The 457,068-nt window shown below is 72.1% G+C and carries 390 protein-coding genes, 5 pseudogenes and 2 riboswitches (2 of these 397 only partly in view); of the genes and pseudogenes, 191 read left to right on the forward strand and 204 right to left on the reverse strand.

Features of this window, described 5'->3' with window-relative positions:
- From ACFT32_RS01295 to ACFT32_RS01370, 16 genes are all read right to left on the reverse strand, one after another.
- Positions 1-769, reverse strand: the beginning of a protein-coding gene (locus ACFT32_RS01295; protein WP_382484412.1) for a class I adenylate-forming enzyme family protein. 782 nt of this gene lie to the left of the window's left edge; the window shows 769 of its 1,551 coding nt (coding positions 1-769); the start codon lies at positions 767-769; the stop codon falls past the left edge of the window.
- Between the two features lie 50 nt (positions 770-819).
- Complete coding sequence (locus ACFT32_RS01300) at positions 820-1,140, reverse strand: EthD family reductase (RefSeq protein WP_382484414.1); 321 nt, start codon at positions 1,138-1,140, stop codon at positions 820-822.
- A 37-nt stretch (positions 1,141-1,177) separates the two neighbouring features.
- Complete coding sequence (locus tag ACFT32_RS01305) at positions 1,178-1,546, reverse strand: hypothetical protein (RefSeq protein WP_382484416.1); 369 nt, start codon at positions 1,544-1,546, stop codon at positions 1,178-1,180.
- A 17-nt stretch (positions 1,547-1,563) separates the two neighbouring features.
- The gene (locus ACFT32_RS01310) at positions 1,564-1,914 is read right to left on the reverse strand and encodes a nuclear transport factor 2 family protein (RefSeq protein WP_382484418.1); all 351 of its coding nucleotides are present in this window, start codon (positions 1,912-1,914) and stop codon (positions 1,564-1,566) included.
- A gap of 96 nt (positions 1,915-2,010) precedes the next feature.
- Complete coding sequence (locus ACFT32_RS01315; protein ID WP_382484420.1) at positions 2,011-2,637, reverse strand: TetR/AcrR family transcriptional regulator; 627 nt, start codon at positions 2,635-2,637, stop codon at positions 2,011-2,013.
- A gap of 60 nt (positions 2,638-2,697) precedes the next feature.
- Positions 2,698-3,510: an enoyl-CoA hydratase/isomerase family protein gene (locus ACFT32_RS01320; protein ID WP_382484422.1), complete on the reverse strand. Its 813-nt coding sequence runs from the start codon at positions 3,508-3,510 to the stop codon at positions 2,698-2,700.
- Positions 3,507-4,268 carry an SDR family NAD(P)-dependent oxidoreductase gene (locus ACFT32_RS01325; RefSeq protein WP_382484423.1) on the reverse strand — a complete coding sequence of 254 codons (762 nt, stop codon included), beginning with the start codon at positions 4,266-4,268 and terminating at the stop codon, positions 3,507-3,509. The genes ACFT32_RS01320 and ACFT32_RS01325 overlap by 4 nt, the downstream gene beginning before the upstream one ends.
- A complete protein-coding gene (locus ACFT32_RS01330; protein ID WP_382484425.1) occupies positions 4,265-5,041 on the reverse strand; it encodes an SDR family oxidoreductase in 777 nt (258 codons plus the stop codon). Before ACFT32_RS01330 ends, ACFT32_RS01325 begins: the two co-directional genes overlap by 4 nt.
- A complete protein-coding gene (locus ACFT32_RS01335) occupies positions 5,038-6,252 on the reverse strand; it encodes an acyl-CoA dehydrogenase family protein (RefSeq protein ID WP_382484426.1) in 1,215 nt (404 codons plus the stop codon). Before ACFT32_RS01335 ends, ACFT32_RS01330 begins: the two co-directional genes overlap by 4 nt.
- A 27-nt stretch (positions 6,253-6,279) precedes the next feature.
- A complete protein-coding gene (locus ACFT32_RS01340; protein WP_382484428.1) occupies positions 6,280-7,251 on the reverse strand; it encodes a phosphotransferase family protein in 972 nt (323 codons plus the stop codon).
- Positions 7,248-8,498, reverse strand: coding sequence for an acyl-CoA dehydrogenase family protein (locus ACFT32_RS01345; RefSeq protein WP_382484431.1), 1,251 nt, complete (start codon positions 8,496-8,498; stop codon positions 7,248-7,250). Before ACFT32_RS01345 ends, ACFT32_RS01340 begins: the two co-directional genes overlap by 4 nt.
- Positions 8,499-8,514: 16 nt before the next feature.
- Positions 8,515-9,684: a thiolase family protein gene (locus ACFT32_RS01350; protein ID WP_382484434.1), complete on the reverse strand. Its 1,170-nt coding sequence runs from the start codon at positions 9,682-9,684 to the stop codon at positions 8,515-8,517.
- On the reverse strand, positions 9,681-10,034 hold the full coding sequence (locus ACFT32_RS01355) for a Zn-ribbon domain-containing OB-fold protein (RefSeq protein WP_382484436.1): 354 nt from the start codon (positions 10,032-10,034) through the stop codon (positions 9,681-9,683). Before ACFT32_RS01355 ends, ACFT32_RS01350 begins: the two co-directional genes overlap by 4 nt.
- Before the next feature lie 5 nt (positions 10,035-10,039).
- The gene (locus ACFT32_RS01360; protein ID WP_382484438.1) at positions 10,040-10,828 is read right to left on the reverse strand and encodes an enoyl-CoA hydratase/isomerase family protein; all 789 of its coding nucleotides are present in this window, start codon (positions 10,826-10,828) and stop codon (positions 10,040-10,042) included.
- A gap of 106 nt (positions 10,829-10,934) precedes the next feature.
- The gene (locus ACFT32_RS01365) at positions 10,935-12,068 is read right to left on the reverse strand and encodes an acyl-CoA dehydrogenase family protein (protein ID WP_382484440.1); all 1,134 of its coding nucleotides are present in this window, start codon (positions 12,066-12,068) and stop codon (positions 10,935-10,937) included.
- A gap of 131 nt (positions 12,069-12,199) precedes the next feature.
- Positions 12,200-13,003 carry an SDR family NAD(P)-dependent oxidoreductase gene (locus ACFT32_RS01370; protein ID WP_382484442.1) on the reverse strand — a complete coding sequence of 268 codons (804 nt, stop codon included), beginning with the start codon at positions 13,001-13,003 and terminating at the stop codon, positions 12,200-12,202.
- An 87-nt stretch (positions 13,004-13,090) separates the two neighbouring features.
- On the opposite strand from ACFT32_RS01370, the gene ACFT32_RS01375 reads away from it, so the two are divergent.
- Together ACFT32_RS01375 and ACFT32_RS01380 are read left to right on the forward strand one after the other, a co-directional pair.
- The gene (locus ACFT32_RS01375; protein WP_382484445.1) at positions 13,091-14,158 is read left to right on the forward strand and encodes an NAD(P)-dependent alcohol dehydrogenase; all 1,068 of its coding nucleotides are present in this window, start codon (positions 13,091-13,093) and stop codon (positions 14,156-14,158) included.
- Between the two features lie 155 nt (positions 14,159-14,313).
- Positions 14,314-14,427: an FAD-linked oxidase C-terminal domain-containing protein gene (locus ACFT32_RS01380; RefSeq protein ID WP_382487000.1), complete on the forward strand. Its 114-nt coding sequence runs from the start codon at positions 14,314-14,316 to the stop codon at positions 14,425-14,427.
- A gap of 7 nt (positions 14,428-14,434) precedes the next feature.
- Here the strand turns inward: ACFT32_RS01380 and ACFT32_RS01385 are convergent, their stop codons facing one another.
- The 11 genes from ACFT32_RS01385 to ACFT32_RS01435 all read right to left on the reverse strand — a co-directional run bounded on the left by ACFT32_RS01385 (position 14,435) and on the right by ACFT32_RS01435 (position 25,767).
- Positions 14,435-15,847 carry an LLM class flavin-dependent oxidoreductase gene (locus tag ACFT32_RS01385; protein WP_382484447.1) on the reverse strand — a complete coding sequence of 471 codons (1,413 nt, stop codon included), beginning with the start codon at positions 15,845-15,847 and terminating at the stop codon, positions 14,435-14,437.
- Positions 15,844-16,728, reverse strand: a complete 885-nt coding sequence (locus ACFT32_RS01390) for a carbohydrate ABC transporter permease (RefSeq protein ID WP_382484449.1) — start codon at positions 16,726-16,728, stop codon at positions 15,844-15,846. The genes ACFT32_RS01385 and ACFT32_RS01390 overlap by 4 nt, the downstream gene beginning before the upstream one ends.
- Positions 16,725-17,603: a carbohydrate ABC transporter permease gene (locus tag ACFT32_RS01395; protein ID WP_382484451.1), complete on the reverse strand. Its 879-nt coding sequence runs from the start codon at positions 17,601-17,603 to the stop codon at positions 16,725-16,727. The genes ACFT32_RS01390 and ACFT32_RS01395 overlap by 4 nt, the downstream gene beginning before the upstream one ends.
- On the reverse strand, positions 17,600-18,967 hold the full coding sequence (locus ACFT32_RS01400; protein WP_382484453.1) for an ABC transporter substrate-binding protein: 1,368 nt from the start codon (positions 18,965-18,967) through the stop codon (positions 17,600-17,602). The genes ACFT32_RS01395 and ACFT32_RS01400 overlap by 4 nt, the downstream gene beginning before the upstream one ends.
- 54 nt (positions 18,968-19,021) lie before the next feature.
- Positions 19,022-20,197: an acyl-CoA dehydrogenase family protein gene (locus tag ACFT32_RS01405; protein WP_382484455.1), complete on the reverse strand. Its 1,176-nt coding sequence runs from the start codon at positions 20,195-20,197 to the stop codon at positions 19,022-19,024.
- A gap of 7 nt (positions 20,198-20,204) precedes the next feature.
- Positions 20,205-21,389, reverse strand: coding sequence for an SfnB family sulfur acquisition oxidoreductase (locus ACFT32_RS01410; protein WP_382484457.1), 1,185 nt, complete (start codon positions 21,387-21,389; stop codon positions 20,205-20,207).
- Positions 21,386-22,543, reverse strand: coding sequence for an LLM class flavin-dependent oxidoreductase (locus tag ACFT32_RS01415; RefSeq protein WP_382484459.1), 1,158 nt, complete (start codon positions 22,541-22,543; stop codon positions 21,386-21,388). The genes ACFT32_RS01410 and ACFT32_RS01415 overlap by 4 nt, the downstream gene beginning before the upstream one ends.
- A gap of 31 nt (positions 22,544-22,574) precedes the next feature.
- Positions 22,575-23,762, reverse strand: a complete 1,188-nt coding sequence (locus tag ACFT32_RS01420) for an SfnB family sulfur acquisition oxidoreductase (RefSeq protein ID WP_382484461.1) — start codon at positions 23,760-23,762, stop codon at positions 22,575-22,577.
- Positions 23,759-24,316: an NADPH-dependent FMN reductase gene (ssuE, locus tag ACFT32_RS01425; RefSeq protein WP_382484463.1), complete on the reverse strand. Its 558-nt coding sequence runs from the start codon at positions 24,314-24,316 to the stop codon at positions 23,759-23,761. The genes ACFT32_RS01420 and ssuE overlap by 4 nt, the downstream gene beginning before the upstream one ends.
- Before the next feature lie 42 nt (positions 24,317-24,358).
- Positions 24,359-25,486, reverse strand: coding sequence for a dimethylsulfone monooxygenase SfnG (gene sfnG, locus ACFT32_RS01430; RefSeq protein WP_382484464.1), 1,128 nt, complete (start codon positions 25,484-25,486; stop codon positions 24,359-24,361).
- Between the two features lie 200 nt (positions 25,487-25,686).
- The gene (locus tag ACFT32_RS01435; RefSeq protein WP_382487002.1) at positions 25,687-25,767 is read right to left on the reverse strand and encodes a putative leader peptide; all 81 of its coding nucleotides are present in this window, start codon (positions 25,765-25,767) and stop codon (positions 25,687-25,689) included.
- A gap of 136 nt (positions 25,768-25,903) precedes the next feature.
- Here ACFT32_RS01435 and ACFT32_RS01440 point away from each other — a divergent pair, with 136 nt between their 5' ends.
- The 4 genes from ACFT32_RS01440 to ACFT32_RS01455 all read left to right on the forward strand — a co-directional run bounded on the left by ACFT32_RS01440 (position 25,904) and on the right by ACFT32_RS01455 (position 30,811).
- Positions 25,904-26,809, forward strand: a complete 906-nt coding sequence (locus ACFT32_RS01440) for a LysR family transcriptional regulator (RefSeq protein ID WP_382484466.1) — start codon at positions 25,904-25,906, stop codon at positions 26,807-26,809.
- A gap of 459 nt (positions 26,810-27,268) precedes the next feature.
- On the forward strand, positions 27,269-29,332 hold the full coding sequence (locus tag ACFT32_RS01445) for a discoidin domain-containing protein (protein WP_382484468.1): 2,064 nt from the start codon (positions 27,269-27,271) through the stop codon (positions 29,330-29,332).
- 19 nt (positions 29,333-29,351) lie between these two features.
- Entirely contained in the window at positions 29,352-29,948 is a 597-nt protein-coding gene (locus tag ACFT32_RS01450) for a TetR/AcrR family transcriptional regulator (RefSeq protein ID WP_382484470.1), read from the forward strand.
- Positions 29,949-30,013: 65 nt separating this feature from the next.
- Complete coding sequence (locus ACFT32_RS01455) at positions 30,014-30,811, forward strand: nitrilase-related carbon-nitrogen hydrolase (protein WP_382484472.1); 798 nt, start codon at positions 30,014-30,016, stop codon at positions 30,809-30,811.
- A 13-nt stretch (positions 30,812-30,824) separates the two neighbouring features.
- Here ACFT32_RS01455 and gdhA read toward each other — a convergent pair whose 3' ends face one another.
- The 8 genes from gdhA to ACFT32_RS01495 are packed head-to-tail and all read right to left on the reverse strand — an operon-like array spanning position 30,825 to position 38,858.
- Positions 30,825-32,171, reverse strand: a complete 1,347-nt coding sequence (gene gdhA / locus ACFT32_RS01460; protein WP_382484474.1) for an NADP-specific glutamate dehydrogenase — start codon at positions 32,169-32,171, stop codon at positions 30,825-30,827.
- A 31-nt stretch (positions 32,172-32,202) separates the two neighbouring features.
- Positions 32,203-32,790, reverse strand: coding sequence for a TetR/AcrR family transcriptional regulator (locus ACFT32_RS01465; protein WP_382484476.1), 588 nt, complete (start codon positions 32,788-32,790; stop codon positions 32,203-32,205).
- A 32-nt stretch (positions 32,791-32,822) separates the two neighbouring features.
- Positions 32,823-33,995, reverse strand: a complete 1,173-nt coding sequence (locus tag ACFT32_RS01470) for a pyridoxal phosphate-dependent aminotransferase (protein WP_382484479.1) — start codon at positions 33,993-33,995, stop codon at positions 32,823-32,825.
- A 23-nt stretch (positions 33,996-34,018) separates the two neighbouring features.
- A complete protein-coding gene (locus ACFT32_RS01475) occupies positions 34,019-34,816 on the reverse strand; it encodes an SDR family oxidoreductase (RefSeq protein WP_382484481.1) in 798 nt (265 codons plus the stop codon).
- A 53-nt stretch (positions 34,817-34,869) separates the two neighbouring features.
- Positions 34,870-35,895, reverse strand: a complete 1,026-nt coding sequence (locus ACFT32_RS01480) for a biotin-dependent carboxyltransferase family protein (RefSeq protein ID WP_382484482.1) — start codon at positions 35,893-35,895, stop codon at positions 34,870-34,872.
- Positions 35,892-36,629, reverse strand: coding sequence for an allophanate hydrolase subunit 1 (locus ACFT32_RS01485; protein WP_382484484.1), 738 nt, complete (start codon positions 36,627-36,629; stop codon positions 35,892-35,894). Before ACFT32_RS01485 ends, ACFT32_RS01480 begins: the two co-directional genes overlap by 4 nt.
- 19 nt (positions 36,630-36,648) lie before the next feature.
- Positions 36,649-37,455, reverse strand: a complete 807-nt coding sequence (locus tag ACFT32_RS01490; protein WP_382484486.1) for a LamB/YcsF family protein — start codon at positions 37,453-37,455, stop codon at positions 36,649-36,651.
- Between the two features lie 26 nt (positions 37,456-37,481).
- Positions 37,482-38,858: an MFS transporter gene (locus tag ACFT32_RS01495; protein WP_382484488.1), complete on the reverse strand. Its 1,377-nt coding sequence runs from the start codon at positions 38,856-38,858 to the stop codon at positions 37,482-37,484.
- 500 nt (positions 38,859-39,358) lie between these two features.
- Here ACFT32_RS01495 and ACFT32_RS01500 point away from each other — a divergent pair, with 500 nt between their 5' ends.
- The 6 genes from ACFT32_RS01500 to ACFT32_RS01525 all read left to right on the forward strand — a co-directional run bounded on the left by ACFT32_RS01500 (position 39,359) and on the right by ACFT32_RS01525 (position 46,267).
- Positions 39,359-40,000 (forward strand): RraA family protein, encoded by a 642-nt coding sequence (locus ACFT32_RS01500; protein ID WP_382484491.1) that lies wholly within the window; start codon positions 39,359-39,361, stop codon positions 39,998-40,000.
- Positions 39,997-41,064 carry a D-2-hydroxyacid dehydrogenase gene (locus ACFT32_RS01505; protein WP_382484493.1) on the forward strand — a complete coding sequence of 356 codons (1,068 nt, stop codon included), beginning with the start codon at positions 39,997-39,999 and terminating at the stop codon, positions 41,062-41,064. The genes ACFT32_RS01500 and ACFT32_RS01505 overlap by 4 nt, the downstream gene beginning before the upstream one ends.
- A 300-nt stretch (positions 41,065-41,364) precedes the next feature.
- Entirely contained in the window at positions 41,365-42,483 is a 1,119-nt protein-coding gene (locus ACFT32_RS01510; protein ID WP_382484496.1) for a hypothetical protein, read from the forward strand.
- A gap of 93 nt (positions 42,484-42,576) precedes the next feature.
- Positions 42,577-43,107: a (2Fe-2S)-binding protein gene (locus ACFT32_RS01515; RefSeq protein WP_382484499.1), complete on the forward strand. Its 531-nt coding sequence runs from the start codon at positions 42,577-42,579 to the stop codon at positions 43,105-43,107.
- Positions 43,104-44,108 carry an FAD binding domain-containing protein gene (locus tag ACFT32_RS01520; RefSeq protein WP_382484502.1) on the forward strand — a complete coding sequence of 335 codons (1,005 nt, stop codon included), beginning with the start codon at positions 43,104-43,106 and terminating at the stop codon, positions 44,106-44,108. Before ACFT32_RS01515 ends, ACFT32_RS01520 begins: the two co-directional genes overlap by 4 nt.
- Positions 44,105-46,267 (forward strand): xanthine dehydrogenase family protein molybdopterin-binding subunit, encoded by a 2,163-nt coding sequence (locus ACFT32_RS01525; RefSeq protein WP_382484504.1) that lies wholly within the window; start codon positions 44,105-44,107, stop codon positions 46,265-46,267. Before ACFT32_RS01520 ends, ACFT32_RS01525 begins: the two co-directional genes overlap by 4 nt.
- Positions 46,268-46,270: 3 nt before the next feature.
- Here ACFT32_RS01525 and ACFT32_RS01530 read toward each other — a convergent pair whose 3' ends face one another.
- On the reverse strand, positions 46,271-47,398 hold the full coding sequence (locus ACFT32_RS01530; RefSeq protein ID WP_382484506.1) for a hypothetical protein: 1,128 nt from the start codon (positions 47,396-47,398) through the stop codon (positions 46,271-46,273).
- Between the two features lie 1,147 nt (positions 47,399-48,545).
- Between ACFT32_RS01530 and ACFT32_RS01535 the strand changes: the two genes are divergently transcribed.
- From ACFT32_RS01535 to tgmB, 3 genes are all read left to right on the forward strand, one after another.
- Positions 48,546-48,857, forward strand: a complete 312-nt coding sequence (locus ACFT32_RS01535) for a YkvA family protein (RefSeq protein ID WP_382484509.1) — start codon at positions 48,546-48,548, stop codon at positions 48,855-48,857.
- 129 nt (positions 48,858-48,986) lie between these two features.
- Entirely contained in the window at positions 48,987-49,178 is a 192-nt protein-coding gene (gene tgmA, locus ACFT32_RS01540; protein WP_184586832.1) for a putative ATP-grasp-modified RiPP, read from the forward strand.
- Positions 49,179-49,194: 16 nt separating this feature from the next.
- The gene (gene tgmB / locus ACFT32_RS01545) at positions 49,195-50,178 is read left to right on the forward strand and encodes an ATP-grasp ribosomal peptide maturase (RefSeq protein WP_382484511.1); all 984 of its coding nucleotides are present in this window, start codon (positions 49,195-49,197) and stop codon (positions 50,176-50,178) included.
- A 57-nt stretch (positions 50,179-50,235) separates the two neighbouring features.
- Here the strand turns inward: tgmB and ACFT32_RS01550 are convergent, their stop codons facing one another.
- Together ACFT32_RS01550 and ACFT32_RS01555 are read right to left on the reverse strand one after the other, a co-directional pair.
- A complete protein-coding gene (locus ACFT32_RS01550; RefSeq protein WP_193482683.1) occupies positions 50,236-50,439 on the reverse strand; it encodes a hypothetical protein in 204 nt (67 codons plus the stop codon).
- Positions 50,440-50,580: 141 nt separating this feature from the next.
- On the reverse strand, positions 50,581-51,054 hold the full coding sequence (locus ACFT32_RS01555; protein WP_382484512.1) for a hypothetical protein: 474 nt from the start codon (positions 51,052-51,054) through the stop codon (positions 50,581-50,583).
- 188 nt (positions 51,055-51,242) lie between these two features.
- Between ACFT32_RS01555 and ACFT32_RS01560 the strand changes: the two genes are divergently transcribed.
- The gene (locus tag ACFT32_RS01560) at positions 51,243-52,214 is read left to right on the forward strand and encodes a GlxA family transcriptional regulator (protein ID WP_382484514.1); all 972 of its coding nucleotides are present in this window, start codon (positions 51,243-51,245) and stop codon (positions 52,212-52,214) included.
- 44 nt (positions 52,215-52,258) lie between these two features.
- Here ACFT32_RS01560 and ACFT32_RS01565 read toward each other — a convergent pair whose 3' ends face one another.
- The gene (locus ACFT32_RS01565) at positions 52,259-52,510 is read right to left on the reverse strand and encodes a DUF5133 domain-containing protein (RefSeq protein WP_382484516.1); all 252 of its coding nucleotides are present in this window, start codon (positions 52,508-52,510) and stop codon (positions 52,259-52,261) included.
- Between the two features lie 219 nt (positions 52,511-52,729).
- Here ACFT32_RS01565 and ACFT32_RS01570 point away from each other — a divergent pair, with 219 nt between their 5' ends.
- From ACFT32_RS01570 to ACFT32_RS01595, 6 genes are all read left to right on the forward strand, one after another.
- Positions 52,730-54,268 (forward strand): acyl-CoA carboxylase subunit beta, encoded by a 1,539-nt coding sequence (locus tag ACFT32_RS01570; protein WP_382484518.1) that lies wholly within the window; start codon positions 52,730-52,732, stop codon positions 54,266-54,268.
- Positions 54,269-54,320: 52 nt separating this feature from the next.
- On the forward strand, positions 54,321-56,084 hold the full coding sequence (locus tag ACFT32_RS01575) for a fatty acyl-AMP ligase (protein WP_382484520.1): 1,764 nt from the start codon (positions 54,321-54,323) through the stop codon (positions 56,082-56,084).
- Positions 56,081-60,061 carry an acyltransferase domain-containing protein gene (locus ACFT32_RS01580; RefSeq protein ID WP_382484522.1) on the forward strand — a complete coding sequence of 1,327 codons (3,981 nt, stop codon included), beginning with the start codon at positions 56,081-56,083 and terminating at the stop codon, positions 60,059-60,061. The genes ACFT32_RS01575 and ACFT32_RS01580 overlap by 4 nt, the downstream gene beginning before the upstream one ends.
- Before the next feature lie 23 nt (positions 60,062-60,084).
- Complete coding sequence (locus tag ACFT32_RS01585) at positions 60,085-61,041, forward strand: alpha/beta hydrolase (RefSeq protein WP_382484523.1); 957 nt, start codon at positions 60,085-60,087, stop codon at positions 61,039-61,041.
- Between the two features lie 122 nt (positions 61,042-61,163).
- Positions 61,164-62,381 carry a PucR family transcriptional regulator gene (locus ACFT32_RS01590; protein WP_382484525.1) on the forward strand — a complete coding sequence of 406 codons (1,218 nt, stop codon included), beginning with the start codon at positions 61,164-61,166 and terminating at the stop codon, positions 62,379-62,381.
- Between the two features lie 149 nt (positions 62,382-62,530).
- Complete coding sequence (locus tag ACFT32_RS01595; protein ID WP_382484528.1) at positions 62,531-63,172, forward strand: cutinase family protein; 642 nt, start codon at positions 62,531-62,533, stop codon at positions 63,170-63,172.
- A 57-nt stretch (positions 63,173-63,229) separates the two neighbouring features.
- On the opposite strand, the gene ACFT32_RS01600 is transcribed toward ACFT32_RS01595, so the two are convergent.
- Complete coding sequence (locus ACFT32_RS01600; RefSeq protein WP_382484531.1) at positions 63,230-64,951, reverse strand: hypothetical protein; 1,722 nt, start codon at positions 64,949-64,951, stop codon at positions 63,230-63,232.
- A gap of 196 nt (positions 64,952-65,147) precedes the next feature.
- Here ACFT32_RS01600 and ACFT32_RS01605 point away from each other — a divergent pair, with 196 nt between their 5' ends.
- The gene (locus ACFT32_RS01605; RefSeq protein WP_382484534.1) at positions 65,148-65,384 is read left to right on the forward strand and encodes a hypothetical protein; all 237 of its coding nucleotides are present in this window, start codon (positions 65,148-65,150) and stop codon (positions 65,382-65,384) included.
- A gap of 174 nt (positions 65,385-65,558) precedes the next feature.
- On the opposite strand, the gene ACFT32_RS01610 is transcribed toward ACFT32_RS01605, so the two are convergent.
- Complete coding sequence (locus tag ACFT32_RS01610; RefSeq protein WP_382484537.1) at positions 65,559-66,419, reverse strand: aldo/keto reductase; 861 nt, start codon at positions 66,417-66,419, stop codon at positions 65,559-65,561.
- 186 nt (positions 66,420-66,605) lie between these two features.
- Between ACFT32_RS01610 and ACFT32_RS01615 the strand changes: the two genes are divergently transcribed.
- Together ACFT32_RS01615 and ACFT32_RS01620 are read left to right on the forward strand one after the other, a co-directional pair.
- Positions 66,606-67,019 (forward strand): VOC family protein, encoded by a 414-nt coding sequence (locus ACFT32_RS01615; protein ID WP_382484539.1) that lies wholly within the window; start codon positions 66,606-66,608, stop codon positions 67,017-67,019.
- A gap of 253 nt (positions 67,020-67,272) precedes the next feature.
- A complete protein-coding gene (locus ACFT32_RS01620) occupies positions 67,273-68,277 on the forward strand; it encodes a substrate-binding domain-containing protein (RefSeq protein ID WP_382484541.1) in 1,005 nt (334 codons plus the stop codon).
- Between the two features lie 39 nt (positions 68,278-68,316).
- Here the strand turns inward: ACFT32_RS01620 and ACFT32_RS01625 are convergent, their stop codons facing one another.
- A complete protein-coding gene (locus tag ACFT32_RS01625; RefSeq protein ID WP_382484543.1) occupies positions 68,317-69,312 on the reverse strand; it encodes a LacI family DNA-binding transcriptional regulator in 996 nt (331 codons plus the stop codon).
- Between the two features lie 228 nt (positions 69,313-69,540).
- On the opposite strand from ACFT32_RS01625, the gene ACFT32_RS01630 reads away from it, so the two are divergent.
- From ACFT32_RS01630 to ACFT32_RS01645, 4 genes are read left to right on the forward strand one after another with little or no spacing between them, the layout of a single operon-like run.
- Positions 69,541-70,491, forward strand: coding sequence for a TIM barrel protein (locus ACFT32_RS01630; RefSeq protein WP_382484544.1), 951 nt, complete (start codon positions 69,541-69,543; stop codon positions 70,489-70,491).
- A 9-nt stretch (positions 70,492-70,500) separates the two neighbouring features.
- Positions 70,501-71,940, forward strand: coding sequence for a sugar porter family MFS transporter (locus tag ACFT32_RS01635; RefSeq protein ID WP_382484547.1), 1,440 nt, complete (start codon positions 70,501-70,503; stop codon positions 71,938-71,940).
- Between the two features lie 21 nt (positions 71,941-71,961).
- Complete coding sequence (locus ACFT32_RS01640) at positions 71,962-72,984, forward strand: Gfo/Idh/MocA family protein (RefSeq protein ID WP_382484549.1); 1,023 nt, start codon at positions 71,962-71,964, stop codon at positions 72,982-72,984.
- Positions 72,981-73,850, forward strand: coding sequence for a sugar phosphate isomerase/epimerase family protein (locus ACFT32_RS01645; protein ID WP_382484551.1), 870 nt, complete (start codon positions 72,981-72,983; stop codon positions 73,848-73,850). The genes ACFT32_RS01640 and ACFT32_RS01645 overlap by 4 nt, the downstream gene beginning before the upstream one ends.
- Here ACFT32_RS01645 and helR read toward each other — a convergent pair.
- Positions 73,810-76,008: an RNA polymerase recycling motor ATPase HelR gene (gene helR, locus ACFT32_RS01650; protein ID WP_382484552.1), complete on the reverse strand. Its 2,199-nt coding sequence runs from the start codon at positions 76,006-76,008 to the stop codon at positions 73,810-73,812. The two genes, ACFT32_RS01645 and helR, sit on opposite strands and share 41 nt — an antisense overlap.
- A gap of 197 nt (positions 76,009-76,205) precedes the next feature.
- On the opposite strand from helR, the gene ACFT32_RS01655 reads away from it, so the two are divergent.
- The gene (locus tag ACFT32_RS01655; RefSeq protein WP_382484555.1) at positions 76,206-77,090 is read left to right on the forward strand and encodes a Gfo/Idh/MocA family protein; all 885 of its coding nucleotides are present in this window, start codon (positions 76,206-76,208) and stop codon (positions 77,088-77,090) included.
- 45 nt (positions 77,091-77,135) lie between these two features.
- Here the strand turns inward: ACFT32_RS01655 and ACFT32_RS01660 are convergent, their stop codons facing one another.
- The 6 genes from ACFT32_RS01660 to ACFT32_RS01685 all read right to left on the reverse strand — a co-directional run bounded on the left by ACFT32_RS01660 (position 77,136) and on the right by ACFT32_RS01685 (position 87,755).
- Complete coding sequence (locus ACFT32_RS01660; RefSeq protein WP_382484557.1) at positions 77,136-78,056, reverse strand: ATP-grasp domain-containing protein; 921 nt, start codon at positions 78,054-78,056, stop codon at positions 77,136-77,138.
- Positions 78,053-78,799: a hypothetical protein gene (locus tag ACFT32_RS01665; RefSeq protein ID WP_382484559.1), complete on the reverse strand. Its 747-nt coding sequence runs from the start codon at positions 78,797-78,799 to the stop codon at positions 78,053-78,055. Before ACFT32_RS01665 ends, ACFT32_RS01660 begins: the two co-directional genes overlap by 4 nt.
- Positions 78,800-78,804: 5 nt before the next feature.
- The gene (locus ACFT32_RS01670; RefSeq protein ID WP_382484561.1) at positions 78,805-79,884 is read right to left on the reverse strand and encodes a hypothetical protein; all 1,080 of its coding nucleotides are present in this window, start codon (positions 79,882-79,884) and stop codon (positions 78,805-78,807) included.
- A gap of 42 nt (positions 79,885-79,926) precedes the next feature.
- Positions 79,927-83,655 carry a hypothetical protein gene (locus ACFT32_RS01675; protein ID WP_382484563.1) on the reverse strand — a complete coding sequence of 1,243 codons (3,729 nt, stop codon included), beginning with the start codon at positions 83,653-83,655 and terminating at the stop codon, positions 79,927-79,929.
- Positions 83,656-83,658: 3 nt separating this feature from the next.
- Positions 83,659-87,072 carry a hypothetical protein gene (locus ACFT32_RS01680; protein WP_382484566.1) on the reverse strand — a complete coding sequence of 1,138 codons (3,414 nt, stop codon included), beginning with the start codon at positions 87,070-87,072 and terminating at the stop codon, positions 83,659-83,661.
- Positions 87,073-87,338: 266 nt separating this feature from the next.
- Positions 87,339-87,755, reverse strand: coding sequence for a hypothetical protein (locus tag ACFT32_RS01685; RefSeq protein ID WP_382484569.1), 417 nt, complete (start codon positions 87,753-87,755; stop codon positions 87,339-87,341).
- 367 nt (positions 87,756-88,122) lie between these two features.
- On the opposite strand from ACFT32_RS01685, the gene ACFT32_RS01690 reads away from it, so the two are divergent.
- Positions 88,123-89,193 carry a ferritin-like protein gene (locus tag ACFT32_RS01690; RefSeq protein WP_382484571.1) on the forward strand — a complete coding sequence of 357 codons (1,071 nt, stop codon included), beginning with the start codon at positions 88,123-88,125 and terminating at the stop codon, positions 89,191-89,193.
- Between the two features lie 22 nt (positions 89,194-89,215).
- On the opposite strand, the gene ACFT32_RS01695 is transcribed toward ACFT32_RS01690, so the two are convergent.
- On the reverse strand, positions 89,216-90,121 hold the full coding sequence (locus ACFT32_RS01695) for a GNAT family N-acetyltransferase (protein WP_382484572.1): 906 nt from the start codon (positions 90,119-90,121) through the stop codon (positions 89,216-89,218).
- 304 nt (positions 90,122-90,425) lie between these two features.
- Between ACFT32_RS01695 and ACFT32_RS01700 the strand changes: the two genes are divergently transcribed.
- The gene (locus ACFT32_RS01700) at positions 90,426-91,535 is read left to right on the forward strand and encodes a PP2C family protein-serine/threonine phosphatase (protein ID WP_382484574.1); all 1,110 of its coding nucleotides are present in this window, start codon (positions 90,426-90,428) and stop codon (positions 91,533-91,535) included.
- 80 nt (positions 91,536-91,615) lie between these two features.
- On the opposite strand, the gene ACFT32_RS01705 is transcribed toward ACFT32_RS01700, so the two are convergent.
- Positions 91,616-91,852 carry a chaplin gene (locus ACFT32_RS01705; protein WP_382484577.1) on the reverse strand — a complete coding sequence of 79 codons (237 nt, stop codon included), beginning with the start codon at positions 91,850-91,852 and terminating at the stop codon, positions 91,616-91,618.
- A gap of 217 nt (positions 91,853-92,069) precedes the next feature.
- On the opposite strand from ACFT32_RS01705, the gene ACFT32_RS01710 reads away from it, so the two are divergent.
- Positions 92,070-92,276 carry a hypothetical protein gene (locus tag ACFT32_RS01710; RefSeq protein ID WP_189727596.1) on the forward strand — a complete coding sequence of 69 codons (207 nt, stop codon included), beginning with the start codon at positions 92,070-92,072 and terminating at the stop codon, positions 92,274-92,276.
- Between the two features lie 54 nt (positions 92,277-92,330).
- Here the strand turns inward: ACFT32_RS01710 and ACFT32_RS01715 are convergent, their stop codons facing one another.
- From ACFT32_RS01715 to ACFT32_RS01730, 4 genes are all read right to left on the reverse strand, one after another.
- Positions 92,331-92,822, reverse strand: coding sequence for a DUF5709 domain-containing protein (locus ACFT32_RS01715; RefSeq protein WP_382487004.1), 492 nt, complete (start codon positions 92,820-92,822; stop codon positions 92,331-92,333).
- Between the two features lie 158 nt (positions 92,823-92,980).
- Positions 92,981-94,474: a hypothetical protein gene (locus ACFT32_RS01720; protein ID WP_382484581.1), complete on the reverse strand. Its 1,494-nt coding sequence runs from the start codon at positions 94,472-94,474 to the stop codon at positions 92,981-92,983.
- A 111-nt stretch (positions 94,475-94,585) separates the two neighbouring features.
- Positions 94,586-96,949, reverse strand: a complete 2,364-nt coding sequence (locus tag ACFT32_RS01725; RefSeq protein ID WP_382484583.1) for a glycoside hydrolase family 65 protein — start codon at positions 96,947-96,949, stop codon at positions 94,586-94,588.
- A complete protein-coding gene (locus ACFT32_RS01730; protein WP_382484585.1) occupies positions 96,946-97,686 on the reverse strand; it encodes an HAD family hydrolase in 741 nt (246 codons plus the stop codon). The genes ACFT32_RS01725 and ACFT32_RS01730 overlap by 4 nt, the downstream gene beginning before the upstream one ends.
- A gap of 95 nt (positions 97,687-97,781) precedes the next feature.
- On the opposite strand from ACFT32_RS01730, the gene ACFT32_RS01735 reads away from it, so the two are divergent.
- Complete coding sequence (locus ACFT32_RS01735) at positions 97,782-98,438, forward strand: nucleoside/nucleotide kinase family protein (RefSeq protein ID WP_382484587.1); 657 nt, start codon at positions 97,782-97,784, stop codon at positions 98,436-98,438.
- Positions 98,439-98,440: 2 nt separating this feature from the next.
- The gene (locus tag ACFT32_RS01740; RefSeq protein ID WP_382484589.1) at positions 98,441-99,040 is read left to right on the forward strand and encodes a hypothetical protein; all 600 of its coding nucleotides are present in this window, start codon (positions 98,441-98,443) and stop codon (positions 99,038-99,040) included.
- Here ACFT32_RS01740 and ACFT32_RS01745 read toward each other — a convergent pair.
- The 5 genes from ACFT32_RS01745 to ACFT32_RS01765 all read right to left on the reverse strand — a co-directional run bounded on the left by ACFT32_RS01745 (position 98,991) and on the right by ACFT32_RS01765 (position 105,405).
- Entirely contained in the window at positions 98,991-100,754 is a 1,764-nt protein-coding gene (locus ACFT32_RS01745) for a hypothetical protein (protein WP_382484591.1), read from the reverse strand. The genes ACFT32_RS01740 and ACFT32_RS01745 overlap by 50 nt on opposite strands.
- A gap of 2 nt (positions 100,755-100,756) precedes the next feature.
- Complete coding sequence (locus ACFT32_RS01750) at positions 100,757-101,653, reverse strand: carbohydrate ABC transporter permease (RefSeq protein ID WP_382484592.1); 897 nt, start codon at positions 101,651-101,653, stop codon at positions 100,757-100,759.
- The gene (locus ACFT32_RS01755; RefSeq protein WP_382484594.1) at positions 101,650-102,561 is read right to left on the reverse strand and encodes a carbohydrate ABC transporter permease; all 912 of its coding nucleotides are present in this window, start codon (positions 102,559-102,561) and stop codon (positions 101,650-101,652) included. Before ACFT32_RS01755 ends, ACFT32_RS01750 begins: the two co-directional genes overlap by 4 nt.
- 116 nt (positions 102,562-102,677) lie before the next feature.
- On the reverse strand, positions 102,678-104,009 hold the full coding sequence (locus ACFT32_RS01760; protein ID WP_382484596.1) for an extracellular solute-binding protein: 1,332 nt from the start codon (positions 104,007-104,009) through the stop codon (positions 102,678-102,680).
- A 274-nt stretch (positions 104,010-104,283) separates the two neighbouring features.
- A complete protein-coding gene (locus ACFT32_RS01765) occupies positions 104,284-105,405 on the reverse strand; it encodes an ROK family protein (protein WP_382484598.1) in 1,122 nt (373 codons plus the stop codon).
- Between the two features lie 239 nt (positions 105,406-105,644).
- Between ACFT32_RS01765 and ACFT32_RS01770 the strand changes: the two genes are divergently transcribed.
- The 3 genes from ACFT32_RS01770 (at position 105,645) to ACFT32_RS01780 (ending at position 110,375) form a co-directional block, all read left to right on the forward strand.
- Positions 105,645-106,544 carry an N-acetylglucosamine kinase gene (locus tag ACFT32_RS01770; protein WP_382484601.1) on the forward strand — a complete coding sequence of 300 codons (900 nt, stop codon included), beginning with the start codon at positions 105,645-105,647 and terminating at the stop codon, positions 106,542-106,544.
- A 201-nt stretch (positions 106,545-106,745) separates the two neighbouring features.
- Positions 106,746-108,662 carry a phosphatase PAP2 family protein gene (locus ACFT32_RS01775; protein ID WP_382484603.1) on the forward strand — a complete coding sequence of 639 codons (1,917 nt, stop codon included), beginning with the start codon at positions 106,746-106,748 and terminating at the stop codon, positions 108,660-108,662.
- 36 nt (positions 108,663-108,698) lie between these two features.
- Entirely contained in the window at positions 108,699-110,375 is a 1,677-nt protein-coding gene (locus tag ACFT32_RS01780; protein WP_382484605.1) for an ArnT family glycosyltransferase, read from the forward strand.
- Between the two features lie 7 nt (positions 110,376-110,382).
- Here the strand turns inward: ACFT32_RS01780 and ACFT32_RS01785 are convergent, their stop codons facing one another.
- Positions 110,383-110,784 (reverse strand): DUF3662 domain-containing protein, encoded by a 402-nt coding sequence (locus tag ACFT32_RS01785; protein WP_382484608.1) that lies wholly within the window; start codon positions 110,782-110,784, stop codon positions 110,383-110,385.
- Between the two features lie 56 nt (positions 110,785-110,840).
- Entirely contained in the window at positions 110,841-111,002 is a 162-nt protein-coding gene (locus tag ACFT32_RS01790; RefSeq protein ID WP_382484610.1) for a hypothetical protein, read from the reverse strand.
- Between the two features lie 157 nt (positions 111,003-111,159).
- On the opposite strand from ACFT32_RS01790, the gene ACFT32_RS01795 reads away from it, so the two are divergent.
- The 4 genes from ACFT32_RS01795 to ACFT32_RS01810 all read left to right on the forward strand — a co-directional run bounded on the left by ACFT32_RS01795 (position 111,160) and on the right by ACFT32_RS01810 (position 115,857).
- Complete coding sequence (locus tag ACFT32_RS01795) at positions 111,160-112,077, forward strand: MurR/RpiR family transcriptional regulator (RefSeq protein ID WP_382484612.1); 918 nt, start codon at positions 111,160-111,162, stop codon at positions 112,075-112,077.
- Between the two features lie 291 nt (positions 112,078-112,368).
- Entirely contained in the window at positions 112,369-112,743 is a 375-nt protein-coding gene (locus ACFT32_RS01800) for a hypothetical protein (protein WP_382484614.1), read from the forward strand.
- A 51-nt stretch (positions 112,744-112,794) separates the two neighbouring features.
- Complete coding sequence (locus tag ACFT32_RS01805; RefSeq protein ID WP_382484617.1) at positions 112,795-113,361, forward strand: antibiotic biosynthesis monooxygenase; 567 nt, start codon at positions 112,795-112,797, stop codon at positions 113,359-113,361.
- A 105-nt stretch (positions 113,362-113,466) separates the two neighbouring features.
- Positions 113,467-115,857, forward strand: a complete 2,391-nt coding sequence (locus ACFT32_RS01810) for a SpoIIE family protein phosphatase (protein WP_382484620.1) — start codon at positions 113,467-113,469, stop codon at positions 115,855-115,857.
- Between the two features lie 250 nt (positions 115,858-116,107).
- On the opposite strand, the gene ACFT32_RS01815 is transcribed toward ACFT32_RS01810, so the two are convergent.
- Both ACFT32_RS01815 and ACFT32_RS01820 read right to left on the reverse strand, forming a co-directional pair.
- Positions 116,108-116,587 carry a flavin reductase family protein gene (locus ACFT32_RS01815; protein WP_382484623.1) on the reverse strand — a complete coding sequence of 160 codons (480 nt, stop codon included), beginning with the start codon at positions 116,585-116,587 and terminating at the stop codon, positions 116,108-116,110.
- A 655-nt stretch (positions 116,588-117,242) separates the two neighbouring features.
- Positions 117,243-117,953, reverse strand: a complete 711-nt coding sequence (locus ACFT32_RS01820; RefSeq protein ID WP_382484625.1) for a peptidoglycan-binding protein — start codon at positions 117,951-117,953, stop codon at positions 117,243-117,245.
- Between the two features lie 201 nt (positions 117,954-118,154).
- Here ACFT32_RS01820 and ACFT32_RS01825 point away from each other — a divergent pair, with 201 nt between their 5' ends.
- Positions 118,155-118,838: a TetR family transcriptional regulator gene (locus tag ACFT32_RS01825; protein WP_382487006.1), complete on the forward strand. Its 684-nt coding sequence runs from the start codon at positions 118,155-118,157 to the stop codon at positions 118,836-118,838.
- A 137-nt stretch (positions 118,839-118,975) separates the two neighbouring features.
- Complete coding sequence (locus ACFT32_RS01830) at positions 118,976-119,389, forward strand: Zn-ribbon domain-containing OB-fold protein (protein WP_382484627.1); 414 nt, start codon at positions 118,976-118,978, stop codon at positions 119,387-119,389.
- Positions 119,390-119,420: 31 nt separating this feature from the next.
- Here ACFT32_RS01830 and ACFT32_RS01835 read toward each other — a convergent pair whose 3' ends face one another.
- From ACFT32_RS01835 to ACFT32_RS01845, 3 genes are all read right to left on the reverse strand, one after another.
- Positions 119,421-120,782, reverse strand: a complete 1,362-nt coding sequence (locus tag ACFT32_RS01835) for a Gfo/Idh/MocA family protein (RefSeq protein WP_382484628.1) — start codon at positions 120,780-120,782, stop codon at positions 119,421-119,423.
- A gap of 69 nt (positions 120,783-120,851) precedes the next feature.
- The gene (locus ACFT32_RS01840) at positions 120,852-121,238 is read right to left on the reverse strand and encodes a PPOX class F420-dependent oxidoreductase (protein ID WP_382484631.1); all 387 of its coding nucleotides are present in this window, start codon (positions 121,236-121,238) and stop codon (positions 120,852-120,854) included.
- Positions 121,239-121,295: 57 nt separating this feature from the next.
- A complete protein-coding gene (locus tag ACFT32_RS01845) occupies positions 121,296-122,474 on the reverse strand; it encodes a MalY/PatB family protein (RefSeq protein ID WP_382484633.1) in 1,179 nt (392 codons plus the stop codon).
- 24 nt (positions 122,475-122,498) lie between these two features.
- On the opposite strand from ACFT32_RS01845, the gene ACFT32_RS01850 reads away from it, so the two are divergent.
- Positions 122,499-123,503: a hypothetical protein gene (locus ACFT32_RS01850; RefSeq protein ID WP_382484635.1), complete on the forward strand. Its 1,005-nt coding sequence runs from the start codon at positions 122,499-122,501 to the stop codon at positions 123,501-123,503.
- A gap of 117 nt (positions 123,504-123,620) precedes the next feature.
- Complete coding sequence (locus ACFT32_RS01855; protein WP_382484637.1) at positions 123,621-124,958, forward strand: S1 family peptidase; 1,338 nt, start codon at positions 123,621-123,623, stop codon at positions 124,956-124,958.
- A 38-nt stretch (positions 124,959-124,996) separates the two neighbouring features.
- Here the strand turns inward: ACFT32_RS01855 and ACFT32_RS01860 are convergent, their stop codons facing one another.
- From ACFT32_RS01860 to ACFT32_RS01870, 3 genes are all read right to left on the reverse strand, one after another.
- Positions 124,997-125,821 (reverse strand): EamA family transporter, encoded by an 825-nt coding sequence (locus ACFT32_RS01860; protein WP_382484639.1) that lies wholly within the window; start codon positions 125,819-125,821, stop codon positions 124,997-124,999.
- A 56-nt stretch (positions 125,822-125,877) separates the two neighbouring features.
- Positions 125,878-126,063 carry a hypothetical protein gene (locus tag ACFT32_RS01865; RefSeq protein ID WP_382484642.1) on the reverse strand — a complete coding sequence of 62 codons (186 nt, stop codon included), beginning with the start codon at positions 126,061-126,063 and terminating at the stop codon, positions 125,878-125,880.
- Positions 126,064-126,163: 100 nt separating this feature from the next.
- Positions 126,164-127,324, reverse strand: coding sequence for an ROK family protein (locus tag ACFT32_RS01870; protein ID WP_382484644.1), 1,161 nt, complete (start codon positions 127,322-127,324; stop codon positions 126,164-126,166).
- 171 nt (positions 127,325-127,495) lie between these two features.
- Here ACFT32_RS01870 and ACFT32_RS01875 point away from each other — a divergent pair, with 171 nt between their 5' ends.
- Genes ACFT32_RS01875 through ACFT32_RS01890 form a run of 4 tightly spaced genes read left to right on the forward strand, consistent with a single transcriptional unit; the run spans position 127,496 to position 131,986 of the window.
- Positions 127,496-128,461, forward strand: a complete 966-nt coding sequence (locus ACFT32_RS01875) for a carbohydrate ABC transporter permease (protein WP_382484646.1) — start codon at positions 127,496-127,498, stop codon at positions 128,459-128,461.
- An 18-nt stretch (positions 128,462-128,479) separates the two neighbouring features.
- A complete protein-coding gene (locus ACFT32_RS01880; RefSeq protein ID WP_382484648.1) occupies positions 128,480-129,403 on the forward strand; it encodes a carbohydrate ABC transporter permease in 924 nt (307 codons plus the stop codon).
- A 10-nt stretch (positions 129,404-129,413) separates the two neighbouring features.
- Positions 129,414-130,757, forward strand: a complete 1,344-nt coding sequence (locus ACFT32_RS01885; RefSeq protein ID WP_382484650.1) for an ABC transporter substrate-binding protein — start codon at positions 129,414-129,416, stop codon at positions 130,755-130,757.
- A 29-nt stretch (positions 130,758-130,786) separates the two neighbouring features.
- Positions 130,787-131,986, forward strand: a complete 1,200-nt coding sequence (locus ACFT32_RS01890) for a Gfo/Idh/MocA family protein (protein ID WP_382484652.1) — start codon at positions 130,787-130,789, stop codon at positions 131,984-131,986.
- Between the two features lie 28 nt (positions 131,987-132,014).
- Here the strand turns inward: ACFT32_RS01890 and ACFT32_RS01895 are convergent, their stop codons facing one another.
- From ACFT32_RS01895 to ACFT32_RS01915, 5 genes are all read right to left on the reverse strand, one after another.
- Positions 132,015-132,710: a L,D-transpeptidase family protein gene (locus ACFT32_RS01895; RefSeq protein ID WP_382484654.1), complete on the reverse strand. Its 696-nt coding sequence runs from the start codon at positions 132,708-132,710 to the stop codon at positions 132,015-132,017.
- A 133-nt stretch (positions 132,711-132,843) separates the two neighbouring features.
- Complete coding sequence (locus ACFT32_RS01900; protein WP_382484656.1) at positions 132,844-133,629, reverse strand: SDR family NAD(P)-dependent oxidoreductase; 786 nt, start codon at positions 133,627-133,629, stop codon at positions 132,844-132,846.
- A gap of 28 nt (positions 133,630-133,657) precedes the next feature.
- Complete coding sequence (locus ACFT32_RS01905; protein ID WP_382484658.1) at positions 133,658-134,572, reverse strand: SDR family oxidoreductase; 915 nt, start codon at positions 134,570-134,572, stop codon at positions 133,658-133,660.
- 104 nt (positions 134,573-134,676) lie between these two features.
- A complete protein-coding gene (locus ACFT32_RS01910) occupies positions 134,677-135,306 on the reverse strand; it encodes an MBL fold metallo-hydrolase (RefSeq protein ID WP_382484660.1) in 630 nt (209 codons plus the stop codon).
- The gene (locus tag ACFT32_RS01915) at positions 135,306-136,394 is read right to left on the reverse strand and encodes an S-(hydroxymethyl)mycothiol dehydrogenase (RefSeq protein WP_382484662.1); all 1,089 of its coding nucleotides are present in this window, start codon (positions 136,392-136,394) and stop codon (positions 135,306-135,308) included. Before ACFT32_RS01915 ends, ACFT32_RS01910 begins: the two co-directional genes overlap by 1 nt.
- Positions 136,395-136,576: 182 nt before the next feature.
- Between ACFT32_RS01915 and ACFT32_RS01920 the strand changes: the two genes are divergently transcribed.
- Together ACFT32_RS01920 and ACFT32_RS01925 are read left to right on the forward strand one after the other, a co-directional pair.
- The gene (locus ACFT32_RS01920; protein WP_382484663.1) at positions 136,577-138,331 is read left to right on the forward strand and encodes an ABC transporter ATP-binding protein; all 1,755 of its coding nucleotides are present in this window, start codon (positions 136,577-136,579) and stop codon (positions 138,329-138,331) included.
- 124 nt (positions 138,332-138,455) lie between these two features.
- Positions 138,456-138,821: a nuclear transport factor 2 family protein gene (locus ACFT32_RS01925; protein WP_382484665.1), complete on the forward strand. Its 366-nt coding sequence runs from the start codon at positions 138,456-138,458 to the stop codon at positions 138,819-138,821.
- Positions 138,822-138,866: 45 nt separating this feature from the next.
- Here the strand turns inward: ACFT32_RS01925 and ACFT32_RS01930 are convergent, their stop codons facing one another.
- Together ACFT32_RS01930 and ACFT32_RS01935 are read right to left on the reverse strand one after the other, a co-directional pair.
- The gene (locus tag ACFT32_RS01930) at positions 138,867-139,865 is read right to left on the reverse strand and encodes a CU044_5270 family protein (protein WP_382484667.1); all 999 of its coding nucleotides are present in this window, start codon (positions 139,863-139,865) and stop codon (positions 138,867-138,869) included.
- 200 nt (positions 139,866-140,065) lie between these two features.
- Positions 140,066-140,617: an RNA polymerase sigma factor gene (locus ACFT32_RS01935; protein WP_382484669.1), complete on the reverse strand. Its 552-nt coding sequence runs from the start codon at positions 140,615-140,617 to the stop codon at positions 140,066-140,068.
- Between the two features lie 105 nt (positions 140,618-140,722).
- On the opposite strand from ACFT32_RS01935, the gene ctaD reads away from it, so the two are divergent.
- The gene (gene ctaD / locus ACFT32_RS01940; RefSeq protein ID WP_382484671.1) at positions 140,723-142,330 is read left to right on the forward strand and encodes a cytochrome c oxidase subunit I; all 1,608 of its coding nucleotides are present in this window, start codon (positions 140,723-140,725) and stop codon (positions 142,328-142,330) included.
- Positions 142,327-142,677, forward strand: coding sequence for a hypothetical protein (locus tag ACFT32_RS01945; protein ID WP_382484673.1), 351 nt, complete (start codon positions 142,327-142,329; stop codon positions 142,675-142,677). The genes ctaD and ACFT32_RS01945 overlap by 4 nt, the downstream gene beginning before the upstream one ends.
- A 37-nt stretch (positions 142,678-142,714) precedes the next feature.
- Here the strand turns inward: ACFT32_RS01945 and ACFT32_RS01950 are convergent, their stop codons facing one another.
- Positions 142,715-143,596, reverse strand: coding sequence for an NAD(P)-dependent oxidoreductase (locus ACFT32_RS01950; RefSeq protein WP_382484675.1), 882 nt, complete (start codon positions 143,594-143,596; stop codon positions 142,715-142,717).
- 128 nt (positions 143,597-143,724) lie between these two features.
- Here ACFT32_RS01950 and ACFT32_RS01955 point away from each other — a divergent pair.
- Positions 143,725-144,735: pseudogene (locus ACFT32_RS01955) on the forward strand (GlxA family transcriptional regulator); the annotation flags it as partial.
- Between the two features lie 7 nt (positions 144,736-144,742).
- Here ACFT32_RS01955 and ACFT32_RS01960 read toward each other — a convergent pair.
- Complete coding sequence (locus ACFT32_RS01960) at positions 144,743-145,402, reverse strand: TetR/AcrR family transcriptional regulator (RefSeq protein ID WP_382484677.1); 660 nt, start codon at positions 145,400-145,402, stop codon at positions 144,743-144,745.
- 128 nt (positions 145,403-145,530) lie between these two features.
- On the opposite strand from ACFT32_RS01960, the gene ACFT32_RS01965 reads away from it, so the two are divergent.
- Positions 145,531-146,784 carry a YncE family protein gene (locus tag ACFT32_RS01965; protein ID WP_382484679.1) on the forward strand — a complete coding sequence of 418 codons (1,254 nt, stop codon included), beginning with the start codon at positions 145,531-145,533 and terminating at the stop codon, positions 146,782-146,784.
- On the opposite strand, the gene ACFT32_RS01970 is transcribed toward ACFT32_RS01965, so the two are convergent.
- Both ACFT32_RS01970 and ACFT32_RS01975 read right to left on the reverse strand, forming a co-directional pair.
- Complete coding sequence (locus tag ACFT32_RS01970; RefSeq protein ID WP_382484681.1) at positions 146,781-148,640, reverse strand: cellulase family glycosylhydrolase; 1,860 nt, start codon at positions 148,638-148,640, stop codon at positions 146,781-146,783. The genes ACFT32_RS01965 and ACFT32_RS01970 overlap by 4 nt on opposite strands.
- An 82-nt stretch (positions 148,641-148,722) precedes the next feature.
- Positions 148,723-150,693, reverse strand: coding sequence for a GTP-binding protein (locus ACFT32_RS01975; protein WP_382484682.1), 1,971 nt, complete (start codon positions 150,691-150,693; stop codon positions 148,723-148,725).
- A gap of 187 nt (positions 150,694-150,880) precedes the next feature.
- Here ACFT32_RS01975 and ACFT32_RS01980 point away from each other — a divergent pair, with 187 nt between their 5' ends.
- Complete coding sequence (locus tag ACFT32_RS01980; RefSeq protein ID WP_382484684.1) at positions 150,881-151,987, forward strand: XdhC family protein; 1,107 nt, start codon at positions 150,881-150,883, stop codon at positions 151,985-151,987.
- A gap of 14 nt (positions 151,988-152,001) precedes the next feature.
- Here ACFT32_RS01980 and ACFT32_RS01985 read toward each other — a convergent pair whose 3' ends face one another.
- Entirely contained in the window at positions 152,002-154,416 is a 2,415-nt protein-coding gene (locus ACFT32_RS01985; protein WP_382484686.1) for a SpoIIE family protein phosphatase, read from the reverse strand.
- A 255-nt stretch (positions 154,417-154,671) separates the two neighbouring features.
- Here ACFT32_RS01985 and ACFT32_RS01990 point away from each other — a divergent pair, with 255 nt between their 5' ends.
- The gene (locus tag ACFT32_RS01990; RefSeq protein ID WP_382484689.1) at positions 154,672-155,004 is read left to right on the forward strand and encodes a putative quinol monooxygenase; all 333 of its coding nucleotides are present in this window, start codon (positions 154,672-154,674) and stop codon (positions 155,002-155,004) included.
- A 15-nt stretch (positions 155,005-155,019) separates the two neighbouring features.
- Here ACFT32_RS01990 and ACFT32_RS01995 read toward each other — a convergent pair whose 3' ends face one another.
- Entirely contained in the window at positions 155,020-155,955 is a 936-nt protein-coding gene (locus ACFT32_RS01995; RefSeq protein WP_382484691.1) for an enoyl-CoA hydratase/isomerase family protein, read from the reverse strand.
- Between the two features lie 147 nt (positions 155,956-156,102).
- Here ACFT32_RS01995 and ACFT32_RS02000 point away from each other — a divergent pair, with 147 nt between their 5' ends.
- From ACFT32_RS02000 to ACFT32_RS02020, 5 genes are all read left to right on the forward strand, one after another.
- A complete protein-coding gene (locus ACFT32_RS02000; protein ID WP_382484694.1) occupies positions 156,103-157,116 on the forward strand; it encodes an AraC family transcriptional regulator in 1,014 nt (337 codons plus the stop codon).
- Positions 157,117-157,235: 119 nt separating this feature from the next.
- Positions 157,236-158,243: an NADP-dependent oxidoreductase gene (locus ACFT32_RS02005; RefSeq protein WP_382484697.1), complete on the forward strand. Its 1,008-nt coding sequence runs from the start codon at positions 157,236-157,238 to the stop codon at positions 158,241-158,243.
- Positions 158,244-158,283: 40 nt separating this feature from the next.
- A complete protein-coding gene (locus tag ACFT32_RS02010; protein WP_382484699.1) occupies positions 158,284-159,336 on the forward strand; it encodes an alcohol dehydrogenase catalytic domain-containing protein in 1,053 nt (350 codons plus the stop codon).
- Between the two features lie 72 nt (positions 159,337-159,408).
- On the forward strand, positions 159,409-160,014 hold the full coding sequence (locus ACFT32_RS02015; RefSeq protein WP_382484701.1) for a carboxymuconolactone decarboxylase family protein: 606 nt from the start codon (positions 159,409-159,411) through the stop codon (positions 160,012-160,014).
- Positions 160,007-160,810, forward strand: a complete 804-nt coding sequence (locus ACFT32_RS02020) for an SDR family NAD(P)-dependent oxidoreductase (protein ID WP_382484703.1) — start codon at positions 160,007-160,009, stop codon at positions 160,808-160,810. The genes ACFT32_RS02015 and ACFT32_RS02020 overlap by 8 nt, the downstream gene beginning before the upstream one ends.
- Before the next feature lie 15 nt (positions 160,811-160,825).
- Here the strand turns inward: ACFT32_RS02020 and ACFT32_RS02025 are convergent, their stop codons facing one another.
- A complete protein-coding gene (locus ACFT32_RS02025; protein WP_382484705.1) occupies positions 160,826-161,485 on the reverse strand; it encodes a TetR/AcrR family transcriptional regulator in 660 nt (219 codons plus the stop codon).
- Between the two features lie 260 nt (positions 161,486-161,745).
- Between ACFT32_RS02025 and ACFT32_RS02030 the strand changes: the two genes are divergently transcribed.
- Positions 161,746-162,984: a choice-of-anchor Q domain-containing protein gene (locus tag ACFT32_RS02030; RefSeq protein WP_382484707.1), complete on the forward strand. Its 1,239-nt coding sequence runs from the start codon at positions 161,746-161,748 to the stop codon at positions 162,982-162,984.
- 44 nt (positions 162,985-163,028) lie between these two features.
- Positions 163,029-164,690: a carboxylesterase/lipase family protein gene (locus ACFT32_RS02035; protein ID WP_382484710.1), complete on the forward strand. Its 1,662-nt coding sequence runs from the start codon at positions 163,029-163,031 to the stop codon at positions 164,688-164,690.
- 19 nt (positions 164,691-164,709) lie between these two features.
- On the opposite strand, the gene ACFT32_RS02040 is transcribed toward ACFT32_RS02035, so the two are convergent.
- From ACFT32_RS02040 to ACFT32_RS02065, 6 genes are read right to left on the reverse strand one after another with little or no spacing between them, the layout of a single operon-like run.
- Entirely contained in the window at positions 164,710-165,363 is a 654-nt protein-coding gene (locus ACFT32_RS02040; RefSeq protein ID WP_382484712.1) for a TetR/AcrR family transcriptional regulator, read from the reverse strand.
- Between the two features lie 41 nt (positions 165,364-165,404).
- Complete coding sequence (locus ACFT32_RS02045; protein WP_382484715.1) at positions 165,405-166,682, reverse strand: ABC transporter substrate-binding protein; 1,278 nt, start codon at positions 166,680-166,682, stop codon at positions 165,405-165,407.
- A 5-nt stretch (positions 166,683-166,687) separates the two neighbouring features.
- Positions 166,688-167,779 carry a branched-chain amino acid ABC transporter permease gene (locus ACFT32_RS02050; protein ID WP_382484717.1) on the reverse strand — a complete coding sequence of 364 codons (1,092 nt, stop codon included), beginning with the start codon at positions 167,777-167,779 and terminating at the stop codon, positions 166,688-166,690.
- A complete protein-coding gene (locus tag ACFT32_RS02055) occupies positions 167,776-168,657 on the reverse strand; it encodes a branched-chain amino acid ABC transporter permease (protein ID WP_382484719.1) in 882 nt (293 codons plus the stop codon). The genes ACFT32_RS02050 and ACFT32_RS02055 overlap by 4 nt, the downstream gene beginning before the upstream one ends.
- Before the next feature lie 5 nt (positions 168,658-168,662).
- Positions 168,663-169,469, reverse strand: a complete 807-nt coding sequence (locus ACFT32_RS02060; protein WP_382484722.1) for an ABC transporter ATP-binding protein — start codon at positions 169,467-169,469, stop codon at positions 168,663-168,665.
- Positions 169,466-170,224 (reverse strand): ABC transporter ATP-binding protein, encoded by a 759-nt coding sequence (locus ACFT32_RS02065; RefSeq protein ID WP_382484725.1) that lies wholly within the window; start codon positions 170,222-170,224, stop codon positions 169,466-169,468. The genes ACFT32_RS02060 and ACFT32_RS02065 overlap by 4 nt, the downstream gene beginning before the upstream one ends.
- Positions 170,225-170,413: 189 nt before the next feature.
- Between ACFT32_RS02065 and ACFT32_RS02070 the strand changes: the two genes are divergently transcribed.
- Together ACFT32_RS02070 and ACFT32_RS02075 are read left to right on the forward strand one after the other, a co-directional pair.
- The gene (locus ACFT32_RS02070) at positions 170,414-171,709 is read left to right on the forward strand and encodes a PucR family transcriptional regulator (RefSeq protein ID WP_382484727.1); all 1,296 of its coding nucleotides are present in this window, start codon (positions 170,414-170,416) and stop codon (positions 171,707-171,709) included.
- A complete protein-coding gene (locus ACFT32_RS02075) occupies positions 171,706-172,371 on the forward strand; it encodes a TetR/AcrR family transcriptional regulator (RefSeq protein ID WP_382484729.1) in 666 nt (221 codons plus the stop codon). Before ACFT32_RS02070 ends, ACFT32_RS02075 begins: the two co-directional genes overlap by 4 nt.
- On the opposite strand, the gene ACFT32_RS02080 is transcribed toward ACFT32_RS02075, so the two are convergent.
- Entirely contained in the window at positions 172,343-173,167 is an 825-nt protein-coding gene (locus ACFT32_RS02080; protein ID WP_382484732.1) for a methyltransferase domain-containing protein, read from the reverse strand. The two genes, ACFT32_RS02075 and ACFT32_RS02080, sit on opposite strands and share 29 nt — an antisense overlap.
- A gap of 33 nt (positions 173,168-173,200) precedes the next feature.
- A complete protein-coding gene (locus ACFT32_RS02085) occupies positions 173,201-173,704 on the reverse strand; it encodes a metallophosphoesterase family protein (protein ID WP_382484735.1) in 504 nt (167 codons plus the stop codon).
- 210 nt (positions 173,705-173,914) lie between these two features.
- On the opposite strand from ACFT32_RS02085, the gene ACFT32_RS02090 reads away from it, so the two are divergent.
- Both ACFT32_RS02090 and rfbC read left to right on the forward strand, forming a co-directional pair.
- Positions 173,915-175,858 (forward strand): glycosyltransferase family 2 protein, encoded by a 1,944-nt coding sequence (locus tag ACFT32_RS02090; RefSeq protein WP_382484737.1) that lies wholly within the window; start codon positions 173,915-173,917, stop codon positions 175,856-175,858.
- 4 nt (positions 175,859-175,862) lie between these two features.
- On the forward strand, positions 175,863-176,471 hold the full coding sequence (rfbC, locus tag ACFT32_RS02095) for a dTDP-4-dehydrorhamnose 3,5-epimerase (protein ID WP_382484739.1): 609 nt from the start codon (positions 175,863-175,865) through the stop codon (positions 176,469-176,471).
- A gap of 92 nt (positions 176,472-176,563) precedes the next feature.
- Here rfbC and ACFT32_RS02100 read toward each other — a convergent pair whose 3' ends face one another.
- From ACFT32_RS02100 to ACFT32_RS02130, 7 genes are all read right to left on the reverse strand, one after another.
- Entirely contained in the window at positions 176,564-177,367 is an 804-nt protein-coding gene (locus ACFT32_RS02100; protein ID WP_382484741.1) for a class I SAM-dependent methyltransferase, read from the reverse strand.
- Complete coding sequence (rfbD, locus tag ACFT32_RS02105; RefSeq protein WP_382484743.1) at positions 177,364-178,245, reverse strand: dTDP-4-dehydrorhamnose reductase; 882 nt, start codon at positions 178,243-178,245, stop codon at positions 177,364-177,366. The genes ACFT32_RS02100 and rfbD overlap by 4 nt, the downstream gene beginning before the upstream one ends.
- Positions 178,242-179,222: a dTDP-glucose 4,6-dehydratase gene (gene rfbB, locus ACFT32_RS02110; RefSeq protein ID WP_382484746.1), complete on the reverse strand. Its 981-nt coding sequence runs from the start codon at positions 179,220-179,222 to the stop codon at positions 178,242-178,244. The genes rfbD and rfbB overlap by 4 nt, the downstream gene beginning before the upstream one ends.
- Positions 179,219-180,286 carry a glucose-1-phosphate thymidylyltransferase gene (locus ACFT32_RS02115; RefSeq protein ID WP_382484748.1) on the reverse strand — a complete coding sequence of 356 codons (1,068 nt, stop codon included), beginning with the start codon at positions 180,284-180,286 and terminating at the stop codon, positions 179,219-179,221. The genes rfbB and ACFT32_RS02115 overlap by 4 nt, the downstream gene beginning before the upstream one ends.
- A 104-nt stretch (positions 180,287-180,390) precedes the next feature.
- A complete protein-coding gene (locus ACFT32_RS02120; protein ID WP_382487095.1) occupies positions 180,391-180,573 on the reverse strand; it encodes a hypothetical protein in 183 nt (60 codons plus the stop codon).
- A gap of 125 nt (positions 180,574-180,698) precedes the next feature.
- A complete protein-coding gene (locus tag ACFT32_RS02125) occupies positions 180,699-181,118 on the reverse strand; it encodes a CBS domain-containing protein (protein WP_382484750.1) in 420 nt (139 codons plus the stop codon).
- A 98-nt stretch (positions 181,119-181,216) separates the two neighbouring features.
- Complete coding sequence (locus ACFT32_RS02130; protein WP_382484753.1) at positions 181,217-183,676, reverse strand: SpoIIE family protein phosphatase; 2,460 nt, start codon at positions 183,674-183,676, stop codon at positions 181,217-181,219.
- Positions 183,677-183,862: 186 nt separating this feature from the next.
- Between ACFT32_RS02130 and lanKC the strand changes: the two genes are divergently transcribed.
- The 4 genes from lanKC (at position 183,863) to ACFT32_RS02150 (ending at position 190,447) form a co-directional block, all read left to right on the forward strand.
- Positions 183,863-186,469 (forward strand): class III lanthionine synthetase LanKC, encoded by a 2,607-nt coding sequence (lanKC, locus tag ACFT32_RS02135; RefSeq protein ID WP_382484755.1) that lies wholly within the window; start codon positions 183,863-183,865, stop codon positions 186,467-186,469.
- Positions 186,470-186,553: 84 nt separating this feature from the next.
- Positions 186,554-186,670, forward strand: a complete 117-nt coding sequence (locus tag ACFT32_RS02140) for a SapB/AmfS family lanthipeptide (protein ID WP_382484757.1) — start codon at positions 186,554-186,556, stop codon at positions 186,668-186,670.
- Between the two features lie 85 nt (positions 186,671-186,755).
- Complete coding sequence (locus ACFT32_RS02145; protein WP_382484760.1) at positions 186,756-188,513, forward strand: ABC transporter ATP-binding protein; 1,758 nt, start codon at positions 186,756-186,758, stop codon at positions 188,511-188,513.
- Entirely contained in the window at positions 188,510-190,447 is a 1,938-nt protein-coding gene (locus ACFT32_RS02150) for an ATP-binding cassette domain-containing protein (RefSeq protein WP_382484762.1), read from the forward strand. The genes ACFT32_RS02145 and ACFT32_RS02150 overlap by 4 nt, the downstream gene beginning before the upstream one ends.
- Here the strand turns inward: ACFT32_RS02150 and ACFT32_RS02155 are convergent.
- A pseudogene (locus ACFT32_RS02155) lies at positions 190,370-190,993 on the reverse strand (LuxR C-terminal-related transcriptional regulator); the annotation flags it as partial. The gene ACFT32_RS02150 and the pseudogene ACFT32_RS02155 overlap by 78 nt on opposite strands.
- Before the next feature lie 219 nt (positions 190,994-191,212).
- On the opposite strand from ACFT32_RS02155, the gene ACFT32_RS02160 reads away from it, so the two are divergent.
- Positions 191,213-193,369 carry a SpoIIE family protein phosphatase gene (locus ACFT32_RS02160; protein ID WP_382487008.1) on the forward strand — a complete coding sequence of 719 codons (2,157 nt, stop codon included), beginning with the start codon at positions 191,213-191,215 and terminating at the stop codon, positions 193,367-193,369.
- A 161-nt stretch (positions 193,370-193,530) separates the two neighbouring features.
- Here the strand turns inward: ACFT32_RS02160 and ACFT32_RS02165 are convergent, their stop codons facing one another.
- Positions 193,531-194,958 carry a S1 family peptidase gene (locus ACFT32_RS02165; protein ID WP_382484764.1) on the reverse strand — a complete coding sequence of 476 codons (1,428 nt, stop codon included), beginning with the start codon at positions 194,956-194,958 and terminating at the stop codon, positions 193,531-193,533.
- Positions 194,959-195,704: 746 nt separating this feature from the next.
- Here ACFT32_RS02165 and ACFT32_RS02170 point away from each other — a divergent pair.
- From ACFT32_RS02170 to ACFT32_RS02185, 4 genes are all read left to right on the forward strand, one after another.
- Entirely contained in the window at positions 195,705-195,920 is a 216-nt protein-coding gene (locus tag ACFT32_RS02170; RefSeq protein ID WP_189721965.1) for a type A2 lantipeptide, read from the forward strand.
- Between the two features lie 115 nt (positions 195,921-196,035).
- Entirely contained in the window at positions 196,036-196,842 is an 807-nt protein-coding gene (locus tag ACFT32_RS02175; protein WP_382484766.1) for an HlyD family efflux transporter periplasmic adaptor subunit, read from the forward strand.
- The gene (locus ACFT32_RS02180; protein ID WP_382484768.1) at positions 196,839-199,064 is read left to right on the forward strand and encodes an NHLP family bacteriocin export ABC transporter peptidase/permease/ATPase subunit; all 2,226 of its coding nucleotides are present in this window, start codon (positions 196,839-196,841) and stop codon (positions 199,062-199,064) included. The genes ACFT32_RS02175 and ACFT32_RS02180 overlap by 4 nt, the downstream gene beginning before the upstream one ends.
- A gap of 1 nt (position 199,065) precedes the next feature.
- Positions 199,066-201,888, forward strand: a complete 2,823-nt coding sequence (locus ACFT32_RS02185) for an NHLP bacteriocin export ABC transporter permease/ATPase subunit (RefSeq protein ID WP_382484771.1) — start codon at positions 199,066-199,068, stop codon at positions 201,886-201,888.
- A 4-nt stretch (positions 201,889-201,892) separates the two neighbouring features.
- On the opposite strand, the gene ACFT32_RS02190 is transcribed toward ACFT32_RS02185, so the two are convergent.
- Together ACFT32_RS02190 and ACFT32_RS02195 are read right to left on the reverse strand one after the other, a co-directional pair.
- Positions 201,893-202,420, reverse strand: a complete 528-nt coding sequence (locus ACFT32_RS02190; RefSeq protein ID WP_382484774.1) for an SRPBCC family protein — start codon at positions 202,418-202,420, stop codon at positions 201,893-201,895.
- Between the two features lie 6 nt (positions 202,421-202,426).
- Entirely contained in the window at positions 202,427-202,768 is a 342-nt protein-coding gene (locus ACFT32_RS02195; protein WP_189721970.1) for a helix-turn-helix transcriptional regulator, read from the reverse strand.
- A 133-nt stretch (positions 202,769-202,901) separates the two neighbouring features.
- On the opposite strand from ACFT32_RS02195, the gene ACFT32_RS02200 reads away from it, so the two are divergent.
- The 5 genes from ACFT32_RS02200 to ACFT32_RS02220 are packed head-to-tail and all read left to right on the forward strand — an operon-like array spanning position 202,902 to position 206,077.
- Positions 202,902-203,912 (forward strand): Ppx/GppA family phosphatase, encoded by a 1,011-nt coding sequence (locus ACFT32_RS02200; RefSeq protein WP_382484777.1) that lies wholly within the window; start codon positions 202,902-202,904, stop codon positions 203,910-203,912.
- 46 nt (positions 203,913-203,958) lie between these two features.
- The gene (locus ACFT32_RS02205; protein WP_382484779.1) at positions 203,959-204,147 is read left to right on the forward strand and encodes a hypothetical protein; all 189 of its coding nucleotides are present in this window, start codon (positions 203,959-203,961) and stop codon (positions 204,145-204,147) included.
- Positions 204,148-204,201: 54 nt separating this feature from the next.
- Entirely contained in the window at positions 204,202-205,215 is a 1,014-nt protein-coding gene (locus tag ACFT32_RS02210) for an iron-containing redox enzyme family protein (RefSeq protein ID WP_382484782.1), read from the forward strand.
- Positions 205,216-205,236: 21 nt separating this feature from the next.
- Positions 205,237-205,890, forward strand: a complete 654-nt coding sequence (locus ACFT32_RS02215) for a HemK2/MTQ2 family protein methyltransferase (RefSeq protein ID WP_382484783.1) — start codon at positions 205,237-205,239, stop codon at positions 205,888-205,890.
- The gene (locus ACFT32_RS02220; protein ID WP_193481250.1) at positions 205,871-206,077 is read left to right on the forward strand and encodes a CDGSH iron-sulfur domain-containing protein; all 207 of its coding nucleotides are present in this window, start codon (positions 205,871-205,873) and stop codon (positions 206,075-206,077) included. The genes ACFT32_RS02215 and ACFT32_RS02220 overlap by 20 nt, the downstream gene beginning before the upstream one ends.
- A gap of 127 nt (positions 206,078-206,204) precedes the next feature.
- Here the strand turns inward: ACFT32_RS02220 and ACFT32_RS02225 are convergent, their stop codons facing one another.
- Positions 206,205-206,639, reverse strand: coding sequence for a protease inhibitor (locus tag ACFT32_RS02225; protein ID WP_382484786.1), 435 nt, complete (start codon positions 206,637-206,639; stop codon positions 206,205-206,207).
- Between the two features lie 325 nt (positions 206,640-206,964).
- On the opposite strand from ACFT32_RS02225, the gene ACFT32_RS02230 reads away from it, so the two are divergent.
- From ACFT32_RS02230 to ACFT32_RS02245, 4 genes are all read left to right on the forward strand, one after another.
- Entirely contained in the window at positions 206,965-207,522 is a 558-nt protein-coding gene (locus ACFT32_RS02230) for a hypothetical protein (protein ID WP_382484788.1), read from the forward strand.
- 206 nt (positions 207,523-207,728) lie between these two features.
- A complete protein-coding gene (locus tag ACFT32_RS02235; protein ID WP_382484791.1) occupies positions 207,729-209,318 on the forward strand; it encodes a purine-cytosine permease family protein in 1,590 nt (529 codons plus the stop codon).
- Entirely contained in the window at positions 209,315-210,007 is a 693-nt protein-coding gene (locus tag ACFT32_RS02240; protein ID WP_382484793.1) for an alpha/beta fold hydrolase, read from the forward strand. The genes ACFT32_RS02235 and ACFT32_RS02240 overlap by 4 nt, the downstream gene beginning before the upstream one ends.
- 76 nt (positions 210,008-210,083) lie before the next feature.
- Positions 210,084-211,253 carry a lactate 2-monooxygenase gene (locus tag ACFT32_RS02245; protein WP_382484796.1) on the forward strand — a complete coding sequence of 390 codons (1,170 nt, stop codon included), beginning with the start codon at positions 210,084-210,086 and terminating at the stop codon, positions 211,251-211,253.
- Between the two features lie 41 nt (positions 211,254-211,294).
- Here ACFT32_RS02245 and ACFT32_RS02250 read toward each other — a convergent pair whose 3' ends face one another.
- From ACFT32_RS02250 to ACFT32_RS02260, 3 genes are all read right to left on the reverse strand, one after another.
- Positions 211,295-212,923: an RICIN domain-containing protein gene (locus ACFT32_RS02250; RefSeq protein ID WP_382484799.1), complete on the reverse strand. Its 1,629-nt coding sequence runs from the start codon at positions 212,921-212,923 to the stop codon at positions 211,295-211,297.
- A 315-nt stretch (positions 212,924-213,238) separates the two neighbouring features.
- Positions 213,239-213,616, reverse strand: a complete 378-nt coding sequence (locus tag ACFT32_RS02255) for a toxin Doc (protein WP_382484801.1) — start codon at positions 213,614-213,616, stop codon at positions 213,239-213,241.
- A 3-nt stretch (positions 213,617-213,619) separates the two neighbouring features.
- Complete coding sequence (locus ACFT32_RS02260; RefSeq protein ID WP_234845748.1) at positions 213,620-213,865, reverse strand: hypothetical protein; 246 nt, start codon at positions 213,863-213,865, stop codon at positions 213,620-213,622.
- Positions 213,866-214,016: 151 nt separating this feature from the next.
- Between ACFT32_RS02260 and ACFT32_RS02265 the strand changes: the two genes are divergently transcribed.
- Positions 214,017-214,949, forward strand: a complete 933-nt coding sequence (locus tag ACFT32_RS02265) for a sigma-70 family RNA polymerase sigma factor (RefSeq protein WP_382484804.1) — start codon at positions 214,017-214,019, stop codon at positions 214,947-214,949.
- Between the two features lie 19 nt (positions 214,950-214,968).
- On the opposite strand, the gene ACFT32_RS02270 is transcribed toward ACFT32_RS02265, so the two are convergent.
- The 3 genes from ACFT32_RS02270 to ACFT32_RS02280 all read right to left on the reverse strand — a co-directional run bounded on the left by ACFT32_RS02270 (position 214,969) and on the right by ACFT32_RS02280 (position 221,308).
- Positions 214,969-215,760 carry an alpha/beta fold hydrolase gene (locus ACFT32_RS02270; RefSeq protein ID WP_382484806.1) on the reverse strand — a complete coding sequence of 264 codons (792 nt, stop codon included), beginning with the start codon at positions 215,758-215,760 and terminating at the stop codon, positions 214,969-214,971.
- Between the two features lie 67 nt (positions 215,761-215,827).
- On the reverse strand, positions 215,828-218,071 hold the full coding sequence (locus tag ACFT32_RS02275; RefSeq protein ID WP_382484808.1) for a glycoside hydrolase family 9 protein: 2,244 nt from the start codon (positions 218,069-218,071) through the stop codon (positions 215,828-215,830).
- Between the two features lie 147 nt (positions 218,072-218,218).
- Positions 218,219-221,308 (reverse strand): glycoside hydrolase family 2 TIM barrel-domain containing protein, encoded by a 3,090-nt coding sequence (locus tag ACFT32_RS02280; protein ID WP_382484811.1) that lies wholly within the window; start codon positions 221,306-221,308, stop codon positions 218,219-218,221.
- Between the two features lie 257 nt (positions 221,309-221,565).
- On the opposite strand from ACFT32_RS02280, the gene ACFT32_RS02285 reads away from it, so the two are divergent.
- Positions 221,566-223,953: a SpoIIE family protein phosphatase gene (locus ACFT32_RS02285; protein ID WP_382484813.1), complete on the forward strand. Its 2,388-nt coding sequence runs from the start codon at positions 221,566-221,568 to the stop codon at positions 223,951-223,953.
- Between the two features lie 65 nt (positions 223,954-224,018).
- Positions 224,019-225,275 (forward strand): arsenic transporter, encoded by a 1,257-nt coding sequence (locus tag ACFT32_RS02290; protein ID WP_382487010.1) that lies wholly within the window; start codon positions 224,019-224,021, stop codon positions 225,273-225,275.
- A gap of 11 nt (positions 225,276-225,286) precedes the next feature.
- On the opposite strand, the gene ACFT32_RS02295 is transcribed toward ACFT32_RS02290, so the two are convergent.
- Positions 225,287-227,395, reverse strand: coding sequence for a ricin-type beta-trefoil lectin domain protein (locus ACFT32_RS02295; RefSeq protein WP_382484815.1), 2,109 nt, complete (start codon positions 227,393-227,395; stop codon positions 225,287-225,289).
- 242 nt (positions 227,396-227,637) lie between these two features.
- Positions 227,638-228,612 carry a helix-turn-helix domain-containing protein gene (locus tag ACFT32_RS02300; RefSeq protein ID WP_382484817.1) on the reverse strand — a complete coding sequence of 325 codons (975 nt, stop codon included), beginning with the start codon at positions 228,610-228,612 and terminating at the stop codon, positions 227,638-227,640.
- A 61-nt stretch (positions 228,613-228,673) separates the two neighbouring features.
- Here ACFT32_RS02300 and ACFT32_RS02305 point away from each other — a divergent pair, with 61 nt between their 5' ends.
- Positions 228,674-229,513 (forward strand): phytanoyl-CoA dioxygenase family protein, encoded by an 840-nt coding sequence (locus ACFT32_RS02305; protein ID WP_382484819.1) that lies wholly within the window; start codon positions 228,674-228,676, stop codon positions 229,511-229,513.
- 59 nt (positions 229,514-229,572) lie between these two features.
- Here the strand turns inward: ACFT32_RS02305 and ACFT32_RS02310 are convergent, their stop codons facing one another.
- The gene (locus ACFT32_RS02310; RefSeq protein ID WP_382484821.1) at positions 229,573-230,541 is read right to left on the reverse strand and encodes an aldo/keto reductase; all 969 of its coding nucleotides are present in this window, start codon (positions 230,539-230,541) and stop codon (positions 229,573-229,575) included.
- A gap of 214 nt (positions 230,542-230,755) precedes the next feature.
- Between ACFT32_RS02310 and ACFT32_RS02315 the strand changes: the two genes are divergently transcribed.
- A complete protein-coding gene (locus ACFT32_RS02315; RefSeq protein ID WP_382484823.1) occupies positions 230,756-231,631 on the forward strand; it encodes a hypothetical protein in 876 nt (291 codons plus the stop codon).
- A gap of 3 nt (positions 231,632-231,634) precedes the next feature.
- On the opposite strand, the gene ACFT32_RS02320 is transcribed toward ACFT32_RS02315, so the two are convergent.
- Both ACFT32_RS02320 and ACFT32_RS02325 read right to left on the reverse strand, forming a co-directional pair.
- Positions 231,635-232,171, reverse strand: coding sequence for a flavoprotein (locus ACFT32_RS02320; protein WP_382484826.1), 537 nt, complete (start codon positions 232,169-232,171; stop codon positions 231,635-231,637).
- Between the two features lie 28 nt (positions 232,172-232,199).
- The gene (locus ACFT32_RS02325; RefSeq protein ID WP_382484828.1) at positions 232,200-232,658 is read right to left on the reverse strand and encodes a nuclear transport factor 2 family protein; all 459 of its coding nucleotides are present in this window, start codon (positions 232,656-232,658) and stop codon (positions 232,200-232,202) included.
- 92 nt (positions 232,659-232,750) lie between these two features.
- Here ACFT32_RS02325 and ACFT32_RS02330 point away from each other — a divergent pair, with 92 nt between their 5' ends.
- Positions 232,751-233,302: a TetR/AcrR family transcriptional regulator gene (locus tag ACFT32_RS02330; protein WP_382484830.1), complete on the forward strand. Its 552-nt coding sequence runs from the start codon at positions 232,751-232,753 to the stop codon at positions 233,300-233,302.
- 9 nt (positions 233,303-233,311) lie between these two features.
- Here ACFT32_RS02330 and ACFT32_RS02335 read toward each other — a convergent pair whose 3' ends face one another.
- Both ACFT32_RS02335 and ACFT32_RS02340 read right to left on the reverse strand, forming a co-directional pair.
- On the reverse strand, positions 233,312-233,512 hold the full coding sequence (locus ACFT32_RS02335; protein WP_372498772.1) for a ferredoxin: 201 nt from the start codon (positions 233,510-233,512) through the stop codon (positions 233,312-233,314).
- A 19-nt stretch (positions 233,513-233,531) separates the two neighbouring features.
- On the reverse strand, positions 233,532-234,728 hold the full coding sequence (locus ACFT32_RS02340) for a cytochrome P450 (RefSeq protein WP_382484833.1): 1,197 nt from the start codon (positions 234,726-234,728) through the stop codon (positions 233,532-233,534).
- 368 nt (positions 234,729-235,096) lie between these two features.
- Between ACFT32_RS02340 and ACFT32_RS02345 the strand changes: the two genes are divergently transcribed.
- Positions 235,097-235,729 carry a LysE family transporter gene (locus ACFT32_RS02345; protein WP_382484836.1) on the forward strand — a complete coding sequence of 211 codons (633 nt, stop codon included), beginning with the start codon at positions 235,097-235,099 and terminating at the stop codon, positions 235,727-235,729.
- 69 nt (positions 235,730-235,798) lie between these two features.
- Entirely contained in the window at positions 235,799-236,248 is a 450-nt protein-coding gene (locus tag ACFT32_RS02350; RefSeq protein WP_382484839.1) for a nitroreductase family deazaflavin-dependent oxidoreductase, read from the forward strand.
- A gap of 93 nt (positions 236,249-236,341) precedes the next feature.
- Here ACFT32_RS02350 and ACFT32_RS02355 read toward each other — a convergent pair whose 3' ends face one another.
- Positions 236,342-237,262, reverse strand: coding sequence for a cation diffusion facilitator family transporter (locus ACFT32_RS02355; protein WP_382484840.1), 921 nt, complete (start codon positions 237,260-237,262; stop codon positions 236,342-236,344).
- A gap of 179 nt (positions 237,263-237,441) precedes the next feature.
- Between ACFT32_RS02355 and ACFT32_RS02360 the strand changes: the two genes are divergently transcribed.
- Both ACFT32_RS02360 and ACFT32_RS02365 read left to right on the forward strand, forming a co-directional pair.
- Positions 237,442-238,464, forward strand: a complete 1,023-nt coding sequence (locus tag ACFT32_RS02360; RefSeq protein ID WP_382484842.1) for a glutathione S-transferase family protein — start codon at positions 237,442-237,444, stop codon at positions 238,462-238,464.
- 40 nt (positions 238,465-238,504) lie between these two features.
- Positions 238,505-238,801 carry a DUF4235 domain-containing protein gene (locus ACFT32_RS02365; RefSeq protein WP_189722001.1) on the forward strand — a complete coding sequence of 99 codons (297 nt, stop codon included), beginning with the start codon at positions 238,505-238,507 and terminating at the stop codon, positions 238,799-238,801.
- Between the two features lie 73 nt (positions 238,802-238,874).
- Here the strand turns inward: ACFT32_RS02365 and ACFT32_RS02370 are convergent, their stop codons facing one another.
- Complete coding sequence (locus ACFT32_RS02370) at positions 238,875-239,333, reverse strand: Lrp/AsnC family transcriptional regulator (protein ID WP_382484846.1); 459 nt, start codon at positions 239,331-239,333, stop codon at positions 238,875-238,877.
- A gap of 62 nt (positions 239,334-239,395) precedes the next feature.
- On the opposite strand from ACFT32_RS02370, the gene ACFT32_RS02375 reads away from it, so the two are divergent.
- Genes ACFT32_RS02375 through ACFT32_RS02385 form a run of 3 tightly spaced genes read left to right on the forward strand, consistent with a single transcriptional unit; the run spans position 239,396 to position 241,228 of the window.
- Positions 239,396-240,088, forward strand: a complete 693-nt coding sequence (locus ACFT32_RS02375; RefSeq protein WP_382484848.1) for an AzlC family ABC transporter permease — start codon at positions 239,396-239,398, stop codon at positions 240,086-240,088.
- Positions 240,081-240,407: a branched-chain amino acid transporter permease gene (locus ACFT32_RS02380; RefSeq protein ID WP_382484851.1), complete on the forward strand. Its 327-nt coding sequence runs from the start codon at positions 240,081-240,083 to the stop codon at positions 240,405-240,407. The genes ACFT32_RS02375 and ACFT32_RS02380 overlap by 8 nt, the downstream gene beginning before the upstream one ends.
- Before the next feature lie 8 nt (positions 240,408-240,415).
- The gene (locus tag ACFT32_RS02385; RefSeq protein WP_382484853.1) at positions 240,416-241,228 is read left to right on the forward strand and encodes a thioesterase family protein; all 813 of its coding nucleotides are present in this window, start codon (positions 240,416-240,418) and stop codon (positions 241,226-241,228) included.
- 23 nt (positions 241,229-241,251) lie between these two features.
- On the opposite strand, the gene ACFT32_RS02390 is transcribed toward ACFT32_RS02385, so the two are convergent.
- From ACFT32_RS02390 to ACFT32_RS02425, 8 genes and pseudogenes are all read right to left on the reverse strand, one after another.
- Positions 241,252-241,644: a VOC family protein gene (locus tag ACFT32_RS02390; RefSeq protein ID WP_184587117.1), complete on the reverse strand. Its 393-nt coding sequence runs from the start codon at positions 241,642-241,644 to the stop codon at positions 241,252-241,254.
- 78 nt (positions 241,645-241,722) lie between these two features.
- A pseudogene (locus ACFT32_RS02395) lies at positions 241,723-241,934 on the reverse strand (pyridoxamine 5'-phosphate oxidase family protein); the annotation flags it as partial.
- A gap of 36 nt (positions 241,935-241,970) precedes the next feature.
- On the reverse strand, positions 241,971-243,221 hold the full coding sequence (locus tag ACFT32_RS02400; RefSeq protein ID WP_382484856.1) for a cytochrome P450: 1,251 nt from the start codon (positions 243,219-243,221) through the stop codon (positions 241,971-241,973).
- Complete coding sequence (locus tag ACFT32_RS02405; protein WP_382484858.1) at positions 243,218-243,823, reverse strand: ATP/GTP-binding protein; 606 nt, start codon at positions 243,821-243,823, stop codon at positions 243,218-243,220. The genes ACFT32_RS02400 and ACFT32_RS02405 overlap by 4 nt, the downstream gene beginning before the upstream one ends.
- Complete coding sequence (locus ACFT32_RS02410) at positions 243,804-244,175, reverse strand: DUF742 domain-containing protein (protein ID WP_193481280.1); 372 nt, start codon at positions 244,173-244,175, stop codon at positions 243,804-243,806. The genes ACFT32_RS02405 and ACFT32_RS02410 overlap by 20 nt, the downstream gene beginning before the upstream one ends.
- Positions 244,172-244,582 carry a roadblock/LC7 domain-containing protein gene (locus ACFT32_RS02415; protein ID WP_003994857.1) on the reverse strand — a complete coding sequence of 137 codons (411 nt, stop codon included), beginning with the start codon at positions 244,580-244,582 and terminating at the stop codon, positions 244,172-244,174. Before ACFT32_RS02415 ends, ACFT32_RS02410 begins: the two co-directional genes overlap by 4 nt.
- A 5-nt stretch (positions 244,583-244,587) precedes the next feature.
- Positions 244,588-246,309: a sensor histidine kinase gene (locus tag ACFT32_RS02420; RefSeq protein ID WP_382484860.1), complete on the reverse strand. Its 1,722-nt coding sequence runs from the start codon at positions 246,307-246,309 to the stop codon at positions 244,588-244,590.
- Positions 246,310-246,568: 259 nt separating this feature from the next.
- Complete coding sequence (locus ACFT32_RS02425) at positions 246,569-247,513, reverse strand: GlxA family transcriptional regulator (protein WP_382484862.1); 945 nt, start codon at positions 247,511-247,513, stop codon at positions 246,569-246,571.
- A 71-nt stretch (positions 247,514-247,584) separates the two neighbouring features.
- On the opposite strand from ACFT32_RS02425, the gene ACFT32_RS02430 reads away from it, so the two are divergent.
- Positions 247,585-248,535, forward strand: a complete 951-nt coding sequence (locus ACFT32_RS02430; RefSeq protein WP_382484864.1) for an NADP-dependent oxidoreductase — start codon at positions 247,585-247,587, stop codon at positions 248,533-248,535.
- A 304-nt stretch (positions 248,536-248,839) separates the two neighbouring features.
- Here ACFT32_RS02430 and ACFT32_RS02435 read toward each other — a convergent pair whose 3' ends face one another.
- Positions 248,840-249,946, reverse strand: coding sequence for an NAD(P)-dependent alcohol dehydrogenase (locus ACFT32_RS02435; protein WP_382484866.1), 1,107 nt, complete (start codon positions 249,944-249,946; stop codon positions 248,840-248,842).
- A 23-nt stretch (positions 249,947-249,969) separates the two neighbouring features.
- A complete protein-coding gene (locus ACFT32_RS02440; protein ID WP_382484870.1) occupies positions 249,970-251,424 on the reverse strand; it encodes an aldehyde dehydrogenase family protein in 1,455 nt (484 codons plus the stop codon).
- A gap of 103 nt (positions 251,425-251,527) precedes the next feature.
- Here ACFT32_RS02440 and ACFT32_RS02445 point away from each other — a divergent pair, with 103 nt between their 5' ends.
- The 4 genes and pseudogenes from ACFT32_RS02445 to ACFT32_RS02460 all read left to right on the forward strand — a co-directional run bounded on the left by ACFT32_RS02445 (position 251,528) and on the right by ACFT32_RS02460 (position 254,089).
- The gene (locus ACFT32_RS02445) at positions 251,528-251,965 is read left to right on the forward strand and encodes a MarR family winged helix-turn-helix transcriptional regulator (protein WP_382484872.1); all 438 of its coding nucleotides are present in this window, start codon (positions 251,528-251,530) and stop codon (positions 251,963-251,965) included.
- 206 nt (positions 251,966-252,171) lie between these two features.
- A complete protein-coding gene (locus ACFT32_RS02450) occupies positions 252,172-252,552 on the forward strand; it encodes an anti-sigma factor antagonist (protein ID WP_382484874.1) in 381 nt (126 codons plus the stop codon).
- A gap of 184 nt (positions 252,553-252,736) precedes the next feature.
- Positions 252,737-253,399 (forward strand): annotated as a pseudogene (locus tag ACFT32_RS02455) (DUF4230 domain-containing protein).
- Positions 253,400-253,543: 144 nt separating this feature from the next.
- On the forward strand, positions 253,544-254,089 hold the full coding sequence (locus ACFT32_RS02460) for a VanZ family protein (protein ID WP_382484876.1): 546 nt from the start codon (positions 253,544-253,546) through the stop codon (positions 254,087-254,089).
- On the opposite strand, the gene ACFT32_RS02465 is transcribed toward ACFT32_RS02460, so the two are convergent.
- Positions 254,086-254,322 (reverse strand): hypothetical protein, encoded by a 237-nt coding sequence (locus ACFT32_RS02465; protein ID WP_382484879.1) that lies wholly within the window; start codon positions 254,320-254,322, stop codon positions 254,086-254,088. The two genes, ACFT32_RS02460 and ACFT32_RS02465, sit on opposite strands and share 4 nt — an antisense overlap.
- Positions 254,323-254,416: 94 nt before the next feature.
- Here ACFT32_RS02465 and ACFT32_RS02470 point away from each other — a divergent pair, with 94 nt between their 5' ends.
- From ACFT32_RS02470 to ACFT32_RS02485, 4 genes are all read left to right on the forward strand, one after another.
- Positions 254,417-255,457: a PHP domain-containing protein gene (locus ACFT32_RS02470; protein ID WP_382484881.1), complete on the forward strand. Its 1,041-nt coding sequence runs from the start codon at positions 254,417-254,419 to the stop codon at positions 255,455-255,457.
- Positions 255,458-255,497: 40 nt separating this feature from the next.
- Positions 255,498-256,163 (forward strand): HAD family hydrolase, encoded by a 666-nt coding sequence (locus ACFT32_RS02475; protein ID WP_382484882.1) that lies wholly within the window; start codon positions 255,498-255,500, stop codon positions 256,161-256,163.
- A 183-nt stretch (positions 256,164-256,346) separates the two neighbouring features.
- Positions 256,347-257,489 carry an aromatic acid exporter family protein gene (locus ACFT32_RS02480; protein WP_382484884.1) on the forward strand — a complete coding sequence of 381 codons (1,143 nt, stop codon included), beginning with the start codon at positions 256,347-256,349 and terminating at the stop codon, positions 257,487-257,489.
- Between the two features lie 225 nt (positions 257,490-257,714).
- Positions 257,715-258,743 (forward strand): SDR family oxidoreductase, encoded by a 1,029-nt coding sequence (locus ACFT32_RS02485; RefSeq protein ID WP_382484886.1) that lies wholly within the window; start codon positions 257,715-257,717, stop codon positions 258,741-258,743.
- Between the two features lie 99 nt (positions 258,744-258,842).
- Here ACFT32_RS02485 and ACFT32_RS02490 read toward each other — a convergent pair whose 3' ends face one another.
- From ACFT32_RS02490 to ACFT32_RS02505, 4 genes are all read right to left on the reverse strand, one after another.
- Complete coding sequence (locus ACFT32_RS02490; protein ID WP_382484889.1) at positions 258,843-259,109, reverse strand: hypothetical protein; 267 nt, start codon at positions 259,107-259,109, stop codon at positions 258,843-258,845.
- Positions 259,110-259,169: 60 nt separating this feature from the next.
- Complete coding sequence (locus ACFT32_RS02495) at positions 259,170-260,459, reverse strand: ROK family protein (protein WP_382484892.1); 1,290 nt, start codon at positions 260,457-260,459, stop codon at positions 259,170-259,172.
- 73 nt (positions 260,460-260,532) lie between these two features.
- Complete coding sequence (locus ACFT32_RS02500; RefSeq protein ID WP_382484893.1) at positions 260,533-261,519, reverse strand: phosphotransferase family protein; 987 nt, start codon at positions 261,517-261,519, stop codon at positions 260,533-260,535.
- Positions 261,520-261,549: 30 nt separating this feature from the next.
- The gene (locus tag ACFT32_RS02505) at positions 261,550-264,732 is read right to left on the reverse strand and encodes a cytochrome P450 (protein ID WP_382484894.1); all 3,183 of its coding nucleotides are present in this window, start codon (positions 264,730-264,732) and stop codon (positions 261,550-261,552) included.
- 146 nt (positions 264,733-264,878) lie between these two features.
- Between ACFT32_RS02505 and ACFT32_RS02510 the strand changes: the two genes are divergently transcribed.
- From ACFT32_RS02510 to ACFT32_RS02530, 5 genes are all read left to right on the forward strand, one after another.
- The gene (locus ACFT32_RS02510) at positions 264,879-265,529 is read left to right on the forward strand and encodes a PAS domain S-box protein (protein ID WP_382484897.1); all 651 of its coding nucleotides are present in this window, start codon (positions 264,879-264,881) and stop codon (positions 265,527-265,529) included.
- A 110-nt stretch (positions 265,530-265,639) separates the two neighbouring features.
- Positions 265,640-266,134 carry an FBP domain-containing protein gene (locus ACFT32_RS02515; protein ID WP_382484900.1) on the forward strand — a complete coding sequence of 165 codons (495 nt, stop codon included), beginning with the start codon at positions 265,640-265,642 and terminating at the stop codon, positions 266,132-266,134.
- Between the two features lie 87 nt (positions 266,135-266,221).
- A complete protein-coding gene (locus ACFT32_RS02520; protein WP_382484902.1) occupies positions 266,222-267,481 on the forward strand; it encodes an FUSC family protein in 1,260 nt (419 codons plus the stop codon).
- Between the two features lie 52 nt (positions 267,482-267,533).
- Entirely contained in the window at positions 267,534-268,700 is a 1,167-nt protein-coding gene (locus ACFT32_RS02525; protein ID WP_382484904.1) for a hypothetical protein, read from the forward strand.
- Between the two features lie 114 nt (positions 268,701-268,814).
- Positions 268,815-270,005, forward strand: a complete 1,191-nt coding sequence (locus ACFT32_RS02530) for a lactonase family protein (protein ID WP_382487012.1) — start codon at positions 268,815-268,817, stop codon at positions 270,003-270,005.
- Here the strand turns inward: ACFT32_RS02530 and ACFT32_RS02535 are convergent.
- Positions 269,973-270,701, reverse strand: a complete 729-nt coding sequence (locus ACFT32_RS02535) for a DUF2470 domain-containing protein (RefSeq protein WP_382484906.1) — start codon at positions 270,699-270,701, stop codon at positions 269,973-269,975. The genes ACFT32_RS02530 and ACFT32_RS02535 overlap by 33 nt on opposite strands.
- An 85-nt stretch (positions 270,702-270,786) precedes the next feature.
- Positions 270,787-271,395: a TetR/AcrR family transcriptional regulator gene (locus ACFT32_RS02540; RefSeq protein WP_382484909.1), complete on the reverse strand. Its 609-nt coding sequence runs from the start codon at positions 271,393-271,395 to the stop codon at positions 270,787-270,789.
- Between the two features lie 108 nt (positions 271,396-271,503).
- Between ACFT32_RS02540 and ACFT32_RS02545 the strand changes: the two genes are divergently transcribed.
- Entirely contained in the window at positions 271,504-273,000 is a 1,497-nt protein-coding gene (locus tag ACFT32_RS02545; protein ID WP_382484911.1) for a cytochrome P450, read from the forward strand.
- Here the strand turns inward: ACFT32_RS02545 and ACFT32_RS02550 are convergent.
- From ACFT32_RS02550 to ACFT32_RS02600, 11 genes are all read right to left on the reverse strand, one after another.
- Positions 272,962-273,804: a pentapeptide repeat-containing protein gene (locus ACFT32_RS02550; protein ID WP_382484914.1), complete on the reverse strand. Its 843-nt coding sequence runs from the start codon at positions 273,802-273,804 to the stop codon at positions 272,962-272,964. The two genes, ACFT32_RS02545 and ACFT32_RS02550, sit on opposite strands and share 39 nt — an antisense overlap.
- Positions 273,805-273,823: 19 nt before the next feature.
- Positions 273,824-274,717, reverse strand: coding sequence for an RNA polymerase sigma factor SigJ (gene sigJ / locus ACFT32_RS02555; protein WP_382484916.1), 894 nt, complete (start codon positions 274,715-274,717; stop codon positions 273,824-273,826).
- Positions 274,718-274,727: 10 nt separating this feature from the next.
- Positions 274,728-275,462, reverse strand: a complete 735-nt coding sequence (locus ACFT32_RS02560; protein ID WP_382484919.1) for a PIG-L deacetylase family protein — start codon at positions 275,460-275,462, stop codon at positions 274,728-274,730.
- A gap of 28 nt (positions 275,463-275,490) precedes the next feature.
- On the reverse strand, positions 275,491-276,792 hold the full coding sequence (locus ACFT32_RS02565) for an alpha/beta fold hydrolase (RefSeq protein WP_382484922.1): 1,302 nt from the start codon (positions 276,790-276,792) through the stop codon (positions 275,491-275,493).
- 110 nt (positions 276,793-276,902) lie between these two features.
- Positions 276,903-277,928 carry a LacI family DNA-binding transcriptional regulator gene (locus ACFT32_RS02570; protein ID WP_382484924.1) on the reverse strand — a complete coding sequence of 342 codons (1,026 nt, stop codon included), beginning with the start codon at positions 277,926-277,928 and terminating at the stop codon, positions 276,903-276,905.
- An 88-nt stretch (positions 277,929-278,016) separates the two neighbouring features.
- Positions 278,017-279,441, reverse strand: coding sequence for a BNR repeat-containing protein (locus ACFT32_RS02575; RefSeq protein ID WP_382484926.1), 1,425 nt, complete (start codon positions 279,439-279,441; stop codon positions 278,017-278,019).
- 16 nt (positions 279,442-279,457) lie between these two features.
- Positions 279,458-279,778 (reverse strand): L-rhamnose mutarotase, encoded by a 321-nt coding sequence (locus ACFT32_RS02580; RefSeq protein ID WP_382484928.1) that lies wholly within the window; start codon positions 279,776-279,778, stop codon positions 279,458-279,460.
- 17 nt (positions 279,779-279,795) lie between these two features.
- Positions 279,796-280,878: a rhamnose ABC transporter substrate-binding protein gene (gene rhaS / locus ACFT32_RS02585; RefSeq protein ID WP_382484930.1), complete on the reverse strand. Its 1,083-nt coding sequence runs from the start codon at positions 280,876-280,878 to the stop codon at positions 279,796-279,798.
- Between the two features lie 88 nt (positions 280,879-280,966).
- On the reverse strand, positions 280,967-281,941 hold the full coding sequence (locus ACFT32_RS02590; protein ID WP_382484932.1) for an ABC transporter permease: 975 nt from the start codon (positions 281,939-281,941) through the stop codon (positions 280,967-280,969).
- On the reverse strand, positions 281,934-282,974 hold the full coding sequence (locus ACFT32_RS02595; protein ID WP_382484935.1) for an ABC transporter permease: 1,041 nt from the start codon (positions 282,972-282,974) through the stop codon (positions 281,934-281,936). The genes ACFT32_RS02590 and ACFT32_RS02595 overlap by 8 nt, the downstream gene beginning before the upstream one ends.
- On the reverse strand, positions 282,971-284,488 hold the full coding sequence (locus ACFT32_RS02600) for a sugar ABC transporter ATP-binding protein (protein ID WP_382484938.1): 1,518 nt from the start codon (positions 284,486-284,488) through the stop codon (positions 282,971-282,973). Before ACFT32_RS02600 ends, ACFT32_RS02595 begins: the two co-directional genes overlap by 4 nt.
- A gap of 261 nt (positions 284,489-284,749) precedes the next feature.
- On the opposite strand from ACFT32_RS02600, the gene rhaI reads away from it, so the two are divergent.
- The 6 genes from rhaI to ACFT32_RS02630 all read left to right on the forward strand — a co-directional run bounded on the left by rhaI (position 284,750) and on the right by ACFT32_RS02630 (position 292,484).
- Positions 284,750-285,910 carry an L-rhamnose isomerase gene (rhaI, locus tag ACFT32_RS02605; protein ID WP_382484940.1) on the forward strand — a complete coding sequence of 387 codons (1,161 nt, stop codon included), beginning with the start codon at positions 284,750-284,752 and terminating at the stop codon, positions 285,908-285,910.
- Positions 285,911-286,021: 111 nt separating this feature from the next.
- On the forward strand, positions 286,022-288,061 hold the full coding sequence (locus ACFT32_RS02610) for a bifunctional aldolase/short-chain dehydrogenase (protein ID WP_382484942.1): 2,040 nt from the start codon (positions 286,022-286,024) through the stop codon (positions 288,059-288,061).
- On the forward strand, positions 288,058-289,506 hold the full coding sequence (locus ACFT32_RS02615; protein ID WP_382484945.1) for a rhamnulokinase family protein: 1,449 nt from the start codon (positions 288,058-288,060) through the stop codon (positions 289,504-289,506). The genes ACFT32_RS02610 and ACFT32_RS02615 overlap by 4 nt, the downstream gene beginning before the upstream one ends.
- A gap of 70 nt (positions 289,507-289,576) precedes the next feature.
- The gene (locus ACFT32_RS02620; RefSeq protein ID WP_382484947.1) at positions 289,577-290,332 is read left to right on the forward strand and encodes a (Fe-S)-binding protein; all 756 of its coding nucleotides are present in this window, start codon (positions 289,577-289,579) and stop codon (positions 290,330-290,332) included.
- Entirely contained in the window at positions 290,329-291,807 is a 1,479-nt protein-coding gene (locus ACFT32_RS02625; RefSeq protein ID WP_382484950.1) for a LutB/LldF family L-lactate oxidation iron-sulfur protein, read from the forward strand. Before ACFT32_RS02620 ends, ACFT32_RS02625 begins: the two co-directional genes overlap by 4 nt.
- Complete coding sequence (locus tag ACFT32_RS02630) at positions 291,804-292,484, forward strand: lactate utilization protein C (protein WP_382484952.1); 681 nt, start codon at positions 291,804-291,806, stop codon at positions 292,482-292,484. Before ACFT32_RS02625 ends, ACFT32_RS02630 begins: the two co-directional genes overlap by 4 nt.
- Here the strand turns inward: ACFT32_RS02630 and ACFT32_RS02635 are convergent.
- Positions 292,460-293,254 (reverse strand): SDR family NAD(P)-dependent oxidoreductase, encoded by a 795-nt coding sequence (locus tag ACFT32_RS02635; RefSeq protein ID WP_382484954.1) that lies wholly within the window; start codon positions 293,252-293,254, stop codon positions 292,460-292,462. The genes ACFT32_RS02630 and ACFT32_RS02635 overlap by 25 nt on opposite strands.
- 156 nt (positions 293,255-293,410) lie before the next feature.
- Here ACFT32_RS02635 and ACFT32_RS02640 point away from each other — a divergent pair, with 156 nt between their 5' ends.
- Complete coding sequence (locus ACFT32_RS02640; protein WP_382484956.1) at positions 293,411-294,196, forward strand: ABC transporter ATP-binding protein; 786 nt, start codon at positions 293,411-293,413, stop codon at positions 294,194-294,196.
- Between the two features lie 3 nt (positions 294,197-294,199).
- Positions 294,200-295,507 (forward strand): FtsX-like permease family protein, encoded by a 1,308-nt coding sequence (locus ACFT32_RS02645; protein WP_382484958.1) that lies wholly within the window; start codon positions 294,200-294,202, stop codon positions 295,505-295,507.
- Positions 295,508-295,605: 98 nt separating this feature from the next.
- Here the strand turns inward: ACFT32_RS02645 and ACFT32_RS02650 are convergent, their stop codons facing one another.
- Positions 295,606-296,178 (reverse strand): TetR/AcrR family transcriptional regulator, encoded by a 573-nt coding sequence (locus ACFT32_RS02650; RefSeq protein WP_382484960.1) that lies wholly within the window; start codon positions 296,176-296,178, stop codon positions 295,606-295,608.
- A gap of 139 nt (positions 296,179-296,317) precedes the next feature.
- Between ACFT32_RS02650 and ACFT32_RS02655 the strand changes: the two genes are divergently transcribed.
- A complete protein-coding gene (locus ACFT32_RS02655) occupies positions 296,318-297,175 on the forward strand; it encodes an AAA family ATPase (RefSeq protein ID WP_382487014.1) in 858 nt (285 codons plus the stop codon).
- Positions 297,172-298,536, forward strand: a complete 1,365-nt coding sequence (locus ACFT32_RS02660; RefSeq protein WP_382484962.1) for a VWA domain-containing protein — start codon at positions 297,172-297,174, stop codon at positions 298,534-298,536. Before ACFT32_RS02655 ends, ACFT32_RS02660 begins: the two co-directional genes overlap by 4 nt.
- 12 nt (positions 298,537-298,548) lie before the next feature.
- Here ACFT32_RS02660 and ACFT32_RS02665 read toward each other — a convergent pair whose 3' ends face one another.
- The 4 genes from ACFT32_RS02665 to ACFT32_RS02680 form a co-directional block, all read right to left on the reverse strand.
- Positions 298,549-299,253 (reverse strand): SDR family oxidoreductase, encoded by a 705-nt coding sequence (locus ACFT32_RS02665; RefSeq protein ID WP_382484964.1) that lies wholly within the window; start codon positions 299,251-299,253, stop codon positions 298,549-298,551.
- A 92-nt stretch (positions 299,254-299,345) separates the two neighbouring features.
- Positions 299,346-299,702: a cupin domain-containing protein gene (locus tag ACFT32_RS02670; protein ID WP_382484967.1), complete on the reverse strand. Its 357-nt coding sequence runs from the start codon at positions 299,700-299,702 to the stop codon at positions 299,346-299,348.
- Positions 299,703-299,842: 140 nt separating this feature from the next.
- Positions 299,843-300,820: a pyridoxal-phosphate dependent enzyme gene (locus tag ACFT32_RS02675; protein WP_382484969.1), complete on the reverse strand. Its 978-nt coding sequence runs from the start codon at positions 300,818-300,820 to the stop codon at positions 299,843-299,845.
- On the reverse strand, positions 300,817-301,497 hold the full coding sequence (locus tag ACFT32_RS02680) for a transcriptional regulator (protein WP_382484971.1): 681 nt from the start codon (positions 301,495-301,497) through the stop codon (positions 300,817-300,819). Before ACFT32_RS02680 ends, ACFT32_RS02675 begins: the two co-directional genes overlap by 4 nt.
- Positions 301,498-301,661: 164 nt before the next feature.
- Between ACFT32_RS02680 and ACFT32_RS02685 the strand changes: the two genes are divergently transcribed.
- The 3 genes from ACFT32_RS02685 to ACFT32_RS02695 are packed head-to-tail and all read left to right on the forward strand — an operon-like array spanning position 301,662 to position 304,296.
- Positions 301,662-302,582 (forward strand): metal ABC transporter solute-binding protein, Zn/Mn family, encoded by a 921-nt coding sequence (locus ACFT32_RS02685; protein ID WP_382484973.1) that lies wholly within the window; start codon positions 301,662-301,664, stop codon positions 302,580-302,582.
- On the forward strand, positions 302,579-303,427 hold the full coding sequence (locus ACFT32_RS02690; RefSeq protein WP_382484974.1) for a metal ABC transporter ATP-binding protein: 849 nt from the start codon (positions 302,579-302,581) through the stop codon (positions 303,425-303,427). Before ACFT32_RS02685 ends, ACFT32_RS02690 begins: the two co-directional genes overlap by 4 nt.
- Positions 303,424-304,296 (forward strand): metal ABC transporter permease, encoded by an 873-nt coding sequence (locus tag ACFT32_RS02695; protein ID WP_382484976.1) that lies wholly within the window; start codon positions 303,424-303,426, stop codon positions 304,294-304,296. Before ACFT32_RS02690 ends, ACFT32_RS02695 begins: the two co-directional genes overlap by 4 nt.
- Here ACFT32_RS02695 and ACFT32_RS02700 read toward each other — a convergent pair.
- The 4 genes from ACFT32_RS02700 to ACFT32_RS02715 form a co-directional block, all read right to left on the reverse strand.
- Positions 304,259-305,956, reverse strand: coding sequence for an amidohydrolase (locus ACFT32_RS02700; RefSeq protein ID WP_382484978.1), 1,698 nt, complete (start codon positions 305,954-305,956; stop codon positions 304,259-304,261). The two genes, ACFT32_RS02695 and ACFT32_RS02700, sit on opposite strands and share 38 nt — an antisense overlap.
- A 75-nt stretch (positions 305,957-306,031) precedes the next feature.
- Positions 306,032-307,015 (reverse strand): ABC transporter permease, encoded by a 984-nt coding sequence (locus ACFT32_RS02705; RefSeq protein WP_382484981.1) that lies wholly within the window; start codon positions 307,013-307,015, stop codon positions 306,032-306,034.
- Positions 307,012-308,784, reverse strand: a complete 1,773-nt coding sequence (locus tag ACFT32_RS02710) for an ATP-binding cassette domain-containing protein (protein ID WP_382484983.1) — start codon at positions 308,782-308,784, stop codon at positions 307,012-307,014. The genes ACFT32_RS02705 and ACFT32_RS02710 overlap by 4 nt, the downstream gene beginning before the upstream one ends.
- A gap of 10 nt (positions 308,785-308,794) precedes the next feature.
- Positions 308,795-309,805: a sugar ABC transporter substrate-binding protein gene (locus tag ACFT32_RS02715; RefSeq protein WP_382484985.1), complete on the reverse strand. Its 1,011-nt coding sequence runs from the start codon at positions 309,803-309,805 to the stop codon at positions 308,795-308,797.
- A 229-nt stretch (positions 309,806-310,034) separates the two neighbouring features.
- On the opposite strand from ACFT32_RS02715, the gene ACFT32_RS02720 reads away from it, so the two are divergent.
- Positions 310,035-311,066, forward strand: a complete 1,032-nt coding sequence (locus tag ACFT32_RS02720; protein ID WP_382484988.1) for a response regulator transcription factor — start codon at positions 310,035-310,037, stop codon at positions 311,064-311,066.
- A 15-nt stretch (positions 311,067-311,081) separates the two neighbouring features.
- Here ACFT32_RS02720 and ACFT32_RS02725 read toward each other — a convergent pair whose 3' ends face one another.
- Positions 311,082-312,023, reverse strand: a complete 942-nt coding sequence (locus ACFT32_RS02725) for a TIGR03619 family F420-dependent LLM class oxidoreductase (RefSeq protein ID WP_382484990.1) — start codon at positions 312,021-312,023, stop codon at positions 311,082-311,084.
- Between the two features lie 81 nt (positions 312,024-312,104).
- On the opposite strand from ACFT32_RS02725, the gene ACFT32_RS02730 reads away from it, so the two are divergent.
- Positions 312,105-312,677, forward strand: a complete 573-nt coding sequence (locus ACFT32_RS02730; RefSeq protein ID WP_382484992.1) for a MarR family winged helix-turn-helix transcriptional regulator — start codon at positions 312,105-312,107, stop codon at positions 312,675-312,677.
- 14 nt (positions 312,678-312,691) lie between these two features.
- Here the strand turns inward: ACFT32_RS02730 and ACFT32_RS02735 are convergent, their stop codons facing one another.
- The 10 genes from ACFT32_RS02735 to ACFT32_RS02780 form a co-directional block, all read right to left on the reverse strand.
- Positions 312,692-313,396 carry a gamma-glutamyl-gamma-aminobutyrate hydrolase family protein gene (locus ACFT32_RS02735; protein ID WP_382487015.1) on the reverse strand — a complete coding sequence of 235 codons (705 nt, stop codon included), beginning with the start codon at positions 313,394-313,396 and terminating at the stop codon, positions 312,692-312,694.
- A complete protein-coding gene (locus tag ACFT32_RS02740; RefSeq protein ID WP_382484994.1) occupies positions 313,381-314,871 on the reverse strand; it encodes an aldehyde dehydrogenase in 1,491 nt (496 codons plus the stop codon). Before ACFT32_RS02740 ends, ACFT32_RS02735 begins: the two co-directional genes overlap by 16 nt.
- Positions 314,872-314,923: 52 nt before the next feature.
- Positions 314,924-316,375: an APC family permease gene (locus tag ACFT32_RS02745; RefSeq protein ID WP_382484996.1), complete on the reverse strand. Its 1,452-nt coding sequence runs from the start codon at positions 316,373-316,375 to the stop codon at positions 314,924-314,926.
- A gap of 145 nt (positions 316,376-316,520) precedes the next feature.
- A complete protein-coding gene (locus tag ACFT32_RS02750) occupies positions 316,521-317,123 on the reverse strand; it encodes a TetR/AcrR family transcriptional regulator (RefSeq protein ID WP_382484997.1) in 603 nt (200 codons plus the stop codon).
- A 162-nt stretch (positions 317,124-317,285) separates the two neighbouring features.
- Positions 317,286-318,131: a fumarylacetoacetate hydrolase family protein gene (locus ACFT32_RS02755; protein WP_382485000.1), complete on the reverse strand. Its 846-nt coding sequence runs from the start codon at positions 318,129-318,131 to the stop codon at positions 317,286-317,288.
- Positions 318,124-319,044, reverse strand: coding sequence for a 3,4-dihydroxyphenylacetate 2,3-dioxygenase (locus ACFT32_RS02760; RefSeq protein WP_382485002.1), 921 nt, complete (start codon positions 319,042-319,044; stop codon positions 318,124-318,126). The genes ACFT32_RS02755 and ACFT32_RS02760 overlap by 8 nt, the downstream gene beginning before the upstream one ends.
- Positions 319,037-320,500 carry an aldehyde dehydrogenase gene (locus ACFT32_RS02765; RefSeq protein ID WP_382485004.1) on the reverse strand — a complete coding sequence of 488 codons (1,464 nt, stop codon included), beginning with the start codon at positions 320,498-320,500 and terminating at the stop codon, positions 319,037-319,039. The genes ACFT32_RS02760 and ACFT32_RS02765 overlap by 8 nt, the downstream gene beginning before the upstream one ends.
- 96 nt (positions 320,501-320,596) lie before the next feature.
- Positions 320,597-321,409 carry an acetoacetate decarboxylase family protein gene (locus tag ACFT32_RS02770; protein ID WP_382485006.1) on the reverse strand — a complete coding sequence of 271 codons (813 nt, stop codon included), beginning with the start codon at positions 321,407-321,409 and terminating at the stop codon, positions 320,597-320,599.
- A complete protein-coding gene (locus tag ACFT32_RS02775; protein ID WP_382485009.1) occupies positions 321,406-322,617 on the reverse strand; it encodes an NAD(P)/FAD-dependent oxidoreductase in 1,212 nt (403 codons plus the stop codon). The genes ACFT32_RS02770 and ACFT32_RS02775 overlap by 4 nt, the downstream gene beginning before the upstream one ends.
- A 1-nt stretch (position 322,618) precedes the next feature.
- Positions 322,619-322,807 (reverse strand): ferredoxin, encoded by a 189-nt coding sequence (locus ACFT32_RS02780; RefSeq protein WP_382485011.1) that lies wholly within the window; start codon positions 322,805-322,807, stop codon positions 322,619-322,621.
- 338 nt (positions 322,808-323,145) lie between these two features.
- Between ACFT32_RS02780 and ACFT32_RS02785 the strand changes: the two genes are divergently transcribed.
- The 4 genes from ACFT32_RS02785 to ACFT32_RS02800 all read left to right on the forward strand — a co-directional run bounded on the left by ACFT32_RS02785 (position 323,146) and on the right by ACFT32_RS02800 (position 328,145).
- Positions 323,146-324,495, forward strand: a complete 1,350-nt coding sequence (locus ACFT32_RS02785; protein ID WP_382485014.1) for a glutamine synthetase family protein — start codon at positions 323,146-323,148, stop codon at positions 324,493-324,495.
- Between the two features lie 17 nt (positions 324,496-324,512).
- Positions 324,513-325,799, forward strand: a complete 1,287-nt coding sequence (locus ACFT32_RS02790; protein ID WP_382485016.1) for a cytochrome P450 — start codon at positions 324,513-324,515, stop codon at positions 325,797-325,799.
- Between the two features lie 123 nt (positions 325,800-325,922).
- Complete coding sequence (locus tag ACFT32_RS02795) at positions 325,923-327,305, forward strand: FAD-binding oxidoreductase (RefSeq protein WP_382485019.1); 1,383 nt, start codon at positions 325,923-325,925, stop codon at positions 327,303-327,305.
- 30 nt (positions 327,306-327,335) lie between these two features.
- Positions 327,336-328,145 (forward strand): alpha/beta fold hydrolase, encoded by an 810-nt coding sequence (locus tag ACFT32_RS02800; protein WP_382485021.1) that lies wholly within the window; start codon positions 327,336-327,338, stop codon positions 328,143-328,145.
- 7 nt (positions 328,146-328,152) lie between these two features.
- Here ACFT32_RS02800 and ACFT32_RS02805 read toward each other — a convergent pair whose 3' ends face one another.
- Positions 328,153-328,992, reverse strand: coding sequence for a (2Fe-2S)-binding protein (locus tag ACFT32_RS02805; protein ID WP_382485024.1), 840 nt, complete (start codon positions 328,990-328,992; stop codon positions 328,153-328,155).
- Between the two features lie 103 nt (positions 328,993-329,095).
- On the opposite strand from ACFT32_RS02805, the gene ACFT32_RS02810 reads away from it, so the two are divergent.
- The 4 genes from ACFT32_RS02810 (at position 329,096) to ACFT32_RS02825 (ending at position 335,019) form a co-directional block, all read left to right on the forward strand.
- Complete coding sequence (locus ACFT32_RS02810; protein WP_382485026.1) at positions 329,096-330,271, forward strand: acetyl-CoA carboxylase biotin carboxylase subunit family protein; 1,176 nt, start codon at positions 329,096-329,098, stop codon at positions 330,269-330,271.
- Entirely contained in the window at positions 330,268-331,998 is a 1,731-nt protein-coding gene (locus ACFT32_RS02815; protein WP_382485029.1) for an IucA/IucC family protein, read from the forward strand. The genes ACFT32_RS02810 and ACFT32_RS02815 overlap by 4 nt, the downstream gene beginning before the upstream one ends.
- An 88-nt stretch (positions 331,999-332,086) precedes the next feature.
- Positions 332,087-333,823, forward strand: coding sequence for an IucA/IucC family protein (locus ACFT32_RS02820; RefSeq protein WP_382485032.1), 1,737 nt, complete (start codon positions 332,087-332,089; stop codon positions 333,821-333,823).
- On the forward strand, positions 333,820-335,019 hold the full coding sequence (locus ACFT32_RS02825) for a type III PLP-dependent enzyme (protein ID WP_382485034.1): 1,200 nt from the start codon (positions 333,820-333,822) through the stop codon (positions 335,017-335,019). The genes ACFT32_RS02820 and ACFT32_RS02825 overlap by 4 nt, the downstream gene beginning before the upstream one ends.
- Here the strand turns inward: ACFT32_RS02825 and ACFT32_RS02830 are convergent.
- Complete coding sequence (locus tag ACFT32_RS02830) at positions 335,016-337,001, reverse strand: 2-oxo acid dehydrogenase subunit E2 (protein ID WP_382485037.1); 1,986 nt, start codon at positions 336,999-337,001, stop codon at positions 335,016-335,018. The genes ACFT32_RS02825 and ACFT32_RS02830 overlap by 4 nt on opposite strands.
- Complete coding sequence (pdhA, locus tag ACFT32_RS02835) at positions 336,989-337,975, reverse strand: pyruvate dehydrogenase (acetyl-transferring) E1 component subunit alpha (RefSeq protein ID WP_382485040.1); 987 nt, start codon at positions 337,973-337,975, stop codon at positions 336,989-336,991. Before pdhA ends, ACFT32_RS02830 begins: the two co-directional genes overlap by 13 nt.
- Before the next feature lie 350 nt (positions 337,976-338,325).
- Here pdhA and ACFT32_RS02840 point away from each other — a divergent pair, with 350 nt between their 5' ends.
- From ACFT32_RS02840 to ACFT32_RS02865, 6 genes are read left to right on the forward strand one after another with little or no spacing between them, the layout of a single operon-like run.
- Positions 338,326-339,615 (forward strand): cysteate synthase, encoded by a 1,290-nt coding sequence (locus ACFT32_RS02840; protein WP_382485042.1) that lies wholly within the window; start codon positions 338,326-338,328, stop codon positions 339,613-339,615.
- Position 339,616: 1 nt separating this feature from the next.
- Positions 339,617-347,383 carry an amino acid adenylation domain-containing protein gene (locus tag ACFT32_RS02845; RefSeq protein ID WP_382485045.1) on the forward strand — a complete coding sequence of 2,589 codons (7,767 nt, stop codon included), beginning with the start codon at positions 339,617-339,619 and terminating at the stop codon, positions 347,381-347,383.
- Positions 347,384-347,388: 5 nt separating this feature from the next.
- Positions 347,389-354,996 carry an amino acid adenylation domain-containing protein gene (locus tag ACFT32_RS02850; RefSeq protein WP_382485047.1) on the forward strand — a complete coding sequence of 2,536 codons (7,608 nt, stop codon included), beginning with the start codon at positions 347,389-347,391 and terminating at the stop codon, positions 354,994-354,996.
- A 56-nt stretch (positions 354,997-355,052) separates the two neighbouring features.
- Entirely contained in the window at positions 355,053-359,231 is a 4,179-nt protein-coding gene (locus tag ACFT32_RS02855; RefSeq protein ID WP_382485049.1) for an amino acid adenylation domain-containing protein, read from the forward strand.
- The gene (locus ACFT32_RS02860) at positions 359,228-359,437 is read left to right on the forward strand and encodes an MbtH family protein (protein WP_382485052.1); all 210 of its coding nucleotides are present in this window, start codon (positions 359,228-359,230) and stop codon (positions 359,435-359,437) included. Before ACFT32_RS02855 ends, ACFT32_RS02860 begins: the two co-directional genes overlap by 4 nt.
- A gap of 52 nt (positions 359,438-359,489) precedes the next feature.
- Positions 359,490-360,710: a cytochrome P450 gene (locus ACFT32_RS02865; RefSeq protein WP_382485054.1), complete on the forward strand. Its 1,221-nt coding sequence runs from the start codon at positions 359,490-359,492 to the stop codon at positions 360,708-360,710.
- Between the two features lies 1 nt (position 360,711).
- Here the strand turns inward: ACFT32_RS02865 and ACFT32_RS02870 are convergent, their stop codons facing one another.
- Together ACFT32_RS02870 and ACFT32_RS02875 are read right to left on the reverse strand one after the other, a co-directional pair.
- Positions 360,712-361,344 (reverse strand): sigma-70 family RNA polymerase sigma factor, encoded by a 633-nt coding sequence (locus tag ACFT32_RS02870; RefSeq protein ID WP_382485057.1) that lies wholly within the window; start codon positions 361,342-361,344, stop codon positions 360,712-360,714.
- A gap of 151 nt (positions 361,345-361,495) precedes the next feature.
- Positions 361,496-362,170, reverse strand: a complete 675-nt coding sequence (locus ACFT32_RS02875) for a hypothetical protein (protein WP_382485059.1) — start codon at positions 362,168-362,170, stop codon at positions 361,496-361,498.
- Between the two features lie 143 nt (positions 362,171-362,313).
- Between ACFT32_RS02875 and ACFT32_RS02880 the strand changes: the two genes are divergently transcribed.
- Positions 362,314-363,459, forward strand: coding sequence for a winged helix DNA-binding domain-containing protein (locus ACFT32_RS02880; protein ID WP_382485062.1), 1,146 nt, complete (start codon positions 362,314-362,316; stop codon positions 363,457-363,459).
- A gap of 53 nt (positions 363,460-363,512) precedes the next feature.
- On the opposite strand, the gene ACFT32_RS02885 is transcribed toward ACFT32_RS02880, so the two are convergent.
- Positions 363,513-363,989, reverse strand: coding sequence for a DUF4396 domain-containing protein (locus tag ACFT32_RS02885; RefSeq protein WP_382485064.1), 477 nt, complete (start codon positions 363,987-363,989; stop codon positions 363,513-363,515).
- A gap of 110 nt (positions 363,990-364,099) precedes the next feature.
- Between ACFT32_RS02885 and ACFT32_RS02890 the strand changes: the two genes are divergently transcribed.
- The gene (locus ACFT32_RS02890; protein WP_382485067.1) at positions 364,100-364,897 is read left to right on the forward strand and encodes an SDR family NAD(P)-dependent oxidoreductase; all 798 of its coding nucleotides are present in this window, start codon (positions 364,100-364,102) and stop codon (positions 364,895-364,897) included.
- Between the two features lie 13 nt (positions 364,898-364,910).
- On the opposite strand, the gene ACFT32_RS02895 is transcribed toward ACFT32_RS02890, so the two are convergent.
- Positions 364,911-365,756, reverse strand: a complete 846-nt coding sequence (locus ACFT32_RS02895; protein WP_382485069.1) for a class I SAM-dependent methyltransferase — start codon at positions 365,754-365,756, stop codon at positions 364,911-364,913.
- Positions 365,757-365,928: 172 nt separating this feature from the next.
- On the opposite strand from ACFT32_RS02895, the gene ACFT32_RS02900 reads away from it, so the two are divergent.
- Positions 365,929-366,726: a VOC family protein gene (locus ACFT32_RS02900; RefSeq protein WP_382485072.1), complete on the forward strand. Its 798-nt coding sequence runs from the start codon at positions 365,929-365,931 to the stop codon at positions 366,724-366,726.
- Positions 366,727-366,806: 80 nt separating this feature from the next.
- Here the strand turns inward: ACFT32_RS02900 and ACFT32_RS02905 are convergent, their stop codons facing one another.
- Positions 366,807-367,541, reverse strand: coding sequence for a carbonic anhydrase family protein (locus ACFT32_RS02905; RefSeq protein ID WP_382485074.1), 735 nt, complete (start codon positions 367,539-367,541; stop codon positions 366,807-366,809).
- A 140-nt stretch (positions 367,542-367,681) separates the two neighbouring features.
- On the opposite strand from ACFT32_RS02905, the gene ACFT32_RS02910 reads away from it, so the two are divergent.
- From ACFT32_RS02910 to metE, 10 genes are all read left to right on the forward strand, one after another.
- Complete coding sequence (locus ACFT32_RS02910) at positions 367,682-368,098, forward strand: nuclear transport factor 2 family protein (protein ID WP_382485077.1); 417 nt, start codon at positions 367,682-367,684, stop codon at positions 368,096-368,098.
- Positions 368,099-368,128: 30 nt separating this feature from the next.
- Entirely contained in the window at positions 368,129-368,665 is a 537-nt protein-coding gene (locus tag ACFT32_RS02915; RefSeq protein WP_382485080.1) for a GNAT family N-acetyltransferase, read from the forward strand.
- Between the two features lie 113 nt (positions 368,666-368,778).
- Entirely contained in the window at positions 368,779-370,590 is a 1,812-nt protein-coding gene (locus ACFT32_RS02920) for an ABC transporter permease subunit (RefSeq protein WP_382487017.1), read from the forward strand.
- Positions 370,587-371,885, forward strand: coding sequence for an MDR family MFS transporter (locus tag ACFT32_RS02925; RefSeq protein ID WP_382485083.1), 1,299 nt, complete (start codon positions 370,587-370,589; stop codon positions 371,883-371,885). The genes ACFT32_RS02920 and ACFT32_RS02925 overlap by 4 nt, the downstream gene beginning before the upstream one ends.
- A 216-nt stretch (positions 371,886-372,101) precedes the next feature.
- The gene (locus tag ACFT32_RS02930) at positions 372,102-373,529 is read left to right on the forward strand and encodes a serine/threonine-protein kinase (protein ID WP_382485085.1); all 1,428 of its coding nucleotides are present in this window, start codon (positions 372,102-372,104) and stop codon (positions 373,527-373,529) included.
- 56 nt (positions 373,530-373,585) lie between these two features.
- Positions 373,586-373,793, forward strand: a riboswitch (cobalamin riboswitch).
- Between the two features lie 29 nt (positions 373,794-373,822).
- Entirely contained in the window at positions 373,823-374,524 is a 702-nt protein-coding gene (locus tag ACFT32_RS02935) for an energy-coupling factor ABC transporter permease (RefSeq protein ID WP_261684219.1), read from the forward strand.
- On the forward strand, positions 374,521-374,865 hold the full coding sequence (locus ACFT32_RS02940; RefSeq protein ID WP_382485087.1) for an energy-coupling factor ABC transporter substrate-binding protein: 345 nt from the start codon (positions 374,521-374,523) through the stop codon (positions 374,863-374,865). The genes ACFT32_RS02935 and ACFT32_RS02940 overlap by 4 nt, the downstream gene beginning before the upstream one ends.
- Positions 374,866-374,870: 5 nt before the next feature.
- The gene (gene cbiQ / locus ACFT32_RS02945) at positions 374,871-375,620 is read left to right on the forward strand and encodes a cobalt ECF transporter T component CbiQ (protein WP_382485089.1); all 750 of its coding nucleotides are present in this window, start codon (positions 374,871-374,873) and stop codon (positions 375,618-375,620) included.
- Positions 375,617-376,468: an energy-coupling factor ABC transporter ATP-binding protein gene (locus ACFT32_RS02950; protein ID WP_382485092.1), complete on the forward strand. Its 852-nt coding sequence runs from the start codon at positions 375,617-375,619 to the stop codon at positions 376,466-376,468. The genes cbiQ and ACFT32_RS02950 overlap by 4 nt, the downstream gene beginning before the upstream one ends.
- Before the next feature lie 27 nt (positions 376,469-376,495).
- Positions 376,496-376,720, forward strand: a riboswitch (cobalamin riboswitch).
- Positions 376,721-376,888: 168 nt separating this feature from the next.
- The gene (metE, locus tag ACFT32_RS02955) at positions 376,889-379,222 is read left to right on the forward strand and encodes a 5-methyltetrahydropteroyltriglutamate--homocysteine S-methyltransferase (protein ID WP_382485095.1); all 2,334 of its coding nucleotides are present in this window, start codon (positions 376,889-376,891) and stop codon (positions 379,220-379,222) included.
- Between the two features lie 270 nt (positions 379,223-379,492).
- On the opposite strand, the gene ACFT32_RS02960 is transcribed toward metE, so the two are convergent.
- Positions 379,493-381,286 carry an FAD-binding dehydrogenase gene (locus tag ACFT32_RS02960; RefSeq protein ID WP_382485098.1) on the reverse strand — a complete coding sequence of 598 codons (1,794 nt, stop codon included), beginning with the start codon at positions 381,284-381,286 and terminating at the stop codon, positions 379,493-379,495.
- Between the two features lie 207 nt (positions 381,287-381,493).
- Between ACFT32_RS02960 and ACFT32_RS02965 the strand changes: the two genes are divergently transcribed.
- Complete coding sequence (locus ACFT32_RS02965; RefSeq protein WP_382485101.1) at positions 381,494-382,150, forward strand: maleylpyruvate isomerase N-terminal domain-containing protein; 657 nt, start codon at positions 381,494-381,496, stop codon at positions 382,148-382,150.
- On the opposite strand, the gene ACFT32_RS02970 is transcribed toward ACFT32_RS02965, so the two are convergent.
- Together ACFT32_RS02970 and ACFT32_RS02975 are read right to left on the reverse strand one after the other, a co-directional pair.
- Positions 382,147-383,703, reverse strand: a complete 1,557-nt coding sequence (locus ACFT32_RS02970; RefSeq protein WP_382485102.1) for an alpha/beta hydrolase — start codon at positions 383,701-383,703, stop codon at positions 382,147-382,149. The genes ACFT32_RS02965 and ACFT32_RS02970 overlap by 4 nt on opposite strands.
- Before the next feature lie 8 nt (positions 383,704-383,711).
- Positions 383,712-385,040, reverse strand: coding sequence for a phosphotransferase family protein (locus ACFT32_RS02975; RefSeq protein WP_382485104.1), 1,329 nt, complete (start codon positions 385,038-385,040; stop codon positions 383,712-383,714).
- Between the two features lie 181 nt (positions 385,041-385,221).
- Between ACFT32_RS02975 and ACFT32_RS02980 the strand changes: the two genes are divergently transcribed.
- From ACFT32_RS02980 to ACFT32_RS03015, 8 genes are all read left to right on the forward strand, one after another.
- Positions 385,222-385,392: a hypothetical protein gene (locus ACFT32_RS02980; RefSeq protein ID WP_382485106.1), complete on the forward strand. Its 171-nt coding sequence runs from the start codon at positions 385,222-385,224 to the stop codon at positions 385,390-385,392.
- Positions 385,393-385,427: 35 nt separating this feature from the next.
- Complete coding sequence (locus ACFT32_RS02985) at positions 385,428-385,601, forward strand: hypothetical protein (RefSeq protein ID WP_382485108.1); 174 nt, start codon at positions 385,428-385,430, stop codon at positions 385,599-385,601.
- Positions 385,602-385,704: 103 nt separating this feature from the next.
- Positions 385,705-386,121, forward strand: coding sequence for a hypothetical protein (locus ACFT32_RS02990; protein WP_382485111.1), 417 nt, complete (start codon positions 385,705-385,707; stop codon positions 386,119-386,121).
- Positions 386,114-387,589 carry a hypothetical protein gene (locus ACFT32_RS02995; RefSeq protein ID WP_382485114.1) on the forward strand — a complete coding sequence of 492 codons (1,476 nt, stop codon included), beginning with the start codon at positions 386,114-386,116 and terminating at the stop codon, positions 387,587-387,589. The genes ACFT32_RS02990 and ACFT32_RS02995 overlap by 8 nt, the downstream gene beginning before the upstream one ends.
- Before the next feature lie 2 nt (positions 387,590-387,591).
- The gene (gene adfB, locus ACFT32_RS03000) at positions 387,592-387,924 is read left to right on the forward strand and encodes an actinodefensin-associated protein B (protein ID WP_382485117.1); all 333 of its coding nucleotides are present in this window, start codon (positions 387,592-387,594) and stop codon (positions 387,922-387,924) included.
- Positions 387,925-387,929: 5 nt separating this feature from the next.
- Positions 387,930-388,745: a hypothetical protein gene (locus tag ACFT32_RS03005; RefSeq protein ID WP_382485120.1), complete on the forward strand. Its 816-nt coding sequence runs from the start codon at positions 387,930-387,932 to the stop codon at positions 388,743-388,745.
- Positions 388,746-388,767: 22 nt separating this feature from the next.
- Positions 388,768-390,864, forward strand: coding sequence for an alpha/beta hydrolase family protein (locus tag ACFT32_RS03010; protein WP_382485123.1), 2,097 nt, complete (start codon positions 388,768-388,770; stop codon positions 390,862-390,864).
- The gene (locus ACFT32_RS03015; RefSeq protein WP_382485126.1) at positions 390,854-392,716 is read left to right on the forward strand and encodes an ABC transporter ATP-binding protein; all 1,863 of its coding nucleotides are present in this window, start codon (positions 390,854-390,856) and stop codon (positions 392,714-392,716) included. Before ACFT32_RS03010 ends, ACFT32_RS03015 begins: the two co-directional genes overlap by 11 nt.
- On the opposite strand, the gene ACFT32_RS03020 is transcribed toward ACFT32_RS03015, so the two are convergent.
- A complete protein-coding gene (locus tag ACFT32_RS03020; RefSeq protein WP_382485128.1) occupies positions 392,698-394,077 on the reverse strand; it encodes an NB-ARC domain-containing protein in 1,380 nt (459 codons plus the stop codon). The genes ACFT32_RS03015 and ACFT32_RS03020 overlap by 19 nt on opposite strands.
- A gap of 213 nt (positions 394,078-394,290) precedes the next feature.
- Between ACFT32_RS03020 and ACFT32_RS03025 the strand changes: the two genes are divergently transcribed.
- Positions 394,291-398,097 carry an XRE family transcriptional regulator gene (locus ACFT32_RS03025; RefSeq protein WP_382485130.1) on the forward strand — a complete coding sequence of 1,269 codons (3,807 nt, stop codon included), beginning with the start codon at positions 394,291-394,293 and terminating at the stop codon, positions 398,095-398,097.
- 7 nt (positions 398,098-398,104) lie between these two features.
- Here ACFT32_RS03025 and ACFT32_RS03030 read toward each other — a convergent pair whose 3' ends face one another.
- Entirely contained in the window at positions 398,105-399,544 is a 1,440-nt protein-coding gene (locus ACFT32_RS03030) for a family 43 glycosylhydrolase (RefSeq protein ID WP_382485132.1), read from the reverse strand.
- 26 nt (positions 399,545-399,570) lie between these two features.
- Positions 399,571-401,388: a glycoside hydrolase family 2 protein gene (locus ACFT32_RS03035; RefSeq protein WP_382485134.1), complete on the reverse strand. Its 1,818-nt coding sequence runs from the start codon at positions 401,386-401,388 to the stop codon at positions 399,571-399,573.
- Positions 401,389-401,514: 126 nt separating this feature from the next.
- On the opposite strand from ACFT32_RS03035, the gene ACFT32_RS03040 reads away from it, so the two are divergent.
- The 4 genes from ACFT32_RS03040 to ACFT32_RS03055 all read left to right on the forward strand — a co-directional run bounded on the left by ACFT32_RS03040 (position 401,515) and on the right by ACFT32_RS03055 (position 405,175).
- Positions 401,515-402,528, forward strand: coding sequence for a LacI family DNA-binding transcriptional regulator (locus tag ACFT32_RS03040; protein ID WP_382485136.1), 1,014 nt, complete (start codon positions 401,515-401,517; stop codon positions 402,526-402,528).
- 180 nt (positions 402,529-402,708) lie between these two features.
- On the forward strand, positions 402,709-403,512 hold the full coding sequence (locus tag ACFT32_RS03045; protein WP_382485138.1) for an alpha/beta fold hydrolase: 804 nt from the start codon (positions 402,709-402,711) through the stop codon (positions 403,510-403,512).
- On the forward strand, positions 403,512-404,846 hold the full coding sequence (locus tag ACFT32_RS03050) for a PP2C family protein-serine/threonine phosphatase (protein ID WP_382485140.1): 1,335 nt from the start codon (positions 403,512-403,514) through the stop codon (positions 404,844-404,846). The genes ACFT32_RS03045 and ACFT32_RS03050 overlap by 1 nt, the downstream gene beginning before the upstream one ends.
- The gene (locus ACFT32_RS03055; protein WP_382485142.1) at positions 404,843-405,175 is read left to right on the forward strand and encodes an STAS domain-containing protein; all 333 of its coding nucleotides are present in this window, start codon (positions 404,843-404,845) and stop codon (positions 405,173-405,175) included. Before ACFT32_RS03050 ends, ACFT32_RS03055 begins: the two co-directional genes overlap by 4 nt.
- Here ACFT32_RS03055 and ACFT32_RS03060 read toward each other — a convergent pair.
- Together ACFT32_RS03060 and ACFT32_RS03065 are read right to left on the reverse strand one after the other, a co-directional pair.
- Positions 405,170-406,201 carry a zinc-binding dehydrogenase gene (locus tag ACFT32_RS03060; RefSeq protein ID WP_382485144.1) on the reverse strand — a complete coding sequence of 344 codons (1,032 nt, stop codon included), beginning with the start codon at positions 406,199-406,201 and terminating at the stop codon, positions 405,170-405,172. The genes ACFT32_RS03055 and ACFT32_RS03060 overlap by 6 nt on opposite strands.
- A complete protein-coding gene (locus tag ACFT32_RS03065) occupies positions 406,194-406,625 on the reverse strand; it encodes a 4-oxalocrotonate tautomerase family protein (RefSeq protein WP_382485146.1) in 432 nt (143 codons plus the stop codon). Before ACFT32_RS03065 ends, ACFT32_RS03060 begins: the two co-directional genes overlap by 8 nt.
- 92 nt (positions 406,626-406,717) lie before the next feature.
- Between ACFT32_RS03065 and ACFT32_RS03070 the strand changes: the two are divergent.
- The 4 genes and pseudogenes from ACFT32_RS03070 to acnA all read left to right on the forward strand — a co-directional run bounded on the left by ACFT32_RS03070 (position 406,718) and on the right by acnA (position 411,725).
- Positions 406,718-407,201, forward strand: a pseudogene (locus ACFT32_RS03070) (TetR/AcrR family transcriptional regulator).
- 70 nt (positions 407,202-407,271) lie between these two features.
- Positions 407,272-407,919 (forward strand): dihydrofolate reductase family protein, encoded by a 648-nt coding sequence (locus tag ACFT32_RS03075; protein ID WP_382485149.1) that lies wholly within the window; start codon positions 407,272-407,274, stop codon positions 407,917-407,919.
- A 106-nt stretch (positions 407,920-408,025) separates the two neighbouring features.
- Positions 408,026-408,889 carry an FCD domain-containing protein gene (locus ACFT32_RS03080; RefSeq protein WP_382485151.1) on the forward strand — a complete coding sequence of 288 codons (864 nt, stop codon included), beginning with the start codon at positions 408,026-408,028 and terminating at the stop codon, positions 408,887-408,889.
- Between the two features lie 154 nt (positions 408,890-409,043).
- Positions 409,044-411,725 carry an aconitate hydratase AcnA gene (gene acnA, locus ACFT32_RS03085; protein ID WP_382485153.1) on the forward strand — a complete coding sequence of 894 codons (2,682 nt, stop codon included), beginning with the start codon at positions 409,044-409,046 and terminating at the stop codon, positions 411,723-411,725.
- On the opposite strand, the gene ACFT32_RS03090 is transcribed toward acnA, so the two are convergent.
- Together ACFT32_RS03090 and ACFT32_RS03095 are read right to left on the reverse strand one after the other, a co-directional pair.
- Positions 411,710-412,789 (reverse strand): isocitrate/isopropylmalate dehydrogenase family protein, encoded by a 1,080-nt coding sequence (locus ACFT32_RS03090; RefSeq protein ID WP_382485156.1) that lies wholly within the window; start codon positions 412,787-412,789, stop codon positions 411,710-411,712. The genes acnA and ACFT32_RS03090 overlap by 16 nt on opposite strands.
- Before the next feature lie 118 nt (positions 412,790-412,907).
- Complete coding sequence (locus ACFT32_RS03095; RefSeq protein WP_382485158.1) at positions 412,908-413,621, reverse strand: FadR/GntR family transcriptional regulator; 714 nt, start codon at positions 413,619-413,621, stop codon at positions 412,908-412,910.
- Between the two features lie 259 nt (positions 413,622-413,880).
- On the opposite strand from ACFT32_RS03095, the gene ACFT32_RS03100 reads away from it, so the two are divergent.
- The 3 genes from ACFT32_RS03100 to ACFT32_RS03110 all read left to right on the forward strand — a co-directional run bounded on the left by ACFT32_RS03100 (position 413,881) and on the right by ACFT32_RS03110 (position 417,991).
- Complete coding sequence (locus ACFT32_RS03100; RefSeq protein ID WP_382485160.1) at positions 413,881-415,050, forward strand: ABC transporter substrate-binding protein; 1,170 nt, start codon at positions 413,881-413,883, stop codon at positions 415,048-415,050.
- Between the two features lie 63 nt (positions 415,051-415,113).
- A complete protein-coding gene (locus tag ACFT32_RS03105; RefSeq protein WP_382485161.1) occupies positions 415,114-416,892 on the forward strand; it encodes an ABC transporter permease in 1,779 nt (592 codons plus the stop codon).
- The gene (locus tag ACFT32_RS03110) at positions 416,885-417,991 is read left to right on the forward strand and encodes an ABC transporter ATP-binding protein (RefSeq protein ID WP_382485163.1); all 1,107 of its coding nucleotides are present in this window, start codon (positions 416,885-416,887) and stop codon (positions 417,989-417,991) included. The genes ACFT32_RS03105 and ACFT32_RS03110 overlap by 8 nt, the downstream gene beginning before the upstream one ends.
- 4 nt (positions 417,992-417,995) lie before the next feature.
- Here ACFT32_RS03110 and ACFT32_RS03115 read toward each other — a convergent pair whose 3' ends face one another.
- A complete protein-coding gene (locus tag ACFT32_RS03115; RefSeq protein ID WP_382485165.1) occupies positions 417,996-418,658 on the reverse strand; it encodes an aspartate/glutamate racemase family protein in 663 nt (220 codons plus the stop codon).
- Between the two features lie 108 nt (positions 418,659-418,766).
- Entirely contained in the window at positions 418,767-419,483 is a 717-nt protein-coding gene (locus ACFT32_RS03120) for a FadR/GntR family transcriptional regulator (protein ID WP_382485167.1), read from the reverse strand.
- Positions 419,484-419,725: 242 nt separating this feature from the next.
- On the opposite strand from ACFT32_RS03120, the gene ACFT32_RS03125 reads away from it, so the two are divergent.
- Complete coding sequence (locus ACFT32_RS03125; protein WP_382485169.1) at positions 419,726-421,540, forward strand: ABC transporter ATP-binding protein; 1,815 nt, start codon at positions 419,726-419,728, stop codon at positions 421,538-421,540.
- Between the two features lie 68 nt (positions 421,541-421,608).
- Here ACFT32_RS03125 and ACFT32_RS03130 read toward each other — a convergent pair whose 3' ends face one another.
- Positions 421,609-429,012: an SDR family NAD(P)-dependent oxidoreductase gene (locus ACFT32_RS03130; RefSeq protein WP_382485171.1), complete on the reverse strand. Its 7,404-nt coding sequence runs from the start codon at positions 429,010-429,012 to the stop codon at positions 421,609-421,611.
- A gap of 180 nt (positions 429,013-429,192) precedes the next feature.
- Here ACFT32_RS03130 and ACFT32_RS03135 point away from each other — a divergent pair, with 180 nt between their 5' ends.
- From ACFT32_RS03135 to ACFT32_RS03150, 4 genes are read left to right on the forward strand one after another with little or no spacing between them, the layout of a single operon-like run.
- Positions 429,193-430,197, forward strand: a complete 1,005-nt coding sequence (locus ACFT32_RS03135) for a 3-oxoacyl-ACP synthase III family protein (protein ID WP_382485173.1) — start codon at positions 429,193-429,195, stop codon at positions 430,195-430,197.
- Positions 430,194-431,138 (forward strand): alpha/beta fold hydrolase, encoded by a 945-nt coding sequence (locus ACFT32_RS03140; protein WP_382485175.1) that lies wholly within the window; start codon positions 430,194-430,196, stop codon positions 431,136-431,138. Before ACFT32_RS03135 ends, ACFT32_RS03140 begins: the two co-directional genes overlap by 4 nt.
- Positions 431,135-432,736, forward strand: coding sequence for an AMP-binding protein (locus tag ACFT32_RS03145; RefSeq protein ID WP_382485177.1), 1,602 nt, complete (start codon positions 431,135-431,137; stop codon positions 432,734-432,736). Before ACFT32_RS03140 ends, ACFT32_RS03145 begins: the two co-directional genes overlap by 4 nt.
- A complete protein-coding gene (locus tag ACFT32_RS03150; protein ID WP_382485180.1) occupies positions 432,733-433,713 on the forward strand; it encodes an NAD-dependent epimerase/dehydratase family protein in 981 nt (326 codons plus the stop codon). The genes ACFT32_RS03145 and ACFT32_RS03150 overlap by 4 nt, the downstream gene beginning before the upstream one ends.
- Positions 433,714-433,735: 22 nt before the next feature.
- Here the strand turns inward: ACFT32_RS03150 and ACFT32_RS03155 are convergent, their stop codons facing one another.
- Entirely contained in the window at positions 433,736-434,635 is a 900-nt protein-coding gene (locus ACFT32_RS03155) for an arginase family protein (RefSeq protein ID WP_382485182.1), read from the reverse strand.
- Positions 434,632-435,528: a helix-turn-helix transcriptional regulator gene (locus ACFT32_RS03160; protein WP_382485184.1), complete on the reverse strand. Its 897-nt coding sequence runs from the start codon at positions 435,526-435,528 to the stop codon at positions 434,632-434,634. The genes ACFT32_RS03155 and ACFT32_RS03160 overlap by 4 nt, the downstream gene beginning before the upstream one ends.
- Positions 435,529-435,727: 199 nt before the next feature.
- Between ACFT32_RS03160 and ACFT32_RS03165 the strand changes: the two genes are divergently transcribed.
- Both ACFT32_RS03165 and ACFT32_RS03170 read left to right on the forward strand, forming a co-directional pair.
- Positions 435,728-436,930, forward strand: coding sequence for a Cmx/CmrA family chloramphenicol efflux MFS transporter (locus ACFT32_RS03165; RefSeq protein ID WP_382485187.1), 1,203 nt, complete (start codon positions 435,728-435,730; stop codon positions 436,928-436,930).
- Between the two features lie 77 nt (positions 436,931-437,007).
- The gene (locus ACFT32_RS03170) at positions 437,008-437,979 is read left to right on the forward strand and encodes a zinc-binding alcohol dehydrogenase family protein (RefSeq protein ID WP_382485190.1); all 972 of its coding nucleotides are present in this window, start codon (positions 437,008-437,010) and stop codon (positions 437,977-437,979) included.
- A gap of 9 nt (positions 437,980-437,988) precedes the next feature.
- On the opposite strand, the gene ACFT32_RS03175 is transcribed toward ACFT32_RS03170, so the two are convergent.
- Complete coding sequence (locus ACFT32_RS03175) at positions 437,989-438,696, reverse strand: helix-turn-helix domain-containing protein (protein ID WP_382485192.1); 708 nt, start codon at positions 438,694-438,696, stop codon at positions 437,989-437,991.
- A gap of 147 nt (positions 438,697-438,843) precedes the next feature.
- Between ACFT32_RS03175 and ACFT32_RS03180 the strand changes: the two genes are divergently transcribed.
- The 3 genes from ACFT32_RS03180 (at position 438,844) to ACFT32_RS03190 (ending at position 442,857) form a co-directional block, all read left to right on the forward strand.
- Complete coding sequence (locus tag ACFT32_RS03180) at positions 438,844-440,340, forward strand: APC family permease (protein ID WP_382485194.1); 1,497 nt, start codon at positions 438,844-438,846, stop codon at positions 440,338-440,340.
- Between the two features lie 25 nt (positions 440,341-440,365).
- Entirely contained in the window at positions 440,366-442,027 is a 1,662-nt protein-coding gene (locus ACFT32_RS03185; protein ID WP_382485196.1) for an amidohydrolase, read from the forward strand.
- Positions 442,028-442,101: 74 nt separating this feature from the next.
- Positions 442,102-442,857, forward strand: coding sequence for a hypothetical protein (locus ACFT32_RS03190; RefSeq protein ID WP_382485197.1), 756 nt, complete (start codon positions 442,102-442,104; stop codon positions 442,855-442,857).
- Positions 442,858-442,874: 17 nt separating this feature from the next.
- On the opposite strand, the gene ACFT32_RS03195 is transcribed toward ACFT32_RS03190, so the two are convergent.
- Positions 442,875-444,365, reverse strand: a complete 1,491-nt coding sequence (locus tag ACFT32_RS03195) for an MFS transporter (protein WP_382485200.1) — start codon at positions 444,363-444,365, stop codon at positions 442,875-442,877.
- Positions 444,366-444,565: 200 nt separating this feature from the next.
- Here ACFT32_RS03195 and proP point away from each other — a divergent pair, with 200 nt between their 5' ends.
- Positions 444,566-446,062, forward strand: coding sequence for a glycine betaine/L-proline transporter ProP (gene proP / locus ACFT32_RS03200; protein ID WP_382485202.1), 1,497 nt, complete (start codon positions 444,566-444,568; stop codon positions 446,060-446,062).
- Positions 446,063-446,173: 111 nt separating this feature from the next.
- Positions 446,174-446,587 carry an SRPBCC family protein gene (locus ACFT32_RS03205; protein WP_382485204.1) on the forward strand — a complete coding sequence of 138 codons (414 nt, stop codon included), beginning with the start codon at positions 446,174-446,176 and terminating at the stop codon, positions 446,585-446,587.
- Between the two features lie 20 nt (positions 446,588-446,607).
- Here the strand turns inward: ACFT32_RS03205 and ACFT32_RS03210 are convergent, their stop codons facing one another.
- The 6 genes from ACFT32_RS03210 to ACFT32_RS03235 form a co-directional block, all read right to left on the reverse strand.
- Positions 446,608-447,282 carry a phosphonatase-like hydrolase gene (locus tag ACFT32_RS03210; RefSeq protein WP_382485206.1) on the reverse strand — a complete coding sequence of 225 codons (675 nt, stop codon included), beginning with the start codon at positions 447,280-447,282 and terminating at the stop codon, positions 446,608-446,610.
- Positions 447,276-448,400 carry a TIGR03364 family FAD-dependent oxidoreductase gene (locus ACFT32_RS03215; protein WP_382485209.1) on the reverse strand — a complete coding sequence of 375 codons (1,125 nt, stop codon included), beginning with the start codon at positions 448,398-448,400 and terminating at the stop codon, positions 447,276-447,278. Before ACFT32_RS03215 ends, ACFT32_RS03210 begins: the two co-directional genes overlap by 7 nt.
- Before the next feature lie 127 nt (positions 448,401-448,527).
- The gene (locus tag ACFT32_RS03220) at positions 448,528-449,283 is read right to left on the reverse strand and encodes a GntR family transcriptional regulator (RefSeq protein ID WP_382485211.1); all 756 of its coding nucleotides are present in this window, start codon (positions 449,281-449,283) and stop codon (positions 448,528-448,530) included.
- 34 nt (positions 449,284-449,317) lie between these two features.
- A complete protein-coding gene (locus ACFT32_RS03225) occupies positions 449,318-450,502 on the reverse strand; it encodes a Rieske 2Fe-2S domain-containing protein (RefSeq protein ID WP_382485214.1) in 1,185 nt (394 codons plus the stop codon).
- 102 nt (positions 450,503-450,604) lie between these two features.
- Entirely contained in the window at positions 450,605-451,192 is a 588-nt protein-coding gene (locus ACFT32_RS03230; RefSeq protein ID WP_382485217.1) for a hypothetical protein, read from the reverse strand.
- Positions 451,189-451,554 carry an STAS domain-containing protein gene (locus ACFT32_RS03235; RefSeq protein WP_382485219.1) on the reverse strand — a complete coding sequence of 122 codons (366 nt, stop codon included), beginning with the start codon at positions 451,552-451,554 and terminating at the stop codon, positions 451,189-451,191. Before ACFT32_RS03235 ends, ACFT32_RS03230 begins: the two co-directional genes overlap by 4 nt.
- 170 nt (positions 451,555-451,724) lie before the next feature.
- Between ACFT32_RS03235 and ACFT32_RS03240 the strand changes: the two genes are divergently transcribed.
- Positions 451,725-452,174, forward strand: a complete 450-nt coding sequence (locus ACFT32_RS03240; RefSeq protein WP_382485221.1) for an ATP-binding protein — start codon at positions 451,725-451,727, stop codon at positions 452,172-452,174.
- Positions 452,175-452,192: 18 nt separating this feature from the next.
- Here the strand turns inward: ACFT32_RS03240 and ACFT32_RS03245 are convergent, their stop codons facing one another.
- From ACFT32_RS03245 to ACFT32_RS03265, 5 genes are all read right to left on the reverse strand, one after another.
- A complete protein-coding gene (locus ACFT32_RS03245; RefSeq protein ID WP_376392077.1) occupies positions 452,193-452,867 on the reverse strand; it encodes a 4-carboxy-4-hydroxy-2-oxoadipate aldolase/oxaloacetate decarboxylase in 675 nt (224 codons plus the stop codon).
- Positions 452,864-454,075 carry an aspartate transaminase gene (locus ACFT32_RS03250; RefSeq protein WP_382485223.1) on the reverse strand — a complete coding sequence of 404 codons (1,212 nt, stop codon included), beginning with the start codon at positions 454,073-454,075 and terminating at the stop codon, positions 452,864-452,866. The genes ACFT32_RS03245 and ACFT32_RS03250 overlap by 4 nt, the downstream gene beginning before the upstream one ends.
- A gap of 5 nt (positions 454,076-454,080) precedes the next feature.
- Entirely contained in the window at positions 454,081-454,824 is a 744-nt protein-coding gene (locus ACFT32_RS03255; protein ID WP_382485225.1) for an SDR family oxidoreductase, read from the reverse strand.
- A gap of 34 nt (positions 454,825-454,858) precedes the next feature.
- On the reverse strand, positions 454,859-456,169 hold the full coding sequence (locus ACFT32_RS03260; RefSeq protein ID WP_382485227.1) for an MFS transporter: 1,311 nt from the start codon (positions 456,167-456,169) through the stop codon (positions 454,859-454,861).
- Positions 456,170-456,266: 97 nt separating this feature from the next.
- Positions 456,267-457,068, reverse strand: the 3' portion of a protein-coding gene (locus tag ACFT32_RS03265) for a biotin-dependent carboxyltransferase family protein (RefSeq protein ID WP_382485231.1). Its footprint extends 185 nt past the window's final position; 802 of the gene's 987 nt are visible here — the last part of the coding sequence; the start codon falls outside the window, past its right edge; its stop codon occupies positions 456,267-456,269.

Here is a 457,068-nt window from a genome sequence, read left to right on the forward strand (position 1 = left end):
CCAGAACCCGCGATCCCGAGGCCGCCGAACCCAGCTGCAGGGCCATCGTCGGTACGCACATGGTCCACCGGACCTTGTGCCCGGCCAGCCGGGTGAGGGCGGCCGCCGGGTCCCAACGGCCCGTCAGCACCAGCGGCCCGGCGAGCATGAGGGACATGCAGACCCCGAAGCAGTACGCGGCGGTGGAGGACAGCGGGACGAGGGCGGCCACCGCGTCACCGGCGCGCAGCCCGTTGATGTCGCGGGTCCGGGAGCAGGCGTAGCGCAGGGCCGTCTCTGACTGGACGACGCCCTTGGGGCGCCCGGTGGAGCCGGAGGTGAAGCCGATGACGGCACCGCCCTTCCAGCGGCTGACGTCCCTCGGGCCAGGGGCGGCCAGGAGGGTCCAGCCGTCGAGCGCCTCGGCCGTCCACCCCGCCGGCAGTCCGGGCCCCTGCCACTCCCGCAGCGCGGCCGGCTCGGCCACGACGACGTCAGGCCGGATGTCCTCCAGGGCCGCCAGGAACTCCGCGCTCGTGGTGTGCCGGTTCACGACGGCGAGTACGCCGCCGGTCATCCCCGCGGCCAGGGTGGCCACGACCGTGCGCCAGGAGTTGTCGGCCTGGACCATGACCGTGCCGCCCCGCGTCCCGTCCGGGGTCATGGCCTCCGCCAGGGCGGCCGCGCGCTCGATGAGGTCCCGCGCGCCGTGGCGGCCGTCGTCGTCGATGACGGCGGTGAAGTCGCCCTCCTCGGCCCGCTGCCGGAACTCCCGCACTGTCTGTCGCATCCCGCTTCCTCGCCTCGTCTCGGGAAGGTTCCTCGCCTGGCCGGGACCGGTCAGCCCGTGTACAGCTCCCTCTCGTCGCCCATGACGGCGATCCTGCGGCCCTTCATGTCGCCGACCTGGGCGACGGCCGCGGCCCATTCCGGGCTGTCCAGGGCCTTGCGCAGGTCCTCGGGGGTGTCGAAGCCGAGGATCGAGACGCCGTCCCAGCCCTCGGAGCGCGGCTCCAGGGCCGCGTCGATCTCGGTGTGCCGCCAGGAGCGCAGTCCGGGCAGCCGGCGGGTCAGTTCGGCGTGTTCGCCCCGCCACCAGTCGATGAACCGCTCATGGGTCCAGTCGGGCGGCCGCGAGGCCAGCAGGATGAGGTTGTACATGGCACCTCCCGATGCGGGACGAGCGGCGTCGATGGGGTCAGGCGAACAGCAGGGCGGGTGAGCGGCCGATGAGCAGCCGCCGGACCTTGCCCGACTCGTCCAGCCGTGCCGAAGCCACGAAGCTGGCCTCCGGCACTCCGGAGCGCCGGACCTCGCCGAGGAACAGTTCGTCAGGGCCGTTGGCACTGGCGGTCAGCAGATGGTGGGTGCGTACGCCCTGCTCGCGCTGCGCGAGGTAGCCCTCCATCTCGGCCCGGCCGCCGTGGAAGTCCGTGGCGCCGTCGCCGCCGGTGGAGAAGAGGATGGAGAACGAGAAGTCGTCGCTGATCAGATCGAGGATCCGGGACGCGTCCTCGCTGTCCAGCAGCGCGAACCACGCGCTCAGGAACGGTGCCGGACTCGGCATCTGTGGTGTGCCTCCCGTCATGGCCGGTCGATGAGGTCGAAGACGGGCGTGAAGTAGGACTGGTAGCGCGCCATGAGACCGGAGGGCGAGACGACGGCGGCCGACAGGAACGCGCCGGTCGGTGTACCCGCCTCCACCACGAAGCCGTAGGCCGTCTCGAGATCCCGGTCCACCGAGTGGCGGACGATCTCGTGCACACGGTCCCCGGCGTTCCGGCCGGCGAGGTACGCCGCGAAGTCGGCCCTCGATTCCCCGGTCTTCTCGCCGTCCGGCAGGGCGAGGAGGAACCGGAACCCCGGCTCCAGGAGCGCCAGTGCCTTTTCCGGGTCCTGACCGTCCATCCTGGCCATGTACTCGCGGAGCACCATGGTCACCGTCCTCCCGCCCAGAGCATCAACCTGAGTTCAGTTCAGTTTGAATATAATGCGGAGGCCCCGCCCTCACAAGAGGGCGGAGCATGAGCCCTACTCCCCGACCATGCGCACCACGCAGCCCTCGATCAGGTCGCTGATCTCCGGCAGCGGGATCGCCCCGGCCGGGCGGTACCACCGCCACACGCTGACGATCATGCCGAGCACCGCCAGCCCGAGCATGTGCGCGTCCCGCACCGGGAAGGCGCCCTTCGCCATGCCGCGCATCAGCAGATTCGTCCAGTCCCGCTCCACCATCTGCACCAGCTGCCGTGCCGCGATCCGCTCGGTCTCCTCGCGCTTGGACTTCCGCGGCGTGGCGAGCAGCGACATGTTGGCCTGCAGCACGCGCATCTGCCGGATCTCGTGCTCCGACACCGCGAAGGCCGTGCGGACCCCGGCCCGCAGCGCCTTGACGGGGTCCGGCTCACCGGCCGTCGCCTCGGTGAACATGTCGTGGGAGCGCTGCAGCTCCAGGCGCATGATGGTGAGCAGGCAGTGCGCCTTGGACTCGAAGTAGTGGTAGAGCGCGGTCTGTCCGATCCCGACGCGGTCGGCGACGTCGGACCACTTGGTGGTCTCGTAGCCGGTCTCGCCGAAGTACTCGACCGCGGCCTCCAGAATGGCCGCCCGCTTCGACCTGGGTCCCTGGTCGGGATCCACGATCCGCGCCCTCGCCATTGCCTCTCCCCTGCGCTCCACGGCCGGCGCCAGCCGCCGACCGGATGTCTGAGGGTAGACCTACTTGAACTCGGTTACGAACCCGGCTCGGGCCCGGGCCCAGTCCGGGTCGCGCTTGGCGAGGAACGCGGCGACGCCCTCACGGCCCTCGGCCGAGACCGCGGCATCGGCCAGGTGGCGGGCCTCCTCCTCGAGGTGCCCGTCGAGGCCAGTGGAGAGTCCCGCCGCGACGAGGCGCCGGGTGGCGCCGAGCGCTCCGGTGGCTCCCCGGGCGAGCGCCGCCGCCGTCTCCGCTGCCGCCCCGGCCAGCCTGTCCGCCGCGACGACCCTGCTGACCAGGCCCATCTCGGCCGCCTCGGGCGCCGCGATCCGCCGGTTGGTCAGCAGCAGGTCCAGGGCCCGCTTGGGGCCGACGAGCCGGGGCAGCGACCAGCTGACGCCGGCGTCCGGTGAGTACCCGATGCCGGTGTAGGCGGCGACGAACGTGGCGTCGGACGCGGCGAGCGTCAGATCGGCCGCCGCCGCGAGTCCGAGGCCGGCTCCCGCGACGGCGCCCTGCACGGCGGCCACCAGCGGGGCGTCCAGTCCGGCGAACACCCGCAGCGCACCGTGCAGCGCGTCCGTGACCGCGGTGAGATGCGCGGCCAGCCGGTCTCCGGACAGCGGGGCGAACTCCCGCAGGTCGCCCCCGACGCAGAAGGAACGCCCCTGCCCGGTGAGCAGCACCGCCCGCACGCCGTCGGTCCTCGCGCAGGATCCGGCGGCCTCCAGCAGTGCCGTGGCCATGGCCAGGTCGATGGCGTTGCCGGCCTTCTCGCGGCACATCTCGACGTGCGCCACGCCCGCCCCGTCGACGCGGACCGTGACACTCACCGGGCCGTCCATCCACCGTCGGCGGTGAGCACCTGACCGGTGCAGTAGGAGGAGGCGTCCGACGCGAGGAACAGCAGCGCCCCGTCCAGCTCGCCCGGTGCGCCGCCCCGGCCCAGCATGGTTCCCCGTTCGACCCACCGGCGGGAGCGGTCGTCCGCGAACAGTTCCTCGGTCATCTCCGAGCGGAACCAGCCCGGCGCGAGGGCGTTGACCCGTATCCCCGCGGGGCCCCACTGGCCGGCGAGCTCGCGGGTGAGCCCGATCAGGCCCGCCTTGGAGGCGGCGTAGGAGGCGCCTCCCAGCGGGGCCCCTGCCACCAGGCCCAGGATCGAGGAGACGTTCACGACGGACCGGCCCGGGGTGTCCGAGGACTCGGCCATCAGCCGGGCGAGGTGGAAGGGCGCCACCAGGTTCACCGTGAGCACGGCCGCGAAGTCCTCCGCGCTCTCGTCCTCGGCCCGCACGGCTCCCGCCCCGCCGGCGTTGTTGACCAGGACGTCGAAGCGTCCGGTGGCCGCGAGCGCGCTCTCCGCGAGCCGTACGCGGTCCGCCTCGCGCGAGACATCGCAGACCACGGGGTGGATGCGGGGTTCGGTGTCCGCCAGTTCCGTCAGCCGGTCCAGCCGCCGGGCCGCGGCGAACACGGTGGCACCCGCCTGTGCGAGCACACGGGCGAACCGCGCGCCGAGCCCAGCGGACGCGCCCGTGACCACCGCCGTACGGCCGTGCAGGGAGAAGAGAGCAGCCGCCGGGGTCACTCGTCCACCCCGATCGGCAGCACGGTGGCGCCGCCGTCCAGCACCAGCGTCTGGCCGGTCATCCAGGACGAGGCATCAGAGGCCAGGAACAGCGCCGCGTGCGCCACGTCCTCGACCGTGCCCAGTCTGCGCAGCGGGAGCTTCGCGGTCAGGACGGGCTCCCTGGGCTCCCACACGGCCCTGGCGAGCTCGGTCTTGATCAGGCCGGGGGCAATCGCGTTCACCCGTGCCCGCGGGCCGAGTTCGTAGGCGAGCTGCCGGGTCATGTGCAGCATCGCGGCCTTGGTGGCGTTGTACCAGCCGATGTGGGGGTCGACGACCAGTCCGCCGACGGAGGCGATGTTGACCACCGCTCCCCCGTGCTCCGACATCCACGCCCGCCAGGCGCAGCGGGTCCAGGCGACCATGCCGTACTGGTTGACGCGTACGGTCTTCTCCGCGCGCTGCGGATCCAGATCGAGCAGATCGCCCATGTACGGGTTGGTGGCCGCGTTGTTGACGAGGACGTCGAGGCGGCCGAACCGGGCCACGGTCTCCTCGACGCACCGCTCGGCCTGGTCCGGCTCCCCGGCGTTGGCGACGACCTCGTGGACATCGCCGTCGCCCTTGCGCCGCAGCAGCTCCGCCCTCGCTTCGGCGAGCCCTTCCGGTTTGCGGGCGGCGATCACGACATGCGCGCCCGCCTCGCGGTACGCCTCGGCGATGCCCAGGCCGATCCCGCGCGAGCCGCCGGTGATCACGGCGACCCGGTCGCGCAGTGGCTGTCCGTTCACGTCTGCTCCTTGGGGTACTTGGCCAGCTCCCGCCGGGCCACCGTGCGCAGATGGACCTCGTCCGGCCCGTCCGCGATGCGCAGCGCCCTGGTGATCGCGTACAGCCGGGCCAGCACCGTGTCGTCGCTGACTCCCGCCGCGCCATGGGCCTGCACCGCCCGGTCCACCACGCGGTGCGCCGTCTCCAACGCCGCGACCTTGATCGCGGCGACCTCGGTGCGGGCGGCGGCGTTGCCCTGGGTGTCCATCAGCCAGGCCGACTTCAGCACCAGCAGCCGGACCTGCTCGATCTCGATGCGGCTGCGGGCGATCCATTCGCGTACGACGCCCTGGTCCGAGAGGGGGCCGCCGAAGGCGCTCCGGTTCATGGTCCGGCGGCACATCAGGTCCAGGGCCCGCTCGGCGAAGCCGACGGCGCGCATGGCGTAGTGCATGCGGCCGGGGCCGAGCCGCCCCTGGGCGAGGGCGAAGCCCTCGCCCTCGCCGCCGAGGAGATTGCCGGCCGGCACGCGTACGTCCTCGAAGAGCACGTCGCCGTGGCCGCAGCGGTCGGTGTACCCGAACATGGGCAGGTCGCGCAGGACGGTGATGCCCGGGGTGTCACGCGGGATCAGCAGCATGCTCTGCTGCCGGTACGTCTCCGCGTCCGGGTCGGTCACGCCCATGAGGATGATCAGCGCGCAGTCGGGGTCGAGGATCCCGGAGGTGTACCACTTGTGGCCGTTGACGAGGTAGGAGTCGCCGTCGCGGGTGATCCGGGTGCGGATGTTGCGCGCGTCGGAACTGGCGACCTCGGGCTCGGTCATGGCGAAGCAGGACCGGATGCCGGCCGTCAGCAGGGGCCGCAGCCAGCGGTCCTGCTGCTCGGGCGTGCCGTAGAGGGAGAGCAGCTCCATGTTGCCGGTGTCGGGGGCGGAGCAGTTGAACACCTCGGGGCCCATGACGGACCGCCCGGCCAGCTCGGCGAGCGGGGCGTACTCGAGGTTGGTCAGGCCCGCGCCCCGGTCGCCGTGCGCCAGGAAGAGGTTCCACAGGCCCTCCGCGCGGGCCTTCTCCTGCAACTCGCGCATGACGGCGGGCTGTCGGTGCGGGTTGTCGGCCTCGGCGAGCTGCCGGTCGTAGACGGCCTCGGCCGGGAGGACGTACTCCTCCATGAACGCGCCCATGCGTGAGTGCAGTTCGCGCGTCTTCGGGGAGAGCTCGAAGTCCATGCCTGTCGCTCCTTGCGTGTCGCTCGCTCAGCCAAGGATGTCCCGTGCCGTGCGGATCATCGCCGCGATGGTCGGTGGCAGCCGTTCCTGGTCCGGGTCGTGGTGCTTGCCCTCGCGGTGACGGCGCAGGTTGTGGCCCATGATCGCGGCCATCTTGGTGCGGGCCAGGGCACGGAACCAGTCGAAGTCGGGTGGGGGCGGACGACCGTCGAGGTAGGCGGCGAGCAGTTCGTCCTCGGTGGGCAGGCCGGGGATCTCGCGGCCGAGGCGGGGGAAGTTGCGGTGGTCGGCGAAGAGGAGGAACCAGGCGAGATCGATGCGTGGGTCTCCATGGCCCCAGATCTCCCAGTCGACGACGGCGGCGGGCCGTTCGCCCGCGCACAGGACGTTGCCCAGGCGGAAGTCGCCGTGGGTGAGGACCGGCGGCAGTCCCGTGGGCACGCTCGCGGCGAGCGCTTCCGTCAGTTCCCCGGCGCCCTGCCGCAGTTCGGCGGGTACCGCGCTCATGGTGCGGCTCCACCGGTCGAGTTCGGCGGCCGGATCGAGGGGGTCGGCGACCTCGAGGGCGGGCGGTCCGGACCGATGCAGCTCGCGCAGGACGGCCGGGAGCGCCAGCATCCTCTTGCGGCACAGGCCGGCGTCGAGCCGATGGTCGTCGAGGACCGGTTCGACCGCCTCGCCGGTGACGAACTCCATGGCGAACCAGGCGGGTCGGCTCTCGTCGACGGCGACGACGGCCGGTACCGGCACCGAGCCGGCTTCGGCGAGCGCGCTCAGGACGCGGGCCTGGCGCAGCACGTCGTTGCGGCCGACCGGCCGTTGTCCCGGTGGGACGGCCTTGATGACGTACGACGCCGAGCCCGCGGTGATGGAGAAAGTGAGGCCCGAGTGGCCGCCGGGCAGGGTCTCCAGCTCCCCGAGCCGTACGCCGGGATGCAGGGCGCGGAGCCGTTCGCGCACCCGCGCGGTCAGTCCGGTCTCCTCGGTGAGCCGGCTCAACGTGGGTCCTCCTTGCGGTACTTGGGTTCCCTTGGCAGCCCCAGCACCCGTTCGGCGAGGATGTTGCGCTGGATCTCGTCGCTGCCGCCCGCGATGCTGTAGCCGGGAGCGCCGAGCAGATGCTCGGTCCAGGCGAAGGTGCCCCACTCCCCCGTGTCCGCGGCGAGGCGCGGGCCGAGCAGCTGCTGGACCAGGTCGGTGGTGGCGCGCATCGTCGCGGTGGCGTAGAGCTTGCCGACGGAGGCCTCGGCGCCGGGCTCGCGGCCGGCTACCAGGGCAGCCGTCACACGCAGGCCGATGACCCGCTGGACGAGGGTACGGACGAACAGGTCGGCCGCCCGCTGCTGTTCCCCGCCGGTGAGCGGCCGGGGCAGGTGCCGGGCGAGGTCGAGGGCGCGGTCCGCGTTGTCCAGGCCGAGCGTGCCGGAGTCCAGCCGTTCGGCGGCCAGCACGGTGAGCGTCACGCGCCAGCCCTCGCCCACGGGGCCGAGCCGGTCGGTGTCGGGGACCCGGACGTCGTCCAGGTAGACCTCGTTGAAGCTGGAGCCGCCGGTCATCTGCCGGATGGGCCGTACCGTGACACCGGGAGCGTCCATCCGGACCAGGAAGACCGTGATGCCGGCGTGCTTGGGCACGTCCGGGTCGGTGCGGCAGACGGCCACTCCCCAGGTGGCGACGCGGGCACCGGACGTCCAGACCTTGTGGCCGCTCAGCACCCAGCCGTCGCCGTCCGCGTCGCGGATCGCCTTGGTGCGGACGGCGGCGAGGTCGGAACCCGCCTCGGTCTCGGAGAAGAGCTGGCAGGCGAGTTCGTCGGTGCGCAGCATGGGGCGCAGCCAGCGCCGCTTCTGTTCCTCCGTGCCCCAGATACGGACCGCCGGGGCCACGAGCTGCTGTGTGACGGGGAAGATCTCGGTGCGCCGGGGCACCTCGAAGGGCGCCTCCTCGGCGCGGTACACCTGCTCGTAGTACGCGGGCAGCTCGCGGCCGCCGTACTCCTCGGGCCAGCCGAGGGCGCCCCAGCCCTGGTCGTAGCGGGTGCGTTCCCAGGCGCGGATGCGCTCGGTGTGGGCGCGTTCCTCGTCCTCGGTCCAGTTCTCGAACACGGACACGGAGTCGTCGCCGCTGCCCCACTCCTGTCCCCGTGGGCCTCGGTGGTCCGCCACGGCCGACAGCCAGCGGCGGGCTTCGGCCCGGAACTCCTCGGGGGCCGGCACCGGTGCGGGCACCTGGTTCTGAGGTTTCACCTCCGCTCCCTTCCGTTCAGCGGGCCAGCACGGTGCACGCGCTGACGCCCGGCGCTCCGTAGACATGGGTGAAGCCGGTGCGCGGGCCGCCCGGGACCTGGCGTTCGCCCGCGCGGCCGCGCAACTGCTGGACGATCTCGTGCACCTGGCGCAGCCCGGAGGCTCCGACGGGCTCGCCGTTGGCGATGCAGCCGCCGTCGGTGTTGACGGGCAGCGTGCCGCCGATCGCGGTCGCGCCCGTTGCGATCAGCCGCTCCTGCTCGCCGTGTGCGCAGAATCCGCATTCGGCCATGTGCATCACCTCGGCGCCGCTCTCGGTGTCCTGGAGCTGGCAGACGTCGATGTCGTCCGGGCCGATGCCGGCCTCCTCGAAGGCGGCTCTCGCGGCGTCCGTGCTGACGCTGGTGGGTGTGCCGCCGGGCGCCCAGGGGCTGAAGACCTCGAAGGAGCCGAACCGGCGGGTGCGGACGACCGCCGCGCGCAGGGCGACCGGGGTGGCATTGGTGGCACCGCTCAGCTCGCGTGCGACCTCCCGGCCGCACAGCACCAGGGCTACCGCGCCCTGCCCCGGCGAGCAGAACATGTAGCGGGTCAAGGGGTCGTTGACCAGGCCCGAGGCCAGGATCTCGTCGGCGTCCAGCGGCTTGCGGCGCCAGGCGTGCGGGGTACGGACCCCGTTGGCGTACGCCTTCTCCGCGACGAGGGCGAGGGTGCGCGGGGTGATGCCGTGGTCGTACATGTACCGCTGGATCTTCATCGCGAAGAACTGGGTGGTCACCATGAGGCCTTCGCTGCCGTAGGCCTCGTCGAGTCCCCAGTCGGCGGGCCGCGGGTCGAAGGCTCCGCGCGGGTGCTTGTCGAAGCCGACGGCGAGGGCGACGTCCGCCGCGCCGGAGCGGATCGCGCTCACGGCGGACACCAGGGCGCTGCCGCCGGTCGCGCAGCCGTTGCGGACGTTCACGAACGGCAGTCCGGTGAGTCCGAGCCGGGTGACCAGGGTGTCGGCGTTCCCTGCCGCGTCGCTGCCGCCGAACGCCGCCCGCACCCGGGACCACGGCAGCCCGGCATCGGCCAGTGCGGCGTTCACGGCCTCCACCGCCAGCTGCATTCCGGTGGCGTCCGACCGGCCGAAGGGGGTGATGCCGACGCCGCAGACCAGGACGTCGGCGGCGCCCGCCCCGCTCACACCGTCACCTCGGCCGGGCGGGCGTGCGGCACCCCGTCGCCCGCCGCGACGGTGACCCGCATACCGATCCGCACGTCCTCGGGGCGTACGCCGTCCAGGACGGCCAGGACCCGTACCCCTTCGGGGAGTTCGACGTAGCCGACCGCGAAGGGCCGGAACCCGTCGTCGGGGGCCGTGTACGGCGGCGACTTGGGCGCATGCCGCTGTACGGTCCAGGTCCACAGCGTGCCCTCGCCGGAGAGGACAACCGGCGCGGCCGGCCCTCCGCAGTTCGGGCACGCGGGGTCCGGCGGGTAGACGGCGACCTCACAGCGCGGGCAGCGAGACCCGCGCAGCGCGCGAGCGGGCACGGCCGTCAGCGCCCCTTCCACTGCGGGTCGCGCTTCTCCAGGAAGGCCGCGACGCCTTCCGCCGCGTCCTCCGAGTTGAGCATGACCCCGACGGCCAGGTGCTCCATGACCATCAGCGACTGGATGTCCGCGTCCAGGCTCCGGTCGATGGTCATCTTGGTGATCCACATCGTGAACGGGCTCTTGTCGGTGAGCTGGTCGGCGAACTCCTCCACCGTCGCGTCCAGCTTGTCCGCCGGTGCCGAGGTGTTGATGAGGCCGAAGTCGGCCGCCTCGACGCCGGTCAGGAGCTTGCCGGTGAGCATGAGCTCCTTGGTCTTGCGGACGCCGATCATCCGGGGCACGCGGTAGATGGGGCCGGCTCCCCCGAACAGCGCGCGGCGGATGTGGAAGTCGCCGATCAGGGCGTCGTCCGCGGCGATCGCGAAGTCGCAGGAGATCATCAGCTCGAACCCGCCCGCCGTCACATGCCCTTCGAGCACGGCTATCGACGGAGTCTTCATCGAGTACAGCCGGTCGCACACCTTCGCCGACAGCACGGCCACGTCGATGGCCGTGGAGCTGCCGATGAAGTCGGCCTTGAGGCTGTCCAGGTCGAAGCCCGAGCAGAAGGTGTTGCCGCGTCCGCGCAGGATCAGCACGCGCAGTCCGGGGTCGGCGTCGACCTGGGTGATGATCTCGTCCAGCCGGTTGAGGATCGGCACGGTCACGCAGTTCTTCTTGTGCGGCCGGTTGAGCCAGACCCGGGCCACGTGGCCGTCTCGCTCGAACTGGATCTCGTCTTCTACAGCCATCCGCCCACTCCTTCAAACTGAACTGAATTCACTTAATACTCGGGGTCCGGCGGAGCCCTGTCAACAGTCGCGCCCTGCGGTTCACCCGGAGCCGGTCACCGCGGAGTCAGGCAGCGCACCCCGTGAAGCCGAGGAGCCCCGCCAGCCGGACGCGATGGTCGTCCGCGGTGCCGAACCAGGCGTCATCGGCCCGAGCCCTGCGCATGTACAGATGCGCCGAGTGCTCCCAGGTGAAGCCGATCCCCCCATGGAGCTGCACATATTCCGCCGTCGCGCGCCGATAGGCGGTGGAACAGGCGACGGCCGCGGCACTCGCCACCACGGGCAACTCTGCGGACCAGTCCGCGAGGCAGACCGCCGCGTACCCGGATGCCGACCTGGCCGCCTCGACCTCGACCAGGAGATCGGCCAGCCGGTGCTTGATCGCCTGGAATGATCCGATCGGCCGCCCGAACTGAGTTCGATGCGATACATACTCCAGCACGGCGTCCAGTGCGTGAGCGCATCCGCCGAGCTGCTCGGCCGCCAGCGCCGTCCGCCCGGAGTCCAGTACGGCGTCGACGAGGCCGGGCACCTGCCCCGCGTCCCCCACCGGTTCGGCGGGCGCCCCGCGGAACCGGACGAGGGCCTGGCGGCGGGTGGGGTCCAGCACCCTCCGCGCCGTACGGTCGCAGCTTCCCGGGTCGGGTTCGCAGGCGAACAGCCGCGCACCGTCCGGCGCCCGGGCCGCCACCAGGATCAGCCCGGCGTCCTCGCCCGCGGGCACGAAGTCCGCTTCCCCGCGCAGCAGCCAGCCGTCCGGCCCGCGTTCGGCCGTGACCTCGGATCCGTGCAGGAACCCGGCGACCGTCGCGGTGAGGGCACCGGTGGCGATTCCCGGCAGCCAGCGTTCGCAGGCTCGCCGGTCGCCACTGGCCAGCAGGGCGTCTCCGGCGAGTACGACGGTCGGGAGCAGGGGCGCCGGGCACAGGACGCGGCCGGTCTCCTCCAGCGCCACGGCGAGTTCGCCGAAGGAGCAGCCCGCTCCTCCGTACTCCTCGGGCAGCGCGAGACCGTGCACCCCGATCTCGCCGGCGAGCCGCTCCCACACCGCCTGGTCGAAGCCGCGCGGGCCGCTCGCCTGCTTGCGCACCTCCTCGGGCCCGCACACCTCTGCCAGGAACTCCCGCAGCACCGCGCGCAGTTGCCGTCGCTCCTCCGTCTCCAGCAGCAGCGCCGGGTCGAGATCGAACCGGAACATCAGGGCCTCCCCGCATCGCAGTGGTGTGTTGTTCCCGAGCCGTCACGTGCTCCTCAGCCGTCACGCGCGGCGATCCGCTCGCGCGTCGGCCGTCCGCTCGCGCAGGGTGATCGCCGCGTCGGGGCCGCTCGCTACGCCGTGAAGCGTCCGCCGTTGGCGAGCAGCACCGCGCCGACGAGGTTCGCCGCCTCGTCGCTCGCCAGGAACAGCGCGATCCCGGCGATCTCCTCCGGGGTGGCGTACGGCCGCACCCGGGGATCCGCGAAACCCTCCCTCAGTACCTGGGGGGTGTGGGCGGCCATGCCGGTCTCCGTCGGGCCGGGAGCCACCGTGTTGACGCGCACCCCGAACGCGATGGCCTCCTTCGCCACGGACTGGCTGAGCGCCTGCGCGCCGGCCTTGGAGGCCGCGTAGTGCGGATAGCCGGTGAGCGCGTCGAAGGCCGCCGAGGAGCCGAAGGTGACGACGGCCCCCGATCCGTTGGGCCGCATCGCCCGCAGGGCGGCGCGCAGGACGTGGAACGTGCCGTCCAGGTTGATCCGCAGGACCCGTCGCCACGCCTCGAGACCGAGGCGCGTGGTCACCTCGGGCGGCCGGCCGGCCAGCACCGCGTCGGCAAGCCACTGCTTGACGGTCGGATCGTCGACGCCGGCCGCGTGCACCACCACGTCCAGCCGCCCGTGCTCTCGCACGACCTCTTCGACGAGCCCGTCGACCTGCCCGGCGTCCGCCACGTCCACGGGCGCCGCGCGGACTCCGGCCAGCCCTTTCGCCACCGATTCGGCCGCCGGGCCGTCGATGTCCGCCGCGACGACCGCCTCGGCACCCTGCCCGGCCAGCCCGCGGGCGACCGCCGCGCCGATTCCGGAGCCCGCGCCGGTGACCAGCGCGACCCGCCCCGCGAAACGGCCGTACTCCGGGCTTCCGCCACCCATCGGGCCACCGCCTCCCACGCGATACTGAACTGACTTCATTTTTGTTACGCTGGGCCGCATGTCAACAGGCAGCGCCGGGAGGGCGGGATGAGAGCGGTCCGGCTGACGCACTGGGGCGGCCCACCGGTGGTCACCGAGGTGGACCGGCCCACGCCGAGGGGCGAGGAGGTCCTGCTGCGGGTCGAGGCGGCCGGACTGTGCGGCTCCGACCTGCATGTCCTCGACGCGGGGCCCGGCGCCCTGCCCTACCGGACGCCGTTCACCCTCGGGCACGAGGTGGCCGGCCGGGTGGCGGAGCAGGGCCCGGACGCCACCGGGCCACGGACCGGAGAGCGCGTGGTGGTCTACGGGCCCTGGGGCTGCGGGCGATGCGGGCGTTGTTCGGCGGGTGCGGAGAACTACTGCGACCGGCGCCCCGCCCTGGACGCGGCCGGCACCGGGACCGGCGGCGGACTCGGGCGCGACGGCGGGCTGGCCGACTTCCTGCTCGTCCCGTCGGCGCGACTCCTCCTGCCCGTGGGCGGCCTCGACCCCACGCAGGCGGCTCCGCTGTCCGACGCGGGACTCACCGCGTACCACGCCGTCGCCGGGATCCGGCCGGCGTGGGGCGGCACCGAGGGCGGTGCCGGCACGAGCGTGGCCGTCATCGGCGTCGGCGGCCTGGGACATCTGGCGATTCAGATCCTCCGCGCCGTCACCGCCGCCCAGGTGCTCGCGGTGGACGTACGGGACGAGGCGATCGCCCTCGCCCACGACTGCGGCGCCCACTTCGGCACGGTCGTACGCCCGGACACCGCCGAGGTCCTCCGGGGCCGGACCGGCGGCGCGGGCGTCGACGCCGTACTCGACTTCGTCGGCACCTCCGCCACCCTCCAGCTGGCGGTGAGGGCCCTGCGGCCGGGCGGGGACCTCGCCCTGGTCGGCAGCGGCGGCGGCGAACTGACGGTCCGCAAGCCGGGTGCGCTCCCTCCTGGACTGCGACTCTCACTGCCGTTCTGGGGGACGCGGCCGGAGCTGCTGGAGGTCGTGGCGCTCGCGCGCTCCGGCGCCGTCAGGGTCGAGACGAGCCTGTTACCGCTGACCGACGCCCCGGCCGCGATCGGCGCACTGCGTGCCGGCGGGATACGCGGACGAGCCGTACTGGTGCCCGACTGAGGCTCGCCCGGACGGGCGGGAAGGTGGCGCCGGTCTGAGACGAACTGAACTCACGTTATGGACGAGGCGGTGGGAGCGCTACGCCGCCCGGTCCGTCGCGCAGGACGCGAGCAGGGCACGCACGGCCTGGACCGCGGCCTCGCCGGGCGGGAACGCTGAAGCGCCGCTGGCTCGCCGAGGAACTCGGCGCCGAGCAGCACGCCCTGCAGCGACGCCTCAAGGCGGCCTTCGACCCGCACCACGTCCTCAACCCCCGCAAGGCGCTCTGATCGCCTGTCAATCCAGGTGGGACCCGGGGGACTTCCGCTCCTGGGCGGCCAGTTCGCGGTACTCCGCGGCCGGGTGGTCGGCCCGGACACGAGGTCCGCCGCCCGGGCCGTGCAGGCGTTCGCGCAGCGTGGTGGCAGCGGTGGGGTCCTCCGGGAGCCTGCCTCGGGAACGCAGCTCCGGGACGACCAGGTCCACGAAGTCGGCGAAGGTGCCGGGCGTCACGGCGTAGGCGAGGTTGAAGCCGTCGATGTCCGCCTCCTCCACCCAGCGTTCCAGCTCGTCGGCGACCGTGGCCGGGGAACCCACCACCACCGGACCGATACCGCCGATGCCCAGGTAGCGGGCCACGTCGTCGGGCGTCCAGCGGCGGGTCGGATCGGCGGTGGAGAAGATCGCGAGCGCGGAGCGGACGGCGTCGGTGTCGACGTACTCCAGGGGCTGGTCCGGCGCGAGTTCGGACAGGTCGAGGCCGCTCCAGCCGCCGTAGAGGGCGAGGGCGCCCTCGTGGGAGGCGTAGGAGATCAGGTCGGCGTGCTTGGCCCGGGCCTCCTCGTCGGTGGGGGCGGTGATCGCGGTGAGCAGGATGAAGATCTTGACGCTGTAGGGGTCGCGGCCCTCGGCGGCGGCCTTGGCCCGGATGTCGTCGACGACGCGGCGGGTCGCCTCCGGCGTGACGGCGTTGATGAAGACGCCCTCGCCGTGCCGGGCGGCGAAGGCCCGGCCGCGCGGGGAGGCGCCGGCCTGGAAGACGACCGGAGTGCGCTGCGGCGACGGCTCGGACAGGAACACGCCGGGGACGGTGAAGTGGCGGCCCTTGTGGGCGATGTCCCGGATGCGGCCGGGGTCGGTGAAGACGCCCCGTTCCCGGTCGCGGACGACCGCGTCGTCGTCCCAGGAGTACTCCCACAGCTTGTAGCAGACCTCCAGGAACTCCTCGGCGACCTCGTAGCGGTCGTCGTGCCCGACCTGTTCGCCGAGCCCCAGGTTGCGGGCCGCGCTCTCCAGGTAGGAGGTGACGACGTTCCAGGCGATCCGGCCCTTGGTCAGATGGTCGAGGGTGGTGAGGGTGCGGGCCAGCTTGTACGGCTGCTCGTAGGTGAGGGACACGGTCACGCCGAAGCCGAGGCGCTCGGTCACCGCTGCCATGGCGGAGACGGCGGGCAGCGGGTCGGACAGCGGGATCTGCGCGCCCTGGCGGACGGCGGCGTCGCGCGAGCCCTGGTAGACGTCGTACACGCCGAGCACGTCGGCGATGAAGAGCGAGTCGAAGCCGCCGCGTTCCAGCAGCCGTGCCAGGTCGGTCCAGTAGGCGAGGTCGGTGTAGCGGTGCGCCTGGTCGTCGGGGTGCCGCCACAGGCCGGGCGACTGGTGGCCGACGCAGGCCATGTCGAAGGCGTTCAGATGGATGCGGCGGGTCATTTCAGGGCTCCGGAGGAGAGGCCGGCGACGAGCCGGCGCTGGGCGGCCACGGCCAGGACGTAGACGGGCGCGATGCCGATGAGGGAGACGACGGCCTGCTGGCCGAACTCGACGTTCTTGTCGCCCTGGAAGAGGGAGAGCAGCACCGGCAGGGTCTGCGCACTGCTGTCCTGGGCGAAGCTGAGGGCGAAGAGGAACTCGTTGTAGCTGAGGAAGAAGCAGATCAGCGCGGCGGCCGCCACACCCGGCGCGATGAGCGGCAGGACGACGCGCCTGAGGCTCGCCCAGGGGCCGAGTCCGTCGAGCCAGGCGGCCTCCTCGATCTCCTTCGGCACCTTCCGTACGAAGCCGTCCAGCAGCCAGATCGCCACGGGCACGTTCGCAAGACCGTCGACGAGGGCGAGCCCCGTGACGGTGTTGTTCAGCTCCAGGTTCCGCAGCAGATAGAAGAGAGGGAGGACGGCGACGACGGGCGGGGCGCAGTAGCTCGACAGCACCAGGGTCGCGAGCCTGCCCCCTCGGCGTCCGGCCCGTGCGGTGAAGTACGCGCCGGGTACGGCGATCAGCAGCGTGAGCACCACCGAACCGGCAGCGACTGTCCAGGAGTTGACGATGTAGTGGCCGACCTCGACGGCCCGGAAGGTGTCGGGCCAGTTCCGCCAGAACAGGTGCGAGGGCAGCAGCCCGCCGTTGAGGACGTCGTCGCGGGAGCGGACGGACAGCGAGGCGACGTACAGCAGCGGTACGGCCATGAGCAGGGCGATGACCGTGAGCAGCGCGGTGACGCCGGTGGGACGGCGGCGCCTGGCCTGGCGGTGTGTGGGCCTCTTGGTCTCGGGCTCGGCCGCGACCTCTTCCCGTACGGCTTCGAGCGTGGTCATACCGCCACCTCCTCGTACTTCTTGCGGCGGATCGCCACCAGGCTGGTGACCAGGCCGATCAGCAGGGAGAACAGCACGGTCGCGGCTGCCGCGCCGCCGACGTCGAACTCCTGCAGCGCGGTGCGCTGGATGTCGTACGTACTCGTGGTGGTGGAGAAGCCGGGGCCGCCGGACGTCACGACGTAGACGATGTCGAAGACCTTGAAGCCGATCACGAGCTTGAGCAGCAGGACGGAGAGCAGGGTCGGCTCGATGTACGGCAGGACGATCGAGCGGAGGGTGCGCGAGCGTCCTGCGCCGTCGAGGGCGGCGGCCTCGCGCAGTTCGTCCGGTACGCCGAGGAGCGCGGCGTACACCAGCAGCATCACGAACGGTGTCCACTGCCAGCTGTCGATGACGACGAGGGTGGTGAACGCCCCCGTGCCGCTGCCGAGCGGGTTCACGCCGGGCATTCCCACGGCGTGCAGGACGCCGTTGAGGGCGCCGCCCACCGGGGCCAGCAGCAGCTTCCACGCCACGCCGACCATGACGGGCGGCGTGACCAGCGGCAGCAGCAGGAGCGTGCCCAGCAGGCCCGGGCGGGCGGCCCGGGCTCGCAGCAGGAGCGCGAGGGCGGTGCCCAGCACCAGCTGCACGGCGGCGGCGACCACCGCGAAGAGCGCCGACCGCCACAGCGAGCCCGTGAACGACTGGCTCTCCAGCGCGGTGCGGAAGTTGTCGAACCCGGTCCAGCGTTGCAGGGGCCGGGCGAGGGTGGAGTCGGTGAAGGCCAGGCCGATGACGTAGACGAGCGGGTAGGCGGCGAAGACCGCGAGGAAGGCCACGGACGGCGCGGCGAGCGCCCCGGGGACCCGGGCGGCCGGCCTGGCTGTCATCCGGAGGCTCCGTTGAGTTCCTTGGCCCAGGCCCGCTGCGTGTTCCCCAGAGCGGTCTTCGCGCTCTGCTTGCCCTGCAGGCCGAGCGCGAGTTCGTCGACCAGGGTCTGGAGCAGGTCGGGGGCCTTGGGCACGGTCGGCCAGGGCAGCGGGTCGCCCGCGAGGCCGGTGCGGACGACCTCGTAGGAGTCGGGCGAGTTCTTGCGGAACGCCGAGGAGCTGAGGGTGCTGGTGCGGATCGGGTCGGCGCCCGCGTCGGGCCGGGCGAGCACGAGGAGGTTCTGCTGTGCGGCGGTGGCCCACTTGATGAAGGCGGCCGCGGCCTCCTTCTGCTTCGACGCCGTGGACACCGCCAGTCCGAAGCCCGCGTCCAGCGAGGTACGCGGCTTGGTGTTGTCGCCGCCGACCGGGAGCGTGGTGACGGCCCACTTGTCGACGACCTTGGACTGTCCCGGGTCCTGGGCGCGCTTGGCGAAGTCGGTCCAGAAGTCGAGCATGGCGCCCTTGCCGTCGAGGAAGGCGGGCAGCGCCTGGTCGAAGCCGATCTGCAGCGGGGTGGGCAGTGCGCTGGGCGCGGCGTCGAACAGCACCTGCGCGGCCTCGATCGCCTGCGGGGTGTCGAGGGTGGGGGCGCCCGACGCGTCGAGGAACGAACCGCCGTATCCGGCGAGGCGGTTGGCGAAGGCGCAGCCGAGGATCACGGGGACCTGCTGGGCCTCGATGATGGTGCCGTAGTACTTGCCCTTGGCGTCCTTGGTGATCTTCGCGGCGATGTCGTTGTACTCGTCCCAGGTGCGGGGCGCCTCGACCTTGTGCCGCTCGAAGATCTCGGTGTTGTAGAAGAGGATGTGGGTGTCACCGTCGTAGGGCAGGCCCCAGCGCTTGCCGTCGTAGCGGGTGTAGGTGTCGTACAGGGACGGCAGGAAGTCGCTCTCCTCGATGTCCTTGTGCGCCTTGATGTACGCGGTGAGGTCCTCGATGACACCGCCCTCGGCGAGGGTGCCGACGGCCGCGTACCAGTACATGAAGACGTCGAACTGGCCCGCCCCGGACTGCACGTCGAGCACGGCCTTCGCCGTGAGCTTGTCGTACGGCACGGGTGTCACCGACAGCTTGGCGCCGGTGGCCTCCTCGAAGGGCTTGCTCAGGTACTTGAACGACAGGGCGTTCGGCTGGTTGGCCAGGATCTTGAGGGTGACCCCGTCGAGGTCGGGCTTGGCGGTCGGGTCGAGCGCGACGGATTCGGAGGAGCCGCAGGCGGTCAGGAGCGGGCCGGCGGCGGCGAGGGCGGCGGCACCGCCGGCGGCGCGCAGCAGGTGTCTGCGGGAGAGCGGAGAGCGCGGGAGGCGCGGGGTCGGGGTCATGGGGTGGTTCTCCTGGCTTCTTCTTACGCGAGAGTTCTCACGTAGGGAGATTTCTTAGGTGTAGAGGGTGAAAGGCGCGTGGGCGCCGTTCAGGAAGTGGTCGCCGACCTCGCGGAGCTTGTAGGCGACGGGGTCGTGCAGGGTGTGGGTGCGTACGTTGCGCCAGAACCGGTCGAAGCCGTGCTCGGACGCCGTCGCCCTCGCGCCGGTGACCTCGAGGATCCGGGCGGTGATGTCGAGGGCGGCCCTGGTGGCGGCGACCTTGGCGGCGGCGACGGTCACGGCGATCTCGCCGCGCTCCTCGGCGGCGAGGTCGTGGCCTCGGTCGATGCCGCGCTGGACCGCTTCGGCCGCGTGGTCGGCGAGGAGCCGCACCGAGCGGGCGGACACCGCGAGTTCGCCGTAGGTGGCCAGTGTGTAGGGGTCCTGGGTGGCGGAGTCGACGCCCGACAGCAGCCAGGGGCGGGTGGTGTCGCGGGTGTAGTCGGCTGCCGCGGCGAGCGCGCCCTCGGCGATGCCCAGGTAGAAGTGGACGAAGACCAGCTGGATCGCGGGGGTGACGAGGGTGGCGAACGGGGAGAGGGTGTCCGCCTCCTCGGAGAGGGACCCGATGATGTCGTCCGCCGCCACCGGAACGGCGTGGAACTCCACGCTGCCGCTGGCCGAGAGCCGCTGCCCGAAGTTGTCCCAGTCGTCGTGGCGTACGACTCCGGGGTGGGCCGGGTCGACGAAGGCGACCACGGGTTCGCCGGTGTCCGTGCGGGTGGCGCCGGCGACGAGCCGGTCGGCCACGCGGGCGCCGGTGGCGAAGCTCTTGCGCCCGTCGAGCCGGAAGCCCTCGCCGTCGGGGGTCAGGGTGACGTCCGGGTCCCTGGGGTTGAACGCCCCGCCCCACAGCCACTGCCCCTCGGCCGCCGCGCGCTCCAGCCGCTCGACGGTGGCGGGCTCACCGAAGAAGCGCGGGTTCCAGGACAACAGGTAGTGGTAGCCCAGGAGTTGGCCGATCGAGCCGTCTCCGGAGGCGATCTCGCGGATGACGGCGTAGGCGGTGCGCCAGTCCGCTCCCCCGCCGCCGTACTCGGCGGGGACGAGCAGCGTGAGCAGCCCGGCCGCGCGCAGCCGTTCCACCTCCTCGAAGGGCGGCTTGTTGGCCTTGTCGCGCTGGGCGGCGTCCTGGGCGAGGCCGGCGGCCACGGCTCGGGCGGTGGCGATCCAGTCGGTCGTGGTCATGGGGTCCTCAGACGATTCCGTTGGCGGGCGGGGCGACCCCGTTGAGGGCGTGGTTGCCGAGGTGCTGGATCTTCCAGCGGCGCGGGTCGTGCAGGGTGTGGGTGCGGGCGTTGCGCCAGTGCCGGTCCAGGCCGCGGCCGCCGGTCACGGAGCGGGTGCCGATGAGGGCGAAGACGTCGTTGGCCACGGTCAGCGCGGCCGTGTCGGCCTGGGCGCGGGCGGCGGCCACGGCGACGGAGGCCTCGGCCGCGAGCCCTGCGTCGTCCGGGGCACCGCGGGCGGTGTCGATGGCGGCTCCGGCACGGTCGAGGAGGGCCTCGGCGGCGCGTACGAGCAGGGCCAGTTCGCCGAACCTGTGGATCACCAGTGGTTCTTCGTTCGCCCGGTCGGCGCCCGACTCGCCCCAGGGCCGGGCGATGTCCCGGATCAGTTCGCCGCCCTCCTCCAGGGCCCCGCGGGCGATGCCGGTGTCGACGGCCGCGTGGATGAACTGGCCGAAGGCGCCGAAGACCTCGGGCCGTTCGAAGGTGAGGTGGTGGGGCACCACCCGGTCGGCGGGCACATGCACGTCCTCGAACCGGACGGTGCCGCTCGCGGTGCCGCGCTGCCCGATGCCGTCCCAGTCGTCGACCACCGTGACCCCGGGGGCGTCGTACGGGACGAAGGCCGCGGTGAGGCTGTCGTCCGGGGCGAGGGCGAAGACCGGGATCCAGTGGGCGAACAGGGCGCCCGTGGAGTAGTTCTTGGTGCCGGTCAGGGTGTATGAGCCGTCGGGGCGGGGCTTCAGGCGGGTGGAGAACTCCAGCGCGTGCCGGGTGCCCTTCTCGGCGAGGGCGTTGCCGAACCTGCGTCCCGCCAGCAGTTCGGCGTAGAAGAGGTCGCGCTGCCCGGCCGTGCCGTTCTCCTTCAGTACCTCGACGAAGAAGAAGTGGTTCTGCGGGATCTGGCCGATGCTGCCGTCGGCCGCGGACAGCAGCCGGACGACCTCGCCGAGGGTGCGGGCGCCGACCTCGGCACCGCCGTGGGAGCGGGGCACGGTGATGCCCAGCAGCCCGGATGCGGAGAGACGGTCGAGTTCGGCGCGCGGCAGGATGCGCTCGGCGTCGCGCCGGGCGGCCTCGCGGGCGAACTCGCCGGCCAGTTCGGCCGCTACGGCGACCGCCTCGGCGTCGTCGGCGATCACCTGCGTCATCGTGGGTTTCCCGCACCCGCGAAGGGGACCTGGGCGGAGGCCGCGACCCGGGGGAAGGGGTGCTGCCACAGGCCCTGCGCCTCCAGCCTCGGCAGCACGCCCTCGCCGAACCAGTAGGCCTCCTCCAGGTGGGGGTAGCCGGAGAGGACGAACTCCTCGATACCCAGGGCCGCATACTCCTTGATGCGTTCGGCGACCTCGTCGTGGCTGCCGACCAGGGCCGTGCCCGCACCGCCGCGTACCAGGCCGATGCCGGCCCACAGGTTGGGGTGGATCTCCAGGCCGTCCCGGTTGCCGCCGCCGTGCAGGGCGAGCATGCGCTGCTGCCCGGCGGACTCGCTGCGGGCCAGCCCGGCCTGCACGGACGCCACGGTCTCCGGGTCGAAGCCGTCCAGCAGCCGGTTGGCCTCCGCCCAGGCCTGCTCGGAGCTGTCGCGGGTGATGACGTGCAGCCGGATGCCGAACCGGACGGTGCGGCCCTGCTCGGCCGCGAGCTTCCTGATCCAGGCGATCTTCTCGGCGACCTGCGCGGGCGGTTCGCCCCAGGTGAGGTACACGTCCACGTGCCGCGCGGCGATCTCTCCGGCGATCGGCGAGGAGCCGCCGAAGTAGACCTCGGGGACCGGGTCGGGCACACGGGCCAGCGTCGCGTCCGCCACCTGGAGGTGCTCGCCGTGCAGATCGACGGTCTTGCCCTCCCACAGCTCCCGCACGATCTGCAGGAACTCGCCGGTACGGCGGTAGCGCGCGTCCTTGTCGAGGAAGTCGCCGTAGGCGCGCTGCTCGTGGCTCTCGCCTCCGGTGACGACGTTGAGCAGCAGCCGTCCGCCGCTCTGCCGCTGGAAGGTGGAGGCCATCTGCGCGGCGAGCGTGGGCGAGACGAAGCCGGGCCGGAAGGCGACCAGGAACTTCAGCCGCTCGGTGTTCTGGCTGACCATCGCCGTCGTCAGCCACGCGTCCTCGCACCAGGCGCCGGTGGGGGTGAGGGCGCCGACGAAGCCGAGATCCTCGGCGGCGCGCGCGATCTGGCTCAGGTAGGCGACCGTCGGCGGCCGGTCCCGGCCGGAGGCGGTGGCCGGGGTGCCATGGCCGCCGCCGACGACATGGCGGCTGTCGCCGTTGGTGGGCAGGAACCAGTGGAAGGTGAGGGACACGAGAGATCTCCGATCGTGAGGTGGGGGCGGGTCAGAGCAGGCCGTGCCGGGGCGGCCGGGTGCCGTTGAGTACGTAGCGGCCGATGTGCTGGACCTTCCAGCGGGCCGGGTCGTGCAGAGTGTGGGTGCGGGCGTCACGCCAGTGGCGGTGCAGGCCCAGGGAGTCGAGCGCCGACCGGGTGCCGGCGACCTCGAAGAGGGCGCTGCCGATCTCGACGGCGGTCTCCGCGGCGGTCACCTTGGCGGTGGCCACCGCGATCGAGGCCTCGGCGGCCGAGTCGTCGGTCAGGTCGTCCCGGGCGGCGTCGACGGCCCGCGCGGCCTCCCGCAGCAGGGCCTCCGCCGCCCGCAGGCGGATCGCGAGTTCGCCGAACCGCTGGATCAGCAGCGGATCCTCCGCGGCCGTCTCCAGCCCGCTCTCGAACCAGGGCCGGCTCTTCGTACGGACGAACTCCACGGCCTCCGCCAGCGCCCCGGAGGCGATCCCCGCGTCGATGGCGGCGTGCAGCAACTGGGCCACTGCGCCGTGGAGTTGGGGCCCCTGGAAGGTGAGGTGGTGGGGCAGGACCCGGTCGGCCGGGACGGGCACCCGCTCCAGGCGGACCGTTCCGCTGGCAGTGGTGCGCTGCCCCATGCCGTCCCAGTCGTCGACGACCGTCAGGCCCGGGGCGTCACGCGGTACGTACGCCACGTGCAGGGTCTCGTCGTCGGCCCGGGCCAGGACGGGGATCCAGTGGGCGAACAGCGCGCCCGTGGAGTAGTGCTTGACGCCGTCGAGGACGTACGAGCCGTCCGGCCGCGGCGCGAGCCTGGTGCGGATCTCCTGGACGTGCTTGGTGCCCGCCTCGGACTGGGCGTTGCCGAACCGCCTGCCCCGCAGCACCTCGCCGAAGAGAAACTCCTGCTGGGCGTGCGTGCCCTGGCGGCGCAGCACGTTGACGTAGACGAAGTGGCTCTGCGGGATCTGGGCGAGGCTGGCGTCGGCCGATGCCAGCAGCCGGAAGATCTCGGCGAGCGTCCCGGTACGGACGTCCGCGCCGCCGAACTCGGCCGGGACGCTCACGCCCGGCAGCCCCGAGGCGGACAGCCGTTCCAGCTCCGCGTGCGGCAGCCTGCGCCGTACGTCCCGTTCGGCGGCTTCCTTCCGGAAGTCCGCTGCCAGTTCGGCGGCGACGGCCAGGGCCTCGGCGTCGTCGGCGATCACATGGGCCGTGCTCATCCGGTGGCCGCCAGTACGGTCGTACGGCCGCCCAGCACGGCGGAGAACTGGTCCGTGACCTGGGCCAGGGCCTCGGCCGAGCCGGGAGCGACGGTCAGGGAGCCGTCATCGCTCACGGTGATGTCCTTGTCGAGGGTGAACCAGCCCGGGACGATGTGCGCGGCGCCCATGGAGCTCAGCACGGGACGCAGGGCGTAGTCGATGGCCAGGACATGGGCGACGGACCCGCCGGTGGCGAGCGGCAGGACGGTCTTGCCGGCCAGTGCGTACTGCGGGAGCAGGTCCAGCAGGGACTTCAGCAGTCCGGAGTAGGCGGCCTTGTAGACGGGGGTGCCGACCACGACCCCGTCCGCCTGCTCGACAAGGGCGGTGGCCCGGACGATCTCGGGGTGCCGGAAGTCCGCCCCGAGGAGCGCCTCGGCGGGGACGTTCCGGACGTCCAGCGGGATCACCTCGTGCCCCTGGGCGGTGAGCCGGGCATCGAGGTGGCGCAGCAGTCGCTGAGTGCGGGAGGTGGCTGAGGGGCTGCCGGACACGGAGACGATGGTGGCCATGCGGGGGTCTTCCCTTCGTGGCTGTACTCGGGCGGGTGAGGATCAGGCGTGGGCCGCGGCGGGCTCGAAGTCGGGCTCCTGTGCCTCCAGTTCGCGCACGAGGGGCAGCACCCGCTTGCCGAAGTACTCGACCTCCTCGTGGTAGTGCAGGAAGCCGAGGAGGAAGAGGTCGACGCCGAGCCGCTTGTAGGCGACGATCCGTTCGGCGATCTGCTCGGGTGTGCCGATGAGGCCCGTGCGGAAGCCGTCGTTGTACTGGACGAGGTCCTCGAAGCTGGAGTCCTGCCACATGCCCTTGCCGTCGGCGGTGGACTGCCCGGCCTGCTGAACGGCGTCGCGGAAGCCGTGCACGGCCTCGGTGTCGGCGTGGGCGACGATCTCGCGGAGCTGTTCACGGGCCTCTGCCTCGGTGTCGCGGGCGATGAGGAAGCCGTTGAGCCCGAACTTCGGGGGCGTGCGGCCTGCTTGGGCGGCGGAGGCGCGTACGTCCTCGATCTGCTCGGTGACGCCCTCGAAGTCCTTGCCGTTGCTGAAGTACCAGTCGGAGACGCGGCCGGCCATGGCGCGGGCGGCGGTGGAGTTGCCGCCCTGGAAGATCTCGGGGTGCGGGCGCTCGGGGGTGTTCAGCGGCTTGGGCTTGAGGGAGAAGTCGCGCACCCGGTAGAAGTCACCGGCGAGTTCGGCGTGGTCCTCGGTCCAGATGGTGCGCAGGGCGGTGATGAACTCCTCCGCGCGCCGGTAGCGCTCGTCGTGCTCCAGCCACGGCTCGCCCAGCGCGGTGAACTCGCCCTTGAACCAGCCGCTGACGACGTTGACGGCGAAGCGGCCGTTCGAGAGGTGGTCGGCGGTCGCGCCGAGCTTGGCGAGGACGCCCGGGTGCCACAGGCCGGGGTGGACGGCGGCGATGACCTTCAGCCGCTCGGTGGCGAGCAGCAGGGCGAGGCTGAAGCTGGTCGACTCGTGCTGGTTCTCGGCACCGTAGCTGGCCATGTAGCGGACCTGGCTGAGGGCGTAGTCGAAGCCGTTGTTCTCGGCGAGGACGGCCAGTTCGCGGTTGTAGTCGTAGCCCCAGTCGGTGCGCTGCTCGACGGTGCTGGTGACCAGGCCGCCGCTGACGTTCGGCACCCAGTAGGCGAAACGGACGGGGTCGGATGCGGGCGGTACGGGCATGGGAACTCCCGGGAAGAGCGGAAAGGCGCGCGAAAGACACAGGCGTCGGCACGGAAACGTGCTCGCGAGGGGAATTCAGGCGCGCTGGAGCGACGGTCCCGGGAAAGCCGTCAGCGCGACGGAGAACGTCCGGGACCGGAATTCATGAACGGTGAGAGCGCGGAAAGCGAGTGGGAGGGTTTCCCTCGGGCACGCTGCGCTCAGACGCGGCTGCGACAGCAGGAGCTGGAGACACGCGCGAGATCGACGTGGCGTCGCTGCGTGAGGTCCGGTCGCTTCATGTCGACGATCCAACCAAGCGTGGGTCCGGCCGGTCAAGAAGACCGGGTGGTGATTCCACATGGTGAGAGTCGGTATTCACGAGGTTGTGACAGGGATTCCCTTGAACCGGGCTCGCTGGGGACGCAGTCTCCTGTCGTGCGCATAGAACAGCTCGAATACATCGCCGCCGTCACCCGGTTCGGTTCGCTGCGGCGGGCCGCCGAGGAACTCCATCTGTCCCAGCCCGCGTTGAGCGAGACCGTGCGCAATCTGGAGCGGGAACTCGGCGTGGACCTGCTGGAGCGCAAGCGGTCGGGGGCGAAGGTCAGCGACGAGGGCCGGGAACTGCTGCCGCACATCATGACGGTGCTGGACGCGGTGGACCGGCTGCGCGGCGCGGCAGGCGACCAGCACCGCGTCAGCCGCATGGTGCGGCTCGGCACGGTCAACACGGCCACCGTTCCGCTGCTCATCCCGACCGTGCGGGAGTTCCGCTCCGCGCACCCGGCCACCCAGGTCGAAGTGGTCGGCGCTCAGCAGGCCGACATCCACCGCGGGCTGCTGGAGGGAGCCTTCGACCTGGGGCTGGTGAACTATCTCCACGGCGACGACATGCCGCCCGGCTTCGAGACGACCGAGCTGCTGCGCGGCCGGCCGGTGGTGTGCGTACGCCCGGACAGCCCGCTGGCGGCCCTGGACACGGTGGATGTGGACAGCCTCCTCGCCGAGCCGCTCATCGTGATGCGGTCCGGCTACGTCATGCACCGCTACGTCCACCGGCTGCTGCGCGGCCGGACACCGTCGTTCTCGTACTCCACCGACGGCGCCGAGATGGGCAAGCTGATGGTCGCCGAGGGGCTCGGGGCGACGGTGCTGCCCGACTTCAGTGTTCTCGGCGATCCCCTGGAGCGGCGGGGAACCCTCACCGTACGGCCGCTGGCGGGGGACGAGACCGATGTGCTGCTGGTGCTGCAGCGCCGCCATGCCGTCTCGGTCCCCCGGGCCGTGCGTGATCTGCACGCGCTGTTCGTACGCAACGCGAACGCGCACCGGGAGCCGTGAAGACGGCCCTGGACCGAACGGGTGGTTCACCCACTCCGTCGGCGTAGCAGGACGCCGCTCGCGGGGCGGCCAGGCCGGGGCGCGCCGGACGCTCCAAGGAGATTGGAGTCGTCATACTCCGTACGAACCCGCCCCGCGTCGGCCTGGACAGGATCGAGATCATCGCGGTCGACGACGGCTCGAAGGGGGCCGTGGCGCTGCGCGTGGCGCCGGTCGGACTCGCGGCGGCCCTGCGCCGGCGGCTCGGTCGACACGGATCCGGCTCTCGCCCGTGATGCCGTACTGATGACCCGTCAGTAGGTCATCTGTCCCGGACTCTTGACTCGTAAGGCGGTAGTGGTCATCCTCGTCGCACCATGGGCGAGGTCATGACAATCGGGCTGTCGCTCCCCGGCCCACAAGGCCCAGGACGGCCCGATACGTCGACCCCGCCATCCCGCCGACCGAGGGACGTGGGCTGTGACCAGTTCCGGACGCCCGTACCGCAGACGCAAGAACATCACCGTTGTGTCGCTCCTCCTGCTCGTGCTCTCCATCGCGCTCGGACCCACACCGAGTTCGGCGGCCGGAACGGACTGGTGGAACCCGACCGCGCGACCCGCGCCGGACTCCGGGGTCAACGTCACGGGGGCGCCCTTCACCGGCACCAACGACCGGGGCGAGGTACGCGGCTTCGTCGACGCGCACGACCACATCTTCTCCAACGAGGCCTTCGGCGGCCGTCTGATCTGCGGAAAGGCGTTCTCCGAGCAGGGCGTCGCGGACGCGCTCAAGGACTGTCCCGAGCATTACCCGGACGGCTCGCTCGCGATCTTCGACTTCATCACCAACGGCGGTGACGGCAAGCACGACCCGAACGGCTGGCCCACCTTCAAGGACTGGCCGGCCCACGACTCGCTGACCCACCAGCAGAACTACTACGCCTGGGTGGAGCGGGCCTGGCGCGGCGGCCAGCGGGTGCTGGTGAACGACCTCGTCACCAACGGCGTGATCTGCTCGGTCTACTTCTTCAAGGACCGCGGCTGCGACGAGATGACGTCCATCCGGTTGCAGGCCAAGCTGTCGTACGACATGCAGGCCTACATCGACAAGATCTACGGCGGGCCGGGCAAGGGCTTCTTCCGGATCGTCACCGACAGCGCGCAGGCCCGTCAGGTCGTCGAGCAGGGCAAGCTGGCGGTCGTCCTCGGCGTGGAGACGTCCGAGCCCTTCGGCTGCAAGCAGATCCTCGACATCGCGCAGTGCAGCAAGGCCGACATCGACGAGGGCCTGGACGAACTGCACGCGCTGGGTGTGCGCAGCATGTTCCTGTGCCACAAGTTCGACAACGCGCTGTGCGGTGTGCGCTTCGACTCGGGCTCGCTCGGAACGGCCATCAACGTCGGGCAGTTCCTGTCGACGGGCACCTACTGGAAGACGGAGCAGTGCAAGGGGCCCCAGCACGACAACCCCATCGGCAACGCCTCGGCGGCCGCGGCCGAGAAGGAGCTCCCGGCGGGCGAGGAGGTCCCCTCGTACAGCGCTGACGCCCAGTGCAACGTCAGAGGACTCACCGGACTCGGCGAGTACGCCGTCCGCGGCATGATGCAACGCGGGATGATGCTGGAGATCGACCATATGAGCGTCAAGGCCACCGGCCGGGTGCTCGACATGTTCGAGGCCGAGTCCTACCCCGGCGTGCTCTCCTCGCACAGCTGGATGGACATGGACTGGACCGAGCGGGTCTACGGTCTCGGCGGCTTCATCGCCCAGTACATGCACGGCTCCGAGGGCTTCATCTCGGAGGCGAAGCGCACGGAGGCCCTGCGCGACAAGTACGGGGTGGGGTACGGCTACGGCACCGACATGAACGGCGTCGGCGGCTGGCCGGGCCCGCGCGGCGCGGACGCCCCGAACAAGGTCACCTATCCCTTCAAGAGCGTCGACGGCGGCTCCGTCATCGACCGGCAGACCACCGGTCAGCGCACCTGGGACCTGAACACCGACGGCGCCGCCCACTACGGTCTCGTCCCGGACTGGATCGAGGACATCCGCCGGGTCGGCGGCCAGGACGTGGTGGACGACCTCTTCCGCGGCGCCGAGTCCTACCTCGACACCTGGGGGGCCTCCGAGAACCACGAGGCCGGAGTCAATCTCGCGGCCGGCTCCACCGCGTCGGCCAGTTCCTCGGAGTGGAGCCTGTTCACGAGCTACAAACCGCACCGGGCCGTGGACGGCGACGGCGGCACCCGCTGGGCGAGCGACTGGAGCGACGACCAGTGGTACCAGGTCGACCTCGGGTCCACTCGGAACGTCGAGCGGGTCACCCTCGACTGGGAGCGCGCCTACGCGAAGTCGTACCGCGTGCAGCTCTCCACGGACGGAGCGAACTGGCGGACCGCCTGGTCCACGACAGCGGGTGACGGCGGCCTGGACACCGCGAGGTTCACCGGCACACCGGCCAGGTACGTACGCGTCCAGGGGCTGGAGCGCGGCACCGGCTGGGGCTACTCCCTCTCCGAGGTCAAAGTCCACGGCCGCTGACACCCACGAGAGGGGTTCCATGGCACGGTTGCCGTCCGCCGAGCGGCGGCGACAGCTCACCGAAGCGGCGATCAGGGCGATGGCCCGGGACGGCGTCCCCAGGACGACGACCCGGTCCATCGCCGCCGAAGCGGGCGTCTCGCTGAGCGTCTTCCACTACTGCTTCGACTCCAAGCAGGAGCTGATCGAGTCCGTCATCACCACCATCACCGGGCACTACGTGACGGTGGTGAAGGAGGCCCTGCGGCCCAGGGCCGGCCTCGAGGAGACCGTACGGGCGGGCTTCCAGGCGTACTGGGAGCACGTCCGCGCCCACCCCGACGAGCACATGCTCACCTATGAGCTCACGCAGTACGCGCTGCGCCAGCCCGGCTTCGAGCATCTGGCGCGGCGCCAGTACGAGCTGTACGCGGAGACGTACATCGAGCTCATCGGCCAGCTGCGGGAGACCATGGGCCTGCGCCTGCGCGTGCCCGCTCCCGTCCTGGCGCGCTACCTGGCCGCGATGACCGACGGCCTGACCCTCAACTACCTCGTGCTCGGCGACGACGACGCCTGGTCGGGCATCCTCGACACGGTCACCGCGCACATCGCCGGCCTGGTGTGCGAGCCCTGAACAGGCGGGATGCGCGTCGGGCTCCTTAGGCTCGTAGGGAACGGGTTCTCCCGGAGGTGACAGTCATGCGAGCCTCGCTGATACAGCTGTCCGTGGACGCGACGGACTCCGCCGAGGAGCGCCGCCGCGCGGCGGCCTCGCTGGTCCGCGGCCGGGCCGGCGACGATCTGGTGGTCCTGCCGGAGCTGTGGACGGCCGGCGCCTGGGCGTACGACGGCTGGGGGCGCGACGCCGAAGGGGTCGACGGCCCCACCGCCGAGGCCATGTCCGCCGCGGCCCGTGCGGCCGGGGTCTGGCTGCACGCCGGATCGATCGTCGAACGTGACGGGGACGGGACGCTCTACAACACCGCGCTCCTCTTCGACCGGGCCGGTGACCTGCGCGGTCACTACCGCAAGATCCACCGGTACGGCTTCGACACGGGTGAGGCGACCATGATGGGCGGGGGCGGCGACATCGTCACCGTGCCCACCGAATTCGGGGTGATCGGCCTCGCCATCTGCTACGACCTGCGCTTCCCCGAGCTCTTCCGGGGCCTGATCGACGAGGGGGCGGAGCTGATCGTGGTGCCCGCCGCCTGGCCCGCGGCCCGGCTCGCCCACTGGCAGCTCCTGACCCGCACGAGAGCCCTGGAGGAGCAGGTCTTCCTGCTGGCCTGCTGCGCCACGGGCACCCATGGAGGTATGCGGCAGGGCGGGCACAGCGTGGCCGTCGACCCCTGGGGGACCGTCCTGGGCGAGGCCGGCACCGCGGCGGAGACGGTGACGGTGGAGGCCGACATGAGCGAGGTGGCCCGGATCCGCTCCGAGCTCCCCGTCCTGCGTGATCGCGTCCTCGCCGTGGGGTCCGCGGCCGGGCGGTGACGCGGCCCTCCGCCTATACGACGCCCTGGGCGCTCATCGCCTCGGCGACGCGGAGGAAGCCCGCGGTGTTGGCGCCGAGGACGTAGTCGTCGCCGTCGCCGCCGTAGGTCTCGGCGGTGACACGGCACTGGGCGTGCACCTGACCCATGATGGCCGCGAGCCGGTCCTCCGTCCGCTCGAAGGTCCAGCTGTCGCGGGCGGCGTTCTGCTGCATCTCCAGCGCGGAGGTCGCGACCCCGCCCGCGTTGGCCGCCTTGCCGGGGGCGAAGAGGATCCGTGCCTCGCGGAACACCTCGATCGCCTCGGGCGTGCAGGGCATGTTCGCGCCCTCGGCCACGGCGAGCACGCCGTTCTTCACCAGCGCGACGGCGTCCTGAGGGCCCAGCTCGTTCTGGGTCGCGCACGGCAGGGCGATGTCGCACGGCACGTCGTACACCGACCCCCGGGCCGAGAACCGGGCGGCCGGCTTCGCCTCGGCGTAGGCCGAGACCCGGGCCCGGCGCACCTCCTTGACCTCCTTGAGCAGGTCGAGGTCGAGGCCGTCCTCGTCGACCAGATACCCGGAGGAGTCGGAGCAGGCCACCACGCGGCCGCCCAGGGCGTGGACCTTCTCGGCGGCGTAGACGGCGACGTTTCCCGACCCGGAGACCACGACCCGGCGTCCGTCGAAGTCCTGGCCGCGGGTGGCGAGCATCGCCTGGGCGAAGTACACCGCTCCGTAACCGGTGGCCTCGGTGCGGGCGTGCGAACCGCCCCAGCCGACCGGCTTGCCGGTCAGGACACCGGCCTCGTAGCGGTTGGTGATCCGCTTGTACTGGCCGAAGAGGTAGCCGATCTCGCGGCCGCCCACCCCGATGTCCCCGGCGGGCACGTCCGTGTGCTCGCCCAGGTGGCGGTACAGCTCCGTCATGAACGCCTGGCAGAAGCGCATGACCTCGCCGTCCGAGCGGCCCTTGGGGTCGAAGTCCGAACCGCCCTTGCCGCCGCCGATCGCCATGCCGGTCAGCGCGTTCTTGAAGATCTGCTCGAAGCCCAGGAACTTGACGATGCCCAGGTTGACGCTGGGATGGAAGCGCAGGCCTCCCTTGTAGGGCCCCAGCGCGCTGTTGAACTCCACCCTGAAGCCGCGGTTGACCCGTACCGTGCCCTGGTCGTCCACCCACGGGACCCGGAACATCAGCTGCCGCTCGGGCTCGCAGAGCCGCTCCACGATCCGGGCCTCGGCGTACTCCGGGTGGGCCCGGAGCACGGGGCCTATGGCGTGCAGGACTTCGTGTGCCGCCTGGTGGAACTCCGTTTCCCCGGGGTCCCGTCGGCGAAGGGTGTCGTAGACGGCCTCGATGTGGGCGCTGACGTCCATACGTGCGGTGTCTCCGTTCCGGTGCGGCCGGTCAGTCGGCCTGTGGCTCTTGCGCCGCCGCCCAGCCGATCAGGGCGCCGCGCAGTGCGGCCACCAGGCGGCCGGCGGCCTCCTCCTCGGTGCGGCCGCTCTTGATGAGGTCGAGGATGTCGCGCGGGTCGAACAGCGCGTTCCACAGATAGAGGGCTTCGTCGCCGAGGTCCTCGATGCCGAGCTCCTCGGTGGTCTGCCGCAGCGGTTCGGCGAGCGCTTCGGCCTGCGGGGTGAGGTAGCCGGTTCCTTCGCGCAGGCGCTCGAGATAGCCGCGGTGCGAACGCATCTGGGCCATCGCGCCGCCGTGTTCGAGGACGAGGGAGACCCAGTGCCGGGACACCGCTTCGAGTTTCGCCATGCCGCGGGTGGTCTGCCGGGCGCTGAAGTCCTTCAGTTCGGAGCCCACTTGGGCGCGGAAGGCGTGCAGCACCTCCTCGACGGAGGAGAAGTGGCGGTAGGCCGTCGCGGTGGACACCTCGGCGTGCTTGGCGATCTCGGCGAGGCTGACGGGCGTGGGCGAGTTCTCGAACAGTCGCGCGGCTGCCTTGATGAGGTGCCTGCGGTTGCGCTCGGTGTCACTGCGCATGGGTCGATTCCTCGTCGTGTACGGGACGGTGCTCATCGCAGGGCCGAAAGACCGGCGGCCAGGCGGCGGACACCCTCGGTGATGGACTGCGGGCTGGCAGCGTACGACAGCCTCAGGTGCCCCTCACCCCGCGCTCCGAACTCGCTCCCGGGCCGGACGGCGACGCCGTGCCGCGTGCGCAGCGCCGCCACGACCTCCACGGACGGCAGATCGATGTCGTAGCGCGGGAATTGGTAGAAGGCGCCTTCCGGTGCGCTGAGGGTGAGGCCGGGGATCGCGGCCAGTTCCTTGCGCATGAGTTCGCCGCGCTCCTCGTAGGCGGCGCGCATCCGGGCGACGTCGTCGTCGCAGCTCTCCACCGCGACCAGCGCGGCGTCCTGGATGACGGTGTTGACGGAGCCGTTGAAGGTGTTGTGGATGCGCGCGGCCGCCTGGATGAGCGGTGAGGGCCCCCAGAGGTAGCCGACGCGCCAGCCGGTCATCGCGTAGCTCTTGGAGAAGGTCTGGCAGTAGACGGTCCGCTCGCGCAGGCCGCCGACGGAGAGGGCCGAGGTGAAGGGGCGGCCGGTGTAGTCGAGGTCGGAGTACGCCTCGTCCGAGACGACGATGGTGGGGGTGCCGTCGAGCAGGACGGCGAGCGCCTCGAGTTCCTCCCGGCTGTGCACGATGCCGGTCGGGTTGACGGGGTTGCAGAAGACGAAGAGCTTGGCGCCGGTGAGGGCGTCGGCGAGCCGGTCGAGGTCCCAGTGCAGGTCGGGTGCGAGCGGGACGGGGACGACGGTGCCGCCGGCCATGGCGACCAGGTCGCCGTAGAGGGAGTAGGTGGGGTCGGGGATGACGACCTTGTCGCCGGGGTCGACGAGGGACAGGATCGACGCGGCCAGCCCGGCGGTGCCGCCCTGGGTGATCAGGACGTCGCCGGCGGAGGCCGGGGTCCCGGCGGTGGCGGTCAGCTTCGCGGCGAGGGCCTCGCGCAGGGCCGGTTCGCCGAGCAGCGGGGAGTAGTGGGTGCGTCCGGCGCGCAGCGCGGCGTGGGCCGCCTCGGTCACCCGCTCGGGGGTGTCGAAGTCGGGTTCGCCCATCGCGAGGGAGACGAGGTCGGACCGGGACTGCGGCTGCTGCGTCCGGCGGGAGGCGGCCGCGATCCGGGCGACGGCGGCGGCGGTGCCGGACAGGGGCGGCTGGGTGGTGATGGTGGGCGGCATGCGCTCCTCCTGGTAACGGGGTGTCAGGCGTGCGGTGCGGCGTCGGCGGGGGCACCCGCCCGGCGGCTGATCTCGAGGTCGGCGGAGACGTCGCGCTGGCGGGTGGGGGCGACGACGATCTCCTGGAGGACGACGCGCTGGGGCAGGGCGACGGCCAGGCGGATGGCCTCGGCGACGTCCTCGGGCTGCACCATGCCGGCGCGCTCCTCCGGCGCCGGGGGCCGGGCGCGGTTGTCGAGGATGGGGGTGTCCGCTTCGCCCGGCAGCACGGTGATCGCGCGCAGGCCCTGGTTGCGGAACGTGTTGTGCAGGAAGGTCATGAAGTTGCGTACGCCCGCCTTGGCCGCGCCGTAGGCGGCGCCGCCGAGCAGGTTGGGGTTGACCGCGGCGAGCGAGGAGACGGTGACGATGGTCCCGGCGCCGCGGTCGAGCATGTCGGGCAGGACGGCCTGGGTGAGCTGGAAGACCGCGGTGAGGTTCACGTCGAGGACCTGGCGCCACTCGTCGTGCGGGAGCCACTGCGGGTTGAGCACCGCCGAGGAGCTGCCCGCGTTGTTGACGAGGATGTCGACGGGGCCGAGTTCGCTCCGCACCCGGTCGAGGACGCGGGTCACGTCGTCAGCGCGGGTGATGTCCGCGGCGAGGGCGAGAGCGGTCCCGCCTTCGGCGCGGATCGTGGCGGCGACCGAGTCGAGAGCTTCCTGTCTGCGGCCGACGAGGACGACGGCGGCACCGTCCCGGGCGAGCAGCCGGGCGGTTTCCAGCCCCATTCCGCTGCCGGCTCCTGTGATGAGCGCGATCGCGCCGGACGATGTCGTCACCGTTCCTCCTCCATGGGTGATATGAGATTCACCTTGCATATGAGAATAGATTCTCAGATTGTCCGAGGCAAGGGTTCGGGCAAGGGCGTGGGCGGGGGCGGGGTGAATCCGAGTGCGCCGAATGCCTCGGCCGCCGCCCCCGCGAGCGCACGCACCTCGGACTCGCGGCGGGCGAACCGGCGCAGCGAGGTCTCGCGGTCGATCCAGCGGAATCTGAGTTCCCGCCCCGGCCCGGCCTGCCCGAGCAGGGGCAGGGACGCCCGCGCGGCGACGCCGACGATGGGATAGCCGGCGGTCAGGCTCCGGTAGCGGCCGAGGACGATCAGCTCGTCCGCGTGCGGGATCTGCAGCGCCCCGATGGGCACGCCGTGCGACACGATCTCGGTGTCGGTGTCCGGGTGGACCACCGGTCCGTCGAGCCTGAGCCCGACATGGTTGGAGCGCGGTGTGACGACATAGGTCGCCTCCTCGATCACCTCGCGGATCCCCGCGATCGTCCGCATGCCGGGGGTGGGGACGACGTCGACGATCCACGGTCCGTCGTCGAAGCGCGGGACCGGCACGGGAAGCCGGAACAGCTGCGCCTCGAACGGCCGGTGCCTGAACCCCCGGAACGCCGTCTCCAGCAGGACACGCGTCCCTGGCACCACGGTCTGCCCGAAGCCCATCCGGGCGTCCGGGGCGGCACTGCCCAGCAGCTTCTCCGTGCTCAGCGTTCCGTTCACCGCCAGATAGGTGCGGGTCCCCAGGCTCATGTCCGCGCGGATCCGCACCTCGTGGCCCGCGGGCACGACCAGCGGCGACCAGGTGCCGGCGGGCGAGCCCGCGACGGTGACCTGTGCGGGCGCGCCGGTCACCGCGAGCAGCACATCGGCGTCGGGCACGAGGGCCAGCTCGCCACCGAGGTTCTCCAGCAGGGTCGCGCCACGGGGGTTGCCCACGAGGAGGTTGGCCACGGCCGCCGAGTGCTGGTCGGCGGCTCCCCCGGTGGGAACGCCGCGCTGTTCCGTGCCGCTCCGGCCGAGGTCCTGGAACGTGGTGATCCATCCGGTGCTGGTGAGGTCGAGCGTCACGGTCATACGGCCGCCTCCGTCGGCAGCAGGAAGCCCTCGCCCAGCGCCTCGGCCTCGTCCCGGGTGACGGGGACGAAGCGCACGACGTCGCCGGTGCCGAACGACACGGGGTCCGGGCGGGAGATGTCGACGATGGTGTGCGGCGTACGCCCGACCACCCGCCAGCCGGTCGGGCCGGGGAACGGCTGGATGATCGCATTGGTCCCGGCGATCATGACGGCGCCGGGGGCGACATCCGTGCGCGGCTCGGCCCGCCGGCGCACCGGCCGGGGCACCTTGAGCCCGTCCATCATCGGGGCCATCGCCGCGCCGAGGAGGCAGATGGTGAAGGTGGACCGGGCGATCGCCTCGACCACATCGGTGGTGGCCAGACCGAGTTCCTCGGCGACGGACACCAGGTCGGGGCCGGTGTCGTCGTCGAAGACCACGGGGATGTCGAACGTCCGCACCTGCCGTGAGCGGGCCGGTCCGTCCGCGGGCGACGGCGCCCACCGCGCCACGAGCCGCGCCGCGTACTCCACGTGCTCGAGCGCGGTCAGCAGCGGGTCGAACTCGATGAGCAGGGATTCGAGACCGGAGACGACGTCCAGCACACCGTGCGGGCGGTGCGCCAGGAAGCGGTCGCGGAACGCCACGATCCCGGCCCTGCGGATGGCCTGGTCGGCATGCGGGATGGTCACCATCACCGCCGAGTCGCCGTAGGGCTCGACGGTGAGGGCGCCGTACTGTGCTGTGGTCATCACCTGGTGCGCCCCGCCCTCAGCCGGCGAGCGCGACCTCCGCCTTCTGCGCCAGGACCTCGCGCAGGCCGCCGACCTGGATGCCCGCCTTGTCGAGCGCTGCGCGCAGCGCGGTGCCGTTGGCGAGGACGGACGGGTGGTCGCCGTGCAGCAGCAGGACATCGGCGTCGTGGCCCAGCGGGACCACGTTGCCGTCGACCGAGCGCACCGTCCCCTCCCGTACGACCTGGGCCGAGCGCTCGCCGATCAGCTCCGGGTCGTGGATGAGACCGCCCTTGTGGGAGCGCGGCACGGGCATGCCGTCGTCGCCGTAGCCGCGGTCGGCGAGGAACACGTAGCCGACCTCCAGGCCGCGCTTGCGCGACTCCTCCGCGAGCAGACCGCGCTGGCAGATGACGATGTAGTCGGTGTTGTACGCGGCGATCGCGTCGGTGATGGCGCGGGCGTGCTTGGCGTCGGTCTGCGCGATCGAGCCCATCCGGCCGTGCGGGGCGACATGACTGATGGTGCCGCCGTGCACCCGCGCGAAGGCGTCCAGGGCGCCGAGCTGGTAGAGGACGTCGGTGCGGATCTCCTCCTCGGTCGCCTCGATGAGCCGGCGGCCGAAGCCGACCAGGTCGGGGTAGCCGGGGTGGGCGCCCAGTTCGATGCCGCGCGCGACACAGTCGGAGACCGTCCGGTCCATGATGCGCGGGTCACCGGCGTGGAAGCCGCAGGCGATGTTCGACGAGGTGACCAGGCCGAGCAGGGCGCCGTCGTCTCCGATCGTGTAGTTGCCGAAGCTCTCGCCGAGGTCGGCGACGACGGCTACGGAGTTGATTCCCATGGTGTCTCTCCTCGTGGGGGGATGATTCAGCGGGCCGCGAGGGGCTGGCCCTTGGTCTCGCGCAGGAAGGCGATCGTGACCAGGGTGATCAGGGCGGTGATGATGGAGGCGAACGCCGGGACGAGGTTGGAGCCGGTCGACTCGATCAGCTCGGTCATCACCAGCGGGGCACTGCCGCCGAAGATGATCGTCGACAGGCTGAACCCGATGCTGTAGGCGGAGTAGCGCACGGTGGTCGGGAACATCTCGGCGAGCATGGTGTGCACGACGGCGGCGTGCCCGGAGAAGGCGATCGCGAGGACGACGGTGCCGATGCAGGCGAGCCCGAACTCGCCGGTGGTGATGAGCCGGAACATCGGGTACGAGACGACGGCCATGGCGACGGCCGAGCCGGCGAGGACGGGCTTGCGGCCGATGCGGTCCGACAGACGGGCCATGAGCGGGATACAGACGACGATGGCGACCAGGCTGACCGCGGTGACCGTGAGCGCCCGCAGCATCGAGAAGTTGTGCTCGCCGAGCGAGGTCTTCAAGTAGGTCGGCATGTAGACGAAGAGCAGGTAGTAGCCGGGGCCGTTGAGGGCCGGGAGGAAGATCGTGAGGACGATCGCCCGCAGATGGCGCCGGTTGGTGAAGGCCTCACGGAGCGGGTTGCGCACGACGGTGTTCTGCTCGCGCAGCGCCTTGAAGTGCGGGGTCTCCTCCAGCCGGCGGCGGATGTAGAAACCGACGTAGCCGAGCGGGACGGCGAGCAGGAACGGCACCCGCCACGCCCAGGAGGTCATGGCGTCGTCGCCGAGGGTGGTGATGAGGACGGCGGAGAAGGCGCTGCCGAACATCAGGGCGACGAAGGAGCCGACGGCGATGAAGCTCATCATGTAGTTGCGGCGGGCGTCCGGCGCGTACTCGCCGACGAAGGACATGGCGCCGGCCACCTCGCCGCCGGCGGAGAAGCCCTGCAGCACCCGGAGCAGCACCAGGAGGACGGGCGCGGCCACGCCTATGACGGAGTGGGAGGGGATGAGACCGATGGCCGCGGTGGCCGCGGAGATCAGTACCAGGAGGGCCGCGAGAAGCCCCTTGCGCCCGAGCTTGTCCCCGAGATAGCCGCAGATCACGCTGCCGAAGGGGCGGGCGACGAAGCTGACCAGGAAGCCGACGTTGGTGAGGAAGAGACCTCCGGCCTCGGCCTCTCCCATGATGTTGATCGCGAGATAGGTGACGAGCAGGCCGTAGATGCCGTAGTCGTACCACTCGACGAAGGAGCCGACCGAGCCCGCGACGGTGGCCTTGCGGACGACCTTGCGGTTGGCGGAGACGACGTCGACCGCTGCCGCGCCGGGCGTCTGTGACGATGCCTCGTCACGGTCTGAGGGGGTGTCGAGCCGATCTGACGTTGTCATACGCGTTCACTTTCGGTGTCGCGGACTCCGGGGACGGTGTCCTGAGGATCGTGCGCCGAGCGGAGTGGGGGCCGGTGATCGCTCATGCGCCGAGGTGCGCCCACGAAGGTGGGGCCAGGAGGGGAAAGCGGTGACAGTGCCTCAGGGGCGGGTGACCACGGCGCTGTTCGAAGGGGCCCGCGCCCGAGAGGGCGGGCGGAAGCGTCACGGTGGAAGACCGCGGAACAGTGCCGGAGCCGAGTTGCGACTGGAATCGCGAATGAGAATAGGTTCGCATTCTCGGGCGGTCAAGGATGTGTTCACCTTCTCGTCAATCTCTTCCTCGCACCCCGCCCGCGCCTTGGACTCTGTGACTCTCGCGGCGAATCCGCACCGGATTCCACGGCCCGCCCACCTCCGATGCGACCTGTTTCAGCCACCCCTTGTGCCGCACGGTCGATGGATGCACACTGACTGACGCGAAACGCGAAAGGTTTCGCATTTTCTGGAAGGACTCTGCGATGACCCAGGACAACGTGCGTGTCAACACGGCGTGGGAACGCGTCGACGAGCAGGTGCTCAAGCGGTTCCGCGCCCACTCCGTGGCCAACCTCGGCGACGCCCTCGACCGGCTGAACATCGTCGACGGAGGCATCGCCCCCATCTGGAACGGCGCCGCGGCCGTCGGCACGGCACTCCCGGTCCTCACCGTCGCGGGCGACAACAAAGCGGTGATCGAGGCGCTCGAGCACATCCGCCCCGGCGACGTCCTCGTCATCAACGCCTTCGGCTACGACGGCCGCGCGATCATCGGCGACAACCTCGCCCAGCGGTTCGCCGTGCACGGTGCCGCCGGCGCGGTCGTCGACGGCTATGTGCGCGACGCCGCGATCATCGAACGACTCGGAGTCCCGGTCTTCGCACGGGGACTGACTCCCGCCGGGCCCTTCAAGAACGGCCCGGGCACGATCGGCGAAGCCGTGGCCATCGGCGGTGTCGTGGTGAATCCGGGCGACATCGTCGCCGCCGACGGCGACGGCGTCATCGTCATCCCGCCGCACCGCGCCGAGGAAGCGCTCCGGGCCGTGGAGGAGATCGTCGCCCGCGAGGCGGCACTCGACGCCGAGGTCGAGGCGCTGCGCGCGCAGGCCGCCGCCCGGTGACCGGCCGGGACCAGGTGCCGGGCCGCCTCCGCGTCGCCGTCGCCGCCCCGCTGTCCGAGGAGAACGGCGCGCTCGTCCGGCGGCTGGAACCGCGGATCGACCTCGTGGTCGACCACTCCCTGCTGCCCCCGATGCGCTGGCCCGCGGACTTCTCGGGCGATCCGGAGTGGCGGCGCACCGCCGAGCAGCAGCGCGCGTACGAGGCCGCGATCGACTCGGCCGACGCCCTCTACGGGATCCCCGACGTGGACCCGGCCGCCCTGGCCCGCGCCGTCCGGGCCAACCCGCGCCTGCGCTGGGTGCACACCATGGCCGCGGGCGGAGGCGGCCAGGTCAAGGCCGCCGGCCTCAACACCGAGGAGCTCGGCCGGGTCCGTTTCACCACCTCGGCCGGGGTGCACGGGCGGCCGCTCGCCGAGTTCGCCGTCTTCGGTGTGCTCGCGGGAGCCAAGGACCTGCCCCGCCTCAACCGTCAGCAGCGCGACCGCGAATGGAGCGGACGCTGGACGATGGGGCAGGTGAGCCGGCAGACCGTTCTCGTTCTCGGCCTGGGCGGGATCGGCCGGGCCGTGGCCACCGCACTGCACGCGCTGGGCGCGACCGTCATCGGGACGAGCAGACGGGACGTCACCGTCCCGGGTGTCTCCGCCGTGGTGCGTCCCGACCGCATCACCGAGGTGGCTCCCACCGTGGACGCCGTGGTCAACACGCTCCCCGGAACCGAAGCGACCGAACACCTCCTCGGCAAGCGGTTCTTCGACGCCCTTCGGCCCGGGGCGACGCTGGTCAACGTGGGTCGCGGCACCGTCGTGGACGAGGCGGCCCTCGCCGGCGCGCTCGATTCCGGGCGGGTCGGCTTCGCCGCGCTGGACGTCTTCGAGACGGAGCCGCTGCCGGCGGGCAGTCCGCTCTGGCACCACGACCGGGCCCTGGTGAGCCCGCACACCGCCGCGCTCGACGCCTCGGAGGACCGCCTCATCGCCGAACTCTTCGCCGCCAACGCCACCCGGCTCCTGGACGGTCAGGACCTGGTCAACCGGGTGAACACCGTCGAGTTCTACTGAGCGGGGGCGCGCTCCGCGCGAGAAGTGGGTCCGGTGTAGCGGTGTGAAGCGAGCAGGACCCGCCCCGATGCGGATGGTGGGCGGGCCCTGCTCGTGCGGACCATTGTCGGGATCGTCGACCGGCTGGGCCATGAGTGTGATGCGTCGGTGTGCGCGCGGCGCGCACACCCCGTGCGCGCGGCGCCCCTCACATGGCAGCGCTCATCGGGGGTAGGCCGTGTGTGTGACCCCGGGTTATCCCGGTCGGCCTGCGGTGACGATACTGGCAGGCGCACCTGCCCCCAGCTCACAGATGGACCCATGCCGATCTCCTCCACCGTCCGCCCCCAGACGCCCGCCACGGTGTGGCTGGCGCGCGGCCGCCATGCCTCCGGTGCCGCGGAAGACGTGCTCCGGCGCTCGCTCCAGCAGCGCAAGGACAGTCAGGACATCGACGACTTTCTGGAGTTGCCCGAGGCCGAGACCGGCCCGTCGGAGGGGGTCTTCGAGGCCCGCTGGCAGGCCGGCGACGGGGTGACCGTGCGGGCCCGGCTGAGTGTGACGTCCGGTCCGGACGGCACGGGGCAGGAGTGGATCCTGGTCGCGGAGGCCGAGCAGCCGTGGAGCGACGACTGGCCGTCGCCGACCGGTCTGTTCTGGCCACAGGAGCCGGAGACCGCCTGGGACCAGGACGCCGCCACGGAGCTGTCCCTGCGGGAGATCAATCCGCTCCCCCAGGACGACAAGGAGACCAAGCGCCTGCTCCGGAACGCGGTGCGCGGCGGATGGCACATTCACGTGGTCGTCCACGAGGCGATGACCGCGGACGAGAAGGGCCGCACGCCGGTGGCACGGTGGCTCCCGCCGGGCCTGCGGCACCGGGTGGTGGAGCACCGCGCCCTCCCACAGCAGTCGCGGGGGCTCAACTGGGCCCTGCGGGACTCCGGCGTCCAGGTGCCGCGCGGCGGCGCCGTGGTGCTGCCCGGCACCCCGGCGCCGCAGGGTTACGACGCCGAGGACTTCTCCGTCCGTGCGGTCTTCCTCGACGGCTCGGAGCCGGCCGACCTCGTCGAGGCGGTCAAGCGGTTCGCCGCGCTGCCGAGGCCCCTGCCCGACGGCGCCGAGGCCGCCCTCACCGCGTTGCGGGAGGACTGGCACCTGCTGAATCTCCAGGAGGAGCTGGACCGCCAGCGTGGTCTGGTGGCCATGTACGCCGGCGCGCTGGAGGCCATGACGAAATCGCGTGACCTGTACCGGGAGGCGGCCGAGCGGGCCCACGAGGCGCTGACCGCCTACCAGGAGTCCGGCGGGGCCGCTCCCGCGCGGCAGCAGCCCTCCGGTGCCCCCGCCGGGTCTCCGCTGCAGCAGCTCACACGGACATTCGAACGCTTCAAGGGCAAATCCCAGCGCCCCGTGGCCCCGTCCCGGGACGAGCACTAGAAGGTCTTCCTCGCGGGGCGCACGTGTCAGTCGTGGCCAGGTGGATACGCGGTCCGTACGGCAGTACGGCCCGCCCGGGAAGGCCTCCACGACATGGGCAACGACCAGTACCACTCGGAGACGACACTCCGCGTCAACGGCAAGCCCCACACACTCACCGTCGACCACCGGCGGGTCCTGCTGGACCTCCTGCGCGAGGATCTCGACCTCACCGGCGCCAAGAAGGGCTGCGACCACGGCCAGTGCGGCGCCTGTACGGTCCTGGTGGACGGGCGGCGCGTCAACAGCTGTCTGCTGTTCGCGATCGCCCTGGACGGCAGCGAGGTCACCACGATCGAGGGCCTGTCCGGCGACGGTGAGCAGCCGCACCCGCTGCAACAGGCCTTCCTGGAGCGCGACGCCTTCCAGTGCGGCTACTGCACCCCGGGCCAGATCTGCTCCGCGGCCGGTGTGCTCGCCGAGGCGGCGGCCGGTCATCCCTCGCACGTCACCGACCCGGCGGCGCCCTCCGGTGAGCCGGTGCCGCTGGGCCGGGAGGAGATCCGGGAGCGGCTGAGCGGCAATCTGTGCCGGTGCGGCGCGTATCCACGGATCGCCGAGGCGGTGGAGGACGTGATCCGGTGAAGGAGTTCGCGTACCTCCGTGCCGGGAGCGTCGAGGAGGCGACCTCCGCGTACGCCTCCCACCCCGGCGCCCGCTATCTGGGCGGCGGCACCAACCTCGTCGATCTGATGAAGCTCGGCGTCGAGCGGCCCGCCGCCCTCGTCGACGTCACCCGGCTGCCGCTGGACGCGGTGGAGGAGCTGCCGGACGGCGCGCTGCGGATCGGGGCGATGGTCCGCAACAGCGACCTCGCCGCCCACCCCCTCGTACGCGACCGGTACCCGGCGCTGTCGCAGGCGGTGCTCGCGGGTGCCTCGGGGCAGTTGCGCAACGCGGCGACGACCGGCGGGAATCTGCTCCAGCGCACCCGGTGCCCGTACTTCCAGGACCTGTCGAAGCCGTGCAACAAGCGCGAGCCGGGCAGCGGCTGCGGCGCGCGGGACGGTGTCCATCGCGATCACGCGGTGCTCGGTCACTCCGCGCACTGCATCGCCACCCATCCGTCGGACATGGCGGTGGCGCTGGCCGCTCTGGACGGGCGTGTCGAGCTGTACGGGCCGGAGGGCGCCCGGAGTGTCGCGGCGGCGGACTTCCACCGGCTGCCCGGGGACCGGCCCGAGCAGGACACCGAGATACGCCCCGGTGAACTGGTCACCGGTGTGGTGCTGCCAGCCGCCACGGCCGGGCTGCCGTCGGCGTACCGCAAGGCCCGCGACCGGGCCTCGTACGCCTTCGCGCTCGCGTCCGTCGCGGTGGTGCTGCGGGTGTCGGACGGTGTGGTCGGTCATGCCGGGATCGCCTTCGGGGCGCTGGCGCACCGGCCCTGGCGGGCCCGGCGGGCGGAGGAGGCGCTGCTGGGCGCGGCACCGACCGCCGCCGCGTTCGAACACGCCGTCGACCTCGAACTGTCCGCCGCGCGGCCGCTGCGGGACAACGCCTACAAGGTGCCGCTGGCCCGCAATCTCGCCATGGACGTGCTGTCCCGGCTCGCGGACCCGGCGCTCACGAGGAGGACTCCATGACCGGCAGCGTGGGCGCTCCAGCCGAGCGCCGGGAGGGACGGGAGAAGGTCAGCGGGACCGCCCGCTACGCCGCCGAGTACCACTCCCCCGGCCGGGCCCAGGCCTGGCCCGTGCCGGCGACTGTCGCCCGGGGCCGGGTGACCGGCGTCGACACGGCGGCGGCCCTTGCCGTGCCCGGTGTCCTCGATGTCCTCACCCATGAGAACGCGCCGCGGCTCGCCGAGCCGGACGATCCGACGCTCGCCGTGCTCCAGGACCCCCGGGTTCCGCACCGGGGCTGGTTCGTGGCCCTGGTGGTGGCCGAGACCCTGGAGGCGGCCAGGGCCGGTGCCGCAGCGGTCCGCGTCGCCTACGACGCCGAAGCACACGACGTGGAGCTCACCGCCTCGCACCCGGGCGTGTATGTGCCCGAGGAGGCCAACGGCGGTCATCCGGCCGTCCGTGAACAGGGCGACCCCGACGGGGCCTTCGGGTCCTCGGCCGCCCGGGTGGACGTCGCGTACCGGGTGCCGCCGCTGCACAACCACCCCATGGAGCCGCACGCCAGCACCGCCCGCTGGGACGACGGCCGGCTGACCGTGCACACATCCAGTCAGGGCGCCGGTGCCGTACGGGCGGTGCTCGCGGGGCTGTTCGCCCTGCCGAAGGAGCGGATCGTCGTCACCGCCGAGCACGTCGGCGGCGGCTTCGGGTCCAAGGGCACGCCACGGCCCGACGTGGTGCTCGCCGCGATGGCGGCACGGCAGACCGGGCGGGCGGTCACGGTGGCCCTCCCCCGCCGGTATCTGCCGGCCGTCGTCGGGCACCGCGCTCCCACCCTGCACCGGCTGCGGCTCGGTGCCGACGCGGACGGGCGCCTCGCCGCCGTCGTGCACGAGGTCACGACCCACACCTCGCGCATCAAGGAGTTCGTGGAGCAGGCGGCGGTGCCCGCGCGCGTGATGTACGCCGCGCCCCACAGCCGTACGGTGCACCGGGTCGCGGCACTGGACGTGCCCTCGCCGTCGTGGATGCGGGCGCCGGGCGAGGCTCCGGGGATGTACGCGCTGGAGTCCGCCATGGACGAACTCGCCGGCGAGCTGGGCTTGGACCCGGTCGAGCTGCGGGTCCGCAACGAGCCGGACGTCGAACCCGACAGCGGCAAGCCGTTCAGCAGCAGGCACCTGGTCGAGTGTCTGCGCGAGGGTGCCCGGCGCTTCGGGTGGGACGGGCGCGATCCCCTCCCGGCCCATCCGAAGCGCCGGGAAGGGCCCCTGCTGCTGGGGACGGGCGTGGCGGCGGCGACGTATCCCGTCATGGTGTGGCCCGCCGCGGCGTCGGCCCGCGCGCTGCCCGACGGGACGTTCCTGGTGCGGATCAACGCCACCGACATCGGTACCGGGGCCAGGACCGTGCTCGCGCAGGTCGGTGCCGACGCCCTCGGGGTGCCGCTGGAGCGGGTGCGGACGGAGGTCGGCAGCAGTGAGCTCCCGTCCGCGCCGCTGGCCGGCGGCTCCTCCGGTACCGCCTCCTGGGGCTGGGCGGTCCATGAGGCCTGTGCCCTGCTGGCGCGGCGGCTGGCCGAGCATTCGGGCCCGCTGCCCGAGCAGGGCCTCGACGTCCGCGCGGACACCAGGGGCGCGGCGGATGCCGAGAGCGCCTTTGCCCGGCACGCCTTCGGGGCGCACTTCGCCGAGGTCGCGGTGGACACGGTCACCGGCGAGGTGCGGGTCGGCCGGCTGCTCGGGGTGTACGCCGCCGGGCGCGTCCTCAACGCCCGCACGGCGCGCTCCCAGTTCGTCGGCGGCATGACGATGGGGCTGGGCATGGCGCTGACCGAGGGCAGCACGATGGACGCCGCGTTCGGGGACTTCACCGAGTCGGATCTGGCGTCGTACCACGTGCCCGTGCACGCCGATACCGGCGAGATCGAGGCGCACTGGCTGGACGAGGACGATTCCCGTCTCAACCCGATGGGCAGCAAGGGCATCGGGGAGATCGGCATCGTGGGGACCGCCGCGGCGATCGGCAACGCCGTGCACCACGCCACCGGCGTCCGCTTCAGGGAACTCCCGCTGACGCCGGACCGGGTGCTGGCCGGGCTGCTCGATCGCCGGGGGACGAACGACGTCCGGACCGGACCCGCTGCGAGCGGATCCGGTCCGGTGCGGAACTCGTAGACGTCACTCCGCCATACTGCGTGCCTCGGTCGCCGGCAGGGGTGACCACTGTCCGCTCACGAGGGGCACCACCGCGCGGAAGACCAGCGCGACGAGGGCCAGCAGCGCCGTGCACACGGCGGCACCGGCGGCGAACCACGGCGGGGCGAGCGCGAGGTCCACGGCCCGGGTGAGGGACGCCGACGGGAAGGAACTCCCGTACGCCTGGGCCCCGGCCAGCACCGTGGGTACCACCACCGCCCCGACCAGGACCGGCGCGACGGGGCGCAGGGCCAGCAGCAGCGCCAGCACCGTGCAGAGCACGGACAGGCCGAGAGCTATGGCGTGCAGGTCCAGGGACGCTCCGCCGCGCTGCAGCGGGAAGTGCGCCACCGCGCATACGGCCAGAGCCAGGGCCGTGAGCCAACTCGACCACGCCATGGACCTGGTGAGCCGCTCCGTCGCGCGGTCGCGGTCCGACGGTGAGGAGTCGAGGGTCCGGCGGATCTCGCGGCGCCTGGCCGGGCGGACGGGTGTCAGGGGCTGCGTGGTCTCCGCCTCGGGAGGCGTGGGGCCGGTCGGCACACGGCCGTTGCGGTCCAGTCGTTCCAGGCCGAGGCGGTCGATCAGCTCGACCAGCTCCCCGACGGACCGGCCGGTGGCGGCCGCGCGGAGTGCCTCCTCGCGGACGTGGGGCATGTGCGGCTCTTTGTGCAGCAGGGTCACCAGCCGGGTCACCTCCTCCACCGGCCGGTGGGCGGCCGCGGCCCGGATCGCCTCGTCCGCGCTGTCGGCGTCCCGCGGGGGCTTCGTCAGCAGGGCGATCATCCGGCTCACGTCCTCCACGCGCCGCTCCACGCCGGCCGTGCGGAGTGCGTCGACCATGGCCTCGGCATGGTCGGGCGACTTCCCCAGCGAGGTGATGAGGGCGACGACCTCCTCCAGAGGCCGGTCGACCACGGCGGCGTGCACCAGATCGCTGACCGCGTCACCGTACGGCGCCGGCGCCGGCCCCGTGCCGGGCCGCAGTTCCACCTGGTTGTCGTCCAGCGAACGGATCACGAACGGCCGCGCACCCGACTGCTCCGCCTCGCCCCCCGCGCCGGCCCGGTCCGGGCCGGGGCCCGCAAGCCGGCCTGGCGCCGGGTCCATCTGGTCCTTGCCGAGAGCCGCGAACGGCCGGGCAGCCTGTTGGTGCCCTGAGTCAGCGGGTTGGGCGGACGGCGGGCTCACCGCGTTCGGGCGAGGGCCCGCGGGCGCGGCCGACGGCCGATCCGCCTGGTACGCCCCTGAGCCGGCCGGCTCGGCGGACGACGGGCTCACCGGGTTCGAGCGGGAGGCCGCAGGCTCCGCCGACGGCCGGTCCGCCTGCTGCGGCCCTGAGACAGCGGGTTGGGCGGACGGCGGGCTCACCGGGTTCGGGCGAGGGCTCGCGGGCGCGGCCGACGGCCGGTCCGCGTCGTCGGGGGCGAGCGCGACCGGGCGCGAGGGCTCCGGGGCCGCCCGTTCGGGGCCGCGGACGGCAGACCGCTCGGTCGCGGTGCCCGAACCGGGGGCGGCAGGGCGGTCGAAGGCCACATCCGCCTCGGTCGAGGCTGGGGCCACCGGCCGCACGGGCTCCTGGTCCACCGGGGCCACAACGGGGGCGGCGGGCCGGGCAGCCTCGTCCGCACCGGGGACAGCCGGCCGCGCCGGAACCGCCCCGTTTACGACAGGGGCGACAGGCCCGGCAGACGACAGAGCCACCTCGTCCACGCCAGAAGCGGGCGGCGGCGCCGACACCTGCTCCGCCCCGTTCACGGCAGGGGCATCGGCAAGGGCGGACAGCACAGCCGGCTCCGGGCCCGGCGGGCCCGCCGGGTGGGACTCGGCGGGAGGCTCGGTGCCCGCACGGTACGTCTCGTGCGAAGGCGCGGCGGGCTGCGTGCTCGTCTGCTCCACCTGGTACCCGCCGGTGGCGACGGTGGTCTCGGCGGACGGCTGGGCGGACCCGTTCGACTCGCCGGTTATGGCGGACCCGTTCGAGCGGGGTGATGAAGAGCAGGTGGTCATACTCGCCTCCATGGGAAGAGTGCGGCCGCTCCTGCGCCCCCCGTCGTGTGACGAGCGACGTTACGCTGACCATTACTAGGCGCCCCCTTCACCCCGTGCCACTCGTGTGAGCCACCGGGATGACCACCCGCAGGGGAAAATCCGCCGACTCGCCGACATGTCGGGCCCCGGCCGCAATACAGCCGCCGGAAACGGGAATCCAGGTAGGGACACCCCGTGTCGCGGCACGCCAGGAGGAGGGCAACCCGTGGATACGACCACAACGGTGATCATCCTGGCCGCGATTCTCGCGGCCGTCGTCCTCGTCCTCGCCGTCCACATCTTCGTGAGACTGGTCCGGACCCGGCGCGACCTGCGGAGCGCGGGCCTGCCCACCGGGCCACGCTGGGTCTTCTGGGGCGCGGTTCTCTATTTCGTCCTGCCTGCCGACGTGCTGCCCGACCCGGTGTACCTCGACGACATCGGTGTCCTGCTGCTCGCTCTGCGTACCGTCCGCGGCTCCCTCGGCGAGCGGAATCGCAGGACGACACGCCGACCCGACCACGAGCCCGCCCAATAACTACGGAGAGTAAGGAAACCAACCACCCGTTCGATTCGTATAAGTCTCTGGAAGCCGAAACAAGCGAGCGGCCGGGGGGCCGCGCTCAGACCAACGCTTGATCGGCGCAGTACCGACGAGGGAGAGACGATGCAACCGTTCGCGCTCAACTACGCGCGCCCGGCAGTGGAGTTGGAAGCTGCTATTCCGTATGTGTACGACACCGGACTGCAGTTGAACGTGCTCCTCGACGGCCGAATCGCGGCCAGCGACTTCGGCCTGTTGAGAGAGGTGGGCACCACGACGTCCACCGCAGGCTCCAAGACACACTTCGACGACTGACCGCGGGCCGTCGAAGATGACCGTACTGATCCTCACCTGTGAGGAGGACGTGACCGCGGACATGGTGGTCGTGCACCTGAACGCGACGGGGGTTCCGGTGGTCCGGGTCGATCCAGCCGACCTGACCGGCGGTGTCGCGCTGTCCGGTGAGTTCGTACACGGCCGTTTCCGTGGCCATCTGTCCGCCGGGGGGCGGCTGGTGAGCATCGGGGGACTGCGCTCGGTCTGGGTGCGCCGGCCCGGCATTCCAGCCGGGCGGGCGGCCCAGCCGTCCGCGTGGCTGACGGAGGAGGCCGCTCAGGCGCTCTACGGCATGCTGCGGGGCTCGGACGCGCGCTGGATGAACCACCCGGACGCGGCCCGCCGGGCCCGGCACAAGCCGTGGCAGCTGCGTCTGGCCCAGCGGTGCGGCCTGCCGGTGCCCGCGACGCTGATCACGACCTTCCCGCGGGCCGCCCGCGAGTTCGCCGAGCGCTACCCGGACCTGGTGGTCAAGCCGGTGTCGGGCGCGCATCCGCAGGACCCGCCCCGGGCGGTGCCGACCAGCCGGGTGGCGCCGGACACGGACTTCTCCGCCGTCGCGTTCGGGCCGACGCTGTTGCAGCGGCGGGTCGCCAAGCGGGCCGACATCCGTCTCACCGCCGTCGGTGAGCAGCTGTTGGCCGCCCGCAAGGCGACCGCCGCGGACGCGGACCCGGACGACGTCGACGTACGCTTCGCCGCACCCGGCTCGCCGTGGCGCCCCACCGATGTGCCGTCGTGCATCGCGGCGGGTGTCCAGGCGTACCTGCGTGAGGCCGAACTGGCCTACGGCGCCTTCGACTTCGTCGAGGACGCCGACGGGACCTGGTGGTTCCTCGAGTGCAACCAGTCGGGGCAGTTCGGGTTCGTCGAAGTGGAGACGGGTCAGCCGATCGCGCGCACCATCGCCGAGTGGCTGGCCCGCCCGGTCCCCGAGGGGTCGCCGCATATCAACGGCTCGAGCACGACGGTCCGTTGAGCACCGGGGCCGGCCACGCGCCGGTCCCGGACCGTCCCACGACCATGGCCTCCCGGCTCACGGCTGCCGCGGAGCGGGGAGCATGGCCGTGCGCTGCCAGCCCGCGCCCGGGGCCTGCGGGCGGTCGTAGCCGGGGGACTGGTAGGGCCGCATGACCAGCTCCAGCTCCCTGCTCACGCGTTCGGCCTCGCGGCGAACCTGTGTGGGCACATCGCCGCACTCCGCGATGAGTCGGTCGTAGATGGGGGAATCCTGGAACACCCGGCAACGTGCCTTTCTGCTCGTCGTCCCCGTGCGGGGGCAAGACTGAGAAGTCTAGGCGGCCCGATATCCCGGAGTGTGAATTCCCTGGGATGACTTGACGCAGAACGGACATCTATGCCATGCGAAGTGGCGGGGCTCTCACGCTCCCGTGGTGGAGCCAGGCCGGACGATCATGAGGACGGTGACCGTCGCCCACAGGAGGTTGAAGATGCCGGTGAACATGGCCAGTTGCACGGTGTTCCGGTGATCGACGGCCTGTTCGCCGTTCAGCCGGTCGAGGAGTTCTTCCTGGCGGGGCAGCACGAAGGCGGCCAGGATCCCGGCGGCAGCCGCGGTCAGCGCGATGGAGGTGACGAGCCATCCGCTGCCCAGGACACCCATCGCGGCACCGGTGGCCAGCCCGAGGACCGGGACGGTCAGTCCGACCCCGGAGTAGACGCGGCAGATGCGGTGCAGCAGCGCGACCGTGCCGACCGCCGAAGGGCCGGGGGCGCCTCCGGGCGCGGCGGCCGCACGACGCGCCGCCGGCGGGAACATGCTGGCCGCTACGGTCACGGGACCGATGGCGACGATGGCGGCCAGCACATGGAGGGACAGCAGGATCTTGGTCACCGGGACTCTTTCCATGACGCGATCGACGATGCCGGGCTCACGTTAGGGAGCCGGGACTCGATCTCCCAGGGGCTGGAACGACAGCTTCCAACGGGTTCTCGCCAACTCGTCCGACCTGCGCTCTCCCTCCATGGGCCACCCCGTCCCCGGGTCACACCGCTGGCGGGAACCCGCCTAGGGTGACGGTCATGCACTCCGTGGCGATCCTGGTTCTCGACCGAGTGGTGCCGTTCGACATGGCGGCGCCCCAGCAGACGTTCGCCTGGACCCATATGCCGGACGGGCGTCCCGCCTACCGGGTCCGGTTGTGCGCCGAGACACCGGAGGTGCGGGCGGACGGCGGTTTCACCCTGCGCATCGACCAGGGGCTCGAGGCGCTGGCGGAGGCCGACACCGTCATCGTGCCGGGCTGCTCCCCCGACGCCGCGCCGCCCTCCGCCCGGGTGCTGGCGGCGCTGCGCCGGGCGGCCGAGTCCGGTACCCGGATCGCGTCCGTGTGCGTGGGTGCCTTCGTGCTCGCGGAGGCCGGGCTGCTGGACGGGCTGCGCGCCACCACGCACTGGGTGGCCGCCGGCGAACTGGCCCGGCGGTTCCCGAAGGTCGAGGTGGAGCCGGACGTGCTGTACGTGGACAACGGGCAGATCCTCACCTCGGCCGGTGCGGCGGCGGCGCTGGATCTGTGCCTGCACATGATCCGGCGGGATCTGGGGTCCGCCGTGGCGGCGAACATCGCCCGGATGTCGGTGATGCCGCTGGAACGGGAGGGCGGACAGGCCCAGTTCATCGTGCACGAGCACCCGCCGGTGCCCCGGGGGTCGGCGTTCGAGCCGTTGCTGGAGTGGATCGAGGACCATCTCGCGCACGAGGTGACGCTGGGCACCCTGGCGGCGCGCGCGGGGATGAGCGAGCGGACCTTCAGCCGCCGCTTCCGCGAGCAGACCGGCACCACTCCGTTGCAGTGGCTGCTGCGGGCGCGGGTGCGGCGCGCCCAGTATCTGCTGGAGAACACGGACCACTCGGTCGAACGGATCGCGCGCCAGGCGGGGTTCGGCTCGCCGACGGCGTTCCGGGAGCGGTTCCGCAAGGTGGTGGGCACCACGCCGTACGCGTACCGCACGGCGTTCCACGGGAAGACGAACGCCCCGGCGGCCCGTCCATAGGCCACCGGGGCGGTACCCGGCCGTGCGCCGGGCCTCACACGATGTCAGCCGACCAGCGTCAAGCCGTTCTCCCCGTCCGCCTCCGCGGCCTCGGACCGCCCCTTGGTGAGCAGCAGGGCGTCGGCCTTGGCGATGGCGTCGTGGATGACGGATGTTCCCATCATCACGCACAGCGTGTAGCTGACGTCCTCAAGCTGGCGTGCCGCCGTCGGCACGTGCCTCTCCGCCTGAGCGATCCTCAGCGACGCGTACCGCGTCAGCAACTCCCTGACGACCTTCCGGTCCGGTACGAGCACGTAGCGCCCCTCTCTCTGTTTTCGCTCCGTATGCCCGAACCACGCGGAAACATTCACATGTTTTACTCACCCCGGGTGGAAATGACTGGAATTGATCGGTCTGTTGTCACCGGGGGATGAAACCCCCTGTCGGAGGACTCAACTCCCCCACACAGAACGGTGATTCGTCCGGCACCTCCCCGCTCGCTGCCATAGTCGAGAGCCCCTTCGGAGGTGGTTGTGAGCACAGAGGTGAGCGGGAGCACCGCGGGACGCGTCGCCGGGCTGGCCTCACGCCGGGACCGTGCGGTGGCCCCGGGCGGGCCGCGCAGACGCGGGGAGTTCTCGGCCCGGGAGCGGATCGAACGGCTCGTGGACAAGGACTCCTTCACCGAGACGGGCCTGTTCGTGCGGGGCCGGCCCACCGGGCAGGATGCCCGCCGCCCCTACGGCGACGGGGTGGTCACCGGGTACGGCACGGTCGACGGCCGCCCGGTGTGCGTGTTCGCCCAGGACTCCACGGTGTTCGGCGGCAGCATGGGCGAGGCCTTCGGGGAGAAGACCGTCGCCCTGATGGACCTCGCCCTGAAGACCGGCTGCCCGGTGATCGGCCTGAACGACTCCGGCGGCGCCCGGATCCAGGAGGGGGTCGCCGCCCTCGCCCTCTACGCCGAGCTGGTGCGCCGCAACGTCAAGGCGTCCGGGGTGATCCCGCAGATCTCGGTCGTCCTGGGGCCGTGCGCGGGCGGTGCCGCCTACTCCCCGGCGATCACCGACTTCACGGTGATGGTGGACGGCGCCTCGCACATGTTCGTCACCGGCCCCGACGTCATCCATACGGTCACCGGCGAGCGCACCACCGCCGAGGAGCTGGGCGGCGCCCGCACCAGCAACACCGTCAACGGCAACGCCCACTTCCTGGCCGCCGACGAGGAGGACGCCCTCGACACCGTGCGCGACCTGCTCTCGTACCTCCCGGCCAACAACCTGGAACGGCCCCCGGAGTACGCGCCCGGGCACGCCCCGCCCGGGGCCGGGCTCGACGAGGTAGTCCCGGACCGGCTCGGTGAGGCCTACGACATGCGGGACATCCTGCACGCGGTCGTCGACGACGGTGAACTGCTCCAGGTGCAGGAGCTGTTCGCGCCGAACATCATCTGCGCCCTGGCCCGGGTCGAGGGCCGCTCGGTGGGCGTCGTCGCCAACCAGCCGCTGCGTGCCGCCGGTGTCCTCGACATCGACGCGTCGGAGAAGGCGGCGCGGTTCGTACGGTTCTGCGACGCGTTCGGCATCCCGCTGCTGACCTTCGCCGATGTGCCCGGGTATCTGTCCGGGGTACGGCAGGAGCAGGCCGGGATCATCCGGCGCGGCGCGAAGCTGCTGTACGCCTACGCCGAGGCGACGGTGCCCAAGGTCACGGTGGTGGTGCGCAAGGCGTACGGCGGCGGCTACGCGGTGATGGGCTCCAAGCACCTGGGCGCCGACGTCAATCTCGCCTGGCCCACCGCCCGTATCGCCGTCATGGGCGCCGAGGGGGCCGTGGGCGTGCTGCACCGGCGCGAACTGGCCGCGTCCGACGACCCGGAGGCGCTGCGCGCCCGCCTTCTCGACGCGTACGAGCGCACCCACGGCACTCCCTATCTCGCCGCCGAGCGCGGCTATGTAGACGCCGTCATCGCGCCGCGCGAGACCCGGGAGCAGGTCTGCCGCGCGCTGCGCGCCCTGCGCGGCAAACGCGCGCCGATGCCGGAACGCCGGCACGGCAACATCCCGCTCTGACCTCGCCCTTCTCGACTCGTAGGCCGATGCACGCCGTGAGGAGCCCCGCCTGATGGACAGCCGCCGCCCCCCGCTCGCGCCCGCGTGCCCGACGCTGCCGGAGTACGTGTGGCACTGGGCCGAAACCACCCCGGACCGCCGGGCGTTCACCTTCGTCGAGCATCCGGCACAGCACTCGCGGGGCGTCCACCGCACCCTGACCTGGCGCCGCCTGGACGTGCGGGTGCGGGCGCTGGCCGCGCACCTCGCCGAGCGGGCCGGGCCCGGGGACCGGGTCGCCCTGCTGTGTCCGCAGGGCACGGAGTACGTGACCGCCTTCCTCGCGGCCCTGGCCGCGGGGCTGGTCGCCGTACCGCTGTATCCGCCGGACCTGCCCGGGCACGCGGACCGGCTGGCGGGCGTCCTGGCGGATGCCCGTCCCTCGGTGGTCGTGACGACCAGCCGGGCCCAGGACGAGGTGCGGGACTTCCTCGGTTCCGACGGGCCGCGGATCGTCCTGGCGGACCAGGTGCCCGACGATGCCGCCCAGAACTGGCGGCCCGTCCCGCCGGACGCCGGGGCGACGGCCTATCTCCAGTACACCTCGGGTTCGACCCGCGCCCCGGCGGGCGTGGAGATCAGCCACGGCAACGTCGTCGCCAACGCCGGCCAGGCGCTGAGCGCCTACGGTGCCGACGCCGGCCCGCTGACCTGCGTGGGCTGGCTGCCGCTCTATCACGACATGGGGCTGGTGCTCAGCGTCGCGGCGCCGGTGACACGCGGTCTTCTGTCGGTCCTCATGGACCCGGCCGCGTTCCTGCACGAGCCGGTGCGCTGGCTGCGGCTGCTCGCCGCGCATCCGAACGTCGTGAGCGCGGCGCCCAACTTCGCCTACGACTACTGCGTCGCGACCGTCACTGCCGAGCAGAAGGAGGGGCTGCGGCTCGACAGGATCACCGCGCTGATCAACGGCAGCGAGCCGGTCCGCCCGGGCACGGCCGACCGTTTCCACGCGGCGTTCGCCGGCCAGGGCCTGGCGCCGGAGACGCACTGCCCGTCGTACGGACTGGCCGAGGCCACCGTGTTCGTCTGCGCGGCCCGGCCGGGTGAGCCGCTCACCCGGTTCGCGCTCGACCGTGACGCCCTGGCGGCCGGGAAGGCCCTGTCCGCGCGGCCGGACGATCCCCGGGCCGTGCTGCTGGCGGGCTGTGGCACCCCGGCGGGCCAGCGGGTCCGGGTCGCCGACCCGGTCACACGGGCCCTGCTGTCGGAGGGTGAGGTCGGCGAGATCTGGGTGCAGGGGCCGAATGTGGGACGCGGCTACTGGAACCGGGGGCCGGGGGACGTGTTCGGTGCCGGGTTCGCGGACGCCGCGGCCGGTCCGGGCGGCTGGCTGCGGACGGGCGATCTGGGGACGGTGCTGGAGGGGCAGCTGGTCGTCACGGGCCGGTTGAAGGACCTGATCATCGTGGACGGCCGCAACCACTATCCGCAGGACGTCGAGGCGACGGCCCAGGACGCGGACCCGGCGGTGCGCCGGGACCGGCTGGCGGCGTTCGCCGTGCCGGGCGGCGCCGGTGAGGGGGTGGTGGTCGTGGCGGAGCACGCGCGCACCGCGCGCCTCGCCGAGCTCGACGTACCGGCGGTGGTGCGTGCCGTGCGCGGTGCCGTCTCCGCCCGGCACGGGCTGCGGCTCGCGGACGTGGTCCTGGTGCCGCCGGGCACGGTGCCGCGTACCTCGAGCGGGAAGGTGTCGCGGGCGCTGACCCGGACCCGCTATCTGGAGGGCGCGTACGGCGGCCGGGCCCGGTCGGAGACGGCGGGTGCCGCGGGATGAGGCCCGTCGACGAGGGCGGGCTGCGCCGGCTCATCGCCGAAAGGGTGGCGGAGTGGTGCGGCACGTCCCCCGAAACCGTCCCGATGGACCGGCCGCTGGCCGACCTCGGCATGTCCTCACGGGACGCGGTCGCCCTGGCCGGTGAACTGTCCCGGGCCACCGGGCAGCAACTGCCGACGACCCTGCTGTGGGAGACACCGACCGGAGACGCGCTGGTGGCCCGGCTGTGCGGCGCGGAAGCCTCGCACGCCCCGGGATCCGACGCGGCGCTTCCGCTAGCCGGGCTGCCGAGCGCTACGGCCGAGCCGGTCGCCGTCGTGGGGATCGGTTGCCGGCTGCCCGGCGGGGTGCACGGCCCGGACGACTACTGGCGGCTGCTCGGCGAGGGCGTCGACGCGATCCGGCGCGTCCCGGAGGATCGCTGGCGCGACTTCACCGCCTTCCCGCCCGCGGACGCGCACCCGTACGGCGGCTATCTCGACGACATCGCGGGCTTCGACGCGGACTTCTTCCGCGTCACCCCGCGCGAGGCCGCGGTGATGGACCCGCAGCAGCGGATCCTGCTGGAGGTCGTGCACGAGGCGCTCGACCACGCCGCCGTACCGGCCGGGGCCCTGGCGGGCACCGCCACCGGCGTGTTCGTCGGTGTCTCCGCCCCCGAATACGGGCAGCTCACCGGCGCCGACCCGGCCGCCGTCGATCCCTGGGCGCCGGCCGGGGGTGCCCTGAGCGTGGCCGCCGGGCGGCTCTCCTACGTCCTGGACGCCCGGGGGCCGAGCATGGCCGTAGACACGGCCTGCTCGTCGTCGCTGGTCGCCGTGCACCACGCCTGTGTCAGCCTGCGTACGGGCGAGAGCGACACGGCGATCGCCGCCGGGGTCAACCTGCTGCTGTCACCGGCCGTCTCGGTCGCCTTCCGGCGAGCGGGGGCCCTCGCGCCGGACGGGCGGTGCAAGCCGTTCTCGACGGCGGCGGACGGCATCGGGCGCGGCGAGGGCTGCGCGGCGGTGATCCTCAAGCGGCTGTCCGACGCCGAGCGGGACGGCGACCGGGTCCTGGCCGTCATCCGGGCCACCGCCGTCAACTCCGACGGCCGCTCGAACGGCCTCATGGCACCCAACCCGGCAGCGCAGCAGGCGCTGCTGCGGAGCGCGTACGCACGGGCGGGGCTCCCCGCGGCACACGTCGACTACGTCGAGGCGCACGGCACCGGTACCCCGTTGGGCGACCCGATCGAGGCGGGCGCGCTCGGCGCGGTGCTCGGCGCGGACCGTGACCCGGACCAGCCGCTGCTGCTGGGTTCCGTGAAGGGCAACCTCGGGCATCTGGAGTCGGCCGCGGGGATCGCGGGCCTGGTGAAGACCGTACTGGCCCTGCATCACGACAGCATCCCGCCCTCGCTGCACTGTGCGGAGGGCACTTCCCTCACCGATGACCGGCTGCGGGTGGTGACCGAGCCGGAGCCCTGGCCGCGCTACGGCGGCACCGCTGTCGCGGGGGTCTCCGGGTTCGGCTTCGGCGGCACCAACGCGCATGTGGTGCTGGAGGAGGGGCCGCCCGGCCTGGTCCCGGCCCGACCGGCCGAGGAACCGGCGGCCCGCCTGCAGCTGCTCTCCGACCTCGACGCGGAGCGCCTGGGCGACACGGCGGGCAGGCTGGCCGACTGGCTGCGCGACAGCACCGCCCACCCCGCCGACGTGGCGCGGACCCTGGCGGGGCGCACGGGCCGGGGCCCTGTACGTGCCGCCGCGGTCGCCCGGGACCGTTCCGAACTCGCTGAAGTGCTGGGAACGTTGGCGACAGGGCGTCCGGACGTGCGGCTGGTGACCGGTGACCGCGACCGCGTCGGCAACGGCACGGTGTGGGTCTTCTCCGGCTACGGCAGCCAGTGGCCGGGCATGGGCAGGCGGCTGCTGGCCGAGGAACCCGCGTTCGCCGCCGCCGTCGAGAAACTCGACCCGCACCTCGCCCCGGAGTGCGGCCTGTCCCTGTACGACCACCTGTCGTCCGGTGCCGGTCTCGACTCCCTGGAGGTCGCCCAACCCGTCCTGTTCGGGCTGCAATTGGCGCTTGCCGAGTTGTGGCGTTCGTACGGGGTCGAGCCGGCCGCGGTGATCGGCCACTCCATGGGCGAGGTGGCGGCGGCCGTGTGCGCGGGCGCGCTGGACGTGGCCGACGGGGCGCGGGTCATCGCCGTACGGGCCCGGCTGCTGAGCGGGCTGAGCGGCGGCGCGATGGCCGTGGTGGACCTGGACGACGCCGAACTGGATTCCCTGGAGCGGGACTTCCCAGGGGTGCATGTCGCCGTGCACTCCTCGCCCCGGCAGAAGGTCGTCACGGGAGAGGAAGCGGCGGTGGCCGGGCTAGTGCGCCGGCTGGAGGGGCAGGGCCGGGCGGCGCGGGCCATGCGGGTCGTCGGTGCCGGGCACTCGCCCCAGGTGGACCCGCTGCTGCCGGAGCTCGTCGACGCGCTGGCCGGCATCCGGGGACGGCGGCCGGAGGTCCCCGTCTACTCCACCGTCCTGGACGACCCACGCGGCGACCGCGTGTTCGACGCGGACCACTGGGCGGCCAATCTGCGGCGGCCCGTGCGTCTGGACCGGGCGCTCGCCTCGGCGGCGGCCGACGGGCACACGGCGTTCGTCGAGATCTCCCCCCATCCGGTTCTGACGGGGGCCCTCGCGGACACCGTGCCCGGCGCCCTCGCCCTGGCCACCCTGCGCCGGGACGCCGACGGTTCCGAGGCGTTCGCGGGACAGCTCGGTGCCCTGTACGTCGCGGGACAGCGGCTGCCCGTGCCGCCCGGCCGGGTGGTCGACCTGCCCGTTCCCCGCTGGCGGCACGTACGGCACTGGTGGACGGACGGCCGCGCACACCCCGAGCCGGTCACGGAGGAACCTCCCGTCGAAGCGGCGGAACTCTCGGAGCCCTCTTCGGTCCTGGCCCGGCTGACCCACCACATCGCCGCCGTCACCGGCCACCCGCCCGCCCGGGTCGCCCCGGGCACCGCCCTGGCCGACCTGGGCCTGGACTCGCTGATGGCCGTCCGCGTCCGTACCGCGGTGGAGCGCGAGTTCGGCGTCGCGCTGCCCCTGCGCGACCTGTTCGCCGCCGTCACCGTCGAGGACGCCGCCGCCCGGATCCGGCAGGCCCTCCCCCGCGAGGACACCCCGCTGCGCCCGCTGCGTGCCACCGGTTCGCGGCCCCCGCTGTTCCTCGTCCACGCCGCCGGGGGCCCGGTCGCCGTCTACCGTACGCTCGCCGAACGGCTCGGGGACGACCAGCCGGTGTACGGGCTGGAGCGGATCGAGGAGGCCCGGACCGTGCCGGAGAAGGCGCGGCGCTACGCCGAGGCGATCAACGCAGCCCACCCCGACGGGCCCTGTGTGCTGGGCGGCTGGTCCTTCGGCGGCTTCGTCGCCCAGGAGACCGCGCGGCAACTGACCGCCGCCGGGCGGGAGGTGCGGCTGGTCGTGCTCATCGACTCCGTACGTCCTCTCCCCCGGCCGGGACTGACACGGGCCGATCGGATCCGGGCACATTTCGAGGGCTTCGCCCGCCACGTCGCCGACACCTACGGCGTGCGGCTGGAGTTGCCGTACGACGACCTGGTGGCCATGGACGACGACAGCTCCCGTATCGACACCGTGCTGCGGGCGCTGCGGGAGGCCGCCGACGTACCGGCCGCCGCGCTGGAGCACCAGCGGGCCTCCTACCTGGACCTGGGCATCGGGGAGTCACACCGGCCCGGCGGCCATGACGGGCCGGTCGTCCTCTACCGGGCCGCCGAGCCCGCCCCGCACACCGTGCGCGACCCGGCGTACGAGCGGGACGACGAGGCGCTGGGCTGGGACGAGGTGTGCCCACGCCTGGAGGTCGTGCCGGTGCCCGGTCACCATCTGTCGCTGCTCGACCCGCCGCACGTCGACGAGATCGCCGCCCATCTGAGCCGGGTGCTCGCCGAGCGGGCCCCCTGAAATCCGGAACCCGAGGAGCCGCCATGTCCGACCTGTCGCCGAAGCCCGCCGCCGGAGTGTCCCGGCGCACCGTCGCCAGAGCCACGGCCGCCGCCGGCCTCGCCGTGCTGTTCGGGGCCGCGGGCGGCACGGCCCGTGCCGGGGCGGCGACCCGGCTCGGGCCGCGCACCCTCGACGTGTCCGTGCCCTCCGCCGCGCTCGGCCGCAACGCGCCCGTCCGGCTGATCCTGCCGTCGGACTTCGGCACACGGCCGGAGCGGAAGTATCCCGTGCTGTACCTGCTGCACGGCGCCCACGACGACTACACGTCCTGGACCCGCGAGACGGACATCGAGGCCTTCACCGAGGGCCGCGACCTGATCGTGGCGATGCCGGACGCGGGCCCCACCGGCATCCCCTCGGTCTGGCGCGACGGCCCCGACTACGAGACCTTCCAGGTCAAAGAGGTGCCGGCGCTGCTCGCCCGGGACTACCGGGCCTCCGGCGTACAGGCGGTCGCCGGGGTCTCCACCGGCGGCTACGGCGCGATGGCCCACGCGGCCCGCCACCCCGGCGCGTTCAAGGCCGCGGCCTCCTACAGCGGCGTCCTCGACACCACCGCCCCCGGTGTTCCCGCCATCATGGACGCCATCGTGGCCCGGGAGAACCTGCCGGCCCGGTCCCTGTGGGGCCATCCGCTGCTCAATGCCCTGACCTGGCGCGACTTCAACCCGCGGACCCGTGCCGCCGGGCTGCGCGGCACCGCTCTGTACGTCTCGCAGGGCAGCGGAGTGGGTCCGGGCAGCGGCGATCCGCTGCCCGGGGTGCTGGAGAGCGCCCTGTGGCCCTCGGCCCAGGGCTTCGCCGGGGCGCTGGCCCTGCTGGGTGTCCGGGCCACCACGCACTTCTACTCGGGAGGAGGACACGACTGGCCCTACTGGAAGCGGGAGTTCACCGCCTCTTGGCCGATGCTCGCCCCTGCGCTGGGCGTGCCGGAGTGACGGGGGTGCCGTCGGGGCACGGAACGGAGCGGAGGGGACGTCCGTCCAACACTGGACTTCCCACTCGTCCCACCGGCAACAGCCCGCGGGTGAGCCGCTTCCGGTCGAAAGGAGTGTCCGTGATGGCTGTGCCCACCCCGCACGGCGTGCCGGACCGTCCCGGCACGCCGCCGGTGCCGCCCGAGCTGGCGGAGCTGCTGCGCGCCCAACTGGCCTCAGTCGCCGATCTGGTGGAGGAGGAGGTCTGCCGTCAGGTGCCCGAGTACGCGCGGCCCGCCGGCGGGACGTACCGCAAGAACCTTCGGTCCGGGGTGGTGCAGGCGCTCACCCTGTTCGTCGACCACATCGCCGACCCGCGTGACGACGGGGGCGCGATCGCGGCGACGTACTACGAACTCGGGCGGGGCGAGGCCCTGGAGGGCCGCAGCCTGGACGCGTTGCAGTCCGCGCTGCGGGTGGGCGGGCTGCACGCCTGGCGGCTGATGGGGTCCACGGCGGAGCAACTCGGCCTCGACTCCGCGGTCGTCGCCGCGCTCGGTGAGCTGGCGTTCCGGACCGTGCACGAGGTCGCCCAGGCGGCCGCGGCCGGCTACGCGGAGGCCCAGCTGCGCAGCACCGACGAGCTGGAGCGGCGCCGCAGACGGTTGCTCGAGCTGCTGCTGGAGGACGGCCCGGTGGCGCTGGAGGCCGTGCAGGATCTGGCCCACGGTGCGCGCTGGCCGGTGCCCCGGACGGTCGCCGTGGTGGCGCTCGCGGCGGCGCCGGACCGGCGGGAGGAGGACCGGCCGCTGGCGGCGGCGGGCGCGCTGGTGGACATGGGCTCCCGGCCGCCGCGCATGCTGGTGCCCGACCCGGACTCCTCGGGCCGCTTCGGCCGGGCGTTCACGCTCGCCCTGCGCGGCCGGCCCGCCGCGATCGGCCCGACGGTGGCGGTCACGGAGGCCGCGCGGTCGCTGCGCCTGGCCACCCGGGCGCTCGGGCTGATGGGGCGTGGCATCCTGCCACGCCAGGGCGTGGAGCACTGCTCCGACCATCTGTCGACCCTGCTGCTGTACGGCGACGAGCCGCTGCTGGAGCGGCTCCAGGCGCGGGTCCTGGCGCCGCTCGACACGGTCTCGGCGGGGCAGCGCGACCGGCTCGCCGAGACCCTGCTGGCCTGGCTGCTCAGCGGCAGCAACGTGCCGGACGTCGCGGCACGGCTGCACATCCATCCGCAGACGGTCCGCTACCGCCTGCGCCAGCTGGAGAAGCTCTTCGGTGACGCCCTGCACGATCCGGGCACCCGCCTCGATCTCATTCTCGCGTTGCGCGCGGAATCCCTGCACACACGGCAGAACTGACTCCCGCATTCAGCGGCGTACTCAATCGCCGACAAAAAACGGCGGGGATTCCATAATCCCGTCCATAACTCCCGGCTGGGGAAAGCGAATACGTTCGGGCCGTCCTTTTTCGCAGGCGCTTCACGCGCCTCACACGCGGAGGATCCCCCATGCGTATCCGTTTGTGTCTCGCCGCGCTCTCGCTGGTCGGCGGGGCCGGGCTCGTCACCCTCTCGGCTCCCCCGGCCTCGGCCGCGGCCTGCTCCGACGTGGAACTCGTCTCGGCACGCGGCACCTTCGAGCCCGGGACGCTCGGCTTCATCGTCGGCGACCCGGTGCTTTCCGCGCTGCAGAAGAAAGCAGCGGGCAAAAGCCTGACCAGCTACAAGGTGAACTATCCCGCCGACCTCTCCCCGACGTCCGCGGCACAAGGCAATCTGGACCTGGTGAACCATGTGAAGAGCCAGGCCGCGGCCTGCCCGAACCAGAAGTTCGTTCTCGTCGGCTATTCGCAGGGCGCGAACGTCGTCGACAACTCGATCGGCATCAGCAGCGCGGGCGCGGTGGTCGGCAGCCCCATCGTGGCCACACTGCCCGCCGCGGTCGAGCCGAAGGTCTCCGCGGTGCTGCTGTTCGGCAACCCGATCCGGGCCCTCGGCAAGAGCGTCACAGGCACCTACCAGAGCCGCACCCTGGACCTCTGTGCCCAGGGCGACCCCGTCTGCGAGAACGGCGGGGGTGACGTCGGGGCGCATCTGAGCTACCGGGACGACGCCGACGCGGCCGCCACGTTCGCCGCGGGCAGGCTCTAGTCCCGGCAGCACACAAAGGGGCCCGGGAGGATCTCCTCCCGGGCCCCGTTCCGGTGTCTAGCGGGGTGACCGGGCGAACCCGGCGAGGCTGGTGGAGACGATCTCGGGCCCGCCATTGTTCTGCGCGGGCGCGGCGGTCAGCACGTCGAGGTGCTGGTAGCCGTCGGCGACCACGGGATGCAGCTCGGGCGGCACCCGGCCGGCCAGCAGACCCTCGCCGGCGAGGACGGTGAGCACCGGGTTGGCGGTGAGCCCGCCCGGATGGACGACGAGCTTCTTCACCTGCGGCGAGGTGCCGAGCTGGATGTCCGTGACCAGCTTGGTCGGGAAGTACTGCTCGGTGAAGTCCAGCGGCTGCTCGGCGAGGCTGCGGGCCAGTTGCCGCACATCGGTGACCTCCTCGCCCGCTCCGGTGAACGGGGTGCCGTCGGCCGACCGGTATCCGGGGTCGTCGGGGTCGCCGACGCGGTCGTAGTTGCGCCAGGTGTAGAGCGGGCCCTGGGGGCGGTCCGGGATGGCCTTGTACGCGGTGCCGTACAGACCGGGCTGCTGGGCACCGCCGTTGGCGACGGGGAAGCTCTTGTCGGCGACGGGCCCGCCGTCGAAGAAGCCGACGCTGGTCTGCAGGAACGCCAGCGGTACGGAGTTGTCGTCCAGCAGCGCTCCGAGCACCGCCCCGTTGGTGAGCCGGAAGTCCTTCACGGACGGCGTACCGCTGAGGAACGTGGCGGTGTCCTTGGCGAACAGGAAGCGGTTGGTGGCCTCGATGTTGAGGTTGGAGGGCAGATAGCGGGGCAGGTCCGCCTCACCGTCGGGATCCTTGAGGGCGCCGAGGCCCGCGATGCCGAGCAGGGTCATGGTCTCGGGGTTGAGCAGCACCGGCGCGGACAGTGTGCGCGACAGGAGTCCGCTGTCCAGGCCGGCCTGGACCACGCCGTAACCGAGGCCGATGTCGGGCAGGTTGGTGTCGTCGGGCAGGCTGCCGCTGAGGTCGGCGAGCGAGGTGGAGACGGTGGTGTCCAGGGCGAAGTAGCCAGCGCACTGGTTGTACCCGGCGTCGGCCGTGGTGGCCCGGTTTCCGTCGAAGTCGGCGGCGGCGAAGTACCCGGTGACGACTCCGCCCAGCGAGTGCCCGCCGCACAGCACCTTCCGCTTGCGCTGGGCCTGGTCGGGCAACTCGGCGGCGAGCAGGTCGTACTGGTCCCGTACGGTCTGCTCGATCCCGAGCTTCGCCATCCAGCCCAGCTGTCCGTTGCCGGCATAGCCGTCGAAGGTCCGGCCGTCGACCTGCTTGCCGCGGTAGTAGTAGTCGACGGCACTGTGCTGGTCGCCGGAGGCGATGCCGGTGCGGTCCTCCAGGCAGTTGGAGCGCCGGTCCAGCGCCCAGAACTCGATGTGCGCGCCCCGCTCGGCGGCCCTGGTGACGGTGTTGCGGGCGACGCTGTCGAACGCCCCGGCTCCTTCCAGGATGCCGGGCTGGGCGATGAGGATCCGGTCCGCGCCGGCCGACTCGGCGGGCCCGCCGGCCGAGCGGTAGCGCAGATACGACAGCCAGTCGCACGCGGCCGGACGGGGCCCGGCCGACTCCGGCAGCGGTACCTTCACCCGTACGACCGACTCGGTCACCCCGGTGACGGGGGACGTCGACGCGACCGGCGTCTCGGTCCGCGCCCCGTCGGCCCGGGCACCCGGGGCGGCGGCCGTGAGTGTCCCCGCGGTCAGCAGTACCGCGAGCGCGGCACCGCGCCACTTTCCTCTGCTCCTGCGTTTCATGTCCATGCCACGGACGCTAGGGCTGTGGCGGGAGGGCCCTCAGGGGGTGCTGACGAGAATTCAGTTTCCCGGTCGGGCCTTGTCACCGGCGCACAGAGCACCCGGTGCCGGGAGCTGAGGGAGCGACGGGCCGTACCGGCCCGTTCCCGCTTATGGTCCAGGCCGAGCTGCGCACCGCCCGTTTCGGAGGCATGGTGGGGCTATGGACGGTCAACCCCCCGTGGTCGTGCAGCCGCCCGCGTCGGACGGCGGACGGCTGGTGACCATCCGCGGCGAGCGCATGGGCGTCGCCTACAGCCTGTTCGACGTGCTGGACCTCCTGCACCGCGAGGGCCTGCCCACCACCGACACGGCCGTCGACGACACCGAGCTGATCGAGTGGCGCGGCGGGGGCCCGTACGACTGGAACAACGGCGAGTCCGGCTCCGACGAGGCGTGAGCTCCGGGGCGGCGCCCCCGGGGGGCTTGCTCCGGTCCGCTCCTTGTCCGCCCCTGCTCCTCAGGCATCCGGCGAAGCGCGCGCCCTTCCCTCCGACGCACCCGGGGACCCGGCCCGAGTCCGCCCCCGGACACGACTCCTGCCGTCTCAGGCGCCCGGCGCACAGGACTCCGCCTAGTCCGACTCCGATTCCGCCCTTGCCCCTCCGGCCGGCCCGTCGAGGCGGTCGCGCTGGGCGGGTGTCAGGTCGAGGGCCGCCGCAGCGAGGTTCTCCTCCAGGTGCTCGATCCGGGCCGTACCGGGGATCGGCAGGACGACCGGCGCACGATCGAGGAGCCAGGCGAGCGCGACCTGCGTGGGCGTCGCCCCGAGCTCGGCCGCCACGGCGGCGATCTCGGCCGCGGCCCCGGCCTTCCCCCACGCCACGGGCCGCCAGGGCAGGAAGGCGATACCGGCCGCCGCACATGCCGCGAGAACGGGCTCGTGCTCGCGGTCGAGCAGGTTGTAGCGGTTCTGCACGCTCACCACGTCGACGATCTCCCGGGCCTCGGCCAGCTCGGCGACGGTGACCTCCGACAGCCCGATCCGTCCGACCAGGCCCTCGGCCTGAAGCTCCCGCAACGTGCCGAGCTGGTCGGCGAGCGGTGTGTCGGGGTCGATGCGGTGCAGCTGGAGCAGTTCGATCCGCTCGACCCGCAGCCGGCGCAGGGCCTGCTCGACCTGGTCGCGCAGGATCCCGGGCCGCCCGTCGAACTTCCACTCGCCTCCCGGGCCGGTACGCGCGACACCGACCTTGGTGGTGATCACCAGCCCCTCCGGGTAGGGGTGCAGCGCCTCGGCGAGCAGTTCCTCGTTGGCTCCCTCGCCGTACAGGTGGGCCGTGTCGATCAGGGTGACGCCCAGCTCCACGGCCCGCCGGGCGACCGCGAGGGCGTTCTCCCGGTCGGGCCCGGGTTCGGTCGGCAGATGCATGGCTCCGAAGCCGAGCCGGCGTACGTCCAGATCCCCGCCGATGCGGAAGGTGGTCGATGTCATGAGCCGTCTCCGTCCCCCTCTGCTCAAGGGCCCACGCTAACAAGTCGGTTGGCGTCCACTCCGGCCTCCGGGGCCCGCCTCGCACGCGGCTCCCCCGCCCCCTGCGCGGTGCGCTCGGCGAGCCATTGTCAGTGCCCGGCGCTACGCTGCGCGCAAATGACCCTTTTGCCCCTCCGGGAGGTTCACATGGTCACGCGCCTCAATCCGTACCTCACCTTCAACGGCGAAGCCCGGCAGGCGATGGAGTTCTACAAGGAGGTCTTCGGCGGCAACCTCACCCTCAACAGCTACGGCGACTTCGGGCAGGCGGACGCCCCGAACGCCGACAAGATCATGCACGGCATGCTGGAGACCACCAGCGGCTTCACCCTGATGGGCGCCGACAACCCCCCGGGCATGGAGTCCGCGCCGGGCAACCCCTTCTCCGTCAGCCTGAGCGGTGACGACGACGCCGAGCTGCGCGGCTACTGGGAGAAGCTCTCCGAGGGCGGCTCGGTGTCGGTGCCGCTGGAGAAGCAGATGTGGGGCGACGAGTTCGGCATGTGCACGGACCGCTTCGGCACCCCGTGGATGGTCAACATCGGCGGAACGGAGAGCTGAGCGAAACCCACCGGGACGGTCCAGGACCGTCCGCCCCGGGCCGCCCGTGCACGCCGTCCCCAGTCCGGCGCGCACGGGCGGCCGTTTTGTTGGTACGTCCTGACAAAGCGGTTGACATCCCCCAGAAGGCAGCCGCATAGTACCTGCCACTAGAGCGCGCTAGTAGCGCGCTCCATCGTCGCCCCGGGCATCCCTACGCCACCTCCCGGACCGGGCGCGGCACCCTCTCCCCGCACAGTGAGGTGCACCCGACATGCGCAGACACCACAGACCCGCAGCCCTGACCGCCGCCGCCCTCGTGGGCGCGCTGCTCGCCGCCGGCTGCTCCAGCGGCTCCGGCGGGAAGCAGTCCGAGACCGGGGGAACCGACGCCGCGGCGGGCAAGGCCACCACCCCCCGGATGACCGTCGCCATGGTCACCCACGCGGCGCCCGGCGACACCTTCTGGGACCTGATCCGCAAGGGCGCGCAGGCCGCTGCCGCGAAGGACAACATCAAGCTCGTCTACTCCAGCGATCCCGTCGCGGGCAACCAGGCCAACCTGGTGCAGAACGCCATCGACCAGAAGGTCGACGGCATAGCGCTCACCGCGGCCAAGCCGGACGCCATGAAGGGCGCGGTGGCCAAGGCCAAGGCGGCCGGCATCCCCGTCGTCGGCTTCAACTCCGGCCTGGACGACTGGAAGGAACTCGGCATGCTCGAGTACTTCGGCCAGGACGAGAACATCGCCGGCCAGGCCTTCGGGGAGCGCCTCAACCAGCTGGGCGCCAAGCACGCCGTCTGCGTGATCCAGGAACAGGGGCAGGTCGCGCTGGAGGCACGCTGCGCCGGACTGAAGAAGGGCTTCAAGGGCACCACGGAGAACCTGTACGTCAACGGCACCGACATGCCCTCCGTGAAGTCGACCCTGACCGCCAAGCTCCAGAAGGACTCCACCATCGACCAGGTGGTCACCCTCGGCGCCCCGATCGCCCTGACCGCCGTGCAGTCGGTACAGGACTCGGCCAGCGAGGCCGAGGTCGCCACCTTCGACCTCAACAAGGACCTCGTCACCGCCGTCCAAGGCGGCGACATCGAGTTCGCCGTCGACCAGCAGCCCTACCTCCAGGGCTACCTCGCCGTCGACGCGCTGTGGCTGTACCGGACGAACGGCAACGTCAGCGGCGGCGGGACGGCTCCCGTACTCACCGGGCCCGCGTTCATCACGAAGGACAACGCCGGCACCATCGCGGAGTTCGCGAAGAAGGGGACGCGCTAGAGCGGCATTGGGCGGACCTGGGCGGCCTTGGCGACGTGCCTACTCCGCCGGGGCCGGCCCGCTGGTCCCCCGTACCACCAGCTTCGGGTCCAGCACCGCTTCACGCGGCGGCAGTTCCCCGTTCTCCAGCCGCTCGACGGCGAAGCGGACGGCGTGCTCGGCCATCAGGGCCGCGTCCTGACGGACCGTGGTCAGGCCGATCGGCATCAGGTGGGAGAGGTGACTGTCGTCGTAGCCGACGACGGACAGATCGCGCGGGACCTCGATGCCCGCCCGGGTGAGGGACATCAGCAGACCCATCGCACAGCGGTCGTTGCCGGCGAGCACCGCCGTCGGCAACGGCCGTCCGCCGTCGCGCTCGGCCAGGAGCAGGCGGCCGGTCTCGACACCGGACTCCTCCGTGTGACGGCCGGGAATCACCCGGGCCTCGGCCTCCAGCCCGTGGCGGCGCATCGCGGCACGGTAGGCACGCCGCCGCTCCGCCGAACCGGGGCCGCGTCCGCCGTCGATGTGCACGATCCGGCGGTGCCCCAGCTCCACGAGATGGTCCATGGCCTGCCGGACGCCCTTGCCCTCGGCGGAGTGCACGAAGTCGACATGGGCCTGGGGCACGCGGCGGCTGACCGAGACCGTGACCGTGCGCTGCCCGAGTTCGCCGAGGTAGCCGGGCTGGGCGTCCGGGCCGAGCAGGATCACCGCCTCGCAGCGGTGGCTGAGCAGCGCCTCGACCGCCTTCGCCTCGCTGCGCCCCTGGGTGGAGCCGGAGAGCAGGACGTCGTACCCGAGCCGCTCGGCCTCGGGATAGATGCCGGTGATGAGATCCGTGTGGAAGGTCTGGTGCACGGCGAACATGACGCCGAGCGTGCGACTGCGGCCACGGGCCAGCAGCCGGGCCGCGCTGTCGGGCCGGTAGCCGATCTCGTCGGCCACGCGCAGGACCCGCTCCCGCGTCTCCCGGCCGGCTCCCGCCTGGTTGCGGAAGATGATCGAGACGAGCGCGCGGGAGACGCCCGCCTTCTCGGCGACGTCCGCCATCGTGGGCCGCTGCCTGCCCGATGCATCCACCTGTGAACCCACCCTCCGACGGCGCCCACCTTACGGGGTGTCCCGCGCGGGGATCCGGCCATGGGGCCCCGCAATCATCCAGCAACAACCTATTGACATGACATTTGGACAGGGGTCATCGTACTCGACTAGAGCGCGCTAGTAGCGCGCGTCACATCGCTCAGGCACCCTCCTCCTCTCCCCTCAAGGACACTGACCATGGCAACGGCGCCCGTCCCTCTCCGCACCACCGTCGGCAACCTGTGCCTCGGCTCCGCACCCGACTCCTGGGGGGTGTGGTTCCCCGAGGACGAGCACCAGGTGCCGTACACCCGCTTCCTCGACGAGCTGGCCCAGGCCGGCTACGAGTGGCTGGAGCTCGGCCCGTACGGCTATCTGCCCACCGATCCGCGGCGGCTGAGGGCCGAGCTGGACGCCCGGGGGCTGAAGGTCTCCGGCGGCACCGCGTTCGGCGCGCTGCACCGGCCGGAGGCGTGGGACGAGATGCTCACCCATGTCCGGCGGGTCGCCGCGCTGACCGCTGCCGCGGGGGCGCATCATCTCGTCTTCATCCCGCCCATGTACCGGGACGAGAAGACGGGCGCGTTCACCGAGCCGCCCGAGCTGACCGCCGGGCAGTGGGCCGGGTTCGGCCGCGCCGCAGACCGGCTGGGCAGGCTGCTGCTCGAGGAGTACGACGTACGGCTGGTCGTCCATCCGCACGCCGACAGTCACATCCAGACGCAAGCAGAGATCGAGCGGCTGCTCAACGAGTCCGACAGCCGCTACACCAACCTGTGCCTGGACACGGGGCATGTGGCGTACGGCGGTGGGGACAACCTCGATCTGATCCGCCGGTTCGGTGAGCGGGTCGGCTATGTGCACATCAAGCAGATGGATCCGGAGATCCTGGCGCAGGTCGCCGCCGAGGACCTGTCCTTCGGGGAGGCCGTGAAGCGCGGAGTGTGCGTGTCGCCGCCGGCCGGGGTGCCGAACCCGGCCGATGTGGTGGGTGAACTGGCCGGGCTCGACGCCGAGTTGTTCGTGATCGTCGAGCAGGACCTGTACCCGTGCGCTCCCGAGGTGCCGCTGCCGATCGCGGTCAGCACCCGGGAGCACCTGGCCGGCTGCGGCCTTTCGGGTACCCGCCGCCCCGCACTCGACAGGTAAGGAGCGGCCATGGACCTCAGGGACGACACGACACCGGCCTCCGACCCAGCCCCTGCCACCGCCGTCGTGGACGACGCTCCTCCGGCGGTCAAGCGGCGGCTTCGGCTGATCACGATCATCGCAACGTTCGGTGGTCTGCTCTTCGGCTACGACACGGGCGTCATCAACGGCGCCCTGCCCTATATGACCGACGACCTCGGCCTGACCCCGGTCACCGAGGGCATGGTCACCAGCTCGCTGCTGCTGGGTGCCGCGCTGGGCGCGGTGGCCGGCGGCCGGATGTCGGACGCGCGCGGAAGGCGGCGCAACATCCTGCTGCTGGCCGTGCTGTTCTTCGTCGGCGCGCTCGGCTGCACGCTCGCCCCGACGACCGAGGTGATGATCGTGGCGCGCTTCGTGCTCGGTCTCGCGGTCGGCGGTGCCTCGGTGACCGTGCCGGTCTACCTCGCGGAGGTGTCGCCCGCCGAGCGGCGCGGCGCCCTCGTCACCCGCAACGAGCTGATGATCGTCTCCGGTCAGCTGCTGGCGTTCACGTCCAACGCGATCATCGCGCAGGTCGGCGGCGAGTCCGGCGGTGTGTGGCGCTGGATGCTGGTCATCGCCACACTGCCCGCGGTGGTGCTCTGGTTCGGCATGCTGGTGATGCCGGAGAGCCCGCGCTGGCTGGCCTCCCGGAGCCGCTTCGGCGAGGCCCTCGAGGTGCTCAAGCAGGTGCGGTCGCAGGCCCGGGCCGAGGCCGAGCTGAAGGAGGTCTCCGCGCTCGCCGTCAAGGACGAGCGGGAGAAGCTCGGCGGCTGGCACGACATCAAGAGCACGCCGTGGGTGCGGAAGCTGATGTTCGTCGGGTTCGGCATCGCGATCGTGCAGCAGATCACCGGCGTCAACACGATCATGTACTACGGCACGCAGATCCTCACCGACGCCGGTTTCGCCGCCGACAGCGCGCTGACGGCGAACATCGCCAACGGTGTGATCTCGGTGCTGGCCACCTTCGGCGGCATCTGGCTGCTCGGCCGGGTCAACCGCCGGCCGATGCTGATGACCGGCCAGATCGGCACGACCGTGGCCCTGTTGCTGATCGGCGTGTTCTCCCTGGTACTGCCCTCGGGCGACCCGCGGGCGTTCGCGGTGCTCGCGATGACGGTCACGTTCCTCGCCTTCCAGCAGGGCGCGATCTCGCCGGTGACCTGGCTGATGCTGTCGGAGATCTTCCCGATGCGGATGCGGGGCTTCGGCATGGGTGTCGCGGCCGTGGTGCTGTGGCTGACCAACTTCGTGATCGGTCTCGTCTTCCCGTCCCTGGTCTCCGGGATCGGGATCTCCAACACCTTCTTCCTGTTCGTGGTGGCGGGCCTGCTGTCCCTCGCCTTCGTGAAGCTGTACGTCCCCGAGACCAAGGGCCGCACCCTCGAATCGCTCGAGGCCGAGCTCCGGACGCGCTTTTCCTGATCATCTTTCGAGGAGTTCTCCATGACCGTACGTGTAGGCGTCATCGGCGCCGGAATGATCGGCCAGGACCACGCCCGGCGGCTCACCGAGGTCGTCACCGGGGCGACCGTCACGGCGGTGGCCGACGTCGACACCGAGCGTGCCGCCGAGGTGGCGGCCCGGTTCGGTGCCACCGCTCTGCCCACCGGCGCGGAGCTGGTCGCCTCCCCCGACGTGGACGCCGTCCTCGTCACCTCGTGGGGCCCGACCCACGCCGAGCACGTGCTGAACGCGATCGCGGCCGGCAAGCCGGTGTTCTGCGAGAAGCCGCTGGCCACGACCGCGGAGGACTGTCTGCGGATCGTCGAGGCCGAGCGGGCGCACGGCCGCAGGCTGGTGCAGGTCGGCTTCATGCGCCGCTTCGACGCCGGGTACCGCCAGATGAAGGAGGTCCTGTCGACCGGTTCGCTCGGGGCCCCGCTGATCGTGCACTGCGCCCACCGCAACCCGACCGTCCCGGAGTCGTACCACTCCGCGATGGCCGCCCAGGACACGGCCGTGCACGAGATCGACGTGCTGCGCTGGCTGCTCGACGACGAGATCGTCTCCGCCCAGGTGGTCACCCCGCGCGCCACCAGCAAGCGGTTCGGGCACCTCAAGGACCCGCAGATCATGATCTTCGAGACCCGTGAGGGAGTCCGTATCGACCTGGAGGTCTTCGTCAACTGCCAGTACGGCTACGACATCCAGTGCGAGGTCGTGGGCGAGGACGGCCTGGTCCGGCTGCCCGACCCGGCGGCCGTCGGGATCCGCACCGCGGCCCGGCACGGCACGGGTGTGCTGCAGGACTGGAAGGACCGGTTCTCGGAGGCCTTCGACACCGAGTTCCGCGAGTGGGTCGCCACCGTGGCGGCGGGCACCGAGCCCACCGGGCCGTCCGCCTGGGACGGTTACGCCGCCACCGTCATCTCCGACGCCGCCGTCCGCTCCCAGGAGACCGGTGCCGGAGAGATCGTCACCGTCGACATCAAGCCCCGCCCGGCGTTCTACGGAGGCACCGCGTGAAGATCGCCCTCGACCCGTACATGTTCCGTGCCCTGCCGATCGACGAGATGGTGCGCACGGTCGCCGAACTCGGCTACGAATACATCGAGTTGTCGCCCCGCGAGGACTTCATGCCGTTCTTCCTGCACCCGCGGGCGGACGACGCGCGGGTGGCGGAGCTGAAGGAGTCGCTGCGCCGGTACGGTGTGCGGCTGTCCTCGGTGCTGCCGCTGTACAAGTGGTCCTCACCGGACGAGACGGAGCGGCAGACGGCCGTCCGCTACTGGAAGCGGATGATCGAGATCACCGTGGATCTCGAATGCCCGCTGATGAACTCGGAGTTCAACGGCCGGCCCGAGCGCGCCGCCGAGAGCGAGTCCGCCTTCTGGCGTTCGCTGGAGGAGTTGCTGCCGGTCTTCGAGCGGGAGGGCCTCGCCCTGAACCTGGAGGCCCACCCGGACGACTTCTGCGAGGAGAACACCCCGGCCGTCGATCTCGTCCGCGCGATCAACAAGCCGTGGGTGAACTACCTGTACTGCGCCCCGCACACCTTCCATCTCTCGGGCTCCGACCCGACGGCGGACATCGCGGCGATGATGCGCTACGCCGGTGACAAGCTCCAGCACGTGCATGTCGCGGACTCCTTCAACCACAAGGGCTCCAGCGGTCTGCGCTACATCCTCAACCCGCCGGGCACGCCCGCCCGGATCCATCAGCACCTCGACATCGGTCAGGGCGAGGTCGACTGGGACACCTTCTTCGGCACCCTGCGCGAGCTGGGCTTCGACGGTGTCGCCACGTCCTGTGTCTTCGCCTGGGAGGAGCGGGCCCGGGAGTCGTCGGCGTTCATGCTGGACCGGATCCGGAAGGAGCTCGCGGGCTCGTGAGGACGACGAGCTGCCGGGTCGCCCGGGTCATCGCGACATAGCGGTCGACCGCTCCCTCGACGCCGGTGCCGAAGTCCTCCGGGTCGACGAGGACGACCAGGTCGAACTCCAGCCCCTTCGAAAGCTCCGGGGTCAGCGAGCGGACGCGGGAGGAGGAGGGCCGGAAGGCGGGATCGCCGATGACACAGGCGATCCCCTCGGCATGGGCGGCCAGCCAGGTGTCGAGGATCGGGTTCAGCTCGGCGGCGGCTGCGTGGACCACGGGGACGCCGCCGCTGCGGATGGAGGCCGGCACGTTGGCGTCCGGGAGCACGGCCCGGATGACCGGCTCGGCCTCCGTCATGATCTCCTCCGGCGTGCGGTAGTTGATGCTCAGCGAGGCGAGGTCGATCCGGTCGAACCCGACCCGTTCGAGCCGTTCCCGCCACGACTCCGTGAAGCCGTGGCGGGCCTGGGCGCGGTCCCCGACGATGGTGAAGCTCCGGGACGGGCAGCGCAGCAGCAGCATCTGCCATTCCGCGTCGGTCAGTTCCTGCGCCTCGTCCACGACGATGTGGGCGAAGGGGCCGGCGAGCACGTCCGGTTCGACGGTGGCCAGTTCGTCCTCGTTGACCAGGCTGACCTGGGCGTCCTCGCCGCGCAGCATGGACACCAGGCCTTCGCCTTCGTCACCGTCGGCGCCCGAGTTGGCCGTGGCCTCGATCAGGGTGTCGACGACCCGCGCCATGTGCTCGCGCTGGTCGGCGAGGATGGCCTTGTTCCGGCGCTTGCGCCGGGCCGTCTTCGGGTCGCCGAGCCGCTGCCGTGCGGCGTCCAGGATCGGCAGGTCGGACACCGTCCAGGCCTGGGCGTCGGCGCGCTGCAGCTCGCGGACCTCGTCCCGGCTGAGCCACGGAGCACACATCCGCAGATAGGCGGGCACCGACCACAGGTCCGACACGAGGTCGGTCGGTTCGAGCAGCGGCCACGCGCGGTTGAAGGCCGTGAGCAGCTCCCGGTTCTGCGTCAGTGATCTGCGGAGCAGGGCGGCCGGCACGTCGCCGTCGTGCTTGTCCTGGAGGATCGTGAGCAGTTCCTCCCAGACCTGGTCGCGTGCCTCGTTGTGCGGGGTGCCGGGTTCCGCCGCTTCGCAGGCCACGGCCCAGTCCTGGGCGCTGAGGTGGATGTCGGACCAGTGGGTCGTGACCGTCATTCCCTCGGCGGGCGGCTCCTCGTAGAACCGGACGGCCTTCTCGATCGCCCTCACCATGTCCGCCGACGCCTTCAGGCGTGCCACGTCCGGGTCGGCCTCGGCCCCCGCCGCGGCTCCCTCGGTGACGAGGTCCCGCAGGATGCAGGTCTGCACGCCTTCCTCGCCGAGGCTGGGCAGGACGTCGGAGACATAGGACAGGTAGGGCCGGTGCGGGCCGACGAACAGCACGCCGCCCTTGCGGTGGCCGAGGCGGGGGTCGGAGTAGAGCAGGTAGGCGGAGCGGTGCAGCGCGACGACGGTCTTGCCCGTGCCCGGACCGCCGTCGACGACGAGGGCGCCGCGGGAACCCGCGCGGATGATGGCGTCCTGGTCGGTCTGGATGGTGCCGAGCACGTCCCGCATCCGGGGCGAGCGGTCCGTGCCCAGGCTGGCGATGAAGGCGGACTGGTCGTCGAGCGCGGCGTGCCCGGAGACCCCGTCCGCGGTGAACACCTCGTCCCAGTAGTCGCTGATCCGGCCGCCGGTCCAGCGGTACCTGCGGCGGCTCGCCAGGCCCATCGGGTCGGCGTGGGTGGCTCCGAAGAACGGCTCGGCGGCGGGGGAACGCCAGTCGACCAGCAGCCGGCTCCCCTCGCTGTCCGTGAGGCCGAGTCGTCCCACGTACACGGGCTCGGAGTCGTCGGCACCGACCATGTGCCCGAGGCACAGGTCCAGTCCGAAGCGGCGCAGTGCGCGCAGGCGGGTGGTCAGCCGGTAGATCTCCGCATCTCTGTCCATCGCCTGCCGGCCATTGCCGCCGGGCGCCTTGCGCTCGGCCGCCAGTCGGACGGACAGCTCGGCGATCGACTGCTCGAGGCACTCGGCGATGGCCGCGAAGTGCCGCTCGTCTCCGGCGATCAGCGCAGGGTCGGCCTTGTGGGAGAGGCGGTCGGGAAGATCGAACGCGGTGGTGGTCAGGGGGGTCACGTCATGCTCCCGTATCCGCAGGTCCTGGGCTCAGGCCGGACAGTTTGCGGCACCAGGGGGGCCTTGCCGCAAGGCCCCCTGTGCGCTATAAGTTGAGAGTGGCAAGGAGATCTCTCCTTGCCTTTCTTGTTTTCCGTTCTTGTTTTCTTTCCGTTCTTGTTTTCGCCGACGTTTCGGCACCGTAGAGAGGCGGCGGCATGCGGATAGGACTGCTGGGCACCGGACCGTGGGCGCAGATGGCTCACGCGCCCGCACTGAGCGGGCACGAGGAGCTGGACTTCGCCGGGGTGTGGGGCCGCCGCCCCGAGGCCGCGAAGGAGTTGGCCGAGCGGCACGGCGTGCCAGTGTACGACGACGTCGACGAGCTGTTCGCCGACGTGGAGGCGGTCGCCGTGGCGCTGCCTCCGCAGGTGCAGGCCGAGCTGGCCGCGCGTGCGGCCCGGGCCGGGTGCCATCTGCTGCTCGACAAGCCTCTCGCGCCGACGGTGGAGCAGGGGCGGGCCGTGGTCGAGGCCGTCGAGGAGGCGGGGGTCGCCTCGGTCGTGTTCTTCACGATCCGCTTCCAGCCCGGGCCTCAGGCGTGGATCACCGAGCAGGCGGGAGTGCCGGGCTGGTTCACGGGGTGGGCGCAGTGGCTCGGGGCCGTGTTCACCAGCGAGAGCCCCTTCGCGACACCGTGGCGGCGGGAGAAGGGCGCCCTGTGGGACGTGGGGCCGCACGCCCTGTCCGTGCTGCTGCCGGTGCTGGGCGACGTACGGCGCGTGACGGCCGCCGCGTACGGTCCCGGGGACACGGCGCATGTCGTCCTCGACCACGCCGGCGGAGCGTCGAGCACCCTCACCCTGAGCCTGACGGCACCGCCCGCGGCGGCCGGTGCCGCACTGGAGTTGAGGGGAGAGGCCGGGGTCGCGGTCCTGCCGGAGAGCTCCGACGGAGCGGTCCCCGCCCTGATGCGGGCCGCGGACGCCCTGCTCGCCGCGGCCCGCACCGGCCGCCCGCACGCCTGCGACGCGGCGTTCGGCCTCCGTGTCACGGAGATCCTCACAGCGGCCGAGGACCTGCTGAACGGTGGCTCCGTCTGAGCGGGCGGTCGCGCAAGATCTTCCGGTTCTCCGGTGGGTCCGGGTTCACCCCCGTTGCAGGGCCAGCGCCACGGCGTGGGAGATCGGCTGGGCGGTGCGGGTCTCGTAACAGCTGAACCCGGGACTGGGATTGACCTCCAGACAGTACGCCTCTCCGTCGTCGGTGAGGATCAGGTCGACACCGGCGAGGGCGAGGCCGAGCCCGCTCACCAGGTCCCGGCACCGCTCCGCCAGGTCGCCGGGCAACTCCCAGGCGAAGAAATCCGTTCGGCCGCCCTCCTCCTGGACGTACCGGTAGTCCACCTGGTCGGTGTCGACCCGAGTGGCGAACACGTTCTGGGCGACCACGTGCACCCGCACGTTGGTTCCCGGGACATAACGCTGGAACTGGACCGGGCAGCCACGGATGAGGCGGAGCCGTCGGGCCGCTTCGTCGTCGAGTTCGCGGACGACGGACCTCACCGCGCTGATCGACTTGTAGATCAACCGGCCGTGCCGTGCCCTGAAGTCGCGCACCAGATCCGGGTCATTGGTGACCAGGGTCTCCGGGACCGAGAACCCGGCCCGGCGGATCAGCTGGGACTGGTAGGGCTTCGACCGGTTGGATGCCGAGGCGGCGGCGCGGTTCATGACGCAACCGGGCGCGATCTCGATCCAGTCGTTCAGGGTCTCGTGCCAGGCCCGGCACCGCTCTGCCGCCTCGTCGGAGCCGTCGCGCACCTCCGGCAGCAGGCGCCAGTCCATGAGCCGGGTGTAAATGCCGGTGACCTCCGAGCAGTCGACGGAGGGATGCCCGTGGTCGCCGGACAGCAGCCCCCGGATCTCCCCGCCGGAGATCTCGAGGTCGACAGACGTCTCCTCGAACCGCCGTTGGTACAGCACGACATGAGGGAAGCCCATGCGTTCGAGGGCGGCGATCACCAGCGCGGTGGGGGGATCGCTGGGAATCCCGCAGACGGCGATCATCCGGCCGTCACCGGCACACCGGCGAAGTGCCGGTGCAGCCCGTCCACGAGTGCATCGCCCCCGAGCCGCAGGTCGGGCACGGGCGTCGCCCCGGTGAAGCACACCGATGTGCCGTCATGGCAGAGGCCTACGCCCAGTAGCTGCGTATCGGCGAGACGGGCCAGCCGGACACAGGCCGGTACGACCTCGTGCAGGCACCGCGCATCCGGCTGGCGCTCACCCCAGAAGACCTGTTCCTCGAACACCACGAGGGAGTGGGTCGCCGGTCGGTCCTGCGGCGCCGCACCGGTGCGACCGGACAGGGTGAGGACCGGCACGGGCAGCCCGGCCCGAGCCGCGAGGACCGACCACTCCGCCGTCGAGCGCCATGCCCCGCAGAAGCCCACGGGAGAGGGCCGGTTGACCGTGACCGGGGCGACGCACAGGAGCCAGCTGAGCATCAGCGCGTTCAGCTCGTCCGCGGCGTAGTCGCTGTCGGCCCGCGTCACCAGCACCGGAGGGCGGACCGGTGCGCGGACGATCCGGTTGAGCACGCCTCGTATGTCACCGCTGTCCAGTGGCCTCCCGTCGTCGAGATGGACGCGGAAGCTCGTGCCGTCGTGCCCGACCCGGTGTTCCTGCCGTGCCGAGCGGATCAGCGCGTCCGGTGTGAGGAGTTCCAGCGGTGCCAGGCCGCGCTTCCGCAGCCCCTCGCAGGCCCAGACCGCGGCACGGTCCGCGGGATCGCCGATCACCAGCCACATGACGGTCAGCCGCCCTCTCGCTGCCTGTCCTCGGCCTCGCCGGCATCGTCCGGTCCTGCCTCGGGTTCCGCCTCCCGAGCGAGGGGGGTCGCGGACATGTCCGGACGCAGTTCGGGCGGGATGAAGTGGGCGAGTGCCGTGAACGTCTTCTTCATTTGGACGCGTTGGCTTGCCATGCTTTCCTCGCCGGCCCCGAACAGGGAGTCCACGTCGACCGGTCCGGCGACACCGGTGTATTCCGGGGGAACGCCCGGCCCCTTCTCTATCTCTTGGTCCTTGCTGTCCTTGTTGTCCTTCCTGTCCTTGGCGGGTTTCGGGTTCACCGGCGGAGGCGGCGACGTCCCGCGACGGGACAGGGTGATCGTTCTCTCGTCTGCCGTGCTGTCACTGGCCGTGCCGATGACGTACTGGGTGCTCAGCTCGTCCTCCGGCGTTCCGGGCGTTACGGGCTCCGCTTTGAAAACGAGGGAATCTGCGTGATTGGGATCGATCTTGTTGGGCCGTGCCATCAAGCTGAAGCCGCCGCCGAGGTCCGTGTCGGGCGGATCGGTGATTCTCAGTGCTCCCGGACCGATGTTGGCGACTACCACGGTGATGACCGGGAGCGGCTTGTTGAAGAGGGCCTGCGTTCCGAACGATCTCCGCCTTTCCGCGGGCGAGATGCGCGGCTGAAGAGTCTCCGCCTCGTCGGTCGACGTCACCCAGACGAAGCCCAGTTCCTCGACATCCTCGTTCGTTATTCTGAGCCTCCACTTCCGCTCCGCCTTCTTGCTGATGGCTATGCTCACCTTGAAGACGTCGTTGCTTTCGCGGGTCCAGGACGCCTTGGCGACGGCCTCGTTCTCGTCATGGATGGGCACATCTTCGGCCGGTTTCGCCGGAACCGTCGCGATGACGCCCGACCCCGCCCGGAGCTGGATGGCCGGCGCCGCACCGCCCAAGGGTTCGGAGCCGGACCCGACGGCGACGATACGGAGGAACATCTTGCCCGCCGTCTTGGGAACGGTGAACTCGACAAGGCCGCTCGTCGCCCCCGGCAGCAGCCTGAGCTGTTCCTGGTCCTTGGGGAACATTCCGAATGCCATGGCTCGTCCTGTCTTCTCAGTTCTGTGCGCGATGCCGGGATTTCATCCCTGGTCCAGCGGCACGATGTCGGCGTAGACCAGCCGGCCCGTGCTGTCGGCCGTCGTACCCGAAGTGCTCCCCGCGGGAGGATGCGTCTCGAATTCCTGGACGACGACGCGTGCCTTTCCCGGCACGCCCGCGGGGATGTCCAGGAGGTGCTGCCGGCCGAGCCGGGAGGTCGCCCTGAACAGGGTGGTCCAGCCGGTGGATCCGGTGGGATGGAGGATCTGCAACTCGGTCTTGATGACATTGGGCGCGGAGTCCCCCGGCCCTAGCCCCTCGACCAGGACGGCCGCCTGGCCACCGGTCCGGGTCACGACCAGGCGCCGGTGCGGTGGAAGCTGGACCGGCTCCGTCCGGACGGCCGGGGACAGGGAAGGCACACCGGTCGTGGTGTACGGCTGGTAGCGGGCCAGGGCGAGCTGCACGAAGGGGAAGTAGGAGGAGGAGACCACGGGAGACAGGTCGATGTCGGCGTACCGGCGGTCGCTCTGGTCGTCGAAGCGGATCGGATACGCGGCCACGCCCACGGTGCGGCCCAGTTCGGGCAGCTGCGCCCGCGTACGGGCCGGGGCGACGACGTGGTTCTCGCCGAGGACACCGGGCGGTGCCCCGGTTTCGCGGATCGGGTCGCGCCCGGCCAGGCTGAGCTGGCGCAGGCCCGGGGGCTGGAGCTCGGGAGTGGGCCAGGTCAGCACGGCGAGTGCCTCCTCGTCGCCGGTGTCGAACCAGGGAGGATCGAGGAAGACCCGCAGGCCACCGCCCTGTCGCCAGCGGACGGCCGACGGCCCGTCGGTGCTCTCCGTCCAGCGGAAGGCCGGGACGGTGTAGAGCAGCTTCGGCACCGGTGGCCGCACCGTGCTGGGGACATCGGTGGGCTGCTGCAGGACACCGGTGGCCAGGCACTCCTCGGGGCGCGGGAAGCAGTCCTGAAAGCGGGAGACGGCCGTCACCGAGTAGGTGACCCGGTGATGCCGCGTGTCGCCGAACTCCTGCCGGACCGGGGGAATCGCCTCGGAGGGGATGTCGTGCTCGACGGTGTAGGAGCCCACGTGCGCGGTGTGCCGGGTAGCGGGGCGGTCCGGTGGCACATCACCCCGGTCGGACCACTCGGCGCGTATGTCGATACGGCCGGTGCTCGGGATGTCGATCTTCAGTTCGCCGGTCCTCAGCAGGGCGGCGGTGCTGCCCTGCTGCCGCTGCGCCGTCAGCCGGCCCTTGGGGTCGGACAGGGGCCGTTGCACGGCGTGTACGAGCGTGATGGTCCGCGGCGGTGTGATCAGGCGGTTCTTCCCGTTGATGATCTGCTGGAACCCGGGGTCCTCCTTGTCCTCCGGATCGATGCCCATCCAGCGCGCGATGCCGAACAGCCGGACGTCGCGGTCCACCGGACACGAGGGGACGTCGATCGTCACCTGCTGGGCCGGCCCCAGCGCCACCGTGAAGGTGCGTTCGTCGGCGGACTTGCCGAGGGTGCAGCCCGCCTGGGCGGCCACCAGGCGCAGGCTGATCGGCCGGAGCGCGGGCCAGGGGTCCTGCCACTCGGCGAAGACGGGCAGGTTCTCGCCTTCCACGGTTCCGGGGTTGCCGGTGTCGGGGTCGATGGGCCGGGGGCGTGTGTTGAGGACGATGTGGTCCGCCGCCGGGTCCGCCGCCCACGGCACTACTGGTGCGGCCTCGGGGAGCACGACATAGGGAGGCTCGGATCCGCCCGCGGTGCCCACCACCTGCGCTCCGGGAATGTCCAGGAGCTGGCGGTCGGTCCGCTTGGCGATCTCGAAGAACCCGTCGACCTCGGACATGGGGGCGTCGGGGCCCATGGCCGGATCGAACAGGCCGTCATGCCGGATCGCCAGTTCGAGCGAGCACTTCGGGGCCAGCAGGTGGCGGACGTCGAAGGCACGGTAGCCGTGGGCGACGGCGTAATCCGCCACCGAGGTGCCCCGGTCACTGCGGATGACCAGCCGGTCCTGGCCCTCGCCGTGGGTGAAGGCGCGCGTGGGCAGGATCTCGGGCGGCGGCAGCGGCTCGTACCGGTGATAGATGACCCGTTCGGTGCGCTGCTCGGCGGCTCCCGCCTCGGCGGCGCGCAGACCTCCGCCCGCGAGGTCGGCGATCCTCACCCGCAGCCGGTAGACACGGCCGAAGCGCAGCCAGGGCAACGATCCCGGATCGCAATCGACGACCGCCTCGAACGGTGGCGGGGCGGACGTGGTCAAGGCCGCGTCACCGGTGTCGACGACTCTGTCGGGGCGTTCCGCGACCTGGCTCCAGCCGTCCCACCGTGCGACCGTCTGGTGCAGGTACAGCGCGTCCGTGGCGCCTGCTCCGGTCGCGACGGGGCCGGGGCGGACCCACCCCTCCTCCAGCAGGCCGTTCGGTCCGTCTCCGACGGGTACGCCGCCGACGGTGTAGGCGACCCTGCGTCGGCAGAGCGAGAACCACTGTCCGGCCGTCTCGTCCCAGACTTCCACCCGGTATCCGCCGAGGAGGGAGTCCGCGGTCAGCGGGGCCGAGAGAAGGCCCTCGGGGGTCGCGCGCCGGGCCGCCCGCTGGAGTTGTTTGGCGTGCTGCTGCCCGCGGTCGCGCTCGACGAGGGCGATTCCGGCCGTGCGGAGCGCGGGCAGGGCGCCGGGCGGCACCGCGTCGCCGGAGTCGCCGGAGTCGCCGCCACTGTCCGCCCCGGCCGCGCCGACCAGTCGCAGCGCGGCTCCGTCGACGTCGAAGGGCATCAGCTCGAACCGCGGGTTGCCGGACGGTGCCACGCTCGTGCCGGCCAGCGGGAGCAGCCCCTGGGCGAACGGGGTCGATACCGGGCCGGTGCCGGACGCCGGGAGGAAACGCTTGCCGGTGATCGTGTAGGCCGTTCTCGGCGCGAGGTCCCGGTGCTCGGCGTCACGCCAGTGGGCGGGCGGGTCGGGATCGTTCACGGGCCACCGCGGCACGACGCTCAGTTCGGCGGCCGCAGCCGTGCCTGCCAGCGCGGACTCGGGCACGGCCATGTCGATCAGCAGGCCGAGCGCCCGGAGGAGGAACGGGTGGTCGGCGAGGCGTGCCACGGTGTCGTGGAACTCGGGCTCCACGGCCTCGGGTTCCTGGGTCAGCGGGGTGAACGTGGAGCTGTCACGGTGGTAGAAGGCGTACGCGCGTTCCAGCGCGGTCTGTTCGGTCTCCCGGCGGTCCGCGCGCGGCCGTGCTCCGGTCTGCCATCGCTGGGTGATCTGCCCGAGGGCACGCCGCAGCTCTCCCTCGGCCTCCGGTGTGGCCTCACCGTGGGTGAGGTGGGCGAGGGCGGTAGCCGTGTACACGGTGCGGATCTCGCTTCCCGCCTCGGAAGCCGGGAACTCCACACGGGAGCGGTCCTGGTAGGACTCGGACCGGTGCGGCGTCACCAGGGTTCCGGCCGGGAACAGTGCCTGCCAGGCGCGTTGCCGCTCGGCAGGGGTGAACCGGGTCTCCTGTCCGTCGAGGCTGGTGTGGGGCACGCGCAGTGGTGCGGCGGGCAGTGGCTGTGTGGCGCGGAGCGCCTTGAAGTCCAGGATCTTGAGGCGTTCCGGCCAGCTCTGCATGCCGAAGTCCCCGACGGTGAGCCGTGGTCCCGGCGGTCCCAGCAGCCGTGGGGTCAGCAGCACCGCGAACATCGCCATCGGTGTCGGCTGGCCGGGGACCGGGCCGATGCGGCCGGCCGGAAGGACGGTCCAGGTGAACTGTCGCCGAAGGGGCTCCGCCATGACTCACGTCCCTGTGAAGGCCCGGCAGTAGTCCCGCCAGGGGTAGTGCGATCCCTGCTGTCCGAGCGCCGTCTCGACCGACGCCCCCGGAGGCGCCACGGCCGGAAGCCCGTCCGCGGGCCCGGTGAGGCCGGTGTCCGCCCCGGCGAGAAGAAGGTCCGCCTTGAAGCGCTTATGGCACGACAGGGTCACCGACGTGGACCAGAAGGTGAGGTCCACGGTGATGACCAGGCGGGCCGATCCACTCAGTTCGTTGGTGTCCGCGTGGTAGGTGAGGGACATCGTCAGTTCGATCGAGACGCCGATGAGCCCGAGCACCCGCACGCTGCCGCCGACCCGCAGATAGCCGGTGATGTCCGTCTTGCCGTTCTGCAGGGCGCAGACGACGCCGCCGAAGACATGCACTTCCCCCGACGCGATACCGAAGTCCATGGCCAGGGCGGCGCCGAACTCGATGCCGCCGACGAACCGCCGCAGGCCCGCCCCGCTCCCTCCGGCGCTCATCCCGAGCTCCAGATAGCCACCACCGCCGAATCCGGCGACCGTCACCAGGAAGGGACGTTCCCGGGTACCGAAGGCGAAGTCGATGGTGACCGGTTGGCCGGTCAGCGGCAGGGTGACGCCGGACTGGATCAAGAGGTTCTGGGCCGTGAAGACGAGCAGCGGGACTTTCGGGACACAGACGGAGTATGTCGACCTGATCTCGGTGCTGGACGCCTCGATCCTGGGGCCGCCGCCCAGGGACTTCAGGACGTCCTTCGCGATGGTCTGGAGGAACTTCAGGTCCCCGCCGAGTTCGGCCGCGGCGAGGTCGCACGTCAGGCGCGGCCGGTCACCCGAGTCAGCCGTGAACTGCACCGTCCGGAAGGTCAGCTTCACCAGCGCCGACTGCCTCGAGGGAATCTCCAGGGAGAAGTCGCTGATCCGGCCGGTGGTATGCGATACAGGACGCCCCGCGACGAGCTGGGACTCCACCGTCAGCAGGATCGAGGAATTCAGGCTGTGGTAGAACGGCGCGACGTCCCGGCTCAGTCCCTCGGACCAGGTCAGCGTCGCGGACGCGGTGCCGCCCGACCGGCTCCACACGATCTTCGGTTTGCCCGTGACCCGGTCGATGACGTCACGCAGGGGGACGATTCCGAACAGCGTGGCGTCCTGGTCGAACAGATCCCGTGGGTTGACGATCGCGCCGCCGACAACGGGGCCCAGTTCCCGGGAGACCTGATTGACCGTCATCTTGGGTGCCGCCAGGAGACCCGCGCGTTCGCCCGCCGAGCCGAAGTCCAGCCTCTTGGCTTCCAGCAGGTCGAGTATGGCGTCGGGCGGCGTGGAACCGGGCGACGCCTCGAGGAACGGGCGAGAGAACTTCGCCGGAACCGGTGGTATGGGACCGATCAACTGTCGCACCGCCGGCAGTCCGACCGCCAACTGGGTCACCGTCGGGTAGAAACCCACCCCGCCCGGGCCGGGCGGCACACCGACCCCTCCGAAGGCCATGGACTGCACCTCCTGCACCGCGCCCGGCAGCGCCTCGGTCGCCGTCCGCATGGCGAGGGGTATGCGCCGGCCGACCTCCGCGGTGGGACGTCCCATGGCGCGCTGTCCGGCTGCCCGCGGGCCTGCCGCGTACTCGGCGTCCAGCGTCGCGGCGCTGGGCCCACCGCTCCCGGTGGCCCCGACGAACAGCAGCGGCAGCCGCAGCGAGACGGTCTCCGCCCCTGCGTCGGCCATGGCCGTGAACCGGACGTCGGTGCCCTCCTGGGTCGGCCAGAAGCCCCACCCCCCGATCCAGGACGGCGTGTCCAGCTCGGTGACCCGCGTCGGGTCGAGCGTGACGTACTGGAAGGGGAACGCCCGCTCGTGGCGGCCGCCGCCCCCGATGCCGTACGGCCGACCCGGCTCGGTGACCACCAGGAGCTCCCGTTTGCGCAGGGCCGCGAGGGGCTCCCCGCCCTGTTCGAAGCGCCGTTCCACCAGCCGCACGTACGCGGCACGGTGCCCGAAGGGGAACAGGGTGCCCTGTTTGACTATCTCGACGTGGTAGTCCCGGCCCATCGCCGCCCCATGACTCCACGACAGTTCGGGCCAGCGCCCGGACGCGGCGAACCAGGCGCCGTACGCGCTCAGCATCAGCTGATCGACCTCGACGGGCCGGCCGGGGTTCCCGGCCCCCGCGGCCGCGATCTGCTCCACCCATCCGTGCAGCGGGGTGTCCGGGGCGCCACCGGTCGGCTCGGGCACTGCCGCGCGGGGCCGTAGGACCAAGGGTCCGGAGCCCTCCGCGATGAGTCTGCTGTGCCACAGTTCGGTGACACCAGCAGCACCCGTAGCGGGCTTCGTCCGGTGCACGCACGTGGTGCCTTGCCGAAGCGCCGACAGCAGCCGCCACGGCAGCTCGATCCTGCTCACCTCCTGCCCGGTGAAGGCCGGGTCGGTGACCAGCGTCAGCCGCTGCATGGCGTCGAGCAGTCCCTCGGCGGAGAGGACCACCTTCCCCTGGCGGAGGGCGAAGCACAGGCGCGAGGAGCCGGCCAGGTAGGCCTGGCGCGACGTCCCCGAGCCAAGCGCGGACTCGGCGATGTGCTGCGGCGGGAAGTCCACGATCAGCAGTCCCCCGGTGCCGCCGGCCGCCAACTCGACCTCACCGTCCGGCCGTACGCGCTTGCTCAGGCCGGCACCGCGCACCGTCAGGGTCACCAGGTCCTGCGGGCGCAGCACCCGGTGTCCGTCCGTGCCCGCGTCCCACACGTCGACGAGCCGCCATCCCGAACGGGCATGGCCGAGGGAGCGGTGCAGCACCGCCGTACCCGCCCAGAGGGCGAACACGTCGGTGACGCCGCCCCGGGACACCGCGGTGACCTGGGGGGAGGCGCCGGCGCTCGCCGTGAGGTCGCCGCCCAGGTTCTCCCACACCGGCGGGTCTTCCGGCCCCCGGTGCCACAGTCCCTCCTGGCCCGCGGCGAAGAAGTCCCGGCCCGCCACCGCGAAACCGGTCGAAATGCTTTCCTCGGGCGGCCGGCCCAGATCCGCCCGCTCCGTGGGCCGACCGCCCGAGAAACGCTGCCGCAGGTACCGCTGACCTAGGACATCAGCCAGGTAGAGGTCGAACTCGCCGGGCGCCACGGCGACGGCCTGCAAGCGTCGTGCGCTGCCCAGGGCGGAGTGCCACGCGGCTTCCTCACCGGCTACCAGGAGACCGGCCGTCTCACCGCCGGGCTCGCTCCGACCGAAGACCAGGCGCAGATCCTCCGGTTCGGCCGCCGCCACCACCGTGAAGCTGTCGACCGGGGTGTCTCCGGCGAGCGGCCCGAGATAGGACCAGTCGTCCTCCCAGCAACCGTCCGCCAGGCGCCGGCGCCACACATGACGTCCGTCGTCGAGGGCGAACAACTCGATCCGGCCGTCGGCCGTGGACACCGCGGACAGCCAGTCGCCGTGAGAGGACCCCGAGGCCGGCCAGGGACGGCCGAGCGGCTGCCGGGTTCGCCACGAACCGTCGAACACCTTGTGCCAAACGCTGCCGTCCTGGACACCGAAGAAGAGATCGAGCCGACCAGGTTCGGACGAACAAGCTGCCAGAGAAGTCACCGGAGAATTACTCATTACCTGCACCTCGCGCGACAGCGCGTCGAGCGGCATTCCGGCCGACGCTCCGAACCGCTACGGAGTCGGCTTGTAACAGTTCACCACTGGTAGAGGTACTGGTTCCAGGTGCCGTAATATCCGGATCCATAGTACCTCCACGTGTCGGTGTCCAGCAGCAGCACGTGGCCGCCCCAGTAGACCGATTCGTTGAGCTGGTATACGACCCACCATCCCGTGTGGTGCATCGGTGTATGACTCGTGCGCACCGGGGCGCCCTCCAGTTCCTCGGTCGGCGGAGGGGCAATGTGCTCCATCTGCTCGGCGGTCACCGATCCGCTCGCGGCGGTCGGCTCCCCTGCCAGGTGGGGGGGGGAGGTCGGCGGTGCGATGTTCTCCATGGCGACCATGAAGGGATCCTGGGGTTCGCCGGCGCGTATCCGGCTCATCCGGAAGGCTGTTGCTCCTGCCCTCACCCACACCCAGACGCGGTCCTCGCCGAGCTGCTCCCGTTCCATGATGTCGGACTTGGCGAACGAGTAGACGGATCGTCGGACACCACCACCACGATGTTCCCCGGGATGTTCCCGTCCTCGCGGCTGTAACCCTCGAAGGGGACGGTCGAATTGCACCTCGCGGCCCTTTCCATAAGCGAACTGGGGTCGCTTTGTTGAGCCTTCATGAAATCTCGGCCATTTTTGATTCCCTCCTCAATAATCCACCGGAGGGCTTTCACAGACTTGCATCCCCCGTTTCAGCGTGCACCTGCATGCCGATGTGCGCCACCCGTGGAGTTGCGCTTCAGCGAGGCACGTGCGGCTGTGCGACATACGATGAAAAGGGCTTTCGCCGAGATGCTTGAACAGCGCACGAAAGGGGCCTTCCGTGACTGCGCTTGTCGACTACCGGAGCAACAGGATCGTCCAATTGATGCAAGAGCCCGTCGAGCGACGCGATGCGGCGTGGTTGCGGGAAGCTTTGCAGCAAGCCGTCCTCCTGGAACTCGCCACACTCCCGCCCTACTTGTGCGGTCTGTGGTCGATCAAGGACCCGGTCCACGATGAGGGCGTCTTCAACGCCATTCGGGAGATCGTCTTTGACGAAATGTCGCATATGGGCCTTGCCGGCAATCTCCTGACCACCATCGACGGCGTCCCCCGCCTCGCGGAGGAGAGGACGGTTCCGACGTACCCGGGACCGCTGCCCGGCGGTGTCCGACCGGACCTGACCGTCTCCCTGAGAGGCCTGACCAAGAGTTCGCTGGACATGTACGCGCGCATCGAGGAACCCGACCACCCGATCGCGAAAGCCGCGACGGACACCTCGATCGGGGCCTTCTACAGCGCCGTCCTGGCAGCGTTCAGGGAGCATCCGGAGCTGATCACCGGTGCTCACCAGCTGACCAGGAACATGGCACACCACGGCCAGGGCAACAGCATTGTGGCCATCCGATCCCTCGCGGACGCCGAGGCAGCCATCGCCGTGATCAAGGAACAGGGCGAGGGCACCTCGGCGTCACCGGAGAATCCCCACCCCGGAGACGCCGGCGAGTTGGCCCACTTCTATGTCTTCCGCGAGATCTACCACGGCCGCAAGCTCGTCAGGACGGCCGTGAACCCGGACCGGTGGGAGTTCGTCGGCGACCAGATTCCCATGCCCAACTGCCGTCCCATGGCCACCGTGCCGTCCGGGGGCTGGGGAACGACGGGCGCGTCGGCGCCCGACGCCGACACGAGACGACTCCTCGACGAGTGCAACCTTGCCTACAGCGAGATGCTGCGGCTCCTGGAAGCCGCCTGGCAGGCAGATCTGCCGGCGAAGGCCAAAGAGCTGCTGAACAAGGCCGTGGGCCAGATGTTCAGCCTCCAGCAGAGCGCTCCGACTCTGATGGACCGTCCACTGCCCGGCGGCACCGGCCAAACCTACGGCCCGGAGTTCCGGTACGTCTCAGCGTGAGCGAGCCGCATCCGACAGGTTGTCACCTTCCGGTCTCTGCCCGCAGAAGTTGAAAGTTGAGCCGCTCCCTGACCACCGGGAAACCGGCCCTCGCGAAATTCGCCGCCATGGGGAAGTTGCCCTGGTCCGTGGCGGCGGCGACGAACTCCGCGCCCTCTTCGACCAGGAAGTGGGTGCACTCGGCCAGGAGGTCGTAGGCGTAGCCGTGGCCGCGCTGTTCGGGCAGGACCCCGATGAAGCCGATGCACGGACCCGACGGGTTGTGGGCCGGGATGTGGATGCCGGCCGGCTCGCCCCGCGGTGTGTACGCGACCTGCCACCACTCGCGTGGCGAGGGGCACCAGTGGAAGAAGTCGAGTTCCTCCTGCGCCGCCCGGTCGAGTCCGCCCTCCTCGATGGCCCTCAGCGCGTGGACGTCCAGGGTGGCGGAGTGGATCCGGCGCAGCGCGTCGAAGAACACGGCGTCGTCCGGTTCGGCGCGGAACACCAGGCGCCCGGGCCGTCCGGGCAGGCCGTGCTCGGGGGTCCACCGGTACAGCAGGCGTTCGACCAGGAGGTCGTAGCCGGCCTTGCGCGCGGCGGTGAAGCGGGTCTCGGCGGCGGTGCGCAGGGCGGGGACGTCGCGCCACCCGGCGGGGAGGTTCAGTTCGAGTTCCACCTGCCAGGGCGCGGAGCGCAGGAGTGCGGCGCCCGCTTCCTCCTCGCCTTCCGCCACGTCGAACCAGTTGAGGTTGACGGGCTCGGTGTCGTCGGGGCCGCCCCACCAGGCACCGCGGGCGACGACCCTGCCGTCGCGCAGGGCCACCCGTTTCCAGTCGGGGCGGTGCCGGGTCAGCCGGTGGCCCTCGCGGGCGCCCAGCGGGTCGGGCAGGGTGTCGAAGAGATCGGCGGCGCTCGCGTCGAGCGCGCGGATGACCACGTCGGTCATGGACTTCCTCCGGGAAGCATGCTGCGAGGAGCGCTCCCGGTCAGGTCGGTCGAGACACGCCGGGGACGAGGGCAAGGGAGCGCTGGAACGGTGTGAACTGCACGGTTCTGCCCTCCTTCCACGGGTCTCGGGGCGTGGCGCGCCACAGACTACGGGGCCGCCGACGGACCGTCCATCGAATTCCCGGCCCGGCTCGAGGGGCCCTCCGGCCTGACCGACGACTGCGCCCGGCCGACGCTCCAGCCCGTCTGGCCGGCGCCGGTGTCGGCGTGCGGCGCCCGGTCGGGCGTAGCAGCGTGGTGGTGTGAGCAGTGTGCGCGACCGGCTGCCGCGCCGGGACCGGGACCGGCGCGGCTGGCTGCGCGGCGCGCCCCCGCCGGGCTGGGCGCGGGTGCTGCCGTCCGCGCTGCTGGCGGGCGTGTGCGCGGCGGAGCTGATCAGTCCGGAGCCGCTCGACATCGGCTTCCTGCTGGGCGCCATTCCGCCACTGGCCGTGCTCGCGCACGGACCGGCGGCGACGGCGGTGCTGGGGGCGCTGGTGGTGGTCGTGCTGACCATCCCGGTCTTCAGCCTCAATGACCCCGGCAGCACCGATTTACTGACCGTGTGCTTCGTGGCGGTGCTGAGCGTGCTGCTGTCGTTCGTCCGCAGCCGGCGTGACGCCCAGCTGGTCACCGAACGGGCCGTCGCCGAGGCCGCGCAGCAGGCCGTCGTGCCGCCGCTGCGGGAGCGGGTCGGGCCGGTGCGGTGCGCGGGGCTGTACCGGGCCGCGCAGAGCGGGACGCTGGTCGGGGGCGACTTCTTCGACGTACGGGCGGGCCCCTACGGCGTACGGGCGGTCATGGGCGATGTCCAGGGACACGGTCTTTCCGCCGTCGCCACGGTCGCGTCGCTGCTGGGGGCCTTCCGGGAGGCGGTGCTGGACCAGCCGGATCCGGAGGCGGTGGCGGCCCGGCTCGACCGGAGGCTGGTGACGGACTCGGCGGGCGAGCCGCACGCCGAGTTGTTCGCGACGGCGGTGCTGCTCGGCTTCTCCGCCGACGCGAGTGTGGTGCGGATCGTGGCGTGCGGGCAGTCCGGCCCGCTGCTTCTTCGCGACGGGCGCGCCGTCGAGCTGGACATCGAGCCGTGCACACCGCTCGGTCTCGGCCTCGCCGAGGCGACTGCGCCCCGGGTCGTCTCGGTTCGGCTGCGCGCCGGTGACCGGCTCTTTCTCGCGTCCGACGGGGTCACCGAGGCCAGGGACGCCGACGGGGTGTTCTACCCGCTGGCGGAGCGGCTGCCGGGCTTCGCCGAGGAGGAGCCGGCCGCCCTGGCCGAGCGGGTGTGGGCCGACCTCGTCCGGCACTGCCCGGACGTACGGGACGACGTCACGATGCTCGTGCTCGCGCCCGGTCGGGAGAACGGGCCCTGACGGCGGCCGGCGGGGGGGGGCGCGGGCGGGGGGGGGGGCGCCCCCCCCCCCCCCCCCCGGCGGGCCGTACGACCGGTGGATCAGTCCTTGATCGAGCACTTGTTGCCGATGGCGGGGTTGAACGCGCCGATGAAGTTGACCGAGTTGCCGCAGATATTGGCATCGATGTCGATGGGGATCTGTACGACGTTGCCGGAAAGGAAGCCGGGGCTGCCTACGGCGATGGCCTCGGCCTCCGCGTCGGCGCTGGCCGTGCCGGCACAGGCCAGCAGGGCGGCGCAGGCCAGGCCGAACGCGGCGGTCACACGTGTGCGCATGGGAGAGCTCCTGTCATTCGGAGGGGACACGTGTCTCCACCGTCGCCCGGGGTGCGGCGCCGCGACATCGGTGGGCGTCCGAACGGGGGCAAGGGTCTCCCAGGGCCTGATCCACGCCCTCCGGATGCACGCCGCGCTCCCGCGGGGAATGGTGATAACGGACCCGTTTTTCAGCACCGGGGCCGCACCAGCGATCCGGACCCTAGGAGCAGAGAACATGTCGACGTCACAGCCCCACGCGTCCCGGCCGCCCGAGGACCGCGCCACCCCGGACCGCCTGCTCCACGCCCGCACCGGCACCGACGTGTCGCCGGAGGACCTTGTCCTCGCCTCGGGCAAGGACCTCACCCCGCACAACCTCGAATGGGCCAGGCGCAAACTGGCGGCCGAGGGGCCCGCCGCGCTCGAGAAGCTGCTGCCGTAGCCGACAGCCCCCTCGGCGGACGCCGAGGGGGCGAAGCTCCCGGCCGCGGGTGGTTCACGCCCTGTCGTCGTCCCCGGGCAGGGTGCTGTCGTCCTCCACCACGTGCACGGCGGCCTCCTCAGCGCCGGCCGCTCCGCCGTCGATGCCGACGTCGGTCGCGACGGTCTCCTTCGTGGTGTCGGCGTGGGCGCCCTCGTCCGGGGCGACCAGGCGGCCGGCTCGGGCGGTGCCCGCCTCCGGGTCCACCGGTTCGCCGTCGCTGTCGGGGCTGTCGCCCACGTCGTCCCGGGCCGGTCCGGCCGACACGTCGGGGACCTCCTGGGACAGCCGCTCGTCGAGGGTCTCGCCCTCGTGCTGCTCGGCGGCGGTGGTGCCGCTCTTGGTCACGCCGAGCGGCTTCTCCGGCGGGGAGTAGCCCTCGTCGAGGGTGTCGTCGTAGGTCCGTTCGTCGACGGCGTCCTGCAGATCCAGCGGTGCGGCGTCCGCCTGCTCCTCGTTGGTCCCGGTGGGCTGGTACGCGTCGTCCGCCATCGGTTCGGGGCGCATCGGTTCCGTGCCCATCACTTCTGCCTCCCTGTCGCGCGCTGCGGCGACTCGTCGGTCTCAGGTGCCCGTTCCGCGTTTCCCGATAGGCGGGCTCGTAACATCGGCGGCCGCCGCCGCGTCCTGCCGCACCACGGATCCGGCGGGTGCTCGGCGGTCCGTCAGGGGCCGTCCCGCCACGGCCGCGGTGCGACACGGACGTCCAGGTCCGAGATCCGGTGGACGGGCCAGGTGCGGGCATAGCGGGGCGGGGTGCCGTCGGCCGGTGCGATGTGGGCGACCGGAAGACGGTCCGCGGTGCGCAGGATGGCGCCCGCGGTGGTGTTCTCGTTGTTGCCGGAGGTCGCGCCCGAGGAGCAGCCCGTGTAGTAGCCGATCGGGATGGCCTCGTGGCCGGTGAGCAGGCAGGGCGGGCGGACGCCGAGGCGGTGCAGGGCGTCGGCGGTGCGGTCCCAGTCGCGGCGGTTCTCGGTGTTGCGGGACACGGCGCCGTTCAGGACGGCGAGCTGCGCCGCCAGGTGTCCGGCCAGCCCGAGCGCGACCAGCGTGGCGGCCACCGGCCGCCATGTCCCGCGCGGGGTCCTGACCAGGTGCCACAGGGCGTCGGCGACCGGGATCGCGAGCAGGGCGTAGGCGGGTGTGAGGAAGCGGGGCGCCGCGTAGCCGATCATGAAGAGGTACGGCAGAGCGGCCGTGGCGGCGCAGGCCAGCGGGACGAGGGTCCGCCCCAGGCGCCGTGCCCGGGCCGCGACGAGCAGTCCGAGGCCGGCCAGTACGGGCAGGACGAACCACCAGATGAGGACCAGGGGGTTGGGCATCGACCCGGTGCACGGCCGGCACAGGGCCCGGCCGCCGAGGCTGCGCAGCTGGTCGTCGACCGCGAAGTACCAGCCCAGGCCGCCCTGGATGCGCGAGGCCTCCGACAGGCGCTCCCCCAGGCCGCCGTGGCCGACGTAGGCCTCGATCACCCATGGGACGGCGCCCGCGGCGAGGCCCGCGAGGAGGGCGAGGAGCAGGCGCCGGTGGCGGCGCGCCAGTGCGAGGACGAGCAGCGGCACGGTCACGTAGACCGCGTCGGTGGGCCGCATCCACGCCATGAGCGCGGCGCCGGCGGCGACCCCCCACAGGGCCGCCCGGGCGGAATGTTCATGCCGGGCGCGCAGGAAGCAGCCCGCGCAGATCAGGGCGCCGATCGCGACCCAGTAGTTGGGCATGGCCTGCGGACCGTAGAAGAGGGTCACCCACAAGGAGGCGAAGAGGGCGCCGCCGACGACCAGGACACGGGTCGGGAACATGCCCCGCCAGGTGCGCAGGGCCAGGTAGAGGCCGAGGCCGGACAGCAGGGCGAGGTAGACGCGCAGCAGCGGGACCGACGTCGACCAGGACGCCACGGGCGCCACGAGCAGCGAGACACCCCGGGAGCGCGGGGCGCTGAAGAAGGCCGCGGGGGTGTCGGGGGTAACCTGGCTGACGTAGACGATCTCGTCCCAGCCGAGACCCAGCACGGGCCGGACCAGGGCGAGTTGAGCCAGCGTGAAGAGGGCCGCCACCAGGGCCAGGGCCCGGTTCCCCCGGGCTCCGCGGGGCGAGCCCGGCCCGGCCGTCTGTTCGCGTCTTCGCCTGCGAACCAGGATGGCGTTCGAGCCGTCGGTCATGTTCCGCCCCTTGTCCTATTGTCCTAAAACTTGACAAACATGGACAAACTAACCCGCGGGGTAGAGGAACGCAGGGCGGAATACGGCCAAGTGCCTGACGCGAAGTGAGCGTCAGCGGGTGTTGGGGGCCCGGTGCGGCGGCTGGCTCGGGGCCGGACGTGGTGTCAGCGGAGGCACGGTCCGGGTCACCGGGGCGTCCTCACTCACCGTCAGCTCGGTGCCGTGGTGATGGAGCGTCAAGGGCGGGCCGGAGCTCAGGGTGTAGGTGGCGCGGTCGGCGGCCAGCTCCACGCGCAGGCACCGGCCGAGGAACCCCACCGTGAAGGCCAGCCGGCTGAACCGCTCGGGCAGCCGCGGCGCGAACCGAAGGGTCCCGTCGGCGCACCGCATGCCGCCGAACCCGGCGACCAGCGCCATCCAGGTACCGGCCAGCGAGGCGATGTGCAGTCCGTCGCGGGTGTTGTGCTCCAGGTCCCCCAGGTCCATCAGCGCGGCCTCGGCCGTGTAGGCGTAGGCCAGGTCCAGATGGCCCGCCCGGGCGGCCATGACGGCCTGGACGCACGCCGACAGGGAGGAGTCCCGCACGGTCAGCGGCTCGTAGTAGGCGAAGTTGCGGGCGATCTGCTCCTCGGCGTCGCCGTCGAAGGACTCCTCGAAATAGCTGCCACACATGTACATCGCCAGCACCAGGTCCGCCTGCTTGATCACCTGCTTGCGGTACAGGTCGAAGTAGGGGAAGTGGAGCATCAGCGGGTACTGGTCCGGGCCCGTGCGCGCGAAGTCCCAGCGCTGGAAGCGGGTGAAGCCGGCGTGCTGTTCGTGCACACCGAGTTCCTCGTTGTAGGGGACGTGCATGGCCTCTGCGGCGTCCCGCCAGGCGGCGCTCTCCTCCTCGTCGGCGCCGAGCCGGGCCGCCTCGTCGGGGTGGCGTTTGCAGGCGTCGGCGGCGGCCAGCAGGTTCGCCCGGGCCATGAGGTTGGTGTACGTGTTGTCGTCGGCGATCGCGCTGTACTCGTCCGGTCCGGTGACGCCGTCGATGTGGAAGGCCCCCCGGTCGTCGTGGTGGCCGAGAGAGCGCCACAGCCGGGCGGTCTCCACCAGCAGCTCCACGCCGACCTCGCGTTCGAACCTCTCGTCGCCGGTGACCGCCACGTAACGCACGACGGCGTCCGCGATGTCGGCGCCCACATGGAAGGCGGCCGTGCCGGCCGGCCAGTAGGCGGAGCCTTCCGAACCCTCGATGGTGCGCCAGGGGAAAGCGGCGCCGCTGAGGCCGAGTTGGGCCGCGCGCTCCCGGGCGGCCGGCAGGGTGTCGAGGCGCCAGCGCAGTTCCTCGGCGGCGGCCTGTGGGGCGGTGTAGGTCAGCAGGGGCAGGACGAACGCCTCGGTGTCCCAGAAGGCGTGGCCGTCGTAGCCGGAGCCGGTGAGCCCCTTGGCGGGTATGGCGCGCTGTTCGGCGCGGGCGCCGGCCTGCAAGACATGGAAGAGCGCGAAGCGGACGGCCTGCTGGATCTCCTCGTCGCCGTCGATCTCGACGTCGGCACGGCCCCAGAAGTCGTCGAGGTAGGACCGCTGGTCCTCCAGCAGCCCCCGCCAGCCGCTCTGCGCGGCCGCCGCCAGCGCCGCCTCGACCTGGTCGCTCATCGCGGGCCGGGAGCGGACGCCGGACCAGCCGTGCGCGACCAGCTTCTCCACGCGCAGCCGCTCCCCCGGCTCCAGCACGGAGGTGACGGTCAACCGGGCCACGTCCACGTTGCTCTCGCTGCTTGTCGTGGTCCGTTCGGGGCCGGTGACGACGTGATCGGCGGCCACGGCGACCCTGAGGCCGCTGCGCCGGGTGCGGTGGACCAGGCGCAGCCGGCTGCCCGAGGCGAGGTCCTCCTCCGGTTGGAGCGGCGACTTCAGGGCCTTGGCGGCGCGCGGGTCGCCGTCCGGCTCGGGCAGGCTCTCGTTGGTGACCAGCTCCGACTGGACGACGACGCGGGTACGGCTGTCGACGGGCTCCACCTCGTACGCCACGGCGGCGATCGCCCGCTGGGTCAGGGACACCAGCCGCGTGGAGCGCACACGGACGGTGGAGCCGGCCGGGGAGGTCCACTCGCAGACCCGTTCCAGCACGCCCCGCCTGAGGTCCAGGGTCCGCTCATGAGTGACGAGCCGTCCGTAGCGCAGGTCGAACGGCTCGTCGTCGACCAGGAGGCGCAACACCTTGCCGTTGGTGACGTTGATGGACGTCTGGCCGGATTCCGGGTAGCCGTAGCCGGCCTCGGCGTAGGGCAGCGGGTGCAGTTCGTGGACGCCGTTGAGATAGGAGCCGGGCAGGCCGTGCGGTTCGCCCTCGTCGAGGTTGCCGCGCCAGCCGATGTGGCCGTTGGACAGGGCGAACACGGACTCGCTCTGTGCCAGGACGTCGAGGTTGAGTTCCGTCTCGCGCACGGTCCACGGCTCGACGGCGTACGCCCGCTGCTCGATCACTCCCGGCCTCCCAGCTCGTCGAGGTCCTTCACCACCACGTCGGCGCCGTGCTTGTAGAGCGCGTCGGTCTGTCCGCCGCGGTCGACGCCGACGACGTACCCGAAGCGGCCCGCCCGGCCCGCGTCCATGCCGGCCAGGGCGTCCTCGAAGACGGCGGCCGCGGCCGGTTCGATGCCCAGGTCCTCGGCGGCGGCCAGGAACGTGTCGGGGCGGGGCTTGCCGGGCAGCTCGCGCTCGGCGGCGACCACACCGTCGATCCGTACGTCGAAGAAGTGCTCGGCGCCGATCGCCCGCAGCACGTCCCGGCAGTTGGCGCTGGACGAAACGACGGCGGTGCTCAGGCCGTGGGCGCGGACGGCCTCCAGATAGCGCAGGGTGCCGTCGTAGGCCTCGACTCCGTCGGTGCGGATCTTCGCCAGGACCAGCTCGTTCTTGCGGTTGCCGAGCCCGTGCACGGTCCGCGCGCCCGGTGGGTCGTCAGGGTCTCCGTCGGGCAGGTCGATGCCCCGGGAGGCGAGGAACGTACGCACGCCGTCGGCGCGTGGCCGTCCGTCGACGTACTCGTCGTAGTCGGACGCCGCGTCGAACGGCCGGAAGCCCTCGCCGTCGCGCTCGCGCAGGAAGGCGTCGAACATCTCCTTCCAGGCGGCCGCGTGCACGACGGCCGTCTTGGTGACGACACCGTCGAGATCGAAGAGGCAGGCGTGGATGTCTTCGGGTAGACCGAGCTGCGTCATACAAGAACGGTTCCCCGCCCGGAGACGTCCAGTGAGTGGCGCACGCCACATAAGCGCCCCGGACGGCCCTGGCACGGGGTGACACACTCTCCGGTGTGCCGCTCACCTTCGACGACCTCGTCCAACGCGCCCGCGCCCTGCCCCGGGACGGCCGGCGCGCGATCCTCGGCATCGCCGGCAGCCCCGGCGCGGGCAAGTCGACACTCGCCGAGCATCTGGTCCGGGAACTGAACGGCTCCGGCGAACCCTGGGTCGCGCACGTCCCCATGGACGGCTTCCACCTCGCCGACGCGGAACTTGAGCGGCTCGGCCGCAGGGACCGCAAGGGCGCGCCCGACACGTTCGACGCGGCCGGGTACGCGGCGCTGCTGGGGCGGCTGCGCGAGGAGAGACACGAGGACGTCGTGTACGCGCCCGGCTTCGAACGCGTCGTGGAACAGCCGCTCGCGGGGGCGATCCCGGTGCCGCCGTCGGCCCGGCTGGTCGTCACCGAGGGCAACTACCTGCTCCTGGACACCGGCGCCTGGGCCCGGGTCCGGCACCGGCTCGACGAGGTGTGGTTCTGCGAATTCCCCGAGCGGGAGCGCGTCCGCCGGCTCGTCGCCCGGCACGAGCGGTTCGGAAAGTCCCACGAGGAGGCGGTGGCGTGGGTGTCGCGCTCGGATCAGCCCAACGCCGAGCTGGTCGCCGCGACCCGGGGACGGGCCGACCTGGTGGTGCCGGAGTCGGCGCTGCCGCGCGTGGAGGCGTGACCATGGGCTTGGACATCACGGTGCTGGCGGTCGACTGGGAACGCCTCGAGCGGACGCCGTTCGAGGAGCGGTACGCGCTGCTCGAGGATGCCGCGCTGCCCGAGGACGAGCTCGACCTGTACGCGGAGCCGCGGCGCGGCTGGGTGTGGCCCGCCGCGCCGAACGTCCCCTGGTGCGGCCGGTACGAGTTTCACAGCACCCCCGGCTCCTACAAGCCCCACTTCTGGGCGGGGCAGGCGTGGGAGGACGTACGGGAGCATGCCGCCCCGGAAACGCGTGAGCACCTGGACGCGTTCCTGCGGGACCTGATCTGGGACACCGAGGACACCTCGGTCCCGGGGCTGTTCCCCGCGAACACCGACCCCTGGCACCCCCGGCTGCTGCTCGCCTGCCCGCCCGCGACCGTGTCCGCACTGGCCGGGCGCTGGGCACGCGCCGAACCCCTGCTGGAGGGCCTGCGCGAGCCGTACGGCACCCATGCAGCGTGCCCCGGGCGGTGGATCGAGAACTTCGACGAGTTCTCTGTGCTGCTGCGGGAGTGGGGCGTGGTGGTCACCGAGACCGAACGGCGCGGGTGGGGTCTGGTCGGTCTGCCCCTGTGATGCCCGGGCCGGGCCGGCGGGCGCGCAGTGCGACGGTCAGGGTGTGCGGGCCGAGTCCACCGATGTAGACACGGTTCCCGGTCGTCGCGTCGGTGCCGCCCACCACGGTGTAGTCCTGCCCGGGGTCGTACCGCAGTACGTCGCTCCGGTCCGGCCCGGCCAGCGGTTCGCCCGCCTCGACGTCGGCCTCGATCCGGATCTCGTCGTCACCGGCCCGGTAGGTCATCGGCCCGGTCGTCAGGCACCAGCGCCCGTCGCCGACCGGTACGGCTCCCTCCGGCACTCCACCCGGCCGGAAGGTCAGTTCGAGGGCCCAGGGCACCCGCGGTCCGCTGATGTCGATCCGCAGGTCGGCACCGTCGTCCCTCAGGTCCACCTCGACGCGGGTCGTGTGGGAGACCTCGTCCCGGGGCCGGTCCGGGAAGGCCATCGAGGCCGAGAAGCGTCCGTCGTCCACCAGCCGGTAGACGCCGTCGTCCCGCCTCTCGTCCTTCGGCAGCGGCTGATAGTAGGACGCCGTGAGGGTTTCGGTGAGCCGGTACCGGTCGTCGGCGAGCTGTTCCATGCCGGCGGCACGGAACGGGCCCAGGTCGAAGAAGCCCCGTGAGAGACGGACCGCGTCGAGGACCGCGTCACCGGCGAACAGGCGCAGGAAGGTGGGATTGCAGGCGAGGCCCGAGCGGATGCGCCGGTGCTCGGGCACGTCCGAGCCGCCGTACACCACCGTGTGCGCGGTGGCCGAGGCGCGTGCGGCGAGGCGCGCGGTGGAGATGTACCGGTCGCGTGGAAGGGTCTCCGCGGCCGATGCAGGCAGGACGCGGCACAGGTCCGGGGTGAGGAGAGTCTCGGCGAGCAGGTCGGGGTCGTCGATGCCGCCGCCGGCGGCCAGCCGCGCCGCCCGGGCGAAGTCGCCCCGGCCGGTGCGGATCGCGAGCAGCCGGTAGTGCGGCAGGTAGGGCGCCAGCGGGAACGGGTGCTGCTGGTCCTGCCGTCGTGAGAGGACGGTCTCGACCGATCCGTCCGGCCTGATGAGGTCCAGGGTGGTGGCGAGATTGTGTTCGACGGCGTCCCGCAGGTCGGTGCGGCCGAGTACGTCGGCCAGCAGCAGCAGCGAAGGGTTGGACACATGGGCCGCGTAGTTGGCGCTCCGTTCCGAGTACAGGCCCTCCGCGTCGATGTCGACGCCTTCGGAGAGCCACTCCTCGATGCGGGCGAGCAGCCGGTCGTCGGGGAACGAACGGTGCAGCCGGGCCAGCGCCGCGGACAGCTCCCAGCGGTGGTTCGGGGTGTGCACCCCACCGGTCAGGAGGCTGTGGGCGGCGGCGCCGGCGATCTCGGCGAGCGCCGCCGTCACGTCGTGCAGTTCCGGCCCCGCGCCCGCGGCGAGGAGGTGCGCGTCGCACACGTCGTTGACGGTGAACCCGGAGTCCGGCGGTGACTGCACGTTGTCGCCGCCGGCGAAGAGGCCGGTGGGTGTCTGCGCGGCCCGCAGGGCGCGGAGGTGGGTCATCGCCGCGGCGACGGCCTGTCCGCTGCCGTGCAGTGCCGAGTCCGGTGACCGGTACACCGCGACGAGGGTCTTCACCCGGCGCGCCAGAGCGCGGTGGTGCAGACCGGCGGGTTCCTCGTCGGGGCCGGCCGCCAGGGGGGCGACCGACCGGTCGGCGGCGCGGGCCACCGCGCGGACGAACTCGTGGTCGAGCGGGGTGGGCAAGATCAGTCCTTCAGTCCGGCGTTGATGTCGGCGTTCATGACGTAGCGCTGGAACACCAGGAAGACGACGATCAGCGGAATCATGGTGATGACCGAGCCGCCGAGCACCACCGACCAGTTGATGTTCTGCGCGCCGACGAGGCTCTGGATGCCGATCTGCACGGTGAACTTGTTGGGGTCGTTGAGCATCAGCAGCGGGAAGATGTAGTCGTTCCATCGCCACTGGAACGACAGGATGGCGAGGGTCAGCATGATGGGCCGGGAGATCGGCACCATGATCCGCAGGAAGATCGACAGTTCACGCGCCCCGTCGATGCGGGCGGCCTCGATGAGCTCGTCGGGGACCGTCAGGAAGAACTGGCGGAACATGAAGCATCCGGTCGCGGTGAGCAAGGCCGGGACGATGATGCCGGTGAGCGAGTTGTACAGGCCCAGGTCGCGGACCACCAGGAACTGCGGGGCGAGCATGACCTCGCCCGGCAGCATCGTGGTGGCCAGGATGCCGACGAAGAAGACCTTGAGCCACGTGTTGTCGTACTTGGCCAGCGCGTACCCCGTGCAGCAGCTGACCCCCACCGTGAGGATCGTCGCGATCACACACACGATGGCCGTGTTGATGAAGTACTGGGAGAAGTTGGCGCCGTCCCACGCTGCCTTGTAGCCCGACAGGGTTGGGTCGTCCGGAAACAGCGACAGCGAGGAGAACAGGTCTCCCGCCGGCTTGAACGAGCTGAGGACGAACCACAGCACCGGAAACCCGTAGATGGCCGCCAGGACCCACAGCAGTGTCGTCGCGGGCACCGCGCGCCGAAGCCCGCCGCTGGCAGCCCCGGGCCGCTTCTTGGGAACAGCCCGTCCGGGCCCGGCGTCGACCTTGCTTGGCATGTCTGTGGTTGTCATCGGTTCTCCACCCGCCGGTTGACCATCAGCTGGATGACCGCGACGGCCATCAGGATGAGCATGAGCACGAACGACGCGGCGCTCGCGTAGCCGATCTGGCCCGACTTGAAGCCGGTCTGGTAGATGTACTGCACAAGCAGGTTGTTCGACGTTCCGGGTCCGCCGTTGTTGAGGGAGGCGAACAGCGGGTACTCCTTCATCCCGTGGATCGTGTTGAGCAGGATGACGATGAAGGACGTGGGCGCGATGCTCGGCAGTGTGATGCTGATGAACTGGCGCCACGGACCGGCGCCGTCGAGCGCGGCCGCCTCGTAGTACGACACCGGTACGTTCTTGATCGCCGCGATGAACAGCAGCATGGAGAAGCCCGTCCAGGCCCAGGATGCCGCCACCACCACCACGATCAGCGACAGGTCCGCGTTCGACTGCCACGGAACGGCACTTCCGCCGAGCTTCTCGATGACGTGGTTGACCAGTCCGAAGTTCTCACCGAACAGCCACCGCCACAGGACACCCACGACGATGGGCGACAGAAGCCACGGGATGAAGAAGAAGACGCGGGCGACCGACACGCCCTTGGCGTGCTTGCTCACCAGCACATTGGCGATGAGCAGCGACAACACGAAGTTCAGCGGAACGAAGAGCACGGTGTACAGCAGCGTCCGGGTCAGCGCGTCGAAGAAGGTGGAGTCCCCGAACAGGTTGCTGTAGTTGTCCAGTCCGACGAACTGGAACGCCCCGATGCCCGTGTAGTTCGTGAAGGAGTAGACGAGCCCGATCACCGCCGGCCAGACGAAGAACAGCGCGAAGAGCACGGCATTGCCCGCGATGAGGACGAGCGGCGCGACGGTGTACTTACTGCGTCTCCTGGGCGGGCTCGCGGACAAGGCCGAGGCGCGTTTTGTCATCTTCCTGACTCCGTGCTGGTGGAATGGATTGCTGTGGGCTCAGGCCATGAGCCCGGCATCACGTGGGCGCCCAGGGCCGGGCGGCGGGTCTGGACCCCGCCGCCCGGCCCTGTGGTCTACGATGCGCCGCCGACCTGCTGGTTGTAGCCGGCCACGATGTTCTCCAGGGCCTTGTCGGCCGACTGCTGGCCGTTGATCGCCTTGCCGAGCTCCGTCGGCGTCGGGTCCTCGGTGATGCTCTTGCCCTTCAGCGCCCAGCCCGTCTGCGCGGTGTTGAAGTAGCCGGAGATCGGGTCGTACAGCGGGATCGACTCGTTGTACAGCTTGAACGCCGCCTGCGCCGCCTCGGACTTGAAGGGGTACTTCGGGTTCAGGCCGGTCTCGACGGGCAGGAACCCGGACGCCTCGCACAGCGCCTGGTAGTGGGCCGGCTCGTACAGCCAGGACAGGAACTTCTCCGCCGCGGCGGCCGCGTCGCCGTTGTTGTTGAAGCCCACCGTCATGCCGCCGCTGTTGACGTCGCTGGCCTGCACCGGCTCGGCGGGAGTCGGGACGCTCGCCCACTCGAACTTCGTGATGCTCTCCGCGTAGGCGGCGACCTGCCACACGCCGGACCAGTAGGCGACGACGTCACCGCTCTGGAACATGGCCGACGGGTCGGCCTCGCTGGTCCACACCGACTTCGGCATGGTCTTGTCGTCGTTCCATCCGACGAAGGTGTTCACGGCCTTCTTGGTCGCCGCGTCCACCGAGAACTTGCCGGAGTCGTCGGCGTGGACGTACTTGCCGCCCATCTCGTACACCATGGCGCGGAGCCGGGACGGCGACGGGTCGAAGGTCAGGGAGTACTTGGCGTCGGTCTTCTCCCGGACCTTGTTCGCCGCCTTGATGAACTCGGTCCAGGTCCAGGTCTTGTCGGGCGAGGTCGGGTAGTCGACGCCGGCCTTCTCGAAGAGCGACTTGTTGATGAACATGCCGGACGCGGTGATGTCCGAGGGGATGGACAGCACCTTCCCGGACGAGTCCTTGGCGACGAAGTTCTTGTTGATCTTGTTGCTCTTCTTGTTGGCGATGGAGCCGAGGTCGATCAGCTTGTTCGCCCAGATCGGGTCCAGCTTCGGCACCGACGCCACGTCGGGCAGGGAGTTCGCCTGCGCGGCATTGCGCAGCTTCGCGTCGTAGCCGTCGTAGGGGATGTTGACGAGCTTGACCTTGACGCCGGTTTCCTTCTTGTACTGCGCCACCATCTTCTTCCAGCCCGCGTCCTGCCCCGGAACCGTGGAGATCCAGAACGTCAGCGACTTGGAGGTCCCGCCGGAGCCGGAATCCGACCCGCCGCAGGCGGAGAGGAGGAGGGCGCCCGCCGTCGCCACGGCAGCGAGGGGAACAACGCGGCGTATGCCACCGCGGCCGAGTCGGCGCGAGCGCCGCACACCCAGACTGGTCATCTTCAATCCCTTTTCGTCGTAGCGGAAGAAGCACGGCGCCAGCCGAGGCGGCACGGGTGCATTTTGCAGGAAATTTCGCTTTCCGGGGGCACGGCCTCGCCCGGCCGCGTCTCGCTGACGGGTGGGGTCCCCGGCCATGACGGCCGACGTCGCACAAGCACGCCCTCGTGCGGCTGCCGTACTTCGCGTACGGGCGGGAGGCTTACCCGGAGTCGGCGTCCCGGCCGACTCAGAAAGCGCTTGTCCGGACATTGGCAGACCGACGACGCAGCCGTCAATGCTTCGCCCGCACAGCTCCGGTCACGGTTTGGATTCCATGGGCGACCGCGAGCCTGCTGGCGCCCGCGACCGTGCCGGTGTCCCCCACCACGCTGCTGACCACCTCGGTGGGCCAGCTCAGCCGGGCCAGCTCGGCCCGTACACCGGGCAGGAGCTGCGGATCCGCGCCGGTGCCGCCGCCCAGCACGATCAGTCCGGGGTCCATGACGGCGGCGACGGCTGCGGCGAGCCTGCCCACGTCGGCGGCGTGCGAGTCGAGGACGGCGCGGGCCGTGGCGTGCCCCTGCCCGGCGAGGGCGAGGAGCCGCTCCGCGGTGCGCGGGCGGGGTCCGTCGGTGTCCTGCCAGGTCTCGGCGGCACGGCGGAGCAGGGTGCGCGAGCCCATGCGCTGCTCCAGGCCCTCGTGACGGGGGGCGCTCAGGTCGTCCCAGGGGTAGGGCAGTCTGGCCACCTCACCAGCGGCGCCGTTCGCGCCGCGCAGTACCCGGCCGCCGATGACGACGGCGAGACCGATGCCGACGCCGATGCGCAGATAGCCGAAGGTGTCGCGGCCGACGGCGGCGCCTTCGTGCAGTTCGGCGAGGGCGGCGCAGTTGACGTTGTTCTCCAGGTGGACGGGGACGCCCTCGGGCAGCGCCACCGCCATGGCGTCGAAGACCGGGCCTGCCTTGGCGGTCGCGGGCCGTTCCCCGGCGCCCTCTCCGTCCCGGGTGGTGACGTCACCGACTGCGACGACGACGGCCCGCAGCGGGGCGCCGACGGGCAGCGCGTCGAGGACCTTGCGGACGGTGTCGGCGGCCTCCGGGCGGGATCCGGTGCCCTCGGCGAGCAGCGTGCCGTCCAGGGCGCACCCGCGCACCCGCGTCTTGGCAGGTCCGAGGTCGACCGCGAGCACGGCGCCGGCGGCCGGGCCCAGCCGGTAGACCGCGGCGCTGCGGCCGGTGCCGCCGGAGGCCCGCCCGGAGTGGGCGGCGAGCTCCACGGCCTCGAGTTCGGCGACGGCGGTGGAGACGGTCGGCTTGGAAAGGCCCGCACCGGCCGCCAGCTGGGGGCGGGTGGCCGTGCCCGCCCCGGCCAGTACGTCGAACACCACACGGGCACTCTCACTCAGGTGCATGGTCTCCCCAGGTCGTGCTGCGGCCGAGCGGGCGGCCGCGAGGGTCGCGCGGCATCGGGAATTCCGTGCCTCTTGACGCACCCTACTTCGTTAGTTAACTTCCTAACGAACTTCACGGTACTCGCCTGCCGTGCTCCGCAGAAGCCCGTCCCGGGGCTTCCCTACCTCTTCAACTGCCGTGGCCCGACGCTCGGTTCGCCTGCCGTTCGCCGTGGCCGCGCAACACCGAAAGAGGACCCGTGCAGGACTCCACGCCTTACGCGGTCGGGATCGACGTGGGCGGCACCAAGACCCAGCTGCGCGCCCTCGCGGGCGGCGAGATCGTCGTCGACCGCGTCCGCGCCAGCACGGGCTGGCGGCCGCACGACCCCGGGGCCGCCGCCGACTGGCTGACCGCTCTGGTGGACGACGCCCTGCCGGCTCCCCTACGACCGTCCGCGCTCGCCGTGGGCGGTCACGCCTGTGAGACACCCCGCCAGTGCGAGGGCATCCGGGCCGCGCTTCAGGAGCGGCTGGGTGTGCCCTGCCTGGTCGTGGGCGACGCCGAGCTGCTCGTGCCCGCCGCCGGGCTGGACAAGGGCGTCGGCCTGGTCGCCGGTACCGGTTCGGTCGCGGTGGGGCGGTTGCCCGACGGCGGTCCGGTCCAGGTCGGCGGCTGGGGCGCCGTGCTCGGCGACGAGGGCGGTGCGGCCGGACTCGTCCGCGAGGCCGCGCGGGCCGTCTGGGCGGCGCACGACCGCGGCGCGGAGCCCGACGCGCTGGCCACCGGCCTGGTCGCCGCGTTCGAGGTGGCCGAGGTGCCCGCGCTCGGCGCGGCACTGGAGGCCGCGAGGGACGTATCCGCCGAGTGGGGCCGGCACTCCCCCGTGGTGTTCGCCGCCGCCGACGCGGGCTCGCCGCTCGCCCGGGCCGTGATCGCCGAGGGCGGCCGGGCGCTCGCCACGCTCGTCGTACGGCTCGCCCGGCGCGGGGTCGCGGTGGACGACGTGGTGGTGGCGGGCGGCACGGTGCTCGCCCAGCCCGCGCTGTACGCGGCGTTCACCTCCGCGCTCGCCGGACTCCTGCCCGGGGCCCGGCCGCAGCCGCTGCGCGTGCCGCCGGTCGAGGGCGCGGTGGCGCTGGCCCGTTCGCTTCTGTGAGCCGGGCGGACGCCGTTCACCTTCCGGACACCGATCCGTGGCCGTTCCCTCTCCGAAGGGTCACAACACGGCCGTAGATCTTCGCTCGTACGCAACAGGTGCCACAGAAGTCGCCAGAGGCACCCCGAGTCGCACACGTTGCACCATCTCCCGGCCGAACGGCCGAAGCACCCTTCGCAGAACTCAAGAGAGGCGCACGCCATGCCGTCATCAGCCGGGCACCGCAGCACCGCAGCCGTCGACCGACGGGGCTTCCTCAAGACCTCCCTCGGGGCCTCGGCGGGCCTGCTCGCCGCACCGGCCTTCGCCACGTGGCTCACCGCCGCCGACGCGAAGGCCGCCACCGGTCCCGCCGCGTTCGTCGACGACTACAAGTCGAACGTCACGACGAACCTGACCCCCGAGACCAACGCGGTCGTCCGGATCCTGGGCGGCATGTCGAAGGTGTGGAAGACCGGCGGCACCTGGGACACCGGCCGGGTCCTGGACCGTGAGGTGCTGCGCGCCAACATGCGCTACTGCGCCCGGATCACGACGGCCCGTACCGAGGCCCAGGCCAAGGAGGCCTTCCTCTACGACCGCCAGCACCAGAGCTACGCCATGATCGCCGGGCTGGGTCCGCTCGCCGGGCTGTACAAGGCGGGCGCCAAGGCCGTCACGTCGATCACCGGCGCCCCGGACGGCACGCCCGCCGGCAAGATCAACGACGCCGTGCCCGCCGACGCCCCGGCCGGATCCGCGCTCGGCGCGGGCTCCTACGACTCCGACCTCGGCAAGGTGGCCAAGCTGGTCGACACCGTGCGCGGGCCGTTCGCCTCGGGCAACCCGGGCAAGTTCGCCTTCCAGTACCCGCGTCCGTGGCGGATGAACGAGGACAGCGAGGTCGTGGACACGGGGAAGAAGGACGCCCTCGGCTACCCGGTGTACGACTCGGAGGTGGTCGTCGCCACGCAGCTGCTGCGCCAGCGCTCCGAGGAGCCGAAGGAGGACGGCGGTTTCCCCAGCGGCCACACCAACGCCTTCCACCTGGCCGGACTGGCCTACGCGTACGCGGTGCCCGAGCGGTTCCAGGAGCTGGTCACGCGTGCGTTCGAGCTGAGCCACACCCGGATCATGTCGGGCATGCACTCCACCGTCGACGTCATCGGCGGCCGGATCATGGCCACCGCCCTGACGGCCGCCACGCTGGCGGACCCGGCGAACGCGGAGCTCAAGACGGCGGCCCGCGCCCAGGCCCTCGCCTACTTCACGCAGCGGACCGGCACCACCGCGGACACGCTGTACGCCCACGCGCACTCCGACGCCGGTGAGGCCTACGCCGACCGTGAGGCCAACGCGCGTGCGATCGAGCCCCGGTTGACCTACGTCCTGCCCCGCCGCGGCCGCAAGGACCCGCTGACCGTGCCGAAGGGTGCGGAGGTCCTGCTGGAGACGCGGCTGCCGTACCTCGACGCCGCCCAGCGACGCGAGGTGCTGCGGACGACCGCGCTGCCCTCCGGATACGTCCTGCTGGACGGCTTCGAGCAGTGGGGCCGGCTGAACCTGTTCGCGGCCGCGGACGGGTACGGCGCCTTCGACCGCGACGTCACCGTGACGCTGGACGCGGCGGCCGGCGGCTTCCACGCGGCCGACAGCTGGCGCAACGACATCGAGGGCGACGGCGGGCTGACCAAGCGCGGCACCGGCACGCTCACCCTCACGGGCCACAACCGCTACCACGGCGGGACCGTCGTCGAGGACGGAGTGCTCGTCGCCGCGTCGCCCAACGCCCTGGGGCAGGGTGACGTCCGGGTCATGGGCGGCACTCTCCGCGCGGACAAGGTCCTGCGGGTGCGCGGCTCCTATGTCCAGGAGGGCGAGTCGACGCTGGAGCTGCTGCTCCGCAAGAACCACGGCCCGGCGCTCACGGTGAGCCGGCGGGTCCTGCTGGGCCGGGACAGCGTGCTGTCGCTGCGACTCGACACCGAGCGCCCGCCGGTCGCGGGGACGACCGTCCCGGTCCTGTCCGCTCAGGCGCTGCGCGGCGGGTTCGCCCGCGTCGAGCTGGATTCCGAGACGCTGCGGGCCGTACCCGTGCACACGTCGGAGGGCCTGTCGGTGCGACTCGTGCGGCGGTGACGCCGTGCGCGGCGGGGGCTGATGCAGAGTGGGTCCATGAGGGACCTCTGGATCGCTCCCGCCGGTCCCCGGCCGGTGCCGCTCCCTCCCCCGGCACCGGCCGGGGCCCTGCGACGGCCCGGCCGCCGGTGGTGGGTGCCGCTCCTGGTGGTCGCGCTGCTCGCGCAGATGGCCTGCGCGATGGTCACGACCGCCGTGCGGCAGACCCCGACCATCGACGAACCGGTGTACGTGGGCGCGGCCGCCGAGTACACGCACGAGCACCGGCTGCGCCACAACCCCGAACATCCGCCGCTCGGCAAGCTGCTCATCGGCGCCGGGGTGGCCCTCGCGGATCCGCGCATCGACCCCTCCTTCGCCGGAGACCAGGGCCGGCTGGGGCGGCACCTGCTCTACGAGTCGGGCAACGACCCCTGGCGGCTGATGCTGTGGGCCCGCCTCCCCGTGATCGCGCTGACGCTGCTGTTCGGTCTGGTCGTGCTCGCCTTCGCCCGTGAACTGGCCGGGACAGCAGGGGCGTTGACCGCACTCGCGTTGTACTGCTTCTCCCCCGACGTCATCGCCCACGGCTCACTCGCCACGCTCGACGTGCCTGCCGCCGGGTTCGTGCTCACGTCGGTGTGGCTGCTCTGGCGGGCCCGCCGCGGACCCCGGCGGTACCTGCCGCTCGCCGGGGTGGCGCTGGGGGCGGCCCTGGCGACGCGGATAAGCACGCTTCCTGCCGTACCGGTACTCATGGCACTGGGCGCCGTATCGGTGTGGCACGCGTCGGCGGGCACCCGGGCCCGCGTTCTGATCCGGGCGGCGACGGGCGCGGGTGTGGTGGCTCTGGCCGCGGTCGCGGTCGTGTGGGCCGCGTATGTGATGGTCGATCCGCGGCTGCGGTGGGCTCCCGAGCAGCATGTGCCGCAGGTGCGGGGGCTGCGGGGGCTGCTGGTCGGGCTGCTGCCGTTCCCCGAGGCGTACCGGGACGGGATACGGGTCCAGTTCGGTCTGGAGAACCGGCCGTGGCAGGGGTTTCTGTTCGGCCGGCTGTACTCGGGCTCGCTCTGGTACTACCTGCCGGCCGCGCTGCTGGTGAAGACGCCGCTCGGGATGCTCGGCCTGTGGGTCTGCGCCGCGGTGGTGATGTTCGCGGTGCGTCGGCTGCGGCCGGCGGCGCCGTATGTGCTGGCCGCTCCCGCGGTGCTGCTGCTGGTGGCCATGCAGGGGGCGCGGGACTTCGGCACCCGGTACGCCGTCTTCCTGCCGCTGTTCCTCGCGGTGGGGGCGGGGTGCGTTCTCGTGGTGCGACGGATGTGGGTGTCCGGTCTGGTGGGGGCGCTGGTGGTGTTCGTCGCCGTCAGTTCGCTGCGTGCGTACCCCTATTACCTGCCGTACTCCAACGAGGCGTTCGGGGGGCCGGGCCGGACCCGGGAGCGGTTGCACGACTCCAACGTGGACTGGGGGCAGGACCTCGGGCGGCTCGCCGAGCGGTTGCGGGAGCGGTATCCGGATGAGCGGGTGTGGCTGGTGTACAAGGGCAGCGGGGTGCCGGCCGCGTATGGCATCGAGGCCGGGGATCCGCGTCGGGTGCGCGACGGTGATGTGCGGGGGCTGTTGGTGGTGTCGGACTCGGCTGCCGCGAAGGCGACGGGGCGGCTGGCCGGGTTGATCGGCAGCAGCCGCCCCGTTGACGACGTCGGGCACTCCATCACGATCTATCGCCGTTGAGCGCTTCTCAATGGGTCGCGTGGAAGAAGCCGTCCGCGCTCACGTGCTCCATGACTCGACTCGCCACGTGGTAGCGGCCGTTGGGGACCTCGGGGCACCTGGCGACGTGGACCGCGAGGGGGCCCGCGAACTCGTAGCCCTTGCGTTCCGCGTGGCGGGCCAGGGCGTCGGTGAGAGCCTGGCACACATGGGTGCTGTGGCTGGCCAGGCGGTCGTGTATGTCGTCGACGAGTTCCACGTCGTAGGCGTTGGGGACCATGACACGGCCCTCCCGGCACACCACGGCGTTGTCGTCGCACTCGCGTCGCAGGGCGTCGACGACCTCGACCGGGTCCTTGTCACGGACCCGGGCCCACAGGGCGTCAAATCGGTTCTCCAGGGTTTCTTCCAGCGCACTCAGCGCGCCCATACGGTGTCACCTGCCGGAACGTCGTCGGGTCGGTCGGGGCGGGGGGGGAGTGCCGGCTACCGCTCGTCGAAGTCGTCGGGCCGCACCTCGGCCTCCTCCAGGGCCTCGCGGAGCGTGCGGCCGGTGGCGCCCGGCGGTCGGGACCGGGGATCGTCCTGGTGCTCCAGGATCTCGTCCGTGGTCTGCGTCTTCGGCCGGTTCTCCTCGGGGACGGTCATGACGGTGGCTCCTCTCGGGATCATCTGTGGCGGCGGGTTCCCGCCCGGCCTCCGGGTATCCCCGCGCCGGGCACCTCATGTGCTGTCCGAGGAAGCCCTGGTCACCTCGGTGCGTGAGCTATGTTGAACGTTCGTGGGAGACGAAGGAGGCGCACCGGTGCCATCGCCGCAGCAGGCACGCGCACAGGCATCCGCGATCACCTCGGGGAAGGCCGCACCCGAAGCGGAGGTCTCCCCGTCCTCCCAGTTGCGCACGCTCTTCGACCGTCCCCGGCTGTCCCCGGGCCAGCGGCGCATCGCCCAGTACCTGATCGAGCACATCACCGAGGCGGCGTTCCTGTCGATCACTGATCTCGCGGACCGGGTCGGCGTGAGCCAGCCCTCGGTGACACGGTTCGCCTCGGCGGTCGGCTTCAGCGGGTACCCGGCGCTGCGGGAGAAGCTCCAGTCGATCGCGCTCGGCACCCTCGCGGGCGGGCCGGCCGAGGAGATCCGGGGCAACGAACTGCAGGCGGCGGTCGACGCCGAGATAGAGAACCTGGAGAACCTGCGGCGGGACCTCGCCGATCCGAACCTGGTGATCGACATCGGGCGCAAGCTGTCGTCGTCGACCCCGTTGACGGTCCTCGGCCTGCGCATCTCCGTATCGCTCGCCGAGTACTTCGCCTACGCCGCCCGGCGGATCCACCCGGACGTCAGGCTCGTGACCCGGGGCGGCAGTGTCGCCTACGACGCGCTGCTGCAGTCGCGTGAGGCGGGCGGCACCTGGGTGCTGGCGTTCTCCATGCCCCGGCACGCTCAGGAGACCCTGACGGCCGTGCGCGTGGCACGGGGTGCCGGGCTCAAGGTCGCCCTGATCACCGACCTGGCGCTCGGACCGCTCGCGGACGAGGCCGACGTCGCCTTCGCGACCGGCACCGGATCCCGTCTGGTCTTCGACTCCTACGCGGCCCCGGGCGTCATGTGCTCGGCGCTGCTGCAGGCCATGACGGACGCGGACCCGGAGCGGACGCAGGCCCGGCTTGAGGAGTACGAACAGGTCGCCGACCAGCACCATTTCTTCCTCCGGGACTGAGAAGCGCCCGACTGCACCCGCCCCCGCACCAGGCACAGGACCAGACAAAGGGATCATCCACAACAAAGCGCGCATGAATGTTTTCATGCTCCTTGCAAACCGGATGGCATATATAAATACTGCTCACGGATCGCGACCCGGCCCTTCCGGATCCGTTCCGCACCCGAGGAGGCCGAGGCCTACCCACTCCGGCGTCCCGGGTATCCGTGGCGGCCCCGGCCATCCCCTAGGCCGGGGCCGCCCCGACCCGTCGTCCACCCTCACGACGCCGCACACCCGGAAGCGATGATCATGCACTTGACGACCACGCGCATCAGCCCGGACTGGCCCTGCCAGGTCAAGACCCCCGGGAGCTACGACTGGGAGCGCTCGGCGGCCAGGTGGCTGCGCGAGCTGGTGCCCACGCGCTACGCCGGCTACCCCGTGTTCATCCGCCACCCCGTCCTCCTCGCCCGGCACGCCCAGATCCAGGTCCAGCAGGAGATCCGGGTGGCCCGCACCGCCCTGCAGACCGCCCGCGCCGACCTGCCGGGGCTCGGCCTGCACGAGGGCGTCATCGAGCACACGATCAAGCTGTACGCCGCCGAGGTCATGCAGTTGCAGCACATCGCGCGCAGCGTCCGGGCGGTCACCCAGGCGCTGGTGGAGGCCAACCGCCAGCCGTGATCCTGGGCCCCGGGGGGCATGACCCGAGCCGTGCGTGGCACACGTGAGGGAATGAGCACCACCGAAGTCCGGCGCGCGGAGCCGGTGACCACGGTCCTGACCTGGCAGGTGCGCCCCGGCCACGAGCGGGAGTTCGAGGACTGGACGCGCGGCATCTCCCGCTGCGCCAGGCAGTTCCCGGGCAACGAGGGCGTCTCCTGGCTGACGCCGGAGGACGGCAACCGCTTCCACGCGGTACTGCGCTGGTCCGACCGGCACCGGCTCGCCGCCTGGCTGGAGTCCGAGGAGCGGGCGCACTGGCACCGGAAGATCGAGGACATCGCCACCGAGGTCAGCAGCGAGCGCCAGTCGACCTCCGGGATGGAGACGTGGTTCAGCCTGCCGGGCACCACCGTTCAGGCCCCGCCCCGGTGGAAGATGGTCCTCACGACGTTCCTCGGCGCCTATCCGTTCACGCTGCTCATCCAGTGGCTGGTGACGCCGCAGACCACCGGCTGGCCGCTGCCGCTGCGGGCCGCCGTGTTCCCCCTGGTGCTGCTGCCGGTGCTGACCTATCTGGTGATGCCGCGGCTCAGCCGGCTGCTGCGGCTGTGGCTGTATCCGCGCGACGGCCACTGACCAGCGCGGGGAGCCGGACCTGACGGGCGGGAGGCCGCAAATCAGCGGGCGGTCCGTGCGCACGAGTGGGTCTTCGAATCAACCCGGGTGTGCCATGCTCAAGGCGTGACGAGCGAGCCTGTGACGCCGGCGCAGCCCGGTGCCGCACCGGACCTGGTCGAACTGGCCAAGATCGTCGCCCGGCAGCGCGCCGAGCTGGACCGGCTGCGCGACCAGGCGGCGATGTCCGCTGTCGTGGAGCGCGCCACGGGCGCGGAGATGGCACTGACCGGGTGTTCCGCGGACGCCGCCGGCGAACAGCTGCTCCAGCGGGCCAAGGCGGCACGTCACACCCTGCTGGAGGAGTGCTGGATCACGCTCGGGAACCTGGCGCCGGCCGCGCCCGGCGCGGGCGCCCCCACCGCTCCCGTCGGCACCGGCACCCCGGGCCCCGGGGCCGCACCCCTGGCGGAGACGGCCACACCGGACGATGTCGCGGCCGCCCTGGCCCGGATCGGCCAGGCCCTCGTTCGGGTGACGACACCGCACGACCTCGCACGGTGTCTGCTGGAGCATCTCGCGCCGGACATGGCGGCGGACGCGATCATGCTCTACGCCCGCAGGCCCGACGGCGGTCTCGAACTGATCGGGCACGCCGGAATCGAGGACCAGCTGGCCGCCCAGTGGAGCCAGGTGCCGCCGCTGAGCGGGATCGCGGCGCTGGACGCGCTGCGGGCGGGCGAGCCGCGCTGGCTGGAGGACTTCGCCTCGGACTCCCGGCGGTACCTGCTGATCGGGGAGCCTCCCGAGCGGTGGCGGTCGCGTGCCTGGCTGCCGGTGTTCACGGCCGGCTCGGCCGAGGTCTGCATCGGCGTGCTGCGCGGCCGAGCCGGGTCGTTCACGCCCCGCGACCGCGCTCACCTGCGGGGCGTCACCGGACTGTGCGCCGGGCGGCTGCGTGCCTTCGACGCACCGCCGGAGCGGACCGCCGACGCCGCCACGGACGCGGTGCAGGAACTGTTCGACGCGCTGCCGCTCGCGGCGATGCTGCTCACCCCGCTGACCGCCGCGTCGGGTGAGACCGAGGACTTCCGGGTGGAGGCGGCGACCGCTCAGGCGGGCGACCTGCTGGGCCGTCCCGGCGACGAGCTGGCCGGGCGGCGGCTGCTGGAGTTCCGGCCCGCCCTGGCGGGAGAGCCGCTGTGGTGGGGCTGCGTGCACACGCTGACCACCGGGGAGCCCTACGAGAGCGGGCCGTTCGCGCACGAAGAGGTCCTGGCGGGCATCGCCGCGCTCTCCACCTACACGGCGCGGGTGGCGCTGCTGGGCGACACCCTGGTCGTCAGCTGGGTCCGGCACGGCTCCTCCGACCGGCAGGAACAGCGGCTGGCGGATCTCCAGCGGCTGGGCAACCTCGGCTGGGCGAACTGGAACCTGGCCACGCTGGAGGCCTCCTGGTCGACCCAGGTGTTCGCCATCTTCGGCCGGGACCCCGCAGAGGGCCCGGTGGGTCTCGCCGGTCTTCCGGAGCTCGCGCTGCCCGAGGACGCGCCCGCGCTGACCCGTGCCGTCCGCGCCCTCGTCCAGGACGGGCGGGCGTTCGATCTGCCGTTCCGCATCAGGACGTCCGGTGTCATCCGGCATCTGCGCCTGGTGGCCGAGACCGTGGCCGACACGCACGGCACGCCCGTCGAAGTGCACGGTGTCGTACAGGACTTGACCGCACGGCGGCGGGCGGAGCTGGCCCTGGTCGAGAGCGAGCAGGCGATCCTCACGCAGAACGACGTGCTGCGCACCGAGCGGACCCTGGCGTCCCGGCTTCAGCACGCGCTGCTGCCGATGGCCAACCGGCCGGTGCAACTGGCGGGACTGCGCGTCGAGGTCGCCTATCTGCCCGCCCAGTCGGGTGTGCACGTCGGCGGTGACTGGTTCAGCGCCGTGGAACTGCCCGACGACGGCGCGCTGCTGGTCGTCGGCGATGTCGCCGGGCACGGCGTCGGTGCCGTCGCCACGATGGCGCAGCTCCGCTTCACCGCGAAGGGCATGGTCATCACCGGCTCGTCGCTGACCGGCGCGCTCGCCCGGCTGAACACGCTGCTGCTGCACTCCCGCGACTCCCATGCGACGGCCACGATGGTGCTGGCCCGCTACAACCCCCGGGAGCGGCGCCTGGTCTGGGCCCAGGCCGGGCATCCCCCGCCCCTGCTGCTGCGGGACGGCGAGGCTCGGTATCTGCGCCGGCCCGGCGGCATGCTGCTCGGGGCGTCCGCCAAGCCGGTCTACGAAGAGGCGGAGTGCCGCCTCGAACCGGGCGACCGGCTCATCCTCTTCACCGACGGTCTGGTCGAGCACCCCCCGGAGAGCATCGACCGGGGGCTGGACCGGCTCGCCGAGGCGGTGGCGGCTCCGCACACCGACGGTCCCGGGTCGCTCGGGCCGTTGCTCGCGCGGATGCTGCCGGACGAGCGGCGGGACGACGTGTGTGTCGTGGACGTCCGGGTTCCGAGGGAGCGGTAGGGCGGGCCGCGGCAGGATCAGGAGTCACCGCGGTGTCGCCAGTACCACCACAGGCCGACGAGCAGGGCCAGCAGGAACAGGGTGGGCAGCACCAGGCCCGGTATGCGGGAGCCGTTCATGGGCATGGCCTTCGGTTCGCGGCGGACGGGGCGCCTCACTCGTCGCCCCGGGCCAGGGTGAGGCCCGTCGGCCCCGCCGTCCCGTTCCTTTTCCCAGCCGTTGCCCGGTGTTCGATATACGGGGCGCCGTATCAGTCGACCGGGTGGCCGGGCGCGATGGTGTGGGCGTCGGAGAGGCGCAGCAGGGGCCCGTCGTACGTCTCCCGTCCGCCCCGTTCGACCGGGTCGAGAACGAAGCCGATGTGGTCTCCGCCGCCGACCCGCGTCACGATCCGGCCGACGAACCAGGCCGGCACGTCCTCCAGTACGACCGCCCCGCCGTACCCCTCCCGCAACGGCAGCCCCTCGAACTTGTCCGTCCGGTCGCCGGTCCGTCCGCCGAACAGCTCGGCGAGGGCGCGCTGTTCACGGTCGAGCAGATGCACGGCCAGCACGTCGGCGTTCCGGGCCACCCGGAAGGTGTGGTTGAGCTCGGACAGCCACACCACGAACCGCACGGGCCGGATCGAGCACTGCGAGGCGAACCCGACCAGACAGCCCGCCCGTTCACCCCCCGCGACGGCCGTGACCACGCACATGTCGGGATCCAGCCGACCGACGAACGCGTCCATGCCCACACCACTCACTCCTCCACCACGGCGGCCGACGCCCCTCGGCATCACCTCACCATGCCGGGGGTGGGGGTGCCATCCCGCGACACGGTGCCGCCGTGGGGCCGATGCCGGCTGATGGCCGACGCGGCCGGACGGGCGACGCCTGCGGGCCTTTGACGCTAGGGCCCGCGCACTGCCGGCTGTGGGGCAGCCAGGCCTGCCGACGCTGACGACCGGGTGGGCCGGTGCCGTCCGCCGAGCGAGCCACCCGGTGCCGATGCCTGCCGAAGAGCGCCTCGACCCCAGGCGGACCATCGGACGGCGGCACCGTCCAGCACGTGTCAACCGCCCGGTGAGCCACGGGGCGGACGACGACGCGGAAGACACCAGCCGGCGAGCGGCCCCGTCGGCAAACCATCTCGCAGGCGGCCCCCGGCCACACGACCAACCGAGCGGCTGGCGCCACCCGACAAGCGGCCCGACCGATCATCAGTGCCCGCCGGGCTGCACTCCGACCGGTCGCCGGATCACCCGGCCGAGGCAAGCGGCCGACCGGTCACCGGCCCCCAGCCCCGCCCAGCACACGGCCCAACCCCCAGGCGATGCCACGTGGCGAGCGGCCGGGCAGTCGGCATGGCATCCGGGCTGCCGCCTCCCCGCCCGGCGACGCCCCTCAGCTCGTGTTCGGGGGCGTGCGGGATTCCAGGGCCGTGCGGGTGTCGTTGCCGTAGACGCCTGATTCGTCGCCGCGGATGCCGTACCAGAGTTGGAAGCGGGCGACCGCCGCGGTCAAGGTGGGGTCGTAGCTGCCGCTGGTGGAGCCGTCGCGGTAGACGTCCGGGATGCGCAGGAGGCGTTCCTGGAGTTCGGTCACCTCGGGGCCGCTGGCTCCCTCGCGGAGGGTACCGGGGCCGTCGGGGTCGGCCGGAGCCGCGGCTGGTGGAGTGGGTGTCGGCGTGGGAGTGGGGGCGGACGCGGTCGGGCGGGGAGCGGGTGCCGCCCTGTCCTCGGTCTTCTCGCCGCCGCGGAGCAGAAGCGCACCGCCGAATCCGATCACCGCCGCCGCGACGACCGCCACCGCGACGGCGGCGCGGCGCAGTCCGGATCCGGGGCGTACGGCACGACCGTCACGGCGGGCGCGAGCGACCGGCGGGATTTCCTGCGTCAGGGCCTCGGAGCCGGACGGCGGTCCCGGCAGAGCGACGGATTCGCAGCCGCCGGACTCAGGACCGCCGCCGGATGCAGAGGATGCTGAGGATTCGGAGGCGGTCTGCTCCCGGTACTCCCGCATCAGTTCCGCCAGCGCGTCGGTGCGCCGGGGCCGCAGGACGCGGATGGGTTCGAGGGACGGGCCGTCGTGCGGGGGCTCGGACGGTGTCGACACGTTGCTCTCCTTCCGTCCGGGCTCGCAGGCGCCCGTCTTCGAGGACCGTTCCGCCGCTAGATACGCGGCTGCCGCGCCAGGAGTTCAGAGAGCACTCAGTTCCTCCCCGCGACTGCACTGAGTGCCATGCGCGGCCTTTCGGGTGCTACGTTCCAGCCCATGAGCTCCGAGAAAGCCGACCTCGGGAACGGAAAGCCGCCCATGCGGGACGCCCTGGTGGCGGCGGCCTTCCAGCTGTTCCTCGAGCGGGGTTACGAGCAGACCACCGTCGACGACATCGTGGCGCTCGCCGGCGTCGGACGGCGCTCGTTCTTCCGCTACTTCCCCTCCAAGGAGGACGTGGTCTTCCCGGACCACGAGCGATGCCTGGCCGACATGACGGCCTTCCTGGCGGAGAGCTCCGACGACGAGGAACCCGTGCGACGGGTCTGCGACGCGGCCCGGCTCGTGCTGCGGATGTACGCCGAGAACCCGACGTTCTCCGTGCAGCGCTACCGCCTGACCAAGCAGGTCCCCGGGCTGCGCGCCTACGAACTGTCGGTGGTGTGGCGCTACGAGCGCTCCCTCGCCGAGTACCTGCGCCGCCGTTTCGCGGCCCGCCGGGACGGGACCCTGCAGGCCGATGTCATCGCCGCGGCGGTGGTCGCGGCACACAACAACGCCCTGCGCTCCTGGCTGCGTTCGGACGGACAGGACGAGGCGAGCGCCACGGTGGACCACGCGCTGGCGTACGTGCAGTCGGCGTTCGGCGGCACGCCGGCGCCCGTGGCGGAACCGCAGCCGGAGGACGTGGTGGTGGTCGTCTCGCGGCGCGGAGCACCTCTGTGGCGGGTCGTCCAGGAGATCGAGTCGACACTGGGGCGGCCCGAAGGTCCGAACATTTGAGGGTACGGAGTGCCTTTACGAGTGGCACTGAGTGCCATACGCTGTGCTGCGTGCACGGTGGCACGGCGAACCGGGCACGCCTGTGCGCGGGTGACCGCGCACCCGGGATTCCGCCCGAGTGCAGGGAGTTGACCAGCGTGTACCACCACTCAGGAAGCGTGACTCAGCAGGCAGCCGGCACCTCGACGGGTCTCCTCGACCCGCGGGGCAAGGACACGGATGCCATCCTCTTCCAGCGCTGCACCTGGTGCGGCACCGCCATGTTCCACCGCCTGCTGTGTCCGGTCTGCCGGGGCAGCGACCTGCGGACGGAACGCAGCGAGGGCGCGGGCACCGTGCGCCACTCCACGGTGGTGCACCGCAACACGCCCGCGGCGCGCAATGTGTCCATGATCGAGATGGCCGAGGGGTTCGTGGTGCGCGGCCGGGTGATGGGCCCGCCGATCGGCATCCACAGCGGGGACCGGGTACGGCTGTCCACCGCCAAGGACCCGGTACGGGGCGAGCCGGTCTTCCAGCTGCTGGACGAGCCGTACCGGGCCTGGAGCTGACCGTTCGCCGGTCGGCGCCCCCGACCTCCCCTCAATCCGGGATTCCGGCATCCCTCCGGCCCGCGAACAGTTCGCCGGTGCGCACCGGCCGGCCCGTCTCGAAGCTCCGGTTGGCCGCCAGACCGACCGCCAGCGCCAGTGCTCCGTCGCGTTCGGTGGCCGTGGGATGGTCCGCCACCGCGGTGTCCGCGGGGCGAGCGGGGTCGGCGGGACCGAACAGCACGTCGAGCATGCGCGGATCGCCGCCGCCGTGGGCCTCGTGGGCGACCGCGAGCGGCACCTCCACCGGGGGCTGCCACAGCGGCCGCAGCGTGAGGCGGGCACCGCCCGCGTGCTCGGCTGCCGTGTCCCCGTGCAGGGCGCCCGCGGTCGACGTGACCCGGGTGAGGGCCGGCTGCCAGCGGCTCTCCTCGACCTCCAGTTCCAGCCGGCCCGCGCTGCCGTTGAACATCACCCGGTAGCCCTCCCACGGGGAGTAGGCGGTCAGGTGGTACGTCATCGTCGCGCCGCGCGCGTAGCGCACGAGGACGGACATGTCGTCCTCGATGCTGATGGGCCCGTCGAATACGTTCCGGTCGCGCAGGTATCCGTCGTCCCGCTCGGCGTCCAGATAGAGGGCGCGAAGGGTGTCGTTGGCCGCGAGATCCAGGGCGAAAGGGTCGTCGGCGGCCCGGTCGGCGCCGTGGGCCCGGTCGTACTCCCGGCGCAGCCCGTGCCGCTCCCCCGCCGTGCGGCCGTAGAAGCCGAGCCGCCCGTAGCCGAAGGCCTCCCGGGGCTCGTCGGCGAGCCACCAGTTCACCAGGTCGAAGTGGTGCGAGGACTTGTGCACCATCAGGCCCCCGCTGTTGTGCTTCTCGCGGTGCCAGCGGCGGAAGTAGTCGGCGCCGTGCCGTACGTCGAGCAGCCACTCGAAGTGGACCGACAGCACCTCGCCGATCGCCCCCTCGGCGAGCAGGGCGCGGACCTTCTCGTGTACCGGGTTGAAGCGGTAGTTGAAGGCGACGGTCAGGGAGTTGCCGGTCTCGCGGACGGTGTCGAGGATGCGGGCGCAGCGTTCGGCGTCGACGGTCATCGGCTTCTCGGTGACGACCCGGCAGCCCGCCTTCAGGGCCGGGACGATGTAGCGGTCGTGTTCGGCGTCGACGGTGGTGACGACGACCTCGTCGATGTCCTCCCCGGCGAGCAGGGCGGTGAAGCGGTCGGGCTCCCACGGGGTGGCGGCGGGTGCGCCGGCCTCGGTCAGCAGGCGGTTGTGGAAGGCCATCCGGGTGGGGCTGGGGTCGCAGAGAGCGGCCACGAGGTGGCCGGGGCGTTCGGCGAGGCCCCGGGTGAACAGCTGGGCCCGGTGGCCGGTGCCGACGACGGCTGCGCGCAGGACGGGAGTTCGGCTCATGCCAGGTGGCCTTTCCCGGGGACGGGCGGTCCACTCCCCAGGTGCTGAAAGCGCTTGCTGAGGCTCTGGTCAGCGAGTGAGGGTGACGCGGATGCCCACGGTTCCGTCCAGGCCCCGGCGCAGCCGGCTGCCGAGCAGGGTGAGCCGGCCCGTGAGGCCGTACTTGCGGGCGATCAGCTGCCGGTAGCGGGCGGTGGTGGCGGGGTCGCAGATCTCCGCCGTCGCGGGCAGCTGCTCACCCGTGGGGTTGCCGCGCAGGTCGCAGGGGCCGGCCAGGACATCGGCACGGTTGCGGATCCGCTTCACCTTCCAGGAGTCGGCGGGCGTCCAGGCGCCGAGCGTGTCCCCGTCGCGTACCACCCAGACGGGGGTGGCGACCGGCGTACCGTTTCTGCGGTAGCTGGTGATCAGCAGGTACTTGCCCGCGCCCAGTTCGTCCAGCGCACTGTCGTCCATGGCGGGCAGTGTACGAGCGCGGCCGGCGCGGCGCGCCCCGGGGCCCTGGGGGTCCCGTCAGCGCAGCGCGGCGGTCATTCTCCGTACCGCCTCCGTGATCACTTCGGGCGAGGCCGCCAGGTTGAGGCGGACGTGCCCGGCGCCGCCGGTGCCGAAGGGGAGGCCGGAGTTGAGGGCCACGCGGCCGCGGTGCAGGAAGACGTCCGCCGGGTCGTCGCCGAGGCCGAGCGCGCGGCAGTCGAGCCAGGCGAGGTAGGTGGCGTCGCCCGGGCGGTAGCGGATCGCGGGCAGGCGCTCGGCCAGCAGGTCCGCGAGCAGCCGCCGGTTGCTGTCGAGGCCGGTCAGCAGGGCGTCCAGCCAGGCGACGCCGTCGTGCAGGGCGGCGGTGTGGGCGATGATGCCGACATGGCTGGGGCCGTGCCCGACCTCCTCGGGCATCCGCGCCAGGTCCGCGGCGGCCCCGGGCCCGGCGATCGCGAGGGCGGCCTTGAGCCCGGCGAGGTTCCAGGCCTTGGAGGCCGACATCAGCGACAGGCCGCGCTCGGCACCCGGCACGCTCAGGTACGGCACGAAGTCCGTGCCGCCGACGACGAGCGGCGCGTGGATCTCGTCGGCGACGACCCGCACGCCGTACCGCTCGGCGAGCGCGGCGACGGCGGACAGTTCCTCCGCCGTGTGGACGACACCGGTCGGGTTGTGGGGGCTGCACAGCAGGTAGGCGGCCCGGCTCCCGGACGCGACGGCCTGCCGGAAGGACTCTTCCAGGACAACGGGGTCGATACGCCCGTCGGGCCCGAGCGGGGCCTCCACCACGCGCCGGTCCATGTGCGCGATGAACTGGTAGAACGGCGGGTACACCGGCGGGTTCACGACCACCGCGTCCCCGTTCCCGGTGACCAGTCTCAGCATCTCGACGACGCCCAGCATGACGTCCGGCACGATCGCGGTGCGCTCCACGGCGAGCCCGTCCCGGTTCCACCGCTTCTCGGCGAAGGCGGCCAGCGCCTCCGCGTAGGCGGTGCCGGCGGGGTAGCCGGTGTCACCCAGGTCGAGGGCGTCGGTGACGGCCCGCACGACGGGCTCGGCGAGCGGTACGTCCATCTCGGCCACCCACAGGGGCAGCACGTCCTCGGGGTAGGTGCGCCACTTCATGCTCGTGCGGCGGCGGAGGCGGTCGAGAGTGAGGGCTCGCAGATGATTCGGTTCACCGGACGTCTCGTGCGGGATCCTGGTCATGGGCACACGATAGGGGGCTGTGCGGTGAGCGGGAATCTTGCGGACGGGGTGCGGGGAGGGCCGGCGGGCCGGTTCCTGGAGATCGCCTGCGACGAGTCGGGGTCGGACGGCGAGAACCTCACCGGCGGGAACACGGACGTGTTCGCGCACGCCAGTGTCTCGCTGTCGGTGGCGTCGGCCGCGGCGGCCGTACGGGAGATCCGGGACCGGATCCGTTCGCCCGCGGAGGAGTACAAGGCGAACCACCTGCTGCGGGAGAAGCACCGCGCGGTGCTGGAGTGGCTGCTGGTGCCGGAGGGGCCGATGCACGGGCAGGCGCGGGTGCATCTGATGGAGAAGACGTTCTTCGTGGTGGACCGGGCGGCCGGCCTGTTGCTGGGCGACCCGGCCGCGGCCGTCGTCCTGTTCCGCGAGGGACGCCGGACTTTCGGGGAGGAGGGCTGGCGGTCGTTCCTGGAGGCGGCCAACCAGTTGCTGCGGGTCCGCAACAACGGAGAGCCGGGCGCCCCTGTCGAAGGGTTCTACGACACGGTCGACGCCCTGCGGCAGGCGCATCCGCGTACCGACGCGGGCAGGGTCCTGGCCCGGCTCGGGGCGACCCGGTCCCGCGCGGTGTCCTATCGGGCGGACTTCCTGGACGGACCGCCCCTGATCCCGGTGCTCAACCCGCTGCTCCCGGCGATCGTACGGACGGCCGCGCTGTGGAGCGGCGGCGGGCGTCAGGTGCGTCTGGTGCACGACCGGCAGAACATGCTGACGCCCGACCGCATCGCGTGGATCGAGGAGGCGGCCCGGCGGGCGGGGGTCGGCCTGGCCGGGCTGCGGCTCGTCGTCGCGCGTGAGGACGCGCGGGTGCAGGTGGCGGATTTCCTGGCCGGGATCGCCCGCAAGATCGCCTCCGACGAGCTGAACGGACGCGGGGACGCCGCGCTCACCGCCCTGCTGCGGCCCTACGTCGATCCGGCCTCGGTGTGGGGGGACACCCGCAGCCTGGCCCTGCTCGCCGCTCCGGTCACCCGCCGGCGGTGAAGAGATCACGCGCGCGCTGAACACGGCGCGGCTCCGCTCCGTATGGAGAACAGGGCGCTCAACTCCAGGAGGGCCCCGCGGTGTTCGCACCGCGATGTTCGGGTTCGGGAGCCATGCATGAGGCACGCACGACGACGGGTCGTCCGGCGAGTGACACAGCTGGCGGCCGTCGGCGGACTCCTCCTCGGAGGAACGATGGTCACCAGCGCTGTGGCGAGCGAGCCCCCCGACGCGTCCGTCGGCGTCCCCTACTCGGCGAAGCCCGGGACGGGCATGGGCACCGACCTGGTGTCCCGGCTCGGGACATCGCGCACGGCGGGCAGCTGGGTCGACGCGTCAGGGCGGCCGGTCGTCGCGGTCACCGACGAGAAGGCGGCCGCCGAGGTCAAGCGCGCCGGTGCGCGGGCGAAGATGGTGAACCACAGCATGAGCGCCCTCAAGTCCGCCACGTCGACGCTGCGTTCGGCGCCGCGGGTGTCCGGGACCTCCTGGTCCCTGGACTACCAGAACAACCAGGTGGTGGTGCGGGGCGACAGAACGGTCTCCTCCTCCGACTGGTCCCGGCTGACCGAGGTCGCGGACGGCATCGGCGGCTTCGTGCGCATGGAGCGCACCGAGGGCACGTTCACGACGCGGATCAACGGCGCGGAGCCGATCCTGTCGACCGCCGGGCGCTGTTCGGCGGGGTTCAACGTGACCGACGGGACGACCGACTACATCCTCACGGCAGGACACTGCGGACCCGACGGTTCCGTCTGGTTCTCCGACGACCGGGGCCGCGATCAGGTCGGCACCTCACAGAGGGGGAGCTTTCCCGGCGACGACTACTCCCTGGTGAAGTACGACAGCGGCAAGGCCGGCAAGGGCGCGGAGGTCGTGGCGGTCGGCGAGGACGAGGGCGTGCGGATCACGGGGGTGGCCGATGCCGAGGTCGGGGAGAAGATCTTCCGCAGCGGCAGCACCAGCGGCCTGCGCGAGGGCGAGGTGACCGCGCTGAACGCGACGGTCAACTACCCCGAGGGCACGGTCACCGGGCTGATCGAGACGAACGTGTGCGCCGAACCGGGCGACAGCGGGGGCCCGATGTTCGCCGACGGCATCGCGCTCGGGGTGACCTCGGGCGGCAGCGGGGACTGCCAGGCAGGCGGTACGACGTTCTTCCAGCCGGTGACCAAGGCGCTGACCGAGCTGGGAGTCAAGCTGATCGTGGCCAAGCAGGCCGGCGGCACCGCACCGGCGCCGTCGGCCTCGGGTGCCGCTTCGCCCGGCTCGTCGGCGCCGGTGACGGGCGAGGACGTGTCGAGCCTGCTGACCCGGCTCACCGACCCGCGCAACGTCGGCCCCGGCCTGCTGGTCATCGCGGGCAGCCTCCTCGCGCTGGTGGCGACCCGCTGGATCCGCTCGGAGCAGGACCGCAAGGCGTACCGGCAGTACTACTCGGCCACTTGGGGGTGAGGCCGGGACACGCTGGCGCACCTCGGCGGGTGTTCCCCTCACCCCAGGGTGAGCAGCACTGTCGCGGCTCCCGCCCCCAGCAGCCCCAAGGTCTGGCGGCGGCTGATCCGCTCGTGCAGAAGCGCGAGACCGAGGACGACGGGCAGGGCCGGGTAGAGGGAGGCGAGGACGACGGCGACGGCCAGCAACTGCCGCTGGGCGGCGAGCAGATACAGCACGAGGCCGAGCGCGGCGCCGGCGCCGATGGCGAGGGCTTGGACACAGCGGACGGCCGGCAGCTTCAGCCGGCGGGCGTGGCGAGCGGCGTCCGGCAGGAGGACGAGGACGGCGGCGACACGGCCCGCGGCGACGGGCCACAGCCCGCTCTCCGGACCGGCCTGGCCGAGGGCGAGGTACTGCACGGCCACGCCCGCGCTGGCGAGCAGTCCGTCCGATGTTCCCTTCCCCGCACCGGCCCTGCCCCCGGACACGAACCACAACGAGGGCACCGTCACGGCGATGCCGAGCCAGGCCAGGGTGCCAGGACGGTCGCCGAGGAGGAGCACCCCGCACAGCACCGACAGTGCGACGCCGGTGACGGCGCTCACGGGGACCACGACCGTCATGGCACCGCTGCTCAGCCCCCGGTTGAGGAACCGCATGGCGAAGCCGCTGCCGACGCCGGACAGCGCGCCCCACAGCAGATCGGTCGTGTGGACGGCGTCGGCGGGCAGGAGGAGCGCGGCGGCGCAGGCGAGCAACAGCCCGCCCAACTGGCCGAAGAAGGTGACGGCGGCGTGGTGGATGTGCCGGGACAGCAGGCCGCCGGCGAAGTCGACGATGCCGTAGCAGACGGCCGAGGCAAGTGCGAGAAGGGCACCCATTGGATCAGGGGTGCCCCGGGACGAGGGTCCGATGCGTCAGCGGACCTGGCCGAAGCTCAGGCCGCCGGCACGGACTGCGGAGCCGCGGCGGCCCACTCCAGGACGAGCCGCTGGTACTCCTCACGCTGCTCGACGCTCAGTGTCCCGCCCGACCGGCGCCACAGGGCCCGGATCTCCTCGTTGACCTCGTCAGCCGATCGCTCGGAAGAGGATTCAACAGTGGTGGACATGCTGTGAAGCATACGGTCCCGGACGTGAAGGCGATGTGAGTAATCACGAGCCAAACGGACATTCCGGACAGTGTTACTGATCACGTCCATCTCCCGGTAAACGTGAGGCTGTTCACGCTTCGGCAGATCCCAGGACCAGCACCTTGATAGCCAACACGGCCGCACCTCGCGCCCAGTCGTGAAAATCGGACACCTTCGTCTCGAGGTCGACCGGTGCGGCCAGGGGATGCCGGTTGTCGCGGATGGCCTCCTCGACCGTGTCGCCCGCCACATCCATCAGCCCGACACCCTCCCCCGCCAGCAGGATCTTCTGCGGCATCACGAAGTTGGAGATCTGGGCGACGAGCGTGCCCAGCGCGCGTGCGGCCTCACCGATGACCCGGGCGGGCATCGGCTCCCCGGCCGCGGCCAGCGCGAGGATCTCCTCGTAGGTCCGGTCGCGGCCGGTGGCGGCCTGGACCTGGTAGCGGATGTTGGGGATGGTCAGCAGCGAGACGGCGCTGCCGCGCCGGCCGTCCGGGGTGAGCGGGCCGCCCGGGTCCACGATCCAGTGCCGGCCGAAGCCGCGGTCCTCCTCGGCGCAGGGCACCCGCTTGCCGCCCAGGACGAGCCCGTAGCCGATGCCGGCGCCGATGGTGAGGACGGCGAAGCGGTCCAGGCCGCGCCCGGCTCCGAACCAGGTCTCAGCCTCGACCAGGGCGGCGACGTCGTTCTCGACGACCACGGGCAGTCCGGTGCGCTGCTCGACGAGTTCGGCGAGGGGGACGTCCCGCCACAGCAGGAAGGGGGACTCACCGACCACGGCCCGGTCCTGGACGAAACCGCCGACCCCGATGCCGATCCCGGCGAGACGGGGGTGTTCGGCGGCCAGTTCGGCGGTCATCGCGCCGAGCAAGTCGGCGACTTCGGCGGGGTCATGAGTGGTGAGCGGACGGTCGTGGCGGGCCACGATGTGGCTGCGGAGCGTGGTGACGACGCAGTAGACCGTGTCTTCGGTGATCTTGAAGCCGAGGAAGGACCCGGAGTCGGCGACCACGTCCAGCGGCTGTGAGGGGCGGCCCTGGCGGGCCTCCGCCGGCGCTCCGGCCTCGGCCGCCTCGATCAGCAGGTTCGACTCGATCAGCGGCTTGGTCAGCCGGGTGAGGCTGCCGGCCGACAGGCCCAGCCTCCGGGCGAGCTCGGTCCGGGACAGCGGGCCGTGGACGAGCACTTCGATCGCCACGGAGCGCTCCCCCGCGCTCAGCGGCAGCCAGCCGGCGGTGCCTGCGGTCATCTACGTCCGACTCCCCTCAGCCTTTTTTTCGCACTGAAACCAACATGACCACTCTAAGGCGATGACGGTTCCTGGGAAAAGATGTTTGCGCACCCCTTGACGCAGCAATTGTTTCGCACCAAAAGTAAGTCCCGCCAGAGGACGAGCCGCCGTATGCGAGGGAGTCGCCCGATGACCATCGCCTCCAGCAGTCCTCCGTCACGTCTGCCCACGGGCGGCGCCGCGGAGGCCCGCAGCAAACCCAGGACACACCGGACCCAGGTGGGGGACGACCGGGGAGACGGACGGCTGGCCGCGGTGTTCATCGCGCCGGCGCTGCTCGGCTTCCTGGTCTTCCTGCTCTGGCCGACGCTCCGGGGCATCTATCTGAGCTTCACCCGCTTCAACCTCCTGACGCCGGCGGAGTGGGTGGGCCTGGACAACTACGTCCGCATGGTCAACGACCCCATCTTCTGGGACTCGCTGTGGGTCACGGTCGAGTACGTCGTCATCAACATCGGTGTGCAGACGGTCGCGGCGCTCGCCATGGCCGTCCTCCTGCAGCGGCTGACCCAGTCGGCGATGCTGCGCGGGATCGTGCTCACGCCGTATCTGATGTCGAACGTCGTGGCCGGCCTCGTCTGGCTCTGGATCCTCGACACACAGCTCGGCATCGGCAACGAGATCATCAGCGCCCTCGGCGCCGACCGCATCCCGTTCCTCGCCGACGAGACCTGGGCGATCCCGACGATCGCGCTCATCAACGTGTGGCGGCACGTCGGATACACCGCCCTGCTGCTGTTCGCCGGCCTCCAGGCGATACCGAACGACATGTACGAGGCGGCCAGGGTGGACGGCGCGAGCGAGTGGCGGATGTTCTGGCGGATCACCATGCCGCTGCTGCGGCCGGTGCTCGCGGTCGTGCTGATCATGACGGTGATCGGGTCGTTCCAGGTGTTCGACACCGTCGCGGTGACCACCGCGGGCGGTCCGGCGAACGCCACCAACGTGCTCCAGTTCTACATCTACGGCTCCGCCTTCGGGCGCTTCCAGTTCGGCTACGCCTCGGCCATGTCCGTCGCCCTCCTGGTCGTGCTGAGCGCGATCACCATCCTCCAGTACCGGCTCACCCGGGCCGGCCGGACCGACCTCGGCTGACGGAAAGGAGACATCCGCATGGCTGCCGTGACGACAACGACGCCTACGACCCTGCGACCGGTCCGGCGCAGGTTTCCCTTCGGGCGGGCCGCCGCCTGGACCGTGATGGGACTGGTCGTCCTCATCACCCTGCTGCCGTTCTACTGGATCCTGCGCACCGCGCTGTCCACCAACGCGGGCCTGAACGCCGACCCGACCAATCCACTGCCGGTGGACCTCACCACGAGCGGGTTCGAGCGGGCCCTGGGGCTGCAGTCGGCCGAGGAGGCCGTCAAACAGGGCGGAGCCGGCGGCGGGCTCGACTTCTGGCGCTATCTGCTCAACTCGGTGCTGGTCTCCACCCTGATCACCGGCTGTCAGATCTTCTTCTCCGCGATGGCCGCGTACGCCTTCTCGCGGCTGCGCTGGCGGGGCCGGGACAAGATGTTCGGCCTGTTCCTGGCCGGGATGATGGTGCCGGCCATCTTCACGCTGCTGCCGAACTTCGTGCTCATCAAGCAACTGCACCTGGTGGACACCCTCCTCGGTATCGCGCTGCCCACCATGTTCATGACGCCGTTCGCGGTGTTCTTCCTGCGCCAGTTCTTCATGAACATCCCCCGGGAGGTCGAGGAGGCCGCCCTGCTCGACGGCGCCGGGAAGATCAAGATCTTCTTCCGGGTGGTGCTGCCGATGGCGTCCACGCCGATCATCACGCTGGGCGTGCTGACGTACATCACCTCCTGGAACGACTACTTCTGGCCGCTGATGGTCTCCTACAGCGACAGCTCGCGCGTGCTGACCGTGGCGCTGGCGGTCTTCCGGGCGCAGACCCCGGCGACCGGCGTCGACTGGTCCGGGCTCATGGCGGCGACGCTGATCGCCGCGCTGCCGATGCTCGTGCTGTTCGCATGCTTCGCCCGCCGCATCGTCAGCTCCATCGGCTTCACCGGGATCAAGTAAGGGGACTGTGATGCGAATTCGTACGCTCGTCGCGGCGACCGGAGCGCTGGCGCTGTCCCTGGTCAGCGGATGCGCGCAGGGAGGTGCGGCCGGATCGTCGGCGAACACGGTCACGTACTGGCTGTGGGACGCCAACCAAGTGCCCGCCTACCAGGCCTGTGCCAAGGGGTTCGAGAAGGAGAACCCCGGACTGAAGGTGAAGATCACGCAGCTGGGCTGGAGCGACTACTGGACCAAGCTCACGGCCGGTTTCATCGCGGGCACCGCGCCTGACGTGTTCACCGACCACATCCAGAACTTCGGCCAGTTCGCCGATCTGAAGGTCCTCGAACCGCTCGACGACCTCGGTGTCAAGGACTCCGACTACCAGCCGGGCCTCGCCGCCAACTGGGTCGGCAAGGACGGCCACCGCTACGGCACTCCCAAGGACTGGGACACCGTCTCGCTCTTCTACAACTCGAAGATGACCGAGGAGGCCGGGCTCAGCGCCGACCAGCTCAACAGGCTGTCCTGGAACCCCAAGGACGGTGGCACCTTCGAGAAGGCCATCGCCCACCTCACGGTGGACAGGAAGGGCACGCGCGGCGACGAGCCGGGCTTCGACAAGAACAACGTCAAGGTGTACGGCCTGGCCACGGGCGGCGGCGGCTTCGGCGACGGCCAGACCCAGTGGAGCCCCTTCACCGGCTCGGCCGGGTGGAACTACCTGGACAAGGCGCGCTGGGGCACGAAGTACCAGTACGACAGCAAGACCTTCCAGTCGGTCGTCAACTGGTACTTCGGACTGGCCAAGAAGGGCTACATGCCGCCGCTGTCGGACTACAACATCCAGTCCAACCAGCAGAACACTCAGGTCGCCGCGGGGAAGGCGGCCACCGCGTTCGACGGGGCCTGGATGATCTCCACCTACACGGGCTTCAAGGGCCGGGACATGAGGACCGCCCGGACGCCGGCCGGGCCGACCGGCAAGCGCGCCACCATGATGAACGGCCTTGCCGATTCCGTCACCAAGGCCTCCAAGAACAAGGCGGGCGCCAAGAAGTGGGTGGCGTATCTGGCCTCGGACAAGTGCCAGACCGTCGTCGGCAAGTACGGCGTCGTCTTCCCCGCCACCGCGGCCGGGACCGAGGCCGCCGTCGCCGCGTACCGGAAGAAGGGCATCGACGTCTCGTCGTTCACCGACCCCGTGGCCGACAAGAAGCGCTTCCGGACGTTCTCGTACCCGATCGCCAGCTACTCCGCCGACATGACGGCGCTCATGCAGCCGGCGATGGAGGACATCTACGGCAACGGAAAGCCCGTCAGCAGCCTCGACCAGACCAACGACCAGATCAACCTGATCCTCTCCCAGTGATCACCGGACCAGTGAAGGGCACGCCTTACATGACGTTCTCCATCGGCATCGTCGGCGCCGGACAGTTCTCGGGCCAGTTCGCCACCCTGTTCCAGGCCCACCCCGGCGTCAGCGACGTCTACGTCACCGACCTGCTGCCCGAGAGGGCCGAACAGCTCGTCGCCGCGCAGGGCCTCGCCGGCGTCTTCCCGTCGTACCAGGCCATGCTGGAGTCGGAGGACGTCGACGCGGTCGCGATCTTCACCCAGCGCTGGACGCACGGCCCGCTGGTGCTCCAGGGGCTCAACGCCGGCAAGCACGTGTACTCCGCGGTCCCCATGGCGATCAGCACGGAGGAGATCGCGGCGATCATCGACACGGTCAAGGCCACCGGCCTGACGTACATGATGGGCGAGACCAGCGAGTACAACCCGGCCACCGTCCACGCCCGCAACCAGATCGCCGAGGGCGCCTTCGGGCGGCTCTTCTACGCCGAGGGCGACTACGTCCACGACATGGACCTGGGCTTCTACGAGGCCTACCAGTACAGCGGCGGCGAGAACTGGAAGGCCACCGCCAGCTATCCCCCGCTGCTGTACCCGACGCACGCGATCGGCGGGGTGCTGGGCGCCTGGCAGACGCACGCCGTCAGCGTGTCGGCGATCGGTGTCCTCGACGACCGGGGCGACGGCGTCTTCGACAAGGGCATCAGCCAGTTCGGCAACGACTTCTCCAACGCCACCGCGCTGTTCGAGGTCGCCGGCGGCGGCTCGTTCCGTACGAACGAGTTCCGGCGGGTGGGCTACCCCTCGCACATCCGCGAGTCACGCTTCCGCTTCTTCGGCACCGAGGCGAGCATGGAGCAGCTCGCCACGGTCGCCCTGTGGCAGGACAAGCAGGGCGTGAAGGACATCAGCGAACTGCTGGAGCCCAAGCCCACCATGGCTCCCGACGACCCGTCGCTGCAGCACATCGCGCCGGAGCTGCGGGCCGCCTTCACCTCCGGGTCGGCGCCCGTGCACGACCGTGAGCGGCTGCCGAGGGAGTTCGACAACCTGCACAACGGCCACGAGGGCAGCCACCACTTCCTGGTGGACGACTTCGTGACCGCGGTCAACTCGCGCACCCTGCCGTCGGTGAACGCGTGGGTGGCCGCCCGGTACACCTTGCCGGGCATCATCGCGCACGATTCCGCGCGGCAGGGCGGGGTGCGGCTGGAGATCCCGGACTTCGGAGACGCGCCCCGGTAAGGGTCCTGTGCGGGCCGGGTGCCTGGGATCAGGTGCCCGGCTTGCGGCCGTACACGAAGACGTCGTCGCCCTTCTTCAGCAGCGACCAGTACTTCTTGGCGTCGGTCTTGGTCATGTTGACGCAGCCGTGCGAGCCCGGCGGGTTCCACACGCTGATGCCGACCGAGTGGAAGGCCTGGCCGCCGTCGAAGAACTGGCTGTAGGGCATCGGCACGTCGTAGATCGACGAGACGTGGTCGATGTTGCGCCAGTAGATCTTCTTCAGGCCGGTGCGGGTCTCGTGGCCGTCGCGGCCCGTACGGACCGGGACCGGGCCGTAGACGAGCTTCTTGCCGTCCTGGATCCAGCTCAGCTGGAGGGTCAGGTTCACACAGGCGATCCGGCCCTTGTTCACCGGGCACTTGCCGTCCTTGTTGGGGTTGGTGCCGACGGCCTTCTGCTTCAGCATCAGGTCCATCACGCCCCAGGTGACGGGCCCGGCATAGCCGATGTTCGGGGAGATGCCGTGCTTGGTCTGGAAGGCGCGGATCGCCTTGCAGTCGGTGGCGGACTGCTTGCCGTCGACCGGACGGCCGAGGAACTTCTCCACCTGCTTCTGGTACGGGCCGGTCTGCGTGGTGCAGCTCGCGGCCTGCGCCGGGGTGGCGCCGAGCGCGAGTGTGAGCGGTGCCACCAGGCCGGTGATCCCGAGTGCGACGGCTCCCCGTCTGCGTATGTCCCCCATGGCTCGTCATGCCCTTTCGCGGAGTGAGTCTGCGGTGTTCTGCCAGCTAGACGGGCGAAAGGCGGCTTCGGTTGTGCGGGGGGTCAGCCTGCGACGAAACGGTGACATACCTCACCGCCATTGCGGACACGGCCTAGGGGCGCAAGGCCTCGTGAAACCCCGTGTTGACGGCCGTGAGGCCGCCGTCGACGACCAGGGTGGTGCCGGTGATCCAGGAGGCGTCGGACGAGGCGAGGAAGGTGACGGCCGCCGCGATGTCCTCCGGTTCGCCGACCCGGCCCAGGGGGTACAGCCGGCGCAGCGCCTCCAGGTCCTCGTCGCGGCCCTCCCAGGCGGTGGTGCGGACGGTGCCCGGCACCACCAGGTTGACGCGGACACCGCGCGCGGCGGCATGCCCGGCGAGGGTGCGGGTCAGGGAGCCCAGGCCGGCCTTGGCGGCGCTGTAGGCGTGGTTGCCGAAGTCCTGCAGGCCGTTGACCGAGCCGATGGAGACGACGGAGCCGCGGCCCGAGGCTGCCAGGTGCGGAAGCGCGGCACGGCAGCAGCGGTACGCGCCGGACAAGGTGACATCGAGGTCGCGCGCCCACGACTCGTCCGGTTCGTCCTCGAAGAGGGGCGCGTCGGGCGAGCAGTGGGCGGCGCTGTTGACCAGCACGTCGAGCGAGCCGAAGGTGTCGACGGCGTGGGCGACGGCGGCCTCGGCGGCCGCCCGGTCGGCCACGTCGCAGGCGAGACCCTCGGCGGTGAGTCCCTCGTCCCGGAGCACCCGCGCGGTGCGCGTGGCCTCGGCCGGGTCCCGGTCGGCCACCAGGACCCGTGCGCCCTCCCGTGCGAACCGGCGGGCGGTGGCGGCGCCGATGCCGCGTGCCCCGCCGGTGATGAGAACCCCGTACCCCTCGAAGCGCCTGGTGTCCGTCATGGGCCGACCGTACTGCCCCGGGGGTGGCTCAGCGGTAGCCGCTCGTGTCGGCCGGCTTGCCCGCGTCCTGGACCTCGACTAGGTACCGCCAGGCGTCCGGGCGGCTGCCGTCCAGGTCGGTGAATCCGTAGACCTGGGCGAGGCCGCCGCTGGAGAGGGACTGGCCGTTGAAGCGCGCCACGTCCGGGTCGGCGGCGAGCGCGGCCACGGCCCGGCCGACGTAGCGCGGAGTCTCCGAGATGGCGAAGTGGGGGACGCGCTCCAGGGCGTCGCGCCAGTTCTCCTCCTGTACGCCGTAGGTTTCCAGCATGAGCTCCGAGCGCAGCCAGCCGGGTGTGAGGGCGACGGCGGTGGCGCCGCGCGGGCCGAGCTCGTGGCCGAGGGCGAAGGCCATCCGCAGGACGGAGGCCTTGGCGAGGTCGTAGAAGAAGTTCACGCGGTAGTTGTCGCCGTTGTAGTCGGCGGTGCCGTCGGTGACCTCGACGACCAGGCCGCCGGGGTGGCGCACCAGCAGGGGCAGGGCGTGGTGGCTGGTGATCGCGTGTGTCTCGACGGCGAGCCGGAGCAGGCGCAGGCCGTTGTCGAGGTCGTGCTCCCAGACCGGGACGTCCCATCCGAAGAGTTTCTCGCCGCCCCAGATGTCGTTGACGAGGACGTCGAGGCGGCCCTGTTCCTCGTCGATGCGCTCCACGAGGGTGCGGACCTGCGCCGGGTCGAGGTGGTCCGCGGGTACGGCGATGCCCTGTCCGCCTGCCTCGGTGACCAGGTCGGCGGTGTCCTCGATGGTCTCGGGCCGGTCGTACTCCGAGCGGCGGGTGCGCGTGCTGCGTCCGGTGACGTAGACGGTGGCGCCCGCCGCGCCGAGTTCCACCGCCATGCCCCGTCCGGCGCCCCGGGTCGCACCGGCGACCAGTGCGACCTTGTCCTTCAGCGGAGCTGACATGTCCGACCTCCCGTTGCCGTGAATGCGTGGTGCTTCGAGAGTGACGGGTAAGCCGGACATCTTCTGTCGTCTTTTCTTCGCCGGTGTGTCCCGGCCGCACGCCGTCAGTGGCCGCGGGCGATCCACTCCTCCAGCTGCGGAGCCTCCGCGCCGATGGTCGTGGCGTCCCCGTGGCCGGTGAGGACCTTCGTCTCGGGCGGCAGCGTGAGCAGCCGGTCGCGGATCGAGTCGATGATCGTCGGGAAGTGCGAGAAGGAACGGCCGGTGGCGCCGGGGCCGCCCTGGAACAGCGTGTCGCCGGTGAAGACGGTGGCAAGGCCGGGGTCGTACAGACACACCGCGCCGGGCGCGTGCCCCGGGGTGTGCAGGACGCGCAGGTCGGCGCCGCCGGCCTCGATCGTCTGGCCGTCGACCAGCCAGGCGTCGGGCTCGCGGTCCGGGTGGGTCTGCTTCCACAGCGGCAGATCGTCGTGGTGCAGCCAGATGGTGGCGCCGGTGCGCTCGGCGAGGGCGGGGGCGGCGTCGATGTGGTCGTTGTGGGCGTGGGTGCACACGATGGCCGTGAGCCTGCGGTCCCCGACGGCCCTGGCGATGGCGTCGGCGTCGTGGGCGGCGTCGATGACGATCGCCTCGTGTTCGTCGCCGACGATCCACACGTTGTTGTCGACGTCCCAGGTGCCGCCGTCGAGGGTGAACCGGCCGGAGGTGACGAGGTGCTCGACTCGGGTGGTCATCAGAGCATCACCACCGAGCGCAGCACGTCGCCGTGGTGCATCCGCTCGAACGCCTTCTCCACCTCGTCGAGCTGGATGGTCTCGGTGACGAACGCCCCGAGGTCCAGGCGCCCTTGCAGATGCAGGTCGATCAGCATGGGGAAGTCGCGGGAGGGCAGGCAGTCGCCGTACCAGCTCGACTTGAGCGATCCGCCGCGGCCGAAGACGTCGAGCAGCGGCAGTTCGAGCTTCATCTCCGGGGTGGGCACGCCGACGAGGACGACCGTGCCGGCGAGGTCGCGGGCGTAGAAGGCCTGCTTGTACGTCTCCGGGCGGCCGACGGCCTCGATGACGACGTCGGCGCCGAAGCCGCCGGTCAGCTCGCGGATGGCCTCGACCGGGTCGGTCTCGCGCGAGTTGACGGTGTGGGTGGCGCCCATCGTCCGGGCGGTCTCGAGCTTGCGGTCGTCGATGTCGACGGCGATGATCCGCGCCGCTCCGGCCAGCTGCGACCCGGCGACGGCCGCGTCACCGACGCCACCGCAGCCGATGACGGCGACCGTGTCGCCCCGGCCGACGTTGCCGGTGTTGATCGCGGCGCCGATGCCGGCCATGACACCGCAGCCCAGCAGCCCTGCCACCTGCGGGGCGACCTCCGGGGCGACCTTGGTGCACTGCCCGGCGGCGACCAGCGTCTTCTCGGCGAAGGCGCCGATGCCGAGGGCCGGGGAGAGCTCCTGGCCGGTCGAGGCGAGGGTCATCTTCTGCCCGGCGTTGTGGGTGTCGAAGCAGTACCAGGGCCGCCCGCGCAGACAGGCCCGGCACTTCCCGCACACCGCGCGCCAGTTGAGGATCACGAAGTCGCCGGACTCGACGTCGGTGACGCCGTCGCCGACCGCCTCGACCACGCCCGCGGCCTCATGGCCGAGCAGGAAGGGGAAGTCGTCGCTGATGCCGCCCTGCTTGTAGTGCAGGTCGGTGTGGCACACCCCGCAGGCCTGAACGCGCACGACCGCCTCTCCGGGGCCGGGGTCGGGCACCACGATCGTCTCGATGCGCACCGGCTCGTCCTTGCCTGGTGCGATCACACCGCGTACTTCCTGCGCCATCGCGCTGACTCCTTCGTCGGCCGGGGTCCGTCCCTTCCGACCCTACGCGCGACTGATCGGTAAGGAGCACGGATCGGCCACCTCAGACGCATGATCACAAGTTCGCCCACCGGCGAAATGCCGGGCACCGTACGAGGCCCGCGCCGTAGCCTGAACGCCCCGCCCGACGCCGAAGGAGCGACGTGAGCCTCGCAGAGACCGATACCGCCGTGCCTCCCTGGCGGCTGCTCCTCGGATACGTCCGGCCGCACCGCTGGTCGCTGGCCGCCGGTGCCGTGCTCTCGCTGGTCACCGGGGCGACCGGGCTGCTGCTGCCGCTGGTGGCCAAGGGCCTGATCGACGATCTGTCGCACGAGAGGGCCATCACCGGAGCGCTGCTGGCGATGTCGGCGCTGGTGCTGGCCAACGCGGTGGTGGGCGCCCTGGGTTCGTATGTGCTGCAGCGCACCGCCGAGTCGGTGGTGCTGGGCGCCCGGCGTGCCCTGTCGTCGTATCTGCTGCGGCTGCGGATCACGGCCGTGGACCGCAGCGAACCCGGGGACCTGATGGCCCGCATCACCTCCGACACCACGCTGCTGCGCCAGGTCACCACCAACTCGCTGGTCGGTCTGGGCACGGGCGGTCTCACGCTCGTCGCGACGATCGTGATGATGGGCCTGGTGGACGTCGTGCTGCTGGGCGTCACACTGGCCGTGATCGCGGGTGCGGGGGTGATCCTCGGCGTGATCGTGCCGCGCATCAACAAGGCGAGCCGGCGGGCGCAGGACGCGGTCGGTGTCATGGGTGCCTCGCTGGAGCGGGTCCTCGGCGCCCTGCGCACCGTGAAGGCGTCCGGTGCCGAGCACCGGGAGGAGAACACGCTGCACGAGGCGGCGCAGGAGTCCTGGCGGCAGAGCGTGCGGGCCGCCAAGTGGTCGGCGGCCGCGGGCAACACGGCGGGGCTCTCCATGCAGATCGCCTTCATCACGGTGCTCGCGGTGGGCGGCGCCCGCGTCGCGACCGGCGCCGTCGACGTGGGCACGCTGGTCGCGTTCCTGCTGTACGTCTTCTATCTGATGTCGCCGATACAGCAGGTCGTCGGCGCCGTCACGCAGTACCAGACGGGCGCCGCGGCCCTCACCCGCATGCAGGAGGCACTGCTCCTGCCCGCCGAGCCGTCCGCCCGGTTCGCGCCGCTCCCCTCCCCCGGCGCCCGGCCCGCCGCCCTCGCCTTCGACGACGTCCGCTTCCGCTACGCCGACGACCTGCCGTACGTCCACCACGGCGTGACGTTCGCCGTGCCGGCGCAGGGCATGACGGCGTTCGTGGGCCCGTCCGGCGCCGGCAAGACCACCGTCTTCTCGCTGATCGAGCGGTTCTACGACCCCGACTCCGGCGTGATCACGCTGGACGGCCGGGACCTGTCCGACTGGGAGCTGCCCCAACTGCGGGCCTCGATCGGATATGTGGAGCAGGACGCGCCGGTCCTGTCGGGCTCCCTGCGGGACAACCTGCTGCTGGGCAACCCGGAGGCGGACGAGGACGCGCTCGCGCGGGTGCTGAAGACGACCCGTCTCGACGGCCTGATCGCCCGGCTGCCCACAGGGCTCGACACGCTCGTCGGGCACCGCGGCACCAAGCTGTCGGGCGGTGAACGGCAGCGGGTCGCCATCGCCCGCGCCCTGCTGCGCCGCCCCCGGCTGCTGCTGCTCGACGAGGCGACCTCGCAGCTGGACGCGGTGAACGAGGCGGCGCTGCGGGACACCGTCGCGGATGTGGCCCGTACGACCACGGTCCTCGTCGTGGCGCACCGGCTGTCCACGGTGACGATGGCCGACCGGATCGTGGTGATGGACGCGGGCCGGGTCCGGGCCGTCGGCACCCACCGCGAACTCGTGACCTCCGACCCGCTCTACGCGGAGCTGGCGGCGACCCAGTTCCTGGCCTCGGCCGGCTGAGCCTTCGGGCCGGGGCCGGTGACCCGGCTGCGCTTGCCGAGCCCGGCGGGCGGGAGGAGGCTCAAGGGTGAGGCTTCTCGCGGCCCGCTCCCCGTCGGGTCGCGGCCCTTCGAAGGAGGTCATCATGGGAACCGCGGCAGACCCCGCCTTCGACCGAGACACCCTGCGCCGGGGCGTGGAAGGACAGACCCCGGAAGTTCTGCTCTCCCTCTACGCCGACGACGCGGAGCTGCGCATCGTGGACCGCACGACCCAGCCCAGCCACCCCAAGGTCCTGCACGGCCGGGACGAGATCGGCCGGATGCTGGAGGACGTGTACAGCCGCGACATGACGCACAAGATGGAGCGGTGCGTCGTCCAGGGTGACGAGGCCGCCTACAGCGAGAGCTGCGAGTACGCGGACGGCGTGCGCGTCCTGTCCGAGTCCATGATCTCGCTGCGCGGCGGAAAGATCACCGAACAGACCCTGATCCAGGCCTGGGACGAGTAGGACGCGGGAGGCCCCCGCTGCCACCCGCGCCCCGGACCGTCGTGATCAGCGCATCCAGGCGCTGTACGACATGACGTCGCCCTTTTTGACGCCGTACTCCGGTTCGTCGGCGGTGAAGGTGCTCTCGAGGCCGAGGACCGCACCGGTGGCCGGGTCGGTGATCAGCATGTGGCGGATGCCGGAGCCGTCGTAGACGTACGCCTGGCCGGGGCGTCCGAGCCGGTCGGTCACCCGGCCGACCGGCCGCAGTCCGTCGGTGCCGGCCAGGAGCCGGGCGAGCGTCGCGGTCTCCCGGGCGCCGAGGGTCCAGTGGTCGAGCAGGACCTCGACGGCGTCCAGCAGTTGGGGCGTGGTCAGCGGCGCGTCGTTGTACTGAACCTCCGTCAGATAGGCGCGCAGCCGTGCGGGGTCGTTCGGCGGCGGGGACTGGGGCGGGGCGTCGCTCCAGCTCGGCGGGTAGGTCCGGTCGCTGATGACGTGCCCGTCGTCGACGAGGTGTGGCTCGCCGCCCGCGTCGGAGAGGACCGGGCGGCCCGGGTGCCTCGGGTCGGTGGCCACGACGAGTTCGGTGTGGCCGGCGTCGGCCCGCCAGCGCACGATGCGTTCCTCGGGCAGGGTGATCGGGGGCTTGTCGTCCGACATGCCCAGGCTCCAGGACTGCACGTGCGTGCCCTTGCGCAGACGGGGCGAGCCGTCGGCCGCGGCCTGCTCGGCACGTTCGGCCAGCCGGTCCAGGGGCACGGGGGTGGAACCGGTCTGCACCACCAGCGGGCGGGGTGCGGCGACCGCCGGTGTGGTGTCCGGGCCGCTCAGCACGAGGGTGAGGGTCAGGGCGGCGACGACGGCCGTGGCCACGAGCCCCCAGGCCAGCCGGGGCCGGCCAGGGCCCGGCAGCAGCCGGTCCCACAGGCTGCGGGCGGGCCGCTCGCGCAGCAGTCGCCGGAGCCGGCGCTCCGCGTCGTGGTCCAGGGGGCCGTCGCCGAAGTGGGGGCCGTCGTGCGGCACCGGGTTGGCGCCGCGCAGCAGTTCGAGTTCGTCAGCCATGGCCGTGTTCCTTCGGGGCGGTCATGCGGGCGGCGGGCTTGGAGCACGGGGCACTGGCGGCACCGGCCGTGGGGGCCTTGCTCGGGGAGGAGGCGCGGGCGCGACGGGGGACGGCCCCCGACGCAGCGCACCCGGCTGCCGTCGGCGGCGACGGACACGGGGCACGGTGCCGGATACCGCCGGTGGTCGTGGAAGACGCGTCAGTCATCGTCCCGTCCTCCCACGGAGTGCGCGCCGGCCTTGGCGCGCTCGGGGGCCATGCGGTCGATCTCGGTTCTGAGGCGGCGGCGGGCCCGGTGCAGCCGCATGGCGGCGGCCCGGCTGCCGCAGCCGAGGGCGACCGCGACCTCGTCGACGCCGAGTTCCTCCCAGGCCGTCAGGCGCAGCACCTCCTGGTCGGCCGCGGAGAGCCGGGACAGTGCCTCGTGGACCCAGGCGCCGGGTGTGTCGGCCTCGGGGCCCACCGCGATGTGCCGTCCGTGCGCGGTGTCGTCGTTGCCGAGCCGGTCGACGAGCCGGCGGCGGCGTCCGTGGCCGCGTACCGCGTTGGCCAGGCAGTTGCGTGCCACGCCGTACAGCCAGGGCAGCGGGGAGGGCGGCAGGTCGGCCCGGCGGCGCCAGGCGACCGTGAACACCTCCGCCACCACTTCCTCCACCTCGCCGGCCCGCCCGTCCAGTCGCCGTGCGACATAGCGGCTGACCGCCCAGTAGTGCTCGCGGTAGGCAGCGGCGAAGATCTCGTCGTTGCTCATGTCCCGTTCGTGTCCGGCACCTTCTCGATCGTCACACCCGTTTTCGTGATGCTCGTCGCGTCAGTGAAGTGTGACGTCCGGGCGGGGCGCGGACACAGGCGGGGCATGAGGCACCTCAAGTGGCTGACGACCACGGATCACAAGACGATCGGCACGCTGTACCTTGCGACGTCGTTCGCGTTCTTCGTCATCGGCGGTGTGATGGCGCTGTTCATGCGCGCCGAGCTGGCCCGTCCGGGTCTGCAGATCATGTCGAACGAGCAGTTCAACCAGGCGTTCACGATGCACGGCACGATCATGCTGCTGATGTTCGCGACGCCGCTGTTCGCCGGCTTCGCGAACTGGATCATGCCGCTGCAGATCGGCGCGCCCGACGTGGCGTTCCCGCGGCTGAACATGTTCGCCTACTGGCTGTACCTCTTCGGCTCGCTCATCGCGGTCGGTGGCTTCCTCACCCCGCAGGGCGCGGCCGACTTCGGCTGGTTCGCCTACAGCCCGCTCTCGGACGCCGTCCGCAGCCCGGGCATCGGCGCCGACATGTGGATCATGGGTCTGGCCTTCTCCGGCTTCGGCACCATCCTCGGCTCGGTCAACTTCATCACCACGATCATCTGCATGCGTGCCCCGGGCATGACGATGTTCCGCATGCCGATCTTCACCTGGAACGTGCTGCTGACCGGTGTGCTGGTGCTCCTGGCCTTCCCGGTTCTGGCCGCGGCCCTGTTCGCACTGGAGGCGGACCGCAAGTTCGGTGCGCAGATCTTCGACCCGGCCAACGGCGGGGCGTTGCTGTGGCAGCACCTGTTCTGGTTCTTCGGCCATCCGGAGGTGTACATCATCGCGTTGCCGTTCTTCGGCATCATCTCCGAGGTCATTCCGGTCTTCTCCCGTAAGCCGATGTTCGGTTACACGGGTCTGATCGGCGCGACGATCGCGATCGCGGGTCTGTCCGTGACGGTGTGGGCGCACCACATGTACGTCACCGGCGGTGTGCTGTTGCCGTTCTTCTCCTTCATGACGTTCCTGATCGCGGTCCCGACCGGTGTGAAGTTCTTCAACTGGCTCGGCACGATGTGGCGCGGAAGCCTCTCGTTCGAGACGCCCATGCTGTGGGCGATGGGCTTCCTGATCACGTTCGTGTTCGGCGGGCTCACGGGTGTGCTGCTGGCCTCGCCGCCGATCGACTTCCACGTCTCCGACTCGTACTTCGTGGTGGCCCACTTCCACTACGTCATCTTCGGGACGGTGGTGTTCGCGATGTTCTCCGGCTTCCACTTCTGGTGGCCGAAGTTCACGGGCAAGATGCTGGACGAGCGCCTCGGCAAGATCACCTTCTGGACGCTGTTCATCGGCTTCCACGGCACGTTCCTCGTCCAGCACTGGCTCGGCGCGCAGGGCATGCAGCGGCGGATCCCCGACTATCTGGCGGTGGAGGGCCTGACGACGCTCAACACGGTGTCGAGCATCTCCTCGTTCCTGCTCGGCATGTCGATGCTGCCGTTCTTCTACAACGTCTGGAAGACGGCGAAGTACGGCGAGCGGGTCACGGCCGACGACCCCTGGGGCTACGGCCGTTCCCTGGAGTGGGCCACCTCCTGCCCGCCGCCCCGCCACAACTTCGTCGCCCTCCCCCGGATCCGCAGCGAGTCGCCGGCCTTCGACCTGCACCATGCTCAGGTCGCCGCGGCGGAGAGGGAGCTGACGCTTCGATGACCGCGATGAAGGGTCTCCCCGCGGACCTGCGGGCGTTCCACCACGAGGTCGAGGGTCATCTGCTCGCCGCCGCGGCGCGTGAGGAGGCCCGCACGGCCGCCGAGCGCTTCACCGCCGGGCTCGACTGGCTGCCGGAGGCCCAACGGCAGGAGGTGGAGCGGCTGTTCGCGGCGGAGCACCTCGCCCTCACCCGGGCCTCCTGGCAGCGGACGGCACACCGTGGGGAGGAACTGCGGGGCGAGTACGAGGCGGTGTACCGCGGGCTCCGCGCTCGCCTGCTGGCCGCTCTGCTGCTGGGAGTCACGCTGGTGGTCGCTGTGAACCTCGTGGTGCTGGGGCCTGGCTAGCCGTCTCGGTCCCTCGCCGTCTCGGTCCCCCGCCGTCTCAGTCCCTTGTCGGGGGCCGCAGTACCTCGATCAGGCTGGCGTAGCTGTCCTGTCCGTGACCCGCCGCGCCGGCCTTCTCCATGGCCGCCTTCAGCAGCTCGGGCAGCGCGTTGTCGATGCCCCGGGCCGCCGCCGCGTGGATGAGATGGTCGATGGCCGCGATCTGTACATCGACGGTGGCGTCGTCGCCCGGGTAGCGGCCCGCGTCCACCTGGAGCGCGTACGTGGTGAGGAAGCCCGCCACGGCGGTCAGCCAGCGGGTCGCGACGGGGGTGAAGTCGGCGGCGGGCGTCCCCTCGGCGCCGACCAGCGCCGTGCCGTGCAGCCAGCCGGTCATGGTGGACCACATCAGGCCGAGCAGCGCCGCGTCGTAGAGGGAGGCGAGGCCGGGGTCGGTGCCGAGGTGGAGGGGGTCGCCGAGGGCCGCCAGCGTGGGGCGGTGGGTTTCGAAGACCTGCCTCGAGCCGCTGTACAGGAACATCATGGCGGGGTCGCCGACGCCGGGCGGGGTCGTCATGATGGCGCCGTCGAGGTAGTCGGCGCGGTGGGACCGGGCCCACTCGACGGCCTCGTGGGCCTGCTCGGGGGAGCCGGAGGTGAGGTTGACCAGGGTTCTGCCCGCGAGGTCGGCGACGGCCGGTTCGAGGACCGTGTACAGCGCCTCGTAGTCCAGCACGCAGGCGATGGTCAGCGAGGAGGCGGCGACGGCCTCCTGGGGCGTGGCTGCCGGTCGGGCGCCGCGCTCGACCAGGGGGCGGGCCTTGTTCGGACTCCGGTTCCAGACGGTGGTCGGGTGACCCCGGTCCAGCAGCGCGGCGGCCAGGGCCGAGCCCATCGAGCCCAGTCCGAGCACGGTGACGGCCTGCGGTTCTGCGTTCATGCCCAACTCCTCGTGAAGCGTGTACAGGTGATGCGTGATCAGGTACCGCAACGCTCGCAGGGCGCGAAGATCGGGAACAGTGACAGTGGTGACGGCGTCCACCAAATTCCTGCCATACGCTTCGGGGCATGGGTGCTGGTTCCGTCGCCGTGGTCGTGACCGAGGAGATCGGGGTCCCGTCGTGGGATCTGTACGAACTGAGCATCCCCTGCACCGTGTTCGGCAAGCCGCAGCCGGATCTGGCCGATCCCTGGTACGACCTGCGGCTCTGCGGTACGGGAGCGGGGGCGCGGGAGGGTGCTGAGGGCCACGGGCTGACTCTGCGGACCCGCTACGGACTCGACGATCTCGCGGACGCCGACACGGTCATCGTGCCCTCGGTGCCCGACCCCTGCGTCGACGAGGGCAGGCCGCTGCCGGAGGGGTTGGTCGCGGCGCTGCGGCGCGCCCATGAAGCGGGCGCCCGCATGGTCTCGCTCTGTACCGGCGCGTTCGCGCTCGCCGAGGCGGGGCTGCTCGACGGCCGCCGCGCGACCGCGCACTGGATGCACACCGACCGGCTGGCCGAGCGGTACCCGAAGGTGCAGGTCGACGAGTCGGTGCTCTACGTGGACGACGGTGATGTCCTCACCAGCGCCGGGCTCACCGCGGGACTCGACCTGTGTCTGCATCTGGTGCGGCGCGATCTGGGCGCGCATGTCGCCAACCAGCTGGCGCGCCGCATGGTGGTGCCCGCCCACCGGCCGGGCGGGCAGGCGCAGTTCATCGAGCTGTCGGTGCCGCCCAGCGACGACGAGGGGCTGGCTCCCGTTCTGGAGTGGGCGCGGGCGAACCTCGATCGGCCTCTGACGGTCGCCGATCTGGCGCGGCGGGCCTCGATGAGTCCGCGTACGTTCTACCGGCGCCTCCAGGCGGCCACCGGGACGACTCCTCTTCAGTGGCTCCTCGACCAGCGGCTCGGGCGCGCCCGGTCGCTGCTGGAGTCTACGGACCTGCCGGTCGAGAAGGTCGGGGAGCTCAGCGGCCTCGGTACGGCCAACAACCTCCGTCACCACTTCCTCAAGCACATCGGGGTACCGCCGGGCGACTACCGGCGGGCCTTCCCCGGGGCGCCCGCCGGCGGACCCGGCCGGACCCGGGCCCGGCTCACGTCCGGGGAGTCCACCCCGGCGGACGCAGGATCGCCAGCAACTGCCGGACCAGTTCCTCGACCACCTCGTCCAGGGTCGCGTCGACCCATCCCGCGCTCCAGTCGTGCAGCAGGCCGTTGACGCTGCCGATGAAGCCCGTCGCCGCGAGGCGGTAGTCGCGGGGTGCGGCCTCCCCGCGCGCGGCGGCCGCGTCGGCCTCGGCGCAGATGAGGCCGACCCAGCCGGCCCGGCGGGCGAGCCGCTGTTCCTCCAGGCGCGGGCTGACGCCGATGATCTCGACGAAGGTGATGCGGATCCGGCGCGGATCGGCCGCGAGGTTCCCGGCGTAGGCGCGGAAGATGGCGGTGGCGCGCTCGACCAGCGGCAGGTCGGCGGATGCGGCCGCGGCCTCCAGGACCGCCGTCTCGGCCCAGCCGTTGACCTGGAGATGCAGCGCGGCGAGCACGTCCTCGAGGGTGCGGAACTCCTCGTAGAACTGACGGGTGGACAGTCCGGCCGCCTCGCTGAGCGCCGCGACCGTGGTGGAGCGGAAGCCGGGGGTGTCGCCGAACGACTGGAGGGCGGCGTCGAGGAACCGCCGGCGCCGCTCGGCCTGCCGCTCCTCGGCCGTCTTGCCGCCGTAGCGGCCGGTCGGCGCTCTGAGTCTCCCCGGCACCGGCTCTCCCTTCGTCGTTCGAACACCGATTTTGTCGTGCACGCGGTCTTGTGGAGAAGGCCGCCCCTTCCTTACTTTTCAGTAAGTTAATTCTGAAACCATGTGTGTTCAGATTCCAAGGAGCAGTCATGCCCGCTCTCCGACGACGGCACCTGTGTTCCGTAGCCGCCGCCCTCACCCTGACTTTCACCGTCCCCGCGACCGCCGCCCACGCGGACGCCCCGGACGCCTCCGCCGCGCTGCGCGAGGTGCTGTTCGTGGGCAACAACTGGGAAGGCACCGCCGATGTCATCAGGTCCACCGGCGACTTCGCGAAGATCGGCCGGATAGACGTCGTCCCCGACAAGGACGAGCGGATGGCGGAGATCAACGCCGATCCGATCCGGTGGATCGCCTTCATGACGATCCGCAACAGCGTCGGCGAGGGCCACGACCAGTTCGTCGACGACATGTACTCCACGCCGGACGGGAAGTCGGTGGTGGTCTCCCGGCCGAGCTTCGCCGACGTCGTCTCGATCGACCTCGCCTCCGGGCGGATCGACTGGCGCTTCCCGGTGTCCGGTTTCCGCGCCGACCACATGGCGGTCTCCCCCGACGGCAAGCGGGTCGCGGTGTCGGCGTCGACCGGCAACTCCGTGCACGTGCTGGACATCGAGACCGGCAGACAGCTCGGCAAGGCGGCCACCGGGGACAAGCCGCACGAGAACATCTTCACCAAGGACGGCAAGTACATCTACAACATGTCGATCGGCGAGGTGAACACGCAGACCGACGCCCCGTGGCTGGACTGGACGAAGGGCGACCGGCGCATCACCGTCATCGACGCGACCACGTACCAGCAGGTCAAGGTCATCGACATGCGCCAGCGCCTGGACGCGATCGGACTCAAGGACTACTCGGACGCGGTCCGCCCGGCCGTGTTCTCGCCGGACGAGTCGAAGCTGTACTTCCAGGTGTCGTTCTTCAACGGCTTCTTCGAGTACGACCTGGCCACCGACAAGATCACCCGTACGAAGACCCTGCCGAAGAACCCGGCCACCAGCGACGACCGCACCACGTTCGTCAACGACTCCCGCCATCACGGCATCTCGATGAGCCCGGACGGCCGCAAGCTCTGTGTCGCGGGCACCATGGACGACTACGCCACGGTCGTCGACCGCGCCACCCTCCAGGAGGGCCCGCTCGTCACCGCCGCCAAGCCCTACTGGGCCACGGTCAGCGGTGACGGCAGGAGTTGTGTGGTCTCCGAGAGCGGCTCCGACCAGGTCACGGCCATCGACTTCGCCACCGGGAAGAAGGTCGTGTCCGTGCCGGTCGGAGACCACCCGCAGCGCGTCCGGCTCGGTCATGTGGAGGCCGGCTGGACGAGCCCGGCCGGCTAGTCGACCTCCTTCGCGGCCCATGCCGCCAGCTCGGAGCGGGCCGCCTTCAGCAGGTCCGCCGAGGGAGCCGTCGCCCCGTTGGTCACCAGCGCGTAGTGCAGGACGCCCGAGTCCGGCGCGGTGAGCAACAGGCGGCGGCTTCCCGTGCCGCCGGGCTCCTGCGCCACGCCGACCGGGGTCGTCGAGGTGTACGCCGGCGGGGCGTGGGCCGTGCCCAGGTCGGAGACGACCGTGGTGGACACGGTCGGGAAGCTCGCCGGCAGGTGCAGTTCGGTGGGCGCCGGGCCGCCGTCCGAGCGCCACAGCAGCAGTCCGTACTGCCCCGACCCCACAAGCCGTTGCACGCTCGGCAGCGAGCCCGGCACCGGGTTCCAGGTCAGCGTCGTCGAGCCGTCCCGGGAGCGGTCCTCGTAGGTGAAGCCGACGGTCCTGCCGGCCGTGGCGCTCGGGTAGAGGCGGTCCAGGAGCCGGGCGTCCTGGCGCAGCACGGGCTTGCCCGAGTCGTCGAGGCGTACGGCGGACAGGTCCTCGTCGTTCCAGGCGTCACCGGTGGTGAGGACCTTGTCGGGGTTGCCGTTCATCGGCTCGCGGTGCCGGCCGTTGTAGATGTCCCACTGCCACTGCGAGCCGGAGAGCACGGGCCCCGAGGCGGCCGGGTCGGACCACCAGTCGGCCCCCTTCAGGCGTGAGTCGAGGGCCTGGTACATCCCTTTGAGGACGGTCGGCGCCTTGTCGGAGACATTGCCGGCCAGCGGGTGCCCGAACTCGCTGACCACGGCGGCGGTCCGCGCGGCGGCGGCCCGGTCGCGGACGGTGCGGAAGTCGCCCACGTACTGGCCGTCGGCCGCCTTGCCCCACATGAAGACGCCGGAGATGGCCTTCTGGTCGTAGAAGTGGGTGTTGAACACATAGCGCGGTCCGAGCGTGCCGGCGTCCAGCAGGCCGCCCTCCTGCTTCTGGAAGTCGAGGTTGGCGTTCCAGAAGAGGTTCGGCTCCACGAAGGCGGGCTTGTCCCGCCAGCCTGCCGTGTCCATGCGGGCCCGGAACTTCTCGTAGAACGGCCACAGCACGTCCTTCTCCCAGGCCCGGCTGGTCTGCCCGGAGTCGTAGACGCCCGCGTGCGGCTCGTTGTAGGGGTCGAAGCCGACGACGCCCTTGAACGGGTCGGCGCCCAGGTGCTGCCTGAGGTACGCCATGGTCTTCTCGGCGGTGGCGAGGAAGGCGTCCTGCACACCGTGCGCGTTGTGCCAGAAGTCGTACGAGGCTCGCTTCACGGCCTCGTTCTGGGTGATGTTCTGCCCCCAGAAGAGGCAGATCCCGCAGGACTCGTCGGGGTAGTTCCCGGCGTCCACCGCCCACTTGGGCGCGCCGTCGCCGGTGTACCAGCTGTCGGTGTCGAACAGGTGCCGGGAGTAGAGGTCCTGGTGGAAGTCGGGGTAGACGCGGATGCCGGCGTCGAGGAAGGCCCGCATCTGCTCGGTCGCGGCGGCCAGGTAGGCGGTGTCGACCTTGCCGCGCTCGGGCTCGGCGTAGGCCCAGGAGAGCAGGAAGCGGATGGTGTTGCCGCCGCCGAGGGCACGCAGGGCGGTCGCCGACTTCTTCGCGTCGGCGACCGAGGCGAAGGGCAGGCCGCCGTTCTCCGCCAGCTTGGTCTCGCCGGAGACGTTGTAGCCGCGGAGCACGATCTCGCGGCCGGAGGCGTCGGTGAAACGGCCGTCCCGCACGGTGACGGTCGGGTCGTCGAACCAGAGGGAGTCGGGAGGGGGCGCGGCGGTGGCGGGCGGGACGCCCGCCACCGTCAGGGAGCCGAAGAGGACAGCCAGGACAACCAGGAGACGTGCCCGAATAGTTGGCATGTCCACTACAGTCCGGCGATATCAGGACACCGTCAACACCCCTGACTCTGGAGTAAGTTCCCGCTCGGCCGGCTCGCACACGTCATCCGGACATTCTTCGTGTCACATTCAACAAGTACTCCTTCCTGTTCAGCGGGTTGTGGTCGGTGCGCGGGCGCCGCGGAACCGTGCCGTGCGTGACGGGCGCGTAGTGGTCGAAGACGCTCTCCAGCTCGCCCTCGCCACGGGTGAGCCCGGGCAGCCGCTGCTCCAGTTCGTGCACCCGCGCCGCGGGCACCGTGCCCGCCAGGACGCATCCGGCGCCCCGGGTCTCGGTCGTCCGCGGTACGGCGCCGAGCGCGGCCAGCACCGGCAGCAGCGCGCCGAGGGTGTCCGCCGGGGCCTCGACACGGAAGCGGTGCATCGGCTCGTGGACCCGGGTGCCGGCCCGCCGCAGCGCTTCGACGAGCACCAGCGGGGTCAGACCGCGGAAGTCGGCGCCGGTGCTCGACATGCTCTTGTCGAAGCCCTGGTGGGCGTGGCTCTGGCGGGGCGAGTAGCCGCTGTGGGTCATGGTGACCGTGCAGTCGGGGATCCGCCAGCCGTGCGGGCCCTGGTCGAGGGTCTCGCGCACGGTGTCCTCGACGGCCTTGAAGAAGGCGTACGGCATGGAGCCGAGCTCCACCTCCAGCCGGAAGCCGACGCCGGAGCCGACCGGTGCCGGGTCGACGCGCAGGCCGACCGTCGCGAGGAACGGGTTGGCGTCCTTCTTGTTGAACTCCACGGCCTGCCCGGTGCCGACGAGCCGTTCGACGCACAGCGGCGTGGTCTCGCGGAAGGTGACGCCGAGCCCGTACTCCTCGGCGAGGGTGGCCTGGATGACCTCCTTCTGCACCTCGCCGTACAGGGACACGGAGGTCTCCTGCCGCCGTTCGTCGTGGCGCAGGCCGATCAGCGGGTCCTGTTCGGCGAGTTGGGTGAGCGCGAGGTGCAGTGCGCCGCCGTTCACGTCCGGGCCCGGGACGACGACGGTCTCCAGGGTGGGCGGCGCGAAGAAGTGCTCGTACGCCTTGCGGGGTTCGCCGATCGCGTCGCCGATGCGGATGTCGCCCAGGCCCCAGAGCCGGGCGATCTGTCCGGCCACGACGGCGTCGCCGCGGGTGTCCGTCCCCTGCCCGAAGACGCTGATCGCGGTGATCCGGCCTTCGGCACCGTCCGTTCCGAACGGGATCCGGTCGCGGGTGCGCAGGGTGCCGGAGAACAGCCGGGCGTAGGCGGCCTTCTCCCCCGCCGGGCCCCGCTCGACCTTGAACACGGTCCCGGAGACCGGCCCGTCCGCGTCCCCGTCGGCCGGGGGCAGCAGTTCCTCGATCCCCGCCAGGAGCGCGTCCACGCCGGCGCCCGTGGCGGCGGAGCCGAAGAAGACGGGGTGGACCAGGGCCTCCCGGGTCCGAGCGACGAGAGAGGCGTGCAGAAGGGCGTCCGTGACGGTGTTCTCGACGTAAGCGGACAGCAGGGTGTCGTCATGGCCGGTGAGGACGTCGAGCGCGGCCGGGACGGGACCGGGCGAGAAGCGAGCCCGGCGCGTGCCGAGGCCGGTCGCGGTTCCCATCGGCACGATCGCGGGTGTCAGCCGGGCCGAGATCGCCCGCAGCACCTCCTCGTACCGTGCTCCGCGCCGGTCGATCTTGTTGACGAAGAGCAGGGTCGGGATGCGCAGCCGCTGGAGCGTCCGCATCAGCACCCGGGTCTGCGCCTGCACCCCTTCGACGGCGGAGACGACGAGTACGACGCCGTCCAGCACGCCGAGCACCCGCTCCACCTCGGCGATGAAGTCCGGGTGGCCGGGGGTGTCGATCAGGTTGACCGTCACACCGTCCAGGGGGAACGAGACGACCGCGGACTTGATGGTGATGCCGCGCCGCCGCTCCAGCGCGAGGGTGTCGGTACGGGTGTTCCCGTCGTCGACGCTGCCGATCTCGTCGATCACCCCGGCCGAATGGAGCAACCGCTCGGTCAGGCTGGTCTTACCGGCGTCGACATGGGCGAGGATTCCAAGATTGAGCACGTGCACGAAGCGTCATGTCCTTCGGAGAGAGGTCCGTTCCTGGCTGGGGGGACATGAACGCAGTTCGCATCTGCTGCTCCTCGGGACTCGAGTGACGTCGCTGGCCCGTGCAGTGCAGCAGACCGGCCCGAGGGGCCACAACGGAATTAACCCCGGCCGGGGTACCCGGTGCGGTGCGTGGAAGGAGCGGATCGTGCGTGACATCCTCCCGGCGCTGGGCCGCTGGTATGCGGCCGGGCTTCCGTTCGGCCTCGCGACGGTCGTCGAGGTCAGCCGCAGCGCGCCGCGCGACCCGGGTGCGGCGATGGCGGTGGGCCCGGGCGAGGAGGTCGTGGGGAGTGTGTCCGGGGGCTGTGTCGAAGGTGCGGTGTTCGAGCTGGCGCGGGATGTCGTGGCGAGCGGCGAGGCGCGTCTGGAGACCTTCGGTTACAGCGACGCCGACGCCTTCGCCGTCGGCCTGACCTGCGGCGGCGAGATCACGCTGCTGGTGCGTCCCGTGACGCCCGAGCGGGATCCCGCGTTCGGCGCGGTCGTCGCCTCGGTCGCCGCGGATGAGCCCATCACCCTCGCCACGGTGACCGACGGCCCGGCGCCGCGCGGAGCGACGCTCGCCGTCCGGCCGGACCGCGTCGCCGGCACGCTCGGCGCGAGCGGCCTGGACGCGGCCGTCACCGCCGACGCCCGGGGCGAGCTCGCCCTGGGCGCCACCGGTCTACGGCACTACGGGCCGCGGGGGCAGCGCCGCGAGGACTCCGTCAGCGTGTTCCTGGAGTCCTTCGCGCCGCCGCCGCGGATGCTGGTCTTCGGCGCCATCGACTACGCCGCGGCCGTGGCCCGCATCGGCGACTTCCTCGGCTACCGGGTCACCGTCTGCGACGCCCGGCCCGTCTTCGCCACGCCCCGGCGCTTCCCCGAGGGCGTCGAGGTGGTCGCACAGTGGCCGCACCGCTATCTGCGCGACACGGACACCGACGCGCGCACGGTGATCTGCGTCCTCACCCACGACCCCAAATTCGACGTGCCGCTGCTCCAGGAGGCACTGCGCCGGCCGGCCGCCTACATCGGGGCGATGGGCAGCCGCCGCACCCACACCGACCGGGCGGAACGTCTGGCCGAGGCCGGTCTCACGGAACACGAGTTGTCCCGGCTGCGCTCACCGGTCGGCCTCGATCTCGGGGCCCGTACCCCGGAGGAGGTGGCGGTGTCCGTCGCCGCGGAGATCGTCGCACTGCGCTGGGGCGGCAGCGGCGCCCCGCTGACCACCACTGAGGGAGCGGTGCATCCGCTCCGCTCCTCCTGAAACCGCGCCGGCGTTCACAGCCCGAGCAGCGCCTGCTCGGTCCACACGGTCTTGCCCTCGCGGGTGTAGCGGGTGCCCCAGCGCTCGGTCAGCTGGGCCACCAGGAACATGCCGCGTCCCCCCTCGTCGGTGGTGCGGGCACGACGCAGGTGCGGTGAGGTGTGGCTGGCGTCGGCGACCTCGCAGACGAGACATCGTTCACGGATGAGTCGCAAGGTCACGGGGCCCCTGGCGTAGCGGTAGGCGTTGGTGACCAGTTCGCTGGCGATCAGTTCGGTGGCGAACGCCAGGTGTTCCAGTCCCCATTGAGTGAGTTGCGTCGTGGCGAGCGTTCTGGCCTGTGCCGCGGCGGTCGGCCCCACCGGCAGTTCCCAGGAGGCGACGTTCTGCGGTGGCAATACCCGGGTGCGTGCGATGAGCAGAGCGATGTCGTCAGCGGGCTGTCCGGGCACGAGGGAGCCGACGACCGCCTGGCACGTCTTCTCCAAGGGGTCCGCCGGGTGGGTGAGAGCTGTGCACAGCCTTCGCAGGCCCGTGTCGACGTCCAGATGGCGTTCGCCGATGAGTCCGTTGGTGTAGAGCGTGAGCAGGCTGCCCTCGGCCAGTTCGATCTCCCGCGTTTCGAACGGCAGACCGCCCAGGCCGAGCGGTGGGCCGGGGGGCAGGTCGAGCAGGTCTGCCTGTCCGTCCGGTGTGGTCACGACCGGTAGCGGATGACCGGCCCTCGCCACGGAACACTGCCGGGAGACGGGGTCGTAGACGGCGTACAGGCAACTGGCGCCGACGATCTGCTCCCCCGCGGGTCGCTCGCCGGATGCCTCTTGTTCGGTGGCGAGGAGATTGACCAGGTCGTCCAGGCGGGAGAGCACCTCGTCCGGTTCCAGGTCGAGGGTGGCGAGGGTGTGCACGGCGGTACGCAGTCGGCCCATCGTGGCAGCGGCATGCAGTCCGTGACCCACCGCGTCGCCGACCACGAGTGCGACCCTGGCCCCGGACAACGGGATGACGTCGAACCAGTCACCGCCGGGACCGGGGGCCGTACTGGCCGGGAGGTAGCGAGGGGCCACTTCGAGGGCCGGCTGGTGCGGAACGGTCCTCGGCAGCAGGGTGCGTTGCAGGGTGGACGCGGTCTGCTGCTGCTGGGTGAAGCGTCGAGCGTTGTCGATGCTGACAGCGGCCCGCGAGGCGAGTTCCTGGGCCAGCGTGAGATCGTCGGCCTCGAACGGCTCGGGGTGCCGCGATCGCCACAGGCTCATCACGCCCAGTACCTGGCCGCGCGCGGCCAGGGCCACCACGATCAGGGAATGAGCCGAGAGGTCCGGTGCCTGCTCGCCCCGGTGCGGCTCCGCCAGGAACCAGTCGGGCGAGAGGACGGGTTCGAGGAGGGGGCGCCCGTCCGCCAGGCATCTGGCCTGTGGCGTACCGGGCGCCAAGTGCACCGGCTCGCCTTCCGGATGCGGCAGGTCGGGCCGCTGGCCCACGACGCCGCGGACCGCGACCCGTGCGACGGGACCCGCCAGTGACTGAACCGGCTCCTCGCCTCGCGTCACCGGTTGCGACAGGTCGACGGTCACGTGGTCGGCCAGGTGGGGGACCATGACATCCGCGAGTTCGCAGGCCGTCTGGCGCACGTCGAGCGTCGATCCGATGCGGGCGCCGACCTGGTCGAGGAGCGCCAGGCGAAGTCGGGCCCGATGGCGCTCGGTGATGTCCTCCACCGTCTCGGCCACTCCCAGGACCCGGCCGGCGGGATCCTGCAGCCGGAAGGCCGAGACGGACGCGGCCCGCACGCGGGCCGGATCCCGTTGCAGACGGGCGTACTGCTCGGTGGAGACCAGTGATCTTCCGCTCTCCATCACCTGGCGCACCCGCTCCACGGCCCTGCGCGCGTCCTCGGAGACCAGCAGGGCGCCCGTGGGCATCCCCGGGAACTCGACGGCCGGGATCCCGGTGAACCGTTCGATCGCCTTGTTGACCCGCAGAATCGTCATCTCGGGGCTGTGCACGACGAGACCGATCGGGCACCGGCGGAACAATCCGTCGAGGACCGCGCGGTCCCTCTGCCACTCGAGGACTTCCGCCGCGGGCGCCCCGACGAGGAACCATTCGCGGACATGGTCACCGCGCAGCAGCGCACCCGCCCGGAACCCCATCTCCACGAGCCGCCCGCTGCGATGCCGGACCGTCAGTACGCCGAACCAGCCGCCGTCTCTCCTGCACGTGGCCGCGGCGTCCTTGGCGGCCGGCAGGTCGTCGGGGTCGATCAGGACCTCGAAGGCCGGACGGCCGATCACGGCGGACTCCGGGTGGCCGAGCAATTCCTCGGCGCGCCGGCTCCAGCCGACCACGGTCCCCCGGTCGTCGAGCACCGCCGAGGCGGCGTGGTGCATCGCGAACGGATCGTCCGGGCTCTCGCTGAGCACTGTCATCCGCTTTTCCACCCCGGACACCACCTCGTATCGGGCTCCTTGCTCCACGATGGATCCGCCCTGCCCTCCACGCCACAGCTACGGCATGCGGGCCGGACCGGCTCGTCACGTCAGGCCGGACGGGACGGTCCCGTAGCGGCGCAAGTTCCTCCATGGGCATGCCGGGTTCGTACGATCGTGTCACCAGGGCCCCTGTTCCCCGCCGGCGGCGGAACGCAGGCACAGCCCGCCGGCCACATCAGCGAAGGGAATCCCATGATCTTCATCACCGCCAAGTTCCGAGTCCGTCCCGAGCACGCCGACCGCTGGCCCGAGATCACCGCCGACTTCACCCGGGCGACGCGCGCCGAGCCCGGCTGCCTGTGGTTCGACTGGTCGCGCAGCGTGGAGGAGCCGACGGAGTACGTTTTGGTCGAGGCCTTCCGCGACGACGAGGCCGGAGCCGCACATGTGCAGTCCGCGCACTTCAAGGCGGCGCAGCAGACGCTTCCGCCCCATCTGGCCGAGACGCCGCGCATCGTGAACGCGACGATTCCGCAGGACGACTGGTCGCTCCTCGGGGAGATGGCGGTACCGGGACAGGAGTAGCGCGGCGGCCGGCCGTCAGGCGAACCGCCCGCGCGCCACCGCCTCTTCGAGCGTCGCGGGGTCCAGCCCGGCAACGTCACCGAGCTCCTTGGTCCGGGCCAGGTACGCGCGCTGGGCTTCCAGCGACTCCGGAGTCGTGGTGGCCGCCAGCCATTCGGCGCCCTCGAACCGGAGTCCTTCCCGGAGCGGCAGGGAGCCTCCCTCCCGGACGGCTCGTTTCACGGCCCCGATCGCCGCTTTCGGCCGTCGGCCCAGCCGGCTCGCGTGCTCGACGGCCTCCTGGAGCAGCGCTTCGGGTGGTACGACTCGGTCCACCAGGCCCATCTCCCGGGCTTCGGCCGGGCTGACGGGGGTGCCCTCCAGGGAGATCTGCAGTGCCCGGCGTCCGCCCAGCAGGCGTGCCAGCCGCTGGGTGCCGCCGGAACCGGGCGGGAACCCGAGGAAGATCTCCGGCTGGGAGATGCCGAAGGGCCCGTCGGCCATGAAGCGGTAGTCGCAGGCCAGGGCCAGTTCGCAGCCCCCGCCGCCGGTGTCCCCGTTCAGGGCCGCGACCCAGACGGCCGACGAGGTCTCGATGGCGTGGAGGACGTCCTTCATCTGCTCCCAGGCCATGAGCCCCACCAGCGGCGAGCGGGCAAGCAGGGCACTGCCGCCCGGCGCCTTGAGCACCGCGCCGGTGAGCCGGAGCCCGGCGCGGATGACCGAGGCGCTCACCTTGGGAGACCGCTTGGCGCCTCCGTGGATCAGCCGTACGTCGAAGTGGGCGAGGAACCGCGACGCGTGGGTGCCCGTGAGCACCACGGCGCCCACCGCCGGATCCGCGTCCGCACGGCGTGCCAGCGCCCCGAGTTCCAGGACCATCTCGCGGGTCATCAGCGCGGAGGGTGGGCTGTCGAGCCGTGCCACGAGGACGTTGCCGTGCTGTTCGACGAGCACGGTGCGGTGCGTCATCCTGCCTCCCGGGCATGTCGGGGTCACCGGGTTGAACGAGCGGAGCACCCGATGGCTGAGGCCAACGTAGGCACGCCGCTCGGAACGATCGTTGACCGATCACGCCACAGACTTGACCGATCGCGCCAGGGCCGGACGATGGAGGTCATGGCTTGGGTGCGCTCAGCGGCACTGCGCGGGGTCCGGCGGACCGTCGAGGAGCTCGGCGGGGACGCCGACGCCCTGGCGCGGTCGGCCGGAGCCCCATGGGGGGTGCTCGACGACGATGAGCTGCTGGTGCAGGACACCACCGTGGCCGTCCTCCTCGAAACCGCCGCTCGCCGGCTCGGCTGCCCCGACCTCGGACTGCGGGTCGCCCTCGAGCAGGACCTCAGCATGCTCGGCCCGCTGGCCGTTGCCGTGCAGAACTCCGCGACCGTCGCCGAAGCCCTGGAATGCGCGTCGCGCTATCTGTTCGTCCACGACCGCAACCTGCGCGTGGCCCTGGGTCCCGATCCGCACGGCGATCGAACGGCGGTCGCCGTGCGGTACGGCTACCCGCCGGGCGCCCGGGTGCCCCCGCAGAGCGTCGAGATGGGGCTGCTCTTCCTCCACCGCGTCCTGATCTCCCTGCTCGACGGGCCGTACGGCCTGCGGACCGTCGAACTGCCGCATCACGCCGTGGCCGCACGCGCCCGCTACGAGGAACTGTTCGGCTCCCAGGTGAACTTCGCCCAGCCGCAAGCGCTCCTGCGTGTCGCGAGTGATCTTCCCGGACGCCCCGTCCAGGGCGGCGACCAGCTGACCCGCCGGGTGGCGCTCGCCTACCTCGAGGCCCAGCCCTCCGTCACGGGCAGCGCGATGACGAGGCGCGTCAGAACACTTCTGAAACAGTCACTGGGCACCGGCCCCGGCACCCTGGCCTTCGCCGCACGCACACTCGGCATGTCGCCGAGAAGCCTGCAGCGTCATCTGTCCGCAGCGGGAACCACCTTCGCGGCGGTCCTCGACGACGTCCGGCGCGAACGGGCCGCGGAGCTGCTCATCGAGTCCGATCTGCCGCTGACCCAGGTCGCTCGCAACATCGGGCTCAGCGAGGCAGCCGTCCTGAGCCGCTACGCACGGCGCTGGTGGGGCACGACCGCGCGTGCTGTCCGCGACCACGGACTGCCCGGCGAGTAGGCCGCCCCGGCACGAGCCGTATATCGCACCGGGCCCCCTCTTGTCCCGGACGGCACGGCACCCGTACGCTCCCCCTCCATACCGACTAGCCGGTATGACACTCGAAGGAGCCGCCGGAGATGAGCACGATCAACCGCCAGGTGCGCCTGGCCGCACGTCCCGTAGGAGAGCCTCGGCCCACCGACTGGGAGCACATCGAGGAGCCGGCCGGGCAGCCCGGCGACGGCGAGTTCCTGGTGCAGGTGCTCTGTCTGTCGATCGACCCCGCGATGCGCGGCTGGATGAACGCGGGCCGGTCCTACATCCGCCCGGTGGAGATCGGCGAGGTGATGCGCGCCGGCGCGGTCGGTAGGGTGATCGCCTCCCGGCACTCCGGATTCGCGGTCGGCGACCATGTGTCGGGCTCGTTCGGCGTGCAGGAGTACTGCGTGTCGGACGGACGCGACGTGACCAAGGTCGACCCGGCGGCGGCCCCCTTGCCGACGTTCCTCGGCACGCTCGGCATGTCGGGCCTGACGGCCTACTTCGGCCTGATCGAGGCCGGGCGTCCCGAGCCCGGGCAGACCGTCGTGGTCTCCGGAGCGGCCGGGGCCGTCGGCAGCGTCGTCGGGCAGATCGCCAAGATCCTGGGCTGCCGGGTCGTCGGTATCGCCGGCGGCGAGGCCAAGTGCCGGATGGTGGTCGACGAGTTCGGGTTCGACGCCGCGATCGACTACCAGAACGAGGACGTCCGCAAGGCGCTGGGTGAGCACGCCCCCGACGGCGTCGACGTGTACTTCGACAACGTCGGCGGAGACGTCCTGGACGCCGTGCTGCTGCGGCTGGCGCGCGGTGCCCGCGTCGTCGTCTGCGGCGCGATCTCCCAGTACAACAGCACCAAGCCGCAGGGCCCCGCCAACTACCTGTCGCTGCTGGTGAACCGCGCCTCGATGACGGGCATCGTGGTGTTCGACTACGCCGAACGGTACGCCGAGGGCATCGCGCAGATGGCCACGTGGCGGGCGGAGGGCCGGCTGAAGTCCCTTGAGGACGTGGTGTCCGGCTCGGTCGCGGAGTTCCCCGAAACCCTGATGCGCCTGTTCCGTGGTGACAACCGCGGCAAGCTCGTGCTGAAGATCGCCGACTGACCGGGCCGGAAGGAGGAGGAGAAGGGGAGGGAGAGATCCGATGAAGGCACTGACCTACCACGGCCGTCACGACATCCGCTACGGGGAAGTCCCCGACCCGGCCGTCACCAGCCCCGCCGACGCGGTGGTGCGAGTGACCGCGGCCGGCATCTGCGGCAGCGACCTGCACATCTACGGCGGCAACGGGTTCAGCCCTGAACTGGGCTACACACCGGGACACGAGTGCGTCGGCGTGGTGGTCGACACCGGCGGCCAGGTCACCCGGTTCAAGCCCGGCGACCGGGTCCTGGTGCCTGCCTCGGCCGGCTGTACGCACTGCCGGTCGTGCGCGGCCGGGTTCACCGCCCGGTGCGAGCGCGCCAAGTCGAGCACGGAGCTCTGCTACGGGGTGAGCCCGCAGCTCCAGGGCAGCCAGGCCCAGGTCCTGGCCGTGCCCTACGCCGACGTCAATCTGGTGCACCTGCCCGAGGACATCTCCGACGAGGCCGCCGTCGTCCTCACGGACAACGCCCCCACCGCCTGGTACGGCTGCCGCCGGGCCCGCATCCAGCCCGGCGAGACCGTCCTGGTCATCGGCCTCGGGCCGGTCGGCCTCATGGCCGCCCAGTCCGCCTTCGCGATGGGCGCGGCACGGGTGCTGGGCGCGGACCTGGTCGCGGAGCGCCGTGCCTTCGCCGCCGGCCTGGGTGTAGAGCCGGTCGAGGGCGATGACGCGCGGTCGGCCATCCGGGACATGACCGGCGGACGCGGGCCGGACGCCGTGGTGGAAGCCGTGGGCTCCGACGCCACCATCCAGCTCGCCCTCAAGTCCGTCCGGCAGGCCGGCCGGGTCAGCGTCATCGGGGTCAGCCAGAACAAGGCATTCCCCTTCCATATGGGGCTGGCGCAGATCAAGGAACTGGAGTTCGCCATCGGGCTGTGCTCGGTGCACTACGAACTCCCTCCCCTGATCGCCCTCACCCGTGCCGGCCGGATCCAGCCCGAGGTCGTGGTCTCCCACCGCTTCGCCCTGTCCGAAGGCCCTGCCGCGTACGAACTGTTCGCGGGCCGCTCCGACGGTGTCCGCAAGATCCTTCTCGACCCGACGGCCTGATACCCGCCCATTCACTTGCTGAGCGTTCAGCCAGTCTCCTAGGGTGAGCCCCCTCGGAGACTGGAGGCCGCCATGTCACAGCGCGACGAAACCGCCCGGCAGACCCGTCCGCGGCTGATGCCGCTCCCCGAAGAACAGTGGGACGCACGGACCCGGGAACTGCTGGCCATCGCACCCCACGACCCTGGGGACCGGATCCCCAACATCTTCACCACGCTCGTACGCCATCCCGGTCTCTACGAGCAGTTCATGCCTTTCGGCGGCCAGTTGCTCCTCAGAGGCCGACTGCCGGCAGAGCTGCGCGAGTTGCTGATCCTACGCACCGCGTGGAACACCGGCGCCCGGTACGAGTGGGGCCGGCACCTCCCCCTGGCCAGGGCCGCGGGCGTCACGGACGCGGACATCGACCGCATCACCGAGGCCCCGGAAGCACCCGGCTGGACGGACCTCCAGAGGCATCTGATCCGGGCGGCGGACGAGCTGAACCGCTCGGCGACGATGTCCGACTCGACCTGGGAGGCCCTGGCCGAGCACTTCGGTGACGCCGAACTGATCGAGATCACCATGCTGGTGGGGCAGTACCACATGGTGGCCTTCTTCCTGAATGCCACCGGTGTGGAACTGGACCCCGGCTTCGACGGCACCGGCTTCACGGAGGAGGAAAGGGACCATGGGTGAGGACCGCCTGGAGCAAACGGCCCGTCACCTGACCGGCCGCAAACTACTGGTGGTCGGCGCGGGCACCCGCCCCGACGACGACCCGCGGGCGCCGGTCGGCAACGGCCGGGCGATCGCCGTCCTCGCCGCCCGCGCGGGAGCCGACGTGGCGTGCGCCGACGTGGCCGCGCCGGCCGCCGCCGCGACCGCCGAACTCGTCGGCCGCGAGGGGAGGTCGGGAGTCACGGTGGTGGGGGACGCCACGGAGGCCGGGCAGTCGGCCGCCATGGTCGCCGAGGCGGTTCGCGGACTGGGCGGGCTGGATGCGCTGGTGGTCAACGTGGGGGTGGGTCTCGGCGCCGGGCTTGAGGGCTCGTCCCCCGAAGACTGGGACCAGGTGCTCTCCCTGAATCTGCGCGCGCCCTTTCTGGCCGCCAAATACGGTCTTCCGGCACTGGCCGACGGAGGCGCCGTCGTCTTCATCGGATCCCTCGCGGGACTGCGCGCCGCCACGAACTCTCCGGCATACGACAGTTCCAAAGCCGGCCTGTTCGGGCTCACCCGCCATGTCGCCAGAGAGGGAGGGGCTCGCCGGATCCGCGCCAACCTGGTCGTGCCCGGCCTGATCGACACCCCCATGGGGCGGCAGGCCTCGGCCGGGCGGGCGTCCCGGACAGCCTCGTTCGAGCGCATCCCCCTGGGTCGCCAGGGCACCGCATGGGAAGTCGCGGAGGCCGTCACGTTCCTGCTCTCCGACCGCGCCTCCTACATCACGGGCCAGAGTCTGGTGGTGGACGGCGGACTCAGTGCCGTATGACGCGCGACCTGGAATTCAGTCCTCGCCGCGTGTCGACGTGAGTCCGCGCACCAGCGTCTCGTGGGCGGCCCGTGCGATGTCCGCCAGTCGGGTGCGGGCCGAGTCCAGTTGATACTGCAGGAGCACGCCGCGAGCGATGCTCTCCACCAGGAACGCCTGCGCGACCGCGTCCAGGTCCGGGCGGATGCTTCCGTCCGCGATCCCCCGCCGGATGTCCTCCTCGACGCCGGTCCGCACGAGGCTGAGATGCTCGGCCATCACGCCCTTGATCCCGTCGGCGCTGCCGACCGCCTCGACGAGGAGCACCAGCAACGCGCGCGCCCGTAGCCCCGGCTCGGGCTCGGCCAGCCGGGCGAAGAACTGGTCGAGCTTGGCCAGTACGGCTTCGAGCCCGCTCATCCGCGCGTATCCGGGCCGGGCCCGGAGCACGTCGATGAACGTCTCGCGGATATCGGCGACCACGGCCTCCACGAGCCCCGCTTTGGAGGTGAAGTGGTAGTTGACCATGCCGCGGCTGACTCCGGCACGGTCGCCGACCTTCTTCACCGTCAGGCCGCGGTAGCCCTCCTCCGCGAGGATCTCCACCGCCGCCTTCAAGAGTCCGCGGCGGGAGGCCTCACGCTGCTCATCACGCCTGGTCGCGGGGCGTGCGGCCCCTTCGGTCGGTTCGCTCATCGGACCAGCAGTATGCCATTGCCGGTTCGGCTCCCCGCCCCGTGGCGGTGCCATCCCCATTCGGCCATTTCCGGGTCCGTCGGTGGACACAGGGCAGCCTGAATGGAACGCTCCCTCCAGACCGCGGGCGGTACCCACGAGGCGCGCCCCGGAAGCGCCGACGCCGTTCCCCGTACGAGCCGCGCATCGCTCACCAGCACGAAGTCCTCGCAGAAGCCGAGTCCTGGTACGCCCTGATGCCTCGCCGAGAGGGGTTCCACATGAAGTGCACAGCCGTCACGGCCGCCATCGCCGTCGTCCTCACCGTCACCGCCTTACATCCCGTCGCCCGTGCCGCCGCTCCCGCGCCCTCCGGACCCGCGGAGTTCACCGTGGACACCACGTCCGACACGGTCGACGCCGACGCGGCGGACGGCCGGTGTCTCACCGCCTCGGGCGCGTGCAGCCTCCGTGCCGCGGTGATGGCCGCCAACGCCCGGCCGGGCAGTACGATCACGCTGCCTCCCGGCCACTACAAGTTGACGATCCCGCCCGACCCGCGGCTGATCATCGGCGACAACCCCGACCCCACCACGGGCGACCTGAACGTCGCCGCCCCCATCACCGTCAAGGGCGCCGGAGCACGGACCACCGTCATCGACGCCAACCGCCTGGACCGGGCCTTCCGCATGCAAGCGGACAGCCGGCTGTCCGATCTGACGATCACCGGCGGGGTGACCAAACAGCGCGAACTGCCCATCACCGACACCGGTGGGGGCGCGATCGCCAACGGACATCACATGACGCTGCGACGGGTCACCGTGGCCGGGAACTCCGCCGGTTACGGCGGCGGCATCTTCAACGTCCCGGACTCCCACCTCGATCTGATCGAGAGCACCGTCAGCGGGAACGCAGCGGGAGAGGCCGGCGGCATCCGGTTCGACGACACCGGCACCGTGACCAACTCGACGATCGCGGACAACCGGGTGACGAACCCCGGCGACCGCCCGGGCAGCCTCGCCGGTTACGGCGGAGGCATCGACATCAGGGGGACGGGGCCCGTGGAGATCCTCAACTCGACCATCACCGGCAACAGTTCCAGCGATGGCGGGGGCGGGATCAACATCGCCCCCGCCTATCTCGACAGCCTGCCCTCACCGATCCCCGACATCATCGATCTGCCCCTCGGGCGCATGACGCTGCGCAACTCCGTCATCGCGGACAACACCGTCGACGGCTCGCCCGCCGACTGCAAGAAGGCTTTCGCCACCATCACGTCGCAGGGCCACAACCTCGACGGCGACGGCAGCTGCCGGCTGACCGCCGCGGGTGATCTGCCCAGCCGCACGCCCCTGATCGGACCGCTCGCCGACAACGGCGGCCCCACCGACACCGTCGCGCTGCTGCCCGGCAGCCCCGCCCTGGACGCGGCCGACGGGTGCCCGGCCACCGATCAGCGCGGCATCGCGCGCCCTCAGGGCGCCGGCTGCGACATCGGCGCCTACGAGGCCACGTCATGACCCCGCGCCGTACCCCCAGCCCGCACCGTCACCTGGAGCGACGGGTGAGAGTCCCGCACCCGCGCCCCGCTCCGGCCCGCGTCACAGCCGTCTTCGCGGCCCTCTTCCTGTCCCTGACGGTTCCCCCGCCCCCTGCCGGCGCCGCTTCCGGCCCCGACTCCTTGGTCGTGCGCACCGACCAGGGCCGGGTCCGGGGCGCGGCCGTCCGTGACGGCGGACGGGTCTTCCACGGGATCCCGTTCGCCGCCCCTCCGACCGGGGAGCTGCGCTGGCGCCCGCCGCGACCCGCGGCGCGGTGGTCCGGCGTACGGAACGCCACCGCACCGGCCCACCCCTGCCCCCAGTTACCGCTGACGCTGCTCCCCGACGGCGGCCCCGTCCTGCCCGGCGAGTCCAACCGCACCGGCAGCACCGTGGAGGACTGCCTGTACCTCAATGTCTGGACACCGGCCCGCAGCAGCGGCCGGCCTCTGCCGGTGCTGGTGTGGCTGCACGGCGGCGCCAACACGTACGGCGCGGGCAGCGATTACGACGGTGCCGCACTGGCCGCGGGGGGCGTGGTCGTGGTGACGGTCAACTACCGCCTCGGAGCACTGGGGTTCATGGCCCACCCCGCCCTGTCGGCCGAGAGCGCGGACCACGCGTCCGGCGACTACGGCCTGATGGACCAGCAGGCCGCGTTGCACTGGGTGCGGCGCAACGTCGGCGCGTTCGGCGGCGACCGGAGCCGGGTGACGCTCGGCGGCCAGTCCGCCGGATCGGCGGACACCTGCCTCCACATCGCATCGCCGACCGCGAAAGGCCTGTTCCACCGGGCGATCCAGCAGAGCGGAGCGTGCGCGGGGGGCGGCGGTCTGACGCCCCTCACGCTCGACGCGGCCGAGCGGAAGGGAAGCGACTTCGCGGCCTCGGTCGGCTGTGCCGACCCGGCGACCGCGGCGGGCTGCCTGCGTGCCGTACCCACCACCGACCTCATCCGCGCCACCGGGACAGCGACCGCCTCCCTGTGGGCCCCGAACACCGGTCCCCGTGTCCTCCCCCGCCCTCCGCACACGGCGTGGGCAGAGGGGCGGGTGAACGCGGTCCCGACGCTGAGCGGCAGCACCCATGACGAATACCGCTACTTCACCGCGCTGTACGTGGACCTGCTCGGCGGCGGCCCTCTGACCCCCGACTCCTATGCCGCGCTCATCAGGCTCCAGTACGGCGACCGCGCGGCCGCGGTCCTGGACGCATACCCCGCCTCGGCGTATGCGTCCCCCAACCTGGCCTACTCCGCCGTAGGCACCGACCAGCGGTTCGCCTGCCCGGCGCGGGCCGACGGCCGGCTGTACAGCAGCCGTGCTCCCGTCCACGCCTACGAATTCGCCGACACGCAGGCGCCGCCGTTCATCCCGGCCCCGCATACGCCGCAGGGTGCCTTCCACGCCTCCGAACTGGCCTATCTCTTCCCCACGGACGCGCTGGCACCCCTGACGCCCGCCCAGCGGCGACTGTCCGCCACGATGACCGCCTACTGGGCCCGCTTCGCGGCCACCGGCGACCCCAACGCGCCCGGGACTCCACCCTGGCCGCCTTATACGGCCACCGGGGACCGCATCCAGGTGCTGGCACCGGACCGGGTCGGACCGACCACCTCATTCGCGGCCGACCACCACTGCTCGTTCTGGCAGTCCGCCCCCGTGCCTCGAGGAGCGGTGCGATGACATCGGCACCCGTCTCTGCTCACCGCCCAGGGTGCGGGCCAGGTGATTCCCTGTTCGTGACGCCCCGCACGGGAACGCCGTGGTGGGTCGCCAAGGCCAGCAAGGCCACGCGCAGCGGTTCGGTCTCCAGGACCGCGTCCGGCTCGAACCAACGGGCCACCGCGGTTCCGCTCGTCATCCGCAAAGTGAAGCGCGCCAGTTCGTCCGCCTCCTCGGGGCGGTCACGCAGTGCGAAGACGGAGCTCACGGAATCCCGGGCCCAGGCCACCAGCGCGTCCCGGTAGTGACGCACCTCGGCCACAGCGGCCGCACTGGCGTCCTTCTGCACCATGCCCAGCCCCAACAGCAGCTTCACACCTCGCGGGTGGCACCGGAACGCGCCCGCGAGGTCTGCGAGAAAGGTGTCCAGACGCTGCGCCACGTCGGCGCCCGGCACCTCGGCCGGGGGCAGGGCCGCCAGCAGCGCGGTCCTGGCGCGCTCCAGCACCGCGACGTAGATCCCGTCCTTGCTGCGGAAGTGCCAGTAGATCGAACTGACCGGCAGACCGCATGCGGTGGAGATCATCGAGATGGACGTGGCGGCGTAGCCGTGGCGCGACATCAGCTCGCCGGCGGTGTCCAGTATCGCGTCACGTGACCGCGCGCCACGGTCCAGGGCCGGTGCCTCCGTCATAGGGCCGACTCTAGAGGAGGCACCGGCCGACGGTGACGGGTTCAGTTCTCCGGAGAACCGAACTCCTTGCGGGTGTCCACCGGCTCGCCGAACAGCTGCCACCGCTCGCCCTTGAACCGCATCAGCTGCATCGTCTCGAGCGGGAAGGCGTCGTCGGACCCGGTGGAGAGAGTGACACCGGGCAGCAGCATGTCCACCTTGACGTCCTTCAGATCGCGCACCGCGTCCCGCAGCCCCTCCCTGGTCGGGCACTTCATCGCGTCCAGGGCCTTGTGCAGGCTGGAGGCGACGGCCCAGCCGTAGGCGTTGAACTGGTTGGCCGGGTCGGAGTCGGGCGCGTACTCGCGCAGCGCTTTCTTGTACGTCTTCATCTCGGCGTCGTCGGCCCACTGCGGGTCGGCCGGGTCCTTGAAGTACGTCGCCGAAACCAGGCCCTGGACGTTCTTGAATCCGACCGGTTTGAGCACGGTGGTGGACGCGGACACGGCGTTGACGATGTGCAGCGGGTTCCACTCGGTGTTCTTGGCATCGGCGGCGAGGGCCTGGCTGCCGAACTTCGGCGTGGTGATGTCGAGCAGTACATTCGCCTTGGACCGGGCGAGACTTGTCATCTGCGCGGAGACGGAGGGGTCCGTGACCTCGTAGCTCTCCTCGGCGACCACCTTGATGCCGCTGCCGGCGAGGGCCGCCTCGAACCCGCCGAGCAGATCCTTTCCGAAGTCGTCGTTCTGATACAGGACGGCGACCTTGGCCTTCGGCTTCTCCTCCTTGAGGTATTTCGCGTACACCCGTGCCTCGGACACGTAGTTGGGCTGCCAGCCGGTGGTCCACGGGTGCTTGTCGTCCGTACCCCAGACGGAGGCGCCCGTGGCGACGAAGGGCTGCGGCACCTTCCGCTTGTTGAGGTAGTCCCACACGGCTGCCGTGGACGGGGTGCCGAGGGTCTGGAACACGGCGAAGACCTTCTCCTGCTCGACGAGTCTGCGCGCCTCCTCGACCGCCTTGGGCGGCTGGTAGCCGTCGTCGCGGACGACGAATTCCACGGTGCGGCCGTTGATCCCGCCCTTGCCGTTGACGTACTTGAAGTAGGTGTTCACGCCGTTGCCGATGGTGCCGTACGCGGAGGCCGGTCCCGACAGCGGATAGATTCCGCCCAGCTTGATGGTCTTGTCGGTGATGCCGGTGGTCTGCTGGCCCCGGCACGCGCCGTCGGCGGCGGCGTCCTTGTCGTCCTGCCCGCGCTGGCTGTTGCAGGCGGTGGCGAGGAGCAGGGCGGCGGACGCGGCCGCGGCCGCCCGCAGAGGAGTCGTCTTGCGCATGTGATTCATTCCTTTTCCGTGCGGGGCGGTGCGCCCACGGGTTCGGCGTCGACAGGTGCGGGATCCGCGGCGAGGGGCGTGGAGGGCCCGGGCGGGCGGCCGGGGACGGTGCGGGTGAGTCGGCGGGTGGCGGCGCCCCGGAGACGGCCCGCGAGACCGGCCAGTCCCGTCGGAGCCACGAACATCACCGCGATGATCAGCAGGCCGAACACCACACCGGGCGCCGCCTCGCTGAGGTCCTGGGCCACGCTCGGCACGTACATCACGAACGCCGCCCCGAGCAGCGGCCCGTACAGCGAGGCCAGGCCCCCGACCACGAGGCCGGCCAGCAGCGTGATCGACAGGACGAAGCTGAACGAGTCGGGCGAGACGAAGCCGATCACCCACGTGTACAGACACCCTGCGACACCGGCGAACATCGCGCTCCAGGCGAAGGCCAGGGTCTTGTGCAGGGACAGCTGTACGCCCATGACCTCCGCCGCGCTTTCGTTGTCCCGCAGGGCGAGCAGTGCCCGGCCGGCCCGCGACCGCAGGAGGTTGCGGGCGAGCAGCAGGGCCACCGCGGTGACGGCGAGGACGACGATGTACATCCACTGGTCCTCGGCCAGCCCGCTCCACGCGGGCGGCTGCAGCTTGTCCACGGTCAGTCCCATGGAGCCGCCGGTGAGCGGCTCGAGCCGCTTGAGCAGCGGTGGCAGGAACACCGCGAACGAGAGGGTGACCAGAGCCAGGTACAGCCCGCGCAGACGGAGGGCGGGCACTCCGAATCCGAGGCCCAGCAGGAAGCATCCGGCGGCCGCGACCGGCAATGTGGCCAAGTGGCCGGTGTCGTACCGGTCGAGCATGACCGCCGCCGTGTATGCCCCCGCCGCGAAGAACGCCCCGTGCCCGAGCGAGATCTGCCCGCCGAATCCGACGAGCAGGTTCAGTCCGGCCAGTGCCACGGCGTACAGCAGCACCATGGTCAGCTGGAATACCTGGAAGGGGGCGAAGTAGAACGGTACGCCGACGGCGACCGCCACCGCGAGCAGCGCGGTGAGCGCGGCCCGCAGGCGCCGGGCGCGGCCCGTGCCGAGTGTGGTGAGGTAAGTGCTCATGCGCGCTCCACCGCCGCCCGTCCGAACAGGCCCTGTGGCCGCACCAGCAGCACCGCCAGGATGATCACCAGGGGTACGCCGACCTTCAGATCAGCTCCGATCACGCCGACGTACGCCCCGGCCAGCGTCTCTGCGACGCCCACGACCAGGCCGCCGACGACCGCGCCGACCGGGCTGTCGAAGCCTCCGAGGGTGGCCGCGGCGAACGCGTAGATCAGCACTCCGCCCATCATGTTGGGCTCCAGGAACAGCACGGGGGCGACGAGCACGCCCGACACCGCACCGACCGTCGCGGCCAGGCCCCAGCCGAGCATCAGCACCCGGCCCACCCGGATGCCCGACAGCCGGGCGGAGGCCGGGTTGCACGCGGCCGCCCGCATCACCAGGCCGGCGGAGGTGTGCTGGAACAGCAGGTAGAGCAGGCCCATCACGACGGCCACCACCACGATGATCCCGAGCGTCGACCAGTCCACCCGCACCCCGGCCAGGTCGATCCCGCCGTCGGGGAACGGCTGCGGGAAGTCCTTCACGGTGAACGACCAGATCAGACCGGCCATGGCGTTGACGAAGATGAACAGGCCGACCGTGACGATGACCGTCGTCAGCTCGGGCGAGTTCCGCACGGGACGGATCACGATCCGTTCGACCAGCATGCCGCCGGCGAACGACACCGCCAGGGTGACGGGCAGCGCCAGCCAGAACGGCATCCCGGACGCCACGAGCTGCCACGCCACATAGGTGGAGATCATGGCGAGCTCGCCCTGTGCGAAGTTGACGATCCCGGTGAACCGGTGGATCAGCACCAAGGCCAGTGCCAGGCTGGCATAGACCGCGCCGGAGCCGATCCCTTCCACCACTTGCTGGAGCACTTCGGTCACGGCCCTCACCCACCCTCTGCCGAGCGGACGGAGACACCGAGGTACACCTCGGCGACCTGCCCGTCCTCGCGGATCCGGGCGGCCGGTCCGGACAGCACCAGCCGGCCGGCCTCCAGTACGTGGGCCCGGTGCGCGACATCCAGCGCGAGTTGGGCGTTCTGTTCGACGACGACCACGGTGGTGCGTTCCTCCTCGTTCACGGCACGGACGATCTCGAACAGCTCGCGCGTGACCAGCGGAGCGAGCCCCAGCGAGGGCTCGTCCAGGAGCAGCAGCGAGGGCCGCAGCATCAGCGCCCTGCCGATGGCGAGCATCTGCTGCTCGCCGCCGCTGAGGCTGCCTGCGGCCTGGCGGGACCGCTGGCGCAGCTTGGGGAAGTAGTCGTAGATCCGTTCCAGGCCGGCCGCCACGGCCGCGCGCTCGGCTCTGCCCCGCCGCCAGCGAGGGGTGTGCAGGTGGGCGCCGACGCGCAGGTTCTCCTCGACGGTCAGGTCGTTGAAGGTGCCCCGGCCCTCGGGCACGTGTGCCACGCCGAGCCGGGCGGCCTGCTCGGGCGACCGGCCCAGCAGTTCTGTCCCGTTCAGGGTCACCGAGCCCTGGCCGCGGACCATGCCGCACAGGGCCCGCAGGGTGGTTGTCTTGCCCGCGCCGTTGGGTCCGAGGATCGCGCACACTTCGCCGCGTGCGACGTTGAAGTCCAGGCCCTGGAGCACGCGGGCCTGGCCGTATCCGGCGTGCAGGCCGGACACCTTCAGGAAGTCCGGCTCCGCACTCGCCCCGGACTCGGTGCGGCCGGTGGTGGGCTCGCTCACGCGGCCACCCCCAGGTACGCCTCGATGACCGCCGGATCGCGCTGGATCTCCTCCGGCGGGCCCTCGGCGATCTTGCGCCCGAAGTCGAGACACACCACCTTGTCGCACAGGCCCATCACGAACCCCATGTGGTGTTCGACCACCACGAGCGTCAGGTCGAAGTCCTCGCGCACCGTCCGGACCAGATCCGCGAATCGGTCGACCTCGCCGTGGCTGAGTCCGTTGACCGGTTCGTCGAGCAACAGCAGCCGGGGGCGCACGGCGAGCGCCCGGGCGAGTTCGACGCGTTTGAGGGTGCCGAACGGCAGTCCGGAGGCGGGGTGGTCGGCGACGTCCGACAGGCCCAGCCTGTGCAGCAGGTCGTCCGCCCGGTCCCGCAGTTCCGCCTCCTCCCGCCGGACGCGGGGCAGCCGGAGCGCCGCGGCGAGGTGACCGGTGCGCCCCCGGCTGTGGGCGCCGACCATGACGTTCTCCCGGACCGTGAGCCGCGGGAACAGCCCCAGGTTCTGGAACGTGCGGGCGATACCGCGCCCGGCCACGGAGTGCGGCGGGAGGGCGAGCAGGTCCTCGTCGTCGAACCGAACCGTCCCCGCGTCAGGGGTGCAGCGCCTGGTGAGGCAGTTGAACAAGGTGGTCTTGCCGGCTCCGTTCGGTCCGATGAGCCCCACGGCGGTGCCCGGCTCGACGGTGAACGCGACACCGTCCAGTGCCGTGATCCCGCCGAAGCGCACGCTGATACCGTCGACCGCGAGCATGAGTGACGCCCCTTCCGAGGTGCTGGGGGGTGAGCGAGCGTCACAGTAGGTGGGGCCCTTCCGGGCGCACATTGGGTGCGAGCACCCAACTTCGCGGCCCCCGGCTTGTGCGCCGCGCCCAACCACCCGGGGCTCTCGCCCCCCCGGGCCTGTTGACGGGACACGAGGCGGGCAGCGACTATCGGCGCCATGCCTCGTGGTCCCGCCCTGGGCGCCCCCGCGCTCTCCGAACCGGTCAGCCGGGAGCGGCACCGGATCCTGCACGCCGTGCAGGACCGGCTCGAGGAGATCGCGCGGACCGCCGTCGCGGTGATGCGTACGGAGATCCCGTCGTACGCCCTGCAGGACGAGCGGTTCTTCGACGACGTACGGGACCAGGTGCTCACGCACTACCGGATGCAGCTTGCCGCACTGGCCGGCGAGCGCGACATGGCCCCTGAGGACCTGGTCTTCAGCCGGGCGGCAGCCATGCGCAGGGCCCGCGCGGGGTTCGCTCTGGAGGACTGGATCAGCGCTTTCCGGGTCGGCCGACAGGTGCTGTGGGACGTTCTGCTGGACTGCGCGGGCCCCTCCGCCGAGGCACAGCAGGCCGCGCTGTCACTCGTCACGCCGCTGATGCGGTACGTGGACTACGCCAGCACCCATGCCGCGCAGGCCTATGTCGAGTACGAGCAGCACGTGGTCGCGGACGCGGACCGGGAGCGCCGGGACCTCCTGGACCAGCTCCTGTCCGGCGCGGCACCGACGCGCGGCCCGCTGCTCGCCGCGGCCCAGGCGTACGGCATCGGGCCGCACTCGCCGATGATGGCGGTCGTGGCGGTGTGCGTCGACGACACCCGCACCGGCGACCTCACCTCCGCCGAGCACGGCTACGCGACCAGCGCGTCCATCAGCGTCGCCGGGCCCTGGGCCGGCCGAACCCTGGTCGTCGTCCGCCACGGCGAGGTGGTGGCCGTGCCCGTGGTGCGCACCGGCATGCACTCGGAGGACATCTGTGCTCACTTCGAAGCCGTGCAGCGGCGGCTCGCGCGGGAGGGAACCATGCTCGCCATGGGCATCAGCACCGTCGCCCAGGGCGCCGGCGAACTGGCGCGCGTCTACGGCGAGGCCCGGGCCGCCCTCGACCTCGTGCCGAGCGGGGGCGGGGTGGCGGCACTGCCCCGCCTGTCCCCCTTCGACTACCTGGCACTGCGCGCCGACGACCTCGCCCGCCAGCTGGTCGATCCGCGTGTGCGTGCACTGCTGGAAGAGGACCGAAGACGTGGCGACCCGCTGGCCGCCACCATACGGGCCTTCGCGGAGGCGGATCTCAACCTGCGGCTGGCCGCCGACCGGCTGCGGGTGCACCACAACACGGCGCACTACCGGCTGCGCCGGATCGAGGAACGCACCGGGCGCAATCCGCGCCGGATCGCCGACCTCCTGGAACTGCTGGTCGCCCTCGCCATCCGCGACGGGGCCAAGGAAGACGGAGAACACCAGTGAGCCACATCGTGGAGACGACCGTGACGCAGACGCCACGTCAGAACCCGGACGGAGAGGCGAAGCCGCGCCTGCCGGATGGGAACGCCGAGCAGGACGGCTCCGCTCGGCACGCCCTGCTGAGCGCGGCGCTGGAGGTGTTCACCGAGCGCGGTTACGCCGAGGCCGGCCTCGCCGAGATCGCGGCACGCTCCGGCATCCTGGTGGGCAGCCTCTTCCAGCACTACGGCGGGAAGCACGGCCTGTACCTCGCCCTCTGGGAGGAGTTCCGGGAGGAGCAGGAGCGCCGGACCGCGGCCACGCTGGCCGCCGAGCGTGAGCGTGGCGTGAGCGATCCCATCGCCCTCTTCGTCGCGGGAGCCAGGGCCTACCTCGAGGGTGCCTGCAACAACCGGCGCCTTGCCATGCTCCTCGTGGAGGACGACGGCCCCGCCGGCTTCGACGCGCTGCGCCGCCAGTGGGACCGCGCATGGGTACGGCGCAACGCCCGGCTCCTGGAGGTGGACGAGAAGCGACGTGTCGGCCGGGTTCGGGTGAGAGTGCTGACCACCGTGATCGGCGGGGCGGCACGCGAGCTGGGCGACTGCGAGGACGAGAGGGAGGCCCGGGAGATCGTGGACGAGGTGTGCGGCATCCTCATCCACCTGTCGGCTCTGCCCGGCTGAACGCCGGACGGCGGCCCCAGGCCGAGATCATCGGGGAGGTGGCGAGGTCGAGACGGCCGGCCGCGATGGTGGCGAGGTGCCGCTCGATCTCCTCGTCCGTGGCGAGGCCTTCGGCGACGAGTTGGTCGCGCACCTGCTGGACGGTGGCCGTCTCGAGGACGTCGCACGCGGGCGAGGTGACCGGGAAGTACGCGTCGGCCTCGACGTCGGCGAGGCCGGCCTCGCGCAGCAGGCGCGGCAGCCTGCGTCCGTAGGAGAGGTCGGCACCACGCTGCCGCAGCAGCCGGCGGAAGCCGGTGCGGAGCCGGTTGGCCAGCTCCTGCTCGGGGCCGTGCTCGTCGGGGCAGATCAGCGGTTGCAGAGCGGGGTCGGCGTCCTCGACCAGGAGCCACCCGCCGGGGCGCAGCGCCTGGACCATGGTGCGCAGCGCGGCATCGCGCTCGGCCACATGGACCAGGACGAGACGGGCGTGGACCAGATCGAAGGGCCCGGCCGGGGGTGCGTCGCGGCCCACGTCGTGGCGGAGTACCTCCACTCCCCCGGTGGCGGCGGTCTGCGCCCAGGAGACATCGATGTCGGTGGCGAGCACACGCCCGCGCGGCCCGACCCGTTCACGGAGCCATGCGGCGACACTCGGTCCGCCGGCCCCGACCTCCCAGCATCGCCATCCCTCGTCGATCCCGACCGTCTCGAAGTGCCGGAACGTCGAGGCGTCGAAGAGGGCCGCCAGCGCGTCGAAGCGGGTACCGGCCTCGGCCTGCCGGTTGTCCAGGAGATATCCCTTGTCCTGACCCATGCGCCGATCATGTCACGGCGGCTCCCACCGCGGTCAGGCCCGCGGCGGCAGCCGGTGCAGTTCCACGTCGCTGAGCCGGCCGCCGGCGGCCGTGGCGGTCATGTAGGTGCAGTGGGGCTGGCGGCGGCGGTCCGTCGGGGAGCCGGGGTTGAGCAGGCGCAGGCCGGTGGGGGCCGTGGTGTCCCAGGGGATGTGGCTGTGCCCGAAGACCAGCACGTCGAGGCCGGGGAAGCGGGCGGCGCAGCGCTTCTCGCGGCCCTGGGCGGGGCCCGTCTCGTGGATCGCCCCGAAGCGCAGCCCGCCCAGTTCCGCGTACGCCACCTCGGGCAGCCGGGCCCGCAGGTCCGGTCCGTCGTTGTTGCCGTACACGGCGACGAGCCTGCGGCAGCGGCTCTCCAGCAGGTCGAGGGTGGCCGTGTCGACCCAGTCCCCGGCGTGGAACACGACGTCGGCGTGCGGGAGTTCGGCCAGCAGCGGCGCGGGCAGTTCCCTGGCCCGCTTCGGCAGGTGGGTGTCGGACGTGAGGAGCAGACGCACACCCCTAGCCTAGAGGCGGTGGCCCGCTCCACCCCGGAACCGACTTGACCGCGAACAGACAGACCCCGCAGCTCAGTTGCCGTGAACGACGGAGATGATCACGGCCAGGTCTCGAAAGATGAGGCAGCGTTGTCTACCGGGTTAGCATCGGGCAACACGCAGTAAGACAGGACGTCTACGGCAAGCGACCCGAAGGGGCCCGGAAACCCGATGCCGGTCAAGGTCAGCGTCATCATCCCCGTCTACAACCCGGGGATCTACATCGAGGACTGCATCACCTCGCTGCAGAGGCAGTCCCTGCCTCCCGAAGAGTTCGAGGTGATCTTCGTCGACGACGGCTCCTCCGACGCCACCCCGGCCCGGCTCGACGCGCTCGCCGCCGAGGACCCCCGGATGAAGGTCATCCACCAGGAGAACTCCGGCTGGTCGGGCAAGCCCCGCAACGTGGGCATCGCCGCCTCCACGGGCGAGTTCGTCATGTTCGTCGACAACGACGACTACCTGGGCGACGAGGCCCTGGAGCGGATGTACGACTACGGCGTGGCCAACGGCGCCGATGTCGTCGTGGGCAAGATGGCCGGCAAGGGCCGCGGCGTGCCGGTGGAGCTGTTCCGCCGCAACCACCCGCGTGCCACCGTCGAGAACGCCCCGCTCATCGACAGCCTCACCCCGCACAAGATGATCCGCCGTGCCTTCCTCGACCGCATCGGTCTGCGCTTTCCCGAGGGCAGACGGCGCCTGGAGGACCACGTCTTCATCGCCGAGGCGTACCTGCGGGCGGAGAACGTCTCCGTGCTCAGTGACTACGTCTGCTACTACCACCTCCGGCGCGACGACAGCTCCAACGCCGGTTTCGAGCGCTTCGACCCCGCCGGGTACTTCAAGAACCTCCGCGAGGCCCTCGACGTCGTCGAGCGGTACACCGAGCCCGGACCGGTGCGTGACCGGCTCTTCCGCCGCTGGCTGCGCGTGGAGATGGTCGAGCGGCTGCGGGCCCGGCGCTTCCTGAATCTGCCGGACGACTACCGCAAGGAGCTGTTCGGGGCGATCCACGAGGTCGTCGTCGAACGGTTCGGTCCCGGTGTCTCGGCGGGGCTCCAGCCGACGCAGCAGGTCGTCGCCGCGCTGACCGCGGCCGACCGGTACGACGACGTCGTGTCCTTCGCGGAATGGGAGGCCGGCATCGCGCCCAAGGCGGCACCCGCGCACGTGGAGTGGCGGGACGGCTCCCTCAGCATCGGCTTCACAGCCGAGTACACGTCCGGCGGCGAGCCGATGACCTTCCCCGCCGACGCCGAGGCGGCCCCGCTGAACGACACGCCCAAGGACGTGACCGAGGGCGTGGAGTGGGTGGCCTCGGAGACCGGCGCGCGCTTCGGGCAGGCCACGGCCGATCTGCTGCTGCGGGAGCGCTCGAGCGCCGCGCAGTACTTCCAGCCGGTGAAGGTCACGCGCGAGACCGTGCCCGTCGGGGACGGCGAGCAGGTCCGGCTGGTGCTGCGGGCGACCGCCACCGTCGACCCGGCCGCCCTCCCGGGTGACGGCGTCTGGGACGCGGTCGTGCGGGTCAAGCTGGGCGGCTGGACCAAGGAGTGCCGGCTGGGCCCGGCCCCGCGGGCGACCCGGCCCACGCCGGACGTGGGACTCGTCGGCGGCCGCCCGGTTCTGCCGTACTGGACGGAGCCGCACGGCAACCTCTCCCTGGAGCTCGGTACACGGGGCAAGCGGCTCGGTCTGGGCAGCGTGCAGCCGATGGACGTCACCGTCTCCGGGGACCGTTTCCGTGCTCCGCTCCCGCTGCATGTCGAGGGCGACAGCGAGGTGCCGCTGAGGTTGGTCTCCTCGAGCCGGATCCTCGACGCGTCCGGCACGCTCTCCCCCGCCCCGGACGGGCGCGGGGCGGTGCTGGAAGGAGAGATGCCCGCCAAGGATCTCTCGCGTGGCACCTGGCGGGTGGCTGTCTGCCTGGCACCGGGTGCCGAGCGGCCCCGCTTCACCGGGCTGCCGTTCGCGCTGCGCGCCGCCGACGGTCAGGTGCTGGTGGTGCCGGCGCCGGGGCCCGGCGTCGCGCTGCGGCTGGCACGGCGGGCGCGGCGGGTGGTCGGTACCGCGCGTCGGAAGGTGGTTTCCCGTATCAGGATCGGAGGGCAGTGACGGCATGCGACCACTGGGGATAGAGGGCGCCTGGATTCTGGAGCCCAAGATCTTTCCGGATGACCGGGGCAGCTTCCACGAGTGGTTTCGCGGGGAGGAGTTCCGCGAGGCCACGGGCCGTGATCTGGCCCTGGCCCAGGCCAATTGCTCGGTCTCCCGGCGGGGCGTGCTGCGTGGTGTGCACTTCGCCGATGTGCCGCCCAGTCAGGCCAAGTACGTCACGTGTGTGCGCGGTGCGGTCCTGGACGTGGTGATCGACATCCGGGTGGGTTCCCCCACCTACGGCCGGTGGGAGGCCGCACGGCTCGACGACGACACCCGCCACGCGGTGTTCCTCTCCGAGGGTCTGGGCCACGCGTTCATGGCCCTCACCGACGACGCCACGGTGGTCTATCTGTGCTCCACCGGCTACGCCCCGGAGCGTGAACACGGCATCCACCCCCTCGACCCGGCCCTCGGCATCGCCTGGCCCGAGGGCATCACCCCTGTCCTCTCCCCCAAGGACGAACAGGCCCCGACCCTGGCCGAGGCGGAACGCCAGGGTCTGCTCCCGTCGTACGAGACGTGCCGTGCGTACTACGAGGAACTGCGGTCCGGCCGGGGAGACGGCTGACACCGCGGCACGCCGAAAGGCTGCCGCACGCCACAGGCCCGGGCGCTCAGCGCCCGGGCCTGTGTCTGTCCCACATCAACCCCAAGAAGGGGTCAGCGGCTTACGCCCACCTGTTCCAGGGACTTGCGCAGGGGCTCCCAGCCGATGCGGCGGGGCAGGCCGCGGTTGCGGGCCTGGGTGAGGGGGCGCCAGAAGCCCGCTTCCAGGAGGGTCTCGGGGGCCACCGCGCCGGCCCGTTCGAGGATCGCCTCGGGGACCTTCTGCGGGTCGGGCACCTTGTACTCGGCCATGATCTCGTCGTACTTGTCGTGCAGGACCCGGTTGTTCGGGTCGGCGCCGAAGACGACGAGCTGGCCGGTGGGCGCGGTGTCCACCTGGACCGTGACCAGGTCGGGGCGGTAGCGCGCCAGCACCTCGGTGATCTTGTAGACGTCACCGGTCCAGGCGTTGGTGTGCCGGTCCCGGGCCGCCTCGTCGACGCTGCGCGGCAGCATGTCGTCGAAGACGATCACGCTGGACCAGTCGGAGTGCTTCTCGACGTTCATGAAGTCGCGCAGGGCGTACTCGAAGATGTGCATGCCGTCGATGAACGACAGATCCAGCGTGGTGCGGCGCCAGTAGCCGATCGGGCTGCGGCCGCGGCGCAGGTTGCGCAGCGGGTGACGGCCGCCCTTGAGGTGCTGGAGGGGGTTGTCACGGGCGAAGAAGTCGTCACTGGTGGCCTTCACCAGATGGACGTCGCACTTCAGCTCCGAGACCACCTTGAAAGCGGGGTCGATCGCAATGCTGGGGACGCGGGACAGGCGCAGGCTGCGACCGTCGTTGACGCCGATCTCCAGGTAGTTGCGATTGGCGCTGACCTTGTGCAGTCCCCGGAGGAACTCATGGCGTTTCACGAAGTGGGACCTTCCTTGCGGATGCGGGGCAGTGCTTCGTGCAGGGCGGAGCGCCAGTCGCGCGGCAGGGGCAGGCCGATCTCCTGCCACCGGCCGTGTGCGAGGGCGCTGTACGCCGGGCGGGGCGCGGGCCGGGGGAAGGCCGCGCTGCTGGTGGGGCGGACCCGGTCCGGGTCGGCGCCGAGAAGGGAGAACACTTCGCGGGCCAGCTCGTACCAGGTGGCCTCGCCGGCGTCGGTGGCGTGGAAGACGCCGTGCGCGTCGGGGCCGAGCCGGGGTCCGAGGTCGGCGATCCGCTCGGCGACGTCCGCGCTCCAGGTGGGCTGCCCGCGCTGGTCGTCGACGACGTCGAGGGTGTCGCGGCGGGCTTCGAGACCGATCATGGTCCGCACGAAGTTAGTGCCGTGGACCCCGTAGAGCCAAGCCGTGCGCACGACCGCGCTCGCCCCGGGCAGCTCCTCCAGCACGGCCCGCTCCCCGGCCAGCTTGGTGCGGCCGTAGGCGGTGCGCGGGGCCGGCGGATGGTTCTCCGGGTAGGGGGCGGCGGTCCCGGCTTCGCCGGAGAAGACGTAGTCGGTGGAGACGTGGATCAGCCGGGCGTCGTGCGCCGCGCAGGCCCGGGCCAGCAGCCGCGGTCCGTCGCCGTTGATCTCCAGGGCGCGGGCCTCGTCGGTCTCGGCGTCGTCGACCGCCGTGTACGCGGCGCAGTTCACGACCAGGTCGGGGCGGTGCTCCCGCACCGCCGCGCCCACGGCCTCGGGGTGTGTGATGTCCAGGGCGGAGCGGTCCAGGCCCACCACGTCCTCGCCGCGCCGGGTGAGCTCCTCGACGACATCGCGGCCGAGCATTCCGCCCGCTCCGGTGATCAGCCACCTCATGCGCGCTCCTGGGCGACGCGCCGCTTCAGGGGCTCCCACCATGCGCGGTTGTCGCGGTACCAGGCGACGGTCTCGGCGAGGCCGGTGGTGAAGTCATGGGCGGGGCGGTAGCCGAGTTCGTCGCGGGCCTTGCTCCAGTCGACGGAGTAGCGCAGGTCGTGGCCCTTGCGGTCCTCGACGTACTCCACCCGGTCCCAGTCCGCGCCGCAGGACTTGAGGAGCAGGCCGGTGAGTTCCTTGTTGGTGAGTTCGGTGCCGCCGCCGATGTTGTAGACCTCGCCGGGCCGGCCCTTGGTGCGGACGAGGTCGACGCCCTGGCAGTGGTCGTCGACGTGCAGCCAGTCACGGATGTTGCGGCCCTCGCCGTACAGAGGCACCGTGCCGCCGTCGAGGAGGTTGGTGACGAACAGCGGGATGACCTTCTCGGGGAACTGGTGCGGGCCGTAGTTGTTGGAGCAGCGGGTGACGCGCACGTCCAGGCCGTGGGTGCGCTGGTAGGCGAGGGCGAGCAGGTCGGAGGAGGCCTTGGATGCCGAGTACGGCGAGTTCGGCTGCAGCGGGTGGTCCTCCGGCCACGAGCCGGACTCGATGGAGCCGTAGACCTCGTCGGTGGAGACGTGCACGAACGGGCCCACCTCGTAGCGCAGGGCGGCGTCGAGCAGGGTCTGGGTGCCGAGCACGTTGGTGCGGACGAAGTCGGCGGCGCCGGTGATGGAGCGGTCCACATGCGACTCGGCGGCGAAGTGCACGACCTGGTCGGCGCCGGCCATCAGCTTGTCGACGAGTTCGGCGTCGCAGATGTCGCCCTGGACGAACTCCAGCCGGGGGTGGGTCAGTTCGAGGTTGTCGAGGGTGCCGGCGTAGGTGAGCTTGTCCAGCACGGTGATGCGCGGCGCGTCGGGCGCGTCCGGGGCGAGCAGCGCACGGACGTAGCGGGAGCCGATGAACCCGGCGGCACCGGTGACGAGGAGGTTCATGAAGTGATCTGCACCTTGCTGTGGTCTCCGAGGACGAATCGGTGGGCGCTGGGGACGCTGGGGGCCGGGGTCACCTCGACATGCCGGCCGATCAGCGAGGACTCGATCCGGCCGACGCCCTGGATCGAGGAGTCGCGCAGCACGATCGAGAATTCCACTTCGCTGTCGGTGATCCGGCAGTTCTCCGCGATCGAGGTGAAGGGACCGACGTAGGAGTCGCTGACGAGGGTTCCCGCGCCGATGACGACGGGCCCGACGATGCGGGAGTTGACGATCCGGGCGCCCTCTTCCACCACCACCCGCCCGATGGTCTGCGAGGCGTCGTCCACCGTGCCGTCGATGCGGCGCTCCATGGCTTCGAGGACCGTACGGTTGACCTCGAGCATGTCGCCGACGTTGCCGGTGTCCTTCCAGTAGCCCTTGATGACCGTGCTGCGCACGTCGGCGCGGGAGTCGATCAGGTGCTGGATGGCGTGGGTGATCTCCAGCTCGCCGCGCCACGAGGGTTCGATGGCGCGCACGGCGTCGTGGATCACGGGCGTGAACAGATAGACGCCGACGAGGGCGAGATCGCTCTTGGGCTGATCGGGTTTCTCCTCCAGGCCGATCACCTGGCCGGACGGGTCGAGTTCGGCGACACCGAAGGCGCGTGGGTCGGCCACGCGTGTGAGCAGGATCTGGGCGTCGGGCCGGCTGTCGCGGAACTCGTCGACGAGGTCCGTGATGCCGCCGACGATGAAGTTGTCGCCGAGGTACATCACGAAATCGTCGTCGCCGAGGTAGTCCTGGGCGATCAGTACCGCGTGGGCCAGCCCGAGGGGCCGCTCCTGGGGGATGTAGGTGACCTTCAGGCCGAACTTCGACCCGTCGCCCACCGCTTCCTCGATCTCTGCGGCCGTGTCCCCGACGATCATTCCCACGTCGGTGATGCCGGCCTCGGCGATCGACTCCAACCCGTAAAAAAGCACAGCCTTGTTGGCCACTGGCACCAGTTGCTTGGCCGACGTGTGTGTGATCGGCCTCAGTCTTGTTCCTGCGCCGCCGGACAGCACGAGAGCCTTCATTCGGTTCACCTTAGTCGCGATCCGGCGGATGTGAACATCACTTCTTTTGGTTGTCGATGCGCGGAGTTACTCGGATGGTCACCGCGCGGTCCCCCGCGGAGCGGTCAGTCCTCGCCCCTGACGATGTTCCACTCCGACCCGGAGCGTGTGATTCCGGGAGTGGCCCGGTTCTCCACGGCGGGGAGGCAGGTCCGCAGCGCGGCCTTGCCGCGCAGGCGGCGTGCCTTCGACCAGCCGGTCTCGGGCCGGCGGACGGTGGGCTTGTCACTCAGGTCCATGGACGTCACGACTCATCATCTTCCTTCTGGATCCGCTGCTGTTCGAGTAACCGAAGAGAAACCGAACAAACGCGGTCGTGACGCCCCGGACCGATGCTGTCAACGCGTCTGCGGGGCAGAGCTGTTCACCCCCGTCACGTATTGGGGCGCGCGGCGCTGATGTCGCCCAGCGCGGACTCCGGGTCGCGCTCCACGGCCATATCGCCCAGGGAGACGATGCCCACGGGGTGCCCGTGCTCGACGACCGGGATACGGCGCACGGAGTGCTCGCGCATCAGCTCCACCGCGTGGACCAGGTCCTCGTCGGGACCGATGGTGACCAGGTCGTCGCTGCACGCGCCGGCCACGGTGGTCCGCTCCGGATCGGTGCCCTCGCTCACCGACCGGATCACCAGGTCACGGTCGGTGACCAACCCGCGCAGATCGTCGCCGTCCGTCACCAGGACGACGCCGAGGTCCTCGTCGCGCATGATGCGGGCCACCTGGGCGACGGAGGTCTGCGGTTCGACCGTCGCCGGGTCGCCGGTCATGATGTCGCGGACATGCTGAGCCATGACGTGCCTCTTCTCTCGGCTCTTCGCGGTTCCCCCGTCCGACGTCGCTCCGGGTACCCGGAGCACCCGCCCGGTCACCAGGAACTCGTGCGGGATGTTCAGCGCCCCAGCTCCAGCTCCGCCCACACCTGCTTGCCGCCGCTGACCGGCAGCGTGCCCCAGGTCGCCGAGAGCGCTTCGACGAGGAGGACGCCCCGGCCGCCGGTGGCCTCCCAGCCGATGCTGGCCGGTCTGACCGGGGAGCGGGGTGAGGCGTCGGCGACGGCGACGCGCAGGCGGTTGTTGATGAGGGTGAGGTCCATGCGGACCTGGCCGTCGGTGTGGACGAGGGCGTTGGTGACGAGTTCGGAGACGACGAGGAGGGCGGCGTCGAAGTCCTCGGTGACGCCCCAGGAGCGCAGGGTGCGCCGGGCGAAGCGGCGGGCGTGCCCGACCGCCTGCGGAACACGCCAGACCGTCCAGCTCTCCCGCAGCGGGCGCAGGTCCATGCCGTCGTAGCGCAGCAGGAGCACGGCGACGTCGTCGCTGCGCTGGGCGCTGCCGAGCAGGGCGTCGGCGACGAGCCCCAGGTCGACGGGGGCGGAGGCGGCGAGCTGGTCGGCGAGGCGTTCCATGCCCTCGTCGATGTCGGAGTCGGGCGTCTCGACGAGACCGTCCGTGACCAGGGCGATCAGGGTGCCGGGCGGAAGCCGGAGCGGGCTCATGGGGAAGTCGGCCTGGGTGATCACGCCGAGCGGCGGGCCGCCCTCGGCCTCCGCGATCTCGGTCGTACCGTCCGGGTAGCGCAGCACCGGCGGCAGGTGCCCGGCGCGCACGCACCAGGCGGAGCCCTCCTCCAGGTCGATGTCGACGTAGGCGCAGGTGGCGAAGAGGTCGCTCTCCATGTCCATGAGCAGCCGGTTGGCGTGGGAGACCACCACGTCCGGCGTGTGCCCTTCGACGGCGTAGGCGCGCAGGGCGGTGCGCATCTGGCCCATCAGGGTGGCGGCGCCGGCGCTGTGGCCCTGGACGTCGCCGATGACGAGGGCGACGTGGTGGTCGGGCAGCGGGATGACGTCGTACCAGTCGCCGCCGAGCTCCAGCCCCGCCGTGCTGGGCAGATAGCGGGTGACGGCCTCGGCGCCCGGCAGGCGGGGCAGGCGGCGGGGCAGCAGCTGGCGCTGGAGCATGCCGACGAGTTCGTGTTCGGCGTCGAACGCGCGGGCCCGCGTCAGGGCCTGTCCGGCGAGGCCGGCGCAGGCGGTGAGCAGGGCGCGTTCGTCGGAGCCGAAGTCGTGCGGCGTGTCCCAGCCGATCAGGCAGGCCCCGGCCATGCGGTTGCCGGCGGGCAGCGGAAGGACGGCGAGGCCGCCGGGGCCGACCTCGGCCAGGCCGCGTTCCAGGGCGCTGCCGGCGGGCCAGATCCGGGCGCGTCCCTCGCGCAGTGCGGCCGCGAGGGTGGGCATGGCGCGTACGGGCGCGTCGGGCCATTCGGTGCGCCACTCCCGGCGCCACAGCTCGGGCCAGGCCTCGGGTTCGGGCGGGTCGAGGACGGTGACGACGAGCCTGTCGCTCTCCAGTTCGGCGAGTGCGATGCGGTCGGCTCTGAGCGGCCGGCGCAGGGCGGCGACCACGGCCTTGCCGACGTCGCGGACGGTGACGGCGGTGGCCAGCGCGGTGGCCAGGCGCTGGACACGGGCCACGTCGGTGACGTCGGAACGCAGTGTGGAGGCGTCGTCGACGGTGCCCACGAGCCGTGCCGAGTGACCCACGCCGCCGGGCAGGAGGCGCCCGCGCAGCCGGAGCCACTTCGGCGGTCCGGTGGGCTGGAGCACCCGGAACTCCAGCTCCCGGTCGCCGATGGACATGTGGTCGGCCTCCACCACGGACATCAGCGAGGGCAGGTCATCCGGCACGGTCATGCCGAGCAGGGTCTCGACGCGGCCGTCGAACTCCGCGGGGTCCAGGCCGAACAGGTCCAGCAGGTGGTCGCCGGCCCGGACGCGGCCGGTGTCCATGGCGAGGCTGAACGCGCCGGGCGGCAGCTCACCGCCCTCGGCGGGCGCGGCCGGGGCGGGGAAGGCGACCGCCTCGGAGATCAGTTGCAGGCACGCGCGGTCGTCGCTGTCGAAGCCGTCGGGGCTCTCGCAGACGGCGAGGAGACAGCCGCCGCCGTCCCCGTGGACGGGCAGGACCGTCAGGAAGAAGTCCCGGGACGGCACGCGCCGGGCCTGGACGTGCTCGGCGAGTTCCGCGGGGCCCAGCGAGACGGGGCGTCCGGCGCGGTGGGCCTCGGCGACCGGGGACCGCCCGGCGCGCGGATAGCTGTCGCGCAGTCCGTACAGCGTCCTCGGCACCCCGGCCGACTCCACCAGGCGCAGCAGCTCGCCGTCCTGGCTGGGTGTGTACAGGGCGGCGAACGCGGCGCCGGCGAAGACGAGTGCCTGTTCGAGGACCCGGTGCACTCTTTCCGGCGATTCCTGATCGGCCGCGATCGCTTTGAGGGCACCTTCGGCACGCAGCATTCGCGTTCTGCGTTCTCGGGGTTCTCGGGCGCCCTCACTGACCACGTTGGCCATTACAGCGCTTATGCGACACCTGCGCAGCCCCTGTGAGCGTTCCGTGGACCAGCACCGACGCGGGCGCTCGAACGGAACCGAACATGTCTTTACCCATGCGTTCCGCACGCTGTTCTCGTGACAGCCGTGACTGTCCGGGCCCGGCGCGTGACTGGGAGGCTCGGTGCTGATCACGGAGGGGGACGCATGGACAAGCGGTACGAGGTGTACGCGCTGGCCGACCGGCACTTCTACGAGACACCGGACCGGCTGGCGCGAGGCGGGCAGGAGGCCTCGCAGGGGGCGGCCGCGCACCTCTACGAGACGGCCCGCCGGCCCGTGCCCGAGGGCTGGGAGACGGCCCGGATCGGGGACTGGCTGACGATGACGCCGCCCGGTGCGGACGGCGAGCCCCTCCAGGGTCCCGCGCAGGGCTGGAAGATCCACGCCTCGGCGACCCGGGCGAACGCGGAGAAGATCGCCGGGATCGTCTGGGACTACTGCGTCGAGCGGCGCGTCCCCTTCAAGTTCGTGCCCGGCCCGCACCTGCTGCACCTGCGCAACACCAAGTACGCGCCCCGCGACGGCAGCGGCAAGTTCGTCACCGTCTATCCGGCCGACGAGGAGCAGCTGCACGAGGTCCTGCGCGAGCTGGGCGCGCTGCTGGAAGGGCTCGAGGGGCCGTACATCCTCACCGATCTGCGCTGGGGCGAGGGTCCGCTGTACGTCCGCTACGGCGCCTTCGCGCGCTCGTTCGTCGTGGACGAGCGGGGCTCGCTGGTGCCGGCGGTGCGCGACGGCGCGGGCCAGCTGGTGCCGGACCGGCGGACGCCGTCCTTCCAGGTGCCCGAGTGGGTGACGCTGCCGGCGTTCCTCCAGCCGCATCTCGACGCGCGGAACAACACGACGACGGGCGAGCTGCCGTACCGCATCGAGAAGGCGCTGCACTTCTCCAACGGCGGCGGGGTGTACGTGGGCACCGACACCCGCGACGGTCGCAAGGTCGTCCTCAAGGAGGGCCGGCCGCACGCGGGACTCGCCTCGGACGGGGCCGACGCGGTCGCCCGGCTGGAGCGGGAGAAGCGGGCGCTGGAGCAGGTGGCGGGCACGGGCGTGGTCCCGGAGGTGCGCGACTGGTTCGAGCTCGGCGGCCACCGGTTCCTGGTGATGGACTTCCTGGAAGGCCGTCCGCTCAACTCGTTCTTCGCCGAGCGGCATCCGCTGCTGGCCCAGGATCCCGACGCGGGGGCCGTCGCCTCATACACGGCGTGGGCGCTGCGCATCCACCGCGAGGTGGAGAAGGCCGTGGCGGCGGTGCACGCGCGCGGCATCGTCTTCAACGACCTGCACGTCTTCAACATCATGGTCGCGCCGGACGAGGAGTCGGTCTTCCTCCTCGACTTCGAGGCGGCGGCCCCGGCCGAGGAGAACGGCCGCCAGGTCGTCGCCCACCCGGGCTTCTTCGCGCCGCCGGACCGCCGGGGCGCCGATGTCGACCGCTATGCGCTGGCCTGTCTGCGACTGGCCCTGTTCCTGCCCGTGACCACGCTGTTCGTGGTCGACCGCGGCAAGGCGGCGCATCTGGCCGAGGTGATCTCGCAGCAGTTCCCGGACGTGCCGCGAGGGTTCCTCGACGAGGCGGTCGCGGAGATCACGCGGGAGGTGTCCGGCCGTACGGTGGCCGCTCCCTCCGCACCGGTGGACCCCGGGGACTGGCCGTACAGCCGCGACTCCATGGTCAAGGCGATCCTCGCCTCGGCCACCCCGGAGCGCGACGACCGGCTCTTCCCCGGCGATGTCGCCCAGTTCTCCGACGGCGGCGGGCTCGGGCTCGCCCACGGCGCCGCCGGGGTGCTGTACGCGCTGGACGCGGCCGGCGCCGAGCGGTACGAGGAGGGCGAGCGCTGGCTGCTCACCCGGACGGCACCGGCACCGGTCGGTACGCCGCTCGGCCTGTACGACGGGCTCGCGGGCGTCGCCCTGGTCCTGGACCGGCTCGGGCACCGGCAGCGGGCGCTGGACCTGGTCGAGGGCATCCTCGCCGAGCGGTGGCAGAACCTCTCCTCGGACCTGCACGGCGGACTGGCCGGACTGGGACTGGTCCTGGGCCGGCTGGCCGAGACGACCGGCGAGACGGAGCTGCGCGAGCGGGCCGACGAGGCCGCGCGGATCCTCGTGCAGCGGCTCACCGAGCCGCCCCCGGCCACGCCCAAGCGGCGCGCCGGACTGCTGCGGGGCGCGAGCGGCCCCGCGCTGCTCATGCTGCGGCAGTACGAGTGGACCGGCCGGACGGCATGGCTGGACGCCGCGGCCATCGCCCTGCGCCGGGACCTGGAGTCCTGCGCGACCCGCGAGGGCGGGGCGCTGGAGGTCGACGAGGGCTGGCGGACCCTGCCCTACCTCGGCGACGGCAGCGCGGGACTCGGCATGGTCCTCGACGACCTCGTGGCCCACGCCCCGGACCTCGCCGCGGAGTTCGAGCAGGCCCGCTCCGGTGTGCTCACCGCGGCCACCTCACGCTTCTACGCGCAGCCCGGGCTCTTCCAGGGCCGCGCCGGAATGGTCCTGCACCTCAGCCGCACGACCACGCCGGGCGCGACCGCGGACCGGCTGGCCGGGCAGATCGCCGGGCTCGGCTGGTGCGCGATGGCCTACCAGGGCCAACTGGCCTTCCCCGGCCACCAGATGATGCGGCTGTCCATGGATCTCGCCACCGGAACGGCAGGGTGCCTGCTGGCGCTCGGCGCGGCCCTCGACCCGGCGACCGACGCCCACCTGCCGTTCCTCCCGCCGCCGCACCGGCGGCCCCACTGACGCGGTTCCGCGATCCCGCGGAGTCGTGACACCACCCCGTCCCCACGGATGACCACGGACGGACACCCAACGGAAGGACACACCATGGCACTTCTCGACCTGCAGACGATCGAGTCCGAAGAGCGCACGGACGGCGGCGGCAACAGCACGGTGAGCCTGATCTCCTGCATCAGCGCCGCGAGCGTCCTGCTCTGTCTCTGACCGCGTCTGCGGTACGGCACCGGGCGGCCTTCTCCCTTCGGGGACGGGGCCGCCCGGGGTCCCTCCCGTCCCGCGAAAGGCCCCTATGAGCACGCGTGGTGACGACGACCCGGCGGCCGGACACGCCCGCACGCTGCTGCGTACGGCCACCCGGTACAGCGGGGCCCGCTGTGTGGCCCTGTGCCTGGTGAGCATCGCCGCGACCGGTGCCGGACTGCTGCTGCCGGCCGCACTCGGCCGGGCCCTCGATCTTCTGCTGGCGCAGGCTCCGGCGACCCGCTGGGTGCTCTACTGCGCCGGCCTCGTGCTGCTGCTCGCCCTGCTCGACGCGGCGCAGACCGTCCTCACCGGCACCGTCGACGCCCGAACCATCGCGTGGCTGCGCCGCACACTGACCGGGCACGTCCTGGGCGTCGGCCCCCGGGCGGCCGACCGCTTCGGCTCCGGTGACCTCGTCGCGCGTCTGGTCGGCAACGCGGCCGAGGCCGGGACCACGCCCGCGGCCCGGGCGGCGCTCCTGGCGGCGCTCGCCGGCCCGATCGGCGGCGTGGTCGCGCTCAGCCTGATCGACTGGTGGCTCGCGGCCGTCTTCCTCGCCGGAGCCCCCGTCCTCACTCTTCTGCTGCGCGCCGTCTCCCGTGACACCTCGACGAGCGCGGCCCGGTATCAGCAGGCCCAGGGCCGGATCGCGGCCGCGCTGGCGGAGGCCGTCGAGGGCGTCCGCACCGTCCGGGCGGCGGGTACGGAGGACAAGGAGACCGCCCGTGTGCTGCGGCCGCTGCCCGATCTGTCCCGGGCCGGACACCGCATGTGGCGGGTGCAGGGGCGGGCCGCCGCGCAGGCGGTGGCCGTGGCGCCGCTGCTGCATCTCGGAGTCGTCGCCGTGGCCGGTGTGCTGCTCACCCGGGACCGGCTGTCGGTGGGGGACGTCCTCGCGGCCTCGCGGTACGCGGTGCTGGCGACGGGCGTCGGCGTCCTGGTCGGCCGGCTCGCGGGCCTGGCCCGGGCCCGTGCGGCGGCCCGGCGTCTCGGGGAGGTCCGGGCCGAGCCCGCGACCGGGTTCGGCGCGCGCCGGCTGCCCGACGGGCCCGGCCGGCTGGAGCTGCGCGGCGTGACGGCCCGGCGGGGCGGACGCACCGTGCTCGACGGAGTGGACCTCGTCGTGCCGGGCGGCACGACACTGGCCGTGGTCGGCCCCTCCGGTGCGGGCAAATCGCTGCTGGCGGCGCTCGCCGGACGGCTTGCCGACCCGGACGAGGGCGAGGTGCTCCTCGACGGGGTGCCGCTGCGCGACCTGCCCCAGGCCGACCTGCGCCGCGCCGTCGGCTACGCCTTCGCCCGACCGGCTCTCCTGGGCGGCACGGTCGGGCAGGCGATCGGCCTCGGCCTGCCGGACCCCTCCCCCGCCCGCGTCCGTGAGGCGGCCCGCACGGCCCTCGCCGACGACTTCGTCCGCCGCCTTCCCGACGGATACGACACGCCCGTCGCCGACGCCCCGCGCTCCGGCGGCGAGTCCCAACGCCTCGGGCTCGCCAGGGCGTTCGCCCACGGCGGCCGACTGCTGATCCTGGACGACGCCCTCTCCAGCCTGGACACGGTGACGGAACGCCACATCACCGACGCCCTGCTCGGCGACGGCCCGGCCGGCACCCGGCTGCTGGTCGCCCACCGCAGCGCGACGGCGGCGTGCGCCGACACGGTGGCCTGGCTGGACGGAGGGCGGGTGCGGGCGGTGGGGCGGCACGAGGAGCTGTGGCGGCTCGCGGAGTACCGGGCGGCGTTCGGGGAGGGTGCGGAAGCGGCGAGTACGGGTGCGAGTGCGGAGGGGGGTGTGCCGGCATGACGGGCCGGATCCGTGCACGCCGCCGACGGGGGCAGGAGCCCCCCGGGCAGGACGGAAGGCCCGCCGATGCCGGCCTCCCCGCCCGGGGCCTGCGCTTCCTGCTGGCCCGCCGCCGGGTGCTGCTCCGTCTGGTCGCCTGGTCCGTGCTCGAGACCGGGCAGACCTTCCTCATCGGCTACGGTCCCGCCCGCGCCCTGGACGAGGGGTTCCTGCGCGGGCGGGCGGATGTCGGGCTGATCTGGCTGGCGGTGACCGGCGTCGGTGTGCTCGTCGGCGCGTACGGGACCGCGCGGGTGTACGCCGCCGTCGCCGCGCTGGTCGAGCCCCTCCGGGACCGGCTCGTGGAGCGGGTCGTCTCCCGCGGGGTGCGGACAGGTGACACGGGTTCGCTGTCGGGGCTCACGCAGCAGGTGGAGATCGCCCGGGACACCTTCGCCGGACTGGTGATGGTCTCCCGCTCCTTCGTGTTCACCGCCGCCGGAGCCCTGGCCGGCCTCTTCGCCCTCGCCCCGCCGCTGCTGCTCGTCGTCGGGCCGCCCCTCGCCGCCGGAGTGGCACTGTTCGCGGTGACACTGCGGCCGCTGGCCCGGCGGCAGGAGACCTTCCTCGTCGCCGACGAGGCGCTGGCCGGTGAGCTGGGCGCCGTCTGCCCGGGCCTGCGGGACATCACCGCGACCGGCGCGGAGGCGCAGATCGCCGCCGGCACCGGCGAACGGGTCGAGGCGGAACTGCGCGCGGCGCGTGCCCTGGCGCACTGGGGCGTGCTGCGCGTGGCGTCCCTGGCGGTCGGTGGCCAGTTGCCGATCGTGCTGCTGCTCGCCGCCGCCCCGTGGCTCCTGGCCCACGGCGTCACCACGGGCGCCCTCGTCGGCGCCCTCTCCTACGTCACCCAGTCCCTGCTGCCCGCCCTGCGCAACCTGGTCCACGGCCTGGGCACCAGCGGCTCCCGGCTGACGGTGGTGCTGCGCAGGCTGGCCCGGGCGGACACCGGCACTCCCACGGCGAAGCCTGGCCCCGCACGCCCCGCGCCGGAACCCGGCGAGGGCTCGCCCCCGGCCTTCTCCCTCACCTCCGCCACCTTCGCCTACGGCCCCGCCAGCACCCCGGTGGTCCAGGACCTCGACCTCACCCTCCCGGCCGGCTCCCACCTGGCCGTCGTCGGCCCGAGCGGCACCGGCAAGTCGACACTCACGGCACTCGTCGCCGGACTCCTCACGCCGGACCGGGGGACGATCACGGTGGGCGGACACACCGTGCCCGGGCCGGAGGCGGCCGCCGCCCGGGTGCTCATCCCGCAGGAGGCGTACGTCTTCGACGCCACCCTGGCCGAGAACCTCGCGTATCTTCGGCCGGACCCGGTGCCCGAGGAGGAACTGCTGGCCGCGGCTGAGGCGGTCGGCCTCGCCCCGCTGGCCGACCGGCTCGGCGGTCTCGGCGCACGGGTCGACCCGGCGGCCCTGTCGGCCGGCGAACGGCAGCTGGTGGCTCTGACCAGGGCCTATCTGTCGTATGCCCCGCTCGCCCTGCTCGACGAGGCGACCTGTCACCTGGATCCGGAGACGGAGGAGCGCGCGGAGCGGGCCTTCGCCGCGCGGCCGGGCGGAACCCTGGTGGTCGTCGCCCACCGCATCAGCTCGGCCCGCCGCGCCGGGCGTGTGCTGGTCATGGACGGCAGGAGCACGGCGTTCGGCGGCCACGAGGAACTGCTGCGGACCTCGGCGCTCTACCGGGACCTCGTCGGCTCCTGGGCGCCCGGCCCGGCCCGGCGGCGGTCAGAGCCAGCCCTGCCCCTGGGAGATGCGGATCGCGTCGATGCGGTTGCGGGCCCCGGTCTTGCGGGTGATGGCCGCCATGTAGTTGCGCACGGTCCCATGGGACAGGTGCAGGCTCCCGGCGATCTCCGCGATGGAGGCTCCCTCGGCGGCGAGGGTTAACACGCTCAGCTCTCTGCGGGTCAGCGGCATCTCGGCCGCCCTGAGGAAACCGAAGCCCAGCGAGTCGCTGACGAAACGTTCCCCCTCAGCAACGCGGCGGATTCCGCGCAGCAGGTTCTGCGGCGAGCTCTCCTTGTCGACGTAGCCGAGCGCCCCCGCCTCGACCGCCCGTTTCAGCAGTCCGGGTCTGTTGGCGGTGGCGAGCACGAGTAATCGCGGGCGCGACCGGTCCGGGCCCGGGCGGCACAGCTCGCCCAGCGGAGGGATGCCGTAGGAGTCCGCGCACTCCAGGTCCGCCGCACAGACGTCCGGGCGCACGGAGCGCACCAGGCCCGGGGCGCCGCGCCACGGCGTGTCGTGCACCGCGAGATCGGACTCCCCCGTCAGCCATTCCGCCAGTACCGATCTGACCAGACACTCGTCATGCACCAACAGCACCCGGATCACTGCCACCCCCTCGGCTCGTTGTACGCCCCCCTCGTCGTGTTGAGCGTCTGCCCCATTGTTCGTGATGGTGACCCTGCGTGGGCGCGAAGATCCAGCCATCAAGGTGCGCGGGGGCGCACGCGCGGCGCCCGTACGCCCGGCCGCGCTTCGACTTCGGCGGCATGAGAAACGGCCGTCGGGGTACGCGGGCGCCCTTGATGGAGCCGGAAGACTGTAACCGACGGTAACTGTGGATGGTCCCGGTGCCGCTCGTCGTGCGCGACGGGCCGCCAGGGTGGAGATTTGTTCCTGAGCCCGGTCGCGCGGCCGTGCGAGGAGGTGGTCGGCGTGTCCGAGGGGCAGTCGTCCGCACAGGCGCCGGCAGCCGCCAGGACGCCGGTCGGCCGTCCGCTGCTGTCCCTGGCGCTGGCCTCGATGATGGACGAGGTGCACGCCCACTCCGGCGCGGTGTACCTCATGGCTCCGGACCAGCCGGTGCTGGAGATGGCGGTGATGGCCGGGCTGCCCCGGGCGTTCGCGGCGCCCTGGGAGCGGGTGGGGCTGAGCTCGCCGATCCCGGTCGCCGACGCGGCGCGCGAGCGGCGGCTGGTATGGGTCGGCGGCGAGGAGGCGATGGCCCGCCACTATCCGCGGATCGCCGTGGTGCTGCCCTACCCGTTCGCACTGGCCGCGGTACCGGTGGCCACCGAGTCCACCGTCTACGGCGCGGTCTTCGTGACCTGGCCGGGCGGGCATCCGCCGGAGCTTTCCGACCATGAGCGCGAGCATCTGACGGCGGCCTGCGGTCGGCTCGCTGTCCGGCTGGAGCGGGCGGCCGAGCACAGCATCCCGCCGCACCCCGAGACCGACATGCTGGCCTCGCCCCTGGTGGGCGGGATCGCCGGCACGCTCGGCACGGTCGAGGCGGCCCGGATGGTGAGCCGGCTGCCGTACGGGCTGGTCTCGCTGGATCTGCACGGGCGGGTCGGCTTCGTCAACGCGGCGGCGGCCGAGCTGCTGAACGTCCCGGTCAGCCGGCTGCTCGGCACCCAGCTGTGGGCGTCGGTGCCGTGGCTCAACGACCCGGTGTACGAGGACCGTTACCGGGCCGCGCTGATGAGCCAGCACACCACCTCGTTCGTGGCGCTGCGCCCGCCCGGCGAGTGGCTGTCGTTCCGGCTGTATCCGAGCACCACGGGCCTCAGTGTCCGGATCACCAGGTCGAAGGCCGTCTCGGAGATGAACCGGGCCGCACCGCCACCCGACGGCAAGCCGTCCCGGCTGGTCACCATGTCGCAGGTGCTGGACCTGGCCAGCGCGCTCACCGAGGCGGTGGGGGTGCAGGACGTGGTGCAGCTGGTCGCGGACGAGATCGCCCCCGCCGTGGGCAGCCAGGCCCTGGTCGTGCTGGGCTCGCGGGCGAACCGGCTGCGCGTGCTCGGACATCGCGGGTACCGGGACGCGCACGTGGTGGAGCGGTTCGACGGGATGCCGCTCACCGAGCCGATGCCCGGCACGAAGGTGCTGCGCACGGGTGTGCCCGCGTTCTTCGAGTCGCGGGAACAGTTGGAGCGCCTCTACCCGGCACGGCTCGCCACCCCCGACGGGTTCGCGGCCTGGGCCTATCTGCCGCTGATCGCCCAGGGGCGGCCGGTGGGAACGTGCGTGCTCTCCTTCACCGAGCCGCACCACTTCCCGACGGAGGAGCGGGCGGTGCTCACCAGCCTGGCCGGGCTGATCGCCCAGGCGCTGGAGCGGGCCCTGCTCTACGACGCCAAGCACCGGCTCGCGCACGGCCTCCAGGAGGCGCTGCTGCCGCACTCGCTGCCGTCGCTGCCCGGGATCGAGGCGGCCGGCCGCTATGTGCCGGCCACTCAGGGCATGGACATCGGCGGTGACTTCTACGACCTGGTGCGCACGCAGGGGAAGGCGGCGGCGGTGATCGGGGACGTGCAGGGGCACAACGTCACGGCGGCCGGGCTGATGGGGCAGGTCCGCACCGCGGTGCGCGCGTACACGACCGTGGGCCAGGCGCCCGAGGAGGTCATGCGCAGCACCAACCGGCTGCTGCTCGACCTGGGGGCCGAACTGTTCGCCAGCTGCCTGTATCTGCGGCTCGACCCGGCGCACGGCCGGGCCGTGATGTCCCGGGCGGGTCATCCGCCACCGCTGCTGAGACGGCCGGACGGGCGGGTGCGGGTCCTGGACCTGGCCGGGGGCCCGCTGCTGGGCATCGACGCCTCGGCGGTGTACCCGACGACGGAGGTCGCCCTCGCCCCCGGCTCGCTGCTCGTCCTCTACACCGACGGGCTGGTCGAGTCCCCCGGGACGGACTTCGAGGAGGCCCTCGCGGACCTGGGCCGGCGGCTGGCCGACGCCGGGGACCAGCCGCTGGACGAGCTGGCCGACCGTCTCGTTCACCAGGAGCGGCACCACCGGGACGGGGAGGAACGGCTCGACGACATCGCGCTGTTGCTGCTCAGGGCCGTCGGATAGGGCAGGCCTGGCACGGTACGCGGACGGGCCGGTCCCCCCGGGGGAGGGCCGGCCCGTCGCACCGTCGGACGGTGCCCGAAACGCCGGTGGGCCGGCCCGGTCCCGCCAGGAAGGGGGCGGTACCGGGCCGGCATCGTCGGACCGGCTCCGACGGTCTCAGATCAGCGGGACTCGGTCAGACCCGAGTTGTCCTGGACGCCCTGCCCGGCGTCCTGACCGGCACCGGCATCAGCACCGGCTCCCGCTTCCTCGCCTCCGGCCTGCTCGCCGGCACCAGCACCGGCCTCTTCACCGGCACCGGCCTCTTCACCGGCGCCCGCACCAGCGCCGGCCTCCTCGCCCGCACCGGCCTCTTCGCCCGCACCGGCTTCCTCACCGGCACCCGCACCGGCGCCGGCCTCCTCGCCCGCACCGGCTTCCTCGCCCGCACCGGCCTCTTCACCGGCACCGGCGCCCGCGCCGCCGGCGCCGCCCGCGCCGAGGGTCGCGCCGACCGCCTCCAGGGCGGTGGTCACCGGCTGGAAGAACGTCTCGCCGCCGGCCGTGCAGTCACCGCTGCCGCCCGAGGTCAGGCCGATCGCGAGACCGTCCTGGGTGAACAGCGAGCCGCCGCTGTCGCCGGGCTCGGCGCAGACATCGGTCTGGATGAGGCCGGTGACCGTGCCCTCCGGGTAGTTCACCGTGGCGTCGAGTCCGAGGACCTGGCCGTCGTTGAGCCCGGTGGTGCTGCCCATCCGGAAGACCTCCTGGCCGACGGTCGCCTCCGCGGCCTCGGTGATCGGGACGGTCTGGTCGCCGGTGTTGACCTCGCTGGGCGCCTCGGTCGCCGGGTCGTCGTACTTCACGAGCGCGAAGTCGCCGTCGCCCGGGAAGGTGGACTGGTCGACCGTGGCGATCGGCTGGCCGCCCTCCGCGTCCGACCACTCGTTGCCGCCGAGGGTGCAGTGGCCGGCGGTCAGGAAGGCGGGCGAGCCGTCGCCCGCGGTGACGTTGAAGCCGAGGGAGCAGCGCGAGCCGCCCGCGAAGATGGCGTCGCCGCCCGAGACGAACGGCTTGAAGGTGCCGGCGGACTTCGAGAGGGTCGCCATGCCGGTACCGAGGCTCTTGACCGTCGATTCCAGTCTGTCCCACTTGGCACCGGTCACGGTGCTGTCGGCGGTGACACGCAGCTTGTTCGTGCGCGGGTCGATCGACCACGAGGTGCCCGCGATGGTCGCGTCGGACTTCAGGGTCGACGCGCCGCTCTGCAGCTCCGACCAGCTGTTGTCGACCTCGCGGACCTTCGCGCCTGCCGCCTTCGCCTGCACGATCACGTTGTTGTTGTCGCCCGGTACGACGTTGACGACGAGCTGCTGGCTGTCGCCGTCGTAGTAGGAGCCGCCGAACGCCTCACCGAGGAGCCCGGAGAGCTGCGAGGCGAGATCCGAGGCGTCGCCCGCCTTCAGTGTCTTCGGCGCGGCGGCCGCGCCGTCGGACGAACCGTCCTGTGACGCGTTGGCGTTGGGGAGCAGGATCGCGGCCGCGCCGAGCGCCGCCACGCCGCCCACCGCTATCGCGGCCTTGCGCTTCGGAATTCGCTTGTGACTCAAACTTCTCTCCTCCTGGGGGGACGGAGCCTGTGCCGCCGTTCGGCAGCTTTGGGGGGCGCCTGGATGGCTGTTGGTACGCACGTGCCACGTGGGGCGTTCAATCGCGTTTGCAAGTGATCCCTTCGCATCGCGGAATCAGCCAACTCCCGCTGCCCGTACGCCCACCCACCCGGCCCACGACTTCCCTGGTCACGGCGAGGAGACCGGGCGGAGGAGTCCTGTCGGCCCAGGACAGTGCCTGGCTTGATGACGGTCTTTCGGCTACGGCCCCCGTCCCGGCCCGCCGAACCGACACGATCCGTATCCGACCGGAAACGATCTGTTGCGAACACCGAGTCGAATCCCGACTTCAGCGAATCTGCACACCGAATGCTCAACCCAGTCACCAAGCGGAGGGTTATCCACAAGCGGGAGGTGCCTGTCACGCCTTTGGGGCGGGAGTGCCGGATTCGCCGCCTCCGGATGCAAGGCGTCGGATGAGCCGATGCTGTGGCGCATGTGAAGAACTCGCCACCGAGACGTGCACACTCCTGCACCAATAGGTACCGCTGGGGCGCAAGTTCCCTGGTGAGACGGCTGGTTGATTGGAAGCGCGGACCCGCAGCGTGCTTTGATCCATCGCATCGCGGGAGCCGCGGAGGGCACTCCGGAAACGGGTGCCCGGCGCTCGCGGTCGCGGCCGTCATCTGTCCCCAGAGGGGGCCGCTCCCCCCTTGTGAGATATCCATATGAAGGGAAGTTCCATCATGAACTCCACCCCCCAGGTTGAGACCGTCGAGATCGCTGACGCCCAGCTCGACGCCATCTCCGGCGGCCTGTCCGTGAACGCCGTCAACACCGTCACCGACACGGTTGACAGCATCGCCCCGGTCTCCGGCGTCGTCGACACCGCCGTCGGCACCGTCGAGGGTGTCACCGGCCTGAACACGGCCCCGGTCACCGGCCTGGTCTCCGGTCTCTGATCGAGCCTTGTGCCGTTGACTCCCGGAACCGCAGCCGGCGGTTCCGGGATCTTCGGGTGCCGTGACCCTTTCCGTCACGGCCGTTAGAACCTCTTCTACGGGTGAGGGAAGTTCCTTGCAGTTCCGCCAACAGGCCCTCGCCAAGCTCCAGTCACCGGAGGAACTCGACCTCCCGGTGCGTTTCGCCCGCCCGCAGGGCTGGCTCGTGCTCTCGGTGACCGTGGTCGCCATGGCGGCCGCCTCGGTGTGGGCGGTGACCGGCTCGGTGGCCTCCACCGTCAGCGCACCCGCCATCCTCACGCACGGGCAGGGCAGTTACCTCCTCCAGAGCCCCGTCGCGGGCCAGGTCACCGCGGTACTCGCCAAGCAGGGCGAGCAGGTGACCGCGAACTCCCCCGTGCTCAAGGTCCGCACGGCCAAGGGCGAGGCCGTCGTGCGCGCGCTCGACGCGGGCCGGGTCTCCGGGCTCGCCGCGACCGTCGGGCAGATCATCCAGACCGGCGCGAACGTGGCCGCCGTCGAGAAGGTCGCCCATACCGGGGACGCGTTGTACGCGACCGTCTACGTCCCCGCCGAGAACGCCGCCTCGATCCCCGACGACGCCGCGGTGGACCTGACCGTGCAGTCGGTGCCGACCCAGGAGTACGGCGTGCTGCGCGGCCATGTGAAGTCGGTGGACCGCGCGGCCCAGTCTCCGCAGCAGATCTCCGCGTTCCTCGGGGACAGCCAGCTGGGCGAGCAGTTCACCAAGAAGGGCAGGCCCGTGGCCGTGACGGTCCGGCTGGACAAGTCGTCCGGCACCAAGAGCGGATACAAGTGGTCGTCCGCGGACGGGCCCCCGTACAAGCTGTCCTCGATGACGATGGCCTCGGGATCGATCCGGCTCACCGACCAGCGTCCCGTCGACTGGCTGCTGCCATGAGCGCCACCGCACAGGAGCCGCGGAGCAGGCGCCGCGCGGCCCCGCCGAAGCGCAAGGTGCCCAAGGCCTCCGCGAAGACCGTCCGTACGCCCACCGTGCTCCAGATGGAGGCCGTCGAGTGCGGCGCCGCCTCCCTGGCGATGGTGCTCGGCCACTACGGCAAGCACGTCCCGCTGGAAGAGCTGCGCATCGCCTGCGGCGTCTCCCGAGACGGCTCGCGCGCCAGCAACCTCCTCAAGGCGGCCCGCTCTTACGGCCTGACGGCCAAGGGCATGCAGATGGACCTGGCCGCGCTCGCTGAGGTGAAGTCGCCGGCCGTCCTGTTCTGGGAGTTCAACCACTACGTCGTCTACGACGGCATGGGCCGCCGCTTCGGACGCCGCGGCGTCTACATCAACGACCCCGGCAAGGGCCGCCGTTTCGTCCCGATGGAGGACTTCGACGGCAGCTTCACCGGTGTCGTGCTGGTCATGGAGCCCGGCGAGGACTTCAGCCGGGGCGGCCGCAAGCCCGGCGTCCTGGGCGCGATGCCCGCCCGGCTGCGCGGCACCGCGGGCACGATGCCCGCCGCTGTGCTCTCCAGCCTGCTGCTGGTGGCGGTCGGCGCGGCGGTGCCCGCGCTCAGCCGCACCTACATCGACGAGTTCCTGATCGGCAACCAGACCTCGCTGCTCGGCGTTCTGTTCGCGTCGATGGGCGCGTGCGTGCTGCTCACCGTCGTGCTGACCTGGCTCCAGCAGGCCAATCTGCTGCACGGCCGCATCATCTCCTCCACCCTCTCCAGCGCCCGCTTCCTGCGGCATCTGCTGCGGCTGCCGGTGACGTTCTTCTCCCAGCGCAGCCCGGCCGACCTCGTCCAGCGGCTGCAGTCCAACGACGCGGTCGCCGAGACCCTGTCCCGCGACCTGGCGGCGGCGGGCGTGGACGCGATCGTGGTGGTCCTGTACGCGGTGCTGCTGTACAGCTACGACCCGCAGCTGACGTTCGTCGGCATCGGCGTGGCGCTGCTGAACATCGTGGCCATGCGGGTGGTCGTACGGCTGCGCGCGACCCGTACGGCGAAGCTGCGCGCCGACACGGCCCGGCTCACCAACACCGCCTACACCGGTCTTCAGCTGATCGAGACGATGAAGGCGACCGGCGGCGAGGACGGCTACTTCCGCAAGTGGGCCGGGCAGCACGCCACCACGCTGGAGGAGCAGCAGCGGCTCGGTGTGCCGAGCGCCTGGCTGGGTGTGGTGGCGCCGACCCTGGCCACCCTCAACAGCGGGCTCATCCTCTGGATCGGCGGCATGCGGGCGGTCGAGGGCCATATCTCGGTCGGCCTGCTGGTCGCCTTCCAGGCCCTGGTCGCCCGCTTCACCGCCCCGCTGACCCGGCTCAACGGCGTCGCGGGCCGCATCCAGGACTTCGCGGCCGACGTGGCCCGGCTGAAGGACGTGGAGAACTTCAAGGCCGACCCGCTCTACGGCCGGCCCGACTCCGGCGAGTCGACGCGCCGTCTCCAGGGCCATGTCGAGCTGGAGAACATCACCTTCGGCTACAGCCCGCTCGACAAACCCCTGCTCACCGGCTTCGACCTGACGGTCGGCCCGGGCCGGCAGGTCGCGCTGGTCGGCGGTTCCGGCAGCGGCAAGTCCACGGTGTCGAGGCTGATCTCCGGGCTGTACGCGCCGTGGGAGGGCGTGATCCGCATCGACGGGCAGCGCATCGACGACATTCCGCGCGGGGCGCTGGCCGCCTCCGTCTCCTTCGTCGACCAGGACGTGTTCCTCTTCGAGGGCACCGTCCGCGACAACGTGGCGCTGTGGGACCCGTCGATCCCGGACGACGCGGTGGAGGACGCGCTGCGGGACGCCGCCCTGTACGACGTGATCACGCGCCGCCCCGGCGGCATCCACAGCAGGGTCGAGCAGGACGGCCGCAATTTCTCCGGCGGGCAGCGCCAGCGGCTGGAGATCGCGCGGGCGCTGGTGCGCCGGCCGAGCATTCTGGTGCTGGACGAGGTGACGAGCGCGCTGGACGCGGAGACCGAACTGGTCGTGATGGACAACCTGCGCAGGCGCGGCTGTGCCTGTGTGGTGATCGCGCACCGGCTCAGCACCGTGCGCGACAGCGACGAGATCGTCGTCCTCGAGCACGGCACGGTCGTGGAGCGGGGACGGCACGAGGAGCTGGTGGCGCGCGGCGGCGCGTACGCCACGCTGGTCAGGGAGCGGTGAGATGACGGCCGTTCAGGGACATGAGGGCGACCTCGTCCTCAACGCGTTCGGGCAGATGGGCTCGCGCATCGACTGCGCCGGGTTCAACCGTCTCGATCTGGAGGGCCCGCAGGTGCTGTGGCTGGTCGCGGCCGGTGCCGTGGACCTGTTCGCGGTGGACGCCGGCCAGCAGGGCCACTGGCACCACCTCGGCCGGCTGGAGGCCGGCTCGCTGGTGCTCGGCCCGGTGCCGGGGCCCCAGCACACGCTGGTCGCCCGCCCGCTGCGGGACTGCGTGGTGCACCGCATCGGCCTGCGCGAGCTGTACCAGCCCGCCGACACCGCGACCTGGTCCTACGACGAGTACGGCAATCCCCAGTACGTGCCTCCGACGACGAGTCCGCTGGAGTACGCGCTCGCCCTGGGCGTCGGCCGCAGCCTGTCCATCCTCTTCCAGGCGCCGATGGCGACCGAGCGGGCCGCGGCCCCCACGGACGACGACGTGTTCTGGATGCAGGTGCCGCCGGGCAGCGTGCAGTACGGCTCGCTGTACGGCGCGGAGGCCGCGGCCGACCTGCTGATGGACCCGGCGCTGTGGCAGAGCATGGTCGACCAGCAATACCGGCTGCTGACCACGCTGGACCGCTGGATCGAGGAGCTGGAGAGCACCCACGAGACGCGGACGGCCGAGGGCATCAAGGCCGGTGAGGCGGTCCGCGCCCAGGCGGACCAGACCCTGCTCGCCTCCATCGGCAAGCGGTCGTCGAAGCGGACCACCTCGGCCGACGCCGACGCCTCGTACGCGGCCTGCAAGCTGGTCGGCCAGGCGGCCGGGATCCGCCTCACCGAGCCCACCCAGAAGGGCACCGGGGGCGACCGCCTCGACCCGGTCGAGCAGGTCGCCCTGGCCTCCCGCGTCCGCACCCGGGCCGTGCGCCTGGACGGCCGCTGGTGGCGGGACAATGTGGGGCCGCTGGTCGGCCACCGGGCCCTGTCCGGTGCGCCGGTGGCGCTGCTGTGGCGGCGCGGCGGATATGTCGCCGTCCATCCGTCCACCGGCCGTGAGACGCCGATCGAGAAGGCCAACGCCGACGAGTTCGAGCCACGTGCGGTGATGTTCTACCGCCCGCTGCCCGAGCGGAGTCTCAGCCCGCTCGGGCTGCTGCGGTTCTGTATGCAGGGCATGCGCGGCGACCTGACCGGTCTGCTGCTCAGCGGCCTGGTCACGGTGGCGATCGGCGCGATGGTGCCCATCGCGACCGGCAAGGTGCTCGGCGAGTTCGTGCCGAAGGCCCAGACGAACCTGATCGTGCAGGTGTGCCTGGCGGTGATGCTCAGCAGCGTGGTGGCGGCGGCCTTCATGCTGTTGCAGAACCTCACCATCCTGCGGATCGAGGGCCGGATCGAGGCCACGCTCCAGCCGGCCGTGTGGGACCGGCTGCTCAGACTGCCGACGCGGTTCTTCACGGAGCGCTCCACCGGCGAACTGGCCAGCGCGGCGATGGGCATCAGCTCGATCCGCCGGCTGCTGGCGGGAGTCGGGCCGACGGTCGCCCAGTCGGTGACCATCGGGGCCATGAATCTGGGGCTGCTGCTGTGGTTCAGCGTGCCGATGGCGATGGCCGCGATCGGCATGCTCGTCGTCATCGCGGCCGTGTTCCTGGGGCTGGGACTGTGGCAGGTGCGCTGGCAGCGGCGGCTGGTCGTGCTCTCCAACAAGCTGAACAACCAGGCGTTCCAGACCCTGCGCGGCCTGCCCAAGCTCCGGGTGGCCGCCGCCGAGAACTACGCGTACGCAGCGTGGGCGTCGGAGTTCGCGCGCAGCCGTGAGCTCCAGCAGAAGGTCGGCCGCATCAAGAACCTCTCGACGGTGCTGGGCGCGGTGTATCTGCCGCTGTGCACGCTGCTGATGTTCATGCTGCTGGCCGGCCCGGCCCGGGGCTCGATGTCGGCGGCCGCGTTCCTCACCTTCAACACCTCGGTGACGATGGTGCTGACCGCGGTCACACAGCTGACCGGCTCGTTCGTCTCCGCGGTGGCCGCGCTGCCGTTGTTCGAGGAGATCCGGCCGGTGCTGGACGCGACGCCGGAGGTGCGGACGGCGAGCACGCGGCCGGGTCCGCTGTCCGGCGCGATCGAGGCACGGCGGGTGTCCTTCCGGTACTCGGACGACGGTCCGCTGATCCTGGACGAGGTGTCGTTCGAGGTGAAGCCGGGCGAGTTCGTCGCGGTCGTCGGCCCCAGCGGCTGCGGCAAGTCGACGCTGCTGCGTCTGCTGATCGGCTTCGACCGGCCGCTGTCGGGCAGCGTGCTGTACGACGGTCAGGACCTGGGGGCCCTCGACCAGTCGGCGGTGCGCCGGCAGTGCGGTGTGGTGCTCCAGCACGCGCAGCCGTTCACCGGCTCGATCCTGGACGTCATCTGCGGCACCGAGCCGTACACGCCGGAGGAGGCGATGGCGGCGGCGGAGATGGCGGGCCTCGCCGAGGACATCAAGCGGATGCCGATGGGCCTGCACACCATCGTCTCGGGCAGCGGTGCCGTCTCCGGCGGTCAGCGCCAACGGCTGATGATCGCGCAGGCACTGATCCGCCGGCCGCGCATCCTCTTCTTCGACGAGGCGACCAGCGCTCTCGACAACGAGACCCAGCGCACCGTCATCGAGAGCACCAAGGCGCTCAACGCGAGCCGGATCGTCATCGCGCACCGGCTGTCCACCGTGATGGACGCCGACCGGGTCGTGGTGATGGAGGACGGCAAGGTCATCCAGCAGGGCCCGCCCGACCGGCTGCTCGCCGACACCGGCGGCCGGCTGCACGAGCTGGTGCGGCGGCAGATGGCGTGAGGGATCACTCCGGTCCGGGGACCGGGGCGCCGGAGGGGACACCGGCCGCGCGATAGGCGGCGTAGAGCTCCTGCCAGGGCGCGTCGGTCCCGGCGTGCGGACCGGCGGCCTGCTCGCCGCGCGCCCTGGCGTCCAGCGCGGTCAGGCACACCTCCCAGCCGGCGCCGTTGCGGGCGGCGGAGTCCTCGGCCTGGAGGACGTTGGTGAGCGTGAAGAGGGTGCGCTTGTCCCCGGCCTCCTCCAGGTCGAAGCGCAGTTCGTCCCCGCCCCACTCGAACGACAGGTGCCGGGGCGGGTCGACGGCGATGACCCGGCCCGTGGAGTCCGCCATGTGCGGGTCGCCGCTGAACGTGACCGCGCCGCCGGGGCGCAGCTCGATCTCGGCGCGGGAGGGGAACCAGCGCTCCAGTTCGTCGGGGTCGGTCACGAACTGCCAGACACGGTCGACGGGATGGTCGTAGGTGCGGCTGAAGCGGACGGCGGGGCGGCCGTCGTCCAGGGTCAGATAGGTGCCGGTGAGTTCGGCTGCCATGGCGGATCAGTCCTTCGGTGCGGGTGGTTCCGTGGTGTCCGGCGTCTCGTCGAGGCGGCGGCCCAGCGCGTCGAGGCTCTCGTTCCAGAGCTTGCGGTAGGGAGCGAGCCAGGCGTCGAGTGCGGCGATCGGGCCGGGATCCAGGGCGTAGACGCGTCGCTGCGCGTCCTGTCGTACCCGGACCAGGCCCGCCTCCCGCAGCACTTTCAGGTGCTTGGAGGTGCTCGGCTGGCTCAGTCCGCACGCCTCGACGATCTCACCGACGGCCCGGGGCCGCTCCAGGAGCAGGGCGACGATGGCCCGCCGGTGGGGATCGGCGAGGGCGGTCCAGAGGGCGGCGTCGGACATGCCTTCAATATGCCTCGGCCGTTATATTCCTGTCAAGGAATATGCCCACGCATGCTTGTGTCCGATGGCGTGACTTCGCCGTACTCCACGCACACTTCCGTTGCTCCGGCCCGTATTTGGGTACCCACGTCCAATGCGAATCAGCGTGATGGATGTGGGATCGAACACGGTCAGACTCGTCGTCTCGGACGCGGAGGACGGCGTACCGCTGCCGGTGCACACCGCGAAGTGGCGACTCAGGCTGTCCGAACAGGTCACACCGGGGGGACCCATCCCTGAGCATGCCGTCGGGCAACTCGTCGACGCTGTCGCCGAGGCGAGCAGGACCGCCACGCGGTGGGGGGCGGCCGGCCCGCTCGCCTTCGCGACCGCCGTGGTGCGCAACGCGCCGAACCGGCACGAGGTGCTGCACACCGTCCGGGCCCGTACCGGCGTGGACCTGTGCACCCTGCCGGGCGAGGTCGAGGCCGAGCTGACGTTTCTCGGGGCCCGGCGCTGGATGGGCTGGCGTTCGGGGCCGCTCGCGCTGCTCGACATCGGCGGCGGCTCACTGGAAGTCGCCTTCGGCCGCGGCCGGTTGCCCGACTTCGTGGCGTCCCTGCCGCTGGGCGCGGGGCGGCTCACCCACGAGTTCTTCGAGGACGAGGACCCGCCGTCGCCGGAGCGGGTGCGGGCGCTTCGCCGCAGGGTCCGCCATCAGCTGCGGGACGTGGCGGCGCGGATCCGCTGGGAGGGCCCGCGTACCGCGGTGGCCACCTCCCGCACCTTCCAGCAGCTGGGCCGCCTCTGCGGCGCCCCACCCGGACGCCACGGCCCGTTCGTGGACCGGGAACTGCACCGCGTGGGGCTGCGGGAGGCGATCACGACACTGACCGCCCTGCCCGCCGCCGAACGCGCGCGCCTGCCCGGTATCTCCGCGCCGCGGGCCACGCAGAGCCTGGCGGGCGCGGTGGTCGCGCACACCGCGATGAAGCTGGCCGGCATCAGGTCCGTCACGGTCTGCCCCTGGGCGATTCGCGAGGGCGTGCTGCTGCGCCACATCGAGGACGGCCCCTCCTGGTGGGCGGAGGTGACCCGCCGCAACGAGGAGACCACCCCTCCTGACCCGGTGCCGCTGCGCATCGCGGCCGCCGCTGCCAACTGATCACGGCGGACGGAACCGACGTATCGAACAGGGAAGGGAGACCCCCATGCCCCACGACGAGAACCGGGACGCCTCCGGCAAGCAGCCCGAGACGGCCCTCGATGAAGTCCTGCGCGAGATCGAGGACGCCGAGAACCGCGCCGAGGACTCCCCCGGGCAGCGACGTCACCGGGGTGAGGCCGGGGACGCCATCACGCCGAACGAGCGTGCGCAGGAGGAGTCCGAGGGAGAATGACGCGGGCGGGTGACGCGGGCGGGTGACCGGCCCTCGCCCGGGTACCCGGCGCGCATGGAGCACGACCGCGACGAACCGCCCCTGCCCACCCCGCGCGGCCCGCTGAGCAGGGGCGTCGAGGCGTACCTGCGGGGCGCGGGCGCGCTGCCCCGTCCTGAGGAAACCGCCCGGGCCCAGGTGTACGGCGACGATCTCCAGCTCGCCCTGTACCTGTGTTACGAGCTGCACTACCGCGGCTTCGCGGGCGTGGCCCCGGAGCTGGAGTGGGACCCCGATCTGCTGCGCGTCCGAGCGGCCATGGAGCACCGCTTCCTGTCCGCGCTGCGCACCGACGCCAAGGTCCACGACAGCCTGGACGAGGCGCTGCGGGGTTTGCTGGTGGAGCCCGTCCACGGCACGGGTGTCACGCCCTTCCTGCGGGACGAGGGCGAGCTGTGGCAGGTGCGCGAGTACGCGGCCCAGCGCTCCCTGTACCACCTCAAGGAGGCCGACCCGCACGCCTGGGTGCTGCCGCGGCTGTGGGGCCGGGCGAAGGCGGCGATGGCGGCGGTGGAGTTCGACGAATGGGGCGGAGGGCGCGCCGACCGCGTCCACGCGCGGCTGTTCGCCGACCTGATGACGGATCTGGGCCTGGACACCGCCTACGGCCGCTACCTCGACGCGGCGACGGCCGAGGCCCTGGTGACGGTGAACCTCATGTCCCTCTTCGGCCTGCACCGGGCCCTCAGGGGCGCCCTGGTCGGCCACTTCGCTGCGGTCGAGATCACCTCGTCACCAGGGTCGCGGCGACTCGCCGAGGCGATGCGCCGCACGGGCGCCGGGCCGGCGGCCGAGCACTTCTACGACGAGCACGTCGAGGCCGACGCGGTCCACGAGCAGGTGGTGCGCCACGACGTCATCGGCGGTCTGCTGGAGCGGGAGCCGCATCTCGCCCCCGATGTCGCCTTCGGGATCGACGCCACCGAGTTCGTCGAGGACCGCCTGGGCGCCCGCATGCTCAGCGACTGGCGTGCGTCACGTTCGTCACTGTATGCACCGCTTGCTCAGGAGACAGCCCATATCTCCTGACGGCCGGGGTACCCGAGCGGCGTGAATCCACTGGTACCCCCGGGCGTCTACGCCCCGCAGGAGGACACCGATCTACTGGCCGGTGCCCTGTCCGACGAGCCGGTGCCCCCGGGCGCCGAGGTCCTCGATGTGGGCACCGGGACGGGCGCTCTGGCCTTGGCCGCCGCGCGCCGCGGTCTCCGCGTGACCGCCGTGGACGTGTCCCGGGGCGCCGTGTGGGCGGCGCGGCTGAACGCCCGGCTGGCGGGACTCCCCCTCCGTATCCGGCACGGCAACCTCTTCGATCCCGTGCGCGGGGAGTCGTTCGATCTGATCCTGGCCAATCCGCCGTACGTGCCGGCGCCGGGGGGCGGCAGGGAGCCGCGCGGCTCGGCCCGCGCATGGGACGCGGGCGGAGACGGGCGGCTGGTCGTCGACCGGATCTGCCGGGAGGCGCCCGCCCTGCTGCGTCCGGGCGGGGTGCTCCTGCTCGTGCAGTCGGCGCTGAGCGACCCGGACCTGACCGTCGGGCAACTGCGCGCGTCCGGCCTGAAGGCCGCGGTGATCCGCCGGCACCGCATCGCGTTCGGGCCGGTGCTGCGCGGCCGGGAACGCTGGCTGCGACAGCGGGGGCTGCTGTCCACCGCCGAGAACGAGGAAGAGCTGGTGGTCGTCCGTGCCGAACTCCCCGTCTGACCGGTCCGCGCCGCCGCGGCGCATCACCGTCCAGCGCAAGGGCCCGCTCCTGGTGGAGGGCCCGGTGGAGGTGGAGCTGGAGGACGGCTCCGTCGTCCGCTCCGACCGCTTCCGCGTGGCCCTGTGCACCTGTCGCCGCAGCCGCCGCTACCCGTGGTGCGACACGAGCCACCGCGACCGGGCGTGACCCGGGGGCCGACGGGCGGCCCCACTCCGCCCGCCGGCCCCCTGTACGAGATCGCAGTTCCCCGCGCCGGCAACCCGGCTCCCCAGCAACGGGCCGCCTACTTCACGGGAACGGCGCGATCCCGGTCTCAGAACGCGAAGAGGCCCGAACCGTGGGCGTTCTTCACGCAGTCATTGGAGAAGGTGCGCTCATACGAGACGCGCTTGCCCTGCCAGACACCGTCGACGGTGATGACCACGGGGTCGTACTGCTTGGTGCACATCACTCCGTCCCTGGCGGTCAGGGCGTCGATGTTCCCGCCGACGCCCAGTAGTTCCGTACAGGCCGAGCCGGCGGCCGGGTGCGTGCCGCCGGGCCTCGGGGCACAGGTCAGGGTGACCGCGCGTTCCGGGGTCACGGCGATCGCGCTCTCACCGTGGCCCACCGTGAGAACGAGGGCCGAGGGGGCGTAGAGCGCGGTGGGGGCCTGACCCGGACTGGCGAGCGCGGACCCGGTGAGGGGTCCGCAGACGGCGGTGGCCGTCAGGCCGAGGGTCATGGCCCAGCGCGCGGTGTTCCGCATTGTGTGCATCCTTCCGCTCGATTACAGGGTGTGCCGATCCATGCTCGTTCGGTGCCGGATCGGCGAGCGCGAGTCTGCCGAGTCCACCGCCGAAACACACATCGACCCCACCGGTTTCAGTAACATTGCGTGTTGAATCAGTGGCGTGAAGTTACGGAATCCACACGGGTGAAGCCCGTAACCGCACGGGCCCCGGGGGGCACGATGCGGCCAGATGGCCGATTTCCCGCTGTTCGTTAATAGGCCTGAAACATTCCGATTCCGCTCTCGGCCGACCACTTCGCAACCCCTTGTGTTCATGCTCGGGTCGAGTAATCGTCATTACATGATTACGAAAGAGCAGATCGAGAAACTGCGCGGCTGGTTCGCCGGCCGCCTCCCCGACGACCTCTTCGAGGAACTGACCGAGCTCACGGTCGACCGCGAGGAGATCACCGTGATCGGCCGCATCCCCGAACCCCGGCTGGCTCAGGACGCTCCGGACGCCGAACGGGAGGCGGCCCTGGAAAGCCGGGTGCAGGAGTTCCGGGAGCGCACCCGCGAGGACCGGATGGCCGTGGCCCGGGAGGCCGAGCACCGCTTCGGCCGGAAGGTGTCCTGGGGCGTGGAGTGCGGTGGGCGGCGCGCGCTCTTCACACACGTGGCCGCGCCGGTGATGACGCGGCTGCGCCAGCCGGAGCGCCAGGTCCTCGACACCCTGATCGCCGGCGGCGTCGCCCGCAGCCGCAGCGACGCGCTGGCCTGGTGCGTGCGTCTGGTCCAGCGTCATACGGACGACTGGCTCGCGGAGTTGCGCGATTCCCTGGAACACGTGCAGCGGGTGCGGGCACAGGGGCCGGACGCCGAGACGGACCACACACCGCCCGCGGACGACGAGGAGTGACCGAGGAGTGGAGGAATCGTCCAACAGCAACGCCGGGAATGGATGAACCGTCCTCTGGCGTCGGTCGCCCTTGATCGTTTACGGTCGGCAGACCCCATGAGGACGGCATCCGCGCGCCGCCGCACACCCCGGCGCCGGCGGGCGGCCGTCCGCCAAGCAGTCGCGTCACACCGCGCTCCGCCGACCCGTCCCCCGCTGGAGCTCTCTTGTCCTCGGCCGACCACCCCTCCCCCGCCGCGTCTCCCCCGTCCCTGACGGAGGTCGAGACCCACGGCGTCGACCGGATCCCCGACGCCGAGCGCTCCGCGACCCCGCTGGACCTGTTCCGGCTCTCCTTCGGCGGTGCCAACACCTTCTCCACCTGCGTCCTCGGCGCCTTCCCGATCCTGTTCGGCCTCTCCTTCTGGCAGGGCCTCGCGGCCACCCTCCTCGGGGTCGTCGCGGGGGCGCTGATCCTTTGTCCGATGGCGGTGTTCGGCCCGGTCAACGGCACCAACAACGCCGTCTCCTCGTCCGCGCACCTCGGGGTGCACGGCCGGGTGGTCGGCTCGTTCCTGTCGCTGCTGACGGCCGTCGCGTTCTTCTCCATCTCGGTGTGGAGCTCCGGCGACGCCCTGGTCGGCGGCGCCCACCGGCTCTTCGGACTCTCCCGGGACGACCTGTCCTACGCCGTCGCCTACGCGCTGTTCGCGGTGCTGGTCCTCGCCGTCTGCGTCTACGGCTTCCGGTTCATGCTGTTCGTCAACAAGATCGCGGTGACCTCGGCGAGCGCCCTGTTCCTGCTCGGCGCGGTGGCGTTCGCGGGGGACTTCGACCCGTCGTACACGGGCGTCTTCACCGACTCGGCGGACGCGGCGACTGCGGACCTGTTCTGGCCGTCGTTCATCGGGGCGGCGCTGATCGTGCTGTCGAACCCGGTGTCGTTCGGGGCGTTCCTCGGCGACTGGTCGCGCTACATCCCGGCGAGCACCTCGCGCCGGAAGGTGATCGGGGCCGCGTTCCTTTCACAGCTCGCGACGCTGCTGCCGTTCCTGTTCGGACTGACGACCGCCAGCATCATCGCGGCCGAGGCGCCGGAGTACGTCGACCCGGCGGCCCCCGACTTCGTGGGCGGGCTGCTCGCGATCTCCCCGGGCTGGTTCTTCCTGCCGGTGTGCCTGCTGGCGCTGATCGGCGGCATGGCGACGGGCACGACGGCGCTCTACGGCACCGGGCTCGACTTCTCGTCCGTGTTCCCGAGGCTGTCCCGGGTCCAGGCGACGCTGCTGGTCGGCGCGTTGTCGATCGCGTTCATCTTCGCCGGCCGGTTCGGGCTCGACCTCGTGCGCTCCATCTCGACCTTCGCCACGATGATCATCACCTGCACCACACCGTGGATGGTCGTGATGATGCTGGGCTACTGGACACGGCGCGGCTGGTACGACCCGGAGGCGCTCCAGGTCTTCAACCGCCGTCAGCGAGGCGGCCGTTACTGGTTCGCGCACGGCTGGAACTGGCGGGGCATGACCGCCTGGTGGGTGTCGGCGGTGCTCGGCGTGCTGTTCACCAACATCCCCGGGCAGTTCGTCGGCCCGCTCGGCGACCTGGCCGGCGGTGTCGACATCAGCCTGCCGCTGTCGCTGGTCGTGGCGGCGGTGCTGTTCCTGGCCCTGCTGTGGCTGTTCCCCGAACCCCGGGCGGTGTACGGCCCCGAGGGCGCCCGGCTGGCCCGGACCGTCGAGGTGCCCGTTCCGCCGATCACGGGGCCCGGCGCCGAGGGGGCGTTGTCAGACCCCTCGGCTAAGTTGCCCTCATGACCGACTTCGTACTGGTGGCGGGGACATGGCTCGGGGCGTGGGCGTGGGACGAGGTGGCGGGAGAGTTGCGCGCGGCGGGGCACCAGGTGCGTGCCGTGACGCTGTCGGGCCTCGCCGAGAGGCAGGGGCTGCCCGCGGGACAGCAGACGCACGTCCAGGACATCGTCGACGAGGTCGAGCGGCTCGATCTGCGGGACGTGGTGCTGGTGGGGCACAGCTACGCGGGCGTCCCGGTCGGGCAGGCCGCCGAGCGGATCGGTGAGCGGCTGCGGCGTGTGGTGTTCGTCGACGCGAACGTACCGGTGGACGGGGAGTCGTTCCTGTCGGGCTGGCCGAGCGAGGACGTACGGCAGTCGATCGCCGACCACGACGGGTACTGGCCGCCGCTCGGCGCGCCGGAGTACGCGGGACAGGGGCTGACGGACGAACAGATCGCCCGGATCGTGAACGCCACCCCGCACCCCGGTGCCACCCTCACCGGACCGGCCGAGCTCACCCGCCCCCTCGGCGAGCTCCCGGCGACCTATATCAAGTGCCTGCTCGACGGCGACGAGCCGATGCCCGTGGTGGCCGAACTGCTCAAGAGCGACCGCTGGGAGCTGATCGAGATGGACACCGGCCACTGGCCGATGTTCTCCAGCCCGCGCGAACTGGCACGCGTCCTGCACGAGTCGGCGGCCCGGCCCTGATCACTCCCGTCCTGCCTACCGGTCGGTATGGTCGGCGTACTGCGCGTTCTCAGCGACGAGAGGCGGGACGGACGACATGGCGAAGCACTGGGCGGACTTCCAGTACGAGATCTATCTCAACGGGATGACGGGTGCCGTGCCGCGCCTGCCCACCGATCTGACCCGGCTGGAGGAACTGACCGAACAGCGGCTCGGGCCCGGCCCGGTCGGCTATGTGGCGGGCAGCGCCGGGAACGGCAGCACCGCCCGGGCCAACCGGGCGGCCCTGGAGCGCCGCCGGATCGTGCCGCGCATGCTGCGGGACGTGCACGAGCGGGATCTGTCGGTCGAGGTGCTGGGCCGCGCCCTGCCCGCCCCGCTGGCGCTGGCCCCGGTCGGCGTGCTGTCGATCATGCACCCGGACGCCGAACCCGCCGCCGCCCGGGCCGCCGCCGCGCAGGGCGTGCCGTACATCCTGTCGTCCGCCTCGAGCACGCCCATGGAGCAGGTCGCCGAGGCGATGGGCGACGCCGAGCGGTGGTTCCAGCTGTACTGGCCGAAGGATCCCGAGGTGGCCCGAAGTTTCCTCAACCGGGCGAAGGCATCCGGGTTCAGCGTGCTCGTCGTCACCCTGGACACACCGCTGCTGTCGTGGCGGCCCCGGGATCTCGACCAGGCGTACCTGCCCTTCCTCCACGGCGTCGGCACGGCCAACTACTTCTCGGATCCGGCCTTCCAAGCGGGTCTGGCCAAGCCGGTGCACGAGGACCCGAACGCGGCCGTGATGCGTTTCGTCGGCATGTTCTCCGACCCGGCCAAGTCCTGGCCGGACCTGGCGTTCCTGCGGGAGAACTGGGACGGCCCGATCGTCCTCAAGGGCGTCCTGCACCCGGACGACGCACGGCTGGCCGCTCAGGCGGGCATGGACGGCGTCGTCGTCTCCAACCACGGCGGCCGCCAGGTCGCGGGGTCCGTGGCCGCCGCCGACGCGCTGCCCCGTGTCGTGGACGCCGTCGGCGACCGGCTCACCGTCCTCTTCGACAGCGGCGTCCGCACCGGCGACGACATCTTCAAGGCCCTCGCACTGGGCGCGCGGGCGGTGCTCGTCGGACGCCCGTACGTCTACGGTCTCGGCCTCGACGGACAGCCCGGCGTCGAGCACGTCATCCGCTGCCTCCTGGCCGAACTCGACCTCACCCTGGCCCTGTCGGGTCACGCCACGCCTGCGACGGTCGGCCCGGCCGATCTGACGGAGGAGCCGGGCTGAGGCGTGGGGCGGGGGCGAGGCCGAGTTCACCGCTCAGCCGTTCAGCGGTTCGGCGCTGTCACCTGCCGTGCGGTCGGGACGTCCTCCTCCGCGATCGACAGGGACCCGGCCGCCGTGGGCACGGGCTCCGGCTGCCAGCGCTGTTCGTCCGACCGGTCGCGGACCTTGACGACGATGTCGGCGTCCGGGTCGTCGTTGGTGGAGGTGAGGGCCAGCTCCTCGCCCCAGCGGGGCAGCAACTCCCCTTGCACGGTGAGGTCGTAGCGCACGTCCTCGCCCCGCTCGGCGTCCTCCTCGGCGCAGGTGCCGAGCACGACGACGCCCGCGTCCTTGTGCGAGTCCAGGCACAGCCCGGGATCGGCGACGCTGCGCAGCAGCCCGTCGTTCTCGTACGTCCACTGCTGGGTCCACGCCGTCGAGCACGAGGCCAGCTTCGCCCCCGAGCCCTCCTTCGGCAGGTCCCGGATGTCGAGGCACAGATCGGCGCCCGCGTTGCGCAGCCGCGTCACTCCCGGTGCGGTGGGCAGCACGGCCGTGTCCGGCGGTGTCACCGACCCGCCGCCGTTGCCGCCGGCGGCGCTGTTGGAGCCGGCCGGGTCGGCCTGGCCGCCGTCGTACGAGGACGCGCTGATGATGAGCACCGTCGCCAGCACCCCGGCCGACACCGCGCCGACGCCCGAGAGCAGCGCCCGGGAGGACCGCAGCGCGTCCGGGACCCGGACGCCCGGGACCCGGCGGGCGGGCATGGGGATCCTGGACAGCAGACGGTGGCGTGCGCTCCCGGACCGCCCGCCGCCGCGCCGGCCGCCGCGACCGCCGCGCGTACCGTGCGAGGCCCGGCCCGGACGCGAGTCGAGGTAACGGCGGGCGCCCCAGCCGAGCACCGCTTCGGCGATCAACGGGCCGAGACCGCCCTCGAAATGGCTCAGTTGCTCGGCGGCGTTCCGGCAGTAGCGGCACTCCGCCAGATGCTGCTGAACGTCCGGCAGCAGTGCGCCGCCCCGGCGGATCGGGACGTCGAGGAGGCGGTTGTAGAACCGGCAATCATGGGTCGGCGCGAGTTCACGATGGGCATGTACACAACCCTCGCGGAATTTGTCACGCGCCTGTTCGAGGGCGGCCGACGCGATGTCGGTATCCATGCTCAGCAGGCCGGCGGGGACGCTTAAAGGATCTGCCTCGACCTCGACATGCCAGAGCAAACAGCGCGCGGCGGCGGGAAGTGCCTGGAATGCCCGCTCCGCGAGTGCCCGATTTTCGGGCGTCATGGACGCCGCCGCGCGCAGCCCGCGCCCTCCGGCCGGTTTCTGCAGCGCCGGCAGAACGGCGGATATTCGATCGTCGCCGGACCACTCCCGGATCGTGTCGCGCACGGTCACGAGAAGGACCGGGCGCAGCGCGACGGCCGAGTCGCCGAAGGCCACGCGGTTGAGGGTCCGATGGAAGGCGGTCCCGGTGACCATGGCGGCGACCTGCGCCGACGAGGCGAGACAGATGACCGCGTAGTCGTGCACCGGCTGCCAGTGCCGCGCCATCAGCAGCGCGACGGAATGGGCGGCGACCTCGCCCTCCGGGCTGCCTCTCAGCGGGGCGGCGAGTGATTCATCGGAGTCCCCGGGATCCCCGCCGGGCGGGGGATACGGGGGACGAGGGGGGTGGGGGGTGGGCACTGAGATGGTTCCTTCCCACGCGCAGGTGACACACAGAAGTCCTGCCGCCGAAAAAGGAGCCCGGTTGGTGCGAACCTTTTCTGGCGCGGCGCGGGAGGTGCGAATTCACCGGCGGCGAATCGGACCCGGTCCACAAATCACGTGCGACACCCGGCCATTCCCCCCGCACGTGTGTTTCACTCTTGCACAACCCCCACACGACCAACAAGGCGCCCGTGCAACATCCGGCCCATTGACAGAAAGTCAGAAACGGGGAACGCGCGTACGCCGCTCGCACCCGTTTTCGACATTTCCGTGCGCCCTGTGTGAATCGGGTCAGATCTGCCAGGACCGCAGCCGGTCCGCCGCGCCGTAGACGTCGGTCGTGTTGGACATCAGGTCGCGGGCGAGGTCGACGAGGGCGCCGTAGGGCGGGTCGATGCCGGCGCCGCTGACGAACATGTACGCCACGGCCGTCGCACAGGCGAAGCGGGCGTTGGCCGCCGGCAGCGGCCGGAGCACGGCGAGGGTGTGCAGCAGCGCGGCGGCCCGCCAGGCCGGGTCGGAGTTCACCCCGAGGCGCGGCGGATCGACCCGGTGCCGGGCGACGGCGGCGACCAGCGCGGAGAAGTCGTTGACGGTGGGCTGGTCCGGCAGGACCTCCTCATGGCGCTGCAGCAGCCAGGGCACGTCGATATGAATGACGGGTGCCATCGGTCAGGCAGCCCGCCCTTCACCCTTGGCGGACGGCTCGTCGTCCGGGAAGGCCGCGGCGAACTCGTCGGCGTGGGTCGCGAAGAACCTGCGGAAGGCCTCCGCGCCCTCCTGGAGCGCCCGGTGACGGGCTATGTCGGCCGCGGCCGCCTCCCGCACGAGCGCCTTCATCGACGTACCGCGTTCCTTGGCGATCTGCCGCAGGTCCTCGAGCTCGCGGTCGCTGAACTCCACGTTGAGAGCTGGCATGCCTCCAAGGTACCGCTCGGGTACTGACTCGTAAATATCCCCAGGTCAGAGAGGAATCAGACGGTACCGGGAAGCGGTGGGGCCCGGCGATGTCACATTCCGGGCCCGCTCCCCGGTCTCAGTGGTGAACACGTCTCCGGGAGGACCACGCATGACCGAGATCACCGCACCCGGCACCGACGCCCCGGCCGACGAGGCGACCGGGGTGTTCGTCGACCATCGCGAGCTGCTGTTCGGCGTCGTCTACAACATGCTCGGCAGCGTCGCCGACACCGAGGACGTCCTGCAGGAGACCTGGCTGTCCTGGACGGCCCGTGGCGGCGGCGCTCCCCTGGCCGGCGTCGACAACCCCCGCGCCTATCTCGTACGGGTGGCGGTCAACCACGCGCTGCGCCGCCGCGCCACCATCAGCCGCAGGCGGGAGACCTACGTCGGCCAGTGGCTGCCCGAGCCTCTTGTCGCCGACGGCGAGGCCGACACCGCCGACGGGCCCGCCCTGCGCTCCGAATCGGTGTCGCTGGCGATGCTGGTCGTCCTGGAGTCGCTGACCCCGCTGGAGCGGGCCGTGTTCGTCCTGGGCGAGGTGTTCGGCTACCCGCACGCCGAGATCGCGGAGGTCATCGACCGCTCCCCCGCCGCCGTACGGCAGTTGGCGCACCGGGCCCGGGAGCACGTGCACGCACGGCGGCCGCGGTACGAGGCGCATCCGCGGGTGCGGCGGGAGGCGACCGAGCGGTTCGTGCGGGCGGCGCTCGGCGGGGACATCGCCGCACTGATGGAGGTCCTCGCGCCCGACGTCACGGCGTGGACGGACGCCGGCGGCAAACGCAAGCCGGCGAGCCTGCGCCCGGTGCACGGCCGGGACAAGGTGGCCCGCCTGCTCACCTCCGGGCGCGGCGGTCCGCGCAACCCGGTCTGGAGCTACCGCCGGGTCAACGGCGACGACTCCGCCGTGCTGTTCGACGGGGAGGCGCCGTTCGCCGTCCTGGTGCTTGACCTCACCCCGGAGGGCGACCGGGTGCGCGGCATCTATGTCGTGGCCAATCCGGACAAGCTCACCCACGTGCCCAAGGAGGACGCGTGAACGACCGGGGCCGGTCCGCTCAGGACCGGGAGCGGCAGAACTCCCGCACGGTCCGGTTGAAGGCCTCCGGGGCTTCGATGCTGCTGAGGTGCCCGACGCCCGGGAGGACGACCAGCGTGGCGTGCGGGATCGCCGCCAGGAACGGGTGGGCGACCTGCTCCACCGGGGAGCGCGCGTCGAGCTCGCCCCAGAGCAGGAGCGTCGGCACCGTGATCGTGGGCAGCAGGTCGCGCTGGTCGGCCTCGGCCATGACGGTGAGCTCGGTCCGCATGGTCTGGGGGCGCGTGTCGGCCGACATCACGGACATCAGGCGTACGGCTTCGGCGGGCGGCCGGCCCGCGAACAGGCCCGGCATGGTCGGGGCGAAGTCCTCGGCCGGGACCGCGAGCAGCCGCTCGGCACCCTCGACCCGCGCCCGCACCTCCGCCGCGGGCAGCGAGCCCTTCCAGCCGGCGTAGGTGTCGACGAGGAGCAGCGTCCTGACGAGATCGGAGTGGTGCCGGTAGAGCTCCAGCACGATGGTCCCGCCCCAGGACAGGCCGAGGACATGGGCCGGGCCGAGGCCCACGTCCTTGATGACGGCCGCCAGACAGCGAGCGTAGTCGGCGAGGGTGAAGGTGGGCGGTACGTCGGAGGAGCGGCCGGCTCCCGGTTCGTCCCAGGCGACCACCGTGAACGCGTCGGCCAGGTCGGCGACCTGGCCACGCCAGAGGCGGGCGTCCGCCGTGGCGCCGTGCACGAGCACCAGGGGCGGGCCCGAGCCCACCCGGTCGTAGGCGACCTCGATGCCGTCTACCCGCACCGCGTGCATGTGACCAGGCTACGCGCGGGTGCCGGAGGCGTCCTGTCGGCGGAATCCCCCGGCACCGGGCACGTCCCTACCCCTGGTCCGCCACGAAGGCGGCCATCCGGGTCAGGGCGGCGTTCCAGTTGATCGTGTGCTCGTTGGTCGACCAGGACTGGATGTCGTCGATGTAGCAGAACTGCCCGACGCAGCCCTGGAGTTTGCTCTGTGCGTAGGGGTCCTGGATGCTCGAGTTCGGCCCGCCGGCGAGGGTGCCCCGCGGCGGGTGGGGCAGGCCCGGGTCGAGCTGGCGGGCGTACCAGCGGCTGTGCTGGTTCTGGGAGCTGACCTCGCCGTAGCCGGTGACGTAGGAGATGTTCAGCGCGTTGCGGCCGAGGATGTAGTCCATGCTCTGCAGTGCGCCGTCCCGGTACTTCGAAGCGCCGCTGATGTCGTACGCGGTGGCGAGGACGACGGCGTTGTTGAGGACCTGGTGGCTGGAGCCCCAGTCGTACTTGTTGCCGTCGGGTGCGTAGGGCATGCCGTAGGGGTGGTCCTTCAGGGTGGCCAGGTAGCGGTCGGCGCCCTTGACGACGGACTCGCGCACCTTGTCCCGGCCCGGCAGCTTGTTCGGTACCGTCGCGAGATCGAGCCGGCCCGCCGCCCCGGTGCGGGCCCAGTCGAAGCCGAGGGGCTTGAAGAGGTCGGCCGTATGGACCGGGGACTTCAGGACGTACTCCTCGAACTGCTTCTCCCCCGTGCTGAGGTACAGCTCGGCCGCCGCCCAGTAGAAGTCGTCGGTCACGTCGTCGTCGGGGTAGGCGCCGCCGCCGATGCCGTCGCTCTCGGAGGCGTAGCGGTCGGGGTGGGCGAGCGCCGCCGACCAGGCCGTGCGGGCGGCCGCCAGGGTCTTGTCGGCGAACGCCCTGTCGTGGGACCGGAACAGGCGAGCCGCCTGCGCGGCCGTGGCGGCCAGGTTCAGGGTGGCCGCGGTGGACGGCGGGTGCAGTTCGCGCTTCTGCGGGTCGTCGCTGGGCAGCAGCGGCAGCCCGGTCCACTGCTCGTCGTGCATCTTGTGGTGGGCCATGCCGGCCAGCGGCTTCCCGGCGGGCACCTGCATCTTCAGCAGGAACTCCAGCTCCCAGCGGGCCTCGTCGAGGATGTCCGGGACCTTGTTGCCGCTCTCGGGGATGGCGAGCGTGCCGTCGCCGAGCTTGCCGGCGTCGCCGGTGCGGGCGTGCAGCGCGCGTTCATGGGTGCTCAGCAACTCCCAGGTGGAGATGCCGCCGTTGACGACGTACTTGCCGTGGTCGCCGGCGTCGTACCAGCCGCCGCTGACGTCGAGGCTGTAGTCGCACACGCCCGGCTGGCACGGTACGGAGGTGTCGCCCTGGTTGGGTGCCACGCCCACGTGACCGGCCCGGCGGCCGTACCCGGGCCGCAGGTCCTCGCGGATCTCGATGCCGCTGCGCTGGGTGTAGTAGTACTTCGCCGAGTCGAGGCGGAGCCGCTCCCAGACGCTCGCGTCGACGTCGAAGGGGCGGCTGGTCTCGCCGTCGGCGACCAGGGTGAAGCCGGTGCCCTTCGTGCGGTACGCGCCGAAGTCGATCGAGTGGACGTTCTGCCCCGACGAGGCGTCGACCCCGCGCGGCACGGTTGTGCCCCGGGCGACCACGGCACCGCGGGCGTTCTTCAGCTCCCAGGGCAGTTTCGCCGTGGCATCGGTGACCAGGGTGGCGTTCTTCGGCCCGGCGGGCAGATAGGCGACCTGGTTGACGCGGACCCGGGGGCCGGTGTCGGGCTCGTACGGTTCCGGCGCGACGCCGCCCAGCAGCGAGACGTCGTCCATGCAGAAGCGCCAGGCGTCCGCGCTGCCGCCGAGCTGGAAGCCGACCTGCCCCTGGTCGGTGTCGACGGGCGAGGTGAAGGTGTAGGAGTAGCGGTCGCCGGAGACGCTGAGCTGCGGTGTCACCTCGTAGTAGGTGTCGTACGGGGACACCGACAGGCCCACGATCGCCCGCACCACGTGCCCGGCGGGCGTGCCGGTCGCGCTGAAGGAGAAGCGGTACGACTCCCCCTTCACGAGGGTGATGTCGTTCTGTCCGACGGCGGCGTCCCAGCGGTTGGCGGTGCCGCCGGGTACGTCGGCGCAGAGCCGGCCGTCGGACAGCGCTCCGGTGACATTGCTGGTCGTCCACCAGGGGGCGGTGGTGGTGTCGAAGGTGCCGTTCTCGACCTGTTCGACCTCTTCGGCCCCGGCCGGTGCGGAGGGCAGCGCGGTGAGCGCGGTCGCCAGGAGGGCCGTCAGGGACAGCAGGGCGGTTCTGCGTCGTTTCACGTCCGGGCTCCTCTGGTGAGGTGCGGGTGGCGCTCGTCGTGGGAGCGCTCCCAAATACGGATGCCCGCCATGGTTGTGGCTGATGTGACACTCCGTCAACGGTCCGGACGGGACTGGCTGTCCGCCGCCCGTCCGGACCGGTGCGGCCTAGACGGTGTCCAGTCGGCTGATACGCATCGCGCCCCGTGCCTCGTCGGGGTGGCGGCTGGTCAGGGTGAGCCGGATCCGGGAGCCGCGGACGGGCTTGAAGGTGATCACGGTGGCGGCGTCGGAGGCGGTGGCCCAGTCGATCGCGGTGTCCCGCACGGCCCGCCACGCCCGGCCGTCCCACACCGCCACTTCGATGGCCGCGGGCAGGCTGTGGGTGGCGTCCGCCGTGAAGGACACGTCCACCCGGTCGAAGTCGCGGGTGCGCCCGTGGTCGACCGAGACCCAGTCCTCTCCGCGGGCCCCGTCGAAGGCGGGCAGCAGGGCCGTGGCCTGCTTGAAGAAGCCGTTGGACCAGCCGGTGGCCGGATCACCGTCGAGCATGGCGGCGGGCAGGGTGTCCGGGCGGCCGGAGTAACCGGCGTCCGCGTGCGGGTAGTCCAGCGGAGCCGGATGCTCCGGCCCGAAGGCGGGCGGGATCGTCTCGGCCCGGTCCCGGGCCGGGGTGGCGCGGACGGTCACCGTGCCGGTGCGCAGGCCGGCGGCCCGGGCTGTCACCCGCACCGTGCCCGGCCGCGCGCCGGAGCGGACGATGGCGAGGGCCTTGCCGTGGTAGGCGGTGCGGGTGCTCGCCTGGTAGCGCTCGGCGCTCTCCTGCCGGCCGTTGTCGAGCCCGGCGAGGGAACCGCCCGCCACCTCGAAGGAGATCAGGTGCTCCGCGCCGGGCACCACCACGCCGCGCCGGTCGACCACCTCGGCCGTCACGAAGACCAGCGAACGGCCGTCCCCGGCGAGGGACTCGCGGTCCGGTGTCAGGCGTATGGCGTGCGGGGCGCCCGCGGTGCGCAGTACGTCGGTGGCTACCGTCTTGCCGTCCCTGCGCGCGACGGCCTTCAGCTCGCCCGGCTCGTAGGGCACCTTCCACGTCAGGCGCAGCTTTCCGGCACTGCCGTTGGGGCTGGTGTAGCTGCCGGGGTAGGGGCCGTCGGTGAAGGTCTTGTCGTCGCCGGTGGCCTCCGTGGTCTCCAGGTACGCGCGGCCGTCGACGGTCTTCTTGGTGTCGAACCGCCGTACGCCCAGGGACTTTCCGTTGAGGAACAGCTCGACGGTGTCGACGTTGGCGTACGCCCAGACCTCGACCGTGTCGCCCTCGGTGTGGTTCCAGGTCATCGGCAGCAGGTGGACCATCGGCCGCTCGGTCCACTGGCTCTGGAAGAGGTAGTACATGTCCTTCGGGAAGCCGGCGGTGTCGACCGCGCCGAAGAAGGACGCCTTGACCGGGAAGACGTCGTACGGCGTGGGCTCGCCGATGTAGTCGATGCCCGACCACAGGAACTGCCCGGCGAACCACTTGCGGTCCCGGTCCTTCTTGTGGCCGTACTCGCCGCTCATGGTCCAGGAGGCGAGGTTGTTGTCGTACGAGGAGGTCGCACGCCGGCCGGGCGTGTAGTCCTCGCCGGTGTTGAGGTGCTCGGGCTCCTGGTAGGCGCCGCGGGTGGAGGTCTCCGAGGACGACTCCGACTCGAACAGGAACAGCTTGGGGTAGCGGGCGTGCAGGGCGTCCACCGACTTGGCGGTGTTGTAGTTGAGGCCGAGGCCGTCGATCTTGGCGAGGATCAGATCGCCGGGAGAGCCCGGGGCGGGCACGCTGCGGTGCCGGTGGGAGCCGATCACGACCGGGCGGGTGGTGTCGTAGGCCTTGATGGCGGCGATGAGCCGGTCGGCCATGGCGAGTCCGGCGGTGGAGGTGAACTCACTCACCTCGTTGCCGATGGACCACATCAGGACGGCGGGCGAGTTGCGGGCGGCCAGGACCATCTCCGCGATGTCCTTGTCGGCCCACTCGTCGAAGAAGCGGCCGTAGTCGTACCGCGTCTTGGGGCTCTTCCAGCAGTCGAACGCCTCCACCAGCATGACGATGCCGAGTTCCTCGCAGACCTCGATCATCTCCGGGGAGGGTGGGTTGTGGGAGGTGCGGAAGGCGTTGACGCCCATCGACCGCATGATGAGCAGCTGCCGGCGGATGGCGTCGTTGCTGACGGCCGCGCCGAGTGCGCCCAGGTCGTGGTGGAGGTCGACGCCCTTGAGCTTGTGGTGGGTGCCGTTGAGGAAGAAGCCCTCGTCCGGGTCGAAGCGGAAGGTGCGGAAGCCGAAGGGGGTGCGGTAGGTGTCGGTGGTCCGGCCGCCGACGCGCAGTTCGGTGTGGAGGGTGTAGCGGTGCGGGGCGGCGATGTCCCACAACTCAGGCCGCTCGACGAGGAGTTCGTGGGTCTCGGTCTTCTCGTCGGTGACGGCGACCGTGGAGGAGGTACGGGCGACCGTGCGGCCCTTCCGGTCGACGATCCGGGAGACGACCTCGACGTCCGCGCCCGTGCCCGACGCGTCGACGACCGAGGTGTCGATCCGAACGACGGCCCGCTCGGCGGAGACCTCGGGCGTGCGGACGTGGGTGCCCCAGCGGGCCACGTGCACCGGCTCGGTGATCACCAGACGGGCCTCGCGGTAGATGCCGCTGCCCGAGTACCAGCGACTGCTGGGGAGCCGGTTCTGGACCTTGACCGCGATCACGTTCTCGGTGGTGCCGTCGGTGTGCACCAGGTCGGTGAGGTCGAAGGCGAAGCCGGTGTAGCCGTAGGGGTGGCGGCCGGCCTCCTCGCCGTTGCAGTAGACGTGGGAGTCCATGTAGACGCCGTCGAACTCCACCGAGATCCGCTTGTCCGCGAGGGCGGGCGGCAGGGTGAAGGCGAGGCGGTACCAGCCGAGGCCGCCGGGGAGGAACCCCGTGCCGCTGGTGGTGCCGTGCTCGGTGGTGGGGGCCTGCTCGATGCTCCAGTCGTGCGGGACGGCGACCTCGCGCCACCCGGAGTCGTCGTAGCCGGGCAGGGCGGCGTCGGCGTAGGCGCCGGTCGGGTCTGTGATGCCACCCGGGTTGACCAGCGCGAACCGCCAGCCGTCGCGCAGGGCGACGGTGCTGCGGCCGGACGCGCCGCGCACCTCCTCGGCGGCCCACGCCTCCGGGGCACCGAACAGCGCTCCGGCCGCGGGCGCCGCCGCGGAGGCGAGCAGGACCGATCTGCGCGTGACCGACATGGCGGCTCTCCCTCATCAAGGCCCAGAAGTACTCACAACTGATCGCGAACAAACAGATTCTGTCGAGGTGTCACACACGGCCGTCAAGGGTGCGGCGACATCCTTCTGTCCCAGGCGTCACATCGGCCGGAATCACGCCACGCCCCGGCACGGCCGGGCGCTGCCGGGGTTACCCGTTCACGTCGGGCGCCTACGGACTAGGCTGGAACTCAAGCGACCTCTCTGATCACTGTGAGTGTCCGTATGGAGTGGCGACGATGATCCCGGACGAGCCGTTGGACGATGGCATGGCCGCCCGTGCCGTCATCGCCGCCGACGGCACGCTCACCGGGTGGAGCGAAGGCGCCCGCCGTCTCCTGGGCCACACGTCCGCGGAGGTCGTGGGCCGCCCGGCCGTCGAGCTGCTGGCCGACGAAGCGGACGCGCCGCCCGCGCCCCACGACGCCCGCTGGAGCGGCATGCTCGCGCTGCGGCGCCGCGACGGCCGCACGGTGTCCGTGTGGGTGCTCGCCCACCGCAGACCGCCGGAGGGCGAGACGGCCGAGTGGTTCGCGGTGTCCCCGCCGGAGGCCGCCGACGTGGAGCAGGCGGACGACCCGCTGGTGCGGTCGGCCCTCACCCAGTCACCCTGCGCCACGATGATCTTCGACGAGGGACTGCGGCTGCGCGGCCTCAACGACGCCATGGCCGACCTCCTCGGGATGCCCGCCGACCGCCTGCGGGGTCTGAGACCCACCGATATCGGCAGCCGGCCGCAGAACACCGAGCTCGAGGAGAATCTGCGCCGGGTGCTGAGCACCGGCCGGCGGCAGGACATGGAGACGTACATGAAGGCCAGCGGCGAGACCCGGGGGGCGCACGCGTGGCTGGCCCGGATCGCACCGCTCACCGACCCGTCGGGCCAGGTGCGGGGCGTGTGCGTGACCGCCCACGACTTCAGCGACCAGTACCGGGCACGGGAGCGGCTGCAACTGGTCAACGAGGCGAGCGTGCGCATCGGCACCACCCTCGACGTCACCCGTACGGCCCAGGAGCTGGCGGAAGTGTGCGTTCCGGCGCTCGCCGACTTCGTCAGCGTCGACCTGCTCGACACCCGGGAGCACGGCGGCGAGTCCGCCGGGCCGCCCGTCCCGCCGGTGAGCCTGCGCCGGGCGGCCCACCAGTCGGTCAACGCGGGCAGCCCCGAGGCCGTCGCCAAGCCGGGGCAGGTGGAGGTCTACCCGGCGTCCTCCCCGCAGGCAGCCTCGCTGACCGCGGGCCACGCGGTGGTGGCGTCGGGATCGGAGGACGACCTCGAACGGTGGCTCGCCTGGGACCCGGTTCGCTTCCGGCGAGTCCGCGAGTACGGCATCCACTCCACGATGTCCGTCCCGCTCCAGGCCAGGGGCACCATCCTCGGGGTCGCGGTGTTCACCCGCTTTCGGCGCCCCGAGAACTTCACCGACGACGACGTGATGCTGGCCGAGGAGGTCACGGCCAGGGCCGCCGTCTGCATCGACAACGCGCGCCGCTACTCCCGCGAGCGGGAGACGACCCTCACGCTCCAGCGCAGCCTGCTGCCCCGCCACCTGCCGCGCACCGCCGCGGTGGAGGCGGCCTCCCGCTATCTGCCGGCCACCCGCTCCGGTGTGGGCGGCGACTGGTTCGACGTGATCCCGCTGTCCGGGATGCGGGTCGCCATGGTCGTCGGGGACGTCGTCGGCCACGGCATCCAGGCCTCGGCCACCATGGGCCGGCTGCGCACCGCCGTCCGCACCCTCGCCGACATCGACCTGGCCCCCGACGAACTGCTCACCCACCTCGACGACCTGGTCGTCCGGCTCTCTCAGGAGTCCGGCGGCGAGGAGGCGGCCGGCACCGGGGAGGTGGGCGCGACCTGCCTCTACGCGGTGTACGACCCGGTGTCGCGGCGCTGCACCCTGGCCCGGGCCGGGCACCCGCAGCCCTTCCTGGTCCCGCCGGACGGCCCGGCCCGGCAGCTCGACCTGCCCTCCGGTCCCCCGCTCGGTGTCGGGGGGCTGCCGTTCGAGAGCGCCGAGGTGGAGCTGCGGGAGGGCAGTGTCCTGGCGTTCCACACGGACGGGCTGCTCGCGAGCCGCGAACGGGACGTCGACACGAGCCAGCAGATGCTCCGCGAGGCCCTGTCGGCCCCCGCCGGCTCGCTGGACGAGGTCTGCGACCGCGTGCTGCAGGCGCTGCTCCCCTCGGGCGGCTCCGCCGACGACGTGGCCCTGCTGCTGGCCCGCACCCGGGGCCTGCCGTCCTCCCAGGTCGCGACGTGGGACATCCCGGCCGACCCGGCGCTGGTGGCCCCCATCCGCAAGCAGGTCGTCGAACAGCTCGATCGCTGGGGGCTGATCGAGGCCACGTTCACCGCGGAGCTGGTGGTGAGCGAGCTGGTCACCAACGCCATCCGCTACGGCGCCAAGCCCATCCGGCTACGGCTGATCCACGACGCGGCCACACTGATCTGCGAGGTGTCCGACACCAACCACACGGCCCCGCATCTGCGCCGGGCCAAGACCTGGGACGAGGGGGGCCGCGGTCTGCTCCTGGTCGCCCAGCTCACCCAGCGCTGGGGCAGCAGGCACACCCCCGACGGCAAGACGATCTGGGCGGAGCTGACGATGCTCGACGCGATGTGAGCGTTCTTACCGGAGCCTGGTTTCATGGGCGGGCACCGCCTGAACACGCCCCGGAGGACTCCGCCCTGAACACCCCGCTCGCCGAAGTCCTGTCCGTTGCGCTGCTGGCCGCGGTCCTCGTCTGGGCCGTCGTCCGTCCGAAGGGGCTGCCCGAGGCCGTACTGGCGGTTCCGGCCGCCGGGCTCGCGGTCGCCGTCGGAGTGATCTCGCCCATGCACGCGTGGGAGGAGATCCAGCGACTGGGGCCCGTGGTCGGTTTCCTCGCGGCCGTGCTGGTGCTCGCCCACTTCTGCGACGTCGAGGGACTCTTCACGGCGTGCGGGGCGTGGATGGCCCGCTGGGCGGCGGGACGCCCCGGGCGGCTGCTGACCGCGGTGTTCGCCCTGGCCTCCGTCATCACGGCCGTGCTCAGCCTGGACGCCACGGTCGTCCTGCTGACACCGGTCGTGCTCGCCACCGCCACCAGGATGGGCGTCCAGGCCCGGCCGCACCTCTACGCGTGCGCGCACCTGTCGAACACCGCCTCGCTGCTGCTGCCGGTCTCCAACCTGACCAACCTGCTCGCCTTCTCGGCGAGCGGGCTGAGCTTCACCCGGTTCACGGCGCTGATGGCCTTGCCCTGGCTGGTCGCGATCGGCGCCGAGTACTGGGTCTTCCGGCGTTTCTTCGCCCGGGAACTGGCCGCTCCCCTCCCGGCCGCCGACCCCGCGCGGCCTCCCGAGCTGCCGCTGTTCGCCCTGGTCACGGTGGGCTGCACACTGGCCGGGTTCGTCGTGGCCTCGGCCCTCGGGATCGCACCGGCGTGGGCCGCGCTGGCGGGTGCGCTGGTGCTGGCCGGGCGGGCACTGCTGCGGCGGCGGGCCACCCCGCTGACGGTGGTGCGCTCCGCGTCCCCGGCCTTCCTGGCGTTCGTGCTCGCGCTCGGCGTGGTCGTGCGCGCGGTCGTCGACAACGGGCTCGCCGACGCGCTCCACCGTGTGCTGCCCGACGGCTCGGGCCTGCTCGCGCTGCTGGGCGTGGCCGCGCTGGCCGCCGTCCTGGCCAACCTCATCAACAACCTGCCCGCGGTGCTGGTGCTGCTGCCGCTGACCGCCGGGGCCGGTCCCGGCGCCGTGCTGGCGGTGCTGCTCGGCGTGAACATCGGCCCCAACCTGACCTACGCCGGTTCGCTGGCGACCCTGCTGTGGCGGCGCATCGTGCAGCGGCACGGGCACCGCGTCGAGCTCGGGGAGTTCACCCGGCTCGGGCTGCTCGCGGTACCCGCCGCGCTGGTGCCGGCCGTGGTGGCGTTGTGGCTGTCGCTGGCGGTCGTCGGGGGCTGAGCCGCGCCCGGTCAGTGCCCGCGGCCCCCGTAGCCGTAGCCGGGGTAGCCGTAGCCGTAGCCATAGCCGTGGTCGCCGCTCCCGGAGCAGTAGTAGCCGTAGTAGTGGCACGTGGTGCTGGGCGACGGGCTCGGGGGCGCAGGCCGGGACGTCGACGGAGTGGCGGTCGGGGTGGGGGCCCGCTCGGGTGTCCTCGACGGTGTGGGGCTGGGGGTCGGGGTGGGCTCGGGCTGCGGCACCGGAGCGGCGGCTTCCCAGTTGACGACCTCCATCTGGAGATCGGTCTTGGAGGTGTCGATCACCCAGCGCTGGACCTCGTCGTCCGCCCGGGTCTTGAGGACCAGGGCCCCCGAGCCGTCGGTCGCGGCCGGGGCCAGGGCGAGCTCCTGGTCCCGGCGGGGCACCAGGGCGCCCTGCAGGATGAAGTCGTAGCTGATGTCCTTGACGTCGGGCCGGGACGGGCCGGCGCAGGGGGCCAGCCGCACCGAGTAGCCGAGCCGTGAGTCCAGGCACAGGTCGGGGGCGGCACCGTTGCGCAGCAGCCCGTCGGTCTCGTACGTCCACTGCTGGGCGGGCGCCGACGAGCAGGTGGTGAGTTCGGCTTCCGCGTTCTCGACGGCCTTCTTGCCGTCGACGCCGACACACAGGCCCGAGGCCACGTTGTGCAGCCGGCCGCGCAGCGCGCCCTTGCGGGCCTCGCCCGCCCCGATCCAGGACGGATCGCCGGTCGGCTTGCCCGCGCCCGGGTCGGATGCCTCGGAGGGCCGGTCCCCGCCGGCCGGCGGGGCCGTGTCGCCGGAGTTGCCGATGGACCAGAGGACCAGCGGGAGGACGACCAGGCCGCTGACGGTCAGGATGCCCACGGTGAGGTTACGGCGGCGGGCGGCACGGCGGGCCGCCTTGTGGGCGGATCTGGGCGAGGCGGTGCGGGGGCCCACGGCGTCCGGGCCGGGGGCCGTTCCCCCGGCCGGTGCCGGCGCGTCGGCCGGGGTGGCGGGGAATGCCTCATGGGCGTGGACCAAGGCCTGCGCCCTGTCCTGCGGCTGGTCCCGCGCCGGAACCCGGACCCGCGGTGGGGCCCCCGCTTCCCCTTCGGCTGCGGGGGCGGGTGGCGTGGCCACCGGCTCGACGGGGTCGGTGAACGACTCCCCGACCGCTCCGGCCAGGAGGACGGGGTCCGGGAATTCCGCACGCGCGGCGCCGGCCGGCTCCGTGCCGGCCACGTCCCCGGGAACTCCGCTCTCCGGGGAGGCCTCAGCGACGCCGCTCGCCGCGCTCGCCGCGCTCGCCGCGCTCGCCGCGCTCTCCACGTAGTCCTGCCCGCCCCAGCCCAGCACCGCCTCCGCCAGGGCGACGCCGAGCCCGTGGTTGAACCGGTCGAGCTGGTCCGCGGCGGCGCTGCAGTGCCCGCATCCCCCGATATGCGCGCGTAGATCGGGGTCGAGATCGAGGGCGCCACGTCTGTACGTCACGTCGAGCAGGCGCAGATAACGCCGGCATTCCTCGTCGGGGGCGAGTTCGCGGTGCAGCTGGAGGCACTCCTCGCGCATCCGGTCACGGGCCCGGCCCAGTTCGACGCGCGCGCCCTCCTCGTCCAGGCCGAGCAACCCGGCGGGAGCCGCGAGCGGTTCGGCCTCGACCTCCACGTGCCACAGCAGGCAGCGGGCCGACTGGGGCAGCCGCTGAAAGGCCCCGGACAGCAGGCGCCGGTGCTGCGGCGGCAGCAGCCGGGCGGCCGGTCGCTCCCCGTCACCGGCCTCGGACCGCAGGTCCGGGTGGAGCATGTCGCGTCGGTGGTCGGTGGCCCACTCGGCCGCGATCCGCCGCACGGTGACGAGCAGCTGAGGCCGCCAGGCCGATGTCGGGCCGTTCTGGCGCAGGCTTTCGCCGAAGAGCCGGGTGAAGGCTGCGGTGGTGAGCATTCCGGCGAAATGCGGACCGGCGGTGCACAGCCGCGCGTAGGCGAAAGCCGCCTCCCAGTGCCGGTCCAGCAGCTCACCGACGGGATGAAGCGCGGGCGTCGCGCCCGTCCACTTCCTGAGCTCGGCGCTCAGTTGCTCGTCCGTCGGGCCGAACCTGCGGGCCGGGGCCGGGGAATTCGACGGACTTGCGTCGTTCACGGCTGCATTCCTCTCAAGGACATGCGGAATAAAGTCCATACCAAGGGGTATGCAGGCACGGCGGCCTCGCGCATACGAAAGAAAGGCGCGCTGTCCGCACGCCGACAGGGCACACCTTTGCACAGCTCAGCGACAGGGAACAAGAGATCTCGCGGTTTCGTGCATTACGTAGGCGGCCAGGGCTTTTTGACAAAATGTCAATCAGCGGCTCGAAAGGGATTTCCGGGCTGCCTGCGCGGTTTTTATGGCAGGTATTCGCCCGGTTCCCGTCGCCGTGCGGAAACCGCCGGGCCGGACGGGTCGCCGTACCGTGTCCGGTAGGCGCCGGGCGGCATCCCGTAGCGCTCGCGGAAGACGCGGTTGAAGTGGAACGGGCTGGCGAAGCCCGAGGCCGCGGCCACCCGTTCCACGGGCAGGTCGGTGCCCTCCAACAGCCGCGCGGCGTGCCGCAGCCGCGCCTCGCGCAGGGCGCGCATGGGCGACTGGCCGAGCTGGCGGCTGAACAGATGGGCGAAGCGGGACGGCGACAGGGCGACGCCCTCGGCGAGCGAGCGGACGGTGTGCGGGGCGCCGGGGTCGGCGGCGATCAGCTCCTCGGCCCGGCGGATCCGTGGGTCGAGGCCGGGGCGGGGTGCCGCCGGCCGGGCGCCGGCGGCGGTGAGCAGGACGATCTCCTCGAGCGCGCTCAGGGCGAGTTCGCGGGCCGCGCTGCCGTGTGCGACGGCGACCTGCCCGTCCGGGGGCACCGGTGCGGGCGGCGCCTCGGTCCCGGTCCAGCGGGCGTCGGTGTGCATCCGCCGGAACGCCGACTCGACGCGGCCGTGCACACCGGCCGGGGCGGACGTGACCACGTACACCCCGTCACCGGCGTCGTACGGCCGCAGCCACCCGGCCCACGACGGGCGGGCCTGGCAGTGCGCCCACCAGAACCGCCAGTGCCGGGCGCCGGGCTCCACCGCGTAGCCGTGCGGGACACCCGGGGCGAGCACCACGAGGTCACCTGCGCCGACCGAGGTCTCAACGGCGCCCTGCCGCAGCCGGCCCCGGCCTCCCGTGGTCCAGGTGAACAGCCAGCTCGCCGAGCCCCGAGGGCGGTTGACGGCGTAGCCGGGCGGCTGGTCGAAGTGGCCGAGCACGACCAGGCCGGGAGGCGGGGCGGGGTCCCCGTCGTTCCCATTCTCAGCAGTGCCGGGCAATCCGTCAGCACGCACGGGCATCCTCCTCGACGACAGGGCGGCCTAGTGTCGGACCGTGGACACCCGACCGAGGAGTGCGCTCATGACAGTCACGGGCAACGGCGCCGCCGGCGCTCCCATCCTGGACCCCGCCGGGCTCCGGCGGTACCGGGAGGGGTTCGAGGAGGACGGTTTCACCGTCGTGCGCGGGCTCTTCGGGGCCGACGAGGTCGAGCGGCTGTGCGGCGAGTTCGCGGCGCTGCACGCGGGCGGCCCGGTTCCCGGGCACTTCGAGCCGCGTGCGTCCGGGGCGGACGCGGATCCGCTGCGCGTCTGGCCGCGGGTGATGCACCCGCACGAGATCAGCGGCCTCGCCCGGGACGTCCTGCTGGACGCCCGGCTGCGCACCGTCCTGGAGGTGCTCCTCGGGGAGGAGGTCCTGGCCGCGCAGAGCATGTTCTACTTCAAGCCGCCGGGCGCCCGGGGCCAGGCGCTGCACCAGGACAACTTCTATCTGCGGGTGGAGCCGGGGACGTGCGTGGCGGCGTGGCTGGCGTGTGACGTGATCGACCGGGAGAACGGCGGGCTGGAGGTCGTGCCGGGCACGCACCGGATGGATGTGTTCTGCCCGGAGGAGGCGGATGAGGGGGTTTCCTTCGCCCGGGAGTATGTTCCGCCGCCGCCCGGGCTGGCGGCCGTGCCGGTGGACATGTCGCCGGGGGATGTTCTGTTCTTCAACGGCAGTCTGGTGCACGGGTCGCAGCCGAACCGTTCGGGTGATCGGTTCCGGCGGTCGTTCATCGGGCACTATGTGGGGCGGTCGGCGGAGCGGATCGGACGGTTCTACCGGACGTTGTCGATGAGTGGGGCGCGGGTCGCTCTGCGGGAGAGCGAGGGGGCGGGGCCCTGCGGGACTGAGTTCGCGCCGCAGGGGCCTCACTGATCGGTTGTCCGCAGCGCCATTGTGGCTGGTCGCGCAGTTCCTCGCGCCCCTGAAAAAGCTCAGTGGCCGGCGATCGGATGTGCTGTGTAGGGGCGTTCCAGTTCCTCGAGTTCCTTGTCGCTGAGCTGGAGGTCGACTGCGGCCACCGCGTCCTCCAGGTGCTGCGGCTTCGACGCTCCGACGATCGGGGCCGTCACCGTGTTCTGGTGGAGCAGCCAGGCCAGGGCCACCTGGGCGCGGGGGACGTCGCGGTCGGCCGCGATGCGGGTGACGGCCTCGACGATGGTGCGGTCGCCCTCCTGGTACAGGTTGCTGCCGAAGGTGTCGGTGGCGCTGCGGTCGGTCGTGGTGTCCCAGTCGCGGGTGAGGCGGCCGCGGGCGAGCGGGCTCCAGGGCAGTACGCCCACGCCCTGGTCCGCGCAGAGGGGCAGCATCTCGCGCTCCTCCTCGCGGTAGATGAGGTTGTAGTGGTTCTGCATGGAGACGAAGCGCGTCCAGCCGTTCAGGCGGGCCGTGTACTGGGCCTTGGAGAACTGCCAGGCGTACATCGAACTGGCCCCGATATAGCGGACCTTGCCGGCCTTGACGACGTCGTGCAGGGCCTCCATCGTCTCCTCGACGGGGGTGAGCGGGTCGAAGCGGTGGATCTGGTAGAGGTCGACGTAGTCGGTGCCGAGGCGGGTCAGGCTCTGGTCGAGCTCGGTGAGGATCGCCTTGCGGGACAGTCCGCCGCCGTTCGGTCCGGGCCGCATCCGGCCGTTCACCTTCGTCGCGAGCACGATCTCGTCGCGGCGGGCGAAGTCGCGCAGGGCACGGCCGGTGATCTCCTCGCTGGTGCCGTCGGAGTAGACGTTGGCCGTGTCGAAGAAGTTGATCCCCGCCTCGACCGCCTGCCGGATCAGCGGGCGCGAGGCCTCTTCGCCGAGGGTCCACTCGTGACGGCCGCGGTCGGGCAGGCCGTAGGTCATGCACCCCAGACAGATCCGGGAGACGTCCAGGCCCGTCGAACCGAGCTTCACGTACTGCATCGTTGCTGCTCCTGCCTTCGGGAGGGGGTTTCAGGGGGAGCGTACGTGCTCGTGTGCGCTCGAAGGCAGGGTGCGCCGGACCGGCTGACGGGCCGTCATCGTTGCTGCCCACAGGTGACCGCACGGCGTGGGAGCGACGGGGCGGCCGGACCGCTGCCGCATCCTCGGCGCAGGTGACCGGCGCCCGGCCGGTCGGCGGCGCAAGGGAGCAGGCGTGGCGGCACGACGGAGGACACTCAGGATCCTGACCGGGGCGGCCGCGGCGTCCCTCGCCCTGATCTCGACCGCCTGGAGCCGGCCGGCCCCGCCCGGGTACGAGGTCCGGGCGCAGGTTCCGGCGGCCGAGGGACCGGCGACGCTGTGCGCACCCGCGGGCACCCTGCGCGGACCGGAGGGCGAGCGGGCCACCGTCAGCCTGTGCGCGGGCAGCGGCACCCCGGTGATGGCGGTCTCGGCCCCCGCGAACTGCGTCCGTCCCGGCACCTCCGCCCGGTACGCCTGTCTGACCTCCGGTACCTGGACGGCGAAACGCCAGGGCCGGACGGTCGCCTCCGGGACGCTCCCCGGTTCGCAGCCGTACCCCGGCCCGGGGACCTACGACGTCACGGCCACCGTGCACGTCCGCTCCACGCCGGGCGGTGTGGATCTGCGCGGCACGGTCCGGACCACGCTCACCCTGAGCGCGCCGAAGCAGCGGCCCACGCACCGCGTCGAGGTCGACCGGACCGCCCTGCGTCGCGGGGCCACCACCACGCTGACGTACCGGGTGTACCGCGACAGCGAACAGGGCGACGGCAGTGCCCGCTTCGGGCTGATCGGCGAGGAGAGCAAGGGGGTGCGGATCAGCACGGCGGACGCCCGGTGCGTCAACCCGCTGATCGGACGGGCCCCGTCCGAGGCCAGGCTGACGTACTCCGTGGACTGTGCGCTGACCGACCTCCAGCCGGGCCGTCCGGCCACCGTTCGGGTCCAGGTCACCCAGGGGGCCGCCTGCTCGACGGTGGTCTCGAAGCTGGGCTACTGGATGCCGCGCGGGCAGGCGCTGTACACCGGCGGCATGGTGGAGGGGCCCACGGTCGGCTGCGGCTGACCGTCAGTCCCGTTCGACCAGGTCCAGCGCCCGCTCCCAGCCGAACGCCGGCCGCCCGCCGTCCTCGCCCGGTTCTCCGGTGTACGGCTGCCCGAACCGCACGCCCATCCCCCGCAGCCGTTCGAGGCTGTCCCGGTAGGCGGGGTGGGCGGCCAGGGCGTCTGCCACGCACGGCAGGACGGCGATCGGCACGCCGAGCCCCGCGACCTCGCACAGGGTGCCCAGCGCGAGGGTGTCGGCGATGCCGGCCGCCCACTTGTTGACGGTGTTGAAGGTGGCGGGCGCGAGGACCAGGGCGTCGGGCGCAGGGAACGGGCGGGGCTCGCCAGGGGTGCGCCAGGCGGAGCGGATCGGGCGGCCCGTCTGGGCTTCGACGGCGGCGGTGTCGAAGAAGCCGTTCATGGCGACGGGCGTCGCGATGACGCCGACCTCCCAGTCCCGCTCCTGCGCGGCGGTGATCAGTTTGCTGACGTCCGCGGCGATGCCGGCGGCGCAGACGACGACGTAGAGGAAGGGCTTGCGGGCGGCCTGTTCGGTCATCCCGGAAACCCTAGCGACTCCCCCGAACTCACTGGACCGGCAAGGTGCGTCCGCGCTCCTGTTCAGGCCGCGGGCCGAAGACGCGGCGCTCCTTCTCCTCGATCGGCACGTCGTTGATGCTCGCCTCGCGGCGGGTCATGAGGCCGTGCTCGTCGAACTCCCACAGCTCGTTGCCGTAGGAGCGCCACCACTGTCCCTCGGCGTCCCGGCACTCGTACTGGAAGCGGACGGCGATGCGGTTGCCGTCGAAGGCCCACAGGTCCTTGCGCAGCGCGTACTCCTGCTCGCGCTCCCACTTGCGGGTCAGGAACTCGACGATCCGGGCGCGGCCGGTGACGAAGGTGTCGCGGTTGCGCCAGACGGAGTCCTCCGAGTAGGCGAGGGCGACCTTGTGCGGGTCGCGGGTGTTCCATGCGTCCTCGGCGGCCTGGACCTTCTGCGCGGCGCTCTCGCGGGTGAAGGGCGGCAGGGGCGGGCGGTCGGTCATCGAATCTCCCTGGTCACGTTGGAGAACGAACGTTCTCCCGAGGGCTGCTACGGTAGGAGAACGCTCGTTCTCTCGTCAAGGAGTGGTGGCACATGGACAGCGCGGTGGCCCGGGAGCGGGCGCTGGACGCGGCCGAGGAGCTGTTCTACGGGCGGGGCGTGCAGTCCGTCGGGATGGACGACGTCCGCGGCACGTCCGGGGTCTCGCTCAAACGGCTCTACCAGCTGTTCCCGGCGAAGGAGCAGCTGGTCGAGGCGTATCTGGAGCGGCGCGACACGCGCTGGCGCGGGCAGCTGGCCGAGTACGTCGAGCGGCACGGGGAGCCCCGGGAGCGGATCCTGGCCGTGTTCGACTGGCTCGGCGGGTGGTTCGGCGAGCCGGGCTTCCGCGGCTGCGCGTGGCTCAACGCCTATGGCGAGCTCGGCGCCACGTCCCCGCGCGTGGCCGGCCAAGTGCGCGCACACAAGCGGGCGTTCCGGGACTACCTCGCCTCGCTCGTGGACGCGGCGGAGCTGCCCGGCGCGCTGGCCGGGCAGCTGTTCCTGCTGGCCGAGGGTGCCATGGTCACGGCGGGTGTCACCAGGAGCGCCGAGCCCGCGGCCGAGGCGCGCGAGGCGGCCCGGCTGCTCCTGGGGACCATGTGAGCCCGGGTTTCAGCTCACCCTCTCCGAGACGGTGATGGCGCTCACCGGGCAGGCCCGGGCCGCCTCCCGCACCAGCGGGCTGCCGCCGCCGTCCTCCTGGCCGGGCAGCAGGGCGCTGTAGCCGTCGTCGTCCTGGGTGAACACTTCCGGGGCGGTCAGGGCGCACTGGCCGGCGCCGATGCAGACGTCCGTGTCGATCTCGATGTCGATGTGCATGTGCGCAAGCCTCTTACCAGGTCACGGGGAGTTCCAGCATCCCCTGGATCGTGTCGCCCGGCTTGAAGGGGATCTCATCGGCCGGGGCGGCCAGGCGCAGGTCGGGCAGCCGGGCGAAGAGGGTGTGCAGGGCGATCTCCAGCTCGGCGCGGGCGAGGTTCTGCCCGAGGCACTGGTGAATGCCGAAGCCGAACGCGACATGGTGCCGGGAGGGGCGGTTCCAGTCGAGCGTGTCCGGATCGGGGTACACCGTCTCGTCGCGGTTGATGACGGAGGTCGCGAAGACCACGCCCTCGCCCTTCTTGATGGTCGTCCCGGCCACCTCGATGTCCTCGACGGCCAGCCGCAGCATGCCGTCCGCGATCGACAGCATCCGCATCAGCTCCTCGACCGCGGTCGGCAGCAGGCCCGGGTCCGTGCGCAGTTCGGCGAGCCGCTCGGGGTGCTGGAGCAGGGTGAAGGTGCCGAGCGAGATCATGTTGGCGGTCGTCTCGTGGCCCGCGACCAGCAGGATGAGGGCCATGGCGATCAGGCCGTCGCGGTCGAGTGCGCCCTCGTCCGGCCGCCGGTGGACCAGGTCGTCCAGCAGACCGGTGCCTCGCTTCTCCCGCTTGCGGTCGATCAACTCGCCGAAGTAGTCCTCCAGCCGGTCGCGGGCGTCCAGCACGTCGGCGGTCTCCGGGCCGCGCAGCAGCCGCCGTGACTGGGTCTCGAAGAAGTCGTGGTCGGAGTACGGGACGCCGAGCAGGGCGCAGATCACCATGGACGGCACGGGCAGCGCGAAGGCGGTCACCAGGTCCGCGGTCGGGCCTTGGGCGATCATCGCGTCGAGCCGCTCGTCGACGATCTGCTGGATCCGTGGCCGGAGTTCGACGGCCCGTTTGAGGGTGAAGTCCCCGACGACCATGCGGCGCTGGGTGCGGTGCTCGGGGTCGTCGACGCCCAGCAGGGCCGTTCTGCGGTTGCGGATCCCGGCGAACCGCTTGGTCGGGGCGGGGAAGCCGGGCCGGTCGCGGTTGGACGACAGACGCGGGTCGGCCAGCAGCGCGCGGGCGATCGCGTGCCCGCTGACCAGCCAGGCCTCGCGGCCGTCGAAGAGCGAGATGCGGGTGAGGGGGCGCTCGGTGCGCAGCGCGTCGTAGGCGGCGGGCGGCTGGTAGGGGCAGGTCCGGCTCTGGGGGAAGACGACGGGTGCGGTCGTGTCCGTCATGAAGACCTCGCAGACGAGTAGTGCGTCGTGCCGATCATCATTAGATGCCCCGGGCACCTATAGAGCGACGCGAAGTTCGGCCAGATCGGTGGCGGCTGCAAACATGGCCGGGGAATGCCGTCTTCACGTTCGAGGTCCGGGGTCGGGGTCCGTGGCGTGCGAACAGGGCCCTTGCCGGGAGCCGGGGCTCCCAGGAAGTCATGGCGGCGATTCGAAAACCGGTTGTCGCCGCGGCGGGACAGGCCCCAGGATCCAGCCATGCCTACGCTCGAGGTCCTTCCGCCGTCGCTGCCGCTGTCCGTCGCCGCTTCTGCCGCGCGCCGACAGCAGCGGTCCGGCCGCCGTGGAGGGCCGACGCCGCCGCGGTCATGACGGCCGCGCTCCTCGCGGGGCTGCTCGCCGGGTACGGCATCGCCGTCCCCGTGGGCGCCGTCGGCACCTACCTCGTCTCCCTCACCGCCCGCACATCCCTGCGTACCGGTGTCTGCGCCGCGCTGGGCGTCGCCACCGCCGACGGGCTGTACGCCCTCGCCGCCACGCTCGGGGGCACGGCCCTGGCCGCCGCGCTGCGGCCGGTGCTCGGGCCGCTGCGCTGGGTCTGTGTCCTGGTGCTGCTCGGGCTGGCGGTGTGGGGCGCGGCCGGTGCCCTGCGCGAGTACCGCGGCCACCGGCTCGCCACGCGCACGGCCACCGCTCCCCCGAGTCCCGCCCGCGCCTTCGCGGGGCTGCTCGGCATCACCCTGCTCAACCCCACCACCGTGATCTACTTCGCGGCGCTGGTGCTCGGCTCCCAGGCCACGGGTCCGGCCGGGCCGGTGGAACAGGGTGTGTTCGTCCTGGCCGCCTTCGCCGCATCCGCCAGTTGGCAGGTGCTGCTCGCCGGGAGCGGTGCCCTGCTGGGCCGGGCGCTGACCGGTCACCGGGGCAGACTGGCCACGGCGCTGGTGGCGAGTGGGGTGATGACGGCTCTGGCCGTCCGAATGGCGGTTTCTCCAGGATGATTCCCGGGCGTACCGATGTTGAGTACCAGGTACCAGTCGGCCTCTGACACGACGATGGGACGGAATGCCATGCCTCTCGAAGGCGAGTACGAACCCAGCAGGACGCAGTGGGTGCGCAAGCAGGTGGAACTGTACGAGAGCTCCGGCGGTACGGAGGGGACGACGCTGCAGGGATCCAAGATGCCGGTCGTCGTCCTGACCTCCCGGGGCGCCAAGAGCGGCAAGCTGCGCAAGACACCGGTGATGCGGGTGGAACACGAGGGGCGTTACGCCGCCGTCGCCTCCCTCGGCGGTGCGCCCAAGCACCCGGTCTGGTACTTCAACCTCAAGGCCGACCCGCATGTCGAGCTCCAGGACGGGCCCCGGAAGCAGGACATGACCGCCCGTGAGGTGACGGGCGAGGAGAAGTCCGAGTGGTGGGACCGGGCCGTCGCGGCATATCCGGCCTACGCGGACTACCAGAAGAAGACGGACCGGGAGATTCCGCTGTTCGTACTGGAGCCGGCAGAAGGCGAGTGACACAGAGCCGGCCCGCCCCAGCCCCCGGGAAAGCCACCGGCAGAAAAGTTTCGCCCGGTGTGCATGAACCCCCGGCGGCGGGGCACGCGTGGTTCAGGCCCCGCCGCGTTCCCCCGTCGCGGCGGGGCTTTCTGCTGCCTCCCGGGCGCGGCGGTCCGTGACATCGAGGAAGATCTGGTGCGCCTCGGGCACCGTCCGGGCGATGGAGCGCTTGATGCGCACGGCGACGTCCTCGACGTGCTCGCTGTCCAGGCCGGGCACAAGGTCGACCCGGGCGGCCACGAGGGCCGAGTCGAGGCCCGTCTTCATCGTGAACAGTGCCTCCACGCTGTCGATCTCGGGCTGCGCCCGCAGCAGCGCATGGATCCGCCCGCTCGACTCCGGGTCGGCCGCCTCGCCGATCAGCTGGTCGCGCGCGTCACGGCCCAGCCGGAAGGCGACGTAGACCAGCAGCGCGCCGATCGCGAGCGAGGCGGACGCCTCCCACACCACCTGGCCGGTGACCATGTGCAGGGCCATGCCGATCATGGCCAGCGTGACGCCCAGCACCGCGGTGCCGTCCTCGGCGACGACCGTCCGCAGAGCCGGGTCGCGCAGCCCGGCGCGGGTGCCGCCCTGCCGGCGTACCTGGTACAGGGCGCGCAACAAGGAGCCGCCCTCCGCGAGGAGGGCGATGCCGAGCACGATCAGGCCGGCGACATAGCCGCTGAGCTTCTCCTCCGATCCGCTCGCGAGGGCCTCGAAGCCCTGGAAGAAGGAAAAACAGCCGCCCATGACGAAGATCCCGACCGCCGCGAGGAGCGACCAGAAGAACCGCTCCTTGCCGTAGCCGAAGGGGTGACGCCGGTCGGCGGGGCGGCGGCTGCGGCGCAGAGCCGCCAGCAGAAACACTTCGTTCAGGCTGTCGGCCACCGAGTGGGCCGCCTCCGACAGCAGGGCGGGTGATCCCGCGGCCAGGCCTCCGACGGCCTTGGCGACCGCGATCACCAGGTTGGCGCCGAGCGCCACCAGCACGGTGACGCGTGTCCTCCGATCAGTTCCTTCATGAGTCACCCACGCCGATTGCCCCGGTCGGCGGTGCTCACACCGTGCCGTCGGCGGAAAAAGGGGAACGCGTTCACCAGGGCACACGCACGACAGACGGGGCACTCGCACGACGAGCGGGCCACACATACGCGAAGGAGGTCTCCCCCATGAGCCGCGACGACGGCGACGGCAACAGCGCCTACGGCAGGAGGTCGTTCAAACGGTCCAAGGCGCATTTCGCGGACCGGATCACGGCGGACGGCCGGGACGGCTGGCCGGTGGAGGCCGGCCGCTACCGTCTGGTCGTCAGCCGCGCCTGCCCGTGGGCGAGCCGGTCGCTGGTCTCCCGGCGGCTGCTCGGCCTGGAGGACGCCCTGTCCCTGGCCGTCGCCGACCCGCTCCAGGACGACCGCAGCTGGCGCTTCACGCTGGACGAGGACGGCCGCGACCCGGTTCTCGGCATCCGCTACCTCGGCGAGGCCTACGACCGGCGGGAGAACGACTACCCCGGCGGTGTCAGTGTGCCGGCGATCGTGGACGTGCCCAGCGGGAAGCTGGTCACCAACGACTACCAGCAGCTCACGCTCGACCTCGCGACCGAATGGACCGCCCTGCACCGGGAGGGCGCGCCGGACCTGTACCCGGACGCGCTGCGCGACGAGATCGACGCGGTGATGGCGGACGTCTACGAGGACGTCAACAACGGTGTGTACCGGGCGGGTTTCGCCACCGGCCAGGAGGAGTACGAGACCGCCTGCGCGGGCGTGTTCCGGCGGCTGGAGCTGCTCGCGCACCGACTCGAACGGCAGCGGTACCTCGTCGGGGACACCATCACCGAGGCGGACATCCGGCTGTTCACCACGCTGGTCCGCTTCGACGCCGTCTACCACGGCCACTTCAAGTGCAACCGCTGGAAGCTGACGGAGAACCATGTGCTGTGGGGGTACGTCCGCGACCTGTACCAGACGCCCGGGTTCGGGGACACCGTCGACTTCGACCACATCAAGCGCCACTACTACCAGGTGCACACCGGCATCAACCCGACCCACGTCGTGCCGCTGGGGCCGGACCTGTCCGGGTGGCCGACCCCGCACCACCGCGAGGAGCTGGGCGGCCGGCCGTTCGGTGACGGCACTCCGCCTGGGCCGGTCCGCGCCGAGGAGCGGGTCCCGGCCGCGCACACCCCCTGACCACTCCCACCCACCCCCCTGAGCGAACAAGGAGATCCCCGTGGCCAAGAAGAAGAAAATGCCCCTCGCCTACCAGCCCCTCGGGTTCGTGCTGGGCTGGTCGAGCGGCTGGCTGGCCGGGCTCGCCTTCCGCAAGACGTGGATGGCGATCCGGCACGAGGAGGACGCGCCCGACGCGCTGGACCGGGACCGCGGCTGGGGCGAGATCCTGCTGGCCGCCGCGGTCCAGGGCGCCATCTTCGCGGTGGTGCGCAGCGCCGTGGACCGCGCGGGCGCCAAGGCCATCGAGCGTTCGACCGGCGCGTGGCCGGCCGACGAGAAGGGCGGCAGGGACTGACAAAGAGCCCCGGCCTCGCCCGGCCTCGCCCGGCATGTACCGCGGGCGGGGCCGGTCCGTGCCGGGCGTCCGCTCAGCCGTCCACCTTGATCGTCTTCATGGTGAGGTGGGACTCGAGGCGCAGCACGGCGGGCAGGCCGCTGAGCTTGCCCATCATGAAGGCCTCATAGGCGGCGTGGTCGGCGACGGCGACGCGGAGGAAGTAGTCGGGGCGTCCGTACATCCGCCGGAATTCGACGACCTCCTCATAGGAGGCCACGGTGGTCTCGAACTCCTCGACGGTCCTGCGGTCCTGGGCGTAGATCTCGACGTCGATGAGCACTTCGAGCTCGCGGCCCACGGCTTTGGGGTCGATGACGGCCCGGTAGCCGGCGATGACGCCGCTCTCCTCCAGACGCTTGACCCGGCGCAGGCAGGGGGGCGGCGTCAGCCCCACCCGCTTGGCGAGCTCGACGTTCGACAGCCGTCCGTCCTGACGCAGATGAAACAGAATTTCTCGATCGACGGCATCGAGGCCACTTTCATTGCCCATATGGAGATCATAGGGCCATCATCGGCAACCATATGAGGCGTGCACTTTTCTAAAATGTCGACATGCGAATAAGCCCTGCGGCGCGGGCCGCTTTCCAGGACTGTGCCTCCGTGGGCCTCGGGATGGTGCCGCTCGGTCTCGCCTTCGGGGCGCTCGTCGTCCAGTCGGGGCTCGACTGGTGGTGGGCCGGGCTGTCCGCGGCGGTGGTCTACGGCGGTTCGTTCGAGTTCCTGCTGATCGGCATGGTCGTGGCCGCCGCGCCGCTGGTGTCCATCGCCCTGGCCGCCTTCCTGGTGCAGGCACGGCACGTCTTCTACGCGCTGTCCTTTCCCCTGCACCGTGTGCGGGGCCGGTTCGCCAGGACCTACAGCACCTTCGCCCTCACCGACGAGGCGTACGCGCTGACCGCGACCGAGCAGGCCCGCGGCTGGTCCGGCCCGCGCATCCTGTGGCTGCAGTTCTACATGCACCTGTACTGGGCCGGCAGCGCGACCGCCGGGGCCCTGCTCGGCTCCCTCATCCCGGACGGTGTCACCGGCCTGGACTTCGCCCTGACCGCCCTGTTCGTCGTTCTCGCCCTCGACGCGGTCCGTGACCTGCGGGGCGACCTGCCGACCCCCGTGCTCGCCCTGCTCTGCGCCCTGGGCGCCCGCCTGCTCTTCCCGGGTCAACTGCTGCTGGCGGCTTTCGCCCTGTTCACCGCCGGCCTCCTGGCACGCCGGCTCGCCGACCGGAGGAAGCCCGCGCATGTCTGACACCTACGCCGTCGTCGCGGTCCTCGTCACCGCAGCCGTGACCTGGTCCCTGCGCGCCATGCCGTTCGCCGCCCTGGCGCCGCTGCGGGCCAGCGACACCGTGCGGTACCTCAGCGCCCGTATGCCCGCCGGGGTGATGGTGATCCTGGTGGTCTACTGCCTGCGCGATCTGCCGGTCACCGAGTCGCGCGCCGTGGCCCCGCTGGCCGCCCTGGCCGTCACCGTCGGCCTGCACCTGTGGCTCCGCAACGCCCTGCTGAGCATCCTCGCCGGCACGGCCGTCCATGTGGCCCTGGCCAGCGCGGTCTTCGCCCACTGATTCCCTTCATGAAAGGCACGCGCCCCTTGCACACCGACCACTACTACGAGCCCGTCGACACGCACCGCTTCAAGCCCACCGTCCACGCGAGCGGTGCGTGGGACCCGGACGAGCAGCACTTCAGCCCGCTGGCCGGCCTCATGGTCCACGCCGTCGACCGGTACCTGGCCGGACGGCCGGACGGCGGCCTGACGTTGTCCCGGATCAGCTTCGACATCCTCGGCCGACTGGCCCTGGACGAGTGCGAGATCCGGGTGGAGACCCTCCGGCCGGGCCGCACCATCGAACTCCTCGAAGCGGTTGCGCTCATAGCCGGCCGTCCCGTCGTGCGGGCCCGCGCCTGGCTCCTCGCCGACCACGACACCAGGGAGGTCGCCGGTGACACCGCGGACGCACTCACCCCTCCCGAGGCGCTCGCCCCTTGGCCGCTGACCTCCGTGTGGCCCGGCGGGTACATCGCCTCCCTGGACGTCCGGCCGGTCGCGTCCCCGCGGCCGGGCCGCACGACGGCCTGGGTCTCCACCCGTGTCGGACTCGTGGCCGGACAGGCCGTGAGCCCTCTCGCCTCCTACATCGCGCTCGTCGACACGGCCAACGGCATCGCCGTACGCCGGCCGCCCAGCGAATGGATGTTCCCCAACGTCGACCTCACCCTGCATCTCCACCGCCGGCCGGAAGGCCGCTGGACGGGGCTCGACACCACCGTCGCCTTCGGCCCGACCGGCCAGGGCGTCACCAGCACCGTCCTGCACGACCTCACCGGTCCCGTCGGACACGCCCAGCAGATCCTCACCCTCCGGCCCCTGCCGGCGACCGGCTGAACGGCGTCGGGGAAACGCCGCGCTCAGCCCTGCTTGGGTGCCGTCGGCGCGGTGCGCCGCAGGGTGAAGGAGTGGCCCGCCGGGTCGGCGTAGCCGCGTTCCTCCAGGGGGCCCGAGGCGTCCTTGGCCTCCAGGGGGCGTCCGCCCAGGCTGATGACCCGGCGTTCCACCGCGTCGAGGTCGTCCACCACGAACTCCAGATGGGCCTGGAGGGAGTTCTCGGGGCGCGGCCAGCTGGGCGGGGTGGCGTTGACGTCCCGGCGCAGGGCGATCCGGAACCCGTCGGCGCTCTTGATCTCCACCCGGTTGGCCGTCGCGTCCGACTCCTCCCCTTCCAGCAACTCCTTGTAGAACACGGCGAGCTTCTCGGGCTCGGCGCAGTCGAGCACCAGGACACCCGCTTTCACCAGGGCCATGTCTCCTCCGCAGGATTCCGGCCGCGGGGCGTGCTGCCCCGCGGCCTCGTACCTTGCGGTTATCCCGGTACGGCCGATTCAGTCGGCCCTCAACCACCGTCCGTCGCGCATGAGTTCACGGCCGTCCGGTTCGTCGGCCTCCCGCCAGACCTGCACCGCCGGGTTACGACGCGGAAGCAGAGGTACGGCGTGGCCGGCCGGCGGGGATCACGGGCCGGCCCGATGCCCACCCGGGCGCGGCCGGTCGCGGTCAGGTTGCGTCCGGTGGGGCTCGACGCGGGGGTGGCGAACGTGCTGGTGCCCGGCCGGAGGGCCGGGCACCACCGCTACACGGCGAACTCGACCGGGAGGCTGTCCAGCCGGGACTCCCACGTGGAGGCGGTCGAGGTGAGCTCCTCCGGCGGTGCGGCCAAGGTCAGGCCCGGCAGGCGGTGCAGCAGGACGTCCACGGCGATCGCGATGATGGACTGGCCGATGCTCTGCCCGGGGCACTCGTGCGGACCGGAACTGAACGCCAGGTGGGCCTGGTTGCCCTGGACCGAGACACCGATGTCCGGCCGGACGTCGGGGTCGACATTGCCCGCCGCGAGGCCCATCAACAGCAGGTCGCCCTCCTGGATCTGGTGGCCGCCTAGTTCCAGGTCGCCGGCCGCGAACCGGCCCGGCAGCACGGCCAGCGGCGGGCTGTTCCACATGACCTCCTCCACCACGGCGGAGATGTTCAGCTGGCCGCTGATCAGTCCGGTGAGCCGGGCGGTGTCGGTGAGGACGAGCTGGAGGACCCGGGCCAGCAGATTGCTGGTGGTGGTGTGCGCGGCGATCAACACGAGACGCAGATGGCTGACCACCTCCTCGTCGTCGAGCCCGGCCGCGTGCTCCAGCAGGGCGGTGGTGAAGTCACCGCCGGGTTCGGACTTCTTGCGCTCGGCCAGTTCGCCGAGGATCACCATGATGCGTTCGTTGTGCACGAGGGCGTCCTCACCGCCCTTGAAGACCTGCGCGCAGGACTCGACCAGGTCCCGGCCCTCCGCCTCGGGGAGCCCGAGGATGCGGGAGAGGACGAGCATCGGCAGGTACTCGGCGTAGTCCTTCACCAGGTCGGCGTGCCCGGTGTCGGCGAACGCGTCGATCTGCTTGTTCGCGATGCGGGTCGCGTGGCGCCGGATGCCCCGGACCGCGGCGGCCTGGAGTCCGTCGGTGACGGCGGCCCGCAGCCTGCGGTGCGGATCACCGTCCTGGGACACGCAGTCCGGCCGCCAGCCGAGCATCGGGATGAGCGGCGAGGTCTCCGCCACGCGCCCCTCCGTCCAGTCCCGCCAGATGCGCGCGTCCCGGCTGAACTGACGGGGGTTGTCGAGCACCCGCCGGTTGTCGCGGTAGCCGAGGACCAGCCAGGCGGGCACATCGCCTTCGAGCAGGACGGGTGCGACCGAGCCGTGTTCCTTGCGCAGCCGCTCGTAGATGCCCACCGGGTCGGTCGCCGCCTCCGGCCCGTACAGCCGGGCCGGATCGGACCCGTGATGGGCGACGGGGCAGCCGCTCGGGACCTGAACGGCGTTTTCGGTCTGATCGTTCATCGGGGCTCCAGGGCCACGGCCGAGCGTTCCTTCAGGTGGTGGATCAGGGCGACGAGGACGTCCCGGCTGGAGGCCCGGTCGCGGGCGTCGAAGGCGATGACCGGGGTGTGCTCGGGGATGTCCAGGGCGTCCCGGATCTCCTCGACCGGGTAGTTGTCGGAGTCGGGGAAGACGTTCAGGGCGACGACGAAGGGGACCTCCTGCCGCTCCATCTCCTCGATCGCCCGGAAACTGGACTCCAGTCGGCGGGTGTCCACCAGGACGATCGCGCCGAGCGCCCCCTTGAACAGCCCGTTCCACAGGAACCAGAAGCGCTCCTGCCCCGGCGTGCCGAACAGGTACAGCACCAGGCTCTCGTTGATGCCGATCTTGCCGAAGTCCAGGCTGACGGTGGTCTGCGTCTTGTCGGCGACGCCGATGAGACGGTCCACGTCGGCACTGGCCTGGGTGAGGGTCTCCTCCGTGGTGAGCGGCTTGATGTCGCTGACCGACCGGACCATCGTGGTCTTCCCGGTGCCGAACCCGCCGGCGATCATCACCTTCACCGAGCGGGCGTCCCCGCCCGCCCGCCCTCCGGGTTGGTCAAAGCCTTTCAAGTCCACTGAGTACCTCCTCAAGGAGCGCGAGGTCGGGCCCGCGGCCGGCTTCGTGTGCCGGGATGGGGTTACGGGCTTCGACGCGACCTGCGACGAGCAGGTCCGACAGCAGCACTGCGAGAATGTTGAAGGGCAGCCCGAGGTGAGCGCCGAGTTCGGCGACCGACAGCGGATCGCGGCACCGGCGGAGAATCTCCTCGTGCTCGTGCTGCATGCCCGGTAACGGGGCGGCGCGGGCGACGACCAGCGTCGCCACGTCGAGGCTCGACGCCGAACCGCCCGGTCCGCTGCGACCGCCCGTGAGGACGTAGTAGCGCTCGAGACCGGACGGGTCCGACGGCCTGCGGGGAGCACTCATCCAGAGTGCTCCTCCAGGCGCGGAGTGGTGCCGAGGAGCTCACCCATCCTGCGGGCCAGGTCTCTCATCTGGTGCCCGAGCAGGCCCTGGTCGAGGCCTTCCCTGGCAAGGACACCGAGGTACGTCTCCACACCGGCGCGGACCACGAAGAGGTGCCCGCCGTCGACTTCGATCATCGCGAGGCGCAGCTGCCCGGCGTACTTGGGGAACTGCTCGGCGACCGGCTGGGCGAGGGCCTGCAGGCCGGCCACCACGGCGGCGAAGCGGTCGACGTCGTCGGGGTCTTCAGCGCCGTAGGAGGTGATGGCCTTGCCGTCGCTGGAGGCCACGAGGGCGAAGCGGATCTCCTGGATGCTCTCGACAAGATCGCGGAGCGCCCAGCTCACATCTGTTCCTTGTTGCGTCATGAGGACTAGTCGCTCTCTTCGGTGCGGTGCTCGGTGGACTCGCGTCCGGCATCGGTGTCGCGGTCGCCGGGCGCCGGGGACGCCTCTTCGGCGTCGCGTCCGGCGGTGGCGAAGGCGGCGAGACCGGAGAACGAGGCGTCCGGCGGGATGGCGGAGACGGTGCTCCGGTCCGTCCGCTCGGCCTCCCTGGGCTCGGCCGCCTCGTTCCGCTTGCTGCGGCGCCGGGGCAGTCCGCCGGGTGTGGTCTCCGCGGCCTCGGCCGGGGCGTCCGGTGTTGGTGCGGTGACCGTCTCGCGGGCCGGGGCGGCCGTTGCGGTGCGGACCTCCGGTGCGGGCGCGGCCGGTGCGGCGGCAGCGGGCAGCGGGCTGAAGTACTTGTGCGGAACCACGACCACCACGGAGGTGCCGAGCCACGGGGAGTCCGCGAAGGTGACGCGGATGCCGTAGCGACGGGCGAGGGCTCCGACGACGCGCAGACCGATGTTCGCGTCCTCGGTGATGCCACCGAGGCCCGCTCCGGGAGCGGTGCCCGCGAGGGCGTGCTCGGCCTCGCGCTTCTTCTCCTCGCTCAGGCCCTTGCCGGAGTCCTGGATCTCGATGCCGACGCCGTTGGGCACCTCCTTGCCGGAGATGAGCACCGGCTCGGTGGGCGGCGAGTAGCGGGCCGCGTTGTCGAGAAGGTGAGCGAAGATCAGCGTGAGGTGGTCCACGAGACCGCCGTCGACGCCGAGTTCGGGCAGGTGGCGAACCTGGATCCGGTGGAAGTCCTTGATCCGGCCGATGCCGCCGCGCGCCACGCTGAGCAGCCGCTGCGGCTCCTGCCACTGCCGGCCGGGCCGGTCCGAGCCGCCGAGCACACCGATGCTGGCGGCGAGACAGTCGGCGGGGCCGATCTCCTGGTCGAGCTCCATCAGGCCCCGGGCGACGGCGGGCAGCCTGCCGTGCTCGCCCTGCATCTCGTGCAGCCGGCCGCGGAGCTTGCTGGTCAGGACGTGGATGCGGTTGCCGATGCTGATGACGGCCTGTTCGGCCGAGGTGGAGCGGTCGAACTCCGACTCGAGGCCGATCAGGGCGGTGCGCAGCACCTTGCGCAGCTCGGCCTGGAGGTCGGAACTGACCTTGGCGCACTGGTTGACGGTGGGCAGGACGTCGTCGATGGCGTCACCGGAGCGCAGCGCCTCCATCGCGGAGGGCAGTTGCTCGTCGGCGAGCCGGGCGACCGCGGCGAGCTGGTGGGAGAGCTGTTCCTGCCAGACCTCGGCCTGGTCGGCGAGCTGGGCCTCGTAGGACGTGGCCTGCTCTGTCAGCCGTTCCTCGTAGGCCCGGGAGGTGTCGGAGAGCTGCGTCTCGTACGTGGCGCTCTGGTCGGCCAGGCGCCGCTCGTAGGTCGCGTTCTGCTCGGTGAGCTGGGACTCCAGGGTGGCGCGTTCGGCGGAGAACTTCCGTTCCAGTCCGGCCACGTGCTGCTGCCACTGCTGGTTGTGCTCGGCCTGCGTGGTGCGGAAGGAGTTCTCCGCCTTGTGCAGGTGTGCCCGGGTGCGCAGCAGCAGGCGTACGCACACGGCACTGGCCGCCGTCGCCGCGAGACCGGCGACGGCCGCGGTTATTCGCTCCGAGCTCATGAAGGTGGCGGCAACGGTCCCGCCTCCCAAGCTCAGCGGCATCAACCACCAGCTGTACCAGGCGACAGGGGCCCGCGCCGCCGGTGGCGGAGTGGCGAGTTCCATCTGCATCCTTCGAACAAACACGATCGAACAGGGGGGTGTGGATCGCACTCATGAGTACGCACCGCGAGTCGACCGGACGCGATCGCGTCAACTCGCAGCGCCGATCGGAACCTTATCGGGTTTAGAGCCGAAAGGATCAACTCGTCGCTCTGCGGACGTGAGGGTTCCGTCACGCTCCGACAGAAAGAAACAGGTCGACAAATGCCCATGCCAGCCTGCGGAGTTGAGCGAGCGATGGCCGTGCGCGGTCGGCAGGCGGTCAGCGGGCGGTCTGGAAGGTGCGGCGGTACGCCTGCGGGGACACCCCGATCGCCGCGTGGAGATGCTGGCGCAGGGACGCGCCCGTCGCGAAGCCGACCCGGCCGGCGATCTGATCCACCGTGAGGTCGCTGGACTCCAGCAGATGCCGGGCCCTGGCCACGCGCTGCTGGATGAGCCAGCGGCCGGGGCTGAGGCCCACCTCGTCGTGGAAACGGCGGGCGAAGGTGCGCTGGCTCATCCGGGCGTGGCCGGAGAGGTCGGCCAGGGTGAGCGGTTCGCCCAGGCGCTCCAGGATCCAGGCGCGGGTGGCCGCGGTGCTCGCGGCGCCCTGCTCGGGGACGGGCTGTTCGATGTACTGGGCCTGGCCGCCGTCCCGGAACGGCGGGACCACGCAGCGGCGCGCGACGGAGTTGGCCAGTCGACTGCCGTGGTCCTTGCGGACCAGGTGCAGGCAGATGTCCACGCCGGAGGCGGCTCCTGCGGACGTGAGGAAGGGGTGGTCGTCGACGAACAGCACGTCCGGGTCGAGGTCGACGAGCGGGAACATGCGCCGGAACCGGTCGGCGACCTGCCAGTGGGTGGTCGCCCTGCGCCCGTCGAGGAGCCCGGCTGCGGCGAGGACGAAGGCGCCGGTGCAGATGGACACGATGCGCGTTCCGGGCCGGATGAGCGCGAGGGCGGCCAGGACGTCGCCCGGCACCTCGTCGGTGAGGTGGGCTGGTGCGACGGGCGCGATCACCACCGTGCCGGCCGTGGCCAGGATCTCGGGCCCGTGCTCCACGGTGACGCCGAAATCCGCGTTGGTGCGCACCGGACCGCCGTCGACCGAGCAGGTCAGCACCTCGTACCGGCCGTCGGCCGCGCCGAGGATCCGGCTGGGGATGCCCAGCTCGAAGGGATACACCCCGTCCAGGGCCAGGACCACCACTCGTTCGCGTCGCATGGCACGATCCTATCGAAGGTTGGCAATCTTGCCATTGGCGAGCGGCGCGCGAACCGGCACGCTTGATCACCATGAGCACACAGAACACGATGCGAGCCATCAGCCAGGACGTCCTCGGCGGTCCCGAGGTCCTCAAGGAAGTCGAAGTCGAGCGTCCGGTGCCGGGGCCGAACCAGGTGCTGGTCCGGGTGCGGGCCGCCGGCGTCAATCCGACCGACTGGAAGCACCGCGCTACCGGCGGATTCCTGGGCGACGCGCCCTTCGTCCTCGGCTGGGACGTCTCCGGGGTGGTGGAGGCGGTCGGCATCGGCGTCGTGGCCTTCGCACCCGGCGACGAGGTCTTCGGCATGCTCCCGTATCCGTACGGGCACGGCTCGCACGCGGAGTATGTCATCGCTCCGGTCCGCGCCCTCACCCGCAAGCCGGCCGGTATCGACCACGTCCAGGCGGGCGCCCTGCCGCTCGTCTCGCTCACCGCGTGGCAGGCGCTGGTCGAGCACGCGGACCTGCGGCCCGGGCAGCGGGTGCTGATCCACGCGGCCGCGGGCGGGGTCGGGCATGTGGCGGTGCAGATCGCCAAGGCGCGGGGCGCGTATGTGATCGGCACCGCGAGCGCGGGCAAGCACGAGTTCCTGCGCGGGATCGGCGTGGACGAGACGGTGGACTACAGGGAGACGGACTTCACCGAGGCCGTGAAGGACGTCGATGTCGTCCTGGACACGATCGGCGGCGACAACGCCCTGCGCTCACTGCGGGTCCTGCGCCCCGGCGGTGTCGTGGTCTCGATCCTCCCGGGCGGCTCGGACGAGTTCTACGAGGAGGCCGAGCGGCTCGGGGTACGGGGGCTGCGCATGCTCGTGGACGCCGACCGCGGTGGCATGGAGGCGATCGCGGAACTCGCCGGGACGGGCAAGCTCCGCGCCACGATCGCCGGCACCTTCCCGCTGTCCGCCGCGGCGGAGGCGCACGCCTCGGGCGACACGGGCCGGACGACGGGGAAGCTGGTGCTGGTGAACGACTGAGCGGGGCGGCCGGGCGGTCTGTTTCTGGTCTCCCGGCGGGGCGCTGCCCGGCCCCGCCGGGGAGCTCCCGGCTGGTGACGTGCGCCGGACGACCGGCGGACTCCCCGGGGATCACCAGGGCCGACGACCGGCAGGATCCCCGGGGATCACCAGGGCCGTAGCGGCGTACGACAGCCGACGCACAGGACGGCGGCGCGGGGACGGCCCCGTCTCGGAACCCACCCGCGCCGTGCCGCCGGCCCTCGCCGATCGGCAACCGGCCGGCGGGACCTCCAGGCCGACCGCCCAGCTCAGCCGACGCGCGTCAGAACGTCAGCACCGGCTTGATGGTCTTGCCCGATTTCATGTCCTGCACCGCCCGGTCGATGTCCCCGAAGGGATACGTGCTGATCAGGCGGTGCAGCGGCAGGCGCCCCTCCTTCACCAGGCGGACCAGCGCGGGGATCATCGTCTGGGTCTCGCTGTCGCCGAGGGTGAGACCGACGATCCGCTTGCCGCCGAGCAGACCGTTGACGTCCAGGGCGACCTCGGTGCCGAAGGGCGGGGCGCCGACCACGACGAGGGTGCCGCGGGCGGCGAGCGCGTCGACGCCCTGGCGCAGGACGCCGACGTTGCCCGTGGTCTCCACGACGCCGTCCGCGCCCTGGCCGCCCGTGATGCCGGCGAGGGCTTCGGCGAGGTCCTCACGGCTCGTGTCGACGGTGTGCGTGGCGCCCAGCTCCGTGGCCAGCGACAGGCGTTCGGCGACCCGGTCGACGGCGACGATCCTGGTGGCCGGGGTGAGGGCCGCCGCCATCACGGCCGACAGGCCGACCGCTCCGGCGCCCAGGACGACGACCGTACTGCCCGTGTCGGGCTTCAGGACGTTCCAGACGGCGCCCACACCGGTCTGTACGCCGCAGCCCAGCGGGGCGATCGACTCCAGCGGCACCTCCGGGTCGACCTTGACCAGGCTGCGCTCGTCGGCCAGTGCCCGCTCGGCGAAGGAGGACTGGCCGAAGAAGTGGCCGCCCAGGGCCTCGCCGTCCCGGCTGATGGTGTTCGAGCCGTCGGCGCGACTGCCGCCGAGGAGGTTCAGCGGCAGCCAGGTCGCGCAGTAGGCGGGGTGCCCGCCGCGGCAGTTGCGGCAGTCGCCGCAGGAGGTGAAGGAGAGCAGGACGTGGTCGCCGGGCGCGACGCCGGTGACGGCGGGGCCGACGGCCTCGACGACACCCGCGCCCTCGTGGCCGAGGACCCCGGGCAGCGGGAAGGGCAGTCCGCCGCTCGCCACCCCGAGGTCGGTGTGGCACAGGCCGGTGGCGACCATGCGGACCAGCGCTTCGCGCGGGCCGGGTTCGTCGAGGACGACGTCGGAGAGGGTGAAGGGCGCGCCGCCGGACTCGACGACCGCGGCACGGGTGGTGGTGGGCATCGCAATGGCTCCTTGACGGTGTCTCAGTCGAGCGAGACGACGACGGACTTGACCTTGGTGTAACCGGCGAGGGCCTCGGGCCCGTACTCGCGGCCGTAGCCGGAGTCCTTCACACCGCCGAAGGGCACGGCGGGGTCGAGCATCGCCCAGTCGTTGATCCAGACGATCCCGGCCTGGAGCCGGTCGGCGACCCGGTGGGCGCGGGCGAGATGGCTGGTCTGGACGCCCGAGGCCAGGCCGTAGGGCGTGGAGTTGGCGAGGGCTACGGCCTCGTCCTCGTCGTCGAAGGGCTGCACGGTGAGGACGGGGCCGAAGATCTCCTCCTGGATCACACGGGAGTCGTTCGACAGGTCGGCGATGACGGTGGGCATGTAGTAGTAGCCGCCGTCGAGGTCGAGCCGCTCGCCACCGCAGACGACGCGGGCGCCCTCCTTGCGGGCCAGCGCGACGTACTCCTCGACCTTCTTCAGGTGCTTCTCGGCCGCCATCGGGCCGATGACCGTGGCCGGGTCGCGTGGGTCGCCGATCGGCACGCCGGGTACGGCCTCGGCGAGGATGCCGAGCAGCGTCGGGTACACCGAGCGGGCCACCAGCAGACGCGGGCCGCCCATGCAGAACTGGCCGGTGTTGAAGACGAAGCCCTTGATGACCGCGCCGACCGCCTTCTCCAGGTCGGCGTCCTCGAAGACGATGTGGGCGGCGTTCCCGCCCAGCTCCATGGTGACGGGCTTGAGCGCCTCGCCGGCGACGCTCGCCACATGCCGGCCGATCGCGGTGGAGCCGGTGAAGGCGACCTTGTCGACGCCGCGGTGGCGCAGCAGCGCCTCGCCGGCCACGGGGCCGCTGCCGGTCACGACGTTGACCACACCGTCCGGTACGCCCGCCTCCTGGAGGAGCCGGGCCATGTACAGGGCGCTGAGCGGGGTCTCGTCGGCGGGCTTGTGGACGACGGTGTTGCCGGCCGCGAGCGCGGGGCCGAGCTTGGAGCCGGCGAGGATCAGCGGGAAGTTGAACGGGGTGATCGCGGCGACCACGCCGAGCGGCTCGCGCCGGGTGTAGGCGAGGGCGTTCATGGGGGTGTCGCGCAGGGCGCCGTCCTGGCTCTGGGCGAGGTTCGCGAAGTACTCGTAGTCGTTGGCCGCGTTCGTCACGTCGACCGCGCCGCACAGTGTGATCGGCTTGCCGACGTCGAGGCTCTCCAGGGCGGCCAGCTCGTCGGCGTTCTCGCGGATCAGCCGGGCGACGCGGTGCAGCACCCGGCCACGCTCGCGGCCGCTCAGTCCGGACCAGGCGCCGTCGTCGTAGGCCTCGCGGGCGGCGCGTACGGCCGCGTCGACATCGTCGGGGCCCGCCTCCGCGACGGTGGTGACGACCGTGCCCCGGGACGGGTCGACCACCTCGGTACGCGCCCCGTCGGCGGCCTCGCGCCACCGGCCCCCGATGAACAGCTGCCCGGGTTCCCTCTCGAAGGTGGTCATCGCCGCTCCCCAGCGTCGTCGCCAAGTTTTCAACAAACAGGATTCCTGTTGGTTCGCAGTCTCTTTACAGACAGGTTTCCTGTCAATGCTCTAGCCTGCATCCATGCTCGACACACAGGTGACCAAGGCGCCCCCTTCCCTGCTCTACATGGTCAAGCAGGTGGAGCTCGTCGTGCGCTCCCACCTGGACGAGCTGGTCAGACCCTCCGGGATCACCGCTCTTCAGTACACCGCGCTGACCGTCCTGGAGCGACACGACGGACTGTCGGCGGCCCAGCTGGCGCGCGATTCCTTCGTCACCGCGCAGTCCATCGCCGATCTCGTCCGCTCACTGGAGGGTCGCGGGCTGGTGCGCCGGGAGCGCAACCCCCGCAACCGCCGGGAGCTGCTGATCCTGCTCACGGACGATGCCCGGGAGCTGCTCGCCCGGCACGCGGGGCCGGTCCGGGAGCTGGAGGAGCGCATGGTGCGCGACCTCACGGGGCACCAGAGCGAGCAGTTCCGCCAGGCCCTCACCAAGGCGTGGCACGCCCTGTCGTAGCCCGGAGCGCACGCCTGGAATCGCGCCCGCTCTCACGCCCGCGCACTCCCCCGCGCGAACCTCGGCCAACTCGCCTGCAATTCAGAGACATATGTCAATCGAACATGCTCAAATTCACTCGTTGGAGGGTAACTTGCGGGGCGGGGAACGGTTTTGAGGACCGTGGCCCCTCCCCACGCACGGAGCAGGCTGGAGGCGATCTCGTCGTGCGGCAGGAACCTGCACCGCTCACCCGGCACCTGCGCGTCCGCCAGGAACGGGGACACACCGTGCTGGAGTTCCGCGGCGAGATCGACCTCGCCGCGGCCACCGAGATCGCCCCGCACCTGGACCGGGAGACGAACCGTCGCGCCGCCCGGGTCGTGATCGACCTCAGCCGGATCGAGTTCTTCGACTGCTCGGGCCTGCGGCTGCTGTACCGGGCCAGGAGCCGGGTCCTCGACCGGGACGGTTACCTGCTCCTCGTCTGCGCCCACCCCCTGACCTTGCGGGTGCTGCGCATCACCGGCCTGTCCCGGCTGCTGCCGCCGCAGCCGACGCTGGACGCGGCGCTGGAACAGCCGGAGGCCACGTCCGGCTCGGTGTGACGCCCGGGCACACCGTCCGTCCCTCCGTCCGTCCCTCCGTACGTCCCTCCGTCCGTCCCTCCGTACGTCCTCTCCTGTCCGTGTGCGCCCTTTCGTGCTTCCGCCGAAGTCGTTCCCTCCTCAACCGGCCGGTCTGGCAAGGGATGTGGCGGGCATCCGGACAGTAAGGAAGGAGGGCCGTCGCATGACGACTCCCGTCAAGCGCCTCCCCAGGCGCATGCCCGGCTGGGCCAAGGTGGTGGCCGCGCTCGTGCTGGTGCTCGTCGTGTTCTTCGCCGGGATCCGGCTCAGCGTGATCCCGGGCCTGAAGGACCTGTTCGGCACCGACACCCATGACCGGTCCGGCCCCGCGCTGCTGAAGTCCATCCAGGACATCAGCCGCTACGACGCCGCCTCCGGCAACTTCCAGGTCGTCGTGGACCTGGAGAAGGACGCCAGGTTCCTGCCCGACGCGATCCGCGGCACCCGCACGCTGTACGTCGGTGCGGGAACCGTGGACGCCTACGTCGACCTGGGCAAGGTCGGCGAGAACGACGTGAAGGTCAACGGCGACCGTACGTCCGCCACGCTCCGGCTGCCCCACGCGCAACTGGGCAAGCCGGCCCTCGATCCCGACCGCTCCTACGCCGTCTCCAAGTAGCGCGGTCTCTTCGACCGTCTCGGCGACCTCTTCTCGGACAACCCGAACGGTGAACAGGCCGTGCAGAAACTCGCGGTACGGCACATCGGAGACGCGGCGAAGGAGAGCGAGCTGACCGCACGCGCCGAGAAGAACGCCACCGGCATGCTCGAAGGCCTGCTGCGTTCCCTGGGCTTCAAGGAGGTGCGCGTGTCGTACGGGAACTGATCAGCCGCCGAGCACCCGTGGACAGGGCGGAGTGCCCCGGCGGAACGCGGGCAACAGTGGCTGGGAACGATCCCCGGCGGCATCGTCGGCACGCCCGTGGGTAACCGCCCTGTCACACAGGGAAGTTGAAGACTGGAGGAGCGTATGGCCAGTGCAGCCTCACGTCCCCGTAGCGCCGGGTCCGGGAGCGAGCGACATCCACTTCCGCTGCCCGTCCGGCTGCTGGCGATGCTGTGCGCTTTCACGTTCATGGTCGCCTTCGCCGTGGTGCTGGCGCGGCTGACCCTGCAGCCCTCGCCCGCCTCCGAGGCGCTGACCCACACCAACCTCCAGCCCGGCGACTCCCTGAAGGCCTATCTCGACCAGCCGGAACTGCGGGACGCCGTGCGCCAGATCGGCGGCAACATCCTGCTCGGCGTCCCCTTCGGCATCCTCGTGCCCGTCGTCGCGCCGCGCACGCGCGGCATTCTGCGCGTCCTGCTGATGACCGCGATCGTGATGCTGCTGGTGGAATTCGCCCAGGGCGCCCTGGTCACCGGCCGCGCGTTCGACATCGACGACGTCATCCTCAACACGACGGGCGCGCTGATCGGCTATCTGCTCCTGGGCCGCCGCATGAGCCGGGCCGTCCACGCGCGCAGGCCCCGGCGCGGCCGGGCGGCCAAGAAGCCGTCGGCCGGAAAGGCCTAGTGCAGGGTCCAGGTGTACTTGTCCCCGCCCACCCAGCGGACCACGTCCGGATCGTCCATGTCGTGGACCGTGATGCCGAACGCGGCCGCCGCCGTCAGTACGTCGGTGGCGGCCCTGGCCTCCCCGACCATCTGGCCGTCGATCTCCACGATCCGGAACGGCGGTGTACCCGGCTGCACCCCGAGCACCATGATCCGCGGGTGGGATATGTACGGGCTCGCGCTTTCGGTCATGCATCGAGAGTAGAGCGCAACCGGCGTCTACGGGGAGTTCAAGCCCGTCGTGCGGTCCGCCGGGGGCTGGGGAACCCTTGAGGTGGAGGTGGCGATGGATCCCGTCGAGTCACTGGACCGGATCGCCTTCCTGCTGGAGCGGTCCCTGGCACCGACGTACCGCGTGCGCGCCTTCCGTACGGCGGCCCGGGTGCTGAAGGAGCTGGGCGACGACGAGGTGCGCCGGCGGGCGGCGGACGGTTCGCTGGAGTCGCTCAAGGGCGTCGGGCCGAAGACCGCGCAGGTGGTGCGGGAGGCGCTGGCCGGGCAGGAGCCCGGCTATCTGCGCACGCTGGAGGGCGAGGCCACGGAGCGGCCGGCCGTGCGGGGCGGCGAACGGCTGCGGGAGCTGCTGCGCGGCGACTGCCATCTGCATTCCGACTGGTCGGACGGCGGCAGTCCGATCGAGGAGATGGGCCGGGCCGCGGCGGCGCTGGGCCACGAGTGGGCCGCGCTGACCGACCACTCGCCACGGCTGACGGTGGCACGTGGCCTCACGGCCGAGCGGCTGCGGGAGCAGTTGGACGTGGTGGCGGAGCTGAACGAGACCTGGGCGCCGTTCCGCCTGCTGACCGGCATCGAGTGCGACATCCTCGAGGACGGCTCCCTCGACCAGGAGCCGGAGCTGCTGGACCGGCTCGACGTCGTGGTGGTGTCGGTGCACTCCAAGCTGCGGATGGACGCCCGGTCGATGACCCGGCGGATGGTGGCCGCCGTACGTGATCCGCACTCCGACGTGCTCGGGCACTGCACGGGGCGGCTGGTGACGGGGCGGGGGCGGCCCGAGTCGGAGTTCGACGCGGACGCGGTGTTCGCGGCGTGCGCGGAGACCGGCACGGCCCTGGAGATCAACAGCAGGCCGGAGCGGCTGGACCCGCCGCGGCGGCTGCTGCGCCGGGCGGTGGACGCGGGGGTGCTGTTCTCCGTCGACACCGACGCGCACGCGCCGGGGCAACTGGACTGGCAGATCAACGGGTGCGCGCGGGCGGAGGAGTGCGGGGTGCCGCCGGAGCGTGTGGTGACGACGTGGTCCCTCGAAGAGCTGCTGGCCTGGACCCGTGAGCGGCGGGTGCCGTCCGGCGTGGCGGGCGGCTGAGGTGGTACCCGGGCGAGCCGGAGAGGAAGGGACCACACCTATGGACAGCGCCGAACGGGCGGCTGTGTTCGACGTCGACGGCACGCTGGTCGACACCAATCACCTGCACGTCGTGGCGTGGTGGGAGGCCTTCCGGCAGGCGGGCCACCAGGTGCCGATGCACGCCGTTCACCGGGCCGTGGGTCTGCCCTCCACCGATCTCGTCGCCCACCTGCTGGGAGACAGCCGCGACAAGAAGCAGGATGCCGGCATCAGCGCCGCGCACAAGGCGCTGTACGGGCAGTGCTTCGACCGGCTGCCCGCGCTGCCGGGGGCCGGGCCGCTGCTGCGCCGGCTGCACCGGGAGGGCTGGGCGGTGGTGCTGGCCACCTCGGCGGGCGGCGCCGAGCTGAGCGCGCTGCGCCGGGCCATCGACGCGGACGACGCCATCACCGCCACGGCGAGCGCCGACGACGTCGACGAGGGCAAGCCGGCACCCGAGCCGGTGGAGTACGCGCTGGAGCTGGCAGGGGTACCGGCTCAGCGGGCGGTCTTCGTCGGCGACACCGTGTGGGACATGCTCGCGGGCAGCCGGGCCGGGGTGCGCTGTGTGGGCGTGCTGTGCGGCGGCATCCCGCGCGCCGACCTGGAGAAGTCCGGCGCGGACGCGGTCTACGCCGACCCCGCGCACCTGCTGTCCTCCCTCCGCGGCAGCCCGCTGGCATGAGACCGGCATGAGGCCGCGTGCAACCGCCGGTGACGCGGATACTCGCAGCGCATGACGCGCGTGACGAGGGCGGTACGGCGGACGGCTCGGGCCTTCCGCCCTGGGCGGGACAGAGGCACGCCGGCCGATGAGGGGGCGGGAGGGAGCCGCGCGCTGGAACAGGGGGCCCACAGTGCACGGACGGTGGATGCCGTGCGGCGGGAGACAAGGGCCGCCTGGGACGCCCTGCGAGCCGCCTGGAACGGGCCCGGGCGCGAACGCGATCTGGTCGTCCAGTCACTCAAGGCCGCCGCGGCGGCGGTGCTCGCCTGGCTGGTGGGCGGCGTCTGGATGGGAGACCCGCTGGCGCTGATGGCGCCGTGGGTGGCACTGGTGCTGGTGCAGGCCACCGTCTACAGCTCGCTGGTGCAGGGCGCGCGGCAGTTCGGGGCGATCTGCGTCGGCACCGTGCTGGCCTCGGCCGCACAGGCGCTCACCGGCGACACGACGGGAGCGCTCGCCCTGTCCGTCCCGTTGCTGATGCTGCTCGCGAACTGGTCCCGCTTCGGCGACCAGGGCATCTACGCGGCGACCACCGCACTGTTCACCCTCACCGCGGGCTCCGTGAGCATGTCAAGTGTCGGGCACCGGGTGGGCCAGGCGGCACTCGGCGCGGTCATCGGCCTCGCGGTCAACGCGCTCGTCCTGCCGCCGGTCCATCTGCGGGACGTACGGGAGAACCTGGCGGCCCTCGCCCGGGAGGCGGGCGACATCCTGCGCACCGTCGCCGCCGACCTGCGCGAGGGCGAATGGGACGCGCAGACCGCCGCCGGCTGGCTCGGTGCGTCGTCCCGGCTGGACAACCGGCTGGAGGCGCTGCGCTCGGCGCGCCGGTGGAGCCGGGAGAGCCTGCGCCTGACCTACGGCCCGCTGCGCGCCCTGCACCGCGTGCCGCACGGGGGTGCCCTGCCGCCGGTGGACGAGGACGAGCGGTTCAGCCGGGTGACCGGGCATGTCACCGCGCTGACCCGGGCCCTGGCGGTGTCCGTGGACGACAACCGGACGCCCGCCCCGCCCGAGGGCCCGGCCCTTGACGCGTACGCGCGTCTGCTGGACCTGATCGGGGAAGCGTGTCACACCGAGGCCGACAGTCTGCTCGACGGCAGCGTGCGGCCCCGGCCGGACGAGGAGACCGTGGAGGCGATGGGGGAACTGCACCAGGAGCTGCAGGAGAAGCTGCGCCGACACGCCGGGGAGGGGGCCGCGCACACGGCGGTTCTGGGCACGCTGCTGCTCCAGGCGGAGAACCTGTGGGCCGAGACCGTCCCGGACGACCGGGGGCCGTGACTCACCTCACCGGACACGGCGTCGAGCGTGGAACACCCAGCGATGGTTGCCCGTTGAACAAGATGTGGGGAGGCGCCCACACCCTGAGCCGCCCCGGCCGTGATTCCCCCGTCCGGCCGGGGCTTCCTTCTGCCCTCGCGCGACGGGCCCGCCCGCGTGCAATCCGCGCGGCCCCCGGGTACTCGGTCACCGCTCGCGGAACCACGCGGCCGAGAGGAGCGGAAGGTGAGCAGCACAACGGGCAAGAGGATCGTCGTCACGGGCGCCACCGGCAATGTGGGCACCAGCGTGGTGCGCCTCCTCTCCGAGGATCCGGAGGTCGCCTCCGTACTGGGCCTGGCCCGGCGGATCCCCGATTGGTCGCCGCCGAAGACGGACTGGTCCGCGGTGGATCTGGCCTTCGCGGAGTCCGACCTCGTGGAGCGTTTCGCGGGCGCCGACGCGGTCGTTCATCTGGCCTGGGCGTTCCAGCCGACCCACGACCCCGCGAAGACCTGGCGCACCAATGTGCTCGGCAGCATGCGGGTGTTCGAGGCGGTGGCCGCCGCGGGGGTGCCGGCGCTGGTGCACGCCTCGTCGGTCGGCGCGTACTCGCCGGGTCCCAAGGACCGGACGGTGGACGAGTCGTGGCCGACGCACGGCTGGCCGGACGCCGCGTACTGCCGGGAGAAGGCCTATCTGGAGCGTGCGCTGGACACGTTCGAGCGCGATCACCCCGGGACGCGGGTGGTGCGGATGCGTCCCGCCTTCCTCTTCCGGCGGGAGTCCGCGAGTGAGCAACGCCGTATCTTCGGCGGGCGTTTCCTGCCGGGCCCGTCGGCCCGTCCGGAGCTGCTGCCCTTCCTGCCCGACATCGCGGGGATGCGGGTGCAGGCGCTGCACACGGACGACGCGGCGCAGGCGTACCGGCTGGCAGTGCACTCCGAGGCGCGCGGCGCGTTCAACCTCGCGGCCGAGCCGACGGTCGACGCGGAGCTCCTGGGCAGGATGTTCGGCGCCCGCCCGGTGCGGCTGCCGCGCACGGCGGCCCGTTCGGCGATCGCCGCCGCCTGGGGCCTGCGGCTGCTGCCCGCCTCACCGCATCTGTTCGACGCGGTGCTGCGGCTGCCCCTGATGGACTGCGCACGCGCGCGCAGGGAACTCGACTGGCGGCCGGAGCACACGGCGCCGGAGGTGCTGGAGCAGTTTCTCCAGGGACTCCAGCAGGGTGCGGGCGCGCCGACGGAACCGATGCAGGGACACAAGGTGGGCTGACTCGAGGTCACCCCGCACCCCGCACCCCACACCCCGGATTCGACCGATGGCCGCAGCCGGCCCCCACGGTCAGCTGCGGCCATCGGCACTCAGGGGTGGTCAGTCGGCGGGCTCGTCCGGCACCGGATGCTCGGGGTGCACCGTTCCCTGTCGCGGCGCCTCCCCCTGCCGGCCCGTCCCCGCCTCGTCCGTGTCGGGGACGTCGTCGGCGGGCTCGTCGGCTTGGCCCTTGCCGTCCTCGCCGGTGCCCGTGAAGCGCGGGGCGACCTCCCACGGGTCCTCGCCGGTGTCTGCCTGCTGGTCCGGCATGTCCCGCGGGACGGGCTCACCGTTCTCGCCGGGTCCTTCGAGGCGGTGGTCGGTCACGGCGTACTCCCTTCGTGGTCCGGGCGCCACGCGAGTACCTCCGCCGTGACCTGCGAAACCTCAGCGCGGCGCCCGCTCCCGAAGTGCCGCGTGCCATGCGGGAAGCGGACTCTCCGGTGCCGGATCGGGACGCCGTCCGCCACGGGCGAAGAAGTCGGCGAGCGGCAGGATCGCGGCGCCGACCGTGACCGCGTCGGGGCCGAGCCGCCCCAGCTCGACGGTCACCTTCCCGGCCGGGTGGCGCAGCGCGTAGGACATGGCGTGACGGCGTACGGCGGGCAGGAAGCGGGCGCCGAGGGCCAGGCCAGCCCAGCCGCCGATGAGGATGCGCTCGGGCTGGAAGAGGTTGATCAGGTCGGAGAGACCGGCGCCCAGGTACTCGGCGCTCTCCTCCAGGACGGCCAGCGCGACCGGGTCGGCCTCGCCGTCCCCGGGCGGGTACGCGGCGGCGAGCATCGCGGTGAGCGCGGACTCCTCGTCGGCGCCGTCCTGGGCCCGGCCGCCCTCCTCCCGCCAGCGGGCGAGCAGCGACTCGGCGCCCGCGTAGGCCTCCAGGCAGCCGAGCGCCCCGCAGCGGCAGCGGCGGCCCCGGACCCGGACGGTCAGGTGTCCCCATTCGACGGCCCGGCCCTGCTCCACGTCGGGGGTGACGAGGCTCGCGCCGACGCCGGAGCCCAAGAGGACCACCACGGCGTTGTCCGCGCCGCGTCCGGCGCCGAACCACATCTCGGCCTGGCCCAGCGTCTTGGCGCCGTTGTCGATGAAGTACGGGACGGTGTCCGGCAGCGGGGTTCCGGTGCGGAGCAGGGCCTCCAGCGGGACGGCGTCCCAGCCGATGGTCTGCCCGTGCACGAGCGCGCCGCGGTCGGGGGTGTGCTCGACGATGCCGGGGACGCCGATGCCGACACCGAGGAGCCGCTCGGGCGCGAGGCCGGCGGTGTCGAGCACCTCGGCGATGCCCTGGCGGATGTGGTCGACGATGGCCTCGACCTCGTACCCCTGGACGGCGAGCGGGCGCTCGACGCGGGCCAGCTCGGTGAGGGTGAGGTCGAACAGTTCGACACGCACCCGGGTCTCGCCGACGTCGACGCCGATCATGTGGCCGCTGCCGGGCGCGACACGCAGCAGGGTGCGGGGGCGGCCGCCGTCGGAGTCGACGCTGCCGGCCTCCTCGACCAGACCGTCGGCGACCAGATCGGCGACGACGTTGCTGACGGAGCCGGAGCTCAGTCCGGTCGCCGGGCCGAGTGCGAAGCGGCTGAGCGGGCCGTCGAAGTAGAGCCGTTGCAGCACGGCCGTGCGGTTGGCCCGCCTGAGATCGCGTACCGTGCGCCCGTTCCGCCCCGCCATGTGGCTCCTTCCGCCCCTTGCCCGACCTGCAACATACCGCCGGGGCAGGCTCGGCGCGACATTCCTCCACCCCTTATTTCACGCTGTGAGATTTCCTGCCGAGGAGTTCCTCGATCTCATCCAGGGACGCGACGAGTTCCGGGGCGACCGCGCTCTGCACCCAGCGCACCTGTTCCTCGCCGGTCTGGCGGGGAACCGTCTCGGTGAGCATGATCAGGTACAGATAGGCGCGGTACAGGGCGAGACGGAGGCGGGCCGGGACGTCGAAGTCCGCCCGGCCGCCGGACTCCCGGTAGCCCGACAGGAACGCCTCGTCCTCCTTGATGTCCCCCAGCAGCGCCAGGGAGACGAATTCGGCGAGGGGGTCGCCCCAGAACATGCGCTCCCCGTCGATGAGGCCGCCGACGCGGGCGTCTTTGTCCGAGCGGTCGACGAGGATGTTGCCCCGCCACAGGTCGAAGTGCACGAGGCACGGGACCGTGACCTCGTCGAGGGCGCCGTACGCGGAGCGGGCGGTACGGGCCACCGCGTCGGCCGGGCGGGGCAGCCGGGCCCCGTAGCGCCGGGCGTCGTCGAGGACGGCGTCGAACATCGTCGTGAACGCGGTCCTCCAGTCGGGGGCGAGCGGGCCGAGGGCGCCGGAGGGATAGCCGAAGCCGGGGCCCGTCACGCGGTGCAGACGGGCCGTCAGCCGTCCCAGCTCCCTACGCAGCGCGGTCTGTTCCGCCGCCGTGAGGGAGTCGTCCCAGGAGTCGCCCGGGCAGGCCGTCATCAGCAGGAAGTCCTCGCCCAGGGACACCAGCCGCGGCGCGGGAACGCCGACGCCGGCGGCCGAGTGGTAGAACTCGGCCTCCGACACGAGCAGTCGGCGCTCGTGCCGCAGGCCGGGGGTCGCAGCCGAGGGCGGGACCTTGACCACGTAGCGGGTGCCGTCGGTGAGGCGGAGTTCCTCGACGGTGTTGTACGTGCCGCCCGTCAGCGGGCGGAGGTGGGCGAGGCGGCCGGGTTCCAGGCCCGCCGCCTCCAGGATGCGCCGGGCCCGTTCCCAGGAGTCCACCACCGTGCGCCCACCCCTCCCCTACGGCTTCGGTCAGCCGGCCGCGTACACGTCCTCGACGTAACGCCCGTCCGCGACCAGCCCGTCGAGCCACTGCTCGGCGGCCGTCTCGTCCGTGCCCGGCGTGTGCTTGCGGTACAGCGTACGGAACGCCTCCCGCACCCCGGGCGCCATCCGCGAACCGTCGCCGCAGACGTACACCCGCGCTCCGGCGGACAGCAGGCCCCAGACCTCCTCGGCCTCGGCGGCGATGCGGTGCTGTACGAACCGCACCTCGCCCTCGGGGGTCTCGCTGAAGGCGGGGCGCAGCGAGACGGCCCCGGCGGTGTCGGCGGCGCCCAGCTCGTCGGCGTGCATGAAGTCGGCGTCGGGCGCGTCACAGCCGAAGTAGCAGACGGCGGGGGCGAGTTCGGCGCCGATGGCGAGGGCCGCCGTACGGTCGGCGATGGCGCCGCGGAACGGGGCGAGGCCGGTGCCCGCCGCGACCATGACGACCGGTGCGGATCCGCCGGTGGGGTCGATGCGGAAGGCCTCCCGGCACGGCTGCACGCGCGCGTAGAGCGTGTCGCCGGGCTCGACCGCGTTGAGGTGGCCGGATCCGGTGCCCCGGTAGACGCCCTTGCCGGAGCGGGCGGGTGCCTGCAGCAGCGACACCATCAGGTCCACGTGTCCGGGGTCGACGGCGGGCGAGGAGGAGATGGAGTAGTGGCGGGGGCGCAGCGGGGTGAGGAGGTCGAGGAGGCGCGGCCAGTCCAGGGCGCCCCGCAGGGCCGGGTGGTCCTCGAGGATCTCCACGAGGGTGCGCGGGTCGTCGGTGAGGGCCTCCAGGGCGATGCGCTCCGGCGGGCACGGGTTGGCGGCGGCGAGCGCGGCCAGCTGCCCGGCGCTCGGGCGCTCCTGCAGTTCCACGTGGTGGGTGAGGAGCTGCCGTACCGTCACGGGCCGGTCGACGGCGATGCCGTCGCGGCGCGGGCGGGTGGCGCGGATGTCCAGGACCGTGTCGAGGTCGAGGCCGAGCGCGGCGGCGGTGCGGGTGACGAGGTCCGGGTCGTTGGCCGGCAGCACGGTGAGGTGGTCGGCCGTGCGGTAGGTGACTCCGTCCGGGAGGGCGACGCGGAGGAACCGCTTGCGGCGCGCGTAGCCGGGCGCGGTGAGGTCGTAGGCCTCGGTGACCCGCATGGGGACGAGTTCGTGCCGTTCGGCGAGGGCGTCCAGCGGGCCGCCGGTCAGGGCGCGGACCTCGTAGGCGGCCGTGGGCTCGGGATCCGGGGCCGTGGCGTCCGGGTCGCCGTACTGCCGCAGGAGGGCGGTGCGCAGGGCCGCCGTGAACTCCCGGACGGTTCCGGTGAGGTCGCCGGAGGCGTCGGCGGCGGCGCGGTCGAGGAGCCGGGTGGCGCCGGACTCCGCGAGCCGCTCGTCGATCCGGGTGGGGACGTGCTGGTAGGTGGCGGCCCAGTTGCGGTCGCCGACACCGAGGACGGCGTACGTCACCCCGGCGAGGTCGTGGTCCTCTTCGAGGCGGGCGGCGAAGGCGGTGGCGTCGTCGGTGGGGCGGCCGTTGTAGGAGGCGGCCGTGATGACGACGGGCCGGTCGGTGGGCAGGCCGCCGGCGTAGGCGTCCAGGGACGCCACCTGGGTCTCGCAGCCCACGGCAGCGGCCTCGTCGGCGAGCTGGGCGGCGAAGTCGCGGCAGGTGCCGTAGTTGCTGCCGTGCAGGAAGAGGGCGGCGGTGCCGGGGCGGACGCGGGCGGGCAGGTCCTGCGGCTCGGCCGAGCCGGTGTCCTGGAGCGGGGCGGCGCCGGGCAGCGGCGTGTGGACGCGGTCGGCGGAGGTGCGCGGGGTGAGCGCGAGGGTGAAGCCCTCGGGCTTGAGGGTGAGGGTCTCCTTGATGTCGAGCCGGTAGTCGGCGTGGTCGCCCAGCCGGTAGCGGTGGACGAGCATGGCCAGCAGCATGGTCGCCTCGTGGAGTGCGAACTGGCGTCCGATGCAGGCGCGCTCACCGGTGCCGAACGGCTTGAAGGCGTGCACCGGGCGCTCGGCCTCGGCCTCGGCCGTGAAGCGGGAGGGGTCGAACAGCTCGGGGTTGTCGCCCCAGACGGGCTGCCGGTGCAGCATGGGCGTGAGCACCAGGGCGGAGTCCCCGGCGCGCATCGGGATCCGGCCGCCGAGCAGCGTGTCCTCGCGGGCCTGCCGGGCGAACACGGCGGCCGTGGGCCAGAGCCGGAGCGCCTCGTTGAGGACCTGGCGGGTGTAGGTCAGCCGGCCGATTTCGTCGTACGCCGGCTCGACGTCCGCCGCGTCGCCCCACAGCTCGTCGACCTCGCGCTGCACCATCTGGAGCGCGGTCGGGTGCTTGGCGAGGTAGTACAGCGCGAAGGACATGGCGCCGGAGGTGGTCTCGTGCCCGGCGATGAGGAAGGTGATGACCTGGTTGCGGATGTTGGCCGTGTCGAGCGTGGTGCCGTCGGCCGGGTGCTCGGCGGTGAGCATCAGGCCGAGAAGGTCGTCGGCCTGGCTCTGGTCGGTGCCGGTGCGGGCGGCGATGACCTCGTCGACGACCTGGGCGAGGTAGGCGGAGTCGTCGCGGAAGGCCGCGTCCTGCGCCGAGTAGTCCTGGCCCGGGACGCGGGCGAGGCTGGTCATGCTCCATTCCAGGCAGCGGACCATCGACTCGACGAAGGGGTGCGGCTCGGCCCGCTCGAAGGAGCCGAAGTCGTAGCCGAAGCCGGCGAGTCCGATGGTGTCGAGCGTCATGCGGGTCATGTCACCGGGCACGTCGACGGGCTTCCCGGCACCGGCGTCGCGGTCCCAGGACGCGATGAGCCGCTGGGCGACCCGCAGCATCACGGGGTGGTAGGTCCGCATCGAGCCGAGCGCGAAGGCGGGCATGAGGATGTCGTGCGCCTTGGCCCAGTTGGGCTCGTCGTTGTAGGCGGTGAACAGGCCGTCGGCGGCGAATTCGCGGACGTTCTCCAGACCGGGCCCGATGTGCTTGGCGAACCGCTGCTCGTCCGCGAGGTCGGCGACCATGTCCAGGTCGCCCACGAACAGGGTGTCCCGCCCGTACAGCCGCCGGACGAAAGCGGGCCCGTGCTCGCGCATCAGGTCCATGGCCTGCTGGATGGGCGCGGGGCCGGGTCCGGTGGCGGTGATGTCGGCGACGGGGATGTCGGCGGGGGTGTCTGCGGTGCGGGAGGTCTGTCCGGTGGGGGGCATGACGCGGCAACTGCCTTTCGCGGTACGGAAGTACTGCGATCCAGCGTGATCCACGGGGCCCGGCGGGCAACGCCGCACCCCTACATGATTGTGTAGTGCAAGCAGATGCGTCGCTCTTGCGCGAGAGCGGCCCAGCGTGGCAGGAGATGCTCGTGGACCTGGCCCGGCAGGAGGCCGTGACGTGGCGCAACCGCGCCCTGCTCCTCTTCGACCGGGTCGCGATGCCGGTCGCGGTGTGCGACGTGTACGGCGCGGTGCTGCTCGCCAACCCGGCGATGGCGGCGGAGTGCGGTACGACGCCGGGGCGGCTGCGCGGCCGTGATGTGCTGGAGCTGTTCAGCCCGCGGGAGGCGACGCAGGTGGAGCGGATCGCGGAGGCGCTGCGGCTGCGGCACCGCTCGCGGTACCAGGTGTCCGTGCGCTGGCGGGCACCCGGCGGGGCGGAGCGGTACGGGGAGCTGACGGCGGACCCGGTGAGCGACACGGTGGAGGAGACGCCCGCCCTGCTGGTGATGCTGCGGGTGGACGGCGAGCACGAGGCCCGCGGCACCCCGCCCGCCGAGCGGGTCACTCCGGCGGAGGCACGCATCCTGGCCCTTCTGGCCGCGGGCGCCACCACGGCCCGGGCCGCTCGCGAAACCGGCCTCACCACCGACGGCGTGACGTACCACCTCCGCCGCCTGTCCTCCCGCTGGCACGCCGCCAACCGCACGGAACTGGTGGCCCGCGCCTACGCGCTGGGGGTACTGGCCCCTGGGGTGTGGCCGCCGGAGCTCTCGGCGGCGGAGCCGGGGTGAGACGGCCTTCCGGAAATCCACTCGACCCGTTCGTCGCGGCTGTCTAACCTGACCTGGCCCCCGAAACCTAGGACCCCTAGGTTTGGCCGAAGAGAAGCAGGAGCCCTCCCATGAAGCCGCTCACCGAGCAGGACATCCGCACCTCGTTCATCAACTGCTCGAAGGGAGAGGCCAAGCGTCTGGCCGTCCCCCGGGACCTCGGGGAACGGCCCTGGGACGATCTCGACTTTCTCGGGTGGCGGGATCCGGGGGCGCCCGATCGGAGCTATCTCGTGACCGAGCGGGAGGGCCGGCTCGTCGGGGTGACGATGCGGTTCCAGCCCGCACAGCGGGGGCCTCTGCAGCGCAGCATGTGTTCACTGTGCCTGACGACGCACCCGCGGGGCGGGGTCTCGCTGATGACCGCGCGGAAGGCCGGGGCGGCCGGGCGTGAGGGGAACTCCGTCGGTGTGTACATGTGCACCGACCTCGCCTGTTCCCTCTACGTACGCGGGAAGAAGGTGCCGGAGAGCGGCTCCCGCCTGGAGGAGAGCCTCACCCTGGCGGAGCAGATCGACCGGACCACGGACGGGCTGGCCGGCTTCCTCGACAAGGTGTACGCCTGAGCGTCCACGGTCGCCCCTGTTTTCCCTCGGCGCTAACGTCCTTCATGGATGCGTTCGATGCGCCAGGGGAAGGGGAACAGCCCGAGGATGCGAGAGGTACGTGAGTGGACGGCGCACGCCACTCGGATCATGCACAAGCGCCGGGATCCCGTGGTCGTCCAGACGTTCCGGTCCGCGACCGCGGCGACGATCGCGTACGTCATCGCGCTCCGGCTGAGCCCCGAGCCGACGGCCGCACCTCTCACCGCTCCCCTGACCGCGTTGCTGGTCACCCAGGTGACGCTGTATACCACGCTCACCAACGGCTTCCGCAGGGTGAACGCCGTGGTCACGGGAGTCCTCGTCGCCATCGCGTTCAGCCTGCTGGTGGGCCTGACCTGGTGGAGCCTGGCACTGCTCCTCCTGGCCGCGCTGGCCGTGGGGCGGCTGGTCAAGGTGGAGGAGTACGTCCCCGAGGTGGCGATCAGCGCGATGCTGGTCCTCGGGGTCACCACCGTCGGGAACACCGCCTGGGCCCGGGTGGTGGAGACGCTGATCGGCGCGAGCGTCGGGCTCGCCTGCAATCTGCTGCTGGCGCCGCCGGTGTGGGTGGAGGAGGCGGGCGAGTCGATCGAGGGTCTGGCGCGCCGGCTGCGGCAGCTGATGCTGCGCATGGGCGAGGAGGCCGCCGGCGGTACGCCCGTGGACCGCGCGGCGGAGCAGCTGCACGAGGCGCGGCGCCTGGACCACGACATCGTCGAGGTGGATGCCTCCCTGAGGCAGGCCGAGGACAGTCTGCGGCTCAATCCGCGTGTGCAGGACAGCGTGCTGCACCGGGTCGTGATGCGCACCGGCCTGGACACGCTGGAAATCTGCACGGTCGTCCTGCGTGTGCTCGCGCGCTCCCTCACCGACCTGGCGAAGGAGCGCGAGCCCAAGCCGCTGTTCGAGGCCGAGACGGGCGCCGCCCTGGAGCAGTTGCTGTCCGAGATCGCCGATGCCGTGGTGAGCTTCGCGGTGCTGGTCACCACTCACCTCAGCACGAGCGCCGAGTCGGCCGAGGAACGTCTCGCCGCGGAACTGCGCACCGCGGCGGGCACCCGCGACAAGCTGGCCCTGCTGCTGCGCGAGGAGGCCGAGCGCGCCCCAGGGCACTGGCAGCTTCCGGGCGCCGTCCTGACGGAGGTCAATCGCATCCTCGACGAGCTGGACACCGAGCACCGCTCCCGGCGCCTGTTCGAGGAACTGGACCGTGTGTCGCGCGAGCAGCGTGCGCGGATGCCCCGGCTGACGCGACTGCGTGAGCGGCTGGGCGTCACGGAAGAGCTGTGGCGGAACCGCGCCGGGTTCGACGCGCGTTCTCGCTGAGGGAGCGCCGGGAAGGGGCCGGCGCGGGATGCCGATGCGAGGGAGCGGGCCGATGGCCGAAACGACCGTACGGATCGACGGGAACACCCTGCGGCTGCCGGGCGGTGTGACCGTGCGCTTCATCCGCACCCTGCGGCTGCCGGAGACGGGCACTCATCCACTGCCGCCCGGCCTGGGCGAGTTCCCGGTGCGGCGGGTCGCGGACTACGGGGACCGGGTGCCCGAGGCGTGGCGGGCGCGCGGCGGTGTGATGCTGCCGGTGTATCTGCGCGAGGCGATGTGGCTGAGCTTCGCGGGCACGTCGGAGCCGGCCGCGCTGCAGGTCGGCGTCGGCAAGGTGTGCGCGGTCTCGGGCCGGCCCTGGAGCGACCGCCCGGCACGCGACCCGCAGAACTATGTGGTGCTCCCCCGGCAGCCCTGGCTGGACGGCATCAACTCCGGCACGGGCACGGTCCGTCAGTTCGTGGCCGTCCCGCTCGGTCTGGGCGCCACGGTCGAGGGCCAGGTCACGGGCGAGGAGGTCTGGGGCGGCGTACAGCTGCAGTCCTTCCCGCTGAACGACCGGGAGCTGGCGCGCTGGCGTGCCGAGGAGGATCGCCGGAGGGCGGAGCGGACCCCGGGGACGGCCCCGTCGGGCGGCTACGGCGCCGCCGTGCCGGGCGGTTTCGGTGCCGGCGGGCCGGGCGGTTTCGGTGCCGCGATGCCGATGGCGGCGCCGCCCGCGACCGGTGCGCCTCCGGCGCCCTCCGCGCCCGGGTCCGCCCCCGCGCCTCCCGCGTACGGCACGGCCCCCGCGCCCGCCGCCGGAGCCGCTCCCCCGGCTCCCTCCCCTGCGCCCGCGGCGATGGGGCTCGGCGTCGGCGGTTCCATGCGGCAGGAGGTCTTCCAGGACGACCGGCCGCTGTCGGACTGGGCGGAGCAGCCGGCGGGCCGGGTCTTCGTGCACCTCGTGACGCCGCCGGAGTGGCGCCGCATCACCGGCGAGGCGGCGCCGCCTTCTCCGGTGGACCGGGCCGCGTACACCCGGGCGGGCCTGCCCTGGTTCGACTACTACGACCAGGACGCGGAGGATCTCGCCCCCACGGACACGCTCCGGGCCGTCAAGCCGGCCGGCGACTGGCTCGGGGACGACCACGAGCCCTGGCAGGAGCCGGAGCCCGGGCAGGTGCGGCAGCTCAAGGACGCGCCGGGCCGGCCGGTGGAGGACGGGGACTGGTAGGCGGCCGAGGGGCGTTGCATCTCGCGCAACGCGCGGTGCCGTTGTTGCACCCGGTGGGTGATCCACGCCAAGGTGGCTGTCGCGACGGGGACGAGTGACGACCTGAGGGGCGACATGGGCAGTGGTGGCTGGAGCAGGCGCCGGTTCGTCGGCGCACTGGCAGGAGGGTCCGCCGCGGCGGCGCTCCCGGCCTGTGACAAGGCGCCCGCGCCCTCGGCCTCGACCACCCCGCCGGCCCCGGAGTCGAGCCCGTCCGGAGAGGCCCGGCGGCCTTCCGGGCCCCGCCCTCTGTACCTCGGCACCTACACGTCCGTCGAGGGCGGCGGCAAGGGCATCGGCCTGGCCACGTACGACGCGGCGACGGGCCGGATCACCGGCACCGGCACGATCACCGGCGTCGGTGACCCGTCGTATCTCGCGATCCACCCGGACCGCCGCACGCTGTACGCGGTGGACGAGCGCGAGGACGGCGCCGTGACCGCCGTCCGGCTGGCCGACCGAAAGGTCCTGGGCGGCCGGAGCACCGGGGGCGCGGCACCCTGCCATCTGTCGGTGCATCCGGGCGGGCGCTGGCTGCTCAGCGCGAACTACGGCTCGGGGAGCGTGGCCGTGCATCCGATCGGCTCCTCGGGAGCCCTCGGCGAGCGCACCGACCTCGTCCGGCACTCCACTCCGCCACCCGGTCCGGGCCAGGACGGGCCGCACGCCCACCAGATCTTCACCAGCCCCGACGGGCGGCACGTGCTCGCCGTGGACCTCGGTACGGACACCGTCTACACGTACCGGCTCGACGAGAAGGCCGGAAAGCTCACCGAGGTGTCGCAGGCGCAGACCCGGCCGGGTGCCGGGCCGCGTCACCTCACGTTCCACCCCGGCGGCCGGTACGCCTACCTCGCCGACGAGGTCGACAACACGGTGGCCGTCTGCTCGTACGATCCGGCCTCCGGCCGTCTGACCGTCGGTGAGGCGCAGTCCACGGGCACGGGCTCGGGCACGAACTATCCGGCACAGATCCTGGTGACCTCGAACGGCCGGTACGCCTACCTCGCCAACCGCGGCGCCAACAGCCTCACGCGCTATGCGATCGAGGCGGACGGGGCCAGGCTCAGACTGCTGGACACCGTGCCGGTGGACGGGGACTTCCCCCGCCAGATCGCCTTCTCTCCGGAGGGCACGCTGCTGTTCGCGGCGAACCAGAAGTCCGGCACCGTCACCGTCTTCCACGTGGACGAGAAGAGCGGTGCGCTGCGGCCCGCCGGAGAACCGTTTCCCTCACCGGTCGCCGTCTGTGCGCTGCCGCTGTAGGGCCCGCGGGCAGGACGCGGCGCTCGCCTGCGTGAGCAGGACATGCATGCGCTCGGTGAGCTGCGCGACGTCGTCGGCGGGCGCGTGGAACGCCAGGCGTACGTCGCCGTGGGCGCGGGCCCGTTCGATGCGCAGCGTCAGTCCGTGCCGGTCCACGGCGAGCGGCCGGACGCGGACCGCGCCGTGCAGGCTGTCGTGCTCCACGAGCCGGGTGAGCCGCTCGACGGCGTCGGCGTGGCAGTCGGCGAGATGCGTCAGCAGCCGGGCCTCGGCCGTGGTGAGCGGGTCGGGCGCGGCGGCGGTGAACTCGTCGACATCGACGACCACGGCACCGGACGACTGCCGCAGCACCACACGGGTGGGCCTGAAGGCCAGTTGGCCCTCTTCGACGGCGAACCAGCCCGCGAGCCACAGCCGGGCGCGGATCCGGTTGCGCACGGGGACGGGCGCGACATCGGCGAACTCCAGCACCGCGGACGGCTCGCCGCGGGGCGCGCAGATCGCGGCCGCGAGCAGGGCGCTGTCCTCCGGCACGGTCACGAGTACCCTGCCGTCCTCGGTCACCGTGTGCGCGCCGACCAGCTCCTCCCGCGTGCCCTCCGCGGTCACCGAGCAAGACCAGGCGGCGGCGAGCACCGAGCGCGCCCGCTCCGCCGCGGCAGGGGCCGCCGTCCAGCTTTGGCTGTCGTCACCCATCCCGAACCTCCTTAGGTAAGCCTTGCCTAACCTACCGAAGATCGGGGCGTGAGCCAACCACGTCACGTGATCTTTACGAGACGTTTCAGGCAGTGAGCACACCCAGCAGGGCACGAGCGCACAGCTCGCGCACCTGTTCCCGGCCCAACTCCGCGTCGCGCAGCCACTCCAGGCAGACGGCCGTGGTGAACGCCAGCCAGCCGCGCACGGCGAGCCGCACCTCGGGCCGCTCCTCGAAGGCCGGGCCGAACTCGGGGTCCGCGGCGAGCGCGGCGAGGATCTGCCGCTCCTGCGCGGCCAGGGCCCGCTGATAGACCCGCCGCACCGTCTGGTCCCCGGCCGCGTCGGCACGGTGGAAGGCGCGGTAGCCGTGCGCGTGGGCCCGGACGTACTCCAGGAACGTGTCGAGACCGGCCGCGAGTTGCTCGCGCACCGGGACGCCCGGAACCGCCGCCGTCATGCGCAGCATCCGCTCGCTCTCGCGCTCCACGACCGCCGCGAAGAAGTCCCGCTTGGTCGGGAAGTAGTGGTACAGCAGCCCCCGCGACACCCCGGCGATCTCGGCGACCTGCTCGATCCACACGTCGTCGTACGGGCTCTCCGAGAACAGCCGCGCCCCGACCGACAGGAGCTGCTCCCGGCGCTCCTCGGTACTGAGCCGGCGGCGTGTGCGCCCGCCCTGGTTCGCGGCCATACCGGCACTTTACTTGACGCCGGTTCAACAACGGGACCAGACTGACCACGCTATTGAACTCACGTACAACACGTGCGAACCCGCCGCCGGATCAAGGGAGATCGCGTCATGACGGAGGCGCCGATACGGGCATCAGGGCCCAAGGGGTTCCGGAGTGCCGAGCTGGGCTGGCCCGAGCTGGACCGCATTCCGCATCCGCCGCGCCGGGTCCCGCTGCTCGGTGACGTGGTGGGCGTGAACCGGCGCACGCCTGTGCAGGACTCGCTGCGGTACGCCCGGCAGCTGGGTCCGGTCTTCCGGCGGAAGGCCTTCGGCAAGGAGTTCGTGTTCGTGTGGGGCGCCCGGCACGCGGCCGATCTCGCGGACGAGTCGCGGTTCGCCAAGCACGTGGGGCTCGGCATCGCCAATCTGCGGCCGGTCGCCGGGGACGGCCTGTTCACGGCGTACAACCACGAGCCGAACTGGCAGCTGGCGCACGACGTGCTCGCCCCGGGGTTCAGCCGCGAGGCCATGGCCGGCTACCACCCGATGATGCTGGATGTCGCGCGGCGGCTGACGGAGCACTGGGACCGGGCGGCGGCGACGGGCCGGTCGGTGGACGTGCCCGGCGACATGACCAAGCTGACGCTGGAGACGATCGCCCGCACCGGCTTCGGGCACGACTTCGGGTCGTTCGAGCGCTCCCGGCCGCATCCCTTCGTGACCGCGATGGTCGGGACGCTGACGTACGCGCAGCGGCTCAACACCGTGCCCTTCCCACTGGCCCCGCTGCTGCTGCGGAGCGCGAGCCGCCGCAACGCGGCCGACATCGCCCACCTCAACAGCACGGTCGACGAGCTGGTCCGGGCCCGGCGCGCGAACGGCGGCGGCGAGGGCGACCTGCTGGACAGGATGCTGGAGACGGCCCACCCGGAGACCGGGGAGCGGCTCTCGCCGGAGAACGTCCGCCGTCAGGTGATCACCTTCCTCGTCGCCGGCCACGAGACCACCTCGGGCGCGCTCTCCTTCGCCCTGCACTACCTCTCCCGGCACCCCGAGGCCGCGGCCCGGGCCCGCGCCGAGGTGGACCGGGTGTGGGGCGACACGGCGGAACCGGCCTATGAGCAGGTCGCCAGACTGCGTTACGTCCGCCGGGTGCTGGACGAGTCGCTGCGGCTGTGGCCCACCGCGCCCGCCTTCGCCCGGGAAGCACGCGAGGACACGGTGCTGGCCGGGGAGCATCCCATGCGGCGCGGGGCGTGGACGCTGGTGCTGACGCCGATGCTGCACCGGGACCCGGAGGTGTGGGGCGCGGACGCCGAGCGCTTCGACCCGGACCGCTTCGACGCGCAGGCCGTACGGTCCCGAGCCCCGCACACCTTCAAGCCGTTCGGGACCGGGGCGCGGGCGTGCATCGGGCGCCAGTTCGCCCTGCACGAGGCGACGTTGGTGCTCGGACTGCTGCTGCGCCGCTACGAGCTGCGGTCCGACCCGGCCTACCGGCTGCGCGTCACGGAACGGCTGACGCTGATGCCGGAGGACCTGAGGCTGCACCCGGAGCGACGGACCCCGGTGCGGGAGCCCGCCTCAGACCTGCGCTGTCCAGTGCCCGGGGCGGGTGACTGACTCCGGCAGCCGGGTCCCGGCACTCCCCCGGGCCGCGTTCAGCTGCGGCTGGGTGAGGAAGAACGCCCCGGTCAGATCGGCGTCGGTGAGATCCGCGTCGCGCAGGTCGGCGCCGATCAGGTCGGCGCCCCTGAGGTCCGCGCCGGTGAGGTCGGCGGCGATGAGGTAGGCGCCGCGAAGACTGGCACCGCGCAGGTCGGCGCCCTTGAGCCGGGCGCCCATGAGGTCCGCGCCCCGGCGGTCCTTCTTACGGCCCTTGGTGCCGGCCCTGGCCAGTTCGCTCGTCCTCAGCAGCAGGACGTTGATCTCCTGGCGGTGCGCCGCCACGTCCAGCCCGGCGAGCTCCTCGGGGGTCCCACCGGTGAGCTCCCGCGTCTTCTCCAGCGCCTCGCGCAGCTCGGCGTGGACCGGTCGGGCAGCGGGCAGGGCGAGTGCCTCGGTCAGGTACCACAGCAGCTCGTGCAGTTGCCGGACGACCGGGAACACGTCGAACATGCGGCGGGCGTGCTCCGGGGGCCCGGACCTCCAGTCCCGCCCGCCGAAGGTGATCTGCGAGACCTGCTGTCCGGCGCCGAAGCAGTCGTAGACGGTGCAGCCGGTGAACCCTTTCTGCCGCAGTCTGGCGTGGATGCCGCAGCGGTGGTCTTCCTGGAGGTTGCGGCAGGGCGTGCCAGCGTCCTTGTCGACCGCGAAGTCGGCCGATCGCGCGAAGGGCAGGGCGACACAGCACAGCCCGAAGCACTGCTCGCAGTCGCCGCGCAGTTCCGCTCGCGCGGCTTGGTGATCTCGCATGCCGTTCAGCATACGAAACGAAGAACGCCGGTCAGTCCATGAGCCCGGGTGCCTCCAGGCGCTCCAGCCGCTCCGGGTCGGCCAGGATGTACATGCCGGTGATCCGGCCGTCGGCGATCGTGACGCCCATGACCGACTGCACGCGTCCCTCGGGCGCGTGGACGAGGCCGACCGTGCCGTTGACCAGCACCAGCCGCGCGGACGTCGTGTACCGGGCGAACATGAGCGCCTGCTCCGCCACGGTCTTCGCGCCCTGGACGACCTTGGACGCGGCCGCGCCCCGCACGAGGGCACCCGAGTCGGCCCGCAGCACCACATCCGGGTGCAGCAGCGCGAGCAGCGCCTCGAAGTCACCGCCGCGCGAGGCGGCGAGGAAGGCGTCGAGCACCTCCTTCTGCCGGCCGAGGTCCGGCTCGGCGGAGGGGGTGGCGCCGCGGACCCGGCGGCGGGCGCGGCTCGCCAGCTGCCGGGTCGCGGCCGGACTGCGCTCCACGACCGGCGCGATGTCGTCGAACGGCACGGCGAACATGTCGTGCAGCACGAACGCGAGCCGTTCGGCGGGCTCCAGGTTCTCCAGGACGACCAGCAGGGCCAGACCGACCGAGTCGGCCTGGAGCACCTCCTCCGCCGGGTCGAGGTGTGTGAGGGGCCTGAGCACCGGGTCCGGGACGAAGGCGTCGCCCATCGGCTCCTCACGGCGCGCGGTGCGCGAGCGCAGCAGGTCCAGGCAGACCCGGCCGGTCACCGTGGTGAGCCAGCCGCCGAGGTTCTGGATGTCGTCCGCGTCGGTGCGGCTGAGCTTCAGCCAAGTCTCCTGGACGGCGTCCTCCGCCTCGGCCAGTGAGCCGAGCATGCGGTAGGCCACGGCCTTGAGCCGCCCGCGGTGCTCCTCGAACCGGTCGGCCAGTTCCGTGCTGCCTGTCATGGTCTCCCCGTCATCTGCCGAACAGTTCGAACGCCACCGCCGGCCTGCCCCCGAACCGCTCGCCCGTGGCCTCGGCGTGCTTGGTCAGGAAGCCGCGGACGTAGGTCTCCGGGTCCTGGTCGGTCAGCGCCTCGATGTAGCTGCGGTGTTCGAGCAGTGAGGCCACCGCGCGCTCCAGGCCGGACGTCGCGTCGACGGCGTGTGTGGGTGTGCTGGAACCGGCGACGGCGACCCAGCGCACTCCGTCCCACGGCTCGAGGCCCTGCTCGACGAGTTCCTGGAAGATCCACCGGTTGCCGGCGTCGCCGGCCGCGTCGAGCGTGGCGCGGCCGACGGCGACATGGTCCGGGGTGTTCCAGGCGACGCCGCCCCAGGTGTCCCGGTGGTTGAGGGTGATGACCAGCTCGGGCCGGTGCCGGCGGATCGCGGCGGCGATGTCACGGCGCAGGGCGGTGCCGTACTCGATGACGCCGTCCTTGTGGTCGAGGAACTCCACGGCCGAGACGCCGACCACCGCCGCGCTCGCCCGCTGCTCGCGCTCCCGCAGGGGGCCGCACTTCTCCGGCTCCAGCGTGTCGATGCCCGCCTCGCCCCGGGTCGCCAGCACATAGGCGACCTCGCGGCCCCCGTCGGTCCAGGCCGCCATCGCCGCCGAGCAGCCGTACTCGAGGTCGTCCGGGTGGGCCACGACCGCGAGGGCACGCCGCCAGTCGTCGGGCATGGGCTGGAGTTGAGTGGTCGTCATGTCCGCAGAGTAATCCGCGCCGCGGACATCATGCCTCGCCCCGCGCCATCGCCAGCAGCCGGTCGAGGACGCGGGTGCCGCCGGTGCGTACGCCGTCGTGCTCGAACTCGTCCGTGATCCAGGTGCGCAGGCCCCGGATGGTGCGGGCGGTCCGCAGGGAGTGGGCCGTGTCGACGTACATGTCGTCGTGGTAGACGGCCGCGACGACCGGCACCTTGTTGGCGGCCAGGCGGGCCGGGTCGTACAGGGACGCCCAGTCGGTACGGGCGGCGAGCAGATCGGCGGTCTCGCGCAGGGGCCGCAGGGCCGGGTCGCAGTCGAACATCCAGGGGTGGATCGACTCGCCGGTGAACAGCAGCGGCTCGTCACCCGCGAGTGCCTTGGCGGCGTCGAACTGCGGGAACTCGGCGCGGACCCGCTCGGCCGACCAGTCGGTGGGCCGGCCGTCCTGGCCGTAGATCGACTCGTGGACGAGGGCGTACAGCGGGTGGCGGGCGTAGGACAGCATGCCCTGCGCCTGCTCCTGGAAGGCGTCGGACAGGGTGAAGCCCTGCGGGGTGCGGACGAAGGCGTCCTCCAGGAGGTAGTGGAGGCGGTGGGTGCCGTCGCCGGTGCCGAGGAGGATGCCGAGGGACTGGAACGCCTCGACGGTGAGCCGGTAGCCGTTCGGCAGGACCACGTCGTGGGTCAGCAGGTGGTCGGCGATCCGGCGGGCGCGCTCGGCGTCCTGCGGGTAGCGGGCGTAGTGGGCGGCGACCTTGCGTTCGATGCGCGGGAAGGCGGCCCGGTAGACGTCGTCGGCGTGGGCGTCCAGGGCGGGCAGCCCGCCGGTGATCACCGCGGTGGCCAGGCCTTCGGGGGCTAGGGAGAGGTAGCTGGTCGCGCAGAAGCCGCCGAAGCTCTGGCCGAGGACGGTCCAGGGCGCACCGCCCGTGACCAGCGGGCGGATGGCCTCGCAGTCGCGGACGATCGAGTCGGCGCGGAACCGGGTGAGGTAGTCGGCCTGCTCGGCGGGGCCGCCGCGCAGCGGGAGCGTCTGCCGGTTGGCGGGCGTGGAGTGGCCGGTGCCGCGCTGGTCGAGGAGCAGGACGCGGAACTCCTTCAGGGCCCTGCCCAGCCAGCCGGGCCTGCCGACGGAGCGGTCCGCGCCGAAGCCGGGACCGCCCTGGAGATAGAGCAGCCAGGGCAGCTCCTGATGGGCCTTGTCGCTCGCCACGACCTCGCGGGCGTACAGCTCGATCGTGTCGCCCTCGGGGCGGTCGTGGTCGAGGGGGACGGTGAAGCGGCGGTCGGTGAGGACGACTCCGGGCTGGCGGTAGCTGACGGTCAACAGGGCTCCCGGGACGGACGGATTTTCGGACCGCGTCCCAGTTCATCACAGGGAACGTCCGCGGGTGGGCCCTTCGGATCATGAAACTTCCTGAACGGCCGTTCAGGCGCTCAGCGAGCGGACAGGCTGGAGCGGCGGACCACCAGCTCCGGCTGGAGGACGACCCGTCGGTGCTCGTGCGGCTTCACCGCGCCCTCCGCCTCCGTCTCCTCCAACAGCAGGTCGGCCGCCATGGCGCCCATCGTGACGGCGGGCTGCCGTACGGAGGTGAGCGGGACGGCCGCCGCGGCGGCGAACTCGATGTCGTCGTAGCCGACGATGGCGAGGTCGTCGGGGACACCCACGCCCGCCGCGTACATGGCCTGCAGCACGCCGAGGGCGAGCAGGTCGTTGGCGCAGAACACGGCGGTCGGCCGGTCGGCGAGGCCGAGCAGCCGGGCCCCGGCGTCGCGGCCCGCGGCGACGTCCAGGCGTTCGGTGGGCAGCTCGCGCAGCGCCTCGGGGCCGAGCCCGGCCTCGGCGAGCGCCTCCAGGGCGCCCGTACGCCGGTCGCGGACCTGGTTGAGGCCGGGCGGGCCGCTGACGTACGCGATCGAGCGGTGCCCGGCGTCGACGAGATGGCGTACGGCCAGTGCGCCGCCCGCGACGTCGTCGACGGAGACCGAGCACTCCGTGGTGCCCTCGGCGACCCGGTCGACCAGGACGAACGGGATGCCGTGCCGGCGGAACGTCTCGATGTTGCGGCCTGTGGCGTCGGCGGGGGTGAGCAGCACCCCGCGCACGCGCTGCTCGGCGAAGAGCGACAGGTAGTCGGCCTCCTCGCCGGGGTTCTGAGCGCTGTTGCAGACCATCACGCCGAGTCCGGCCTGGCGGGCGGCACGCTCGGCGCCGCGTGCCACGTCGACGAAGAAGGGGTTGCCCATGTCGAGGACGAGCAGCCCCATGATCCGGCTGCGGCCCGCGCGCAGCTGACGCGCGGACTCGCTGCGGACGTAGCCGAGCCGGTCTATCGCGGACTGCACGCGGGCCCGGGTCTCGGTCGCGACCGTGTCCGGGCGGTTGATCACGTTCGACACCGTGCCGACGGAGACTCCGGCGGCACGGGCGACGTCCTTGATACCCACCGACTGGGACATCGGACAGGGACCTCCAAGGGGAAAACGAGGGGGCGGGGGCCGGAGCGGCTTCACATTACCGGCATGCCGCCCCGGCGACCGGGTCCGGTCAGGCGGGCAGCCGGAAGTCGATGACGTGCAGCGCCGAGGGCGTCGTACCGCTGGATTTCTCCTGGTACATGAAGGACAGCACCCCGTCCTGCCCGACGCGTGTCTCGTCGATGACGACCTCGCCGAAGGCGTTGAGACCGCTGCCGTCGAACAGGATCCTCCAGTCGGTGTACCCGGAGGCCGCGGAGGCGGCGGCGATCCGGCCGAAGGGGAAGACCGCGTACGCGTTGTCGTACTTGTCCAGGATCAGCTTGGTGCGCTGGCTGGAGTTCAGCGGGACCGGGATCTCGGTCTTCTGCCAGGTGCCGGAGGCGTTCCTGCGGACGTGGAAGGCGCGGCCGTCGGCGGTCCGGTTCGCGACGTAGTTCGTGGTGCACTGCCCGAAGCGGCCGGGGACGTAGGAGATGATCGCGTGCGGCCGGCCCGCGGAGTCGGTGAACTGGCTCTCCTGGTTCATCAGGGAGTGGTCCGCGTTCAGCGGGTCGACGACCAGGCCGGTGTCGTTCACGGACACCTTGTCGGAGCCGCCGGTGGTGCCGACGACGCCGCCGGCGTTGTTGCGCCAGGTGCGGCCCCGGTCGTCGGAGTAGACGTAGCCGGTGTCGTGGTTGCTGATGCCGCCGCCGTCGCACATCACGGCGCCGTTCTGCTCGCGCCAGGTGAAGAAGGAGTGCAGCCGCCCGTTCCGGTCGTAGTCGATGCCGTGCAGGTACATGTTCCGGGCGGTCGAGGAGCCGTGCTCGCTGGTGTATGTGCCCGTCGAGCTCGACCACTCGCCGAGGTTGGTCCACTTCGTGCCGTCGTATTCGGCGAGCGCGTTGCGGCCGTTGCCGGAGACGGCGACGCGGTAGCTGAGCTGGAGCCGGCCCTCGGGCGTGGAGACGAACTGCGGGTAGGTGAACTGCGAGGTCAGCGCCAGGCCGTCGAGGGTGGACTGCGGCGCCCCGAAACGGCTCGCGGTCCAGCTCAGCCCGCCGGGGTTGTCCATCAGCCCGGCGACCGACTTGACGTAGGTGAAGCCGTCGCTGTGGGAGTCCATGTTGAGGTGCAGCCGGCCGTCGGTCCTGGAGACGCCCATGGAGATGACGTTGTGGGAGTCGTTGTACCGCAGGGTGTGCCCGACCTTCACGGTGGACCAGGTGCTCGAACCGAGGGCGCGGCGGCCGACGACGGCGTTGCGGTCGGCGGTGTACCAGACGGCGTACTGATAGCCCTTGTAGGTCAGCAGGCCGTTCTTCTGGAACGCGTTGTTGTTGACCAGCCCGTCGTACGACACGAAGAAGAGGGCCTGGCCGTCGAGCGTGGTGGTACCGGTCCGGGTCACGGAGGGGCCGGGGTCGGCGGCCCTGGCGGTGCCGGAGCCGAGGGCGGGGGTCACCACGGCTCCGGCGAGGGCGGCGGCCAGCAGCGTACGTCTGTGCATCTCATGGACTCCATCGTCATACGAGGTGGAACACTTCCGTAAGCGGTTTCATGGCCTCGTCGGGCCGGGCGCCGTCCAGCGACTCGAAGAACGGCGCCATCTCCGCCTGCCAGCGGGCGTTGACGTCGGTGGCTTCCATTCCTGCCTGGGCGGCCGCGAAGTCCTCGGTCTCCAGATAGCCGACGAGCAGTCCGTCCTCGCGCAGGAAGAGCGAGTAGTTGTGCCAGCCGGTGTCCGAGAGCGCCCGGCGCATCTCGGGCCACACGGTGGCGTGCCGCTCGCGGTACTCGTCGAGACGGTCCGCCCTGACCTTCAGCAGGAAGCACACGCGCTGCATCAACAACCCTCCGGGGACTAGAAGTTGAACTGGTCGATGTTCTTGGCGTCGAACACGGTCGGCTTGCCGAGGCTGATCACGCCGTCCTTGCCGATGGTGTACTCGCCCATGGAGCCGGCCTTGAAGGTCTCGCCCTCCTTGCCGGTGATCTGCCCGGAGGACAGGGCGACGGCGGTGCGGGCGGCCAGCTCGCCGAGCTTGGCCGGGTCCCACAGCTCGAACGCCTCGACGGTGCCGTTCTTGACGTACTTGCGCATGTCGTTCGGGGTGCCGAGACCGGTCAGCTTGACCTTGCCCTTGTACTTGGAGCCCGACAGGTACTGGGCGGCGGCCTTGATGCCGACGGTGGTCGGGGAGATGATCCCCTTCAGGTTCGGGTGCTCCTGGAGCAGGCCCTGGGTCTGCTGGAAGGACTGCTGGGCGTCGTCGTTGCCGTACGCGGTCTTCACCAGCTTCATGTTCTTGTACTCGGGCTTCTTCAGCTCGTCCTTCATGAAGTCGATCCAGGTGTTCTGGTTCGTCGCGGTCTGCGCGGCGGACAGGATCGCTATCTCGCCCTTGTAGTCGAGCTGCTTGGCGAGCAGCTGCACCTCGGTGCGGCCCAGGTCCTCGGCGGACGCCTGCGAGACGAAGGCGTTGCGGCAGTCGGCCGTGGTGTCGGAGTCGTAGGTGACGACCTTGATGCCGTTCTTCATGGCCTGCTTGAGCGCGGTGCACAGGGCGCCGGGGTCCTGCGCGGAGACGGCCATCGCGTCGACCTGCTGCTGGGTGAGCGTGTTGACGTAACTCACCTGCCCGGCGGTGTCGGTGGCGCTGGACGGACCGACCTCCTTGTAGCTGGAGCCGAGTTCCTTCAGTGCCTTCTCGCCGCCCTTGTCGGCGGAGGTGAAGTAGGGGTTGTTGACCTGCTTGGGCAGGAAGCCGACGGTGAGCCCCTTCTTGGTGGCGGCGTTCGGATCGGCCTTGCCGGCGGTGGCGGCGGAACCTCCTTCGTTCGCGACGTCCTTCTTGGTGGTCCCGCCACAGGCGGTCAGCGCCAGGGCGAGCGAGGTGGCGGTGGCGAGCGCCGCGCAGCCACGGCGGAGGGTTGTCTTACGCATGACGGTTTCCTTTGACGAAGGTGAGTGAGACGCGCCTTTGTTTTTCGTGGGGGCGCGGGGAACTGCGCGACCAGCCACAAGCCGCCGGTCAGCCGGACGATTGAGCACGCAACACGGCGATCTGCCGAGCCACCCGCGGCCCAAGAACGGAAAGCACGAGCAACACACCGGTCACGACGATCTGCGACTGCGCCGAGACATCCTGAAGGCTCATCACGTTCTGCAACGCGCCGAGCAGAAACACCCCGGCGATCGCACCACCCAACGTGCCCTTGCCACCGTCGAAGTCGATCCCGCCGAGCAACACCGCGGCCACCACCGACAGTTCGAGCCCCGTCGCGTTGTCGTAGCGCGCGCTGGCGTAGTGCAGGGCCCAGAAGACGCCGGTCAGCGAGGCCATCAACCCGGTCAGCGTGAACAGGAGCAGCTTCTGCCGCTTGACGCGGATGCCCGCGAACCGTGCCGCCTCCTCACTCGCCCCGATCGCGAACAACGACCGCCCGAACGGCGTGGCGTGCAGCGCGACCACGGCGATGGCGAGCAGGACGAGGAACGGCAGGAAGGCGTACGGGATGAACGTGTCGCCGAGGCGCCCGGCCGCGAAGTCCAGGTAGGGGGTCGGGAAGTCGGTCACCGCGTCCGAACCGAGCACGATCTGGGCGATGCCCCGGTAGGCGGCGAGCGTACCGATCGTGACGGCGAGGGACGGCAGGCCCAGCCTGGTCACCAGGAGCCCGTTGATCAGACCGCACACCACACCGAGCAAGAGGCAGATGGGAATGATCGTCTCGATCGTCATGCCCTGGTTCCACAGCGCACCCATCACGGCACCCGAGAGGCCGGCGGTCGATGCGACCGAGAGATCGATCTCGCCCGAGACGACCAGCAGTGTCATCGGCAGGGCGATCAACGCGATCGGAAGGGTGTTTCCGATCAGGAACGACAGGTTGAGAGCGTTGCCGAAGCCATCGACCGTGGTGAAGGACAGCAGGAGCACGACGATCAGAAGGGCGCCGACCACCGTGTCCCAGCGAACGGCGCGCGCGAGCGACGAGTCAGCCATGGCGGGCGTTCCTCTTCTTCAGGGCGTTGGCCACGCGCAGCGCGACCACACGGTCCACGGCGATGGCGAGGATGAGCAGGATGCCGTTGATGGCGAGCACCCACACGGAGCTGACGCCGAGGGCGGGCAGGACGCTGTTGATGGACGTCAGCAGCAGCGCGCCGAGCGCGGCACCGTAGACGCTGCCGGAGCCGCCCGTGAAGACGACGCCGCCGACCACGACCGCGCTGACGACGGTGAGTTCGTAGCCGTTGCCGGTGCCTGAGTCGACGTTGCCGAACCGGGCCAGGTACAGGGCGCCCGCGAGACCGGCGAGCGCACCGCAGAAGGTGTACGCGGCCAGGATCCGCTTGCGCACCGGGATGCCGGCGAGGCGGGCTGCCTCCGGGTTGGAGCCGAGGGCGTACAGTTCGCGGCCGCTGCCGAAGTGCCTGAGGTAGTACGCGGTCGCCACCAGCACGGCGAGTGCGATCAGCGCCAGCCACGGCACCGCCCAGATGCCGCCGGAGCCGAAGTCGACGAAGCCGTCCGGGAGGTCGGCCGCGGTGATCTGGCGGGAGCCGACCCAGATGGAGTCGATGCCGCGGATGATGTAGAGCGTGCCGAGGGTGACGACGAGCGCGGGCACCTGGCCCAGGCTGACGAGCAGCCCGTTGAGCAGCCCGAAGCCGATGCCGAGCAGGACGGCCAGCACGATTGCCACGACCGGGTTGCCCCCGCCCTGGAGATACGTGCCGGCTGCGAACGCGCTGATGCCGAGTGTGGATCCGACGGACAGGTCGACGTTCCTCGTGATGACCACCAGGGACTGGCCCGTGGCGACCAGCACCAGGATCGTCGCGTTCAGCAGCAGGTCCTTGATGCCCTGCTCGGACAGGAACTCGCTGTTGCCGGCCTGGGTGACGGCGATCATCACCAGGAACACGACCAGGATGGCGAGTTCGCGCATCTTGAAGACCCGGTCGACCAGCCGTGTGCCGCTCGACTTGGGCACATCGGCCACGGGGGCCTCTCGGGGAGTGACGACCGTCATGCGGCGGCCCTCCCGGTGGCTGCGGCCATCACGGTTTCCTCGGTGGCGTCGGAGCGCGGGATCTCGGCGGTGAGGCGGCCCTCGTGCATCACCAGCACGCGGTCGGCCATGCCGAGGATCTCGGGCAGGTCGGAGGAGATCATCAGGACGGCCACACCGTCGGCGGCGAGCTGGGACAGCAGCCGGTGCACCTCGGCCTTGGTGCCGACGTCGATGCCCCTGGTCGGCTCGTCGACGATCAGCACCCTGGGGCCGGTGGCCAGCCACTTGGCGAGCACGACCTTCTGCTGGTTGCCGCCGGACAGGGTGTTGACGGTGTCGGCGATCCGGGCGTACTTCACCTGGAGCTTGACGGCCCAGTCGAGGGACCTGCTGCGCTCGGCGCCGCGGTCCATCAGTCCCGCCTTGACGGTCGTACGGAGCCCGGTGAGGCCGATGTTCCGCTCGATGGACATGTCCATCACCAGGCCCTGGGCGCGCCGGTCCTCGGGGACCAGGGCGAGTCCGGCGGACATCGCGGTGGAGGGGGCGCCGTTGACGAGTGCCTTGCCCTGTACGGAGACCTCGCCCGCGTCCCAGCGGTCGATGCCGAACACGGCCCGGGCGACCTCCGTACGCCCGGCGCCGACGAGCCCGGCGAGGCCGACGATCTCGCCGTGCCGCACCTCGAAGGAGACGTCGGTGAACACGCCCTCGCGGGTCAGGCGGCGGACGCTCAGGGCGACCTCGCCCGGCGTCACGTCCTGCTTGGGGTACAGCTCCTCCAGGTCGCGGCCGACCATGCGGCGCACGAGGTCGTCCTCGGTCATGCCGTCCAGGGGCTCGCTGGCGATCCAGGCGCCGTCGCGCAGGGTGGTGACCCGCCGGCAGATCTCGAAGATCTCCTCCAGCCGGTGGGAGATGAACAGCACGGCGGCGCCCTGGTCGCGCAGGGTGCGTACGACGCCGAAGAGGCGGGCGACCTCGCTGCCGGTGAGGGCGGCGGTCGGCTCGTCCATGATCAGGACGCGGGCGTCGAAGGAGAGGGCCTTGGCGATCTCGACGATCTGCTGGTCGGCGATGGACAGACCGCGGGCGGGCCGGTCGGGGTCGAGTTCGACGCCGAGGCGCTCCATGAGGGCGGCGGTCGCGTTGCGCGTGGCCTTGTGGTCGATCCGGCCGAAGGCGCGCTTGGGCCTGCGGCCCATGTAGATGTTCTCGGCGATCGACAGGTCGGGGAAGAGCGTGGGCTCCTGGTAGATCACGGCGATGCCGGCGTCGCGGGCGTCGCCGGGGCCGTTGAAGACGACGGGCGCACCGTCGAGCAGCACCTGGCCGGCGTCCGGCCGGTGCACTCCGGCGAGTGCCTTGATGAGGGTGGACTTGCCGGCGCCGTTCTCGCCGGCGAGGGCGTGCACCTCCCCGGGGAACAGCTCCAGGGAGACGTCCCGCAGTGCGCGGACCGCGCCGAAGGACTTGGACACGTCCCTCAGTGCCAGAACCGGGGCCGGACCCGTGGTGGACGGGTGGGTCATGAGGGCTCCTCGACGACGCCGGCGGGAGGCCCTCTCGGCGTCGTGAAAGGTTTCAACTGGATTGCCGGGACGTTAGGCGGGCCGCGCATGTCACGTCAATGGGTACCGGTCGAAAATATTTCGAGGACAGAAGGTCACGCACCGGTCACGGGAAACCGTGTGGGCCGGAGGGGTTGACACCCCTTCGGGGGGCCCATAGCTTCGCGTCCTGAATCGTTTCATTCAGTGGTCGTTACGACCCGATGCCACAGGAGCCTTGACGTGACCGAGCTCGCCGCGGCGAAGACCGCTCTCAAGACCCAGGCCGTCGAGACGCCGTCGTGGGCGTACGGGAACTCGGGCACCCGGTTCAAGGTGTTCGCGCAGGCGGGCGTGCCGCGTGATCCGTACGAGAAGCTGGACGACGCGGCGAAGGTGCACGAGTTCACGGGGGTCGCCCCGACGGTGGCCCTGCACATCCCGTGGGACAAGGTCGACGACTACGCGGCGCTGGCGAAACACGCGGAGCGGCGTGGTGTGCGGCTCGGCGCGATCAATTCCAACACCTTCCAGGACGACGACTACAAGCTCGGGAGCATCTGTCATCCGGACGCAGCGGTGCGGCGGAAGGCCGTGGATCACCTGCTGGAGTGCGTCGACATCATGGATGCGACGGGATCGACGGATCTGAAGCTGTGGTTCGCCGACGGGACGAACTATCCCGGGCAGGACGACATCCGGGGGCGGCAGGACCGGCTGGCCGAGGGGCTCGCGGAGGTCTATGAGCGGCTGGGCGAGGGGCAGCGGATGCTGCTGGAGTACAAGTTCTTCGAGCCGGCGTTCTACTCGACGGATGTCCCGGACTGGGGGACGGCGTACGCCCACTGTCTGAAGCTCGGGCCGAAGGCGCAGGTCGTGGTCGACACGGGGCATCACGCGCCGGGGACCAATATCGAGTTCATCGTGGCGACGCTGTTGCGTGAGGGGAAGCTCGGGGGGTTCGACTTCAACTCGCGGTTCTATGCGGATGACGACCTGATGGTGGGGGCGGCGGATCCGTTCCAGTTGTTCCGGATCATGTACGAGGTGATTCGGGGTGGGGGGTTCGTGCCTGGGATCGCGTTCATGCTCGATCAGTGTCACAACATCGAGGCGAAGATTCCGGCGATCATTCGGTCGGTGATGAATGTGCAGGAAGCGACGGCCAAGGCCTTGCTCGTCGATGGCGACGCGTTGAGTGCGGCGCAGCGGGCGGGGGATGTGCTGGAGGCGAACGCCGTGGTGATGGATGCGTACAACACGGATGTGCGGCCGTTGCTGCGGGAGGTGCGGGAGGAGTTGGGGTTGGATCCTGAGCCTGTTTCGGCGTACCGGCGTTCGGGGTGGGCGGAGAAGATCGTTGCCGAGCGGGTTGGTGGGGAGCAGGCCGGTTGGGGAGCGTGAGCGTCTGCCGGGTTCTGTTTGATTCGGGCTGCGGGCCGGTTGTGGCTGGTCGCGCAGTTCCCCGCGCCCCTGAGTGAGTCACCCGCCGTCCCTTGAGAGGAATACGTATTCATGGCTACCCATCCCGAAGCTGCCGCTCTGCTCGCTCGTTCGCATCGGCTCGGGGCCGATCCCCGCAACACCAACTACGCGGGAGGCAACGCCTCCGCCAAGGGCACTGAGACCGATCCCGTCACCGGGGGTGATGTGGAGTTGATGTGGGTCAAGGGGTCCGGTGGGGATCTCGGGACGTTGACCGAGGGCGGGCTGGCCGTGTTGCGGCTGGATCGGATGCGGGCGCTCGTCGATGTGTATCCGGGGGTGGAGCGCGAGGACGAGATGGTCGCCGCGTTCGACTACTGCCTGCACGGGAAGGGCGGGGCGGCTCCCTCGATCGACACCGCCATGCACGGCCTGGTCGAGGCCGCTCATGTCGATCATCTGCATCCTGATTCCGGGATCGCGCTCGCCTGTGCCGCCGACGGGGAGAAGCTGACCGCCGAGTGTTTCGGGGACAGTGTGGTGTGGGTGCCCTGGCGACGGCCCGGGTTCCAGCTGGGGCTGGACATCGCCGCCGTGAAGGAGGCCAATCCGCAGGCCATCGGGTGCATTCTCGGCGGGCACGGGATCACCGCCTGGGGTGACACCTCCGAGGAGTGCGAGCGGAACTCGCTGCACATCATCCGGACCGCCGAGAAGTTCCTGGCCGAGCGGGGGAAGGACGAGCCCTTCGGGCCGGTGATCGAGGGGTATGCCGCGCTGAGTGCCGGTGAGCGCCGGGAGCGGGCCGCCGCGCTCGCGCCGTATGTACGCGCCCTCGCTTCCCAGGACCGGCCTCAGGTCGGGCACTTCAACGACTCCGAGGTCGTTCTCGACTTCCTCGCCAGCGCCGAGCATCCGCGGCTGGCCGCGCTGGGCACCTCCTGTCCGGACCACTTCCTGCGGACCAAGGTCCGGCCGCTCGTCCTCGACCTGCCTCCGTCCTCGACGCTCGACGAGGCCGTCGCCCGGCTCAAGGAGCTGCACGCCGAGTACCGCGAGGAGTACGCCGCCTACTACCGGCGGCACGCCCTGCCCGACTCCCCCGCCATGCGCGGCGCCGACCCGGCGATCGTGCTGGTGCCCGGTGTGGGCATGTTCTCGTTCGGCAAGGACAAGCAGACCGCCCGGGTGGCCGGGGAGTTCTACGTCAACGCCATCAATGTGATGCGCGGGGCGGAGGCTGTCTCCGCGTACGCGCCCATCGAGGAGTCGGAGAAGTTCCGTATCGAGTACTGGGCGCTGGAGGAGGCCAAGCTTCAGCGGATGCCGAAGCCCAAGGCACTGGCCACGCGGGTCGCGCTCGTCACCGGTGCCGGCAGTGGGATCGGGAAGGCCATCGCGCACCGGCTCGTGGCCGAGGGGGCGTGTGTGGTCGTCGCGGACCTCAACGGCGAGAACGCGCAGGCCGTCGCCGAGGAGCTGGGCGGGGCCGACAAGGCCGTCGCCGTGACGGTCGACGTCACGTCCGAGGAGCAGATCGCCGAGGCGTTCCGGGCGGCTGTGCTGGCCTTCGGCGGAGTCGACCTCGTCGTCAACAACGCGGGGATCTCCATCTCCAAGCCGCTGCTGGAGACCTCCGCCAAGGACTGGGACCTCCAGCACGACATCATGGCGCGCGGGTCCTTCCTGGTGTCGCGGGAGGCGGCGCGGGTGATGATCGCGCAGGGGCTCGGGGGCGACATCGTCTACATCGCCTCGAAGAACGCCGTGTTCGCCGGGCCCAACAACATCGCCTACTCGGCCACCAAGGCCGACCAGGCCCACCAGGTGCGGCTGCTCGCCGCCGAGCTGGGCGAGCACGGCGTCCGGGTCAACGGGATCAACCCGGACGGTGTCGTGCGCGGCTCCGGGATCTTCGCCGGAGGGTGGGGGGCCAAGCGGGCCGCCGTGTACGGGGTCGAGGAGGAGAAGCTCGGTGAGTTCTACGCGCAGCGGACCATCCTCAAGCGCGAGGTGCTGCCCGAGCATGTCGCGGGCGCCGTCTTCGCCCTGACCGGCGGGGACCTGACCCACACCACTGGGCTGCACATCCCGGTCGACGCCGGCGTCGCGGCCGCCTTCCTGCGATGAGCGCGGCCGTGAAGTCGTACGCCGCGGTCGACCTCGGCGCGTCCAGCGGGCGCGTCATGGTCGGCCGTGTCGGCTCGGACTCGCTGGAGCTGAGCGAGGCCCACCGCTTCCCGAACCGGCCGGTGCGGGTGCCCGAGGGGCTGCGCTGGGACGTGCTCGGGCTCTACGCGGGCGTGCTGGACGGGCTGCGGGCGGCCGGGCGGGTCGACTCCGTCGGCATCGACAGCTGGGCCGTGGACTACGGCCTGCTGGATTCCGACGGGGCGCTGCTCGGCAACCCGGTGCACTACCGCGACAGCCGTACCGAGGCCGTCGCGGAGAAGGTGTGGGCGACCGTGCCCGCCGAGGAGCTGTACGCGGCGACGGGGCTTCAGTACGCGCCCTTCAACACCCTGTACCAGCTGACCGCCGCCCGTTCCACGGCCCAGCTCGACCGGGCCCGGCGGCTGTTGCTGATGCCGGATCTGCTGACGTACTGGCTGACCGGTGAGCAGGGCACGGAGCTGACCAACGCCTCGACGACCCAGCTGATCGATCCGCGCACCCGGGACTGGGCGTACGGGGTCGCGGAGCGGCTGGGCATCGATCTCGGGCTGTTCGCGCCGCTGCGGCAGCCAGGGGACGCCGCGGGAGTGCTCCTGCCTGAGGTGCTGGAGGAGACCGGGCTGACCGGTCCCGTGCCGGTGACGGCCGTCGGGTCGCACGACACCGCGTCGGCGGTCGCCGCCGTGCCGGCGTCGGGCGAGCGGTTCGCGTACATCTGCACCGGCACCTGGTCCCTGGCCGGTCTGGAGCTGGACGCGCCGGTGCTGACCGAGGAGAGCCGGGCGGCCAACTTCACCAACGAGCTGGGGCTGGACGGCACGGTCCGGTATCTGCGCAACATCATGGGGCTGTGGCTGCTCCAGGAGTGCGTGCGGGCCTGGGGCGAGACGGATCTGGGGGCGCTGCTGCTGGACGCCTCCAAGGTGCCCGCGCTGCGGTCGGTCGTCGATGCCGGTGACGCGGCGTTTCTCGCGCCGGGGCGGATGCCCGAGCGGATCGCCGAGGCGTGCCGGGCCTCGGGGCAGCCCGTGCCCGAGTCGCCGGCCGAGGTGACGCGCTGCATCCTCGACTCTCTCGCCCTCGCGCATCGCAAGGCCGTGCGGGACGCCCAGCGGCTCGCCGGGCATCCGGTCGACGTGGTGCATGTGGTGGGAGGGGGTACGCGCAACGCGTTGCTGTGCCAGCTGACCGCCGACGCCTGCGGGCTGCCGGTGGTCGCCGGGCCGACGGAGGCCGCCGCCCTGGGCAATGTGCTGGTGCAGGCGCGGGCGCACGGTCTGGTCGGTGACCTGGACGGGACGCGGCGGCTGCTCGTCCGGACGCAGCCGCTCACGCGGTACGAGCCGCGCGGCGGGACCGAGCGGTGGCGCGCCGCGCAGGACCGGCTCGCCGGGGACTGACGGGGTCTCCCCCGGGTCTTGTCCCCGCACTACGCTTCACTCATCCGATGATCGACCACAAGGAGCCGCGATGCGTGTCGCCCTGTTCCTGACCTGCGTCAACGACACGCTGTATCCGGACACCGGGCGCGCCGTGGTGAAACTGCTGACCAGACTGGGCGTCGACGTCGACTTCCCGATGGCGCAGACCTGCTGCGGGCAGGCGCACTACAACACCGGATACCGTCACGAGGCCGAGCCGCTCGCCCGGCATTTCTCCGATGTCTTCGGGGAGTACGAGGCGATCGTGACGCCGTCCGGGTCGTGCGGGGCGATGGTGCGCGAGCTGTATCCGCGGATGGGCGAGCGGGCCCGGGCCGAGGGACGTGGGGACACCCTCGCGGCCACCCTGGCGCCGGTGGTGCCGAAGACGTACGAACTCACGGAGTTCCTGGTGGATGTGCTGGGCGTGACGGACGTCGGGGCGTACTACCCGCACAAGGTGACGTACCACCCGACCTGTCACGGGCTGCGCGGACTCGGGCTCGGCGACCGGCCGCGGCGGCTGCTCCAGGCAGTGAAGGGTCTGGAGCTGGCCGAGCTGCCGGGGGCCGACGAATGCTGCGGGTTCGGCGGCACCTTCGCGCTGAAGAACTCCGATGTCTCGGCGGCGATGGGCGCCGACAAGGTATGCAACGCCGAGTCGACGGGCGCCGAGGTGCTGTGCGCGGCCGACAACTCCTGTCTGATGCACCTCGGCGGGACGATGACCCGGCTGCGGACCGGCATGCGGCCGGTGCACCTCGCGGAGATCCTGGCGAGCACGGAGGAGGAACCGGCCCTATGAGCGGGACGTATCTCGGCATGCCGGCGTTTCCGGAGGCCGCGCGGGAGGCCGTGGGCAACGAGACCCTGCGCGGCAATCTGCGGCACGCCACGCACACCATCCGCGCCAAGCGGGCGAAGGCCGTGACGGAGGTGTCCGACTGGGCCGAGCTGCGCGAGGCGGGCAAGCGGATCAAGGACCACACGCTGCGCCATCTCGACCGCTATCTGGAGCAGTTGGAGGAGTCGGTCACTGCGGCCGGCGGCATCGTCCACTGGGCGGCCGACGCCGACGAGGCCAACGAGATCGTGACCCAGCTCGTGAAGATGACGGGCGAGTCGGAGGTCGTCAAGGTCAAGTCGATGGCCACGCAGGAGATCGGTCTCAACGAGGCGCTGGAGGCCGAGGGCATCCGCGCCTACGAGACCGATCTCGCCGAGCTGATCGTGCAGTTGGGCAAGGACCGGCCGTCGCACATCCTCGTCCCGGCCATCCACCGCAACCGGGGCGAGATCCGGGACATCTTCCGCTCCGAGATGAGCGAGTGGGGCCGCGCGGCCCCCGAGGGCCTCACCGACACGCCCGCCGAACTCGCCGAGGCGGCCCGGCTGCATCTTCGGGAGAAGTTCCTGCGCGCCAAGGTCGGCATCTCCGGCGCCAACTTCATGGTCGCCGAGACAGGCACCCTGGTGGTCGTGGAGTCGGAGGGCAACGGCCGGATGTGCCTGACCCTGCCCGAGACGCTGATCTCGGTCGTCGGCATCGAGAAGATCGTGCCGACATGGCGGGACCTGGAGGTGTTCCTGCAGACCCTCCCCCGCTCCTCCACGGCCGAGCGCATGAACCCCTACACCTCGACGTGGACCGGCACGACGGACCAGGACGGGCCCGGCACGTTCCACCTCGTGCTGCTGGACAACGGCCGCACCGACACCCTCGCCGACGAGGTCGGCCGGCAGGCGCTGCGCTGCATCCGCTGCTCGGCGTGTCTCAACGTCTGCCCGGTGTACGAGCGGGCCGGCGGCCACGCCTACGGCTCGGTGTACCCGGGTCCGATCGGCGCGATCCTCAGCCCTCAACTGCGGGGCACGGCCAGCGAGATCGATGCCTCGCTGCCCTACGCGTCCTCGCTGTGCGGGGCGTGCTACGAGGTGTGCCCGGTCGCCATCGACATCCCCGAGGTGCTGGTGCATCTGCGGGAACGGGTCGTGGAGGGCGGTGAGGTCACCCGCGAGGGCAACAAGGTGGTGCTGCGTCCGGCGAAGGGGCATGCCGCCGAGCGTGCGGCCATGCGGGCGGCCCGCTGGGCGTTCACGCACCCGGGCGCGCTGCGCACCGGCCAGCGCGCCGCCTCCCGGACCCGCCGTTTCCATCCCCGTACGCTGCCGGGGCCGGGCCGGGCCTGGAGCGGTACCCGGGATCTGCCGCCGGTGCCCGCCGAGCCGTTCCGGGACTGGTGGCAGCGCACGCGTGGTGGGAAGGACGGTGCCAAGTGAACAGCAGGGAGCGGATCCTCGGTCGGGTGCGGCGCGCGCTGGCGGACGTGCCCCGGGACGACGGTCCGTACGAGCAGGCGGTTCCTCGTGACTACGTGCGCGAGCACGGGGACCGGAGTGCCGAGCAGACCGTCGAGCTGCTGGCCGAGAATCTGGCGGACTACCGCGCGATCGTGCACCGCACGGACGCCGAGGGGCTGGCCGGGCTGCTCGCGGGGCTGCTCGACAAGCGCGGGTCGGCTTCGGTGCTGGTGCCGCCCGGGCTGGACTCGGCGTGGCTGGAGCGGACCGGGGTGACGCGGGTGGCGGACCGGGCGGAGAGCACTCCGGGCGAACTCGACCGGGTGGACAGTGTCGTGACGGCCTGTGCGGTCGCGATCGCGGAGACCGGCACCATCGTGCTGGACGGCTCGCCCGACCAGGGCCGGCGCCGGATCACCCTCGTCCCGGACCACCACATCTGCGTCGTGCGCGTCCCCGGGCAGGTCGTGTCGTCGGTGCCGCAGGGCCTCGAACGGCTCGACCCGGCACGGCCGTTGACCTGGATCTCCGGGCCGTCGGCGACCAGTGACATCGAGCTGGACCGGGTCGAGGGGGTGCACGGTCCGCGCACGCTGGAGGTGATCCTGGTGACCGGGGACGGGCCCGGGGCTCAGGGCAGGATCGAGTCGACGTAGCCGCCGTCGACGCGCAGGGCACCGCCCGTGGTCGCCGAGGCCTGGTCGGAGCCCAGGTAGACGACCATGTTCGCGATCTCCTCCGGCTCCATCAGCCGCTGGAGCAGGGACTGCGGCCGGTGCTGTCGCATGAAGGCGCGCTGGGCCTCGTCCCAGGGCAGGTCGCGGTCGACGAGCTGGTAGACGAAGTCCTCGACGCCGCCGGTGTGGGTCGGCCCGGCGATGACGGAGTTCACCGTGACGCCGGTGCCGGCCGCCTGCTTGGCGAAGCCCCGGCTCACCGCGAGCAGGGCGGTCTTCGACATGCCGTAGTGGATCATCTCGGCGGGGACGACGACCGCCGAGTCGCTGGCGATGTACTGCACCCGGCCCCAGCCGCGTCCGGTCATACCGGGCAGGACGAGCCGGGTGAGGCGTACGGCGGCCAGCACGTTCACCTCGAAGTAGCGCCGCCACTCGTCGTCGCTGATCTGCAGGGGGTCGGCGGACTCGAAGACGCCGAGGTTGTTGACGAGGATGTCCACCTGCCCCAGGGCGTCCACCGCCTGCCCCGCGCCCTCTTCGGTCGTCACATCGGCGGCCACGGGCACCAGGTCGGCGCCGGGGACCTCGCCCCGCATCCGGTCCACGGCCTCCCGCACCCGCCCGGGCGAGCGGCCGTTGACACCCACCCTGGCGCCCGCCCGGGCCAGGCCCGAGGCGATCGCGGCGCCGATGCCCTGCGTGGAGCCGGTCACCAGCGCGGTGCGGCCCTTCAGATCGATCTGCATGCCGGGTCAACCCTTTCGGTGCTGGTGTGATCGGGTACCCCCGGGGTGTCGCTGAGTACACCCCCCGATACGGGTTCTGCGGCCAGTGTGGTCACGTCACCTTCTCCGTAGCGTCGAGGACGAGACACAGGGCGTGTCGGACGGAGGGGGACGACGATGGTGCGCACCGGTGCACGAAAGGACCAGGACCCGGGGCCCGCGGCCGAGGCGCTGCGGCTGGTCAAGGTCACCAAGACGTACGGGAGCGCCGACAGCGCCGTGACCGCCCTGGACGATGTGACGCTCGGTCTGGGGCGTGGCACGTTCACGGCGGTGATGGGGCCGTCCGGTTCCGGCAAGTCGACGCTGTTGCAGTGTGCTGCGGGGCTCGACCGGCCCGACAGCGGGATCGTGCAGGTCGACGGCACGGAGCTGACGGGCGGCGGCGAGGCCGAGCTGACGAGGTTCCGGCGTGGCCGGATCGGGTTCGTGTTCCAGCAGTACAACCTGCTGGAGACGCTGACCGTCGCTCAGAACACGGTGCTGCCGCTGAAGCTGGCCGGGCGGCGGGTGAACCGGCAGCGGGTCCGCGACGTACTGACCGCGGTGGGACTGGGTGACCGGCTCGGACACCGGCCCGATCAGTTGTCGGGCGGTCAGCGCCAGCGGGTCGCGATCGCCCGGGCGCTCGTCACCGAACCGCGGGTGATCTTCGCGGACGAGCCGACGGGCGCGCTGGACACGCGCAGCGCGCGGGACGTGCTGCGACTGCTCCGGCAGGCGGTGCGGGTGCACGGCCGGACCGTGGTGATGGTGACGCACGACCCGGTCGCCGCCTCGTACGCCGACACCGTGCTGTTCCTGGCGGACGGCCGGCTCGCGGGCCGGATGGACGCGCCGACGGCCGACGCGGTCGCGGAGCGGCTGGCGCACCTGGGCGACGACGTGCGGACGGGGGTGTGAGCCGTGTTCGTCCTCGCGATGCGGTCGATACGGCAGCGGCCCGGGCGGTTTCTCGCGACCCTGCTGTCCGCGTTCCTCGGCGCGGCGATCGTCATGACGTTCAACTCGATGCACGACACGGCCGGGCAGCCGGGCGTGGACTCGGTGAGCAAGGAGACCCTGTCCACCGCGGCGGGCGTGGTCGGCGGCTACGGCAGCCTGCTGGTGTTCTTCGCGATCGCCTCGACGCTGACGGTGAACGTGCGTCAGCGGGCCGCCGAGATGGAGCTGTTGCGCTGCTCGGGGGCGACTCCGGCGCAGCTCAAGCGGATGGTCGTGGGTGAGGCGCTGGCCGTGGCCCTGGTGGGCGCCGCGCTGGCGATCGGCCCGGCGCTGCTCGGCGGCCGGGCGCTGCTGGAGGTGTTCCGGGACAGCGGTCAGGTGGCCCGGTCCGTCGAGCACTCCTTCGGTCCGGTGGCGTCGGCGTCCGGTATCGGCGTCACGCTGCTCGCCGCGGTGGGGGCCGCGTTCCTCGCCGTGCGGCGTGCGACGGGTAGGAGCCGGCGGCGGGGCCGGGCGCGGACGGTCCTCGCCTACGCGGCTCTGGTGGCCGGTGCCGCGTCGGCGACCTCGACGTTCGTGTTCTCGGCGACGGACGCCGCGCTGATGGCGCCGCCGACGTACGGGGCGATCCTGCTGTCCGTCGGGTGCGCGCTGCGGGCGCCGCGGCTGCTGGCGGCTGTGCTGGACCGGCTGCCGCTGAGCGGCGCGAGCGGCTGGCTTGCGGTGCGCAATCTGCGCGAGCGGGCCGGGCAGCTCGCCGGGATCCTGATGTCGCTGATCCTGTTCACGGCGGTCGCCACGGCGACGCTGACCATGCAGGTGGTGGAGAGCGATGCCATCGAGGCCTCGGGGGCGGTGAAGTCGGTCGACGCGAAGACCCTCGAGACGCTCAACTTCACGGTCGTCGGGATCATCGTGGTCTTCGTGTGCGTCATGCTGGTCAACTCGCTTTACGCGGCGACCAGTTACCGGATCCGGGAGTTCGGGCAGCAGCGCCTCGCGGGGGCCACTCCGGGGCAGGTGCTCGGGCTCGTGGGGGCCGAAGGGCTGATCCTGATGGCCACCGGGGTGTTCTTCGGCACGCTGGCGGCGCTGGCGGGGGTCGTCCCCTTCACGGTGGTGCGCACGGACGAGGTGGTGCCGGGCGAGTTCTTCGGCATCGGCGTGGCGGTCGTCGCGGTCGCGGCGGTGGTGACGCCGGGCACGAGCCTGGCCACGGCCCGGCGGACGCTGCACACTCCGGCTGTCGGGGCGGTCGCGGTGGCGTGACGACCAGGACGGTTACGAGGGGGCCGCTTTCGGCGGTCGCGGGGGTGGGGCGGTCGCTTCGGCGGTCACGGGGACGGTCGCTTTCGGCGGCCGTCCCTTCACCGCATGGCGGACGCGTCCAGCAGCGTGGTCACGGTCGCCGTGGTCAGGCCGTCCAGGGTCTCGATTCCGGCCCCTGCCCGGGCGCCGGCCCCGTCGAAGACCAGCATCAGCTGCCGGGCGAGCAGCTCCGCGTCCCGCGCGCCGCCCTCCTCGGCCTGTGCGCGGAAGAAGCCCAGCAGCCGCTCCTTCGCCCCGCGGGCGACCGCACTCGCCGGGTGCCCGGGATCCTTGAGCTCGACCAGCGCGGCGAGATAGGGGCAGCCCTGGTAGGCGGGTTCGGCGGAGGCCTTCTCCAGCCGGTCGAAGACATGCAGTATCCGCTCGCGCGGAGTGCCGGTCTCCTCCTGCGGGCCGGGCACCAGCCGTGCCTCGTACTCCGGGAGCCGCCGGGCCAGGCTCGCCGCCAGAACCTCGTCCTTGCTCGCGAAGAGCTGGTACATGGACCGCTTCGAGACCCCGGCGCTCCGGCACAGCGCCTCCACACCGACGGAGACGCCCTCGCGGTAGAAGATCTCGGCCGCCGCGTCGAGCAGCCGCTCCCGGGTGGACGCCTTGTCTGTGGTGGCCATAGAGGTGAGGCTACCTCGCCCCGGAGAGCGGGGAAACCGATCGGTCTACCACCTTCCGGTACCCGGAACCCCCGTGACATCCTGGCTGAACAAGCGCTTAGATAGTCCACTGACCATCGCCGCCGTCCTGGAGGCCCCGTTGTTCACATCCGTCGACGACGTCTCCGCACGTCTGGCCGGGACCGGGTATCTCGCCTCGCCCGCCGTCGCCACGACCGTCTTCCTCGCCGACCGTCTGGGCAAGCCGCTGCTGGTCGAGGGCCCGGCCGGGGTCGGCAAGACGGAGCTCGCCAAGGCCGTCGCCGAGGTCGCGGACGCACGGCTCGTGCGCCTCCAGTGCTACGAGGGGGTCGACGAGTCCCGGGCGCTGTACGAGTGGAACCACGCCAAGCAGCTCCTGCGCATCAGCGCGGGCCGCGACGAGTCGTGGGACGAGACGCGCACGGACATCTTCAGCGAGGAGTTCCTGCTCACCCGGCCGCTGCTCACGGCCATCCGGGGTGACGACCCGAAGGTGCTGCTGATCGACGAGACCGACAAGGCGGACGTCGAGGTGGAGGGCCTGCTCCTGGAGGTGCTCAGCGACTTCCAGGTGACCGTGCCCGAGCTGGGCACCATCTCGGCGACGCGCCGCCCCTTCGTCGTCCTGACCTCCAACGCGAGCCGGGAGCTGTCCGAGGCGCTGCGCCGCCGTTGCCTCTTCCTCCACATCGGCTTCCCGGACGAGGAGTTGGAGCGCCGGATCGTACGGCTGAAGGTGCCGGGGCTCGACGAGGCGCTGGCCCGCTCGGTCGTCCGGGTGGTGGGCGCGCTGCGGGCGATGGATCTGCGCAAGGTGCCGTCGGTCGCCGAGACCATCGACTGGGCGCGCACACTGCTCGCGCTGGGCGCCGGCACTCTGGACGAGACGGTCGTGCGGGCCACCCTGGGCGTGCTCCTCAAGCATCAGGAGGACGTCCTCAAGGCGAGCGCCAAGCTCGACCTGGACGCGCTGTGACCACCCCGACGGGCCCGGGCGTCGCGGAACGGCTGACGTCCCTGGTCGGGGCGCTGCGCGCGCACGGCATCCGGATCGGCACCGGGGAGACGGTCGACGCGGGGCAGGCGATCGAGGCGCTCGGTCTCACGGACCGGGAGCTGCTGCGCGAGGGGCTGGCGGCGACGCTGCTGCACGGCACCGGGCAACGGCAGGTGTTCGACCCGGTCTTCGACCTGTACTTCCCGCGCGGCGTCGGCGGCCCGGAGCAGAAGGCCGCCGGACGGGACGATCTGCGCGACCGGCTGGCAGCGGCACTCGCCGCCGACGACCAGGCGATGCTGGGCCGGCTTGCGGTCGAGGCGGTCGACGGTTTCGGGGGCTACGGCTCCTCGCCGGAGTCGGACGGCTGGTCGTCGTACCAGGCGCTCGAACGGCTGCGCCCGCAGACCCTGCTCGCCCGGGTCCGCGACAACGTGCGTGGGCAGGGCGGCGGTTCGGGCTTCGCCGACCGGCTGCTGGAGGACGAGATCCGGCGACGCATCGACGGTTTCCGCGCGTTGGTGGCCACGGAGGCGCGGCGTCGGGTCGCCGAGCGGCGGGACCGGGACGAGATCGCCCGGCGGGCGGTGGCCCCGACCGCCGACCAGGTGGACTTCCTGTTCGCCGGGAAGGCCCGGCTGGCGGAGCTGCGCAGGGCGGTCCAGCCGCTCGCCCGCAAGCTCGCGACCCGGCTCGCGGCCCGGCGCCGCCGCGCCTCCCGGGGCACGATCGATCTGCGGCGGACCCTGCGCGGTTCGCTGTCGACGGGCGGGGTGCCGATGAAGCCGGTGCTGCGCCGGCGCCGCCCGGCCCGCCCCGAACTGGTGCTGCTGTGCGATGTGTCGGGGTCGGTGTCCGGGTTCTCGGACTTCACGATGCTGCTGGTCCAGGCGCTGCACGACCAGTTCAGCAAGGTGCGGGTGTTCGCCTTCGTCAACCGGATCGACGAGGTGACCGCGCTCCTGAGGCACGGCACCGCGGACCCGGAGGGGCTCAGCGTCCGCATCGGGGCGGAGGCCACCCTCACCGGATGGCACGACAGCAGCGACTACGGGACGGCGCTGGGCGAGTTCGCCGAGATCTACGGCGACGCGGTCGGTCCGCGCACGACCGTGTTCGTCCTCGGTGACGCCCGGACGAACCGGAGCGACCCGAATCTGCCCGCCGTACGGCGGATCGCCGGACGGGCGCGCCGCGTCTACTGGCTGAACCCCGAGCAGCGCTCCCTGTGGGGCACGGGCGATTCCGTCGCGCCGCTCTATGCCGAGCTGGTCGAGATGCACGAGTGCCGCAATGTCGGACAGCTCAGCGCGCTGGTGGCACGGCTGCTGCCGGTGTGACCCAGGGCGTGATCAGGCGACGGCGAGCTGCGGGTAGAGAGCGGCGGGGTCGGCCGCAAGACCGGCCTTGACCTGCCGGGAGATGTCATCGGCCAGGACCTCGTAGGCGTCCGACGCGACCCCGTCGAGGGCCTGGGCCGCGACACTCTCCGCCGTGGACTTCGGAGCGTCGACGGCGGCGGTCAGATCGGTGTCGACATACCCGACGTGCAGGCCGGTGACCTCGATGCCCCGCGGCTTCAGATCGAGTCGCAGCGAGTTGGTCTGGGACCAGAAGGCGGCCTTGGACGCGCTGTAGGAGCCGGCGAGGCCGATCCACGACAGCACGGAGTGCAGGTTGAGGATGTGGCCGCCGCCGTTGCGCTCGATGACGGGGACGAAGGCCCGGGTCACCAGGAGCGGCCCGTAGAAGTTGGTCTCGAACTCCCGGCGGACGTCCTCGACGGGCGAGTCGAGGAAGTTCGCATTCACCGACGCGCCCGCGTTGTTGATCAGCAGGGTGACGTCCCGCGCCCGCTCGGCCGCAGCTGTGACGGACGCGGGGTCGGTGACCTCCAGCGCGAGCGGCACGGCGTCGGGGTGCGTGACGGTGCGCGGGTCGCGGGCGGTGGCGTACACCTTCTCGGCACCCCGCTCGTACAGGGCCTCGACCAGGGCCCGGCCGATGCCGCGGCTGCCGCCGGTGACCAGCGCGACGGAACCTTCGATGGCGGTCATAGGGGTCTCCCTCGTGTTCTCCACACGGGAAACCGATCGGTTTCCCACGGAGGGAAGCGTAAACCGATCGGTTTCCGAAGAGCAAGAGGGCGCTACTTCTTCGCGAACTCCCTCGCCGACTGCCCCTGGAAGTCGTAGACCACGACCTGCTCGTCGCCCACCACCCAGGCGTCGTGACCGGGCGTGCAGACGAAGACGTCGCCGGGGCCGACCTCGCTCTCACCGCCGTCGTCCATGCGAATGTGCATGCGACCCTGGAGCATGTAGGCGTTGTGGTGCATCTGACAGCTGGCGGTGCCCGCGATCGGGGCCACGGACTCGGACCAGCGCCAGCCGGGCTCGAAGGTCGCCACGGCGAAGTCGAGTTCCGTCATATGGACGGCTTCGAGGTGACCGCGGGGAAAATCACGCCGCTCGTCCGGCTTGTCGAGCGTCTTCACTTCCAACATGACGCGCTCCCTTCCGACCGCGGCGCACCGCGGCCGGGGGCCGGTCTCCCCGGCGGCCCTGGACACCGCCGTCGGCGGCCGGCCTCCTACCCCTCAATCGTCCGCCCGTCCATCCGGGGCCGCCACCGAAGAACGCCCGATCAGACCTCGTTTCCGCAGAGCTCGGCGAAGCGTCCGGCGTCGATGTTGCCGCCGGAGAGGATGACGCCCACGCGCTGCGGGAGAGGACCCGCGCGGCCGGTCAGCAGGGCGGCGAGCGGGGTGGCACCGCTCGGCTCGAGGACGATCTTCAGGCGTTCGAAGGCGAACCGCATCGCGTCCCGGATCTCGTCGTCGGTGACCAGCGCGATCTCGTCGACGAGCCGCCGGTTGACGGAGAAGGTGAGTTCGCCCGGTGTGTACAGGGCCTGTCCGTCGGCGATCGTGTGCGGCACCGGGATGCTGATCCGCCGTCCGGCCTCCAGCGAACGCTTGGTGTCGTCCCCGGCCTCCGGTTCGACGCCGATCATGCGGATGTCCGGGTGCAGCCCCTTGGCCACCGTGGCACTCCCGGCCATGAGCCCGCCGCCACCGACCGGTGTCACGATCGCCCCCAACTCCCCCGTCTCTTCGAGGAGTTCGAGGGCGGCCGTGCCCTGGCCGGCCATCACATGCGGGTGCTCGTACGGCGGGATGAGGGTGAGACCCCGTTCGGCGGCCAGGGCCTCGGCGATGGCCACGCGGTCGCCGGTGTAGCGGTCGTAGGTGACGATCTCGGCGCCGTAGCCGGCGGTGGCCGCCCGCTTGGAGGGCGGGGCGTCCTCCGGCATGACGATCACGGCGGTGGTTCCGAGCTCACGGGCGGCCAGGGCGACGGCCTGGGCGTGATTGCCGGAGGAGTAGGCGGCGATGCCCCGCGACAGCTGCTCTGGGGTGAGGCGGGAGGCGGCGTTGTAGGCGCCGCGGAACTTGAAGGCGCCGACGCGCTGATAGTTCTCGCACTTGAGGTGGATCTCGGCACCGGCGAGTGCGTCAAGCGTGCGGGAACGCAGCACCGGGGTGCGGTGGGCGACGCCCTTGAGCCGGGCGGCGGCGTCCCGGACGTCGTCGAGGGTGACCGGTGGGGTGGTGGTCGTCACGCGGGTCCTCCGGTGGCAGTGTCGTGGGCGGCCCGGGCCTGGGAGAGGTAGTTGTAGGCGGAGGCGCGGGAGATCCCGAGCCGGGCGGCGACCTGTTCAACGGCGCCCCGCACGGCGAAGACGCCGCGTGTGTCCAGCCCGCCGAACAGCTCCAGGCGCTCCGCGCGGTCCAGTTCCGCCCAGCTCCCCCGCTGCTTCGACTGGTGGACGTCCACGAGGGCGTCGACCACGGCGTCGATGTCGTTGCCGAAGGTGGTGGTCGGCAGCTCCGCCGGCTCGGGGCGGATTCCGGCGAGCGCGCCGAGCAGGCCGTGGACCTGGGTGACGGCGCTGACGTCCACGTTGACGCAGAGCGCGCCGAACACGGCCCCCGTGGAATCCCGCAGCACCATCGTGGAGGACTTCACCAGCGTCCCGTTCCGGGTGCGGGTCACGTAGTTCAGCTCGTCGGCCGCCTCGTCACCCCCGGCGAGCACGCGCATGCCGATCTCGCTCATCGCGCCGCCCACCGTCCGCCCGGTCACCGATCCGGCGACGGCGACCACCGACTTCTCCGGGTTCCGGTAGTCGTGCAGCACGACTTCGCAGACCGGCCCGAAGGTCGCGGCGATTCCTTCGACGACCGGTGTCAGCGCGGCGAGGATCGCATCCCGTTCCGCGGTCAGAGTCTCTCGCATGGATTTAGACTACGTGTCCAATGCCTGGATTTCCAGTCCAGATCTCCTGCTTCAACAATTGGCAATGGTTTTCACATGACTTCGGCCGGAACCCGCTTTTGACATTCATTCCCATCTAGCGTGGCGCTGCCAAGTACCCAGTGCACGTCCGTCATGGAGGAGCCATGTCCCTGTCCACGTCCCGCCGCCTGGCGCTGCTGACCAGCGCGTCACTGGCCCTTCTCGCGGGCTGCGGCAGCTCGTCGGACTCCACCGGCGGCCAGAGCACACCGGGCCGCGTCGCGGTGGTCGCCTCCACCGACGTCTACGGCGACATCGTGCGGCGCGTGGGGGGCGACAGAGTCGACGTCACCTCGATCATCAGCGACCCCGACCAGGACCCGCACTCCTACGAGGCCGACCCCCAGAACCAGCTGGCGCTGTCCAAGGCCGAGGTCGTCGTGGAGAACGGCGGCGGTTACGACGACTTCGTCGGCCGCATGCTGAAGGGCGGCCACAACGACTCCGCCCGGGTGATCGACGCGGTCAAGGTCTCCGGCAAGACCGCGCCGAAGGGCGGCGAGCTGAACGAGCACGTCTGGTACGACTTCCCCACCGTCGCCAAGGTCGCCGACCGTACAGCCGCGGCCCTCACCGAGGCCGACCCGTCCGACGCGGCCGTCTTCGAGAAGAACGCCGCCGCCTTCAAGGCCGGGCTCAGGCCACTGGAGGCGAAGGAGGCCCGGATCAGGAAGGCGCACGGCGGTGCGGGCGTGGCGATCACCGAGCCCGTGCCGCTGTACATGACCGAGGCGAGCGGCCTGGTCAACCGGACGCCCGCGGAGTTCAGCGAGGCGATCGAGGAGGGTGACGACGTCTCCCCGCGGATCCTCCGGGAGAACCTGGCGCTGTTCAGCGGCAGGAAGGTCGAGGCCCTCGTCTACAACGAGCAGACCACCGGCCCGCAGACCGAGAAGACCGAGGCGGCGGCCAAGGCGGCCGGCATTCCCGTCGTGCCCGTGACCGAGACCCTGCCTCAGGGCAAGGACTACCTCGGCTGGATGACCGCCAATGTCGACGCGCTCGCGAGCGCACTGGCCAAGTGACCCCGATATCCCGGCAGGGCGGCGTTCCTGTCATCAGTCTGCGCGGCGCGGCCCTGTCGTACGGTGCCCGCGAGGTGTGGAGCGGCCTCGATCTCGACGTACGGGCCGGGGAGTTCCTGGCCGTGCTGGGGCCGAACGGTGCGGGCAAGACCAGTTTCGTACGGGCGCTGCTGGGCCGCCGGCCGCTGTCCGCCGGGACGCTGACCGTCCTCGGCCGCCCCGCCCGCGACGCCGCCCGGGACGTCGGCTACGTCCCGCAGCAGGCCGCGCTGTCCGCGCAGGCCATGCTGCGCGCCCGGGACCTCGTACGGTTCGGCATCGACGGGCACCGCTTCGGGCCACGGCTGCGCACCGGCGGGGTCCGTCGCCGGGTGGACGAGATCCTCGAGGCGGTCGGGGCGTCGTCCTACGCCGATGTGCCGCTCGGGATGCTGTCGGGCGGCGAACGGCAACGCGTCCGCATCGGGCAGGCCCTGGCCACCGACCCGCGGATCCTGCTGTGCGACGAGCCGCTGCTGTCGCTCGACCTGAACCACCAGCGGGCCGTCACCGAACTGATCGACGCCCGGCGCCGCTCCCACGGCACGGCGGTGGTCTTCGTGACGCACGAGATCAACCCGGTGCTGGGAATGGTCGACCGGGTGCTGTACCTGGCCCCCGGCGGCCACCGCGTCGGCACCCCGGACGAGGTGCTGACCTCCGAGTCGCTGTCCAGGCTGTACGGCACGCAGGTCGACGTCGTGCGGGTGCGCGGCCGGGTGGTGGTCGCGGGCGCGCCCGACGAACCGGCCGCACCGGCACACCATCCCGAGCCGTCGGACGAGACGGACGGAGTACGCGCATGACGCTCGCGGCCGGGATCTGGCACCAGATCTTCGACTTCACCGACTACGGCGAACTCCTCGCCCTGGTCCGCAACTCCCTCCTCGCGGGCGTGGCGCTGGGGCTCGTGGGCGGGCTGGCCGGGGTGTTCGTGCTGATGCGGGACCTGCCGTTCGCGGTGCACGGCATCAGCGAACTGTCCTTCGCGGGCGCCTCGGCGGCGCTGCTGCTGGGCGTGAACATCGTGGCGGGGTCGATCGCCGGCTCGCTCCTGGCGGCCGGCGTCATCGGGGTGCTGGGGACACGGGCCCGCGACCGCAACTCGGTGATCGGCATCATCATGCCGTTCGGGCTGGGCCTGGGCGTGCTCTTCCTGGCCCTCTACCAGGGCCGGGCGGCCAACAAGTTCGGGCTGCTCACCGGGCAGATCGTGGCCGTGGACACCCCGCAGATGTCGTGGCTGCTGGGCACGTCCGTGCTGGTGCTGGCCGCTCTGGCGGTCATGTGGCGTCCGCTCGCCTTCGCCAGCACCGATCCGGACGTGGCAGAGGCGCGCGGGGTGCCGGTGCGGGCGCTGTCCTTCGCGTTCATGCTGGTGCTCGGCCTCGCGGTCGCCCTGTCGGTGCAGGTCGTCGGCGCGCTGCTGGTGCTCAGCCTGGTCGTCACCCCGGCCGCTGCCGCCGCCCGGGTCACCGCGTCGCCGGTGCTGCTGCCCGTGCTGAGCGTGCTGTTCGCCGTGGCCTCGATCGAGGGCGGCATCCTGCTCGCGCTGGGCAGCAGCATCCCCATCAGCCCCTACGTCACGACGATCTCGTTCGGCGTCTACGCGGTGTGCCGGGTGGCCGGTCGCCGGATCAGCGTTCGAAGACCACTCGCCCGTCGAACACGGTGAGATCCACCCGCACTTCGGTGATCTCGTGCGGGTCGAGGCCCAGCAGGGGCCGGTCCAGGACGCACAGGTCGGCGGCCCGGCCCGGTTCGACGGTGCCTTTGAAGTCGTCGGCGAAGTCCTGCCAGGCGGCGGTGGCCGTGTAGGCGCGCAGGGCGTCGGCGAGCGGCACGCACTGTTCGGGGCCGCTGGGCCGGCCGCTGGCCTTGGACTCCCGGAGCATCATCGAGGCCACGCCCTGCCGCCAGTCGGGCTCGGTGATCGGCGCGTCGGAGCTGGCGCAGACCCGTACCCCGGCGTCGAGCGCGGAGCGCACCGGCCACTGGTAGGCGGAGCGTTCGGGGCCCACGACCTCGTCCATCAGGTCGGAGATGGTCCATTTGATGGCGGGGTTCATATTGACGCCGTAGCCGTGTGCGGCGAGCTTGGCCAGGCTGCCGGGGCTGATGAAGTCGCCGTGGATGACGTAGTGGCGGGCGTCGGGGCGGGGCGCGGCGGTGTTCGCGGCGACGAAGGCGTCCACGACCGTGTCGATGGCCCGGTCGCCGGTGACGTGCACGCCGAGCTGGAAACCGGCTTCGTGGGCGACCCGGATCATCTCGCGCAGTTCGTCCGCCTGGAGGGCGGGGGTGTCGCCGTGCACACAGAGGGCGCCGTGACCGCCTTCCGGGTAGGGCTCGCTCATCCAGGCCGTGCGGTTGGGCGGTACGCCGTCGCCGAAGACCTTGACGCCGATGGCCCGCAGCAGCCGGGGGTCGGCCGACTCGGGCCGGCGCAGTTCTGCCAGGCCCTCGCGGACGTCGTCGGCGGAGCCTCCCATGGGGGCGGGCAGCAGCAGGACGCTGACCCGGGCCTGGAGTTCGCCGCTCGCCGCGAGTTCGGCGTACGCGGTCCAGTTGTCGGTGCTCAGGCCGCCGAACAGGGTTCCGGCGCCGCCGGGGCCGAGGCCCGGCTCGGTGTAGCTGGTGATGCCGCGTGTGTGCAGCTCGCTGATCACGCCCTGGATGGCCTGGCGGCGCTGGGCGACGGTGGGCGCGGGCAGTTCGGCCTGGACGAGCCGCCCGGCGGCCTCGCGCAGGATGCCGGTCGGCCGGCCGTCGGGGTCGTGGTCGATGACGCCGCCGGGCGGGGGCGCGGTGTCCGCGTCGATGCCGCAGCGGCGCAGCGCCTCGGAGTTGGCCCACACCATGTGCGAGGAGAAGTCGGTCAGACAGACCGGGTGGTGCGGCGCCACCGCGTCCAGGTCCCGGCGGTGCGGGAAACGGCCCGGATCGGCCAGGCACTCGGCGAGATAGCCGGGGTCCCAGCCCAGGCCGACGATCCACTCGCCGTCCGGGGCGTCCCGCACCGCCCGGCCCACGGCTTCGGCGATGTCCGCGAGGGAACTCACCGCCGGATGGCCGACGTCGATGGCAAAGGGCGGTTTCGTCATCCCGTAGGCGGCTCCGTGCAGATGCGAGTCGTTGATGCCCGGCAGCACGGTCCGGCCGCCCAGTTCGACGATCCGAGTGCCGGGTCCGGCCAGGGCGCGCATCTCCGCGTCGCTGCCCACGGCCAGGATGTCCCGGCCGCGCAGGGCCACGCCTTCGGCGACGGTGAAGTCCGCGTCGACGGTGAGGACCTGGCCGCCGGTCAGGACGAGGGTGGGAGCGGTGTCGCTCACGGGTGACCTCATTTCGGGTTCGGGTTCGGGTTCGGGTTCGGGTTCGGGTTCGGGTTCGGGGAGGGACGAGGTGGGTCAGCGCCCCGTGCGGGGTGCGAAGTACGCGAGGGCCGCGCCGGCCACCAGGGCAACGCCCTGGGCCATCTGCTGCCAGAACGTCGGCACGTTGAGCAGGGTCAGGCCGTTCTGCAGGCCGCCGAGGAAGAGCACGCCGAGCAGGACGCCGAGGATCGAGCCGGTGCCGCCGGTGAGGGCGACTCCGCCGAGCAGCACCGCGGTGAGCACGGTCAGTTCGAACCCGGCCCCGGAGGTTCCGGCGACCACGCTGTCCAGCACCGACGCCTTGACGGCCCCGGCCAGGGCGGCGGCCACGCCGGTGACGACGAACAGCGCGAACGGGGTACGGCGGACCTGGATGCCGGAGAGGTGGGCGGCCTCCCGGTTGACGCCGATGGCGAAGACGTGCCGTCCGGCCGGGGTGAGCGCCAGGAAGAGCACGCCCGCCGCCAGCACCAGGGCCGCGATGACGACCGGCGCCGCGACCCCGGCGATCCGCGCCCCGCCGATCCAGGCGAACCCGGAGCCGAAGCCGCTCAGCGGCAGCGGGAACAGCTGCTGTGCCAGGCCCCGTACGGCGGTCAGCATCCCCAGGGTGACGATGAACGCGGACAGGCCGAAGTAGCAGCACAGGACGCCGTTCACCGCCCCGACCGCCGCCCCGGCGGCGAGCGCCCCCAGCAGGGCGACGGCGGGCGACTGGTGGTGCTGACCGGCCAGCCAGCCCGCGACCAGCCCGCCGAGGGCGAGCGTGGAGCCGACCGACAGGTCGAGGTAGCCGCTGATGACGAGCAGGGCCAGCGGGACGGCGACGATGGCGAGGGTGGCGGCGTCGGTGGCGATGCCGCTCAGGTTGGCCGGGTCGAGGAAGCTGCCCGTGGTCAGCTGGAAGACCAGCACCATCGCGACGAGCACGACGAGGAGCGGGTTGCGGCGTACGGTGTCCAGTCCGCCCGTGGCCAGGAGTCGGGGGCGCGTGAGGACGCGGTCGGCGGTGGTCATGCTGCTCCTTCGGCGGGCAGGGGGGTGTGGACGGCCGACAGCAGGGCCTGTTCGGTGAGTTCGGCACCCGAGAGTTCGCCGGCGATCCGTCCCCCGGCGACGATCAGGCAGCGGTCGGCGAGCGCCACGATCTCCTCGGGGTCGCTGGAGGCGAACAGCACGGCGGTGCCGCGCTCGGCGGCGAGTGACGACACGACCCGGTAGATCTCCTGCCGGGCGCCCACGTCGACGCCCTGCGTCGGCTCGTCCAGCAGCAGGACGTCCACGTGCCGGGCCTCGTTGATCCACCGGCCGAGGACGAGCTTCTGCTGGTTGCCGCCGGAGAACGCGCCCGCCGGCAGCCCGGGCCGGGCCGGACGCAGCCCCACCGCCGTGGCAAGCGCCTCGAACACCCGCCGCTCGGTGCGCAACGCCCGTACGCCGTGGCGGGACAGGGGCCGGACGGCCGGCAGCAGTGTGTTGTCCTGCGCGGACAGGGACGGGAACAGGCCCTGTGAGCGCCGGTCCGCCGGCACGAGCGCGATCCCGGCGGCGAGTGCGTCGGCCGGCCGGACGGGGGCGACGGTGCGGTCACCGACCCGGATCGTTCCGGCGGTGGCGCGGCGCCTGCCGTAGAGCGTCTCCAGCACGCGGGTCCGGCCGGAGCCGATGAGCCCGAACAGACCGACCCGTTCGCCTTCGGCGACGGTGACGTCGACGGGGCCGAAGCCGGGGCCGCGCAGGGCTTGGACGACGAGCCGGGGCGGGGGCGAGGTGCGCCGGGAGCCGGGGACGTCAGGGGCCGGCGTGTACGCGGGGTCGCGCCCGTCTCGGCTGGGAGTGCGCCGTGGTTCATGGGCCTCCGAACCAGGCCCCTGCCCCGGCTCGCGCAGGCCCGAACCAGGCCCCTGCCCCGGCTCGCGCAGGTCCGAACCGGGCGCCCGCCACGGCTCGCGCAGGCCCGAACCGGGCGCGTGCCACGGCTCCCGGGTGTCCCGGGCAGGCCCGGGCGGCGGGTCCTGAACGTCCGTGGCCGCCGCGCGGCGAGGCCCGTGCGCGTCCCCCGGCGGCCTGCCCGAGATCGCCGCGACCAGTTCGGCCCGGGTCTGCCCGGCCACCGTGCCCTGGTGCGCGACCCGTCCGTCGCGCAGGACCGTCACCGCGTCCGCGAGCCGTTCGACCTCCGCCAGCAGGTGGGTGACATAGACGATGGCGAGCCCCTGGGGGCGCAGGTCCTCGACGCGTTCGGCGAGGGCGTCGGTCTCCGCGCCGGACAGGGCGGCCGTCGGCTCGTCGAGGACCAGGACGGAGGCGCTGCGGCTGAGGGCCTTGGCGATCTCGACCAACTGGCGTTGTCCCATGGGCAGATCGCCGACCCGGTCGCGCGGGGAGCACCGGGCCGCGACCCGTTCCAGCAGCCCGGCGGCGACGTCCTCCTGGGCGCGCCGGTCGATACGGCCGTACCGGGTCCACTCCTGGCCGAGGAAGATGTTCTCCGCCACGGTCAGAGCGTCGACCACGCTGAGCGTCTGGAAGATGATCGCCACGCCGGCCGCGATCGACTCGCGGGGGCTGAGGCGGGTGTGTGTCGTTCCGCCCACCTCGATGGTGCCGGCGTCGGGCGGGTAGGCACCGCCCAGGCACTTGATGAGGGTGGACTTGCCGGCGCCGTTGTGGCCGAGCAGGGCGTGCACCTGGCCGGCGGGGACGGTGAGGTCCACGCCGTCCAGGGCCCGGACTCCGCCGAAGGACTTGGTCAGGCCGCGGATACGGAGGTTCGTGGTCGTCATCGTGGTGGGCCTAGGCGTTCTGCGCGAGGAGCGCGTCGATCCTGGCGGTGTCGGCGCGCTGGACCAGCGTGATCGGCACCTGGGCGCTGGGGTTGGCCTTGCCCGCCGCGACCGCGCGCGGTACCTCGACGATGGCCGCGGCGATGTCCTTCGGCGCGAGGGCGGCGGAGGCCCGGTAGAAGGTGCCCTGCTTGACGGCGAGGAGCGAGGGCGCGGAGCCGTCCTGTCCGCCGACGAAGGTCTTCGCGTCGTCCTTCCCGCGGCCCGTCTGCTGGAGTGCCTTGAATCCGCCGTACGCGGCGGCGTCCGTGACACCGAGGACGAGGTTGAGGTCGGGGTGCTTGGCCAGGATCGCCTTCGTCTTCGACAGGCCCGTGTCCGGGTCGATGGCCTGTTCCCGCGCCACCACGTCGACGCCCGGCGCCAGCTTGGTGAAGGCGTCGATCATGCCCTTGGTGCGTTCCCGGCCGAGTTCGATGGTGCTGTCGGTGAGGAAGGCGATCTTGCCCTTGCCGCCGAGGTGCTCCTCCGCCCACTTCGCCGCGGCCTCGCCGAGCAGGGTGCCGCCCTCGCGGAAGCTGAACTGGATGTCGGCGCTCTGGTGCCGCAGGGAGCCGCCGTAGGTCACCCAGATCAGTCCCGCGTCGAGGGCCGCCTTGGCGATGGGCTCGGCGGCCTCGAAGACCATCGGGAAGGACACGATCGCGGGGACCTTGCGGGCGACCCAGGTGTTGAGGTTGCTCGCCTGGGTGTCGGCACTGGCGTTGTCGCTGGTCGTGAGCAGCGAGATGCCGTGCCGCTTTGCCTGGGCGGTGGAGAGCTTCACCAGCGTGGAGTAGAGCGGGAGCTGGGTGAAGGGGTAGTCGAGGCCGATCTTCGTCAGGGGCGTGCCGCCGGAGGGCGAGGCTTTGGCCGAGGCGGCCGTGTTCTGCGGTGCCGAGCATCCGGCCGCCGCCAGGGCGGTGGCGGCGGAGAGGGCGAGGAAGTGTCTGCGCGAGGCGGCATACGACGGTGGGGTCATGGCAGGGGCTCTCCGAGGGGCGGGCCCGACTGGAGCGGGCGTCCGGCTGTGCCGAACAGGAAAGACCCGCCGGGCCCGACGCACCATCCGTACAAATACCGACTGCCGACGGCGACCGGCGGAACACCGGGCCCTCGCACGAGTCGGCCGACACCTTGTGGGGCACGGACCGGAGGCCTATCGTTAGGCCCCAAACGATATCCTCGCCCGAGCCGGCCGGAGGCTCGTCATGCCCAGCCACCACCAGATCGCGGCAGCCGCCCGCATCGGCATGCTCACCCGTGAGCGCGACACCGCGACGGCCTCCGCGCAGGCCCTGCGCGAACTCGCCCGCGCCCTGCCGCTGGACGCCGCGACCCTGCTCACGATCGACCCGCTGACCGGCTCCCACGTCCAGGTCGCGAGCATCGGCTACACCGCCGCGGCCTCGCAGGCCCTGGCCGGTGAGTTCGTCGGGACGCCCTGGTACCGCAACGTCGTACGGCGTGAGCTGCCGCCGTCCATCTCGCAGGACGCGGAGGATCCCGAGGACGCCGGACCGCGCTTCCGGCACGGCTGGTTCTACGCCGAGCGCGTCCGCCCGGCCGGCTTCCGGGACGGCGTCACCGGAGCACTGCGGCACCGGGGCCGCCTGGTGGGTCTGGTCCATCTCTCCACCGAGAGCGCGGACGCCTACGGCACCGACGCCCGGCTGCTGCTCGCCTCCGTGATCCCGGCCCTGGCCTCGCTCGCCGACCCGTTGGCGCACGCCGGTGATCTGCACGGTCTGGCCGAGGAGGACGCGGCGAGCCTGGTCACCGGCGACGGCGGGGTGATCGACCTGCCGGGCCGGGACCGGCCCCTGGTGCTGCGGGACGACGGGCCCTTCCGCGCGCTGCTCGACGCCTTCACGGGCACGGGCGGGCGGCGGCTGCGGCTGCTGTGGCCGGCCGGGGACGGCTGGCAGCGGGTCGCCCTGCACCGGCACCCGCCGGGCACCGGCCTGGTGCCGGAGGCGGTACTGGTGCACGAGACGCCCACGGAGCTGCCGTACGGGCTGAGCCCCCGGGAGCTGGAGGTGCTCACCCGGGCGGCCACGGGGCAGACCAACCAGGCCATCGCGCAGGCGCTGTTCCTGTCCCCGCGGACCGTGCACAGCCATGTCGAGCATCTGCTGCGCAAGACCGGCTGCGCCTCCCGCGCCGAGGCCACGGCGCTCGCGGTCCGGGACGGGCTGCTGCGGCCGGACCCGGATCACCTCGCGCGTTTCGTCGAGCGGTGATCCGGGTCCTGGCACTCAGGCGGTAAGCGCCTCGACGCGCCGCATGACCTCGCGGCAGAACGCCCCGACCCCGTCAGGGTCGTCGATGAACTGGTTCGGTTTCACACAGAACGTGGTGAAGCCCTGCTCCAGTTGCTCGGGGATCACGGCGAGCGCCGCGCCGAGATCCGCCGGTGAGCGGTCGTCGGGGAAGACGGCCCGGGTGCCGCCGATCATCTCCAGGTGGGCGATGTCCCGCCCGGCGGCGGTCATCGCCTCCTTGAGCGACTGAAGGTCCTCGGGCGTGGGCCGGCCGAGCGGATGGAAGCCGTGGCCGTACCGCACCAGGCGGCGTAGGACGGGTCCGTGCAGGCGCTGTCCGCCGAACCAGAGCCGGGGACCGTCAGGGCGGTGGGCCTTCGGCTCGAACCAGACGTCCTGGAAGGGGTAGTGCGGCCCCTCGTGGGACAGCGGGGACGGGCCCCAGGCCTTCGCCCAGACCTCCAGCTGCTCGTCGAGGAGCCGTCCCCGGCGGGCGAAGGGCACGCCGAGGGCGTCGTACTCGTCCTTGCTCCAGCTGACCGTGGGCTGTACGACGAGCCGTCCCTCGCTGAGGAGGTCGAGGGTGCCGAGCTCGCGGGCGAGCAGCAGCGGGTGGCGCAGCGGGGCGAGCACGGCTGCGGCGGCGAGGCGCAGCCGGGAGGTGACGGAGGCGATGGCGGCGAGCAGCAGCAGGGAGTTGGGCCAGGGGGTGTGCGGGTCCTGGTTGCCCGGGAGGGCGTAGTCACGGGGGTTGCCCATGATGCCGGCGGCCGCCGCGTCGGGGCCGAGGACGATGTGCTCGCTGACCATGACGGCGTCGAAGCCGGCGTCCTCGGCCTCGCGGGCCCAGCGGACGGCGGCGGGCAGATCGGCCCGGCCGCCGGTCAGGGTCCAGTTCTCGCTGAGGACGAGGAGCATGCGGACAGGCGTGGGCATGTCGGGTTTCCCTTTCGCTTCGTACAATTTGAGTCCGAACGACTGGACCGGCACTGAGCCGGCCCGAGAAAGGAGCCGCCCGTGCCGGGCCACCGATCCATCACCGAGGCCGAGAAGCTCGCAGCGGCGAAGATCGGCGGTTTTCCGATCCGCCGGGAGCAGATGGCGGCGGTGGCGAACATCTACCGGGCGGCGTCCGCCGTGCGGCAACATCTGGAGAACTCGGTGCTGCGCGGTTCCGACCTGACCTGGACGGCCTTCGTGGTGCTCTGGGTCGTCTGGGTGTGGGGCGAGTCGGAGACCCGGCACGTGGCGGAGGAGGCGGGAATCTCCAAGGGCACGCTGACGGGTGTGGTGCGCACGCTGGAGTCGCGGGGGCTGTTGCGCAGGGCGGACCATCCGAGCGACGGGCGGCTGGTGCTGCTGAGCCTCACGGAGGAGGGCGACGCGTTCATGCGGCGGGTCTTTCCCGCGTTCAACGAGGAGGAGGCCTTCGTGACGGCCCGGCTCAGCGACGAGGAGTGCCGCGGTCTCGCCGAAGGACTGCGCAGTGTCGTGCTCCAGGTGGAGGAGCGGGGCGAGGAGCGGCGGCAGTCGCTGCTGGGCGGCGCCGAGCCCGCGCCGCGGCGCAGTGGCCGGCGGCCCCGGGCCTGACTCCCGGGGCGGCCTCACCGGGCGGCGGCCCGTACGAGCGCGTCGAGCAGGCCCTGTTGGGCGGGGTCTTCGTGGGCGGTGTCCTCGGGGTGCCACTGGACGGCTGTGAACCAGCCTTGGGCGCCGGGCAGTTCGAGGGCCTCGATGGTGCCGTCGGCCGCCCGGGCCGTGACCCGCAGGCCGCTGCCCGGGCGGTCGACACGCTGGTGGTGGTAGCAGGACACATCGGCCTTCTCGGTGCCGGTGGCCCGGGAGACGGCCGAGTCCGGTTCCAGGGTGACGGGATGCACCAGGTGCCGGTGCTCGCGCTCCGGTCCGCCCATGTCCTGCTCCAGGGTGCCGCCGAGGGCCACGTTGACGACCTGGAGGCCGCGGCAGATCGCGAGCAGCGGCAGGCCCGACTCCAGGGCGTGGCGGGCGACGTCGAGGTCGAAGGTGTCCTGGAGGGTGTCGACGTCGTAGACGGTGTCGTGCGTGTCGGCGGCGCCGTAGCGGTCGGGGGCCAGGTCGCCGCCGCCGGGGAGCAGGACGCCGTCGAAGCGGGCGAGCCGGGCGGCGGTGCCGGTGTCGGCCGGGTGGATGCCCGCCGGTTCACCGCCGGCCCGCCAGACGGCCTCGATCAGGGCGCGGGCGTTGACCTCGGCGGCGTACCGGAGTGCGGAGGTCCGCGCGGAGAACCGGGCAGGGACGGCGATCAGCGGCCTCACAGCTGGATCCAGGTGGTCTTGAGCTCGGTGTACTTCTCCAGCGCGTGGACGGACTTGTCACGGCCGTTGCCCGACTGCTTCATGCCGCCGAAGGGCACGGTCAGGTCGCCCTCCTCGTAGCAGTTGACCCAGACCGTGCCGGCCCTCAGCCTGCGGGAGACCCGGTGGGCGGTGGACAGGTCGGAGGTCCACAGGCCGGCGGCGAGGCCGTACTCGGTGTCGTTGGCCAGGCGCACCGCCTCGTCGAGGTCGTCGAAGGCGAGCACGGACAGGACGGGGCCGAAGATCTCCTCCCGGGCCAGTCGCGAACCGGGGCCGACCTGGTCGAAGACGGTGGGCTCCAGGTAGGTCCCGCCCGTCTCGGCGAGCAGGCGTTCGCCGCCGGTGCGCAGACGGGCGCCTTCGTCGACACCGCGCCGGACATGGTCGTGTACGCGGTCCAGGTGCACCCGGCCGGCCAGCGCGCCCATCTCCGTCTCCGGGTCGAGGGGGTCGCCGACGCGCAGCTCCCGGGCCCGCCCGACCACCGCCTCGGTGACCCGCTCGGCGATCGAGGCGTGCACGAGCAGCCGCGAAGGCGCCGTGCACATCTCGCCCTGGTTGAAGAAGATGCCCCAGGCGGCCGTGGCGGCGGCCTTGTCGAGGTCGGGGGCGTCGGGCAGGACGATGTTGGGCGACTTGCCGCCGAGTTCCAGCCACACGCGCTTGAGGTTGGAGTCGGCTGCGTAGCGCAGGAAGTGGCGTCCGACGGCGGTGGAGCCGGTGAAGGCCAGGACGTCGACGTCGGGGTGGAGCCCGAGGGCCCGCCCTGCCGTCGGTCCGTCGCCGTTGACGACGTTGAGCACACCCGGCGGCAGTCCGGCCTCGGTCCCGAGGCGGCCCAGGAGCAGGGCGGAGAGCGGGGAGTGCTCCGAGGGTTTCAGGACGACCGTGCAGCCGGCCGCCAGTGCCGGGGCGATCTTCCAGCCGGCCAGGGTCAGCGGGAAGTTCCAGGGGACGACCGCCCCGACCACCCCGGTGGGTTCCCGGGTGACCAGGGCGAGGGCGTCGGGGGCGGTGTGCGGGGACTCGTCGGTGAGCTTGTCCGCGAGCCGGCCGTACCAGCGGAAGGTGTTGATGACGGCGCGCAGTTCGATGTCGTGGGCGTCCGTGATCGGTTTGCCCATCTCCAGGCTGACGGTCAACGCCAGTTCCTCGCGCCGCTCGTCGAGCAGGTCGGCGAGGCGGAGCAGGGCCCGGCCGCGCTCGGCGGGCGCCAGGCGCGGCCAGGGGCCGGTGTCGAAGGCCCGCCGGGCGGCGGCGACGGCCGCGTCCACCTCGGCGGCGCCCGCGTCGGCGACCTCGGCGATGATCCGGCCGTCCCGCGGGGACACGACCGGGAACACCGCCCCGCTGCCCGGTTCGTCGGCGCCGTCGAGGTGATGGGCGCCGAAGAGCTGGAACGTCTTGGCGCGCCGCAGCCACTCGTCGTGGGTGACGGCCGGCATGGAACCTCCTTGGGGTTTTCCCTGACCAGGTCAGGTGGGGGCGAGGTGCGGGTCAGGTGCGGGCGGCCGGCTTGCGCACGCGCGCGGCCACCACGCCCAGTGCCATGACCACCGGCACCGACAACGTGAGCCACAGGGCCGTGGTGCGCTCGCCGCCGATGAGGGTGGTGAAGTTGGCGAGGATGAGCCAGATCGCCCCGGCGATGCCGAGCGCGCCCAGGACGGGTGCGATCAGGGTGTTCCAGGGGCGGGCGTCGAGGCGTTCGCGGCGGAAGAAGACGACGACGGACACCGAGGTCAGCAGGTACAGCAGCATCATCGCCAGGACGGCGACCCCGCTGAACCAGGAGAACAGCGTGAGCACCGGGTCCTTGCCCGCCAGCGCGAAGGGGAGCACGAGGAGGACGGCCAGGATCGTCTGGACGCAGCCGGCCGCCCACGGGGCGTGGCGGCGGTTGAGCCCGCACAGCCGGCGCGGCAGCAGCCCGTCGCGGCCGAGCGAGAACAGGTAGCGGTTGGCGGAGTTGTGGAAGGTGAGGATGCCGGCGAAGAGGGAGGTGGCGAGCAGGACCGGGAGCACGTCGCCCACCCAGCCGCCGAACTCGGCCGCGATGGGCGCGAAGACGAACCCGGCCCCGTCGCCGCCCTCCAGGGCCTTGCCTGCGGCTCCGGTGGCCTGGGAGGCGCCGTACGAGGAGACGATCATCCAGGAGGTCAGGGCGAAGAATCCGGTGACGACGGCGACCGCGAGGTAGGTGGCCCGCGGCACGGTCTTCCTGGGCTCGCGGGCCTCCTCGCCGTAGATCGCGGTGGCCTCGAAGCCGAACATGGACGCCACGGCGAACATCACGGCCACGCCGGGCGCTCCGTCCAGGGCGGCGGACGGGGAGAAGCTGTCGGCGACGCCGAGCCCCTCGGGGCCGCCGCCCTTGACGAGGGTGACCAGGGCGAAGACCGCCAGGATGCTGAACTCCGCCAGAACGAAGACGGCCAGCACCTTGGCTCCCATCTCGACACCGGCGGCGCCGAGCACCTGCACGACGGCCATGGTGGCCAGCGTCCAGACCCACCACGGCAGGTCGAGGCCGGTGTGGTGCGCTACCAGACCGCTCACGATGGAGCCGTAGAGCCCGTACATGGCGGCCTGGATGGTGCAGTACGCGAAGAGCGCGAGGCCCGCGCTGCCGGTGCCGGTGGTCCGGCCCAGGCCCTTGCCGATGTAGGTGTAGAAGGCGCCCGCGTGCACGACATGGCGGCCCATGGCGACGAAACCCACCGAGAACAGCAGGATCACCAGGCCCGCCACCAGATAGGCGGCGGGCACGCCGGGCCCGTTGCCGAGCGCCACGGCGATGGGGGCCGCGCCGGCGATGCCGGTGAGCGGGGCCTGGGCGGACAGGACGAAGAAGAGGATGCCCAGGACGCCGAGGGCGTCGGGCTTGAGCGTGCCTGCGGTGGGCGCGTCCGGTTTCGCCGTGTGCGGGGAGACCGTCTGACTGTCCACTCGGATCACCTGCCAGAGGGAGGAAGGATCGTTTCAGGCCAAACGAGTTGCCTCATCGTGGGGCGGAACTATCCGTTTGGCAAGGGGTGAGGGACGAGGAATTCCGGAGCGCGAAGGACCGGTCGTGCCGCTCGGGACGACGGGCTCAGGCCTCGTCGCCCCGCCGCTCGGCCAGCAGCCGCAGCACCGAGCGCAGCTCGTCGAGGGCCTCCTCGATGACCTCGCGCTCGCCGAAGACCAGCTGGTGCAGGACGAGTCCCTCCAGCGTGGCGAAGACCATCCGGGACAGGCCCTCGTCGACCGGTCCGGGCAGCATCTGGGTGAGTTCGCGCCGGGCCGCGTCGAAGTACTCGTCGTACAGCGAGCGCAGGTGGGCCAGGAGCTCGGGGCGGCGCCGGGACTCCAGCAGCAGTTCGTACTGGAATGCCTGGAGGTCGGGGCCGGACTCCACCATGTCCGTCAGGCCCACCGAGAAGTCGGCGGCCTTGCCCGTGCCCGGTTCGAGGGCGCTGCTGCTCAGGGAGGCGCGGATGGCGTGGGCCAGGGCTTCCTCGATCAGCGCGTCGCGGGAGCCGAAGTGGTGCACGACCAGGCCGTGGGTGACACCGGCCTCCTCCGCGACCGCCCGGTAGGTGAGCCTGCGCAGCCCGCCCCGGGCGACGACCCGCACGGCGGCCTCCAGCAGGGCCTCGCGGCCCGTGCCGTAGTGCACGCGCTTGCGGGGGCGGCGGCCGGCGGGCTCGGTCATGCCCGCGACCCTACCCGGGCCGTCCCGCTCGACGACGCGGCGGCCGGTTCCCTTGTCGGCGGCGTCGCATGCGGTCCGCACGCCGGCGACATCGCGGCGGGTCCGCACGACAGCGACACCGCATCCGGTCCCCACGTCGGCGACATCGCGGCCGGTCCCGCCTCAGCGGCGCGGCGGCCGGATGCCACGGAACTCCCAGTCGCCGCCGAGCGCGGTCGACAGCACCTCCTCCGACTCGGTGGGCTGGGCGCCCACGTCCGTGCGGACGGCGGTCGGCCCGGTCACGATGTGGTTGGTGAGCCGTCCCAGCCCTTCGACCTCCACCTCCACGACGTCTCCCGGCTGGACGGGGCGGGAGTTGGCCGGAGTGCCGGACAGCAGCACATCGCCCGGGCAGAGGGTGATCGTGCGGGCGATGTCCGCGACGAGATAGTGCATGTCCCATTTCATCTCGTCCGTCGAGCCGTCCTGCACCACCTCTCCGTTGACATACGTCCGCAGCCGCTTGCCGTGGAAGTCCCAGTCGGTGACGAGGCCGGGGCCGAGCGGGCAGAGGGTGTCGGAGCCCTTGACGCGGAGCATGGAGCCGGCGTCGGTGTCGCGGAAGTCGTGCAGCCCGTAGTCGTTGGCGACGGTGTAGCCGGCGATGTACTCCCCCGCCTCGACCGGTGCGATGTTCCGGGCGGTCCGCCCGATGACGATGGCGACCTCGCCCTCGTAGTTGAGCCACTTGCAGCCCTCGGGCCGGACGATCGCGCCCTGGTGGGCGTTGAGGGCGGAGGTCGGCTTGTGGAAGTACGTGGGCGTGTCGGGCAGGCCGATCCGGAACTCGTCGACCCGGCTGCGGTGGTTGAGATGGACGGCGATGACCTTGGAGGGCACGACCGGCGGCAGGTGCCGGGCGTCCCCGGCCTTGACGCGACGGCCGTCCCCGGCGACGAGTTCGTCGCCGTCGACGGTGACCTGGACGGCGGCGCCGTCGAGGAGGATACGGCGGTACTCAGGCATGGGCGGACTCCTGCGCGGGGGTGTGGTCTGCGGTCCAGCCGTCGGCCGGGCGGTCGAACCAGAGGTGGACCTGGCCGGTGCCGACGGAGTTCTCGTACGCGCCGTACTGACGGGCCGGGGCGACGCAGTCCTGCTCGCCGAGGGCGCCGGCCAGCATCAGGTAGTGGAAGAACTTCGCCTCGGGCTTGTACCGCCAGAACGCGTCCATGGTGTCGAGGACCTTGTCGTGGCGGCCCTCCTTGAACCAGGCGATGCGCTCCTCATCGGCCTCACGTGCTTCGGGCGTACGAATATGGATGGGGTCACTGGCCTCGTGGTCGCGCAGTTCGCGCAGTGGCCAGAAGGTGTGCGACAGGGCGCCGGAGGCGATGATGAGGACCCGTCGCCCGGGGGTGGCGGCGATCCCGTCGGCCAGTGCCCGCCCGAGCCGCAGATGGTCCTCCATGTCGCCGGTCTGGCAGACGCCGATGGTGATCCACCGCTTGTCGGACAGGCCCTCCCCCAGGTACTTCCAGAGGTTGAGGGTGGCGTAGTAGATCGGCAGGTACGCGTCGTCGATCGGGGTGATCCAGGTGCCGTGCTTGTCGGCGAACCCGGCCACGTTGTGGGCGAGTTCGGGGTCGCCGGGGAAGTCGTACGGCATCCTGCACATGCCGCGCGGCAGCTCCTCGGAGGTGAACAGGCCCGCGCGCCGCTCCTGTGCGGTGACGACGAACTCGACGGTGGTCGCCCAGTGGGAGTCGAGCACGACCACGGTGTCGTAGTCGTCGCGTTCGAAGACGTCCTTGCGGAGCTCCCGGAGCCCGGTGACGAGGGTGATCTCCTTGCCCTCGTTGAGCTCCTGGCGATCCGCCTCGGGCAGCACGATGGTGGGGACGTGGGCGAGCAGCCCGGCCCCGACGATCTCACCCATGGTCCTGGTTCCATCCCTTCGGGGCGGTGACGGTGTTCTTCAGGTCGCAGTAGAAGTCGAAGCTCCAGGTGCCGCCCTCACGGCCGACGCCGGACTGCCGGGAGCCGCCGAAGGGCGCCTGGAGGTCGCGTACGAAGAAGCAGTTGACCCAGACCGTGCCCGCGACGAGCCGCCCGGTGACCCGCTCGGCGCGTTCCCGGTCGCCGGTGACGACGGTGGCGGCCAGCCCGAAACGGGTGCCGTTGGCGAGCCGGACGGCCTCGTCCTCGCCGGCGAAGGTCTGGAGGGTCAGGACCGGCCCGAAGACCTCCTCCTGCACGATCTCGGAGTCCTGGGCGACCTCCGTGAGCAGGGTCGGCGCGTAGTACTGGCCGTCCTTCCGCTGCCCTCCGATGACGACCCGCGCCCCGGCCTCGACGGCCCGCCGCACGAAGCCGTCGATCTTCTCCAGCTGCCGGGGGTGGATGTTGGGCCCGATGTCGGTGGCCTCGTCCCGCGGATCCCCCTGCCTGAGTCCGGCCGCCTTCTCGACGAACCGGCGGGTGAACTCCTCGGCGACCGTCTCCTCGACCAGCAGCCGGGTGCCCGCCAGACAGACCTGCCCGGCGTTGTCGTACTGCTCGACGGCGAGGTCGACGGCCAGGTCGAGATCGGCGTCGGCGAACACCAACAGGGGTGATTTGCCGCCGAGTTCGAGACTGAGCGGGGTGAGGTGCGCGGCAGCCGACTCCGCGATCCGCTTCGCGGTCGGCACGGATCCCGTGAAGCTGATCCGGCGCACGTCCGGGTGCGAGGTCAGGGCGTCCCCGATCTCCGAGCCGTATCCCTGGACGACATTCAGCACCCCGGCCGGCAGTCCCGCCTCGGCGGCGATGTCGGCCAGCAGGGAGGCGGTCAGCGGGGACCACTCCGCCGGCTTGAGTACGACGGTGTTGCCGGCGGCGAGGGCGGGGGCGGCCTTCCAGGTGGCCAGCATCAGGGGTGCGTTCCATGGGGTGATCAGCACGCAGGGGCCTGCCGGGTCCCAGCTGACGTGGTTGGTGTGCCCCCGGGTCTCGAAGTCCTCGTGGCCGAGCGACAGCAACCAGTCGGCGAAGAACCGGAAGTTGTGGGCGACGCGGGGCATCACGCCCCGGCGGTGCGAGCGCAGAAGGGCGCCGTTGTCGGTGGTCTCGACGATCGCCAGCTCTTCGATCCGCTTCTCAACGCCGTCGGCGATGGCATGGAGGAGGCGGGCGCGTTCGGCGCGGGGGGTCGCCGCCCAGGCGGGAAAGGCGTCCCGGGCAGCGGTGACAGCGGCTTCGGCTTCTGCGGCACCGCCTCGGGCTATCTCACCGAGAGCACGGCCGTCGATCGGAGAGTGGACGGCAAAAGTGCCGGCGGAGGCGACGCGCTCGCCGCCGATCCAGTGCCGGGTGTCTATGGAAACACCGGCAACGGTGATTTTCTCGGGCATGGGAAGAGTTCCTTTCAATCGAGGGCATTCGCAGGTACCTAGGGGCGCGGGGAACTGCGCGACAAGCCACCAACAGCCCGCACCCGCTCACCGGCACTACTCGGCAGCCGCTCCGGACGTACCGACCTCCAACAGCCGCCCCCCATCCCAAACCACCCCGACCTGCCGGAAGTACGCAGCGATCGGCTCCCGCACCTCCAGCCGCGCCAACTCCTCCGTAGGCGCCTCGAACAACTCCAACTCCGCATCACCCACCCACGGCTGCCCACCCTCGAACGAAGCCGCCCCGGACTCGATCAGCTCATCGAGAGCCAGCCCCTTCCCCGTCTCGATGGACGGCAGCCACCGGTGATGAGCCATGGGATGCGCATTGACGAACCCACCACTCTCAGACGGCTCGCGCAGCGTCACCACGGCCTGCGCAATACGCCGGTCCGCCGCGGCCAGCGTCGCCCCGAACCGCGCCCCCGCCTCGATCCGCGGCGCGGGCCCGAACGGATGCGGCCGCGTCTGATGGATGGACCCGAGCTTCTTCGGATACCCCTGGTGCAACCCCCGCGCGATCGCGAAGTCCTTGTCCACCCAGATGTGGACACACCGCGAATAGGTCCGCCCCCGGAATGCGCACCGCACCACCGCGAACGCCTCCTTGTACTGCGCCCGCACAGGATCGAGCAGCTCGTCCCCCGCCCCCGAACACGACTGCCAGTCCGCCCAGATCAGGGCCACGGCCCCCGGATCCTCGTCGGCCGGCTCCAGCGGCTCGGGCAGCAGTTCACGCACCCGCGCGGGATCGGTGCGGTACTCGACCGTGAGCAGATCACCGGAGTACCGCCACGGCGGCGCGGGGATCAGTGACGAGGCGCCGCTCGCCGTCTTGGGATGGAAGTAGCCACGGACAACGCTCACTTGAGGGCTCCTTGCACAGTGAGGGCGGGCTGCTTGAGCAGCTCGGCGCGGTATCGGGCGGCGCCCCTCGCGGCGGCCGGTCCGCCGAGCGCGACGACACCGACCAGCAGTCCGTCGCTGTGGTAGCCGACCAGGACGTCCCCGGACGGATCGCCGTCGAGGACGCGGACGTCGCCGAGCCCGAGAGCGGGCGCGCCGAAGGACTGGAGCCGGAAGTCGTGCTGGTCGCTCCAGAAGGTGGGCAGCGGTGCGAAGGGCGTCAGACCGGCCGCGCCACCGGCCAGCACCTTCGCGGCGTGCTTGGCCGAGTCGGCCGGGACGGACCAGTGCTCGACCCGGCGCGGCACTCCGTCGTAGCGGGCGTTGGGGAAGCGGGCGATATCGCCGACGGCGACGACTTCGGACCGGCCGCCGACGCGCAGGTGTTCATCGGTGAGCACCCCGTCGTCCAGGTCGAGCCCGTTGCCGTCGAGCCACTCGGTGTTGGCGACCGAGCCGACGGACTCCACCACCACATCGGCGGGAAGCACGGAGCCGTCCCCCAGGACGACACCGGTGACACGGTCCCGCCCCTCGAACCCGTCGACACCCGCACCGAGCACGAAACGAACTCCCCGCCGCTCATGCCGCCGCAGCAGCACACGCGCGAGCAGTTCGCCGAGCGGCCCGATCATCGGCAGCGGCAGCGGGTCGACCACCGTCACCTCAGCCGCGCCCAGCCCGACAGCCGTCGCGGCGACCTCGCAGCCGATGAACCCCGCACCGACCACGACCACCCGCACCCCGGGCCGGGTGAGTTCGCCCCGCAGGAGCTGCGCGTCGTCGATCGTGCGGACGGTGTGGCGGCCGGCGGCCGGCCCGGGGCACCGCAGCCGCCGGGGCCGCATGCCGGTCGCGACGACCAGACCGTCGTAGGAGAGCACCGAGCCGTCGTCGAGCTCGACGGTGCGCTCGGCGAGCCGGGCCGCGACCGCCTTCGTGCGCAGCCGCCACTCAACGTCCGCCACGGACGCCTTCGGGGTGAAGGCCAGCGACGCGAAGGCCGCCTTGCCCGCGAGGACCTCCTTGGACAGCGGGGGCCGGTTGTACGGCGGGTGCGGCTCGTCGCCGAGCACCGTGATGCCGCCGGTCCAGCCGGCGGTGCGCAGCTGCTCGGCCGCCCGTAAGCCGCCCAGGGAGGCGCCTGCCACGACGATGCGCCCGCTCATGTCAGTCCTCGATCCGGATGGCCTGGAGCGGGCAGACGTCCGCGGCCTCCTCGACCTCGTCGCGCAGGGCGTCGTCGGGGTCGGGGACGTGGGCCAGGCGGCCGGTGTCGTCCATGTGGAAGACGTCGGGGGCCGCGAAGACGCACTGGCCGTGGTCCTGGCACTTGTTCATGTCGACGACGACCTTCATGGCCGGTCCTCCTGTATGTGAGGGCGTCGAAGGGGAGGGAGAGGGGCCCGGCCGGAAGGGCCGGGCCCCGGCCAACGGGGTGCGGTGAGACGCGCCCCGAACTCGTTTGGCTTCAAACAAGGTAGGCAGGGGCAGGGGTCTGGTCAATAGCTATCCGGATGGATAAATTCTTGCCCCCGCCCTCTTGCGGCACCCCTCACCCGTCCCTACCGTTTGGCATCAAACAAAGCACCGGGCGGTCCCTGGCTCCGCCGCGCCCGGCCTGCTCGCTCTCCCGCCACCCGCCTCCCCGGCCCCGTGTCCCGGAGGTGTCCCGACGTCCGCCCGAGGAGACAACGGTGAGCGCTCATGACCTTGAAGAAGTCCGCCGCCACATGGAGCGGCTCGCCGCCGACGGCATCGACGTGGTCCGGGTGACCTATCCCGACCTGATCGGCACCGACCGGGCCCGTGACGTACTGCTTGAGGAACTGCCCCGGGCCTGCGCGCACGGTCTCGCGTTCTGCCGGGCCGTCTACCACACCAGCCCGCAGGGCGATGTGGTCCCGGTCAGCGGCGGGCTGGACGCGGGGCTGCCGGACATCTGCGTACGGCCGGACCTCGGCACGCTGGTGCCCCTGCCGTGGGAGCCGGGGGTGGCCGCCTGTCTGGGCGAGGTCGTCGACCCGGCGACCGGCGCGCCCGCCCCGGAATCGCCGCGTGACCTGCTGCGCGCCGTCCTCGCCCGGTGTGCCGAGCACGGGCTGCGGCCGGTGGTGGGGCCCGAGCTGGAGTACTTCCTGTGCGAGCCGGAGCCCTCCGGCGGCTGGCGCCGCTACGCACCCGAACCGGGCGTCGTCTACACCGCGGGGCTGCGCGCCGACCCCGACAACCATCTGCTGCGCACCCTGCGCCACGTACGCGATCTGAGGGTCGGGGCGATCAGCGGCAACCACGAGTTCGACGGCGGCCAGATCGAGATCAACCTGGCGCACTCCGACGCGCTCTCGGCAGCGGACCGGTCCTTCCGCTTCAAGGCGGCGATCAAGGAACTGGCCCGCAAGGAGGGCAGGCTGGCCACCTTCATGGCCAAGCCCTTCAACGACGCGGGCGGCTCCGGCTTCCACCTCCACCTCTCCGGCGAGGACGACCGGGGCGGCAACACCTTCGACGACCCGTCGGGCCCGTACGGTCTGTCCGCCGTCGCCCGGCACGCCGTGGCCGGTGTCCTCGCCCACGCGCCCGCCCTGGCCGCGCTGCTCAACCCCACCGTCAACTCGTACAAGCGCTTCGGCCCGGACACCCTCGCGCCCTGGCTGATCGACTGGGGGCTGGACAACCGCAGCGCCATGGTGCGCATCCCGCCCGAGCGCGGCTCGGGTGCCCGGCTCGAACTGCGGCTGGGCGACGCGAGCGCCAATCCCTATCTGGCGATCGCCGGTACGGCGGCCGCGGCTCTCCTGGGCGTCCTGGCCGGCGAGGAGCCGCCCGCCCCGCTGGAGGGCTACGGCTACGACACCGCCCGGTCCGCCGCCCTGCCCCAGACGCTGTCCGCCGCGCTGGACGCACTGGAGGCGGACACCGCCCTGACCGACCTGCTCGGCAAGGGCTTCACCACGTCCTTCGTCTCCTACAAGCGCGACGAGGTCGAACGCTTCCACCGGCATGTCACCGACTGGGAGTTCACCGAGTACGCCTACCACCTGTGACGCCGAGGAGCTGTTCGATGACCACCGAGACCCCGACCGACGCCGTGCGCGAGCCGCTGCCGCTGGCCGATGTGAACCTCGCCGACCTGGACCGTTTCACGGACGGCGTCACGCCCTGGCGGATGTTCCACACCCTGCGTCACGAGGACCCCGTGCACTGGCAGCCCGAGGAGGCGCCCAACTCCGGTTTCTGGGCGCTGACCCGGCACCGGGACATCGTCCGGGTGGACCGCGACCCGGAGACCTTCACCTCCACGAGGTTCGTCAATCTGGAGGAGGTCGACGACGACCAGATCAAGAAGCGCGCCTCGATCCTCGAACTGGACGGGGTACGGCACCGGGCGCTGCGCAGCCTGATCCAGCGGCAGTTCGGCGCGAACGTGATCAGCGGCTACGCCGACTTCCTGCGCGGTCTGACGGCCCGGACCCTCGACGCCGCTCTCGCCAAGGGCCGCTTCGACTTCGTCGAGGACGTCTCGGCGGACTTCCCGATCAACGTCCTGGCCCGGCTGCTGGACGTGCCCCCGGAGGACAACCAGCGGCTGATCGACTGGGGCAACCGCATCATCGGTCACACCGACCCCGACTACGCGGACGTCCTGCTGCACAGCGAGGAGAGCGAGCGGTACCGCGATCTGCCCTTCCGCTCCCCCGCCTCGCTGGAGGTATTCGAGTACGGCCGGGAGCTGGCGCGGCAGCGGCGGGGCGGGGACGGCACGGATCTGATCTCCCGGCTGGTCAACACCATGCCCCGGGACGGTGTGCCGCTCTCCCCGCAGGACTTCGACAACTACTTCCTGCTCCTGGTCGTCGCCGGCAACGAGACCACCCGGCACACCATCTCCCATTCCATGCTGGCCCTCATCCAGCACCCCGAGCAGCTGGCCCGCCTCCAGGAAGACCCCTCACTGATCCCGGTCGCGGTGGAGGAGTTCCTGCGCTGGGCCTCCCCCGTCTACCACTTCCGCCGCACCGCGACGCGCGATGTCGAACTCGGCGGCAGGCGGGTCAGGGAGGGCGACAAGGTCGTGATGTGGTTCGCCTCCGGCAACCGCGACGAGGAGGTCTTCGGCGATCCGTACGACTTCGACGTCACGCGCATCGACAACGACCACGTCACCTTCGGCAAGGGCAGTCCCCATCTGTGCCTGGGCAATCTGCTGGCGCGCACCGAGATCCGGATCATGTTCGAGGAGCTGATACCGCGCCTCGCGGACATCCGTCTGGCCGGTGACGTGCCGCGGGTGCGGTCCAACTTCGTCAACGGCGTCAAGAAGCTGCCGGTCGAGGTCACCCTGGTCTGACTTCGGCGGAGAGGTCCGGTAAACGCTGGCCACAGGGGGTGCGGGCCCTGCGGACATGCATCGCCGCGCGGTCGGCGGGACGCTGGTGATATCAGCACGGTCACGCGTCCCGAGGAGATCGTCATGAACAGCGCCACCCTGGAAGACATGCGGACCACGCTGCGAGGACCGGTCATAGGCCCGCGGGACGCCGAGTACGACCAGGCCCGCAAGATCTACAACGCGATGATCGACAAACGCCCCGCCGCCATCGTGCGGTGCGCGGACGCGGCGGACGTCATGGCCGCGGTCGCCTACGTCCGTGATCACGGCCTGGAACTCGCCGTGCGGGGCGGCGGGCACAGCGGCCCGGGTCTGTGCCTGGTGGACGACGGTGTGACCATCGACCTCTCGCCGATGCGCGGGGTGCGTGTCGACCCGGCGGCGAAGACCGCGCAGGCCGGCGGCGGCGCTCAGCTCGGCGACCTGGATCACGCCACCCACGCGTTCGGCCTGGCCACCCCCACGGGCATCATCTCCATGACGGGGGTCGGGGGCCTGACCCTCGGCGGCGGACACGGCTATCTCACCCGTAGGTACGGCCTGACCGCGGACAACCTGATAGCCGCCGATGTCGTACTGGCGGACGGCGGCTACGTCACCGCGAACGCGGACGAACACCCGGACCTGTTCTGGGCCCTGCGGGGAGGCGGCGGCAACTTCGGCATCGCGACCTCCCTCACCTACCGGCTGCACCCGGTGGACACGGTCGGGGTCGGGGTGACCGTCTGGCCGGTGGACCACACCCGCGAGGCGCTGGCGTGGTACCGCGAGTTCCTCCCGCAGGCGCCCGAGGACGTGTACGGCTTCTTCAACGTCTTCGTCGTCCCGCCCGGCCCGCCCTTCCCCGAGGAGCTCCACCGGCAGAAGGTGTGCGGCATCGTGTGGTGCCTCACCGGAGACCTGGACCGGCTCGACGAGACGCTCTCCGTGGTGAACGAGGCAGGTCCTCCGGCCTTCCACTTCACGACCCCGATGCCCTACGTCGGGCTGCAGAGCATGTTCGACGAACTGATCCCGACCGGCTACCAGTGGTACTGGCGCGGCGACTTCTTCGACCACATCCCGGACGCCGCCCTGGACGTCCACCTCAAGTACGGCGAGAACAACCCCACCCAGCTCTCGCTGATGCACCTCTACCCGGTCGACGGGGCGGCCCACCGGGTGGGCCCGGACGACACGGCGTGGAGCTACCGGGACGCGGTCTGGTCCGGCGTCTTCGCCGGTGTGGACCCCGATCCGGTCAACGCCGGGGCCATCAGGCAGTGGTGCGTCGACTACCAGGAAGAGCTGCACCCGTACTCCATGGGCGGCTCGTACGTGAACTTCATGGGGTCGGGCGAGGGCCAGGAGCGGGTCCGGGCGACCTACCGCGACCACTACGACAGGCTCGCCCGGGTCAAGCGGACGTATGACCCGGACAACCTGTTCCACGCCAACCAGAACATCGCCCCGGCGCGAGGGTGACGACACGGGTCACCGCTACGGGAGGCGGCCATGGGACAAATGATCAACGCTGACGGTGTGGATCTCTGGGTCGAGCGACGGGGCCAGGGACCCGACGTCCTGCTGATCTCGGGGCTCGGAGACCCCGCCGAGGCGTGGCAGGCGCAGCTCGACGGGCTCGCGGACCGCTACCGGCTCACCGCCTTCGACAACCGTGGCGCCGGGCGTACGCCACTGCCCGAAGGGCCGCTCACCGTGCCTCGGATGGCCGACGATGCCGCGGCCCTGCTGCGCGCGCTCGAGATACCGGCCGCCCATGTGACCGGTTTCTCGGGAGGCAGCTTCATCGCCCAGGAGCTCGCGCTGAGGCATCCCGGCCTCGTCCGCAGCCTGGTCCTGATGAGCACGACGGCCCGCCCTGATTCCTACTTCCGCGCCATGACGCGCTTCTGGGAATGGATGGTGGAACGGGCCCCGAGCGAGCGGGCCATGCTAGAGGCGTTCTACCTGTGGATCTACACGCCGCGTGCCCACGCCGACGGCATGGTCGACCGGCTCATCGACGAGGTGCTGGCCTTCGAACACCCGCAGTCCGCCGAAGCCTTCCAGCGCCAGCTCGCGGCGTTCGGCCGCCATGACACGGCCGAACGCCTCGGCGGCATCACGGCACCGACACTCGTCCTCGCGGGCGAGATCGACCTCGCCACTCCGCCGCGCCTGGGCCGCGCGGTCGCGGACGGCATCCCGGACGCCGAGTTCGAGATCCTGCCCGGGGAGGCTCATCAGCCGTTCCAGGAGGTGCCGGAGGTGTTCAACGCGCGCGTCGAGGCGTTCTGGCGGAAGGTGGAGGCGGAAGGCTGACGGAACGTCACTCCTCGAGCCGGCGCAGCCGTTCCGTATCGCAGGTGCGGGGGCAGGTGCCGCAGGCCTCGTCGGGCCGGATGGCGTAGTAGAGGCAGCAGCCGGCGCGGGTGCGGGTCGTGTGACTGCGGCCGTCGGTGCCGGTCAGCAGGCGGAAGTCCGCTCCCGAGGGGTAGGGGCTGACGGGTTCGGGGAGCAGGGCGGTCGCCGCGCGTACGGCGTCCTCCTCGCGGCCGAGGGTCCGGCCGAGGTACCAGATCCCGGAGACGAGGTCGTCGCCGACCATGCCCCACAGGGCGCGCGGTCCGCGGCGCACGGCGGGGCCGAGGGCGGTGAGCAGCGGGCGCATGTGGTCGGCGACGGCGGCGCGCAGCTCGGCCCGCAGGGCCTCCTCGCCCGCGACGGTCACCGCGCCGGGCAGGGCGGCGACGGGGTCGCCGGGCAGGCAGGCGACGCGCGGCTCGGGCCTGATCGTGTATGCCCCCGCCGCGAGGTCCAGGCGCACCGACTGGGGCCGGATGCGCGGCACCCGGCGTTCCAGGTACCAGACGCCGCTCATGAGGAGGGCGATCGACCAGGCGTAGTCGTGCAGGGCGCGTGAGGCGGTGACATGAGGGCGGGGAGAGTGGGCGAAGCGGGTGTGGATGCGCGTGGCCTCGGCGTCCAGGAAGGCGTCGAGGACTGACTGATCCGACGTCAGTTCGGCTGCGGTGACCGCCTGTTGGCCGTAGGCCGTCCGGGGGTCCGCGACCTCGACGGTCAACGCCTCGCAGATGCCGGTCAACCGCCGGTAGGCGGTTCCGAGGACGGAGGCGAGGGTCGGCGGTGACTCCAGGACGGTGCGCATCGATCACTCCTACGGGCAGTTGCGACCCGCGATTGGATAGGTAAGGCTAACCTAATGTACAAGATCGTCGGACGTGCTCCCGACCCACCGATGGAAGACCGCCATGCGCCTGTACCTGCTCGCCCTCAATCCGACGGACTCCGTCACCGAGGGCTTCCTCCCCGCCGCCGCCCGGCTGGGCCTGGACGTCACCGTCCTCACCGACCAGCCCGACGCCCACCGGAGAACCTGCCCGGACGTCGAGGTACTGGAGTGTGACGTGCGGGACTTCCGGGCCGTCGTGTCGCGGATCTCGGCCCACGGTCGCCCCGGTGCCGTCTTCACCAACAGCGACCATCTCCAGACCCAGGCCGCCCTGGCCGCCGACTACTTCGGCCTGCCCGGCAAGGACTGGCGGGCCACGCTGCGCTGCCAGGACAAGGCGGAGATGCGACGCCGGCTGGCCGCCGCCGGGGTCGACGCCGTCTGGTCGGCCGAACTCACCGAACCGGCGGCCCCGCTCGACGCGCCCTACCAGTGTGTCGTCAAGCCCCGTGAGGGCGTGGCCAGCGAGGACGTCCTGCTCGTCGACGGCCCCGAGGACCTGGCGATCCGCGCCAAGGAGATCCTGGAGCGCCGGCCGGGCACCACCCTGGTCGTCGAGGAGTTCCTCCCAGGCGAGCTGTGCACGCTGGAGACCCTGGGCGACGGCCGGGTCCGCCACGTCCTGGGCGGCTTCCGCACCGCGCTGTCGCCGCCGCCGCACTTCGTCGAGCAGCGCCTCACCTTCGTCCCCGCGCACCCCGAACCGGTCGTCGCGCAGGTGCTCGCCCAACTGGACGTGCTCGGCGTCGGGTTCGGCGCCTGTCACACGGAGTTCGTGGTGCACGAGGGGCGGGCACGGATCATCGAGGTCAACTACCGGGCCATCGGCGACCAGTGCGATCTGCTGCTGGAAGGGCTCCTCGGCATCCCGCTGTTCGAGCACATCCTCCGCACCTATCTGGGCGAACCCCTCCCGGCCGATCCGGGTGCCCGCCGCGATCGCGCGGCCGTCCTGGAGTACCCGTGCGCCGACCGGGCCGGGACCCTGACCGACGCCCCGGCCGCCACCGAGCTCACCGTCGACGGAGTGTGTCTGACGTACCGTCCGCTGCGGGCGGTGGGCGAGCGGCACGAGCTGTACCGCACCAACCGCGACTACCTCGGCGTCCTGCGGGCCACCGGCACCGACCAGGACACCGTGGACCGCGTGGCCGCCGGCTTCCTGGCCGGCCTCCGCTGGGAGATCCGGGCGTGACCGTACTGCCACCCGTGCCGGACACCTGCGCGGCCGAACTGCTCACCCGGGTGCTGAGCGCCCTGCTGCGCGAGGACGTCGTCGGCCTGCGCACCCGCAGCACGCTCGTCCACCGGCCGGACGGACCCTGGCTGCGGCGCGCCGCCGGTCGTGACGCCCTGCTGCTGCCGGTCGCCGAGGACGGCTTCCAGTGCGCGTACGCCGCACGGCTGCCGCTGCTCCTGCGCGCGTCGGACGGCGCCGGGCTGACGTCGTACGAGGAGGTGCTGGACGCGCTGCGCGCGCTCGCCGAGCCCGAGGACCGGGCCGGCTTCGACGCCTTCGCAGAGGAGTGCCGGCAGACGCTGGCCACGTTACGGCTGCACGCGGACACCCGCGATGCCGTCGCCGGGCGGCTGACCGACCGTCACGGTGCCGAGCCGGCGCATTGGACCGGCCTCGGCGGCGGGACGGCGTTCGACGCGCTCGCCGCCCGTCTGGACCATCCGGTGTACCCGACGGCACGCGGCCGGGCAGGGCTGGACGAAGAGCAACTGCGATCGTACGCACCCGAGTTCCATCCACGGTTCCGGCTGCGCTGGCTCGCCGTGCCCAGGGAGGCGGCCCTGTTGACCGGCACGCTTCCGGAACTGTGGCCCACGCCCGCGCGGCTCGGTCTGGCCGGGCTGGAGCGCACGCACCTCGCCCTGCCGGTGCACCCGCTGACCGTCGGCCCCCCGCTCGACGCGGCCTTACGGGCCACCGGTCTGCGTAGGCGGGCGGTACTGGCCGAACAGGGCTGTCTCGACGTCGTACCGACCCTGTCCATGCGGACGGTGGCGACGGCGGCGGACCCGGCGCTGCACCTCAAACTTCCCCTCGCCACCTCGTCGTTGGGGCTGCGCAACAAGCGGTCCGTCAAGCCCGGCACACTCGTCGACGGGGCCGTCGGGCAGCGGCTGATCCAAGAGGTCGTCGCCCGCGAGCCCCGGTTCCGGGACACGATCCTGCACGCCGACGAGACCACCTACGCCCACGCGGGGCACGAACTCCTGGCCGTGCTGTGCCGCCGCTACCCGGCCGGTCTCGGGGACTCGGCCGTCGTGCCGATGGCGGCGCTTCTCGCCGAGGCGCCCGACGGGCGGCTGGTCGTCGACCATCTCGCCGACCGCTTCTACGGCGGCGATCCGATCGCCCTGCTCGACGCCTGTCTGACGCTGCTGTTCGACTGGCAGACCACGCTGTTCGGGTACGGCGTGGCGCTGGAGTCGCACCAGCAGAACATCTCCCTGGTACTCCGGCCGGGCGGTCTCCGGCTGCTGTTCAAGGACAACGACGGGCCGCGGGTCAACGCGGGGCGGCTGCTCGCCCGGATCCCCGGCGGGTGGGACTTCGACGACCCCCGGATCCTCGGCATGGAGGACGGGCCGGTGGCCGACCTCTTCGCCACCATCACCGTCCATCTGTGCGCGGGCGCCTACGCGTTCGGGCTGGCCCGGCACGGCCGCGCCCCGCTGCCTGTGCTGCTGCGGCTGGTGCGCCGACGGCTGGCCGAGGCCGTGGAGCGGCTCGGCGGCGAGGCGGGGGACGTGCTGCGCGCCCGGGTCCTCGACGCCCCGGAGCTGCCGGTGAAGGCGATGGTCACGGCCGGGACGCTGCTCAGCAAGGAGCGTTCGGGCGCCGCCGACATCAACAAGCACTACACCACCGGGCCCAACTACCTGCTGACGTCCCGGAGTACGCCATGAGAACCCGGGACCGGACCGCCGGTTCCGTCCTCGCCGCCCGTACTCGCCCCGCCCCTCCCCCGCACTCGCGCAACCGCTGGAGCCTGCCATGCCCTCGCTGACCGATTCGCCCGGCCGCACCACCGCGCCGGTCGCCCTGCCCGCCGCCGACGACGTGGTGGCCCACACCCTGCTGAACTGTCTGCTGCGCGAGGTGTCCGGGCCGGAGCGGCAGACCGTCGTCGCCGACGGCAGCCTGCTGCTGCGGCTGCCCCGCCGCGGGGTGCTGCTGAGTGTCGCTCTGCGCCGGACGTCGCTGCTCGGCGCGCACCGGTTCACCGGCCCGGTGCGCGAGGAGCGGGACGGCGGCTGGGCGGACGTGGACTGGCGGCGGCTGGCCGAGTACACGCGTGACGAGCTGTCGCTGCGCACCGGTGTGCGCAACGAGGAGTTCCTGGCGCAGGTCGCCTCCAGTCACGCGGCCGTCGAGGGCGCGCTCACCGCTCTGCCGGAGGTGCCGGAGCCTCCGGGCGATCCGCTGTCCGCATACCTCGCCTCCGAGCAGTCCCTGCTCTTCGGGCACCGTTTCCATCCCACGCCCAAGGCCCGCACGGGCGATCCTCGTTCCTGGGCCGCGTACGCCCCCGAGACGGGCGCCTCCTTCCCGCTGCGGCACCTCGCCGTGCGGGAGCACCTGATCGCACAGGAGAGCGCCGAACCGTGGGCCACCGCCGCCCTGGACCGGCAGCGCCCGGACGTCCCGGCCGGCTACCGGCTGCTGCCCGCCCACCCCTGGCAGTACGAGACGCTCCGGGAGCATCCGCTGCTGCGCACCGCCCTGGACCGCGGTGACGTACTCGATCTGGGGCCGGGCGGCCGTCCCTTCGCCGCCACCGCGTCCGTGCGCACGCTGTACGACGGGGAGACGTTCCTGAAGTTCAGCCTGAACGTGCGGATCACCAACTGTCTGCGCAAGAACAGCAGTTACGAGCTGACCGGGGCGGTCGCCCTCACCCGGGCGCTGGGCCCGGCCCTGTCCGATCTCGCCGGGCGCTTCCCCGGCGGTGCCGTGCTCCGCGAACCCGCCTACCGCACCCTCGCCCTGCCCGGGCCCGACGGCGTGCCGGACCGCAACCTGCTGGAGGGCTTCGGCGTCATCGTCCGCGAGGGCCTGTCCCGGCGGCTCGCCCCCGGCACCACTCCCCTGCTCGCGGCCGCCGTCGCCGACGAGTACCCGACGAGCGCCGCCCAGGTCTCCCGGCTCCTCGCCGGGGCGGACCCGGCCACGGCGCTCGACTGGTGGTCGGCGTACCTGGACCTCCTCCTGCCGCCCGTCCTCGCCGCCTACTTCGACCACGGCCTGGTCCTGGAGCCGCATCTGCAGAACGTGCTGCTCTGCGTCGACGGCGCGGGCCGGCCCGCCCAGGTCCTCTTCCGGGACCTGGAGGGCACCAAGCTGGTGCCCGAGCGGCACACGGAGACGCTGGCCGCGCTGGAGCCGGAGGTGGCCGGGCCGATGACGTACGACGCGCGGCGCGGCTGGGACCGGGTCGTGTACTGCCTGCTCGTCAACCACGTGGCCGAGATGCTCGCGGCGCTCGCCGATCTGCATCCGGAGACGGAGGCGGCACTGTGGGCACGCGTACGGGAGACCCTGCGCGCCTACGCCGACCGGCACGGCTGCCCGCCCCGCCTGGCCGCCCTGCTCGCCGGGGTGCCGCTGCCCGCCAAGACCAACCTGCTCACCCGCTGGGAGCGCAAGGCCGATCGCCAGGCCGGCTACGTCCGGCTGCCGTCGCCGCTGGGCGAAGAGGTGCTGCACGAGGCGAAGAGGAACTCGCGATGACCCGCCCCACCTCCGCGGTGCACGACCGTGCCCTGTCACTGCCGTCTGGGGAACTGCCCGCCTACCTCTACGACTTGGCGGCTCTGCGCACACACGCCGCCGGGATCCGGGCCGCGCTGCCCGGGCGGGTCGAGCTGTACTACGCGGCCAAGGCCAACCCGGAGCCGGAGATCCTGGCCGCGCTGGAGCCCTGCGTAGACGGGTACGAGGTCGCGTCGGGCGGTGAACTCGCCCATGTCGCCAAGGCGGTGCCGGGCCGGCCACTGGCCTTCGGCGGGCCGGGCAAGACTCCGGGCGAGATGACGGCCGCGCTGGAGCTGGGCGTCGAGCGCTTCCATGTCGAGAGCGAGCACGAGCTGCGCGTGCTGGCCGAGCTGGCCCGCCGCGTCGCGCCCCGGCGGCCTGTCGGGGTGCTGCCGCGCGTCAACCTGCCGGTGCCCGACGGCTCGCTCGCGGGGAGCTCGCTGGCGATGGGCGGACGGCCGACACCCTTCGGCCTGGACCCGGCGCGGGCCGAGTCCGTGATCCGGACGCTCGCCGACGGCACGTATCCGCGGCTCGCGCTGCGGGGCGTGCACGCCCACTTGGCCAGCGGCCTGGAAGCGGCGGAGCTGCTGAGGGTCGCGGAGGCGGTGGCCGGATGGGCCACGGGACTCGGTGTGCCGATCTCGGAGGTGAACGTCGGGGGCGGCATGAGCGTCGACTACGCCGACCCGGAGCGCCGCTTCGACTGGGCCGCGTACGGCGAGGGTCTGGCCCGGATCACCGAGGCGCATCCGGCACTGACGCTGCGGATCGAGCCGGGGCGGGCGCTCACCGCGTACTGCGGCTGGTACGTCACGGAGGTGCTGGACGTGAAGCGCAGCCACGGCGAGGAGTTCGCCGTCGTCCGGGGCGGCACACACCATCTGCGCACCTCGGCGGCGAAGGGACACGACCAGCCCTGCTCCGTGCTGCCCGTGGACACCTGGCCGCACCCCTGGCCGCGCCCGGCGGCGAAGAGCGGGCCCGTCACACTCGCGGGGCAGCTGTGCACTCCGAAGGACGTGCTGGCCCGCCGGGTAGCGGCGCCGGAGCTCAGGGCAGGGGACCGGGTGGTGTTCTCCCTGGCGGGCGCCTACGCCTGGAACATCTCGCATCACGACTTCCTGATGCATCCCAGGCCCGGGTTCCACTTCCTGGACGACGACGCCTAGGGTCCCTCGGTCACATGGGCGAGGAACGCGGCGGCGGTGACGCCGTCGCAGACCCGGTGGTCGAAGGTCAGTGAGAGGTGCACGACCTTGCGGACCGTCACCTGGCCGTCGACGGCCCAGGGGCGATCGGTGATCCGGCCGATGCCGAGCATCGCGGCCTGCGGGTGGTTGAGGAGCGGTGTGGCGCCGTCGACCTGGAGGGGTCCGTAGTTGTTGACGGTGAAGGTGCCGCCGGTGGTGTGGGCCGCGGTGAGCTCACCGTGGCGGGCCAGGGTCGTCATGCGGCGCAGCTCGTCGGCCAGTTCGTCGGGGGCGAGCAGGTGGGCGTCGCGCACCACCGGTGTGAGCAGCCCCTGCTCGGTCTGGGCTGCGAAGGCCAGGTCGACGTGGGGCAGTCGGACGAGTTCGGCACGGTCGGTGTCGATCCGGGCGTTGAGCTCCGGGTACTTGGCGAGGCCGGTGACGCACCGGGCCGCGAGGGTGGCGAGCAGGTCGCGGGCGGGGAGGCCGGTGGCGTCGGTGTCCCGCCAGATGGTGACGGCCGGGGTGTCGCGGTGGGCGCGCTCGTACTTGCGGGCGGCCGGGCCGAGAGGGGTGCGCTGTCCGGCCGGGACCTCGGAGTCGGCGGGGCCGGTGGGTTCGGGAGGTTCTGGGCGGGTGCCGTAGCCGGTGAGGACCGCGCCGGAGCCGGTCGGTGTCCCGGCGTGCTCCTGTGCGGGGCCGGGCAGCACGGACAGCAGCGGCGCGCCGACGGCCAGCGTCTCCCCGGCACCGCAGTGCACTCGGGTCACGGTGCCGGCGAAGGGGGTCGGCAGGGTGACGGCGGCCTTGGCGGTCTCGACCTCGGCCACGACCTGGTCCACGGCCACCGTGTCGCCGACGGCGACCCGCCACTCCAGCAGCTCCGCCTCGGTCAGGCCTTCGCCGAGGTCGGGGAGGGCGAAGAGCCGCTCGCCGGAGTCCGGTGTGCGAGGGGACCCGTGTGCGACGGCGCGTGGTGCGGCCGTACCGTCGCCCAGCAGCCTGGCGAGGGCGTTCAGGACGCGCTCCGGGCCGGGCAGATGGGCGTCCTCGAGGAGCGGGGGCGGGTACGGGATGTCGTAGCCGGTGACGCGCAGCACGGGTGCCCGCAGGGACGGGAAGCAGCGCTCCTGGACGCGGGCGGCGAGTTCGGAGGCGACCGAGGCGAAGCCCTGGGCCTCCTGGACCACCAGGCACCTGCCCGTGCGGCGCACCGAGGCCGTCACGGTGGCGTCGTCCAGGGGCGTGAGGGTGCGCAGGTCGACGACCTCGACGTCCCAGCCGCGCTCGCTCGCGGCCCGTGCCGCGTTCAGGGCGACGGCGACGGCGGGGCCGTACGCGACCAGGGTGGCGTCGGTGCCCGGGCGCCGGACGGCCGCGGAGCCGAACCCGGCCGTGCGCGGCGGGAGGACGAGGTCGGCCTTGGTCCAGTAGTGCTTCTTCGGTTCGAGGAAGACGACCGGGTCGGGGTCCTCGACGGCCTCGCGCAGCAGGGAGTAGGCGTCCTCGACGGTCGCCGGGGCGGCCACCTTCAGACCGGCGGTGTGCGCGTAGTACGCCTCGCTGGAGTCGCTGTGGTGCTCCACGCCGCCGATCCCGCCGCCGTAGGGAACGCGGATCACCAGGGGCAGGGGGAGGGCGCCGCGTGTGCGGTTGCGCATCTTGGCCACGTGGGAGGCGATCTGCTCGAACGCCGGGTAGGCGAAGGCGTCGAACTGCATCTCCACGACCGGGCGGAACCCGGCCATCGCCATGCCGACCGCGAGGCCGACGATCCCGGACTCGGAGACGGGCGTGTCGAAGCAGCGGTGTTCGCCGAACTCGGCGGCCAGCCCGTCGGTCACGCGGAAGACACCGCCGAGCCGGCCGACGTCCTCGCCGAACACCACCACGCGGTCGTCCCCGGCGAGGGCGTCCCGCAGGGCGGTCCGCAGGGCCTGCGCCATGGTCACGGGCGCCATGCCGCCTCCACCTCGGTTCGCTGGTCGGTCAGTTGTGATGTGGGGTGCCGGAAGACGTGGTCGAAGAGGGTGCGGGGGTCCACCTCGGGCGTCGCGGCCAGGCGTGCGCGCAGGTCGTCGGCCAGTGCCTCGGCACGGTCGGCGGTCTCGGCGACGGCGGCCTCGTCGAGCAGGCCCGAGGCGCGCAGCCGGCGCTCCAGCCGGGCGATCGGGTCGCGGGCCCGCCACTGTTCGCTCTCCTCGGGGGAGCGGTAGCGGCTGGGGTCGTCGGCGCTGGTGTGCGGGCCCACCCGGTAGGTGAGCGCCTCCACGAGCCAGGGACCGCCGCCGCTGCGGGCGTCCTCGACCGCGGTGGCGAGGACGGCCAGGACGGCCGCGGCGTCGTTTCCGTCGACCTGTTCGGCGCGTACGCCGTGGCCGACCCCGCGGTGGGCGAGGCTCGTGGCCGCCGTCTGCGCGGCGAACGGCACGGAGATGGCGTAGCCGTTGTTCTGGACGAGGAAGACCACCGGTGCGCGCAGGACTCCGGCGAGGTTGAGGGCCTCGTGGAAGTCGCCCTCGCTGGTCGCGCCGTCGCCGAGCAGGGCGAGGGCGACCGTGCCGGTGCCCTTGAGGCGCTCGGCGTGCGCCAGGCCGACGGCGTGCGGGGCGTGGGTGGCCAGCGGGGTGCACTGGGGGGCGGTGCGGTGCGCCACGGGGTCGTAGCCGCTGTGCCAGTCGCCGCGCAGCAGGGTGAGGACCCCGACGGGATCGATGCCCCGGCTCACCAGCGCCACGGAGTCCCGGTAGGTCGGGAAGAGCCAGTCGTCGTCACGCAGTACGAGTGCGGCGCCCACCTGGCAGGCCTCCTGGCCGAGCGAGGACGGGTAGACCGCGAGCCGCCCCTGCCGGGCGAGCGCGTTCGCCTGCTCGTCGAATCGGCGCCCGAGGACCATCTTCCGATAGGCGGCCAGCAGCGTTTCCGCGTCCGGCATCGGGTAATCCCGGCCGGCCTGCGAGGGATCGGCGTCTTTCTCGGGAAACGCGAAAGGAACGGGCCCGGGAAGCAAAATGTCGATTCCCGTCCGCCGCTCCGGCGCCAATTTCTCTGGCATGCCTGGGAAGCCTCTTTCCTCGATGCTCCGGGAAGGGTCGTAGAAAGCCTTTGCCGACGTCAACACAACGTCCACCAAGGGCAGATGAACACGGGTTGACATCCGGCGCGCAGGTAAGAATTCTTACCCTGGAGCCGATTTCGGCCTCTCCACATCGTCACCACACCCTCGTACTTGAGCATTCAAGCGGTAGCTACCGGCTGTTTTTCCCGCCCTGAAGCAATGACGTCATGCTCGGTAAGCGGCACTACTCGGTCGTCTGCGCGGCATGCGGCACGCGGTATGAGGACGACGGCCTCATACTGGAATGCCCGGCCCCGCACGAACCGGCTTTTCTGCGCACGGAATACCGGGCGCCGTGCGCGGACGCGGCGGATTCCGGACTGTTCCGGCACGCCGGTCTGCTGCCGGTCGCGCGTACCTTTCCGGACGTCGGCGGACCCGTGGTCCACCCCGCGGGGCGGCTCGGCCGACTGCTCGGGCTGCGGCGGCTCTGGGTCGCCTTCAGCGGCTACTGGCCGGAGCGCGGCGCGTTCCTGACGACCGGCACGTTCAAGGAGCTCGAGGCGTACACGGTGCTGGGCCGGCTGCCCGAGGCGGCGCCCGTGCTGGTCGTCGCCTCGGCGGGCAACACCGCCGCCGCGTTCGCCTGGGCCGCCACCCTGCATCGCGTGCCCGTCCTGATCGTGGTGCCCGCCTCGGCGCTGGAGCGCCTGCGCTTCCCCGGCCCGCTGGATCCGCGGGTCCGCCTGGTCGTGCTCGACGGCACCGCCACCTACAACGACGCCATCGCCTGCGCCGACCGGCTCGCGCGGCTCCCCGGGCATCATCCCGAGGGCGGCTGCCGCAACGTCGGCCGGCGGGACGGGCTCGGCACCGTCATGCTCGCCGCCGCCCAGACCCTGGGGCGGCTGCCGGAGGTGTATGTCCAGGCGGTCGGGAGCGGCGCGGGCGCGATCGCGGCGCACGAGGCGGCACTCCGGCTGTGCGGCGACGCGGACGGTTCCCCCTCCTCCCGGGTCCCCCGGGTCCTGATGTGCCAGAACACGCCGTACGCGCCGCTGTCGCACGCCTGGCGCGGCGGTACGGGCCCGGCGCCCGGCCGGGCCGTGGACGTGGTCGCTCCCGAACTGACCAACTGCCGCCCTCCGTTCGCGGTGCGCGGCGGGGTGCGGGACGTGCTCCGTGAGAGCGGTGGCGAGGTGCTGGAGGCGGACAACGAGGCCGCGCTGGCGGCGATGGCGCTGTTCGGGCAGACCGAGGGCATCGACATCGAGCCGGGCGCCGGGGTCGCCCTTGCCGCCCTCGCCGAGGCGGCCAGCACGGGCCGGGTGGGCCGCGACGAGCTCGTCCTGCTGAACATCACGGGCGGCGGCCGGGCCCGCCTCTCCCACGACGTTTCCCTGACCCCGGCCGAACCGTGGCTCCGTGTCCCGTGGGGCCCCGGCAGTACGGCCGACGACACGGCCGAGCTCGTCCGCCGCGCGCTGGGGCAGGTGCCGACCCCGAGTGGAGTGTGAGATGACGGCCGGTCAGGAGCAGGTGGACGTACGCCTCGGAGCCTCGGCCGCGCAGCGGGCGATGTGGTTCGGGGAGCAGGCGGACGCCGCCGGTGCCGCGTACAACGTGGGTGAGTACACGGAGATCCACGGGCCGGTCGACGCCGGGCGGCTGCGGGCGGCGATCGGCGCCGCCGTGGACGCGACCGAGGCGCTGCGCAGCCGTTTCGTCGCCGCCGGGCAGGACGTGGCGCAGCTGGTCGACGGGCGGCCCGAGTGGTCGATGCCGGTGGTGGACCTGTCGGCGGAGGCGGACCCGCTCGATGCGGCGCGGGCGTGGATGGCGGCCGACTTCGCCGTCCCGTTCGACCCGGCCGCCGGTCCGCTGTTCCGGTACGCGCTGCTGCGGCTCGCCCCGGACCACTCCGTCTGGTACCAGTGCTACCACCACATCGCGATCGACGGCTTCAGCTGCTCGCTGGTGGCCGCGCGGGTGGCCGAGGCCTACACCGACGCCGCGGTTCCGCCGTCGTCCCCGGTGGCCGCGCTGGTGGCGGAGGACGCCGCCTATCGTGCCTCGGAGCGGTACGCGGCCGACCGCGCCCACTGGGCCGAGGTGATGGCGGACGCGCCCGAGCCGGTGGGACTGTCGCCGGTGCCGCCTCGCGTGGACGGCGGATTCCGGCGTCGTACGGCGCACCTGTCGACCGCGGCCGGAGAGGCCGTGCACGCCTGCGCCGAGCACGGCGGGACGCGCTGGTCCCGGGTCGTCGTCGCCGCCGTGGCGGGATTCCTGCACCGGCTGACCGGAGCGCGCGAGGTGGTGCTGGGGCTGGCCGTCACCGCGCGGCGGTCCGAGGCCGCCCTGGCCACCCCGGGCATGGCCTCCAACGTGCTCCCGCTGCGGCTGGCCGTACGGCCCGACGCCACGGTCGCGGAGCTGGTCCGCGAGACGGCCCGGGCCACCCGGGACCTGCTGGCGCACCAGCGGTACCGGGGCGAGGAGCTGCGCCGCGAGCTGGACTGGTCCGGGACGGCCCACCGCTTCTTCGGGCCGGTGGTCAACATCATGGCGTTCGGGCCGGAACTGCGCTTCGACGGCTGTCCGACCACCCGGCACAACCTGTCCACCGGCCCGGTCGAGGACCTCGCCGTCAACGTCTACGACCGCTCCGACCGCCACGGCCTGCGCGTCGACCTCGACGCCGCGCGCGGCCGGTACCCGGAGGGCGAACTCGACGTCCTGCACCGGCGGTTCATGTCGTTCCTGGAGCACTTCGCGGCAGCCGGGCCGGACACTCCGCTCGGCCGGCTGGACGTACTGCTCCCGGGCGAGGAGGACGCCGGGCTGCTGGTGGGCGATCCCGCGACCGCCGGACTGCTGTCGGGCGACCCCGAGACGGTTCCCGCCGTCTTCGCCGCCCGGGTCGCCGAGCGGCCGGACGCGGTCGCCGTGACGGGCGAGTTCGACCTCACCTACCGCCAACTGGACCAAAGGGCAGAGCTGTTGGCGGAGGCGGTCGGGCCCGGCCCGGAGGAGCGGGTCGCCGTGCTGATGAGGCGCTCCCCCGATCTGATCGCCGCGCTGCTGGGTGTGCTGTCGGGGGGCGGCGCGTATGTGCCGCTCGATCCGCGTGCCCCCGACGCCCGGCTCCGCCGGATCCTGGCGCACACGGGTGCGTCCGTGCTGCTGACCGACGCCTCGCTGGCCGAGCGGGCGCGGACGGTGCACACGGGGCGGGTGCTGGTGGTGGACGACCTCGCCGTATCTCCGTCCGCCGAGCGCGGGGACGTGCCCCTGCGGCCGGACGGGCTGGCGTGCGTGATGTACACCTCGGGGTCGACGGGCGAGCCCAAGGGCGTCGCGGTGACGCACCGGGATCTGACGGCGCTCGCGGCGGACCGGCGGTTCGACGGGGCGGCGCACGAGAGGGTGCTGGCGCACTCGCCGGTGGCGTTCGACGCGTCCAGCTTCGAGCTGTGGGTGCCGCTGCTGCGCGGCGGCAGCGTGGTCGTCGCCCCGGAGGGGGACGTGGACGCGGCGGCCGTCGCCCGGCTGAGCGCCGAACACGGGCTGACCGCGCTGTGGCTGACCGCGGGGCTGTTCCGGCTCGCCGCGCAGGAGGATCCGGGGTGTTTCGCCGGGCTGCGGCAGGTGTGGACGGGCGGTGACGTGGTTCCGGCGGCGGCCGTGCGCAGGGTGCTGGAGGCCTGCCCGGGGCTGGTCGTGGTGGACGGCTACGGCCCCACCGAGACGACGACGTTCACCTCCGCGCGGGCCTTCGACGCGGCCGGGGCCGTCCCCGACGCGCTGCCCATCGGCCGTCCCCTGGACGGTATGCGGGTGCTGCTGCTGGACGCGGCGCTGCGGCCCGTCCCCCGAGGCGCGGTGGGCGAGCTGTACGTGGCGGGACCCGGTGTCGCCCGGGGCTATCTGGGCCGCCCGGACCTGACGGCGGAGCGGTTCGTCGCCGACCCGTCGGGCGAGCCGGGTGCGCGGATGTACCGGACGGGAGACCGGGCCCGGATCACCGGCGGAGGAGAGCTGGAGTTCCACGGCCGGGCCGACGGCCAGGTCAAACTGCGCGGCTTCCGGGTCGAACCCGGCGAGACCGAGGCACGGCTCACCGCTCTGCCCGGGGTCGGGCAGGCGGCCGTGGTGGTACGCGAGGACCGGCCGGGAGACCGTCGCCTGGTCGGGTACGCGGTGCCGGCCTCCGGTGTGCTTCTCGACGGCCCGGCGCTTCGGGAGCGGCTGGCCGGTGAGCTGCCCGAGTACCTGGTGCCGTCGGCGGTCGTGGTGCTGGACCGGCTGCCGCTGACGGCCAACGGCAAGCTGGACCGGGCGGCGCTGCCCGAACCGGCCCGTGGTCTGCCCCAGGCCACTTCTTCCCGCGGCCCCGCCACACCGCGGGAGGAGGTGGTCTGCGGGCTGTACGCCGAAGTGCTGGGGCTGCCGGCCGCCGGGCCCGAGGACGACTTCTTCGATCTGGGCGGCGATTCGCTGCTGGCGATGCGGCTGGTGGCCCGGCTGCGCGCGGTGTTCGGCGCGGAGGTCGGGGTGCGCGAGGTCTTCGGGGCACGGACCCCGGCGGCGCTCGCAGCGCTGGTGGCCGACACCGAGCCCGGACACTCCCGGAGCGACGTGAAGCCCGGAATCCCCAAGGCGACGGCGGACGACCGGCTCTCCGTCGCGCAGCAACGCCTCTGGTTCCTGCACCGCCTGGAGGGCGCCGGAGCCGCCTACAACATCCCGCTGGCCGTACGGTTCACCGGCGGCCCGCTGGACACGGAGGCCCTGCGGGCGGCGCTGGGGGATCTCGTCGGGCGTCACGAGAGCCTGCGGACGGTCTATCCGGACGTGGCCGGTGTACCGCACCGGCGTCTTGCGGAGCAGACGCCGCAGCCGGTCGTCGAGGAGATCACCGAGGCCGAACTGCCGGGTGCCCTGGCGCGTGAGGCGGGTCGGGGCTTCGACCTTGCGTCGGAACTGCCGCTGCGGGCCTGCGTGTTCGTCCTCGGCCCCGAGGACCATGTGCTGCTGCTCGTGCTGCACCACATCGCGGCGGACGGCTGGTCGCTGCGGCCCCTCGTCCGGGATCTGTCAGCCGCCTACCGGGCCCGCGCCTCAGGCGACGTGCCGGCGTGGACCCCGCTGCCGGTGAGCTACGCGGACTACGCGTCCTGGCACCGGCACCTGCTCGGCGACCCGGCCGACACGGACAGCCTGCTCGCCCGCCAACTCGTCTTCTGGCGCGAGGCGTTGGCAGGGCTCCCGGACGAACTGCCGCTCCCCGCCGACCACAAGCGCCCGGCACGCCCGACTCACCTGGGCGGGGACATCCCCTTCGCGCTGCCCGCCGCGCTCCACCAGCGGCTGCGCGTCCTGGCGGCGCGGCACGGCGGCACCGTCTTCATGGTGCTGCAGGCCGGTCTCGCGGCCCTGCTGACCCGGCTCGGCGCGGGCACCGACATCCCCGTAGGCACTCCGGTCGCCGGCCGCTCCGACGAGGCACTCGACGACCTGGTCGGCTTCTTCGTCAACACCCTGGTCCTGCGCACGGACACCTCGGGCGACCCGGACTTCCGCACCCTGCTGGAGCGGGTGCGCGGCAGCGCCCTGGCCGCCTACGCCCACCAGGACCTGCCGTTCGAACGTCTGGTGGAGGCGCTGAACCCGCCCCGCTCGCTCGCCCGGCATCCGCTGTTCCAGGTGATGCTCACCCTGCGGCCGCCCGGCGGCACCCCGTGGGACCTGCCGGGCCTGCGCGCGGCGGAACTGACGGTCGGCAGCGGTGCCACCAAGGTCGACCTGTCGCTGAACGTCGCCGAACGCACCGCCGGCGACGGCGCTCCGGCCGGTATCGAGGGTGTCCTCCAGTACAGCGCGGACCTCTTCGAGCCCGAGGCCGCGCGGGAGCTGGCCGACCGGCTGGCTCGCCTCCTGGCCGCGGCCGCCGAGAACCCGGACGCGCCGCTCTCCGCGCTGGAGGTCCTGGACGCGGCCGAGCGCCACCGGCTGCTCGTCACCTGCAACGACACCGCCCGGCCCGTGCCGGACATCGCCTTCCACGAGCTGTTCGCCGCCCGCGCCACTGAGACGCCGCAGGCACCGGCCGTTGCGGACGGCCGCGTGGAACTGACGTACGGCGAACTCAAGGAGCGGGCCGACCGGCTGGCGTGCGTGCTGCGGGACCACGGGGTCGGGCGGGGCGGGATCGTGGCCTTCGCCCTGCCGCGTTCCGTGGACATCGCGGTCGCCGTGCTCGGCGTGCTCACGGCGGGCGCGGCCTACCTGCCCCTGGACCCCGGCCATCCGGCCGAGCGCACCGCCCGCCTGCTCACCGACGCCGCGCCCGGCCTGCTGCTCACCACGGGCGCGGCAGACGACCGGCTGCCCGCCGACCCGGGCTGCCCGGTGCTGGACCTCGGCGCCCTGGACATGGCGGGCGGCGGCACCGAGCCGGTCCCGGTCTCGGGGTCCGACGCGGCGTACGTCATCTTCACCTCGGGCACCACCGGCCGGCCCAAGGGCGTGGTGGTCGAACACCGCAACCTCACCAACTACGTCCTGCGCTGCGTCGAGGCGTATCCGGGCCTGCGGGGCCGGACACTGCTGCACGCGACCATGTCGTTCGACGCGACGGTGACCGTGCTGCACGGTGCCCTCGCCGCGGGCGGCACGGTGCACATCGCGGAGCTGCACGAGGCGGGCGCCGCACCGCTGCCCGGCGGCTACACGTTCCTCAAGGCGACCCCGAGCCATCTGACGCTGCTGCCCGGACTGCCGTACGACGTCTCCCCCGGCGAGGAGTTGATGCTCGGCGGCGAGGCCCTGGTCGGCGAGGCGGTGCGCGACTGGCGGGACCGGCATCCGGGCGTACGGCTGTTCAACCACTACGGGCCGACCGAGCTGACCGTGGGCTGTACGGATCTGCGGTTCGAACCGGGTGAGCGGGTGCCGTCCGGGCCGGTGCCGATCGGCCGCCCGATGTGGAACACCCGCGCCTATGTCCTGGACGAGCGGCTGCGGCCGGTGCCGCCGGGAGTGCCCGGGGAGCTGTATGTGGCGGGCGCGCAGGTCACCCGCGGGTACCTCGGGCGGCCGGGGCTGACCGCCGAACGGTTCGTCGCGGACCCGTACGGCACGCTGTTCGGCGAGCCCGGGGCGCGCATGTACCGCACCGGTGACCGGGCGGTGCGCCGCCGTGACGGCGTGCTGCAACTGCGCGGCCGGGCGGACCGGCAGCTGAAGATCCGCGGGCTGCGGATCGAACCCGGTGAGATCGAGGCCGTGCTGGCCGGGCATCCGGACGTCGGGCAGGCCGTGGTGGGCGTGCACGACGGGCCGACGGGCCCCCTGCTGGCCGGCTACCTGGTCCCGGCGGACGGCCGAAGGCCCGGCCCCGAGGACATACGGGCGCATGCCGCGCGGCTGCTCCCGGCGCACATGGTGCCGCAGGCGCTGCTCCTCCTGGACACGCTGCCGCTGACGCCGAACGGCAAGCTGGACCGCGACGCCCTGCCCGCCCCCGCCGTGGCACCGGAGCGCACCACCGCCGGGCGGGCCCCGTCCGGTGAGCGGGAGGAGGTGCTCTGCCGGCTCGTCGCCGAGGTGCTCGGGCTCGACCGGGTCGGGCCGGACGAGGGCTTCTTCCGGCTGGGCGGGGACAGCATCCTCTCCATCCAGCTGGTCAGCAGGGCGCTGGCGGCCGGGCTGCGGATCACGCCCCGGGACGTCTTCGAGCAGCAGACCGCGGCCGGACTCGCGGCCGTGGCCTCCGGCACGGACGCCCTCCAGGCACCGTCCGACCCCGGTGACGGTTTCGGTGAGGTGCCGCTCACGCCCGCGATGCACCGGCTGCGCGAACGCGGCGGTCCGATCGGCCCGTTCAGCCAGACCGTGCTGCTGCGCACCCCGGCCGGGGCGGACGAGAGGCGGCTGGCCGCGGCCCTGCTCGCCCTGCTCGACCACCACGACGCACTGCGCCTGCGGCTCACGGAGAGTGCGGGCGACTGGTTCGCGGAGATCCCGCCGCCGGGCTCCGCGAAGCTGGCGCTGGAGCGAGCGGACATCACCAATCTGGCACCCGCCGCCGCCGAGTCCCTGATCGGCGAGCATGTGCGGGCGCAGCCGGGGCTGTTGAACCCGGCGCGTGGCGAACTGGTGCGTGCCGTGTGGTTCGACGCGGGCGCGGAGACGGAGGGCCGTCTGCTGCTCACGGTCCATCATCTGGCCGTGGACGGCGTGTCCTGGCGGATTCTGGCGGCGGATCTGGCCGACGCCTGGAAGGCGGAAGGGGAGCCCCGGTTCGCGCCGGTGGCGATGTCCTTCCGCGGCTGGGCGCGGCTGCTGCGGCGGGAGTCCGCCGAGCCGCGCCGGGCCGCCGAGGCGGAGCGGTGGCGTGACATGCTCGGCGGAAGTCCGTCCTTGCCGGGCGTGGCACCGCTCGACCCGAGCCGCGACACCGTGGGCGGCATTCGGCACCTCAGCCGTGAGGTGCCCGCGGGCGATCTGCTCACCGCCGTGCCCGCGCACTTCAACACCGGTGCCGAGGAGGTCCTCCTCACCGCTCTCGCCCTGGCCTTCGCGTGCTGGCGGGCCGGTCGGGACGGCGTACCGGGCCTGCTCGTGGACGTGGAGCGGCACGGGCGTGAGGAGCTCAGCGAGGGCGCCGATCCGGCCCGTACGGTCGGCTGGTTCACCAGTGTCGCCCCGCACCGGCTCGACCTCGCCGGCCAGGACGCCGACGAGGCGCTGCGCGGCGGCGCCGGGACGGGGCAGGCGCTCAAGCAGGTCAAGGAGCAGGTGCGGGCGCTGCCCGACCGGGGCATCGGACACGGCCTGCTGCGCCACCTCAACCCCGGCACCCGGGCGGCCTTGGCCGACCTGCCCACACCCCAGGTCGGCTTCAACTACCTGGGGCGGCTCGGCACCCCCGGCGAGGAGACACCCGCGTTCGGGCTCGTGCCGCACCCGGCGCTCGGCCCGCTGGGCCTGCTGGGCGCCGCCCGGGATCCCGCCGCGCCGGTCCCCCACGGTCTGGAGGTGACCGTGCTGGCCCGGGGGCCGGTGCTCGGGTCCACCTGGTCCTGGGCGCCGGGCGTGTGGGACGAGCGGGACGTGCGTGAGCTGGCCGACCTGTGGTGCCGGGCGGCCGAGGCGCTCGCCGCACCCGCCACCCGGCAGGACGCGGGCGGCCACACGCCGTCCGACCTGCCGCTGGTGTCGCTGTCCCAGGAAGAGATCGACGAACTCGAGGCCGAGTTCGCAAGCGAGTGGAGGTAGACGCGGTGACGCGGTCCGGACTGTCCGACATCTTGCCCCTGTCGCCGCTGCAGGAGGGACTGCTCTTCCACGCGGCCCTCGACGACACCGAGGCGCCCGACGTGTACGCCGCCCAGCAGGTCCTCGACCTGGACGGCCGTACCGACCCGGCGGCGGTGCGCGCGGCCGGTCAGGCGCTGCTCGACCGGCACCCCAGCCTGCGTGCCTGCTTCCGCCGCCGCGAGAGCGGCCGACCGCTCCAGGTGATCCCGGCGGACGTGGCGCTGCCCTGGGCGGAGGCCGACCTGTCCGGCCTGGCCGAGGCCGGGCGGGACAAGGAGTGGCAGCGGCTGCTGGACGAGGAGCGGGACCGGCGCTTCGACCTCGACCGGCCGCCGTTGTTGCGCTGGCTGCTGGTGCGCTGGTCGGCGGACCGGCTCCGTCTGGTGGTCACCAACCATCACATCCTGCTGGACGGCTGGTCCAAGCACCTGCTGGTGCAGGAGCTGACGGCCCTGCTCGACGGAACCCACCCGACGGCCCTGCCGGCCGCCGCTCCCTACCGCGCCTACATGGAGTGGCTGGGGCGACAGGACCGTACGGCGGCGGAGACGGCTTGGCGGAAGGCGCTCACGGGCGGGAACGAGGTTTCAGGCGAGCCCCGGGTTCCGGGCCGGCCCGAGCCGACCCGGCTCGCCCCGGTGACCGCAACCGCCACCGCCACTCCGCCGCGGCACCGGACCCAGCCGGACGAACTCGTCGTCGAACTGTCCCCGGAGCTGTCCGGCGCGGCCGAGACCGCCGCCCGCACGCTCGGCGTGACCGTCAACACGCTCGCGCAGTCCGCCTGGGGGCTGCTGATCGGCAGGCTGACCGGACGCCGTGACGTGCTGTTCGGGCAGACCGTCAGCGTCCGCCCCCCGGAACTGCCCGCCGCCGCGGGCGTGGTGGGCCTGTGCATCAACACCGTGCCGGTGCGGGTGGCCTGGGACGAAGGCGGCACCGTGGCCGGGCTGCTGACCGGGCTGCAGGAACGGCAGGCCGCGCTGCTGCCGCACCAGCACTTGGGCCTGGCGGACATCCAGCGGGCGACCGGCGGCTCGGACCTGTTCGACACGCTGCTGGCCGTCGAGAACTACCCGGCGGCCCCCACCGGGCGGACCTCCGCCGTCACGTCCGTCTCCGGCCGCGACGCGACCCACTATCCCCTCGCCCTGGCGCTGCTGCCGGGCCCGCGCATCGCACTGCGGCTGTCGTACCGGCCCGACCTGTACGACGAGGAGGCGGCCCGGCTGCTCCTCGCCCGTTTCACCCGGGTGCTGGAGCAGCTCGTCGAGGAGCCCGGGCGGCGCGTGGCCGCCGTGGAGGCACTGCTGCCGGGCGAGCGGGAGCGGCTGCTGGCGGCGGCGTGCGGTGAGCGCCGGCCGGTCGAGGCGTCGACGGTGGCGGGGCTGATCGCCGGCCAGGTCCGCCGTACGCCCGGAGCGGTCGCCGTGACCTGCGGCGAAGTGACGCTGACCTACGCCGAGTTGTGGGAGCGGGCCGGCCGGGTCGCGGCCGTGCTGCGGGAGCGGGGTGTGGGGCCGGAGCGGGTGGTCGCGGTGGCCGTGCCGCGTTCGGCGGACGCGGTGATCGCGCTGCTGGCCGTGTGGCGAGCGGGTGGCGCCTATCTGCCGGTGGACCCGGCGCATCCGGCGGACCGGATCGCGTACGTCCTCGACGACGCCCGGCCGGTGTGCGTGCTGAGCGGGCCGGGTGTGGAACTCCCCGGTTCGCTGCCGCGCGTGGACCTGCGCGCGGCGACGAGGGAGTCGGGTGAGCCGCCCGCCGAGTCCGGCTCGGCGGACCGGGCGGCCTACCTCATCTACACCTCCGGCTCGACCGGGCGGCCGAAGGGCGTGGTCGTCCCGCACGCGGGCGTGGTCAACCTCCTCGACTGGGCCGTGACCGCGTTCGGGCCCGAGCGGCTGGCGGCGGTGGCCGTCTCCACGGCGTTCTCGTTCGACGTGTCGGTCTTCGAGCTGTTCGCCCCGCTCGTGTGCGGGGGCCGGGTCGAGATCGTCCGGGACGCCCTCGCGCTGGCCGAACACGACGGCACGGTGAGCCTGGTGAGCGCGGTGCCGTCCGCCGTCTCGGCGGTCGTGGGCGACGGGCGGCTGCCTGCCGGTACGGGCACCGTGGTCCTGGCGGGCGAGGCGCTTCCCGGTGCGCTGGTGGAGCGGGTGCGGGCGGCGGCACCGGGTGCCCTGGTGGCCAACGCGTACGGCCCGACCGAGGCGACCGTGTACGCGACGGCGTGGATCGCGGAGGACGGTGCGGGGCACGCCCGGCCTCCCATCGGCCGGCCCCTGCCCAACGTCCGGGCGTATGTGCTGGACGCGGTGCTGCGGCCGGTGCCGCCGGGCACCCCGGGTGAGCTGTACCTCGCGGGCGCAGGGCTGGCCCGGGGCTACGCGGACCGGCCCGGGCCGACCGCCGAGCGGTTCGTCGCCGATCCGTTCGGCGGGCCCGGGGAGCGCATGTACCGCACCGGCGACCTGGTCCGGCTCCGTCCCGACGGTCTGCTCGACTACCTGGGCCGTACCGACGATCAGGTGAAACTGCGCGGCTACCGCATCGAGCCGGGCGAGATCGAGGCCGCGCTGACCCGGCAGCCGTCCGTCACGGCCGCCGCCGTGCTGGTCCGGGACGGCCGTCTGCTCGCCTATGTCACCGGCGAAGGCCCCGACCCTGACGGACTGCGCCGGGAGCTGGCCCGGACGCTGCCCGCGTACCTGGTGCCCTCCGCCGTCGTCTCCCTGGACCGGCTGCCGCTGACGCCCAACGGCAAGCTCGACCGCCGTGCCCTGCCCGATCCCGGGCTCGCGGCCGAGGCGGCCGGTGGCGCCCCGCGCACCCCGCAGGAGGAGATCCTGTGCGGTGTCTTCGCGGACGTCCTGGGCCTGGACCGCGCGGTCGGCCGGGACGACGGCTTCTTCGCGCTGGGCGGCGACTCCCTGCTGGCGATGCGGCTCGCGGACCGTATCCGTACGGCGCTGAAGGCGAGCCTGCCGGTACGGGCGCTCTTCGAGGCCCCGACCCCGGCCGCGCTGGCCGGACGCCTGCGCGAGGACGGCACGCCCCGGCCCGAACTGCGCCCGCTGCCGCGCCCCGACCGGATCCCGCTGTCGTACGCGCAGCGGCGTCTGTGGTTCATGAGCCGCCTCGGCAACGGCACGTCGACCTACACGCTCCCGTTCGCGCTGCGGCTGCACGGCGCCCTGGACGCCGACGCGCTGCGGGAGGCACTGGCCGACGTCGCCGCCCGGCACGAGACGCTGCGCACCCGCTACCCGGACGAGCGGGGCACGCCGTACCAGCTGGTCCTGGACGCCGAGGCCGCCCGGCCCGGGCTGGACGTCGTACCGGCCGCCGGTGAGGACCTGCCCGGACTGCTGCGGGCCGCCGCCGGGCACCGGTTCGATCCGGGGCGTGAACTGCCGCTGCGCGCCACCCTCTACCGGCTGGGCGCCGACGAGCACGTCCTGTTGCTGCTCGCGCACCACATCGCGGTCGACGGTGCGTCGCTGCGCCCGCTGCTGCGGGACCTGGGCACGGCCTACGCGGCCCGGCTCGCCGGTACGGCCCCGCAGTGGGCGCCGCTGCCCGTGCGGTACGCCGACTTCGCGTCCTGGCAGCACGCGCTGCTCGGCGACCCGGAGGACGCGGACAGCCTGATGAGCCGTCATCTGGAGTTCTGGCGGGACGCGCTGGCCGGTGCTCCGGAGGAACTGGCTCTGCCCGCCGACCGGCAGCGGATCGCGGCGCCGACCGACCGGGGCGGCCGGGCCGATGTCCGGATCGACGCCGAACTGCACGCCCGGCTGGCCGAGTTGGCGAACGGCTCGCGCGCCACGCTGTTCATGGTGGTCCAGGCGGGGCTGGCCGCCCTGCTGACCCGGATGGGCTCGGGAACCGACATCACCCTCGGCACTCCCGTAGCGGGCCGTGACGAGGCACGGCTGGAGGAGCTGGTCGGCTTCTTCGTCAACAGCCTCGCCCTGCGCACGGACACCTCGGGCAATCCGACGTTCCGTGAACTCCTGGACCGGGTAAGGGACTTCGACCTGTCCGCGTACGCACATCAGGAGCTGCCGTTCGAGAGCCTGGTCGACGCGCTCAGCCCGGAGCGCTCACTCGGACGGCATCCGCTCTTCCAGGTCATGCTGGCCTTCACCGGCGCCGCCGCCCTGCCCGACCTCGCGCTGCCGGGGCTGCGGGTGGCGCCCGAGCCGGTGGACACCGGGACCTCCCGGTTCGACCTGACCTTCTATCTCACCGAGCACCGCGACGCGGACGGCGGCCCGGCGGGTGTCGACGGTGTCGCCGAGTACAGCGCCGACCTGTTCGAGCCGGAGACCGCGCGGCGGCTCGCCCGGCGGCTGGCGCGGTTCCTGGCCGCCGTGGCCGCCGACCCGGACCGGCGCATCGGCGAGGTGGACCTGCTGGACGAGGACGAGCGCCGCGCGGTGTCGGAGCGCACGCCCGTCTCCGACGAACCGCCGGTTCTCCCGCTCGCCGAGCTGTTCCGGCGTCAGGCCGCCGAAGCGCCCGGGGCCCCGGCGCTCGTCGGCCCGGACCGAACCCTGTCGTACGCGGAGCTCGCGGACCGCGCCGAGCGGCTGGCCGAGGTGCTGGCCGGCCGGGGTGTGCGGCCCGGGGACGTCGTGGCCGTCGTGCTGCCTCGCTCGGCGGACCGGGTGGAGGCGGTGCTGGCGGTGGCGTTCGCGGGGGCCGCGTTCCTGCCGGTCGACCCCGAACTGCCCGCCGAACGCGTCGACTTTATGCTGGGCGACGCCCGGCCGGCGTTGGTGCTGACGGACACGCGCCTGGACGGTGCGCCGGGCGAGCTGCCCGCCTCGTACCACCCCGACCAGGCGGCGTACGTCATCTACACGTCGGGCTCGACCGGCACCCCGAAGGGCGTGGTGGTCACGAACCGGGGCCTGGTCGCGCTGAGCCGTACCCAGGTGGAGCGGTTCGCGCTCGGGCCGGACGCGCGGGTGCTGCAGTTCTCCTCGCCCGGGTTCGACGCGTCGGTGATGGAGCTGCTGATGGCGTTCGGCTCGGGTGCCGCCCTGGTGGTGCCCGGACCCGGGACGCTGGTCGGGGCGACGCTGGCGCAGGCGCTGCGCGAGGGGCGGGTGACGCACGCGCTGATCCCCCCGGCGGCGCTGGCGACACTGGAGCCCGGCGCGTTCCCGGAGCTGCGGACCCTGGTGGTCGGCGGTGAGGCGTGCTCGGCGGAGCTGGTGGCGCGGTGGGCGCCTGGACGGCTGATGGCCAACGCGTACGGGCCGACGGAGTCGACGATCTGCGCCACGGTCCACACTCCGCTCGTCCCGGGCGGGGCACCGCCGATCGGCGTGCCGGTGGCGGGGACCCGGGCGTACGTCCTGGACGGCGCGCTGCGGCCGGTGCCGCCGGGTGTGACGGGTGAGCTGTACCTCGCCGGGCCCGGACTGGCGCGCGGTTATCTGGAGCGGGCGGGGCTGACGGCGGGCCGGTTCGTCGCCGACCCGTTCGGCGGACGGGGTACGCGCATGTACCGGACCGGGGACCTGGTGCGATGGCCCGCCGGCAGGCCGCTGGAGTACCTGGGCCGCTCGGACGATCAGGTGAAGATCCGGGGCTTCCGTATCGAGCCGGGCGAGATCGAGGCCGTGCTCGCCGCCCACCCGGCGGTGCGGCAGGCGGCGGTGCTGGTCCGTGAGGAAGAGCCGGGTGTGCGCCGCCTGGTCGGCTACACGGTCCCGGCCGAGGGCGCCGCGCCCGACCCGGCGGAGCTGCGCCGCCACGCGGGCGTGAGCCTGCCGGACCACATGGTGCCGACGGCGGTCGTGGTGCTGGACGCGCTGCCCCTCACCCCGAACGGCAAGCTGGACCGCCGTGCCCTGCCCGCCCCCGGGACGGTCGCCGCCGAGTCCGTGAAGGCCCCGGCCACCCCTGCCGAGAAGGTGCTCGCGGACCTGTTCTGCGAGCTGCTGCGACTGCCACGGGTCGGCACGGACCAGAGCTTCTTCGACCTCTGCGGGGACAGCATCGCCTCCATCCGGCTGGTCAGCCGGGCCCGGGAGGCCGGGGTGGTGCTCAGCCCGAGGGACATCTTCGAACGGCAGACGGTGGCAGGGCTGGCCGCCGTCGCCCGGGGCCCGGTCGGTGCGGCTCCGGACACGGACGAGGAAGACCAGGGGCGAATCCCGCTCGGGCCGGTGATGCGGTGGCTGGTGGAGCGCGGCGGGTCCTACGACCGGCTCAGCCAGTCCGTCCTGCTGACGGTGCCCGCCGACGCGGACCTGCCCCGCCTGACCAGCGCTCTGCAGAGGCTGCTCGACCACCACCCCATGCTGCGCTCCCGCCTGGTGGACGAAGGCGGCGAACTCTCCCTGACCGTCCGCCCGACGGGCGCGGTCCGGGCCGGCGACGTGCTGCGCCGCCGGGATGTGGCGGGAGCGGACCCGCGTGCGGCCGTCGCGGAGGAGTCGGAGCGCGCGAACGGCCTGCTGGACCCGGGCGCCGGGGCCATGGTGCGGGCGGTCTGGTTCGACGCCGGACGGGAACGGTCCGGACGACTGCTCCTGACCATCCATCACCTCGCGGTGGACGGCGTGTCCTGGCGGATCCTCGTCCCCGACCTCGCAGCGGCCTGGCGCGGCGTGGAACTGCCGTCGGCCGGCACGTCGTTCGGCCGCTGGACGCGGCTGCTGGTGGAGAACGCGGCGTCCCGCACCGCCGAACTCCCGCTGTGGCGACGGATTCTCGACGGGCCGAATCCGTCGATCGGCTCCCGCCCGCTCGACCCCGCCCGCGACACGGCCGCCACCGTCCGCTCCCTCACCCTGACCCTGCCGCCCGAGCACACCGCTCCCCTGCTCGGGACCGCGCCGTCCCGCCACGGTGCCGGGCCGCACGAACTGCTGCTGGCCGGTCTGGGACTCGCGGTCGCCGCCTGGCGGGGCACACCGGAGGTGCTGCTCGATGTCGAAGGCCACGGCCGTGAGGAGTTCACCGACGGCGTCGACCTGTCCCGTACGGTCGGCTGGTTCACCTCCCTCTACCCGCTGCGCCTCGACCTCACCGACGCGCAGGCGCCGGGCCGGGCCGTGCGTCACGTCAGGGAGCGGCTGGGCGAACTCCCGGACCACGGGCTCGGCTTCGGCCTGCTGCGCCACCTCGACGCGCGGGCGGGAGGGGAGCTGGCCGCCTTCCCCGCGCCCCGCATCGGCTTCAACTACCTCGGCCGGTTCGGCACCGCGACGCACGACGACGGCCGTCCCTGGTCCCTCGCCCCGGAGTCGTCCGCGATCGGCAGCGGCATGGACCCCGGGCTCGGCACGGCGCACGCCCTGGACCTCAACGCGGTCGTCCGGGACACGGAGGAGGGCCCGTATCTGGAGGCCACCTGGTCCTGGGCGGACGGGCCGCTCGACGAGAGCGCCGTACGAGGGGTCGCGGAGGAGTGGTTCCGGGCACTGACCGCGCTGGCGGCCGGGAGCGGGGAGCCGGTCTCGCCCATCGGGCCACGGCCTGAAGTCCTGCCCGGCGAGTTCCTTCCCGAGGAGTGGGAGGAGCTGGCCGCCGGTCTGGAGGACTGACCGCACATCCCCGCCACCCCCGCACCGCACCGCCCAGTCAAGGATCGGTAAGCCCCATGACGCAGCCCGCTCGGGTCGACGTTCTCCCGCTGACCCCGCTCCAGGAAGGCCTGTACTTCCACGCCCGGTACGAGGACGGGCCGGACGTCTATCTGGTGCAGCTCGTGTTCGACCTGGCCGGGGCCGTGGACGCCGAGCGGCTGCGGGCCGCCGGGCAGGCACTGCTGGACCGCCACCCCAACCTCCGTGCGGCGTTCCGGCAGCGCCGGGACGGCCGCCCGGTGCAGGTCGTGCCGCGCCGGGCGACGCTGCCTTGGGCCGAGGCGGACCTCACCGGGCTCGACGGAAAGGAGGCCGAGCGGGAGTGGCGGCGGCTGCTGGACGAGGACCGGGACCAAGACTTCGACCCGGCCGCTCCGCCACTGCTCCGCTTCACCCTGGCCGGACTGGGCGAGGACCGCTTCCGGCTGCTGATCACCCATCACCACATCCTGCTGGACGGCTGGTCGGTCTCCGTCCTGCTCCGGGACCTGCTCGCCCTGTACGACTCGGCCGACCTGCCGCCGGCACCGGAGTACCGGGCGTTCCTCGACTGGCTGGGCCGGCGCCGCCCGGCCGCCTCGCTCGCCGCGTGGCGCGAGGAACTGGCGGGGGTCGACGAGCCGACCCGCCTCGCGTCCGCCGACGGCACCGAGCCGGGGGACATCGGCCAGGCGTACCTGGAGTTGCCGGAGGCGGCGACCCGGGCGCTGGCGGCTCGGGCGCGGGAACTGCGGGTCACGCTCAACACTGTGGTGCGGGCCGCGTGGGCCGTGGTGCTGAGCCGTCTGACCGGGCGGGACGACGTCGTGTTCGGGACGACCGTCGCCGGGCGGCCCGCCGAGATCCCCGGCGTGGAGTCCATGGCCGGGCTGTTCATCAACACCGTTCCCGCCCGGGTCCGGCTGCGCCCCGACGAGCCGCTGCGCGCGACGCTGACACGGGTGCAGCAGCAGTACGCCCGGCTGCTCGACCACGAGCACGCCGGTCTTGCCGACATCCAGCGGGAGGCCGGGCTCGGTGAACTCTTCGACACGCTGCTGGTGTTCGAGAACTACCCCGTCGACACCGCCGCCGGGGCGCGGGACGGCTCCTTCCGGATCATCGGGGCGCACGGCCGCGACGCCACCCACTACCCCGTCACCCTGGTCGCCGTCCCGGGCCCGCGGCTCCGCTTCCGGCTCGCGCACCGCACCGGCCTGTTCGGGGGCGACTGGGCCGAACGCACCCTGACCCGGCTGCTGCGCGTGCTGGAGACCATCACCGCCGACCCCGGCCTTCCGCTCGGCCGGGTCGACCTCCTGGCCTCCGAGGAACGCCGGGCGCTCACCACGTCCGCGGCGGCCGCCGTACCCGCCGCGGCCCTGACCCCGGCCGGCCTGTGGGAGGCGCAGGCCGCCGCCACACCGGACGCGCCCGCCGTGCTGGACCGGGGCGCCACGCTCACCTACCGCGAACTCGACGCCCGCGCCGAGCGCCTGGCCTGTCTGCTCGCCGAGCGCGGTGCCGGCCCGGAGCGCACGGTCGGAATCGCCCTGCCCCGCACCGCCGACCTGGTGGTGGCCCTCGTGGCCGTCCTGAAGACCGGTGCCGCCTACGTGCCGCTGGACCCCTCGTACCCGAGGGAGCGGCTGGCCTACATCATCGGCGACACGGACCCGACCGTCGTCCTCGCCACCACGGACACCGCCTCCGCACTGCCCGACGACATCCCCCTCCTGCTGCCGACGGGCGTTGACGAACCGCCGGCCGGGCGGCCCGTGCCCCGGCGCGACCCGGAGCAGACCGCCTACGTCATCTACACCTCGGGCTCGACCGGCCGGCCCAAGGGCGTCGCCGTCACCCACCGCGGTGTGGTGGAGCTGGTGGAGTGGGCGCACGCCGAGTTCGGGCCCGAGCGACTGGCCAAGGTGCTGTTCTCCACCTCGCTCAACTTCGACGTGTCGGTCTTCGAGATCTTCCCGGCGCTGCTGTGCGGCGGCCGGATCGAGATCGTGGAGAGCCTGCTCGCCCTCGTCGGGGAGGAGCGCGAGAGCTGGGATGCCGGGCTGGTCAGCGGGGTGCCCTCGGTGCTGGCGACGGTGCTCGCGGTCGGGCGGCCGCCCGTGTCTCCGCACACCGTCGCGCTGTGCGGCGAGGCCGTGTCCGATCAGCTCGTCACCGACCTGCGGGGGGCGTTCCCCGGCGCGCGGATCGCCAACTTGTACGGCCCGACCGAGACGACGGTGTACGCCACCGCCGGGTACGCCGACGCCGGGTACGCCGACGCCGGATACGCCGACGGCACCCGGGCCGGTGCGCCACCCATTGGTGCCCCGATCGCCGGCGCCCGCGCCTACGTCCTCGACCAGACCCTCCAGCCCGTACCGGAAGGGGCGGTGGGCGAGCTGTATCTGGCGGGCGGCGGCCTGGCCCGTGGGTACGCCGGCCGCGCTGACCTGACGGCACAGCGTTTCGTCGCCGACCCCTGGGGCCGGGCGGGCGCCCGGATGTACCGCACGGGCGACCTGGTCCGGTGGCGGCGGGACGGGCGGCTGGACTTCGTCGGCCGGGCCGACCACCAGGTGAAGATCAGGGGCTTCCGCATCGAGCCGGGCGAGATCGAGTCCGTCCTCGTCCGGCACCCGTCGGTCGCCCGGGCCGCGGCCGTCGTACGGCAGGACCAGCCGGGCGGTCCGCGGCTGGTGGCGTACGCCGTACCGGCCGGGGACGGCGGTGCCGACCCCTCGGTGCTGCGCGAGCACGTCGCCGCCGCGCTGCCCGGGTACATGGTGCCGTCGGCGATCGTGCTCCTGGACGCGCTGCCGTACACGGCCAGCGGCAAGCTCGACCGGGCCGCGCTGCCCGCGCCGGACGGATCCGCGTCGGACAGCGGGGCGCCGGCCACCGAGCGGGAGGAGATCCTGTGCGGGCTGGTCGCCGAGGTGCTGGGACTGCCCGCGGTCGGGGTGCACGACGACTTCTTCGAGCTGGGCGGCCACTCCCTGCTGGCCACGCGGCTGATGTCACGGATCCGCTCGGTGTGCGCCGCGGATCTGCCGGTACGGGTGCTCTTCGACGCGCCGACGGTCGCGCAACTGGCCCGGCGACTGGGCACGGGTGGCGCGGAGCGTGCCCCCGAGGGAGTACGGGCCACCACCACTGCCACCACCGACCCGGCGCCGGAACGACAAGCGCTGCCCGGCGGCACCGTCCCGGGCCTGCCTCCCACACCCACCCACGCTCCGGCGGTCAACGCCGCAGCAGGGGAAGCGAAGGCCGAGCCGCGCCCGGAGAGCCACAGGACATGGCCCACAGATGTGCTGTCCGAGTCCGACGCACGGAACGCCGGCATGCGACGGAACGCCGTGCTCGACCGGATGGATGCGGATCGGGCGCGGTCGGCGGACAGTTCCACTTCCGGGGAGGCACTGCTGCCGCTGCGGACGCGCGGGACACGGGAGCCGCTGTTCTGCGTCCACCCCGTCTCCGGCATGAGCTGGGGCTTCGCGGGCCTCTCCCGGCACCTGGACGCGGACCGGCCGGTCTACGGCCTTCAGTCCCGCGGCCTGCTCACCGGCCGCGGCCTGGCGCCCGGCTTCGACGACCTGGTCGCGGACTACGCGGCGCGGATCCGCCAAGTCCAGCCGTACGGGCCGTACCACCTGCTCGGCTGGTCCATGGGCGGCATGGTCGCCCACGCGCTCGCCACGGCCTTCCAGGAGGCCGGCGAGGAGGTCGGTCTGCTGGCGCTGCTCGACTCCTACCCCGAGCAGCGCGGCGCGAGGAAGCCCGTGCCGGACGACCGGCAGGCGGCGTTGCGCAACCTGCTGAGGATCCTGGGGCGTGACGTACCGTCGACCCATCTGAGGGAAGCGGACTTCCTGCGCCTGGCCCGCGGTGTCCCCGACATGGCCGCCACCCTGACCGACGCCGAACTCCTCGCCCTGGTCGAGGTGACTGCCAACAACCGGCGGCTGATCACGGAGTTCGCTCCCCGTACGTACCGCGGTGACGTGCTGTTCTTCACCGCGGCACAGGATCCCGACGCGTCTCGGTACGGCTACCGCTCCTGGCGGCCGTACGTGACCGGGCGGATCGACAACCACGACGTGCCCTGCACGCACGCCGCCATGACGCGGCCGGAGCCGCTCGCCCTCATCGGCCCGATCACGGCCGGCCGGCTCGCCCCCACCCCCGAGAGGAACCCCCGATGACGAACCCCTTCGACGACGACACCCTCCAGCACCTCGTCCTGGTGAACGACGAGGGCCAGCACTCCCTGTGGCCCGCCTTCGCGGAGGTCCCGGCGGGCTGGACGGTCGCGCACGGCCCGGAGAGCCGGCAGTCCTGCCTGGACCACGTCAACGAGAACTGGACCGACCTGCGGCCCAGGAGCCTCGTCGAGGCCATGGGCGAGTAGCGGCGCGCAGGAACACCGAGGCGGGAACACGGAGCACGGAGAAGGGGCACGCATGACCACGCGCCGCAGGATCGCGCCGGAGGAACTGGACGGCCTCGACCTGGCCGATCCGAAACTGCACGCCGAGGCCGATCTCACCGACGTGTGGCGCCACTTGAGGGAGCACGAGCCGGTGCGATGGAACCCGGCGACCGGCACGGCGCCCGGTTTCTGGGTGGTGTCCCGGCACGCGGACGTGACGTCCGTGTACCGGGACAGCGCCCGGTTCACCTCGCAGGGCGGCAATGTGCTGGAGACGCTGCTCGCAGGCGGCGACTCGGCGGCCGGGCGGATGCTCGCCATCACCGACGGCCCGCGCCACGCCGACCTGCGCAAGGTGCTGCTGCGGGCCTTCTCGCCCAAGGCGCTGGCCCCGATCGTGGACAGCGTGCGCCGCACCGTGGACCGGCTGCTGCGGCAGGCCCTGGAGCGGGGCGGCTGCGACTTCGCGGCCGACGTGGCGGCGGGCATCCCGCTGGGCGCGATCTGCGACCTGCTCGGGGTGCCCGACCGGGACCGGGACCACGTCCTGAGCCTCACCTCCTCGGCGCTGGGCTCGGAGCACGCGGACGCCACCGCGGCCGACGCCTGGATCGCCAAGAACGAGATCCTGCTCTACTTCGCCGACCTGGCCCGCGAACGCCGGGGCACCGGCCATTCCGACGTCATCAGCCTGCTGACGACCAGCCAGGTGGACGGCGCCCTGCTGGACGACGACGAGATCATGCTGAACTGCTACAGCCTGATCCTCGGCGGCGACGAGACCGCACGGCTGTCCATGATCGGAGCCGTGCTGGCGCTGCTGGAGCACCCGGACCAGTGGCGCGCGTTCAAGGCAGGCGACGCCGGCCTCGACCGGGCGGTGGAGGAGATCCTGCGCTGGACCACGCCCGCGCTGCACTCCGGGCGCACCGCCACCTCCGACACTGAGATCGCCGGCCGGCCCGTCCGCGCGGGCGACATCGTCACCGTCTGGAACGCCTCCGCCAACCGCGACGAGCGGATCTTCGACGCCCCGGACGCACTGGACCTGAACCGCTCCCCCAACAAGCACCTCACCTTCGCCTACGGCCCGCACTTCTGCCTGGGCGCCTTCCTCGCCCGCGCCGAGATCGCCGCCGTCCTCTCCGGGCTGCGGGAGCTCGTCACGGAGTTGGAGCGGACCGGCCCCGTCCGGCCGATCTACTCCAACTTCCTCAACGGCCTGAGCGGCCTGCCGCTGGCACTGCGCTGAGTCAGGCCGCGACGAGGGCGGGTGGAACCGCTGACGCCGCCGTCGCCGGTTCCTCGGCCTCGGCCAGCAGGGCCATGAGCGTCGCCCGGGCACGGGCCACCCGGGAGCGGACCGTGCCGACCGGGCAGTCGCTCAGCGCGGCGGCCTCCGCGTACGGCAGACCGAGCAGCTGCGTGAGGACGAACGCCTCGCGCCGCTCCTGGGGCAGTCCGTCCATCAGCTCGAGCAGTGCCACGCCGTCGTCGAAGCCGGGCAGACCGCGCGGCTGGGCGAGTTCGACCGCGAGCTCCCAGTCCGGCAGATCGGCCCGGCGGGGGCGCACGGCGGAGTAGCGAAGGCTGTCCGCCACCGCACGCCGGGCGATGGCCAGCAGCCAGACGCGTGCCGAGGAACGGCCCTCGAACCGGTGCAGACTGCCGAGCGCCCGCAGAAACGTGTCCTGCGCCAGATCGTCCACGGCCTGCGGATCGGCGCACAGATGGGCGACGTAGCGGATGACGTCACGGTGCAGGGCGCGCACGAAGTGATCGACGGCCGCGGAGTCGCCGCCGCGCGCGGCCAGCGCCCAGGCGGTTATCGACTCGTCGGACGACGGACTTCTCTCGTGCGAAAGGGGCAGGGCAGGAGTGATCACCTGGTGTCCTTCTCGGAATGCCGGGACCACGTGAACACGCGTGCGGCCCGGTGAGCGGGGATACGGCCGCGTCCGTACGGCGTGCCGTACGGACGGAGATACGGCCGAGACCGGGGCGCGCAGAGTGCTGCCCCGGGACTGCCGGCTGCCGTCAGGCGGCAGCGGCCCCCGCGGGCGGTCCTCGAGAGGTGATCGCGTGGACGAGAAGGAGAAGGCGCGGTGCGCGGTCCGAGGACCAGCGCCGTACCCGCACGGGCGGGGGCGGCGGCGCGGGCAGCGCGAACAGGAGCCGCAGCGGCGCGGTCAGCCTGCTCCCCACGGCGCGCAGCAGACGGAAGACGGCCCGTTCGCCGTGGCCCAGCCACAGTCCGCACAGCAGCGCGGCCAGCAGGTGGGCGGCGAGCATGCCGAGGGACGAGTCACCACCCGGGGCGTGTCCCGTATGCCCCATGTGATGGGACATGGGACCCATGCCATGCCCCATGGATCCCATGCCGTGACCCATGGCCCCCATGCCATGACCCGTGGAGGCCATGTCCATGGAGTCCGTACCATCCGCTGCCCCGGCGGCCGGTGACGGTACGAGCGAGAACGCCGAGTGCAGTCCCGTCTGGACGACCACGGCGACGGCGACGACCAGCCGGAGTCCGCGCTCACGGCCCGCCAGGCACCAGCCCGCCACACCCGTCACGGCCCAGCCGGCCACCAGGGTCGACAGGGGAACGTGGTCGCCGGACATCATGACGTGCCCCAGGGCGGCGAGCACGACACAGACGGCCGCGAACACCGCGGCCCGTGTCGTGCGAGCACACCACCCAGCTGTCATGGCGCCTCATCTTCGCATCCGGCCCCGCTTCTGCACCCATGGGTACGGACATCGCCCGGCCCAGGTACTCAATCGACGACATGTGATCCAGGCCACTGTCCAGGAATCGATGCCTCCGGCCGGGCCACGGCAGAATCCCCGGCGTGGACATCACCGCGCAGGAGCTCAACCGGGCGACCCTCGGCCGTCAGTTGCTGCTGGGCAGGGAGGTGATGGAGGCCGGGGAGGCCGTGCGGCGTGTGGTGGCGCTCCAGGCGCAGCATGCCGCCTCGCCGTACGTGGCGCTGTGGAACCGGCTGGCCGGCTTCTCCCCGGCCGAGCTGGACGAGGCCTTCGCGCGGCGCACGGTGGTCAAGGCGACCCTGATGCGCATCACGCTGCACGCGGTCCACGCGGACGACCACCAGGTGTTCCGCGAGGCGATGCAGCAGACGCTGTACGCGTCACGGCTCGGCTACCGCTTCGCCGCCGCGGGACTCACACCGGCCGACGGCGAGGCACTCGTCCCGGAGCTGCTGGACTTCGCCGACCGGCCGCGGACGGCCGCGGAACTCCAGGCGTGGCTGGAGGAGCGGGTCGGCGCGGACAAGAAGGCCGGCGCGTGGTGGGGGCTCAAGGGGTACGCGCCGCTGCTCCATCTCCCGACCGGCGGACCCTGGTCGTTCGGCACCCGGGCGTCGTTCGTCGCGGCCCGGACCGGTCCCGTGCCGACGGGCCGGGAATCGACGGCGGACGCACTCGGGCAGCTCGTCCTGCGCTATCTGCGGGGCTTCGGACCGGCGTCGGTGGCGGACATGGCCCAGTTCGCCATGCTGCCGCGGCAGCCGATACGGCGGACGCTGCTCGCCCTTTCCGACACGGTGGAACAGCTCCGCGGACCGGACGGGACGGTCCTGTACGACGTGCCGGACGCCCCGCGCCCACCGGCGGACACCCCGGCACCGCCGCGCCTCATGGCCATGTGGGACAGCGTCCTGCTGGCCCACGCCGACCGCAGCCGCGTGATCCCCCCGGACTACCGCCGCCTCGTGATCCGCGTGAACGGTGACGTACTGCCCACCCTGCTGGTCGACGGCCGGGTCGCCGGCGTGTGGCGCGCGATCGACGGCGGCATCGAGGCCACGGCGTTCCACGACCTGCCGCCCACCGCATGGGACGGCCTCGCACAGGAAGCCGCCTCCCTGACAGGCCTCCTGACCGACCGCGACACCGAGCCCTACCGCCGCTACCACCACTGGTGGCCGAAACTCCCCGCCGGGCAGGTCCGGCTGCTCACCGGCCGGGGGTGACTCGTCCGTGGCGTGGCGGGGTTCCCTCGCCTCGCGGGACCGGTGACATCGCGTCAGTGGTGGGTGTGGACGACGGCGTGACCCTTTCCCCGGCCGATCATCCACTTGTTGACCGGTGTCGTGACCAGGAAGGCCACCGCGAAACCGCCCAGCAGCGCGGACCAGAAGAGTCCGTCCGTGAGCTGGGCCTCCATCGCTCCCGGGGTGAGGGCGATGATCGCGTTGTCGACGAGTTCCATCACCGCGATCGAGACCGTGTCCGCGGCCAGCGCGACCTTGATGGCGGCCTTGAGGCCGAGGCCGGCCCGCAGGACCGCGAACAGGGTGAACGAGTAGCCGAAGAGGAAGGCGAGCCCGATCGCCAGGACCATGGTGGGCACGTCGCCCCATTCGAGCGCGGTGCCGATGACCATGCCGAGGATCTCGCCGATCGCGCACCCCGTCAGACAGTGCAGCGTCGCCTTCACGGCGGTCCCCCAGGACGCCGTCCCGCGCGGGCGCCGTTCCGGGTACTGACGGGTGCGGTCCATGATGTCCCAGTATGCGTCAGTCGCGTGTTCCGGGGGAGGCATGGGCGGACCGGGCTGTCATCCTGTCCCGTCGGCTCCCCCGGTGATCGATCCGCTTAGAGTGTCGGGTCATGACTACACAGGCCGACCGGTCAACGCAGGCGTATCTCTCCGAGTTGTTCTCCCTGGACGGCCGCGTCGCGGTGGTCACCGGCGGGAGTTCCGGCATCGGTCGCGCCATCGCCGGCGCCCTCGCTCGCGCCGGCGCCGGCGTGGTGGTCGTGGCCCGCGGCGAGGCCGGACTGACCGCGACGGTCGAGGAGCTGACGGCTCAGGGCTGCCGCGCCGCGTGGGTCGGCGCGGACCTGAGCACGCGCGAGGGTGTGCGGACGGCCGCCGAGCGGGCGGTCGAGGCGTTCGGGGAGCCCGACATTCTCGTCAACAGCGCCGGGATCAATCTGCGCCCGCCGATGGACGAACTCACCGAGGACGTCTGGGACCTCACGATGGCCGTCAACCTGGAGGCGCCCTTCCTGCTGGGGCAGCGCTTCGGCCCGGGCATGGCGGAGCGCGGGTTCGGGCGGATCCTGCACATCAGCTCGCAGCAGGCGCACCGGGCGTTCGTGCAGAGCGGCGCGTACGGCGCGTCGAAGGGCGGACTGGAGTCGCTGGCGCGTTCCCAGGCCGAGGCGTGGTCGCCGCGCGGCGTCACCTGCAACGTCCTGGTGCCGGGCTTCGTCATGACAGCGCTCAACAAGCGCCTGTCGTCGGATCCGGAGAAGGTGGCCGCCCTCGCCGAACGCACGATGGTCGGGCGGAACGGCCTGGCCGAGGACTTCGCGGGCGCGGCCGTCTTCCTGGCGAGCCCGGCGTCCGCCTACGTCACCGGACAGTCGGTCTACGTCGACGGCGGTATGTCCGTCCACTGACGCGGCAACCCGTTCAGGCCGCCGGGTCCTTCCGCCACACGAAGACCTCCGTGCTCGGGGCCCGTTCGGAGAACCGGCCCGAGGGCGAGGCCTCGCGCAACAGCAGCCGCAGGTCCGTCTCGAAGTCGTCCCGGCGCCCTTCGAAGAGGTGCGGGGCCGAGAACGACATGGAGAACACCCAGGCGACGACATCGTCGAAGGTCCGCTCCAGCACCTGCCCGCCGGGCACGACGAGACGCCGGGGGCCGGAGAAGCCCGCCCGGACGAAGACCTCGTCCTCCGCGCCCGGTGTGCCTAGCGCCAGCACCCCGCGGCCCGCTCGGCGCACGGGCCCCAGGTATCGCTTCACCAGGTCGTCCACCCCCGCGTAGGGGACGGCCGGGTGCGGCATGCCGTCGACGGTCCGGGGCTCCGTCTTCAGGTCCGCGATGTGCACCAGCGCCCCGCCGGGCCGGAGCATGTCCCGGACGGTCGTGGCCACCAGGTCGCGGTCCATCCAGTGGAAGGACTGGCCGAAGGTGGCGACGGCGAAGAGGCCGAGCCCCGCGGGCAGGGCCTCGGCCCGCGCCCGCACCCACCGGGTCTTGGCGCCCACGCCCCGGCCGGCGGCCACGCGCCCGGCCTCGGCGATCATCCCGCTGTCGGGGTCCACCCCGACGATCTCGCCGAACAGATGCGCGAGGCTCAGGGCGATGGTTCCGGGCCCGCAGCCCACGTCGAGGAGACGCCCCTCCCCGTCGAGCAGCAGTTCCTCGGCGAGCGCGTCCGCCAGCCCGGCGGCGTACGGCAGCCGTCCCCGCTCGTAGTACGCGGCGGTCCCCGAGAACAACGTGTCGTCCCACTCCCAGCCGACCACCATGTCAACCCACCACCCTCACACCACAGGGTCCCGCGACCGTCCGGCCGTTCGACGACCCCGATGATTCCACGGCCCGGCGCGGAGGTTCCCCCGTCGGAGAGCGGCCGACGGGCGCTTGTCAGTGCCCGGTGTCACGCTGGGCACACAGAACCTGCGGAAGGGAAGCATCGCCATGATCACCACCGAGTTCGCCCCCGGTTCCCCCTGTTGGCTCGACCTCGGCGCTCCGGACGTCAGGACCGCCGCTGCCTTCTACGGCGCCGTGCTCGGGTGGGACTACGAGTCCATGGGCGAGAGCGAGGACTTCGAGGGCGGGATGTTCCGGAAGGACGGCAAGATCGTCGCCGGGCTCGGCAAGCTCACCGAGGAGGGCGCGCGCTCGGCCTGGATGCTCTACTTCAGCGTCGCCGACGCGGACGCCGCGACGAAGGCCGTGGAGCAGTCCGGCGGCTCCGTGCGCGTCGCGCCGATGGACCTCGAGGAATGGGGCCGGATGGCGCAGTACACCGACCCGCAGGGAGGCCAGTTCGCCGTCTGGCAGCCGGGGACGACCAAGGGCCTCGACCTGGTCGACGAGCCGGGCTCGCTGTCCTGGACCGAGCTGTACACGAGCGACGCGGCGGCCGCTCAGGAGTTCTACGGCGGACTCTTCGACTGGCGGTTCAGTGACATGCCGCTGCCGGGCGGCGGGGGCACGTACACCCTCATCACCCCCGCCGGGCTGCCCGAGGAGCGGATGCACGGCGGGCTCATGGAGGTCGGCAAGCCGGACCTGTCGCTGGCGAACGGGCGGCCGTACTGGCACCCGGTCTTCGCCGTCGACGACTGCGACGCCGCGGTGGCCAAGGTCAGGGAGAACGGCGGCACCGTGCAGATGGGCCCCGAGGACGCGGAGGGCGTCGGCCGGCTGGCCGTCTGCCTCGACCCGGCGAACGCGGACTTCGTGGTGCTCACCCCCGCCCAGAGCTGAACCGCGAGGCCCGGCGAACGGGTGCCGCGGCCCGCCCCGGCGGACGGGTGCCGCGGCCGGCCCTGGTGTCGGGGGCCGAGTCACCACCAGCGATGGATGTCCCCGGCGATCCGCCGCTTCCCGAGCGGCTGCACCTCGCGGGCGTTGCCCTCGGGGAAGAGGCTCCGGTAGTGCTCGAGCGCGGCGGCGGACGCCTGGACCGGATGGGTCAGGACCGTCCAGCGCACGCCGGTGGTGTAGGGGCAGGTCGTGGTGGACCCGAGGTAGCGGTAGGACTCGGTACACGGCGGCAGCAGGGTGTCGATCTCCACGCCGGGGACGTCCCAGGGGTCTTCGCTCCGGCGGGCGGATTCCAGCAGCCGGTCCAGGGAGCCGTTGGCGTCGCCCGGGTGGATGAACACGGCGAGCACCGCGTACTCCTTCGCACCGGCCCCGGTCCCGTCCCCGTCCCTCTCCCCGATCGTCCGTGCGTACTTCAGGTGCTGTTCCATCGGGAACGCCACCCCGCCGACGGTGTGCTCGGACGGCGTGTGCCAGTGGATGTCCTCCAGGTGGTAGGTGGCGTCCCCGACGCTCATCAGGCAGTCCTGTCCGGGCGGCGGCTCGGCCTTCACCGAGCCCTCCTCGGCCCGGACGCAGTCGGGCCGGTGCCGCTTCGGACGCTCGAAGCGCAGACGCATGGTGAGCCGGGCCGGATGGCGCAGGCGCAGTGGCGGCAGGGCCGAGACGTCGGTGGCCTGCGGACGGATGTCGACCGGGCTCTGGGACTGCAGCGCGGTGCCGACGGCGGAGTGGGCGGGGGCGGTCAGGGACACGGGTGATCACCTTCGGTCGACGGGCGGACGGCCGGGCAACGACGACCGCATCCTTTTCCCTCGGCGGCGCCCGGGACGCGCGAGGTCACCCGGACTGCTGAACGCCCCGGATCGCGGCCTTGACGCGCTACGGTCGCGACATGAACCAAGGTCCCGGCGCGGCGGCGGCTCAGGAACCCGGCGAGGACACCGTCCGCGCGCTCACCGAGCTGGCGCGGGACTGGGCGGCGGCGATCGTCGCCAACGACCCCGCGCGCATCGCGGGCTTCATGGCGGACGAGTGGGTGATCGTCTCCGAGTCCGGGATCGACTCGAAGGAGGGGTTCCTCTCCCGCGTCGAGTCCGGCGAGCTCACCCACTCCGCGATGGACCTCAGGACCCGGCCCAGGGTCCGCGTCTACGGCGACACGGCCGTGGTCACCGGACGGGTCACCAACACGGCCCACTACCGGGGCGAGCGCTACGACGCCGACGAGTGGACGACGGACGTGTTCGTGAAGCGGGACGGGCGCTGGAGGTGCGTGCTGAGCCACATCACATCAGCGGCCCCCGAATAAGCGTTCATGTGTTTTGCATATGATGCGCAAATGCACGACTACAGCATCAGGGAAGCCACGCCAGCGGACATCGACGGGGCTCGGGTGGTGATGCTGGACGCCGTGTACCGCGACTTCGACACCGGCTATGTGCCGCGCTGGCACGCCGACATCATCGACCCGGTGCCCTACTACGTCGAACCGCCACGGCACACCCTCCTGGTGGCCGTGGACGAGCGGGACGGGACGGTGGCGGCCACGGGGGCGCTGGACGCGCGCGGGCCGGCGCATCCGCCGAACCCGCGTTGGCTGGCCGAGCGGTACCCCTCGGGCGAGACCGCGCAGCTGCGGCGGTTGTACGTCGGCCCCGCACACCGACGGCGCGGACTGGCCCGGCGGCTGGTGGCGGGCCTGGTCGACTTCGCCCGGGCCGACGGGGGTTACCGGTCCGTCTATCTGCACACGTATCCGCACTCGCCCGGTTCGATGGGCCTGTGGCGGACGCTGGGCAAGGTGGTGTGCGACGAGCGGGAGGAAGTGCCCGGCGGCGGCAGCGGCGTGGTGCACTTCGAGATTCCCTTCGCCTGAGCACCACGGGGACCACACTGAACACCTCGCACTCACTCCTGACCAAGGGCCTCGCCGCCCTGCGCGCCCTCGCGCGGGGCGGAGCCCCGACGCTGCTGTGGCGGGCCGTGCTCATGGCCGCCCTGGTGGGCGCGATCGGCCTGCTGCCATGGCTGTCGCGCACCGACCCGGCCCTGACGGTGCTCAAGGCCCGCTCGGCCGACCGCGATCCGACACCCGGGACACTGCGCGCCGTCCGCGACCAACTCGGCTTGGACGACGGCCCGCTGATGCTGCTCGGCCGCTGGCTGGGCGGGCTGCTGCACGGCGACGCGGGCACGTCGTGGGTGTCCGGCGGCCAGGTGCTGCCGGGCGTCGTGCAGTCGCTCGGCGCCTCGCTGCTGCTGATGTCCGGGGCCCTCGTGGTCGCGGCGGGCACCGTGGCGGCCGTGTGCGCCCGCACACTCCGGCTCGGCTCGCGGGGGCGGCTCGCCGCACGCGGCCCCGGCGGCACGGCCTCAGCGATGCTGGCCGCGCTGCCCGAGTTCCTCGTCGCCTCCGTGCTGGCCTCGGTGATCGGCGTCCAGCTGGGCTGGCTGCCCGCTCTCGGCTGGTACGGGCCGCAGTGGATGGTGCTGCCGTCGCTGGCCCTCGGTCTGCCCGCCGGGGCGATCCTCGGACGGATGCTGGACGACCTGCTGCCCAGTGCGTTCGCCGAACCTTGGGCGCTGGCGTCCGCGGCACGCGGTGTCCCGCCGAAGTCCGTGGCGCGGCAGGCGGTGCGCCGCTGCGTGCCCGGACTGCTGCCCAATCTGGGCCTGTTCGTGGTCGGCCTGACCGGTGGCTCGGTCGCCGTCGAGCAGATCTTCGACATCCCGGGCCTGGGCCGGCTCACCCTCCAGGCCGCACTCGCCCAGGACCTGCCGGTCCTGCAGACCGGCACCCTCGCCCTCGTCCTGGTCGCCGCCGTCGCCGGGGTCCTCGCCCGGCTGGCGGCCCGGCTGCTCATCGGGCCCGCGCTGCGCGACGGCGCCCTGCACTCCCTGCACCGTCCCGGCCCGTCCGCGCCCCGCGCCCTGCCCTTGCTCTACGGTGCGCTGCTCGCCGCCGTCATCGGGTTCGGCCTGCCCCGGGACGCGCTCGCGCTGGACACCCTCGCCAAGCTGCGGGCCCCCTCCCTTGCGCACCCGTTCGGGACGGACGCGCTCGGCCGGGACGTCCTCGCCCGGGTCTCCCACGGCGCGCTGGCCACCCTCGGTGTCGCCCTCGCGGTGAGCGCCGCCGCCCTCGTCGCGGGACTGCTGCTGGGGCTGCTGCCGAGGCTGTCCGGGCCGCTGGTCGACACCGTCAGCGCTGTGCCGCCCGTCCTGGCGGGACTTCTCGTCGCCGGGGTCGCGGGCAGCGGGCCCTGGACTCCCGCGTTCGCCGTGGGCGTCGTGGCCTGGTCCCCGCTGGCCGCCCATACGTCCTCCCTGCTGCGGCAGGAGCGCGCGACCACGCACCTGGCCGCGACCCGCGCGCTGGGCGCCGGCCGCTGGTATCTGCTCTGGCACGAACTGCTGCCCGCCGTGCTGTCGCCGGTGGCCCGGCACGCCCTGCTCCGGCTGCCCGGCATCGCACTGAGCCTCGCCGCCCTCGGCTTCCTCGGCCTGGGCGCCCAGCCGCCGTCCCCCGAGTGGGGCCTGCTGCTCGCCGAGAACCAGCCGTACGCCGAACGCGCCCCGTGGGCCGTCCTCTTCCCCGCCGCCGTACTCGCCCTGCTGGGGGCGCTCGCGGTGACGGCCGCGGGCGGCGTACGGCTGCCCCGGCGGCACAGGCGGACCGAGGGCCCGGCCGGGCCGCCCAGGGAGCGGGTCATGCCCCCGCGGCGGCAGCGGAACAGCCCCGACGCCCTCCTGGCCCCCGTATCCACCTCTGCGTCCACCTCACAGGCAGAAGAACGATGACCGACCCCGTCTCCCGCGTGCCGGCCCGCCGGTCCGCCCGTGCGCCCAAGACCCCGCGCGAGAGCACCTGGCGGCTCTGGAAGGAGCTGTCGCCGCTGCTGCGGCTGCTGATCCTGACCCAGCTCGCCTTCAACATCGGCTTCTACGCCGTGCTGCCGTTCCTCGCCGAGCACCTCGGTACCGCGATCGGCATGGCGGGCTGGCTGGTCGGATTCGTGCTCGGGCTGCGCACCTTCAGCCAGCAGGGGCTGTTCGTGGTCGGCGGCTGGCTCGTCGACCGGTTCGGGGTGCGGCCGGTCGTGCTGGCCGGCTGTGTGCTGCGGATCGCCGGGTTCGCGTGGCTCGGGTACGCGGAGGCGAGCGGGGCCGTGATCGGCGCCGTGCTGGTGATCGGTTTCGCCGCCGCGCTGTTCTCTCCCGCCGTGGAGTCCGAGGTGGCCCGCCAGGCGGTGGTCTGGGAGGAGGAGGGACGCGGCTCGCGCACCCGGCTCCTGGCCCTGTTCAGCGTCGCGGGCCAGGCCGGGGCCTTCGTCGGGCCGCTGCTCGGCGGGTTGCTGCTCGCCGTCGACTTCCGCACCGCGTGCCTAGCCGGTGCGGCGGTCTTCGTACTCGTCCTGGCCGGGCATCTGTGGCTGATGCCGCAGCACATCCCGGGCCGGGTCCGCACCCGGGAGCGGGGCGGGGCGCGCGTGCTGCTGCGCAACCGCCGCTTCCTGGCCCTGTGCGGCGCGTACGGCTCGTACCTGCTCGCCTACAACCAGCTGTATCTGGCCCTGCCGGACGAGGTGCGGCGCGCGACGGGCTCCCAGGCGCCGCTGTCCTGGCTGTTCGCCCTGTCCTCGGTGCTGGTGGTCTTCACCCAGCTGCCGGTGACCCGCTGGGCGGGCGACCGGCTGGACCTGCGCCGCTCCATGACCGCCGGACTGCTGCTGATCGCGGCCGGTTTCACGGTGGTGGCCGCGGCGCGCCCCGCCGGCTGGACGGGAGTCGCCGGGCTGCTGCCCGCCGCGGGCTTCGTCGTGCTGCTCACCGTGGGACAGATGCTGGTCGTGCCCGCCGCCCGCGCCTGGGTGCCCGACCTCGCCGAGGAGGGCCGGATCGGCCTCTACATGGGCGCGCTGTCCTCCGTCTCCGGCCTGATCGTCCTGGCCGGCAGCGCGGCCACCGGCTCCCTGCTCGACCTGGGCCTCCCGGCCGCCGTGCCCTGGCTGGTTCTCGCGGCCGTACCGGCCTTGACGGTGGCTCTGCTGCCGCGCCGGGAGGAGCGGCCGGCGGAGACGGACGAGACAGCCTGACCCGGCGGGCGGCGGCCCGGCAACCGCGCGCACCGCGCCGTCACCCCGCCGGGCGATGTCTCCGCTCCCGGTTTTCCGGGACAGTACCGTCCCCCGACACCGCTGCGGAGATCAGTGGTCACGCGGCGCCAGTATCCTGGGTCGGCTGCGACGTCCCCCGCCAACCCCCGCCTCAAAACGGGGAGTTCGGCCTGCGGCGACATACCTTCCCCCTGCATGAGACGAGGACGAGTGCTGCTAGCGGGCCGCTACCGGCTGGATGTTGAGATCGGGCGCGGTGGAATGGGAGAGGTCTGGCGCGCGTACGACGAGACGCTCGCCAGAGCGGTGGCCGTCAAGCTGCTGCTGCCCCAGGACACCGATGTCACGGCGGCCTCCCGGTTCCGTCTGGAGGCCCAGACCGCCGGGCGTCTCAACCATCCCCATCTGGTCGGTGTCTGGGACTTCGGCGAGTACGACAACCGGCTGTACCTGGTGATGGAACTGGTCGACGGCGACAGCCTCGCCGGGGTGCTGGCCGCCTCCGGCGCCCTTCCCGCCGAGCGGGTGGCGGATCTCGCTGCGCAGGCCGCCGCCGGGCTCGCCGCCGCACACGCGCAGGGCATCGTCCACCGTGACATCAAGCCCGCCAACCTGCTGCTGGACCCCCACGGCACCCTGAAAATCGGCGACTTCGGCATCGCCCGCTTCCTCGACGACCCCGGCGCCGCGCTCACCGCCACCGGCCAGATCGTCGGCACCGGCCTCTACCTCGCACCCGAACGCGCCCTGGGCCAGCCGGCCGGTCCCGCCTCCGACATGTACTCCCTGGGGTGTCTGCTCTACCAACTCCTCAGCGGACGGCCGCCGTTCCAGGCGGACACCGCCGTCGCGCTCCTCCACCAGCACCTCGACTCCGCGCCCGTTCCGCCCCGCGAGCTCGGTGTCGCCGGACTCCCGCCGGCCTTCGAGAACTACCTGCTCGGCCTGCTCGCCAAGCAGCCCGAGGACCGGCCCACCGCCCAGCGGACCGCCGAGTGGTTCGCCGGGGGCGCCTGGCGAGGGCTGCCCGAGCCGCTGCCGGAGGCCGCGCCCCCGGTGACGTCCGCCACGCCCAGGCCGTATCCGGCCGCCGAGACCCGCGACCCGGCCACCTATGCGCTGCCCGGCGCCCCGGGGCTGCGCACCGGCCGCACGCCCCAGGCCGGCCGTTCGCGTCGCGCCGCGCCCCGGGGCGGCCACGACCACCGCCGCAGAGCGGCCGCGACGATCGCCGCCGCGGCGCTCTTCGCCGCCGCTATGCTCGCCGGAATGCTGTGGTTCTCGCCCGACAACACCGCGACGGAGGGCACGGAACCCGACGCGTCCCCCTCCGCGAGCAGCCCCGCCGCCACACCGTCCGCGGACTCCGCCTCGCCCCTCTCCTCCGATCCAGCGGAGGACACGGCTCCGGGCAGCGGCACTCCGGCCACCGGCACAGTGGCCGATATCACCCCGTCCACCACCGCGCCTCCTCTCCCGACCCCCGTCGAAGCCACACCCAGCCCCACGACTCCGGTGCAGGAGACGGCCGACCCACCGCAAAAGGCGGACAAACCCCAGCAGGAGAAGCCCCGTCAGACCTGGGAGGACGGGGACGACGATGACGACGGGGGCGACGACTGAGCGGCCCTGCGCCGGTGTGCGAGCGGACGCCCCCTCGCGCGCCCCCTCGGGTGGCTTGTCATCGTCCTTATCTCGGCATTACTGTCACCACGCCTTGGTGAACGGGAAATCCGGTGTGATGCCGGTGCGGCCCTCGCCACTGTGAATCGGGAAGTCCGGCTCCAGCCCTCACGGGCAGCCACTGGGTCCTTGTGACCCGGGAAGGCGGAGTACGGGCGGTGGTACCCGTCAGCCAGGAGACCGGCCAAGGCACGTCAACCATCCACGAGGTGCTGGAGAGGGTCTGCTGAGCCATGCACATAGCCGAGGGTTTTCTGCCACCCGCACACGCGGTCGCCTGGGGCGTCGCGTCGGCACCGTTCGTCGTCCACGGGGTCCGGTCGCTCACCCGTGAGGTGCGCGAGCACCCCGAGAGCACCCTGCTCCTCGGTGCCTCCGGTGCCTTCACGTTCGTCCTGTCCGCCCTGAAACTGCCGTCGGTCACCGGCAGTTGCTCCCACCCGACCGGAACGGGCCTGGGAGCCATCCTGTTCCGGCCACCCATCATGGCGGTGCTGGGCACCATCACCCTGCTCTTCCAGGCGCTGCTGCTCGCCCACGGCGGACTGACCACGCTCGGCGCCAACGTCTTCTCCATGGCGATCGTCGGGCCCTGGGCCGGATACGCCGTGTACAAACTGCTGCGGCGGTACGACGTGCCGCTGATGGTCGCGGTCTTCTTCGGGGCGTTCTTCGCCGACCTGTCCACCTACTGCGTCACCAGCGTTCAGCTGGCGCTCGCCTTCCCCGACCCGGGCAGCGGGTTCGTGGGCGCGCTCGGCAAGTTCGGCACCATCTTCGCCGTCACCCAGATCCCGCTCGCGGTGAGCGAGGGGCTGCTGACGGTGCTCGTGATGCGGCTGCTGGTGCAGTCCAGCAAGGGAGAACTGACCCGGCTGGGTGTGCTCCTCGCCAAGAAGCAGTCCGTGACCGAGACCGAGGCGGCGACCCGATGAAGAAGAACACGAAGATCAACCTCCTGCTGCTGCTCGCCGTGGCCGCGCTCGCCGTACTGCCGCTCGCGCTCGGCCTGGGCGATCACAAGGAGGAGCCGTTCACGGGCGCCGACGGTGAGGCGGAGACGGCGATCACCGAGATCGAGCCGGACTACAAGCCCTGGTTCTCGCCGCTGTACGAGCCGCCGTCGGGTGAGATCGAGTCGGCCCTGTTCTCCCTTCAGGCGGCGCTCGGCGCCGGTGTCCTCGCCTACTACTTCGGTCTGCGCCGGGGCCGCCGGCAGGGTGAGCAGCAGGCGCGGGAGCAGGACACCGAGGAGTCCACGGCCGAGAGGGCCTGAGCCGCGTGCTGCCGATCGACGCGGCGGCGCACAGCAGTCGCTGGCGCCGCCGTCATCCCGTGGACAAGGCCGTGCTCGGTCTCGGACTCACCGTGCTGGCCATCTCGCTGCCGCCCTGGCCCGGCGCGGCGCTGGTGCTCGTGACGGCCGTGTCCCTGCTGCTGGGGCCGGCCGGTGTGCCCGGCCGCCGGCTGTGGCGGGCCTACCGTGTGCCGCTGGGCTTCTGCGTGACCGGCGCGGTCACCCTGCTCGTCCAGGTCGGCGGGCCGGAAGGCTTCGTCTCCCTCGCGGACGACGGGCCCCTGCGGGCCGGGGAGCTGCTGCTGCGCACCTCGGCGGCCTCCCTGGGGGTGCTGCTGTTCGCCTTCACCACGCCCATGTCCGACCTGCTGCCGCGCCTGGTCCGGGCCGGTGTCCCGGCGCCCGTCGTCGATGTCGCGCTCGTGACGTACCGCATGAGCTTTCTGCTGCTGGACTCCGTGCGCCGGATCCGCGACGCGCAGGCCGCCCGGCTCGGGCACACCACTCGGGCCGCCGCCTGGCGTTCGCTGGGCGGACTGGGCGCCACGGCGTTCGTCCGGGCGTTCGACCGGGCGGCCCGCCTCCAGGCGGGTCTCGCCGGGCGCGGGTATGACGGAACCCTGCGTGTCCTGGTGCCCGAGGCCCGCGTCTCCGTCCGCTTCACGGTCGCCAGCTGCGCGCTCCTCGCGGCGCTGGCCGTCCTCACCTTCGTACTGGAAAGGCCGCCCTCATGAGCGAGCCCGCCCTCGTCGCCCTGCGGGGCGCGTCCTTCGCCTACGAGGACGGCCCGGCCGTGCTCAGCGGCCTCGACTTCGGCATCCGTGAGGGGCGGGCGCTCGCGCTGCTCGGCCGCAACGGCAGCGGCAAGACCACGCTGATGCGGCTGCTCAGCGGCGGACTGCGGCCGCACGAGGGGCGGTTGACGGTCGACGGGGAGCCGGTGACGTACGACCGCAAGGGCCTGACCCGGCTGCGGACGACCGTCCAGCTCGTGGTGCAGGACCCGGACGACCAGTTGTTCGCGGCGTCCGTGGAGCAGGACGTGTCGTTCGGGCCGCTGAACCTCGGACTGGCCGATACGGAGGTACGGGCACGGGTGGCGGAGGCGCTCGCCGCCCTGGACATCAGCGGCCTGGCCGACCGGCCCACCCATCTGCTCTCCTACGGGCAGCGCAAGCGGACCGCGATCGCGGGCGCGGTCGCCATGCGCCCCCGTGTCCTGGTCCTCGACGAGCCGACGGCCGGACTCGACCCCGACGGCCAGGAACGGCTCCTCAGCACGCTCGACGGGCTGCGTGCGAACGGCACCACGGTGGTGATGGCCACCCACGACGTCGATCTCGCCCTGCGCTGGGCCGACGACGCGGCGCTCCTCACCCCGGACGGCGTGCACCTCGCCCCCGCGCCCACGGCACTGGCGCAAACCGATCTCCTCCGGCAGGCGGGGCTGCGGTTGCCGTGGGGTGCGGCCGCGGCCGAACTGCTGCGTGCTCAGGGGCTGTTGACCGAGTCGGCGCCCGGCCCGCGCACCCCGGACGAACTGGCCGCCCTCACGGCGGAGCGCCTGGGGAGCGGCGGCTGAGGGTCGCTTCCGCGGCCTCCCCGTGTATAGGCTGACGGTGCAGCTGGTTCGCCCCCGTCAGCCAGGCGGGACGCGTCGCAAGAGGGAACCCGGTGGGAATCCGGGACTGCCCCGCAGCGGTGAGCGGGAACGACCGCCGTCATACGCACTGGGCCCACGAACAGGGCCCGGGAAGCGACGGCCAGTAGGTGTTCTCACACGGTGAGAGCGTGCCCGCGAGTCCGAAGACCTGCCAACTGCCCGCGCGCGGACCACTCGTGCGCGGACATCCCGGTGACCTCGAGGGCGGGTCGGCGTACATACCAGGCGGACGACCGTGCTGTTGCCACTGCGCGAGGTCGTTTCCGTCCGGTCCGTCGCCCTTCGCGCTCTCGTCCCGTCGCCGGGATCTCAGGGATTCGTCTCGCGAAGGAGATCTCCGTGACCACCAAGCCCGCAGCCGCGGCAGCACGGTCCACCGTGTACGGCTACCCCCGCCAGGGACAGCACCGGGAACTGAAGAAGGCGATCGAGGGCTACTGGAAGGGCCGCGTCACCGCCGACGCCCTCCGGGCCACCGCCGCGGGCCTGCGCGCCTCGAACTGGCGGCAGCTGGCCGACGCCGGCATCGACGAGGTCCCGACGGGCGACTTCTCGTTCTACGACCACGTCCTGGACACCACCGTCATGGTCGGGGCGATCCCCGGCCGTCACCGGGACGCCGTCGAGGCGGACGCCCTAAACGGCTACTTCGCCATGGCGCGTGGCACGCAGGACGTGGCGCCGCTGGAGATGACCAAGTGGTTCGACACGAACTACCACTATCTGGTGCCCGAGCTGGGTCCGGACACGGTGTTCACCGCCGACTCGTCCCAGCAGGTCGCCGCTCTGCGCGAAGCGCTGGCACTCGGCCACACCCCGCGCCCCGTCCTCGTCGGCCCCGTGACATATCTGCTCCTGGCCAAGCCCGCCCCGGGTGTGCCCGCGGACTTCGAACCGCTCACGCTCCTGGACCGGCTGCTGCCCGTGTACGCCGAGGTCCTCGCCGACCTGCGCGCGGCGGGCGCCGAGTGGGTCCAGCTGGACGAGCCGGCCCTGGTCCAGGACCGGACCCCGGCCGAGCTGAACGCCGCCGAGCGTGCCTATCGCGACCTCGGAGCCCTCACCGACCGGTCGAAGCTGCTGGTCGCCTCCTACTTCGACCGGCTCGGGAACGCCCTGCCGGTGCTGGCGAAAGCGCCGGTCGAGGGGCTCGCGGTGGACTTCACGGAGTCGGCGGCGGCCAACCTGGACGATCTGGCCGCGGTGGGCGGTCTGCCGGGCAAGCGGCTGGTCGCCGGTGTCGTCGACGGCCGCAACATCTGGATCAACGACCTGGCGGCCTCGCTCTCCCGGCTCGGCACGCTCCTCGGCCTGGCCGACCGGGTGGACGTCTCGTCCTCCTGCTCCCTGCTGCACGTGCCGCTGGACACGGCGGCGGAGCGGGACATCGAGCCGCAGGTCCTGCGCTGGCTCGCCTTCGCGCGGCAGAAGACCGCCGAGATCGTCACCCTGGCGCGCGGTCTCGCCCGGGGCACCGACACGATCGGCGCGCGACTCGCCGCGAACCGGGCCGACCTGTCCTCCCGGGCGAACTCCCCGATCACCCGCGACCCGGCCGTGCGCGCCCGCACGGCCGCGGTGTCCGAGGCGGACGCCAGCCGCTCGCTGCCGTACGCAGAGCGGACCGCCGCCCAGCGCGCCCGGCTGGGTCTGCCCCTGCTGCCGACCACCACGATCGGCTCCTTCCCGCAGACCGGTGAGGTGCGTTCCGCCCGCGCGGACCTGCGGGCGGGCCGGATCGACGCGGGCGGATACGAGGAGCGCATCAAGGCCGAGATCCAGGAGGTGATCTCCTTCCAGGAGAAGGCCGGTCTGGACGTCCTGGTGCACGGCGAGGCCGAACGCAACGACATGGTCCAGTACTTCGCGGAGCGGCTCACCGGCTATCTCGCCACCCAGCACGGCTGGGTGCAGTCCTACGGGACCCGCTACGTCCGCCCGCCGATCCTGGCCGGCGACATCTCCCGCCCCGAGCCGATGACCGTGCGCTGGACGAGGTACGCGCAGTCCCTCACGGACCGTCCGGTCAAGGGCATGCTCACCGGCCCGGTCACCATGCTCGCCTGGTCCTTCGTCCGCGACGACCAGCCGCGTGCCGAGACGGCCCGGCAGGTCGCCCTCGCCCTGCGCGAGGAGGTGAGGGACCTGGAGGCGGCCGGGACGTCGGTCATCCAGGTCGACGAGCCCGCCCTGCGCGAGACGCTGCCGCTGCGGGCCGCCGACCGGCCGGAGTATCTGGCCTGGGCCACGGAGGCCTTCCGGCTCAGCACGGGTGGTGTGCGGCCGGACACGCAGATCCACACGCACATGTGCTACGCCGAGTTCGGCGACATCGTGCAGGCCATCGACGACCTCGACGCGGACGTCATCAGCCTGGAGGCCGCCCGCTCCCATATGCAGGTCGCCCGCGAACTCGCCTCGCACGGCTATCCGCGCGAGGCGGGGCCGGGTGTCTACGACATCCACTCCCCGCGGGTTCCCGGCGCCGAGGAGGCGGCCGGCCTGCTGCGCACCGGCCTGAAGGCCATCCCCGCCGAACGGCTGTGGGTCAACCCCGACTGCGGCCTGAAGACCCGCGGCTGGCCCGAGACCCGCGCGTCCCTGGAGAACCTGGTGGCGGCGGCCCGGGTCGTCCGCGGCGAACTGGGCGGGGAGCGGCCCGACCTCATCTGACGGACCGGGCGGGGCGGGCCGAGGCGGCGGCCTGCCCCTGACGGGGCCGGTTCACGCTCGCGGGACGGGACCCACCGCCGGTCCGGTTGCGGTCGCGCCGGCCTCGGCCGCGGTCATCTGCGGCGGACGCCGACCGTGCCGGTCGCGTCAGCCACGGGCCAGGCCCGGCAGCACGGCCGGGGTGGTCCCGGATCGCGGCGGCCCGGCCGGGGCGCCGGCCTACCGCGGCCTCAACCGAGTCGGCGCGGTGTCGCGGCCGCCACCGTCATGTCAGCTCGCTGTCGCGGCCGCCGCCGCCCGGCCCGCCACTCGGCCCGAGAACAGGCAGCCGCCCAGGAAGGTGCCTTCGAGGGAGCGGTAGCCGTGGACGCCGCCTCCGCCGAAGCCGGCGACTTCGCCGGCCGCGTACAGCCCGGTGATCGGCTTGCCGGAGGCGTTCAGTACGCGGCCGGAGAGGTCGGTCTGGAGCCCGCCGAGGGTCTTGCGGGTGAGGATGTTGAGGCGCACGGCGATCAGCGGTCCGGCGGACGTGTCCAGGATCCGGTGGGCGGAGGCGGTGCGGCTGAGGGTGTCGCCGGGGTAGGCGAGGGCGTTGCGGATGCCCATGACCTGGGCGTCCTTGGTGTACGGATTGGCGATCTCGCGGTCGCGGGCCTCGATCTGCCGTTGCAGAGCGGCCAGGTCGATCAGGTCGTCCCCCGTCAGTTTGTTCATGCCGGCGACCAGTTCGGGGAGGGTCTTGGCGACGACGAAGTCCTCGCCCTTCTCCTTGAACCGCTCGATCGGCTCGGGGGTCTGCCAGATGCGCGACAGCAGCTTCCAGACGTTCTTCTCGGTGAGGTCCGGGTTCTGCTCCGAGCCGGAGAGCGCGAACTCCTTGGCGATGATCTTCTGGGTCGTGACGAACCAGGAGTAGTCGTAGCCTGTGTCGGTGATCGACTTGAGCGTGTGGAGGGTGTCGTAGCCCGGGATGTCGGGGCTGGAGAAGCGCTTGCCCGTGGCGTCGAACCACATGGAGGACGGGCCGGGCAGGATGCGGATGCCGTGGTCGGGCCAGATCGGGTCGTAGTTCTTCAGGCCCTCGGTGTAGTGCCACATGCGGTCGGGGTTGACGATCCGTCCGCCCGCCTTCTCGGTGATCGCGAGCATCCGCCCGTCCACATGCGCGGGCACCCCCGTGATCATGGACTTCGGGGGCGTGCCGAGGCGTGCGGGCCAGTTCTGCCGGACGAGGTCGTGGTTGGCGCCGATGCCGCCCGAGGTGACGATCACGACGGGGGCGTTCAGGTCGAAGTCGCCGACGACCGTGCGGGAGCTGGGCTTGCCGCGTGCCGCGGTGCTGGGCTCCAGGACCTTTCCGCGTACGCCGGTGACGGCACCGTTGGTGACGATCAGGTCGTCCACGCGGTGGCGGAACCTGAAGGTCACCTTGCCGTCGTCGACGGCCGCGCGCACCTTCTTCTCGAAGGGCTCGACCACGGCGGGACCGGTGCCCCAGGTGACGTGGAAGCGGGGTACGGAGTTGCCGTGCCCGTCCGCGAGGCCGCCGCCGCGCTCGGCCCAGCCGACGATCGGGAACCACTGCATGCCGAGCCCCGCGAGCCAGGAGTGCTTCTCCCCCGAGGCGAAGTCCACATACGCCTCGGCCCACTTATGGGCCCAGTGATCCTGGCCCGACGGGTCGGTGATGCCACGGTCGAAGCCTGCCGTGCCCAGCCAGTCCTGCCAGGCCAGTTCCCGCGAGTCCTTGATGCCCATGAGCCGCTGCTCAGGGGAATCGACGAAGAACAGCCCGCCGAAGGACCAGAAGGCCTGCCCGCCCAGGCCGGACTCCGGCTCCTGGTCGAGCAGCAGCACCTTGCGTCCGGCGGCGGCCAGTTCGGCGGTGGCGACGAGCCCGGCTAGACCGTGGCCGACGACGATGGCGTCCGCGTCGGAGGATCCGGCGCCGGCCGCGAAGGCCGGGAACGCCGACTGCGCGAGAGCGGCACCGGCGAGCACACCGCCCGCCACAGTCAGGGCACGGCGGCGGGTGAACGCGGCGGGTTCTGACGGGTGTTCCATGGGCCGCCTTCCGGAGGAGGTGCGCAGGGGTCGGGAGAGGCCCCTGTGGCAACCAGGGGTGTTACCGACGGTAGCCCAGGAGTTCTGAGGGCCGCCAGAGTCCTGTGCGGTTGAACTCATCGGCGCGGTGCGGGAGTTGACACGAAGGCGTATCGACCGTCCGAAATGCGCTTGTCCGTCCTCGCGGCACGGCACTACGTTGCCGAGGTGGATCTCTTCTCACGCTCCTGGACGGCATTGCGCGCGGCGGTCTCCGGCCTGGCCGACGAGGACTTCGCCCGGCCGTCCGGCTGTACGGGCTGGCTGGTGCGGGACCTGGTGTGCCATCTGGTCATCGACGCCCAGGACGTGCTGATCACCCTCGCCACCCCTTCCGACCGGGAGCCGACCCGTGACGCGGTGACCTACTGGGAGGTCGCCGACGCACCGCCGGCCGGTGACGACCCGCTGGACGCGCTGACCGTCCGGCTCGCGGCCGCATACGAGGATCCGCACCTGCTCACGTTCCACCTGGACGACGTCGGTTCCGCCGCCGGCCGCGCCGCCCGGCTCGCCGACCCGGCCGGCCGGGTCGGCACCCGCGACGAGGTCCTCACCGTGGCGGACTACCTCTCGGTGTACGTCCTGGAGTGGACGCTGCACCACCTCGACCTGATCGCGCACCTCCCGGACGCGGAGCAGCCGCCGGCGGAGGGGCTCACCCACTCCCGCGAGTTGCTGGAGCGGATCGCGGGAAGCGCGTTCCCCGCGTCGTTCCACGACCGGGACGCGCTGCTGGTGGGCACCGGGAGGCGGCCGCCCACGGAGGCGGAGCGGGCCGAACTGGGCGAGCGGGCCTCGAGACTCCCGCTGTACCTGGGTTAACCGAAGGGCGGGGTGTCCGCCGGGCACACCGTACCGGCGGCGGGCGCGGCGCCCTCGGTCAGATAACGGGTGGCCAGCCGGTCCACGCACACGTTGAGCCCCATGGCCGTGTGTCCGTACATGTCGGCCGTGAGCAGGCGCGCGTCGGCGAGCCGGGCCGCCATGCGCTCGGCGAAGGAGTGGGGGGTGACCGGGTCGAACCGGTTGCCGATGACCAGCGCGGTGCGGGCGAGCGGACGGTCCCAGGGGCCCGTGTGGACCCCGGGGTCGTCGCCGGCCCGTACAGGCCAGGTGGCGCAGGGCAGGGCGTCGTACGCCTGCGACCGCCCGAAGGTGGGGCTGCTCCGCTCCCACTGCCTCGCGAGCAGGGGCCAGGCCCCGGCGGGCAGCCGGTACGGCTTCTCACCACAATTGACGGCGTTGCCGGAGTCGTTGCCACGGTATGCGGTCCGTATCTCGGCGGCGCTGTCCTTCGAACGGGGCGCCGGTGTACGGGAGATGGCGGCGTGGAGCGTGTCCAAGGACCGGGCCAGCCCGGAGAGGTCCCCTGCCGACAGCCTGCCGAGCACCAGGTCACCCAGGCCGGCGAAGTCGACGGCCTTGCCGTCCGGCAGAGTGAGGGAGCCTTTCCTCAGCCGGTCGCGGATCTCCTCGAAGGCGGTCGTCGGCGATCCCTCACCGAAAGCGCACCGGTCGCTTTCGCTCGCGCAGGCACGCAGGAACGCGGTCAGGACGTCCTCCGCGGCGACGGCACGCTGCCGGTCGTACTCGATGCCGTCCGTCATGCGCAGCAGCGGATCGATGTTGCCGTCGAGGATCAGCGCGCCGGTGTGGCGCGGGAACAGGTTGGCGTAGGTGGCGCCGATCATCGAACCGTAGGAGAACCCCGCGAAGTTCAGGCGCTCGGCGCCGACGCTCCGGCGGAGCAGGTCCAGGTCGCGGGCGACGTCGGCGGTGCTGAGGTGCGGAAGCAAGGGGCCGGCCTCGCGGGCGCAGGCGCGAGTGTAGGCGCGTTCGGCGCGGAGCGTCGCCGCGGTCTCGGCGGGGGTCAGCGGCGCCTCGCGTTTGCCGGCGAGCGCGGCGTCCGCCGCCTCCTGGCTGGTGAAGCACCTCACGGGCGCGCTCTGCCCGACTCCGCGCGGGTCGAAGCCGATCACGTCGTACCGCGCGAGGACCTCGGGGGTCAGGAACTTCTCCGCCCGGTAGGCGAAGTGCAGCCCCGACTGGCCGGGGCCGCCCGGGTTGACGAAGAGGGCGCCGAGACGCCTGGCGGGGTCCTTGGCCCGGTGCCGGAGCATGACCACGCCCACGGTGTCCCCGTCCGGGCGCGCGTGGTCACGCGGGACCTGCCGGACCGCGCAGTCGGCGACCTCCGGGTCCAGCGGGGGCGCGGGCTTCAGCACCTGGTCGCAGGGGAGCCAGCGCACCCGCGGCGGCTGCGGCTGCTCCGCGCGGGCCGTCGGCCCGGGGCAGGTGAGCAGGGCCAGGGCGGCGGCACAGACGGCGGCGAGGCGCGTGGTGCGCCGGTGGGCCGGGGCGGCTCGGCAGGGCATGTGTCTCCTCAGGTCCCTCGGGTGACGGGCTCGGGTGTGTGCCCACGCTCCCGTGGGCCCGGGGCGAAACAGGCGCGCAGGGGTGCGGCGACCGCCCCCCGGTAGCGGGTGCGGATGTACGAGGGCGCCCCTGACAGCCGGTCACCCATCAGGAGTGCGCGGCTGACCGGGGCGATGGCCGACGCCAGTGCGGCGCCCTCGCGCAGCTCCTCCGGCGGCCGGTGTCCGGCCCAGGCCTCGAGATAGCTGTCGCGGACCCGCCCATGGGCCCGGGTGGAGCCGAGGGCGTCGGCCAAGTCCGCCAGCAGGACGTCCAGTTGGAGGAAGGGGTGGGTCAGCACAGTGTCCGCCCAGTCGAAGAGCAGCACGTCGTCGCCGTCGACACGGAAGTTGCCCCGCCATAGGTCGTGGTGGACGAGGGTGTCGGGGAGACCGAGGAGTGCCAGTCGCGCGCAGTCGCGGGCGAATCCGGGAACGAGACGGCGCAGCCGCGCGGACTCCTCACGGGTCAGCTCGGCGGAGTCCTGAGTGATCAGGTCGTCGAACAGGCAGGGCAACCGGTCGAGTCGGTGGGCAGGACAGCCGGTGGCGGTGATCTCCTCCGTTCGCGCCGCCGACTCCCGCTGGATCAGGGCGGCCTGCCGGGCCACGCGCTCGAAATGGGACACGATGCGGTCCGCCCCCTCGGGGCGACGCACCGGTCCGAAGTCCGCGGTGAGCATCAGTCGCCTCCCGGCGTCCACGGCCAGCACGGAGGGAACCGCACCCGGGCACCAGTCGGCCAGCAGCCGGGTCAGCGCGGGCTCGTGCGCGTGCGGCGGTGGGCCGGCCTTGAGGTGGACCACGCCGGCCGTGGTCGGGAGCCGCAACTGGCAGGACCAGGCCCGGAAGCCGTCCTGCTCGACGGGGCCGATGCTCTCGATGCCCAGCCCGCGCAGTTCGCCGGCGGCCCAGGCGGTGGCCATGGCGAACCACCCCGGGCGTCGCCAGGGCAGCCAGGTGGCGCCCTCACGGCGGTGCCGTGCGGCGGACCAGAGGCCGAGCAGCCGGCGCTGCCGGGACGAGGCACAGCGGACATCGGTGAGTTCCGACACCGGCGCCCAGCGTGCGCCGGGCGGCAGGGCGGCGCCGGCGCTGTGCGTCTCGTGCACGAAGAGGTACGAAGGCGTCGTGGAGTCCGGGGGGATGCGCAGGACGTCCAGGGTGCTGACCTCCGTATCGAAGCGGTCGCGAATCCAGGAGTTCGCTTCGCCCGGGCCCTGATGCCGATGTTCGGGAAAACTCCAGAACTCTCCGGAATCGTGGATCAGCAGACACAGGATTCCGCCGCGTTCCATGGGAATGGCACTGAAATTCACAGTTCACGATGAGAAGCCGCGAGGCGTTGCCCCGTCAAGGCTTCCCATACCGGCCGGGACAGTCCGGGACAGTCCGGGACGGACAGAAGTCCTTGTCCGGCCGGCGGCGACACTCCTAGCGTCTTTCCCGATAACGGAAGCCGACTCGAAAGGAAGAGAAATGACTGGCGTTTCCGTGGCCGAGCGCATCGCTGCCGGCGGTCTCCAGCAGCACATGTTCTCCGAGCCGACCGCGGTTGCCGAGGAGTGCAAGTTCCCCGGCCAGAGCTGCTGGTTCGACTCCGACTGCTGCAACCCGCGCTTCTGTGAGTGGTGGACCTGCCGCGCCTGAGCGGCGGGTTCCCGTACCTCAAGGAAAGGAAAGTCATGACCGGTGTTTCTGTGGCCGAGCGCATCGCCGCCGGCGGCCTTCAGCAGCACATGTTCTCGGAGCCGACCGAGACAGCCGAGGCGTGCGCCCCGAACGGCGGCTCGTGCCTCTGGGATTCCGACTGCTGCCACGGGCTGCTCTGTGAATGGTGGGAGTGCGAGACGCCCTGATGTTCACCGGTGCCGTCGGCGGCCGTCCGGCTGCCGACGGCACCACCCGGTTGGCATTCCGGAACACGCCCTGGCGGAACATGACGGAAAAGGTGTGCGGAAAATGGTGATGGATGTGTCCGCGCTGCTGCGATCGGCGCGCGCGGGAAAGGTTTTTCTGGAGTCCTCCCGGCGCGACGGCGGCACATTCGACTTCGCCGCCTGGCCCCAGGTCCCCGGCCGGCGCTTCGGGCCGGTGGGCCGGCCGCGGTCCGCCGTGTCCGGTCTGCGGACCGTCCAGCGGCTGACGGTCGGCTTCCTGGATCCCGTGGAGGACGCGATCTATCTGACGGTCGGTCTGCGCCGTATGGGTTTCCCCGCCTCCTTCCACCTCGGCCGGGAAGTGGCTCCGGCCGCACCGCCCGCGGGCTTCTACGCCTGGGTGCGCTGCGGGGGCGCCGTCCTCAGTACATCGCTCCCCGTGAAAGAGGAGTACGTCGAGATCTACACGAACGCGCCGGAGGGTGAGCACAGTGCGTGACGTCGTCGCCTACACGGGCGGCCGGGTGAGCCGCAGTCGGCCCACCCTGGCCGCCGACTCCCAGGGCGCGCAGGTGCTCGCCTCCGACGGGGCGTTCGAACTGCGCCGCGATCTGCCCGGCCGGTCACCGCTGTACTACCGGGTCGGCCACGGCCGGCTGGAGTGGAGCGGCGACCTGGCCGACTTCCAGGAGGGCAGGCCGCTCCCCCGGCCCGATCCGGGTGCGCTGCTCGCCCTGGCCCTCGGGTCCGCGCCCGCGCCTGACAGCACTCCCCTGCCGGGCGTGCACAAACTGGCCACCGGGGTGACCGTACGACTGGACCGCGACGGTGTGCGGGTCGCCAGGCACCGCCCGGAGACCGCCCCGACGCGACGCGGCCCCGTCCGCGCCCTGGCCGCGGCCCTCGACGCCTGGCCGGGCCCGTACGCGATCTCCTTCAGCGGCGGTCTGTCCTCGGCGTTCGTCGCGGCCGCCGCACTGCGGGCCGGGCATCGGCCGCTGCTGGTGCACGCGGACTTCGGCGGCCGGTTCGGCGGCGCGGCGCTGCCCCGCATCCCGGGCCTGCGGTGCGAGCGGGTGCCGTTGGACCTGTTCGGGCTGCTGGACCATCACCGGATCACCGGGGAGGAGCCGTTCCCGCCGCTGCCGGACACCGAGGTGCCCCGGCTGCTGGCCGAGCGGCTCGCCGCCCACACCGGGCTTCCGGTGATGAGCGGCGGACTGCTCGACCCGCTGATGTCGGCCCGGCTGCCCGATGCGCGCCTCGGGCCGCGCAGTTGGCGGCTGCTGTCCTGCGAGCCGTTCCACGTCTCCGGAACCCTCCGCACCCTCGATCAGGCCAGGGCCCTGTTCGACAAGGGCGTCGTGCACGATCCGGACCGGGTGGACACGGAGCTGCCGGACAGTCAGCCGGTGGGCGCTCCGCCGCCGCCCTCGCCGACCGGCGCGGACCGGGTGCCGGGCCTCACCGACCAGGGCCGGGAGGCGTTCGACGCGGCACGGCGCGGTTCGCTGGCGGTGTGGCGCGAGCATCTGGAACTCCTGCCGCCCGTCCTCGGCCGCGCGGAGGCGGCGCTGGCCGAGCACGGGGACGGCGGGGCGCGATTGCCCGCCTTGGACCCCGGGGTGCTCGCCGCGGTCGGAGCGCTGCCGGCGCACCGGCTCGGCCGGATCCGCGGCGGCGCCTTCCAGCCGCACGTCCCGATGCGCACGGCGGTGGCGGCACACCGTGTCACGGGCGTACGCGCAAGCGCTCCGCGGTACTGGCTGCGGCTCGCGGCGGCCGAGCATCTGCACCGCGAGCGGGCCAAGATCGTCGCCGAGCTGGAGCGCGGCAGCGCGCTGGCGGACCTGGGACTGATCGATCCGGCCGCTCTCATCGGCATCCTGCGGGACGGCCGTGCTCTCAGCGCCCAGGCCCTGATCCTGCTCAGGATGGTCTGGCTCGACCGATGGCTGCGAGGTTGACCATGCCCACGTCCCGTGCCCTGCCCCGGCTCGCCCCCCATGTGCGCTTCACACCGCTGCCGTTCGGTGGCGCCGTCCTGGTCCGCGCCTCGACCCTGAGCATCGCCGAATGCGGGGAGCAGGAGGCACGCGTCGTCGAACGCCTGCTCAGCCACGGCCTCCCGGGCCCCGGCACCGGCCCGGCGGGCGAAGCGGTACGGCGCATGAGCCGGGAACTCGTGGCGGCCGGCTGGCTCGAGGCCCCGACCGCGCCGCACGTCTCAGCCGTACCCGGCGCGGATCCGACAGCCGTCACTCCGGCGGAGGATGCCGCGCCGGACATCGATCGGAGGTAAGTCCCTTGCGAGTCACCCTTGGCAGGACGCTTCGTCATCTGCTGCCCGACCTGGCGGTGGGCGCGCTCGCGGGCCCCCTCGCGGTCTCCGGCATCGCCAAGTCCGTCACCCCCGCCGAAGAACTCGACTGGCCCGTCGACTCGGGGCCCCTCGCGGCTCCCGACGGTGCCAAGCTCGTCGGCGCGGCCGAACTCGCGGCCGCCGCCGTGACCCTCGTCGCGCCCGGCCGGCTCGCCGCGCTCGCCCCGACGTGCGCCTACACGGCCCTGACCGTGGCCGCTCACCGCATGAAGGGGGCGAAGTGCGCGTGCTTCGGAGCCGCTCGCCTCGCCGCGATCGGACGGACGCACATCGGGGCGAACGCGGCGGCGTCACTCGTCGCGTCCGCCGCCCTGACGGCCGGACCGCAACGCCGGCTCCTCGTGCGGGCGGGCACCGCCGCACTCTCCTCGGCGGTCACCTACGGCGTCGTACGCGCCCTCGACCGCCGGGCGGAGCGGAGCGGCGAAGCGGCGGCGCGGACCTGCCAGGAACGGGTGAGCTCCGTCCGGCTCTATGTCTCCGACGACTGTCCCGCCTGCCGGTCCCTCAAGCATCTGCTGCGCTTCATGGAACCGGCCCGGCGCGACGCGGTCAGCACCACCGTGGTCGGCGGAGAGGACGAACTCCCGCAGGAAATGGCCGGGTTGGGTGTGCCGTGCGCGCTGGGGCTGGACGCCCGGGGCGAGCCGGTCTGCGCGCCCGTGGCCGGGATCGGCGGTGTGAAGGCGCTGATCGACAGTGTCACGCTCAGCGCACCGGTGGTACGCCGTGCGGTCTGACGGGGTGCGGGGCGCGAGGGCGGTGGATGACACCCGCGCCCCCCGCGACACCTGGCAACGCGCCGACACCTCGCACGACCTGTCGGCCTGGGCGCTGATCACCACACCGGTGCACCCGAGTCTCCGGGAGTCCCACCCGGACCTGGACCTCTGGGGCGAGCTGCGGGTCGACCCGGGGCTCGTGGGGCTGGACACCGGGCGTGCCCGCCCGCTCCGGGTCGAGATCGGGTGCCGCGACCACGAGAACCTCTGGCGGCTGCCCGTCGAGGCCGTCGTGCCGAGCGCACTGGCCTGGCACCCTCGGCTCCCCCTGGTCGCCGGGCTGGCCGTTCGCGGCCGTCATGCGCACCCCTGGGTCGCCGACTACCGTGCGCGCACCGTCACTGTCCACGCCCGGGTCCGCGCGGCCACGTCGCTCACCGGACTCGGGGGCAGCGGGCAACCGCCGCTGGCGTGGTGCGGCAACGGACTGGTCGTCCTCACACCCGTCACCCCGGAGGACGCCGGTGCCGAACGGAGTCCGTCGGCCGCGGTCTGCGAGGCGACCGGCCCCGGCTGGATCGCCTTTCCCCAGGCCGTACCGGAGTTGTCGGCCGGGGCGGCGGTCCGGGTGGCCGCGCTGAACTCCGACGACGGCGCACTCCGGCCGCTCACCGGCCCGCTGCTGGTCCGGGGGCTCGAACCCGCCCCGGGCGGCGGCCATCTCCTGATCACGCATCTCGACGAGAAGGCCTCCCACTCCCTGCGACTCCGCTGGGCCGCGTCGGTGGCCGACGCCTCGGACCGGGACACCCACGCTCGGCGGGTTGCGCCCGGGTCCCGTTGGGCCACCGGCGCCCCCGACGTGCTGGCGTGGCCGGACGACAGCGAGGGCGGCCGACGGATCCTGATGTGCGGCGCCGCCGACCGTTCGGCCGGTGACCCGGTGAGCGTCCCGGCACCCGATGAGTGGTGGCCGCTGTGGCACGGCGGGGCCCCTTGGGTGCTCGGCACGGGGGGCGACACCGGCGCGTACCTCGCCTCACCCGAGCGCGAGGTCCCCCTCCCCGCGCCCGACGGCCTGCGGCTCGGCCGCCCCTGCCCGGCGCGGGACCCATCGGCCGGGTTCCTGCTGGACTGCCGTAGCGGCGACGGCGGGTACGGGATCGCGACTCTGGACCCGGAACACCCCGGCCGCGGTCTCACCCTCACCTGGGCGTCCGACCAGGACGCCCGGACGGTCCGAGCGTTCAGTGGGCCATCGGGCCAGGGCCTGACCGTCGAAAGCCCCACCCGGCTACGGCGGTTGCTCCTGGCTGACGGCACCTTGACGTCCGAGCACGTGACCACGTGGGCGACCGGCCGCCCGGCCGGAAAACCGCTGGTCACCCTCCTGCTGCCCGGCCGGGAGCGCCCTCCGGTGGGTCTGACCCTGGTCGACTGTGCGGAGAACCCGGGTCGTCCCCTGCTGCTGTGGCTCCGTGCGCAGGAGCCCGGCGCGGGCGGCGAGCCCGCGCGGTGCCCGGGTGCGGGACCGGTCGCCCATCTGGACCTGGTGCCCCTATGGCCGGCCGACGCCACCGCCGGGTTCCTGCACACCCAGATCACCGGAGCCGTGCGGGACGCGCTGGACGCGCTCGCACGGCACCGGCCAGGCATCCTCGACCGGGGTGTGGTCGTCGGCGGGCACAGCTTCGGCGCGAGCCTCGCGCTCTACGCGCTGGCCCACGTCCGCCGGCTGGACGGCGCCATCGTGCACAGCGGCTGCTACAACCGCACCCTCACCCCGGGCGGTTTCCAGTACGAACGCCGTTCCTACTGGCAGGCGCCCGAGATCTACCACGCCTTCAGCGCCCTGCTGTTCGCGCACCGGCTGGAAGGGCCCGTGCTCATCGCGCACGGCACCCGGGACGCGAACCCCGCGACGGCACCCGAGCAGGCCGTCGGTCTCTACCGGGGCGTCGTCGCCGCCGGCGGTCAGGCCCGTCTGGTGCTGCTGCCCGGTGAGGGCCACAACTTCCAGTACGCCGAGACCCACCGGACCCTCGCCACGGAGCACGGCCGGTGGCTCGACCTGTGCGCTCGCACTCCGGAACCGGTGGTCACGCACCCGGGAGAGGAAGTGGCCCATGTCCGCTGAAGCGGGCCCGGCGAAGGTCGGCACACGTGAGCAGGCCGCCTGCCTGGCGTTCGCGGTTCGGCTGGTCTGGCGGGCCGACCGGCGACGCCTCATCGAGGTGGTCGCCGCCCAGCTCGCCTCGGCGCTGGGCATCATGGCGCTCATCCTGCTGGTCAGGAACGTCTTCGGAACGGTGCTCGCGGCCGGCTCGGGACCGGGCGCGGGCGGCGGTCGGCAGGCGATCGTCTCCGTCGTCGTGATCGTCGCCATCGGTTCGCTGGGCGGGGTGCTGCGGCTGTTCAGCTCCTCCCGGAACCGGGTCCTGGCGGCCAAGGCGGACCGTCATGTCATCAGCACCGTCCTCGCGTCGGCGACCAGGGCGGAACTGGCGCGTTTCGAGGATCCCGTCTTCCACGACGCGTTGCAGCGTGCCGTGTTCGCCTCCCGTTCGCAGCCGACGATGGTGGTCACGATGCTGGTCGCGGCCTCGCAGGCGGTGCTCACCGTCCTCGCCGTCGGCGCCGCCTTCGCGCTGCTGGCCTGGTGGCTGCTGCCGTTCGCGCTGCTCAGCGCACTGCCGGTGGTGCGGGCCGCCCGCGCCGAACGCAACGCCGGGTACGGGCTGCACCGCAGCCTCGCCGAGGACCGCCGGGTGCGGCAGTACGTGGAGCAGTTGCTCACCGGCCGGGAGGGCGCCAAGGAGGTGCGGGCGCTGGACCTCGGGCCGGTCCTGCGCGACCGGTGGGACGCGGAGTACCGGCGTGAGATCGACGAGACCGTGTCCTGGCAGCGCGGGAGCCTGCGCACCCGGATCCTGGCCCGGCTCGGCACGGACGCGCTGACCCTGGTGGTCATCGGCTCCGTCTGGTGGCTGATCGGCTCCGCGGTGGTCAGCCTGCCCACCGCGGTCGCCGCCGTCACCGGCCTGTTCCTGATGACCAGCCGGGTACAGGCCCTGGGCGCCATGATCAACGGAATCGGCGAAGCGCTCTACTACCTCATGGATCTGCGGACGTTCGCGGCCGACCACGACGGCGGCGCGGCCGCCCCGGCCACGCCTCGGCGCGCTGGCCCGCCCGTACCCGGCGGGCGGCCCGGTGACGGATTCACCGGACTGGCCGCCGAATCGGTCGACTTCACCTACCCCGGTGCGGCACGCCCTGCCCTGCGCGAGGTCAGCCTCACCGTGCGCAGGGGCGAGTTCATCGCCCTGGTCGGCGAGAACGGGTCGGGCAAGACGACGCTGGCCAAGATCCTGGCGGGCCTGTACCCGCCCGACCGCGGGCGTCTGGTGCTCGACGGCGCACCGGAGCCCGAGGCGGCCCGGCTCCGGGAGACCTGCGCCCCCGTGTTCCAGGACTTCCTGCGCTACAAGTTCACAGCCGCCGACTCCATCGCCTTCGGCCGCACCGACGCACCGCCCGACGCCGCCGCGGTCGTCACCGCGGCCGAGCGGGCGGGCGCCCACGCGTTCCTGGAGCGGCTGCCCCACGGCTACGACACCGTCCTGGGCAAGGAGTTCAGCGACGGCTGCGACCTGTCGCTGGGCCAATGGCAGCGTTTGGCGCTGGCGCGTGCCTTCTACCGGGACTCGCCGTTCCTCATCCTCGACGAGCCGACGGCGTCCCTCGACCCGCAGGCGGAGGCGGACCTGGGCGACCGGCTGCGCGCCCTGTTCGCGGACCGCACGGTCCTGCTGATCTCACACCGCTTCTCGGCCGTGCGCGGCGCCGACCGGATCTACGTCATGGCGGGCGGACGCGTGGTCGAGCAGGGCCGGCACGAGGAGCTCATGGCCGGGAACGGTACGTACGCACGGCTCTTCAGACTCCAGGCCCTGCCCTACCACGACGCTCAGCTCACCGGCCGCTGAGCCGCCGGTGAGCGGCACTGTGCGGCGGCCTCCTCCGCCCCGGCCCGTTCCCGCGCGTACAGCCGTACGAGATCGGGCATCCGGTACGTCGTCGTAGCGCCGGTGCCTTCGCCTGGTACGGCGGTGAGCAGGCTGGCGTCGACGAGTGCTTCCAGGCGGGTCTCGGCCAGGCCGACGGGACAGTCCAGCAGCGCCGCCGCGGCCCCGGCCGGCAAGCACGGCGCCTCCAGCAGTCCCAGCAGCCGGAAGGTCCGCCTGGCCTCTTGCGGGAGGGCGGCGTACTCCTGTTCCAGACGTTCGCGTACGGCGAGGTCACCGATGGCCAGTTCGTCGAGGCGGCGCCGATCGTCGCGGAGCAGGTCCGCCAGGCGGTCCAGCGGCCACTGCCGTCGGCAGGCCAGCCGGGCGCCCGCGATCCGCAGGGCCAGCGGGCAGCGTCCGCACAGCCGGACGATGTCGGCCGCCGCCTGACGTTCCGCGGCGACGCGGTCCGCTCCGGCGATCCGCGCGAGCATCGCCACGCCCTGGTCAGGTGAGAGCGGCCCCAGCTCCACGGACCGCGACGGCCCCATCGAGGTCAGCCGGTGCCTGCTGGTGACCAGCACGGCCGGGCCGCCCACGCCGGGCAGCAAGGGCCGTATCTGGCGCTCCGAGGCGGCGTTGTCCAGCACGACCAGGAGATCGCGGTGGGCCGACAGGGTGCGGTAGAGGGCCCCGAGTTCCTCCACCGCGTCCGGTACGGCGATCGGGCCGGGCAGGCCCAGGGCGCGCAGGAAGCGGACGAGGACCTCCCGGGGCCCGGCCGGCGCGCTGCTCGCACCCCGTAGATCGACGAACAGCCGGCCGTCGGTGAACCGTTCGGTGAGCGCGTGCGCGGCATGCACCGCCAGGGAGGTCTTGCCGACGCCCGCCCTGCCGGAGACCGCGACCACGGGCACGACCCCGTGCGTTGTTCCGCTCGCGCCGGTCAGCCCCTCCCCGATCGCCGTCAGGTGCGCCTCGCGGCCGGTGAAGTCCGCGAGATCGCAGGGCAGCTGCGCCGGGACCGCGGGCACGGCCGGAATGTCGGCACCCCGGGTTTCGGACGCCGCGGCGATGCGCTGCCGGGCGCCGAGCCAGGGCTCGGGTGTCAGGCCGCAGGCCGCCACGTAGGCGTGGACGAACCCGGCGCGGGGCAGCGCTCCCCGGCCGAGCACGGCGGCGGTGGTGCTCCGCGCGAGATGCAGTCCGTGCCGCTGGGCGCGGATCTCCAGCTCCCTGTACGTCAGTTCGGACCAGGCCCGCAGCCGGCGCAGCAGCCGGACGAACTCCTCTGGTGTGCGGGCGGTCTCCGGGCTCGGTACGGCGTTGGTGTGCGACACGTGTTTCTCCCCGTTGGTCACTGCCTGTACGACTCCAGGTCTAGCCGCTCGGCGTTGTTCGGCATCGGGGACCGGGAGACGAACAAACGGACGCCGAACAATTCAGGGTGGCTCTCGGAGCACTGGTGCCGGGCAGTCGGCTCCTGAAGAATGTGACGTCACCGCACTGGTGGTGACCTGGGGGAAGCCGGGGGGCTACGGGGAGGTGCGGCCATGCCGCGCGGAGAACGCCCGCTGGAGGCGGGAGACGGTCCGTTACTGGAGTTCGCGTCGGGCCTGCGCCGACTGCGGCAGAAGGCCGGCAACCCGCCGTACCGGACACTGGCGGAACAGGCACACTACTCGATCTCGACCCTGTCCTCCGCGGCGTCCGGGCAGCGGCTGCCGACGCTGGCGGTGACGCTGGCGTATGTGCGCGCCTGCGACGGGGACGCGCGGGAGTGGGAGCGCCGTTGGCGGGAGGTGGCGGAGCGGCTCGGCGAGGAGGACGCCGGGCCGGAGGAGTCCGCGGTGGCTCCGCCGTACGCGGGGCTGCGGCCGTTCCGGGAGCAGGACGCGGAGTGGTTCTTCGGCCGTGAGCAGCTGGTGGACGATCTGGCCGGGCGGCTGGAGCGGCGGCGGTTCATGGTGGTGACCGGGGCGTCGGGCTCGGGCAAGTCCTCGCTGTTGCGGGCGGGGTTGGTGCCGCGACTGCGGTCCGCCGCGACGTCGGTGGTGGTGCTGACCCCGGGGCCGCGTCCGCTGGAGGAGTGCGCCGTACGGCTGGGCGGACCGGCGGGGGTGGCACCCGGCGGGCTGTACGGGGAGCTGCGGGAGGATCCGGAGAACCTGGGCCGCGTGGTACGGCAGATCACCGCCCGTTCGGCGACCGGCGACGGCGATGTGGTGCTGGTCGTCGATCAGTTCGAGGAGACGTTCACCCTGTGCCGGGACGACGCCGAGCGGGACCGCTTCGTCGAGTCGCTGATCACCGCCGCCTCGGCCGAGTCGGCACGGTGCCGGGTGGTCCTGGGCGTGCGGGCGGACTTCTACGCACACTGCACCCGCAACGCGCTGCTGGTCACGGCGATGCGGGACGCGCAGGTGCCCGTCGGGCCGATGAGTCTGGACGAACTGCGCCGGGCGGTGGTGCAGCCGGCCAAACGGTCCGGGCTGACGATCGAGGGCGCGCTCCTCGCGACCCTCACGGCGCAGGCGCACGGTCAGAGCGGGGTGCTGCCGCTGCTGTCGCACGCCCTGCTGCAGACCTGGCGGCGCCGGCGGGGCAACGCGCTCACGCTGGAGGCGTTCGAGGCGGCGGGCGGTCTGGAGGGCGCGCTGGCCCGCACAGCGGAGGAGTTCTACCAGCGACTGGACGCCGGACAGCGGAAGCTGGCCCGGAGCGTGTTCGTACGGCTGACGGCACTGGGCGAGGGCACGGAGGACACCCGGCGGCCGGCGCGCCGGGCGGAGCTGGACGGGCTGGCCGGGACCGACGCCGATCGCATCGACGCCGTCCTGGACGCCGCGGCGACGGCGCGGCTGCTGACGCTCGATCGCGACCAGGTGGAACTGGCCCATGAGGCGCTGATCCGGTGCTGGCCCCGGCTGCACGGCTGGCTGGCCGAGGACCGCGAGGTCACCCGGACCCTGCGCCGGCTCACCGACGCGGCCCAGACCTGGGAGTCCCTGGGCCGGGACCCCGGCGCGTTGTACCGCGGTACCCGCCTCGACATGGCCACCGCGCTCGACCACGCCTCGCTGTCGGGGCAGGAGCGGCGTTTCCTGGACGCGAGCCTGGCCGCCCGGGCGGCCGAACAGGCGGCCGTGCGGCGCCGTACCTGGCTGCGGCGCGGGGCGGTGTCGCTGCTGAGCGTGCTGCTCGTGGTCGCGAGCGTGACCGCGTTCCTCGCCGTGCGGGCCCAGCGCATCGCGGACACCCAGCGCGACGCGGTCAGTTCGCAGCGGGCCGCCGAGAAGGCCGCCGCGCTCAGGACGCTCGACCCCGCGCTGGCCGCGCAGATCGGTCTGGCCGCCTTCCGCCTGTCCGCCACCCCGGAGGCGCGCGGCGGTGTCCTCAGCACCTTCGCCACTCCGTACGCCACCACGCTGACCGGGCAGTCCGGCATGGTCACCGCCATGGCGTTCAGCGCCGACGGCCGGATTCTGGTCACCGGCGGCAGTGACCGGACCCTGCGGCTGTGGGAGGCAACGGACCCTCATCACCCGCGCCCGATCGGTACGCCACTGCGGCCGGCGAGCCCGGCCCGTGCGGTCGCCGTCAGCGCCGACGGCCGCCTGCTGGCGTCGGGAGGCGCGGACGGCACGGTGCAGATGTGGGACGTCGCGGACACACGCCGGCCCCGGCTCACGGCGCGGCTGCCGGGTGAGGCCGGTCCGGTCGTCTCCCTGGGGTTCGGGCCCGGCGGGAGCACCTTGGCGGTGGTCGCCCGCGGCGGTGTCCGGCTGTGGCGGCTGCCGGACACCGGGAAGCCGCGCACACTCGCCGAGCGGCGTGTGCGGGCCGGTGTGACCGGAGCCGCGTTCACGCCGGACGGCCGGACGCTGGCCACCGGTCACACCGACGGCACGGTGCGGCTGTGGGAGCCGGCCGGGCCGGACGGGGTGCGTGAACTGTCGGCCGTGGACGGGCCCGGAGGCGAGGTGCGCGCCATGGCGTTCGCCCCGGACGGTCGTCGGCTGGCGACCGGGAGCACCGACTTCACGGTGCGGCTGTGGGACGTGCGCGAGCCGCGCGACGCCCGCGTGGTGCGGGTGTTCAAGGGCCACACCGACGCGGTCAACGCGGTGGGTTTCAGCCCTGACGGCCGCACCCTGGCCAGCGGCAGCACCGACGCCACGGTACGCCGCTGGGAGGTGACGGGTTCCGGTCCCGCCCGTGAACCGGCGGTCCTCACCGGCCACACCGGCAAGATCGGGTCGCTGGCCTTCAGCCCCGACGGCCGCACGCTGGCGACCGGCAGCGAGGACCGGACCGCCCGCCTGTGGGACCTGCCGGGCCCCGCGCTGACCGGCCACACCAGCTCGGTCTACTCCGTCGCCTTCAGCCCGGACAGCCGGCTCCTGGCCTCCGGCAGCTACGACCGCACGGTGCGCCTGTGGTCCCTGCCGGGCGGAGACCGCCACGGCCGGCCGGTCCGGCTCACCGGCCATACGGGCCCCGTCAACTCGGTGGCCTTCCGGCCGGACGGCAGCGCCCTGGCCAGCGGCAGCGCCGACGGCACACTGCGGCTGTGGAGCCCGGAACCCGCCGAGGGCCCCCGCTCACTGAGTTCTGTCCCGGCCCGGGTCGGCCACGTCAACTCGGTGGCGTTCAGCCCCGACGGCCGTACCCTGGCCACCGGCGGCGAGGCGGGCTCCGTACGCCTGTGGGACACCTCCGACGTACGAAGTCCCCGCCCCCTGGCCGTCCTTCCGGGCCCGGGCGGAGTGGACTCGGTGGCGTTCGCCCCGGACGGGCGCACGCTGGCCGTGGCCGGACGCGACCACACCGCCGTGCTGTGGAACGTGACGAACCGGCGCCGTCCCGCCCAGCGCGCGGTTCTCAGGGGGCACTCGAACGCGGTGAAGAGCGTCGCGTTCAGCCCCGACGGCCGCACGCTGGCCACCGGCAGCGAGGACCGCACCATCCAGTTGTGGGACATCTCCGATCCGGACCGTCCCGACCGGCGGGCCCGGTTCACCGGTTACACGGACGGCGTCATGTCCGTCGCCTTCGCCCCGGACGGCCGAATGCTGGCCGCGGCGAGCTCCGACCACTCCGCGCGGCTGTACGACGTGACCGGCCGGGGCGCCCCGGAACTGGCCGTGCTGGCCGGCCACACCAACGCCGTCGACACCCTCGCCTTCAGCCCGGACGGCCGGCTCCTCGCCACGGGCAGCGAGGACTGGACGGCGCTGCTTTGGGACCCGGACGTCCGCCGCGTCACGGCCCGCATCTGCGCCACGGCCTCGCCCGCGCTGACCCGAGCCGAATGGCGGCAGTACTTTCCGCAGCACACGTACCGGCCGCCCTGCTGAGGCGGGGTCAGTTCGTGTACACCTCCGCACGGTCCACGCTCACGAACGCGCCCGTGGACTGGGCGTTGCGCTCCCCGGTGACCCGGATCCGCAGGGTGTGCCGCCCGGGCGCCAGCTTGGGACTGACGTACTGAAGCTTCTCGCCGGTGCGGATCGCGCCGTGGAAGTCGACGCGCTGTTCGGCTCCGCCGTCGACGCTGATCCCGGCGATGCCGTTGCCGGTGTCGCGGACGGACAGCAGGGCGATACGGGTGCCGGTGAAGGTGAAGGTGGCGGTGTTGCCGGCCCGGTCGCTCCAGTGGTCGTCGCCCCAGAAACACTGGGTGGCGCAGCCGGTGCCGGAGTTCCAGCTGCCCGTGTAGGCCACGGATCCGGCGCCGCTGGAGCGGCCGTCGTCGTTGATCCAGTACGTGCCGGATCCGGGGTCGCCGGAGGGCAGGTCCTGCGTGGCGCCGAGGGCGAGCGGCCGGCCGAGGTTCGGGCTGCCGTCCGCGTTCCAGCCGATCTTCTGGGCGCGGGTGGTGCGGTCGGTGTAGGTGTTCGTCGAGGTCGTCTTGGCGTGGTAGACGATCCAGTCCTCGGTGCCGTCGGGCGAGCGGAAGAAGGCGTGGTGGCCGGGGCCGTAGACGCCTCGGTCGTCGGCACGGGAGAAGACCGGCCCGGCGTGCTGCTTCCAGTTGCCGGGCACGAGCGGGTCGGCGCCGTCGTGCAGGGACATCATCCAGACCTGGTAGTCCGGCTTGCCGGTGTCGCAGGTCGAGTACGTCATCCAGGTACGGCCGTTGCGGTGGAGGAACTCCGGCCCTTCGCGCACCTCGGGGCAGCCGCCGGCGGCGTCGAGGGGGACGGCGTCACCGGAGACGGTGTAGGGGTTGGACATCGGGGCGATGTTGAGGCCGTTGTGCTGGTACTGGTTGAGACCGGCGTAGGCGAGGTAGAGGCGGCCGTTGTGCTGGAACACGCCGGGGTCGATCGCGTACTTGTCGGCGTGGTTGGGCGGGGTGAGCTTCGCCTTGAAGCGGTACGGTCCTGCCGGGTCGTCCCGCTCGGACTCCAGGACGTACAGCCGGTGGTGTTCGTCGACCCCGTCGTCGGCCGTGTAGTAGAGGTACCAGCGGTCGCCGAAGCGGTAGAACTCCGGCGCCCAGATGTTGCGGTTGCGGGAGCTGTCGGTGTCCTTCCACACGGTCACCGGGTCCGAGGTGAGCAGTGTGCTCAGCGAGGGCGAGCGCCACATGCGGATGCTGTCGCCCTGGGTGGTGGTGAGGTGGTAGTTGCCCTTCCAGTGCGAGACGTAGGGGTCGGGGCCCGGGTTGAGCGGGTTGCGGAAGGTGCCCGCGGCGGCCTTCGGCTGGGCGTCGCCGCCGGCCGCCGACGGGACGGCGGTGAGCCCGAGCAGCAGGGCCAGGAGGACGGCGAACAGTGAACTTCGGGATCGTAAGCGCATGTGCGGTTCTCCTCGCATCGTTGTAGTCATGGACGCCGTGGCGCGTCCTCGAACGCGGCCGGGCGGGTCTGGGCATCGCGCAGGAGCGCGGTGTCGACCTTCTCGGAGCGGTCGAAGCGGTAGACGCCGTTGCGTTCCTGGAAGACGTCGGTGAGCTGGGTGTAGCAGTAGCCGAACATGTCGGGGTCGTCGAGCAGCACCCGGGTCAGGCCGGTGAAGCGGGCCACGAACTCCTCAGAGCTGCGCGGCCGTTGCCCATAACCCCAGGAGGTGTCCTGGTCGTCGCCCGCCGTGCCGGCCGCCGCGTCCGGGTCCCACCAGATGCCGCCGAACTCGCTGCAGAAGTACGGCTGTCCGCGGTACGGCACCGACCACGGCCGCCCGTCCGGCGCCTGGTTGACGTACGGCCGGTCCTCGGCCAGACCCTCCATCGCCTTGGCGAAGGCCGCGGGGTCCTGCTCGTAGCAGTGCGAGTCGTAGACGTCGGACTCCGGCACCCGGTGGGCGTAGCCGGAGGCGTCGATCACCGGGCGGGTGGGGTCGGCCTGCTTGGTGGCCAGGAACATCGCCCGGGTGACGTCGTCGAGCTGCGTGACGCGGTCGTGCAGCGGCTGGTACGTCTCGTTGAGGGGGCACCAGCCGACGATCGAGGGGTGGGAGTGGTCGCGCTCCAGGGCCTCCAGCCACTGGGTGACGTAGGAGGCGTCGGGGCGCTGGTTGTCGTCGCGTACGCCGGTCTCGCAGCCCCAGTCGCCGAACTCGCCCCAGACCAGGTAGCCGAGCCGGTCGGCGTGGTGGAGGTAGCGCTCCTCGAAGACCTTCTGGTGCAGACGGGCGCCGTTGAAGCCGGCGCGCAGGCCCAGTTCGATGTCCCGGACGAGGTCGGCGTCGGCCGGGGCGGTCATCAGGCCGTCCGGGTAGTAGCCCTGGTCGAGGACGAGCCGCTGGAAGACGGGTTCGCCGTTCAGCAGCAGCCGCTTGCCGTGGACGGCGACCGAGCGCAGGCCGGCGTAGGAGCGTGCTGTGTCGACGACCGCGCCGGACGCGTCGAGGACCTCCAGGGTCAGGTCGTACAGATGCGGGTCCCGCGGTGACCAGACGCGCAGCCGGTCGGCGGGCACGGGCAGGACGAGCCGGGGGCACAGGTCGAGGTCGGCGCGCACCTCGGCGCCGACGACGTCCCCGTGGCCGTCGGCGAGCGTGGCACGGACGCGGTGGCCGGGCGCGTTGGCGGAGAGCGGGAGTTCCAGGAAGAAGGAGCCGGAGGCGAGGTCGGGTGTGATGCGGGGTCTGCGGAGGGCGACGGTGCGCGGGACCGGCTCCAGCCACACGGTCTGCCAGATTCCGGTCGTGCGGGTGTAGTGGCAGTGGGAGTTGGCGTACCAGGTCGCCTGTTTGCCGCGCGCCTGGACGCCGTGGCGGCTGTCCCGGGCCCGGACGACGACGGTCAGTTCCTCGCCCGGGACGGCGACTTCGCCGAGGTCGGCGGTGAACGGCGTGAAGCCGCCGCGGTGCCGGGCGACTTCACGCCCGCCGGCCCAGATCGTGGTGTCGTGGTCCACGGCCCCGAAGTGCAGCAGCACCCGGGATCCGGCCCAGTCCGCGGGCACGGTCACGGTCCGCCGGTACCAGACCGCTTCCATGAAGTCCGTGTCCCCGACCCCGGAGAGCTCCGACTCGGGGCAGAACGGGACGACGATCGTGCCGGTGAGTTCGCGTGTCGCCAGTCCGCGTTCCAGGCCGGTGTCCGACCGGTCGATCTCGAACTGCCACGCGCCGTTGAGGTTCAGCCAGGCGTCCCGGACGAACTGCGGCCTCGGGTGTTCGGGGCGGGGCACGTCCATGGGGGCTCCTTGTGTCGCGTGTGCCGATCGGTGCCCATGGCACCATGGGTTTACATCGATGTAAACCCGTCGGACGGCGCCTGGGCGCAGTCGGTACGATCTCGGCAGTCGGAAGGACGGGACAGCGTGGCGGCCAGACCAAGGATCAAGGACGTGGCGGAGTACGCCGGCGTCTCCCCCAAGACCGTCTCCAACGTGATCAACAACTTCGAGCATGTGTCGGAGCGGACCCGCGCCGCCGTCCAGGAGGCCATCGAGGCCCTGGGCTACCGCGTCAACATCGCCGGGCGGCAACTGCGTCAGGGCCGCACCGGCATGATCACCCTGGCGGTCCCGGAGCTGGACGTCGCCTACTTCGCCGAGCTGGCCAAGCACGTCATGGCCGAGGCTGACCGGCGCGGGCGCACCGTTCTGCTGCACCAGACCGGGGCGGTGCGAGAGCGGGAGCTGGCGGCACTGCACGGGTTCGACGCGCAGTTCTCCGACGGCGTCATCCTGAGTCCGCTCTCCTTGCAGCCGCGTGATCTCGCCGTCCGCGACCGAGGCCTGCCCGTGGTCCTGCTCGGCGAGCGCTCCGCCGAGGGCGGCACCGACCATGTCGGCATCGACAACGTGCGTGCGGCGCGCGATGCCACCGAGCACCTCCTGTCCCGCGGGCGCCGGCGCATCGCGGTGGTCGGCGGCGCCCCGCACGGCCGCCAGGGCACCGACCGGCTGCGCACCGACGGCTACCGCGAGGCCCTCGAAGCGGCGGGCCTGCCCTTCGATCCCGGCCTGGTGGTGCGGGTGGACGCCTATCACTGGCAGGACGGCGCGCGGGCCGCCGCAGCGCTGATGGAAAGCGGCCCCCGCCCGGACGCGCTGTTGTGCCTGAACGACCATCTCGCCCTGGGCGCGCTGCGGGCCCTGCACGAACTGGGCCGTTCCGTGCCGGGCGAGCTCGACGTGGTCGGCTTCGACGACATCGAGGCCTCCCGGTTCAGCGTCCCCACCCTCACGACCGTCGCCCCGGACAAGCAGGAGATCGCCAGGGCCGCCGTCGCCCAGCTGCTGGCCCGGATCGACGCCCCGGACACCGCGCCCCCGGGCGACCATGTGGCCGGGCACCGGCTCGTCGTGCGGGAGAGTTCGGGGGGCTGAGGCGAGGAGGGGCGGCCTTCCACGCCCGGGCGAGACGCGCCCGACCGGGCCCATCACCCTTTCGGATGGCCGATGCCGGCCCGGTCACGGCACACGACGGCGTCCACGCCCGGCGAGAACGATCATGCCGCCGGGCGGTCCGGCATCGAAGCCCGCCGGTCGGGGTGGCAGCATGGCCGCATGGACATCCGCCGCAGGAACAACGTGAACATCATCGGCCGCGACGACGCGCCGGTGCTGGTCCTGGCACATGGGTTCGGCTGCGACCAGAACATGTGGCGCCTGGTCGTGCCGCCTCTGGCGGAGCGGTACCGGGTCGTGCTCTTCGACTACGTGGGTTCCGGCGGGTCGGACCTGTCGGCCTGGAGCGAGGAGCGGTACTCCTCGCTGCACGGCTACGCGGCCGATGTCGTCGATGTCTGCGAGGAGCTGGACCTCCGGCAGGCGGTCTTCGTGGGGCACTCGGTGAGCGCCATGGTCGGGGTGCTGGCCGCGCGGGCCGCGCCGGAGCGGATCGGGGCGCTCGTGATGGTGACGCCCTCGCCCCGCTACATCGACGACGAGGGATACCGCGGCGGGTTCAGCACCGAGGACATCGACGAGCTGCTGGACTCCCTGGAGGCGAACTACCTGGGCTGGTCGTCCGCGATGGCCCCGGTGATCATGGGCAACCCGGAGCGTCCCGAGCTGGGTCAGGAGCTGACCAACAGCTTCTGCGCCACCGACCCCGACATCGCGCGGGTCTTCGCGCGTACGACCTTCCTGACCGACAGCCGCGAGGACCTCAAGGGCGTGTCCGTGCCGACCCTCGTGCTGGAGTGCGAGCAGGACGCCATCGCGCCCCGTGAGGTCGGCGCCTATGTGCACACGGCGATTGCCTCGTCCCGCCTGGTCACCCTCGACGCCACCGGGCACTGCCCGCAGCTCAGCGCGCCGGAGGCCACCACCGAGGCGATCCTCGGCTTCCTGGAGTCCCTGAAGTGATGTGTCGTGCGAACGGCGCGCCGGAGCCTGCCGGGACCGGGGACGAGGCGGGCACGGACGCGGCGTTCACCGCGCTGCTGGAGGACAGCGCGGAGGACCTGTACGAGTCGGCGCCGTGCGGTTACCTGTCCACGATGATGGACGGCACCATCGCCAAGATCAACGCCACGCTGCTGGACTGGCTGGGCCTGGAACGCGATGCCGTGGTGGGCCGCAAGCGCTTCGCGGATCTGCTCACCATCGGCGGGAAGCTGTACCACGAGACGCACTTCGCGCCGCTGCTGCGAATGCAGGGCGAGCTGCGCGGCATCGCCCTGGACCTGAGGCGCCAGGGCGGCGACCGGCTGCCGGTGCTGGTCTCGGCCGTGGTCAAGTACGGCACCGGGGGCGAACCCCTGCTGATCCGGGTCACCGTCTTCGACGCCTCCGACCGCCGCTCCTACGAAACGGAGCTCCTGCACCGGCGCAAGGAAGCCGAGCGGGCCCACGCCGAGGCGGACGAGGCCCGGCAGCAGGCCGAGACCGACCGGGCGCGGCTGGCCGACGCGCTGGCCGTGCTGCAACGGTCCCTCGTGCCGGACTCACTGCCCGCCGTACCGGGTCTCGAGACGGCCGCCCACTACCACACGGCCGCCCCGGACCAGCTCGGCGGCGACTTCTACGACCTGTTCCCCGTCGCCGGCGACCGATGGGCATTCTTCCTCGGCGACGTGTGCGGCAAGGGCCCGGAGGCCGCGTCCCTCACCTCGCTGACCCGCTACACCCTCCGGGCCGCCGCCCATCACGACCCGGAGCCGGCCGCGGCCCTGGCCACGCTGAACGCCGTACTGCACGAGCGGTACACGGCCGACGGAGATCCCCGTTACTGCACCTGCGTCTTCGGGATCGTCGAGCCCGGCGGGGACCACGGTCCCACGATCGTGCGCCTCGCCTCCGGCGGTCACCCGCCGGCGCTCGTCCTGCGGTCCGACGGCCGCGCCGATTTCCTGCCCACCCCCGGCGGCCTGCTCGTCGGTGTCCTGCCCGACGCACCGATCGGCACCGCGGAGACCGTCCTGGCCCCCGGCGACACGATCGTGCTGTACACCGACGGTCTCACCGAGGCCCGCACCGGCCCCGGCCGCGACGACCTGTACGGCGAGGACGCCCTGCGCGCCTTCGGCGCCGACCTCGCTCCCGCCGCCCCGGGCGAGGTGATCACCGCACTCACCGGGCTGCTGGACAGCTTCGGCGACGGGCTCGACGACGACACCGCCCTGCTCGCCCTCGGCGTCCCGGCCGACTCCTCCCTCATACGCCCCGCCATCCGCCCCGCTACGAGTTTCCCCGCATGAAGACGCTGACCATCCACCACCGCGACGCCGAGACCGGACCCGTTCTGCACGTGGCCGGCGACCTGGACTACGCCCAGGCCCCCGAACTACGCCGCCAGGTCGACCAGCTGGCCCTGACACCAGGGCAGTGCCTGGTCCTCGACCTCTCCGGCCTCGAGTTCTGCGACTCCTCCGGCATCACCGCCCTGCTCGCCGCCCGCCAGCACGCCCTGGCCGCCGATGCCGGCATCGTCCTGGCCGGCGTACCGGCGAACCTGCTGCGTGTCCTCACGCTCGTGGGCCTCGACCAGGTCTTCACCCTGCGCTCGGACAGCAGCTCCACGTCATGACCCGCCCGGCGGCTCCGCGGCGTCGGCCCTGACGAAGACCGGCTTGAGGTGCTTCTCCGGCAGCGCGGCCGGCAGGTCCTCCCAGTCGATGACGTGGGAGACCACCTTCTCGGGGGCGACCCTGCCGGAGGCGGCGAGGGCGAGGGCGTCGGGAATGTGGGCGCGCACGCTGTCGCGGGCGACACGCAGGGTGACGCCGGTGAGGTACATGTCGAGCAGGGGCAGTTCGCCGGGGCGGAAGTGGTTGCCCGCGCTCTCGCAGATCCCTTCCGGTGTCAGGCACTTGAGGGCGAGGGCGAGCTGCTCGACACGGCCGGTGGCCTCCACGGCGATGTCGTAACTCTGCGGGACCGGTTCCAGGGCCTCGGCGGTGGAGGCCCCGAAGGCGCGGGCCAGCGAGCGGTGTTCGGGGTCGGGGTCGACGTAGAGCACGTCGGAGGCGCCGAGCGCGCGGGCGATGTCGCACACGTAGAGGCCGATGCTGCCGCGGGCGACGACGAGGACCCGGGCTCCGGGACGGGCCTTGAGGTGGGGGGCGACCAGGCGCCAGGCCAGGGACCAGTTGTCGCTGGCGGAGGCCATGGCGACCGGGTCGAGCCCGGTGGGCAGCGGAACGAGCATGGCGTCGGCGTACGGCACCCGGACCAGGTCGGAGAAGAGCCCGCCCCAACTGCCGCCGATCGGTGCGCCGTACATCGCCATGTACGGGACGTCGGTGCAGTGCGCGGTCAGCCCGGCCCGGCAGCGGTCGCAGGTACCGCAGTTGATGGACCAGGGGACGACGACCAGGTCACCCGGCGTTACGGCGGTGACGGCGTCGCCCGTCTCCACGACGCGGGCGACACACTCGTGGCCGAGGGCGAAGGGCGGCTCGATGAAGCCGTGTCCGGCGAGGATCGAGGAGTCCACATCGCAGGGCGTCGCCGCCACCGGGGCGACGATCGCCTCCCGGGCGGACTCGACCTTGGGGTCGGGGGCCTCGCGCCACTCGACGGTGCGCTTGGCGACATAGGTCAGTTCACGCATCGGCGCTCTGCCCCTTCGCCAGGGCGACGAGGTCCGCGTAGCGGATGACGGAGCCGCCCGCGCCCCAGGTGCCGTCGGGCTGCTCGTGCACCAGCACCCACACCCGCAGGGCGTCGTCCGGGGTGAGTCCGGCGGCGGCCAGGACGGTCTGTGTGGCCTCCTCGACCAGTCCGGCCTTGCGGCGCTCGGACAGGGCGCCCTGCGGGACCGTGACCTCCACCAGGAAGCGCGGCGCGTCGTCGTCGGCGGTGGTCTGGGCACCTTCGGGCAGTTCGGCGAGGTAGCTCCACGCCTGGGCGCGGAAGAACGGCGTGTCGGGTGCGCCCTCCCAGCGCAGCAGTACGGCGGCGAGGTCGCGCTGGACGGACCGGCGGCCTTCTTCGGTCAGTGCGCCGGCCGGGGCCGTGAGCCGGATCATCGGCATGGGCGTGCCTCTCTATGACAGTCGTTATAGGCGTCGGTCACGCTAGACTATGACGGCCGTTATAGCCAGTGGGGTCGGAAGAAACCGTGCACATGACCAAGCCAAGCCCGACGGCGCGCGAGCGGATCGTGGCCGGTGCGGCCGACATGATCAGCCGGCGCGGCCTGAACGCGACGAGCATCCGTGAGACGGCCAAGCACGCCAGGGCGCCGCTCGGCTCGACGTACCACTACTTCCCCGAGAGCAAGCAGCAGTTGGCGACCGAGGCCGTGCGCCACACGGGTGCGTGGGCCGCCCGCAGTCTGCGCACGGAGCTGGAGGCGGGCCCGGTCGCCGGACTGCTGGCGTTCCTCCCTGCTGGCCGCCGCCGACGTGTTCGAGGAATGGGAGGGCCTGCTGGCCGCCTCGCTGCGCGAGCACGGGGCCGAACCCGAGCAGGTGGCACAGCTGGCGACACTGATCGTCGCGGCGGTCGAGGGGACCGTGGCCATGTGCCGCGCCAAGCGCAGCACACAGCCGCTGGATCACACCGCCGAGCAATTGCAGGCGCTCGTGCGCGCCGCGATCAGGGACTAGCTCTGCGATGGTCGCCGAGACCTGGAACATTGGGCACAGGACGTTTCCAGAAGGAAGGGATCCGCCTGCCATGTCACTCGCTCGCGTGCACAACTTCTCGATCTCGCTCGACGGCTTCGGCACCGGTGAGGGTCTGAGCCGTGAGGCCCCGTTCGGCCATGCCGGCGAAAGGCTCCACGAGTGGATGTTCGCCACCCGGTTCTGGCACGAGATGACTCGCCAATCCGGCGGGACCCGCGGCCTCGACGACGCCTTCGCACGGCAGCACACGCCAGGGATCGGCGCCGAGATCATGGGCGCGGGGAAGTTCGGTTACCCCGGATGGCACGACGACCCGGAGTGGAAGGGGTGGTGGGGGCCGAACCCGCCGTTCCACACACCGACTTTCATCCTCACCCATCACCCTCGCCCGTCGATCGAGATGGAGGGCGGCACGACGTTCCACTTCCTCGACACCTCGCCCGCCGAGGCGCTCAAGACGGCCCGCGAGGCGGCGGACGGCCAGGACGTACGCATCGGCGGGGGCCCCACCGTGGTCCGCGACTTCCTCGCCGCCGGGCTCATCGACCACCTGCACGTCACGGTGGTCCCGATCCTGCTCGGCCGCGGCGTACGCCTCTGGGACGGGCTGGAGGACGTCGAGAAGGACTACGAGGTCGAGGCCACCTCCTCGCCCGGCGGGGTCACGCATGTGACGTTCACCCGAACGGGCGTCTGAGCTTCCGGCGGGCGGCCCCCCGCGACCGGGTCCATAGGATGGGGCGTTCCGTCCGACCACGCACGAAGCGCAGGGGCTGATGTCACGGCCGAACCTGACCACCGCCATGGCCACCCGATTGGTGGACCTGTTCCGTCGCAGCGGACTGGCCGAAGGCGCGCACGTCACCGAGCAGTGGGCTGCGGACGCCCTGGAGGTCTCGCGCACTCCGGTGCGCAAGGCGATGCTCTTCCTCACCGAGGTCGGCATCCTCGACCGCGTCCCCAACCGCGGCTTCTTCCTGACGCGGGACGCGAGCGCGCTGGCCCGGCCCGACCTCGGTGACGGCGAGGACGTGGAGCAGACGGCGTACTTCGAGATCGCCGACGACCACGTGGGCGGGCGCTTCACCGGTTCCTTCACCTCGGCCGACATCAGCCGCCGCTACCGGCTGACCCCACGTCAGGCCGACCGCGTGCTCTCCCGCATGGAGGCCGAGGACCTGGTGCGGCGCAAGGCGGGCGGCCGGGGCTGGGAGTTCCAGCACGTCATGGCCACCGCCGAGGCACACGACCAGAGCTACCGGTTCCGGATGATCGTCGAGCCGGCCGCGCTGCTGGAGCCCGGTTTCACCGTGGACGCGGAAGCCTTCGCCCGGCATCGGCAGCAGCAGGAGGCGCTGCTGCACGGGGACATCCTGCTGCTGCCGCGGGCCGAGCTCTTCCAGGTCAACGCGACCTTCCACGAGATGCTCGTGGGGTGTTCCGGGAACCCGTTCCTGCTGGATGCCGTGCGGCGCCAGAACCGGTTGCGGCGGCTGATCGAGTACCGGCATCAGGTGGATCGGTCGCGGCTGGCCGGGCAGGCCCGGGAGCATCTGAGGCTCCTGGATCTGGTGGAGGGCGGGGATCTGAAGAAGGCGTCGGCTTTCCTGCACCGGCATTTGAACGAGGTGCGGTCGGTGAAGACAGGGGTCGTCGACGAGGCCTAGCGTCGGCCGTTTGTCGTCCGCGGGGCCGATGTGGCTGGTCGCGCAGTTCCCCACGCCCCTTCCGGGGCGGCACCATGCGGCAAGTTGTATCAATGCGCGGCTTGAGACAATATTGAGGGCGTTCACCGTCGCGTCGAGAGACTCGGAGTCAGGCTTGAGTTCCGATCGCACCAGCCCTGCCGTGCTCACCGTCGACGGCCGTTCCTACCGTTACCGGCCGCTGGACCGGCTTCTGCCGCCGGCGGAGCTGAGGACGCTGCCGTACGCGGTGCGGGTGCTGCTGGAGAACGTCGACCGGTGTGCTCCGGACGCCCTGGCGGCTGTGGTCGCTCGGGCGCGGGCCGGGCAGGGCGCCTGTGAGGTGCCGGTGCGTCCGAACCGGATCATGCTGCACGACACCACATGTCTGCCGGCCCTGGCCGACTTCGCCGCGATGCGCGACAGCGTCGCCGAGCTGGGCGGGGATCCCGGTCGGCTGCAACCGTCCATCCCGGTCGACCTGACGGTGGACCACTCCGTCATCGTCGAGGCGTACGGCAGTCCGGACGCCGTGGAGCGGAACCTGCTGATCGACTTCCGCCGCAACGGCGAGCGGTACGCGATGGTCAAGTGGGCCGAGCGCAGCGTGGACAACTTCCGGGTCGTCCCGCCCGGCACCGGCATCATCCACCAGGTCAACATGGAGGCGCTGGCCCGGGTGGTGTGGGTGGCGGAGGCGCGGGACGGCGAACCACCCTGGCTGCATCCGGACGTACTGGTCGCCACCGACAGCCACACCCCGATGATCAACGCGCTGGGAGTCGTCGGCTGGGGCGTCGGCGGTCTGGAGGGGCAGGCGGCGATGCTGGGCGAGCCCGTCACCATCCAGTACCCGGAGGTGGTCGGCGTCCGGCTGACGGGCCGGCTGGGCGCGGGCGTCGGCGCGACCGACCTGGCTCTGACGCTGACCGAACTGCTCCGCGCCGAGGGCGTGGTGAACAAGTTCGTCGAGTTCTGCGGTGACGGGGTCACCGCCCTGGGCTGGGCGGAACGCGCCGCGGTGTCCAACATGGCCCCCGAGTACGGGGCGACCTGTGTCTTCTTCCCCTACGACGACGAGACCGCCGCCTACCTCCGGCTCAGCGGCCGGGACGAGGAGCACGTCCGGCTCGTCGACGCCTACCTCACCGCCCAGGGCCTCAAGCGCACCGACGCCCTCCCCGAGCCCCGCTACGACCAGGTGATCGACCTCGATCTCGGCACGGTCCAACCCAGCCTCGCGGGGCCGCGCCTGCCCCATCAGCGGCTGCCGTTGTCCGCCGTACCGGATTCCTTCCGCGACTCCGGGCGCGGCACGTCCGCCGAAGCCGATGCCGATGCCGATGCCCGGGCCTTCGGTGAGCCGCTGCCGGACGGTCCCGTGGCCATCGCCGCCATCACCAGTTGCACCAACACGGCCAACCCCACCCTGATCGTGCAGGCGGGGCTCCTCGCCGAGCGGGCGGTGGCCGCCGGGCTGACCGCCAAGCCCTGGGTGAAGACCTCCCTGTCCCCCGGTTCACGGGTCGTCGAGGAGTACCTGCGCGCGTCCGGACTGCTGCCCGCGCTGGAGAAGACCGGCTTCCACATCGTCGGCTTCGGCTGCATGACCTGTATCGGCAACTCCGGTCCGCTGCACCCGGCGATGGAGGAGCGGGCCGCCGCCGGCACCGTCGAACCCGTGGCCGTACTGTCCGGCAACCGCAACTTCGCCGGCCGGGTCAATCCGCGGATCTCCCTGTCGTACCTGGCCTCCCCGCCCCTGGTCGTCGCCTACGCCCTGGCGGGCTCGGTCCTGCACGACTTCGACCGCACGCCGCTGGGCACCGCCCCCGACGGAAGTCCCGTCCGCCTCAAGGACCTGTGGCCCTCCGAGGAGGAAGTCGCCGCGCGGGTGCGGGAGTCCGTACGCCCGGAGATGTTCCGCGCCAACGCCTCCCGGATCCGGCAGGGCACCCCGGCCTGGCAGGAGATCGAAGCGCCCGGCGGCACCCGCTTCCCCTGGAACCCGGCGTCCACGTACATCCGCCGCCCTCCGCACCTGACGGACCTGTCCCCCCAGCCCCCTGCCCGGCTGCGGCTCGACCGGGCCAAGGTGCTGCTGCACCTCGGTGACGACGTCACCACCGACCACATCTCCCCGGCCGGCGCGATCCCCGCCGCCAGCCCGGCGGGTCACTGGCTGTCGGACCGGTCGGTGGCCCGCCGTGACCTCAACCAGTACTCCACGCGCCGCAGCAACCACGAGGTCATGCTGCGGGGCGCCTTCACCAACGCCGCCGTCACCAACCGGCTCCTCGCCGAGCAGCCGGCCCCCGGCGGCCACGCGCGCACCGCCGACGGCTCCCGAGTCCTGCCCGTGTACGAGGCGGCGGCCACCTACCGCGACGCCGGCTACGACCTGGTCGTCGTCGCGGGCCGCAACTACGGCGCCGGCTCCAGCCGTGACTGGGCGGCGAAGGCGCAGGCGCTCCTCGGGGTCCGGGCGGTCGTGGCCGAGTCGTACGAACGCATCCACCGCTCCAACCTGATCGGCATGGGCGTCCTGCCCCTGGAGTTCGCCGAGGGCGACAGCAGTGCGGGGTTCTCCCTCACCGGTGCGGAGGACCTGGCCTTCGAAGGGCTCGACGACCTGTCGGTCGGGACCAACCGGGTCACGCTGAGGATCCGGAGAAGGCAGGGGTCGGACACCACGGCGGTCCTGCGGCTGCGGATCTTCTCCCGCCAGGAGCTGACCTACCTCCGCCACGGCGGCATCCTGCCGTACGTCGTCCGCCGTACGCTGGAGCGCCCGCACAGCGCTCAGGACGCGCCCTGAACCGCCTTCACCACCGCGGCCGTGAACTCGGAGGTGGAGGCCGAGCCGCCCAGGTCCCGGGTGGAGACCCCGCTCTCGATCGTGGCGGCGACACCCGCCTCGATGATCCTGGCGGCTCGGGCGACGGCATCGTCCGCGTGCCGCGCCCCGAGCCACTCGAGGAGCATCGCCCCCGAGAGGATCATGGCGACCGGGTTGGCCAGGCCCTGCCCCGCGATGTCGGGCGCGGAACCGTGGGACGCCTGTGCCATGGCCGTGTCGGCGGAGGCGTTGATGGACGGCGCGGTGCCGAGCGAGCCGCTGATCTCCCCGGCGAGATCGGACAGGATGTCCCCGAACATGTTCTCGGTGACGATGACGTCGAAGTCCTGGGCCCGCCGCACCAGATGCACGGTCATCGCGTCGATGTGGAAGTCGTCGACGACGACATCCGGATACTCCCGGCCGACCTCCTGGCACACCGTGCGGAACAGCCCGGTGGTCAGTTTCAGGACGTTGGCCTTGTGGACGATGGTCAGCTTCTTGCGCCGCGACCGCGCCAGATCGAATGCGACCCGGGCGACCCGCTCGGTGGCGGCTCGCGTGATGATCCCCATCGCGATGGCGACGCCCTCGACGGGGCTGAACTCCCCACTGCCGGCATAGGTGTTGCGGTCGGCGTAGAAGCCTTCGGTGTTCTCCCTGACGATCACCAGATCGGCGTTCTCGCAGACCGCCTTCGCCCCGGGGAAGCTCTTGGCCGGCCGGATGTTGGCGAAGAGCCGGAAGTGCTTGCGCAGGGTGCCGGAGGGGTTGAGGGCCGACCGGTGCGGCTCGGGGTAGCTCACGGAGTCGTGCGGGCCGAGGAACCAGCCGTCGAGCTCGCCGAGGGTCCGCCGGGTCTCGTCCGGGACGGGTGTGCCGTGGGTCGTGATGGCGTCGGCGCCCAGGGGCAGGGGCACCCAGTCGAGGGTGACACCCGCGGCCGCGGCCGCCGCCGTGGCGATCTCCACGGCGGCGGGGACGATCTCGGGCCCGATGCCGTCGCCCTCCAGAACGCCCAGCCGGTAACCGGTCGCAGCCATGACTGACACCTCTCCTCACGTCGAGTACGTGAGGAGCATGCCGCCAGCGGCGGCCAGGCGTCAACCGGTCAACCGGTTTGTCTCCGGCGTTCCCGCCTGTCTTCTCTTGAGGGTCGCCCTACTCCCCCTGGCGCAGCCGCGCCCGCAACCGGCGCGTCGCCGAGGCCATGTGCGCGTGCATCGCGGCCCGTGCGGCCCTGGGGTCCTTGGCCCGTACGGCCTTCAGCACGGCTTCGTGCTCGTCGAGCTTCCCCTCCCCCGGCTTGCGGATGTTCTGCCTGATCCACACCGCGACCAGGGTCTCGAGACTGGCCTGGACCCCGGCCAGGGCGCTGTTGTGCGAGGCCTGCGCGAGGGCCCGGTGAAAGGCCAGGTCGGCGACCAGATAGCGCTCGGGATCGGCGTGCGTCTCACGCATCCGATCCAGATGGGACTCGAGGGCGGTGACGTCGTTGTCCGTGCGGCGCAGGGCGGCCAGCTCGGCGAGGTCCACCTCGATCGACGCGCGTGCCTCCAGCAGTTCGTCCATCGTGTGGTCGCCCAGCATGAGTCCCCACTCCAGGACCTGCGGCAACAGGTCCGAGGTGGCGCCCTTGACATAGGTGCCGTCGCCCTGCCGGATCTCCAGCAGGCCGAGCAGCGACAGGGACTTGAGGGCCTCGCGCACGGCGGAGCGGCCCACTCCGAAGGTCTCCGCGAGCTCCCGCTCGGCCGGCAGTCGGTCACCGGCCCTGAGCTGGCCGGATGTCAGCAGATGGTCCAGCAGGCGACGCGCCACCTCCACCGCAGGAGCCCGGGGCTCCTCGCGCTCGATCCGTCCGAGTCCGGCCATGTGCGCCGCCTCCCCTGTTCTGTTGCTCCACCGGCGCGGCAAGACCGTCGCGCACGATCGACACGGTAGCTCCCGGGCGGCGGAAGCGGTGGCGCGCTGCCTCGTATTGGTCGCGAGATGTCCTGCGAATGGTTGACAGGCTCACCGGTTGAGGTCCATCGTCATCGCACGAAACGAGGGGGCGGAACCGACAGGGCGCCCCCGGCCTTCACGCGCTGCAGTCGACAGCACCGTCGCGCCACACACGAGAAGAGCCGCCATGTTTTCCACCCGCTTCGGGCCCGGAGCCGCACCGGCACCCGGTCGCCCGCGGCGCCGCAGTGTGCTGCGCGGCGCCGCCGCCCTCGGAACCCTCGCCGCCACGGGGAGCGCCCTCGGCGGCTGTACCACCACGGACGCGAACGCCGCCGCCCGTCCGGCCCCCGGCTACTACCCGGCCGGCTACGACAGGATCGTCGACGGCTCACGCGGCGAGCGGAAGCTGCTGATCTACTCGAACACCTCACAGACCAACTGGCAGCCGGTCTTCGACGCGTTCACTGAGCGCTACCCGTGGCTGGACGACATCCGCGCCACCAACCTGGGCAGTTCCGCGGTCTACGAGCGCTACTACAGCGAGGCGGCGACCGGCGGCTCTCCCGCCGATCTGCTCGTCTCCAACGGCGGCCCCCTGTGGGGCGATTACGTCACCCGCGAGGTCGCCGCCGAGTACCGCTCGCCGGAGCGGGACCACTTGCCAGACTGGGCCGAGATGATGCCCGGCGTCTGGGTCTTCACCGTCGACCCGGTCGTAGTCCTCTACAACCGCAAGACGCTCGACGTGTCCCAGTACCCGAAGGGGCTGGTCTCCCTGGCGGAGATCGCCGAGTCCAAGCCGTCCCGCTTCCGCGGCAGGTTCGGCGTGTACGACCCCACCAACGCCTACGGCTACTCCACCAACCAGGGCTACACCGGCAGCGTGGCGGACGGCTGGGACACCTTCGGGCGCCTGCTCCCCTTCGCCCGGGCCGACCACTCCTCGGGCACGCTCGTGGAGAAGGTCGTCTCCGGTGAGTACGACGCCTCCTTCAACCTCAGCGGCGGTGTCGCCGTCCCGGCCGCCGAGGACAGCGGCGGACTGCTGGGCTGGGCGTACTGCGCGGAGGGCACCGTCATGGTCCCGCGTGCCGCCTCCATCGTGAAGACGGCCCCGCATCCCGACTCCGCCCGCCTCTTCGTGGACTTCCTGCTCTCCGCCGAGGGCCAGACCGCGGTCGCGAGAGGCGGTCTGACGCCGTACCGGGAGGGTGTCGAGCAGGACGACAACGACAGCTTCCAAGACGTCCGGCGCAAGCTCGGCGCCGACCGCGTCCACCTCTACCGCTACACCCAGGTGCCGGAGGAGACGCAGGAGAGGTACGTGGCGCGCTGGGAGAAGGCCATGGGCTGACCCGCCGTGGGGTGACACACCTCGCCGCCGACCGTCCGTCCCTCACGCACGTACGGAGCCGCCATGGCCACCCAGATACCTACGGCGCCCGCCGAACCGCCCCGCACCCTGCGCGCGGGCGAGCTGGGCACACCCCATTACCGTCGCCTGTTCGGCGCCGGCCGCGAAGTCACCATCCACTGGCTGACGTTCCTCGTCACCGCCGCGCTCGTCCTCGCGCCGGTCGTCCCGATCCTCTACCAGTCGGTCCGCGACCAGCCGCTGTACGCGGCGGGCGGCGCCTTCACCCTGTCGAACTACGTACACCTCTTCACGGAGGCGGAGTTCGGCACGATCATCCTCAACACCCTGTACTTCGCGGCCCTGACGACCGTCTTCGCGCTGCTCATCGCCGTACCGATGGCGATCCTCCTGGAACGCACCCGGTTCCCGGCCGCCCGGCTCATCGGGCAGATACTGCGCTGGCCGATCTACATCTCCCCGCTGGTGCTGGGCTTCGGCTGGATCGTCGTCTACGGCCCGGCCGGCTTTCTGAGTACCACGCTGCGCGAGTCCATGGGCTGGGTGCCGTGGAACCTGTACTCCATGCCCGGCATGGCCTTCGTCGAGGCAGTGGCGCAGGTGCCGGTCGCCTATCTCTTCTGCGCCAACGCCCTGGCCGCGTCCGACACTTCGCTGGAGAACGCGGCCCGGACCGTCGGCGCCGGCCCGATGCGGATTCTGCGCTCGATCGTCGTCCCGATGCTGCGGCCCCCGGTGCTGTACGCCGGTCTTCTCATCTTCGGCACGGCGGTGGAGACGCTCTCCATCCCGCTGATCCTCGGTGAACCCGCGGGCGTCACCCTGTTCTCCAGCTTCCTGTACGAGCAGGGCATCGACGCCGTCAGCCCGGACTACGGTCTGCTGGGCGCCGCCTCCACCCTGATCCTGGTGTCCACGGTCGGACTGGTCGTCCTGCAGTCGCGGCTGCTGAAGCACGCCCAGCGGTTCGTGTCGGTGCGCGGCAAGGCCACCCGCTCCCATCTGCTCGACATCGGCGGCTGGAAGTGGGCCGGCTTCGCCTTCGTCGGCCTCTACATCCTCTTCGGTGTCCTGCTGCCGATGATCGCGCTGATCATGCGCGCCTTCACGTCCCTGCTCACCCCGCTGGTGAACCCGCTGGATCTGCTGACCCTGGACAACTTCCGGCTGATCTTCTCCTACGCCCCCTACACCGAGTCGATCGTCAACAGCGTCACGGTGGCCTTCGTCGGCGCGGTGGTGGTGACGCTGTTCGGCACGGTCGTGGTGCTGGTCGCGCGCCGCTCGGACTTCCGGCTCGCCCGACTCCTGGAGACGGCCGCGCAGTCGCCGCACGCCGTGCCCGGCCTGATCATCGGCATCGGCTTCTTCTGGGCCTTCGCCTGGATGCCCGGCGGGGACGCGATCCGCGGCACGATCCTCGCCCTGATCATCGCCTTCGGCGTCCGCGCGCTCCCCTCGGCCTATGGCGCCGTCTCACCGGCGACCATGCAACTGGGCGGTGAACTCGACAACGCCGCCCGGGTCGCGGGGGCCGACTGGTGGCGCACCGTGTCCCGGATCCTGGTCCGGCTTCTGCTGCCCGCGATGCTCGCCTCGTTCCTGCTCATCTGGGCCACGATGATCCGCGAGTACGCGCCCGCCATGTTCCTCGCCGGGTCCGAGGCGCAGGTCATCGGGACCACCGCCATCGACCTGTGGACCCAGGGCGAGACGGGCTCCGTCGCCGCCCTCGCCACGATCCAGATCGCCGTCACCGCCGTCGTCGCCGGCCTGGCCGGACTCCTGCTCAAGGGCGGGAAGGAGAACAACCATGCCTGAGCTGGTCGTCGAGAACCTCAAGAAGTCCTTCGCCGGCAACGCCGTGCTGGAGGACATCGGATTCACCGTCGCCGAGGGCGAGTTCTTCACCCTGCTCGGCCCTTCCGGCTGCGGCAAGTCCACGACCCTGTCCTGTGTCGCGGGCCTGGAGCACCCCGACTCCGGCACCATCCGCGTCGGCGACCGGGTCTTCTTCGACGGCGACCCGCGCACCACGGTGCCGCCGGAGGCCCGCAATCTGGGCCTGGTCTTCCAGTCGTACGCGCTGTGGCCGCACATGACCATCGCGGACAATCTCGCCCTGCCGCTGAAGCTGCGCAAGGTCACCAAGACCGAGCGGAAGCGCCTGATCGACGACGCCCTCGACAAGGTCGACATGCTCCATCTGCGCGACCGCTACCCGCATCAACTGTCGGGCGGCCAGCAGCAGCGCGTCGCGCTGGCCCGCGGCATCGTCTACGCGCCGGGCGTGCTGCTGCTCGACGAACCGCTGTCGAACCTGGACGCCAAGATGCGCGACCAGGCCCGCGTCTGGCTCAAGTCGCTCCAGCGCGAGGTCGGCATCACCACGGTCTACGTCACCCACGACCAGATCGAGGCCATGTCGCTGTCCGACCGCATCGCGGTCTTCATGGACGGCAGGCTGCAGCAGGTCGGCACCCCGACGGAGATCTACGAGACCCCGGCCACCCCGGAGGTCGCGGGCTTCATCGGCCGGTGCAATCTGCTGGCCGGCCGCGTCGACGAGGCTCCCTCCGACAGCGGGACCGTCCGGGTGGAACTGGGCACGACGGGGGAGCACTTGAGGGTCGTACGGACGGACGGTGTCCGTGCGGGCCAGAGCGCGACCGTCGGACTGCGCTCGGAGCGCATCACCCTCGCCGACCGTGCGGACGCGGCGGGCGACGGCGTCAATGTCCTGCGGGCGACGGTCAAGCAGTGCTCCTACACGGGGGCCCGCTTCGAGTACGAACTCGCCGTCGGGGACCTGGCCCTGCACGCGGAGAGCCCGGTCCGGCACGAGGGCCGGGAGATCAACCTGCTGATCCGGCCGGAGGACTGTCTGCTGTACCCGGGCCCGTCGTCTCCGGCGGGCTGAGGCGTCAAGGGGCGAGCAGTTCGTCGCGCAGGGCCAGTGCCGCGGCCCGGGCGCCGCTGAGGACGGGCACGCCGAGCCTGTTCTCCAGGGGCCCGGCCGCGGGGGTCAGGGAGTACTGGGCCAGCAGGACCGCGTCGGCGGGTGTGTCGCGCAGGGCGTGTGCGAGCAGGGCGGCGGCCTGCTCGGGCGAGTCCGCCTGGGCGGCCTCCGCGCACAGGGCCGTCGTGATCCGCGGCCCCGGTGCGCCGGACTCGGCCGCCAGTGCCCGGAGTTGCTCCACCGCCGCGGGGACGGCGGGCGCGGTGGAGGCGGCGACGACGAGCCGGCCGGGGTGCTGTGCGAGCGCCCGGCGGAACATGGCCTCGTCGGACTTGTGCACCGGCCTGTCCCACAGCCGGCGCGCGGTGTCGGCCACGCTGCCGTACGAGGAGCAGGTCAGCAGGACGCCCTCGGCGCCGCCCTGCACGGCATGCTCGATCAGCCGCAGCATGCGGCGGCGCAGCGGGCCGTCGAGGCCGCCGGCCGCGAGCGCGTCGTCCAGGAGCCGGTCGTCGAGCAGGTTCCAGAGAACCGCCTCCGGAAAGGCCTCGGCGAAGGCGTCGTTGGCGATCCGGGCGCCGGACGCCACGGCGTGGATCAGGGCGACGACGGGCCGCTTGTCGGCCAAGGAGACCTCCCGGGTTCCGGGCACGGCGCAGGGCCGGGCCACGCTCCCTCGACCCTAATGAGGGGCGGCGAACCGGTCAACCGGTTGCTGAATCCACGCTCTCGGGTGTCAGCCCGTCCCCTGCTCGAGTGCTGCGAGCAGCCGCTGGGTCGCCCCCTCCATGTGACGGGCCATCGCCTCCCGTGCCCCCTGCGCGTCACGCCGCTCGATGGCCTCGAGGATCGGCGTGTGATCGTCGTAGGCGACCTGACGGCTGCGGGTCGACACGGTGCGTTCGATCCAGCCGCGCTGGATCATGGCCCGCAGCCCTTTGAGCATGTCCCGCAGTACGACGTTCCCGCACTCGTCGGCCACGGTGGCGTGGAAGGCCACGTCGGCGTCCGGGAAGTCCGCGTCGGCGCAGGTGCGCATCGTCTCCAGCCGGGCGCGCAGCAGGGCGACGCCCTCGTCGTCGATGGCCTCGGCGGCCAGCCCGGCGACCAGGACCTCCAGTTCGGCGCGGGCCCGCAGCAGGTCCTTGGAGCCGCGCTCCCCCAGCACCAGACCGAGCTCGAAGAGGCGGTAGAGCACGTCCGAGTCGGGGCCGCGGAAGTAGGTGCCGCTGCTCTGGCGGATCTCCAGCAGGCCGAGGAAGCCGAGTGACTTGATGGCCTCGCGGACGGTGGGACGGTTGACGCCCAGCATCTCGGTCAGCTGCCGTTCGGACGGGATCCGCTCTCCCGGGGCGACCTCGCCGGACATGAGATAGTCGATCAGCCGGCGGGAGACCTCGGAGGCGAGCGGCTCCCGCGGTTCCATCTTGATCCGGGACAGTTCGGCGGTCATGGCATCGCTCTCTCCTGTGGGCGTACCCGTGGGCGTCCCCGTGGGCGTCGCCTCACTCTAGTCCGGCACTGATCAACCGGTATACCGGTCGCACCGGTCCCGATCCGCCCGCCGCACCCCTTGGCGCTCCCCCGCGCACCACCGCCCGGCCGGAAAAGGCTTGGACGCCGCGGGCGCCGTCGCGGGACACTGCCGGACTCGACCGAAATCCACACATTCGTCGCGGCGAACACAGGGGTGGGATGGAAACGCCTGATTCTCGCAGGGTTCAGCCGGGCAAGCGCTCGGTCTTACTCGCACTTCGCTACTACGGACGGGAGTTGGCCCGGCTGCGCCGGCTGACGGTGCCCGCGATGCTGCTCATGGCGCTGGGCAACATCGGAATCAACTACGTGGCGCCGCTGATCGTCGCCAAGCTCGTCGGCGAGCTCGCCGGTGACGAGGACGTCACGGTCGGCTCGGCGCTGCCGTACGTCCTCGGCTTCGCCGGTGTCCTGCTGCTCGCGGAGGCACTGTGGCGCGTCGCCCTGCACTGCCTCTTCCGCCTCGAGAGCCTCGGCATCGAGCATCTGTACGTGATCGGGATGGACGAGCTGTTCGCCAAGGACGCCGCGTTCTTCCACGACAACTTCGCCGGTTCGCTGACCAAGCGGGTCCTGAGCTTCGCCTCGCGTTTCGAGCAGTTCGTGGACACGGTGACGTTCCAGGTCGTGGGAAGCTTCGTGCCGCTGGCGTTCGGCGCGGTGGTGCTGTGGAGCTACGAACCGCTGCTCGTCGTCGGTCTGCTGGTGACGATCGCGCTGACGGCGGTGCTGGTCGTGCCGCTCATCCGGCGCCGCCAGCGGATCGTCGACCAGCGTGAGGAGGCGATCGCCCGGGTGTCGGGCCATGTCGCCGACAGCCTGATGAACATGGACACCGTGCGGGCGTTCGCCGCGGAGGAGAGCGAGGCGGCCGAGCACCGCTCCCGGGTCGCGGTCTCGCGCCGGCTCACCGTGCGGTCGTGGGACTACGGCAACCTGCGCATCGACACGCTGGTCGCGCCGATGTCCGTGCTCACCAACGCGATGGGCCTGCTGCTCGCGGTCACGCTCGCCGGGGGCGCGCACGGAGTGGAGGCGATCGTGGTGGCCTTCGCGTACTACGGCAACGCGACCCGGATCATGTTCGAGTTCAACCAGATCTACCGCCGGCTGGAGAGCTCGATGACGGAGGCCGCGCAGTTCACCGAGCTGCTGCTGACGCCGCCGACCGTGCTCGACCCGCCGACGCCGGAGCCGCTGCGGTCCAGGGCGGCCGACGTCCGCTTCGAGAAGGTGACTTTCGCACACCGTGGCGGCCGACCATTGTTCGACGGGCTGGACCTGGCCGTGCCGAGCGGGGCGAAGCTCGGTCTGGTCGGCCGGTCCGGCGGCGGCAAGACCTCGCTCACCCGGCTGCTGTTGCGGATGACCGACATCGACGCGGGCCGCATCCTGATCGGCGGTCAGGACATCAGCCGGCTGCGCCAGGCCGATCTGCGCAGCCGGATCGCCTATGTGCCGCAGGACCCGGCGATGTTCCACCGCACCCTGCGGGACAACATCGCGTTCGCCCGGCCGGATGCCACCGACGCCGAGATCCGCCGGGCGGCGGAGGCGGCCCATGTCACCGAGTTCGCCGACGCCCTGCCCGACGGATTCGACACGATGGTGGGCGAGCGCGGCATCAAGCTGTCCGGCGGGCAGCGCCAGCGGGTCGCCCTCGCCCGGGCGATCCTGCGTGACGCGCCGATCCTGCTGCTCGACGAGGCGACCAGCGCGCTGGACTCCGAGAGCGAGCTGCTCGTCCAGGAGGCGCTGTGGCGGCTCATGGACGGGCGGACGGCGCTCGTGGTGGCACACCGGCTGAGCACGGTCGCCACCATGGACCAGCTCGTCGTGCTCGACCGGGGCCGGATCGTCGAGCAGGGCACCCACCAGGAGTTGCTCGCGGTCGACGGGGCCTACGCGAAGCTGTGGCAGCACCAGTCGGGCGGCTTCCTGGACGACGACCCCGGGCAGGCCGAAGTGGCGTGAAGGCGAGCGGCGCGGCGGCCGTTTCCGCTTGAGGAGACGGTCGCCGCGGCGCCGTTGCGGGGTCGCCGCTACTCGAGATCCAGTCTGCTGTGCACCAGCTGCGCGAAGTGGGTCAGGGTGCGGTCGCTGCTCATCAGCTCCGTGGCCGCGAGGCGGATGTCGAAGTGCTCGCCGGCGCGGACCAGGAACTCGGTGCTCAACAGCGAGTCGAGGCCGAATTCGGTCACGGGCCGCGCGGGGTCCAGCTCCTCGGGGTCGCTGTGCAGAACGGCGGCGAGCAGCCGGACCAGGGTCCGGGTGATCGCGGCCCGGGCTTCGTCGGGGGTGAGGGCGGCCAGTTCGCGCAGCAGCTCCGCGCGGCCTTCCGGGCCGGGTCCGGCGTCGGCCGGCACGAGGCCGGTGAAACGGGCGGCGGCCAGGGTGGACAGCAGGCGACGGGCTCGGGCCCAGCGGTAGCGGCCGATGCCTGCCGCGTCGGTGCCCCGCCGGAGCAGGCCGCCTGCGGTCACAAGGGCCTCGGCGACGGTGAGGGGCTGGAAGCCCCGGTCGGCCATGACGTCGCCGATGGCGTTGCGGGCGACGTACCCGGTCTCGCCGATGGGGCCGAGGGCGAGGGCGGTGGCGGGGCGCCCGCGGGCGTGGCGGGCGCGGGCCTGTGCCTCGAGGTAGGCGTTGCCGGCCGCGTAGGGGGCCTGGCCGATGTTGCCGACGGTGGTGGCGATCGAGGAGTAGGTGAGGAACAGGTCCAGGTCGTGGTCCGCGGTGAGGCGGTGCAGTCGGGCGGCGCCGTCCGCCTTGGGGGCGAGGACGGCGGTGAACCGGTCGTCGGTGAGGTCGGCCAGGGGCGCGTCGTCTAGGTGCATCGCGGCGTGTACGACACCGCGCAGCCGGTGCCCGGTGGCGTCGATCGCCTCGATGACCCGGTGCAGAGCCGCCTCGTCGGTGACGTCGGCGGCGTAGGCGGTGGCGCCTGCGCCGCGCTGGGCCAGGTCGTCCAGGAGCGCCGGGGCCTCGGGGGCTGCCTGGCCGCGACGGGAGACCAGGGCCAGGTGCCGGGCGCCGTGGTCGGCCAGCCAGCGTGCGGTGGCCGCGCCGAAACCGCTCAGCCCGCCGGTCACCAGGTAGGTGCCGTCGGAGTCCAGGGCCGGGAGGTGGGGTGCGGGCTGGACGGGGACGGGTTCGTCCAGCGGGTTCTCCTCCGCCTGGATGGAGACGACCACCTTGCCGATGTGCCGGGAGTGCTGAAGGACCTGGAAGGCCTCCTCCACCCGGGCGGCCGGGTAGACGGCGTGCGGCAGCGGCCGGTACACGCCCCGCTCGATGAGGGACAGGACATCGGCCACGAGGCGGGAGCCACGGGCGCGGTCCTGCACCACGTGGTCGAGATTGAAGCCGATGAACGTCAGGCTGCGGTCGAAGGGACGCAACGACAGTGTGTTGTTGACGAAGATGTCCCGCTTCCCCAGTTCGACGAAGCGGCCGCTCGGGCGCAGCAGGTCGAGCCCGTGGGCGATCGCCTCGCCACTGAGGGAGTTGACCACGATGTCGACGCCCTGGCCTTCGGTGAGTTCGCGGACGCGCGGCACGAAGTCCAGGCCGCGTGAGTCCACCACGTGCCAGGCGCCGAGACTGCGCAACAGGCTTCGTTTGGTGTCCGTACCGGCGGTGGCGATGACGCGGGCGCCCCGGGCGTGGGCGCACTGCAACACGGCCAGTCCCACGGCACCCGCGCCCCCGTGCACGAGAACCGTCTCACCGGGAGCCACACGTGCCAGGTCGACCAGGGCGTGGTGGACCGTCAGGAACGCGACGGGGAAGGTCGCCGCCTCGGCGTAGCTCATGCTGTCGGGGATTTTGATCAGGCAGTAGTCGTAGGTGACGCCGTGGGAGGCGAGGGCTGCGGGAATGGCACCGCAGACCCGGTCGCCGACCACGAGGTCACTCACTCCGGGGCCGACGGCGCGGACGATGCCGGCACCGTCGGTGCCCAGTCCGCGGCCGAGTGGGCTGTCCTCCACGGCCTCGGGGGGCAGCAGGCCGTTGGCGCGCATGGGGTCGCGGTAGTTCAGCGCGACCGCGCGCATCTCCACGACGACTTCTCCGGGGCCGGGCTGCGGGACGGCTGTCTCGCGCCAGACCAGGCGCCGGGCCGGGCCGGGGTCTCGGGCATCGAGGATGAAGGGCACGCCGGTGGGGACGGCGGATGGCTCGTCGGCCGGGTGCTCGACGTGCAGGGGGGTGAAGCGGCCGGCCGGTGTGAGGACGACTTCGTCCTCGACCGCGCCTTCGCTCTCGTCCGGAGTGCGGCCCCCGATGAGCAGCTCTGCGGCCAGTCGGCGGGCGTCGGCTGCCGGGTCCGGCGTGCGGTCGAGGGAGACGCGCCGCAGTCCGAGGTCGGGCTGTTCGTTGGCCAGGCTGCGGGCCGCACCCCAGATGGCCGCGTCCTCGGGGTGCGCCGGGCGTTCCGGGGCGGGGAACAAGCCGGTGGGGCGCGTCACCAACCACACTTGTGCGGCCCTGCCTTCGGGCAGGGTCCTGCAGGCGGCGGCCAGGGTGCGCAGGACTGCCGCGCGGTGGGTCGTCCGGGCGACGAGCCGCTCCGGGTCGGGCGCGGCCAGGAGCAGGACGATGCGTGGCGCGGCCTCGGTGGGCAGCGCCGCGGTCCACGCGGCGGGGTCGGTGGCGGCGGGCAGAAGGGTCGCCGAACCCAGCAGTGCGGCCAGTTCTCGCGCGGCCGGGGTCTCGGTGTCGTTCTCCGTGGCGACGACCCAGGCCTCGCCGGGCAGTGGCGCGGGAAGGGCGGGCGTGTCCGCTGCCCCTCGGGACGCGTGCGCCGCCTCCCGGGGCGCGGCGGCCACCACAACCGAGTGGTCCATGGGCCCCGTCTGCCAAGGGCTGGTGAAGCCGCACCGCTCCAGCAGTGGCGTCCAGGCGTCGCGGGGCAGCAGCCGGGTGGTGGGGCGCAGGGCCCGGTCACCGCGTTTCCACAGGGCCTCCACGCCGCCCAGCAGCAGAGTGTCGAGCCGATCATGGTGCCGCTCGGTGACGAGCAGGTGGCCACCCGGGGCGAGGAGCGAGCGCAGGTGTCCCAGCGCGGCGGTCAGGTCGGCGGTGGCGTGCAGGGCGTCGCCGGCCAGGATCAGGTCGAAGCCGCCCGTGGGGAAGCCCTGGACGGCCGGGTCGGCGTCCGGGTCGAAGGTGCGGTGGTCGATGAAGCGGCAGGCGGCGAAGCGGTGCCGGGCGCGGGCGAAGGAGGCGTTGGCCGGGGCCGTACAGGTGTAGCGCGTACGGTCGGCCGGCAGCAGCGGCAGCACGGCGGCGGTCAGGGCAGTGCTGGTCGCGCCCACCTCCAGGACGCGCAGCGGACGGTCGGCGGGCCAGTCGTGGACGATCCGGTCGAGCAGCGCCTGCACCACGCGATGGGTGAAGCGGTGCGCGGGCGCGGTCTCCTGCCACTGTTCGAGGAAGCTCTCGCCGACGGGCAACAGGTCGTGCGGGTCGACGGTGCCGCGGAGCACTGCGGGCAGCTGCCGCAGCTGACTGTTGATCAGCAGCGCTGCCGGGCCGAAGCGGGGGTGGTCCTGTGTCAGGCTCCGCAGGGCCTCCTCGGGGCACACGGTGACGTCCGTCAGCCGCCATGCCTCCCCGTCGGCCTCGGCCAGTCGCTGCTCGACCAGCAGAGGCAGCATCAGTCGCACCAACCTGCGGTGTCGGGGCACGAGGCCCTGGCCGACCAGGTCGGGCATGGTGAAGGGCTCGCCCGGGTGGGACAGCAGACCGCGCAGGGCCGCTGCCCAGCACTGCGCACCGGCCCGTTCGGCGGCGGCCGTGAAGGGTGCGTGGCCGCTGTCCTCCAGTTCGGTGCGGGCGGCGGCGATGCGCGCGCGGGCCGCGTCGGCCAGCTCGGCCGGAGCGGGCAGCGGGGACGCCGGGGCGGGCATCGAGGGATACGGGGCCGCGCGCAGGATCGTGCGCTGGACGGTCAACGGAGCGTGGTCGGTGAGACGGGCGCGCCGGGTGCGGCACTTCTCGATCTCGGCGGTGACGGTGCCGTCGAGGTCCGCGTAGGTGATGTCCCAGCAGATCTCGTTGGCGCTGCGGCTGCGGCGCCGCAGATGGACGACGCCCTCCCGCGCGGGGGTGCGCCACACCCGTACCGCTCCGAAGGAGGACGGCAGGTAGCCGGCGGCTTCCCGGGTCGGCTGCTCGGCCAGGGCGACGGTGGCCTGCAACGGTCCGTCCAGCAGAACGGGGTGCACCGTGTAGGCGTCGGCCGGGTGGTCGAGCCGGTACCACGCGAGCAGTTCGCCGTCTCCGACCTCCAGGCTCCGCAGGAGCTGGAACGCGGGACCGCACTCCAGGCCCACGCGGTGGCACTGCTCGTAGTGGTCCGGACCGGTGACGGTGCGGGAGCAGCGCGCCTTGACCTCGGCGATGTCCAGCGGAGCCGGGGCGGTGCTCAGCCGGGTGCGTACCTGGGCACGGACGACCGGCTGGACCTCGGCGCCACGGGTGTCCCGCGTGCTGATGGTCAGCATGCCGTCGGACGGGGTCACCGCGGTCTGCAGCGCGGCGCCCGCCGGGTCCGGCCAGTCGAGGGCGAGCGGGCGGGAGATGTCCAGGTGCCTCACCTCCACCGGGCGGGCCAGCGCCCGCGTTCCGGCTGTCACAGCCATCTCCACGTACGCCGCCGCGGGCAGCAGGACGCCGCCGCCGATCCGGTGGTCACCCAGCCAGGGCACGAGCTGGGGCTCGACGGTGCCGTGCCACAGGGGGTGGGGTGCGGGCAGGCGTTCGCCGAGCAGGGGGTGCTCCAGGACTCCGGTGCCGCTGGTGTGCAGGACGAGGTCCTGCGGGGTGCCGTGCCAGTGCCGGTCGCGCTGCCAGGGGTAGGCGGGCAGGTCGGCGACCCGGCCGGGGTGCGGGAAGTGCGCCTGCCAGTCCGCCTCGGCACCGGCCGCGAGCAGGGCGGCGACCGCGGCCGTGGTCTCGCGCGGCCCGTCCCCGTCCCGGTGCAGGGTCGGCACGTACGCCAGAGCCGTACGCCGCAGGTAGGGGCGCAGGACCGGGTGCGGGCCGACCTCCACGACGATGCCGATCCCCTCGTCCGCGAGCCGGGCCATGCCTTCGGCGAAGCGGACCGGCTCGCGTACGTTGCGCCACCAGTACGCCGCGTCGAGCTCTCGTCCCGTCAGTGGAGCCGCCGTGACGGTGGAGATGAACGGCACGCGTGCCTCGGCGGGAGTCAGACCGGCGAGGCCCGAGCACAGTGGTTCCTCGATGGGGTCCATGGCGCGGCTGTGGAAGGCGTAGTCCAGATCCAGCACGCGGAAGAAGACGTCGCGGGCCGTCAGTTCGACGCGGAGCGCGGCCAGCGCGTCGGGGTCGCCGGCGATCGTGACGTCACGATCGCTGTTGATCCCGGCGATCTCCAACGCACCGCCGAAGCACGCCAGTTCCTCGCGGGCGGCGCTCTCGGACAGGCCGACGGCGGCCATCCGGCCGCGGCCCGCCGTGGCGGCCTGGGTGCGGCTCCGCAGGCTGATCACCAGAGCGGCCTGCTCCAGTGTCAGCGCCCCGGCCGCGTGGGCGGCGGCCACCTCGCCGACGCTGTGTCCGGCGACGGCACGCGGGCGCAGGCCCTGGGACGCCAGCACCGCGGTCAGGCCCACCTGCACGGCGAACAGCACCGGCTGGGCGATCTCCGTGCGCGCCCAGCGTGCCGCGGTGGGGCGTTCCAGTTCCTTGGTCACGGACCAGCCCAGGTAAGGGGCCAGCGCGCCGTCGGCCTCCTCGACGGCGGCTCGGAAGACGGTGTCACCGGCCATCAGGTCGGCGGCCATGCCCGGCCATTGGGAGGCGTTGCCCGAGTAGACGAACGCCACGGCACCCCGCTCGGCCCTGCGGGTCACCGCCCCGTGGGACGGCGCGCCGGTGTACAGGCTCTCCAGGCGGTCGGCCGCCTGCCGGGGATCACCGGCCAGCACGGCGGCACGGTGCGGGTGGGCACTGCGCCGGAGCGTGCTGGTGCGGGCCAGGTCGTAGAACTCCTCCGGTGCCGCTTCGCGCAGCCGCTCGGCCATCCGCGTGCTCAACTGCTGGAGCGCCTTGGGCGACCGCGCGGAGACCACCACCGGCACCGGCCTGTCCGTCGGCGCTGCTCCGGACGCCACCGGCGGTGGTGGTACGACGATGGCGTGGGCGTTGGCACCGCCGAACCCGAAGGAGTTCACCCCCACCGCTGCCCGTTCCGAGCGGGGCAACTCCACGGGCGTCACGGTGGGTGCGAGGCCGAGCGCGGCGAAGTCGATGGCCGGGTTGAGCGGGAGGGCGTGCAAGGACGCGGGTGCGGTCCGGTGGCGGAGCACCAGGATCGCCTTGAGCAGACCGGCCATGCCCGCCGCGGGCTCCAGGTGGCCCAGGTTGGATTTCACCGACCCGATGGGCAGCGGGCCGTTACCGCGGGGCGCGCCGAGGGCCTGGCCGATGGCCCGGGCCTCCGCGGGGTCGCCCACCGGCGTGCCGGTGCCGTGCGCCTCGAAGTAGACGAGGTCGTCCGGGACGATCCCGGCCTCCTGGCAGACAGCGCGCAGCAGCGCCTCCTGAGCCTGTGAACTGGGCAGTGTCATACCGGTTGTACGGCCGTCGGAGTTGCTGCCGGTGCCGGCGAGGACGGCGTGGATGCGGTCGCCGTCTGCCACCGCGTCGGCCAGCCGCTTCAGCACCAGTACCGCGCCGCCCTCGGCCCGCACGAAGCCGTCGGCGTCGGCGGAGAAGGCCGCGCACCGACCCTGCCGCGACAGCATGCCCGCGTAGGAGAAACCCGCGTAGGAGTACGGATTCATGAGCACGTTGACGCCGCCTGCCAGGGCCACGCGGCTGGTGCCCTCCCGCAGGGTGCGGCAGGCGCGGTCCAGCGCCACCAGCGACGAGGAGCACGCCGTGTCGACCGCCATGCTGGGGCCGCGCAGGTCGAAGGCGTACGACAGACGGTTCGCCGCGATGGACAGGGTGGCGCCGGGCATGCTGTGCGGGCTGGTGTGGTCCTCCAGCATCGTCAGGAAGGTGCCGTAGGCCGGATCGGAGACGCCCACGTAGACGCAGGTGTCGGAGCCGGCGAGCGCCTCGGCCGGGACGGCCGCGTCGTCGAGCGCCTCGGCGGCCATCTCCAGCAGCAGCCGCTGCTGCGGATCGAGATGCTCCGCCTCCTTGGGCGAGATGCCGAAGTACGCGGCGTCGAAGGACGCGATGTCGTCGAGGAAGCCCCCGGCGGCGGTGTAGCTACGGCCGGGGCGCACGGCCCCCGGATCGACGAACCGGCCCTTGGGGAATCGGTCCGCCGGCATCTCCCCGATCAGGTCGCGCCCGTCCCGCAGGGCTGTCCACAGCCCGTCCAGGTCGGTGATGCCGCCCGGCAGCCGGCAGCCGACTCCCACCACCGCAACCGACCGGTCGTCCCGTCCCACACCCATGACCCGCCCCCTGGTCCCCTGTTTGTCCGGTTCGAGCGGGGTGACACTGCCCTGATGGCCCGGTGACCAAGGCCTGTTTCACCCGTTGGCGTGGTCTCGTCCGGCAAACGAGTGAACTCGGGGTCACGGTGCGTGACCGGCCGTTACGGTGGCGCGGTGCTCGATGCCCCGCGTGCCCGCTTGACAGCGACTGCCGTCCATCTGCCGTCCCGCTACCGGACCATGGAGGAGATCCGGGCCCGGATCGCCGCCGCCGGAAGTCCTTACGTACCGCCTCCCGGCCTGCTCGAGGACATCACCGGCGTGCGGGGTGTCCACGCGTCCGAGGAGGGAGAGTGCGCCTCGGACCTCGCGGCCTCGGCCGCCCGCAAGGCGCTCGCGGACGCCGGCACGACCATCGGCGAGGTCGACCTGCTGCTGTTCGCCGCCACCAGCCAGGACATGCTCGAACCGTCCACCTCACACCTGGTGGCCGCCAAACTGGGCGCCACCTGCCCGGTGTTCGACGTGACGAACGCCTGCAACAGCGTCCTCAACGCGATGGAGGTGGCCGGGGCGTTCATCGCCACCCGCCGCTACCGCACGGTGCTCATCGCCTGCGGCGAGGTCGGATCCATGGTCACACGCTGGCACGTCCCCGACCACGAGGCCCTGTTGCGGGCCATGCCCGGCTACACCGTCTCCGACGCCGGCGCCGCCATGCTGCTCACCGCCGGGCCCGCCGGGGACAGCGACCCCGGTGTGCTCATGCTCCGGTTCGCCGCGGACTCCAGCGCCTGGAACGCCTGCACCGTGCTGGGCGGCGGCTCCATGCACCCCCGAGCCTTCGACGACGAGCACCTGACCATCCGGCTGAACGGCGACCTGCTGCGCACGACCGCGGTCGAGGGCCTGCAGTTCCTCCAGCGGGCAGCGGAACGGGAGTTGGAGGCGATCCGCTCCAGCGCCTTCATCGCCTTCCACCAGATCGGCATGCCTCAGTACCAGGAGATGGTCGACAAACTCCCCCTGCCCGCCGACCGGTGCATGCCCGCCGTGGCCGAGCACGGCAACTGCGCGGCGGCCTCCCTGCCCCTGCAACTGGTCAAGGCGCGGGAGGCCGACCGCATCGAACCGGGCGACACCGTGGCGATGCTCGGCCTGGCCAGCGGCATGAGTTTCGGCCTGGCGCTGGTCCGCTGGTGAGCGCCGGGAACGGGCGCCCGGCCGCCGCCTCGCATTCGTCCGTCCTCCAGCAATTGCTCCCCGGCTACCCCGCTCGCGAGCACTGGCGGCTCGTGCCGTCGACGGGGCAGCACTATCTCGACGTCGGCACGGGCGAACCGCTGCTGTTCCTGCACGGTAATCCGACCTGGAGTTACGCCTGGCGCAAGCTGCTGCCCACCCTGGTCCCGCACACCCGGTGCCTGGCCCCTGACCTGCCCGGCCTCGGCCTGTCGCAGCCCATGGAGCTGCCGTCCGACCCCACGGCCCGCTACCTGAGTCAACTGGACCATCTGGACGCCCTCTACCTCCATCTGGTCCGTACCCAGGGCGTCCCACCGAAGGGCTGGACGTTCGTCGTGCACGACTGGGGCGGCCCGCTCGGCGTCTCCTGGCTCCTGCGCAACCCGGGCGTCGTCTGCCGCCTGGTGGTCCTCAACACCATCGCCTTCCACTGGCCCGAGGGCTACCGGCTGCCGTTCTACCTGCGCTGGATCCGGGACCACCGGCCGGTGGCCGCCGCGGTCCACGCGACCAACGCCTTCGCCCGGGCCACGGTCCGCCTCGGCGTCACGCACCGGCTCAGCCCCGCCGAGCGGCGCGCCTACCTGCTGCCCCACGCCCGCCGGGACAACCGCCGGGCGATCGTGGACTTCGTCCGCGCCATCCCCCGGGACCCCGGGGACGCGGCTTGGCGGCTGCTCACCCCCTCGGACGGGGCCGACGGCCTCGGGCGGCTGCCGATGTTCATCGGCTGGGGCATGCGCGATCCGGTCTTCACACCGCCGGTCCTCGAGGAGTGGACCCGCCGCCACCCGCACGCCGTCGTCCACCGCTTCCCGCGCGCCGGCCATCTGGTGATGGACGACGCCGGAGACGAACTCGGCGTCCACATCCGCGACTTCCTGCGAGGACAGCGATGACCGCCGCATCCGACAGCATCGTCACCCGACTGACCCGGCTGGCAGAGCGGCCGCGAGCCACCGTGCTGGTCCGCTGTACCGGTGCCCTGTCCGCGCAGGAGGTGACGGCGGCCCGGCTGCTGGACGGCTGCGGCCGCACCGCCGAAGCTCTCAGGGCGGCCGGAGTGCGACGCGGCGACAAGGCGGTGATCATGACGCGGGACGTCTGCCAACTCGTGGCGGCCGTGTACGCCTTGACCGCGCTCGGGGCCGTTCCCGTCCTGATCGAGCCGCGGGCCGAGGTGCGGCGCTGCCTGGACGAGATCGCCCCCGGCGTCTTCATCGGGGAACCGATGGCACACGTGGCGCGCCGGGCCCTGGGCTGGGGCCGCGACCATGTCCGTACGGCTCTGGTCACCGGCCGCGTCTTCCCCGGCCGGGGTCAACTCCTGGGCCAGAGCCTGCCCTTGGCGATGCCGGACGGCAGCGGCCCCGCTCCGCTGGTCCCGGAGCCCCGGCCACAGGACCTGGCGATGATCGCCTTCACCTCCGGCTCCACCGGCCGCCCCAAGGGCGTCGAGTACCGCCACAGCACCCTGGCCGGGCAACTCGGCGCCCTGGACGCGGTGCTCCGCCCCGAGAGCGGCGACGTCCTGCTCTCCTGCTTCCTGCCGTTCGCCGCGCTGGGCCCGCTCCTCGGCCTGACGACAGTCGCCCCGCAGGTCGACCACCTGGCCCCGGCCCGCACCCCCGCGGGACATCTCGTGGGGCCCCTGCTGCGCCACCGGGCGACCCTCGTCCTCGGTTCACCGGCGATCCTCGGCCTGATCGCCGGGCACTGCGCCCGCCACGGCCTGACACTGCCGTCGGTCCGCCGCGTGCTGTCCTTCGGCGCTCCCCTGCGCCCGCGGCTCGCCGAGGGCCTGGCGAAGGCCCTGCCGGCCGAGGCGGAGATCCTCAGCGTCTACGGCGCCACCGAGTGCCTGCCCGTCGCCGCGATCGACGCCGACGGTCTGCGCTCGCTGCGTATCGAGCCGCCTCCGGGCCACGCGGGCACCTGTTTGGGCCGGCCGCTGCCCGGCATCAGCGCGCGCATCCTGGACGCGGACACCACGGGGCTGGGAGAGATCGCCGTCGCGGGGCCCGTCGTCAGCCCGGCCTACCACGCACGGCCCGACGCCACTGCCGCCGCCAGGACGGTCGCCGGCGGCACACTGTGGCACCGCACGGGCGACCTGGGACGCCTCGACGACGAAGGGCGCCTGTGGTACCTCGGCCGCAAGGCCCACCTCGTCACCGGCGATGGTTTCACCCTCACCACGGAGGACATCGAGGCCACGGCCGACACCGCCGCCGGTGTCCGCCGCACCGCCGTGGTCGGCGTCGGCCCCGCCGGCCGCCAGCGGGCGGTGCTCTGTGTCGAGCCCGAGCGCGGCGTACGCGAGGAAGCGGTCCTGGACGCGTTGCGCGCCGCCCTCGGCGACCACCGGCACGGCCGCCACATCGGCACCGTGCTGTTCCGCCCTCGGTTCCCGACCGACATCCGCCACAACTCCAAGATCGACCGTGTCCGGTTGGCCGCCCAAGCCTCCAAGTGCGCCAGGGGAGGCGTCCGTTGAGGGTCCTGGTCACGGGCGGGAGCGGGTTCCTGGGGCAGGAGATCTGCCGCCGGCTTGTCGCCCGCGGCACGGCGGTGTCCTCCCTGGGCCGCCGTCCGAGCCTCGCCCTGGAGGGTCTCGGCGTCCGGCACCACCAAGGAGACCTCGCCGATCCGGCCGCCGTCTCCCGCGCGCTCGCGGACTGCGACGCCGTCATCCACAACGCCGCCCTCGCCGGCGTCAGCGGCCCGCTCGCGCCGTACTGGCGGACCAATGTCCTCGGCACCCGCAACGTCATCGACCAGTGCCGCGCCCACGGGATCGGCGCCCTCGTCCACACCTCGACGGCCAGCGTCGTCTTCCGGCCCGGCGGTCTCCAGAACGCCGACGAGCACTGTCCCTACCCCCGTCGGCATCTGGCCGCCTACCCACGCACCAAGGCACACGCGGAAGCCCTCGTCCTGGCCGCCGACAGCCCCGGCCTGGCCACCGTCTCCCTGCGCCCCCACATCATCTGGGGCCCCGGCGACCCGCACTTCGCCCCGGCACTGGCACGTGCCGTGCGCGCGGGCCGACTGGTGATGCCCGGCGACGGCACGAACCTCGTCGACACGACCCACCTGCACACCGCGGCCCACGCCCACCTGCTCGCTCTGGACCGGCTCCGGGAAGGCCGCCCCATCGGGGGCCGCGCCTACTTCATCACCCAGGACGAGCCCCGTCCCCTGCGCGACATCACCGCCCGCTTCCTGCGCGCGGCGGGACTCCGAGCCACCTGGAGCACTGTCCCGCGCCCGCTGGCCCACGCCGCCGCTGCCACCAGCGACACCGTCCTGCGGCTCACCGGTCTGCCCCGGACGCACGCACTCAGCCGCTTCCTCGTCGCCGAGCTCGTGCACCCTCACTGGTTCAGCGTCGAAGCCGCCCGCCGTGACCTGGAGTTCGAGCCGCCGATCACCTTCGACGCGGGCATCGCGGCGCTGTCGGTATCCGTGTGACAGGGCGGCCGCACGCGAGGGCTCACCTGCCTCGCAGCAGGGGAAAGCCGTTCAGGATCCGCTGGAGGTGCATGACCTGCCGCGGAATGAACTCGGCGACCGTGAGGCCGACGACGTCCGCGGCCCGGTCGATGTCGGCGACGACGCGTCGTACCTCACCGCCGGTGAGACCACCGGGTACGAAGCCGAGTCCGAGTCCGATCTCGTCGCTGTCGACGGTGTCGACGTCGAAGTGGACGGCTACGCGTGAGCAGCCGGTGGCCGCGAGCCAGTCGAGGACGGGCTGGGTGGAGGCACGCAGTTCGTCCGGGCCGAACGACCGGATGCCCCAATCGGCGACGTTGGGGAAGTCGTCGTCGGTCCACTCGTGCAGGCCCACGAGCGCGACACGGTCCGGGGAGACGGTGGCCGGCAGCAGCTTCAGGACGTCGGGGTCGCCGTGGCCGGTGAGGGCGGCGACGGCCATGGCGTGGTAGCCGTGGTAGTCGCTGTCCGGCGTGCCGATGTCGGGGTGCGAGTCGATCCAGATGACGGCCAGGTCGTCGCCGTAGCGGCGGGCGAGTTCGGCGAACGGGGCGACGCTGACGGAGCACTCGCCGCCGAGGGTCGTGATGCGTGCCGGGTCGTGGTCGCCGATGACGCGCAGCGCGCTCTCGAGCTGTCCGACGACGGCCGACTTGGCCTCGACCCCGTCGCGTTCCGCGAGGCCGTCGTCGGTCAGGGTGACCGGGACGGTCGCGGTGGGGCCGTCGTGCGGGGGCAGGACGGCTTCGAGGACCGCGGTGCCGACCGCATAGCCTCGGCGTGCGGTGTCGAGCGGGAACTCGGGGGCGAGTTCCCCTACGACGGCGGCACCGGCGCCCTGCCACTGGGGCCAGACGAGACGCAGGTGAGTGTCAGCGAGGGTGGTGGCGTGGGTCATGAGTCTCCCATCCGGGGTGCGGGTGCGGTGCCGTCGCTGCGCTGGGCCTCGGGGGCGCTCCAACTGGCGAGGAGGGCGAGGGTCTGGGCGGAGGCGGAGCCCGGTTCGGCGGTGTAGACGCACACGGTCTGGCCCGGGTCGGCGGGGAAGGCCAGCGTCTCGTGGTGCAGGGTGAACTCGCCGACCACGGGGTGCTGGAAGTGCTGTGTCCCGTAGACGCACTGGGCCACTCGGTGGCTGTCCCACCAGGAACTGAACTCGGGCACCTTGACGACGGCTTCGCCGATCAGTTCGTTGAGCAGGGAGTCGTCGGGGTGGCGTCCGGCCTCCAGGCGCAGATCGGCCACGACGATCTCCGCGACCTCGTCCCAGTTGAGGTACAGCTCGCGGGCGGCGGGGTCGAGGAGGACGTAGCGGGCGAAGTTGCGTTCCCGGTACGGCAGCTCGTCCCAGTCCGTGATCAGGGCGCGGGCCAGTTGGTTGGAGGCCAGCACGTCCTGGCGGTGGTTGGCGACGAAGGCCGGTGAGACGCCGTTGAAGAGGTCCAGCATCTGATGGACCTCGGGGCGCACGCGCTGCACGCGCTCCGGACGGCGGCGCCGGGCGCGGGTGGTGGAGGGCCGGGCGAGGTCGAAGAGGTGGCCGCGTTCGTCGTCGTCCAGGCGCAGGGCACGGGCGACGGCGTCCAGCACGGCCTCGGAGACGTTGGGGTGGCGGCCCTGTTCGAGGCGGGTGTAGTAGTCCGTGCTGACACCGGCCAGGTGTGCGACCTCCTCGCGGCGCAGCCCGGGAACCCTGCGGACTCCGCCGCCCGGGGGCAGGCCCGCGTCACCCGGGCTCAGACGTGCCCGGCGGCTGCGGAGGAAGTCTCCCAGTTCGGCGTTCTGCTCCATCCCTCCAGTATTCGCCCCGCGCGGGCCGCTCGCCCCGTCCAGGGTGGCCCAGCTGGACCCAGGCTCGGCTGGGCCAGCTTCGCGGGCTGCCCGGACCTGCCGCGGGGTGAGCCTGGAAGGACACGCCGGTCCTGAAGGAGCGGGCACACCCCGCTCGCCTCGGCAATGTCCTCATGGTCCTTATGGAGTACGCACCACCATGCCTTTCATCGTCTACATCCTCGGGTTCGGCACCTTCGCGCAGGGCACCTCGGAGTTCATGCTCGCCGGGCTGCTGCCCTCCGTCGCCGGCGATCTGGACGTGTCACTGTCCGAGGCGGGGCTGCTGGTCTCGGCGTTCGCCGTCGGCATGATCGTCGGAGCGCCGGTGCTGGCGCTGGCCACGCTCAAGCTGCCCCGGCGTGCCGCTCTGGCCGGGTTCCAGACGGCGTTCATCGCGGGGCACGTGGCCGCCGCGCTCGTGACGGACTTCGCGTTCCAGCTGGTCATGCGCGCGGTCACGGGCATGGCGTACGCCGGGTTCTGGGCGCTGGCCTCGGTCACGGCTGTCTCCCTCGTCCCCGCCGACCGGCGCGGCAGGGCGATGTCCGTGGTCGTGTCGGGGCTGAGCCTGTCCATGATCATCGGTGTCCCGGCCGGCACGCTGCTGGCCCAGCACGCCAGTTGGCAGGCGGCGTTCTGGGCGGTGGCCGTGCTGACCGCGCTGTCCGCGAGCGCGCTGCTGCTCGGCCTGCCCGGCGGACGCGACACCGGGACACCGCCGCTGAGGCCGCGTACCGAACTGCGCTCCCTGGCCGTGCCCCGGCTGTGGGTCGCCTACGCCACCACCGCGCTGACCGTCTCCGCGACCATCGCGATCTTCTCCTACCTAGGAGCCTTCCTTCAGGAGGTCACAGGGCTCTCCGGGGGACTCGTGCCGGTGGTGCTCGGGCTGTACGGGGTGGGTGCGCTGGCCGGCCTGACCGTGGGCGGTCGCCGGGCCGACCGGGCGCCGTTCGGGGTGCTGCTGACCGGCATGGGCACCGTCGCGGTCGTGGCCGCGGCCATCGCGCTGAGCGCGGACACGGCCTCGGCGGTGATCCCGCTCGCCGTTCTGCTCGCCGCCGGTGGCTTCGTCACCAACCCGGCGGTGAACGCGCGGGTGTTCGGGATTCTGGGCGAGACCAGGACGCTGGGCGGCGCGGTGAACATCGCCGCGTTCAACGTCGGCATCGCCGTCGCTCCCTGGGTGTCCGGCCTGGTCATCGACGCGGGTCCCGGCCTCGCGGGCATCGGCTGGGTCGGCGCTGCCTTCGCCCTGGCGGCGGTCGCGAGCACGCTGCTGGACCGGCTCCTCACCCGCCGTGACCGGCGTGCGGCGCCCCGCCCCGATGCCGTCGGATGCACTGCCGCCTCCCGCTGAGCCGGCCGCGACGGGCGGCGCAACGGCACCGGTTCATCAGCGGACAACCCTCAAAGACAACCCCTAGGAGGTTCACCATGAAGGCGATCGTGACGCGACGGTTCGGAAACCCGCCGGAGATGGGAGTGGAGGAACGGCCCGAGCCGGTTCCCCGCGCGGGGTTCACGCTCGTCAGGATGCGTGCCGCGACGATCAACCAGCTCTCCCACACGATCCGCACGGGCGACTTCGGCTTCCCGACGTCGCCTCTCGTCCTGGGCAACGAGGGTGCGGGCGTCGTCGAGGAAAGCGACCGTTTCACCCCGGGCACCCGGGTGGCCGTCTACGGCCACTCCGACCTCGGCGTGACCGTGGACGGCCTCTTCCAGGAGTGGGCACTGGTCAGGGACGACCGGCTGCTTCAGCTGCCCGACACCCTCGACTGGGCGGAGGGATCGGCCCTGACGGTCAACTACCTGACCGCCTATCTGGCCCTCACGAAGGCCGCGAAGGTCCACAGCGGGCAGATCGCCCTGGTGTCCGGGGCCACCGGCTCACTGGGGCACGCCGTGATGCAGACGGCCAGGGCACTCGGGGCGCGGCCCGTCGCCCTGGTCTCGTCCGCGCACAAGGCGCGCCGGGCCGCCGAGGCCGGAGCGACGGCGGTCATCGACTCCTCCTCGCGGACTACCGACGAGGCCATCGCCGAACTCACCGACGGCCAGGGCGTCGACATCGCCCTGGACCCGGTCGGCGGACCACGCCTCGGCGAACTGATCCGTGCCGTCCGCCGGCACGGCACGGTCGTCTCTCTCGGCTTCACCGGCGGCAGGCAGGCCGCGGTCGACATCATGGACCTCCTCGCCGGCGAACGCGTCGTCACCGGCTACGGCGTGCACGGCGACTCCGACGAGGAGATCGCCAAGGGCCTGAACGACATCGGCCGCCTGGCCGCCGAGGGCCTGCTGCGACCCGTCATCGACAGCAGGTACGCCCTCGACGACTTCGAGGCCGGCTACACCCGTCTCGCGTCCCGGGAAGCCGTGGGGTCCCTCGCCCTGGAGCTCTGACGTCCCGGGTCAGCGAGGGGAGCGCCGGCCCGCCGGAGCCCGGGCCGTCAGGGCCTCCAGGAGGAGGTCCACCGCCTGTTCGAAGGAGCCGTCCGCCATTCCGGGCAGCTCGGTGCGGACCGCGGTGAGGGACGGGTAGGTCTCGGGGTCCAGGTCCTGGTAGACGTCCCGCCATGCCCGGTGGTCGGCGTCTCGCTGGTGTCGCGGGAGGGCGTGGAACGCGGCCTCCGTGGCGGCGTGGCTGAGGACGGTGTCGATGAAGGCCAGATAGAGCCGGGCGGCGTCGACGGGTGCGAAGCCCGCGTTCAGCAGGAGGCCGATGCCCGTGTCCACGGCGTGGATCTCGTTCCGGCGCCGGGTCACCCGGTGTGCGGCCATGGCCGCCGCCCGGGGATGGGCGAGGTACCCCGCACGGACCCTCGTCGCCATCTCGCGCAGCGAGGCAACCCAGTCCTCTCCGGGGACGAAGCCGGCCATGGCGTCGCCGATGATCCGGTCGGCGATGGCGAGCACCAGGTCGTCGGTGCCTTGGAAGTAGCGGTACAGAGCGGTCGGGTCGCAGCCCAGTGCCGCGCCGAGCCGGCGCACGCTCAGCGCCTCGGGGCCGTGCTCCCCGATCAGGCGCAGGGCGGTCTCGACGATCAGGTGCTCCGACAGCACGACACCGGAACGGGTGGGCCGGCGGCGCCGGCGCTCCTGCGGGACGCGGGTGGTCATGACCCGGACTCCTCTCGTCGCACGCGTGTGCAACGCAGTGAACGGCTCCGGCCCGCCTTACGTCAACAGGGTTGACCCAATGTGGACGCCGGTTGTTCCATCACAGTCCCGCGCGGCTCTTCCCACCATTCCCCCCGAGGAGCCTTCATGTCGTCCGCACCTCCTCCAGCACGCCCCGCTCTGCGCCGTTCCCTCGGCGTCGTCGACGGCGTCGCCATCGCCGCGTCCAGCACCGCGGCCACCACCAGCATCGCCATCGGCATGGGCACGATCGCGACGGTCGTGGGCCTCCAGGCCCCGGCGCTGCTGCTCCTGGCGTTCCTGCCGGTGCTCGGCATCGCCACCGCCTACGCCCGTCTCAACCGCTCGGAACCCAACTGCGGCAACGGCTACGTCTGGGTCGGCAGATCCCTCGGCCCCTGGCCCGGCTTCCTGACCGGATGGGTGACGCTGGTCGGCTCGGTCATCTTCTGCGCCTACACCAGCGCGATCATGGGCTCGGTCGTCCTGCTCTTCGCCAACAAGGCCGGCCTGACCAGCCTCGCCGGCATCGCCCTCGATCCGACGTCCACCGGCGTCAGTACGGCGGTCGGGCTGGTGATCCTCCTCGCCCTCACGGCCCTGGCCGTCACCGGGATGCGGGCCGCCACCCGGTTCCAGTTCGTCCTGCTGGTCTTCGAGTACGCCGTGCTGCTGGGCTTCTGCGGCTGGGCCCTGGTCACCGGCGACCACGCCTTCTCCCTCTCCTGGTTCAACCCTTTCGAGATCTCCAGCGGCACCAGCTTCGCCCAGGGCATGGTCCTCGCGGTGTTCTTCTTCTGGGGCTGGGACGCGGCCTTCAGCGTCACCGAGGAGACCAAGCGCCCGGGCGACTCGGCCCGCGGCGGTCTGATCGCCCTCTTCGCCATGCTCGGTCTGTTCCTCTTCGCGTCGGTCGCCTTCCAGCGGGAGATGAGCCTGGCCGAACTCGTCCGCAACGGGCCCCAGGCCCTCCCCTACCTCGGGGCGAAACTGGCCGCCGAGCCCTGGGCCACCCTGCCCCTGGTCGCGCTGATGTTCTCCGCCGTCGCCTCCGTGCAGGCCACCCTGATTCCCACGGCACGCGGACTGCTCGCCATGGGCCGCGACCGCACGATGGGGCCGCTGTGGACCCGGATCCACCCGCGGTACGGCACACCCGCCGTCGGTACGGCCGTCGTGATGTCCGTCGCCGCCGTGGTCGCCCTGGCCGCCTTCGCGATCCCCAAGCTGAGCGACATGCTCCTGGCCGCCGTCAACGCCATCGGCCTGATCGTCGCCCTCTACTACGGCCTCACCGCGCTCGCCTGCGCCGTGCGCTTCCGCACGGCGCGTCACGACGGACCCCGCGAGGCGCTGCTCGCCGTCGGTGTGCCCGCCGTGGCCGGGCTGGTGCTGCTGGGCCTCGGCGGCTACCTCGGATACTCGTACCTGACCATGAGCGATCACTTCGAACTGAGCCCGGACAACGGGTGGTTCATGTTCTCGCTGCCCGCCGTGATCGTGCTCGCCGGGCTGGGCATGGCGGCCGTGGCCAAGTACGTCAGGCGCTCGCCGTACTTCACGACGGGGCACGGCACCGACGCCGACGCCCTCACCCTCCCGATGGACCGCACGGCGGTCTGAACCCACCCCCATGGAGTTCACCCTCATGTCGCACCCCCACGCCACGGGACCGGCCGACCTCGTCTTCACGGGCGGCCCCGTGCACACCGTCGATCCCGCCCGCAGCCGCGCCACCGCCGTGGCCGTGCGCGGCGGGCGGATCGCCGCCGTCGGCCACGACGAGGTGCGCGAGCTGATCGGGCCGCGCACCGAGGTCGTCGACCTCGCCGGGAAGCTGCTGCTGCCGGGCTTCCAGGACGCGCACGTCCATCCGCTGGGCGCGGGCATCGAGCTCGGCCAGTGCCATCTCGGCGACACCGTCGACCCGGCCGAGTATCTGCGCAGGATCAGGGCGTACGCGGACGAGCACCCGGACGCCGAGTGGATCACCGGTGGCGGCTGGTCCCTGGAGGCGTTCCCGGGCGGCTCCCCCACCGCCGCCGCCCTCGACGCGATCGTCCCGGACCGCCCCGTCTTCCTGCCCAACCGCGACCACCACGGCGCCTGGGTCAACAGCCGGGCCCTGGAGCGCGCGGGCATCGACGCCCGTACGCCCGACCCCGCCGACGGCCGCATCGAACGCGACGCCGAAGGCAACCCGACCGGGATGCTCCAGGAGGGCGCGGTCCACCTGGTGGGCCGGCTGCTGCCGGACCCCACGCCCGAGGAGAAGCTCGCCGCGCTGCTGCGCGCCCAGGCCGTGCTGCACTCCCACGGCGTGACGGCCTGGCAGGACGCCATCGTCGGCACGTACGCAAACATGACCGACCCGGCGCCCGTTTACCAGGCCGCCCTCGACCGGGGCCTGCTCACCGCCCGGGTCGTCGGCGCGCTGTGGTGGGACCGTGAGCGCGGCGCCGAGCAGATCCCCGAACTGGCCGCAGCCCGGGACGAGTTGAGCCGGGACCGGTTCCGCGCCGGCACGGTGAAGATCATGCAGGACGGCATCGCGGAGAACCACACCGCCGCGATGCTCGACCCCTACCTGACCGGCTGCGGCTGCTCCTCGGACAACAGCGGGATCAGCTTCGTGGAGCCGGGCGAGCTGCGGAAGTACGTCACGGAGCTGGACGCGCTCGGCTTCCAGGTCCACTTCCACGCGCTCGGCGACCGCGCGGTGCGTGAGGCGCTCGACGCGGTGGAGTCCGCCCGGGCGGCCAACGGCCATCGCGACACACGGCACCATCTCGCGCACCTCCAGGTCGTCCACCCCGACGACCTGCCGCGCTTCCGTACGCTGGGCGCGAGCGCCAACCTGCAGATGCTGTGGGCCGCGCACGAACCGCAGATGGACGAACTGACGCTGCCCTTCCTGGGCGCGGAGCGAGGCGGGTGGCAGTACCCCTTCGGTGATCTGCTGCGCGCCGGCGCGACCCTCGCCGCGGGCAGCGACTGGCCGGTCAGCAGCCCGGATCCGCTCCAGGCCATCCATGTCGCCGTCAACCGGATCTCCCCCGACGCTCCCGGGGGCACTCCTGCCTTCCTTCCGGAGCAGCGCCTCGACCTGGGCACGGCCATCGCCGCGTACACGGCGGGCAGCGCCTATGTGAACCACCTCGACGACACCACCGGCAGCATCACCGCCGGCAAGTCGGCCGACCTCGTGGTCCTCGACCGCGACCCGTTCGCGGGCCCGCCCGAGGAAATCGGCGCGACGCGGGTCCTGGAGACCTTCGTCGAGGGCCGGCGCGTCCATACCGCCGGGTAGAGGCCTGGGCGCGGACGCGCAGGCGTGTTCCAATGCGCCTGCGGGTTCCGCGTAGAACGGGGGGGGGACGAGTCATGGTGGAGTCGCCGGGACGCATGGTGCTGCGGTCCGTGCTCTGGCTGCTGATCGCTGTCGTGGCTCTCGGGTTCGGGGTGGCGTCAGCGCTCCAGATCCGGGGAGCGCTGGAGCGGGAGCGGGAGTTCCGCGCCGCGCCGGCCTGCGCCTCTGTGCCGGTGCGGGCGTCGGGGTGTGTGTGGGAGCAGGAGTTCACGGTCCGCGACGCCGACACGAACCGTGGGGAGAGGAACGCGTCCCCGGAGGCGGAGCTGGTGCCGCCGTCCGGCAAGCCGTGGCAGGTGACGTTCCTGCGGGCCGATCCCGTGGTCTCCGAACTGGAGCCGGACGACAAGGTCGTCGGCCTGATCTGGCACGGGCAGGTCGTGGAGGTACGGGACGCCGAGGGGCGGCGGCAGCAGACGTCCGACGGACCCGTGGGTTGGCCCGAGGATCGTCTGGGCGGCGCGCTGGCCTGTGTGTCGTTCGGCCTGACGGCCTTCGTGGGAGGGCTGTGGCCCCTCCTCGCCCGGGGTGACCGGCGGCATGCGAAGGCGGGCATGGTGGTGCGGTGGCACGGCGTCGGCCTGGGCGCCACCGCGATCCTGACCCTCTGGGCGCAGTCGGCCAATGACTGGCCGATGTGGGCGATACCGGCGATCTGGGGACCGCTCGCGCTGCTCGCCCTGGCCTCCATGACGGCCTTCGCCATCGCCGCCGTCCGCGGCGACCTGGACGATGCCGCGCCGCGGGAAGCCCAACCGCAGACCACCTGAGGTCGGCCGCGTGCGCCTCAGGTCTGCCGGGCGTGCACGGGACTGTTGGCGACATCCTCCGGGCAGGTCCCGTGCGCCTGCCGGGTCCGCCGGTCACGCCGCCAGTCGAACGTCGCCAGGGCCAGGGATGCCGCCATACCGACGAGCCCGGCGCCCAGCGCGACGCCGAGGGCGCCCCGGTAGTCGTCGCTCCCGCCGAGCACCAGATAGAAGAGGCCGGGCAGGGCGGCGGTGCCCACGGCGGCGCCGAGCCGCTGTCCGGTCTGAAGGGCGCCGCCCGCCGCACCCGCCATGTGCACGGGCACATCGCGCAGGGTCATGGTGATGTTCGGGGAGATCACACAGCCGCTGCCGGCGCCGCCGAGGAACAGCAGCGGGGCGGCGGCCCAGGGTGCGATGCCGAGGGGCGCGAGGCGGAGCAGCAGCGCCGTGCCGCCCAGGCCGGCCATCACGGCCGCGAGGCCGCCCACGGTGAGCATGCGTCCGAGCCGGTCCACCAGACGCCCGGCGATCGCGGCCGCGCAGGCCGAGCCGAGGGCGAAAGGCGTCACGGCGAGGCCGGACCGGAGCGGGGAGAAGCCCAGGCCGTCCTGGTAGAAGAGCGCGAAGACCAGCCAGACGCCGCTGAAGCCGACGAAGTAGAGCGTGCCGACGCCGGCACCGACGGCGTAGCCGCGGACGGTCGTGAACAGGCGCGGATCGAGCAGCGGCTGCGTTCCGCGGGCCACGAGGCGGCGCTGCCACAGGGCGAAGGCGACGAGGAGCGCGGCACCGGCGAGGAACAGCCACCACAGCCGGCCGAAGCCGCCGGAGCCCGCCTGGACCAGCGGGAACATGAGTGCGAGGACGCCGAGGCCGAGGAGCAGGACCCCGGGCAGGTCCACATGCCCCCGGCCGGAGCGCCGGGTGCGGGGCAGCAGACGGCGGCCGAGCAGGACGGCCAGGATGCCGATGGGGACATTGACGTAGAAGATCCACCGCCAGCCCTGGGCCCCGTCGGCCAGGGCGAGGATCATGCCGCCGACGAGCGGGCCGACGGCGGAGGAGATGCCGACGGTGGCACCGAAGAACCCGAAGGCGCGCCCGCGTTCGGCACCGCGGAACAGCTGCTGGATGAGCGCGGAGTTCTGGGGCGCCATGAAACCGGCGGCCAGGCCCTGGGCGAGCCGGGCCGCGATCAGCAGCGTGATGCTGGGGGCCGCTCCGCAGGCCGCGCTGAAGACCACGAAGCCGCTGAGGGCCAGCAGGAAGATGCGGCGGCGGTCCAGCGCGTCACCGAGGCGGCCGGCGGTGACGAGTGCGAGAGCGAAGGCGAGCGCGTAACCGGACACCACCCACTGCACCTGCGCGGGAGAGGCGTTCAGGCCGCGCTGGACGGAGGGCAGGGCGACCACCACGATCGAGACGTCCAGCAGGCTCATGAAGCCGGCCACCAGCGTGACCCACAGGGCCCGCCACCGCCGCGGATCCGGCTCGTATCCGGCAGCCTCCTCGGCCGACGCTGTCACCTGGGCTCCTCTCGACCGGGGCCCCGCCTTCACCCCGGAGGAATCGCGTTCCCCCACCAGGGGACGGGCACACGCCACAGCCCGCAAGCGGAACCGGCCGGACGCCGCGAAGATCGTCTGTGACGTGGACGAGCGTTTGAGCGCGCGAGAACTGTGCAGGCGTTGTGCTTGGGAAAACGACCGGCGAAAGGAACGACGTAATGGCGGCGCCCGACAATGACGAGTCGGTGGATCCCGCGGCTGTGAGACGACACCGGGTTCTGTTCCGCGCGATCGAGAAACGACGCCACCCGAAGCTGCGCCGCAGCGACATCACCGTGACCGACGACGCGGCGGTCAAGCGCGCCACGAAGGCCGCCGCCCTCGGCAACGCGATGGAATGGTACGACTTCGGGATCTACAGCTATCTGGCGGTGACCATCGGGAAGGTTTTCTTCCCGTCCGGAAGCGACACCGCCCAGTTGCTCAGCTCCTTCGCGACGTTCGCGGTGGCCTTCCTGGTGCGTCCGCTCGGCGGCATGGTCTTCGGGCCGCTGGGCGACAAGGTCGGCCGCAAGCGCATCCTCTCCCTCACCATGATCATGATGGCGGTGGGGACCTTCGCCATCGGTCTCGTCCCCTCGCACGACGTCATCGGCTTGTGGGCCCCGGCCCTGCTGATCTTCTTCCGGCTGGTGCAGGGCTTCTCGACCGGCGGCGAGTACGGGGGCGCCTCGACGTTCATCGCGGAGTACGCGCCCGACAAGAGGCGCGGCTTCTTCGGCAGCTTCCTGGAGCTGGGCACGCTCGGCGGCTACGTCGGGGCCTCCGGCCTCGTCGTCATTCTCAACAGCGTGCTCAGCGCGGACGAGATGCTGGCGTGGGGCTGGCGCATCCCCTTCCTGGTCGCGGCGCCGCTCGGGTTCATCGGCCTCTATCTGCGGCTCAAGCTGGACGAGACGCCCGCCTTCCAGAAGCTGGAGGGCAGCCAGGTCAAGGCGAGCGAGGCCGCCGACTCCGTGGAGACCTCGGCCACCGGTGACCTCGGCAAGATCTTCACCAGGTACTGGCGGCCGCTGCTGCTGTGCCTCGCGCTCGTCGCGGCGTACAACATCAACGACTACATGCTGCTGTCGTACATGCCGACGTACCTGTCCGACGAGCTGGGCTACGGCACCAATCACGGGCTGCTGATCCTGCTCCTCGTGATGGTCCTGCAGATGTGCGTCATCAACTACGTCGGGCGGCTCTCCGACCGCTTCGGGCGCAAGCCGCTGCTGATGACGGGGATGCTCGGCTTCCTCTTCCTCTCGGTGCCGTCCTTCCTGCTCATCCGGCAGGGCAGTGTCGTCCTCATCGCGCTGGGACTGCTGCTGATGGGGCTGTCCCTGGTGATGATGCTCGGCACGATGTCGGCGGCGCTCCCGGCGATATTTCCCACCCACGTCCGCTACGGGTCCCTCTCGGTCGCCTACAACCTGGCCACCTCGCTCTTCGGCGGCACGACACCTCTGGTGATCACCGCGCTGATCAGCGCCTTCGACTCGACCCTCATGCCGGCGTACTACGCCACGGGCGCCGCCGTCATCGGCGTCATCGCCGTCCTGTGCATGCGGGAGACCGCCAACAAGCCGCTGGCGGGCTCGCCGCCGTCCGTGGAGACGGAGGCGGAGGCGACGGAACTCGTCCAGGCGCAGTCGCCCCAGCCCAAGTTCTGACCGACCTGAAAGGCCCCGTCCGCAGCGTGCGGGCGGGGCCTTTCACGGTTGGGGCCGGGCAGGCCGGGAACGCGGTGCGCTGTACGCCCCCGAGGCAAGGCAGGTGCCGCGATGACCGAGTACGAGCGTTCACGCACGATGCCCGCACAGCCCGAGCATGTCTTCGACGAGGCGGCGAACGTCGGACGGCTCGACACCTGGCTGCCGGAAGCCCTGCATGTGCGGGCCGCGGAACTGCCCGCCGTCACGGTGCACGAGGACCGCACGGACGAGGACACCTCCGCCCTGCTGCGCGCCCGGCGCGATCAGATGCGGATCGAGTGGGGAACCCGGGACCAGGGAAGCTACGCGGGGTGGCTCCAGGTCGCCGGCCTCGGCAGCGGAGCCAGTGAGGTGACGGTGCACCTGTCGTTCTTCGACGCCGGCCACGATCCCGGCGAGCGGGCCGTCGGCGAAGCGCTGGACACCAGCCTCGAACGACTGGAGGAGCAGGTGCGGCTGCGCGTCGACCACGCGGCCGGCTGACCGGCGGTACGCGCTGTCGCTCACGCGAGTACCGCGGGCAGATCCGCCACACTGTCCAGCACATGCCGCGCCCCCGCCGCCCGCAGCGCGTCCGCGTCGTGCGCGCCGGTCAGGACACCGGCGACCACGCCCGCCCCGGCCCGGACCCCGGTGAGCATGTCGTACGAGGTGTCGCCCACGACGGCGATCTGCCGGACGTCGTCCGCCGCCGCCGTACGGAGGAACGCGGTCAGGACCATGTCGGGGAACGGGCGCCCCCGGCCCCCGGCGTCGGCGGGGCACAGGGTCAGCGGCACCAGGTCCTGCCAGCCCAGCGCGGCCAGGATCGCGTCCTGGGTGGTGCGCGCGAAGCCGGTCGTCAGTACGACCGTTCGGCCCTGGGACGTGAGCGCCTCGACTGCCTCGCGCGCACCGGGCAGGGCCGCGATCCGGCCGCCGTCGACGAGTTCCGCGTAGGCCTTCTCGAAGGCCTGGTTGGCCTCCTGGGCCTTCGCCTCCTGGCCGAACAGATGCCGGAACACGGAGATCTTGGACTCGCCCATGGTGGCGCGGACATGGTCCAGCATTGAGTCGGGATCCGCGCCGAGGCGCCGTGCCGCCGCCGCGAACGCCTGCTCGACGAGGCCGCCGTCGGCGACGGTCGTACCGGCCATGTCGAGGACGACGAGGCGGATGTCCTTCGGTGCGTCTACCATCCCAGCTCCTTGGCGGTGGTCTCCGCTATCGCGGGCGAGCAGGTCATGCCGCGCCCGCCGGGCCCGGTGACGAGCCACACCCCGTCGCGCACCTGTTGCCGGTGCACGACCCGGGCGGTGTCGGTGCACTGGGCGTACACCCCGGCCCAGCGGCGTCGGACCTTCGGCAGCGGGCGGCCGAGGAGGGACTCGACGACACCGGCGAGGTGGTCGTAGGGGTCTTCGAGGGTGTCGAAGGCGAAGGGGTGCTCGTACTCGTGGGTGTCGCCGATGGTCAGACCGCCGTCGGCGCGCTGGACCATGAGCAGCTGCATACGGTGGGCTGCGGCGGTCTCGGCCTGCGGCCTGCCGGTATTGAGCGCGCCGAGCGCGGCGGAGGCGTAGGCCGGGTAGTAGCGGAAGCTGTCCGCGTCGGCGACCGAGGTGGTCAGCGGCTCGCCCAGCGGGTCGGTCTGCATCATCTGGAGACGTACGCGGCGCACGGGCAGGCCGGGTCCGGCCAGTTCGCGGACCAGGCCGCCGAGCCAGGCGCCGGTGCAGAGGACGACCGCGTCGCCCCGGTGGACGTCGCCGTGGTCGTCGCGGACGGCGCCCGGGCCGACGACGTCACGGACCTCGCGGCCGGGCAGAAAGCGGTAGCGCGGGGACTTGAGCAGCTCCGCGCGCAGGGCGAGCTGGGCGGTGCGGGGCTCGACTGCCGCGTCGCGCTCGCAGTACAGCGCGGCGCTGAACTCGCCGCGCAGGGCGGGGTTCAGGGCACGGGCCTCGCCGGGGGTCAGCAGCTTGTAGCCGCGGGCGGCGGCGTCCGGGCGGGCCACGGCGGCCTCGGCGACGGCGAGTTCCAGGTCGCAGCGGACGGGGGTGAGGGAGCCGTTCGGACGGAAGCCGAGGGCCGGGACCCGGCCGCCGATCTCCTCCCACAGCTCCCGGGCCCGCAGGGCGGTGTCCAGTTCCTCGCCGCCCGCGCGGCCACTCACCCAGATCTGGCCGAAGTTGCGCAGGGACGCGCCGCGCGCCTCCGCCTCGCGCTCGATCTGTACGACCTCGTGGCCGCGGTTCACCGCCTGCCAGGCATGCATGGTGCCCACCACGCCGGCTCCGACGACTGTCACTCTCACGTCCGACACGCTCCTTGTGCTCGGGGAGACGAGTCCGGCTCCCCACGACAGCGTGAACCCAGTCTGCATATTTGGGCTAGACCCGTTATCATTTCGTGATAGGTGGACGGTGAGACCTGGATGCCTCTCAGCCGTGCAGGCGGGTCGTGAAGGAGAACCGGTCGCCCCGGTAGAGGGTCCGCACCCGCTCCAGCGGCTGCCCCTCCGTGTCCCGGGACACGCGGTGGATCAGCAGCATCGGCAGCGCGGGCGGCGTCCCGATGAGCAGTGCCTCGCGCGGCGTGGCCAGTACGGTCTCGATGCGCTCGTCGGCGTCGCCGAACCGGATGTCCTGGCTCTTGATCCAGGCGTAGAACGAGGAGTCGGGGTCGAAGTCGCTGTCGAGCCGGGGCACCCGGGCCACCGCGACGTACGTGCTCTCCAGGCCCACCCGCTCGTCGTCGGCGAGCAGTACGCGCTCCAGGTGCCAGACGGGCTCTCCCCGCCGCAGGCCGGTCTCGGCGGCGAGCGCGTCCGGGCAGGGGAAGCGGTCGAGGGTGACGAGATTCCGTCCCGGGGTCCTCCCCTGCCGCCGCACACCTTCCGTGTAGCTCGCGAGGGACAGCGGCTGCTCCAGCTTGGGCCCCGCGACGACGGTCCCCCGCCCCTGCCGCCGCAGCTTGCCCTCCAGCACCAGCTCGCGGATGGCCTGCCGGACGGTCTCGCGGGCCACCTCGTACCGCTCGGAGAGATCACGCTCGGTGGGCAGCGGTCCGCCCTCCCCCAACTCCCCGACGAGCCGGTCGATCCGTGCCTTGACCGCGTAGTACTTCGGGACGCGGCCGTGCTCCGGGATGCCGGAGCGGACGGGGGCGCCGGGGGCCTGGTCGTTGGGGTAGTCCACGCGGAGATCGTCGCATGGGCGGCCGGTTCTGCCGTCAGCCCGCCGGGTGAGCGCCGAAAGCCGATGCCCGGCCGTCGCACGCCTGGGCGGTGCCGCACGCGGCGGCCCGGGCCCGGATGGGGACGCCGTTGGAACGCAAGACCTCGCGGACGTCCAGGATCAGGGAGAACACCTCGTGATTGCGGTCCTCGCCCTGCTCGTCCCAGGCCCGCTGCTCGGCTTCGACGGCCATGCGGTCCTCGGCGAACACGCGCTCGGTGAAGCGTCTGATGAACGGCCAGGCCAGCTGGAGCGCGCCGGGCACCCGGGGCTTCTCGATCATCAGCAGACCGTAGGTGTGGCAGACGCGCTGCTCGGCGTCCTCGGGCACATAGGCGGCCCAGAGGCGGAAGGCCGGACGCTCGGCGTTCTCCGGAACCAGGTCGAGCGTCTGGTACGGGTACGCGGTGCGGATGGTCATGACGTCACTGGAGTCGCTGCCCCTGATGCCCTCGGCGGCCAGCAGGCTGGCGCCGCGGTTCCGCTTCCCCCCGGCGTGGGTGAACAGGTAGCGGGCCTCCACCGACCGCGCGTCGGTGCGGTGTTCCAGCAGTTCGGGGTGGAGCTTGCCGACGACGCCCCGGTGGAGGAACTGGTGGTTCATGTCGAGCAGGTTCTCGTGCATGAAGGAGTAGTGGCAGCGCACGGTCCGGGAGTAGGTCATGGTCTTGTAGCTCGGTGAGCCGAAGGCCGGCAGTTCGGGCAGGGCGGTGTCGGCCGCCTTGTCCGGGTCGCCCGGGAACACGAACACCAAGCCGTAGGCCTCGCGGACGGGGTAGCCGCGCACACCGCGCGGCGGCCTGCCGTCGTCGCGGGACAGATACGGGATCTGTGAGATGCGGCCGTCGCCGCGATAGGCCCAGGCGTGGTAGCAGCAGCGGAGGGTGTCGCCCTCCACTACGCCCATGCTCAACGGCACCTGCCGGTGCGCGCACCGGTCCTCCAGGGCGTGCACGGCGCCGCTCTGCCCGCGGTAGAGCGCGATGCGCTCGCCCGCGAAGGCGGTCGCCACCACCCGCTTGCTCCGGACGCCGCGGGACAGCGCGACCGGGTACCAGAAATCGGGGTGCGCCCCGACGCGCCGCAGGTCGGCCGTGCCGGCACCCGGGTCGGGGTTCGGCGAGGGCCGGCCGCTTCCGTCCTCGGCGGGGAAGGTCCTGGCCCTGTCGGTCTCGGTCATACCGCTCCCTCGCACGCACACGCCTGTCCCGGGCTCCTCCATCCTGAACGGCGCGTTCGGCCCACGCCTTGCCCAGCGCGTGCGGACGGGTGAGTTCCGCGTTCAGTGGGCGAAGGGCGGTGCGAAGCAGCCGGACTCCGGGTACGGGCCGTTGGCGACCGCGGCGAAGTTCGTCTTCTGGATGAACGCCGTGACGCAGGCGTCGTCGTGAACGCGCAGGGCGACTCGCGCGCCCTCGGGCGTCACGTAACCGTCGTCCTTCCAGCGTGAGGACATCTCGGTGACGGTGAGCGTCCCGCCGAGCCGCTTGCCGTCCCGCGTGACGCGCTCCTCCTCGTAGCCGAGCCGGAGCAGGGCCTCGCGCACCGTCGCGGGATCCCACGTCCGCCGCTTCCACAGCCGTTCGAGGACCGGCCTGATGCGATCGGCCTCCCGCTCGGCGTCCTTCGCGTGGGCCGGAGACATCTCTCCCGGACGACGGTGGCCGTTGTTCTCGTTGTAGTGCGGGGCCCCGTCACCGGCCCCGGGCTCTACGTACGGCGAGGCTCCGGCGGCGCTGGGCGAGGGCCCGGCGGACCTGCTGGGAGTGGCGCCGGGCGTCGCGCCCGAGGCGTGCAGATCACCGCAGGCGGTGAGGGTCAGGACCGCGACGAGGACCAGCACGGACGTCGGCCGGCCCGGTCCGCTCACGTCAGGGCTTCCTCGACCGTGGGGTGGCAGGCGACGACGGCGTCCAGGCCGACGAGCTGGACGACCCGCAGCACCGGTCCCCGGATCCCGGCCAGGCGCAGCCATCCCTGTGCGGCGTCGGCACGCTGGTGGGTGTGGATGAAGACGTTGATGCCGCTGGAGTCGATGAAGGTCACCCCGCTGAGGTCCGCCACGATCCGGGGCGCCCCGCCGTCGCCGTCCCTGGCCAGCAGGGCGTGCTGCAGTGCGTCCTTGACTCCGTGGTCGATCTCGCCGCGCAGGGTCACGACGCGGATGCCGTCGACGGTGGAGTGTTCGATGGAGAGCCGGTCGGGCCGGCCCGTCCCCTGGTTGTCGGTCACCGTCTCCTCAACTGCGCCTGGGCTGCCCCGTGCAACGTCTGTGCCGATTGTGCCGCACTCTCCAGGCCGGACGCATCCAATCGACTGTGCCGAACAACACGCCCGTGGCATGCATGACAAAGTGAGGGGTACACGCACGTGCGTGAACGGGGAGTAGAAGGACGATGCTGTTGGAGCCGCAACCCGACGGGGACCGTACTGAGCCCGGCGCCCGCCCGACCCAGGTCGGCTATGCCCTGGGCGGGGACGACGGCTGCATCGCGCAGGCCCGCCACCACGCGGCCGACTTCCTCACCCGGCTCCGGGAGGAGCGCGGCCTGGACGTCTCATCGCGTGCCATGGACCTGACCCAGCTGGTCGTCAGCGAGCTGGTCACCAACTCCCGTAAGTACGCCCCGGGTCCCGTCCTGATGGAACTGCGCGTCTCCGGCGCCGCGGTGGAGGTCGCCGTATGGGACAGCGACCCGGCCGTGCCCGCGGCCCGGGCCGCCGACCCCGACCGTGTCGGCCAGCACGGCCTGGAGATCGTCAAGGCCGTCGCCCAGGATCTCGACATCGAGCGGCAGCCGGTCGGCAAGCGCATCACCGCCCGTATCTCCCTGACGGACACGAGGCCCTGACCGGCACGCCCCTCGCCGCTACTCCTCGATCACCAGCCCCTTCGCCGCGAGCAGCGGCTCGAGCCCGCAGATGTCGATGACGGTCCTGCCCGCGCGGTACGCGGCGATGTAGTCGGCCTCGGTGTCGACCCGCTGCTGTGAGGCCGCGGCCACCTCGGCCGCGTCCTCGCGGCGGACGACGACCACGCCGTCGGCGTCGGCCCGCATCACATCACCGGGGCGGACCAGGACGCCGCCGACGGTGACGGGCTCGCACATCGGTCCCACGGTCTCCTTGACCGTGCCCTTGATGGAGATGCTGCGGGAGAAGACGGGGAATCCCAGGGCGCGCAGGTCCTCGGTGTCCCGGACGCCCGTGTCGGTGATCAGGCCGCCGAGCCCCTTGGACTGGCAGGCGTTGGCGAGGACGTCCCCGAAGGAGCCCGCCTCCTCGTAGGCGCCGGCGGAGACGACGATGACGTCCCCGGGGCGGGCGTAGGCGATGGCGGTCTGCAGCATCAGGTTGTCGCGGGGCGCGCACTGGACCGTGAAGGCGGGACCGCAGAGGGACATCCTGTGGTCCACCGGCTTGAGGGTCGAGTCGAGGGCGCCCAGCCTGCCCTGGGCTTCGTGGATGGTGGCTGAGGAGTAGGCGGCGAGGCGTTCGACGAGTTCCGGGGCGGGGCGGTCGAACTTGGTGCTGACGCGGATCATGACGGCCTCTCGGACAGAGTGGTGCAGGCGGCGGCGATGCGCGCGCATGCCTCGGTGAGCACGTCCGTCGATGTGGCGAACGAGATGCGGAAGTAGCCGGGCGCGCCGTACGCGGCACCGTGGATCACCGCGACCTGCCGGCTGTCGAGGAGGTAGCGGGCGAAGTCCTCGTCGTTCTCGATCCGGCTTCCCCACGGGGTGGACTGCCCGATGGCGCCCTGGCAGTTGACCAGGAGGTAGAAGCCGCCGTCGGGGACCGTGCAGCTGAGACCGGGGATGTCGTTGATGAGTTTCACCGTGGCGTCACGGCGTGCGCGGTAGACGCGCACGGTCTCCCGGACGAAGTCCTGCGGTCCGGTGAGCGCGGCGGCGGCTGCGGCCTGGCTCACCGAGGAGGGGCAGGAGGAGGTCTGGGACTGCAGCGTGTTGATCGCGGTCACCAGGTCCGCCGGGCCCACGCCGTAGCCGATGCGCCAGCCGGTCATCGCGTAGGTCTTGGAGACTCCGTTGGTGAGGAACACCCGCTCGGCCAGGCGGGGTTCGACGGCGGCCAGGGACGGGGCGTCCTCCTCGCGGTACCAGATCTCGTCGTAGATCTCGTCCGTGAGGACCTGCACCTGCGGATGGTCGAGCAACACTTGGGCGAGCGCCCGCAGTTCGGCGGTGGTGTAGGCGGATCCGGTCGGGTTGCCCGGGGTGTTGAGGACGACCCAGCGGGTGCGCCTGGTGATCGCCGCCCCGAGCCGTTCCGGGGTGAGCTTGAAGCCGTCCGCCTCGGCGCAGTCGACGACGACGGGGGTGCCGTCGTTCGCGCGGACCATGTCCGGATAGGACACCCAGTACGGGGCGGGGACGATGACCTCGTCCCCTTCGTCCAGGGTGGCCATCAGGGCGAGGAAGATGATCTGCTTGGCTCCCCCGCCGACCGCGATCCGCGCGTCGGTGCACTCCAGCCCGTGGCGCTCACGGAGCTTGCCGGTGATCGCGGCGCGCAGGCGCGGCGTGCCGTTCACTGGGGTGTACTTGGTCTCGCCCGCCTCGATGGCCTCGATCGCCGCGGCCTTGACGTGGTCGGGGGTGTCGAAATCGGGCTCGCCCACGGTCAGGTCGAGGATGGTGTGGCCCTGGCTCTTGAGTTCGCGCACGCGTTGGGCGGCCGCGGTGCTGGGCGAGGGCTTGATACGGCGTACCCGCTCTGCCGTGTCCATGTGGATCAGCCCTCCCTGCGCTCGAAGTTGAGGCCGCCGGGGACCTGGAAGGTGGGCAGGATCTCGATGTGTCCGATGTTGACGTGCCGGGGCGAGTCGACGGCGAACTCGATGGAGTCGGCGATGTCCTCGGGCTTGAGGGACTCGTAGCCGTCGTAGAAGCGCCGCTGGGCCTCCTCCATGTCGCCGAGCAGACGGCCGAAGATCTCCGTCTCCACACGCCCCGGGCAGATCTCGGTGACCCGGACCCGGCGGCCGTAGCCGTCTACCCGCAGCTGGCGGGAGAGGGTGTGCACGGCGGCCTTGGTGGCGTGGTAGATGGTGTTGCCGCCGAAGTTGTAGACGCCGGCGATGGAGCTGATGTTGACGATGTGGCCGAGGTCGCGCTCGACCATGCCGGGCATGAGAAGACGGACCAGGTGCAGAACGGCCTGGATGTTGACGGCGACCTGCTCGTCGACGGCGAACTCGTCGGCGGTCAGGATGTTGCCGGTGCGTGAGACCCCCGCGTTGTTGACGAGGACGTCGATCTCCAGGCCGTCCAGTGCGGCGGTGAGTGCCTCGGTGTCGGTGATGTCGACGGCGTGCGGGACGCAACCGGTGTCGCGGGCGAGGGCGTCGAGCCGTTCGGCGTTGCGCGCCACCGCGTGAACCTCTAGGCCGCGCTTGGTGAGTCGCTCGACGACCACGGCTCCGATGCCGGTCGACGCTCCGGTGACGAGGGCCGTCCTGTAGTCGGAGATGGGCATGCTGCTGTGCTCCTAGAAGTGAGGGAAAGGGGGATCAGGCGTCGCGCAGGGGCAGATGGGCGCGGTCCTTCACCCGGGACACGGCGATCAGGGTGCCGAGGGCGGTGACGACGGCGTAGAAGGCCGGCATGTTGACGTTGCCCGTCTGGGCGATGAGGTAGGTCATCAGCAGCGGGGCCGTGCCGCCGAAGAGCGCGGAGGAGACGTTGTAGCCCAGGCCGTAGGCGGAGTAGCGCACCCGGGTGGGGAACAGTTCGACGAGCAGGATGTGGATGACGCCGGTGTGCCCGGCGAACACGACGGCCATGAGACAGGCGCCGATGACGGCGAGGGCGAGGTTGCCGGTGCCGATCAGCAGGTAGCAGGGGATGCCGACGAGGGCCATGGCGATCGCCGAGCCGGCGATGACCTTCTTGCGTCCGATCCGGTCGGAGAGACGGCCCATGAAGGGGATGGCGATACAGATCGCGACCAGGCTGGAGGCGGTGACGAGCAGCCCCTGGACCTTGCCGAAGTCGAGCTCGCTGCTCATGAACGTGGGCATGTAGCTGAACAGGACGTAGTACCCGGAGCCGTTCATCAGGGGGATGAACAGGGCCAGCAGCATGGCGCGGCGGTGCTCGGCGGAGGTGAACGCCTCCTTCAGGGGGTTCTTGGACAGGCCGCCCTGTTCCTTCAGGCGGTTGAAGTTGGGGGTGTCACTGATGCGCTTGCGGATGTAGATGCCGGTGATGCCGAGCGGGACGGCGAGCAGGAACGGTATGCGCCAGCCCCAGGACTCCATGCGCTCGTCGCCGAGTCCGCTGGTCATGGCGGCGGCGACCAGCGTGCCCGTGAGCAGGGAGAGGAAGGAGGCGATCTGCGCGTAGCTGGTGTAGAGGCCGCGCTTGCCCTCCGGGGCGTGCTCGGCGAGGAAGCTCATCGCGCCCGAGGCCTCGCCGCCGACGGAGAAGCCCTGGGCGACGCGCAGCAGGATCAGCAGGATCGGCGCCGCGATGCCGATGCTCGCGTACGTGGGCAGGATGCCGATGGCCGCGGTGGCGACGCTGATGAGCATGATGACGAAGACCAGCATCCGCTGGCGCCCCATGCGGTCGCCGAGGTGGCCGCAGATGATGCCGCCGAGGGGGCGGAAGAAGAAGGAGACGGCGTACCCGAGGAAGACGAGCATGATGGCGTCGTCGGAGCCGGGGAAGAAGACGGCGGCGAGCGTTCCGGCCATGAAGCCGAAGATGCCGTTGTCGTAGAGCTCGGCGAAGATGCCGACGCATCCCGCGAGGGTGACCTTCCGGGCTGTTCTGGGGTCGACGGTGTTGGGGACTGGCTGAGCGGCCATGGTGGTCATGGCGTCTCCTGTCTTGCGGCGGGCTGGGGACGAGGGGCGGGGGGCTCCGTGCGGGCCGGCGGGGGGCGAAGGGGACGGCTGGGGAGGTGACCGGGTGTCAGGCCGGGTCGGGGGCGCGGATGCGCAGGGCGTCGAAGGCGGTGCGCACGCGGGTGCGCAGTGCGTCGACGGCGCCCCGCTGGGCGCGGTGGGCGGTGACCGCCTGGTCGAGGGTGCGGTGGCGGAAGCGGAGGGTCTGCCCGGGGCGCACCTGCCCCAGGGCGGACAGACCGGTGGCGGTGACGACGGCCAGGACGGGGTAGCCGGCCGTGACGCCGCGGCCGCGGTGCAGCACGAGGAGTTCGTCCCCCGCCGGCACTTCGACGGCGCCGATGGGGACCCCGCGGGAGAGGATCTCGCCCTGGGTGACGCGGCGGGGCACCTCGCCCAGCAGTCGCAGGCCGATGTGGTTGCTGCGCGGGCTGACGGTGAAGGGGGCGTCGAACAGCCGGCTCGCCGTGTCTCCGAACTCGGCCCGGTCGGGGCCGTCGGTGACGTCGATCGTCCAGGTGGCGGGGAACGCGGGGACGGGGGCGTTCAGACGGAACAGCGGGATGCGTGAGAAGGGGTGGTCGAGGGGCGGGCAGGCCGAGCGCAGCACGAGTTCGTCGCCGCTGCTCAGGGCGGGGCCGAAGCCCAGGATGGTGTCGGGGGCGCAGCTGCCCTGGAGGTAGTCGGCCTCGAACGAGCCGAGCACGGCCAGATAGACGCGCAGTCCCTGACGTATGCCGGTGACGCGAAGGGTCTCGCCCGCGCACACGGAGACCGGTTCCCACTGGGGGCGGACGCCGCCCTCGACGGTCACGTCGGCGGGGGCGCCGGTCACGGCGACGAGGATGTCGGCGGAGGGCACGCACGCG

Source organism: Streptomyces sp. NPDC057002, assembly GCF_042673825.1.
GTDB lineage: Bacteria > Actinomycetota > Actinomycetes > Streptomycetales > Streptomycetaceae > Streptomyces.

Excerpts from the sequence above, each read along its gene's own strand:
- ACFT32_RS01300 (WP_382484414.1), bottom strand. The coding sequence starts at position 1,140 with ATGTACAACCTCATCCTGCTGGCCTCGCGGCCGCCCGACTGGACCCAT.
- ACFT32_RS01305 (WP_382484416.1), bottom strand. The coding sequence starts at position 1,546 with ATGCCGAGTCCGGCACCGTTCCTGAGCGCGTGGTTCGCGCTGCTGGAC.
- ACFT32_RS01310 (WP_382484418.1), bottom strand. The coding sequence starts at position 1,914 with ATGGTGCTCCGCGAGTACATGGCCAGGATGGACGGTCAGGACCCGGAA.
- ACFT32_RS01315 (WP_382484420.1), bottom strand. The coding sequence starts at position 2,637 with ATGGCGAGGGCGCGGATCGTGGATCCCGACCAGGGACCCAGGTCGAAG.
- ACFT32_RS01335 (WP_382484426.1), bottom strand. The coding sequence starts at position 6,252 with ATGGACTTCGAGCTCTCCCCGAAGACGCGCGAACTGCACTCACGCATG.
- ACFT32_RS01360 (WP_382484438.1), bottom strand. The coding sequence starts at position 10,828 with ATGGCTGTAGAAGACGAGATCCAGTTCGAGCGAGACGGCCACGTGGCC.
- ACFT32_RS01365 (WP_382484440.1), bottom strand. The coding sequence starts at position 12,068 with ATGTTCCGGTTCGATCTCGACCCGGCGCTGCTGCTGGAGACGGAGGAG.
- ACFT32_RS01370 (WP_382484442.1), bottom strand. The coding sequence starts at position 13,003 with ATGGGTGGCGGAAGCCCGGAGTACGGCCGTTTCGCGGGGCGGGTCGCG.
- ACFT32_RS01375 (WP_382484445.1), top strand. The coding sequence starts at position 13,091 with ATGAGAGCGGTCCGGCTGACGCACTGGGGCGGCCCACCGGTGGTCACC.
- ACFT32_RS01385 (WP_382484447.1), bottom strand. The coding sequence starts at position 15,847 with ATGACCCGCCGCATCCATCTGAACGCCTTCGACATGGCCTGCGTCGGC.
- ACFT32_RS01390 (WP_382484449.1), bottom strand. The coding sequence starts at position 16,728 with ATGACCACGCTCGAAGCCGTACGGGAAGAGGTCGCGGCCGAGCCCGAG.
- ACFT32_RS01395 (WP_382484451.1), bottom strand. The coding sequence starts at position 17,603 with ATGACAGCCAGGCCGGCCGCCCGGGTCCCCGGGGCGCTCGCCGCGCCG.
- ACFT32_RS01400 (WP_382484453.1), bottom strand. The coding sequence starts at position 18,967 with ATGACCCCGACCCCGCGCCTCCCGCGCTCTCCGCTCTCCCGCAGACAC.
- ACFT32_RS01405 (WP_382484455.1), bottom strand. The coding sequence starts at position 20,197 with ATGACCACGACCGACTGGATCGCCACCGCCCGAGCCGTGGCCGCCGGC.
- ACFT32_RS01410 (WP_382484457.1), bottom strand. The coding sequence starts at position 21,389 with ATGACGCAGGTGATCGCCGACGACGCCGAGGCGGTCGCCGTAGCGGCC.
- ACFT32_RS01420 (WP_382484461.1), bottom strand. The coding sequence starts at position 23,762 with ATGAGCACGGCCCATGTGATCGCCGACGACGCCGAGGCCCTGGCCGTC.
- ssuE (WP_382484463.1), bottom strand. The coding sequence starts at position 24,316 with ATGGCCACCATCGTCTCCGTGTCCGGCAGCCCCTCAGCCACCTCCCGC.
- sfnG (WP_382484464.1), bottom strand. The coding sequence starts at position 25,486 with ATGCCCGTACCGCCCGCATCCGACCCCGTCCGTTTCGCCTACTGGGTG.
- ACFT32_RS01435 (WP_382487002.1), bottom strand. The coding sequence starts at position 25,767 with ATGAAGCGACCGGACCTCACGCAGCGACGCCACGTCGATCTCGCGCGT.
- ACFT32_RS01450 (WP_382484470.1), top strand. The coding sequence starts at position 29,352 with ATGGCACGGTTGCCGTCCGCCGAGCGGCGGCGACAGCTCACCGAAGCG.
- ACFT32_RS01455 (WP_382484472.1), top strand. The coding sequence starts at position 30,014 with ATGCGAGCCTCGCTGATACAGCTGTCCGTGGACGCGACGGACTCCGCC.
- gdhA (WP_382484474.1), bottom strand. The coding sequence starts at position 32,171 with ATGGACGTCAGCGCCCACATCGAGGCCGTCTACGACACCCTTCGCCGA.
- ACFT32_RS01465 (WP_382484476.1), bottom strand. The coding sequence starts at position 32,790 with ATGCGCAGTGACACCGAGCGCAACCGCAGGCACCTCATCAAGGCAGCC.
- ACFT32_RS01470 (WP_382484479.1), bottom strand. The coding sequence starts at position 33,995 with ATGCCGCCCACCATCACCACCCAGCCGCCCCTGTCCGGCACCGCCGCC.
- ACFT32_RS01480 (WP_382484482.1), bottom strand. The coding sequence starts at position 35,895 with ATGACCGTGACGCTCGACCTCACCAGCACCGGATGGATCACCACGTTC.
- ACFT32_RS01485 (WP_382484484.1), bottom strand. The coding sequence starts at position 36,629 with ATGACCACAGCACAGTACGGCGCCCTCACCGTCGAGCCCTACGGCGAC.
- ACFT32_RS01490 (WP_382484486.1), bottom strand. The coding sequence starts at position 37,455 with ATGGGAATCAACTCCGTAGCCGTCGTCGCCGACCTCGGCGAGAGCTTC.
- ACFT32_RS01495 (WP_382484488.1), bottom strand. The coding sequence starts at position 38,858 with ATGACAACGTCAGATCGGCTCGACACCCCCTCAGACCGTGACGAGGCA.
- ACFT32_RS01500 (WP_382484491.1), top strand. The coding sequence starts at position 39,359 with ATGACCCAGGACAACGTGCGTGTCAACACGGCGTGGGAACGCGTCGAC.
- ACFT32_RS01510 (WP_382484496.1), top strand. The coding sequence starts at position 41,365 with ATGCCGATCTCCTCCACCGTCCGCCCCCAGACGCCCGCCACGGTGTGG.
- ACFT32_RS01515 (WP_382484499.1), top strand. The coding sequence starts at position 42,577 with ATGGGCAACGACCAGTACCACTCGGAGACGACACTCCGCGTCAACGGC.
- ACFT32_RS01525 (WP_382484504.1), top strand. The coding sequence starts at position 44,105 with ATGACCGGCAGCGTGGGCGCTCCAGCCGAGCGCCGGGAGGGACGGGAG.
- ACFT32_RS01530 (WP_382484506.1), bottom strand. The coding sequence starts at position 47,398 with ATGGACCCGGCGCCAGGCCGGCTTGCGGGCCCCGGCCCGGACCGGGCC.
- tgmA (WP_184586832.1), top strand. The coding sequence starts at position 48,987 with ATGCAACCGTTCGCGCTCAACTACGCGCGCCCGGCAGTGGAGTTGGAA.
- tgmB (WP_382484511.1), top strand. The coding sequence starts at position 49,195 with ATGACCGTACTGATCCTCACCTGTGAGGAGGACGTGACCGCGGACATG.
- ACFT32_RS01560 (WP_382484514.1), top strand. The coding sequence starts at position 51,243 with ATGCACTCCGTGGCGATCCTGGTTCTCGACCGAGTGGTGCCGTTCGAC.
- ACFT32_RS01575 (WP_382484520.1), top strand. The coding sequence starts at position 54,321 with ATGGACAGCCGCCGCCCCCCGCTCGCGCCCGCGTGCCCGACGCTGCCG.
- ACFT32_RS01580 (WP_382484522.1), top strand. The coding sequence starts at position 56,081 with ATGAGGCCCGTCGACGAGGGCGGGCTGCGCCGGCTCATCGCCGAAAGG.
- ACFT32_RS01585 (WP_382484523.1), top strand. The coding sequence starts at position 60,085 with ATGTCCGACCTGTCGCCGAAGCCCGCCGCCGGAGTGTCCCGGCGCACC.
- ACFT32_RS01590 (WP_382484525.1), top strand. The coding sequence starts at position 61,164 with ATGGCTGTGCCCACCCCGCACGGCGTGCCGGACCGTCCCGGCACGCCG.
- ACFT32_RS01595 (WP_382484528.1), top strand. The coding sequence starts at position 62,531 with ATGCGTATCCGTTTGTGTCTCGCCGCGCTCTCGCTGGTCGGCGGGGCC.
- ACFT32_RS01600 (WP_382484531.1), bottom strand. The coding sequence starts at position 64,951 with ATGGACATGAAACGCAGGAGCAGAGGAAAGTGGCGCGGTGCCGCGCTC.
- ACFT32_RS01605 (WP_382484534.1), top strand. The coding sequence starts at position 65,148 with ATGGACGGTCAACCCCCCGTGGTCGTGCAGCCGCCCGCGTCGGACGGC.
- ACFT32_RS01610 (WP_382484537.1), bottom strand. The coding sequence starts at position 66,419 with ATGACATCGACCACCTTCCGCATCGGCGGGGATCTGGACGTACGCCGG.
- ACFT32_RS01615 (WP_382484539.1), top strand. The coding sequence starts at position 66,606 with ATGGTCACGCGCCTCAATCCGTACCTCACCTTCAACGGCGAAGCCCGG.
- ACFT32_RS01620 (WP_382484541.1), top strand. The coding sequence starts at position 67,273 with ATGCGCAGACACCACAGACCCGCAGCCCTGACCGCCGCCGCCCTCGTG.
- ACFT32_RS01625 (WP_382484543.1), bottom strand. The coding sequence starts at position 69,312 with ATGGCGGACGTCGCCGAGAAGGCGGGCGTCTCCCGCGCGCTCGTCTCG.
- ACFT32_RS01630 (WP_382484544.1), top strand. The coding sequence starts at position 69,541 with ATGGCAACGGCGCCCGTCCCTCTCCGCACCACCGTCGGCAACCTGTGC.
- ACFT32_RS01635 (WP_382484547.1), top strand. The coding sequence starts at position 70,501 with ATGGACCTCAGGGACGACACGACACCGGCCTCCGACCCAGCCCCTGCC.
- ACFT32_RS01640 (WP_382484549.1), top strand. The coding sequence starts at position 71,962 with ATGACCGTACGTGTAGGCGTCATCGGCGCCGGAATGATCGGCCAGGAC.
- ACFT32_RS01655 (WP_382484555.1), top strand. The coding sequence starts at position 76,206 with ATGCGGATAGGACTGCTGGGCACCGGACCGTGGGCGCAGATGGCTCAC.
- ACFT32_RS01660 (WP_382484557.1), bottom strand. The coding sequence starts at position 78,056 with ATGATCGCCGTCTGCGGGATTCCCAGCGATCCCCCCACCGCGCTGGTG.
- ACFT32_RS01665 (WP_382484559.1), bottom strand. The coding sequence starts at position 78,799 with ATGTGGCTGGTGATCGGCGATCCCGCGGACCGTGCCGCGGTCTGGGCC.
- ACFT32_RS01670 (WP_382484561.1), bottom strand. The coding sequence starts at position 79,884 with ATGGCATTCGGAATGTTCCCCAAGGACCAGGAACAGCTCAGGCTGCTG.
- ACFT32_RS01675 (WP_382484563.1), bottom strand. The coding sequence starts at position 83,655 with ATGGCGGAGCCCCTTCGGCGACAGTTCACCTGGACCGTCCTTCCGGCC.
- ACFT32_RS01685 (WP_382484569.1), bottom strand. The coding sequence starts at position 87,755 with ATGGAACGGGAGCAGCTCGGCGAGGACCGCGTCTGGGTGTGGGTGAGG.
- ACFT32_RS01695 (WP_382484572.1), bottom strand. The coding sequence starts at position 90,121 with ATGACCGACGTGGTCATCCGCGCGCTCGACGCGAGCGCCGCCGATCTC.
- ACFT32_RS01705 (WP_382484577.1), bottom strand. The coding sequence starts at position 91,852 with ATGCGCACACGTGTGACCGCCGCGTTCGGCCTGGCCTGCGCCGCCCTG.
- ACFT32_RS01710 (WP_189727596.1), top strand. The coding sequence starts at position 92,070 with ATGTCGACGTCACAGCCCCACGCGTCCCGGCCGCCCGAGGACCGCGCC.
- ACFT32_RS01715 (WP_382487004.1), bottom strand. The coding sequence starts at position 92,822 with ATGCGCCCCGAACCGATGGCGGACGACGCGTACCAGCCCACCGGGACC.
- ACFT32_RS01720 (WP_382484581.1), bottom strand. The coding sequence starts at position 94,474 with ATGACCGACGGCTCGAACGCCATCCTGGTTCGCAGGCGAAGACGCGAA.
- ACFT32_RS01730 (WP_382484585.1), bottom strand. The coding sequence starts at position 97,686 with ATGACGCAGCTCGGTCTACCCGAAGACATCCACGCCTGCCTCTTCGAT.
- ACFT32_RS01740 (WP_382484589.1), top strand. The coding sequence starts at position 98,441 with ATGGGCTTGGACATCACGGTGCTGGCGGTCGACTGGGAACGCCTCGAG.
- ACFT32_RS01750 (WP_382484592.1), bottom strand. The coding sequence starts at position 101,653 with ATGACAACCACAGACATGCCAAGCAAGGTCGACGCCGGGCCCGGACGG.
- ACFT32_RS01755 (WP_382484594.1), bottom strand. The coding sequence starts at position 102,561 with ATGACAAAACGCGCCTCGGCCTTGTCCGCGAGCCCGCCCAGGAGACGC.
- ACFT32_RS01760 (WP_382484596.1), bottom strand. The coding sequence starts at position 104,009 with ATGACCAGTCTGGGTGTGCGGCGCTCGCGCCGACTCGGCCGCGGTGGC.
- ACFT32_RS01765 (WP_382484598.1), bottom strand. The coding sequence starts at position 105,405 with ATGCACCTGAGTGAGAGTGCCCGTGTGGTGTTCGACGTACTGGCCGGG.
- ACFT32_RS01775 (WP_382484603.1), top strand. The coding sequence starts at position 106,746 with ATGCCGTCATCAGCCGGGCACCGCAGCACCGCAGCCGTCGACCGACGG.
- ACFT32_RS01780 (WP_382484605.1), top strand. The coding sequence starts at position 108,699 with ATGAGGGACCTCTGGATCGCTCCCGCCGGTCCCCGGCCGGTGCCGCTC.
- ACFT32_RS01785 (WP_382484608.1), bottom strand. The coding sequence starts at position 110,784 with ATGGGCGCGCTGAGTGCGCTGGAAGAAACCCTGGAGAACCGATTTGAC.
- ACFT32_RS01790 (WP_382484610.1), bottom strand. The coding sequence starts at position 111,002 with ATGACCGTCCCCGAGGAGAACCGGCCGAAGACGCAGACCACGGACGAG.
- ACFT32_RS01800 (WP_382484614.1), top strand. The coding sequence starts at position 112,369 with ATGCACTTGACGACCACGCGCATCAGCCCGGACTGGCCCTGCCAGGTC.
- ACFT32_RS01805 (WP_382484617.1), top strand. The coding sequence starts at position 112,795 with ATGAGCACCACCGAAGTCCGGCGCGCGGAGCCGGTGACCACGGTCCTG.
- ACFT32_RS01815 (WP_382484623.1), bottom strand. The coding sequence starts at position 116,587 with ATGGACGCGTTCGTCGGTCGGCTGGATCCCGACATGTGCGTGGTCACG.
- ACFT32_RS01825 (WP_382487006.1), top strand. The coding sequence starts at position 118,155 with ATGCGGGACGCCCTGGTGGCGGCGGCCTTCCAGCTGTTCCTCGAGCGG.
- ACFT32_RS01835 (WP_382484628.1), bottom strand. The coding sequence starts at position 120,782 with ATGAGCCGAACTCCCGTCCTGCGCGCAGCCGTCGTCGGCACCGGCCAC.
- ACFT32_RS01840 (WP_382484631.1), bottom strand. The coding sequence starts at position 121,238 with ATGGACGACAGTGCGCTGGACGAACTGGGCGCGGGCAAGTACCTGCTG.
- ACFT32_RS01845 (WP_382484633.1), bottom strand. The coding sequence starts at position 122,474 with ATGACCAGGATCCCGCACGAGACGTCCGGTGAACCGAATCATCTGCGA.
- ACFT32_RS01855 (WP_382484637.1), top strand. The coding sequence starts at position 123,621 with ATGAGGCACGCACGACGACGGGTCGTCCGGCGAGTGACACAGCTGGCG.
- ACFT32_RS01860 (WP_382484639.1), bottom strand. The coding sequence starts at position 125,821 with ATGGGTGCCCTTCTCGCACTTGCCTCGGCCGTCTGCTACGGCATCGTC.
- ACFT32_RS01865 (WP_382484642.1), bottom strand. The coding sequence starts at position 126,063 with ATGCTTCACAGCATGTCCACCACTGTTGAATCCTCTTCCGAGCGATCG.
- ACFT32_RS01870 (WP_382484644.1), bottom strand. The coding sequence starts at position 127,324 with ATGACCGCAGGCACCGCCGGCTGGCTGCCGCTGAGCGCGGGGGAGCGC.
- ACFT32_RS01875 (WP_382484646.1), top strand. The coding sequence starts at position 127,496 with ATGACCATCGCCTCCAGCAGTCCTCCGTCACGTCTGCCCACGGGCGGC.
- ACFT32_RS01880 (WP_382484648.1), top strand. The coding sequence starts at position 128,480 with ATGGCTGCCGTGACGACAACGACGCCTACGACCCTGCGACCGGTCCGG.
- ACFT32_RS01885 (WP_382484650.1), top strand. The coding sequence starts at position 129,414 with ATGCGAATTCGTACGCTCGTCGCGGCGACCGGAGCGCTGGCGCTGTCC.
- ACFT32_RS01890 (WP_382484652.1), top strand. The coding sequence starts at position 130,787 with ATGACGTTCTCCATCGGCATCGTCGGCGCCGGACAGTTCTCGGGCCAG.
- ACFT32_RS01895 (WP_382484654.1), bottom strand. The coding sequence starts at position 132,710 with ATGGGGGACATACGCAGACGGGGAGCCGTCGCACTCGGGATCACCGGC.
- ACFT32_RS01900 (WP_382484656.1), bottom strand. The coding sequence starts at position 133,629 with ATGACGGACACCAGGCGCTTCGAGGGGTACGGGGTTCTCATCACCGGC.
- ACFT32_RS01905 (WP_382484658.1), bottom strand. The coding sequence starts at position 134,572 with ATGTCAGCTCCGCTGAAGGACAAGGTCGCACTGGTCGCCGGTGCGACC.
- ACFT32_RS01910 (WP_382484660.1), bottom strand. The coding sequence starts at position 135,306 with ATGACCACCCGAGTCGAGCACCTCGTCACCTCCGGCCGGTTCACCCTC.
- ACFT32_RS01915 (WP_382484662.1), bottom strand. The coding sequence starts at position 136,394 with ATGGCGCAGGAAGTACGCGGTGTGATCGCACCAGGCAAGGACGAGCCG.
- ACFT32_RS01925 (WP_382484665.1), top strand. The coding sequence starts at position 138,456 with ATGGGAACCGCGGCAGACCCCGCCTTCGACCGAGACACCCTGCGCCGG.
- ACFT32_RS01930 (WP_382484667.1), bottom strand. The coding sequence starts at position 139,865 with ATGGCTGACGAACTCGAACTGCTGCGCGGCGCCAACCCGGTGCCGCAC.
- ACFT32_RS01935 (WP_382484669.1), bottom strand. The coding sequence starts at position 140,617 with ATGAGCAACGACGAGATCTTCGCCGCTGCCTACCGCGAGCACTACTGG.
- ctaD (WP_382484671.1), top strand. The coding sequence starts at position 140,723 with ATGAGGCACCTCAAGTGGCTGACGACCACGGATCACAAGACGATCGGC.
- ACFT32_RS01945 (WP_382484673.1), top strand. The coding sequence starts at position 142,327 with ATGACCGCGATGAAGGGTCTCCCCGCGGACCTGCGGGCGTTCCACCAC.
- ACFT32_RS01950 (WP_382484675.1), bottom strand. The coding sequence starts at position 143,596 with ATGAACGCAGAACCGCAGGCCGTCACCGTGCTCGGACTGGGCTCGATG.
- ACFT32_RS01965 (WP_382484679.1), top strand. The coding sequence starts at position 145,531 with ATGCCCGCTCTCCGACGACGGCACCTGTGTTCCGTAGCCGCCGCCCTC.
- ACFT32_RS01970 (WP_382484681.1), bottom strand. The coding sequence starts at position 148,640 with ATGCCAACTATTCGGGCACGTCTCCTGGTTGTCCTGGCTGTCCTCTTC.
- ACFT32_RS01985 (WP_382484686.1), bottom strand. The coding sequence starts at position 154,416 with ATGACAGTGCTCAGCGAGAGCCCGGACGATCCGTTCGCGATGCACCAC.
- ACFT32_RS01990 (WP_382484689.1), top strand. The coding sequence starts at position 154,672 with ATGATCTTCATCACCGCCAAGTTCCGAGTCCGTCCCGAGCACGCCGAC.
- ACFT32_RS01995 (WP_382484691.1), bottom strand. The coding sequence starts at position 155,955 with ATGACGCACCGCACCGTGCTCGTCGAACAGCACGGCAACGTCCTCGTG.
- ACFT32_RS02000 (WP_382484694.1), top strand. The coding sequence starts at position 156,103 with ATGGCTTGGGTGCGCTCAGCGGCACTGCGCGGGGTCCGGCGGACCGTC.
- ACFT32_RS02005 (WP_382484697.1), top strand. The coding sequence starts at position 157,236 with ATGAGCACGATCAACCGCCAGGTGCGCCTGGCCGCACGTCCCGTAGGA.
- ACFT32_RS02010 (WP_382484699.1), top strand. The coding sequence starts at position 158,284 with ATGAAGGCACTGACCTACCACGGCCGTCACGACATCCGCTACGGGGAA.
- ACFT32_RS02015 (WP_382484701.1), top strand. The coding sequence starts at position 159,409 with ATGTCACAGCGCGACGAAACCGCCCGGCAGACCCGTCCGCGGCTGATG.
- ACFT32_RS02020 (WP_382484703.1), top strand. The coding sequence starts at position 160,007 with ATGGGTGAGGACCGCCTGGAGCAAACGGCCCGTCACCTGACCGGCCGC.
- ACFT32_RS02025 (WP_382484705.1), bottom strand. The coding sequence starts at position 161,485 with ATGAGCGAACCGACCGAAGGGGCCGCACGCCCCGCGACCAGGCGTGAT.
- ACFT32_RS02030 (WP_382484707.1), top strand. The coding sequence starts at position 161,746 with ATGAAGTGCACAGCCGTCACGGCCGCCATCGCCGTCGTCCTCACCGTC.
- ACFT32_RS02040 (WP_382484712.1), bottom strand. The coding sequence starts at position 165,363 with ATGACGGAGGCACCGGCCCTGGACCGTGGCGCGCGGTCACGTGACGCG.
- ACFT32_RS02045 (WP_382484715.1), bottom strand. The coding sequence starts at position 166,682 with ATGCGCAAGACGACTCCTCTGCGGGCGGCCGCGGCCGCGTCCGCCGCC.
- ACFT32_RS02050 (WP_382484717.1), bottom strand. The coding sequence starts at position 167,779 with ATGAGCACTTACCTCACCACACTCGGCACGGGCCGCGCCCGGCGCCTG.
- ACFT32_RS02065 (WP_382484725.1), bottom strand. The coding sequence starts at position 170,224 with ATGCTCGCGGTCGACGGTATCAGCGTGCGCTTCGGCGGGATCACGGCA.
- ACFT32_RS02070 (WP_382484727.1), top strand. The coding sequence starts at position 170,414 with ATGCCTCGTGGTCCCGCCCTGGGCGCCCCCGCGCTCTCCGAACCGGTC.
- ACFT32_RS02080 (WP_382484732.1), bottom strand. The coding sequence starts at position 173,167 with ATGGGTCAGGACAAGGGATATCTCCTGGACAACCGGCAGGCCGAGGCC.
- ACFT32_RS02090 (WP_382484737.1), top strand. The coding sequence starts at position 173,915 with ATGCCGGTCAAGGTCAGCGTCATCATCCCCGTCTACAACCCGGGGATC.
- rfbC (WP_382484739.1), top strand. The coding sequence starts at position 175,863 with ATGCGACCACTGGGGATAGAGGGCGCCTGGATTCTGGAGCCCAAGATC.
- rfbD (WP_382484743.1), bottom strand. The coding sequence starts at position 178,245 with ATGAGGTGGCTGATCACCGGAGCGGGCGGAATGCTCGGCCGCGATGTC.
- rfbB (WP_382484746.1), bottom strand. The coding sequence starts at position 179,222 with ATGAACCTCCTCGTCACCGGTGCCGCCGGGTTCATCGGCTCCCGCTAC.
- ACFT32_RS02115 (WP_382484748.1), bottom strand. The coding sequence starts at position 180,286 with ATGAAGGCTCTCGTGCTGTCCGGCGGCGCAGGAACAAGACTGAGGCCG.
- ACFT32_RS02125 (WP_382484750.1), bottom strand. The coding sequence starts at position 181,118 with ATGGCTCAGCATGTCCGCGACATCATGACCGGCGACCCGGCGACGGTC.
- ACFT32_RS02130 (WP_382484753.1), bottom strand. The coding sequence starts at position 183,676 with ATGGCCAACGTGGTCAGTGAGGGCGCCCGAGAACCCCGAGAACGCAGA.
- lanKC (WP_382484755.1), top strand. The coding sequence starts at position 183,863 with ATGGACAAGCGGTACGAGGTGTACGCGCTGGCCGACCGGCACTTCTAC.
- ACFT32_RS02140 (WP_382484757.1), top strand. The coding sequence starts at position 186,554 with ATGGCACTTCTCGACCTGCAGACGATCGAGTCCGAAGAGCGCACGGAC.
- ACFT32_RS02145 (WP_382484760.1), top strand. The coding sequence starts at position 186,756 with ATGAGCACGCGTGGTGACGACGACCCGGCGGCCGGACACGCCCGCACG.
- ACFT32_RS02150 (WP_382484762.1), top strand. The coding sequence starts at position 188,510 with ATGACGGGCCGGATCCGTGCACGCCGCCGACGGGGGCAGGAGCCCCCC.
- ACFT32_RS02170 (WP_189721965.1), top strand. The coding sequence starts at position 195,705 with ATGAACTCCACCCCCCAGGTTGAGACCGTCGAGATCGCTGACGCCCAG.
- ACFT32_RS02180 (WP_382484768.1), top strand. The coding sequence starts at position 196,839 with ATGAGCGCCACCGCACAGGAGCCGCGGAGCAGGCGCCGCGCGGCCCCG.
- ACFT32_RS02185 (WP_382484771.1), top strand. The coding sequence starts at position 199,066 with ATGACGGCCGTTCAGGGACATGAGGGCGACCTCGTCCTCAACGCGTTC.
- ACFT32_RS02190 (WP_382484774.1), bottom strand. The coding sequence starts at position 202,420 with ATGGCAGCCGAACTCACCGGCACCTATCTGACCCTGGACGACGGCCGC.
- ACFT32_RS02195 (WP_189721970.1), bottom strand. The coding sequence starts at position 202,768 with ATGTCCGACGCCGCCCTCTGGACCGCCCTCGCCGATCCCCACCGGCGG.
- ACFT32_RS02200 (WP_382484777.1), top strand. The coding sequence starts at position 202,902 with ATGCGAATCAGCGTGATGGATGTGGGATCGAACACGGTCAGACTCGTC.
- ACFT32_RS02205 (WP_382484779.1), top strand. The coding sequence starts at position 203,959 with ATGCCCCACGACGAGAACCGGGACGCCTCCGGCAAGCAGCCCGAGACG.
- ACFT32_RS02210 (WP_382484782.1), top strand. The coding sequence starts at position 204,202 with ATGGAGCACGACCGCGACGAACCGCCCCTGCCCACCCCGCGCGGCCCG.
- ACFT32_RS02225 (WP_382484786.1), bottom strand. The coding sequence starts at position 206,639 with ATGCGGAACACCGCGCGCTGGGCCATGACCCTCGGCCTGACGGCCACC.
- ACFT32_RS02230 (WP_382484788.1), top strand. The coding sequence starts at position 206,965 with ATGATTACGAAAGAGCAGATCGAGAAACTGCGCGGCTGGTTCGCCGGC.
- ACFT32_RS02240 (WP_382484793.1), top strand. The coding sequence starts at position 209,315 with ATGACCGACTTCGTACTGGTGGCGGGGACATGGCTCGGGGCGTGGGCG.
- ACFT32_RS02245 (WP_382484796.1), top strand. The coding sequence starts at position 210,084 with ATGGCGAAGCACTGGGCGGACTTCCAGTACGAGATCTATCTCAACGGG.
- ACFT32_RS02255 (WP_382484801.1), bottom strand. The coding sequence starts at position 213,616 with ATGGCACCCGTCATTCATATCGACGTGCCCTGGCTGCTGCAGCGCCAT.
- ACFT32_RS02260 (WP_234845748.1), bottom strand. The coding sequence starts at position 213,865 with ATGCCAGCTCTCAACGTGGAGTTCAGCGACCGCGAGCTCGAGGACCTG.
- ACFT32_RS02265 (WP_382484804.1), top strand. The coding sequence starts at position 214,017 with ATGACCGAGATCACCGCACCCGGCACCGACGCCCCGGCCGACGAGGCG.
- ACFT32_RS02270 (WP_382484806.1), bottom strand. The coding sequence starts at position 215,760 with ATGCACGCGGTGCGGGTAGACGGCATCGAGGTCGCCTACGACCGGGTG.
- ACFT32_RS02280 (WP_382484811.1), bottom strand. The coding sequence starts at position 221,308 with ATGTCGGTCACGCGCAGATCGGTCCTGCTCGCCTCCGCGGCGGCGCCC.
- ACFT32_RS02285 (WP_382484813.1), top strand. The coding sequence starts at position 221,566 with ATGATCCCGGACGAGCCGTTGGACGATGGCATGGCCGCCCGTGCCGTC.
- ACFT32_RS02300 (WP_382484817.1), bottom strand. The coding sequence starts at position 228,612 with ATGCCCGTGCGTGCTGACGGATTGCCCGGCACTGCTGAGAATGGGAAC.
- ACFT32_RS02305 (WP_382484819.1), top strand. The coding sequence starts at position 228,674 with ATGACAGTCACGGGCAACGGCGCCGCCGGCGCTCCCATCCTGGACCCC.
- ACFT32_RS02310 (WP_382484821.1), bottom strand. The coding sequence starts at position 230,541 with ATGCAGTACGTGAAGCTCGGTTCGACGGGCCTGGACGTCTCCCGGATC.
- ACFT32_RS02320 (WP_382484826.1), bottom strand. The coding sequence starts at position 232,171 with ATGACCGAACAGGCCGCCCGCAAGCCCTTCCTCTACGTCGTCGTCTGC.
- ACFT32_RS02325 (WP_382484828.1), bottom strand. The coding sequence starts at position 232,658 with ATGACCGACCGCCCGCCCCTGCCGCCCTTCACCCGCGAGAGCGCCGCG.
- ACFT32_RS02330 (WP_382484830.1), top strand. The coding sequence starts at position 232,751 with ATGGACAGCGCGGTGGCCCGGGAGCGGGCGCTGGACGCGGCCGAGGAG.
- ACFT32_RS02340 (WP_382484833.1), bottom strand. The coding sequence starts at position 234,728 with ATGACGGACACGACCGCACCCGTCGTCTTCCCCCAGAGCCGGACCTGC.
- ACFT32_RS02345 (WP_382484836.1), top strand. The coding sequence starts at position 235,097 with ATGACGGCCGCGCTCCTCGCGGGGCTGCTCGCCGGGTACGGCATCGCC.
- ACFT32_RS02350 (WP_382484839.1), top strand. The coding sequence starts at position 235,799 with ATGCCTCTCGAAGGCGAGTACGAACCCAGCAGGACGCAGTGGGTGCGC.
- ACFT32_RS02360 (WP_382484842.1), top strand. The coding sequence starts at position 237,442 with ATGAGCCGCGACGACGGCGACGGCAACAGCGCCTACGGCAGGAGGTCG.
- ACFT32_RS02370 (WP_382484846.1), bottom strand. The coding sequence starts at position 239,333 with ATGGGCAATGAAAGTGGCCTCGATGCCGTCGATCGAGAAATTCTGTTT.
- ACFT32_RS02375 (WP_382484848.1), top strand. The coding sequence starts at position 239,396 with ATGCGAATAAGCCCTGCGGCGCGGGCCGCTTTCCAGGACTGTGCCTCC.
- ACFT32_RS02380 (WP_382484851.1), top strand. The coding sequence starts at position 240,081 with ATGTCTGACACCTACGCCGTCGTCGCGGTCCTCGTCACCGCAGCCGTG.
- ACFT32_RS02385 (WP_382484853.1), top strand. The coding sequence starts at position 240,416 with ATGAAAGGCACGCGCCCCTTGCACACCGACCACTACTACGAGCCCGTC.
- ACFT32_RS02390 (WP_184587117.1), bottom strand. The coding sequence starts at position 241,644 with ATGGCCCTGGTGAAAGCGGGTGTCCTGGTGCTCGACTGCGCCGAGCCC.
- ACFT32_RS02400 (WP_382484856.1), bottom strand. The coding sequence starts at position 243,221 with ATGAACGATCAGACCGAAAACGCCGTTCAGGTCCCGAGCGGCTGCCCC.
- ACFT32_RS02410 (WP_193481280.1), bottom strand. The coding sequence starts at position 244,175 with ATGAGTGCTCCCCGCAGGCCGTCGGACCCGTCCGGTCTCGAGCGCTAC.
- ACFT32_RS02415 (WP_003994857.1), bottom strand. The coding sequence starts at position 244,582 with ATGACGCAACAAGGAACAGATGTGAGCTGGGCGCTCCGCGATCTTGTC.
- ACFT32_RS02420 (WP_382484860.1), bottom strand. The coding sequence starts at position 246,309 with ATGGAACTCGCCACTCCGCCACCGGCGGCGCGGGCCCCTGTCGCCTGG.
- ACFT32_RS02425 (WP_382484862.1), bottom strand. The coding sequence starts at position 247,513 with ATGCGACGCGAACGAGTGGTGGTCCTGGCCCTGGACGGGGTGTATCCC.
- ACFT32_RS02430 (WP_382484864.1), top strand. The coding sequence starts at position 247,585 with ATGAGCACACAGAACACGATGCGAGCCATCAGCCAGGACGTCCTCGGC.
- ACFT32_RS02435 (WP_382484866.1), bottom strand. The coding sequence starts at position 249,946 with ATGCCCACCACCACCCGTGCCGCGGTCGTCGAGTCCGGCGGCGCGCCC.
- ACFT32_RS02440 (WP_382484870.1), bottom strand. The coding sequence starts at position 251,424 with ATGACCACCTTCGAGAGGGAACCCGGGCAGCTGTTCATCGGGGGCCGG.
- ACFT32_RS02445 (WP_382484872.1), top strand. The coding sequence starts at position 251,528 with ATGCTCGACACACAGGTGACCAAGGCGCCCCCTTCCCTGCTCTACATG.
- ACFT32_RS02460 (WP_382484876.1), top strand. The coding sequence starts at position 253,544 with ATGGCCAGTGCAGCCTCACGTCCCCGTAGCGCCGGGTCCGGGAGCGAG.
- ACFT32_RS02465 (WP_382484879.1), bottom strand. The coding sequence starts at position 254,322 with ATGACCGAAAGCGCGAGCCCGTACATATCCCACCCGCGGATCATGGTG.
- ACFT32_RS02470 (WP_382484881.1), top strand. The coding sequence starts at position 254,417 with ATGGATCCCGTCGAGTCACTGGACCGGATCGCCTTCCTGCTGGAGCGG.
- ACFT32_RS02475 (WP_382484882.1), top strand. The coding sequence starts at position 255,498 with ATGGACAGCGCCGAACGGGCGGCTGTGTTCGACGTCGACGGCACGCTG.
- ACFT32_RS02495 (WP_382484892.1), bottom strand. The coding sequence starts at position 260,459 with ATGGCGGGGCGGAACGGGCGCACGGTACGCGATCTCAGGCGGGCCAAC.
- ACFT32_RS02505 (WP_382484894.1), bottom strand. The coding sequence starts at position 264,732 with ATGCCCCCCACCGGACAGACCTCCCGCACCGCAGACACCCCCGCCGAC.
- ACFT32_RS02510 (WP_382484897.1), top strand. The coding sequence starts at position 264,879 with ATGCTCGTGGACCTGGCCCGGCAGGAGGCCGTGACGTGGCGCAACCGC.
- ACFT32_RS02515 (WP_382484900.1), top strand. The coding sequence starts at position 265,640 with ATGAAGCCGCTCACCGAGCAGGACATCCGCACCTCGTTCATCAACTGC.
- ACFT32_RS02520 (WP_382484902.1), top strand. The coding sequence starts at position 266,222 with ATGCGAGAGGTACGTGAGTGGACGGCGCACGCCACTCGGATCATGCAC.
- ACFT32_RS02525 (WP_382484904.1), top strand. The coding sequence starts at position 267,534 with ATGGCCGAAACGACCGTACGGATCGACGGGAACACCCTGCGGCTGCCG.
- ACFT32_RS02530 (WP_382487012.1), top strand. The coding sequence starts at position 268,815 with ATGGGCAGTGGTGGCTGGAGCAGGCGCCGGTTCGTCGGCGCACTGGCA.
- ACFT32_RS02535 (WP_382484906.1), bottom strand. The coding sequence starts at position 270,701 with ATGGGTGACGACAGCCAAAGCTGGACGGCGGCCCCTGCCGCGGCGGAG.
- ACFT32_RS02540 (WP_382484909.1), bottom strand. The coding sequence starts at position 271,395 with ATGGCCGCGAACCAGGGCGGGCGCACACGCCGCCGGCTCAGTACCGAG.
- ACFT32_RS02545 (WP_382484911.1), top strand. The coding sequence starts at position 271,504 with ATGACGGAGGCGCCGATACGGGCATCAGGGCCCAAGGGGTTCCGGAGT.
- ACFT32_RS02550 (WP_382484914.1), bottom strand. The coding sequence starts at position 273,804 with ATGCTGAACGGCATGCGAGATCACCAAGCCGCGCGAGCGGAACTGCGC.
- sigJ (WP_382484916.1), bottom strand. The coding sequence starts at position 274,717 with ATGACAGGCAGCACGGAACTGGCCGACCGGTTCGAGGAGCACCGCGGG.
- ACFT32_RS02560 (WP_382484919.1), bottom strand. The coding sequence starts at position 275,462 with ATGACGACCACTCAACTCCAGCCCATGCCCGACGACTGGCGGCGTGCC.
- ACFT32_RS02570 (WP_382484924.1), bottom strand. The coding sequence starts at position 277,928 with ATGTCCCAGTCGGTGGGTATCAAGGACGTCGCCCGTGCCGCCGGAGTC.
- ACFT32_RS02575 (WP_382484926.1), bottom strand. The coding sequence starts at position 279,441 with ATGCACAGACGTACGCTGCTGGCCGCCGCCCTCGCCGGAGCCGTGGTG.
- ACFT32_RS02580 (WP_382484928.1), bottom strand. The coding sequence starts at position 279,778 with ATGCAGCGCGTGTGCTTCCTGCTGAAGGTCAGGGCGGACCGTCTCGAC.
- rhaS (WP_382484930.1), bottom strand. The coding sequence starts at position 280,878 with ATGCGTAAGACAACCCTCCGCCGTGGCTGCGCGGCGCTCGCCACCGCC.
- ACFT32_RS02590 (WP_382484932.1), bottom strand. The coding sequence starts at position 281,941 with ATGGCTGACTCGTCGCTCGCGCGCGCCGTTCGCTGGGACACGGTGGTC.
- ACFT32_RS02595 (WP_382484935.1), bottom strand. The coding sequence starts at position 282,974 with ATGACGGTCGTCACTCCCCGAGAGGCCCCCGTGGCCGATGTGCCCAAG.
- ACFT32_RS02600 (WP_382484938.1), bottom strand. The coding sequence starts at position 284,488 with ATGACCCACCCGTCCACCACGGGTCCGGCCCCGGTTCTGGCACTGAGG.
- ACFT32_RS02610 (WP_382484942.1), top strand. The coding sequence starts at position 286,022 with ATGGCTACCCATCCCGAAGCTGCCGCTCTGCTCGCTCGTTCGCATCGG.
- ACFT32_RS02615 (WP_382484945.1), top strand. The coding sequence starts at position 288,058 with ATGAGCGCGGCCGTGAAGTCGTACGCCGCGGTCGACCTCGGCGCGTCC.
- ACFT32_RS02620 (WP_382484947.1), top strand. The coding sequence starts at position 289,577 with ATGCGTGTCGCCCTGTTCCTGACCTGCGTCAACGACACGCTGTATCCG.
- ACFT32_RS02625 (WP_382484950.1), top strand. The coding sequence starts at position 290,329 with ATGAGCGGGACGTATCTCGGCATGCCGGCGTTTCCGGAGGCCGCGCGG.
- ACFT32_RS02635 (WP_382484954.1), bottom strand. The coding sequence starts at position 293,254 with ATGCAGATCGATCTGAAGGGCCGCACCGCGCTGGTGACCGGCTCCACG.
- ACFT32_RS02640 (WP_382484956.1), top strand. The coding sequence starts at position 293,411 with ATGGTGCGCACCGGTGCACGAAAGGACCAGGACCCGGGGCCCGCGGCC.
- ACFT32_RS02650 (WP_382484960.1), bottom strand. The coding sequence starts at position 296,178 with ATGGCCACCACAGACAAGGCGTCCACCCGGGAGCGGCTGCTCGACGCG.
- ACFT32_RS02665 (WP_382484964.1), bottom strand. The coding sequence starts at position 299,253 with ATGACCGCCATCGAAGGTTCCGTCGCGCTGGTCACCGGCGGCAGCCGC.
- ACFT32_RS02670 (WP_382484967.1), bottom strand. The coding sequence starts at position 299,702 with ATGTTGGAAGTGAAGACGCTCGACAAGCCGGACGAGCGGCGTGATTTT.
- ACFT32_RS02680 (WP_382484971.1), bottom strand. The coding sequence starts at position 301,497 with ATGCGAGAGACTCTGACCGCGGAACGGGATGCGATCCTCGCCGCGCTG.
- ACFT32_RS02685 (WP_382484973.1), top strand. The coding sequence starts at position 301,662 with ATGTCCCTGTCCACGTCCCGCCGCCTGGCGCTGCTGACCAGCGCGTCA.
- ACFT32_RS02695 (WP_382484976.1), top strand. The coding sequence starts at position 303,424 with ATGACGCTCGCGGCCGGGATCTGGCACCAGATCTTCGACTTCACCGAC.
- ACFT32_RS02705 (WP_382484981.1), bottom strand. The coding sequence starts at position 307,015 with ATGACCACCGCCGACCGCGTCCTCACGCGCCCCCGACTCCTGGCCACG.
- ACFT32_RS02710 (WP_382484983.1), bottom strand. The coding sequence starts at position 308,784 with ATGACGACCACGAACCTCCGTATCCGCGGCCTGACCAAGTCCTTCGGC.
- ACFT32_RS02715 (WP_382484985.1), bottom strand. The coding sequence starts at position 309,805 with ATGACCCCACCGTCGTATGCCGCCTCGCGCAGACACTTCCTCGCCCTC.
- ACFT32_RS02720 (WP_382484988.1), top strand. The coding sequence starts at position 310,035 with ATGCCCAGCCACCACCAGATCGCGGCAGCCGCCCGCATCGGCATGCTC.
- ACFT32_RS02725 (WP_382484990.1), bottom strand. The coding sequence starts at position 312,023 with ATGCCCACGCCTGTCCGCATGCTCCTCGTCCTCAGCGAGAACTGGACC.
- ACFT32_RS02740 (WP_382484994.1), bottom strand. The coding sequence starts at position 314,871 with ATGCCGGCCGTCACCCACGACGAGTGGCTGCGGCGCGCCAAGACGTTC.
- ACFT32_RS02750 (WP_382484997.1), bottom strand. The coding sequence starts at position 317,123 with ATGACCGAGCCCGCCGGCCGCCGCCCCCGCAAGCGCGTGCACTACGGC.
- ACFT32_RS02755 (WP_382485000.1), bottom strand. The coding sequence starts at position 318,131 with ATGCCTGAGTACCGCCGTATCCTCCTCGACGGCGCCGCCGTCCAGGTC.
- ACFT32_RS02760 (WP_382485002.1), bottom strand. The coding sequence starts at position 319,044 with ATGGGTGAGATCGTCGGGGCCGGGCTGCTCGCCCACGTCCCCACCATC.
- ACFT32_RS02765 (WP_382485004.1), bottom strand. The coding sequence starts at position 320,500 with ATGCCCGAGAAAATCACCGTTGCCGGTGTTTCCATAGACACCCGGCAC.
- ACFT32_RS02775 (WP_382485009.1), bottom strand. The coding sequence starts at position 322,617 with ATGAGCGGGCGCATCGTCGTGGCAGGCGCCTCCCTGGGCGGCTTACGG.
- ACFT32_RS02780 (WP_382485011.1), bottom strand. The coding sequence starts at position 322,807 with ATGAAGGTCGTCGTCGACATGAACAAGTGCCAGGACCACGGCCAGTGC.
- ACFT32_RS02790 (WP_382485016.1), top strand. The coding sequence starts at position 324,513 with ATGACCACCGAGACCCCGACCGACGCCGTGCGCGAGCCGCTGCCGCTG.
- ACFT32_RS02795 (WP_382485019.1), top strand. The coding sequence starts at position 325,923 with ATGAACAGCGCCACCCTGGAAGACATGCGGACCACGCTGCGAGGACCG.
- ACFT32_RS02800 (WP_382485021.1), top strand. The coding sequence starts at position 327,336 with ATGGGACAAATGATCAACGCTGACGGTGTGGATCTCTGGGTCGAGCGA.
- ACFT32_RS02805 (WP_382485024.1), bottom strand. The coding sequence starts at position 328,992 with ATGCGCACCGTCCTGGAGTCACCGCCGACCCTCGCCTCCGTCCTCGGA.
- ACFT32_RS02810 (WP_382485026.1), top strand. The coding sequence starts at position 329,096 with ATGCGCCTGTACCTGCTCGCCCTCAATCCGACGGACTCCGTCACCGAG.
- ACFT32_RS02820 (WP_382485032.1), top strand. The coding sequence starts at position 332,087 with ATGCCCTCGCTGACCGATTCGCCCGGCCGCACCACCGCGCCGGTCGCC.
- ACFT32_RS02825 (WP_382485034.1), top strand. The coding sequence starts at position 333,820 with ATGACCCGCCCCACCTCCGCGGTGCACGACCGTGCCCTGTCACTGCCG.
- ACFT32_RS02830 (WP_382485037.1), bottom strand. The coding sequence starts at position 337,001 with ATGGCGCCCGTGACCATGGCGCAGGCCCTGCGGACCGCCCTGCGGGAC.
- pdhA (WP_382485040.1), bottom strand. The coding sequence starts at position 337,975 with ATGCCGGACGCGGAAACGCTGCTGGCCGCCTATCGGAAGATGGTCCTC.
- ACFT32_RS02840 (WP_382485042.1), top strand. The coding sequence starts at position 338,326 with ATGCTCGGTAAGCGGCACTACTCGGTCGTCTGCGCGGCATGCGGCACG.
- ACFT32_RS02845 (WP_382485045.1), top strand. The coding sequence starts at position 339,617 with ATGACGGCCGGTCAGGAGCAGGTGGACGTACGCCTCGGAGCCTCGGCC.
- ACFT32_RS02855 (WP_382485049.1), top strand. The coding sequence starts at position 355,053 with ATGACGCAGCCCGCTCGGGTCGACGTTCTCCCGCTGACCCCGCTCCAG.
- ACFT32_RS02860 (WP_382485052.1), top strand. The coding sequence starts at position 359,228 with ATGACGAACCCCTTCGACGACGACACCCTCCAGCACCTCGTCCTGGTG.
- ACFT32_RS02865 (WP_382485054.1), top strand. The coding sequence starts at position 359,490 with ATGACCACGCGCCGCAGGATCGCGCCGGAGGAACTGGACGGCCTCGAC.
- ACFT32_RS02875 (WP_382485059.1), bottom strand. The coding sequence starts at position 362,170 with ATGACAGCTGGGTGGTGTGCTCGCACGACACGGGCCGCGGTGTTCGCG.
- ACFT32_RS02885 (WP_382485064.1), bottom strand. The coding sequence starts at position 363,989 with ATGGACCGCACCCGTCAGTACCCGGAACGGCGCCCGCGCGGGACGGCG.
- ACFT32_RS02890 (WP_382485067.1), top strand. The coding sequence starts at position 364,100 with ATGACTACACAGGCCGACCGGTCAACGCAGGCGTATCTCTCCGAGTTG.
- ACFT32_RS02895 (WP_382485069.1), bottom strand. The coding sequence starts at position 365,756 with ATGGTGGTCGGCTGGGAGTGGGACGACACGTTGTTCTCGGGGACCGCC.
- ACFT32_RS02900 (WP_382485072.1), top strand. The coding sequence starts at position 365,929 with ATGATCACCACCGAGTTCGCCCCCGGTTCCCCCTGTTGGCTCGACCTC.
- ACFT32_RS02910 (WP_382485077.1), top strand. The coding sequence starts at position 367,682 with ATGAACCAAGGTCCCGGCGCGGCGGCGGCTCAGGAACCCGGCGAGGAC.
- ACFT32_RS02915 (WP_382485080.1), top strand. The coding sequence starts at position 368,129 with ATGCACGACTACAGCATCAGGGAAGCCACGCCAGCGGACATCGACGGG.
- ACFT32_RS02920 (WP_382487017.1), top strand. The coding sequence starts at position 368,779 with ATGGCCGCCCTGGTGGGCGCGATCGGCCTGCTGCCATGGCTGTCGCGC.
- ACFT32_RS02925 (WP_382485083.1), top strand. The coding sequence starts at position 370,587 with ATGACCGACCCCGTCTCCCGCGTGCCGGCCCGCCGGTCCGCCCGTGCG.
- ACFT32_RS02930 (WP_382485085.1), top strand. The coding sequence starts at position 372,102 with ATGAGACGAGGACGAGTGCTGCTAGCGGGCCGCTACCGGCTGGATGTT.
- ACFT32_RS02935 (WP_261684219.1), top strand. The coding sequence starts at position 373,823 with ATGCACATAGCCGAGGGTTTTCTGCCACCCGCACACGCGGTCGCCTGG.
- ACFT32_RS02940 (WP_382485087.1), top strand. The coding sequence starts at position 374,521 with ATGAAGAAGAACACGAAGATCAACCTCCTGCTGCTGCTCGCCGTGGCC.
- ACFT32_RS02950 (WP_382485092.1), top strand. The coding sequence starts at position 375,617 with ATGAGCGAGCCCGCCCTCGTCGCCCTGCGGGGCGCGTCCTTCGCCTAC.
- ACFT32_RS02960 (WP_382485098.1), bottom strand. The coding sequence starts at position 381,286 with ATGGAACACCCGTCAGAACCCGCCGCGTTCACCCGCCGCCGTGCCCTG.
- ACFT32_RS02970 (WP_382485102.1), bottom strand. The coding sequence starts at position 383,703 with ATGCCCTGCCGAGCCGCCCCGGCCCACCGGCGCACCACGCGCCTCGCC.
- ACFT32_RS02975 (WP_382485104.1), bottom strand. The coding sequence starts at position 385,040 with ATGGAACGCGGCGGAATCCTGTGTCTGCTGATCCACGATTCCGGAGAG.
- ACFT32_RS02980 (WP_382485106.1), top strand. The coding sequence starts at position 385,222 with ATGACTGGCGTTTCCGTGGCCGAGCGCATCGCTGCCGGCGGTCTCCAG.
- ACFT32_RS02985 (WP_382485108.1), top strand. The coding sequence starts at position 385,428 with ATGACCGGTGTTTCTGTGGCCGAGCGCATCGCCGCCGGCGGCCTTCAG.
- ACFT32_RS02990 (WP_382485111.1), top strand. The coding sequence starts at position 385,705 with ATGGTGATGGATGTGTCCGCGCTGCTGCGATCGGCGCGCGCGGGAAAG.
- adfB (WP_382485117.1), top strand. The coding sequence starts at position 387,592 with ATGCCCACGTCCCGTGCCCTGCCCCGGCTCGCCCCCCATGTGCGCTTC.
- ACFT32_RS03015 (WP_382485126.1), top strand. The coding sequence starts at position 390,854 with ATGTCCGCTGAAGCGGGCCCGGCGAAGGTCGGCACACGTGAGCAGGCC.
- ACFT32_RS03025 (WP_382485130.1), top strand. The coding sequence starts at position 394,291 with ATGCCGCGCGGAGAACGCCCGCTGGAGGCGGGAGACGGTCCGTTACTG.
- ACFT32_RS03030 (WP_382485132.1), bottom strand. The coding sequence starts at position 399,544 with ATGCGCTTACGATCCCGAAGTTCACTGTTCGCCGTCCTCCTGGCCCTG.
- ACFT32_RS03035 (WP_382485134.1), bottom strand. The coding sequence starts at position 401,388 with ATGGACGTGCCCCGCCCCGAACACCCGAGGCCGCAGTTCGTCCGGGAC.
- ACFT32_RS03045 (WP_382485138.1), top strand. The coding sequence starts at position 402,709 with ATGGACATCCGCCGCAGGAACAACGTGAACATCATCGGCCGCGACGAC.
- ACFT32_RS03050 (WP_382485140.1), top strand. The coding sequence starts at position 403,512 with ATGTGTCGTGCGAACGGCGCGCCGGAGCCTGCCGGGACCGGGGACGAG.
- ACFT32_RS03055 (WP_382485142.1), top strand. The coding sequence starts at position 404,843 with ATGAAGACGCTGACCATCCACCACCGCGACGCCGAGACCGGACCCGTT.
- ACFT32_RS03060 (WP_382485144.1), bottom strand. The coding sequence starts at position 406,201 with ATGCGTGAACTGACCTATGTCGCCAAGCGCACCGTCGAGTGGCGCGAG.
- ACFT32_RS03065 (WP_382485146.1), bottom strand. The coding sequence starts at position 406,625 with ATGCCGATGATCCGGCTCACGGCCCCGGCCGGCGCACTGACCGAAGAA.
- ACFT32_RS03075 (WP_382485149.1), top strand. The coding sequence starts at position 407,272 with ATGTCACTCGCTCGCGTGCACAACTTCTCGATCTCGCTCGACGGCTTC.
- ACFT32_RS03080 (WP_382485151.1), top strand. The coding sequence starts at position 408,026 with ATGGCCACCCGATTGGTGGACCTGTTCCGTCGCAGCGGACTGGCCGAA.
- ACFT32_RS03090 (WP_382485156.1), bottom strand. The coding sequence starts at position 412,789 with ATGGCTGCGACCGGTTACCGGCTGGGCGTTCTGGAGGGCGACGGCATC.
- ACFT32_RS03095 (WP_382485158.1), bottom strand. The coding sequence starts at position 413,621 with ATGGCCGGACTCGGACGGATCGAGCGCGAGGAGCCCCGGGCTCCTGCG.
- ACFT32_RS03100 (WP_382485160.1), top strand. The coding sequence starts at position 413,881 with ATGTTTTCCACCCGCTTCGGGCCCGGAGCCGCACCGGCACCCGGTCGC.
- ACFT32_RS03105 (WP_382485161.1), top strand. The coding sequence starts at position 415,114 with ATGGCCACCCAGATACCTACGGCGCCCGCCGAACCGCCCCGCACCCTG.
- ACFT32_RS03110 (WP_382485163.1), top strand. The coding sequence starts at position 416,885 with ATGCCTGAGCTGGTCGTCGAGAACCTCAAGAAGTCCTTCGCCGGCAAC.
- ACFT32_RS03120 (WP_382485167.1), bottom strand. The coding sequence starts at position 419,483 with ATGACCGCCGAACTGTCCCGGATCAAGATGGAACCGCGGGAGCCGCTC.
- ACFT32_RS03125 (WP_382485169.1), top strand. The coding sequence starts at position 419,726 with ATGGAAACGCCTGATTCTCGCAGGGTTCAGCCGGGCAAGCGCTCGGTC.
- ACFT32_RS03130 (WP_382485171.1), bottom strand. The coding sequence starts at position 429,012 with ATGGGTGTGGGACGGGACGACCGGTCGGTTGCGGTGGTGGGAGTCGGC.
- ACFT32_RS03145 (WP_382485177.1), top strand. The coding sequence starts at position 431,135 with ATGACCGCCGCATCCGACAGCATCGTCACCCGACTGACCCGGCTGGCA.
- ACFT32_RS03155 (WP_382485182.1), bottom strand. The coding sequence starts at position 434,635 with ATGACCCACGCCACCACCCTCGCTGACACTCACCTGCGTCTCGTCTGG.
- ACFT32_RS03160 (WP_382485184.1), bottom strand. The coding sequence starts at position 435,528 with ATGGAGCAGAACGCCGAACTGGGAGACTTCCTCCGCAGCCGCCGGGCA.
- ACFT32_RS03165 (WP_382485187.1), top strand. The coding sequence starts at position 435,728 with ATGCCTTTCATCGTCTACATCCTCGGGTTCGGCACCTTCGCGCAGGGC.
- ACFT32_RS03170 (WP_382485190.1), top strand. The coding sequence starts at position 437,008 with ATGAAGGCGATCGTGACGCGACGGTTCGGAAACCCGCCGGAGATGGGA.
- ACFT32_RS03175 (WP_382485192.1), bottom strand. The coding sequence starts at position 438,696 with ATGACCACCCGCGTCCCGCAGGAGCGCCGGCGCCGCCGGCCCACCCGT.
- ACFT32_RS03180 (WP_382485194.1), top strand. The coding sequence starts at position 438,844 with ATGTCGTCCGCACCTCCTCCAGCACGCCCCGCTCTGCGCCGTTCCCTC.
- ACFT32_RS03185 (WP_382485196.1), top strand. The coding sequence starts at position 440,366 with ATGTCGCACCCCCACGCCACGGGACCGGCCGACCTCGTCTTCACGGGC.
- ACFT32_RS03190 (WP_382485197.1), top strand. The coding sequence starts at position 442,102 with ATGGTGGAGTCGCCGGGACGCATGGTGCTGCGGTCCGTGCTCTGGCTG.
- proP (WP_382485202.1), top strand. The coding sequence starts at position 444,566 with ATGGCGGCGCCCGACAATGACGAGTCGGTGGATCCCGCGGCTGTGAGA.
- ACFT32_RS03205 (WP_382485204.1), top strand. The coding sequence starts at position 446,174 with ATGACCGAGTACGAGCGTTCACGCACGATGCCCGCACAGCCCGAGCAT.
- ACFT32_RS03210 (WP_382485206.1), bottom strand. The coding sequence starts at position 447,282 with ATGGTAGACGCACCGAAGGACATCCGCCTCGTCGTCCTCGACATGGCC.
- ACFT32_RS03225 (WP_382485214.1), bottom strand. The coding sequence starts at position 450,502 with ATGACCGAGACCGACAGGGCCAGGACCTTCCCCGCCGAGGACGGAAGC.
- ACFT32_RS03245 (WP_376392077.1), bottom strand. The coding sequence starts at position 452,867 with ATGATCCGCGTCAGCACCAAGTTCGACCGCCCCGCCCCGGAACTCGTC.
- ACFT32_RS03250 (WP_382485223.1), bottom strand. The coding sequence starts at position 454,075 with ATGGACACGGCAGAGCGGGTACGCCGTATCAAGCCCTCGCCCAGCACC.
- ACFT32_RS03255 (WP_382485225.1), bottom strand. The coding sequence starts at position 454,824 with ATGCCCATCTCCGACTACAGGACGGCCCTCGTCACCGGAGCGTCGACC.
- ACFT32_RS03260 (WP_382485227.1), bottom strand. The coding sequence starts at position 456,169 with ATGACCACCATGGCCGCTCAGCCAGTCCCCAACACCGTCGACCCCAGA.